Genomic DNA, 456,911 nt, shown 5'->3' with positions numbered 1-456,911 from the left:
TCGTCGCGGAGCGACGCAACGTCAGCGGCACGGATGCCGCCGCGCGCCGCGAAGCCGTCCAGGGCGGCCGCGGTTCTGTTCCAACCGGTGACGCTCCAGCCGGCTTTCAGCAGGTTGGCCGCCATGTGGCCGCCCATCAGGCCCAGCCCGACGAAACCGGCCCTCTTCCGGCTCAGCTCTTCGCTCGCCCCAGCGTTTGTCTGCACATTCATCGGCAGCGGTACCTCACTTCATCGTGGTTGATCGTCGGGTTAATGGGAGGAAATCTGTTCAATATCCTAGCCGCCATTCAGTATGATGAACACTATGACGACTAAAACCACCGTCGCAATCGCCGTCCCGCTCGAAGCTGAGCTGGTGGAGCGCATCCGCGCCGTAGATCCTTCCGTGACCGTCCTCTATGAACCCGACCTCCTCCCGCCCGAACGTTTTCCCGCCGACCACGCGGGCGACCCGGACTTCAAACGCACTCCGGAACAGGAGGAACGGTACTGGGACATGCTGAATAAGGCTGAAGTCCTCTACGGCTTTCCCAACGAGAGCCCGTCCGGACTGGCCCGCATTGCAGGCAGCAACCCCCGGCTCCAGTGGATCCATGCCATGGCCGCGGGTGCCGGCGGTGCAGTGAAGGCATCCGGCCTGGACCAGGAAACGCTGCAGAAATTCAAGGTCACCACCTCGGCCGGTGTCCACGCACTACCGCTGGCGGAGTTCGCCGCACTGGGTATCCTCAACGGATTCAAGCGCAGCGCCGAGCTCGCGGCGGACCAGGCAGCCAAGGCGTGGCCCGAGCTGCGGACGCCGACGCGCCTGGTCAACGGCTCCACGCTCGTCGTGACCGGCCTCGGCGAGATCGGGCTGGAGACGGCCCGCATCGCCCGCGCACTCGGAATGAAGGTCAGCGGCACCAAACGGAACGTGGAGCCGATCGAGGGAATCGTCGACGTTGCCGACAACGACGGACTGCCCGGCCTGCTCGCTTCGGCTGACGCAGTGGTCAACACCCTGCCGGGCACGCCCTACACGGAAAAGCTGTTCAACCGTGACGTGTTCGCGGCCATGAAGCCGGGAACTGTCTTCGTCAACGTGGGCCGCGGCACCGTGGTGGACGAGGACGCGCTCCTGGAAGCGCTGGACAACGGCCAGGTGGCGTACGCCTGCCTGGACGTGTTCGCCGTCGAACCCCTCCCGCAGGACAGCCCGCTCTGGAACCACCCCAAGGTGATGGTGTCCCCGCACACCTCGGCGCTGAGCGCAGCCGAGAACCGGCTGATCGCCGAACGCTTCAGCAGCAACCTGCGCACGTTCCTTGACGGCGGGGAACTCCCCCACCTCGTGGACACCGTGCACTTCTACTAAGCCGCACTAATCCGCGGTCCATCAGACTGCGCGGCACACCGCACCACACGGGCGGCCTCTCCGGCGAACGGAGGGGCCGCCCTGTGCTGTGCGCTCCGGACTTACATGCGCTCACGGCTGCCTTGCCCGCTCGACGTCGGCGGCGCTCTCTGCCTGGCCCCGGGCAGCAAGTCCCGCCACCACACCGTCGATGTCCGCATCGGGCCGGTTCTGGCTCAGCTTGGCCTTCGCTTCGATCCTGGTGATCACCAGCTCAACGCCGATGATGGCGCGCAACTGCCCGGCAATGTAGCGTTCCGGGGCATCGGCCACGCTCCATGGGTGGTCGAAGCCCGCTTCGTTCACCCCGGTCAGCCGCCTGACCTGGCCGGCCAGCCAGGCCGGGTCGTCGTGGATCACCAACTCGCCGTATACGTGCGCCGTCGTGTAGTTCCAGGTGGGGACGACGCGCCCGTGCTCAGCCTTTGAGGCGTACCAGGACGGCGATATGTACGCGTCCGCACCCTGGACGATGACGAGTGCCTCGCCTATCGCCGGTTCGGACCACTGCGCGTTGTTCCGGGCCAGGTGGGTGTGCAGGGCGCCGTGGTCTCCGACAGACGGATCGAAAACGAACGGCAACAAGGTTGCGAGTAGGCCCTGAGAGGTCATGGTGACCAGATTGGCTGCGGCCGGCCGGGCCAGGAGGTCGCTGATGGCGCCAGGTCCGGCTTCGAAGTGGGCGGGGGTGTACATGGTGCTAATCCTTTGCGGGCTGGAGGGATCTTGTGGCGTGAAGGTTGGGCCGCGGAGCCGGCACCGGGCTGAGGCGGACCCGGACAGCTGCGCCGGCGCAGAGAATGACGGCCAGGCCACCGATGATGGTGGTCCAGGTTAGGGCCTCGCCCAGTAGGAGCCCGGCCCAGCAAATGCTCAGTACTGGCTGGGTGAGCTGTACTTGGCTGACCCGCGCCATGGGGCCGATGGCCAGGCCCCGGTACCAGGAGAAGAACCCGAAGAACATGCTCACCACGCCGAGATAGGCGAACGCCGCCCACTGGACGGGAGTGGCCGACGGCGGTTGCTGGACGATGGCAACCAGCGTCAGGAACACCATGAACGGCGACGCAAGCACCAATGCCCAGGACACGGTCTGCCAGGGGCCGAGCTCACGGGCCAGCAGGCCGCCCTCCGCGTAGCCGATGGCCGCTGCCACTACTGCGCCAAGGAGCAGCAGGTCGGCTGCGTGCAGCTGACCGAATCCCCCGGACTGCATGGATGCGAAAGCTATGGCCGCCAGCCCGCCCGCACCGCTGATGAGCCAGAACGCCATGGGTGGACGCTCGCGGCCCCTCAGGACCGCCGCCGTCGCCGTCACGGCCGGGAGCAGTGCGATGACCACCGCGCCGTGGCTGGCCGGCGTGCTGGCGAGCGCGAAGGATGTCAGCAAGGGAAAGCCAATCACGACGCCGGCGGCCACCACCGCGAGGCGGGCCCACTGCACGCCGCGGGGAAGTCGCTGGCGCGCGAGCGTGAGGGCGGCAGCGGCCAGGACAGCGGCCACGACCGCGCGTCCGGATCCGATGAACAGCGGTGACATTCCCGCGACGGCGACCTTGGTGAACGGGACGGTGAACGAGAATGCCGCTACTCCAAGGGTGCCCCACCACAGGCCGGAGGGGTGCCGGTTCAGTATCACTGGGGTTTCGCGCGTAGTAGCGCTACTATTGTCTTTCATGAATAACGATAGCAGTTCCCGGATTGCCACGCGACTGCGGGAATGGATCGCCACAGCAGCACCCGGAGCCCGCCTGCCTTCCACCCGGTCGCTGGTGGCCGAATACCAGGCAAGTCCAGTGACCGTGCAGAAGGCGCTACAGACCCTCACGGCGCAGGGCCTTGTCGAGAGCCGGCCCGGCGTGGGGACCTTCGTCCGGGCCGTCCGGACTGCGCGTCCCGCGGACTACGGCTGGCAGACTGCGGCCCTGCGGTCACCGTTGGCGCCACTTCCGTCAGCCTCCACCACCATGCGCGACGTCGCGAACAACGCCATCGCGTTCCACTCGGGCTATCCGGACCGGGAACTCCTCCCCGAGCGGCTGGTGCGGGCCGCACTCACCCGGGCAGCCCGTGGCGACGCAGCCTTGTCCCGTCCTCCCGCAGCGGGCCTGCCGGAACTGCAATCGTGGTTTGCCCGCGAACTGGGAGCCGCGACTCCCGCCGGAACCACCCCGCCGAACCCAAGCGACGTCGTCGTGCTGCCGGGAAGCCAGAGCGGGCTCAGCTCCATCTTCAGCGCTCTCGCCGGCCGGGGACAGCCGTTGCTGATGGAATCCCCCACCTACTGGGGAGCCATCCTCGCAGCGGCCCAGGCCGGAGTCCGCGTTGTCCCGGTACCCAGCGGTCCGGACGGCCCGGACCCGGCGGAACTGGCCCGGGCGTTTGACGAAACCGGCGCGCGCCTCTTCTACGCGCAACCCAACTACGCGAACCCAACGGGTGCCCAGTGGGCGCCAGGGCGGGGGGAAGAGGTCCTCGAGGTGGTACGGGGGAAGGGCGCATTCCTGGTGGAGGACGACTGGGCGCACGATTTCGGCATCACCACCAGTCCTGTGCCCGTCGCCTCGCGCGACGACTCCGGCCATGTGGTGTACCTGCGTTCCCTGACCAAGAGCGTGTCGCCGGCCATCCGCATTGCCGCCGTGATCGCGCGCGGCCCGGCACGTGAGCGCATCCTCGCGGACCGGGCAGCCGAGTCGATGTACGTCAGCGGGCTGCTCCAAGCCGCAGCGTTGGACGTCGTGACGCAGCCGGGGTGGAATACGCACCTGCGCAGCCTCCGCCACCAGCTCCAGTCGCGCCGCGACCTACTGGTGACCAGCATCCGCGAGCACGCACCGCAGGCGCACATCGAACAGGTCCCCAAGGGAGGGCTCAACCTTTGGGCCCGCCTGCCCGACGGTACGGACCTCGTACGACTGACGCGTGACTGCGAAAGCCACGGCGTCATCATCGCCGCCGGGCGCGAGTGGTTCCCGGCCGAACCCGCCGGCGCGTTCATCCGCCTCAACTACTCCGGGTCCAACCCGGGCGCCTTCCCCGAAGGGGCGCGGATCATCGGCGAGTCAATTGAACGGAACAGGTCCTGAATCAGGCGCGACGCCGCTGCAGGCGCAGCAAAGGACGTGGCTCCCTCCGTACGGAGGGAGCCACGTCCTGCGGGCTGGAATGCAGTTCCGGCGTTGCGGGCCGGCGTTTAGCTCGCATCCTCCGTGAGGATGAGGTCGCGGCCCACGGTCTCCGGAGTGAAGAACGTGGTGGCGAAGGAGATCAGCGCGAGCACCAGCGAATAGATGGCGAGCACCAGCCACGAGTGATCCGTCGCCGCAAGGAGTGACGCTCCCACGAGGGGCACAAGGCCGCCGGCCATAACGGCTGAGAGTTCACGGCTCATGGCCACTCCGGTGAAGCGGTACTGGGAACCAAACAGTTCAGGCAGCAGCGGGCACTGGGGGCCAAGCATGGACTGGACGCCGATGGCGATGCCGACCACCATGACCACCCAGACGAGTGTCACGTTGCCGAGCGTCACGAGGTAGAACGCCGGGAGGGCGATGACGGCTTGGAACAGGGCGCCGTAGCGGTACACCGGGACGCGGCCATAGCGGTCCGAGAGTGCGCCGAACGTGACCACCATGACGGCGGCAAAGCCGGCGGCAATGAGCAGGCCCACGGGTCCGATGAACTTGTCGCCCGGGAATACGCCGTCTTTGGCCGCCAGGAACGCGATCAGGAGTGCGGAGTAGATCGAGGAGTTGCCGTTCTCGCCCATGCGCAGCCCGATGCCGATCAGGACGTTCTTCTTGGAGTGCTTCCACAACTGGCCGATGGGGTTCTTGACCACGTTCTTGTGCTTTTCGAGCTCCTGGAATACCGGCGTCTCCTTGAGCCGCAGCCGGATGAAGATGGCTACTGCAATCAGGATGATGCTGGCCAGGAACGGCACACGCCACAGCCAGCCCTCAAGGACGGCTTTGTCGGCCATGGCGATCAGTGCAAACGTGCCGGCACCGAGGAGGGTGCCCAACTGGATGCCGACGAACGGCAGGGAAGCAAAGAATCCACGACGGCGGCGCGGAGCCACCTCGGAAATCAGGGTCGTTGCACCTGCCTGTTCAGCGCCGGCTCCGAGGCCCTGGAGGATGCGCAGGGTTACAAGGAGGACCGCACCCAGCATTCCCGCCTGCTCGAACGTGGGCAGCAGTCCGATGGCGAAGCTTGCGGTTCCCATCAGGCCGATCGTGAGGATCAGCACCATTTTTCGGCCGAACCTGTCGCCGATGACGCCAAAGATGACGCCGCCGAAGGGACGGGCAGCAAACCCGACGCCGTAGGTGGCGAATGACGCGATCAGCGCCCCGTCCTCACCGAGGGGCTTGAAGAAGAGGGGACCGAAAATCAAGGCTGAAGCCAGGCCATAAATGTAGAAGTCGTAATACTCCAGAGCGGAGCCCACGGAGCTGGCAAGAGTTGCCCTCCGCAGTTGTTCCGGTTCGACGACGGCGCCGTCCGCATCGGCAAGCGGTGATTCAGTACGAGTTGTCACTAGCACTCCCTTAAGAACACTCCAGACCCCCGTTGGTCTGGTGGGATAGCGGCGTCACCGGTGGTGTCGATCACTATATTGAACAGAGTACAGCACTCTGAACGGATAGCCAATGATGAAATACGATTTGTTTCTCCGGCCGAGCGTCTCCGCCTGGGCGGGCATTCTTTTAGCCCATGGGATTGCCCAGTGAACGGGCCAGCTCCTTGAGCTCCTTGACCATGAGGGCGCCCTGTTCCTCGGAGTAGGTGGCCTTCAGGGCGGTGACCGACAGGCCCAGGCTTGGCCCGTGGGCTCCCCTGGTGGGGACCGAGACGGCGAGGCAGACAACGCCAGTGGTGGATTCCTCATCCTCGAACGCATATCCCTGCTCACGGATGACCGGCAGCTGCTTCTTGAATTCGGCACCCGTACGCAGCGACTTCGGCGTGAGCACCGGAAGCTCGGCGTCATCAGGGAATAGCTCGTCGATGTCATGGTCATGCAGCCGTGCGATGAGCGCCTTGCCGACGGCGCAAAGCGACACCGGCATCTTGTCGCCGATATTCGACGTTAACCGGACCGCAGGGTGGCCCTCATAACGGGCCAGGTAGATGACATTGGTTCCGTCAAGCATCGCGATGCGGACCGTCTCCCCGGACAGGGTGGGAGCCTGTTCGCAGAAGCGGTAAAACTCCTGGACCTCGTCGAGCCGGCTGAGGTAGGCGGCACCAAGTTCCACGAGCTTGCGCCCGAGCGTGAAGTCGGCACCCTGGCGGTTGATGAGGCGGGCCTCTTCGAGGGCGAGCAAAAGGTTCGACGTGGACGACTTGGGGATGCCGAGTTCGCGTGAAAGGTCACTCAGCGTGAGCCTGCCCGTCGCCGAGGCAGCCAAGGCCTCCAGCACAGCGGCGGCGCGCGTCACAGCCGGCGCGGGGGACGCACTCCCCAGTCCGTCGGAGGTGCGGGGAGCCCGGGAATCGGCCATGATTCTCCTTCAGTTAAAGCGCGTCCGTTAGTGCGCCATTCATACAAACCTGTTCATTCAGCTGAACAGTAACCATCATAATGTCTAGGGACGCGAATTGTTCCCCTGCGCCCCACTTGCCGGGACGGGGGAAGCCGGCAGTCCTGGACCGCTAAGTCCGGCAGCGCAGGACCTTTGACTCTGGAGGACGCGGACGCCACGCCTCAAACTGTTTCACATTTCGAAAAATTCACTGTATATTCAATTCAAGCCTTCCACCGCGGCATCCCCCAATAGCCGCGGTGGAAGGCTTTTCCAATTCCCCGGCAGCATCGCCAGGCCAGGCATCACGCGGCGTCCGCAATAGCCTCCCTCAGCCGCCAGCCTCCGCCTAGTCCGTCCCGGATCAGTTCCATGGTGGTCAATGCCGAGTCCTCGTTCCTGCCCAGCCTGGCCTGCACCCGCCACACCTCAATGTCCACCCTGCCCAGGCCCTTGGGCATCCTGCGCTCGGCCTCCCACCAGCTGACGCGCTCAAACCAGCGGACAGGCTCTGCGCCGATGGTCCATTCGCGGCCGCCGCGGAGAATCGAAAGGGGCCGGCCGTCCGGGGCCATCCTCATCATGATGTGTTCCATCCCGCCACACTATGGACGGGGTCCGACAATATATCTTTGGCATTGGACACAAAAAACCCCGCCATTGCGGCCTGTTCAGGCTGCAAGGACGGGGTTTTGCTGGTGGGTCCTACCGGGATCGAACCGATGACATCCACGGTGTAAACGTGGCGCTCTACCAGCTGAGCTAAAGACCCATGCGATGATTTCCGCGCCTCAGCGCTTCAACCAACGAACAGCAACTGTACCGGATGCACCATGCAGAAAGCCAATCGGCATCCTCCTCAGCGGGCTACTGAGGTGCACGTCACAGATCCGGAAGTTCGGCGGCAAGCCAGGTGAGTGATTCGCTAACGCCGGCCTCCAGCTTGATGGTCGCAAGGTCGTCTCCGCGCGTCGCTCCCCGATTGATGATGACCACCGGCTTCTCCTGCTTGGCGGCGTGCCGGACAAAACGAAGACCGCTCATGACCGTCAGTGAGGATCCTGCAACAACCAGAGCGCCGGCCTCATCGACCATGGCATACGAGCGTTCAACCCGTTCTTTCGGAACGTTTTCGCCGAAGTACACGAAGTCGGGTTTGAGGGTTCCCCCGCAGGCCGGGCAGTGCGCCACCACGAAACTACGGATGAGGGCCGAGTCCTCCACGGTGGCGTCGGCATCCGGCGCCATCTCAACAACGCCGTCCGCCAAGGCCTGCTCCAGGAATCCCGGGTTCAACTCCTCCAGCAGTCCGGCAAGCAGCGTCCTGCTGTAGCGGCGTCCGCAGGAAAGGCAGGCCACCCGGTCGAAGCGGCCGTGGAGGTCCACCACATTGACGCTGCCGGCGTCCTCGTGGAGCCGGTCCACATTCTGGGTGATCAGGCCGGTCAACAGGCCGCGCTGTTCAAGCCGGGCCGCCGCTGCGTGGCCGTCATTCGGGTCCGCGCGCCGGAGGTGGGACCAGCCGATGTGGTTGCGCGCCCAGTACCGCTGACGGTTGCCCGCGTGCCCGATGAACTCCTGGTAGGTCATGGGCGCCCTCGGGGCAGCGTCGGGACCCCGGTAGTCCGGTATGCCGGAGTCGGTGCTGAGTCCGGCTCCGGTGAGGAGCGCGAAGCGTGTTCCCGCTATGATGTCCCTGATGTCCCGGAGGACGCCGAGTTCGTCAGGGGCGGGAGTGGCGGCACCGACCGGCGGCAGACTGGCGAAGCCAGTCATGCCGAGTCCGGGGTGCCGCTGCCTCATGGGGTCAGTTCCCGCCAAGCTCCGACAGGGCGGCGCGGTAGCCGGCCAGGTCGCGGGCCTGGCCGCGGGGATTCACCACGACGTACCGAATGATGCCGTCCGCATCGATGATGAACGTACCCCGTTGAGCCATGCCGCTGCCGGGGTCGAAGACGCCGTATTGGTTTGCAACCGCACCATGGGGCCAGAAGTCGGCCAGCAGGTCGAATCCGTAGCCTTCCTTTTCTGCGTAGGCCCGAAGAGTGAATTTGCTGTCCACTGACAGGGCCAGGACAGTGGCGTTGGCGTCCGCAAACAGCGAAAGGTTGTCCCGGATTTCACAAAGCTCGCCCGTGCAGATTCCGGAAAAGGCAAACGGATAGAAAACGACGACGACGTTGCGCCCACGCAGTTCCGACAGCCGGACGGGCTCACCGTACTGATTGACCAGTTCGAAGTCGGGGGCCAGGTCTCCGACCTCGGGAACAGCGGCGGCCGCAACAGCATCATCAACCGTTTGCAGTTGCCCGAGCGTCACTTGTTCTTCCTGGTGACCAGGCGCGTGGCACTCCAGTCCTTGGAAACACCTGCCGAAGTGGTGAGGTGCAGCCCTGCCGTGGGTGCGGCCTCCTGGATCTCTGCCGGGGAGACGTAACCGGTCCTGCCCGACTTGGGGGTCAGTACCCAGACCACACCGTTTTCACTCAGCGTGGTCAGTGAATCCATGAGCGTGTCTACCAGGTCCCCGTCGCCGTCGCGCCACCAGAAGATGACGGCATCGACTACGTCATGGTCGTCTTCATCAAGGAGTTCCGAGCCCGTGAGGTCTTCAATATCGTCACGTAAGTCGAAGTCGACGTCATCGTCGTAACCGAACTCCTGAATCAGATCCCCGTTTTTGAAACCCAATTTTTCCGCCACATTTACCGAAGTGGCGGCGTCGGCCTCGCTCACGTGTTCCTCCAATGCTTAGTCATCTGCATAAATCTAGTGATTTCCATTACTACAAGCCAACACCCTTTGTGCCTGCTCTTCAAGCTGTTGCCCCCGCGATCCCACTTATTCTGCGTCACATCCGGGCTGGTGACGGCCCGGCAAGGCGGCTTTCCGTCACACAACCAGTATGACGTCAAATACGACAGGTACGTCAGGCAGCGGCTACGCATCGGATAGCTCTCACAGCTAGAGTGGCTGATGACGACTATGCCGGCGGGGCGATCGCCCTGGATTTATGCGGTTATAGACGTGATAGGACCCTGCCCGGCGCACATGACCGGGCTGATGTAACCGATACGTCGCACACGTCGCGTTCACGCCAGGCAGTTACCCTGCCGGACCTGAGGGCGCCGATGAATGCGCGCAAAGAGAGGTTGGACGTGGCTGCAGGAGAAGATACCTCCCATATCCTCAGCGGGTTGACTAACCAGCTGCCTGATCGTGATCCGGAAGAGACCGCCGAATGGATTGAGTCCCTGGATACGCTGATCAGGGAACAGGGCACCGAGCGTGCCCAGTACATCATGCGCAGTCTCCTGCAGCGTGCCGGCGCCCAGAGCGTCGGGGTTCCGATGGTCACCACCACGGACTATGTGAACACCATCCCCGCGGACCAGGAAGCACCGTTCCCCGGCAACGAGGAATACGAGCGCCGCTACCGGGCGTACATGCGCTGGAACGCCGCGGTCATGGTGCACCGGTCCCAGCGCCCGAACATCGGCGTCGGCGGGCACATCTCCACCTACGCCGGTGCCGCGACCTTGTACGAGGTCGGCTTCAACCACTTCTTCCGCGGCAAGGACCACCCCGGCGGCGGGGACCAGGTCTTCTTCCAGGGCCACGCCTCCCCCGGCATGTACGCCAGGGCGTTCATGGAAGGACGCCTGAGCGAGGAGGACCTGGACGGGTTCCGGCAGGAAAAGTCCAAGGCCGGGCACGCCCTGTCCTCCTACCCGCACCCGCGGCTGATGCCCGGGTTCTGGGAATTCCCCACCGTGTCCATGGGCATCGGGCCGATGAACGCGATCTACCAGGCCCAGTCCAACCGGTACCTGCACAACCGCGGCCTGAAAGACACCTCGGACCAGCAGGTCTGGGCGTTCCTGGGCGACGGGGAAATGGACGAGCCCGAATCCCGCGGCCTGCTCCAGCTCGCCGCGAACGAGAACCTGGACAACCTGAACTTCGTGATCAACTGCAACCTCCAGCGCCTGGACGGTCCGGTGCGCGGCAACGGCAAGATCATGCAGGAACTCGAAGCGTTCTTCCGCGGCGCGGGCTGGAACGTCATCAAGGTCGTCTGGGGCCGGGAATGGGATGACCTGCTCGCCAAGGACTCCGACGGGTCGCTGGTGAAGATCATGAACGAGACCCCGGACGGGGACTACCAGACCTACAAGGCCGAATCCGGCGGGTTCGTCCGCGAACACTTCTTCGGCAAGGACCCCCGCACCAAGGACCTCGTCGCGGACCTGACCGATGACCAGATCTGGAACCTCAAGCGCGGCGGCCACGACTACCGCAAGGTCTACGCCGCCTACAAGGCAGCCACCGAATTCAAGGGCAAACCCACCGTCATCCTGGCCAAAACAGTCAAGGGCTACGGCCTCGGCCCGCACTTCGAAGGCCGCAACGCCACCCACCAGATGAAGAAACTCACCCTCGACGACCTCAAGTCGTTCAGGGACCACCTGCGCATCCCGATCACGGATGAGCAGCTCGAAGGCGATCCCTACCAGCCGCCGTACTTCCACCCCGGCAACGATGCACCGGAAATCGCGTACATGATGGAGCGCCGGGCAGCCCTGGGCGGCTCCGTTCCGGAGCGCCGCAGCAAGCATGCAGCCATCACGCTTCCGGACGCGAAGTCCTACGAGGTGGCCAAGCGCGGTTCGGGCAAGCAGCAGGCAGCCACCACCATGGCGTTCGTCCGCCTGCTCAAGGACCTCATGCGGGACAAGGAGTTCGGCAAGCACATTGCTCCGATCATCCCCGATGAGGCCCGCACGTTCGGCATGGACGCGTTCTTCCCCACGGCCAAGATCTACAACCCCAAGGGCCAGAACTACCTCTCCGTGGACCGGGACCTGGTCCTGGCCTACAAGGAATCCGCCCAGGGCCAGTTGATCCACCCCGGCATCAACGAAGCCGGCGCCGTCGCAGCCTTCACCGCCGCCGGCACCGCCTACGCCACCCACGGCGTCCCGCTGATCCCGGTCTACGTGTTCTACTCCATGTTCGGCTTCCAGCGCACCGGCGACGCCTTCTGGGCCGCCGCGGATCAAATGACCCGCGGCTTCATCATCGGCGCCACCGCAGGACGGACCACCCTCACCGGCGAAGGACTCCAGCACGCCGACGGCCACTCCCCCATCCTCGCCGCCACCAACCCGGCAGTCGTCACCTACGACCCCGCCTACGGCTACGAAATGGGCCACATCATCCGCGACGGCATCGAACGGATGTACGGACCGGACTCCACCGACCGGAACCTGATGTACTACATCACGGTCTACAACGAACCCATCACCCAGCCGGCCGAGCCGGAAGAGCTGGACGTTGAAGGCGTGATCAAGGGCATCTACCTGCTCGCACCGGCCAAGATTGACGGCCCCCGCACGCAGATCCTGGCGTCGGGCGTGTCCGTGCCGTGGGCGCTGGAAGCGCAGCGGATCCTGGCCGAGGACTGGGGCGTCTCCGCGGACGTCTGGTCCGTCACGTCCTGGAACGAACTCCGCCGCGACGCCATGGCTGCTGAGGAAGAGGCCTTCCTCAACCCGGGCCAGCCGGCGCGGGTGCCGTTCGTCACCGCCCAGCTGGAAGGGGCCACCGGTCCCATCGTGGCGGTCACGGACTACATGAAGGCCGTCCCGGACCAGATCCGTCAGTTCCTCCCGAACGAGTTCGCCTCGCTCGGCGCGGACGGCTTTGGCTTCTCCGACACCCGCGCCGCGGCACGCCGCTTCTTCAAGAACGACATCCACTCCATCGTGGTCCGGTCGCTGGAGATGCTCGCCCGCCGCAGCGAAGTGGATGCCCAGGCTCCCGCCCAGGCCATTGAGAAGTACCGCCTGCACAACGTGAACGCGGGTTCCACCGGAAACGCCGGAGGCGAATCCTGACGTTCCACACCTAGTCAGGGAAATTGACGACGGCGGTCCCCACCAAAGGGGGGCCGCCGTCGTCGTCCCTGCCCTGGGTTGCGCGTGCCGGGCTGGCCTGTGACGCAGCGCAAATCGAGTTGTAGCCTTTGCACAAATGGAGCTTGGCCTGCGCGCACCGTATGCTCGATGCATGGCAGAGCCAACCCCCACCCCCGCAAAGCGCAAGCCGGCCTCGCGCGCCCTGACGCCGGAAAAAGCCCAGACGCTGAAGAAACTTCGGGCGAGCGTGGGGCAGCTGTCCACCACCACGATGCGCCAGCTGGAGAAATCGCTGCCCTGGTACAGCCGGCTCAGTTCCGATGAGCGATCCGCGCTCGGGATGGTGGCCCAGAACGGTATCGCCGCGTTCGTGACCTGGTACGAGCGGCCAAGCTCGCCGTCGTGGATCCTCACCGACGTCTTCGGGACCGCGCCTACCGAGCTGACCCGCTCCATCAGCCTGCAGAAGGCCCTCCAGCTCATCAGGATCGTGGTGGAGGTGGTGGAGGACCAGGTGCCCGTGATCGCTCCGGAGGCGGATCAGCCGGCACTCCGTGAAGCCGTGCTCCGCTATTCACGTGAAGTGGCCTTTGCCGCGGCAGACGTCTATGCCCGGGCGGCCGAATCCAGGGGCTCGTGGGACACCCGGCTGGAAGCCCTGATTGTCGATGCGATCCTGCGCGGCGAGAACACCGATGCCTTGCGGTCCCGCATTGCAGCCCTCGGTTGGAAAGCCCAGGAACGTTTTACCGTGATGGTGGGCAATTCGCCGTCGGAACCCAGTGCCAGCTACGTCAGCGAACTGCGCCGTACGGCCGGCCGGTTCGCCGAAGACGCGTTGGTGGGGATCCAGGGCGACCGGCTCATCCTCATCCTCGGAGGGGTCCAGGACCGGGAGAGCGCCTACCTGAAACTCAGCGAGCTCTTCGCCCCCGGGCCTGTCGTCTACGGACCGGAGGCGGGTTCCCTGCTGGAAGCGAGCAGTTCGGCCCAGTCGGCTTTCGCCGGGCTGACGGCTGCACGCGCGTGGCCCTCGGCGCCGCGCCCGGTTGCCGCCGACGACCTGCTGCCGGAGCGGGTCATCTCCGGGGACGATGCCGCCCGCCGGTCGCTTATCAAAAACATCTACCGGCCATTGATCGCAGCGTCCAACGGGCTGGTGGAGACCCTCGGTACCTACCTCGAACTTGGGCACTCACTGGAGGCAACGGCCCGTGAACTCTTTGTGCACGCCAACACCGTCCGCTACCGGCTCAAGCGCGTCTGTGACGTCACAGGCTGGGATCCGCTCCTTCCCCGGGAGGCGTTTGTGCTTCAGGCAGCCCTCGTGGTGGGGCGGCTTTCCGCGCCGCCCAAGGCACCCGCCGAACGCCAGCCGTCCCGGAACAGCAGCTGAACCGTTGTAGACTTCCTACAAACTGACCCAGTGAGCTTGGTGCATGAATACACCGAGAATCACGCGGTAATTTGGAAAGCTGGATACGTGCTTGCAATCGTCTGCCCTGGACAGGGCTCCCAGACCCCTGGTTTTCTGGCCCCCTGGCTGGAACTGCCTCCCGTCGCAGGCCATTTGGCCTCCCTCAGTGAAATAGCAGGCATCGACCTCACCACACACGGCACGACGTCGGATGAGGAAACCATCAAGGACACGGCGGTGGCCCAGCCGCTGATCGTTGCGGCCGGACTGGTGGCCGCCAAGTCGCTCTTCGACGTCGAACTCAGCACTCTGCCCGTCATCCTCGCCGGGCATTCCGTCGGCGAGATCACGGCGTCGGCGCTTGCAGGTGTCCTCACCGAGACCGAGGCAATGACCTTCGTACGTGAACGCGCCAACAGCATGGCTGCCGCGGCAGCCGTCACGCCTACCGGCATGAGCGCCGTGGTTGGCGGGGACCCTGCCGAGGTCCTGGCGGCCATCGAGTCCTCCGGCGCCACGCCGGCCAACGTCAACGGCGCCGGCCAGACCGTTGCCGCAGGCACCTTCGAGCAGCTGAAGGCCCTGGCGGAGAACCCCCCGGCCAAGGCCCGCGTGATCCCGCTGAAGGTGGCCGGTGCCTTCCACACCTCGCACATGTCCCCGGCCGTTGCTGCCCTGGAAGCCCTGAAGCCGTCGCTCAAGCCCAGGAACCCGCAGGTGCCGCTCCTTTCCAACTTCGACGGCAAGGAAGTGACCGACGGTGATGCAGCAGTCGGCAGCCTCATCGCCCAGGTCTCCCGCCCGGTCCGCTGGGATCTCTGCATGGAAACGCTGGTGCAGCGCGGCGTCACCGGTGTCATTGAACTTGCGCCGGCCGGAACCCTGGCCGGACTCGCCAAGCGCGGCATGCCCGGAGTAAAGACGGTCGCCGTCAAGACTCCGGACGATCTCACCGCTGCCCTTGCACTATTCGCAGAACTGGAGGGACAGGCATGAGCGCTCCCGCACTCAAGCAGGCACCGCTGCGGGAACACACCCGCATCCTCGGACTCGGCGCCTACCGGCCCAGCGTCATCGTCACCAACGAGGATGTGTGCCAGTGGATCGATTCCTCGGATGAGTGGATCCGGCAGCGTACCGGCATCGTGACCCGTCACCGGGCCCCTGCGGACGTCAGTGTCATTGACATGGCGGAAGGAGCGGCCCGCGAAGCCCTGGCGAAGGCCGGCATCGAAGCGAGCCAGCTGGGCGCCGTCATCGTCTCCACTGTTACGCACCCCTACGCAACGCCCTCTGCTGCCGCCAGCCTGGCAGACCGCCTTGGCGCAACGCCTGCGCCGGCTTTCGACATCTCGGCTGCGTGCGCCGGCTACTGCTACGGCATTGCCCAGGGCGACGCCCTGGTCCGCTCCGGCGCGGCTGAATACGTGCTGGTGGTGGGAGCCGAGAAGCTCTCCGACGTCATTGACAACACCGAGCGCACCATTTCATTCCTGCTGGGCGACGGTGCCGGCGCCGTGGTGATCGGCCCCTCCGACACGGCCGGCATCGGTCCGTCGGTCTGGGGTTCGGACGGCAGCAAGTGGGATGCCATCGGCATGACACATTCCCTGCTCGATGTGCGGGAACTCGCCTTGGCTGCGAACAAGTCCGGTGCGCTGAGCGCCGAGGAGGCCGAGGTAACGGACTCCGCTATCTGGCCCACCCTGCGCCAGGACGGCCAGACAGTATTCCGCTGGGCGGTTTGGGAGATGGCCAAGGTGGCCCAGCAGGCTCTCGATGCCGCCGGCGTCACAGCGGACGACCTTGTGGCTTTCGTCCCCCACCAGGCCAACATGCGCATCATCGACGAAATGGTCAAAAAGCTCAAGCTTCCCGAGACCGTCAAGGTGGCCCGGGACATCGCTGAAGCCGGAAACACCTCGGCGGCTTCCATTCCGCTGGCCACCCACCGCCTGCTGCAGGAAAATCCCGAACTCAGCGGCGGACTCGCCCTGCAGATCGGATTTGGCGCAGGTCTGGTGTTCGGCGCCCAGGTGATCGTGCTCCCGTAGCCGAACCCTTTACCCACAACTGAATACGTTCTGAACAGTACGGATTCGCGAACCAAGCCGTAATCGCGGCTTGAATCATTTCCGGCAGTACCTGTCGGCAACAACAAGAAAAGGAGCCATCAATGGCTAGCAACGAAGAGATCCTGGCCGGCCTGGCTGAAATCGTCAACGAAGAGACCGGCCTCGCCACCGAAGCGGTCGAGTTGGACAAGTCCTTCACCGAGGACCTGGACATCGACTCCATCTCCATGATGACCATCGTGGTCAACGCCGAAGAGAAGTTCGGCGTGCGCATCCCGGACGAAGAGGTCAAGAACCTCAAGACCGTCGGTGACGCTGTCAGCTTCATCGCAAACGCACAGGCCTAGTCCTGGCTCCTGCCGGCAACGGCCTGCACCGGTAAACGGTCCGGAGCGCTGAACAAGCGCTCCGGACCGGGCACCGCTGAATGACCTCAAGTTTTCCCCACGCATCCCCGGCCAGGCATCTCCCCGGATACGGCATGCGCACCGATAGAGAGTGATCCCATGGCACGCAAAGTAGTCATTACCGGTCTGGGTGCCACCACGCCCATTGGCGGCGATGTCCCCACAATGTGGAATAACGCGCTGAAGGGCGTCTCCGGCGCGCGCACGCTCGAGGATGACTGGGTGGCGAAGTATGAACTGCCCGTTCACTTCGCCGCCCGCGCCTCGACCCCCGCACTGGATGTCCTGAGCCGCGTGGAAGCCAAGCGAATGGACCCCTCCACGCAGTTCGGCGTCGTGGCCGCCCGCGAAGCGTGGGCCGATTCCGGCATCACCGAAGTCGACCATGACCGCCTGGCGGTGGCCTTTGCCACGGGTATCGGCGGCGTATGGACGTTGCTGGACGCCTGGGACACCCTGCGCGAAAAGGGTCCGCGACGCGTTCTACCCATGACCGTGCCCATGCTCATGCCTAACGGCGTGGCCGCAGCGGTAAGCCTTGACCTCGGAGCCCGCGCCGGCGCCCACACCCCGGTGTCCGCCTGCGCCTCCGGCACTGAGGCCTTGCACCTCGGCCTGGACCTGATCCGTTCCGGCAAGGCCGACGTCGTAGTCTGCGGTGGCGCGGAAGCGGCGATCCACCCAATGCCCATTGCGGCGTTTGCCTCCATGCAGGCGCTCTCCCGCCGCAATGATGATCCCGAGCACGCCTCCCGCCCCTACGATACGGGCCGCGATGGCTTCGTCATGGGCGAGGGCGCCGGCGCCCTGGTCATCGAGGCTGAGGAACACGCGCTTGCCCGTGGAGCGCGGATTTACGGCGAACTCGCCGGAACATCCGTGACGGCAGACGCCTACCACATCACCGCGCCCGATCCCCAGGGTCTGGGCGCCACCCGCGCCCTGAAGGCGGCCATGTTCGACGGCCGCATCCAGGCCGAGGAAGTCGTTCACGTCAATGCGCACGCGACGTCCACGCCTGTTGGTGACAAGCCCGAGTACACGGCCCTTCGCGCCGCCCTGGGATCGCACGTGGACAACGTGGCGGTCTCCGCGACCAAGTCCCAGATGGGCCACCTGCTGGGTGCTTCGGGCGCCGTGGAGGCCGTGTTGACCGTACTGGCTGTATACGAGCGTAAAGCTCCGGTGACCATCAACCTGGAAAACCAGGACCCGGAGATTCCGCTGGACGTTGTCACGAAGACCGCCCGCGAACTGCCCTCGGGCAACATCGTGGCGCTGAGCAACTCGTTCGGCTTCGGCGGCCACAACGCCGTCATTGCAGTACGCAGCATCTAGCGTCCCCGGTTGTACAGCGAGAGGCCCCTGCCGTCCGGCAGGGGCCTCTCGCGTTATGGAGGGTATTGCCGAGCGGACCGGTTGTTCCCGCTCGTTTTCGCGCTCGCGCGGTGTCTGAACGTGCGGAGGCCCGGTCAGCCCACCTGGTGCAGCCAGCGCACTGGAGCGCCCTCGGCAGCGTGCCGGAACGGCTCCAATTCCTCGTCCCAGGCTTCGCCGAGGGCAAGCGAAAGCTCGTGGTAGACGGCGGACGGGTCGCCTGCCCCGGACTCGTAGGCGTAGCGGATGCGGTCCTCGGAGACCATGATGTTTCCGTGCACGTCCGTGACGGCATGGAAAATCCCAAGCTCCGGCGTGTGAGACCAGCGGCCACCGTCCACGCCCTGGCTGGGCTCTTCCGTGACCTCATAGCGCAGGTGCGCCCATCCACGCAGGGCAGACGCCAGAAGCGCTCCTGTCCCCGGGCTGCCGGTCCAGGAAAGCTCCGAACGGAACATTCCGGGCGCAGCAGGCTGAGCAGTCCACTCAAGGTCCGTACGCTTGTCCACGACCGACCCGATGGCCCACTCAACGTGGGGACACAGGGCGGTCGGGGCCGAGTGAACGAACAAGACACCGCGGGTCATTGCAACAGACATTCCATCCTCCATAGCTGTAGGTACGTCTTCCCCAACGACCTCTGCCTGGATGTGTGTCTGCCGCGCCGGGTCCGGATGCTGCCGATGGTCCCTGCAAAGCTATGAAATTAGTGCCGGCTGATGCCTGAAACCGCTTGAGGGCGAGCTTCAAGCCTGACTTGAAAGTTGCCGGGCGTGACTCTTATTGTGCCGTACCCCGCCTAATTACGCCAGTGCAATTCGGCGCGCCGTAGGTGATCAAGAAATCCTGTACCGCGGTTGGCAGCGGCAGGGGGTGCGCCGGGGCGGGGCTGCGCTGAGCAGCGGCCGCCGGATGTGCTTCAGGCACGCGGATGCGCTTGCTGATAGCTCTGCCGCAGGCGGTCAACCGATACGTGGGTGTAGATCTGTGTGGTCGCCAGGCTGCTGTGGCCGAGGATTTCCTGTACTGCCCTGAGGTCGGCTCCGCCGTCCAGCAAATGCGTGGCGGCGGAGTGACGGAGAGCGTGGGGGCCTGTTGCAGAAGTATCTCCCAGCGCGTCCAGCACGTCTTTCACCACCGTACGAACCTGCCGCTGGTCCACCCGCCGTCCCCTCGCCCCGAGGAAGAGTGCCGAACCGCTACCGTCCACAGCCAACGCCGGCCGGCCGCGGCGCAGCCAGTCGTCGACGGCGACCGCGGCCGGCAGCCCGTACGGTACAGTGCGCTCCTTGTTCCCCTTGCCGACCACCCTGAGCGTCCGCCGGTCGGGGTCCAGGTCGTCCACGTCCATTCCTGCAAGCTCCCCGACACGGACACCGGTGGCGTACAGCAGCTCCACCATGGCACGGTCCCGGAGGGCGAGCGGGCCGCCGTCAGCAGTCGCCGCCTCCAGCGAATCGACAACACGCAGGACCTGTTGCTGGTGCAGGACGCCCGGCAGGGACCTTTCCCGTTTGGGGGCCTTCAGACGCAGCGCCGGATCGGCTTCAAGGATTTCCTCCCGCACAGCCCAGGCGGTGAAGGACCGGGCCGTTGCAGCCCGCCGGGCAAGCGTGGATCGGGACATGCCCGCCTCGCTCTGCGCGCCGAGCCAGCTCCGCAACGTGGACAGTTCGATCCCGTCGAGGCCGGTAGCGCCGTCCGCCGCCGCCATGGCAAGCAGGCTCCGGACATCGGACAGGTAAGCGCGCACGGTGTGGGGTGACCTGGCACGCTCACCTTCAAGGTATCGGCCAAAACGGCTGGCGGCGTCAGCGAGGGCCGGCGGAAGGTCAGAAGTGTCCACGTTCCCACTTTCCCATTATTCGACTGCCAATCAAGGAACCACGCAGCCAAGGCAACCAGTTAGGGGAAGATGCAGGCCTGGCGGCCGGGAGTGCGGCGGTCAACGCCAAGGCAGCCGGCCGTCAGCCGGCCTTTCGAGCCCGTTTCCAGCCGCCGCGTTCGGATTCGGCAAGCCCCAGCAGACCGAGCCTCCCCAGGCCCGCCCTGACCGCGTCCGTGCTCAGTCCCGCGACCGAAGTCAGCTTTTCCACGGAGCTGGCGGATCGCAGTGGCAGTGCGTCGAGCAGGATAAGGTCCTCCAGGGTGAGGCCGTCATGGTCGGCATGCTGTGCCGGGGCCGGGTCTGCCAATGATTCGCCGCTAGGCGAGGCAAGTTCAGCGATTTCGCCGGCGTCGGTGACGCAGACAGCTCCCCCTTCTCGAATCAGCCGGTGGCACCCGGCGGAGTTGGCGCTGTGCACGGACCCGGGGACGGCACCGACAGCCCTGCCCAGGCTTTCCGCGTGGTGGGCCGTGTTCAGTGCACCGGACCGCCAGCGGGCCTCCACCACCACGGTGACCGAGGCCAGGGCGGCGATCAGGCGGTTCCGCTGGAGGAACCGGTACCGGGTGGGGGCCGATCCGGGCGGGACTTCAGCCAGGACAGCGCCCTGGTTCGCTACGGTCCTGAGCAGGTCTTCGTTGCCGGACGGATAGAAACGGTCCACTCCCCCGGCCATGACTGCGATCGTGGGCATCCCGTCACCGGCACCAGCCAGCGCAGCCCGGTGGGCGTGCGCATCGATCCCGTAAGCCCCGCCCGACACGATAGTGAAGCCCCGCTGCGCCAGCGAATAGGCAAGGTCGCCCGTGACGGCCGCGCCATAGCTCGTGCTGTCGCGGGAACCGACCAAAGCAAGGGACCTCGCCGCTGCAGGCAGTGGGTGTTCCAGTCCGCGCCACCAGAGGCAGATGGGCTCATGAAGGTCCAGATCGGCCAACTGTCCGGGCCATAGCGAATCGGAGGGCATGATCATCCGGCCGCCCAGCCGTTGCATGGTGGCAAGATCCCGCTCCGGAGCCAGGTCCGGGATGCGCGGGGCCCAGCGCCTGAGCGAAGCGCTCATTCCAGGCCAGCTCGGCGTCCCGTTCTCCGCAAGCAAAGCCGTGACGTCCTGTTCCAGCTGCGGACCGGACGCCAGTTGGCCAGTGGCGATCCTGAGCGCGTCCACTGCGCCGGCCATACGCACGAGGGCCAGGCCGACGGCGTCCTGCGGCTCCATAAGTCGCGACAAGGCAGCCCGGGCTATTCGTTCATGGTCAGTCATCATTTTCCTTTCAGGCCGCAGCCGAGGCCGCTTGCCGGAGTCCCAGGGCCTGCCCGATATCGTCGGGATCCGGGGTGTCACGGCACGCCAGGTCCGCCAGCGTCCAGGCCAGGCGCAGCACGCGGTCGTATCCGCGGGCGGTAAGGACACCTCGTTCGAGCGAATGGTCCAGGATGCGTGTGGTGGGTGATGCGAGGCGCAGTGCCCCGCGAAGGACACGTCCGGGCACCTGGGAGTTGGTTTCCAGCCCCAGGGGGCGAAGTCTCTCAAGCTGGCGCAACCGCGCGTCACGGACCCGCGCGGCAATTGCATGAGTGTCTTCCTCCGCGCCGGTCCGCCCGAAATCGGCAAGCGAAACCCGCTCCACCTGCAACTGGATGTCCACCCTGTCCAGGAGGGGCCCTGACATCCGGGCCAGGTACCGGCGCCGCATCATCGGGGTGCAGGTGCAGTCGAGCCCCTTCCCCGAGGCCTTGCCGCAGGGGCAGGGGTTGGCAGCCAGCACGAGTTGGAATCTTGCCGGATAGGCAGCTGTACCGGCGGACCGATGGATCACCAGTTCGCCACTCTCCAGGGGTTGCCTGAGCGCATCGAGGACCCGCCGTTCGTATTCCGGGGCCTCGTCCAGGAACAGCACGCCACGGTGCGCCCTGGAGGCTGCGCCCGGCCGGGGCAGCCCTGATCCGCCTCCGATGATGGCGGCGGCGGTGGCGCTGTGGTGGGGATTCTCAAACGGCGGCCGACGAAGGAGCTGCACGGAGGCTGACGGCAGGGAGCACAAGGAGTGGATGGCCGTCACCTCCATGGCCTCGGTATCAGCCAGGTCAGGCAGCAGGCCGGGGAGCCGTTCGGCGAGCATGGTCTTCCCGGCCCCGGGCGGACCGGACAGGAGCAGATGGTGGGCACCGGCGGCCGCGACTTCGAGCGCCCTCCGGGCATCCCCCTGGCCGGAGACGTCGCACATGTCCGGTGCCACCAGGGCTCCGGCAGCAGCTTCGCCGGAGGAATCCTCGTCTGCGGGTTCGAAGTCCAGCGCAAGCTCCAGCGGATCGGCCCCGAAGTCACAGGCGAGTCGGGCCAGGGTCTTGTAGCCGCGGACCCGGGCGCCGGGCACAAGCTCGGCCTCCGCCGCATTCGCCTGCGCCACCACGACGTCCGGATACCCCGCCTGCACGGCGGCCATCACTGCCGGGAGGATGCCGCGGACCGGCCTGAGCCTGCCGTCCAGGCCCAGTTCAGCGATGAAGACAGTCCGTTCCGTTGAGTGGATGTCATTCGCGGCCCGCAGGACTGCCATGGTGATGGCCAAATCGAAACCCGAGCCCCGTTTTGGCAGCGATGCGGGTATGAGGTTGGCGGTGATCTTGCGCCGGCTCAGCGGGATGCCGGAGTTTTGCGCAGCGGACCGGATCCGTTCCTTGGCTTCGTTCAGTGAAGCGTCCGGCAGGCCGAGAATGACGAAGGCCGGGAGGGTCTGGCCGATGTCAGCTTCAACTTCCACGATGTATCCGTTGAGTCCCACAAGCGCCACGGAGTACGTCCTGCCCAGTGCCATCTACCCCACCCCCCTGAGGTGCTCCACGCGCGGCTGGCCGGCGCCGTCGTCCAGGACGGCGACCACGTCGACGCGGCGGCAGGGCATGCGCAGCTCGTGGTCCCGGCACCATGCCGTTGCAAGCCTGTGCAGGCGCGCCAGTTTGGCAACGCCGACGGCTTCAAAAGGATGCCCGTAGGCAAGGGACTTCCGCGTTTTCACCTCCGCGATGACGAGCGAGTCGCCGTCGAAGGCCACGATGTCGATTTCACCTTCGGAACAGCGCCAGTTGCGGTCCACGATCCGCATGCCCTGTGATTCCAGATATCCGGCGGCCAGTTCTTCTCCGCGCCGGCCAAGCAAGTCTTTGGCTCTCATTCTTACCTCCGACACCAGCCTGCGGGAGGGCGCGGACGCGGGCATAGCGGTGGAGACAGCTATGTGGGAAACCCTGCTAGTGGGATGCTGTGGAGGAGATGTTGGCTCCGGGACGTACGGCTAGGCGCGGGTTCCGCATCTCATGCAGTGGGCAGACTGGTGCGGCCGCTCATCGTAGAAGCCGGCATGGCTGCTCCAGATGTGCCCTAGGAACCAGCAGAGTATTTTCATGGTGAGATCTTCTCTGATTTCAGCCGGGTAGGCAGTGCCAGTATGAGCCGCGGTACTCGACTCAAGCACCGCCGGTAATCTGCAGGACGCGAGACCCCTCCGCATCGCGGTAAGCCGTCGGAACAGAAATGCGTATCAATCCCATACAGTAGTCTCTCGCCAAGGATGGCAGGGATACCAGACCCCGGGCAAAAAACAGGTAGTGCAAACCATTGAACCGGTGGTCGGGCGCGAAGATCAGGTGCCCGGCTCAACCGGCCACGTCAGTTGCCGAGATCCACGTCCTTGGGAAGGGCCAGTTCCTCGTTCCGTGGCAGTTCTTCGACGTTGACGTCCTTAAATGTGATCACGCGGACGCTCTTGACGAACCGGGCCGAGCGGTAGACGTCCCACACCCAGGCGTCCTGGAGGGTGAGGTCGAAATAGACTTCGCCGTCGGCACTGCGCGCCTGAAGGTCCACGTGGTTGGCCAGGTAGAAACGCCGCTCGGTCTCGACTACGTAGCTGAACAGCCCGACAACGTCACGGTATTCGCGGTAGAGCTGCAGTTCCATGTCGGTTTCATAGTTCTCAAGATCCTCGGCACTCATGGTTCCATCTTGCACTATTCCGCGCTGCCCCGCGGCCAGGGCAGGGCGCCAGGGTCAGAGAATCTGCCAGCTGACCCGGTGATAGGGCGTCGGCCCCGCTGCCTTGAGCGCTTCCTTGTGTGACGCCGTGCCGTAGCCTTTGTTTTCATCCCAGCCAAAGGCGGGGTACTCATTGTGCAATGAACGCATCAGTCGGTCCCGTTCCACCTTGGCCAAGATGCTCGCGGCGGCCACGCTCAAGCACTGCATGTCGGCCTTGACGAGGGTGTGGACCGGCGCGTCGCAGCCCGGACCTGTCGGGGCGTCATCGAACAGGGAGGCCTGCGTCTCGGGCGAAAGCCAGTTATGGCTGCCGTCGAGCAGCACCACGTCCGGCGTGACGCCGGCGGCCAGGATCTGCAGCCAGGCCCGCGTCCCGGCAGTCCGCAGGGCGGCGATGATCCCCAATGCGTCGATCTCGCCGGCCGAGGCGTGCCCCACCGCCGAGGCGACGCTCCAGCTCCGCACCAGGGGCTCCAGCCGCTCACGGTCGGATTCCTTCAGGAGCTTGCTGTCGCGGACGTCGTCCAGCAGCACCGGACGGCTCAGGTCCACGACGGTGATCCCGACGGTCACGGGCCCCGCGATCGCGCCCCGGCCTACCTCGTCGATGCCGGCCAGTAACCTGGCACCGGAACTCAAGAAGCGGTGCTCGTAATCGAGGGTGGGTGCAGTGGACATCTATTTCCCGGCCGGCGCAGGGACGTTCCGGAACACGTCGGGATAGTTGCCCAGGGCGGTCAGCCGGTTGAGGGGCCAGGCGATAACGGCCGCCTTGCCCTCGATATCGGGAATGTCGATGAAGCCGCCGTTGCTGTCCTGATGGGCGCGGGAATCGGCCGAGTGGTTCCGGTTGTCCCCCATCACCCAGATCTTGCCGTCGGGGACAACAACGTCGAAGTTGCGGATGTCCGGCACTTCAGCGGGGTTGACGTATGTCTCGTCCACAGCGGTGCCGTTGATGGTTAGCTTGCCGCCGGCATCACAGCACACCACGTGGTCACCCGGGAGTCCGATCACTCGCTTGACCAGGTGCTGCTCCGAATTGTCCGGCAGCAGCCCGACGAAGGTCAGGCCGTCCTGGACCCAGGTAAACGGGCCGTCGGCCTTCTCCGGCGAAGGCACCAGCCATCCCTTGGTGTCCTTGAAGACCACCACGTCGCCGCGCTCAAGGGCGAAGGGCTCGGGCACGAGCAGGTTCACGAAGATCCGATCGTTCACGTCCAGCGTGCTGACCATGGATTCGGAGGGAATGTAAAACGCCCGGAACAGGAAGGTCTTGATCAGGAAGGACAGCACCACGGCGATCGCCACCACCGTGAGCACCTCCTTGACCCAGAGGTACACCGGGCCATGGGTTTTGCCATCCTTAGCCCCTTTCGAGGGGCCGGACTTCGAATGCGCGCCGTGCGTCCCGGCGGCGCGGCTCCCCGCTCCGACGGGCAGGCCGGTTTCTGTGGACGGATCAGCGGAGCCCGCAGACGGAAGACCGGTGTCCCTGTCCGTGGCGGTTCCCGTTTGGTCGCCTCTGGCCGGGGCTCGACCGGCATCGTGGTTGAACGGATCAGGAGTCCGGGGGTCGGTCTCGGGCATCTACTGTCCGTCCTTCGTCGTCGTGCTGGTTTCTGCTGGCCGGGGAACGGCCGCAAGTCTGTCAAGTGGCCAGATGATCTGGACCGGCCTGCCAATGACCCGGTCCAACGGCAACATGCCGCCGCCCGGTGCGCCCAGCAGGCTACGGGAATCGGCGGACATGGAACGGTGGTCTCCAAGCAACCATAGCCGTCCCGCCGGAACGATCACGCTGAACTTCTGTTTGCTCGCAAGGTCTCCGCCATAGAGGTATGGTTCCTCAAGCGGCTGACCGTTCACTGTGAGCCGCTGCTGGTCGTCGCAGCAGACAACATGATCCCCGGGCATCCCGATAACCCGCTTTATGTAGGTTGTATCACTGCCCGTGACGCCAAGCCAGTGGCCAGCCGCCGCGACGGCGTCCTGGAGCGGGCCGTTGCCACTGTTGAGCGGGGCGAACGTCCCGCGGCCGTCAAAGACTACGACGTCACCGCGCCGGACCGGCTCGGACTCGAAATCGGTACGGGACACCAGGATCCTGTCCCCCGCGCCGAAGAGCGGCTCCATGGAGGCGGAGGGTATGTAGTACACGTCCAGCCAGAGAGCGCGGACAAGTCCGCTGATTAGGACCGCAAGCGCCAGTGCCAGCAACACAAAACGCCAGCCCAGTTTCCTGGGCTGGCGTTTTGACTGGTCCATGATCCGTATCCTGTGGCGCTGTTGCTGGAGGCTCCGGCGCGGGCCGGATCCCGGTTCTGGACCCGCCATGGAAGTCCGGGGACTTACTTGGCGGTGCTGAAGTCGCGCTTTTCCTTGATCTTCGCAGCCTTACCGCGCAGTGCACGCATGTAGTAAAGCTTGGCGCGGCGGACGTCACCCTTGGTGACGACCTCGATCTTGTCGATGATCGGGGAGTGTACCGGGAAGGTACGCTCTACGCCGACACCGAAGGAAACCTTGCGGACCGTGAAGGTTTCGCGGATGCCGTCGCCCTGGCGGCCCAGAACGAAGCCCTGGAATACCTGGACACGGGAGTTCTTGCCTTCAATGATGTTCACGTGGACCTTGAGGGTATCGCCCGCACGGAACTGGGGAACATCGGTGCGCAGCGATGCTGCGTCTACGGTATCGAGGATATGCATTGATCCACTCCTGGTGAACGCCACAGGTCATCCACTTTGGGTCACGGCGGCCAAGCCCGGGAACAAGCCCGGAAATCACTGCCGAAAATTTTCTGATCCGGCTCCGTCACTGATTGGCGGGACCGGGGTGCCGGGCTGTTGGTGGCGCTCCCCCTGTGGCAGGTGCGCACCCAGCAGGCACAAGGACTAATTTTGCCACATGCGGAGGATTCCGGCGAATCCGGAGGCTCCCGAGGGGGGCCTGCGGTTCAGCGGGGCGTCAGCCGTCCGCCGACGCGCTTGTCCCGGGCTCCTCCGGGCGGAGCCGGAGATGACGGTCGACGACGTCGTACCCCAGTTCGCCGAGCGCGGTGCGGTCGGCGCGGGGAAGATTGCCGGCGTCGAACTCTGCGAGCAGGTCGGGCCGGCGTTCTGCGGTCCGGCGGTACTGCTGGTGCCGGCGCCACTGGGCTATCTTGCCGTGGTTGCCGCTCAGCAGAACCGGGGGTACTTCGCGCTCACGCCACAGGGCGGGTTTAGTGTAGACGGGGTATTCCAGCAAGCCGTCCGAGTGTGATTCCTCGACGAGGGACTCCGGATTGCCAACAACGCCCGGAAGAAGCCTGACGATGGCTTCCGTCATGGCCAGCACGGCCACCTCGCCGCCATTGAGGACGTAGTCCCCCAGGCTCATGGGCCGGACCGTGAAGTGCTCTTCCGCCCACTCGATGACGCGCTCGTCAATGCCCTCGTACCGGCCGCAGGCAAAGACCAGTTGCTGTTCCTCCGCGAGCTCGTGTGCCAGCGCCTGGGTGAACCGTTCCCCTGCCGGGGACGGGACGATCAGCACCGGCTTACGGCGCGCGTCACCGCCCCTGACCGCCGCAACGGCACTAAGAGCCTGTGCCCACGGTTCGGCCTTCATCACCATTCCGGCCCCACCGCCGTACGGAGTGTCGTCCACCGAGCGGTGTTTGTCGGTGGTGAAATCCCGGAGATCATGGACGTTCAATTCCAGGATGCCGTCCTGGCGGGCCTTCCCGATCAACGAAAGTTCCAGGGGCGCGAGATACTCCGGGAAGATGCTGACGACGTCGATCCTCATCTAGGCGTTATCTCCGGCCTCGGTCTTGCCAGGCTCGGCATCGCCCTGCCCCGCGTCACCGGCGCCCGGCCCTTCGCCGGCATCCTCAACGTTGATCTCGAACAGGCCGGGCGGCGGGGTGACAAGGATGTACTTGCCCCCGACGTTGACCTCAGGCACGATCTCCTCGACGAAGGGGATCAGGATCTCCTTGCCGTCCGGCGCCTCCACCTCGATGAGGTCCTGGACCGGAAGGGTACGGAGCCCGGTCACCTTGCCGACGACGGAGTCGCCCACGCGGACGTCAAGGCCGACCAGCTCATGCTCGTACCAGCCTTCGTCGTCGTCCTCGTCGAGCTCTTCGGTCTCGATGAACAGCTTGGCGCCACGCAGTGCTTCGGCCTGGTTGCGGGTCTCGATGCCCTCAAAACCCAGCAGCAGGATGTCTTTGTTCCAGCGGGCACTATCCACGGTCAGCGTTCCGACCGAGGCCGGCTCGACCACGAATTCCGTGCCAGGAATGAAACGGTCCTCCGGCGCATCGGTCAGGACCTGGACGGTCACTTCGCCGCGGATGCCGTGCGGTTTGCCGATTCGTGCCACCTGAAGCTGCATCTGTTCCTCTGTTCCGGAGTTCGTTCTGTTGCGGTTCTATTGCGGCCGGCGGTACTGCAAGCCCGCCGCACGGGTTGTGCGGAACCCGCGGGTTTTGCTGAAAACAGTCCGGCCCCTCCACCATAATCTGGTGAAGGGGCCGGACTTGAGACAAATATTGCGGAGCGTTTACCGGCGGCGGTCGGTGTCGACGACGTCGACCCTGACCTGTTCGCCGCCGGCCAGCGCCGCCACGACAGTGCGCAGTGCGCGCGCCGTGCGGCCCTGACGACCGATCACCCGTCCGAGGTCGTCCTGGTGAACTCGCACCTCGAGGGTGTCCCCGCGGCGGTTGTTCTTGGCGCTGACCTTGACGTCCTCGGGACTGTCAACGATCCCGCGGACAAGGTGTTCGAGCGCTTCTGCCAGCAATTTACTCAGCCTCGGTGGTCTCTGCTTCGGCTTCGGTGGAAGCTTCGGCTGCCTCGTCCTTCTTGGCCTTCTTGGTGATGGCTTCCGGGATGATCACGGAACCCTTTTCAGGGGTAACAAAGGCATCCTTGGGAGCCTTGGTCTTCAAGGTGCCCTCCTGGCCAGGGAGACCCTTGAACTTCTGCCAGTCACCGGTGATCTTGAGGATCGCCGCAACCTGCTCGGACGGCTGTGCGCCGACGCCGAGCCAGTACTGGGCACGGTCCGTGTCGACCTCGATGTACGAGGGCTCTTCGGTCGGGTGGTACTTGCCGATCTCTTCGATAGCACGGCCGTCACGCTTGGAGCGTGCGTCCATGACAACGATGCGGTAGTACGGTGCGCGCATCTTGCCGAAGCGCTTAAGGCGAATCTTTACGGCCACTTTTGTGGTCACTCCTGTTTCTGAAACGGGGTCGAGCCCGGCGTTCTGCACCCGTGGGGCGGGCCGTACTAGGGGGTTCTAAAAGGACAAGATCCGGACGCGGAGAGAGGGGCCACGCAGATCAAGTACCTGTTCATTGTGCCAGATCGCAGCCGGGATTTCGACTTGACACCCGCCAGCCGGCTCAGGAGGACCAGACGTACAGCCCGGTGCGGGCGTTCGGATCCACGCTGCCGGCCATGCGTGCGAGCTGCTGGACATAGCCGCGGGCTTCTTCTGAACCAAAAGGCATGTCCTCCTCAGCCGCCCACCTGGCCGCCACATCCTCCAGGACATCGCCCTCGCCTTCGGTCTCGTAGCTGAGGAGTTCGGCGAGCGCCCGGACCATGGCGGCCGGCACGCCCAGCAGCGAATCACTCGCCACGTCCACCATGGCGAGTTCGTAGTCGGCTCCTGACGCGTGGACCGCCGCTCCAGCGAGGTCGCCCAGCTGCTCTATCTCAAAGTCGCTGATGTCGGGAATCCGAAGCGCGTCCGGAGCAGCGGCACCGCCGCCGTCGAGTGCCGCCGCGCGCTTGAGTGCCTCATCGTGGGTGGAAACAAAGATTTCGGTGAAACCCATGGAAATCATCCTCATTCCGTCGACGGTGTGATGGTCCGGGCGGGGGCTTCGCAGCCGCCCCCGGACCTCCGGTTTTAGCCTAACCCAGAAGGACGCGCAGGCCTGCGACGCCTCAGCGGACAGCGACCCGGATCCGGTTGCGCCACGGATCTTCAAACCGCAGCTCGGCTCCGGTGTGGTGCGACCCCACGCCGGCAACCCGCAAACGGTCGGCAAGCGCGCCGACGTCGTCCGTTCCCGGCACTTCGATCAGGACTTCGCCCAGGCCCAGGGTGTCCTTACGGGGACCTGCGCCACGGCTGTTCCAGACGTTCATCGCCATGTGGTGGTGGTAGCCGCCGGCGGAGACGAAAAGGGCCTGCCCGTGCCATCCGGCGGTTTTCTCGAAACCGAGGGTGCCCACGTAGAAGTCGTGCGCCGACTGGACATCACCCACTTGCAGGTGGACGTGCCCGACGCCGGCCGCGGCCTCGCGCTGCCCGCTTACCGCCTCCTCGCTCAGGAATTCCTGCAGGAAGCGCTGCGGCGGGAGGGCGAGGCTGTCCATGACCACATTAGTCCCCTCCCAGGACCAGTCGGTGCGGGGACGGTCCCAGTACAGCTCGATGCCGTTGCCCTCGGGGTCGCTGAAGTAGAAAGCCTCGCTGACGAGATGGTCGGCGCTCCCGGTGAACAGCCGCGGTTCATACCGGGCGGCGGAGGCCACCGTGGCCGCGAGCGACGGCCGGTCCTCGAAGAGGAGTGCCGTGTGGAACAGCCCGGCCTCGCCGCGGGCCGGGAGATTGAGGCCCGGAGCCGGCGCCAGGTGGACCAAGGGTGTGCCCCGGCGGCCAAGGTACACGCCGCCGTCCTCCTCAGCCACGGCCTCCAGCCCGAGCGCCCGCTGGTAGTAGTCCGTCATGAGCTTCATGTCGCCCACTTTGAGCATCACCGCGCCCATGGCGAGATCGGCGGGCAGCAGGTCCTTGCTGCTGGATTCTGTGGTCATGGCAACTCCAAACTCCCGAAACGTGGCCGCCGGCGACCGACGACGCTTACATAGAGTAAATTACTTGAAGCTTCAATTTATTCCTTGTGGAGCTGCCGACCGCGAAGAATGATGTGCGTGAGGTCCCGCAGTGTTGCCGGGTCGAGCCTGGGGTCCCGTTCGCACAGTACAACGTCGGCGCTGGCACCTTCGGCGATGCCGTCCGCCCCCAGCCACCCACGCGCGGCCCAGGAAGCCGCGTCCAGGGCTGAAGCCGCCGGCAGGCCGGCTGCATGGAGTGCCTGGATCTCGTCCACTATCCGGCCGTGGCCGATGACGCTGCCCGCGTCTGTCCCGGCGTAGATCGGGACGCCGGCTTCGAAGGCCTCGAGGATGCGCTCGTTCCGTCGCTCCCAGAGCGCCCGCATGTGCGCCGCGTACACGGGAAACTTCGCTTCCGCGCGGCTCGCGATGTCCGGGAATGTCGCAATGTTGATCAGCGTGGGAACGATGGGAACGCGCTGCTCCACGAAACGCGGCACGTGCCGCGGCAGCAGGCCGGTTCCGTGTTCGATGCAGTCGATGCCGGCGTCGAGCATGTCATCCAGGGTGTCCTCCGCGAAACAGTGGGCGGTCACCCTGGCACCTTCGTCGTGGGCGGCGCGGACAGCGTCCCGCACCACTGCGGCGGGGAACGACGGCGAAAGATCGCCGGCGTCGCGGTCGATCCAGTCCCCGACGAGCTTGACCCAGCCGTCACCCGCCATCGCCTGCTTGCGGACGGCCTCCACCAGCCCATCCGGCTCAACTTCGACGGCGAATCCCCGAAGGTAGCGGCGGGTCCTGGCGATGTGGCGGCCGGCCCGGATGATGCGTGGAAGCTCCGGTCGCTGCTGGAGCCAGCGCGTGTCGTGGACGGCGCCGGCGTCGCGGACAAGCAGCGTGCCGGCGTTCCGGTCTGTAACGGCCTGTTCCCCAGCCACGGAATCCGGAACGTCCCCCTCCGGTCCGAGTCCGATGTGGCAATGCGCATCCACCAGGCCCGGCAGCACCCAGCCGTTCAACACCAGGTCAGGCGGAGCGGCCGGCCGTGTGAACGTCAGCCTGCCGTCCACAGACCAGAGGCCCCGCCGCTCCTGGTCCGGGGCGGTGAGCACGGTCCCGCTGAATTCGATGACGCCACGCATGCTTCAAGCCTAAACCGCCCTTCCACCCTCCCTGTTGTGACCGGCATGTGACGTGGACCCTCCCCGCCCCTGTGGTAGCTTCGTCTACGACCACACGGGTGCCCCTGCAAGGGCTGAGATCGGGCTGACGCGGCCTGCGACCGTTGAACCTGTCCGGGTAATGCCGGCGAAGGAAGTGAGTATTCCGTGAATACACAAGAAACACAGCTGATCCCTGCCCAAAATGAAACGCAGTCCCTGAAGTCCCACTCGCTGGGATTCATTTCGGACGAGGCCTCCGGGATCCGGGTACCTGTGACCGAAATTGCCCTTGAGGCCTCACCGGGCGGGGCGGCCAACCCGCCGTTCCGCGTATACCGGACCGCCGGTCCAGGCAGCGATCCCGTGGTGGGGCTGGAACCGTTCAGGACCCGGTGGATCGAATCGCGGGCCGACACCGAGCCCTACAGCGGCCGGGAACGGAACCTGCTGGACGACGGCAAGTCGGCAGTGCGCCGCGGCGCTGCGTCCGCGGAGTGGAAGGGCGCGCAGCCCGTGCCCCGCCGCGCCGTCGAAGGCAAGACTGTCACGCAGATGCACTACGCCCGGCAGGGCGTGGTGACGCCGGAGATGCAATTCGTTGCACTCCGCGAAAACTGCGATGTGGAGCTGGTCCGCAGCGAAGTGGCTGCCGGCCGCGCCATCATCCCCAACAACATCAACCACCCGGAATCCGAACCGATGATCATCGGCAAGGCATTCCTCGTGAAGATCAACGCCAATATCGGCAACTCGGCCGTCACGAGCTCCATCGCGGAGGAGGTCGACAAGCTGCAGTGGGCCACATTGTGGGGCGCCGACACTGTGATGGACCTGTCCACTGGCGATGACATCCACACCACGCGTGAGTGGATCATCCGCAACTCCCCCGTGCCGATCGGTACCGTTCCCATCTACCAGGCCCTGGAGAAGGTCAACGGCGAGGCCAACAAACTGACGTGGGAAATTTTCCGCGACACCGTGATCGAGCAGTGCGAACAAGGCGTGGACTACATGACCATCCACGCCGGGGTGCTGCTGCGGTATGTGCCGCTGACGGCCAACCGGGTGACGGGCATCGTCTCCAGGGGCGGCTCCATCATGGCCGGCTGGTGCCTTGCCCACCACCAGGAAAACTTCCTCTACACGCACTTCGACGAGCTCTGCGAAATTTTTGCCAAATACGACGTCGCGTTCTCGCTGGGCGACGGCCTGCGGCCCGGCGCAACAGCGGACGCGAACGACGCCGCCCAGTTCGCCGAGCTCGACACCCTGGCCGAACTGACGCAGCGTGCCTGGGAGTTCGACGTGCAGGTGATGGTGGAAGGGCCCGGCCACGTGCCGTTCCACCTGGTCCGCGAAAACGTGGAACGCCAGCAGGAACTCTGCAAGGGAGCACCGTTCTACACGCTGGGGCCGCTGGTCACGGACATAGCCCCGGGCTACGACCACATCACCTCCGCCATCGGCGCCACGGAAATCGCCCGGTACGGCACAGCCATGCTCTGCTACGTCACGCCCAAGGAACACTTGGGGCTGCCAAACAAGGACGATGTCAAAACCGGAGTGATCACCTACAAGATTGCCGCCCATGCCGCCGACCTGGCCAAGGGCCACCCCGGCGCGCACGAACGCGACGACGCCCTGTCCAAGGCCCGGTTCGAGTTCCGCTGGCGGGACCAGTTTGCCCTGTCGCTGGACCCGGTCACCGCCGAGTCCTTCCACGACGAGACGCTTCCCGCGGAACCGGCCAAGACTGCGCACTTCTGCTCCATGTGCGGGCCCAAGTTCTGCTCCATGCGCATCAGCCAGGACATCAGGGACGAGTACGGTTCAGCCGAAGCACAGGCGGCACTCGCCGAGATGGCGGCCGGCATGCGTGAAAAGAGCAACGAATTCCTGGCGGCCGGCGGCAAGGTCTACCTCCCCGAGCCGCAGGTTCCAGCCCCCGGGCGACCGGCCCGGCTCAGTGCAGCGACGGGCGACGGTGCCGCTACGACGCCTGTGAGTGCTGACGCCTGCTGACTTCTCCGATGAATGACCGGATGACCCGGTCTCCCTCCACCGAATCCTGAGGCCGGTGTCCGCCCGCGGCAACGCGGTGCTGGGCACCGGTTTCGCGCAGGTAACCGGCAATCTCCTCGTAGAGCGGTTCCCATCCGCCGGTCAGGACGAGCGTGGGCACACCCGGCACGATCTGCAGCGGCGCCTCCCACGGAGGCGCCTGCAACCGTAGCCTGCGGGCGGCGTTAAGTGCTTCCGGCGTGGCCGGGCCATCACTGTGCACGGAAAATGCCCGCCGGACAAACTCCCGCTGGAAGTCGTCGTCGCCGAGCTGGTGCCGCACGTCGAATAGCGGCTGCATCAGTGCGCGGTGGGCAGCAGTAGCGGGAAGTTCGGCGGTCAGTGACAGGCAGGCGGGTTCCACCAGAGTGAGGGAATGCACCAGGTCCGGTCGTTCCACGGCCGCCATCATCGCCGCAATGGCGCCCTGGGCATGGGCCACCACATGTCCGCCGGCGGTGCCCCGGCCATCGTCCGCCAAGGCACCGAGCACAATCCCGGCGTCCGCCTGGAAGTCCGATTCGAGCGGCTCCGCAGCGGCGTCGAAGCCGTGGCGGCGCAGGAACAGTGCGTCATAGGCCAGGGCCATGCCGTGTTGCTTGGGCCACGCGGCAGACCCGAAGGCCCCCGAACCGTGGACGAACACTACGCGCTGCTTAAACATGCCCCAACCCTATGGCAATGGCCGGACAATTCGGCCGGTCGACATTGATCCTGCCGGCAGGCATGTTGCCCGTGCGGAAAACCGCACCGCCAGTAACTACTTGCTCCCGCCGAGGAACTTGTCGAAGCCCTTGGGCAGGTTGAGCTGTGACGGATCGAAATCCGCTCCCTGCTGACCGAACGCGGCCCCGGTCGGAAGTGACTTGCCGGCGCTAGCGCGCCTGGCCTCGGCATCCCGGAGTTCCTGGGCTGCCTTGGCCGGGTTTCCCGACTTGGCCTTCTTCTTCGGCGCGTTCCTGGCGCCCTTGCGGGCTCCTGCGCCGCCGCCCATGCCCGGCATTCCGGGCATGCCCGGCATTCCGCCGCCCGCAGCCATCTTCTTCATCATCTTCTGCGCCTGGGCGAACCGCTCCAGCAGGCCGTTGACGTCCGAGACGTGCATGCCCGAACCCTTGGCGATGCGTGCGCGGCGCGAGCCGTTAATGATCTTGGGGGCAACGCGCTCGTGCGGCGTCATGGAGCGAACGATCGCTTCCACCCGGTCGATTTCACGTTCGTCGAACTGCTCCAGCTGCTGGCGGATGTTCTGCGCGCCCGGCATCATCATGAGCATCTTCTTCATGGATCCCATGTTGCGGATCTGCTGCATCTGCGCGAGGAAGTCGTCCAGGGTGAAGTCTTCCTGGTCGGCGAACTTCTTCGCCATCCGGGCGGCTTCGTCTTTGTCCCAGGACTTTTCTGCCTGTTCGATCAGGGTGAGGACGTCACCCATGTCCAGGATGCGGGACGCCATGCGGTCCGGGTGGAACAACTCAAAATCGTCGACGCCTTCGCCGGTGGAGGCAAACATGACGGGCTTGCCGGTGACCGACGCGACGGACAGGGCGGCACCGCCGCGGGCGTCGCCGTCGAGCTTGGAAAGCACGATACCCGTGAAGTTGACTCCTTCATCGAAGGCAAGCGCCGTGTTGACGGCGTCCTGTCCGATCATCGAGTCGATGACGAAGAGCACTTCGTTGGGGACGATCGCCCGGCGGATCTGGCGCGCCTGCTCCATCATTTCGGCATCCACACCGAGCCGGCCGGCGGTGTCCACAATAACGACATCGTGAAGCTTCTGACGCGCTTCCTCGACGCCGGCGCGGGCAACTGCCACGGGGTCGCCGGCCGGGTGTTCCAGCTCCATGGAGGTGGCACCCGGGTGCGGGGCGAAGACGGGAACCCCGGCGCGCTGGCCCACAACCTGTAGCTGGTTGACAGCATTGGGCCGCTGGAGGTCGCAGGCCACGAGCATGGGGCTGTGGCCCTGGGACTTCAGCCATTTGGACAGCTTGCCGGCGAGGGTGGTCTTGCCGGCACCCTGGAGGCCCGCCAGCATGATGATGGTGGGGCCGGTCTTGGCCAGGCGGATACGCCGGGTCTCGCCGCCCAGGATTTCGACGAGTTCCTCATTGACGATCTTGACGATCTGCTGGCTGGGGTTCAGCGCACCGGACACCTCGGCACCCAGGGCCCGCTCGCGCACCCGGCCCGTGAACTCGCGGACCACGGGCACGGCAACGTCAGCGTCCAGGAGGGCCCGCCGGATCTCGCGGACCGTGGCGTCAACGTCCGCCTCGGTGAGGCGGCCCTTGCCGCGAAGATTCTTGAAGGTTGCTGTCAACCGGTCAGAGAGTGAATTGAACACGCGCCGTGCACTTCTTTCAGTGGATCTACAGCTGGCGGCCGGTGCGGCGCGCCAGAGTCGTGACTGTTATTGGCCTGGACCAACTGCCTCGACAACGGGACTCGACTATCTAGGGTACCAAGACAGCCCTTCAAGATGGCATGCTGGCAGGATGGCCGCCCAAACCACTGTAAAAACACTGCTCATCCTCGGCGCGTCCGGGGACCTCACCGGCCGGCTCCTGCTGCCCGGACTGGCCCGCCTGGCTGCCAGGGGACGCGCTGGCGGCCTTACGCTCGTGGGAGCCGGCTCGGATCCCTGGACCCAGGAACAATGGCTGGAACGCGTCGAGACGGCCTTTGCCGACTCGAACTCCCAGGCGGACGTGGCCGGCAAACGCGAACTCAAGCGGCTCGCGGGAACAACCGTGTACCACCAGCTTGACGTGACTGCGGGCGGGGAGCTGGCTTCCCTGCTGTCCCGCCTCGAGGCTCCGGCGGCGGTGTACTTCGCCCTTCCGCCACACGTCAGCCAAAAGGCGTGCGAGGTGCTGGCCCCGGAGGAAGTGCCGCCCGGTACCCGGCTCGTGATGGAAAAGCCCTTCGGCTCCAGCGAGGATTCCGCCCGCCACCTCAACCAGACCCTCGCGGCGTTGGTCCCCGAAGACCACATCCACCGGGTGGACCACTTCCTGGGCAAGGCAACGGTTCTGAACATCCTCGGCCTGCGCTTCGCGAACACCTTCCTGGAGCCGGTCTGGAACCGCGACTACATCGAGAAGGTGGAGGTCATCTTCGACGAGGACCTCGCACTCGAAGGCCGCGCCCGTTACTACGACGCCGCCGGCGCGCTCAGGGACATGATCCAGAGCCATCTGCTGCAGATCATGGCACTGATGGCCATCGAGCCGCCGGCTTCGGTTGACGAGCGTGACCTGCGGGACGCGGTGGCCACGCTCCTTCGCGCCAGCAGCGTCAAGGCCCCCTACCGGTCTAGCACTCGCCGTGCCCGGTACACGGCCGGGTCCATCGACGGCCGGAAGGTTCCGGACTACGCCAAGGAAAAGGGTGTGGACGCGTCCAGGAACACCGAGACACTCGCCGAGGTGCAGGTGGATATCGACAACTGGCGCTGGGCAGGAGTGCCCTTCATCCTCCGTTCCGGCAAAGCACTCGGGGCAAAACGCAAGGAAGCCGTGGTCACCTTCAAGCCGGTGCCACACCTTCCCAAGGGTTTCACCGGCGTCGATTCACCCAATCAGCTCCGCATCGGGTTCGGGCCAGACACGCTGCAGTTCGACGTCGACGTAAACGGCCCGGGCAACGTCCTAAGCCTTGACCGGGCCACCCTCAACGCCGAACTCAGCGCATCCGACCTGCTTCCCTATGGCGAAGTCCTTGAGGGCGTCCTCACCGGTGATCCGCTGCTGTCCGTGCGGGCGGATACCGCGGAGGACTGCTGGCGGATCATTGAGCCGGTCATCAAGGCATGGGGCCGCGGCAGCGTTCCGCTGGAGGATTACGCGGCTGGAACATCGGGGCCCGAAGGCTGGCCCGTCTAGGGAATTCCTCATGCACAAAGCGGGCCGCTACCAGAAGGTAGCGGCCCGCTTCATGCTTGGTGCGTGGGCTAGATTGCGGCCGAGCCGCGTTCTCCCGTTCGTACCCTTACGGCTTCAAAAACGTCCACCGTCCAGACCTTGCCGTCGCCGGCACGACCCGTGTTGGAGCTGGCGATGATGACATCCAGGATGTCGTCCGCCTGTTCGTCCGTGGCCAGGACCTCAACGCGGATCTTGGGAAGCAGGTCCACGTTGTACTCAGCCCCGCGGTACACCTCGGTGTAGCCGCGCTGCCTGCCGTATCCGCTGGCCGCGCTGACCGTGAGGCCCTGCACACCGTAGGATTCGAGCCCCTCCCGGATGGAGTCGAGCTTTTCCGGCCGGACGATTGCTGTGATCAGTTTCATGCCCCCACACTTTCCTTACCTGTTGCTGCGTCAGTCTTCTTGCCGTTTTCGGTTACTGGAGCGGACTCCTCGGACTGCTTGCCGGTGATCAGTTCATGCAGCGGCTGGAAGCTCCCGCCGTGGCCACCGACGCCGAACTCGTAGGCAGTTTCTGCGTGCAGGCTCAGGTCCACGCCCACCACTTCCTGTTCCTGGGAGACGCGGAAGCCCATGGTCTTGTGGATGGCCAGTGCGATCACGGTGGTCAGGACGGCCGAGTAAGCGATGGCGATGCCCGCCGCTGCAAGCTGTGCCCACAGCTGGGTCAGGCCGCCGCCGTAGAACAGGCCGCCGCCGACGCCTTCAACCGGGAGGGCGATGAAGCCCAGGGCGACCGTGCCGATGATGCCCGACACGAGGTGGACGCCGACGACGTCCAGCGAGTCGTCGAAGCCCCAGCGGAACTTGAGGCCAACTGCCAGGGCGGACGCCACACCGGCAACGACGCCCAGGCCAAGTGCACCGATCGGGCTCACGTTGGCGCAGGCCGGGGTGATGGCGACCAGGCCGGCAACAACACCGGAAGCTGCACCCAGGGACGTGGGGTGGCCGTCGCGGATTCGTTCGGTGATCAGCCAGCCGAGCATGGCAGCTGCCGGTGCGGCAAGGGTGTTGACCCAGATGAGGCCGCCCTGTTCCGCCGTGGTTGCCGCGCCACCGTTGAAGCCGAACCAGCCGAACCACAGGATGGCCGCGCCGAGCATCACGAACGGGATGTTGTGGGGACGGTGGTTCGGGTCCTTGCCGAAGCCCTTGCGGTTGCCGATGATCAGGACAAGGATCAGGGCTGCAACACCGGCGTTGATGTGGACCACGGTGCCGCCGGCGAAGTCGATTGCCGGGCCGAGGGCCTGGCCGACAGCGCCTTCGGGCCCGAAGAGGCCGCCGCCCCAGACCATGTAGGCGATCGGGCAGTAAACCAGCGTTACCCAGACGGGGACGAATACCGTCCAAGCACCGAACTTTGCGCGGTCCGCGATGGCGCCGCTGATCAGTGCCACCGTGATGATGGCGAACGTTGCTGCGTAGCCGACCTTGATAAGCCCGTCCGGAGTGGTGATGCCTTCAAGTCCGAAGGTTGCGAACGGGTTGCCGACGATCTGCATGAAGCCTTCGCCGGAGCTCATCGATGCGCCCCAGAGCACCCACACCACGCCGACCATGCCGATGGAGATGAAGCTCATCATCATCATGTTCAGCGCGGCTTTCGCACGCGTCATGCCGCCGTAGAAAAATGCCAGCCCTGGTGTCATGAACAGCACGAGTGCCGCCGCAACCATGAGCCATACGTGACCTGCGGTAAGTTCCATGGTGCACGTCCTCCCTTGCCTAGATGCTTAGTTGATCCTGCGGATTTCCCCGCTTGCCCAACGCCTTTTTGCGTTCTTAGACGATTTTTGCCGGGCAGTGTTTCGCCGGCGGAGGAATTAGATGTCCGGGTTGTTACAACAACCTCCCGGAAGTAAATGGTGCATATCCTGCTTGTTACGGTTATGTTTCACCAGTCCCAAACCGCACTTCCACAGCACCCTGCAAGGACCCCGGCACCATGACCGATCGTTTCCGCCCCGGCAAGGCCCTGCCCCGCCGGAATGGCGGCCAATCCGACCACCCCGACGCTGCAGCACAGCCGTCGCCCACACGCCTCCCCCGCGATATCAAGGTGATGCTGGCCGCTGCGTTCCTGATCGCGCTCGGTTTCGGACTGGTGGCGCCGGTATTGCCCCAGTTCGCCACCACGTTCGACGTCGGGGCAACGGCCGCCGCGGTGATCGTCAGTATTTTTGCCTTCATGCGGCTGCTGTTTGCACCTGCAGGCGGCGCGCTGATCGTGAAGCTGGGCGAACGTCCGGTCTACGTGGCCGGCCTGTTGATCGTGGCGGGCTCCACGGCGGCATGCGCTTTTGCACAAAATTATTGGCAGCTGCTCATTTTCCGGGGCCTGGGTGGCGCCGGCTCGGTGATGTTCACGGTGGCGTCCATGGCGCTGGTAATCCGGCTGGCCCCGCCGGAAAGCCGCGGACGCGTCTCCGGCGCCTATGCTTCCGCATTCCTCATCGGCAACGTGTGCGGCCCCATCGTCGGCGGAATGCTTGCCGGTTTCGGCCTCCGCATCCCGTTCCTGGCGTACGCCGCCGCACTGGTGCTGGCCGCGCTGGTGGTCCAGACGCAACTCAGCCACGTTCCCGGCAAGTCACGGAAAGATGGCAGTACGGAACCGGCCATGAGGCTCGGTGAGGCCTTGCACGACAGCGCCTACCGTGCGGGGCTGTTCTCCAGCTTCGCCAACGGCTGGGCGACCTTCGGTGTCCGCATGGCCACCGTCCCGCTTTTCGCCGTGGCTGCACTCAACGCCGGACCGGCTGCCGCGGGCTGGGCGCTGGCGGTCTTTGCCGGCGGCAACGCGGCAGCGTTAACGGTCTCAGGGAAACTTGCCGACAGCCTGGGCCGCAAGCCGTTGATGATCTCCGGGCTGCTCCTCACCGGCGTAGCGACCGCAGGCATCGGCCTGACCCACGACATGACCTGGTTCCTGGCGGCCTCCGCAGTCGCCGGAATAGGCTCCGGCCTGCTGGGCCCGGCCCAGCAGGCCGCCATCGCCGATGTAATCGGCAACGGACGCTCCGGCGGCCGCGTGCTGGCCGTCTTCCAAATGGTGTCCGACGCCGGCGCCATCATCGGCCCGGTCCTTGCCGGGCTCCTGGCGGACCGGCTCGGGTACGGGTGGGCATTCGGCGTAACCGGCGGCGTGCTCGTCGTGGCCGCGGCCGGCTGGCTTCCCGCCCGAGAGACCCTCAAGCGGCCCGCCTAGTTCAGGAGGGCGTCCACGAAGCTCTCTGCATCGAACGGGGCAAGATCATCCGCGCCTTCGCCCAGTCCGATCAGCTTGACCGGCACCCCGAGCGTCTTCTGGATGGCCACCACGATGCCGCCCTTCGCGGTTCCGTCCAGCTTGGTGAGCACAATGCCGGTGATGTTGACTACTTCGGAAAACACGCGTGCCTGGTTCAGGCCGTTCTGTCCGGTGGTGGCATCCAGCACCAAAAGGACTTCGTCCACCTCGGCAAGCTTCTCGATGACGCGCTTGACCTTGCCAAGCTCGTCCATGAGGCCCACTTTGTTTTGGAGCCGGCCGGCGGTGTCGATCATCACCACGTCGACTTCCTGGTCGATGCCTGCCTTGACCGCTTCGTAGGCGACAGAAGCGGGATCGGCGCCGTCGACGTCGGACTTCACAGTGGGAACGCCGACGCGCTGGCCCCACGTGGCGAGCTGCTCCGCGGCGGCTGCACGGAAAGTGTCCGCAGCGCCCAGCAGAACGTCTTTGTCCTCGGCCACGAGGACGCGTGCGAGCTTGCCCACCGTGGTGGTCTTACCGACGCCGTTGACGCCCACCACCATCATGACGGCGGGCTTGTCGGCGTGGCGTTCAGTACGGAGGCTGCGGTCCATGGTCGGGTCCACGAGTTTGATCAGTTCTTCGCGAAGCAGGGCCTTGACCTGCTCGGGGGTCCGTGTACCCAGCACCTTGACGCGCTCCCGGAGGGCGTCGACCAGCTGCATGGTCGGCTCGGTGCCAAGATCGGCCAGCAGGAGGGTTTCCTCGACCTCATCCCAGACGTCCTCATCAATCTTGTCGCTGGACAGGAGCGCCAGCAGGCCCTTGCCGAGGATGTTGTTGGACCTGACAAGGCGTTCCCGGAGTCTCGTCAGCCGTCCTGCAACGGGCAACGGTGTCTCTACTGCAATGGTCTCGAGCCCCGCCGCGTCATCTGGTACCTCGGCGGCCTCCAGCCCTTCGAGGTCGACGGCGCCGGGCGCCCTGCGCTCCGGCGTCACCGCCGGACGGTCCTCCACCAGCGTTCCGCCCGGCCCGCGCAAGGGTTCGACGGGATCGTTGGCGTCGCGCGTACCGGGGTACTTGGTGATGTTCCGGCGGGTCTTCAGGAGGACCGGGATCAGTCCGCCAATGACCACCAGGGCAGCAAGGATGGCAAGGATAATGGGGAGGATGTCATTCACTCCCCTAGCTTCTCACACACGTTTCGCACATGTGCCACACCTGAAATGCTGCCGGCCGGGCTGCTAAACGTCCGCGCCGAGCCGCTGGCTGATGACGGTTGATACCCCGTCGCCCCGCATGGTGACGCCGTAGAGCGCGTCGGCGACCTCCATGGTCCGTTTTTGGTGCGTGATGACAATCAGCTGGCTGGACTCGCGGAGTTCCTCGAAAATCGTGATCAGCCGGCCCAGGTTGGTGTCGTCCAGGGCGGCCTCCACCTCGTCCATGACATAGAACGGCGATGGCCTCGCTTTGAAGATGGCCACCAGCAGTGCCACCGCCGTCAGGGAACGCTCGCCACCGGACAGCAGGGAGAGCCGCTTGATCTTCTTACCGGCCGGGCGCGCCTCCACTTCAATGCCGGTGGTGAGCATGTCCGACGGGTCGGTCAGGATGAGCCGGCCTTCACCGCCCGGGAAGAGCCGGGCGAAAACACGGACGAACTGCGCCGAGGTGTCCGCGAACGCTTCGGCGAACACCTTCTGGACCCGGTCGTCCACTTCCTTGATGATGTCCAGCAGGTCCTTGCGGCTGGATTTGAGGTCCTCGAGTTGGCTGCTGAGGAACTGGTGCCGTTCCTCCAACGCGGCGAATTCCTCCAGCGCCAGCGGATTCACCCGCCCCAGTGAAGACAGGTCCCGTTCAGCTTTGCGGAGCCGTTTCTCCTGCTCGTCGCGGACGAACGGCTTGCCTTCCACGACCGGCCTGCCTTCCTCGTCCACCGGCGCCCGGAGGGCCGCCCACTTGTCATCGGAGGCACCCGCCGGCACCGGCACCGGCTGGTCGGGGCCATAGTCTGCCACGAGCTGGTCCGGTGATAGGCCGAGTTCCTCCACGGACCGCAATTCGAGGGCTTCAATCCGCAGCCTCTGCTGGGTGCGGGCAAGCTCATCGCGGTGCACCGAATCCGTCAATTCCGCGAGCTCGCGACTCAGGGAATCGTTCTGTGACCTCACTTCCATGAGTTCCCGGTCCCGGAGCTCCCGTTCTTCCTCCGCAAGATCCCGCGCACGCATGGAAAGCTCCACGGAGATGTCGGTGAAGGCGATGACCTGCTCCACGGCAGCTGAAACAGCCGCCGCCCGGCGCGCCTGGATCCTGCGGCGGCGGGCGCGCTGAGCAGCTTCTTCCCGTGCCCGGCGCTCCGCCGCCGCTGCCCGTTCCAGGGAGAGGGCGCGGTTGCGAGTGGCGGTCAGTTGCTCTTCGGCGCTCCGCAGTGAGAGTCGGGCCTCCATCTCGGCCGACCTCGCAGCAGACGCCGCAAGAGCCAGCTCGTCGCGGAGTTCAGCCGACGGTTCCTCATCTTCAGGGGCCTGCCGGGCTGACTCGAGTCGCGCCACTGCGGCCCGCAGGGCGTCCTCTCCGGCCACAATATTGGCCTCTGCCCTGGCTAGCGACGCACCAAGCCGTTCGCTCTCACCCACGGCGCTCCGCAGCACCGAGTTCAAATGGCCCAGCCTTTCGGCCACGGCCGCCAGCCGGGCATCGGATTCGTGGAGCCGCTCCAAGGCGGCATCTGCACGTTCCTGGGCCTGGGTCCTCCGTGCCTGGGCAGCGGCGAGCGCGAACCGGTTCCGCTCAAGCTCAGCACTGACCCTGGCGAGCCTCGTTTCGGCGTCGTCGACGGCGGCCTGCACCTCCAGCAACGACGGGGCAGTCGCCGAGCCGCCCCGGACGGTGAATGCCGTGAAGACATCGCCCGCCCGGGTCACGACCGTCAGGCCGGGCTGCGCGCGGATGAGCGTCGACGCCGCCTCCAGGTCCTCGGTAACGGCCGTTCCCGCCAGCAGCCTGCGCAGAAGGGCCTCCATCGGGGCGCCCCCACCGGCGTCGTCTACCGGCGTTGACGGGAACCCGGTCATTCCGGCGGCAGAGGCAGTGACCAGGTCAGCGGCCCAGCGGGCACTCCCGGGAAGGGGCGCGGCGCCGGCGGACGGCGGTCCCGCGGCATCCCGCCCGGCCGGCACCGCCAGCAGCAACGAGGCAAGGCCGGCGTCGTCGGCCTTGAGCAGCTCAAGGGACTCGACGGCGGTACCGGCGTCCCTGACGACGACGGCATCCGAGCTGTTTCCCAGCGCAGCGGCGATTGCCGCTTCATAACCGGACTCGACGGACAGCATTGATGCCAGGGGACCTATGATCCCGGGCAATCCTGAATCTGCCACCCGGCCCGACCCGTCCTTGCGGTTGAGCCCAAGCTGCAGCGCATCCCGTCTGGCCAGCAGAGAATCGCGTTCCCGTTCCCCCTCGCGTTCGGCAGACTTCAGCGCCTCGATCTCAGCCAGGGTTGCGTCCAGCAAAGCGCTGGCGTCCTCGTAATCAGCGTCAAGGGATTCTTCGCCGTCCTCCACGCCTGCCACCTGCGATTCCAGCGCCGTGAACTCGCTCTGGGCGCGGCGTCGGCGTTCATCGCCGGCCGCTTGGGATTCGCGAAGCCGGCCAAGCTCGGCCTGTGCAGCTTCCACGCGTGAGCGCGCTGCACCCACCTGTCCGGCCAATTTAGCCAGCCCCTCACGGCGGTCGGCGGCAGCTCGGAGCACTGCAGCCAACCGCTTGTCTTCGGCACTCGCAGCGCTTTCGGCTTCCTGCTTGGCTGCCGACGCAGCTTCCATTGCTATGCGCTTTCGGAGAATCCCTTCTTCCAGTGCGGCCTGTTCTTCGCGGACCCGGGCGGCATTCCTTTCGAGCTGCTCCGGATCCCTTCCGGAGTCCGGTACCTCGTCCGCAGCACCCAGCAGCCGGCAGCGTTCATCCGCAAGCGACCCCAGAGAGCGGAACCTTTCCCGCCCCGCTGAAAGCTGGTACCAGGTGTCACGCGCAGCATTGAGCCGGGGAGTTGCCTCGGCCGCGAGTTGTTCCAGCGCCGCCTGCCGCTGACGACCGTTTTCGAGGCCCTCCTCCACAATGGCCCGGCGCGCCTTCAGCGCGGATTCATCGGCCACGTCCTGGGCAAGGGCGGACTGCAGCTGCACCAGGTCGTCAGCCAGGAGCCTGGCACGGGCGTCCCGGACGTCAAACTGGACGCTTTGGGCCCGGCGTGCCACTTCCGCCTGTTTGCCCAGAGGGGTTAGCTGTCGCCGGATTTCACTGGTAAGGTCGCTCAGCCTCTGCAGGTTTGCCTGCATCGCCTCCAGCTTCCGGACCGTTTTTTCCTTGCGCCGGCGGTGTTTGAGGATGCCTGCCGCCTCTTCGATGAAGCCGCGGCGGTCCTCAGGCGTTGCGTGCAGGACCTTGTCCAGCTGGCCTTGCCCCACGATGACGTGCATTTCCCGGCCCAGGCCGGAATCGGAGAGCAGCTCCTGGATGTCCAGGAGACGGCAGCCGGCACCGTTGATCGCGTACTCGGACCCGCCGGTGCGGAAAAGGGTCCGGGAGATCGTCACTTCGCTGTACTCGATCGGGAGGGCGCCATCAGTGTTGTCGATGGTCAACGAAACGTGGGCCCGGCCCAGCGGCGGGCGGCCGGAGGTACCCGCGAAGATGACGTCCTCCATCTTGCCGCCGCGGAGTGTCTTAGCGCCCTGTTCGCCCATAACCCAGGCCAGGGCATCCACTACGTTCGACTTACCGGAGCCGTTCGGACCGACCACTGCGGTGACGCCCGGCTCGAAGTCGAACGTCGTAGCTGACGCGAACGACTTGAATCCGCGGACGGTCAGGCTCTTGAGGTGCAAGGTGGTTCGGATCTCCTGAGTGGCTGAAGCGGGCAGTTCCCGCCTTAAATCTACTGCTTGCCTCCGACAAAGCCCGGATTTTGGCCTGTTGCGGCCCCCATACCCTTGCCATGCCTTCCCGCAAGCCCTTAGACTCGCGGCTAAAGGTTGCTTGACGCTGCTCGACCCGGTGGTCTCACACCGGCTCGACTTGGCAGGATCCAGCGGAGCTGGGCCGGCCATGATGCAGTGAGGGGCGTTAGCTACGCAGCCTTTTGCTGGACGACAACTGAATATCTTGGTTTGGCTGCGCCGGGGGGCGGCTTGCAGGGCAGTGCACATAGCACCGCCCGATTTGCAACTGCGCACTCACTCCAGGAGTTCACATGTCTGTCCCCTCAGCCGATCGCACGCTCAAAGCCTTCAAGCAGGTCATCTTCCTGCTGGCATTAGCCATGGTGGCCGCGCTCCTGCCGGCTGCAGCACCCGCCTGGCTCTTACCGTTCGCATACGCGGCGGACCCCTGCGCTCCCGTTGTGAACGCCATTGCCTGCGAAAATTCCAAGCCAGGGACCCCGTCGTCGGAGTGGGACATCACGGGTGCCGGTGATTCGGACATTCAGGGATTTGCCACCGGCATCAGTGTCAACGCCGGCCAACCGATCAACTTCAAGATTGACACCAACGCGTCGAATTACAGCATTGCCATCTACCGGACCGGCTGGTACCAGGGCCTCGGTGCCCGCAAGATCGCCGACGTCACACCCGTCGCATTCCGGCAATCACAGCCACAGTGCCTTAACGACGTGGCAACAGGCCTCTATGACTGCGGGACCTGGGCCGTGTCCGCAACGTGGCAGGTTCCCGCCACTGCCGTTTCCGGGGTATACGTCGCCCTCCTGAAGCGCCCGGATACCGGAGGTTCGAGCCATATCACGTTCATAGTCCGCTCGGACGGCAGCCACTCGGATGTAGTCTTCCAGACCTCCGATACAACATGGCAGGCGTACAACGACTACGGCGGTTCGAACTTCTACTACGGGACCAACGGCAGAGCGTACAAAGTCAGCTACAACCGGCCCGTTGCCACGCGAGGCGGCCCGTCGGGCCGGGACTTCTACTTCAGCAATGAATACCCAATGGTGCGTTTCCTGGAGAAGAACGGCTACGACGTCAGCTACATCAGCGGCCTTGACACGGCCAGCAACGGCAGCCAGCTTCTCAACCACAAGGTCTTCCTCTCCGTCGGCCACGACGAATACTGGTCCGGACCCCAGCGGGCCAATGTCCAGGCCGCGCGCGATGCCGGCGTGAACTTGCAGTTCCTGTCCGGCAATGAAATGTACTGGCGCACGCGGATCGAGCCGTCGCCCGTGGACGGCGCTGCCGGACGAACAATCACGTCCTACAAAGAGACATGGGCCAACGCAAAAATAGACCCGAGCACGCAGTGGACGGGAACCTGGCGGGACCCCAGGTTCGCCTCCCAGGCCAACGGTGGAGGACTGCCTGAAAACAGTGTGAGCGGGACCCTGTACATGTCCAACTACACGGATCTTCCCATCACCGTCAGTGCCGCAGAGGGCAAATCGCGTCTCTGGCGGAATACGTCCCTGGCCTCCCTCGCCACGGGAACCTCTGCCCAACTGGCTCCTCACACCGTGGGCTACGAGTCCAACGAGGACCTGGACAACGGGTTCCGGCCCGCAGGTCTGATCAGGTTGTCGACGACGACCGGCGCAACGCCGGAGTATCTCCAGGATTTCGGCAACACCGTGAAACCCGGGACAACCACACACAACACCACGATGTACCGTGCACCGGGCGGAGCGCTGGTCTTCTCGGCCGGCACGGTCCAGTGGACGTGGGGCCTGGACCAGGAGCATGACGGCGCCGGCGCCCCCGCGGACCCCCGGATGCAGCAAGCCCAGATCAACCTGCTGGCGGACATGGGCGCCCAGCCGGGGACGCGGGATCCGGCCCTGGCCGCGGCAACTGCCAGCAGTGATTCGGCAGCACCAACAGCTTCCATTTCCTCCCCGGCCGAAGGGGCCGTCATCGCGCACGGCAGCAGCATCACGGTGTCCGGTACAGCCAGTGATACGGGCGGCATCGTAGCCGGAGTGGAAGTCTCCACCGACGACGGGACCACCTGGCACCCCGCCCAGGGCAAACAAAACTGGACTTACACCTATATTCAAAAAGGGCTCAACACCGCCAGCATCAAGGTGCGCGCCGTGGACGACAGCGCCAACATCGGCACCGCCTCGACGCGAAACCTGCAGGTGAGCGGCCCCTACACGGTCTTCGGCCAGCAGGTCCCCGCAGTGCCCGATTCCCAGGACGGCGGCGCCTACGAGCTCGGCATGAAGATCACGCCGAGCGTGGACGGCTTCATCACCGGTGTCCGCTTCTACAAGAGCACCGGCAATACCGGAACCCACACCGGTTCCCTGTGGAATTCATCCGGACAACGGCTGGCAACCGCCACCTTCACGTCCGAATCAGCCTCAGGATGGCAGAAGGTCCTGTTCAGCCAGCCGGTAGCCGTTTCGGCGGGGCAGAAATACACGGTGTCCTACACAGCCCCCAAAGGCCACTACGCCATCAAGGACTACCAGTGGGCCAGCTTCGGCTTCACCGAAGCGCCCCTTACGGTGGCGGGCGGGTTCGGTAGCGACCCTGCCGGCGTCTTCGGCGGTCCCGATGCCTTCCCGCAGAACAGCTTCGGCAACGGCAACTATTTCGTTGATGCGGTCTTCGACACGGTGGACAACACCCCTCTGACGGCCTCCGGACAATGGCCGCTGGGCGGATCATCCAGTGTCCCCCAGGCAACCACCGCCGGAGCTGTCTTCTCCAAGCCGGTCACAGCGTCCAGCGTGCAACTTACTTTGAAAGCGGCAGACGGCACCACTGTTGGCGGCACCACTGCCTACGATTCAACAACACGAAAGGTGACGTTCACGCCGGGTGCCGCCCTGGCCCTTGCGACGACTTACACCGCCACGCTCAGCGCCACTGCCACCACCGGCGGATCCCTGACGGACGGCGGAACATGGTCGTTCACAACAGTGCTCTCCCCGCCGTCTCCGGGAAGCTGCCCGTGCAGCTTCTACGACGACTCGGTCCTCCCCGGAATCCAGGAGATCAGGGACGGCGTGCCGGTAACCCTGGGCATCCGTTTCTGGAGCGCCGCAGACGGTACCGTCACCGGCGTCCGCTTCTACAAGTCCGCCGGAAACACCGGTACCCATACCGGCACGCTGTTCACGGCCGCCGGGCAGCAACTGGCAACGGCGACCTTCGCAAATGAAAGCACCGCCGGCTGGCAAACGGCATACTTCAACCAGCCAGTGGGGATGTCCGCGAACACGGAGTACATCATGGCCTACAAGACCTCGACCGGAGCCTACTCCGCGACGGTTAACGGCTTTGGTCCGGGACTGACCGTCGGTAACCTGCGGGCAAACTCCGATGCAGGCGCCTACTCGTACAGCAGCGACTTCCCGAATGTCCGCTCCACTGCGAGCTATCTGGTGGATGTCGTGGTCCAATATCCGGAGCCGGCATTCGTAGCGGGTGCGCAGACACCGATTCCCGGTTCTTCCAGTGTTGCACTGGACACGACCGTCGGAGCGACGTTCTCCAAACCGGCTACCGCATCGAGTGTCCGGCTCACCCTGGCAGGACCGGGCGGCACGAACATTTCCGGCACCACGAGCTACGACTCAGCGTCCGGCAAGGTGACCTTCACCCCGTCTGCGCCGCTGACGGCAGCCACCAGCTACACAGCCACGCTGACAGCCACCTCCACAACTGACCAGGTGCTCAGCGCGGGCGGAAGCTGGACATTCACCACCGTTCCGCTCCCTCGGACCGACGGCACGTGTCCCTGCACCCTCTACCAGGACACGGTGACGCCGGCTGTCATGGAAATCAAGGACGGAGCCGCCGTGGCCCTGGGCGTCCGCTTTGCGAGCTCGGCCAGCGGGCAGGTCACCGGTATCCGCTTCTACAAAGCCGCGGGTAACACCGGAACCCATACCGGAAGCCTCTTCAGCATCACGGGCCAACAGCTCGCGACCGTAACGTTCACCGCCGAGTCCACTGCCGGGTGGCAAACGGCAACGTTCAGCCAGCCCGTAACGATCGCCGCGGACACCGAATACGTGGCAGCCTACAAGTCGCCGACGGGCACCTATTCGGCCACTCCCGGCGGATTCACCACCGGGTTCACCAGCGGACCGTTGCGGACGGCCGCGGACTCAGGCGGGTACTCGTACAGCGGAGACTTCCCAGGCTCTTCCTCCAGCTCCAGCTACCTTGTTGACCTGGTCTTCCAGACCTCGGCGGTGGCACCTCCCCCGGAGCCGCTGACCGTCACTGCACAGTCGCCGGCCCCTAATGCCACCGCGGTGGCATTGAATGCCCAGCCGAGCCTGACCCTCTCCTCCGCCGTGCAACCCGGCGCTTCCCTTGTCCTGACTGCCGGCGGAACCAACATTGCGGGGACGTCGGCGTTGTCTTCGGACGGCCGCACGGTGACATTCACGCCGGCACAACAGCTCCCGGCTAACACCGTCATCACGGCGAGCGCCGCGAATGTCATCTCGCTGGCCGGGGCGGCGCTCGCACCCACCTCCTGGCAATTCACCACCCTCACTCCGCCGCCGCCCTCGCAGTCCCTCTTCGCGTCCCTGCTTCCGCAGATCGCGGCGTCGACGGATGTCCGGGCGGTGGAGCTCGGGGTGGCTTTCAGCGCGTCAGCCGCCGGTTCCGTCACGGCCGTCCGCTTCCACAAGGGCACCGCCAACACAGGAACACACACAGGTTCGCTCTGGACGGCCTCGGGAGTGCGCCTGGCCAAAGTGACGTTCACTAATGAAACAGCAAGCGGATGGCAGACTGCCACGCTCCCGACTCCAATAGCACTGACAGTCGGAACCACCTACATCGTTTCCTACAACGCGCCAGCGGGCCGCTACTCTTACACGCCAAACTTCTTCACAAAGGCGTGGACAAGCGGCGCCCTGACCGCCCGGGCCAACAACAACGGGCTGTACCGATTTGGGTCGGGAACGGCGGTTCCCAACCAGTCGAGCAATTCGACTAACTACTTCGTGGACGTGGTCTTCGCCCCGCGGTAGACCGGACCGGAAGACGTGGCACGGGAGGCGGGGGTTAGCGGACCACGGATGGCGACCAGGCGTGCTCTATGTACAGGGACGCCCGGGCGGAACGATCAGCCCCGATCTGCCAAATGTCGCTGTCGCCCTCGGCGCCGTCACGGGGCAGTCCGTAAAGCAGAGTCCCGTCATCGAGCCATTCGACCTGGTCGTCAACGCTGCGGGCCTCCGACAACACCGTTTCGTTTCCGTCGGCGAGATCCAGGATGGCGATCTTCCAATGAGCGGCCAAAGGGGTTCCAGTGTTCTTCTTGTAGGCAACGCGGGTACCGTCAGGCGACACCGACGGGCATTCGACGCCGTCGTGAATTGCCGTAAGGGTCCTGGCCGAGATGCTGCCTTTGACCAGCCAGATGCGGCCCGACGACGCCGCCGTGGCATAGAACGCGTCCCCGTCCCCGGGGACGAAGGTCACACCCCAGATGTTCCGGTCGGCCGCCGTCACCTGTGCTCCGTTGACCAGGAGGGCAAACCCTTCCAGGCTTCCGGTGACAGGGCTTCCGTCAGTCCGGCTGATGGACGTTTCCGTCGAGAAACCCGAAGCGCCATAGGAGTGGCCGGTGACAAACACCGTTGCGGACACCAGCGAGCCGTCAGCACTCATCCGTGTGCGGCTGGGCATCCCCGGCACCGCCCACCGGCTGGTGGTTTGCCAGTCCCGGTTCAGCAGCAACGCCTCGAAGTTGGTAACGAGGCCCCGGTTTGTCTTCAGGCAAACGATAGTCCGGGCGGTGCCGTAGATCCGGTCGCAAGCCTCGGGAGCCAGGTACCGCTGCCCGGCGGGCTCCCCCAGCGGGACAGTGGCGGCCATCCCGTACCCCTGCCCCGGCGCCGTATTGCGGAACAGGACAAAAGCAGCCGCAGGAAGAACGCCTCCGGACGCCACGCTGACCGCGGACGCTGCCGAGCGGCTTTCCTGGAACCGCTGGAACGCGATAACAGCATAGGAACCGGCCCCCGCGAGGACCACCGCAGTGATCACCAACAGGATGATCCAGCGCTGCCTGCCGCTCCCGGGGCTCAAGCTGTGTGCCTTTGGCGCGTTCCGGCCCGCAGGATCAGCAGTGCGGCCGGCACGGCGGCCGCAAGGCAGCCGCCCACCACCACCATTGCCGTTGATGGACCAAGCGTGAACCACAGGACACCGAAGCCGGCCGAAGCGGCCATACGGCTCAGGGCCACAACTGTCTGGGCTGCACCGATGCCCGTGGCCAGCTTCTCCGGCGGTGTGAGCTGGCTTGCCAGGGCGGCGAGAACACCATCGGTTGCAGCATAGAAGGCTCCGAGCAGGACAAGGCAGGCCAGCGTCGGACCAAATCCGCCAAGCGGTGCAGCCGCGAGGAGATAGCACAACAGGAGCGCCACGTGCCCCGCCACAAAGACTCTCGCCTTTCCCCAGCGGTCGGCCAGCTTGCCAAGCGGGATCGCGAGAATGAGGAATACGACATTCGTGCCCACATACAGCAGCGGGAACCACTGCACCGCAAAGGAGTCCCGGTTCTGCAGGACCAGGTAGATGAAGCCGTCGCCGACGGTCAGCAGCCCGAGGAGCCCGGAGGCTACAAGCAGCCGGCCAAGGCCGGGCTCGCGCAAAAGGCTCCAGCGAAAGACGAAGACCGGGCCGGGGCGCCGTTCGGGCGCCGGTCCTGCCGGGGTCCCCGTCTTCAGGTTGGGTACCAAGAGTGCGAGTGCGGCCACGCCAATCACTGCGAAGGCAAGGGAGACCACAAAGAGGGTGCCGTAGCCGTTGGGGATCAGCATGAGGATGAAGAATGCCAGCAACGGGCCGCTTGCAGCACCGATGTTGTCCAGCATCCGGTGCACGCCGAAGTGACGCGCCAGGTACTCGGGCTGGGCGGACACGGTGATGAGCGCGTCCCGCGGTGCCGTCCGGATGCCCTTACCGATCCGGTCGCCGGTAACTATGGCCGTCAGCGCCCAGAAGCCGCCGGCGAAAAGGAAACCGACCCTGGCCACCATGGACAGCCCGTAGCCCGCGAGTGCAATTCGTTTCGGACTTCCGCTCCGGTCCGCTGCCCACCCCGCGGCGATCCTGACAATGGCGCTCGCGCCTTGGTTGATGCCGTCAAGTATTCCGAAGGCAATGGCGGACAGGCCGAGGAACCCGGTGATGTAAAGGGGAAGGACTGCCGATACCGATTCAGAGGAGACATCGGTGAACATACTGACAACACCCAGCCAGAGGATGACGGGCGACAGGCGGAAAGCCCGCTGGGGCACGGTGGAGTCGTCCAATGCCGGTTGCGCGTCCTTCTTGCCGCCGTTCCGGTCGGAGACGGAGATGTACATGCCGGTTACCCCGCCGTCGTATGAAGGTTGCCGAGCAACATGAAACGGGTACTGCCCGTTCCGGTGACTGACGTCGTCAGCGTCACAGAATCGGGGCCCCGGACGAAGCGGACAGATCGCTGCCCGTCCGCGGCGGGGGCCGGTTCGGACCAGAAACTAAGTGCGGCGAGCTTCTGCTGGAAGTGGCCCACCACTGAGTCCTGGCTGGACGGCGAGATGGCTTCCGCCGTCACTTGGAGGACGGTATCCGCGGCAGATACACCGGTGGAGACCACCACGCTTCCGTCAGGAAACTGGAGTGCGGTCTCCGGGAAGCCGGCGACGATTTTTCCCTGGGCGGACGCTGTGGGCGGCAGCGGCGAACTGACCAGGGCCTCCGGCGGCGGTGGCAGCGGAAGCCCGGCCGGGGCCGCTGCCACAGGCGGAAGCACTTCCCGCTGCCTGGACTCTGGCGCGGCGCTTCCTGTAGGTCCCTGTGCTCCAGGAGAAGCTCCCTTTCCGCCGGCTGCATCAGTTCCGGGTTCGGCGGATGTCGCGTCTTCGGAGCGGGTGCCTCCCGGCGGTAGGGCGCCGCCGGATCCGGCAGACGAACCGGGGACGCTCGTTGACGGAGCGGCCGCGCGAATGTCCGCGGCTCCGGCCAGTTGATCGAACACAACGGCAGCGCCCCCAAGCACTGCTGCGACACTCACCCCCGCGATGACAAGCCTCTTCGCTAACACTGGGCCCCCGCCTCCCGTTCAGGCGTTGAAGACCAACGCGCCTGCGATTCCGGCAGCCCGGGCTGCCCTGGGCACAGTCTGGCACCGCAAAAGACGGCTTCGATAGAGTGGCGGTACCTGCTTTTCCCTCGCTTACCACCGGCCGTTGCGGGGACGCGGCTGGCAAATGGGGCAGGTATAGGAGGACCGGTTCATGAATTGTTCGCGCTTCATGAGGCTCAAGATGCCTGCAGCGGCGCAGCGTTTGCACTCCTGGTTTTCCCTGCCGTACGCGTTGAGCGACCGGTCAAAGTACCCGGAGGCGCCGTTGACGTTGACGTAGAGGGAGTCGAAGCTCGTCCCGCCGGCGGCGAGGGCGTCCAGCATGACCTCACGTGCGGCGTCGAGAACCCGCAGCGCGTCGGCCCGGCGGAGTGTGTCGGTGGGCCGCGCGTAATGGAGGCGGGCACGCCACAGTGCCTCGTCCGCATAGATGTTGCCGATCCCGGAAACGAGCCCCTGGTCCAGGAGCGCCCGTTTGAGCCCGGTCTTCCGGGTGCGCAGCCGGCGGTAGAAGGAATCGAAGGAAAAATTGGGATCCAGGGGATCCCGGGCAATGTGGGAGGCTTCCTCGGCAATGAAGGGCGCCGGGGTCTCCCCCAGGCCGCCGGGTCCGCCGTCGGCTGTTGGTACCAGCGATGTGACGAACAGACCGCCAAAGATGCGTTGGTCCACGAATCGGAGCTGTTCCGGCATGCCCTCGGCGGGGCTCAGCCGCAGGCGGACTTTTAGGTGCTTCTCATCCGGCACAGCGGAATCCTGCATCAGCAGCTGTCCGCTCATTCCCAGATGGGCCATCAGGGCGACGGCAGGCCGGTCGGTGCCCGACGGCACTGCTGCCGCCTCCTCGAGCGGAAGCCAGAGGAACTTTCCGCGGCGCACCACGTCCAGCACCCGGGCGCCTTCGAGGTTGCCGGCAAAGTCCTGGGCGCCGAGGGCGTGCCGCCGGATTGAACGCGGATCCAGGACGTCGACAGAGGTGATTGTCCTGCCGCGGACCCAGCTCACCAGGCCGCGGCGGACAACTTCGACTTCCGGCAGTTCGGGCACGGAAAGACCTAGAGGCCGGCTTCGGATTCCGCCGGAAGACTTGACGTCCCGGCAACGGACAGCTTCCGCCAGGCGTCAGCGGCGGCTTCCTGCTCCGCTTCCTTCTTGGAACGTCCGGCACCCTGCCCGTAGTCGGTCCCGCCGATCCGGAGCACGGCGACAAAGGTCCGTGCGTGGTCCGGGCCGGAACCTTCCACGGCGTAGTAGATGCTGCCCAGCTGGCGGCTTGCCGCCAACTCCTGGATGCTGGTCTTCCAGTCAGTGCCTGCACCGAGGGCAGCGGCGTCCTGCAGCAGCGGGCCGATCAGCCGCATGACCAGTTGGCGCGCCGTCTCGATGTCGTTGGACACGTAGGTGGCGCCAATGAGCGCTTCCATGGTGTCCGCAAGGATGGAGGCCTTGTTCTTGCCGTCGGTGAGCTTTTCGCCCTGCCCGAGGTAGATGTACTCTCCGATGCCGAGGCTGCGGCCGATTCCGGCAAGCGCCCTGGTGCTGACCACAGCTGAACGCCGCTTCGCGAGGTCACCCTCAGGCAGTGCAGGGTTGTCGCGGTACAGGGCATCCGTCACGGAAAAGCCCAGGATGGAATCACCCAGGAACTCGAGGCGCTCGTTGGTGGGTATGCCGCCGTTTTCGTAGGCATACGAACGATGTGTCAGAGCAAGACGAAGCGTCCCGGCATCAATAGAGACACCGAGACGCTTCAAAAGCTCTTCAGTTGAAGACGTCATGTTCAGCCAGTGGGCCGATTAGACGTCCGCGACCTTGCGGCCCTTGTACTCAAGGAACAGCGCAGTGCCAGCCGAGTCGGTAACGACCTTTGCCTGGTGCGGCAGGCTGTACGTAACCTGGCCGTTCTCAACGGTCTTCACCAGGTGGGGGGCGGTTGCCTTCCACTGGGAGCGGCGGGCGCGGGTATTCGAGCGAGACATTTTCCGCTTCGGGACAGCCACGGCTAACTCATTTCTCTCTAGAAAAACACTTACAAATCAATTTTGCCGGTCAGGCTTAGCCAAGTCAGCTAGGGCAGCCCAGCGAGGATCTACGACCTCGTGGTGATGCCCCGGCTCGTCTTCCAGGCGTACTCCGCATTCGGAGCAAAGGCCCTGGCAGTCTTCCCGGCACACCGGCTGGAACGGCAGCATGGTTACAACCGCGTCCCGCAACACCGGCTCAAGATCGATTAAATCGTGCTCGATTCGATATTGCTCTTCTTCGTCTTCTTCGGCGGAGAACTGGGCGTCCTCGTAGAAGAAAAGTTCTTGCACATCGACCTCGAGGTCATACGCAAGGGGATCCAGGCATCGGCCGCACTCGCCGGTTACTTCGACGTGAACGGTTCCTGATACCAGAATTCCTTCGTGTACGGCCTCCAGCCGCAGATCCAGCCCGACATCCGAGCCTTCCTGCACGCCAATGAGTGCCACACCAAGCTCAGCTGGTGCGGGTACATGTTCTTTCAGCGTCCGCATGCTCCCCGGGCTGCGCCCGAGGTCCTTGACGTCGAACGCCAGGGGCGAACTAGCATCTCGTTTAATGAGAACTCCTGTTGAACATATGACCGACGTACTATCTTAGCCTGATCTTCCGGGCGGACTCAAACCGGCTGAATGCCACACGGTTGAGCACCGCGGGACGGACAGGGAATGGGCCGCAATACCGGCAGGGGCCGTTGCGTACCGATCAAGCCTACCCTGTGCCGGGCTAATCCTGGGACGACTCGCCTGCCAGCAGCCGTTTCAGCACCGATCGCGGCACATACTCGGACACGTTGCCGCCGAGGCTAAAGACTTCCTTGATGAGCGTTGACGACAAGTGGAGGTAGTGGCCCTCGGTGGGAAGGAAGACCGTTTCCACCCCGCTCAGCTGCCGGTTCATGGTTGCCATCGGGAGCTCGTAGTCAAAGTCCGACGACGACCGAAGGCCCTTCACGATTGCGGACACACCCCGCTGCCTGCAGTATTCGGCCAGCAGTCCTTCGCCCACCGGCTCCACCACGATGCCGCGCAGCGACGCAAGGGTCTCCCGGGCCATGTCGATCCGTTCCTCCAGCGAGAAGCGGTACTTCTTGGCGTAGTTGGTGGACACCGCCACGATGACTTCATCAAAGAGGCCAGCGGCCCGGGCGATGACTTCCAGGTGGCCATTGTGGATCGGGTCGAAGGAGCCTGGGCATACGGCGCGTCTCATGTTCCGAACCTACCGCATCCCCCGGGCGGGATAACATGACTGGATGCCCGAGTCGAACATTCCCTTCACTGTTGCAGGGGGCGTGGTTCTAGTCACCGGCGCAGCCATGGGCATGGGCCGGCTGCACGCACTCCGTGCCGCCAGCGAAGGCGCCGCAGTGGTGATCCTGTGGGATGAGGACGCTGCCGGACTCGAGGGCGTTGCCCGCGAAGTCACTGCGCTTGGCGCCCGGGCCGTCGCCCGCGCCGTGGATCTTGCGGACCGTGCCGCCATCGCCGAGGCCGCGCGGGAATGCCGGGCGGAAGGCGCCCTTACCCTCCTCATTAACAATGCTGGAATCGTGCGCGGTGCATTCTTCTGGGATCACCGGCCCGGCCCTGACATAGCGTTGACCATGGACGTCAACGCGCTGGCGCCGATGTACGTCACCCTTGCCTTCCTTCCCGACATGATGGCCGACGGCGGCCGCCCCCGCCGGATCCTGAACATCGCCTCCGCCGCCGGAACGGTCTCCAATCCCGGGATGAGCGTCTATGCAGCATCCAAATGGGCCGTTGTGGGCTGGAGTGACTCCCTGCGGCTCGAATTGGAACAGGAAGGCTACCGGCATCTGCGGGTCACCACCTTCTGCCCAAGCTACATTTCCACCGGAATGTTCGCCGGCGCCCGGGGCCCCCTGTTCACGCCGCTCATGACTCCTGATAACGCCGTCCGCCGGGCATGGCGGGCCATGGCCGCCGGCCGCCCGCTCCTCATTGCTCCGGCTACGGCTAATCTCGGCAAGATCCTGCGGGGAATCCTGCCGGTCCGCGCATGGGACTTCATCGGCGGTCGGGTCTTCCGAATCTACGCCGGCATGGAAAAATTCACCGGGCGGACAGAGGACGCCTCACCCAACCGACAGGCAGGCAAACAGTGAACGCAACAGTTCCGGCACCGTGGCAGCGGGCGGCGTCCGGTGCCAATCTGCTGGCAGCCAACGGCACCCTCGGGGTCACGATCTTCGAGGAGATGACTACCCTCGCGGTCCGGACCGGCGCCATCAACCTTGGCCAGGGCTTCCCCGATGAGGACGGTCCGACGGAAATCAAGGCGGCCGCCCAGGCGGCAATCGCCTCCGGCGCCAACCAATATGCACCCGGCAAGGGAATCCTTCCCCTGCGGGAGGCCATTTCGGCGCACCAGCAGCGGTTCTACGGCCTGACGCCGGACCCGGAGGCGGAGATCATCGTCACCACCGGCGCTACCGAAGCCATTGCTGCCTCGCTGCTGGCCCTCGTGGAGCACGGTGACGAAGTGCTCACCTTTGAACCCTTCTACGACTCCTACGGCGCCATGATTGGGCTGGCGGGAGGCACACATGTGACGGCTCCACTGCTCGCTCCGGATTTCATGCCGGACATGGAAGCCCTGGAGGCGGCCTTCAGCAGCCGCACCAAGGTGGTCCTGATCAATAATCCGCATAATCCGACCGGCGCGGTCTTTCCGCGTGAAGTTCTCCAGCGCGTCGTCGAACTTGCCGCCAGGCACGACGCCGTCATCATCACCGATGAGGTCTATGAGCACCTGACGTTCGGGGAACAGCACATCCCGGTGGCAACGCTGCCCGGAGCCGCCGGGAGGACCGTCACCATCTCCTCCGCCGGGAAGACCTTCTCTTTTACCGGCTGGAAGATCGGCTGGCTGAGCGGACCGGAACACCTCGTATCCGCCATCAGGACGGTGAAACAGTTCCTCAGCTACAGCTCCGGCACGCCGTTCCAGGGCGCCATCGCCGTAGGGCTCGCCCTGCCGGACGACTTCTACAGCGGGATCTCCGAGACACTTCGGCGTAAGCGGGACATCCTCAGCGAGGGGTTGAAGGCCGCCGGCCTGGACGTCTTTACACCGCAGGGAACCTACTTCGTGAATGTGGACACGGCTCCCCTGGGGATCTCCGACTCCGTGGACTTGGCCCGGAGGCTTCCGGAACTGGTGGGGGTCGCCGCCATCCCGGTTCCCGTCTTCTGCCATCCTGCGGGCGCCGAACGGACCCGCAGCCTGCTCCGCTTCGCGTTCTGCAAGAAGACCGAGGTCCTCGAGGAGGCCGCATCACGGCTCGCCACCCTCCGGGAAAGGCTGTGACGATGCCCGCCCGGACTCCGGCGGGATCACGTTTCCTCCGGACCACCGGACAGCACGCCACCATCGAACCGGATGCCTTTACCGAGGGGTCCTATGTGCTGAGCATCGGCGGAGCGGAGCAGTCCCACGTGAACCTCGCCGAGCCGGGCGAAATCTTCTACGAGTACCTCCGCCGGATCGGGCACGTCGTGGATCTGGCGGCGCCTGCCGGCGAACCGGTCAACGCGCTGCACCTTGGAGCCGGGGCGCTGACGCTGGCCCGCTACATCCAGGCGACCCGCCCGGGGTCCCTGCAGTACGCCGTCGAGCTCGAACGCGAGCTGCTGGACTTCGTCCTGCAGCAGTTGCCCATGCCGGACGGAACGGTGCTGCACACGTTGATCGGCGACGCACGGGACGCGCTGGCGGAGCTGCCGGCTGAACTGCGTTTCGACGTCGTGATCCTGGACATTTTCTCCGGGCCAGAGGCTCCGGAGCACATTGCCTGTGCCGGTTTCTATGAGGAGGCTGCGGCCAGGCTGACGCCCCGCGGGGTGCTGATCGTCAACGTGGGCGATGAACCGGGGCTGACCCTGGTACGGAGCCAGGTGGCAGCCATGCGGCAGGTCATGGGCGGTGTAGCCGCTTTCGCCGAGTCCGCGATGTTTGCCGGGCGGCATCCCGGCAACATCGTCCTTACCGGCACAACGGGTCCGTGGCCTGAGGAATGGACCAGGGAACTGACCGCACGCGGCCCGCACCCCGCCACGGTGCTGGCCGGCGTGGACCTCGACGCAATCTCAGACTAAGTCAGCTGCCGCCGCCCACGGGTTCGGCAAACCAGAGCTTGGTCTCGCCGTATTTCTTCTCGGCGAACCGCTCCAGCGACGCAGGCCATGACGGCTCCGGGCTGCGGGACGAGCGCTCCACCACCACGACGGCAGACTCTGCCAGGTACGGCGACAGCTCCTCCAGGACCGCGCCCATGGCGGGCTCGTCCAGCGGATACGGCGGGTCCAGGAACACGAGGTCCCACAGCGTGCCCGGCACGGTCCTTTCCAGGAAGGACTCCACCCGGGAGCGGTGGACAGACACCGCCTTGTGACCAACGGCCCCGTTGACCAGGTCCGCATTGCGCTGGCAGACCTCACTGGCCTTGCCGTCGAACTCCACGAGGTCCACAGTCTCCGCCCCGCGGCTGGCACTTTCCACGCCCAGCGCGCCGGAGCCCGCATAAAGATCCAGGACGCGGGCACCCGCCACCACATTGAAGGCCTCCAGACGCGAAAAGAGTGCTTCCTTGACGCGGTCGGTGGTGGGGCGGGTCATGGACCCGGGCACGCTGACCAGCGGCATTCCCCCGCCGGCACCGGCGATGATGCGGCTCACGCCGGATCCGCCCCGTCATGTCCAGCCACACGCCATGTCCTAGCCACGCTCAAGGAAGGCCTCCTTTTCCGGGTTCAAATACTCATCGATTGCCTCCGCGAGTGCGGAATGGTGCGTCAGGCCGGGATCCGCGGCCACGATGTGTTGCGCGTCCCGGCGTGCCTTTGCAATGACTGCCTCATGCTCCAGCACGCGCAGCAGCTTGAGCGTGGAGCGTCCGCCGGACTGCGAGGCGCCGAGGATGTCGCCTTCGCGGCGCAGCTTCAGGTCCTCCTGCGACAGCTCGAAGCCGTCCGTCGTGGCCGCCACGGCGTCCAGCCGGCGGCGGCTGGGATGCCCGGGCTCAAGCGTCGTCACCAGGAGGCAGGTGCCGGGCAAGCCGCCCCGGCCCACCCGCCCGCGTAGCTGGTGCAACTGGGAGATGCCGAACCTGTCAGCGTCCAGGATCACCATCAGTGTGGCGTTGTGGACGTCAACACCCACCTCGATCACGGTGGTGGACACCAGCAACTTGGTTTCATTCGCTGTGAAGGACGCCATCGTTGCGGACTTCAGGACAGGGTCCTGCCTGCCATGCAGCGGCGCCAGCGAAACGCCGGCCAGCGCGGGTTCGTCCTGGAGGTGTTCGACGACGGCGGTGACGGACGCGAGCTCCCGGGCCGGGCCGTCACCTTCCAGGTCGGCCGCCGAAGGCTCCGCTTCCCCGGGGCTGAAGTCGCCGTCGTCGTCTTCTCCGATCTTGGGGCACACCACGTAAACCTGGTGGCCGGCGTCGATCTCCTCCCGGGACCGGGACCAGATACGTCCGGCCCAGCCGGGGTTTTCGGCGAGGCCGACGACGTGCGTGGAAATGGGGGCGCGGCCCGCGGGGAGTTCGTCCAGCACGGAGGTTTCGAGATCGCCGAACACGGTCATGGCCACGGTCCTCGGAATGGGCGTGGCAGTCATCACGAGCAGGTGGGGAGGCTTGCTGGCCTTGGCACGCAGGGCGTCGCGCTGCTCCACCCCGAAACGGTGCTGTTCATCCACCACGATCAGGCCGAGGTCGTAGAACGAGACATTGTCGCTCAACAGGGCGTGCGTCCCGATCACGATCCCCGCAGTCCCTGACGCCGCGTCCAGCATGGCCTGTCTGCGCGCAGCAGTGGGCATGGATCCGGTCAGCAGCGTGACCTGTACTGCGTCCGGGCCCGTTCCTCCCAGCAGGCCGTCCCGGGACAGCGGACCCAGGGTCCTGCGGATGGATTCGAAGTGCTGCGCGGCCAGGACTTCGGTAGGCGCCAGCAGGGCGGCCTGTCCCCCGGCGTCAACCACCTGGAGCATTGCGCGCAGGGCGACGATGGTCTTGCCTGACCCCACCTCGCCCTGGAGGAGACGGTTCATGGGGCTGTCCTGTGAGAGCTCTTCCGCGAGTGTTTTCCCGACGGCGGATTGGCCGGCGGTGAGCGTAAAGGGCAGCTGGCGGTCGAACGCGGTCAGGATTCCGTTGGGAACCGGCCGGCGCGCCGTGGCCTCCTCGGCGGCGAGCTGGGCGCGGCGGCGCGCGAGGGCGGCCTGCAGGACCAGTGCCTCCTGGTACCTGAAGCGGTCCCTGGCCCGCTGCCAGTCGCCGGGCACCTCCGGAGTGTGGATCAGCCGGTATGCCTCCGAAGACGGCAGGAACTTTTCCCGTGACGAGACTTCCGCCGGCAGGGGGTCGTCCAGGAGGTCCAGGTCAACCGTGTCCAGAAGGGTTGAGATGACTTTCTGGATGGACCAGCTGGTGAGTCTGGCTGTTGCCGGATAGATCGGGATGGGCCTGGCGGCGAGCTTCTCGGGATCCATGCCCGGAGTGTCAGGGTCTTCATCGAGCAGCTGGAAGTCAGGGTTCGTGAGGCTCAGGCTGCCGGCGTACCGGGTCACTTTGCCCGAGAACAATGCCCGCCGGCCCGGGAGCAGCTCCGCTTTGGCGCGGTAACCGTTGAAGAAGCTCACCTTCAGGGTGCCTGCGTCGTCCGTAATCACGACGTCGGTCAGCGTGCCGCGGCGCGCCCGCATGGCCCTGGTGCTGCTGGACACGACCCGGGCGATCAAGGTGACCTCTTCATCCAGCGGAACCTCGCTGATGGGGGTCAACTCACCCCGGCTAAGGTACCGGCGCGGAAAATAGTTGAGCAGGCCGCCGACGGTGGTGATGCCCAGGTGCTTCTCGATGACGGCGGCGGACCGTTTGCCAATGCGGCGTTCCAGGCCCAGTTCCAGCTCAGTGTTCATGTCCGGCCGGGTCCCGCGGCAGGGCGAGCTGGCTGACTGAAATGTCCGTGGGTTCGCCGAGGGAGCCGATGAGCGCCACAGCCGGTTCCGGGGCCGGCACGTGGACGTGGACGCGCCAGCGGTACTTTCCATCGGCGTCGATTGTGCCGCCAACCTGGCTCATGATCACCGACTCACCCATTTCGTCCAGCCGTTGCCGCAGGGTGGCCGCATCCAGGGGCGAAAGGCTGATGGTGCACATGACTTCCACGCCGTCGTCGTCGGGCATGTCTGTATGGATGTGGGGGTCCTGGACGTTGTAGCCGTGCAGGCCGTCCAGCATGTCGCCCTGCAGTTCTTCGCCGAGCACAGCGGAACGCAGGCAGTCAAGGATCAGGAGCATCCCCACCCCGCCGGCGTCCACGACATGGGCCTCGTGCAGGGCTGCCAACTGGTCCTCGGTGCGGACCACCGCTTCGAGGGCCGCCTCCACGGCGGCATCCAGGGCGAGCCCCAGGACGTGATTGCTGTCGTCGCCGTTCTGCTCGGCGTCCACTTCGGCGGCCGCACGCGCAGCCGCCTCCATGACGGAGAGCATGGTCCCCGGAACGGGATCGCTCAAAGCCGACCATGCCCTGATCTGGGCGCGGTTGAGCGCGGCCGCGAGCAGCGGGGAGCTCAGACGGGTATGACCGGCCAACGGCTCCGCAGCGGCGCACAGGAAAACCGCGAACAATGTGCCGGAGTTGCCGCGCGCCTGCTCCATCGCAGCCTGGCCCGCGCTTGCGAGTATGGCTCCGACGTCCTGCTGGCCGGCGATTCCCGCGGACCGCGCTGCAAATGCGGGGTCGGGTGACATTGCGGGGCTGTGAAGCGCCTGTGAAGCCGCACGGACCGTCAGATAGAGGTTGGTTCCGGTGTCGCCGTCCGCCACAGGGAAGATGTTGATGGCGTTGAGGCGGTCGCTGTGGTTTCCGAGGACTGTTTCGGCGTTGCCCAACCACCGCTTCATCGCTTGCGCGTTGGCGGCAATCTTAGTCTGCAAAGTGATCCCATCCCACAGTCTCCGCGGGCCTGCCCGCTATCGTCACGCCCGTGCTTTCCATTGGTGCAAGAGCTTCTACTGAGCCTATCGCAGCGAAACCCGGAGGCAGCTGAACGTCCCCGGGGAATGTGGCAAGAAGTCCATGATCTTCCCCGCCGCCGAGCACCCAGCGCATGGGGTCCCCGTCCACCGCATCCGCGACGGCGGCCAAAGGCTCTGCGAGTTGCTTCAGGGCGGCCGGATCAAGGTCCAGGAGCACGGCGCTGGCCGCGGCCAGGCGGTTGCCGTCGCGGACCAGTCCGTCTGAAATATCCATCATGGCCGTGGCGCCTGCGGAGAGTGCGGACGGCCCCGCATCCAGCGGCGGCAGCGGCCGGCATTGCCTATCCATAATCGTCCGTAGCTCCGGCGTTAACCGTTCAACATCGAGCCCCGACTCCAGCAGGGCAAGGCCCGCGGCCGCGAGCCCCAGTGTTCCAGCCAGGGCGACGGTGTCCCCCGGCCGGGCTCCCGAGCGCAACACCGGCGCCCGACCGTCCAGGGTGCCCAGGATTGCCACGGTCACGGCCAGTTCCCGGCCCCGGCCCAGGTCCCCGCCGGCCACGGAACACCCGGCGGCACCAAGGCCGCTGATGGCCTGGGACAGCCCGTCCGCGAAATCCTCAACCCAGGAAACCGGCGTCTGCGGCGGGAGGGTCAGGCTCACCACCATGGACACGGACCGCGCACCCATGGCGTTGATGTCGCTGAGGTTTTGCGCCGCGGCCTTCCAGCCGACGTCGAACCCGGTGGTCCGGTATCCGTTGGGCCACACCAGCCGGAAATCCTGGTCCTGGACCTGCGTGTCAATGCTGACCACCGTCCGGCCGTCCGGGGCCGCCACAATGGCGGCGTCGTCCCCGGGTCCCAGCAGGAGCGCCGTGCCCTCGGCAGGCCCTTTGTTCAGGCGCGGAAAGATCCTGGCGAGGAGCTCGGATTCGGAAAGTCCGTCAACGGTGAGGTGAGATTCAGGCACACCACTACGCTACAGTCAGGGACCGACATCCGTTCGCGCGCTCCTGTCCGCAAGCCCCCATGCGGCCGCTCCCGGTCAGCGTGACGGGCGGGGCACAGCCAACGGACGGGGTCCGGCAAGCCGCCCGGGCCGGGATAGGCTTAAACAATGCACCAGCTCCGCACCCCGGTTTCCGCCCGTTCGCTTCGCCTGCCGGCAACGGCCGCCGCAGTGGTGCTGGCCCTCAGCGCATGCGCACCGGTGGTGGACGTGGCGCCGGCCAAGGATGCCGCCAACCCGGCCTGTGCACCCATGATGGTGGCCCTTCCGGACACCATGGGTGACGCGGGCCTGCGGAAGACCAACAGCCAGGCCACCGCCGCCTGGGGCGACCCGTCCAAGGTGATCCTCCGCTGCGGAGTCAACGTTCCGGGCCCCACCACAGACCGTTGCGTCAGTGTCAACGGCATCGACTGGGTGATTAAGGAAGGCGACCCCGTCTGGACGCTGACCACCTTCGGCCGGGAACCGGCCACGGAGATCCTCATGGACCCGGATCAGATCAGTTCCGCGACCGTGCTGGCCGAGTTGTCCGCCGCGGCCGGGAAGATCAAGGCCACTAGGAACTGCGTGGGCCAGGAAGAGCTGCAGAACCTGCCCACCGGGAAATAGCGGGGCCAGGCTCTGGCCCACGCCGGCAGGGTTCCCCGGCCGCCGCGGAGCCGGGCCAGGGTGCTGGCGGGGATTAGCGCAGCCCGGTCTTACGGTTCAGGGCCAGGTAGATCAGTTCGTCGATGAGTTCGGCGTAGCCCAGCCCGGAGGCAGCCCACATCTGCGGGTACATGCTTTTCGGCGTGAAGCCCGGCATGGTGTTGATCTCGTTGATGATCAGCTCACCGTCGGGAGTATAGAAGAAGTCCACCCGGCTCAGCCCCTCGGCCCCTACGGCGTCGAAGGCAGCGGCCGCCAGCTCACGGACCCTGGCGATCGCCTCGTCAGGGAGGTCGGCCGGGCAGCTCAGCGAGGCGGCGTCGTCCTCCACGTATTTTGCATTGAAGTCATAGAACTCGTGCTCCCCCGGTGCGACGGCGATCTCTCCCGGCATGGAAGTCCGCGGCGGTTCCGTGCCGCGCCCTTCAAGGACGGCGCATTCAATCTCGCGCCCCGTGATGCCGGCCTCAATCACCAGCTTGAGGTCATGCTCGCGGGCTGCCGCGATGGCCGCGTCCAGGCCCTCCAGGGAGTCCACCTTGGAGATGCCCATGGAAGATCCTGCCCGGGCGGGCTTCACGAATACCGGGTAACCCAGCAGGTCAACGCGTTTGCGGACGGATTCCGGGTCAGTGAGCCACTGCCGGTCCGTTACTGCGATGTACGGGCCCACCTGCAGGCCTGCGGACTCGAACACCACCTTCATGTAATGCTTGTCCATCCCGACAGCCGATGCGAGGACTCCGGCGCCCACGTAGCGGGTGTCCGAAAGTTCCAGCAGTCCCTGGATGGTGCCGTCCTCACCGAACGGGCCGTGAAGCAGCGGGAAGACGACGTCCACGGCACCGAGTTCCTGGGGAACTTCGTTGGGCGACGCCACGATCAGCTGGTGTTCTCCACCGATTTCGGCGAGGGTGACCGTGCGGGCAGAGGGCGACACCTCGGGAAGCGAGGAAGCCGAGAGGGACCATTGCCGGGTGTCCCCTGGAGCAAGGACCCACTGTCCGGTCTTTGCGATGCCGATGGGGATGACATCGTACTTGTCGTAGTCGATGGCCCCGAGAACGCCGGCGGCAGTCACGCAGCTGACGGCGTGCTCACTGGAGCGGCCACCAAACAGAACGGCGACGCGGGGTTTGGCGCGGCCGGGTCCGGTGGGCTTGTTCAATTGTTCTTCCGACACAGTCAGTAATCGCCTTCGGATTTCAGGTCCCGGGCCAGCAGCAGCGGTCCCAGTTCGTCAACGGACAATTTTCCGGCCAGCACGGCCACCACTGCTGCGGTGATGGGCATCTCAACGCCGAGCTTTCCGGCAAGTTCATGCACGGCCTGGCCGGACTTGATCCCCTCGGCCGTTTGGGTCATTTCCGCGGTCACCTGGTCCAGCGTCAGGCCTTTGCCCAGCAGGCGGCCCGCGGTGTGGTTCCGGGACAACGGCGAGGAGCAGGTGGCCACGAGGTCGCCGAGGCCAGCCAGGCCGGCCATGGTCTGTGCCTCTCCCCCAAGGGCAAGGGCAAGCCTGGACGTCTCCGCAAGGCCCCTGGTAATGACGGATGCCTTGGTGTTATCGCCCATCTTCTTGCCCTCGCAGATGCCCACGGCAAGGGCGATGACGTTCTTCACGATGCCGCCGATTTCAACCCCGACGACGTCCGTGGTGGTGTACGGGCGGAAATACGGTGCGGTGCAACTGCGGGCGATCCATGAGGCCACCTCTGCGTCCGCGCAGGCCACCACCGAGGCGGTGGGTTCCTCGCGGGCGATTTCCATGGCCAGGTTCGGTCCGGACACCACGGCGATCCGGTCCGGCTTGATGCCCAGTTCCTCGCTGATGACCTCGCTCATGCGGGCGTCGGAGCTGAGCTCCAGGCCCTTCATCAGGGAAACCACAAAAGCATCGGGCGATATCAGGTGCCGCCACCCGCGCAGCTGCAGCCGCAGCGATTGGGCCGGCACCGCCAGAACCACGAGGTCCGCCCCGGAAATCACCTCCGCCACGTCAGTAGAGGCGGTGATGCTGTGCGGGAGGTCGATGTCCTTGAGGTACTGCGGGTTCCGGTGCAGGGTGTTAATCTGCTCAACAACCTCGCCGCGGCGTCCCCAGAGCCGGATGCTGCGCTCAACACCTGAAGCCGCGGCGGCATCGGCGAGGATCTTGGCAAAGGTGGTGCCCCAGGAACCGGCTCCGAGGACCGCGACCGACAGTGCAGAGCCGGCCGAAGCCTGGTCCGGGGTCATTTGCCGCTCCCCTCGATGTTGCGTCCGTGCTTGGTCTGGTTGTGGGCGGCAGGATCCCACCGCTCAGCGGGAGGCTGTTCCGCCCGCAGGGTAGCGAGGAGGCCGGTAATGGCGTCCATGATGACTGCCGTGGCGGCCGTCAGCGTGGCCTTGTCCAGCGGACGGCCCTCGAACGCACTGAGGTCCACGGGGTCGCCCACGATGACGCGGGAGGTACGCCGGGGGAACAGATGGAACCGCTTCGCGTAACGCGGGAAGACCTGGTGGGCTCCCCAGTGCGCCATGGGAACCACCGGAATACCGCTCTCCAGCGCCATCCGGGCCGCACCGGTGTGGCCCTTCATCGGCCACAGTTCCGGGTCGCGCGTCAGTGTGCCCTCGGGGTAGATGATGATGGCGCCGCCTTCCTCCACCACGGCCTTGGCGACCTGCAGCGAACGGTTGGCCCCCGCCGTCGAACGTTCCACCGGGATTTGCTTGGTGGCGCGCAGGACGGCCCCCAGGACCGGCACCTTGAAGAGTCCGCCCTTGGCCAGGAAGTGCGGCATCCGCTTCTGGTTGTACAGCATGTGGCCGATTACCAGGGGGTCGATCTCGGTGCAGTGGTTGGGAGCGGCGATGAAGCCGCCCGCGGGGAGCTTTTCCAGCCCTTCCCACTTCTTGTTCATGAGCAGGTTCATCACGGGCCTGACGATCCCGGCGACGATGACAAAGGTGGTGCGGCTCTTGGCCGTTTCCTTCACTGGGACCCCGTTACTTGGCTGCGGTGATGTCGAAATCGGCGCCCAGGCCGGCGAGCTTCTCGGTGAAGCGCTCATAGCCGCGGTTGATGATGTCGATTCCGGTCACCCGGGACGTGCCGGTGGCGGCCAGCGCGGCGATGAGGTGGCTGAAGCCTCCCCGGAGGTCCGGTACGTCGATATCGGTGCCCTTGAGCTGTGTGGGTCCGGAGATGACGGCGGAGTGCAGGAAGTTCCGTTGGCCGAAGCGGCACGGCACGCTGCCCAGGCACTCCCGGTGCACCTGGATGCTGGCACCCATCCGAATCAGGGCGTCGGTGAAGCCAAACCGGTTCTCGTAGACGGTCTCGTGGACGATCGACACACCCTCGGCCTGGGTCAGGGCCACCACAAGGGGCTGCTGCCAGTCCGTCATGAATCCCGGGTGCACGTCCGTTTCGAGGACAAGCGGGTTCAGCTTGCCGCCGCGGTGGTAAAAGCGGATGCCGTCCTCGCCGATGTCCATGCCGCCGCCCACCTTGCGATAGGTGTTCAGGAACGTCATCATGTCGCGCTGGGAGGCGCCCTCGACAAAAATATCTCCGCGCGTCACAAGTGCCGCTGAGGCCCAGGATGCGGATTCGTTCCGGTCCGAGAGTGCCCGGTGGTTGTAGCCGCCCAGGTCCCTGACGCCCTCGATGCGGATGGTGCGGTCCGTCTGGACGCTGATGATGGCGCCCATCTTCTGAAGCACGGCAATGAGGTCGATGATCTCAGGCTCCGTGGCGGCACCGGAAAGCTCCGTGATGCCCTCCGCCCGGGTGGCGCTGAGCAGGACCTGCTCGGTGGCCCCCACCGACGGGTACGGCAGCGAGATCTTGGCGCCTTGGAGCCCCTTGGGCGCGGAAATGTGGATGCCGCCCGGACGCTTTTCGACGACGGCCCCGAACTGGCGCAGGACGTTCAAGTGGTAATCGATGGGACGGTCGCCGATTTTGCATCCGCCAAGGTCGGGAATGAACGCTTCACCGATGGCATGGATCAACGGACCGCACAGGAGGATCGGGATCCTGGAGTCGCCCGCATGGGCGTCGATTGCGGTGCTGGACGCGGTCTTGGCGCCCTTCGGATCCAGGGTCAAGTCCCCGGTGACAGGGTCCTTCTCCACGGTGACGCCATGAAGCTGGAGCAGGCTGGTGACAACCTCGACGTCCTTGATTTCAGGGACGTTGCGCAGCACGGACGGCTCGTTGCCCAGCAGGGCGGCCACCATGGCCTTGGGGACAAGATTCTTGGCCCCGCGAACGGTGACGCGTCCAGTTAGCGGGACGCCTCCGCGGATTGTCAAAACACTACTCATATACCGGTTTCCTCACGACTACTCGCCCCCAAATCCTTACAAAGGCTCCAGCTAAGCATAGGAGCTAGCGTTACCGATCTGAAATACGGCGCGTTTTTCCGGAGGGCGTAACGGGGCCGGCAAGGGGGCAGCCGCCCTCGGGATCGAGGGCGGCCGCGCCGTCAGCGCTGTTCCGGTCAGGACAGCCGTGCGGGCAGCGTCTTCGGCTTGAAGGCGGGCCTGGTGGCCTCGTAGGCAGTGATGTCTTCTTCGTGCTGGAGGGTCAGTCCGATGTCGTCCAGGCCCTCCAGGAGGCGCCAGCGTGTGTAGTCGTCAATCTCGAACGGCGCCACCACGTTTCCGCACATCACGGTCTTCGAGACGAGGTCCACGGTCACTTCGGTGCCCGGGGCATTCTCCAGTACCTTCCAGATCAGCTCGATATCATCCTGGGCGACTTCGGCAGCGAGGAGGCCCTGCTTGCCGGAGTTGCCGCGAAAGATGTCGGCAAACCTGGAGGACAGGACGGTCTTGAACCCGTAGTCCTTCAAGGCCCACACCGCGTGCTCACGGGAGGACCCGGTGCCGAAGTCCGGTCCGGCCACCAGCACGGAACCGGCGTTGAAGGGCTCCTGGTTCAGGATGAAGGCAGGGTCCTTGCGCCAGGCCGCAAACAGTGCGTCCTCGAAACCTGTGCGGGTAATGCGTTTGAGGTACACGGCCGGGATGATCTGGTCGGTGTCCACGTTGCTCTGGCGCAGCGGTACGCCGATCCCGGTGTGGGTGCTGAACTTTTCCATGGCGGATCCTTTGATGCTGGGTAGGTGTGGGCTGCGCGGGCTAGGCTGCGTTATCTAAGCGGCGCTGCTGCGGACTGCGGCGGACTCCGGAGCGGGGTCCAGGTCCGACGGCGAACTGAGCGTGCCGCGCACCGCCGTGGCTGCCGCCACGACCGGCGAGACGAGGTGGGTGCGGCCGCCCTTGCCCTGCCGACCCTCAAAGTTGCGGTTTGACGTGGAGGCACAACGCTCGCCCACCTCCAGCTGGTCCGGGTTCATGCCCAGGCACATGGAGCAGCCGGCAAAACGCCATTCGGCCCCAAAGTCCTTGAAGACCTTGTCCAGGCCTTCCGCTTCAGCCTCAAGCCGGACGCGTGCCGAGCCCGGGACAACGAGCATCCGGATGTTCGGGTCCTTGGTGCGGCCGCGGATGACGTCCGCAGCGGCCCGCAGGTCTTCCATCCGGGAGTTGGTGCAGGAGCCAAGAAAGACGGTGTCCACCCGGATCTCCTTCATCGGCGTGCCGGCTTCCAGCCCCATGTACTGCAGCGCACGTTCGGCCGCGGCTTTGGCGTTTTCATCGCCGAAGTCCTCCGGCGAAGGCACCTTGGCGGACAGCGAAACGCCCTGGCCGGGGTTCGTGCCCCAGGTGACAAAGGGCTCCAGGGTGTCGGCGTCGAGGTCAACCTCGACGTCGAACGTTGCGTCGTCGTCGGAGCGCAGCGTGTTCCAGTACTCGACGGCGGCATCCCAGTCCGCGCCCTGCGGCGCGTGCGGGCGTCCAAACATGTAGTCGTACGTGGTCTGATCCGGTGCAACCAGGCCTGCGCGGGCGCCGGCTTCGATGGACATGTTGCAGATGGTCATCCGGGCTTCCATGGACAATGCACAGATCGCTGAACCACGGTATTCGAGGACGTAGCCCTGCCCGCCGCCGGTGCCGATCTTCGCGATGACCGCCAGGATGATGTCCTTTGCCGACACTCCGGGACGCAAGGTTCCCTCGACGTTGATTGCCATGGTCTTGAACGGCTTCAGGGACAGCGTCTGGGTGGCCATGACGTGCTCCACCTCGGACGTGCCGATGCCCATGGCCAGCGCGCCGAAGGCACCGTGGGTGGACGTGTGCGAATCCCCGCAGACCACCGTCATGCCCGGCTGGGTGAGGCCCAGCTGGGGACCCACAACGTGGACGATTCCCTGTTCCGCGTCGCCCAGGGAGTGCAGGCGGACGCCGAATTCCTTGCAGTTGTTGCGCAGGGTCTGGATCTGGGTCCTGCTGGTGAGATCAGCGATAGGCTTGTCGATGTCCAGCGTGGGGGTGTTGTGGTCCTCGGTGGCGATGGTGAGGTCCGGGCGGCGCAGCGGGCGGCCGGCCAGCCGGAGCCCCTCAAAGGCCTGCGGCGACGTGACTTCATGCACCAGGTGGAGGTCGATGTAAAGAAGGTCCGGCTGGGCGTTGGCACCTTCGCCGTCGCCTTTGCGCACCACGTGCGCGTCCCAGACTTTCTCGGCCAATGTCTTTGCCATGGCCATCTCCCTTCACTGCTGTTGGCTGTTTACATCCACTGAACCAGCACGCCCGCGTAATACGCCAGCCAAATGATTTGCATCTCAGATATTGAGACGGCAATATCATTACATGGACAATTCTAGTGGCGTCGGAGTCATCGATAAAGCGGCCCATGTGCTCGACGCACTCGAGGCCGGGCCCACCACCCTGGCGCAGCTGGTGGCTGCCACCGGCCTGGCGCGGCCGACTGTACACAGGCTTGCCCTGGCACTCGTCCATCACCGGCTCGTCAGCCGCGACATCCAGGGCCGTTTTGTGCTCGGAAGCCGCCTGGTGGAGCTCGCGTCCGCCGCCGGCGAGGACCGGCTCATCGCCTCCGCAGGCCCCGTCCTGATGCAGCTGCGCGACGCCACCGGCGAAAGCGCCCAGATCTTCCGCCGGCAGGGTGACTGGCGCGTGTGCGTTGCCTCGGCCGAGCGCCCCATCGGGCTCCGCGACACCATCCCGGTGGGTACGCAGCTTTCCATGAAGGCCGGCTCCGCCGCCCAGGTGCTGCTGGCCTGGGAGGACCACGACCGGCTGCTCGAAGGGCTGCAGGCAGCGCGTTTCACGCCCACCGTCCTGGCAGGAGTACGACGGCGGGGCTGGGGCCAGAGCCTCGGCGAACGCGAGCCGGGGGTCGCATCCGTGTCGGCGCCTGTCCGCGGTCCGTCCGGACGCGTGATTGCCGCCGTGTCCATTTCCGGCCCGATCGAGCGCCTGACCCGCCAGCCGGGCCGGTTGCACGCAGAAGTCGTGTGCAACGCCGCACGGGTGCTGACCGAGGCGCTCCGCAAGAACAACGACTGACTCCGCGTGGCGCCGCAGCCGCCCGGCCCGTGCAGGCTGCGGGTATTAGGCTGTGCCCATGAACAGCTATGCGGTCTTTCTCCGCGGCATCAACGTGGGCGGAATCAACATCAAAATGGCGGACCTCAGGAGCGCCCTGGCGGAACGCGGCTTCGCCGGAGTTAAGACGCTCCTGGCCAGCGGCAACGTTGCCCTGGCCAGCCCTCTCGGCGCCGCCGCAGTCAAGAAGGAAGTCGAAACCTGCCTGCGCGAGTCCTTTGGCTATGACGCGTGGGTGGTGGTTCTGACCGCCGCCAGGGTTGCCGCACTCGTCGAGGCTTGCCCGTACCCCGCCGAGGACAAGACGACGCACACCTATATCACCCTCAGTTCGGATACGGCCGTGCTGGACGAACTGTTCGAAGCCGGTTCACGGCTGGACGGAACGCAGCAGCAGCGCCTGGGTCAGGAGGCCATGGCGTGGCTTGCGCCCGCCGGGGGCACCCTGGACAGTCCCTTCAGCAAACTCTCATCCAAAGCGCGTTACAAATCAACCACCACGACGCGCAACCTTCGCACCCTGATCAAGGTCCGCGACGCCACGAGAGAACTGGGAAACGGCTAGTCCCGGCCGGCGGCTTTCAGGGCCGCGTTGAAGGACTTCAGCCTGCTGACTTCCACATCCACCGGTTCAACCACACGGCGGTCCGCAACGGCAGCCACGGCCGCCCTGAGCTTCTTCCCCGCCGCGGCACCGCGCAATCGGGCCGCCGCGCCGGCGATGGCCTTCCCGGCGAGGGCCAGCACCACGCCCAGCAGCACTCCTCCGGCGATCATCAGCGTTGGAACCGGCCACCCTTCCACCCTGGGCACCTCCGGAACGGGCAGCTGGAGATATCCCAGCCCGGCCAGCACCCCGAGCCAGCCCACGCCGCCCAGAGCCGCCACGAGGGCCAGCCACTGGACAACGTTGAACAGTCCCCACCACCACGTCCTTCGTCCGGCCAGCAGCTCTGTGCCGGCAATCGCCTGGTCCAATGCGTCCGGCAACTGGTCACGGCCCTCACGCGCGGCGCCCCGGATGGCCGCGCGCCACGGTCCCGGAGCCCCGGTACTGGCGGCATCTGCGAATTCCCGTACGGCAGCGTCCGTCCTGGCGCGTTCCGGCGCGCCGGCCGGCGGCAGCGACGTCCTGTTGACTTCCGCTGCGGCACCCTCCCGCCGCAGGTTCAACCTCCGCAACGGGTCCGCGCGGAAGCGGACCAGCCAGCGGGTCAGCGGCCAGCCTGTGCGCCTGGTGGCTTCCTGCCGGTACGACCGCGACACGGCATCAACAACGAGCGGGACGTTGGCGGCCGCCGCAAGTTCGTCAGCCAGCCGGGACCTGGTGCCTGCTTTGATTCCGGCAGCCTCCCCGGTCCCGGATGCTGCCGCCAACCGGGCTGTGGCCGTGGAGACATCCGCGGCCAGCCGCTGTGACAACGCCTGCCGCTGCACCACCACGTGCCGGATGGCTGCCCGGACTTTGTCCACCCCGGTCCCGTCCAACGCAGAGGCGCCAAGGACCTGGACCTTGCCCAGGCCGTCCCGGGCAAGGATGGCTTTGAGGGACTCCAGCACCGGTCCGGTGTCCGACGGCGGGAGCCGGTCGACCTGGTTGAGGACCACCAGTGTGACCGCCCCATGCGAAGCCAGGGGTGTGAGGAAGTCGTTGTGCACCGCCGCGTCCGCGTATTTCTGCGGGTCCAGCACCCATACCAGCACGTCCACCAACCCGACCATCCGCTGGACAATTTCCCGGTTGGCGGCCTTCGTTGAGTCGAAATCCGGGAGGTCCAGCAGGATCAGGCCGGTGGATTCGTCGGCGAATCCGGGCACTGCTGCGGAATGATGGCGTTTTGCAACTCCGAGCCAGTCGAGTAGCGGTTCGCTGCCTTCCGTTCCCCAGACACCCGCCAGCGGTTCGGACGTCGTGGGGCGGCGGACGGCCGCCGTCGCGATTTCAGCACCGCTGACCGCATTGAAAATCGAGGACTTGCCACTGCCCGTTGCCCCGAAGAAACCCACCACGGTGTGGTCCGAGGACATCGATCGGCGCGAACTGGCGCGCTCAAGGACCTCGAGCACGTCGTCCAGCGCCTCGTCCGGCAGCACCCCGCCGGCAAGCTCCCGCGCGTCGTTCAGGGCCTGCAGGCGGGAATCAAGCCGGGAGGCTTCCCTGGTTCCGCTGTGCCGGCTCATGCCGCGCCGGCCAGTTGACGGAGGGCGCGCGCATGCTCGGCAAGCGCCTCCGGCGGAACCCCGGTGCTGACGTCCAGGCGGTCCAGGAAGCGCTGCTGTTCCGCCTGCAGCAGCTTGTGGCACCTCGAGTTCAGGTCCTCGCGGGCAGTTTGCGCGAGGCGCCTCACTGCATCCTCGCCGAAGACGGCCTCCAGGAGCCGTTGACCTACGACGGCGGTACCTCCAGCCACGCCGATCTCCAGTCCCGTGAGACCGGCGGTCATGGAGAAAACCACGATCATGAGGGCGGCCCCCAGCCCGTTGACCCCGAAGGAAAGCCATCTGGCCTGGGTACGCTTGCCCTGGCCTTCCGTACGGATAAGCTCCATCAGTGCGCCCTGCCAGGCCCTGATCTCTGCCGCCACCGTTTCTGCAAAACCGTCACTTGTGCCCGAGAGGTCGTCCGTGCCCAGGAGCTGGCGGCCTGCAGGGTCCGAGCGCCAGCGCTGGTCAGCGTCCTCGGCCGCATTGGCGGCTTCGTCCATGATGACTGCCTGCAGCCCGGTTTCAATGGCTGTTTCCACCTTGACAGCCGGAGCCGGTTCGCCGCGAAAGAAAGCGCCCATCCGGTCCCGCATGCGACCGATGTTCTGTTCCAGGACGCGGAAGAATTCCCCGGTACCAACAAAGTCCTGCCAGCGGGCCAGGACTTCGCCGCGCAGGAGGGCACCGTCCCGCGTTGCGTCGAGGATTCTGGCACCGGCATCCTGATAGGCATTGCGGACATCCCTGGCAAGGACATCCCGGGATTGCTGCTGCTCCCTCGAAGCCTGCGCGAGGGCGGCAACGCGGCCGCTGAGCGCCCGTACAGTGCCGTTGAGTGTCCGGCGGGCAATTTCAGCCCGCCCGGCGGAGTCCGCGGCCAGTTCACGCAACCAATGACCCAACGGTTCCACGGCACCGCCGGGCAGCATTCCGAGACCGTCCAGGGTCACCTCCGGAATAATGAACAGCCGGGCTGCGCCCAGGCCCTCCCGCTGCAGCATGGTCCGGAGGTCCGCGCTGACCTCCGCCTCAGCGGCCGGGGGCACGCGGTCCAACACCACCGCCACCATGATGTCCCTTGACGCAGCGTCGAGGAGCAGCTTCCAGGGCACGGCGTCGGCATAGCGGTTGGCTGTTGTCACAAATATCCAGAGGTCGGCTGCAGCCAGCAAGTGGCCCGCAAGCGTCCGGTTTCCATCCGAGACGGAGTCGACGTCGGGAGCATCCAGTATGGCGATTCCCTGCGGCACGGCAGGGTGTCCCAGGAGCACCAGGGAGGATATGGCTGCCGCATCGGGTGCAGCACCGGCCCGGCTGGCGGGCAAAGGCGTTTCCAGCACCGCGCCGCCGATGCGGCTCAGGTTCGGCAGCACCCGCTGGTCCTCGAACCAGCCGGAATCCGCCGGGTTGTGGAGCAGGATCGGCTGCCTGGTGGTCGGCCGGATGGCGCCGGCCCTGGTGACAGGATGCCCTACAAGGGCGTTGACCAAGGTGGACTTGCCCGCACCGGTGGATCCGCCCACAACTGCCAGCAGCGGCGCGTCCAGGCTGCGGAAGCGCGGGAGCATGTAGTCATCCAGCTGCGCCAGCGCATTCCTGATGTCGAGGCGGGCAGCGTCAGCGCCGGGAAGCGCAAGCGGCAACGCCGCCTCGCCAAGGTCCCTGCGGACAGCCTCAAGCAGTTCCACGGCTGCGGCCGCGCGCGTGTTGTGCACGGCGGGGCCCGGGGGTGAACTCTCAGATGGGGACGTCACAGCTTCATCATGCCAGTTCGGCACGCGTCCGGCCCGGGCATCGCCCCGGGATGTCCCCTCCAGGCGGTCATATCCCCCTCGCGGTTCCAGGGGAAAGGACCATTCGGCGGGGAATAGCGCGGAAAGTATCCGGGCACATAAAAAGCGGCCCCGGGCTGTTGCCCGGGACCGCTCCAGTGGTGACCCCAGCGGGATTCGAACCCGCGTTACCGCCGTGAGAGGGCAGCGTACTAGGCCGCTATACGATGGGGCCGCGTACTTCCGGATGGTATTTCTACCATCAGGCTCAGTGATTGTTTCATACACAAAGCCAGTGTTTCAAATCGGCTGAACCGCTTGAAACCCCTGATCTGCCGCATCGGAATGCTGCATTCTCAGAGCTGGGATACCAGGACTCGAACCTAGAATGACGGTACCAGAAACCGTAGTGTTGCCAATTACACCATATCCCAATGGCACTTTCGGACCGGATGTTCAGGCCTAAACCTTCGCTCCCGGCGCCTCAGCACGAGTAATTACTTTACCCGAGAGTTTTGGATGGCACAAATCGGGGCCCGACTCCCCTTCCGCTGCACGCCCAACCCGCTGCGATGACGCACGATTCGGGTCGCCCCGCGAGAAAACCCTTGCAATTCCGGGGCAATCAAGTTTACGCTCGGTAAGTTACCGCAGAGTAACAACCTCCCCGAAGCCGGCCTGACCTGCAGTTCTACGCCCAGTTCGGAATGTTAGCTGCGTCACGGCTGGAGGCTTCCGGGGCCACACACGCTTCCGCCAGGACCGTCGAGAGGAACCAACCGTGCCACAGAGTCGTGCCACTGCTCCCCCGAACCCCCGCACACGCGGCCAGCAGATCGCCATAGCGCTGCTTGCTTTGCTCCTTGTTGCCTTGCTGGGTTTCTACACCGTGGTCACCGGCCGCATCACCGAAGGATCATCCAGGCTCAAGGACGGAGCCGGCCAGGCCTCCGCAGGCGCCGATCAGCTCAAGGACGGAGCCGGGAAGCTCGCCGCCGGCGCCACGCTGGCAGACACCGGGGCCGGCAAGCTCGCCGCCGGAGCGCAGAAGGTCCGCGCCGGCATCACCGACAAGCTGGCCCCCGGCGCCGACCAACTCCAAGCCGGAGCCGAGAAGCTTGCGGCCGGTGCGGTGAAGATCGAGACGGACGTGACGACGAAGCTCGCCCCGGGTGTCTACAAGGTCGATGACGGTGCCGGCAAACTGGCTGCAGGCGCGGTGCAGCTCTCCGCAGCGCTGACGCCCACTGCATCCGGTAACGCGGAGAACAACCTCGCCGACGGCGCGACCCGGCTCAGTGCCGGTGCATCGAAGCTGGAAGCAGGGGCCAGCCAGCTTGCCGCCGGAACAGACCAGCTCAAGGGCTACCGAGGGGCCAACGGCAACCCGGAAACAGGCACGGGGACCGCTGCCCTTGCGCAGGCTTTGGAGCTGCTGCAGGCTGCCGCGAACGATCCCGTGCAGGGACTCGTGCCGCTCTCGGTCGTCAAGGACAAGATCGCAAAGATCACTGCAGGTGCCCACAAGCTGGACGCCGGCGCCGCCCAGCTGCAGTCCGGCGCCTCACGGCTCCACGACGGCACGGGGGAACTGCAGGCCGGGGCCGGCAGGCTGACCGGGGGCTTTGCCACCCTGAGCGGCAAGCTCAACAGCCAGGATCCGGAAAACCCCGGTGTTGTGCTTGGCACCCGGCTCCTCGCCGACGGGACTGCCAAGATCAGGGTGGGCATGGACGGCGTACCCGGAAACCCCGACCGCCCGGGCCTGCTCAAGGCCGCCGCAAGCATGACCGAAGGTTCCACCCGGCTCGCCGCTGGAACCGGAACCCTGAATGCCGGCATCAAGGGGGACCCGGCAGATCCAGCGAACCCCGGCCTGCTGGGCGGTTCGGAGGCCCTTGCCGTCGGAGCGGCACAGCTCTCGGAGGGCAACACCAAGCTCGCTTCCGGTTCCACGCAGCTTGCCACCGGGTCCGGCAAGCTGGCGGAGGGGAACGCGAAGGTGGCTGCCGGCACGGAAACGCTCTACTCGAGTGCGGCCGCGGTCTCGCCATCCGACATGGTGGGCCAGCCCGATGCGGTCACGGCCGTCGGCATGGTGGGCGTTCTGGGGCTTGGTTCCGTTGGCGCGTACGTTGCCTTGCGCAACCGGCGGAAAGCCGGCGCCCCGGTGTGATCACGCCGGTGGCCCCGCCCGGACCGGGCGCGGCCACCGGCAGGGGGCTATCCCAGCAAGTCGACGAGCGACCCTACCTGGTGGCCGGCAAACTCGGACTCAGTGCCCCCGCCGCGGTTCAGCCAGACGCCCAGCAAGCCCGCCGCCGTCGAACCTTCGGCGTCCAGCAGGCGGTTGTCTCCCACGTAGAGGGTCTCAGCGGCACTGCTGCCCAAGAGGCGTACGCCCTCGAGGTAGATGGCCGGATCCGGCTTGGGCACGCCCACGGTATCCGTTCCCACCAATACGGTGATCCGCTGGAGCCCTGCGGTATCAAGCTTCACCCGCTGGTAGTCGTGCACGTTGTTGCTGACCGCACCGTAAGGAATTCCCGCGGCGTCGAGGGCGTCCAGGACCGGGGCCACGTCCTCGAACGCACGGACGTAACCATGCTGCAGGGCTGCGTAGGACGTGACCCAGGCATGGGACTCCTCGCCCTCTTCCAGTTCCACTCCGAAGTGTCCCAGGGCAGCCCGTCCCCGGAGCAGCCGCTGCTCATTGAAGGTGAGCTCTCCGGCCAGGTAGCGGTCATAGAAGTGCGTGGTCTCGTGCGTGAAAATGCGCCCGAACTTCTCCCACCCGGCCTGGTCCAGGCCGGGCAGGAGATGTTCGCTGACGTCACGCAGCGCCGTGGTCATGGCGTATTCAAGGTCCACCAGGGTGTCGTCAATGTCGAACAGCACACCCCGGACGACGCCAAAGCCCGTGTGCAGGACACGGCCGCCGTCGCCGCGCATGGCAGTCATCAGCCGCGGAAAGCGTGGAGGCGGGCCAGTGAGGATGCCTTGCCCAGGATGACCATGGATTCAAAAAGCGGCGGGGAGATCCGGCGGCCCGAGACGGCTGTCCGGACCGGACCGAAGGCCAGCCTCGGCTTGATGCCCATGTCCTCCACGAGTGCCTGCTTCAACGCCGCCTGGATGCTTTCGGCGCTCCAGTCGGAGACGGCGTCCAGGGCCGCGATCGCGGCGTCCAGCACCTCGCTGAGGTTTTCCGGAAGTCCCTTGCGGGCGTCATCCGCAACGTCGATGGCGTCGTCGTCCTTGAACAGGAAGGAAATCATCTCCGGCGCCTCGCCCAGCAAGGCGATGCGCTCCTGGATCAGCGGTGCGGCCTCGGCGAGGATCTCCTCCTCGCGGGCAGTCAGCGTATCCCCCACCAGGTTCGCTGCGCGGAGGTACGGAACCAGGCGGCCCCTGAAGTCCTCCGCGTCCAGCATCCGGATGTGGGTGCCGTTGATCGCCTCGGCCTTCTTGATGTCGAAGCGCGCCGGGTTGGCCAGGACGTCGTGGACGTCGAAGTGCTCGATCAGCTGCTCCACCGTGAAGATGTCTTCGTCGGCGGACAGGCTCCAGCCCAGCAGCGAGAGGTAGTTGAGCAGGCCCTCAGGGATGAATCCGCGGTCCCGGAGCAGGAACAGGTTGGACTGCGGATCACGCTTGGACAGCTTCTTGTTGCCCTCGCCCATCACGTACGGAAGGTGCCCGAACACGGGCATGTAGCTGGCAACGCCGATCTCCATCAGGGCACGGATCAGCACCACCTGGCGGGGCGTGGAGGACAGCAGGTCCTCGCCGCGCAAAACATGGGTGATCTCCATCAGGGCGTCATCCACCGGGTTCACCAGGGTGTACAGCGGGGAGCCGTCGGCCCGGACAATCACGTAGTCAGGAATGCTTCCGGCCTTGAAGGTGATTTCACCGCGGACCATGTCGGTGAACGTGACGTCCTCGTCGGGCATGCGGACACGGAGCACCGGTTCGCGGCCCTCCGCCTTGAACGCGGCAACCTGCTCTGCGCTGAGGTTGCGGTCGAAGTTGTCGTAGCCAAGCTTGGGGTCGCGGCCGGCGGCACGATGGCGCGCTTCAACTTCCTCCGGCGAGGAGTAGCACTCATAGGCGTAGCCGGCTTCCAGTAGCTTGGCCACAACGTCCTTGTAGAGGTCAAGGCGCTGTGACTGGCGGTACGGCTCGTGCGGTCCGCCAGTTTCCACGCCCTCTTCCCACGAGATGCCCAGCCATTTCAGGGCCTCAAGCAACTGCTCGTAGCTCTCCTCCGAGTCCCGCGCCGCGTCCGTGTCCTCGATGCGGAACACGAAGGTGCCCTGCGTGTGGCGGGCGTAGGCCCAGTTGAACAGCGCCGTCCGGATCAGGCCCACGTGGGGGGTGCCCGTGGGCGAAGGGCAGAACCGCACCCGGACCGGGGTTTCGGCGGTGACGGCAGGACTGGAGACAGCGTTGGACACAGAAGGAGTAGTCATAGTGACTCCAACTTTACCGCCTGCCCGGGGCTCGGACCCGCCGCGAAATCCGGCACGGAAGCGGACAGCCGCCCCGGGATTCCCTGGGCGGCTGTCCGTGGCTTCGGTGCAGTGCGCGGCTAGCGCCGGACAACCGGGTTGGAAAGCCGGCCGATGCCTTCGATCTCCACGTCAAAACGGTCGCCGGCCGCAACCAGGCCCACGCCCGCCGGAGTGCCGGTCATGATGACGTCGCCCGGAAGCAGCGTGAAGGCCTGCGACACGACGGAGACAAGCTCACGGACGCCCCGGATCATCTGGCTCGTGCTGCCGTCCTGCCGGAGTTCGCCGTTGAGCCAGCCCTGGATCCGAAGGTCGTCGGTGTCCAGTTCGGTTTCGATCCACGGGCCCAGGGGCGCCGAGGTGTCAAATCCCTTGGCCCGCGCCCACTGCAGGTCGGTCTTCTGGACATCGCGGGCCGTCAGGTCGTTGCCGCAGGTGTAGCCGAAGATGACGTCGTCAACGCGGTCCTCGGGAACGTCCTTGCAGATCCGCCCGATCACTACGCACAGCTCTGCTTCGAAGGAAACCTCCTCCGAGAACTCCGGCAGCACGATGGGATCGTTGGGGCCCACCACCGAGGTATTGGGCTTCAGGAACAGCAGAGGCTGCGACGGCACGTCATTGCCAAGCTCCCTGGCATGCTCAACGAAGTTCCGTCCGACGCCCACCACCTTGCTGCGCGGAATGATAGGCGCGAGCAGCCGCACGTCCTCAAGCTTGTACTTGACGGTGCTACGTTCAACGCCGTTGAAGAAAGGGTCACCCTTGATGACAGTGACTTCCTCACTGCCGGGCTCGCCTTCCACAACGCCGTAAAGGGGATCAGAATCAGCTACAAATCGGGCGATACGCATGGTTCCTAGCGTACAGTCCTCCGGAACGGCGTCCTGCCGCGGACGCTGCCGCGCCGGCCCCGCCCAGGTGCTCAGCTGCGGAGGAACTCCAGCTGGGCTGCGACTGAATTCTCCGCCGCGGCACGGACGGCGGGATCGATGTCCGCATAGACAGCATCCGTGATTTCACCGACCCGGGCATCGGGTCCCAGCTCCGCCAGGGCCGCCCGGATCTGCGCGAGCCGTTCCTGGCGGTGGTCGCGGTAGGCGCGGACCACCGCGTCCAGCGCCGGCAGCACCGCGCCGTGCCCGGGCAGGACCATGGCCGGGCCAATCGTTTCCAGCCTGTCCAGCGTTCTCAGGTAGTCGCCCAGTTTCCCGTCGGGAAAATCCAGGACCGTGGTGCCACGGCCCAGGATGGTGTCGCCGGTAAGCACCGAGCCGCGCGGGCCGTCACCCGGCAGGTGGAAACAGAGCGAGTCGGACGTGTGGCCGGGAGCGGCAATGACGCGTAGCTCCACCCCCGCGGCATGGAGTGTTTCACCGTCAGCCAACGGAGTTCCGCCGTGGCAGTGCCGGGCATCCGCAGCACGGACCGGTGCCCCCGTGAGTTCATGGAAGCGCCCCGCCGCCGCAGTGTGGTCGGCATGGCGGTGCGTAATGAGGATGAGCTCCACCCGCCCCGCCCCCGCCAGTTCCCGCAGGTGCCGTTCGTCCAACGGCCCGGGGTCCACCACCACCGTGCTCTCGGATTCGGGCCCGCCCAGCAGGTACGAATTGGTCCCGTCCAGGCTCATGGGGCCGGGGTTGGGTGCCAGCCGGAACCGCGCCAGGCCGCTGGCTTGAAGAATCGACGGAGAGGATTCGGGATTCACCGTTCCATCTTCGCATTTAAACGCACGACGCCGGGCGCGCCGAAATCATTTCGGTCCGCCCGGCGTCGTGGTTCAATCCGGTCCGGTGTCAGTCAACAGGATGTCAGGCGAGGCGGGTCAGCCAGCCATGCGTGTCCTCGACCGTTCCTGTCTGGATGCCGAGGAGCTGCTCGCGGATGGCCATGGTGGTCTCCCCCGCCTTCGCATCCTCGGAGCCGATGAACTCCGTGGCGTCCTTGAGGACCCCGATGGGCGTAATCACGGCGGCAGTCCCGCAGGCGAAGACCTCGGTGATGTCGCCCGAGGCGACGCCGTCCCGCCATTCGTCCAGGGTGATCTTACGCTCGGTGACGGTGCGGCCCATGTCCTTGGCCACCTGCATGACGGACATCCGGGTGACGCCCTCCAGGATGGTACCGGTGAGGGCGGGCGTGACCAGCGAACCGTCCTTCATCACGAAGAAGACGTTCATGCCGCCGAGTTCTTCAACGGCGTTGTCGTTGAACTGGTCCAGGAAGAGGACCTGCTTGCAGCCGTGCGCCTCGGCCTCCTGCTGGGCGATCAGGGATGCCGCATAATTGCCGCCACACTTGGCCGCGCCGGTGCCGCCGCGGCCTGCACGGGCGTACTCGCGGGAGATCCAGATCGACACGGGCTTCAGCTCCCCGCCGAAGTAGTTGCCGGCCGGGGAAGCGATCACGCGGAAGGAGACTTCCCTTGCCGCGCGGACACCCAGGAACGCTTCCGTGGCGATCATGAACGGGCGCAGGTAGAGCGCCTCGCCGTCCCCGGCGGGAACCCACTCGCGGTCGGCCTGCACGAGTTCGCGGATGGCGCCGAGGAAGTACTCTTCCGGAAGCTCCGGCAGCGCCAGCCTGCGGGCGGACTTGTTCAGCCGGGCAGCGTTGGCCTCCGGGCGGAACGTCCAGACCGAGCCGTCGGCATGGCGGTAGGCCTTGAGGCCCTCGAAGATCTCCTGGCCGTAGTGCAGCACCGCCGCCGACGGGTCAAGCGAAATGGGACCGTATGCCTCGATGCGCGCGTCATGCCAGCCGCCCTTGCCGTTCTCGTCAACGCTGTAGTCGACGATCGCAGTGTGGTCGGTGAAATAGTTGCCGAAACCCGGGTTCGCCAGGATGGCTGCACGCTCTTCAGCAGACTTCGGGGTTACCGAGGGCTGATGGGTGAATTCGACGCCATGGGCAGTCTGAGTCATGGTTCCTCCACGGTCGGCTGCCTGGTGTGTGAACGTGGTTCAGCGTCGGACCACGGCAGCATTATTGGTGATTCGAGACAAGCTTACGCCCGATGCGGGACCCTAAAGGGCGGCGGCGATTGCGTCGCCGATCGCGCTGGTGGTGCGTTCCCGGCCATCGCGGCCTTCGACGTCGGCGATGACTGCCGCTTCGATCTTCTTCGCTGCATCTGCATAGCCGAGGTGGTCCAGCAGCAGTGCCGCTGACAGGATTGCCGCCGTCGGATCGGCTTTCTGCTGGCCGGCGATGTCGGGGGCGGATCCGTGCACGGGTTCGAACATGGAGGGAGCGGTGCGTTCCATGTTGATGTTGCCGGATGCCGCCAGGCCGATGCCGCCGGTGACGGCTGCGGCGAGGTCTGTAATGATGTCGCCGAAAAGGTTGTCCGTGACGATGACGTCGAAGCGTGCGGGGTCGGTGACCATGAAGATCGTGGCTGCATCGATGTGCAGGTAGTCGTGGGTGACATCCGGGAATTCCTGGGCCACCGCCTCAACGGTCCGCTTCCACAAGTGGCCGGCATAGACAAGGACATTGTGCTTGTGCACCAGCGTGACGTGCTTGCGCGGACGTTCGCTGGCGCGGCGGAACGCGTCGCGGACAACCCTTTCCACGCCATGGGCAGTGTTCAGCGAGACCTCGGTGGCAACCTCGTGCTTTGTCCCGGCGCGCAGGGTGCCGCCATTGCCGACATACGGCCCCTCGGTGCCTTCACGGACCACGATGAAGTCAATCTTTCCGGGGTTGGCGAGCGGGCTGCCGACGCTGCCGAAGAGGCGCGAGGGCCGCAGGTTGACGAAGTGGTCAAGGCTGAAGCGGAGCTTCAGCAGCATCTCGCGCTCAATGATGCCGGAGGGGATCCGGGTGTCACCGGGGGCTGCACCGACGGCGCCGAACAGGATCGCGTCCCGGGTGCGGAGATCGCTCAGCACTTCCTCCGGAAGGGTCTCCCCCGTCTCCAGCCAATGCTGGGCTCCGAGCTTGTAATGGGTCTGGTCCAGGGTGACGCCTTCGGCGGCCACAACCTTCTCCAGGACCTTCAAGGCTTCGGCGATGACCTCCGGGCCGATGCCGTCGCCGGGAATGACAGCAAGATTTATGGTGGGTGCGCTCATGTTTTCAGGGTAGCCAAGGCATCCACATGATGGTCAAGTTGTCTCAATATTCGAACACGCCGGAACCCGCGTGTTTGTCAGCGTGCTTGCACGGGCGACGCCACGACGGCGACGTTTTTGCCCCACGGGTCCTCGGTGTAGCAGCTGATAAGCACCAGGCGGTTAGGGACCACCGCCCAGATGGGGCTGTCCTTCAAAGTTGCCTTTGTGTAAGTGGTAACGGAGTCGACGCGGTAGGTCATGGCACCGGTTGACGTGGTGACGGTCAGCTCGTCCCCGGCCGCGGCAGCTGAACTCAAGTGGTTGAACGGCGCGTCCAGCCCTTCCCAGCTGTGTCCGATGACATAGCTCGTGTTGACCGAACCGGCGCCGGGTGTCCCGAAAGGCGTCAGCCAGTAACCGTCCATTGTCTCCGGCGGTACGATGCTGTGGCTCCCGGCGTCGACCGGCTCTGGTTCCAACGGGTGAACCACAACATCCATGCCGGCAGCCGGGTAGGTGATGCGCTGCGGGGCCGACGCAGCCGGTTCGGAAGGAGACGGTCCAGGCCCGGGCAGCCCGCCCACAGCCAGCGGCAGCGCGGGCAGCCCCACCGGATCCGCTGCCGCAGCCCGCTCCCGTACGGCCCCGTCCGCCGCAGGCACCGTGGGCGCCGCCGGTTCATCCGGCAAGCGCTCCGTAAGGACCGTGGCCGCAAGTCCCCCGGCTCCCGGCTCTCCATGGCTGGCGCCCCCGGCCACCCCGTACGCCAGCCAGGCCCCAAGGATCCCCATGACGCAGACGCCGAGCACCAGGAGGTCCCTGAAGCTAAGAATCCGGCCGCGGACACCGGCGGCACTCTTGTGCCGGTTCCGTTGGTGACAGACCATGGAGGGCTCCTTGGGACGCCGAAACTGGAAGGACGGAAAACCCGGGGGCGGGTGCCTTGATGTCACGGCACCCGCCCCCCCAGCTTGATTCCCTAGCCGTTCGAGCCGCGCAACCGCAGGCCGCTCTTCACAAGCACCCAGGCGCCGACTGTGCCGAAGAAGCCGGTCAATGCGGCGAGCCACTGCGGAATGCCGGCATCTGACCTGCCGACAGCGGTCTGGACGTTGTACCCGACGTTCGTCGCTCCGGCGGCCGGTACTGCCGCAGCAGCCCCCTGCGGCGCAGCCGCACCCGGTGTGACCGCTGCAGGAGCCCCGGCAGCCGGAATGACCGCGGACGGCGTGGATGCGGCAGGTGTGGATGCCGGCGGAACCACCACAGTCACCGCCGGCGTCGTCGGCTGCTGGGTGGCCGGCGTCGTCGGCTGCTGGGTGGCCGGCGTCGTCGGCTCATCGGTCGCCGGCGTCGTCGGCTCATCGGTCGCCGGCGTCGTCGGTTCATCGGTCGCCGGCGTCGTCGGCTCATCGGTCGCCGGCGTCGTCGGGGAGGGCGACGGCGTGACCGCACCGCCCGCCTCGCAGCCCTGGGCGAGGAGCGCGAGGTTTCCCGGTGTCAGGTTCTGGCCCCCCGGCAGCGTGTCGCCATTGTTCTGCGGGACAACGTCGTCAGCGTGCCCGCTGTGTCCCGACAGCCCGTTGACACTGACCTCTACCGCCGTAAAGCTCCCGGATCCGCCCTTGGCGTGGCAGATGATAATGCTGTGTGCGTCGCTGGAAGTCGGTGGTGCGGCATAGGCCGCGACTGTGGCCCCCATAACCCCGAGGCCCACCACCCCCAGAGTGGCGATTGTCCGTTTCATGTTCGGTCCCTCCATACCAAATCCGATCGAACGGACCAGACTGCGCGGAGTAACCGTCTTCGAGACCAGGAAAAGCAAACCTGTGTGAGACCTCAAACAGCGAATTGAAGGTGACAGTTACTCCCCAGACAGTGTCGTCAGTTCGCTTGCCTTTTCAGGCTAGGTTTGCGGCGGGAGTTAAACCCGAGTAACAGGTACGCGTTTACTCAACCTAGCGCAGGTACGAATTACCTGCTTGGTGAATATATTCACTCGCATGCATAGGGAGGACTACTTGGACTGCGCCGACCGCACGGACCCCGGGATACGGAATTGCCACGGGCAACACGGAACGCTCCCCCGCTTGCCGGGCAAGTGAAGGAGCGTCCGATGGGTTGGTGCATTCAGCTGGAGCGAGGCCGGGAGGACTACGCTTCGGCCGGTTCCTCATACTTCGGGAAGATCGGGGCAGGAGCGGGGAGGTCCGTCCCGGGGACGAGCGGCATGGCGATCGCCGCGAACCGCCGGGCATCGCCGTCGGGCTGGCCGAGGGTCTCCAGAAGTGCGGCGGCCGCCGTCGGCATCACCGGCTGGACCAGGATGGCAACAATGCGGAGCACCTCAAGGGTCACGTACAGCACGGTGTTCATGCGCTCGACGTCGGTCTTCCGCAGCACCCACGGGGCCTGCTCGGCGAAGTAGGCGTTGGTATCGCCCAGGACGCCCCAAATGGCTTCCAGGGCACGGCTGAATTCCTGCTTCTCGAACGCTGCCCGGGCGCCTTCCAGCAGGCCGTTGGCCTGAGCCAGAAGGGCGGTGTCCGCCGCGGTGAAGTCGCCGGGGACCGGAACGCGGCCCTCACAGTTCTTGGCGACCATGGACAGTGAGCGCTGTGCGAGGTTGCCGAAGTTGTTGGCGAGGTCGGAGTTCATCCGGCCCACGATGGCTTCGTGGCTGTAGCTGCCGTCGGCGCCGAAGGGAACCTCGCGGAGGAAGAAGAAACGCACCTGGTCCAGGCCATACTGGGCCACGAAGTCCGCGGGCGCCACCACGTTGCCCAGTGACTTGGACATCTTGACGCCGTTGTTGTTCAGGAAACCGTGGATCATGATCCGCTTGGGCAGCTCCAGCCCGGCGCTCATCAGGAACGCCGGCCAGTAGATGGCGTGGAACCGCGAAATGTCCTTGCCGATCACATGGACGTCGGCCGGCCAGTACTTCCTGAACGATTCCGATTCAGTGTCGGGGTAGCCCACTCCGGTGAGGTAGTTGGTCAGCGCATCCACCCACACGTACATCACGTGCTTGTCGTTGCCGGGAACCGGAACGCCCCAATCGAAAGTCGTCCGGCTGATGGAGAGGTCTTCGAGCCCGCGCTTGACGAAACTGATGACCTCGTTGAAACGCGACTGCGGGGCACCGAATTCGGGGTGTGCCTCGTACAGCGCCAGGAGCTTGTCCTGGTAGGCGGAGAGCCGGAAGAAGTAGCTTTCCTCCGCCGTCCACGTCAGTTCGGTATCCGTCTCACGGGAGTAGCGAAGGCCGTCCTCCTTCACCACGGTCTCGTCTTCAACGTAGTAGGCCTCGTCGCGGACCGAGTACCAGCCTTCGTACTTGGACAGGTAGATGTCCCCGTTGGCCTCCATCTTCTTCCAGATGGCCTGGGAAGCCGCGTAGTGGTCCTCGTCCGTGGTCCGGATGAAGCGGTCGTACGAGATTCCCAGCGCGGAATGGGCTGCCTTGTAGATTTCGGCGTTCCGATCCACCAGTTCCTTCGGCGTGATGCCTTCCTTGTCCGCCGTCTGCGCGATCTTCATGCCGTGCTCGTCGGTGCCGGTGAGGAAGAAGACGTCGTAACCGTCCAGGCGCTTGAACCGGGCCATTGCGTCCGTAGCAATGTACTCATAGGCGTGACCGATGTGGGGCACACCATTGGGGTACGTGATGGCGGTGGTGATGTAGAACGGGGTCTGGGCTGAAGACGACACTCTGGGAAGTTACCTTTTTTCGGAAGCGTGGCGGACCGGGCTGGGACTGATACCCCTAAATCTAGATCAGTTCGGTCAGGGTATCGCTGAGCCGGACAAGTTCGTGGTCATGTGACGCCACCAGCACGGCTATTCCGTCGGACGTTGTGTCCTTGAGGATACTGATGATGCGGTTGGCCGAGGTGCGGTCCAGGCTGGCCGTGGGTTCGTCGACCACCAGAACCCGTGTTCCAAGGATCAGGGCGCGCGCAATGGCCACGCGCTGACGCTCGCCGCCGGACAGCTGGGCCGGACGGTGGCGCATGCGCCGCCCCAGGCCCACGAGGTCCAGGAGGTCCTTGGCCATGTCCCGGCGCTGGTCCACTTCGCCGTCCGGAACGGCCGGCAGCAGCACGTTCTCCAGGGCGCTCATGCCGTCGATCAGGGCACCGCCCTGGTCAACGTAGCCAATCAGTGCCCGGCGGCGGTCGGCGATTTCGTCGTCGCCCATGCTCTCCAGTGACTGGCCTTCCCAGAAGACACGGCCCGACGTCGGCAGGGTGAGTCCGGCGCCCACGGTCAGGATGCTGGTCTTTCCGGAGCCGCTCCGGCCGGCGACGCAGTGCATCTCTCCGGCGTGGAGGGTCAGGTTGAAGCCTTCGACGACGTTGACGGCGTCGGCCCCGCCCTTCTGCCCGCCGTAACGGATGGTGATGTTGCTCAGTTCCAGCGGGGTCCCGTGATCCGCGGCCTTCAGGATGGTGTTGGCACGGGTCTGGAGCGAGCCGTCCCCGGCGTCATCCTGGGGAATCCGGTCGAGATTCAGGTCGTTGTTCATTGGACCACTTTCGTTGCAATTGGAATCCAGCAAAGTACAGCCACGAGTCCGGCCAGGGCGGCCCAGAGCGCGGCATAAGGTGCGAGCAGGAGCCCGATGCCGAGGGCGCCGACCACGCCCAGCGGCAGGGCCACCGTACCCACGAGGGCGTTCTCGAACAGCCGGACCTGGCCCAGCATGTCCGGGTTCCAGCCCATGGCTTCGAGGGTGCCGAGGTACTGGCGTTTGGCCTGCAGCTCGAAGCGGCCGGTGACCAGGGTCAGGACCAGGCCCACCGCGACGCCCGACAGGGCCAGGACGATGCTGGGCAGGGCCACGCTGGCCGCTGCCAGTCCGCTCAGGGCGCTCGCGCCGGCGGCCCGCGGGATGTCGATCAGCAGGGCGATCAGACCGCCCACCGCGGCGCCAAACACGCCCACTGCCACAGCCAGTGAGATGGTGTTGAATTTGTTGGTGCTCAGCTGGCGGTTGGCGAACGTCAGCGGGGAATCAACGGCGATCAGCCGCTCGTCGTGCTGCGGCTCCTGGTCCACCTCGTCACGGTGCCTCAGCTGCCTTGCCGCGAAGTAGGCCGCGGCCGCGTAGAGAACCAGGACTGAAGCGGAAACGATGACCGTAGCGACGTTCCAGCTGATGATGCTCAGGATGGTACCGGCGATCGCCAGGAGGGCGGCACCCACGCCGAACTCCGCGAGCACCCAGCTCCGGATCCTCTTCTGGGTCCAGCCCATGGCACGCAGGGTGCCGGCTTCGCGGCGGCGCTGGCGGATATAGCTGACGGTGGATGCGCCGGTGAGCAGGGCCGCGCCGCACAAGGTGAGGAACAGCAGCGTGATGTTGGTTCCGGTCAGGGAACCGGACACGGCGTCGGCGGCATCCTGGCGGACCCATGACTGGGTGACGGTGCCCAGCGCGGATTCCTTGCCGGCGTCGTCCTTGGAGTAACCGGGCACAAAGATGTTGGCGTCTTCGCGCGCGGAGCCGGCAACCACCGTTGCTTCCAGCCCCATGTCCCGGATTTCATCCGCGAGCTTCTCGACCTCCGGCTGCGACTCCTTCCAGCTGCCGGGCGCCTTGGCCCGGACCCGGACGGCGTCAATCACCGAAGCGTTCTTTTCATATCCGCGGGCGGCGGCGAGGCCGTAGTAGTCGGTGATGGCGCCGGCGGACTGGCTGACCAGGCCGGTGGCGCTCAGCGAGGGCTTGAGCACGGTGTTCTCCACCTTTTTGCCCTGTGCGTCCTCGGTCAGGGTGAGCGGTGAAGGGTCGTAGCCGCCCAGGGGCAGCCGGTTGATGTCCCCGGCGGCCTCCTTGACCTTTTCGGCGTCAAACGTGCCGTAGACCATCGCCAGCGGCGCTGCGACCTTGGTGCCGGTCTCCAGGCTTTCGCGGTAGGAACGTTCGTCTACGGGCTCCCGCTGGGTCTGGTCGACCGGCGCGCCGCCGGCGCCCTTCTCCGGCAGCCGGTTCACCGTTACCCATTCCCCCGGCGTGGCGGTTTTGTCCACTGCACCGTTGCCGGCGGTGGAGCCGTCGGTGTATTTGGGGGCGGAGGCGAAGTCGGTGCTCCACGTTGCCGGGTTGTAGAGTCCCTGGCTGAAGTTGCCGGTGTTCCCCAGGAGCTGGGAGTAGTCCTGCGAGCCCGGCCAGGACAGAGCAAACGGTGACTTGGAAACGAAAGGCAGGTAGTCCTTGTCCAGCGACCTGGTCACCGTGCCGACGTCCTTGACCACGTTGCCGGAGTCGTCGATTTCTTCGATCTTGACCGAGTACTTGAGGTCCAGGGAGGTGCCGGAGCGGACGATCAGCGGTATGGCCTGCGAGTCTGCGGTGAGCTGGCCGTTACGCTTTGCCTGCTGGTACTGGGTCATCAGGGGCGCCCAGTACTTGAGCTTGACGCCGAGGAAGTCCGGTCCTTCTTCGAGCTCCTTCATGCTGATGCCCGTCGTGAACAGGCTTTCGAAATGCCGGCCGATGGCACCGGCGTTCCGGGCGTCCGCCGGCGGCGCCTTTTCGAGCGGAGCCAGGAAGTCGCCGGCACCGCCGAGCAGGGCGCGCTCGGAGACGGGGTCGACGGCGACGACGGACTCGGTCACCTGCGGCGCCAGCGGCAGCGAGACTGAAAGGTTGAAGAGGTTGTGTTCGGAACCGCCGGCGGGGGCCGGGAACTTGATTCCGGTTTCCCCTTCCGCGCCCGCGATGCGGATGCTCTTGCCGCCTGCGGCCTGCTCCTCGACGAGCCTGGCCTTGCCGAGGGAACCTTCGGCCATGGACTTGAACAGGGTCTGTTCCGACTTGCCGTCAGAGCTCACGGCGCTGGCGGTCAGCCGGTATTTCTTGGCTTCGTCAGTGAGGACCGACTCCGCTGCCGGCCACTTGCTGGGATCGGTTGCGCCGGGTTCCCCGGCGGTCGCCGTGCCCACGAGTCCGGAGTTGAAGCCCAGGTAGTCCATGGCATCAAGCCGCGGGGACTCGAGGTTCTGGGATACCCGTGACACGAGGCTGATGGGTGCCGCCACGGAGGTGCCGGACAATTTCCGGATGCCGTCCAGCTGGTCGAAGCTGATGCCGCCCTGGCCGTTGGCTATCTCCGGCTGCATGAGCACTCCGCCGGAACCCGCCTTGGCCTGGACCAGGATGTCATAGAGTCCACGGGAATTCTGGTCGACTGTTCGGTTGAGCGCTGCCTGCGACTGGCCCTGGACGAGGACGGACAGGCACATGGCGACGATCAAAATGGCCGCGGTCAGCAAAAGCACTCGGCTTCTGATGAACCTCTGGACGGCGTTCATTGGGCTCCCTGAAAAGCTGGATTGCGTGAGCGCACACCTCTGTCCACACCTAATGGATGTGAAGGCGTCCCCTGCCGGATGTGCAAAAAATAATGGCCGGTCTGCCGGCCGAATCCGAAAATCGGACCCAGCCATTGTACGCAGACCGGCCAATCATACGTGGCAGAAGTTAACGTCTGTCACGAGAAGTTCACCGAATAGGCGGGAGGTCAGTCTTCGAGGTCGACTTCCCGGACCATCTCGGCGCCGATGCCGGCCTTGATCGCGTCAAGGACCTGCTGCGGAACCGAGCTGTCAATGGTCAGGAGGGCCAGGACCTGGCCGCCCTCAGCCTGACGCGCAACCTGCATCCCGGCAATGTTGATGTTGTTCATGCCCAGGATGTGTCCGATGGTGCCGATCACGCCGGGACGGTCCGCGTAGGCCACCACCACCAGGTGCTCGCTGATGGGTATTTCCACCTCGTAGCCGTTGACGCCCACGAGCTTCTGGATCTGCTTGGGACCGGTCAGCGTTCCGGCCACGGAGATCTGGCTGCCGTCGCTGAGCGCACCGCGCAGGGTCAGGAGGTTGCGGTACGACTCGGTGTCGGGAGTGGTGATGAGGCGGACGTTGATGCCGCGCTGCTCTGCGATGACCGGGGCGTTGACGTAGGAAACCTGTTCCGTCACGACGTCGGCGAAGATGCCCTTGAGTGCGGCCAGTTCCAGCACCTTAACGTCCAGGGAGGAGATCTCGCCGGCAACTTCGACGTCGAACTGCGTCAGGGATGCATGGGTCAGGGCGGTGAAGATGCGGCCCAGCTTCTCGATCAGCGGGATGCCGGGGCGGACGTCCGGAGCGATGACGCCGCCGGCAACGTTGACGGCATCCGGAACCAGTTCACCGGCCAGGGCAAGCCGCACTGACTTTGCCACGGAGACGCCGGCCTTTTCCTGCGCTTCGTCAGTGGATGCGCCGAGGTGCGGGGTCACCACCACATTGTCCATCTCGAAGAAGGGCAGGTCGGTGCTGGGTTCCTTGACGAAGACGTCAACACCCGCGCCGGCAATTTCGCCGTCCTTCAGCGCGGCGTGGAGGGCTTCCTCATCCACCAGGCCGCCGCGGGCCACGTTGATGACGTAGGCGGTCTTCTTCATCTTCTTGAATGCCTCGGCACCCAGCATGCCCACCGTCTCAGGAGTCTTGGGCATGTGGATGGTGATGAAGTCGGACTGTGCCAGCAGCTCGTCCAGGGTCACCAGCTGCACGCCCAGCTGGGCGGCACGGGCGGAAGTGATATAGGGATCGTAGGCCAGGATCTTGGTGTCGAAGCCCTTGAGGCGTGCTGCCACGAGAGCGCCGATGCGGCCCAGGCCGATGATGCCGATCTTCTTCTCGTAGAGTTCGATGCCCGTGTACTTGGAGCGCTTCCATTCGCCGTCTTTGAGCGCGGCGCTGGCCTGCGGAATGTGGCGGGCAAGGCTCAGGATGTGGCCCACCGTCAGTTCGGCGGCGGAGACGATGTTCGAGGTCGGCGCGTTTACCACCATGACACCGGCCTGCGTGGCGGCCTTGATGTCGACGTTGTCCAGGCCGACGCCTGCGCGGGCGATGACCTTGAGGTTCTTGGCCGCCGCGATGGCCTCGGCGTCCACCTGCGTGGCGGAGCGGACCAGGATAGCGTCAACATCCGCGATGGCCGCGAGCAGCTGGGAACGGTCGGCGCCATCGGTCTGGCGGATTTCAAAGTCCGGGCCCAGGGCCTCGACTGTGGCGGGTGAAAGTTCTTCGGCGAGCAGTACTACGGGTTTTGACACGGCTGATCCTCTGCGTTGCAGTCCGGGGGATAAATCAAGTCTAGGCCGACGGAAAGGCCGGGCTCACATTGTTAAGTGTGAACCCGGCCTCACCGATGACTTCTAAAGGGCACCAGGCCGATGGCCTTGGCGGCAGGCAGCCTTAGCGGGCTGCCGAGCCCTCTACGTAGTCCTCGTCCTGCTGCTGCCAGGAGAACAGGGAGCGCAGCTCGCGGCCAACGGCCTCGATGGGGTGCTGCTCAGCCTTGGCACGCAGTGCCTTGAACTCAACGCCGCCGTTGTCCTGGTCCTCGATGAACCGTTTGGCGAAGGCGCCGGACTGGATGTCGCCGAGGACAGCCTTCATGTTTTCCTTCACCTCGGGGGTGATGACGCGCGGGCCGGAAACGTAGTCGCCGTATTCTGCGGTGTCGGAAACGCTCCAGCGCTGCTTGGCGATGCCGCCTTCCCACATGAGGTCAACAATGAGCTTGAGCTCGTGCAGGACCTCGAAGTAGGCGATCTGCGGCTGGTAGCCGGCCTCGGTCAGGGTCTCGAAGCCGTACTGGACCAGCTGGGAGACACCGCCGCACAGGACGGCCTGCTCGCCGAACAGGTCGGTTTCCGTCTCTTCCGTGAAAGTGGTCTTGATGACACCGGCGCGGGTACCGCCAATGGCCTTGGCGTAGGACTTTGCGAGATCCCAGGCTGCGCCCGTGGCGTCCTGCTCGACGGCGATGATGTCCGGGATGCCGCGGCCGGCTTCGAATTCGCGGCGCACAGTGTGGCCGGGAGCCTTCGGGGCGATCAGGATGACGTCAACGCCCTCCGGTGCCTGGATGTAGCCGAAACGGATGTTGAACCCGTGGGCGAAGGCCAGGGCCTTGCCGGGGGTCAGCTTGTCCTTGATGGAGTCGTTGTAGATCGAGCGCTGGTGCTGGTCCGGTGCCAGGATCATGATGACGTCTGCCCATTCGGCGGCGTCGGCGACGTTCTTGACCGTGAAGCCTGCGTCCTGGGCCTTGGCGATCGAGGAAGAGCCTTCCTTGAGCGCGATGGTTACCTCGACGCCGGAGTCGCGCAGGTTCAGGGCGTGGGCGTGGCCCTGCGAGCCGTAGCCGACGATGGCCACCTTCCGGCCCTGGATGATGGAGAGGTCTGCGTCGTCGTCGTAGAACATTTCAGTCACTTGCGTAACTCCTTTTGAGTGGATTCTTTGGTAAGTCGTCTGTGGTGTTGCGGTACTGCACGGGCGTTGCGTCGTTAAGCGCTTCGCAAGGCCCTGTCACTCATGGAGCGGGATCCCCGTCCAACGGCAAGGGTGCCGGACTGCACAATTTCGCGGATGCCGAAGGGCTCGAGCACTGACAGCAGTGCGGTGAGCTTTTCGGGATGGCCGGTTGCTTCAATGACCACCGAGTCTGTGGAGACGTCGACCACTGAAGCGCGGAACAGGTCTGCAGCCTGGGTCACCTGCAGGCGTGTTGCGGCATCCGCACGTACCTTGACCAGGATGTGGTCTCGTTGTACGGAAGATTCTGAGGTGAGTTCAACAATCTTGATCACGTTGATCAGTTTGTTCAACTGCTTGGTGACCTGTTCGATCAGGTCACCGTCGGCGTCGACGACGACGGTCATCCGGGACGTGCCCGGAACTTCCGTCGGGCCGACGGCCAGGGAGTTGATGTTGAAGGCCCGGCGGGCGAAGAGGCTCGCGACTCGGGTCAGCACACCGGGTTTGTCTTCGACCAGAACGGACAGCGTGTGGCGGGTCATGATCAGTCCTCCTCTTCCCATTCCGGGGTCATGTTGCGGGCGACCTGGATCTGGTCGTTACTCACTCCGGCGGGCACCATCGGCCACACCATGGAGTCCGGGCTCACCACGAAGTCGATGACCACCGGGCGGTCGTTGATTTCAAGGGCTTTCTGGATGGTGGCGTCGATGTCCTCGGCGCGCTCGCACCGGAAGGACGCGCAGCCGTAGGCCTCGCCCAGTTTCACGAAGTCCGGGATCCGGACAGTTTCATGGCCGGTGTTGAGGTCGGTGTTCGAGTAGCGGCCTTCGTAGAAAAGGGTCTGCCACTGGCGCACCATGCCCAGCGAGGAGTTGTTGATGACGGCAACCTTGATGGGGATCTTGTTGATGGCGCAGGTGGCCAGTTCCTGGTTGGTCATCTGGAAGCAGCCGTCACCGTCGATGGCCCAGACCACACGGTCCGGTGCGCCCACTTTGGCGCCCATGGCTGCGGGGACGGCGTAGCCCATGGTCCCGGCTCCGCCTGAGTTCAGCCAGGCGTGGGGGCGTTCGTACTTGATGAACTGCGCCGCCCACATCTGGTGCTGGCCGACGCCGGCAACGTAGATTCCTTCGGGCCCCGTGAGGGCGCCGATGCGCTCGATGACGCGCTGCGGTGCGGTGAGGCCGTCCTCCGGCTCGGTCCAGCCCAGCGGATACGTTTCCTTCAGGTTGTTCAGGAACGTCCACCAGTTCTCCAGGTCCGGCTTCCCGGAAGCAGCGAACTGCGTCTTCACGGCCTCGGTGAGCTCCGGGATGATCTCCTTGACGGAGCCCACGATGGGAACGTCGGCCGTGCGGTTCTTGGAGATTTCGGCCGGATCGATGTCAGCGTGGATGACCTTCGCGTTCGGCGCGAACGTCTTGAGGACGCCGGTTACCCGGTCGTCAAAACGGGCGCCCAGCGTGATGAGCAGGTCGGACTGCTGCAGCGCGGTCACGGCCGAGACCGTGCCGTGCATGCCGGGCATGCCGACGTGCTGCGGGTGTGAATCAGGGAAGACGCCCCGGGCCATCAGGGTGGTGACCACTGGCGCGCCGGTGATCTCGGCGAGTTCGCGCAGCTCGGCCGAAGCGTGCGCCTTCACGACGCCGCCGCCGACGTAGAGTACGGGCTTGCTGGCCCCGGCAATCAGCTTCGCTGCTTCGCGAACCTGCTTGTTGTGACCGCGGAGCACGGGACGGTAGCCGGGAAGGTCGATCTTCGGCGGCCAGGAGAAGGTCATCTGGCCTTGCTGGGCATCCTTGGCGACATCTACCAGCACCGGACCGGGCCGCCCCGTGGACGCAAGGTGGAACGCCTCCGCCATCACATGCGGGATGTCGTTGGGGTCGGTCACCAGGAACGAGTGCTTGGTGATAGGCATGGTGATGCCCACGATGTCCGCTTCCTGGAAAGCGTCCGTACCAATGACTCCGCTGGACACCTGGCCGGTAATGGCAACGAGGGGCACGGAGTCCATATGCGCGTCCATGATGGCGGTAACGAGGTTGGTGGCCCCGGGACCCGAGGTGGCAATACAAACGCCAACCCGCCCGGTAACCATGGCGTAGCCTTGCGCGGCGTGGCCGGCTCCCTGTTCGTGACGGACCAGCACGTGATTCATGCTTGAGGCCATCAAGGGGTCATAGGTGGGCAGGATCGCGCCACCGGGCAAACCAAAAATATCGTCCACGCCGAGTTCTTCGAGCGAGCGGACAATTGCTTGTGAACCGGTCATCACCGTCGGGGGTACGACGTTGTTCGGTCCAAGGACAGGAGAGACAGCAGCAGCGTGCTCGACGCCGGCATCGGCCGTGCGGTCGGCGCGTTCCGGAGCCTTGGGGGCTCCAGCGGACTTTGTAGCCATCAGCGAGGGGCTGATCGGCGATCCTTTGCTCATCGGACTCTTCCTTTGTGGATCTTTATTAGCGGGTGGTTCTCATGACGGGTGCAATATCTGAAACAAATAAAAAAACCCCTCAGCCTGGCGGCTCTTCGAGGGGTTGCGCGTGACGGTTCGTTACCAGTCGGGCTATTGAGCCACGCGCTTGGTAAGGACGACGACTGCATCTGCAGCGGCGCAGTTGGTAACGAAAGCGATCATGCGTTCAGTTTTCCCTCTAAGTGTGACGGGTGTCAACGACACACATTCCCGTCTCACTATGTGGACCCCATTGTCCACGGATTGAGCGCCATCCCCAACTGACTCGCAGTTAACGCTCCGAAAAGCGTGTTTGGCGACGTTAACTGCCAGTCAGTTGGGTCAGCGCGGCTGCGGGGTACTACCCGCAGTATGCGCCGGTGGAGGCGCTGTGCACCAGCTTGGCGTACTTGGCCAGGACGCCCTTGGTGAACTTGGCCGGGAGCGGCTCCCAGCCGATCTTGCGGGACTCGAGCTCAGCGTCGTCCACCAGCAGGTCGAAGCTGCGGGCGGCAATGTCGACGCGGATGCGGTCACCGTCCTTGACAAAGGCGATCGGACCGCCGTCGACTGCTTCCGGCGCCACGTGGCCGATGCACAGGCCCGTGGTGCCGCCGGAGAAGCGGCCATCGGTGAGGAGCAGGACATCCTTGCCCAGCCCGGCACCCTTGATGGCGCCGGTAATGGCGAGCATTTCGCGCATGCCCGGGCCACCCTTCGGGCCTTCGTAGCGGATGACCACGACGTCGCCCTTGTTGATTTCGCCGTTGTCGAGCGCGTCGAGGGCACCCTGCTCGCGCTCGAACACGCGGGCCGTGCCTTCGAAAACGTCGGCGTCGAAGCCTGCGCTCTTCACGACGGCGCCTTCAGGTGCCATGGAACCGTGCAGGATGGTGATGCCGCCGGTCTTGTGGATCGGATTGTCCAGGGCACGCAGGATCTTGCCGTCGAGGTCCGGCGGGTTGATGGACGCCAGGTTTTCCGCCAGGGTCTTGCCGGTGACGGTGAGGCAGTCGCCGTGCAGCAGCCCGGCGTCGAGCAGTGCCTTCATGATGACCGGAACGCCGCCGATCTTGTCGACGTCGGTCATCACGTAACGGCCGAACGGCTTCAGGTCGCCAAGGTGCGGGATTTTGTCGCCGATGCGGTTGAAGTCGTCGAGCGTCAGTTCCACTTCAGCTTCACGGGCGATGGCCAGCAGGTGGAGCACGGCGTTGGTGGAGCCGCCGAAGGCCATGGTCACGGCGATGGCGTTCTCAAAGGCCTTCTTGGTCATGATGTCGCGCGCGGTGATGCCGAGGCGGAGCAGGTTGACCACCGCTTCACCGGACTTGCGGGCGAACTCGTCACGACGGCGGTCTGCCGAGGGCGGGGCCGCGGAGCCCGGCAGGGACATGCCCAGGGCTTCGCCGATGCAGGCCATGGTGTTGGCCGTGTACATGCCGCCGCAGGCGCCTTCGCCCGGGCAGATGGCGCGTTCGATGCGGTCCAGGTCGCCCCGGCTCATCTTTCCGGCTGCGCAGGCGCCAACAGCCTCGAAGGCGTCAATGAGGGTGACTTCCTTTTCGGAGCCGTCCTCCAGCTTGACCCAGCCGGGCATGATGGAGCCGGCGTACAGGAACACGCTGGCGAGGTCCAGGCGCGCGGCTGCCATCAGCATTCCGGGCAGGGACTTGTCGCAACCGGCCAGGAGAACTGATCCGTCAATGCGCTCTGCCTGCATCACGGTCTCCACGGAGTCGGCGATGACTTCGCGCGAGACCAGCGAGAAGTGCATGCCTTCGTGGCCCATGGAGATCCCGTCCGAGACGGAGATGGTGCCGAACTGCATGGGGAACCCGCCGCCGGCGTGGACGCCTTCCTTGGCGCCCTGGGCCAGCCGGTTCAGGGAAAGGTTGCAGGGAGTGATCTCGTTCCAGGAACTCGCCACGCCAATCTGGGGCTTTGCAAAGTCATCGTCGCCCATGCCGACCGCCCGGAACATTCCACGCGCGGGAGCGGCGTGGATTCCATCGGTTACGACCCGGCTGCGGGGCTTGATGTCCGGCTTGTTTTCTGTCGCGGTTTGGGTGTCCTCACTCATGGGTCAAAGTCTATGGCGCAAAGAAGGGCGCCAACGACCCGGAAGGGACCGTTAAGCCGAAAAGAGGGAATATTTCGATCAAATAGTGGACTCTCGTCTCACATAATGAGATGGGCGCGGAGCGCTGGGTCGAGAATGTGTCAGCGGTCACTCAAGCCTGCCGCATCAATGGCGGCGGCTTCGGCCTCGAGCATGGACAAAACCTGCGCAATGGTGGTCCGGGCCGCCACGTCCGGACGAGCGAGCGCCACGATGCTGCGCCTGGCAGTGACGCCAAGCAGCGGACGGAGGACGAAGCCGCGTTCCTGGTTGCCCAAGGCTGTGTACCGCGGCAGCAGGCTCAACCCGTGGCCGGCGCTGACAAGGGCCTCCAGGACACGAAGGTCTGGAAAAAGCTGCGCCCGGACCGCAGGCGAACCTGCCTGGACCTCGATCTGCCGCAGCACGGTGTCGAACGGAAAGCCCTCCGGGACGCCCATCCATGGAAACCCCACCACATCGCCGGCCGTTAGCGAAGGCTTTGCCGCCAGGACGTGCCCCGCGGGCACTGCCACGTCCAGCGGTTCGTTCAGGAGCGGGACCACCACCAGCCCCTGCCGGGCAAAAACATCGGGACCGTCCACGCTATGGGCCAGCACGATGTCGTAGTCGGCGGCGAGGGCGGCAAATCCCGCGACGCCGGGGTCCTCGAAACAAGCTTCGAACCGCAGGCCCTCCACCGCCTTGACGCGGTGCAGGAGGCCGGGCAGGAACATCTCCGCCGCGCTCGGAAAAAAGGCGGCTTTGACATGCGTTTGCCAGCCCCGCCGGTACGTGTCAATGGTCGCTTCAGCGCGCGCCATGGCTGTGGAAACGTCCGCCGCGGCCGCCGCCATGGCCCGCCCTGCCTCCGTCAGGCGCACTCCCCTGCCGGACTTTTCCACGAGGACAACACCCAGTTCGTCCTGCAGGGTCTTAAGCTGCTGCGAGACGGCCGAGGGCGTCACCTCCATTGCTTCGGCCGTAGCGCCCACTGTGCCCCGGTCCGAGAGTTCACGGAGAATCCGGAGGCGTTTCAAATCCATGAGGCGAGGCTACAGGACGGAACCTGCACGGGGCCGCCGCACCCGGCGTGACACAGAGGCATGAGCCGGGTCTGGTAGCGTGCGAGCCACTCCGCCTGCCCGACCATCAGGATTCCACTGTGAACAGCAAGCCCGTGCCGGACAACCCGGCGCCCGACCCCGCATTCCTTCCTTCCGCGCCCACCAGCGAACAGCTCAAGGAGACGCTTCGGGCCGTGTTTGACCGCCAGATCCCCAACTACGGTGACTATAACCTCGTCTGCGGTTCGAACAGCTTCGAGGTCCCGGGGCCGGCTGGCCGGGGCTGGGCTCCCCCGCGGAGACGGAATTTTGTTATCGGCTACCGCTGGCACCCGGCCGAGGTTATCGTGGCCCCTTTCGACGAAAAGTCCCTCACGGCTACGGGCATTCCAGTCGCGATCAACATGACCAATCTTGCGCACGTCCACCGGCTCCCGGGACTCCGGTCGTCCCCGGGCGGTTATGAAGTGGCGGCCAGCACGGGAAAAGCCTTCCGTTTCGGAGTGGAAAATACCATGCCCCTGGCTCCGCCGTCCGGAAGTCCGGATGAGCGGGCCAGTCGCGCGACACCGCGCATCGAACAGGCCCGCGACGCCGCGGACTTCCATGAATTCATGGCCGACTTCGTGCAGCGCGGCCTGCCGGCCTGAGCCTTTACAGTCCTAATCACACCGACGTAACGTCAAGCAACGGCAACCTTGCCTTGTGGACAGAAGGGCACTGCTATGGACTGGATCATCTGGGTCATCGTCATCGTAGTAATCGTCGGAGTGGTCTGGTGGCTCCTGAACCGAAACAGTTCAGGAAACACCACGGGAACACCGGCTTCCTCCGATTCCGGCGCGTCCGCTCCACAGGCACGGCAGGCCACCGTCGACCGGACCGCCGGCGACCGCCCTGTTGGAGGCGGTGCAGCAGCGTCGGCAGATGCCACGGGCATGGCCGGAATGCCGGGCCCGGCCGGCTTCAGCGAGGCCGGCAAAGCCGCGCCGTCACCATCCGAACCGACGAGCCCCGAGCCCGCCGGTTCACCGAGGCTAAGCGCCATGCCAGCCGGCGGAGACGTGGATGACTGGGACGACGACGCTGAGGCGACCAGTGGCGCGCCCGCTGCGGACACCGGGCGTACACCGGCACCGGACGCGGCAGCCAAACCCGGGGGCGGCGCACCTGCCCCTGTCGCTGCCGACGCAACAGAGGACAAAGCAGAATGGGAGGCGCAGTGGTCCGAGGCGGCCAGCACCCCGCACACGGACCAGGCGCACACCAAGGAGGTTCCGGCCAGGGAATCGGCCGCCCGGGAGACTCCCGCTGCGGCGACCGGCCAGCAGGGTCCGGTCCACCACCCTGAGTACACGGAGCCCCATGCACCCACCCTTCCCGGCGCCGAATCGGCCGCGGCGGAAGAGGTCCAGGACACAAACGTGCAGGACACGGGCGCCAAGGCTTCAGGGGCCGACGCCGGACTGCCGCCCGCCGGTGCAACCGCTCCGGCCGCCGGCGCAACCGCTCCGGCCGCCGCGGGCGGCGCGGGAGTCCTCTCCGAGGGAGATGCCGAGACAATGCAGGCGACCGCCTCATCGGCCGCCACGGAAGCAGCCGCAAGCCATGTGGCAGAACCCGCCGGCCACCTGGCTGCGGACAAGCCCTACGGCGAGGGATCAGCAGCTCCGGGCCCCGACGGCAGCGGACCCGACGGCTACACGGTCAAAGGCAATGCGCAAACGATGATTTACCACGAGGAAACCAGCCAAGGCTACGAGGAAACCACTGCGGAAGTCTGGTTCGAGTCGGCCGCTCACGCGGAAGCGGCCGGGTTCCGGGCGCCGCGCCGTAGCCGGCACTAGGCTGTCCCGCCAGCAGGGTCGGCGTCCGCATGAATCGGGGGTTACCGGGGCCCGCATCAAGGCCTGCACGCCGCATTGCGCTTGCCGTGGCCCTTGCATGCACGCTGGCGTTGGCCGCCTGTACCGGGGGTGGCAGCAGTCCCACGAGCAAAGCAGGTTCGGCTATGGGCACCGACGAGGCATCCCGGGAACCCCGGGTGCTCCGGAAGGTGGAAGGACTGCGGTTACCCTGGTCCGCAGTGTTCCTTCCGGACGGCACAGCCGTCATTTCCGAACGTGACAGTGGCGACGTCAAAGCGGTCAAAGACGGCGGGACAATTACTCTCGGCAGCATCCCCGGGGTCGTTCCCGGAGGCGAAGGCGGCCTTCTGGGGCTGGCGGTGTCACCGAACTACGCTTCGGACGAGTCGATCTTCGCCTATTTCACGGCCCTGGAGGACAACAGAATTGCCCGCCTCACCCTGACTGAGGTCGAGCCAGGAGGCACCTTGACGCTTGGCCCGCCGGAAATAATCTTCTCCGGCATCCCCAAAGCGTCAACCCACAACGGCGGCCGCATCCGTTTTGGACCGGACGGGAATCTCTACGTGGGAACCGGTGATTCGCAACGTCGCGATCAGCCCCAGGATCCGAATGCGCTGGGCGGGAAGATCCTCAGGATCACCGCCGAGGGCAAGCCCGCGCCGGGCAACCCGTTTGGCGACAACCCTGTCTATAGCCTCGGCCACCGGAATGTGCAGGGCCTCGACTGGGATGACGAAGGCAGGCTGTGGTCCAGCGAGTTCGGGCCGACCGTGGACGACGAACTGAACCTGATCCAGCCGGGGGGAAATTACGGCTGGCCGGAGGTCACCGGTGCGCCCGGCAGGCCGGGCTTTGTTGATGCCAAGGTGGTGTGGCCCTCCACCGCTGAATCTTCACCGAGCGGACTCGAGATCGCCGGGTCCACGGCCTACCTTGGGGCGCTACGGGGCCAACGGCTGTGGGCTGTCCCCCTCGACGGCGAAAATGCGGGCAATCCTGTGAGCCATTTCACAGCGAGGTTCGGCCGGATCCGGGACGTTTCACTCGCCCCGGACGGCAGTCTCTGGATGCTTACTAACAACCAAAACCCTGATTTTGCGCTGATTTTGGCGCCCCCGACCAAGGCCGGAAGCTGAAAGGACCGCCGATTTCACACGGGACAAAATCTCGTGTAGAGTTTCATGTCGTTGCGGAGATGAACGAGGGAAACAAAAGCCTTCGGGAAGAACCAAAACAACAGCTGCACCTCTAGCTCAACTGGCAGAGCAATTGACTCTTAATCAATGGGTTCCGGGTTCGAGTCCCGGGGGGTGCACCACGGAAACCCCGTCTTCACAGGCCACAAGCCACGAAGGCGGGGTTTCGTCATGCCATGAAATCTCCGTATGGACACCTGCACGGGCTAGGGTGGCGCAATAGTGAATCGGTGGATGGGGGACCCATGAAGTTTTGGCGCTCGGTGATGACGTTGCCGCAACCGGTGAAGGGCTGCTTCCTGGCGTACATGATCGTCTTCACGGCGGCTTTTGTCCTCATTGCTCTCATGGGATTCGCGGGGCAGGAACAGGCAAACCGGGTGACGCCATGGCTGATGGGGGCCTGTTGGCGTCAGCGCCGTGGCTCTGGGGCTGGTACTGGCGTTCGATGTCCGCGGGTCGGCACGTGCCTACGCTTCGCTGGTCAAGGACTTCAAGCCGATGGGCGTGGACTACTCCAAGTCGTTTTTCGCAAACCCGAAGATCATCCGCTTCTTTGGTGGCATGTTTGCGGCCGTTGGCGTGTGGTTCGTGGTGGGTTCGACGATCTTCGCGTCCAGCATCCCCTGAGCGACCGGCCACGGGGATCCTCCACAACCGTGTGCCGCCCCGTGACCCCGGGCACTGGAGACGAGCCTGGAGTTCAGTGAAAACCCCGGCTCGGCGCTACAACGGTTGTTGGAGATGGGCGTCATGGCGATCCTGCAAGCCAACCCGGGCCCCTCGAACAAGGGCTGGGACGAACAAGGGCTGGGACGTTCAGGCGCTGGAGGCGATCGCCGTCCGCCTTCTGGGGCAGCGCCGGGCCGGTCAGTTAACGCTGTTCGCGTCCACGGTCAGGCCGGACTCGACACTCGCCACGATTGCTTTGGTCTCCGGCGAAGAAAAACGGCTGGCCAGGACGGTCACCACGGCCTGAAGCTCCTGACGGAGAACGTCGGGATCAATCGAAGCGGCCGCCAGCACGGTTCGTTCCATGTCCGCCGCGGCGGCCACGGCCTCAACTCCACGCTCGGTAAGGGACACCACGTGGCTTCGACGGTCGGACGTGCTGCGTTCCCGTCGGATATGTCCGTGTACCTCAAGCCGGCTCAGGGTTTTCCCCATGGTCTGGGCCTGGACGCGTACCAATTGGGCAAGCTGTGCCTGGGTCATGGGTCCATTGAGCGCAAGGACTTCCATGGCGATCACCCCCGCGTGGGTCAGCCCGATGGCTCCCAGCTTCTCGTTCCAGGAGTGCTCCACGAGGCGTGCCGCGGTGGACAAAAGGCGCCCAGTGGGCCAGCGATCCATATCAGGCATACAACTTAGTATAGCCAGCGTAGGATTCGTCCCTTGTTCGCCCGCTTACTAAACTTGCATGTCCAGAACATTCCTAAGGAGAAAATCTTGGCTGAACGACTCAACCCGGGCACTGCGGCACCGGACTTTAAGCTGAAGGATTCCGGCGGGAAGGACGTCAGCCTGCAGGATTATCGGGGACGGAACGTCATCGTGTATTTCTATCCGGCAGCGTCCACGCCCGGCTGCACCAAGGAAGCATGCGACTTCCGCGACACCCTCGCTTCCCTCCAGCGTGAAGGCTACGACGTTCTGGGCATCTCCCCTGATCCGGTCGCCAAGCTCGCCACCTTCGCTGAGAAGGAGGGCCTGACGTTTCCTCTGTTGTCCGACGAAGACCACGCCGTGGCTGAGGCCTACGCCGCCTGGGGGGAGAAAAAGAATTACGGGCGGACGTATGAGGGCCTCATCCGGTCCACGATTGTGGTGGATCCGGGAGGCAACGTCGCCGTGGCACAGTACAACGTGCGGGCCACCGGCCATGTGGCGAAGCTCCGCCGGGACCTCGGACTGGCCTAGCCGGACTCCCGGGCGCCAGCGGCCAGCGCTGATCCGCCTCCAAGCGGAAGGCGCTCCCGGCAGGTACACTGGAGCCTGGAATCCGCCGTCGAACGTCTTTTCGCTTTCCCTTGAACAGCAGGAAGAACGCGCACGACGGCGCCGCGCGCGAGTGGTGAAATTGGCAGACACGCAGGATTTAGGTTCCTGTGCCTTCGGGCGTGGGGGTTCAAGTCCCCCCTTGCGCACAGCTGCATAATCCTAGGAATCCCGGGCCTCACGGTCCGGGATTCCTTTGTTTAACGCCGCGTTGGGGCCGCCGCAGCGGTACACGGAGGCCCCTCGAAAAAAGATTCTCCACCGTCACCCATCCATTACTGCCGGACTGCCGAATACCCATTGAGACACCAACCAAGGGTCGGTGCCCACAGTCGGAAACAGCCAGTGCAGTGATCGAAGAAGTCGTTCGCCGCAGGCAAACATCGGCACTAACAAGGAGAATCGAAATGCAGTCATTCAAGCGCACAACTTTCACCGTTGCAGGTGTTGCAGCTGCAGCTCTGCTGAGCCTGACCGCATGCGGCGGATCAGCCACCACGGCCAACAGCTCCTCCGCACCGGCTTCCACGCCGTCTGCTTCGAGCATGGCGCCGTCACCGTCGGCCAGCTCTGCGGCCGCCATGGATCCCGCCGCCAACCTGGTGGGCCCCGGCTGCGCAGGTTACGCCGAGAAGGTTCCCAGCGGTGCAGGGTCGGTCTCGGGAATGGCCCTCGATCCGGTTGCGGTTGCAGCCTCCAACAACCCGCTGCTGACCACCCTCACGGCGGCAGTCTCCGGCAAGCTCAACCCCAAGGTCAACCTCGTGGATACGCTCAACGGCAGTGAATTCACGGTCTTCGCACCGGTGGATGACGCGTTCGCTAAGATCGACGCCGCCACCATCGAAACGCTCAAGACCGATGACGCCCTGCTCAGCAAGATCCTGACTTACCACGTTGTTCCCGGCCAGATCACCCCTGACAACATTGTGGGCACCCACAAGACTGTCCAGGGCGGCTCCGTCACCGTCACCGGCACCAAGGATGCGCTGAAGGTCGATGACGCCAGCGTCATCTGCGGCGGCGTCAAGACTGCCAACGCCACGGTCTACCTGGTGGACTCCGTCCTGATGCCGAAGTAGGCAACCACGAACGCTCCTGTCCCGGCTCCAGCCTGACTCCCTGGACCGATCCCGGAGAAACCGAGGCCCGCACCGTCCGGTGCGGGCCTCAGTTTTGCCTTCCGGCAGGCGGGGATGGCATCAGGCGGCGCACCCGGCGAGTGTCCAGGATCGTTCAATTAGACTGGGGACCGGTCCGCTGTCCGCGGACCTTCCGGCCGCCCAGAGGTGATCATCGAGTGCCCAGCAGTAAATCGCGCCGCATTGCAGTCAGTATCGGTGCAGGGGTCCTGTCGCTGCTGCTGGCCGCGTGTACAGGAACGCCCGCTCCGCCGCCGGCGTCGTCCTCTGCGGTTCCTGCCGGCACGGCTGCCCTCGCACCGACGGCGACGTTCACTTTCGGCACGGCGGCCCAGCCGCTGGGACTTGATCCCGCGCTGGCGTCCGATGTGGAGTCCTACCGGATCACCCGCCAGGTCCTGGAGGGCCTTGTGGGAGTTGACCAGACCACGGGGCAGCCCACTCCATTGCTCGCCACTGAGTGGGCGGAATCCAACGAGGGCCGCGCCTACTCCTTCAAGCTCCGTGAGGGCGTCACCTTCCAGGACGGCACGCCCTTCGATGCCGCGGCCGTCTGCACCAACTTCGACAGATGGTTCAACTTCCCGGAGAGCCTGCGGAAGCAAGCGCCCGGCACATCTTTCAAGGGCGTGTTCAAGGCCTACGCCGACCAGGCATCGCTCTCCATTTACAAGGGCTGCACCGCCGTCTCCGCCGGAAATGTCCGGATCGACCTCACCCAGCCGTTCACCGGGTTTCTCCAGGCGCTGACGCTCCCGGCCTTCGCTATGTCCTCCCCTTCGGCAATGGCGTCACAGAAGGCGGACAGCCTCAGCCAGACCCGCGACGGCCAGCCCGTGTCGGCCTATGCCCTGCACCCCGTCGGCACAGGCCCTTACAGCTTTGCCGCGTGGCAGGACTCCAGCGTCAAGCTGGTCAGCAACAAGGACTACTGGGGTGACAAGGGACAAATCGGCACCATCAATTTCGTCACGTACGATCACCCTCAGTCCAGGCTCCAGGCCCTCCTCGACGGGAAGATTGACGGCTATGACGCCGTCACTGTGGGCAACTTCGACCAGCTGGTGAAACGCGGACAGCAGATCATCCAGCGTGACCCGTTCTCCGTGATGTACCTGGGCATGAACCAGGAAGTGCCCATCCTGCAAAACATCAAGGTGCGCCAGGCCATCGAGTTGGCGGTGGACAAGGAAACACTGATCCGCCGGTTCTTCATCGACAACACTGCCCAGGCCACCCAGTTCGTCCCGCCCAAACTCAGCGGGTTCAACAACAACGCACCCTCCCTGGGCCACGATCCGGCCAAGGCCAAGGCGCTTCTGAAGGAGGCCGGATATAAGGGCGAGGAACTGAAGTTCTACTACCCCCTTAATGTCACCAGGCCTTACCTTCCCACCCCCGAAAAGGTGTATGCCGAGCTCAGCAAGCAGCTGACGGCCGTCGGACTGAACATCAAACCGGTTCCGGTGGAGTGGTCGGACGGGTACCTGCAGAAAGTCCAGTCACCCGGGGACCATGCACTGCACCTGCTCGGCTGGAACGGCTCCTACTCCGATCCGGACAACTTTGTGGGTCCCCTGTTTGGCGAAAAGACCGGCGAATTCGGTTATCAGGACCCGCAGGTGTTTTCGAAGATCGCGCGGGCACGCGGCTTGCCGGAGGGCGAAGAGCGGACACAGCAATACCGCACCATCAACGCCCAGATCGCCGAATCAGTGCCCGCCGTCCCCATTGCTTTCCCCATTTCCGCCCTGGCCCTCTCGGACCGCGTACTGAAGTACCCTGCCTCGCCGGTATTAAACGAGGTTTTCACAAAGGTGGAGCTAAAACCTTGACGGACTGCCCCAATTTCAGTTAGTAGGGTGCTCGGGGATATTCTGTGACAGCCAGAGCCGCTGCTATCGGAGACTGATTGTGACTTTCATTTCCAAGACCCAACATGCCGACGTCGTCCTGATTGGCGGCGGCATCATGAGCGCCACGCTGGGTGCGTTCATCAAGCAGCTCGAACCGAACTGGACCATCTCTCTGTTCGAACGGCTCGACGAAGCCGGCCTGGAAAGCTCAGGCCCGTGGAACAACGCAGGAACCGGGCACGCCGCCCTGTGTGAGCTTAACTACTCCCCCGCAGCCAAAGACGGCTCGGTCGATCCCTCCAAAGCGCTGCACATCAACGAGCAGTTCCAGCTGTCCCGCCAGTTCTGGTCCCATCTGGTCAGCAACTCGCTCATTGGCTCCCCCAAGGGGTTCATCAACACTGTCCCCCACATGAGTTTCGTCATCGGGGACGCCAACGCGGACTTCCTGAAGACCCGGTACGAGGCATTGAAGCCGAATACCCTCTTCCGTTCCATGGAATACTCCGAGGACCACGCCCAGATCGCCAAGTGGGCGCCCCTGATCGTCAAGGGCCGCGATCCGAAGCAGAGGATCGCTGCCACCCGCGCGGCTGAGGGAACCGACGTCGACTTCGGCGCACTGACCCGTGAGCTGACCACCTACCTGGGCAATAACGGCGTGGAGATCAACTACGGGCACGACGTCAACGGCATCCGGCGTGCCCCGGGGGGCGGCTGGGACCTGACGCTCAAGCACAAGAAGTCCGGGGAACACGGCAACATCCACGCGAAATTCGTGTTCGTCGGCGCCGGCGGCGGGGCACTGCATCTTCTCCAGGCCTCCGGCATCCCCGAGAGCAAGGGCTACGGCGGATTCCCGGTCTCAGGCCAGTTCTTCCGCTGCACCGACGAGACCCTCGCGGCCCAGCACAGCGCCAAGGTCTACGGACAGGCATCCGTGGGGGCCCCGCCCATGTCCGTCCCCCACCTTGACACCCGTTACGTCGACGGCAAGAGGTCGCTGCTGTTCGGTCCCTATGCCGGGTTCTCCACCAATTTCCTGAAGAACGGCTCGTACCTGGACCTGCCGTTGTCAATCCGCCCCGGCAACATCATCCCGATGCTTGCCGTGGCGAAGGACAACATGGACCTCACGGCCTACTTGGTCAAGGAAGTAGCCAAGCGCCACGGCGACAAGGTGGAGGCCCTTCGCGAGTACTACCCCGAAGCAAAAGACGGCGATTGGGAACTCATCACCGCCGGCCAGCGTGTTCAGATCATCAAGAAGGATCCGAAGAAGGGTGGTGTCCTCCAGTTCGGCACTGAAGTGATCGCTGCGCGCGATGGTTCCATCGGTGCGCTGCTTGGCGCTTCCCCGGGAGCATCCACGGCCGTTCCCATCATGATCGAGCTCCTCCAGAAGTCCTTCCCCAGGAACTTCAAGGGCTGGCAGTCCAAGCTCAAGGAAATGATGCCCGGCTACGGCATCAAGCTCAACGACAACCCTGAGTTGGCCGCACAGCTGGAAGCGGAAACCGCCAAAACTCTCCAGCTGGAAGCCGTAGACGCCCCCTCCAGCTGAGGCCCCGTTCGGGTTACGGCAGGTTCCACCCCCAACCACAAGACCGTTAACCCCCAGGAGACAATGAGATGTACCGGCTGGCAAAACTATCGCTGGCAAACAGGGCCCTGATCGCGCTGATCACCGTCTTCGCGTCGGTGTTCGGCGTGATCACCATGTCCTCGCTCAAGCAGGAACTCATCCCTTCCATCGAGTTTCCGCAGATCACGGTCATCTCGGCCATGCCCGGCGCATCGCCGGAGGTCGTGGACAAGCAGGTGAGCGGGCCCCTCGAGACAGCGCTGAACGGTGTCGAGGGGCTCGAGTCGACGTCATCCACCTCCCGCACGGGCGTTTCGCAGATCACCATGGTGTTCACGTACGGTTCAAACCTGGACCGGGCGCGGAACCAGATCGACCGCGCCATTTCCAACGCCAAGCGCGCCCTGCCCGATGATGTCCAGCCCCAGGCCATTGCAGGCAGCATCAGCGATTTCCCGATTGTGTTCCTGGCAGTCTCCTCCGACAAGCCGCTCAGTGAACTGAACGCCGACCTGCAGCGCCTCAGCGTCCCCCGGCTTCAGAAGCTCGACGGCGTCAGGGGCGCCGACGTCACCGGCGGCGCCAGCCAGCACATCCAGATCCTTCCCCGCCCCGAGGCCATGGCGGCCAAGGGCGCCACCCTCCAGTCCATCAGCAATGCGTTGAAGAACAACGGGGCGCTGATCCCGGCGGGCACCATCGAGGAACAAGGCAAGACGCTCTCGCTGCAGATCGGCAGCCCGGTGGACTCCCTGGACGCGGTCAAGGCCCTTCCGCTGGGCGGCGCCAAAGACGCCGCCACCATCGGCAGCGTCGCCGACGTCAGCATCAAGGACGACGTCCGCACGTCGATCACCCGCACCAACGGCAAGGAAACCCTGGCGCTCTCCGTGACGAAGAAGCCCGAGGGCGACACTGTGGCGATCTCGCACGCAGTGAAGGACTCCATCGGCCAGCTTGAGGCTGAGCTGGGGTCCAACGCCAAGTTCACCCCGGTGTTCGACCAGGCCCCGTTCATCGAAAAGTCCATCAAGGACCTCACCACGGAAGGCCTGCTGGGTCTGGGCTTTGCTGTAGCGGTGATCCTGGTGTTCCTGATGTCCGTGCGGTCCACACTGGTGACCGCTGTCTCCATCCCGCTGTCCCTGCTCATCACCTTCATCGGTCTCTCCGCAACGGGATACTCCCTGAACATCCTCACCCTCGGGGCACTGACCATCGCCATTGGACGCGTGGTGGACGATTCGATTGTGGTGATCGAGAACATCAAGCGCCACCTCAGCTACGGCGAGACGAAACTGTCGGCCATCCTCACGTCCATCCGGGAGGTCGCCGGCGCCATCACGGCGTCCACGCTGACCACAGTGGCAGTTTTCCTTCCGATTGCGTTCGTCGGCGAACTGGCCGGCGAGCTGTTCCGGCCCTTCGCCCTGACGGTGACCATCGCCCTGCTCTCGTCGCTGCTGGTGTCCCTCACCATCGTGCCTGTCCTTGCCTACTGGTTCCTCAAGTCACCGGCTGACAGCTCGGGGGCAGCCCTGTCCGCCGCGGCGGCTCGGGAAGCCGCAGCCAAGGCCCATGAGGCTGAACAGCGCAGCCTGCTGCAGCGCGGATACCTGCCCGTCCTCAATAAGACGCAGAAGCACCCGGTGGTAACGCTCATCGCGGCAGTCCTGGTGCTTGGCGGGACGGCGGCGATGACACCGCTGCTCGCCACCGACCTGCTGGGCCGCTCAGGTGAGAACAGCATGACTGTCCGGCAGGTTCTTCCCGCCGGAACAAGCCTCTCGGATACCAGCGCGGCAGCCGTGAAGGTCGAGGAAGTACTGCGGAACATCGACGGCATCAAGGACGTGCAGGTCACGTCGGGGAACGCGCAGACCGGCTTCACCGCACTCACGTCCAGCGGCGCCTCGAACTCCTCGTTCACGGTGGTCACCGAAGAAAAGGCCAACCAGGCCCGGCTCCAGGAAACCGTCCGCACCGAACTGGCGAAAATCAGTGGCGCGGGAAAGATCTCCGTGGGGTCACAGCAGGGCGGATTCGGCACCACGTCCACGGTGGACATCACCCTGAAAGCGGCCAACTCAGCGGATCTCAGGACCGCAAGCGATGCCATGGTCCAAGCCATGGAGGGTGTGCCGGGCAGCACTGAGGTTGCCACGAACCTTGCGGCAAGCCAGCCGGTGGTCCAGGTCAAGGTGGACCGTGCCAAAGCGGTGGCGGCCGGCCTGAACGAGGAGCAGGTGGCCGGCGTCCTGGCCTCCACCATCAGTCCCGTGCAGGCCGGAACAGTGCGGATCGATACCAACGACTTCCCGGTGCAGATCGGCGAGGGCACGCGGTTCACTAGCGTCGCCGCTGTGCGGAACATCCCGCTGCCGGCATCCGGCGGGGCCGTGACGCTCGGAAGCATCGCTTCCGTGGAACAGGTGGACATTCCGGTGTCCATCACCGCAAGCAACGGCCAGCGTACCGCGCGGGTCTCGGTGACGCCGTCGGGAGCCAACCTGGGCGCTGTGAGCACTGAGGTGCAGAACCGGCTCAAGGGGGTCGAACTCCCGGCCGGCGTCACGGCAGAGATCGGCGGCGCCACCACCCAGCAGACGGAGTCGTTCCAGCAGTTGGGCCTGGCCCTGCTGGCCGCCATCGCCATCGTGTACGTGATCATGGTGGCGGCCTTCAAGTCGCTCATCCAGCCGCTCATCCTGCTGGTATCCGTTCCGTTCGCAGCCACAGGGGCCGTCGCCCTGCTGCTGGCAACCGGCGTGCCGCTGGGCCTGCCGTCGTTGATCGGCATGCTCATGCTGGTGGGCATCGTGGTGACCAACGCCATCGTCCTGATCGACCTCATCAACCAGTACCGGCAGCCGCGGAACGGCCAGCCCGGAATGAACGTGGCTGACGCCATCACCCACGGGGCGCGGCAGCGCCTGCGCCCCATCCTGATGACAGCCCTGGCCACCGTTTTCGCGCTGACGCCCATGGCACTGGGCCTCACCGGCGGTGGTGGTTTCATCTCCCAGCCCCTGGCGGTGGTGGTCATCGGCGGACTGGTTTCCTCGACGGCGCTGACTCTGGTCCTGGTGCCGGTCCTTTATCGACTGGTTGAAGGGCGCCGTGAGAAGAAGGCGCTGCTCCGTGCGATGCACGAACGCCCCGACTTCGGGCCGCCGGAGGATGTCGACGCAGAGTTCCGTGACTGGACAACAGGCATGGTCCCCAAGGTCTCCGGCCGCCGCGCCGCAGCCGGCGAAGCCGAATAGGCCCCCGCCGCTGAACTGGAGTTTCTGAATAAACGCAGTGCCCGTGCCGCCCCCGGTGGTACGGGCACTGCTGCTTAACCGACCGGGAATATCCTGGCGTGCCGGACGTTACACCGACTGATAGATGCAAATGCATGTAAATCGGTTACACTGGAACAAGACCCGGAGCAGTTCGGAAAACGGAAAGGCATATCATGCAGATCGGCGTATTCAGCGTCAGTGACATCACCACTGATCCCACCACGGGCCGCACGCCCACGGAACACGAACGCATCAAAGCGTCCGTGGCCATTGCCAAAAAAGTCGAAGAGATCGGCATGGACGTCTACGCCATTGGCGAGCACCACAACCGGCCTTTCTTCTCCTCCTCCCCCACCACCACCCTGGCCTACATCGCGGCGCAGACGGAGCGGATCATCCTCTCCACCGCCACCACCCTGATCACCACCAACGACCCCGTGAAGATCGCCGAAGACTTTGCGATGCTCCAGCACCTTGCCGACGGCCGCGTGGACCTGGTGATGGGCCGGGGCAACACCGCCCCCGTCTATCCCTGGTTCGGCAAGAACATCCAGGACGGCGTGGAGCTGGCCATCGAGAACTACAGCCTCCTGCGCAAGCTCTGGGACGAGGACACCGTGAACTGGTCCGGCAAGTTCCGCACCCCGCTGCAGAACTTCACGTCCACGCCGCGCCCGCTCGACGGCGTGGCCCCCTTTGTGTGGCACGGTTCCATCCGCACGCCGCAGATCGCCGAAGTCGCCGCGTACTACGGTGACGGCTTCTTCGCCAACAACATCTTCTGGCCCAAGGAGCACTACCAGCAGCTGATCGGCCTGTACCGCGAACGCTACGAGCACTACGGCCACGGCAAGGCAGACCAGGCGATCGTCGGCCTCGGCGGGCAGTTCTTCATGCGGAAGAATTCCCAGGACGCAGTGAAGGAGTTCCGCCCGTACTTCGATAACGCCCCGGTCTACGGCCACGGCCCCTCACTGGAGGACTTCACCTCGCAGACGCCGCTGACCGTCGGCAGCCCGCAGGAAGTCATCGAAAAGACCCTGACGTTCCGCGAGTACTTCGGCGACTACCAACGCCAGCTGTTCCTGATCGACCACGCGGGCCTGCCGCTAAAGACCGTACTGGAGCAGCTGGACCTGTTCGGCGAAGAGGTCCTGCCGGTCCTGCGCAAGGAGTACGCCGCCCTCACGCCCGCCCATGTGCCGGAACCACCCACCCACGCCGGGCGGGTGGCAGCCCGGATGGCTGCCCAGGTGCAGGAGGACTCACTCACCAAGCCCACGGCGCAGGACGCCTGATGACCTCGCAGCCGGGCGGGTCGCCTGTACGGCTCGCCGCCGAAACCTGGGAATCACTGTTCCGCGCGCAAGTGGCGGTAATGCGGAAGCTTCAGTCCGGCCCTGCTTTCAAAGGCCTGGCCGTCAACGAATACGACGTCCTGTTCACGCTCTCACGCTGCCCCTCCGGTTGGCTGCGCCTGAACGAGCTGAATGACAACGTGCTCCTCAGCCAGTCCAGCCTCAGCAGGCTGGTGGAGAGACTGGAGAAGCGCGGACTCGTGGAGCGCATGCCGGCGCCCCAGGACGGACGCGGCGTCCTCCTGAAACTGACGGACACCGGCCGGGAGCTGCAGAAGCAGATCGGCCGCGAGCACGTACGTGACATCTCCGCGCTGATCACGCCCGCGCTGACGGCCAGCGAACAGCGGGAACTGCTGCGGCTCACCGAAAAGCTGCGCGGGTCTGTGGCAGGGCGCTAGGCGTCAGGAAATCGCTACGAGCTTCGCAGGGTCTTCCTGGGGCAGCTCCCCGTCCACCACTGCGGTGACGCGGAGCTCCCTCAGGGACAGGCTTCCGCCTACCGTGGACAGGAACGCTGTGTCCGAGGAGTCCCGGCCGGCGGTGATCCTCAGCATGCTCTCCCGCGGGGCGAGCCCGGTGGGATCAATGACGTACCAGGCCCCGTTAATGTAAGCCTCGGCCACGGCATGGAAATCCATCGGGCTGAGCCCGGGCGCATAGACCGCCACCAGCCTCGCGGGTACATCCTTGGCGCGCAGCAGTGAAATGGCGAGATGTGCGAAGTCGCGGCACACGCCACGGCGGTGCAGGAGCGTCTCCACCGCGCCGTCAGTACCGCGCGAGGAGCCGCTGACGTAGCGGAGCTCGCTGAAGACCCAGTTGCGGACGGCGTGCAGGAGCTCTTCGCCCTGGAGGCCGCCGAATTCGGCATAGGCCGTGGGCAAGAGCCGGTCCGACTCCGCGTACCGGCTGGGCCGGACGTAGCGGATCAGTTCCATAAGGTTGGGCTCTTCCGGAACCGCCAGCCCGGAAACTGTGGCCGTGTAGTCCACGGTCACTTCGGTGGGCTCCGCGAACTCCATGTAATGGAAGCGGCCGCCGTGGTGGTCGGACAGTTCCGTTACGGGCACCGGGTCCTCCCCGGAGGTTACCGACATCGTCTCCACGAGCGACGAATAGCCCGCATTCCTTGCGACGGCAACCGCCAGTGCGACTTTCGTTTCGGCTGCGGTCTTGAAGACGAGCCGGGCGGCCACGCTGCGTTCCATGTATCTCCGGGGTGTGAGGTAGTTGCAGAACAGTACCCGGTACCGGCCGGTTGGGTTTACAGGCGGGCGGCGGGACTAACTTTTGATCTTCAGAGACATTAGCATCCGCTGGACATTCGCGAATTCAGAGCCCTCGTTAACGTACTTGGCCGCCTGGTCCAGGGTGTCGAACGCCTTGGCGGGAGCCACTTTCTCGTCGGTGGCGAACGCCTTGAACGCGGCCAGGTCACCGAACGAGACATCCCCCTTACCCGCCGGACCGCGCACGATGTTCTGCAGGGCACAGGCCCTGCCGTCGCTTCCTCCCACCACGTTCGTGATGCCGTAAGAACCGAAGTACCTGTAACCCTGGATCACCCGGAACACCACATGCGGCGCAATCAAACCGTCTCCTTCGCGGTGCGGCAGGTCGACCGGAACGCTGCTCACAACCACGTACGGCTTTCGGGCTGCCTCCTGGCAGGCCGCGGCCGACGGCGATGGCAGGCCGGTCTGCAGGGTCGCCAGATAGCCTCCCTTGGCATCCTTGACTTCGATTTTGACGGCCCCCGGAAGCGTCCCCTGGTCGGGCGTGACCGACTGCGCAATCCAGTCCTGCGGCAGCTCAAAACTGACGTTCCGGGCGGAATCCGAGAAGACCTTCCACGCCGCCGCCGTCGCTCCGCCGGACGCGGATTCCGCACCCGTTGGCGAAGGGTGAGCCCCGGTGCCGGTGGCTCCGGGAGTCGCCCCGGGCGACGGGGCCGGCGAGGCGCCCGCCGTCGTCGGGCTTTCCGTTGGACTCCCGCCCGCTGTCCAGGAGGGCTCCCCCTTGCCCTCACCGCTGCAACCGGACATCACTGCGGCAGCGACGATGAATGCCGCGCCCAAACGCGCCCTGAGGGCTACTGCCTTCGCTGTCATGACGCAAGCGTAGCCGCGCGGGCCGTGCTGCCGCCGCGTTGCGGACGGAGTGTTGGCGGGCGGGGTTTCCCGTCCGCAAAGAGGGCTACGCTGGGGACATGGCGGAACAGCACTTTGACACGGAGCAGGACAGCGTAGCGGACATCTCGGCCCTGGATATCGCCGACTGGAGGATCCGGACCTTCGCCATGTACCAAAATGTCCGGAGAATTGCCGTGGACAGCCCCGCTGAGGCTCACTCGTATTGGCGCCAGGAACGCGACCGGATGTTTGGCACCCACCCGGCCTCCGCGCTGACAGCGGAAGCCAAATCCACGTTCAGCGGCCTCCGGACGGCCGACTATGACCCCATTTACCGGTTCCACGTTCCCCTCACAAAGGAGGGCGCCGGCCGGGAAATGAATGTTGAGACGGGGACCGACGGCGTTGTCAGGTTCGTACGCCTGGGCACCTTCGATCTGCCCGAGATGGGCCAGCTGGCCGTCTGGAAGCTGCACGGCTATGGCGGCGGCATCTTCGTGCCCTTCCGGGACGCGACCGCGGGACAGCCCGGCGGCAGCTACGGCGCCGGGCGCTACCTGCTGGACACGATCAAGGGAGCTTTCCATGGCGTTCTGGGATCGGGGCCCGACGCCGAATTCGTCCTGGACTTCAATTTTGCGTACAACCCGTCCTGCGCCTACAACGAAGCCTGGGCGTGCCCGCTGGCGGGTCCGTCCAATCGGCTTGCAGTGGAGATTCCGGCGGGCGAACTGTACTAACCGCCCTTCCCGGGAGCCGCTCGGCCGACACACTCGCCCGGGCCCCGGACAGGACGTAGGATGTCATAATGACCGCCATCCAAACGTGCCGAATTGCCCGGGTCCGTCCGCACTCCCCTGCCTCCGGGCTTGAACAGTTCTTCGTGGCCAATGACGCCCGGGACTTCACCAGCGACGCGGGAAAGCTCTGGACAGTCATCGAAAGCCCCTTTCCCGGCTCCCTGGCGAACGCCGGGGCCGCTCCACGGGAGGGCTGGGAGCCCGGCTCGCTCGTGGGCGAAGACGCATTCACCTTCCTCGCACCCTGCGTTCCAGCCAATGTCCTGGGCATGGCCCACAACACGGGACTGGCCGGCCGGGACCTTCCTCCGCAGGCCTTCCACAAGGCAGCCACCAGCGTAGTAGGACCGGGCGACGCCATAGAACTCGCGCCGGGAGTGGGGCACGTGGACCCGGAAGCCGAGCTGACCGTCGTCATCGGGCGCACGGCCCGCCGGTTGACGCTGGAGAACGCACGGGAGGCCGTCCTCGGCTTCACCATCGGCAACGACGTCACGGCCAGGGACCGGCAGAAAGCGGACGAGCTGTGGATCAGTGCCAAGAGCCAGGACACGTTCACTCCGGTAGGACCATGGATCGTGACTGGACTGGAAACTGCCGCACTGTCCATCGGCGTTGTGCACAACGGCACTGAACTGCGGGCTGCCAGCTCAGCGGACCTCGGCTGGGGCGTGGACGAAGTCCTGGTGTACCTCACGTCCTTCATGACGCTCCACCCCGGCGACCTGGTCCTCACCGGATTCCCTGCCGAAAGCGCGCAACTGCACCCGGGAGACACCGTCACCTGCCGGGTGGAAGGAATCGGAGAACTGACGAACCCCGTCAGGGACCCCGCCTGACCGAATCCGCCGGTGTGGTGTGGCAGGCTTGAGCGATGGAATCACCTGCTGCGCCCGCCGTCCCGCTGACGCAACAGTCCGGATCCGACACAGCCGTCCGGCGTCCGCCGGCCACAAAGCACTACCGGGGCATCCTGCGGTTCCCGGCCGTCCGGCAGCTCCTCCGGTTCACCGGAGTGGGCATCGTGTGCACCGTGACCTCACTTGCCCTGTATGCGCTGCTCCGTCCCTGGCTGGGACCGCAGCTGGCCAACGCCGCGGCGCTGATCATCACCTCGGTCATGAACACGGCCCTTAACCGGCGGCTCACGTTCAAGATTTCCGGGCGCGGGAAAGTTGCCAGGGATCACCTGAGCGGCCTGGTGGTTATCGTGATTGCGCTGGTGATCACCGGCGGCAGCCTCGGCGTGCTGCACTGGCTCAACCCGGAAGCCACCATGTCGGATGAGCTGTGGACCACTACCCTGTCCGGGTTCCTGGCAACCGCCGTGCGCTTCGCGCTCCTGCGGCACTGGATCTTCCGCCGGGCACGGCACCGCTGACGTGGCACCGCCGCCGGCGCGGTGTCGCCCGCCTAGCGGATACCGAGCGTCAGCACACTGCCCACGGCGTTCCTGACGGCTGCTGCCGCTTCGTGCAGTTCCGCGGCTGTCACCGCCGTATCGAAGCTGAAGCGGACGGCGGTCTGGGCGACTTCGGACGGGATGCCCATTGCCAGGAGCACCGGCGAGGCGGCGTCGGATCCGGCAGCGCATGCAGAGCCGCTGGAGCACACCACGCCCTGCCGTTCCAATTCAAGAAGCACTGATTCGCCGCTGGTTCCGGGGAAGCAGAACGAAGCCACCGACGGCAGCCGTTCCAGCGGGTGTCCGGTCAGCTGCGCGCCCGGGACGCCGGCCAGGACCTCGCGGATGAAGTCGTCCCGGAGGGCGGTCACGTGCCCCTGTTCGGGGCGGACCAACGATAGCGCGGTGGCCAAGGCCACGGCGCCGGCAACGTTCTCTGTTCCTGATCGGCGGCCGCGTTCCTGCCCGCCGCCATGGAGCAGGGGCTCAATGCGGGTGCGGCTCCGCACGAACAAGGCCCCGTTCCCTTTGGGCGCCCCCAGCTTGTGCCCGGAGATACTCATGGCGTCCACGCCCAGAATTTTCGTGTCCAGCGGCAGCCAGCCTGCCGCCTGGACGGCATCGGTGTGGAACGGTATCCCGAGCTCCCGGGCCAGTCCGGCGAGCTGCCGGATGGGCTGGACGGTCCCCACCTCATTGTTGGCGTACATGATGCTGACCAGTGCGGTCTCCGGACGCAGGACTGCCGCCAAGGCGTGCGGTGTAACCTGCCCCAAGCCGTCCACCGGGACGATGTCAACGGTGAAACCGTGGAAGCGTTCGAGGTAGCGCGCCGATTCCTCCACCGCCGGATGTTCGACGGCGCTGATCACCACGCGGTTAAGGGCCGGGTCCGCAGCCTGCCGTGCCAGGGCGATGCCTTTAACGGCGAGGTTGTCCGCTTCGGTGCCGCCGGACGTGAAGGTCATTTCGGCCGGGCGGCAGTTCAGTGCCCTGGCGGTGGTTGTGCGGGCGGCCGCGAGCGCCGCGGCCGCGGACTCGCCGAGCGAGTGGTGGCTCGACGGGTTCCCGAATTCGCCGGTGAGGTAGGGCCACATGGCTTCCAGCACTTCGCGGCGGACCGGCGTGGTGGCCGCTGCGTCAAGGAAAATCATGGGTGTTCAGCCCACCGTCAGTTCAGTGTCCGCCGGTTCAATGTCCAGCAGTTCAACGTCCAGGCCCAGGTCAAGGGCGACGACGCTGTGGGTGAGGCCGCCGATGGAAATGACGTCCACCCCGGTGGCGGCGATCGCTGCCACTGTTCCGAGGTTGACGTTTCCGCTGGCTTCCACCCGTGCCCGCCCGTCCACCAGGGCTACGCCGGCGGCCAGTTCCTCGAGCGTGAAGTTGTCCAGCATGATGGTGTCCACTCCGGCCGCAAGGACCGGCTCCACCTGTTCCATCCGGTCCACTTCAACCTCAAAGTGCGTGGTGTGGCCGAGCTGCGCCTTGGCCGACTTGAGCACCGCCGTGAGTTTCGCCGGGTCTCCTCCGGTGATGACCGCGAGGTGGTTGTCCTTGGCCAGCACGGCGTCGGACAGGCTGAAGCGGTGGTTGGCGCCGCCGCCGCAGCGAACGGCGTAGCGCTCAAGCACGCGCAAGCCCGGCGTCGTCTTCCGGGTGTCCGTGATCCGGGCTTTGGTTCCCTGGACGAGGCCCACGAATTCAGCGGTCTTCGTGGCTATTGCACTCAGCCGCTGCACCAGGTTCAGTGCCACACGCTCCGCCAGCAGGACCGCGCGGGCGTTGCCGGTCACCCTGGCCAGCGGCGTCCCCGCGCCGAACCGTTCGCCGTCCGCCACCAGCAGCTCGACGACGGCGTCCGGGTCCGTGAGCTTCATGGCCGCGGAGAACACGGCTCCTCCACTCAGGACGCCCGGCACCCGGGCGTTCAGGACCGCCGTCGCGCGTGCCTGCGCCGGGATGAGGACCTGCGAGGTGATGTCACCGTAAGGGGCATCCTCGGCGAGCGCAGCGCGCAGGACATCCAGCACTGCTGCTTCGGGAAGGCTGCCGTTCAGCGCAACGCCCGGCAGGGTAGTCGTTTCGGCGGCTGCCGTTTCCTGGGCTGTGGTGGTCATGAGGAAATCCTTTGCATCGAATGGGTGGGGGCTGGCGCATGGTCCGTGTCGGCCCGGTAGTGGGCGCCGACGGATACCGTCCGGTTCCGGGCGGCCTCCACCAGCAGCCGCGCGGCCAGCAGCAGGTTGCGGTCCTCGTACTCACGCGGGTCCCCTGATTCAGTGGAGCGGACTGAGCCCGCCCAGTAGTCCAGCTGTGCTGCCGCGGCGTCGAGTTCCGCCCCCGTGCGCAGCACCCCGGCAGCACCGGTCATCAACCGCCCCAAAGCGTCACGGGAAAACGGCCCGGGATCAGTCGCAGTCCTAACAACACCTTCGGGGGCCTCCGCTGGGGCTCCTCCCCCGGCGAAGTCGCGCGACAGTGCTGCGGAAGCGTGCGTCAAGGGGAGGCCGCCAGCGGCCGAGACAGCACGCGGAGCAGTGCTGTCGTGCGACGGCTCCCCATCAAGGAAGGACTCCACAGCACGCCGCCCGAAGACCAGCCCTTCGAGCAGCGAATTGCTGGCGAGCCTGTTGGCGCCCTGGGCGCCGGTGCAGGCCACCTCGCCCGCTGCGTAGAGTCCCGGAACGGTGGTCCGCCCGTCCACGTCCGTTACCACTCCGCCCATCCAGTAATGCGCGGCCGGAGAGACCGGCAGCGGTTCAGCGGTCCAGTCGAAACCTGCCGCTGCCGTGGCGGCGGAGATCGTGGGGAACCGCCGTGCCAGGAAACCGGGCCCCTTGGCCGCCTCGATGCCCCGGGCGTCGAGGAACACCGGGCTGTCCGCCGGTGCGCCGGTCCGGGCCAGGTGCAGCGCGATACTGCGGGAGACGACGTCGCGCGGCGCGAGTTCCGCGTCGGGGTGATAATCCGGCATGAAACGGTGGCCTTCGGCATCCAGCAGCACCGCGCCTTCGCCGCGGACTGCTTCGGACACCAGCAGGGGCGGCGGGCCGCCTGCTGTCTCCGGCATCGCCATGGTGGTGGGGTGGAACTGGAAGAATTCGAGGTCGTCCACTGCGGCGCCGGCACGCCAGGCCAGCGCCAGTCCATCCGCCGTGGCAACGGAGGGGTTGCTGGTGCGTGCGAAGATCCTGCCCGCGCCGCCGGTGGCGAGCAGCACGCCCGCCGCCGGCAGGCTCTTGAGTTCGCCGTTCTGCAAGTAATTCACGCCGGTCACCCGGCCGTCCGCCGTCGTCAGCTCCGTGACGAACGCACCGGTTTCCAGCCGGAGCCGGCCGGACACGGCCCGCTCCAGGACGGCGGCGATCAGGCCGCGGGCAATGCGGGCTCCGGTGGCGTCGCCGCCTGCGTGCAGGATGCGTGGCGCGGAATGGGCAGCCTCCAGCCCCAGTGCGGTGTCCCCCTGCGCGTCGGCGTCGAAAATCACTCCGTACCGCCGCAGCCCGGCGATGTCCCGCACTGCTTCCGCGCAAAGAATCCGCACGGCGTCGGGGTTGTTCAGGCCCGCACCGGCTGCAAGAGTGTCCGCGACATGCGCATCCACCGTGTCGCCGGGGGCGGCTTCGCCGGGTTCCAGCACAGCCGACACGCCGCCCTGGGCGTAGAAGGTGTTGCTGTGCTCCAGCTGCCCCTTGCTCAGTAGGACCACGTCTGCCGCAGCGCCCCCTTCGGCGTCGGCCGCCAGCAGCGCTGCGTAGAGCCCGGCAATTCCGCTGCCCACCACCACGAGGCGGCGGCGCTGCGTCGCATCTTCGAGCGCGGCCCTGCGGGCCGCACGGGCCGTGGTCACGGCCGCGCCGCCAGCATCCGCTCGAGGGCTACGCGCGCCGGTGCAGCAACGTCGTCGTCCACGGTGATGCGGTTCAGGGTTTCACCATTGACCAGTGCCTCCAGCACCCAGGCGAGGTAGCCCGGGTGGATCCGGTACATGGTGGAGCACGGGCAAATCACCGGGTCCAGGCAGAAGATGGTGTGCTGGGGGTACTCCGCGGCGAGCCGGTTAACCATGTTGATCTCGGTGCCGATGGCAAAGGTGGTCGGTTCCGTGGCCGCAGCGATGGCCTTCCTGATGAAGTCGGTAGACCCCGCGGAGTCGGCGGCGTCCACCACCTCCATGGGGCACTCGGGGTGCACAATCACGTTGACGCCCGGGAATTCGGCGCGGGCTTTCTCGATCTGCCCCACGTTGAAGCGCTTGTGCACCGAGCAGAAGCCGTGCCACAGGATCACGCGGGAATCGAGCAGGGCCTGCTCGTCATTGCCGCCGAGGTCCTTGCGCGGGTTCCACATGGGCATCTGCTCCATCGGCACGCCCATGGCCTTGGCGGTATTGCGGCCCAGGTGCTGGTCGGGGAAGAACAGGACCCGCTGGCCGCGCTGGAAGGCCCATTCGAGAACCGTGGCCGCGTTGGACGACGTGCAGACGATGCCGCCGTGCTCTCCGCAGAAGCCCTTGAGCGCCGCGGAGGAGTTCATGTAGGTGACGGGGATGACCGGTACCCTGCCGTCGGCGTCGGGCTCGGTGCCGTAAAGCTCTTCCAGCTGCTCCCAGCACTCGGTCACAGAGTCGATGTCCGCCATGTCTGCCATGGAGCAGCCCGCTGCAAGGTTCGGCAGGATGACCGCCTGGTCGGGCTTGGACAGGATGTCCGCGGTCTCGGCCATGAAGTGGACACCGCAGAAGATGATGGCCTCGGCGTCCGGCCTGGTGAGCGCGGCGTTCGCCAGTTGGAAGGAGTCGCCCACGAAGTCGGCGTATTCAATGACCTCGTCCCGCTGGTAGAAGTGCCCCAGGATAACGGCTTTGTCCCCGAGGGCTGCTTTGGCTGCCCTGATGCGGGCGTCCAGTTCGGCGTCGCTGGCCTTCTTGTATTCCTCCGGCAACTGACCCTGGCGCGGCGTGGCGGCAGGGGCCACGTCGGCACTGGAGGCACCCGGACCGTAAGCGGGCACACCGGCGAGGGCTTCGGCGAGATCGTAGTCCCACGGCCCGCGGGCGAGTGCCGGGCTGCAAGTCGCAGCGCCTGTCGCAATGCCTGCGGCCCGCTGTTCGGCCTGTTCGCGAGTGATCAACTGGATTGCCGTGTTGACGCTGCTCATGGTGTGCTCCTGTTATCTGGGTCAAGGCCGGGGCGGCCGGTAAAGCGGTAGAGGCGGGGAGGGCGGTGTTTTCCACCCTGCAGGTATTCGCCGGTTTCTTCGATTTCCGGCGTGGACTTGAGCTGGCGGCGGAAGTTCGCCGGATCCAGCTCACGGTCAAGGACGGCTTCGTAGACCTCCCGGACCTGGGCCAGGGTGAAGTACTCCCCCAGCAAGTGGTAGGCGACCGAACCATAAGCCAGCTTGTTCCGCAGGCGCCCGAGGGCGTACTCCACGATCGCATTGTGGTCGAAGGCCAGCTCTCCCAGCCGGTCCGCCCGGAACCACCTGACGTTTTCGGACTCGTCGGCGAGCGCGGCCTCCGTAGGCTGGACCAGCGCCCAGTAGACGATGGACACCACGCGCTGGGTCGGAGAGCGGTGGAGGCCGCCGAAGGCGTAGAGCTGCTCCAGGTACTTGGGGGCCAGTCCGGTGGTATCCCGCAGGTTCCGGGAGGCCGCATCCTGAAGGGATTCGGCGTGGGTCAGCGGACCCCCGGGCAGCGCCCACAGGTCCTTGAACGGCTCACGGATCCGGCGCACCAGCGGGAGCCACAGCGTAGGACGGCCGGACGACTCGCTGGGGCGGAGTGCGAAGATCACCGTGGAAATGGCGAGCGACGGAGGTGCCGACTGCCGCTCGGCAACGTTGGCAGAGCTCGTGTACACAGCGGTTCACCCCGCTTTCCTCGCGCCTGGCGGCGCCTTTGGGCTTCGGCCGGCGTCCACCTCCGGGGCGCTTCGGCCAGTTATAGTCAATATGACTAGAACTAATGGTACGACTGCCGGTCTCCCAGGCAAAATGCTTCAGGTCACATTGCGGCTGCGGCCTCGAGCAAGGGCAGGGTTCGGCCCTGGAAATGGGTATTCAGCACAATCACGGACGAGGACCGCAGCACCGTCTTCGTGGCGATCATGGCATCCAGAACCCGTTGCAGGTCCGGGTTGGACCGAGCCACGACCCGTGCCATCAGGTCCGAACTGCCGGATACCGTGTGAATCTCCGTAAGTTCAGGAATGCGGGCAAGCGCTTCGACCACCGCGTCATGGCCCAGGTCCTGGTTGATCGTGAGCGAGCAGAACGCCACCACGGGGTAGCCGAAGCGGGACGGGTCCGGTTGGGGTACCCAGGACCCGATAACCCCGTCGGCGGCCATCCGGTCCAGCCGGGACTGGACCGTGGCGCGGGCAATCTTCAGGACCCGCGAGGCTTCGAGCACCGACGCCCTGGGTGAATCCGTGAAGAATCGGACAATTTTTGCGTCCAGCGCATCCACGTTCATCGATTTTCCTTTCAAGCCGGCCGTACAGTTCACAAATCGCCGAAAAAGAAGGGGCTTTTCCCGCAAACTGCACCCATGCTCTCACGGACGGCGTGCACAGGGTCCCTCCCGGGGCGGTAAATTCAATAAGTCCCAAAAGGACCAGACCCCCGACCATAAGAAGGTTCGCAAGCATGACGATGAAGTCCACCGCAGAGCGCCCATCCACCTCGCTCGGCCACAGCATGAAACCCCGCCAGCTCACCATGATGGGACTGGGAAGCGCTATCGGAGCCGGACTGTTCCTGGGCTCGGGGGCGGGCGTCCAGGCCGCAGGGCCGGCCGTCCTGATCTCCTACCTCGTGGCCGGCACGCTGATCATTTTGGTCATGTGGGCCCTGGGCGAGATGGCTGCAGCCAACCCTAACAGCGGGGCGTTCTCCGTCTATGCGGAGAAAGCCATGGGCCGCACGGCCGGGGCAACCGTGGGCTGGCTGTGGTGGCTGCAGCTGGTGGTGGTCATTGCCGCCGAGGCACTTGGCGCGGCGGGCCTGCTGTTCACGGTGTGGCCGGTGGTTCCCGTCTGGGCGCTGTCCCTGGTCTTCATGGCCCTCTTTACCGCCATCAACCTGGCCGGTGTGAATAACTTCGGCGAATTCGAGTTCTGGTTCGCTATCCTCAAGGTGGCGGCAATCCTAATGTTCCTTGGCATTGGAACAGCCCTTCTCCTGGGCCTGCTGCCTGACGCGCCAAGCCCCGGCCTGGGCAACATCACCGGCAACTTCGCGCCGGCAGGCCTCGGTGGAATTGCGACGGCCCTCTTTGTGGTCATCTTTGCCTTCGGCGGCACTGAGATCGTGAGCGTGGCTGCCGCTGAGACCGAGAACCCGCGCCACAGCGTGGGCCTGGCCATCCGCACGGTGCTGTGGCGAATCATCGTGTTCTACGTCGGCTCGGTCTTTGTCATTGCCGCGGTCCTGCCCGCGACTTCCGCATCCCTGTCGTCACCGTTCGCCGGCGTTCTCGACGCCGCACGCATCCCGGGTGCCGGCACGGCCATCACCCTCGTGGCAGTCATCGCGCTGCTGTCCGCCCTCAACGCCAATCTCTACGGCTCCTCCCGGATGATCTACTCCCTGGCCCAACGCGGCGAGGCTCCGCGCTTCCTGTCGAAGCTGAACAAGGCCAGGGTTCCGATGGTTGCCGTGGGCGTATCCGTGGCGTTCGGCTTCATTGCCGCCGTACTGGAGCTCCTCTTTCCGGAACAGATCCTGCCGGCGCTCTTCCAGCTGGTGGGCTCAACCTGCCTCATGGTCTGGGGTTCCGCCCTTATCTCCCAGCTGATCCTGCGCCGCAGGGCGGACCGAGACGGTACTGATCTTCCGCTGCGGATGAAGGGATTCCCTGGCCTGACGATCTTCGGACTGGTCCTGCTGGCACTGATCTTCGCCGTCGGCTTCACCGGCGCCGAGAGCAGCCGGCAGCTCTTCAGCACCATCGCCCTGGTAGCCGGGATTGCCGCCGCCTGTTGGCTCGGGGCAAAAGTGGCGGCGTCGCGGCAGCGCAGCGCAGCCCAGTAGGCCACCCCCCACCGCATTGGGTTGCACGGCCTGCGGACCAATCCCGATGCGCTAGGCAAATTGCCATGCGATCCAGCTCAGTCCGTGGCAGTTTTGGGCAATCTGGCTAGTGAATCATGAGCTGATTGCCGGGCATACCGCGGGTGACTAGGGTCACAGCCATGGATACCTCGCCTTCCCCCGCCACCGGCAACGACGCCGGCCGACTGCCGGGACCGCACTCCGACCAGCTGGCCGGCGTGCCGGCCGGACCGCTGACCGGCGACCAGCTCCGTGAACTGTATTCGCTGATGGTGGCCGTCCGGCACCTGGACACTTCCGCGATCGCCTGGCAGCGTCAGGGCCTCATCCCGGGCTACGCCCCCGAACTGGGCCAGGAGGCCGCCCAGGTGGGGAGCGGCTACGCCGTGGACACCACCCGCGACTTTGTCTTCCCCACCTACCGCGAAATGGGCGTGGCCCGGGCCATGGGTGTGGACATGGTGGCCTATATGTCCACGCACAAAGCCACCTGGCACGGCGGACTCTACAACCCCCAGGAATCCCGGCTTGCACCCATCCAGGCCGTGGTCGGCGGATCCGTGCTCCACGCCGTGGGCTGGGCCCACGGCCAGACCCTGGATCAGGCGACCGGCGTGGCAATGACGTATTTCGGCGACGGCGCATCCTCCCAGGGCGACGTCCACGAAGCCCTGAATTTCGCGGCCATCATGAAGGCTCCGGTGGTCTTCTTCGTCCAGAACAACGGCTGGGCCATCTCGGTTCCCACCGAACGCCAGGTGGCCGGCGGCTCGGTGGCGGCCCGCGCCGCCGGGTACGGCATGCCGGCGCTGCGGATCGACGGGAACGACGTCGTTGCGGTGGTCGAAGTGACCCGGCGCGCCTTCGCGCACGCCCGGGCAGGCAACGGCCCCGTCCTCATTGAGGCAATGACCTACCGCCGCGGCCCGCACTCCACCTCCGATGATCCCGGCCGGTACCGTTCGCTCAATGAAGAGCGCGACGACGCCGGCGAAGACCCGCTGGAACGGTTCCGGAAGAAGTTGCTCGCCGACGGAGTCGCCGACGAGAGCTTCTTCGCTAAGGCACTCGCCGCCGCCAAAGCCGAAGAAGAACTCATCCGCGCGGGGATCCAGGCGCTCGGTTCCCGCCCCGGCACCGAAATGTTCGACCTGGTCTTCCAGGAAGCCACGCCTGCCCTGCAAGCCCAGGCCGCCAACTGGCGCGAGGAGTCCGAACATGTCTAACGCCATCCTGGAAGGCGGGGACGCCATGGCCGACGGAACTCCACGCCACAATGTGGAACAGCTTTCCATGCAACAGGCCCTTAACCGGGCCCTGGACGAGGTGCTGGCCGGGAACCCGAAATCGCTGGTCTTCGGTGAGGATTGCGGCCGGCTGGGCGGCGTGTTCCGCATTACGGACGGCCTCCAGGCGAAGTACGGCACCGGCCGGGTGTTCGACACCCCGCTCGCCGAGTCAGGCATCCTGGGCATGTCTGTGGGCCTGGCCATGGCCGGTTTCCACCCGATTCCCGAGGTCCAGTTCGACGGCTTCGCCTATCCGGCCATCAACCAGATCGTCTGCCAGATTGCCCGGATGAACTACCGCAGCCGCGGCACCATGCCTATGCCGATCACGCTGCGCGTGCCCAGCTTCGGCGGCATCCGCGCCCCGGAACACCACGGGGAAAGCCTTGAAGCGCTCTTTGCACACGTGCCCGGGCTGAAGGTGGTTTCGCCGTCGAACCCGCATGAGGCCTACCACCTGCTCAAGTACGCCGCCACACGGCCGGACCCGGTGATCTTCATGGAGCCGAAGTCCCGCTACTGGCAAAAAGGCGAGGTGGACTTTGACTCGGCAGACCGGTCCGGCTCCCCCGCCGGCAGCCCGCCCACCGGCGCGAAGGTTATGCGCGAAGGCCGCCACCTCACCCTGGTTGCCTGGGGCGCCATGGTGGCCCGCTGCCTGCAGGTAGCCGGGCTCGCCGCGGAGGACGGAATCGATGTCGAGGTCCTCGACCTGCGCTGGCTCAAGCCGATCGACGAAGCGGCGCTGGCGGCGTCCGTGCGGAAGACGCGCCGGGCCGTCGTCGTCCATGAAGCGCCGCGGACTTCAGGACTTGGCGCCGAAGTGGCCCAGCTCATCACCCAGGGCTGCTTCGACACCCTCAAGGCCCCCGTGGAGCGAATCACCGGCTTCGACGTCCCGTACCCCTCCGGCGACCTCGAAGACGAATACATCCCGAACATTGACCGGATCCTCTTCGGGATCCAGCGAGTATTGGAGTACCGCCGTGGCTGAAATTTCGTTCCCGCTACCCGATCTCGGCGAGGGCCTGATCGAGGCGACCGTGCTGGAATGGCTGGTTTCACCCGGCGACCAGGTGGAGCGGAACCAGCCGCTCGTCGAGGTGGAGACCACCAAATCCGCTGTTGAACTGCCCAGTCCGCAGGCAGGTAAAGTGGTTCGTATCCACGGCGGGCCCGGTGACAAGATCAATGTCGGCGAGCCCCTGATTGTGTTTGAGGTACCGGACAACACCGCCGGTATCGTGGGCACCGTCCCGAAGGAAGAGGCACCGAAGCGCCGGGTCCGCCTGAGCGCCGTACTTGATGAGGATTGACACCATGAGCGGCAGGCACACCGGCGAGCAGCACCACCACACCGTGGAGGGCACCGACCCCCAGCTTTACGTGGAGGTGCACGAGCCGGAGACCGACGCCGGCCTGCGGCCCGTCCTGCTGCTGCATGGATTCTCCTCTTCCACCAGGCTCAACTGGCAGGACACCGGCTGGCTGGCTGCCCTGCTGGAAGCCGGCCGCCGCGTCATCACCGTGGACCTGCCCGGCCACGGCCGCAGCGGCGCCCCGGAGGACATGGACTCGTACAGCCCCAGCCGGATCCGCGCGGACCTCCTGCAGGTGGCGTTCGACGCCGGTGTCCGCCCGTTGCGGGACGACGACCCCGCCAGCGGGCTTGACGTCATCGGCTATTCCCTCGGGTCCCGGCTTGCTTGGGAATTCGGCGCCACCCAGCCGGAACTGGTTCACCGGTTAGTGCTTGGCGGACCCAACATCGCGGACCCCCTGGCGGCCTTTGACCTGGTGGCTGCCCAGCGCTACCTCGCCGACGGCACACCCATTGCGGACGAATCCACGGCCGCCCTCCTGAAGATGGCCCTGGGGCTGCCCAGCAACAATGTTTTTGCCTTGCTGTCCCTGGTGGAAGCGATCAAGGGTGAGCCCTTCGATCCGGCGGAAGCCGTTCCGCACATGCCCATGCTGCTCGTGGCCGGGGAAAAGGACGACCGCGCCGCAACCATGCCGGAGCTCGCGGAGCTGGGAGCAAAATCAGGGGCGCTCGTGGAGCAACTGCTGATTCCTGGCCGGAACCACAGCAATGTGATCACCAGCAGGGCGTTCAAACAGGCTGTTACCGAGTTCCTGGGCGTTTAGTAGTTCCCGGGGCCTGCCCGAGGACGCTGTGCTGACGCTCCGCCACCGCAAAACATCGACGGCGGCGGAAGGCAGCAATAGCGGCCGGGCACAAGAACGGCGGGCGCGGACCGTAGTGGTCCGCGCCCGCCGTCGCGCATGCAAGGTCGCTGAGGTCAGCCGGCCCCTAGTGGTGGCTGCTGACGCCCAGCGGGCGGCCCTTTGTTTCCCCGGCCAGGAGTACACCGATTGCCGAAATGACGCACAGGACCATGATGTAGATACCGATCGAGCCGGTCCACTTAGTGCTCTGCAGGAGCGTCTCCGCAATGGTGGCCGCGAACGCGCCGCCCAGGATCGCACCGAACGCATAGCCGATGGAGATGCCCGAGTAGCGGACGTTGGCCGGGAACATCTCGGCGTACATGGCGGACATCGGGCCGTAGGACAGCCCCAGGCCGATGGTCAGGACGAAGAGTGCCACGCCGTAAAGCATGATGTTCTTGGTGTCGATCAGGGCGAACATCGGAATCATCCAGGCAAACACGATGCCGTAGCCGATGAGGAACGTCTTGACCCGTCCGATCTTGTCGGAAAGCCAGCCTCCCACCAGCGTGAAGATCAGCCAGCCGAAGGAAGCCAGAGTGGTGGCGAGGAGGATCTCCGCGACCGGCATCTTCAATGACTTCGTGGCGTACGAGATGAAGAATGCGATCAGCAGGTAGCCGGCCGCGTTGTTGCCGATGAAGATCATGGTGGAGTAGAGCACGGACTTCTTGTGGGACTTGATCAGCTGGCCGAGAGGCGCCTTGGCCTTCTCCTTGCGCTCGATCATTTCCTGGAAGACAGGGCTTTCGGCCACCGCACGGCGGATCAGGTAGCCCACGACGATCAGCACGATGGACAGCAGGAACGGCACCCGCCAGCCCCAGGAGGCGAAGTCCGCCTTGGACATGCCCGTATTGAGGAAGTACAGCAGGCCGGTGGCCAGGATCATGCCGACGGGAACGCCGATCTGCGGGTAGGCGCCGAACAGCCCGCGCTTGCTCTTCGGGGCGTGCTCCACAGCCATCAGGGCAGCACCGCCCCATTCTCCGCCGGCAGAGAAGCCCTGGATGACGCGGAGAAGGATCAGGAGGATCGGAGCCCAGACGCCGATGTCCTTGTAGGTCGGCAGCATACCGATCAGGGCAGTGGCGGCGCCCATCATGACGAGAGTGAAGACAAGCATGGCCTTGCGGCCAAGACGGTCGCCGAGGTGGCCGGCGATGATGGCGCCAAGGGGGCGGAACAGGAAGCTGATGCCGATCAGCGCGAAGGACAGAATCTGCGCCAGGCCGGGGTTGGCGTCATTCAGCGGGGCAAGGAACAGCGGGGACAGCAGCGTCGCTGTCAACTGGGCGAAGATGAAGAAGTCGTACCACTCGATGGTGGTGCCTACCAGTGTGCCTGCGAGGACTTTCCGTTCCTCGTGCTTGCTGCTGGGGCCCGCCTCTGAATCGACGTGTGAAGTTGCGGTCATTGGAACTCCGTGGCTGTGGGCAGTACCTAAACGTGCTACTACCGAATGTGGAATGACGTCGAACGAATTACCGATCGAACGGTCAGTTAGTATGAGGATACTCGAATGTGTGACAAAGCGCACTAAGTCTTTCGGGTTCTGTTGCCGGAGGCCTTGTGGGCTCCGGCGGCAGGACCCTGCCAGACGGGACGGTCAGTCCCGCCTGCTGAGGAATTCGCGGACCCTGGCACGGACCGGTTCGCGGTCATAGCTGTTCACGAGGGCGCCGGCCATTCGGACGGGATCACCGAAGAAGAAATACTCATAGAGGGACTGCCGGCCCGAGAACCCTGAGATGGAGGCGTCAAAGGCGAGCTTGAACAGGCGGACGCGCTCAGGGCCGGTGAGCGTCTTACCCTGCAGGTACATCTCAATGTCCGCCCTGGCGCCGCTGTTGACGTCGGCTTCACCGGGCAGGGCCATCAGCCCGGAGGCGGAGAACTTCCGGATGATCTGCGGGAAGCGCTGGGCAACCTTGGGGTACCAGTTCCTGGCGGCGTTCAGCGTTGTCCACTTGGGCAACATGACACCGGCCTCGTTGACGGCGGCGTCAGCCTCCGACGCGCGGACCAGCGCCTTGCCGATTTCGACGTCGATGATCAGTTCCGCGATATCCTCCTGGATGTGCTGGAAGCCGTCGATTCCAATCGACTCTGCCAGCTCCGATGCCAGGCCAAGGAAGAACTCGCTTTTGGCGATGGTCCGGGTCACTACCTGGTGCGTCATGAGGGCGCCCGCGCCGGTTTCCGTGTAAAAAGCGTTACAGAGCTGCGGATGCCCAAGCATGAAGATCCGCTCGGCCGGCACGAAGACGTTGTCGAAGATGGCCACCGCGTCCATTTCCTCATAGCGCGAGGCCAGCGGCTCGTCGTGGGTGCTGCCGCCGTTGTACAGCGACGCGCGGCAGAGGTAGCGCAGGCCCGGAGCATCGTTGGGGATGGCGAAGGCGTAGGAATACGGAGCGTCCTCCGGGGTGCCGCGCAGCACCGTGGATGGAAACACCAGGAGCTCGTCGGCAATGGGAGCGATAGTGGCCAGCATGCGCGCGCCGCTGATCACAATGCCGTCATCCCGTTCCTCGACGATGCGCGCCGACAACTGGCCACCCATCTGTTCGGAGCCCGAGACGGAGCGGTTGACCTGGGGCGGGATGAGCGTGTGCGTGGCCAGGACGTCATTTTCCCGCGCCCACTCGTAGTACTTGCGGATGTTCTCGCCGAATGCGGGGTCCGCCTGGGAGAACCACTTTTCCGCGGTGCTGAGCGCGGTCAGGGAGGAGTTCATGTAGTCCCCGGAGCGGCCCAGGAAGCCATGGGAGGATTCGGCCCACGTGGAGATAGCCCGACGGCGGCGCTGCAGATCCTCGATGGTCCGGGGAACCAGGAAGGACGCGTTTACCAGGTCGCCCGTGGAGGGCGAGGTGTACGTCAGCGCTTCCTGGTAGGCCGGGTCGTGCTGCATGTCGAAGAGCTTGGCGTAGGACCTGGCCACGTTCCGGAACGCGGGGTGCTCGGCGATTTTTTCACTCACGACTTCGCCGTCGATCACCACGTGGGGCGTCATGGCGTTGAGTTTGTCCAGGTACTGCCGGCCGGTGCGGATGCCCATTGTGCTTTCTCCAGTCTTCGTTGCGCTGCAGTGGGTTTCTTCGGATGCGGGATGTCAGGGCTACAGCAGATCCTCCATGCCCAGCTGGCTTTCCGGGATGGTGGTGTAGGCGCCGTTCGCGAATGCCAGGGCGTCACCGCTGCGGTAGTCGAAGTTCACCACTTCCCCGAGAAACAGCGTGTGGTCGCCGCCGTCGTATTCAGCCCAGGGAGTGCACTCGAAGTACGCCAGGACGCCGTAAAGCCGCGGGGCTGTTCCGCCTTCCACCCAGCGGGGTTCCGGTCCCGGCCGGCCGGCGAAATGCGTGGCCAGCAACCGCTGCTCAGCGCCAAGGATGTTCACCGTGAACGGGCGGCCGGAAAGCTCGTCATGAGCCTTGGCCGTGCGGGCGATGCTGACCAGGACCAGCGGCGGCTCCATGGACACGGAGGTGAACGAATTGACGGTGATGCCGTGGCGCCTGGTGGCGCCGTCGAACGCGACGATTGCGACGCCGGTGGCAAACCTGCCGAGGCTCCCGCGGAAATGATGGGCCCTCCGGGCCGACGTCCTGCCGGCTCCGGGGGCCTCCCCGGGACGGGGCATTGCAATCATCATTGGTCCCTTGAGTGGTTCGCCAGGTGGTCGGTTTCGATGGGAGCCATCCTTGAAATGTTCTATATTTGAACATATAGTTCCCATATAGAACGCTAACGCAAAGTGAATTGCAACACAAGACCCTCGGGGCAAAGCGCCACTGTTCCCGGCCTAGGATGGACAGCATGACTCAGACCGCCGGCGCCGCCACGCAAGCCGCGACCGCCCAGGCTTCCCCTTCGCAGACACTTTCCCGCGGCATCCGCGCGCTGGAAATCCTGGCGGAAGCCGAGCAGCCCCTCACCATTGCGGAACTTGCCGACGCCATGGGCGTCCACCGCTCGGTGGCCTACCGCATCCTGCGCACATTGGAGGATCATTCGCTCCTGGTCCGGGACGACGCCGGCAAGGTGCAGCCCGGACCCGGCCTGGCGGTCCTTGCCCGCGGAGTTTCACGCAGCCTGCAATCGGCTGCGCTGCCAGAGCTCACCCAGCTTGCCAACACCCTGAACATGACGGCTTTCGTTGCGGTGTGGGACCATCAGGACTGCATCACGCTTGTAACGGTGGAGCCCAGGCACTCGGCGGCAACGGTGGTCCAGCACCCAGGTTCCCGGCACCCCATCAGCGCCGGAGCCCCGGGCATAGCCATCCAGTCAGCCCTCACGGAACAGGACTGGACCGCGCTGGCGCCGGACATCCCCTACCGGCCCGAGGCAGCCGAGGCGCGTAAACGTGGCTACGCGGCAAGCCACGATGAAGTCATTGCGGGAGTTTCATCATTGGCGGCTCCCATCAACGTGCCGGGTGGCCGCCCGGCTTCGGTTGCCGTCGTCTACATCCGCTCAACACAGGACCCCGCCGACGTGGCAGCTGCCCTGACTTCGAGCGCCGCACGCATCGAGAAGCAGCTCCTCTAGGGTCGCTCCGCGTTTAGCGGCTGCCGGTGCCGCCGCCCCGGCGGCTCGCCTTTCCGTTTCGGAGGACGACGGCGGCGGCGGCCCCCAGCAGGAACAGCGCCGCTGCGGCGCAGACCGGCACCAGGAACGCTGCGGAATATCCGTGGTGCTGCGCAAGCTGTCCGGCAACCGAGGACCCCAGGGCCGTGCCGGCAACAATGCCGCTGGCCAGGGCCGTCATCACGGTTCCTAGGCGCCCGGCAGGAGCCACTCCCCCGCCGATGGCGAAGACGGTAACCATCAGCGGGCCCACCGGCAGCCCCAGGACGAGCAGCACCAGCACCATGGGGAACGCCGATTCCGGCAGCAACAGAAGCACCGCAAAACCGGCCATCAGCCCGGCGCTGACCATCCAGCGCGCAGGGAAGGTGAATCGCTTGGACCAGTAGGCGACACTCAGTGCGGCCGCGGCGGAACTGAGGCCCATCACGGCATACAGCAGTCCGGCAACCTCGGCCGTGGCAAAGCTCGCCGAGAAAGAGCTCAATCCCGTCTGGGTGGAACCGAAGAATGTTCCCATGCACAGCATGGCCAGGAAAGGCAGGGCAACGGCAGCCATACCGCGGGAACCGGTCGTCCGGGAACCGGTCGTCCGGGAACCGGTCGTCCGGGAACCGGCGTAATGCGCGCTGGCGGCGGGGACAGCGTCGCGCGGCGCCGTGGGGTCCGAAACGGCCGGGGCGCCCCGGCGCCGGTGAACGCTCAACGGCACGGCGAGGTGCGTGCGATGGACGGCGAATGCGGGAACCAAAGTGAGCGTCAGGGCCGCGGCCACGGCCAGCGGGAGCCACGGGGGCGACCAGGCTCGCGAGGATGCCCACCAGTGCCGGGCCGAGGACGAAGGTCAGTTCGTCCGCGGTGCCCTCGTAGGACAGCGCGGCGTCCAAATCCTCCGCGTTGCCGGTCTTGCCGCGGGCGGTCAGCGCCATCCAGCGAACGCGGGCGAGCGGGCCCACCTGGGGGCAGCTGGCTCCGGCCACGAACGCCGCGGAAAGCACGGGCGATGCACCCGCCGCCAGATCCTGGCCGGCGGGAACGAGATAGGCCACGAGAATCAGGGCCACCACCGCGGCAGTGTTGAGTACTGCAGCGAACAGCAGCACGGGGCGCTGTCCAAGCCGGTCCGCCCAGGCACCCACTACGGGTGCTCCCAGTGCTGAGCCGATACCCACGGCACCGGCTGCTGCCCCGCCGACGGCGTACGAGCCGGTGACGGCCGTCACGAGTGTCAGGGCGCCCACAGTCAGCATGGCAAGGGGCAGCCGGGCGAAAAGGCCAATCGGGATGAAGCCCTTGCCTGCGAGCAGCGGAAGCCGGGCGAAGCGGCCCCCCGTGCTTGCCGGAGCTTTCGGGAACCCCTGCCCGGACGGAGCGGCGGGGCGGGCGGTCTCCGTTACCGTGGTTGCGGCAGAAGAGGTGGCGGCGGATGCCTGGGAAGAGAGTGAAGGGGTCATTATTCCGGGTTCGCTCAATGGTGCGCATCGTCCCTCCTCCCGATGCGCGCGACCCGGTAACTCCTCAATTGTAGCCGAGGGGCGTGGCGCGCCCGGCGGCGGCCCCCGCGCCCCCCCCGCCGCCCCCGCCCCCCGGCCCGGACGCCCGGGCGGGCCCCCCGGGGCCGACCAGGGGGGCGTGCGGAAAGTGGTGGGTGGAACCGTTCCGTCCCTTGACCACCTGGAGCTGGGTGCTGATGCGCTGCTTCATCTCGGGCACGTGGCTCACCAGGCCGACCACACGGCCGCCGTCCCGAAGCCCCTCGAGTGCATCCATCACTTGTTCGAGCGCCTGCTCGTCGAGGCTGCCGAAGCCCTCGTCCACGAAGAGTGTCTCGATGTCCACTCCGCCGGACTCCTGCTGCACCACGTCCGCGAGACCCAGCGCCAGGGACAGGGAGGCCATGAAGGATTCACCGCCGGACAGCGTGGCGGTGTCCCTGCGGTGCCCGGTCCACTGATCCACCACTTCCAGGCCCAGACCGGACTTGGCACCGCGGGCGGCTTTGGCGTCCGTGTGCTGCAGTGTGTACCGGCCATCACTCATGCCCACCAGCCGCTCCGAGGCGGCACTGGCCACTTGCTCGAGCCTGGCCGCGAGTACGTAACTGTTCAGGCTCATGCGGTAGGTGTTATCGCCGGCGCCGCGGGCGGCCTCGGCCACCGCGGTGAGCAGTGCGGCACGTTCCCGCGGACCTTGGCCAGACGCCGCGAGCCGGGCGTACTCCTCCGCGATCCGGCGGAGGGTAAGGACCGACTTCTCGGCGAGCCCCGCCGCAACAACGGCTTGCCTGACAGTTCGTTCGGCGGCAGCATCGTCCGCGCGGAGCTGTTCCAGCACGCCGGCCTCCACCGGGCCGTCCTCCTCGACCTCGCGCGTGGCCAGGGTCAGTTCCTCGCTGGCGAAAAGTTCCCCGACACGGGCTTCTTCATCCTGGCCGGCACGGATCGCGGCCTCGAGCATGGCTGCTTCCGCGACCGGAAGCAGGACGGACCGGGCCGCCGCGGCGGTTTCGAACCCGGACTCCGGCAGCGCCTGGTCCAACTGCTGGCGGGCCTCCCTGGCACGCAGCACCGCCTGATCGAGGCTGCTCCTCGCGGCGTCTGTTCGTTCCAGGAGCGCCGTGGATTCGTTGAGGGAGCTCAGGCGGCTGCCGAGGGTGGGGTAGCCGGCACGCAGTTTGCCCAGGGCGTTTTGCAGGGCGCCCGTCTGTTCCAGGACTTCCCTGAGGGTGGATTCAGTCTCCGCGATGCCGGAATCAGCTGCGGCCTGTGCCGATTCGGCAGCAGTGATGTGACCGTCCAGTTCTCCCTGGCGCTCACGGCTGGCGGCGAGTTCACCGGCCGCCCTGACTGCCTCGTCCGCTCGCTCCTTCGCCCGGGCCGCGTCCGCACGGGCTTCCTCCGGCGGAAGATCGCCGCCCTGGGCCGCCAGCACGGCGACCTGCTGCCGCGCCTCGGCAAGTTCCTTGTCCAGCGCCGCCAGGACCGCTTCCGCAGCTTCGCAGGCCTCCTGCGCCGCACGTTCCGCGTCAGCAACGGCCAACGCCGCGGTGGCCGCCGGAGCCGGAAAAGGGTGCTCGGGGCTGCCGCACACAGGGCAGGGCTCCATCGGCTGAAGCTGGGAAGCAAGCTCCGCAGCGGCATTGGCGAGCCGTTCTTCCCTCAGGTCCAGCCACCGCTGGCGGTGGTTCTGGTGGTCGTCCCGGGCCAGGCGGTGCCGTTCGGCAACGACGGAACTGATCCGGACTGCTGCAGAGTACCGGCCCACGACGGCGACGAGTTCCTCCGCGGCTGCGGCTTCCTTCGTCCGCAGCTGTTCTTCGGCCGCGAGCTCCTCCAGGGGCTTCACGCCCGCCAGCAGTTGGGCAGCTTCCGCCCGCAAACCGACAAGGCGGGCAGCGCCGGACCGTCTTCCCTCACGCAACTGGTCGATGGTCTTCTGAAGTTCTGCCCCGCGGGCCACCATCCCGGACAGCCTTGCCTCGTCCGGGAGCCGCTCCTCAAGCACCGCATGGAGGGACCGCAGGCGGCTGAGTTCACTCCGTACGAGTTCAGCGTCGAGGAATTGGTCCGCGACGCCGCGTCCCTGACGGCCGGCCACCGACAAGGCAGAGAGCTCGGGGTCCACGAGGACTGCAGCCTGCAATTCGTCTGCCGCCGCTGCCATGGCCCGGGCAGCCCGCTGTTCGGTGATTTCGGCCATGTCCACCGCCTGCAATTGGCCGCCGAGTACTTCGGCCTTGCGGTGAAGGCCAAGGTGCCGCGCCTTCTCCCGGAGTTCGGGCGCTGCGGCGTCTGCAGCCGATCTCCGGCGTTCCGCCGCAGCAAGTTTTGCCTGGCGGGCGGCACGCGCCTCGGTGGCCTCAAGACGGCGCGCGGCCTCGGCGCGTCCTGCTGCCGCCTGGTCCGCTTCAGCCTGCGCTGTCCCGGCCCTGGCCGCGGCGGCGTCCTGCAGCCATTCGAGAAGGAGATCGGCGTCTTCCGGCACTTCCTGGCCCTCCGGCAGGTCCTGTTCCTGCGGAGTCACTTCAGACCTGGCCTGTGCCAGCAGGAGGTCAAGCTGGCTGTTGAGGCTGGCCACCTGCGTGCGGGCATCCGCAGCACGCCTGGCCAGTTCCTGTTCCACGGCCTCAAAGCGCTGCGTGCCGAACAGGCTTTGAAGCAGTTCCAGCCGCTCGGCGGGCTTGGACCGGAGAAAAGCGGCGAAGTCACCCTGCGGCAGCATCACCACCCGGGTGAACTGTTCACGGTCCATGCCCAGCACGGAGCTAATTTCCGCACCCGCTTCATCATTCCGGCCGGACTTCTCGATCCACTGCCCGTCAACGCGTTCGCGCAGCAGGGTGTTTGCCTTCTGTTCGGTAAATCCGTTCCGGCCCCTGGCGCTGGGCCTGTTCCATGCAGGCATCCTGGAGACTTCAAAATGCCTGCCCTTGGCCGAAAACTCACAGGTGACACGCGGTTCCGCGTCGGCGTCGGCGTGGTCGCTGCGGAGCCGTTTGCCGTCCTGTCGCGCACCGGGCACGGATCCGTACAGGGCAAAGCAGATGGCGTCCAGCACGCTGGTCTTGCCGGCGCCGGTGGGGCCGTTCAGCAGGAAGAGCCCATGCGCGCTGAGCCGGTCAAAGTCGATGTGCTCCGTGCCGGCGAAGGGGCCGAAGGCGGAGATCTCGAGCCGATGGATCCTCATAGTGACATCTCTTCCAGGCGTGCGGCATCGAGGGCTTCCCGCAGGACAGCCGCTTCGGCGTCCTCGGTGCTACGGCCGCGGACGTGTTCCAGGAAGCCGCAGCAAATGGACAGATCGTCATTTGCTGCGGCGAGCCTGGTGCTGTAACTCGTCCTTACAGCAGCGGCGGCGCCTTCGGGCTCGAAACCGAGGACCAATGTGTCAGGAAAGCGGGCCCGCAGTTTGTCCATGGCCTGGGCGGGGCGCTGCGGGTCCGTCAGGGTGATCTGGCAGTAGGCTGCCTCTGCCCAGCCATGCTCCTCGCCCGAGAGGAGGTGCTCAAGGGTGCCACGCAGCACGGCGAGCGCCCGCGGCGCTTCCCAGAGGACCTCTGTGACATCGGTGATGCCGGACGCGTCCGCTTCGATCAGCCAGCCACCTTTCCGGTGCTTTGCCTCCGAGAAGGAGTAGGCAAGGGGTGATCCGGAGTAGCGGACGGTTGGCGACAGTGACTGCCTGCCGTGCAGGTGGCCCAGCGCGGTGTAGCTGAAACCGTCAAAGAGGTCCAGCGGGACTGCCCCGACCCCGCCGATGCTCAGGTCCCGCTCGCTGTCCGAGCTGATCCCGCCGCTCGCGAAAGTATGGGCCAGTACAACCGAATGGACCGGTCTGGCCTTGGCCCGGGCGGCCACGTCGGTCCGGATCATTTCCGTCGCCGCTCGCGTCACTTCGAAGTGGCTGGCCGGTTCGACGCCCAGTTGCCCGGCGACCAGACGGGGCTCAAGCCACGGAATGCCGTAGACCGCCAGCACGGGACCATCCGCCGCGGTGTCCAGGGGCAACAGGACCGGTACGTCCAGTTCGGCGAGCCGCGTCCGCAGGTGCACTCCCCCGCGCTCCAGAAGCCGTGAGGCAAAGCCGAGGCGGATGGCGGAATCGTGGTTTCCGCTGGTGAGAACCACCTGCGCGCCCGCCTCCGTCAGCCGCACGAGGGCATCGTCCAGCAGACGGACCACGTCTACGCCCGGGAGGGCACGATCATAGACATCGCCGGCGATCAGGACAACGTCCACTTTTTCGTCGACGACGAATTCGACCAGCTGGTCAATGAAGCCCTGCTGGGCGTCCAGCATGCCGACGCCGTGGAATGACCTGCCCAGGTGCCAATCGGAAGTGTGCAATAACCGCATGTTCTTAAGCTATCCGCGGGTACCGACAGTTTTGCGGCACTGACACGGCATGGCCGGGCAACTACTGTCCGCGCTTGCCGTCAAAGAAGTCCCGGGCGTCATCGTCGGCTGATGTGCCGGCAGGCCCGGCGTCAAAGCGGGCGTTGGCGCCACCGTCCAGATCGTGGGCGTCCTCGTCACTCTCATCCTGGAGATCGTCGTCGGACCCGTCAGCAGCATCGTCGGCGCCTGCGTGTGCCCGGGCCTGAACAGCGGCAGGACTCTCGGCGAACCCGCGGAACACGAGGCCTGCGATGGCGGCACCCACCAGCGGGGCCACCCAGAAGAGCCACAGCTGCTCGAGGGACCAGGAGTTGCTGAAAATGGCCGACGCGGTGGCGCGGGCCGGGTTGAACGGCGTGTTGCCCACGGCCTGGCCGAGCTGCAGCAGGACAGCGAGCGTGAGTCCGACTGCGAAGGGGGCTGCGGCTTTGTTAGTGTTCCGTGCAGCCATGGTGCCCAGGAACACGGCAACCAGGATCGCAGCGCCGAGTACCTCGACGAGCAGGACGCCGGCCATGGGGGCCTGGATGATGGAATGCTCGCCAAAGCCCGCAGTGACGGTGTCAAAGGCGGCGCGGGTGTCCTCGATTTTGGGAACCGTGCGCAGGATTCCGAACAGCGCCAGGGTTCCGGCGATGGCGCCGACCAGCTGCGCGCCGAGGTACGCCGCAGCTTCCGGCAGCCTGATGCGGCCGGCGATGGCGTTACCCAGGGTCACTGCCGGGTTGAAGTGGCCGCCCGAAACATATGCGAATGCGAGCATTGCGGCCGTGACGGCAAGCCCCGCGGCCAGCGAAGCGGACAACGGATTCGACTGCGGAATCGTAAACAGCGGCACCCCCAGCCCGGCGATCACCAGGAAAAGGGTTCCAAATGCCTCCGCTGACAAGCGTGCCACCAGCCCGGGTGTGAAAGCCTCCGGAGCGGCGTGCAAATCGGGACTTGTGGTCTGGCGTGCAGGCACAGGGGAGGTCATGTTCTGGAAATCCTTTGCTTGGTTGCCCGCCCGGTGATTCCGGCGGGCGTGCGGACGGCGGTGCGCCCGGCAATGTACTGTCCGACGTATTCTGCCAACTGAGTCTGGACGCTTGCTGGGTTCGAGCTTAGCCCGCGGCACGCCGTCGCAGCGAGCGGGGCCTGGACTGCCGGCGACTCCACAGGCCTGCCCGGGGTAAATTTACAGTCATGAGCACTGAGCCTTCCACCCCGCCGCTACCGACGCCCCAGTCCCGGATCCATGGCTGCCTGCTGGGCGGAGCTTTGGGCGATTCCCTCGGCTACGCCGTGGAATTCGATGATATTTCCACCATCCGCAGCCGCTTTGGCCCCGGGGGGCTTCAGGATTTTTCAGCGCTCGACGCCGACAGCCACTTTTCGGACGACACCCAAATGACGCTGTATACAGTCGACGGCCTGGTGGAGGCGCTGGAGTGGGCCAATGCCGGCACGGCCGCCGACGCCAACGCGTGCGTGTGGCTCGCCTACCTGCGTTGGCTGGCAACCCAGGGGGTGCCGGTCCCGCCGTCTGCTCCGGTTCCGCAACCGCGCTGGATTGACGGCCAGGCGGCCCTGAAGCACCGGCGTGCGCCCGGAAACGCCTGCCTCAGCGGCCTCGCCAGTGGTGAAATGGGAACCGTGTACCGGCCGGTCAATCCCGAGTCGAAGGGCTGCGGAACGGTGATGCGTTCTGCGCCGTTCGGCCTCATTCCGCATATTCCTGCCGATGCGGTGTACAAGCTGAGCACTGACGCGGCTTCATTGACCCACGGCCACCGTTCAGCGCGGCAGAGCGCAGGAACATTCAGCCTCCTGATCCACGCCCTTGTGAGTGGCCAAAGTCTTCCCGAAGCGGCCGACTATGCCTTCGCCCATGCACGCGGCCGGGACGACGCCGAGCCGGCGCTCATCGACCGGCTGGAGCGGGCGTTGCAGCTCGCGGACGTCTCCGGGCCGGCGGCGGGCGCCCGCCTGGGTCCCGAAGAACTGGTCCGTGAACTCGGCGAGGGCTGGGTGGCAGAGGAGGCCCTCGCCGTCGCGCTTTACGCGGTGCTGGCCACAGCACCGGCACGGGATGGGGCTGGCGACGCCGCACGGGAACCCGCCGGCATCGACCCGCAGTCCCACTTCCGCGAAGCCATTGTGCTGGCCGTGAACCACAGCGGTGACAGCGACTCCACCGCTTCCATTGCCGGAAACATCCTGGGCGCCCTTTACGGAGAGGAGTGTCTTCCGGCGGAGTGGCTGGAGTTCCTGGAAGCACCGGAGGTCATCCGGGGCATGGCCGGTCAACTAGTCAAAGTTACGATCGCCTGAGGCTGATGTTGTTGCACGCCTCGCAGACGTCCTCAGGAATGAGTCCGCGGCGCTGAAGGAAGCCGAAGATGGCGCAGCCCAGGCAGAATCCCGCGAACGCCTCCAGCGAGGCCGCCAGGACCAGGACCGCCAGGAGCGTCCAGGCGGCGGGTGCCAGCCCTGCCGCGAGCAGCAGCGCCGCAGCAGTCGACATGGCCGCGCCGATGCCCTGCGCGAAGCGCTTGGGCGGCCCGGGGACCAGCTTTGCCCGGCCCAGGCGCGGCGCCAGGACCTTGACGGAGAGCTGGGCCAGCGGTGAAATCCTGGGGCCGAACAGCACCCGGAGCCAGAACCCGGCGGCAATGACGGCCAATCCCCAGCCCCAGCCCGTCAACAAAGTGACGGCGGCCAGCAGCACCACGAGGCCCGCCGTGATTCTGGCGGCGTACTCGTTGACCGGGTTGGGAAATTCGAACACCTCGCGCCAGTCCACCCCGGCACGCCGGTTCTCCGCCGCAGAGGCAGCGCCGATGGCAGGAGCGGTGTCAGCCGCGGTGACAGTGGTGGAATCGGTGACCCGCAGTTTGCCCATAATGCAAGGCTAGGAGGCCGCCGGCAGCACCGGAAGGAATGTTGCGCCGTATGACCGTCCGGCGCCCCTCCTACGGTCCGCCAGGAAGCAGCAGCTACACCACGGCGGCGGCTGCGGGCACCTGGCCGCCCACCATTTGCACGAACTCACCCTCGGACAGCACCTCGATGCGCTGGCCGCGTTCGTGGAGTTCCAAGACCCGCCGCGCCTTGCCCGTCAGGCGGCCGGACCGAAGGTCCGAGGCCACAAAGCCGTCGCCGACCACCAGTACCGTGGTCCGGCCGGTCACCCGGCTTTCGGGCTGGGCACCGAACTCAGCGGACAGGACCTTGGCTTCGGGCCGGGGCATGGCCAGCTCCCCCGTGAACACGACAGTCTGCCCGTACAGGGGATGACCGGGTTCGGCGTCGGAATTCGGCGCGGGGTTGGCCCCTTCCTCCGGCCAGCCCGGCGTGAACTGGCGCGCCCCGGTTCCGGAACCGCCGGCCGCGCCCAAGGCTGTCAGGGTTGCCTTCGACAGGCCGTCCCGGGCCGGATCAAAAGCCTGCTGGTGCGACAACGAAAGGCCCAGGGACAGGTAAAGTTCGGCAATGCTGCCGGCACCGTTCCGCCGTGCAATGTCGATCAGGATTCCGGCACATGCCCTGGCATCCTCAGCGGCGTCGTGGTGGTTGACCAGCGGGACACCGGCTTCCTCGGCAGCGTAGGGCAGCGAATTGGAGACCAGCGAATAGCACCGGCGGGACAGCATCACCGTGCACACGTAGTCGTAGGCAGGACCCGGCAACCCGGACACTTCCAGCCCTGACCGGATAACGCCCAGGTCAAAGGCCGCATTGTGCGCCGCCAGGACGTCGCCGCCTATGAATGCGCCGATCTCGGGGAAGAGTTCACCGAAGCGCGGCTGGCCGGCCACGTCCTCGGGCCTGATGCCGTGGATCCGAACATTGTGGTAGTCGAACCGGTCGTGGTTTTCGGGCGGGCGCATCAGCCAGGAGGCTTCTTCCACCACCACCCCGCCGCGGACCTTGCTCAGGCCAACGGCGCACGGCGAACCGCGGAAGCCGTTGGCTGTCTCGAAGTCGATCGCCGTAAAGTCCAAACCCACGGCTCAACTTTACCGCCGGCCGGTCCATGCGCCGGTACCGTGAGCCGCCTGTCGCTGGTGTTGGTTGTCACGCAACGGCCTTGCACGACGGGCCCGGCGCTGGCGGTCCAGTAACCTTGAAGGGTGAACCTACATGCAATGAGTGACTTTGCCGTGTCCACCCTCGGGGGTGCGGGACCGGTGCAGCCACATCTGGCCTCGTTCCTTCCCGACTGGCTCAACCCCCAGATCTTCCTGGCCGACCCGGCCCTTGCACCCTGGGTTGTGCTCCTGGTCTGCGGCATCATTTTCGCGGAGACGGGTTTGCTGATCGGGTTCTTCCTCCCCGGCGACTCGATGCTCTTCACGGCCGGACTCCTGGTGGCCACGGACACCATCAAGTTCAACATCTGGCTGTTTGCCGCCCTGATCATTGTCGCGGCTATCATCGGCAACCAGACCGGCTACCTGATCGGCTCCAAGGCCGGCCCGGCCATCTTCAACAAGCCGGACTCCAAGTTGTTCAAGCGGGAAAACGTCGAAAGCGCACACGCCTTCTTTGAAAAGCACGGCGGCAAGGCGCTGATCCTGGCCCGCTTTGTGCCCATCATCCGCACGTTCGTTCCGGTCATCGTGGGCGTTGCGCAGATGAGCAAGCGCAAGTTCTTCCTCTTTAACGTCATCGGCGCCGTGCTCTGGGGTGGCGGCGTCACGCTGCTCGGCTACCTGCTGGGCGACCGGGTGCCGTGGGTCCGTGACAACCTGGACATCATCTTCATCGTGATCGTGCTGGTCTCCGTGATTCCGATCGGCATCGAAGTACTCCGCGGGCTGTCCGCCAGGCGCCAGGCCGCGCACTTCGGCACGGACGCCGTGGACGAGTTCATCGAAGAACACGAACCGGAAGAAGAACGCAAGACGAACATGTAGCTCCGGCTGACGAACCCAGCTCCGGACAAAGACTGAAGGCGCCCCCGAACGGGGGCGCCTTCAGTCTTTCTCCGGACCGCTAGGCCCGGTTTCGCAGGCTATGCTCCGCGAGTGCCTCGACGATGGACGGCAGCAGCGCCCTGAACGCCTGCCCCCGGTGGCTGATGGCGTTCTTTTCCTCAGGGCTCAACTCCGCGCAACTGCGGTCGAGGCCGCTCGGCTGGAGCACCGGGTCATAGCCGAAGCCTCCCTCGCCCCGCGGTTCGCGAAGCAGCGATCCTTCGAGCTGTCCGTACTCCACAACTTCGCGTCCGCCCTCCGCTGCCTGGCCCGGCACGGCGAGCGCCGCGGCACAGACGAAGGCAGCGCCACGGTACTCATCCGGAACATCGGCCAGTTGCGCCAGCAGAAGCTGCAGGTTGGCGGCGTCATCGCCGTGCCGGCCGCTCCACCGGGCCGAAAAGATTCCAGGTGCGCCGCCAAGGACATCCACCGAGAGGCCCGAATCGTCGGCAATGGCCACCAGGCCGGTGGCCTCCGCCACGGCCCGGGCCTTCAGCAGTGAGTTCTCGGCAAACGTCACGCCCGTCTCGGCGACGTCGGGTGCACCGACCGCGCCGGCGTCCACAACCTGCGTGTCGACGTCGAGCCCCGGCACCTGCCCGCGCAGCAGCTCCCGCAGCTCCCGGAGCTTACCTCTGTTGTGCGTCGCCAGGACCAGCACGGGAGCGGCAGCTGCGGCGGGGCCGGGGGCGCCGTCCCGGGCGGTGGCGTCGTCTGTGAAAGACCCCTCGGGCTGGGTCACGGGGCTTCCGCCAGGGTTTCCCGCTGGATGGCCGCGAGCTGCTCGGTGCCCAGCAGGGCCAGGTCCAACAGCTGGTTCAGTTCGTCACGGTCGAAGGGGGCGCCCTCGGCGGTGCCCTGCACCTCCACGAACTTGCCGGATCCGGTGACCACAACGTTCATGTCGGTCTCGGCGCGGACGTCTTCGACGTAGGGCAGGTCCAGCATGGGAACACCGTCGATGATGCCTACGGACACGGCAGCGATCGTGTCGATGAGCGGCTGCGCGTTCTTGGAGATGATCTTGTTTTCCCGGGCGAAGCGGATGGCTTCCGCGAGCGCCACGTAGGCGCCGGTGATGGCCGCGGTGCGGGTGCCGCCGTCGGCCTGCAGGACATCGCAGTCCAGCACGATCGTGTTTTCGCCAAGCGCCTTGGTGTCGATGATGGAACGGAGCGAACGGCCGATCAGCCGGGAGATCTCGTGGGTGCGGCCGCCGATCTTGCCCTTGACGGACTCACGGGCGGAACGGGTGTTGGTCGCGCGGGGCAGCATGGCGTATTCGGCCGTGACCCAGCCGCGGCCCTCGCCCTTGAGCCAGCGCGGCACGCCTTCGGTCAGGGAAGCCGTGCACAGCACCCGGGTGTTACCGAATTCGATCAGGGCCGAACCTTCGGCCTGCTTGGACCAGCCGCGGGTGATGCTGATCGGGCGGAGCTGATCAGGGGTGCGGCCGTCGGCACGAATGACGGGGGTTGCAATTGCTTCAGAAGTCATGCCTTTAGCTTATCGACCCGTCCCGGCCTGCCCGGACCACAACCGCCCGGACCGTGGGGCCGGCACCTCAGATGGTGTAGTGCACGCCCGCGACGGCCACAGCGACGTGCTGGCCGAAGACGTTCTTGGCTTCCGCCATGACGGTTGTCTGCGAAGTCCACACCGGAATGTGGGTTAGCAGCAACCGGCGTGCACCGGCGGCCACAGCTGCCTCGCCGGCGCGCTTGCCGGTCAGGTGGACGTCCTTGATGTCGTCGTCGCGGCCTTCCTCGAAGGCCGCTTCGCACAGGAACAGGTCGGCGTCCTTCGCGGCGTCCTCGAGCCCGGAGCACGAGTCAGTATCCCCCGAGTAGGTAAGGACCCGGGTGACGGGGACGCCGTCGGCGGAGGGTTCGGTAACCTCGACGCGGAGGGCGTAAGCCTCTTCCACGGGATGGTTCACCGCGAACGGTGTCACGGTATACGGCCCGACAGTGACCGACTGGCGTTCCGTCCAGTTGGTGAAGTCGAATTCCTCATGCATGCCCGGGTCCAGTTCCAGCCCGTACGCCGTGGCCATCCGGTCGGCGGTGGCGGCCGGACCCCAAACCGGAATCCGGTCGCGTCCCCAGCCGCCCGGCTTCCAGCGCACAGCCACGTGGAGCCCGCACAGGTCCATGCAGTGGTCCGGGTGGAGGTGGGTGAGGAAGATCGCGTCGATGTCTTCAAGGTCCGTATACCGCTGGATCGCGCCGAGCGCACCGCTGCCGAGGTCCATGACGATCTTCCAGGTCCGCTCGCCGTCGTGGGCGGTCAGCAGGTAGCACGACGCCGGGGAGCCCGGACCGGGGAAGGATCCGGTGCAGCCAACAATGGTCAATTTCACCGGCGGGACCCCCCGGCCGCGGATCCGCCGACGAAGTTGGAAATCCGTGGCCGGGAGGCGCCGGCCTGCGCGGCCGCGATCATTTCCGGCGTAATTTTCGCCAGGCTGCCGGTGGGGTACTGCGCGGCAACGTGGTCCACGTGCCGCACGCTGAGCACCTCGGGCCCCAGGAAACGCCTGGCCAGGGTTTCGAATTGGCCTGCTTCACCGGTGGCAATGAAGTGGTGCTCGGGCGGTGCTTCGAGGGTCCGCTGCAGGTCGTGGGAGACCAACGCACGGTATACGTCCTTGGCCGTTTCCTCGGCGCTCGAGACCAGCGTGACGTCCTCGCCCATGACGTAGGAGATCACGCCGGTGAGCAGCGGGTAGTGGGTGCAGCCGAGCACTACCGTATCTACGCCAGCGGCGCGCAGCGGTTCAAGGTACTCCCGGGCGACGGCCAGCAGTTCGGGGCCCGTGGTGATGCCGGCCTCCACGTAGCTGACGAATGCCGGGCAGGCCACGGAGGTGATGTGCAGGTCGGGGGCTGCGGCGAAGGTGTCCTCATACGCGCGGGAGCCCACGGTGGCGGAGGTTCCGATGACACCCACACGGCCGCTCCGGGTGGCTGCCACTGCCCGGCGCACGGCCGGCTGGATCACCTCGATGACGGGAATCCCGTAGCGGGCGGTGTACCGCTCGCGGGCGTCCCGCAGCACTGCGGCGGAGGCGGAGTTGCAGGCGATGGTCAGCAGCTTGACGCCGGAGTCCACCAGCTCATCCATCACGCCGAGGGCGTTGGCGCGGACCTCGGCGATGGGCAGCGGACCGTAGGGCCCGTTGGCCGTGTCCCCCACATAGAGGATCGATTCATTGGGCAGCTGGTCGATGATGGACCGTGCCACCGTCAGCCCTCCAACGCCTGAGTCGAAGATGCCGATGGGGCGCGAGCCCATGGGGCTGTTGTCCGGGCTGCTCGCTGGGGAATCCGCCACAGCTGCCGCTGCCGGATCCATGCTCGATGCTGAAGTCATGATTATTCGAGGATAGGGCTTCCCTGTTGGTGCGGCCATCACATTGTGTCGCCCGACTCATGTCGTATGAGTCACACTTGGGCCGGCCGTCCGCCGGGACGCGGGCCGGTCCGGTCAGCCGCGCGGCTCCATGGACTGCAGCATGGCCTGGACCAGCGATTCCTGCAGCCACGTGGTGAAGTTGTACACCAGTGCCAGGTAGCTTTCAACGTCCTCGGCCTGGGACCAGTCCTGCATGGTATGGACATGTTCGGCGTCTGCGTCGTCCCGAATGTCCAGCCGTTCGGCCAGGACAAGCCGGACGTCGTTGAGCGCCTGCGACCAGTGCCTGGCATCGGCCGGCGAAAGAACCAGTTCGTTGGTGTCCAGCCCCAGGGCGGCCGCCCGCAGGGCGCCGATCTTGTTTTCCCGCAGTGAGCGTTCAGTGAGCTGGCGGAACTCCAGGGATGCGGCGTCGTCGTCCTTCGTCACGTTGGGCAGCAGCCGCCGCAACGCCCGGTCCGACGGTTCCTGGACATTCATGTCCAGCCCGATCAGGGCGGTAAGCGGATCCTCACTGGCGCTTTCGGCCGGCTGGAGCATGGAGATGACGTCGTCGATCAGGCTGCGCAGCAGTTCCCGTTCGGCCGGTTCCAGGTAACCGGTAATGCCTTTGACCCCGTATTTGAATGCCTTAGCCACGTTTGCCTTTGCCCTTGCCGGAGCCGCCGTCTTTTCCGCCGCCGGTGGCTTTTTCCACCGTCGCCCACAAACCGAAGCCGTGCATGGCGACGGCGTGCTGCTCCACCTGTTCCTTGCTGCCGTGCGCCACAATGGAACGTCCTTTCTTGTGGACCTCCATCATGAGCTTGTTGGCTTTGGGCTCCGAATAACCGAAGTAACTCTGGAAGACGTAGCTCACGTAGCTCATCAGGTTGACGGGATCGTTCCAGATCACCAGGTTCCAGGGAATGTCCGGAGCCGTCAGGGCGTCGGTGGACGTCACGGTTCCGGTCTGGGTGCTCTCCCGGGTGTCAGGGCCGAGCGCAACGCTTAGGGTCATCTGTCCATTCTAGGGCGATGCGCACTAGAGTGAATTCGTGAGTACCCCTGCTGGCTGGGACCATCCCCGCACGTCCTTGTACACCGACCATTACGAGCTGACCATGCTCCAGGCCGCGCTGCACTCCGGTGCCGCGCACCGGAAGTCGGTGTTCGAGGCGTTCGCCCGCAGGCTCCCGGACGGCCGCCGCTACGGGATCGTCGCCGGGACAGGCCGGCTGCTGGAAGGCATCGCGGACTTCCGGTTCGGCGCCCCCGAGCTGGACTTCCTCCGCAGTTCCGGAGTGGTCAACACCGAAACCCTGGACTACTTGGCCGGGTTCCGTTTCAGCGGGGACATCTGGGGCTACGCCGAGGGCGAAGCCTATTTCCCCAACTCCCCCATCCTGATTGTGGAGTCGACGTTCGCGGAGGCCTGCATCCTGGAGACCTATATCCTCTCGGTGCTCAACCATGATAGCGCCATCGCTTCCGCGGCGTCCCGGATGATCACAGCCGCAGGAAACCGGCCGTGCATCGAAATGGGGTCCCGGCGGACCCAGGAGGAGTCCGCGGCCGCAGCAGCGCGTGCAGCCGTCATTGCCGGCTTCGACAGCACCTCCAACCTCGAAGCCGGGCGGCGTTACGGCATCAAGACGGTGGGCACCGCCGCCCATTCCTTCACGCTTCTGCACGACACCGAACGGGAAGCCTTTGAGGCGCAGATCGCCTCGCTCGGCAGCGGAACCTCGCTGCTGGTGGACACGTACGACGTCGAAGCGGCCGTCCGTACGGCTGTTGACCTGGCGGGTCCCCAGCTGGGAGCCGTCCGGCTGGACTCCGGGGACCTCGTGGCGCAGGCCCAGTGGGTCCGTCAGTTGCTGGACGAACTGGGCAACGAGAACACCAAGATCGTGGTCACCTCGGACCTGGATGAGTACGCCATCGCGGCGCTGCAGTCGGCGCCGGTTGACTCCTATGGCGTGGGCACCTCGCTGGTCACCGGCTCCGGAGCCCCCACCGCGAGCATGGTGTACAAGCTCGTCAGCCGCACCGACGACTCCGGGGAATTCGTGTCCGTGGCCAAAGCGGCCAAGAACAAGACGAGCAAGGGCGGCCGGAAGTACGCCCTGCGCAGGCTGAATGAACGGGGCGTCGCCACCCACGAGATCGTGGGGGTGGGCCACCGTCCCGAGGACGACGGCAACGACCGCCAGCTGCTGCAGCAGTTCATCAAAAACGGCGAGCTCCTCCCCGGTTGGACCGGAACCGAGGGCGTCTTCCGCGCCCGCCAGCGCCACATGGACTCGATGGCGGAACTGCCGCCCGTCGTCAACCGCCTGCAGCGCGGCGAGGCGGCCATCCCCACCGTTTATGAGGAGAACTGATGTCACGCGCCCTGATTATTGTTGATGTGCAGAACGATTTCTGCGAAGGCGGTTCCCTGGCCGTCAAGGGCGGGGCCGACGTCGCGGGCGCCATCAGCGAGTACGTGGACGCCTACCACGGCCAGTTCGACCACATCGTGGCTACGCAGGACTGGCACATCGAGCCCGGCGCCCACTTCTCCGAAGCCCCCGACTTCATTGACAGCTGGCCTCCGCACTGCGTTGCCGGCACGCCCGGCGCGGAGCTGCATCCGGACCTGGAGACGGAGTACATCCAGGCCTATTTCCGGAAGGGCCAGTTCACTGCCGCCTACTCCGGCTTCGAAGGCATCCTGGCTCCGGAGGACGAGGTGCCCACGGGCGAGCGCAAACCCGGGGCCCTGTCTTTGCCGGACGACGTGGAGGCGCTCACCGCGGCTTCATTCGCCGACGAGGACGCCATCGGCCTGGACGACTGGCTGCAGAGCCACGATGTCGAGGACGTCGTCATCGTGGGCATCGCCACCGACTACTGCGTCATGGCCACGGCCCTGGATGCCGTCCAGGCCGGCTACTCGGTCACGGTGGTCCGGAACTTGACGGCCGGGATCGCGGCCGACCTTGACGACGCGTTCGCCGAGATGGAACTTGGCGGCGTGGACCTCGCCTGATCCGGCACTACTTCCGGCCGATGAACCAGTCCTGAAGCTTCCGCAGCCGGGCCTGCAGTTGTTCCTCGTTCGCCTGCGCCACCGGCGGGCCGCCGCACACGGTACGGAGCTTGGTGTGCACCACGCCGTGCGGAGTTCCGGTCCGGGCGGACCACGCTGCCACGTTCTTGGCGAGTTCGTTGCGCAGGTCCATCAGCATCCGGTGGTCCGGCACGGTGGGAGCCGGTGCGTTCTCGGGAGCCCTCAGCTTCTTGCGGCTCTGCTGTTCGTGCTGGCGCTGGCGCAGCAGCGTCCCCACCTGCTCGGCGTCCAGGAGGCCCGGAATTCCCAGGAAGTCCAGTTCGTCGTCGGATCCGATGTCGCCGCCGGTGCCGAACTCGCCGCCGTCGAACAGCACGCGGTCGAATGATGCCTGCGAGTCCAGGGCCTCAAACTTGCCCTTGGTGAGACTGTCGGACGCCTTGTCCTCCCGGTTGGCCTCGTCCATGAGCGAGTCTTCCGGGTTGAACAGGCCGTCAGCATCCTCTTTCTCCGGCCGGTCCAGGGCATGGTCCCGTTCGGCCTCCATCGAGTTCGCCAGCGCAGTCAGCTGGGGTACCGACGGGAGGAACACGGAGGCGGTTTCGCCGCGTTTGCGGGCGCGCACAAAACGACCCACGGCCTGGGCGAAGAATAGCGGCGTGGACGTCGAGGTGGCATACACCCCCACCGAGAGCCGGGGCACGTCCACGCCTTCGGACACCATGCGCACCGCCACCATCCAGCGCTTCTCGCTGGCGGTGAATTCCTCGATCTTGCTGGATGCCTTGGCATCATCGGAGAGGATCACCGTGGGAGATTCCCCGGTGATCTTCTTCAGCTGCCCGGCGTAGGCGCGGGCTGCGTCGTGGTCTGTGGCGATCACCAGGCCTCCGGCGTCCGGCACGGTGCGGCGGACCTCACTCAGGCGCTTGTCCGCCCCGGCCAGGACGGCCGGGATCCACTCGCCGGCCGGGTTGAGGGCTGTCCGCCAGGCGTGGGCAATGATGTCCTTGGTGACTGCCGACTCGCCCAGCGACGCCGCCATCTCCTCACCGCCGCTGGTACGCCAGCGCATTTGTCCCGAGTACGCCATGAACATGACGGGCCGCACCACGTGGTCGCGAAGGGCGTTGCCGTAACCGTACGTGTAGTCGGCCTTGGAGCGGCGGATGCCGTCCCGGTCCTCGGCGTACTCAACAAACGGAATGGGCGACGTGTCGGAACGAAAGGGGGTACCTGTCAGCGAAAGCCGCCGGACGGCCGGGTCAAAGGCCTCGCGGAGGCCGTCACCCCAGGACAGGGCTTCGCCGCCGTGGTGGATCTCGTCGAGAATCACCAGGGTCCGGGCCGCTTCCGTCTTCGCGCGGTGCAGCATGGGCTTGCTGGCCACCTGGGCGTAGGTCACGGCGACGCCGATGAAGCCGCGGCCATGCTGCCCGTCCGAGTTCTTGAAGTTGGGGTCGATCGCAATACCTACCCGTGCCGCCGCGTCAGCCCACTGGCGTTTCAGGTGATCCGTGGGCGCAACGATGGTCACACGGTTCACCGTGCCGGCCTCAATCAGCATCGACGCCACCCGCAAGGCGAACGTGGTCTTGCCGGCCCCCGGCGTCGCCACCGCCAGGAAGTCCCTGGGGCCCGTGGCGAAATAGCGGTCGAGTGCTTCCTGCTGCCACGCACGGAGCTTCGGCGCAGTCCCCCACGCTGCCCGCTCGGGGTATGCCGGGGGCAGCGTCGGCCCGCCAAAGAGTGTCTCGGTCACGCAGAGCCCTCAATTCCCCGCATTGCGGCAGCCGTGAGCGAAAGACACATAAACATAAACACCAATCTGTTCCGGAGGAGCCGCACTGGTCCGGTCATTAAAATCATTGTGGGCACGGGACGCGCGCAGCAGTGATCAGCGCCCCGTGGTTGAATTCGCCGCCGCAGCCGGGCGGCCCGGTCACCCCAAAAATCCAGGCGACCGCTAAACGGCTCTACTTGCCGGAGTCGCCGTCTGAGCCCTTGCCGCCGTCTGAACCAGGACGCAGGCCCTCGTAGACCTCTTTGCACTGGGGGCAGACCGGGAACTTCTGCGGATCACGGCCCGGCGTCCAGACTTTTCCGCACAGGGCGATGACCGGCTCGCCCGTCATGGCTGATTCCATGATCTTCTCTTTGCGCACGTAGTGGGAAAACCGTTCACGGTCGCCCGGCTCCACTTCCTGGCGCAGTTCCTCGCGCTCGATAGTGGCTGTGGACGTTCCTGCTCCGGAAAGCTCACGCATCGGGTCGTTTTCGAGGGGGTCCGTCATGCTAGTCATGGCATCCATCTTAGCTGTTGCGCCGGACAAAAAACCGGACCTCACTGCTACAGCCCCTGCCACGCGGGCTTGTTGTCATAGGTATGGCGGTAGTAGTCCGCCAGCCGCAGGGATGACGCCGCGGCCTCGTCCACCAGGACCGTGACGTGCGGGTGCATCTGGAGGACGGACGCGGCGCACATGGCGGCCACCGGACCTTCCACGAGGTCCCGGACCGCCTGGGCCTTCTGGGCACCGGTGGCAATCAGGATCACGTGGCGGGCGTCCATGATGGTGCCCAGCCCCTGGGTGAGGACATGGTGGGGAACATCATGGATATTGGTGAAGAAGCGGGCGTTGTCCCGGCGTGTCTGCTCGATGAGGCTTTTGATCCGCGTCCTTGACGCAAGCGAGGAGCCGGGCTCGTTAAATCCGATGTGTCCGTCGGTGCCAATTCCCAGCAGCTGGAGGTCCACTCCTCCTGCGGCCTTGATAGCGTCCTCGTAGGCCTGGCACGCCGCCGGAATGTCCTCCGCCGAACCATCGGGACTGTGCACGTTTTCGGGCGCAATGTTGACCCGGTCCGTGAACTCCCGGCGGATCACCTCCCGGTAGGACTGGGGATGCCCCGGTTCCAGGCCCACGTATTCGTCCAGGGCAAACCCCTGGGCGTGGCTGAAGTCCACGCCGGCCTGGTCATGGCGGCGGGCGAGTTCATCGTAGACCGGCAGCGGAGAGGAGCCCGTTGCCAGGCCGAGTACCGCGTCCGGTTTCCGACGCAGCAAAGCCTCGATGGCGTCCGCTGCGAGCGCACCGATCTGTTTGCTACCCGGAAGAATAACCACTTCCATGGCCTACCGCCTTTCGCGTCCTGTAGTACCCATCATGCCCCTAACGGGCCTATCGGTTGACTGAGAGCTGCGCCAGAAGTTCAGGACCGCGGGCGTCAAGCCATTTCCCGCCTACCCGGACCCCCAGGGCGAAGAGGAGCAGCCCCAGGACCGGGCCCAGCACCAGGTTGATCCATCCGGGCACCGTGCTGCCCGTGAGCGACTGCGCGACGACCAAAGCAGCTTCCGGCAGCACCAGCACCAGCAAGACGCCCATCCCGCCGAACTGGACCGCCATGGTCTGGGCAACATTTCCCGGGGGCTTCTTGAACGGGCTGTCGCCGGGAAGCGGCACCGCCACCGTGTACCGCGCCGAGATGACCGAAGCCAGGCCAAGCCCGGTGAACAGGACACCCAGGGAAAGCCCGAGCAGCGCCGGAAGCCATTCCCACTCGCCGGTGAAGAAGAACGGGCCGACGCTGAAGACCATCACGATGGGAAATGCGAACGCGAGGCAGGCGAGGGCTCGCCCCAGCCTGTCATGGACGCCGCTTACCCCGCTGGACAGGTGCAATGCGAACGCGGTGTTGTCATAGGACACATCCGCGGAAATCGACCACGCCAGCAGGAACGCCGCCAGCGGACCGATGATGGTCAGCACCCCGTAGTCGCCGGTTTGGCTCGCCTGGAAGAACATCAGGACGGGCAGCAGCGGAATGACCACCAGGGATCCCGAGTACCGGGGGTCCCGGATCCAGTACGTGAGGGCCCGGGCAGTAACGGCCCCGGCGGGCGTGGCCGGCAGCACCCCGAAGAGGCCCATCCGGCCGGCGCGCTTCCTGCCGCCCGCAGCGTAGGGCGGAGTAACCAGGGCGCGCTGCAAGAGCATCTTCCAGCACCAGGCCAGGCCTGCCAATGTGGCCAGGGCGATCAGGAGCTTCAGCGCCGCAGTTCCGTACTGCCCCGCCGCGGCGTCGCCGCCCAGCGACCATGCGGCACCGGCCGGTGTCCACGCCAGGATCCGGGCGAGGCCGGTCAGGAAGCCTGCGGAGCCGGCAGCTCCCTGGGCCAGGAAGGCCAGGATGGGCCCCATCAGCATCAGCGGCACCATAAAGGCAAGCGCACTGACGTCCTTGAAGCGCCGGGAGGATGCCAGGCCGGCAGTCGCCGTCGTCACCACTTTCGAAAGGACAATACAGGTCAGCACGCCCAGGACGGCTCCCGCTGTGGCGGCCATAACCGGGGCGAATCCCCTGCTCCAGGTAACTACCGTGGCCAGCGCGATGAGGGCGGTGGCGATGCCGGGGATCCCGATCAGTCCGCCGAGGGCCAGGCCGGTGAGCAACTGGGGCATGGGGACTGCCGCGGTAGTGAAGCGCGCCGGGTCCAGGGTCATGTCCGCTGCAGAGGCGACGACGGGCACTATTGCCCAGCCCAGGAACGCTAAGGCACCGCCCATTACCACCACGGTCCGGGCGGGCCCCGGATCGGCCGTCCTGAGCAGCACGAGTGCCACGCCTATGAAACCGACGATGCCGGCGGCGTACAGTCCTCCGATGACCAGCCCCAGCAACTGCCAGGGGCTGCGCCTGAGGCTGTTGCGCAGGAGCGTCAGTTTGAGCCTTAGAAGGTGCGCAACCATTCCAGGCCCTCCGTCTGGCTGCGGCCGCCAACGAGCTGGACAAACCGGTCCTCCAAGGAGGCTCCGGCCCGGACTTCCTCCACCGTGCCGGCCGCCAACAGCCTGCCCGCAGCGACCACGGCGACGTGGTCACACATCCGCTGCACCAGGTCCATGACGTGGCTCGAGACGATCACCGTCCCGCCGGATGCAACGTAGCGGTCCAGGATGTCCCGGATATTCGCCGCCGAAACCGGATCCACCGATTCAAACGGTTCATCCAGCACCAGCAGCCTGGGTGCATGGATAAGGGCGGAGGCCAGGGCGATCTTCTTGGTCATGCCGGCCGAGTAGTCCACCACCAGGGTTCCGGCGTCGGCGCTGAGGTCCAGCGCCGCGAGAAGTTCCGCCACCCTGGCGGATACCACATCCTTGTTCATCCCGCGCAGCAGGCCGGCATAGGTCACCAGCTGTTCACCGGTCAGCCGGTCAAACAGCCGGACACCGTCGGTGAGGATGCCCATGAGCTTCTTGGCCTCAAGGGGCCGTGCCCAGACGTCGACGCCGTGCACCAGGGCAGTGCCGAAGTCCGGCCGGAGCAGCCCGGTCGCCATGGAAAGCGTGGTGGTCTTCCCTGCTCCGTTGGGCCCCACAATCCCGTAGAAGGACCCCGCCGGCACGTCCAGGCTGATCCCGTCCACCGCGATCTTCCCGCCGAAGCGTTTCGCCAGGCCGCGGATCGCCAGGGCGGGAACAGGCTGCTGCTGAGGGCTGGCGGGCGGACGTATCCCGGGCTGCGGTTCAGTCATGGTGCCAGCGTAGCCTCCCGGGTGCGCCCGGAGGGTCGTCCGAAAGGGTTACTTCCTAGAACGAGTGGCGTGGAACAGCACGCTCATATTGCGGGACCCACGGCAGTTCGTGGCCGAGCTCAAAGGCGGCGCGCAGCCACCAGTGCGGGTCCCGGAGTGCGGCGCGGGCAATGAACACCCCGTCAGCCTGTCCCGTGGCCACAGCGTGTTCCGCCTGCCCGGCGGAAGTCAGCAGTCCCACGGTGCCGGTGCGGACGCCTGCCTCGCGCCGGATCCGGGCCGCAAACCCCGTCTGGTAGCCGGGGCCGGCCGGAATCTGCTGGTGCGCCACGGCGCCGCCGCTGGAAACGTCCACCAGGTCCACTCCACGTTCCGCGGCGGCGCGGGCCAGCCGGACGGAGGCGGCGGCGTCGATCCCGCCATCGGCCCAGTCGGAGGCGGAAATCCGCAGCAGCAGCGGCATCGAATCGGGGATGACATTCCGGACCGCGTCCACCACGGCCAGGGTGAGCCGGTTGCGTCCGGGTTCGTCGCCACCCCAGGCGTCCGTCCTGTCATTGATGAGCGGACTCTGGAACTGGTGAAGCAGGTAACCATGGGCGCCGTGGATTTCGATCGTGTCGAACCCTGCGTCGACCGCCCTGACGGCAGCCGCTGCGAAATCTGCGATAACGCCGTCAATCTCTGCCGCCGTCATGGCCGCGGGTGGTGCATAGCCGTCGAAGGCGCCCGGGCCGGGCCCCAGTGTCTCCCAGCCGCCGTCCGACGGCGGGACTGAGCCGCGGTTACCCGAGAACGGCCAGTAGGTCGAGGCTTTGCGGCCCGCATGCGCCAGCTGCGTTCCGATCTTCGCGTCAGCGGCTCCATAGCGGTGCACAAACGCCGTGATCCGCTCCCATGCGGCGGCCTGTTCGTCGTTGTAAAGGCCGGCGTCGCGCGGGCTGATCCGGCCTGCCGCATTTACCGCCGCTGCCTCGGTGAGGATCAAGGCCGCTCCCCCGGCGGCGAAGGACCCCAGATGCATGAGGTGCCAGTCGTGGGGGACGCCTTCACCGGTGTCCGGGCCGCAGCTGTACTGGCACATGGGCGACACCCATCCACGGTGACGCAGCGTCAGTGAGCGCAGCTCCAGCGGCGAAAACAGTGCCGAATGCATTAGAACAGCACCCGCGCCAATCCCTGCCGTGCCTTGGCCACGCGTTCATCCGACGGACCCACCACTTCGAAGAGCTCGAGCAGCCGTACCCGGGCGGTCTCACGCTCCGGACCGAAGTTCCGGCCGATAAAGCCAACGATCCGGCCCAGGGCGTCCTCGATGTGGCCGCCGGCGATGTCCAGGTCCGCCACGCCCAGCTGCGCGTCCAGGTTGTCGGGCTCGTCGGCGGCGCGTTTGCGGAGCGCTTCGCCGTCCGGCCCGGTCAGGGACTGCAACCGCTCCATCAGCTCCACCTGGGCGAGTCCGGCCTTGGCTTCGGCATCCGCGGGCATCTCCAGCAGGGCCTGCCGGTAGGCGGCGGCCGCGGCGGCGAAGTCTCCTGCTTCGATGGCGTCGTAGGCGGCCTGGTGCAGCGGCGGCAGCGGGGCCGGTTCGGCCTCGGCAGCTGCGGCGGCTGCACCGCCCAGGCTTCCGGTGACGCCGTTGGCGGCTGCGACCTTCAGCAATTCATCCAGCAGGCTGCGCACCTGCTGTTCGTCGGCTCCGCCCTGGAACAGGGGAACGGGCTGTCCCTTCACCACCGCCACGGCGGTGGGGACGGCCTGCACCTGGAATGCCTGGGCAAGCTGCGGGAAGGCGTCGATGTCTGCGGCACCCAGGACCAGCCGGCCGCCATAGCTGTTGATGATGCCTTCAAGGACGTTGATCAGTTCGCCCGACGCGGGTGAGTAGCTTGCCCAGAGGCCGAAGACGACGGGCACTTGCGCGGACAACTCGACGAGTTGCTGGAAGTTGCCTTCGGTGACGTCCACGCGGAGCGGCTGACCACCGGTATCCGCCGCCTCGCCCTGGGCCGGCGTCCCCGGCTGGCCGGGGACCGGCTGTCCGCCTGCAGGGGACTGGCTGCCCGGCGGCGCGGTGCGCTGCTTCAGGCTGGAAAGGTCGACGGCGCCGCGCAGGTTGAGCTGGCTGGCAGCGGCTGGAGGGACTGGACGGGAGGCTGGCGAACTCATAGCCTCCACTCTAGCCACTCCGGCCGCTGCCGGTCATACCCGCAGCGCAGGCTACTTGAAGCTGGCCCCCACGAGTCCCCGGGTGGCGGCAACGAGCTTCATCGGGTCCTTGGATCCGGCCGGCGGGATGTACACGGCCGCCGACTCGGCGAAGTTGAGCACCATGCCGGAGCTCGTTTCCTTGCCGCCGGCCAGCACGGCCGCGTCGTCACCGATCGCCAGCTTGTCCCCCTCAGCCTTGGGCGTCCCGTCGAAGGCGAAGTTCAGCCGGCCCAGCACCAGGGCGCCACCATCCGCGGTACGGAACACCACCGTGTCCTCGGGGACCACCTTGTGCGTGAAGCTGAAGTTGCCGTTGACGCCCGTCTTGGCCACATCAGCCTGGTAAGCCAGCGTGTCGGCGATGTACGGCGAGGACTGGCCCTCCACGAGCTTGTCCTTGAACGTCGAATCTGCCTTAGTCAGGCGGTCGCCCAGCCCGGCAAGTGCTTCCTGGCCGCTGTAAAGCAGGCCCGACTTGTCGTCAGCGGCAAGTGTTTCCGTTCCGGTTCGCCCGATGGCCGGGAACGTGGTGCCCGGCTGAAGCGGGGTGGTTTCCACCAGCTTGTAGTTCTCGCGGGGGGATTTCTGCACGAGGGTCAGCAGCTGGGGCACAACGTTGCCCTCACCCTGGGTGACGGCCATGACCGAGCGCGGCCACGCGCGCTTGCTGGTGACAACGGTGGTCAGCAGCTTGGTGGCGCGGACGGGCATACGGGCCTCGTAGGCGCCCACCTGTGAGCGGATCTTATAGTTCTGGGTGCGCACCTCAAGCTCCGTGCGGTCCACGCGGGGCTTGAGCTTGGCCGCGTCCTTGGCGGCGTCGCCGGCGTCCACAGTACTGGAAACCTGTTCCAGGATCCGGCGGAACTGGGCATCCAGCAGCACCGGCGCGTCGGGGGCGGCGTCCGCGGCGGCGGACTCAGTTGACGATGGCGACGGAGCGGGGCTGGTTGCTGCCTGGGCAGCTACGCCGGTTCCGGCCACCATGGTGGCGGCGAGGGCGGCCATCGCCACGCCGGCGCGCGCCGGGCTGAAGGTGGCGGTGCCGGGCCGCTTTTCCACGGGTGACTCAGCGGGTGCGGCGGCGCCAGACGCCGGATTCCCGGCCGGACGGGATGCGCGTGCCCGGCGGACGAGCTTGTCCTTCAGGGATTCGCCGGCGTCGTCCCCGCCAGCTTCGGCGGGCTGGCCGCCCTTGGGCTTGATGACCAGCAGCGCCAGTCCGGCCAGCATCAAAAGGCCGCCGAGCACCATCAACGGCACGGCCCACGGAGTGGACGTGTCATTGGGGAACGTCATGGAGATGGACGACGGCGCCGGCTTGGTGCCGTCAGATGCCAAGAGGAGCGACCACTCTCCATCTGCCGGGGCACTCCAGGTGTAGTTCAGTTCACCGCTGGCGTTCTCGGTGGTAACCCAGAGATCGGAGCCGGCAGGTGACGGCGCGGCTGCTTCGCCGTCCGTGTGCGTCAGCTGGAGCGATTTGTTGTCTTCGGAGACTCCGGAGACCGTGTTGTGGGCGGTCTTGCCCACCCACGCGTCGACGTCGTCGGGACGGCCTGCAGCCAGCATGAAGCTGCCTTCACCCTTGACGTTGATCTTGACCGTACCCCCGTGAAGGGTCCGCAATTTTTGGTCGATAACGGTCAGTGGTGCGGCGGTGCCGTCGGAAGGAGCCGAGGCTGTCACCGTCTCGGCCGGAGCCCAGATGGTCTTCTGTCCTACGCCGGCCAGCAGTGTCAGGAGGCCGAGCAGCACTAGTGCAACTGCAGTCTTGAAACGCAAAGGGATACCTATCATCAGCGGGGGTTTACTTTCAATAGTAACCATTTTGTTACCAATGAGTCAGATCGGGGCTTGGTTCCCAGCCTAGGGCAACCGGCCGCGCCACGGGGAAAACGGGGCGCTGACGGGCCTGCTGATAGTGTTTGCGATGATCATCACACGGTCCCGCAGCAGCGGTGCCACAGACGGTAAAGGGCCTCAAAACGCAGTGACTGAACACACGGATTCGCCCACCCCAGGACACGAAGCTACGCCCGGATCCGGTGCCCGGGAGAGTGTCCCGGGCAGTTCGCAGCATGAGCGCAAACCTGTGCTGCCCGGCCTGGCCGCGGCAGTGCTGCGGAGGCTGCGGACCCCCCTTCCCGGTGCGCAGCCGCGCCTCCGCTTCGAAATGCCGCCAGACTTCGCCGAGGACTCCTCCACTCCCGAGACAGAATCCAGCACCCGCTTCGGACATCCTGGCCCCCGGATGTCGTCCCAGCATCCCCTATATATGGGATTCATGGGCACAGTAGGCGTCGGCCTGGCCTTGCTCGTCTATTGGATCGGATCCAACACCACGCAGCTCCTGCTCTGGATTGTGACCGCGCTCTTCATTGCGCTGGGCCTGGACCCGGTGGTGCGCTGGCTGGAAGGGCGCAAGCTTCCCCGCCCCGTCGGCATCCTTGTATCGGTCACCGTCCTCGTCTCGGCCGTCGCCGGTTTCTTCGCCACGTTGATCCCCACCATCGTTCAGCAGGTGACCCAGATCGTGCAGGAGGCACCCCGCTGGATCCAGGACTTCATTGACTCGGATTTCTTCCGCAGTGTCGACGACCAGTTCGGCGTGCGGGAACGCATTACCCAGGAGCTGGAGAAATTCGTCAATAATCCGGATGCCATGGGTGGCATCTTCGGCGGCGTCGTGGGCTTTGGATCCACGGTGGCCAACGGACTTTTCGGGACGCTCATTGTCCTCGTGCTCAGCCTCTATTTCCTCGCTGCACTCCCCGCCATGAAGAAGTGGGGGTACCGGCTGGCTCCCCGTTCCCGCCGCGCCCGGGTGGAGGCGCTTTCGGAAGAGATCACCGGGTCCGTGGGCAACTACGTCATTGGCCAGGCCTGCGTAGCGCTCCTCAACGCGACGTTTGCGTTCATCGTGATGTCCATTGTCGGTGTCCCCTTTGCGGTACTGCTGGCGTTCGTCGTGGCACTGCTGGCGTTCATCCCGCTGGTCGGCGGGATGATCGCGGGCGTGTTGGTCACCCTGATCGCCCTGACCGCGGGATGGCAGACCGCCGTGGTCTACGCCATTTGCTACTTTGCCTACCTTCAGTTCGAGGCCTACTTCATCTCCCCCCGCATCATGCAAAAGGCAGTGGCGGTGCCCGGCGCCGTGGCTGTTATCTCGGTGATCGCCGGCGGCAGCCTCCTCGGCGTACTGGGCGCCCTCATCGCCATTCCCACCGCTGCCGCGGTCATGCTGCTCGTGAAGGAAATCTTCATCGTCCGCCAGGACAAGCACTAGCCCCGGGGTAAACCGCTGACGGCTTTCCGGGGCTTACGGCGCTGCCGAGGCCACGGGCCCGTTCCATTCCTGTGGCAGGCCGTCGGGGCCAGCGCCCCGCGCCGTGACCTCGTCCACGATTTCGTTGAGCACGCGGGCGGCGTACTTCTCCCCCACCCACAGGTGCTTGGCACCGTCGACCCCTACCACCTCGGCCTGCGGCACCAGGCTGAAGCGCTCCTCAGCGGCCGCAGGCTGGAGGTAGTCGTCGTGCTCGGGAACCAGCACCTTCAGGGGCTTGCCTGCGGCTGCCCACTCCCGCAGGTGCACGTCGGTGGCACGGTGCAGCGGGGGTGAAAGCAGCACGGCACCTTCCACCAGGGATGCCACCGGCTCCGTTGCGCCATACATCAGCGCCAGTTCAGTTCCGAACGACCAACCCACCAGCCAGCGGTTGGGCAGGTTCCTGGAGGCTGCGAACCGGACGGCCGCCTCGACATCGAGCCGCTCGCCGATGCCCTCCTCGAACCGGCCCTCGCTGGTGCCGCGGGGAGAACCGGTCCCCCTGGTGTTGAACCTGAGGACGGCGACGCCGGCGAGTGCAGGCAGCCGGTAGGAGGCCTTGCGGTACACGTGCGAGTCCATGAAGCCACCGTGGGTGGGGAGGGGATGCAACGTGATCAGCGTGGCGTTGATCCCGCCCGATTCCGGGACAGCCAGCTCGCCCACGAGGACGTGACCATCCTCGGTGCGTAATTCGATGTTTTCCCGGCGGGCCGGCAGGACTGTTGAAGCCCGGATGGCGGTTGCTTCGGAAGGCTGGCTGAATACGAACGACGCCGGGTCAAAAGTCATGACTACCAGCTTAGCGATAGCGGTACGTGCGTGACGTCCAGCAGTTGGAGTGCCAGTGCCGGCGCTCCGCGAGTCCAGCGGCTGCGCCGAACAGGTGGTCCTCGGACCAGACCACCAGGTGCTCCACCCCGGGGAGGACCGCTGTTGAGCATCCCGGGCAGATATAGGCCTTTTCGGCACGTTTGGCCGTCATGGTGCGGACCATCCACTCGCCGTCGGGGGCGCTTTCCCGCCGTGCGATCCCCGACCGGGCACGCTCAAGGTCCAGCTCCGGCACAGGGCCGGCGGCGTGCTTGCGGCTGGCCTGTCCCAGCTTTCCGGAGGCGGCACGGCGGGGGCGGTTGGAACGCGGCATGAGTCCATTCTGCCCCAGCCCGCGGCCTGTGCTGTCGCTGCGCTGTTCCCGCCGCCGGCCCAGACGGTAGTGTTGATCGGGTGCGTTTAGTCATAGCCCGTTGTTCTGTTGATTATGTCGGCCGCCTCAAGGCCCATCTCCCTCTTGCCACCAGGCTTCTGCTGGTCAAGGCGGACGGTTCCGTGCTGGTGCACTCCGACGGCGGCTCCTACAAGCCGCTGAACTGGATGAGCCCCCCTGCCAGCCTTCGGGTCTCCACCCCGGACGAAGTGGACCTGGAGCTCGGCGTCACTGAACAGTGGACCGTCCAGTCCGCGAAGACCGACGACCGGCTCATCATCAACATCCACGAGCAGTTGCACGACACCTCCCATGAACTGGGACAGGATCCCGGCCTCATCAAGGACGGCGTCGAGGCTGACCTGCAGCGGCTGCTGGCTGACCAGATCGAGCGGCTCGGCACCGGTTTTTCCCTGATCAGGCGCGAGTACTTCACGGCCATTGGTCCGGTTGACATCCTGGCCAGGGACGCCGACGGCGCCACCGTGGCCATTGAGCTCAAAAGGCGCGGCGATATTGACGGCGTCGAGCAGCTGACGCGCTACCTTGAGCTTCTCAACCGCGACCCGCTGCTGGCACCGGTCCGCGGCATCTTCGCCGCGCAGCAGATCAAGCCCCAGGCCAAGGTCCTGGCCAACGACCGCGGCATTGACTGCGTCACCCTGGATTACGACGCCATGCGCGGCGTGGACGACAGCGAATCGCGCCTCTTCTAAACGGCGGACGGCTCACTGACTCCGCACACTGTCATAACGGCCCGGTTCATGAGGGCTTTACGCAAAATTTATCGAATTCCCTCTTTTGCCCGTTGACCTGACGCACCCCACGTGAAATTCTTATATAAGTCTTTGTGTAGGTGTTTTTCATGCTCGCAAGACATGTTGCGAGCGCGAAGCTTCGTCAGCTAGTGTCCGGTACCACCGGGCGGCAAGCCAGGATTCTTCTCGCGGAGTGACCAAGTACGGCACGAAGTGTGCCGGGCTTAAGCAAGTTCCACAATGAGGAGAAATAAATGGCACAGGGAACCGTCAAGTGGTTCAACGCTGAAAAGGGCTTCGGCTTCATTACCCCGGATGACTCCGATGGTGATGTCTTCGTTCACTACTCCGAGATCCAGACCGGCGGATTCAAGACCCTCGACGAGAACCAGCGAGTTCAGTTCGAGATCGGTCAGGGCGCCAAGGGCCCCCAGGCTACCGGTGTAACTCTGGTCTAGTCCCTCGTCGGAATGCCGCCTGTTGGCGGCGTCCTACGAATTGATGATCCCCGGCATTAGTGCCGGGGATCATTTTTTTGGGTAATTTACGTTGGCCCCGATCGCCGCATTGTTGCTTGTCACAAATGTTTTCTGAATCTGAAATCATGATGCCCATAAACTTCAACCGGCGTTGTGGAATTAGCGGACCATCGTCCTCAGGAGCCGGGCGCTCTGGCGGACCGAAAGGCCCGGCAGATAGGCCCGGCTCAGGGCCCGGCCGATCGCGGGCAGTTGCAGCGGGTCCTGGTAGTAGAGGTAAAGCGTGCGGTAATCAGGTTTGAACCGGGATTTGAAAGTGGCCAGGGAACGGAATCCATACACCGGCTCGAGTGCCCGCCCCACCACATCAAGGATCGCAGTAAGGGCTTCGGGCTCCCGCCCCCTCCCCCTGTCCGGCTCCTGGTCCGTGTCCCGGCCGGTTTCCTGGTCCGTAGTATCCCGTGGTGCGCCGGACACAGACTCTTCGCCGGGCTCCTTGGCCAAGGGTGAGCCGGAGAGGGAAATAACTTCAACCGAATTTCGCAGCTCAAGCACTGCGGAGGCGATCAGGAACTCCATGACTCCGGGTAATCCGTCCTCCCGCCGGCGCATGAAATCGAGCGTCCAGCTGACCACGCGTCCCTGCTCGAATACCGGTAGCCAGCTGGTGACGCCATGCACCAGGCCGTCAGGGCCAACCGCGACGCAGCACAGCACGTCGTCATCCATCAATTCGTCCATGCCTCCGAGCGTAAATCCCATCTCCGGAACGGATTTCTGCGCAGCCCATTCCTCGGATACCTCAAGCAGCTGGGCGCGCAGCGCGGCAGGAAACCCGCTGTAACGTCCCCAGACGGCCGTGACGCCGGTCTTTCGCGCACGGTTCAGTGCGGTGCGGACGTTCTGCCACTCTTTGCCTTTGAATTCGAGCTCCCTGACGGCCAACCGCGTCTCCTGCGCCACGGCCACCCTGCTGTACGCCCGGGAGCGCAGCATGGGCCACAGCTCGTCCGTGCAGGAATAGAAGCACGGAACCAGCGCATGCTCGGCGCAGTACTGGATGAACCCGGCGGCGGCTTCCTCCCGCAGTGCCGGGTCGCCGAAGGGCCCGCCCAGCGTCAGGGCAACACTGCCATGCTGCTGATAGGCCACACCTGCGTCCCCGGCGGGTGTGAACCAGTATTTGTTCGGTTCCCAGAGCGCCATCCAGGACAGGGAGTCGCCGCCACGGCGCACCAGCCGGCGGGCCACATCCCTCTCCCCAACACCCGCGCCGGCACCGTGGTTCCTCCCCAGAAGCACCACCCAAACGCCCGCCAGTGCAACCGCCCAGAACACAATGCCGGAATAGGCGAACAGGAAGGCCTCCACCGACTGCCGGTCCTGGAAGACCCGGTTGTAGAGGCTGGGGATGGGAACCGGAAGATATTGCCGTGCCAGCTCGGCTGCCAGCCCGGACAGTCCGCCGTCCCGGTCCATTCCGCCCGCTCCAAGCCAGGCGATGGTGTAGGTACCGGCGAGTGCAAGCCAGGTTCCTGCCAGTACCCGGGTCAGGGTGCGCCGTCCTCTTGTCGACGTTTCCACACGGAACTGGCGCCGGTTGATCCACAACAACGCCATAAGGAGCAAGGGAACAGCCACGAGCGGGAGCACGTGGACGAATCCTGAGCCCATGACAGCTGTGTGCGGCCGTGACGGGTAATGGGGTATCCGGGCAAACAGCGTGAGGTACACGGCAGACAAGGCAGTGACGGCCAGCTGGACTCCGATGGTGATCCGCCAGGCAAGCCTGCGGCCGCGCCGCAGGCCGTCCGCGCAGATCAGCAGCAGCAGCACGGGCACCACGGCCAGCGCAAGGCCCAGCGGTCCGGCAAACCCCGTCCGCCCGATTTCCAGGCAGCTCACGTCCACAGTGCCGCCGCAGTTCTGCTCCAGCTGGCTCAGGGTGGGTAGCGGGTTCAGGACTACGTCCCGCAGCAGCGCCAACGGTCCGGTGGGGCTGCGCACGGCGGCCGTCAGGATGGGGCCGACAGCGAAAATTCCCACGATCAGCGACAGCAGGTTGCGCGTCTCGCGACCGGTGGAGCGGTGCCGGTGGAGGGTTCCCTGGTCGCTCTGGATCCACCACCCGGCAGCCAGCCCTGCCAGGGCACCCAGGAACCCGACGACCGTCTCAGGATGCCCCACGTAGAGGACCAGGAGCAGGGACGCTGACACTATGCCCGTACGAAGCCGCCGTTGCCACAGCGTGGGGGCCAGGCCGCTGGCCCCCAGCACGGCAGCCAGCACGGCAGCGTAGGGGCCAATGAGCCGTGCGTCCACCATGAGGCCCAGCCATCCGTCCCCGGCGAACCGGGCGAGCTGGGTGAACAGCAGAAAAAGCGAGACGGCCGCAAACTGGCCGCCGAAGAAGAACGCCGCGGTCCGCACCGTGCCCAGCCTGCGCTCGGCCAACCCCAGGAACAGCAGGATCATCGCTCCGGCCGTGAGGTACGCCGCCGGGTTCGTGGCGAAGAAGAGCGATGTAAACATGGACCACCACTGCCCGTCCTTCAGGGCGGTCGCGTGCACCGAGGCCACCTCAAGAAGTGCTTCCGGAGGCCCGGACAGGAAGCTGTTGGTTACCGCACCCGTGCCAAGGAACAGGCCAAGGACAGCAAGGGTGAACGGCACGGCCTTGAAATGCTCCTGCACGCGGCGCAGCGTCCGGCGCGCAACGTCAGCCCACCTGACGCCGCCATCCCGTACGGCGCCCCTCCTGCCGATCACCTGAAGAGCCTTACGCCGCTCGCTCATGGCACGATTCCCCACCTTGATGCCATGAAATCCAGGGCAGCGGGAAGGGCCTTGGACGCGGCCTCCCATGAATGTCCGGTGTTCGCCACAGGCTGCGCCTGAACGGAGAAGCCTGCCCGCCGGGCCGCTGCGGATAGCTCATCCATGTAGGCAAGGAATTCCGGATCCCGCGCACCGGCGGCGAAATAGACTGAATGACCCTCAAACCGCCCTTTGAGCATGATGTTCAAGGGAGTCTGCTCGTCAAAGGCAGCAACATCGCCGCCGAACGACGCATCAATCGTCTTCTGCCGCTCCTTGGCCAGCGCCGGTTCCCGTTCGCTCGAGAACGCAAGGACCGAGGCATAGATGTCGGGATGGCGGGTACCCATCTGCAGCGCGCAGGTGGCACCAAAGGAAAACCCGCCGGCAGCCCACTGACGGTGATCTGCGTCGACGTCCAGGGTCTGCCCGATCCAGCGCGGTACATCCCGGGCAAGAAATGTGTCTGCCTTGGCAATGCGGCTGTCCATGCACAGAGTATTGGCCGACGCAGTTCCGTTGGGATCCACCACCACGACAACCGGCGCCACGCCGTCGTGGTCCGCTGCAAAGCGGTCCATCCGGCTGCGCAGGGCCCCTCCTGTGAGCCAGTCGGCCGGCCCTCCGGGCTGTCCGGAAAAGAGGACAAGGACAGGCAGCGCGGGGCGGGGCACGGCCTGGTAGGCGGGCGGAAGGTAGACGTACGCCTCACGGCTGCTGAAACCCGAAACAGTGCCCGGGATTTCCGCCTTCCGCACCACGCCGTCGGCGGGCATTCCCTCCGGCGGTCGCCAGGCGGCCAGGGCGGTAGGGGCGGCGGCCCCGGGCTGGCGTTCCAAACCGGCTTCGAGCGGCTGGATCCTGGCTACTGCGGTGCCCATGAGATCGCTGACCGTGTGGTTGAGGCCGAAGTAGGCGTTGATCTGGACGGCACCCAGCAACAGGACTCCGAGGATCGACGCCACGGCGGCGGTCCTCCCCCGCCAGGCCGGCCGGCCGGGCGCCGGAGGGGAGGCCACCGGCAGCGAAGACCGTCGAAGGTTCCACAGTCGGAGCAGGCCGAGGAAGAGGGCGAAGACCATCGCCACAAACCACGCGAGCACTTCGCGCGGGAGACTTTCGGGCAGAGTCGAAAAAGTGTAGATCAGCAGCCAGTGCACCCCGGCCACAACGCCGGCGGCCAGCAGGAGGGCAGCACCAGCGCTCAGGAGCCAGCGGCGTCCGCGGGCCCACAGCAACCAGCCAAACCCGGCGGCACCGGCGCCCCAGGCAATCCACAGTACGGGTCCATCAGTCAAATGGACGTCAGCGACAAGATCCACCGGCGTTAGCGCCAGGTGCCCACACCGATGACCGGCCCGGCTTCCAGCCACGAGGACAGTCCTGTGTAGGCATCGAACTTCATGGCCAGCAGGACGTCCTGGCCCTCGTAGTGAAGTTCCACGATGACCGAGTCGGGCTGGACCTTCACGAGTTCCGCTTCAGTGGGCTGGCGGCGTCCCACGAGCTCCAGCGAACTGCGCCGGAAGGTGTATTTGGGGCGGACACTGAGCGAGAGCAGCTTGAACCACTCAAGGTCGTTGTCCTGATAACGACAAACCCCCATCTGCCAGCTTTTTCCAGCCGTGCAAATGGAGGCGTCCACTGTGCCCAGGGCACGCCGCAGGTTAAAGCGGCGTACCCCGGACAGGCACAGTGCAAAAATCAGCAACGCAAAGACAGTTGCCAATGCGATGAACGGAAAACCAGGATCGTTCATCAAGGTCGTGCTAGCGGATCCCCGCAGTAGCTGCTTCACCCATTTGGGCGTTGTCAGCGACAATGACCACCCTGTTGTTGTCAACGGAGAAGAATCCTCCGTCGACAACTACAGCAATGCGTTCACCGGAAACCGGCTCAATGGCCAGTTCACCCTCGGCCAGAATCGCCAGCAGGGGCGAGTGGCCGGGCAGGATTCCGATTTCACCATCGCTGGTGCGGGCCTTGACCATCTTGGCCGCTCCGGACCACACGAAGTGATCCGCTGCGACAATCTCAACCTCAAGCTCAGCCATATTACTTGGTCTGTTCCTGGATCTTGGCCCACTGGCGCTCAACGTCATCCAGGCCGCCGACGTTGAAGAACGCCTGCTCTGCAACGTGGTCGAGCTCGCCGTCGCAGATGGCGGTGAAGCCTTCCACCGTGTCCTTGATGGAAACCGTGGAGCCTTCGACGCCGGTGAACTGCTTGGCGGTGTAGGTGTTCTGGGAGAGGAACTGCTGGATGCGGCGTGCACGCGACACGACGATCTTGTCCTCTTCAGACAGTTCATCGACACCGAGGATGGCGATGATGTCCTGGAGTTCCTTGTTCTTCTGCAGGATCTGCTTCACACGGACAGCCGTGTTGTAGTGGTCCTTGCCGATGTACTGGGGGTCCAGGATACGGGAGGTCGACGTCAGCGGGTCCACAGCCGGGTACAGACCACGGGATGCGATTTCACGGGAAAGTTCCGTGGTCGCGTCGAGGTGTGCGAACGTGGTGGCCGGTGCCGGGTCGGTGTAGTCATCCGCGGGAACGTAGATGGCCTGCATCGAGGTGATGGAGTGGCCCTTGGTGGACGTGATGCGCTCCTGGAGGAGACCCATCTCGTCGGCAAGGTTCGGCTGGTAACCCACGGCGGACGGCATGCGGCCGAGGAGGGTGGAAACCTCGGAACCTGCCTGCGTGAAGCGGAAGATGTTGTCAATGAAGAGCAGCACGTCCTGGTTCTGCACATCGCGGAAGTACTCCGCCATGGTCAGTGCGGACAGCGCCACGCGCAGACGCGTTCCCGGCGGCTCGTCCATCTGGCCGAATACAAGGGCGGTGTCCTTGAGGACGCCTGCCTCTTCCATTTCAACCCAGAGGTCGTTACCTTCACGGGTACGCTCACCGACGCCGGCGAACACCGAGGTGCCGCCGAAGTTGCGGGCAACACGGGTGATCATTTCCTGGATCAGCACGGTCTTGCCGACACCTGCACCGCCGAAGAGGCCGATCTTTCCACCCTTGATGTACGGGGTGAGGAGGTCGATCACCTTGATGCCGGTTTCCAGCATCTCGGTGGAGCCTTCGAGGGTCGCGAAGGCGGGAGCCTTGCGGTGGATAGCCCAGTGATCCGACGCCTGGATCTCGGACTCGTCAACATCAAGCGGCTTGCCGAGGACGTTGAAGATGTGACCCTTGACGCCGTCGCCGACGGGCACGGTGATGGGCGAGCCGGTGTCCACAACGTTGGTGCCGCGGACGAGTCCGTCGGTAGCCTGCAGGGAGATGGCGCGAATGAGGTTGTCGCCCAGGTGGAGGGCAACCTCGAACGTGATGGTCTTGGTCTCACCGTTGAGAGTAATCTCCGTGGTGAGTGCGTTGTAAATCGAGGGGATTGCGTCAGCCGGGAATTCGACGTCGACAACCGGGCCAATAACACGTGCAATACGGCCGGTAGCACCGGACGTTGCGGCTACGTGTTCGGTAGCGGTGGCAGTCATCTCTCTCACTTCACTCAGTAGATGGCGTGGGGGTTAAGTTTATCTTTTGGTGCAGGTACAGCTGGATCCGGTACCGTGCTGGCTAGGACGCGTTCAAGGCGTCGGCACCGGCCACGATTTCGGAAAGCTCCTGCGTAATTTCAGCCTGGCGGGCAGTGTTGCGCAGACGCGTGTACTTCTTGATGAGGTCCGTGGCGTTGTCGCCGGCAGACTTCATCGCCCGCTGACGGGCTGCGAGCTCGGAAGCTGCTGCCTGCAACATGGCGGCGAAGATACGTGATTCGATGTAGCGCGGCAGCAGAGCATCGAGCACCTGCTCCGTTTCCGGCTCGAATTCGTAGAGCGGCAGGAGGTCCGATTCGGACGCGGCCTGCTCTTCGACGACCTCGAGGGGAAGCAGGCGGATGACCGTCGGTTCCTGCGTCACCATGGACTTGAAGCGGGTGTAGACAACGTGGATCTCGTCCACGCCTCCCTCTTCGTAGGCGGTGGCAAAATCCTCGAGCAGCGCTGCGCCGATTTCCTGAGCGGTCGCAAACACCGGTGAATCGGTGTTCCCGGTCCATACCTGTGCGTAGGGACGGTTGCGGAAGTCGAAGTACGCCTGCGCCTTGCGGCCGACAACGTACGTCTTGACTTCTTTGCCTTCCTCACGGAGCAGCTCGGTGAGGCCTTCCGCCTGCTTGAGCACACTTGCCGAGTAGGAACCTGCGAGGCCACGGTCCGAAGTGATGACCAGGACGGCGGCACGGCGGATCTGCTCGGGCTCGGTGACCAGCGGGTGGTCGATTTCACTCTGGCTTGCGACAGCAGAAACGGCACGCGTGATTGCGTTTGCGTAAGGCAGTGAAGCCGCTACGCGTGCGCGGGCCTTGCCGATGCGCGAGGTAGCGATCAGTTCCATCGCCTTGAAGATCTTGCGCATCGACGTCGTCGAGCTGATCTTCTGGCGGTAGACCCGAATCTGGGCTCCCATACTTATCCTTTCCTAAGATCCCGATGGCCGGGACTGCCGGAACCCTTCCGGGTCCCGGCAGTCCCTGCCAGCGAAACTAGCGCTTCTGCTTGACGATTTTTTCCTGGTCGACCTGCGCCTCGTCGATGGGGGCGTATTCCTCATGCCCCGCACCAACCAGGAGGTTGTCGCCCTCGCCGAAGAAGCCCTTCTTGAAGGCCACGATCGAGGTCTTCAGTGCTTCAGCGGTGTCATCGTCCATGACGTTGGTCTGTGCCAGCGTCGTCAGGATGGAGGACTTGTGCTTGAGGTGCTCCAGGAACTCGGTCTCGAAGCGGCTGATGTCCTCAACCGGAACGTCGTCCAGGTAGCCGTTGGTACCGGCCCAGATGGACACAACCTGGTTCTCGACCGGGAACGGCGAGTACTGGCCCTGCTTGAGCAGTTCCATCAGGCGTGCACCACGGGTCAGCTGCTGGCGCGATGCGGCATCGAGGTCCGACGCGAACATTGCGAACGCCTGCATGTCGCGGTACTGGGCCAATTCCAGCTTCAAAGTACCGGAGACCTTCTTCATGGACTTCACCTGCGCTGCACCACCCACGCGGGAAACGGAGACACCCACGTCGACGGCGGGACGCTGGTTGGCGTTGAAGAGGTCCGACTGCAGGAAGATCTGGCCATCGGTAATGGAGATCACGTTGGTCGGGATGTAAGCGGAGACGTCGTTTGCCTTGGTCTCGATGAGCGGCAGGCCGGTCATCGAGCCTGCGCCCAGCTCGTCGGAGAGCTTGGCACAACGCTCCAGCAGACGGGAGTGCAAGTAGAAGACGTCGCCCGGGTAGGCTTCGCGTCCCGGCGGGCGGCGGAGGAGCAGTGAAACTGCACGGTAGGCCTCAGCCTGCTTGGAGAGGTCATCAAACACGATGAGGACGTGCTTGCCGCCATACATCCAGTGCTGGCCGATAGCCGAACCGGCGTAAGGAGCCAGGTACTTGAAGCCTGCGGGGTCGGACGCCGGGGAAGCCACGATGGTGGTGTATTCCAGTGCGCCGTTGTCCTCGAGCGTCTGGCGAACAGCCGCGATGGTGGACGCCTTCTGGCCGATGGCCACGTAGATGCAGCGCACCTGCTTGGTGACATCTCCGGAAGCCCAGTTGGCCTTCTGGTTGATGATGGTGTCGATGGCGATTGCCGACTTGCCGGTCTGGCGGTCGCCAATGATCAGCTGACGCTGGCCGCGGCCGATCGGGATCATGGCGTCGATAGCCTTCAGACCGGTCTGCATCGGTTCGTGAACCGACTTACGCTGGGTCACGCCGGGCGCCTGGAGTTCCAGTGCACGGGTGGTTTCAGCCTTGATTTCGCCGAGGTCGTCGATCGGCTGGCCCAGCGGGTCAACCACGCGGCCGAGGAAGGCGTCGCCAACCGGCACGGACAGAACCTGACCCGTGCGGTGGACTTCCTGGCCTTCTTCGATTCCGGTGAAGTCACCGAGGACGATGACACCGATTTCGCGGACGTCGAGGTTCTGGGCCAGGCCCAGCGTGCCGTCTTCGAAACGAAGCAACTCGTTCGCCATGACCGAGGGAAGGCCCTCAACACGGGCGATGCCGTCACCTGCGGTGGTCACACGGCCGACCTCTACGCGCTCTGCGTTTCCGGGTTCGTAGGACGCCGCGAACTCGTTCAACGCAATACGGACGTCGTCGGCGTTGATGGTCAATTCGGCCATCTGCAGTCCCTGCTCTCCTGTTTTCGTGATCATCGTTGTCACGATGACCGGGGTTTCTATCAGTTAAGTTGTGCTTGTCCGGCTAGCCGGCAAGCTGACGCTGGAGCTGGCCCAGGCGGGTAAGCAGCGAAGCGTCAACCACTTCGTCACCAACCTGGATCCGGATGCCACCGATCAGTGCCGGGTCAACGTTCATGTTGATCTTGAGCTCGCGCCCGTACAGGGCGTTGAGCCCCGCCTGCAGCCGGCTGGTCTGCATCTCCGTCAGCGGACGGGTGACGCTGACCGTTGCGATCCAGCGCTGCTGGCGCTTGGCTGCAAGTTCCGCGAACCGACGCACAAGGCTGGTCGCCTTGAGGCCACGGGGATGCGAAACTGCCTGTCCGATAAGGACTTTCGCTTCCTCGCTCGCATTGGGAACGAGCTTTTCGGCGAGGGCAATCTTGGCAGCCGGGCTCGCCTGCGGCTCGGACAGAGCACGCTGTACCTCGTGGCTGGAATCAACGGCGTGGTTGAAGGCGAACAGATCGTTCTCCAGCGTTTCCAGTCCGGTGATTCCTGAGGCAGAGACGGCCGACTTGTTCTCAGCAACGGCAATTACCACCGAAGCGGCAAGAGTCTCGAGTGCATCGCCGATATCCCGAGCCGACGCCCAGCGTGAACCGGCCAGTCCGCTCGCAATTTCCGCAGCGTCGGTGGAGACTTTCCCACCGAAGAGCTGCTTGACCAGTGCCGACTTTTCGTCGCCGCTGCGGGACGGGTCAGTCAGGGCACGGCGCAAGCCGGCCGAGCTGTCCACTGTTCCCAGGATTCCGAAGAGTTCCTTTGCCAACTGCAGCGAAGCGAAGGGAAGCTTGGCTTCCAACGCAACCAGCGCCGCGGTCAGCGATTCGCTCGATACACCTGCCATTACTTAGCTGCACCTGCGTTCTGGTTCTCCAGATCTGCCAGGAAACGGTCAACCACACGGGCTGCACGTGCATCGTCGCTCAGTGACTCGCCGACGATGCGGCTTGCCAGGGTGGTGGCCAGCGTGCCGACTTCGGCGCGCAGGGACACAACGGCCGCCTGACGCTCGGACTCGATCTGCGCGTGGGCGTGGGCGGTGATGCGGGCAGACTCTGCGGCTGCCTTTTCCTTCAGGTCCGCCAGGATCTGGGCGCCTTCTGCACGGGCTTCCTCGCGGATGCGGTTGGCTTCTGCACGGGCGTCGGTGAGCTGCTGCTTGTACTCTTCGAGTGCAGCAGAAGCCTCTGCCTGGGCCTTTTCGGCCTTGGCAATGCCACCTTCAATAGCCTCGGCACGCTCTGCGAACGTCTTCTCGAACATCGGGACAACGAACTTGACCACGATGTAAAAGAGGACAGCAAAGCCGGCCAGGACTACGCCCATTTCCCAAGGGTTGGGAACGAGCGGATTAGTGCCTTCGGTGGCGGCTGAGATGATCGTCTGATTCATATTTCACCCGTCCTTATCTACTCGGTTCTGGATGTTCGCTAGGTTCTAACGATTAGGAGAGAACGAAAGCGAAGACCAGGCCGAGGATGGCGAGTGCTTCAGTCAGCGCGAGGCCGAGGAATGCGATCGGCTGCAGGACGCGCTGGGCTTCCGGCTGACGTGCCACACCATTGATGTAAGCCGCGAACACGAGACCCACACCGATACCACCGCCAATAGCGGAGAGGCCGTAGCCGATGAGGTTGAGGGAGCCGTTGATGGAGCCTTCCATTTTTCTTCCTTTCAAGATGCCACCCGTGTGGCAGGTTGTTTGGGTTGCTTCATCCCCGCGAAGGGGAAGTATGTGGGTGCCTAGTGGCTGTCCGCGTGCAGTGCGCCTTCAATGTAGATGGCAGTCAGCAGCGTGAAGACGTAAGCCTGCAGCGCCATGATCAGCGCTTCCAGCATGTACATGGCGATAGCGCCGACGAGCACCAGTACGGAGGTGCCCTTGAGGAGGACGTTTTCCTGCATGACGAGGTACTCGATGCCGGATCCGGCAATCATCACGATCAGGTGTCCGGCCAGCATGGTGGCGAACAGACGGAGGCTGTGCGTGACAGGGCGGACCAGGAAGTTGGAGATGATCTCGATCGGGATAACGATCGGGAGAATATAGACCGGCACGCCCGTGGGAACGGTGGCCAGCTTGAAGTACTTGATCCCGTTCTTCTTCACGCCAATGGCGATCCAGGTCAGGTAGACGATGGCCGCCAGCACGTAGGCGCCGCCGACATGGGAGAAGCTCGGAAGCTGGATGAGCGGGATGGCGCCGTAGATGTTGTTCACCAGGATGAAGAAGAAGAGGCTGAACAACAGCGGGACGTACTTCATGAAGTCCTTGCCGCCAATGATGTCCTTGGCGATGCTGTTGCGGACGAAGCCGTAGGCGGCCTCACCCGCAAACTGCAGTTTGCCGGGAACAAGCTGCTGCTTCCGCGCAGCTAGCAGAAAGAATGTAGCGATAATGACGACCGACAGGATTACCAGCAGCATCTGCTTGGAGAATCCGTCTGCCGCACCCCACGGCAGGATTGCCGGCAGGTGCATTTCTTCAATTCCAGGAGGATTGAACTCTCCTGAATCTTGGGCCGGGAGCGCAAGCGCGATCAACGCGTTTCCTCTCTGCAGTGTCCATCATTGGGCGTTGGTGAGGGTCCGGCGATCATCGTGTCCGCCCTTCCCCTTGTGAAATTGTTAGGCATTACTGTTCCTCGTCCTTGGACGGGCCGCTGGCTGCACTGTCTTCACCAGTTGACGTTCTGTTACTGGTGAGGCCGTGCATATGAGAAAGATAGAACCCTCCCGCAGCTCCAAGCAGAGCGCCTGCGAGCACAATCCAGCGGGTTCCCCACAGATAATCCAGACCCCACCCTATCAAACTCCAGACGATGATTCCGCCAATTATGTAGCTGAAGACGGCGATGCCGGCGTTGTATCCGCCGTCCCCTCCGTCGGAAGATACGCCTGCTGAACCCTGGGTGGATTTAGGGATTTCCCGCATGTTTTTTCGCTTCGAATTACGGCTGTTCATCATTGCCGTCTTTCACGGGCTGGGGGTCGTTATAGATCCGGAGTCGGGCCTTGCTGAATCCGTAGATCTCGGCCGCCTGCCAAAATACGACGGCGGTGACGGCGCCGATCAGGAACCAGCGGCCATGAAGCCAGTCGGGAGCACCGAGAACGAAGAGCACCAGGGCAAAACCCACCACTTTGACGAAGTAGGTGACTACGAAGACCCCGATGGCACCCGATGGATTGTTCCGTCCGACGAAATGGCCAACCAGGAGGCTGATTCCGAAGAAGGCCATCACCAGGAATCCGCCGAAAGTGCTGGACAGCACTCCCCCGGTGCCGTTGAGCAGGGCGGCCGGTATTCCGGCGAGCACAAGGCCGGCAAGCGCCGCTCCTGCGCTCAGCTTCAGAAGTCCCAGCCACAACGACTTTGTGGGGCCGGAGACGCCAACGGGTCCGTTGCCGGATCTGTGTCCGGGTTCGGCGTTGGAGGTCATGAGATCCCAATCGTCGTGTGCTGCGGGCTGGTGAAGGAGGGTGCGGCGAAGAGCTGCACTGAAATTCTACATGAGATAGAAATTATTCGGAAAAAGGGTGTCCATAAGGTCAGTCCTGCCCCGCCGCTTCCGCTTCGGCCTCTGATTCCGCTTCCGACCTTGGGCCGGCACCGGGAGCCTTGTCGCGAAGGTATGGCCAGGCGGTGACCACGGCCATGACGGCCGCGGCCGCGATGTCCGCGGCCAGTACCGTCTGCCACGGGAAAATCGCGAACGCCAGGCCACCGAAGGCCAGGACGCAGGTCCATGCATACATCAGGAGGACGGAGGCCCGGTGGGAGTAGCCGATGTCCATGAGTTTGTGGTGCAGGTGTCCCCGGTCAGCTGACCAGGGCGAACGGCCCAGTGCCGTCCGCCGCACGACAGCCAGGCAAAGATCCAGCAACGGCAGGAACAGCACTGCGAACGGCAGCAGGATGGGGATGATCGTGGGGATACCGTTGGCGCGGTCGTACAGGCCGGAGGTGATCTGACCGGTCGAGACGATGCCTGCGGAGGCCAGGAGGAGACCGATCAGCATGGCGCCGGAGTCGCCCATGAAAATCTTCGAGGGAAACCAGTTGTGCGGCAGGAATCCCACGCAACTGCCCACGACAACCGCGGTCAGGAGCGTCGCAAGGTCCGAATAGTCGAGCAGCACGGCGGAGCGGTGCACCCAGTACGCGGTCAGGAAGAACGCTGCACCGCCGATGATGGCTACCCCCGCGGCCAGCCCGTCAAGTCCGTCGATGAAGTTGAAGGCGTTCATGGTGGTCACGATCAGCCCGGCAGTGAGGACAATGCGGACCATCTCGTTCTCGAGGATGATGGGCTCCGGAACAAAGGGGAGGATGCTCATCCTGACCCCCCAGATGGCCACCACCATGGCCGCGGCGCTCTGACCGATCAGTTTCACCCACCACCGCAGGTCAAGAAGGTCGTCCGCGAGGCCCACGATGACAATCAGCGTGGCCCCGGCAAGCACCCCCCACGGTGACGCGTTGCCGCGGAAGATGTCCTTGACGAAGAATGACTGGCTCGCCACGATCAGCGCCACCAGGAACCCTGCATAAATTCCCAGGCCTCCCAGCCTGGAGACCTTGTGGGAGTGGGTGTCCCGGCTGCGGATTGGCGAGAAGAGTTCGAGCCTGTTGCCGATGAACCGTGCGCCCCAGGTCGCGGCGAACGAGACGCCCGCTGCCGTCAGCATCATGAGCAGGTACATGATCATGGGGAAACCGCCTTCCCCGCACCGTCAGCGGAACCAACCCCTGGCAGCGTGGATCCCTGCGGCCCGGCCAGTGCCGGGTGGCAGGGATAGCTAGGGTGCGATTGCTGTGGAACTGACTTTCGATAAATGAAACTTCTCCGTCGCCGTGCGCGCGGCAGGCAGTGCGTAGTGCCTGACAGGGCTGTATTACAGTGGACTCTAGTCAAGATACTAATGCCAACGGCTAGCTGGCTTCGCGTCACACGGCCCGCTGCCGGCGGGAAAACCACCGGCAGCCGTGTTGAAAGGAACCAGCAATGTCCCTGTCGGTTGCAGTAGCCGCCGTGACGTTCGATCGTCCCCGTGAGCTCGCCGTCCTGCTGAATGCGATCAACAGGCAGACCGCTCCGGTCCGTTCCATCTGCCTGGTGGACAGCGGCACCGTGCCCGCAAAAGACGTGGCTTCCCGGCATACTAACGTGGATTATGTCCGGTCGGAAGCGAACCTTGGCGGGGCAGGCGGCTTCTCCCTGGCCATCCTCAAGGCGGTGGCCAGCGGCGCCGACTGGATCTGGATGATGGACGACGACGCCGAGCCCGGCGATCCGGAATGCCTCGCCACGCTGCTCCGGGAGGCCGATGCGCGCGGCCTCGATGCCGTGGTGCCGTTGGTTGCCGCGCCGGGCCACCCGGACCGGCTGTCTTTTTTCTTCCGCCTCGACGGGAAAGTCACCCACGACCGCGCGGAAGTGGAGAAGCTCGGTTTCCTGCCCGATGACGGCCACTTCTTCAATGGCGCACTGATCCGGTCAGACGTCTTTTTCAAGGTCGGTTTGCCCGACATGCGGCTCTTCATCCGCGGCGACGAGGTGGACTTCACCCTCAGGCTCCGGAAGGCCGGCATCCGTTTCGGCACGGTGACCACCACGGCCATCACGCACCCCCACGCTTTTGCGGAGACTCAGCACGTTTTCGGCGCCCGGTGGCACGTCATTGTTCCCGAGACCGCTTTCAAGCGCTATTACTACTACCGGAACCGCGGATACCTCATCCGCCGCCACTTCCGGGTGAAGTCGCTGGTGGCTGACGTGGGCGGCTACCTCGGCTACTTCCTGCGCCGCGGCGACTTACGCGGGCTGGCCGACTGGTTCCGGGCGTTTTCCACCGGACTTCGGGGCAAGGGCTTCGGGCCGCTGAAGGACCAGAAGTTCTAGCCCGGCGGGCGGCGGCTCCTAGCGGTTTGACCTGAGGCGTCGCCGGGCCAGCAGTGCCAGGAGCACCCAGGGCTCGCCGAAAACGCGATAAGCCACCCTGCGCGGGTGCAGCATGAGCCGCCAGGCCCATTCCAGTCCCAGGCGGCCCAGCCAACGCGGAGCCAGCTTCTGGATTCCGGCAATCTGTTCGATCGCACCGCCCACAGCGCAGTACACGGCAGGGGGAAAAACGGAAAGCCTGCGGCGAAGGACCATCTCCTGCAGCGGCATGCCCAGTCCGAGGAGCACCACCTGGGGACGCCGTTCCTGCAGCCAGGCGACAGCTTCGGCTTCCAGGGCACTGTTCCAGCCTTCGCCGGGCATGCCGGACACCTTTGCGTTGGGGACCATTCCGGCGAGGCGGGCCACAGCCCTGGCATTGGCCTCCGCCCCGGCTCCGATTACGGCTATTCGTTCAAGCCCTTCGACGCTGCCGAGGGCAGGGATCCAGTCGGTGGAGCCCAGCCGGTAGTCCATGACCGGCCCGTCGGCCTCTCCGGACCTTCCCCAGAGCCACAGGACGGGGGCGCCATCGAGCAGCACAACGTCGCTGTCTTCGTAGAGGGCACGGAATTCCGGGTCCGAGTGGAAGAGTGTCACGCTGTGCAGGTTGTGGCCCACCACAGTGCGGGTGCTGCCTTCGGCAATAAAGCGGTTAAGCGTGGCCGTCATCTCGGAAACGGTCAGCGGCGTGGCATCGACGCCGAGGACGGGTATGTGCTGCCGGGTGAGGATCATTCGGTGCCGGGCTCCGTCACTGATTCGGTGTCCGACGCCGGCTCGGCCGCGGGGACGGCGGCCGCATGGCCGTCAATGTCCAGGAGACCCGGAACAACCTCGCGAAGCCGTTCCACGCTGATGGCACCCTGGCGGACCACCCTGAGCGGCTGGGCTGTGGCGTCAACGATGGTGGACGGGAGGGCGTCCGGGTCCGCGTCGCCTTCCGGGCGCAGTCCTCCTTCGAGGTAGACCTCCACGGATTCCGCGAGTTGGGTCATGGCTTCGGCAGCGGTGCGGGCGGCCGGCTGACCGGTGCGGTTCGCGGAGGACACCGCCAACGGTCCGGTCAGCGTCAGCAGGTCCTGCGCGACGTCGTCGGCCGGCATCCGCAACGCAACAGTGCCCTTGGTCTCGCCCAGGTCCCAGTCCAGCGACGGCTGTGCGTGGAAAATCATGGTGAGGGCTCCCGGCCAGAACGCCTCAGCAAGCTTGCGGGCCTCTGCCGGGACATCCGTTGCCAGCCCGTCGAGGGCATTGAGGCGCGGAATCAGGACGGGCGGCGGCATCTTCCGGCTACGGCCCTTGGACGCGAGCAGCAAGGTGACAGCCTGTGGCGAGAACGCGTCAGCACCGATCCCATAAACCGTGTCCGTCGGGAATACCACGCATTTGTGTTGGCGGATGGCCCGCTGGGCATTCTCCAGCCCTTCAGCCCGCTGATCAGCTGCCGTGCAGTCATAGGTTGTGGTCACTGGCCTATTCTTTCATCACTTCATGGACTGATCGGTATCCACCGATCCGTGCCGTTTACTGGGCTTTACCGTTGACTAAGCTGTTCCGTTTACCGGTCCGGCGAGGACAGCACTGGTGGCACGCTCCCTGCCGTTGAGGTCCAGGTGCGTCGTCACATCGGACCAGACGCCGGACTTCTTCATCATCGCGGGGATCCACGCCGCCTGGACTTCGGCGTGTTCCATTACGAAGTAGCCGCCGGGAACCAGCAGCCGGGCGGCGGACGCTGCCGCCGCCGTCGGAAGCTCCATTCCGTCCGCTCCCCCGCCGTACAGGGCTTCGGGCGGATCGTGCAGCGCCACTTCGGGTTCGTTGGGGATTGCCTCCGCGGGGATGTAGGGCGGATTGGAGACGACGACGTCGAACGTTCCGTTGTGTTCCGGAAGCGCGTCGCGCAGGTCCCCCCGGAGGAGGGTGACGCCGAGCGGGCGCAGGTTCCGTTCGGCCCAGGCGTGGGCAAACTCGCTGAACTCCACGGCATAGACGTCCGCGCCGGGGATTTCGAGTGCGATGGACCCTGCGATGGCACCGGACCCGGTGCCCAGGTCCACCACTTTGGGGTGGGCCCGGCCCTGGAGCCGGTCCCCGTCGTTGAGCCAGTCAATGACCAGCTGCACCACGGATTCTGTTTCCGGCCGGGGAATGAAGACCCCCGGCCCCACGGCAAGCTGCAGGTAGCGGAAGTGGGCCACGCCGGTGATGTGCTGCAAAGGCACCCGGCGCGCGCGCTCCGCCACGAGTTCGGCGTACCCCTCGGGAGCCGGGGAATCGCCCAGGAGCATGGCCCGCAGCCTGCCCAGGCCGACGCCCAGGAGGTGGTCCGCCAGAAGTTCCGCGTCGACGCGCGGGCTGGGGACACCGGCGTCGGCCAGGAGTGCCGTTGCCTGCCGGACTGCCTCCGCCAGGCTCAGTCCTGTTTCACAGTTCATCAAGCGACCGGCCGGGGCTATTCGCCGATGGCGTCCAGGCGGGCCTGTTCGTCCATCTCGATGGCCGACTGGATGACCGGTTCAAGGTCGCCGTTCATGACCTGGTCCAGGTTGTAGGCCTTGTAACCGGTGCGGTGGTCCGCGATCCGGTTTTCCGGGTAGTTGTACGTGCGGATCCGCTCCGAGCGGTCCATGGTGCGGATCTGCGATTTCCGCTGGGCCGAGTTTTCGGCATCGATCTGCTCCTGCTGGTGAGCAAGGATACGGGCACGGAGCACGCGCATGCCGGCTTCACGGTTCTGCAGCTGGGACTTCTCGTTCTGCATGGCCACCACGATTCCGGTGGGAAGGTGGGTGATGCGGACCGCGGAGTCGGTGGTGTTGACGGACTGTCCACCGGGGCCCGACGACCGGTAGACGTCGATCTTGAGGTCGTTCTGGTTGATCTCGAGTTCTTCGGGCTCGTCCACTTCGGGAAGCACCAGCACGCCGGCGGCCGAGGTGTGGATGCGCCCCTGTGATTCCGTCACGGGGACGCGCTGCACGCGGTGCACGCCGCCCTCGAACTTGAGCCTGGCGTAGACGCCTTCGGCCGGATCGTTGGAGTTGCCCTTGACTGCCATCTGGACATCCTTGTAGCCACCAAGATCCGATTCCGTGGCCGAGATAAGCTCCGTCTTCCAGCCGCGAGATTCTGCGTACCGGGTGTACATCCGCAACAGGTCCGCCGCGAAGAGTGCAGCTTCGTCGCCGCCTTCGCCGCCCTTGACTTCGAGGATCACGTTGCGGGCATCGTCCGGGTCCCGCGGGATGAGAAGCCGGCGCAATTTCGCGGCAGCAGTCTCCAGCGAAGCCTCCAGCTCGGGAACCTCCGCGGCAAACTCGGGGTCCTCGTCCGCCATTTCCTTGGCAGCCGCCAGGTCGTCGCGGATGCTTTCCCAGCGGTGGTAGGCCTCCACGATGCCGTTCAACTGCGCAGAACGCCGCCCCAGCTTCCGGGCAAGCTTCTGGTCAGCATAAACAGCAGGATCCCCCAGCTGCGCCTGGATAGCATCATGCTCATCCAACAGGCCCTGTACGGACTCAAACATATTCAAAACCTCTTTCGACTCCTACAAGTCTAGTAATAACAACAAAAACGGACCCGCGGCTGGTGACTTAACGACGAAGCCGCACGGATTTTTCCGCCCCGGGAGTGGCATCGGGCCTGCCGAAGCCGGGTGGCTTGCGATCGCAGATCGAAAGCCACCCGGCGAAGGGGCGGGGGCGGAAAATCCGTGCGGCGTCGGCACCGGGGCAGCAGAATCAGCCGCTCACCGGAGCGTTATTTGTCGTTATCGGACTTCGCACCAAGCGTCGTCTTCTGCACCTGCATGAGGAACTCGACGTTGCTCTGGGTCTCCCGGATCTTGTTGGTCAGCAGCTCAAGGCTCTGCTGCGTTTCGAGTCCGGAGAGGACGCGGCGCAGCTTCCACATGATCTTGACTTCCTCGGGGGAAAGCAGGTTCTCTTCGCGGCGGGTACCGGACGCGTTGACGTCCACGGCCGGGAAGATGCGCTTGTCCGCGAGCTGGCGGGACAGGCGCAGTTCCATGTTGCCGGTTCCCTTGAACTCCTCGAAGATGACTTCGTCCATCTTGGAGCCGGTCTCGACGAGCGCGGTGGCCAGGATGGTGAGCGAGCCGCCGTTTTCGATGTTGCGGGCTGCACCGAAGAAGCGCTTCGGCGGGTACAGCGCTGCAGAGTCGACGCCACCGGACAGGATGCGGCCGGAAGCCGGTGCTGCCAGGTTGTAGGCGCGGCCCAGGCGGGTCATCGAGTCGAGGAGGACCACAACGTCCATGCCCATTTCCACGAGGCGCTTGGCGCGTTCGATGGAGAGTTCGGCCACCGTCGTGTGGTCGTCGGCGGGACGGTCGAAGGTGGAGGCAATGACCTCGCCCTTGACGGTGCGCTGCATGTCGGTGACTTCTTCAGGGCGTTCGTCAACGAGCACCATCATGAGGTGGACCTCAGGATTGTTGGTGGTGATGGCGTTGGCGATGGACTGCAGGATGAGCGTCTTGCCGGCCTTCGGCGGCGAAACGATCAGGCCGCGCTGGCCCTTGCCGATCGGGGCGACCAGGTCGATGACGCGGGGGCCGATCTTCTTGGGGTCCGTCTCGAGGCGCAGGCGCTCGGAGGGGTACAGCGGGACAAGCTTCGCGAATTCGACGCGGTCCTTGAGTTCCTCGGGGGTCTTGCCGTTGACGGAGGTGACGCGGACCAGGGCATTGAACTTCTGGCGGGCGGACTGCTGGCTGCGGTCTTCGCCTTCACGCGGTGCACGGATGGCGCCCACCACGGCGTCGCCCTTGCGCAGGTTGTACTTCTTGACCTGGGCGAGGGACACGTAGACGTCGTTCGGGCCCGGCAGGTAGCCGGAAGTGCGGATGAACGCGTAGTTCTCCAGTACGTCCAGGATGCCGGCGACGGGCAGCAGCACGTCGTCCTCGGTGACCTCGACGTCGTCGACGTCCGGTCCCTGGGCACGCCCGCGACGGCGGTCGTTGCGGTCGCGGAAACGGTCGTTGCGGGAGTTGTCCCGGCTGTCCTGGCCGCCTGAGCGGTCAGTGCGGTCGTTGCGGTCACGGCGGTTGCGACGGTTGCGACGGCTTCCGCCGTCGGAATCGTCACTGTCGCGGGTGTTGTCGCGGGTGTCATCGCGGCGGGGTGCACCGGAGGTGTCTCCACCGTCACGACCGCCACGGGTACGGGTTGACTGGCGTTCGTTGCGCTGGCCTGCTTCGGCTGCTTCGCCGCCCTGGTCCGCGCCGCGCTGCTCGCGCTGCTCGCCGGCACGGTGTTCGGTGCGCTGTTCAACGCCGCGCTGTTCTGTGCGCTGTTCGGCAGGCGCCTCGGCCTGCGCTTCGCCTTCGGCTGCCGGGGCAGTCGCCTGGGCTGCCGCTTCGCCGCGGCGGCGGTTCCGGGTGCGGGGCTGGCGGCGCTCTGCAGCTTCCGGTGCGGCACCCTCGGACACGGCAGCGTGGCCGGCTTCAGGAGCGGACGTGGCCGCGGGGGCCTCGCTGGGTGCGGCTTCCGGGGCCGGTGCCTCGGTGGCGGGAGGGGTGATGACCCCGTCGCTGCCTGCGCGGCGGCTACGGCCGCGCCGGGCACGGGTGCCTTCCTGGACGGGAGCCTCGGCGGCCTCGGCAGCAGGGGCGGCCGCAGCCGGAGCAGCTGCTGCCGGAGCCGTTGACCGGGCCGAGATGGTTTCGCCGGTCTTCTCAGCACCCTTGGCCGGAGCCTTGGTGGCTGAAGTACCCGCACGATGGGCGGAAATGGCTGTCACCAGATCGCCCTTGCGCATGCGGGATCCGCCGGAGATACCCAGCTGGCTGGCGAGGGCCTGCAGCTGGGCGAGCTTAAGGCCGGCAAGGCCGCTGCTCTTGGCGGGTGCTGCCGACAACTCGGTAGCAGAAGATGTATCCACAGCTGGAGACAGCTCAGTGGTTTCGGTCACGAAGGATCCTTCCCCCTCGACGGCGTCCAGACTGGGAGCTGGACGCGATGATTTGATCTGGGCTGCAGTTCAGATCTACAGCCGGATTTCGGCCTTGCCGGATGGAATTTCGGCCAGCAGGGCCGGATACTGATACGCCTCGAACACTCCAACAAGAGACCGGAATGGCGGACTGACGGTTCAGGGGTGCAGAGCGATTCTGCAGATTCCTGCGACAGACCAAGCAGGCGGCACCGGAGACTGTTGCGCAGTTGAAGTTCAGAGCAGCAAACGATTAGACAGGCGCCATGGCCAACATCGGATTCTTTTGACTGCGGGTTCTGGTTCTTATAACTAACTGCCTGCGGGATTACCGCCGGTGCACTCCCACTTTAGCACCTTCGACGTCCACCGCCAGCTTCATCACACGCCATCCCACATCCGGCGTGTTGGCCCCGGTATAGGCCTCGATGAAGTCCACCACCGCGGCTGCCTCTTGTTCCCCGTTGGCGAGCACCAGCACAGTGGGCCCGGCCCCGGAAACAACGGCCGCGTGTCCTGCGTAGCGCAGCGCCCGGATCAGGTCCGCGCTGGGGCGCATGGCCTCAGCCCGGTAGCTCTGGTGGAGATAGTCTTCCGTTCCCGCCAGCAGGAACTCAGGCTTGCTGGTGAGTGCGTGGATGAGCAAGGCCGCCCGGCCGGAGTTCATGGCGGCGGCGTGGTGGCCCACCGATGCCGGCAGAAGGGCACGCGCGGCTTCCGTAGACAGCTCGTAGTCAGGTACTGCGACGACCGGGATCACGGAATCCGCCACGGTCGCGCAGGTACTGCTGTACTGGTCACTGTCCTGCCACGACAGCGCCAGACCGCCGAATATCGCCGGTGCGACGTTGTCCGGGTGGCCTTCCATTTCGCTGGTGAGCTGCAGGATCCAGTCCTTGCCGCGGCGCGAATCCTCCGGAACGAGGGCATTCGCCGCGGTAACGGCTGCCACCACGGCCGATGCCGAGGAGCCCAGGCCGCGCCCGTGCGGGTTGACGTTGTCGGCTGTGATCCTCAGGCCCTCGTGGCGGAAGCCAAGCCGATGCAGGGCCTCAGTGATCGCCCTGACCACCAGGTGGCTCGCGTCGCGCGGAAGGGTTTCCGCGCCTTCGCCGCTGAGTTCGAATTCAAGCTCCCCGCTGCCTAGCGTTTCCACGGTCAACGTGTCGTGTAGCGACAGGGCCAGCCCCAGACTGTCATATCCCGGTCCGAGGTTGGCGCTGGTGGCAGGCACGCGGACGGTCACCAACTGCCCGGCCGGGACTGCCGGCGCGCCTGCCGCAGACTCGGCCGGAACAGTGAGGGTCGTTTCCAAGGCTATTTTTCTTCCAGGCCAAGCTCGGCGGCCACGGTGACCACATCGTTGGACACCTTCACAGGCTGGACATCGCTGCCGTCTTCGGTGCGCAGCGCCCACTGCGGGTCCTTCAGGCCGTGGCCGGTGACAGTGATCACGATGGTCTTGCCGGTGGGCACCTGCCCGGCGGCGTGCTTCTTGATCAGGCCGGCGACGCCGGCGGCGGAGCCGGGTTCAACGAAGACGCCCTCTTTGGCGGACAGCCAGCGGTGCGCTGCCAGGATTTCGTCGTCGGTAACGGCTTCGATCAGGCCGCCGGATTCGTCACGGGCGGCGATGGCGCCGTCCCAGGAGGCGGGGTTGCCGATCCGGATCGCCGTGGCGATGGTGTCCGGCTCAGTGATGGGGTGGCCGGCGACAAAAGGCGCCGCGCCGGCGGCCTGGAAGCCCCACATCTGGGGGGTCCTGGTGGACACGGCAGGAAGGGTTCCGGCAGTGTCGGATTCGAACGGTGCCGAGTACTCCTTGTAGCCCTTCCAATACGCGGTGATGTTACCGGCATTCCCGACCGGAAGGACGTGAATGTCCGGAGCGTCGCCGAGGGCATCCACAACTTCGAAGGCACCGGTTTTCTGCCCCTGAATCCGGGCGGGGTTGACGGAGTTCACCAGGAAGACGGGGTAGGACTCCCCCAACTTCCGGGCAATGTCCAGGCAGTTGTCGAAGTTCCCGTCCACCTGCAGGAGGGTGGCACCGTGGGCGATCGCCTGACTCAGCTTGCCCATGGAAATCTTGCCTTCGGGGACCAGCACGGCGCATTTGAGGCCGGCCGCCGTTGCGTAGGCCGCCGCGGACGCGGAGGTGTTCCCGGTGGAGGCGCACACCACGGCCTCGGCGCCGGAGGCCACCGCGGCGGTCATGGCCATGGTCATTCCCCGGTCCTTGAAGGAACCGGTGGGATTCATGCCTTCCACCTTGAGGTACACGGTGGAACCGGTCAGCCCGGAAAGCTTCTGCGCGTGGACAAGCGGCGTGCCGCCCTCACCGAGGGTGATGACCTTGGTGCTTTCCGTTACAGGCAAACGATCAGCGTATTCGCGGATGACACCGCGCCATTGGTGAGCCACTTAGACTCCTTCTACCCGCAGTACGGATGTAACGGAATTGATGACGTCGAGGCCCTTCACGGCCTGGACGGTTGCTGCCAGTGCAGCTTCGGTTGCGCGGTGGGTGACGATCCGCAGCTCGGCCGATTCCACATTGGAGTCGGCATCACGGTGGATGGTCTGGCGCATGATCTCGATGGACACGCCGTGCTCCGCGAAAAGCTGGGCGATTTTTGCCAGCACGCCCGGCTGGTCGGCAACGTCGAGGCCGATGTAGTAGCTCGTGTTGACGGCGTCGATCGGCAGCGCGGGAACCTTGCCGATGGTGGTCTCGGTCTGCGCGGGTCCGCCGAGGACGATCCGGCGGGCGGCGGAGACGAGGTCACCCAGTACGGCCGATGCCGTGGGAGTCCCGCCGGCGCCCTGGCCGTAGAACATCAGCTCGCCGGCGTTCTCAGCCTCAACGAAGACGGCGTTGAAGGCCCCGTGGACGGCGGCCAGCGGGTGCTCGCGCGGCAGCAGGGTGGGGTGGACGCGCACAGACACGCCTTCGCTGCCGTCTGCGGCGGTCAGTTTCTCCGCAATGGCCAGCAGCTTGATGACGAACCCGGCATCCTTGGCCGCAGCGATGTCCGCCGCGCTGACTCCGGTGATGCCTTCGCAGTGCACGTTTTCGAGGTCGAAACGGGTGTGGAAGGACAGCGAGGCGAGGATGGCTGCCTTGGAGGCTGCGTCGTGGCCCTCGACGTCGGCAGTAGGGTCCGCCTCTGCGTAGCCCAGGCGCTGTGCCTCGGCCAGGGCATCCGCGAACGTCGCGCCCGTGGTGTCCATCTGGTCAAGGATGAAGTTGGTGGTGCCGTTCACGATGCCCAGCACCCGGGTGATGCGGTCGCCGGACAGGCTGTCGCGGATGGGGCGCAGGATGGGAATGGCGCCGGCCACGGCTGCTTCATAGGAGAGCTGAACGCCTGCCTTGTCGGCAGCCTCATAAAGCGTGGGACCGTCCTGGGCCAGGAGGGCCTTGTTGCCGGTGACCACGCAGGCGCCGTTTTCGATGGCAGACAGAATGAGGGAACGGGCTGGTTCGATGCCGCCCATCAGTTCGATAACGAGGTCCGCATCCTTGACCAGGGTGTCTGCATCCGTGGTGAAGAGTTCCCGGGGCAGCTCAACGTCACGGGGGGCGTCGATGCTGCGTACGGCGATGCCGGTCAGCTCCAGGCGGGCTCCGGTGCGTGCGGCCAGCGCGTCGGCGTCATCAATGAGAATCCGCGCCACCTGGGCCCCAACGTTGCCACAGCCCAGCAGGGCCACCTTCAGGGTTCGCAATTCAGTCATTCAGACTCCCATGTCGCGGTTCAGCAGATCTTGTTCGGTTTCCCCGCGGACAATCAGCCGGGCTGATCCGTCGCGCACAGCGACAACGCCCGGCCGGGCCAGATAGTTGTAGTTGCTGGAGAGGGCCCAGCAATAGGCGCCGGTCCCCGGTACAGCGAGCAGATCACCGGCTGCCACGTCCTCGGGCAGATATACATCTCTAACAACTATGTCGCCGCTCTCGCAATGTTTGCCCACTACGCGGGACAACTGGGGTGCCGCGCCGGAGGTCCGCGAGGCCACAATCGCCGAATAATCCGCGTCGTAGAGCACCGGGCGGGCGTTGTCACTCATACCGCCGTCCACCGACACATAGCGGCGCGGGTACGTAACGTTTTTTGCAGCATTTCCTGCCTGGTCGGCCGCAGCGGCATCCGCAGAGGCCGGGGCGTCCACGCGGACGGTCTTGAGCGTTCCCACTTCGTAAAGCGTGAATGTGGTGCTCCCCACGATGGCGCGCCCCGGCTCGATCGAGATCCGCGGGGCCGTGATGCCCAGTTCGTCGCAGGTGGAACGCACGACGGCGGCCATCGCCTGTGCGATCTCGGCCGCGGGCCGGGGAGTGTCCACGGGAGTGTAGGCGATGCCGTAGCCGCCGCCGAGGTCCAGTTCAGGCAGGACGATGGAATACTTCTCCTGCATTGCCGCGAGGAAACGGAGCAGTTTCTCCGCGGCCAGCGCGAAGCCGTCCGGTTCGAAGATCTGCGAGCCGATGTGGCAGTGCAGGCCCAGGAGCTCGATGCCGGGGTAGCCCGTGGCGGCGGCCACGGCCTCCTCGGCCGCGGACAGGCCGGCCTGGTCCGTGGAGTCTTCCGCCATGGAGAGACCGAATTTCTGGTCCTCATGGGCGGTGGCAATGAACTCGTGGGTGTGCGCGTGCACTCCGGGGGTGAGCCGCAGCATCACCTTGGCAGTTTCGCCGCGGGCAGACGCGATCCTGGCGATGCGATCCAGTTCGGCAAGGCTGTCCACGACGATCCGGCCGAGCTTCATGTCCAGGGCGCGGTGGATCTCGGCGTCGGACTTGTTGTTTCCATGCAGGGCGACGTCGGCTCCCGGGATCCCGGCGCGGGCGGCAACGGCGAGTTCCCCGCCGGAGGCGGTGTCCAGGCGCAGCCCTTCCTCTTCCACCCAGCGGACAACTGCGGTGCACAGGAATGACTTCCCGGCGTAGTAGACGTCCACTCCCCCGCAGATGTCGGCGAAGGCATCATTGAAGGCATCGCTGAAGGCGCGGGCCCGCGCCCGGAAGTCGTTCTCGCTCATCACGAACAACGGTGTGCCGAACTCGTGCTTGAGCTCGCTGACCGGAATGCCGTCAATGGCGAGTTCACCGGCGTCGTTCCGGCCGACGCCGGCGGCCCACATGGGCTCGTGGAGTGCGTTGAGGTCTGCCGGAACGGCAAGCCACTCCGGTGCCAGGGGGGATGCCTGGTTCAGGGAATTCCCGGTCATGGCGGTCACATCCGTTCCGGCGCCGAAACGCCAAGCAGTTCCAGTCCGTTGGCCAGCACCTGGCTGGTGGCGTCGTTGAGCCACAGCCGCGTGCGGTTGACATCGGTGATGGGCTCGTCGCCCTGCGGCGCGACGCGGCAGGCGTCATACCAGCGGTGGTAGGCGCCGGCGATGACCTCCAGGTGCCGGGCCACGCGGTGCGGTTCGCGCAGTTCGGCGGCCTTGGCCACGATGGACGGGTAGCTGCCCAGGTACGACAGCAGTTCGTTCTCGGTGGCGTGGTCGAGCAGCGAGGCGTCGAACGCGTCCTTGCCGTCGACGCGGCGGTCCACTCCGGCGGCGACGGCGTTGCGGGCTGTGCCGCGGGACCGTGCGTGCGCGTACTGGACGTAGAACACGGGGTTCTCGTTGCTGTGCTTTTTGAGGAGCTCGGGGTCCAGGGTAAGCGGGGAGTCCGCCGGGAAGCGCGCCAGGGAGTAGCGGACGGCGTCCTTGCCCAGCCAGGAGATGAGGTCCTTGAGCTCGATGATGTTGCCTGCGCGCTTGGACAGCTTGGCACCGTTCACTGACACGAGCTGGCCGATCAGCACCTCGATGTTGGCCTCGGGATCGTCTCCGGCGGCAGCCGCGATGGCCTTCAGCCGGTTGATGTAGCCGTGGTGGTCCGCGCCCAGCAGGTAGATCTTCTGGTCGTAGCCGCGGTCCTTCTTGGAAAGGTAGTACGCGGCATCCGCGGCGAAGTAGGTCGGTTCGCCGTTCGCGCGGATCATCACCCGGTCCTTGTCGTCACCGAAGTCCGTGGTGCGCAGCCAGACGGCACCGCCGTCGTCGAACACGTGGCCCTGCTCCCGAAGGCGGGCAACGGCACTTTCGATGGCGCCGGCGTCGTGCAGCTCCTGCTCCGAGAAGTAGACGTCAAAGGCGACGCCGAAGTCGGCGAGGGTGTCCTTGATGTCCTTCATCTGTGCCTTGTACGCCGCACCGCGGATGACCGGCAGCGCCGCGACGTCGGTCAGTTCCCGGATGTCCGGGTGTTCCGTCAAAACGTGGTGGCCCAGCTCGGAAATGTACTCCCCGGGGTAGCCGCCCTCGGGCACTCCGCGGCCGTGCAGCCGGGACAGTACGGAGTGGGCGAAGACGTTCATCTGCGATCCGGCGTCGTTGATGTAGTACTCGGCGGTGACCTTTGCACCTGACGCCCGGAGCACCCGTGCGATCGAGTCGCCCAACGCAGCCCAGCGGGTGTGGCCGATGTGCAGCGGACCCGTGGGGTTGGCGGAGACGAATTCCATGTTGACCACGTGGCCGGCGAGCGCCGAGTTGGTACCGTATTCCGGGCCTGCTTCGACGATTGCCTTGGCAAGAGCCCCTGCGGCCGCGGCGTCCACCGTGATGTTCAGGAACCCCGGTCCGGCGATGTCCACGGCTGAAACGCCGTCGATGGTCTTGAGCCGGGTGCTGAGGATGGTGGCGAATTCCCGTGGATTGACGCCGGCCTGCTTGGACAGCTGGAGGGCAATGTTGGTGGCCCAGTCGCCGTGGTCCCGGTTCTTCGGCCGCTCCACGCGCACCTCGTCCGGCACGGCGGACGCGGAAAGAGTGATTTCACCGGCGGCGACGGCGTCTTTCAGGCAGGCGGATATGGCGAGGGAGAGTTCTTCGGGAGTCACGCATCTAGCCTACCGGTGGCCCGCGAAAGCCGCGGAATCGGGGCAACCCGATGACGCCGTTGGCACCCACCCGGAGCCATGGGATTGGTCACAGGCTGAACCATTACGCTGGTTCCAGCGTTGTCCATCCTGTAACTGCCTGCAACTACGCGAAACGAGCCCTGCATGAGCTTCCCGGTACGCAAGAGCCTCTTCGTCGGCATCGCCGGCATGTCCCTGGTTGGAACCGTCACCGGCTGCGCGCCATCCGCCCAGGCACCCGTCGCCCCGTCCTCTGCTTCTTCAACCGGCGCAGCAGCCGGCGGCGCCCCGATCGCCGGGACGGGCGCATCTTCCCCGGCCGGGTCGGACTACAAGGACGGAACCTACAGCGCGGACGGAAATTATGTCTCTCCCAACGGCACGGAAACCGTGGGAGTTGAGTTGACGCTTTCGGGTGGCGCGGTGTCCGGGGTCAACATCACCCAGCATCCATCCAACCCGAACACCCGGAAGTTCCAGGGCGAGTTTGCCGGCGGCATCGCGGCACAGATCGTGGGCAAGAAGCTGGATGAACTGAATGTCTCCAAGGTTGCCGGTTCCTCGCTCACGAGCGGAGGCTTCAACCAGGCCGTGGAGAAGATCAAGTCCGAAGCCCGCTAAGTACGGCTTCCGCTTACCACGCTAAGAGGAGATGACGTGCCGCACCCGGGTTGGGCAGAGTTCAGTTTCGACGGCATCGGAACCGGCTGGGAGATTTCAACGCCCGGCGCCCTGGACGGCGGCCAGCGCCGCCGGCTGCTCGACGTGGTGGAGAGGTACGACGCCGCGTGGTCCCGTTTCCGGCCTGACTCCATCGTGGCGCAGGCGGCCAGGGAGCCCGGCCGGTTCCGCATGCCGGACGGTGCAGGCGCGCTGGGCCGCCTGTACCGGAGGCTCTACCGGCTGACGGACGGCGCTATGACGCCGCTGATCGGCGGCAGCCTGGAACAGCTGGGCTACGGTCCGGACTATGCGCTCCGGCCCCGCGGATTCCCGCTGGCCGCTCCACCGTGGGATGAGGTGCTGGACTGGCAGGAAGCCGTGGTCGCCACCAGCGCTCCCGTGGTGCTGGACATCGGCGCTGCCGGCAAGGGACAGTTGGCTGATTTGCTCGGGGCGGAACTCCGGTCGCAGTTCATCACGGAATACTTCATCGACGCCAGCGGCGACCTGCTCAATTCCGGCCCCGTTCCAATCTCCGTGGGCCTGGAGCATCCTTACGATCCCGGCCGGGCCATCGGCACGATCAGTTTGGGCGCGGGAGCCCTGTGTGCCTCGGCAGCCAACCGCCGGGCCTGGGGCGACGGGCTTCATCATGTGCTGGACGGCACCACGGGGACTCCCGTCAGGACGGTGGTTGCCACGTGGGCACTGGCCGGAAATGCCATGACGGCGGACGCCCTGGCCACGGCGTTGTTCTTCGTTTCCGGCAGGGCGCTTGAGCAGGACTTTGAGTTTTCCTGGCTTATGGTCTTCTCGGACGGAAGTGCAGCCTACTCGGCAGGTTTCGAAGGAGTGCTGTTCGAATGAGTTCCATGATCCAGCGGGTGGACACGTCCTTGAACCGCCTAACCATGTACCGCCTGGTGCTGTGGGTCCTGGCCGTACTGGCCGCGTACAGCCTGCTACTCAATGTCCTGGGCTGGCTGACCTTCGGCATCCCCGAAATGCTCACTCACCTGGCGCTCTGCGTGGGGTTGACCTACGCCTCCAACCGCGGGCTGGCTGCGCTGTTCCATGTCCGGCCACACTCGGAATCTTCGCTAATTACCGGACTGCTGCTGTATTTCCTGTTCTGGCCCAGTTTCAAAGCGCTGGATGTTGCGGGGGTTGCCCTCGCCTGCGTCCTGGCGTCCGCGTCAAAATACGCCTTGGCCTGGCGCGGCCGGCACATCTTCAACCCGGCCGCCGCCGGGGCGTTTGTGGCCGGGCTGACCGGCCTCAACATCGCCACGTGGTGGGCGGCCACCCCCTCGATGCTCTTCGTCCTGGTCCCCGGCATCCTGCTGGTGCTCTACCGCACCCGGAAGATACTGATGGGGGCCGTGTTCACGGCGGTCTCCGTATCCATCGTGGCCACGGAACTCCTCCGGGCCGGAATGTCCATGGGCCAGGCCCTGTGGCAGCCCCTCGCGCAGCGCCCCGTGCTGTTCTTCGTGGGCTTCATGCTGACCGAACCGCTGACCCTTCCGCCCCGGCGCCGGCAGCAGCTGGCGCTTGCCGCCGTCGTCGGCGTTGTCTTTGCCGTCCCCTACAACCTGGGGTTCGTGGCAAATTCTCCCGAACTCGCGCTGCTCGTGGGGAACCTGATCGCGTTCCTGGCGGGGCAGCGCGGCGGTATCCGGCTGAACTTCCAGGAGTCACGGCCCCTGACGCCGACGACGACGGAATTCAGCTTCCGGCAGGACCGCGCGGTGCGGTTCGCGCCCGGACAATACATCGAACTGCACCTGCCCCATGGCAAGTCGGACGGCAGAGGCCTCCGGAGGGTCTTCAGCCTGACCAGCGCCCCGGACGCGCAGGACGTGACCATCGGCGTGGGAACAGCCGAGCCCGTGTCCGCCGCCAAGCGTGCCCTGCTCGCACTGCGGCCCGGGGACTCCGTGACGGCCACCGCGGTGGGCGGCGACTTCGTCATCCCGGGCGGGTCCAGCGGCCCGGTCCTGCTGGTGGCGGCCGGCATCGGCATCACGCCCTACCTGGCCCAGCTCGCCGCGGGCGCGGCCAGGAACCGGGACGTCGTCCTGCTGTACCTGGCGAAGTCTGCGGCGGAACTCGCGTATGCGGATGAGCTGGAACAGTCCGGCGCCCGGGTCATTGCCCGGCTCGCCGACGGTTCAGCGCCGCCGCCGTTCATGGAAGACGCCGGCACGGTTTCCCGGCCGCCGGAGCGTATCGACAGTGCGGCCCTCAAGGAGCTAGTTCCGGACATTGCCGCCCGCGTCGTGTTCATTTCCGGCTCGCCCGCCAGCGTCCGCTCGCTGCGGGCCGCGGCCCGCAGCGCAGGTGCGCGGCGCATCCGCACCGACTTGTTTTCCGGATACTGAATCCCGATTTTCCTTTGAAGGCCACCTTCCTGCTAAGCTCTAGGACGTCCCGCCGGAAACGGCAGGAACCCTGATTGCCCTCGTAGCTCAGGGGATAGAGCGTCTGCCTCCGGAGCAGAAGGTCGTAGGTTCGAATCCTATCGAGGGCACAGTCAAACCCCGCCAGCCGAGCTGGCGGGGTTTCCTGCTTAAAGCGTGCCTCAGCCCTTAAGGCGTGTCCTGCCGCAATGTCGGCACCCCCTCGTAGGCTGTTTCCATCGCCTACGAGTAAAGGGGACATATATGTACTGCTCCATCATTCCGCCCTACTTGCTGCGGCGCCTTGCGGCACAGCACGAACCCCGCATGCACGCGGTGGCCCGGGCGGCGAAGGAAGCCCTGCTCCACATCAGGTCCATCCAGGCCAGCCGCGCGCTCCCCCTGCCGGCGGTCCCGTCCGGCATCCGGCAGCTGAAGCCCGGTCCGCCGAACCGCACCGTGTACGACGCCGGGACCTCCGAGTCCCTTCCCGGCCAGCTGGTCCGCAAGGAGGGCGAACCCGCCACAGGGGACCCCTCGGCCGACGAGGCCTATGACGGCCTGGGACACACCCACAGGCTTTACGCAGAGGCCTTCGGCCGGAACTCGATCGACGGCCAGGGGCTCGCCTTGGATGCCAGCGTGCACTTCGGCAAGCTCTACGACAACGCTTTCTGGGACGGACACCAGATGGTTTTCGGCGACGGCGACGGCGAGATCTTCCAGCGCTTTACCCGGTCCCTGAGCGTCATCGGCCACGAGTTGGCGCACGGTGTGACGCAGCATTCCGCCGGACTCGTCTACCGGAACCAGGCCGGTGCCATCAACGAATCACTGTCGGACGTGTTCGGCGCGCTCGTGGAACAGTACCTCGCGCAGCAGTCGGCATCGGAGGCCAGCTGGCTGATCGGCGAAAACTTGTTCACCGACAAGGTGCAAGGCTCAGCCCTGAGGTCGTTGAAGGCTCCCGGCACCGCGTACGACGACGACGTGCTGGGCAAGGATCCCCAGCCGGACTCCATGGATTCCTACGTCCGGACCAGCGCGGACAACGGCGGCGTGCACATCAACTCCGGCATCCCCAACCGCGCGTTTTACCTTGTGGCGTCGGCACTCGGCGGCAACGCCTGGGAAACCCCGGGCCGGATCTGGTACGACACCCTCACCGGAGGTTCCCTGCCGGCCAACGCAACGTTCACCAAGTTCGCCAAGGCGACCGCCGCGTCGGCCGCGGAACTGTTCGGCGCCGGCTCCGTGGAACATGACGCCGTCCGGAAGGCGTGGGAAACTGTGAAGGTAAAGCTGTAACCGGGATCGCCGCCTGAGCGGTCAGGCGGCGGCCACGCAGTACCGGAAGCACAGGAAACCAGGCCATGAAGATCACTGTCCAGCGCAGCGGCGGGATTGCTGCGCTCAAGCGGGTGTGGAGCATCCAGGCCACCACCCCCTCGGACAAGAGCCGCTGGGAGCCCCTTGTTGAGGCCTGCCCATGGGACGCCGTACCGCGTACGGCCGAAACCGGTGGCCAGCCGGACCGGTTTATGTATTCGATCAAAGCCGGCCAGCACCGCGCCACCCTCCCGGAACAGGCCGTCACCGGCCCGTGGCGCGTTCTGGTGGACAACACCCGGGCAGCGGCCGAAGCCGCAAGGAACGCCGAGCGCCGCCCGGATTAGCTACGCCTCGACTTCACGTGCCCCGTCGCCGGGTGCCCCGTCTTCGGGTGCGGGGGCGCTCAGGTCCGCCGCCTTCACGTGCCCGGCACTAGACGGCGGGCTCGAGGTGGCCGCGGAACGCCCGCCGGTACGATTGCGGGCTCGTCGCCAGCACTTTGCCGAAATGATGCCGGAGCAGCACGGAATGGCCGAACCCCGATTCCCGGGCAATCTCGTCGATGTTGAGTTCCGTTGATTCCAGCAGCTCCTGCGCCCTCAACACCCGCTGGGAGTTGAGCCAGGCAGCGGGGGTGGCCCCTGTTTCGGCCCGGAAGCGGCGCGCAAACGTCCGCGGCGACATGTGAACCCGCGCCGCGAGCTCATTGACTGTGTGGTCATGTTCGAGGTTCCTGACCATCCACTGCAGCAGTTCCTCCATGGGCTGCGACCCGCAGGAAGGAATCGGGCGGTCGATGAACTGAGCCTGCCCGCCGTCGCGGTGGGGCGGGACCACCATGTCGCGGGCGATGCTCGCTGCCACGCCCGCTCCAAGTTCCACCCGCACCAGGTGAAGGCAGGCATCGATGCCCGCGGCCGTCCCGGCGCTGCTGATGATCCGGCCGTCCTGGACGTAGAGGACATTCTCGTCCACGAGCGCCGCGGGGTAGCGGCCGGCCAGCTCCCGGGAGTAGTGCCAGTGCGTGGTGCAGCGGCGGCCGTCGAGCAGGCCCGCACGCGCCAGGGCGAAAGCGCCCGAACAGATGGACATCACCCAGGCTCCGCGCGAATGGGCGGCGCGGAGTGCATCCAGTACCGTTTCCGGAACGTCCTGGTCATGGCCGTAGGGAGCCATGATCACCAGGTCGGCATCGGCCGCCGCTTCCAGGCCCAGCTCGACGTGCATGGTCAGCCCGGATTTGAGCCGGATATCGCCCGGTTCCGGCGTGCACACCCGGAAATCGAACGCCGGCACACCGTTCCCGCGCGCCGAACGGTCGATCCCGAACACCTCGAACGCGGTCCCGAATTCGAAGATGGAGAAGTTGGGAACAACGATCACTGCCACTGACCTGAGCATGCTTCCATTGTGGCAGGAATTTTAGCTTTTTGGGCATTTCTGCCACTGTTTTGTTGCCGGGTACGGGAGAAACATAGAGGCATGGAAACCATCGGAGTTGCACTCATCGTCCTGTTGCTCATCATCCTTCCGGCCACCATCGCCGCGCTCCTCAAGGACGGACGGGGCCACAACCCGCCCGAACGCTCGGAGCAGGACTGGTCCGCACTGGACCTGCCAAGCATCAGCTACACCCTGCGGAACTACTGACCTCCGCGACGCCCGGACCCCGGTTTATGCCGGGCACCGGCCCACCAACAAAGAGGGACCCGGCCCAACAATGAGCCGGGTCCTTCGCCGTCGGACAACAGAAAGCGGCGGCCGGCCGCGGCCGCAGTAGACTGTGTCCAGCCATGACTTTTCATATTTCCTACCCCGCCGAGCTGCCGGTTTCCGAGCGCCGCGAGGACCTGATGGCCGCCATCGCGGCCAACCAGGTGACGATCATCGCCGGCGAGACCGGCTCCGGCAAGACCACCCAGATTCCCAAGATGTGCCTTGAACTGGGCTTGGGCGAGAACGGACTGATCGGCCACACGCAGCCGCGGCGCCTCGCGGCCCGGACCGTGGCGGAGCGCATTGCCGAGGAACTCGGCGTCGAGATCGGCCAGGAAGTGGGCTTCCAGGTCCGCTTCACCGGCGAGGTCAGCCGGTCCACCAAGGTCAAGCTCATGACCGACGGCATCCTGCTGGCGGAGATCCAGCGCGACAAGCTGCTGCGCAAGTACAACGCCATCATCATCGACGAGGCCCACGAGCGCAGCCTCAACATCGACTTTATCCTCGGATACCTCAAGCGGATCCTGCCGCAGCGCCCCGACCTGAAAATCATCATTACCTCGGCCACCATCGATCCCGAACGGTTCGCCAAGCACTTCGGCACCGAGGAGGATCCCTCCCCCATCATCGAGGTGTCCGGCCGGACGTTCCCGGTGGAAATCCGGTACCGGCCACTGTCCCAGCCGGCCGGCGGGGCCGCGCCCGGCGACGAGGAAGACAACTCCTCCGATGACGAACTCGAGGAGGACCGCGATCCGCTCGACGCCGTCTGCGACGCCGTCGACGAACTGGCCCTCGAAGCGCCGGGCGACATCCTCATCTTCTTCTCCGGCGAGCGCGAAATCCGCGACGCCGCCGAAGCCCTCAACGCACGGATCCAGTCCAACCGGCGGCTGGCCGGCACGGAGGTTCTCCCTCTCTTCGCCCGGTTGAGCCTGCAGGAACAGCACAAGGTCTTCCACCCGGGCAGCAAACGGCGGATCGTGCTGGCCACCAACGTCGCCGAGACGTCGCTGACGGTCCCCGGCATCAAGTATGTTGTGGACACCGGCACGGCGCGCATCTCGCGATACTCGCACCGGACCAAAGTGCAGCGGCTGCCGATCGAACGCGTGTCCCAGGCGTCGGCCAACCAACGCTCCGGCCGCTGCGGCCGTGTGTCCGACGGCATCGCCATCCGGCTGTACTCGGAAGAGGACTACGAATCCAGGCCGCAATTCACCGACCCGGAGATCCTGCGCACCAACCTCGCGGCGGTCATCCTGCAGATGACCGCCATGGACGTGGCCCGCGGCCCCAAGGACGTGGAGAACTTCCCGTTCGTGGAGCCGCCGGATTCACGCGCCATCAACGACGGCGTCACGCTCCTGCGCGAACTCGGCGCGCTGAGCGCCGCCCGTCCGCAGGGCGCCGACGGCGCTGCCCCAGGCAGGAACGGCGGTGGCGGACTGACCGCCGTCGGGCACAAGCTCGCCCAGCTGCCGGTGGACCCCAGGCTCGGCCGGATGATCGTGGAGGCAGGCAAACGCGGCTGCGTCCGCGAAGTCATGATCCTCGCAGCTGCGCTCACCATCCAGGATCCGCGCGAGCGCCCGACCGACAAGCAACAGCTCGCGGCGGAAAAGCACGCACGGTTCCGGGACGAGAACTCGGACTTCACCGGTTTCCTGAACCTCTGGAACTACCTCCAGGAAAAGCAGCAGGAACTGTCCTCCACGCAGTTCCGCCGTTTGTGCCGGACCGAGTTCATCAACTACCTGCGGGTGCGGGAATGGCAGGACCTCTTCGCCCAGCTCCGTCAGCTCGCCCGCCCGCTGGGCATCAGCCTGGACAACAAGCGGCTGGCCGACCCCGTGGGCAACCATGAAGGGATCCATATCAGCCTGCTCTCCGGCCTGCTGAGCCACATCGGCATCCTCGACGAGCGCAAGCGCGAATACGCGGGCGCCCGCGGTACCCGCTTTGCGATCTTCCCCGGATCGGCACTGTTCAAGAAGTCCCCCACCTTTGTGATGGCCGCCGAGCTGGTGGAAACGAGCCGGCTGTGGGCCCGCGTCGCGGCGAAGTTCGATCCCCTCTGGGCCGAACAGGTGGCGCCGGATCTGGTCAAGCGCAGCTACAGCGAGCCGCACTGGTCCAAGAAGATGGGCTCGGTGATGGCCCACGAAAAGGTCACCTTGTATGGAGTGCCCATCATCCCCAGCCGCCGGATCAACTACGGCAAGGTGGATCCGGAGCTGTGCCGGGAACTCTTTATCCGGCATGCCCTTGTCGAGGGCGACTGGCAGACGCACCACAAGTTCTTCCACCGCAACCGTGCCCTGCTCCAAGAGATCGAAGAGCTTGAGGCCCGGATGCGTCGCCGGGACATCCTGGTGGACGACGAGACACTCTTCGAGTTCTACGACGCCCGGATCGGCAAGGACGTGGTGTCCGAGCGGCACTTCGACAAGTGGTGGAAGGAAGCACGCCAGCAGGACCCCGCTCTGCTGGACTTCGACCAGTCCCTGCTGATCAGCGAAGACGCCGATGCGCTGGATGATTCGGCCTACCCGAAAACCTGGCTGCACAAGGGCTTCGAGCTTCCACTGAGCTACGAGTTCCATCCGGTGGCGCCCGGCTCGCCACCCAATCCATCCGACGGCGTCACCGCCGAGGTTCCGGTGCTCTTCCTGAACCAGCTCGAGGACGCCGCCTTCCGCTGGCTCATCCCCGGCCAGCGCGTGGAGCTGGTGACGGCCCTGATCAAGTCGCTGCCCAAGCAGATACGCAAGAACTTTGTACCCGCCCCTGACGTTGCCCGGCAGGCGGTGGCTGCCCTCGAAGCGGACTTCGATCCCGCCACCGACGAGCTCGAGCCCTCCCTGGAACTGGTCCTGCGCCGGATCCGCGGCCAGGTCATTCCGCCGGGATCATGGAACTGGGAGGCGGTGCCTCCCCACCTCCGGGTGAGCTTCCGCGTGGTCGACTCCAAGGGCAAAGTGCTGGACGAAGGCAAGGACCTCGCGGCGCTGCAGGAAAGACTTGCTCCGGCTACCCGTCGGGCGATTGCCGAGTCCCTGGGGGCCACCCCCGAGACAACGGCACCCAAAGGCCCGAAGGGCGCCCAGCGCGGGCAGTCCGAACGGGCCCCGAAGAACGCCGAAGGCATTACGCCATCCCCAAACGGTGCCGTGGCACCCGGCTTCGCAGAGAAGTCCGGGCTGACGGACTGGACCTTCGGAACCGTGCAGCGCCAGGTCCAGGGCATGGTGAAAGGGCATACTGTCACCGGCTACCCCGCCCTGGTCGACGAGGGCACGTCCGTTGCCCTCCGGCTATTCCAGACCTCCTCGGAACAGGAACAGGCCATGCGCGGCGGCGTCATCCGCCTTCTGGCGCTGAAGGTCCCGGCGCCGGACCGCTATGTACTGGAACACCTGAACAATACGGAGAAGCTGACATTCAGCCAGAATCCGCATGGTTCGGTGTCGGCCTTGATCGCGGACTGCGCGCTGGCCGCAATCGACAAGCTCACGCCGGCCGAACTGCCCTGGGACGAGGCGTCCTTCAAGGCCCTGTATGAGCAGGTCCGGGCCGAGCTTATCGACACGGTGTTCACGGTCACCGCAGTCGTCGAGCGCATCCTGGCCAGCACGCGCCGGATCGAGAAACAACTGAAGGGCACCACGAGCCTGGCCCTGATCAGCGCGCTCAACGATGTGAAGAGCCAGCTCGAACAACTGGTCTTTCCGGGCTTTGTGGCACGCACGGGCTACGCCCAGCTCAGCCAGCTGCCGCGCTACCTGGCCGCGATCGAGAAACGGCTGGAGAAACTGCCCGGCAACGTCCAGCGGGACGGCCTGCACATGGCCGCGGTGCAGGCATTGGAAGACGATTACGACGACGCCGTGTCGGCACTGCTGCCCGGACGCCGCGCCGGCGCTGAGTTAACCCAGGTGCGCTGGATGATCGAAGAGCTGCGGGTGAGCCTCTTCGCCGTCGAGCTCGGAACAGCCTATTCCGTCTCCGAGAAGCGGATCCGGACGGTGCTCAACAAAGCGCTGGCCCCGGCGTAGCGCCCGCCAGGGAACCACGCCGGTGGCCGGCGGCAGATGCGTCAGGGCAGGAACGTCAGGCCGCGGGAACGTGGTCGCCGTGGCCGGCCCTGCGGAGCCCTTCCCGGAGCTTTTCGGCGTTGGCGTCCAGCTGCGCGGGGTCCGGGTTGTGGTCCACCGAGCCGAAGTCGTAGTCGGCCATGGAGTTGGACGGCCACACATGGACGTGGAGGTGGTTGACCTCGTACCCGGCCACGATGAGCCCTGCCCGTGCGGCATCAAAAACATCGACCTGGACAGCACCTATCTTCCGCGCGACTTCCATCACGCGGGCCAGGAGGGCGGGCGGAGCGTCCGTCCAGCGGTCCACTTCCTCCGTGGGAACCACCAGGGTGTGGCCGTCGGCAAGCGGGCCCATGGTCAGGAAGGCCACTACGTCCTCGTCCCTCCAAACGAAGCGGCCGGGGATCTCGCCGTTGATGATCTTGGTGAAAACGGTGCTCATGCGTCTGCCTTTTCCGAAGGGGTCCCGAGGGTACTGGTGTCCAGGACAAAACGATACTTGACGTCACCTGCCACCATACGGTCATAGGCCGCGTTCAGCTGTTCCGCGCCCACCACCTCGACATCGGAAACGACGCCGTGTTCTGCACAAAAGTCCAGCATCTCCTGGGTCTCGGCAATACCCCCAATGAGTGAGCCCGCGTAGGCGATCCGGCGCCGGACCAGGGTCCCCGGGTTCACTGGCGGCATGGCACCTGAAGGCAGGCCGAGCTGAAAGAGCGCTCCGTCCCGGCGCAGGGTCCGGAAGTAGGGATTGAGGTCATGCGGCGCCGCCACCGTGTCGATGATGACGTCGATGCTGCGGTCCGCGGCCGCCATGGACTTTTCGTCTCGGGACAGGATGACGCCGTCAGCGCCCAGCTCACGGGCCGCGGCCACCTTCGACTCCGAAGTGGTGAACACCTTCACCTCGGCACCCATGGCCTTGGCGAGCTTCACGGCCATGTGGCCAAGTCCACCGAGCCCCACTACCCCCACAACGTCTCCGGTCTCGACGTCGAAGTGCCGCAGCGGGGAATAGGTGGTGATGCCGGCACAGAGGAGCGGTGCGACGGCGGCGGGGTCAAGGTTTTCCGGAACCCGCAGCACGTAGCGGCGGTCCACCACCACAGACGTGGCGTAGCCGCCCTGCGTGACGGCGCCCCCGTTGCGGGCATCCACCGCTCCGTAAGTTCCGGTCATGCCGTTTTCGCAGTACTGCTCCAGCCCGTCCAGGCAGCTGTCGCATTCACGGCAGGAATCCACCATGCATCCCACGCCGACGAGGTCGCCCGGCGCGAAGTCGTCGACGGCGATTCCCACGCGGCTGACCCGGCCCACGATTTCGTGGCCGGGCACCAGCGGGTAGTTCTGCGCGCCCCACTCCCCGCGCGTTGCGTGCACATCCGAATGGCAGAGACCGCAGAACTCTATGGCGATCTCCACGTCGTCGTCCTTCGGGGCCCGACGGGCAACAGTCAGCGGAACCAGGCCGCTGCCGGCGGCTGTGGCCCCGTAGGCTGCGGCGAGCCGCGGCGGCGCGGCGGACGCGGATTCAGGCTGATGTCCGCGTGGCGGCGTGCTGCCGGGGAGCGGCTTGGCGAGGGGCGGTGGTACGGGGCGTCCGGGAGTCATCCTCCGACGCTACCCCCGCCCCCGGCCGGTGCTCCAATCGGAGCCGGGGCTCACGGGGCCGCTCCCGTGGCCACCTCGTTGGCGGGGTCATTGGACCACTGCGAAAACGAGCCTGGATAGAGCGCAGCCGGAAAGCCGGCGATTTCCAGTGCGGCTATTTCGTGCGCAGCAGTGACGCCGGATCCGCAGTAGACAGCGGTGGGTACATCCGGCCTGACGCCCAGGGCGGTGAAACGCCCGCGCAGCTCCTCCGGCGGCAGGAAACGTCCGTCGCTTCCAATGTTGCCGGCCGTCGGGGCGCTCACAGCCCCCGGAATGTGCCCTGCCCTCGGATCCACCGGTTCGACCTCGCCGCGGTAGCGTTCGGCCGCCCGCGCGTCCAACAGGACTCCCCTCCCGGGCCATTGCGCGGCCTGGGCTGCGTCGATAACGGGCATCGCTCCGTCGGTCAGCGTGACGTCACCCAGCGAGGCCTGCTCGAGGCCGCCCTCCACGGGGTATCCGGCGGCCCGCCAGGCGGACAGGCCGCCGTCGAGCAGGAAGACGGTGGACACCCCGGCGTTGCGCAGCATCCACCACAGCCTGGCGGCAGCAGTGCTGCCTGTGTCGTCATAGGCCACCACGACGTCGTTGTCCCGGATTCCCCAGCACCGCGCCGATTCCTGGAACTGCTGCAGCGGCGGCAAGGGATGCCTGCCTTGGCCAGGGTCCGCCGGTGCTGCCAGCGCAGTGGGCAGGTCAACGAAGATAGCGCCGGGAATATGCGCCTCAAGATAGTGTTCGCGGCCATGGGGATCGCCCAGCGCCCAGCGCACATCCAGCAGAACGGTGCGCCCGCCGGAGGTCATCCGGTGGTTCAGCGCGGACACGTCCATCAGGGGGTTCATCAAATCTCCTTTAATTCGGATGACAAACTGTCCGGCCGGCGCACAACGCAGACGGGCAGCCGGTACCCACTGTATCCGTGGACGCCCGCTGTCCCGGGTAGGCTGAATTGGTGAACAAAATGGGCAACCGTGCGGGCAAACAGGACCGGGCGTGGGCGGATGAAGCCGTCCGCAGGATCAACGCCGAGAACAACAGGTCTGCGGACACGCACCTCTACTCCGTTCCGCTTCCGGAGCACTGGGGCGTCCAGCTCTACCTGAAGGACGAGTCCACGCACCGCTCCGGCAGCCTGAAGCACCGGCTGGCGCGCTCACTGTTCCTGTTCGGCCTGGTCAACGGCTGGATCCGGGAGGACACCACCATCGTGGAAGCCTCCAGCGGCAGCACGGCCGTCTCGGAGGCCTACTTCGCGCAGCTCCTTGGCCTGCCATTCATCGCCGTGATGACCCGCACCACCAGCCCGGAGAAAATTGCCCTCATTGAGCAGTTCGGCGGGTCCTGCCTCCTGGTGGATCATGCCTCTGAGGTGTATTCCGCCGCGGAGGAAGTCGCGCGCACCGCTCGCGGGCACTACATGGACCAGTTCACCTACGCCGAGCGGGCCACGGACTGGCGGGGCAACAACAACATCGCCGAGTCCATCTTCCAGCAACTGGCCCTCGAAGAGCACCCCGTCCCCCGCTGGATCGTGGTGGGTGCCGGTACCGGCGGAACCAGCGCCACCATCGGCCGCTACCTGCGCTACCACCGCCATGACACGGAGCTCGCAGTCGTGGACCCGGAGAACTCCGCCTTCTACCCCGGCTGGCGGGACGGCGTCGCCGGCTTCAGCACCGGTATGCCGTCCCTCATCGAGGGCATCGGCAGGCCCCGGATGGAACCCAGCTTCGTACCCGCCGTGATAGACCACATGATCCAGGTCCCCGACGCTGCCTCGGTGGCGGCCATGCGGCACCTGCGGGATCTGGCCGGGCTGCATGCGGGCCCGTCCACCGGAACCAACCTGTGGGGCGTGTGGCAGCTGATCGCCGGAATGGTCGCGGAGGGACGGCGGGGAAGCGTGGTCTCGCTGATGTGCGACGGCGGCGACCGGTACGCCGGGAGTTACTACAACACCGAGTGGCTGGCGGCGCGCGGGTTGGACCCGAGGCCGCACGAGGCCGCCATCAGGGACTTTTTCGACACCGGCACCTGGCGCACCTAGACCTCCACGGATTCCCCGCTGGAGAGGTGGGCGTACTCGGTTCCATATTTTGCCCCGAGCCGCTTCACGTGCCCTTCGATCAGGCCGAGTCCGGTTTCATTGAGCAGGGCGTCGTGGATGGGGAATGCCTTGGCGGCGCGGACACCGATGACGAAATCCACCACCTCGCCCACTTTGTTCCAGGGCGCGTGCACCGGGACCAGGAGTGTCCGGACGCCAATGCCGTCCGGAATCACGAAGGAGTCCCCGGGGTGGTACACGTTGGAGTCGATCAGGTACCCGATGTTCGCCACCACCGGAATCTGGGGGTGGATCAGCGCGTGCTGGCCGCCGAACGCCTGGACCTCGAAGCCGACGGCGGTGAATGCCTCGCCAGGTTCGACGTCCGTGATCCGGGAACCGGCAAATGGCGCCTCGGACCGCAGCTTTGCCGCCACTCCCGCCGGAGCAAAAACCTGGAGCGACCCGTTGTCCCGCAGCGCTGACACCACGGCCGGTACATCAATGTGGTCACCATGCTCGTGGGTGACCAGGACGGCTCCTGCCGCTTCAAGGGCCCGTCCGGTCTCGGAGAAGGTGCCGGGATCTATCACCAGCACCTGGCCGTCCTTTTCGAGCCGGACACAGGCGTGGGTGTATTTAGTCAGCTTCATGGAGCCAGCCTAGGGTGGGCCGCGCGGCAGTGTCCACGGACCCGTCGGTGAACTCCCGGCTGGTAATCTTGAACATTGCCAACACCCCTTAGGGAAGCGAGTCGATCCATGGCCCACGGCGCCAAAGCCGACGGCACAAAACTATCTGCACCGGCTTCCGCCGGCGGCCGGGAGCAGCGTGTCACCAAGCAGCGACTGGCGGTGAGCGCCGCCCTGGATGAGCTGGACGACTTCGTCAGCACCCAGGAGCTCTACCGGATGCTGCAGAACCAGGGCACCTCGGTGTCACTGGCCACCGCCTACCGGATCCTGCAGTCGCTCGCCGACGACGGGCTGGTGGATGTCCTGCGCAACGGCGAGGGCGAGGCCGTCTACCGGAGGTGCGCCGTCACAGGCCACCACCATCATCTGCTGTGCCGCAACTGCGGCAAGGCCGTGGAAGTGGAAGCTCCTGCTGTGGAGACCTGGGCCGCCCGGACCGCCGCGGAGCACGGTTACACCGAAGTGGCCCACACCGTGGAGATCTTCGGCCTGTGTCCGGACTGCACGGCCCGCAAGGCCGCCGCGGGCTAAGAGGCGGCCGCCCCGGCCGGGAGGACGCGCCCGTTGAGGCCGCGTCCGGCCCGTATTCCGCCGATGATCCGGCACACCACGTAGATCAGGAACGACAGGGTGGTCACATAGGGGCTGATCGGTATCCGGCCGCCCAGCGCCAGCATGATGCCGCCCACGGTGGCGGTCACCGCGAAGGCCACACTGAGAATCACTACCAGCGGAGGCGATGAGGTCACGCGAAGAGCGGCAGCGGCCGGGGTGATCAGCAGGGCAAGCACAAGGAGTGCCCCTACCACCTGGATGGACAGCGCCACGCTGATTCCCAGCAGCACCATGAAGCCGATACCCAGCGTTCGAACCGGCACACCGCGGGCTTCCGCCACTTCCGGGTCCACGCTGGCAAACGTGAGCGGGCGCCAGATGGCCACCAGCGCAATCATCACTGCCACCGCCGCCGTGGCCAGCACCTGCAGTTGTACTGTATCTACTGACACGATCTGCCCCGTCAAGAGGCCGAACTTGTTGGAGGCCCGCCCCTCGTAGAGCGATAGAAAGAGAATGCCCAGGCCCAGGCCGAACGGCATGATCACGCCAATAATGGAGTTCTTGTCCCGGGCACGGACACCCATCACCCCCAGCAGCAGCGCCGCAAGCACCGAACCGACGAGGGACCCGGACACGACATCGGCTCCGATCAGCAGCGCGAAGGCCGCACCTGCGAAGGAAAGCTCGGAGATTCCGTGGACCGCGAAGGCGAGGTCCCGCTTCATCACAAATGTACCCATCAGCCCGCCCAGCAGGCCGAGCAGCGCTCCTGCCCAGATGGAGTTCTGGACCAGGGCCAGGAGCTCGGCGTAGTTGTCAAAATTGAAGATGGAACGCAGGAGACTGTCGAAATCCATTTAGCCCACCTCCCCAGCCACTGCATGTGCGTCCTCGTGGTGGTGGGTGACACCCTCCGGCAGCCCCACCACGATCATCCGGCCGTTGGCCCGGATCACCTCGACACGGCTCCCGTAAAGCCCGGAGAGCACCTCTGTGGTCATCACTTCTTCAGGCTTGCCCACCCGGAACCGACCGCCGGCAAGGTAGAGGACGCGGTCCACATAGTCGATGATCGGATTGATCTCGTGCGTGACGAACACAACTGCGCTGTCCTGGCTGCGGCACTGCTCATTGATCAGTGCGCTGACGGCCTGCTGGTGCTGAAGGTCCAGGGACAGCAGCGGTTCGTCGCACAGCAGGACCCGCGGATCCGAAGCCAGCGACTGGGCGACCCTTAGCCTCTGCTGTTCGCCGCCGGAAAGCTGGCCCACCGGGACTTTGGCGTAATCTGCGGCCCCCACGAGGTCCAGCAGCTCATCGATCCTGCGGTTGGCCTTCGCGCCGCCCAGCCGGAGTCCCCACCGGTGGCCGTCCACGCCAAGTCCCACGAGGTCCCGGGCACGCAGCGGCGTGTCCGGCTCAAAGGATTTCTGCTGCGGGATATAGCCGATCAGCTTACTGCCCCGCTCCACCGGGCGGCCCCCCAGTGTTGCCGTCCCGGAATGAAGGTCCTGGAGGCCCAGCAGGACCTTCAGGAACGTGGTCTTGCCGCTGCCGTTCGGGCCGAGGACCGCAAAGAACTCGCCGGGGTTTATATCGAGGTCCAGGTCCTCCCACAACGTCCGTTTCCCGAACTTCAGGGTGGCTCCGCGGAGGCTCACTACCGGTTTCAACGTTCTTAATCCTCGATTCATACGGAGCGAAGCGCCGCCACCATCTTAGTGACGCCGGGGCTACTTTTTTAGGGCCTGCGCGATGCTATCCACGTTACTGCTCATCCACTGCACGTACGTCTTCCCGTCCGGAAGGGTTTCGCTGAAGTCCAGCACCGGGACGCCGGCGGCCTCGGCCGCCTTCCTGAGGGCCTGCGTCTGCGGACCTTCCGTCTGAGTGTTGTACGCCAGGAACTTAATGTCCTTTGACCCGGCCAGTTCCGTGGCTTCCTTGAGGGCAGCGGGCGGAACATCTGCATCTTCTTCGATCGCGGCCGTGTAGTCGGCAGGAGTTTTGTTCAGCAGGCCGGCGGCTTCGATCAGGTAGAGCGGCACCGGTTCGGTCACCGCAACGGGAGCCTGGGCTGACGTGGCGGCGAGACCGGCCACCGTTGCCTTCAGCCCGGCGATCTCCTTCTTGAAGGTGGCGGCATTGGACTGGAAGGTCGTTGCGGACGCCGGCTCCAACGCTGCGAGCTTGGCTTCGACGGCGTCGGCCAGCTTGGTCATGGCATCGAAGCTGTACCAGACGTGCTCATTGAACGCTCCGTGATCGTGGGCATGCCCGGGGTCGTCGGCCCCGGCCGTCGACCCGGCCGCCGGCTCTTCTTCGGGGGCAAGCCCGGAGACCTCGACTGCACTGATGATGTTGTCGTGGCCCACGTTGCTGTCGTCGGCCAGCTTGTGGATGAAGTCGTCATAGCCCCCGCCGTTTTCAACCACCAGCCGGGCCTTCGAAACCGCAAGCTTGTCCTGCGTGGTGGCCTCGTAGGAGTGCGGATCCTGGCTTGCTTTGCTGATCAGTGCTTTGACGTTCACCTTGTCCCCGCCGATTTCCCGGACGATGTCACCGTAAACGTTCGTGGAAGTGACAACGTCAATGGTGCCGGAAGCCGCCGGCTGGCCGCCCGTCGTCGTACTGCAGGCTGACAGCACCAGGCTCAGGCCTGCAAGGGCGGTGACGGAGAAGACTGCGGTACGGCGCACGGAAGGACCTCGGATCTGGTTGTCTGGACTTGCTACATGAGAATCAGGAGCATTAGCAACAAGACGAGTGTAGCCCTAAATAGGAATGATTCCTATTTAGGGCTACCGCATCGAGATGCCGCCTTCGCGAGCTCCTATTCTCCGTTCCGCTGGCCGAGCCGGCGGATGCCCTTTGCCTGGGTGGCATCACGGATCTCGCCCACGAGCTGTTCGATCACGTCTTCCAGGAACAGCACACCCCTGGTGTTGCCGTCCGGTCCGATGACACGCGCCAGGTGTGAGCCGGTGCGTTGCATCACGGACATCGCCTTCTCGATCTCGTCATCCATGGACAGGTTCGCCAGGGACCTGATCCGGCTTTCGGCAATCGGGTGCTCATATCCGGCCTCCGGGATGGACAGCACATCCTTGATATGAAGATAGCCGGAAAGCATGCCGTCCTCATCCATCATTGGAAACCGGGAGAACCCCGTACGGCTGACGGCTCTTTCGAACTCAACCGGTGTGGTGGGCGATTGCATCATGACCAGCTTGTCCAGCGGAACCATGATGCGGGAGGCCGTGTGCTCGGAGAATTCCAGTGCACCGGTGATCAGACCGGCGTCGTCGTCCACCAGGCCATGCCGGGTTGACTCCTGCACGATGGACTGGACCTCCTCCAGCGTGAACGAGGAGTTGACTTCGTCCTTGGGCTCGATCCGCAGGAGGCGCAGGATGTGGTTGGCAGACCAGTTGAGGGCCACGATCACCGGATTAACCAGGCGCGCGATGAACATCAGCGGCGGCGCCAGCAGAAGCGCCGCTTTGTCCGCGACGGACACAGAGATGTTCTTGGGCACCATCTCGCCGAAGGTCACATGCAGGAAGGTCACCGCCAGGAGGGCCACGGCGAACGCCACAACGTCCGCGAGCTCCGTCGGCACACCCACGGCTTCCAGCGGCACGGCCATCAGGTGGTGGATGGCCGGCTCGGCCACCTGCAGGATCAGCAGGGAGCAGACCGTAATACCCAGCTGGGCACACGCCAGCATCAGGGACACGCTCTCCATGGCGCGCAAGGTTGTCTGCGCCCGCAGCGATCCTGCTTCCGCGAGCGGTTCGATCTGGCTCCGCCGGGCGGACATCACCGCGAATTCCGCTGCCACAAAGAAGGCGTTGCCGATCAGCAGGAGCACCAGCCAGACAATTCCTACCCAGTCGCTCATGCCGTGCCTCCCTGGCCGGCTGCGTGTTCTTCGCCGCGGACCGGCGCAGGCTTGAAGCAAATCCGGTCGATCCGGCGTCCGTCCATCCGGGTCACGCTCAGAGTTCCCCCGCCGACGTCCACGGTGTCCCCGACTGCGGCGATCCGGCCAAGCTGGCTCATGACGTACCCGCCCACGGTTTCATAGGCCGACTCGTCAGGCACCGTCAGTCCCGGGATCTGTTCGGACAGCTCGTCCGGACGCAGCAGGCCGGGAAAGTACCAGTCCCCCGACGCGCTCTGGAGCAGTCCGGGACGCACTTTGTCATGTTCATCCGCTACTTCCCCGACGATTTCCTCCACGAGGTCCTCAAGCGTGGCAATGCCGGCCGTGCCGCCGTATTCATCCAGCACCACGGCCAGCTGCATGTTTCCCTCGCGCAGTTCGGCCAGCAGCGCATCAAGGTGGATGGTTTCCGGAACCCTGAGGACGTCCGTCATGATGGCGCCGGCCTCCAGGTTGGCGCGCCGGTCCGAGGGGACCGCGATTGCCTTCTTGACGTGCACAAGGCCGCGGATGTCGTCAGCGGACTCACCAATGACGGGGAAACGTGAATACCCTGTCCGCCGGGCGGCATCGATAATGTCCGATACCGGCTGCGCGGCCCCGATGGTTTCCAGCCGGATCCTGGGCGTCATCACGTCGGCCGCGGTCCGTCCGGAGAACTTGAGCGTCCGGGCGATGAAGTTCGCGGTCCCGGGGTCGAGCGTGCCCATGGCTGCGGAGCGCCGCACGAGCGAAGCCAGTTCGGCCGGCGTCCGCGCACCGGAGATCTCTTCCTTGGCTTCGAGCCCGAAGACATTCAGCACTTTGTTGGAAAAGCCGTTCAGCACAATGATGGCCGGCTTGAAGACGGCGGTGAAAACCAGCTGCGGCCGGGCAACGGCCTTGCCGATCGGCAAGGACAACGCAATGGCCATGTTCTTGGGCACAAGCTCGCCGATCAGCATGGACAGGAGTGTGGCGATGGTCATCGCCATCACCAACGAAACGGAAGCAGCTGCGGCTTCCGGAACACCGGCTGCGGCCAGCGGACCTTCCAGCAGCTTTCCGACAGACGGTTCCATGACGTAGCCGGTCAGCAGGGTGGTCATGGTAATCCCGAGCTGGCAGCTGGATAGCTGGGTGGACAGTGATTTGAGGCATTTGAGCAGCGGCACAGCCGCTGCGTCGCCGCTGTCTACGGCCCGCTGGACCGTGGCCTGGTCCAGGGCGACGAGGGAAAACTCAACGGCGACGAAGAAACCCGTGCCGAGGATGAGCAGGATGCCTGCCCCCAGTAAGAGCCATTCCATCAGCTGCTTGCCTCCGGCCGGCCCGGGAACGGAAGGCGCTTCCGCGGGTCGGCGGGCGCCATGGAGGCTGCGCCGCGGGGGGAAAGAGTGTTGCCGGGAAGACCGCCCGGCGGAGGATGGTCGGCCGGTGCCGACCCTGTTTCCTGGAAGGCTGCGACGGGGACTGCTGCAGAGTGATGGGCGCGTGAACGGGGTTTGCCGGCTCTGTGGGTGGACTGCGGGGAGCTGGTGTTCATGCTCCGCTGACAGCCCCCAGGCCGGCACCTAGATTTACTGTCCATAAGAATTTCAGTCTACAGGAGCAGCCGCAGCGCACAGGAGCGGTTCGGCGGCGCCCAACCGCTCCCTTCAGCCTTTCGTCACCAGCTCTGCGGAACGGGCCGGCCCTCCTCGTAGCCGGCAGCCGACTGGATTCCGGCCACGGCACGCTCGCGGAAACCGGCGAGGTCCGCAGCGCCGGCGTAGCTCATGGAACTGCGAAGCCCTGCAGTGATCATGTCCACGAGATCCTCCACGCCCGGCCGCGCGGGGTCCAGGTACATGCGCGACGTGGAGATGCCTTCTTCGAAGAGCGCCTTGCGGTCCTTTTCGAAAGCGCCTTCCCGCTGGTTCCGGTTCTGCACGGCCCTGGCCGATGCCATGCCGAAGCTCTCCTTATATAGACGGCCGTTAGCCTCCGTTTGCAGGTCCCCCGGGCTTTCGTGGGTTCCTGCGAACCATGAACCGATCATCACCTGGCTTGCCCCGGCCGCCAGCGCCAGTGCCACATCCCGCGGATACCGCACACCGCCGTCGGCCCAGATCCGCCCTCCGGCGGCGCGCGCCGCGGCGGCGCACTCCAGAACGGCGGAGAGCTGGGGGCGCCCCACCGCCGTCATCATGCGCGTGGTGCACATGGCTCCGGGGCCAACGCCCACCTTCACGATGTTCGCTCCGGCGTTGATCAGTTCGCGCGTTGCGTCCGCCGTGACCACGTTGCCGGCCACGACGGGTACGGCGGGGTCCAGGCTACGGACGGCCGCCAGGGCGTCGAACATCTTCTGCTGGTGCCCGTGCGCGGTGTCGATGACCAGGACGTCGACGCCGGCGGCGAGCAGTTCCGCTGCCCGGCCGGCCACGTCACCGTTAATTCCGACGGCGGCAGCCACCTTGAGCTTTCCCGCCGCGTCCAGAAGGGGCCGGTAGATGGTGGAACGAAGGGCGCCCTTGCGGGTGAGGACGCCGGCGAGGGAGCCTCCGAGCTGGACAGGTGCGAAGTCGGTCCCTGCAGCGTCCATCGCCTCAAAGGCCCTTCGCAGGGAAGCGTCGCGGCTGCCGGTGCCCGCGTCCGCTGCGATCGGCTCAGCGCCGAATGCGGAGCCATCCAGCACAAGGGCCTGCCGCATGACCGATGCCAGCGAGGCAAAGCGGTCCTGCCCCTCACAGTCTGCGGCGCGGACCACGCCGGCAACCTTTCCGTCGTCGTCCATGACCGCCACTGCACCGTGCGGCCGTTTGCCCATCAGGTGGAGGGCATCGATGACCGTCTCCGAGGCCAGCAGGCTCACCGGTGTTTCGAAAAAGGTATGGCGCGACTTGATCCAGGCAGTAACGTCCCGGAGTACCTCGAGCGGAACGTCCTGCGGAAGGACCGCGAGTCCCCCGCGGCGGGCCATGGTCTCGGCCATACGTTTTCCGGTCACTGCCGTCATGTTCGCCGCCACCAGCGGGATGGAGGCACCGGTGCCGTCATCGGCCGCCAGGTCAACATCCAGCCGCGATGTGACGTCAGAACGCGAGGGCACCAGGAAGGCGTCCGAGTAGGTCAGGTCGGTGGACGGTTCACTCAAAAAACGCACGGCTGCTCCTCGTCGAAAATGGGGTTCCCAGTGCGAGTCTAGGCGAGAGCGCAGCTCCCCGCGGGACGGCCCCGGGGACCGCTTCCGGGACCGTCCCGGGAGCGGCTCCGGACGCTGGATTGCCCAATAGTTTCGCAGGTACATGATTTGGGTCACCCTTATTGGCAGTTAACCGAGGATCGTCACTAGACTGGCAAAGGTCTGGGTTCACAGGACGCAGAGACTGGTTCGATTGTTGTGCTGAGGCACCGAAGGCGACCAGAGGGAAATCAAACTCATGGAAGAGGCGTATTTCAAGTGCCAGAGCAGCCTAGCCACCGTCTACCAGAGGAATTTGGCGGAAACGAGTGGCTCGTTGACGAACTGTACGAGCGTTACCAGCAGGACAAGAACACGGTGGATGCCAAGTGGTGGCCGCTGTTCGAATCCTTCGACGCCGGTGACAGCTCGTCTTCCAACGGGACCTCCGGTGCACCGGCGCCCGCAGACCCCGCAACCCGCGAACTTCCAGTTGTAGCTCCCGCACCGGCACCGTCGCCGGCAGCACCCGCCAAGCCGGCGGCAGCTGCTCCTGCCCGGCCCGCTTCCGCCCAGCCGCAGTCAGCCCCGGCTGCAGCTCCGGCGAAGAAAGCACCTGCCACTGTTGCCCGCGACGGCGCAAAGAAGCCCGAATCCGCAGGCACCCCGCCCATCCCGGCCCAGCTCCCGAAGAACATCAAGGCACCCACCGCCCCGGAAGAGGACGTCGTCTCCGTCCTCCGCGGACCGGCGAAAGCCATCGCTTCCAACATGGTCACCAGCCTGGAAGTCCCCACGGCAACCAGCGTCCGCGCCATCCCGGCCAAGCTGCTGATCGATAACCGCGTGGTCATTAACTCCAATCTGGCGCGCGCCCGCGGCGGCAAGGTGTCCTTCACGCACCTCATCGGCTATGCCGTCATCCGCGCCCTGTCCCAGTTCCCCTCCATGAACGTCTACTACGACGAAGTGGACGGCAAGCCTGTTGCGGTCCAGCCCGCTCACGTGAACTTCGGCATCGCCATCGACATGCCCAAGCCGGACGGCACCCGCTTGCTGATGGTGCCGAACATCAAGAAGGCTGAGACCCTCAACTTCTCCGAGTTCTGGCACACCTACGAGGACCTGATCAAGCGCGCCCGCAACGGTAAGCTGACCGCCGATGACCACTCCGGCACCACGGTCTCCCTCACCAACCCGGGCGGCATTGGCACCGTGCACTCCGTCCCCCGCCTGTCCAAGGGCCAGGCCGCCATCATCGGCGTCGGCGCGCTGGATTACCCGGCCGAGTTCCAGGGCGCCAGCGAGAAGATCATCGCGCAGAACGCCATCAGCAAGGTCCTCACGCTGACGTCCACGTATGACCACCGCGTCATCCAGGGCGCCGGCAGCGGCGAATTCCTGAAGCTTGTGCACCAGCTCCTGCTGGGTGCCCAGAACTTCTACGACGAAATCTTCGAGTCCCTGCGCATCCCGTACGAACCCGTGCGCTGGAGCCCGGACCTGCAGGTTGACCCGGCCGACCAGATCAACAAGGTCGCCCGGATCCAGCAGCTGATCCACTCCTACCGCGTGCGCGGCCACCTGATGGCGGACACTGATCCGCTGGAATACGTCCAGCGGAAGCACCCGGACCTGGACGTCCTCACTTACGGCCTGACGCTGTGGGACCTTGACCGCGAGTGGCCCACCGGCGGCTTCGGCGGCAAGCCCATGCTCGCTTTCCGCGACATCCTCGGCGTGCTCCGTGACGCGTACTGCCGCACCACCGGCATCGAATACATGCACATCCAGGACCCGGCAGAGCGCAAGTGGTTCCAGGACCAGCTGGAGCACGAGTACTCCAAGCCGAGCCGCGAAGAGCAGCTGCGCATCGTGTCCAAGCTCAACGCCGCGGAAGCCTTCGAAACCTTCCTGCAGACCAAGTTCGTGGGCCAGAAGCGGTTCTCGCTGGAGGGCGGCGAATCGCTGATCCCGCTGCTGGACGCCATCATCTCCGACGCAGCCGACGACGGACTCGACGAAGTGGCTATCGGCATGGCCCACCGCGGCCGCCTGAACGTGCTCACCAACATCGCGGGCAAGACCTACGCACAGGTCTTCCGCGAATTCGAAGGCACCCAGGACCCGCGCTCCGTGCAGGGCTCCGGCGACGTGAAGTACCACCTCGGCACCGAGGGCACCTTCACGTCGGACAACGGCAAGGAGACCAAGGTCTACCTCGCCGCCAACCCCTCGCACCTCGAGGCCGTGGACTCGGTCCTTGAAGGAATCGTCCGCGCCAAGCAGGACCGCCTGGACCAGGGCGAGGCCTTCCCCGTGCTCCCCATCATGGTGCACGGCGACGCGGCATTTGCCGGCCAGGGCGTGGTGGCGGAAACGCTCAACCTCTCCCAGCTGCGCGGCTACCGCACCGGCGGTACTATCCACGTGGTGGTCAACAACCAGGTTGGCTTCACCACCGCACCGTCCTCGTCCCGTTCCTCCACTTACTCCACGGACGTCGCCAAGATGATCCAGGCTCCGGTGTTCCACGTGAACGGCGACGACCCGGAGGCCGTGGTCCGCATCGGCCAGCTCGCGTACGAGTTCCGCCAGCGCTTCCACAAGGACGTCGTTATCGACATGGTCTGCTACCGGCGCCGCGGGCACAACGAGGGCGATGACCCCTCGATGACCCAGCCGCTGATGTACAACCTGATCGAAGCCAAGCGTTCGGTCCGCAAGCTGTACACCGAATCGCTGATCGGCCGCGGGGACATCACCGAAGAAGAAGCCGAGCAGCTGCTCCGCGACTACCAGGAACGGCTGGAGCGGGTCTTCGCCGAAACCCATGCAGCCCAGACCTCACCGATCCCGATCATTACGGCGGATTCCGCGGCAGTGTCCGACATCGAACGGCCCAGCGCCCAGCAGTCCGATTTCGGCATCAACGCTCCGGCGTCCACCGCGATCTCCGCGGAGACCCTGGCGCGCATCGGCAAGGCCCACATCGAGATCCCCGAAGGCTTCACGGTCCACGCCAAGCTGAAGCAGTTGCTGGAGAAGCGCGAACAAATGTCCCGCGAAGGCGGCATCGACTGGGGCTTCGGCGAGATCGCAGCCTTTGGGTCGCTGATCATGGAAGGCGTGCCGGTCCGGCTCGCCGGCCAGGACTCCCGCCGCGGAACCTTCGTGCAGCGCCATGCCGTGTTCCACGACCGCGCCAACGGCAACGAATGGCTGCCCCTGGGCAACCTCTCCGATGACCAGGCCAAACTGTGGATCTACGACTCCCTGCTGTCCGAATACGCAGCGATGGGCTTCGAATACGGCTACTCCGTGGAGCGCCCGGACGCCCTGGTGCTGTGGGAAGCGCAGTTCGGCGACTTCGTCAACGGAGCGCAGACCATCATCGATGAGTTCATCTCCTCGGCCGAGCAAAAGTGGGGCCAGCGCTCCTCGCTGGTGCTCATGCTGCCCCACGGCTACGAAGGCCAGGGTCCGGACCACTCGTCCGCACGGATCGAGCGCTTCCTGCAGCTGTGTGCCGAAGAGAACATGATCGTGGCCAACCCCACGACGTCGGCATCGCACTTCCACCTGCTGCGCCGCCAGGCGTACAGCCGGCCGCGGAAGCCGCTCATCATCTTCACGCCCAAGCAGCTGCTCCGCCTGAAGGCTGCTGCTTCTTCGGTGGAGGACTTCACCACCGGCGCGTTCAAGCCCGTCATCGGCGAGCACGAACAGCTGCAGGCAGACGCCGTCGAGCGTGTGCTCCTGGTGTCCGGGCGCCTGTACTACGATCTTCTGTCCACGCGGCAGAAGACCGGCGACAAGACGACGGCGATCGTCCGCGTCGAGCAGCTCTACCCGCTGCCCGCCGCTGAAATCGCTGCCGAGCTCGCCAAGTACCCCAACGCCGAAGTGGTGTGGGCACAGGACGAACCGGCCAACCAGGGACCGTGGCCGTTCATGGGCCTGAACCTGCCCGAGGCACTGGACCGCCGGGTGAAGCTGGTTTCCCGTCCGGCTTCGGCATCCACGGCAGCCGGTTCGATGAAGCGGCACGCTGCGGAGCAGGATACCCTCCTCAAGCAGGCGTTTGCCCGGAAGTAGCTTGAACGCTGCCCGGTCGGAACTCGAAATACACGACTCCGGCCGGGCAGCGCTGCTTAATGGAAGCGGCAACGCTGCTGAGTGGAGGCTGCCGCCAGCCGCCGGAGTTGGCCTGATGCCGGAGTTGGCCAGGAGTCCGTTTCCATGGAACGCTGAATTTTGTTGCACATTGAGGTTAAGAGGTAGTCGTGGAAGACAGGAAGCTGCGGATCGCGGCTGTTGGGGATGAACTGTTGGCCGGCCTGGGTGATCCCCGGGCGCTGGGCTGGCTGGGCCGTGTGCTGGCCCGCACCCCGCAGGACGGCCTCACCCTCGAGTGCTACGCCCTCCCCTGCCCGCAGGAAGGCACCGAAGGCCTGGCCGCGCGGTGGCTGGACGAGGCAGGCCGCCGTTTCGGCAACAATCACGAAAACCGCCTGGTGATCGGGCTAAGCGGACGGGACGTCGAATTCGGCCTGTCCACCGCCCGCAGCCGCCTGAACCTTGCCAACATCCTGGACTCGGCGTCCCAGAACAAAATAGAGGTCTTCGTCGTGGGTCCGCCACCGTCGCTGGACCCCTCACAGAACCGCCGCCTTGGCGAACTGAATACGGCCTTCGCGGATGTCACCACGCGGCGCAAGCACCTGTACGTGGATACTTTCTCCCCGTTGCTCAACCACGAACAGTGGCGCCAGGACCTGGCCGCCAACGGCGGAACGCCGGGACAGGCCGGCTACGGGCTGATGGCCTGGCTTGTGCTGCACCGCGGCTGGTTCCAGTGGCTGGGCATCGCCGCGCCGGAGTAATTTGCGCACGTGCGCGGAGTGCTTGATAGCTAAGTGCCGCCTGTGACCCAATGGGACCCACAACGCCGTCCTCAAAGAAGGCAGATGACCCGGGCGGCGCACTCTATGGGCTCAGGATGGCCAGATTCGGCCAGCTGTTCGGACGCACCGGTGAACTTCCGGGTTTCAACAGCTTCGCGGGCTACGATCCGGCGAACAACGTCACCCTTGTCGTCTCGACCAATCTGGCCCCGACGCCGGACGGCCGGGACCCGGCCACACCCATTGCCCGCACCCTCATCGGAAAGGTTTGCCGGTAGCCGCATCCGTCTATTGCTTTTGCGCAAGACGCGATATATCGTCTAGGCATATTCACGATATATCGCAACTTGGAGGAACTGTGGACGAGAACACCTGGACCGTCACCGGTCCGCAGACCATCGACGTCGACGGCGTCAGGTCGCTCAAACTGGGAATCATCCGCGGCCGCTTCGACGTGGTCACCCATGCCGAGGACGTCACGCGGATCGAGGTCTCCGAAATCCGCGGGGACCCGCTGACCGTCACCCTCGTTAATGGCCGGCTTGAAGTGCGTCACCAGCTGCACGGCGCCCAGGGCTGGTTCAGGAACCTCATGGACACGGTCAACAACAACAGCAACAACTCCGTGGTGATCAGCATCGCACTGCCGGCCGGAGTGGAAGTGGAAGCCGGAACCGTCAGTGGCGACGGCCTCGTCTCGGGGATCAGCGGTCACACCAAGCTGAACACGGTCTCCGGATCCGTCATCGCGGACAACACCGCCGGCGAGCTCCATGTCAATACAGTCAGCGGCGACGTTATCGCCCGGAACCACAACGGCGTCCTGACTGCCAAGAGCGTATCCGGCGAAGTCACGGCGTCCGGCAACTTCAGCAACATCCGTGCCAACACCGTCAGCGGCGACATGAGTTTCGACCTTCACGGGTTCACCCACGACTTCGGGGCCAATTCCGTTTCGGGTGACCTCACCGTCCGGTTGCCTCACGACGTCGGCGTGGACATTATCGCCAAATCCGCCAGCGGGGCTGTGGTCATCGATGACCAGCAATACATCGTGCCGGGCGGCAAAGTGCAGACCATCGCCGGGCCGGATGAGCAGCTCATGCTTGTCCGCACCAACTCCGTCTCCGGTAAGACCTTCATCATCCACAGTCAGCGGCCCGTGGACGCCGAAACGGAGGCCTAGATGCCTCCGGTCTTCGCCCACGGCGCACTGCGCCTCTATTTGCTCTCACTTCTGGAGTCCGGCCCCAAACACGGCTATGAGCTCATTAAAGCGCTCAGCGACCGCTTCGGCGGGACCTACTCCCCCAGCGCCGGAACCATCTATCCTCGGCTCGGCAAGCTGGAAGAAGAAGGGCTCGTGGCCACAGAGGCCGAAGGACGCCGCACCAACTACCGCATTACCGCCGCAGGGCTGGTGGAGCTCAACCGCCGCAGGGATGAACTCGCCGGGGTCGAGAATGACATTTCGGCCTCCGTGCGCCGGCTGGCGGACAATCTGCGGGAGGATATCCGGGTCAACATGCGCGGGCTCCGGGCCGATCTTGCCGCCACCGCCGAAGCGGCCAGGTCGTCCGCGCGTACCGCAGGGTTTACCGACCGCGGCACCCGGCACACCCCCGAAGGCGACCGCACACTGAAAGAGGCGGAAATGCTGATTCAGGCGTTCAGGGACGATCTTCGGGTGGAGCTTCGGGTCCAGGCCAGCGCGGCGCCCATCCGCGCCGTCACACTCGAAACGATCCGGACCGTCCTGGACCAGGCACGTATTTCGATTCGCAGTTCCCTGAAGGACGACAGTCACTAACCACCCCTGGTTCGCGGGCTGTCGCGTGATGTGGGAGACTTGAGGGCAGCTCTTTTGAGTACCAAGATTAAGGAGGCCAGCTATGAGCAAGCGTGCACGTAAACGTCGTGACCGTAAGCGTGGCGGCGCGAACCACGGGAAGCGCCCCAACACCTAAGCTACGGTTTGGATTATGAGCTTAAAGCGAAGGGCCCCGGAAACCACATGGTTTCCGGGGCCCTTCGCCGTCAATGCCCTAAACGCGCGGCTGGCCGGACGTCACGGGGAGGCTAAGCCTCGACAGTGCGGATCGCGTGGATCCGGTCCAGGATGGCACTCTTCAGGTTTTCGGGGGCGGCCTCGGTACAGGACCGCTTTACCACCTTGCGGATGACGCATTCGAGATCGTACTCCTCAAGGCACTCCGGGCAACCGTCCAGGTGATCCTTGATCTCGGCGATGTCGCTGTGTGTCAACGCACCGTCCAGGTACTCGTAAATACGTTGCATCCGGGCGTCGTCGCAATCGCCCAGTCCCTGGCAGTCGCTCATTTCCTGTTCTCCTGTTTTGTGCTTTCGGCCGCTGCGCCGGTTTCGGTTGCGGCTTTGAAACCCCGCTCTGCGGCGTAGTCCCCGAGCATGTCGCGCAGCATCTTGCGGCCGCGGTGAAGCCGGGACATCACAGTGCCGATGGGGGTGTTCATGATGTCTGAGATTTCCTTGTAGGCGAACCCTTCCACGTCAGCGAAATACACCGCCAGGCGGAACTCTTCCGGAATCGCCTGCAGTGCCCGCTTGACGTCTGAATCGGGAAGGTGGTCCAGTGCTTCCGCTTCGGCGGAGCGGAGCCCTGACGAGGTGTGCGATTCCGCCCGCGCCAGCTGCCAGTCCTCAATGGTGTCCGCGTTCGACTGCAGCGGCTCGCGCTGCCTCTTGCGGTAGAGATTGATATACGTGTTGGTGAGGATCCGGTAAAGCCACGCCTTGAGGTTGGTTCCGGGCTTGTACTGATGGAACGCCGAGAAAGCCTTTGTATACGCTTCCTGCACCAGATCCTCAGCATCGGCAGGATTCCGTGCCATCCTCATGGCAGCCGAATACAGCTGGTCGACGTACTGCATGGCGTCGCGTTCAAACCGCTGCCTGCGCTGCTCGGAGGTCTCGGAGACAACGTCGACCTCAGCCTCCGGCTCTGCAGCTTCCGGCCCGGCGTCGGGGCGTACCCCGCCGTCCCTGCTGTCCCCGGCTTGCGCCGGACGCTCGCTGATGGTCTTGGCGTCGTTTCCGGCAGCCTCATATATGGCCGCAACGGCCGGATCAATGGTGCTCATTGCCTTCAAGTCTACTGTGACGCGTCGCGAAGCTCCCGGCGGGCGTCCGCCGGGCTCGTCCCCGCGCCTGGAGAACTCCAGTGGCGCAAGGAGTTCCACGCTGTCCCTAACCAATGTCAAAGCTCCATCTCCGCTCTGTGTCCTTGTATCCGGCCCTACGTTGCTGTGTCGGACTCCTCGCTGCGGCCACCCGGACCGACGCACCTGACCGGACGCATACGGCGTTCGCCAGCGCCCGAGGGCGCGAGGAAGTACCTTCTCTGACCTACTAGGACCTGCTTTTCACAACCACGGCCGGCGGGCAAATATTCCGCAAAAGTGCAAGACTAGAACCGGTTCCCCCGCAGAAGTTCAGCGGCTCGTCCACCCAGGAGGAAATTCATGTCGTTTGTCCGTATTCTCGCCCGCCCCATGCTGGCCTCCAGTTTCGTTCTCGCTGGGCTGGACAAGCTAAAGAACGCGGATGACACTGCGACGCAGCTGTCCCCCCTGCTGCGGCGGGCAGCGGAATCCCTTCCCTTCGCCACGAACGAAAAGGTACTGGCCCGCGTCATCGGGGGCACCCAGGTGGGCGCAGGAGTGCTTTTCGCCCTCGGTAAGTCGGCACGGCTCGCTGCCTCGGTACTGGCGGTCATTTCAGCACTGAATGCCTTTGTCGAGTGGCGCAGCGCGGACATCACCAGCAAGGAAGGCCGCGACGCGCGGCGCACCCAGCTGCTGAAGAATGTCACTCTCACCGGCGGGGTGCTGCTCGCATCCGTCGACACCGCGGGCAAACCGAGCCTGGCCTGGCGGGCCGAGCACCTGGCAGCCGATGCCCGCAAGGGTGCCAGCCACCTGGCCGCTGATGCTCGGAAGACCACCACCAAGAAGCTCAAGAAGGCCGACAAGGCTGTCCGCAGGGCCGTGGACCACGCAGTGAAAGCATAGGAACGAATGACAGGCACCGCCCCCACCGAGCCAGCCACTTCAGGACCCGCGGCCGACGTGCCGCACTGGCCGGCGCCGTTCGCTGAAGCGCCGGTCGACGCCACGGTCACCGTCCCGGGCTCCAAGTCCCTCACTAACAGGTACCTGGTTCTTGCCGCCTTGGCTGATGGTCCTTCCCGCCTCCGTGCACCCCTGCATTCGCGCGACTCGGCCCTCATGATCCAGGCCCTTTGCCAACTGGGAGCCGGTATCAGGGAAGTCCCCGGCGACGGCTCGTTCGGGCCCGATCTTGAGGTCACTCCCCTTAGTCCGGACGCCGCGGCGTCCGATACAGAGATCGACTGCGGACTCGCCGGAACAGTAATGCGCTTTGTCCCGCCGGTGGCTGCGCTCCGCAGCGGCACGACAGTCTTCGACGGCGACCCGCACGCGCGCAAGCGGCCAATGGGCACCATCATCGAGGCACTGGCTGCCCTCGGCGTTGAGGTTCGCGCCACTGACGGGAACCGGCCGTCGGCTCTTCCCTTCGCAGTGGATGGCACGGGCGAGGTACGGGGCGGCCACCTGGTCATTGATGCGAGCGCCTCCTCGCAGTTCGTGTCGGCGCTACTCCTGGTGGGCGCGCGTTTCACCGAGGGCCTGCACCTTGAGCACGTGGGCAAGCCGGTCCCCAGCCTGGACCACATCAACATGACCGTCGCCGTCCTGAGGGAAGTTGGAGTGTCCGTCGACGATTCCGTCCCGAATCACTGGGTCGTCGCGCCGGGTCCCATCCGGGCCTTCGATCGCCGCATCGAGCAGGACCTGTCGAATGCCGGGCCGTTCCTCGCCGCCGCGCTGGCGACCCGGGGCACGGTCCGTATTCCCAACTGGCCCTCCCCCACCACGCAGGTGGGCGACCTTTGGCGCAGCATCCTGACTTCAATGGGCGCCACGGTCACGCTGGACGACGGCACACTCACCGTCACCGGCGGGCCCGAAATCACGGGTGCGGACTTTGCCGACACCAGCGAACTTGCACCGACAGTAGCCGCGCTGTGCGCCTTGGCCACGGGTCCGTCGCGGCTCACCGGCATTGCGCACCTCCGCGGCCACGAGACGGACCGGCTCGCCGCACTCGTCACGGAGATCAACCGCCTGGGCGGGGACGCCGAGGAAACCTCCGACGGCCTGGTGATCCGGCCCGCCCAACTCCACGGCGGCGTCGTACACAGCTACGCGGACCACCGAATGGCCACCGCCGGGGCAATCCTGGGCCTCGCCGTTCCCGGCGTGGAGGTGGAAGACATCGGCACCACGTCCAAGACGATGCCGGACTTTCCGCAACTGTGGGAAGCCATGCTGACACGACAGCCGGGCCGGCAGACGGAACAGGCCAGTGGGGCGTAGCACCGGTTCCTGGGACGAGTCCGATATCCGGATCCGACCCAACAAGAAGGGTTCGCGGCCCCGGACCAAGGACCGGCCCAGCTACGACGACGCCGTGACCGGCCGGATCATCACGGTGGACCGCGGGCGCTATACGGCCGTGGTGGGCGAGGACAGCGGGAACGAGCGCACGGTGATTGCCGCGCGCGCCCGCGAACTGCGCCGCTCACCCGTGGTGGCCGGAGACTTCGTGTCCCTGGTGGGCGATGTTTCGGGGGCGCCGGACACCCTGGCGCGGCTCGTGAAGATCCAGGACCGCCGCACGCTGCTGCGGCGCAGCGCCGATGACACGGATCCCATCGAACGGGCGGTAGTGGCGAACGCGGACCAGCTTGTAGTGGTGGTTGCCGCCGCCAATCCCGAGCCGCGCACAGGCTTTATTGACCGCGCACTGGTGGCGGCCTACGACGCCGGGATTGAGCCGTTGCTGCTGGTCACCAAGGCAGACGTCAAAGATCCCACGGAACTCCTGTCCAATTACCGGCACCTCGATTTTCCGGTGATCATCAGCCGGACTGCGGACGCCGCGGCCTCCGGAATCGATGCACGCTCCGATGACGGGCTGTCAGCCCGCCTGGACAGTGACGCCGTCTCGCAGCTGCGGGCCCACCTCGACGGCAAGGTCACCGTGATGCTCGGCCATTCCGGCGTGGGGAAGTCCACCATGGTCAATGCCCTGACGGGTGCCGAGCGGGCCACGGGAGGCGTCAACGCCGTCACCGGGAGGGGACGGCACACGTCGTCGTCCGCGCTTGCCCTGCGGATCAGTGACGCGCCCGCCGGTAGCTGGATCATAGACACGCCCGGCATCCGGTCTTTCGGCCTTGCCCACGTGGATCCGGACCGGATCCTGCGTTCGTTCCCCGATCTCGAACCCGGCACGGATGCCTGTGAACGCGGCTGCAAGCACGATGCCTCCGCCGTCAACTGCGGTGTGGACGCCTGGGTGGCCGAAGGACACGCTGGCCCGTCCGGCGCGGCGCGCCTGGCATCCCTTCGGCGGTTGCTCGGCACAGACCCCCGGATGGAAGCACAGGACGCCAAGGAACTCGGCATCGTTTCATGACATCCCGGCCCGCCGGCTGCAGAGACGGTAGTTTGGAACCATGACCCAACCCGCTTCGAGCTACAACGATGACCTGCGCCTCGCCCATGTCCTGGCCGACTCTGTTGACTCCCAGACCATGAGCCGCTTCAAGGCGCTGGATCTTCAGATTGAAACCAAACCGGATCTGACGCCGGTAACGGATGCTGACAAGGCAGCTGAAGAGTCCATCCGCGGCCAGCTCTCCCGTTCCCGTCCGCGAGATGCCGTCCTCGGCGAAGAGTTCGGCAGTTCGGGACATGGTTCCCGCCGCTGGATCATCGACCCGATCGACGGCACCAAGAACTTCGTCCGCGGCGTGCCGGTGTGGGCCACCCTGATCGCCCTCGTGGATGAAGGTGAGCCTGTGGTTGGACTGGTCAGCGCGCCGGCGCTGGGAAAACGCTGGTGGGCGGCGAAAGGTGCGGGCGCCTACATGGGACGGTCGCTTGCTGCCGCCACCCGGCTCAAGGTCTCCAACGTGTCCAAGCTGTCGGACGCCTCCCTCTCCTACTCGAGCCTCAGCGGCTGGAAGGAACGGGGCAACCTGGACGAATTCCTGGGTCTCACTGAGGAAGTCTGGCGGACCCGCGCCTACGGTGACTTCTGGTCCTACTGCATGGTGGCCGAGGGGTCCGTGGACATCGCCTGCGAGCCTGAACTGAACCTCTATGACATGGCGGCTTTGGTGCCGATTGTCACCGAAGCCGGCGGACGCTTCACCTCGTTGGAAGGAGTGGACGGCCCCTTCGGCGGAAACGCCCTGGCCACCAATTCGATTCTTCATTCCGAGGTCCTCAAGCGGCTGAACCCGGAACTCGACGACCTCCTCTGACGCGCGACCCGGCCCGCTGCCAAGCGGTTTCGGCGCGGGTTTGTCCACCGGAGGCATATCAACCGGGGACCGAATAAACGACGGCGGATTACCCCCTCGGGGGGTGTCCGCCGTCGTTATATTCGGCGCAATCCCCCTTCTGCCGACGCGCGTAACAAAGGGCTTAATAATTGCCGCGACTTTCCCGCGGCCCGGTGAATGTCCTAATCTCGAAACAGGTCACGAGTGCCAGCGCTAAACCCCGGTTTGCTGGCCGGCAACCCTCCATTCGCGGTGGGGTGCCCCGGGTGACGACCAGGCCGGTCCGGAACGGACCCGGCAAGCGCGGATCCCCGGAGTGCGGGGTCCCTTCACAGTGAGGTCCCCATGACTACTGCCACTTTCCCCGCAAATGCCGCAACCTCTTCCGCTACAGGCCTTCTGGACCCGCGGTTCACCGTCGCCCAGCGCCCCCTCTCAGCCGTTACCGGCGCGGAGATCCAGGCTCCGCTGATCCAGGGCGGCCACGTCCGCTACGCGAACCTGGACTACGGCGCATCGGCCCCGGCGCTGTCCGTTGTCTCCGCCTACCTCAACGAGATCCTGCCGTACTACGCCAGCGTGCACCGCGGCGCCGGCTATGCCTCGCAGATCAGCACGTCGGTGTATGAAAATGCCCGGGACATCGTCCGCGGGTTCGTGGGCGGCAGGTCGGACGATTCCGTCATCTTCACCCGGAACACCACGGACTCACTGAACCTGCTGGCCGGGTGCCTGCCGGTGGCCGACGGCCGACACACCGGCGAGGTGCTGTACCTCGACATCGAACACCACGCCAACCTGCTCCCCTGGCAGGGAGTGCCGCACCGGAGTGTTGTTGCCGCCCCCACGCTCACCGCCACCCTGGAGAATCTTCGTTCCGAGCTCCAGCAGGGTGACATCAGCCTGCTGGCCGTCACGGGCGCCTCCAACGTCACCGGCGAGATCCTTCCCATCCGCGAACTGGCCGCACTGGCCCACGAACACGGCGCCAGGATCGTTGTGGACGCGGCGCAGCTGGCCCCGCACCGCCGCATCGACATCGCCGCGGACGACGTCGACTACCTCGCCTTCTCAGGCCACAAGCTGTACGCGCCGTTTGGCAGCGGCGTCCTCGTGGGCCGGCCGGACTGGCTCGACGCCGGGACGCCCCACCTCGCAGGCGGCGGAGCCGTGCGTGAGGCCCGGCTGGACTCCGTCAGCTGGACTACAGGGCCGGCACGGCATGAAGGCGGCTCACCGAACGTCCTTGGGGCCGCCACCCTGGCCCGGGCCACCCAGGTCATCGGCGCCTTGGACCAGGACCTGTGGCACGCCCACGAGACGGCCATCCGGTCCTTCCTCGTCGAGGGACTGCGGAAGATCGACGGCGTCACTGTCCACCAGATCTTCAGCGACACCGACCACGCCACGGACACCATCGGTGTGGTCAACTTCTCCGTCGCTGGCTACGACGCCGGCCTTGTGGCAGCCTACCTCTCCGCGGAGCACGGCGTAGGCCTGCGCGACGGCCGCTTCTGCGCCCACCCCCTGCTGAAGCGGCTGGGACTGCCGTCCGGCTCGCTGCGGGCAAGCTTCGGCGTCGGTTCCCGGTTGGAGGACGCCCAGCGCCTACTCGCAGGCATCGAGGAACTCCGCAGGACCGGCCTCGGCTGGGACTACGTTGTGGACTCGGGCCGCTGGGTGCCGGCCAACGACACCCGCAGCTACCCGGACTGGGCACCCAACACCCCCGGCACTGCCGGGGCGGCACCCTGCACTGAGGACTGAAGACTGACGTCGCGGCGCGTGCGGTAAATTCGAGGGGTAAGAATTCCAGCCTGCCCGAAGGAGACTGCACGTGGCACGGGGAGGCCCCAAACTGCACCACCAGCGCCGGTACGAGCTCGGCCGGAGTTTCCAGGACGGCGGCGAACACTATGACCGGGTCCGTCCCGGCTATCCCGCCGGTTCCGTAGAGTGGCTGCTCCGAAGCGTTGGCGGGACAGCCGGCGCGTCCGACGCCGCTGACATCGGGGCCGGGACGGGAAAGTACACCGCGATGCTGGTACAGCGCGGCCTGGCTGTCACCGCAGTGGATCCCTCACCGGACATGCTCGCCCAGCTGCGGCTGGCGCTTCCCGGCGTTCCCGCTTCCGTGGGCACCGCGGAGGCCACGGGCCTTCCCGACGCAGCGTTCGACGTCGTGACCGTTGCGCAGGCATGGCATTGGTGTGATCCCCGCCTGGCCAGCACCGAGCTGTCCCGCATTCTTCGCCCGGGCGGAGTGCTGGGGCTGATTTGGAACCAACTGGACACATCCGTGCCGTGGGTCCACCGGCTTTCCCGGATCATGCATGCGGGCGACGTGCACAAGCCGGATTTCCGTCCCGCGATCGGGCCGGAGTTCGCCGGTCTTGAGAGCCATCTGACGCGCTGGGAAGACCCCGTGACCACTAAGGACATCGTCGAACTGGCTAAGTCGCGCAGCTACTACCTCGCCGCCGGAGAAAGCATCCGGGCCAAAGTCCGCGCCAACCTTGACTGGTACCTCCACGAGCACCTGACATACTCCGCCGAGGACATTATCGGACTCCCCTACCTGACCCAGACGTGGCGGGCGTTCAAGGCATGAGTCCCGTAACCAAAGCGGTAGGCTTGAACTCGTGAAGACCGGCGCCCCCTCCTCCTCGATAGAGGACTACGTCAAGGTCATCTACTCCTTCACGGAGTGGCAGGACAAGCCCATCACCTCCTCGCAGCTGGCACTCCGGCTCGGCGTCGCCAATTCCTCGGTTTCGGAAATGGTCCGCAAACTCAAGGACCAGGGCCTCGTTGACCACAAGCCCTACAGCGCCATCACGCTCACGTCCGACGGAGTCCGGCTTGCGCTCTCCATGGTGAGGCGGCACCGCCTCATTGAGACGTACCTCGTCCAGGAGCTCGGCTACAGCTGGGACGAAGTCCACGACGAAGCCGAACTGCTGGAGCACGCCGTGTCGGATACCTTCATCGAGCGGATGGCCGGCAAGCTCGGCAATCCCCTGCGCGACCCGCATGGTGATCCCATCCCGGCGGCCGACGGCACCGTCCACATGCCGCACGCCCACCGGATGAGCGAACTCGACGAGGGACACAAAGGCCGGATCACCCGGATCAGCGACGACAATCCCGAGCTCCTGCGCTACCTTTCCTCGCAGGAAATCGATCTGGACGCCGACATCGAAGTGCTGGGCCGGAAACCGTTTGGCGGAGCGCTCGTGGTCAGGATCGGCTCCGCAGGCGCAGACCGCGAATTCGACCTCGCCGACGAGGTCTCGTCAGCGCTATGGGTCTACAGCGAATCCCGCCACGCCGGATGCCGGCTGGCGGATGCCTGAAGGGGCGCTGCCAGAATGAGTGCCGCCAGTAACCCGGGCTGGCGGGCGTGGGCGGCGGTGGCAGTCGGGGCGCTGGCGGGCACAGAGCTCCGCTACGGCCTGGGTTTCCTCTTTCCCGACGCGGCGGGGGCGATCCCGTGGACCACTTTGTCCATCAACGTCTGCGGAAGCTTTATCCTCGCCTCCCTCACCACCCTGTGGATTGCGCGCCCCAGGACCGCATTCTGGCTCAGAGCCGGGATTGGTCCTGGGCTGCTGGGATCGTTCACCACCTTCTCGGCCGTGGTGTTCTCCGTCGACCAGCAGGCACGGTCCGGACAGCACGTGACCTGGCTGATCTATCTGGCACTTTCCCTGGTCCTGGGGCTTGCTGCGGCCGCTGCAGGCTGGAAAGCCGGCAAGGCCCTGAGCGACCGGACGGGTGGAGCCTCATGACGGCGCTTTTGGTGGGCGTCTTCGGCGTTGCGGGGGGACTGCTCAGGTTTGCCATCGACACCTGGTTCGCGCACCGTGCCGGGACCCGACGGCACTGGCCCTGGGCAACCCTGGTGGTCAACGTCACCGGTTCACTGGTCATCGGCCTGTCCGTGGGCGTTACCGGCCGGCTCGGGCTCGGCGAGGAATGGCATGCGGCGATCGCCACCGGACTGGCCGGCGGGCTTACCACGTTCAGTTCCTGGACCACCGCCACCATCCGGCTTGTCAGTGAGGTGCGTTACCTCGCTGCGGCCCTGAACGTGGCCGTCAATCTCGTGGCCGGGCTCTCCGCCGCAGCCCTGGGAATCGCCCTGGCCGGCTGACAGCCTGTGCAGAGCCGTCCGTGCGTGCTGGAGTCCCGCAGTCGTGAATCCGATGCGGCCCGGCGTCCCGTATCGTTAAACGATGGTTACGCGACGTGAAGCAGCTCAGATCCTCGATATTCCCCTGGAAATGGCGCACCGTCACGGTATTCCCTCCCGGCTGACGGACGCTGAACTGTCTGAACTCCTGGACCATCCACCGGCCTGGCTCATCCAGTCAAGGGCAAACCGGACCGGTAAGCGGCCTGTCTGGGTCCAGCTGACGTGCGCCGTGTGCGGTTTCTCGGAGGCCGCCCGCCCCAAGAAATGGTGGCCGCCGTTCACCTACGTCTGCTGCTCCCATCACGCACCGGGCGACCTGCCAGCGGTGCTTCCGGGGCTCGTCCGCAGCGAATACGAGGGAATCGGCAGCCGGTTCGTCGGCATCGTTGACGTTGAAGTGCCCGTTTCCTAGGCCAGTTTCATTCGTGGCAAAACAGGCGTACCTTACAAGCACGGGGCCTATTCAAGGCCCCGAAGTAAGGGAGGGCGACATGCCTGACAAATCGCCGCACCGGCAGGTCACCAAGAAATCGGACAAGACCATCAAGCAAAAGAGGGCCGACAAGAAGTCCAAGCATGAGCTGGACGCCCACGTGGACCCCGTGGCGCACATCAAGAAGCGCTGAACCCGGGGCCACCGCCGGCCGTTGGGAGAATGCAGGAACGGTGCAGAAAACAAAAGGCCGGAAGCTTTCGCTTCCGGCCTTTTGCACGGGGTGGAACTGCGTTGCCGCGGTCCCGATGGTGGAGATGGGGGGAATTGAAAACCCGTCTAGCCATATTTCTGCACATCTGTTTGGGCTGTAATCCCCGGAAACAAGCGGAAGTTGTGTAGTCCCATTCAGTTCTATTCAGTCCCGTGTTGGCGTAGCCAACAACATTGGCTCCCGGTTTAGACCCAAAAAAGGCCCCATCCTCAGACTTCGCGGATGGGGCCTTTTTTGCGTTGCGTTCAGAGTTCCGGGAGTTCAATTTCGAGTGCCTTGCTTATGGCTTCCACGTCGTTGAGGGTGAACGGCACCTCATCCCGTAACCGCTTGCCAAGATAGTTGCGAGACAAGCCGGCCGCGACAGCCAGGGCCGAAGTGGTCACACCCCCAGCGTCCATGACCGAACGCACGTGCGCCGAAAAGGCGCGTGCGAACGGGCCGGGCTCCGGCTGTTTACCACTGGGCATGCTCATGATGCTATCCGTCCGTAGATCGCCACGACTCCAGCGGCGCACGTGCGACCCATATGGGTCTAACCTGCGTCGATACCAAGCTACTCCTGGACGGCTTCAGAAGGTAGGGGTTACCCGCCAGTAGTGACCCATATGGGGCATAATAAGACGCGGGGGAAGGGCGCTTCGCAAGCGGGGCGCGGGCTGTCGGCCAGTTGGTTTATAGTCTTCATTATTCGAATATATGTTCTAACCGGGGGTACTACTTGAAGCACGAAAACTCTATCCACACCGAGTCGATGACGGTCCGCGAACTGGGCGACATGGCTGCCGATCGTGGAGTGAGCGCTTCTAGCCTTCTGTCTGAATGCGAGCCTCAGAGCGTTGCATCAGGACCTGCGGAGTAACCCCCAGGGCTTCGGCGATCTTGAAGAAAACGGGCATCGGGATGCTGCGCTTGACCTGCATGTAGCGGTTCAGGGTGGCGCGTTCGACACCTACCAGCTCGGCCAGGTCTTTCTGGTCCATGTCGCGCTCTGCCAGTTCGATCTTGATCTGCTTGGCAAGTGCTGCTTCCAGGCGTTCACCGTATGTGTCCATACGCACTAATTTAACGGCTTTTGGTCACTTGTACAACATTTCCGACAACTCGGTTGTTCAATCGGTGTACTCATTCCCCATTTGGGGACTACTTGGAACATGCCGTGTCGTGTACTTGCAATTGTCCGAACGGACACTTATGGTCTTCCTATGAACACTTCACCAACGCAAACGGACAACGCCCCGGATGCCGAAATCGCAGACAAGATCATGAACACACTGATCGTCCGGGGCACCAACCAGAAGGAACTTGCAAGGGGTGTTGGCATCAGTTACACCACCCTTCGCAGGAGTCTTCACCAGGAACGCCACGACCGACGAAGCCTCACCATCCAAGAGCTCGGCAAGATCGCACACGCACTGAACGTCCCACCCTCCGCACTCCTCCCGGACGCACTCACCCGGAGCTCGGTGTAACCATGAGTGTCCAAGTATTCCGCACCCCGGAACAGGTAGCCCCGGAACTCGGGATGCGCCCCACGGAACTCCGCCGGTACGTCAGGGAGTCCGGGATCTGCACCCGGCTCAGCAAGAACCGCATCATGTTGCACGACGACGACGTAACCCGCCTCGTCACTTGGGTCCGCGAGCGCAACGCTCCCACCCCCGAAGAAGTAGAGCAAGACCCCTTCGCCTAAACGGCGACCTCGCCCACTCGGGCACCACTCCCCTGCATCATCTCTTGACCTCACCCTTGGGTTCGTCCCTCGGAGAAAGGGGCATTTGTCATGCCCGAAATCACCTTGGCCGGCTGGGAAAACAAGATCCGTTCCTACGCCGAGCGCAACACGATAAGCCTCGACCGAGCAACTGTCCGGCGGGCGGCTAAGACGATCAACCGGAACTTCGAGACGTCGAACGCTTTGACGCTGACGGGCGACGAGCTGATCGCCCGCGTTCTTCAGCACTCGGACCCAACCGGGGAAGAAGCCGTAAAGAACGTCATGCACGAACGCAACCAAGCAGCGGCGGCACGGAGGCTGGCCGCATGAACGCCCGGGACGAACTCCAGCTGACCATCTACCAATCGAACCGGCTCAACACCCAGATCGACCTGCAGGATGATCGCCGTCTTCAAGGCGCGCAGCTTGCATGGGCGGGATACTCAGCAGCCGCAGTCCGGGCCGCCGGCTACCGGAAGCCTAAAGTCCTCGGCTACATCGTGGTGGACCGCAGCGGCGTAATGGTTGGCAATCAGCAGAAGCACCGAGAGTCCGCCCAGGCTTTCGCCGAAGAGTGGACCGCAGACTGCAGGACCGCCGGAATCGACTGGGAATACCGAGTAGCTGAGATTACGGAGTCGGCATGAACGACCGAACGATTGTCCGCGCTTGTCGTGCCGGCGCTAAGACGGTCCGGATCCGGGAACGCAAGGTGACGGTCTGCAATAAGTGCCGGACCACGCATTTCCGTCGTGGCCGCTACGAACTAACCTGCCCGCCCGAGAAGGCCGGCTACTTCACCCCGGAGGAGATCGCCACGTTCGTCGCCGAAGCCCGCGAGCAGCGACTCGCTGAGGACCTCGCCGCGTACGAAGCAAGGAAGGCGTCATGAAGGCTGCAGCACTGGAAGACAACGACTGGCCAGAGGATGCGGTGTCAACCATCGTCGCGTTGTCTTTGCGGCAGTCGATTGTCACGGCAGACGACTTGTCCCGTGAGATGCCGAAGCCGCCACATCCAAACATGGCGGGCGCCGCGTTCGCTGCCGCCCGCACGCTCGGCTTCATCGAGGCCGTTGGCTATCAGATCTCCATAAATAAGTCCCGCAAGCACGGCGTGATCCGCACATGGCGCCGCCGCATCAACAAAGGAGTTGGGCAATGAACAACGCAGCATTCTTCCTCTGCCTCGTCCTGGCTTTCGGTTTCGCCGTGGCCATCCCGTGGGCGCGCCGCGCTGACCGCGCCGACGAGTACCACCTGATGCACGGGCCCGCGTCCGGCTGCTTGGAGTGTGAGGACAAGTGAGCAACCTGATCTTGCCGATCGGCCATGTATTCGTTGGCGTGGCCGGGCATGACGACGACAACGAGTGCATACACCGCGAAGACGGCACGGACGCAACCTACTGCAGCGAGACTGCGGAGGATCACGATCCCCGGGAAGTGATCTACTGCCCGGTCCAGACCCGCGCCGCCCGGATGTACGAGGATCCGGAGCCGGCCGAGTACTGCGAGAACGAAGTTGAAGACGAGGGCGCTCTTTGCCCCGAACACGAAGATGACGACCGCGCCGATGAGGCGTATGACGCTTGGAAGGATTCCCGCGATGAAGACTGAAGATGAAGTCGCAACGTTCCCCCTCCGGAACATCAACGCCGCCCGCCGTCGTGTGGCTGTGGCACGGGAACGGGCTGCCCGGTTCGCCACGGACGAGAACCTGGCCGCCGTCAAAGAGTTGGAAGCCGGACTCAAGCGGATGGAGGGGGCGGCATGAGCGGGCGGGACGAGTTGGCACGCGACATTGACGACGTTCTCTACACGGACAGCTTCTACGGTGACATGTTCCGCAATGGGCAGAGTCGAGAAACGCTGATCGACGCAATCCTCGCCGCCGGTTACCGCAAGCCGCGCACCATCACCACCGCCGAGGAACTGGACGCGCTGCAGCTCCCGGCGATCATCGACAGCCCGAACGGCGGCGTCGCCAAGGTCGAATACTATGCTGGCCCCGGTCGTCAGAAGTACGTGGAGTTCTTGTTCTGTGATGACGCTGGAGGGGACGAGACGTACAGCCCCAAGTTCTTCGCCACATTCGGCCTGCCGGTCGTAGTCCTCAAGGAGGGCGCACTGTGACCGCGGCCGAACTTAACGCTGAGGCCGCGACCATCGCCGCCGAGATCACCCTCGTGCAGGGCGTCACGGCACAGCAACGGCTCCGCGGACTCACGGGCGCGTTCGACTACCACGCACCACTACCCGAAACGGTACGGCGCAGTTGGGAACCCGCTGCGAGACGGTACAGGGAACTAGGCGAAAGCGAGAAGGAAGCATGAGCAGTAAGACGGTAGTGCCTGAGGAAGCCGTAGTGGCGCTGGCGAACGAACTTCACGACCGCGAGGGATACATGACATCACTGGCGGGCGGGCCGGAGTATAGGAAGGCGTACTACGTCGAAGTGGCCCGTCAAGCCCTCGAAGCTGCCGCCCCGCTCATCGCGGCCATAGCACTGGCTCCTGTCATCGAGTCGGAAGCGCGGGCATGGCGGGCACTTGATCGGCTCTACGACATAACGCCGGAGAACTACAACCTGGGCGATGGGAAGGAAGCGGCTGTCGCAAGGGCAATCGCCCACCTAATCAGCTTCCGTGCCCGCGCCGCAGCTGTGTGGACCGAGCGATGAGCCAGCGCATCCCGGACTACGAAGCCCTACGCGCTTTGCAAGCCCGCAACCAGGAAGCCGACCGCATCGGACCCGAACCCGTTAGGCGCGACAGAGAGGAAGGCGACGATGCTCGGGAGATTGCGTACAACGACTGGGCCGCGGTTGACGAATATGAGGACCCTAATGAGTGAGCAGGTAGGTACGGGCTCCACATTCTGGAACCGACGCACCAACCGCGAACCGGGATGCACATGCCCGCCAGCTAGGTACAACCCGATCCACCCGAAACCAACCGACCCGGACTGCGAACAGCACGGAACCAACCAACGGACCTGAGCGGGTCCATTTTTTATGCCCAGATTGGGGACACATGAGCTTGCAAATATTCAAGGACCTAGAGCAGGGATCACCCGAGTGGCTGGCGGAACGATGCGGGATCGTGACCGCATCCGTCGTCGGCCTACTCGTGACTTCCCGCCAGCCGTCAGCGATAGAAACCGACTGCCCGGAATGTGGCGCAGCATCGGGCGACCCCTGCACCGGGAAGCGATCACCCGGCCCGCTGAAGACACTCCACCCGGCACGTGCCGCAGCGGCACGCGAACTGGACAAGGTGATCACCGTGGACCACACCAGTGACACGGCACGCGGCCTCGTGCTGACTCTCGCGGCCGAACGGATCACCGGCCACGTCGAACCGGTGCCGACATCACGGGCCATGGAGCGCGGCACCCTGGACGAGCCGTACGCGAGAGACGCCTACTCCGAACACCACGCACCCGTCGCCGAGCTCGGGTTCATGGTCCGGCACTTCGAGGGCTTCAAGATCGGGTACTCACCGGACGGGCTCGTTGGTGACGACGGGCTGATCGAGATCAAGAGCCGGGCCCAAAAGATCCAGCTCAAAACAGTCCTCGCCAATGAGGTGCCGGCCGAGAACATGGCGCAACTCCAAACCGGGCTGCTTGTCTCCGGCCGGTCATGGATCGACTACACCAGCTACTCCGGAGGCATGAAGCTTTGGACGAAACGGGTCTACCCAAACCCTGAATGGCGGGCAGCGATCATCGCGGCCGCGGCCTGGCTTGAGAAGGAAGCCACCGAAATGGTGAGCACCTACCTCGCCACCACAGCCGACATGCCCATGACTGAGCGCGTAGACCACTACCTCGAACTGGAGTTGAAGCTTTGAAAATCACAGCCGAGCCACGCTCAGACCAATGGAACGCGGACGACTTCACCGGAGGTCCCCGCACATTCACAGTCGCCGGAGTGAAGGACGGCGCGGCCGAGCAGAAATACGACATCGAGCTCGTCGAGGGCGAAGGCCGCGCCTGGCGTCCACCGCTGGGAATGCTGCGCGTCCTAATGGTCCTATGGGGCGACGAAGCGGACGTATGGATCGGCCGGCGCGTGACGCTATTCAAGGATGCGACGGTCAGGTTCGGCAAGGATGTCCCGGGCGGGATCCGGATCTCCCACATGTCGCATATTGGCAACAAGCCTGTGCATGTGCCTATCACGGTGGCCCGTGGACAGCGCCGGACATTCACAGTCCAGCCGCTCCCCGACGCCGCGCCAACGAGCTCCGAACCAGCCGCGCCCGTCATCAACGACAAGGTCAAGGCGGACACCGCCAAGGCCATCGCCGAGGGCACCGTAACCAGCTACCTCGAATGGCTCACCGGCCAGAACGCGCCCGAATACGTCATCGACTACGTCAACACCACCGCAAAGGAAACCACTCAGTGACCAAGATCGTTCGACTCACCTCCACCAACTACAAGCGCATCGTCGCCGCGGAGATCACCCCGGACCCGGACGGCAACCTCGTCATCGTCGCCGGGAAGAACGGGCAGGGCAAGACCTCCGTACTCGACAGCATCACCGCGGCACTCGGCGGCGTGAACGCCAAGACCACCCCGAAGCCAATCCGTGACGGTGAGGAGCGCGCCGAGATCGTCCTCGAAACAGAAGAGCTCATTGTCACCCGCCGCTTCACCGCATCCGGATCCACTCTCACGGTCAAGTCCCACGACGGCGCCGTGTACCCCAAGGGCCAGGCCAAGCTGGACGACCTCCTCGGCAAGCTCTCCCTCGACCCGCTCGCGTTCACCCAGCTGTCCGACCGTGACCAGCTCGCCACCCTGCTGGATCTCGTGGAGCTGCCGTTCGACCTCAACAAGCTGGCGGCCGAGCGCAAGGACATCGTCGAACGCCGGGCCGATGTCGGAAGACAGGGCAAGGCCATCGGTGAGGTGACGGCGGATGAGTCGCTGCCCACCGAGGAAACCAGCGCGTCGGAAATCATAGCCAAGATCCGGCAACTTGAAGCCAACGCCCGCGCCCGTGCCGAGTGGGCCAACGGCGTCAGCCTTGCCGAGGACAAGGTCAGCGCCATCCGTGAGCAGATCAAGGAGCTCACCGCAGAACTCGCAAACTGGGAATCCACGCTCAAAACCCGCCGCGACGGTCAATCCGTCCTCCCTCCCGCCCATGACACCGCGCCGCTTGAAGCTCAGCTTGCATCAGTAGAAGACAGCAACGCCGCGATCCGCGCCAACAACGAAGCGTTGAGTAAGGTCGCCCGACAGGCCGCACTCCGCGCCGACTACAAGACACTCAGCGAGCAGATCGATGCCCTCGACAAGCAGAAGGCGGACGGGCTCGCCGCGGCCACCTTCCCGGGCGGCCTCCCGCTCGGCTTTGACGAAACGGGCGTGCTACTCAACGGCATCCCGTTCCGCCAGGCATCCGGCGCCGAACAGCTCAGGGCGTCCCTGGCCATGGCCATCGCACTCAACCCCAAGCTGCGCGTTATCCGCATCGCCGACGGATCCCTCCTCGACTCCGACAACCTCGCCCTCGTTGAAGCAGTCGCCCGCGAAAACGACTTCCAAGTCTGGATCGAAATGGTAGGCGACGGCGACGGCCGCGGAATCATCATCGAAGACGGGCAGGTGGCCTGAACATGGCGAACGACCAGCCCATCTACCTCGCCGGCAAGCTGACCGAAGACCCGCAACTCCGCTTCACGCCGTCCGGTTCGGCCGTCGCAAACTTCACCATCGCATTCAACCCGCGCCGATTCGACCGGAACACCAACGAATGGGTGAACGGTGAGGCCACATTCTGGCGCTGCGAAGCATGGAACCAAGGCAAACTCACCCGGGCCGAGAACATCTGCAACCTTCTGAAGAAGGGCGACTCGGTCATTGCCCAAGGGGTCATCGAAACCAAGAAATGGCAGGACAAAGAGGGGAACAACCGATCGGCCCTGCAGGTGAACATCCAGTCCATCGGCAAGGACCTCACCTTCCACGGCCAGGCATACGCCGCCAACGAACAGCCCATCTCATCCGGAGCCAACTGGGGCGGCAACCAGCCCGCACCGCAGGAAGACCCATGGGCCCAGCCGCCAGCGCAGAACAACAACGGCTGGGGCAACGGCCCCGTCAACGAACCACCCTTCTAGCCCCACCGCAACCCCGAGCCGCGCACACCGCGGCTTTTTTATGCCCGCGGCGCCCGGTCACTCCCCCGGCCGGGCGCAGCGCAACACCCGCTAAGGAAACCATGACCATTTCAGACCTCTCGCAGCGCATCCAGGCACGCGACGGCGCCGCCGTCGTCCTCTACACCAAACCGAACTGCCAGCCCTGCCGCATGACCAAGAAGAAGCTTGACGCCGCCGGCATCTACTACACCGAAGTCGACGTCACTAAGGACGAAACCGCTCTCGCGTACGTCAAGGACACCCTCGGGTACACCGGCGCGCCCGTCGTCTACGTATCCACCATCGAAGGCGACATCCACTGGTACGGGCTCGACGTCGACCGGATCCGCGAGCACATTACGCACCGCGCCGACGCCGCATGACCCCGGACCCTTGTTGCGCGCTCTGCCGCCACTCAACAGGCATCTGCCTCTCCCGCCATTCATGCGAGCACCACCGGGAAGCCCAGGCGCAGGACGACGCGAACCACCGCGCCACCCGCACAGTACGTGATCCAACGGGAAATGAAGCCATAAACAACGTAATGCGAGGCCGTCGAAAATGAAGACGCTGACCACAGAGCAACTGTTCTGGAGCCATGTAGACAAGTCCTCGGAATGCTGGGAGTGGACCGCCAGGAGGACGAAAAAGGGCTACGGGATGTGGGCTATAGGTCCCGCGTCCAACAACAAAGCTGTGATGCCTCACCGATATTCATACGAACTCCACGTAGGGCCCATCCCGGACGGCATGCAGGTAGACCACCGATGCCACAACAGGACGTGCGTGAACCCGGCACATCTTCGCCTCGCCACGAATAAGCAGAACAACGAAAACCCGGCGGGCCTCCGAAGCGACAACACGTCAGGCTATCGCGGCGTTCGGTTCAACAAACGGACGCGCAAGTGGGCGGCCCGGGCACAGCACAACGGCCGCGAACACTACGGCGGCGAGTTTCCAACTCCCGAACAGGCTGGCGAGGCCGCGAGGGAACTCCGGCTACGGCTCTTCACTCACAACGACGCGGACCGAACGTCTGCGTCACCCACTACCAAGGCCCCTTCAACGGGGCCTTTTTCGTACCCAGATTCAAGGAGAAACAAATGACCATTCCTCAAGTAGTGACCGCACCCGCCAAGGACTGGATCGCCGCGCTGACGCGACTAGCCCCGGCGATGGCTGGCAAGAAGGCTGTGCCCGTCCTCTACAACGTGCACATCGATCCCGCGGCCGGCGTCCTGTCCGCCTACGACTACGACACTTCATCCGTCACCACGCTGGCCGAAGCTGAGGGTGAGGGCACCCCTTTCCTCGTCACCTACCGATGGCTGCTTGACGCCGTGCGCACCACCACGGGCAAGACGAAGACGGCGCCCGTCACCGTTGCCCTGGACGGCAAGAAGATCACGGTCTCCGCATGCGGCTACGAGCTCCACGCGGAGACCATGCCCGTCGCTGACTACCCGGAGATCCCGGACTTGTCGCCCACCGACTTCCTGTCGGTCCCAGCTGGAGAGTTCCGGGCTGCCTTGCGCCGCGTATCCATCGCCGCATCCAAACACGACACGCTTCCGATACTCACCGCAGTCCGGGTAGCCATCGGCGACGGCGCTATGGAGCTCCTCGCAACCGACCGCTACCGGCTGGCCGAAGACCACGTCGAAGGGCAAGGCGAAGGTTCCGCTGCCTTCCTCATGAACTACCGCACCATCAAAGCCCTGGATCGATTCTTCACAGGCGCCGACGTCGTAATCGGGCTGAGCGACAACCGCATCAGCATCAAGACCGAGCACGCCACATTCACCTCGGTGAGCGTTGACGGGGACTACCCCAAGATCAAGGCACTGTTCCCCGAAAGCGTCACAGCCTCGTTTGAAGTGGAACGTACCGTCCTGCTCGAGTCCGCGAAAGTGGCCGAGCGGATGAACGAACGCTTCGCCCCTTGCTTCGTCCGCATGTTCGACGGCGGCGCCGAAGTGACCTTCGACTACGGGCTCTTCGGTCCTTCCATTGCCCCGCTAGCAGCTGGCGGAAACGTGGCCGGCACGAACGACGAGATCAAGTTCGGCATCAATCCACGCTACCTCGTGGAGACGCTGCAGCAGCTGACCGGCGACAAAGTCCGGATCTCCTACACCAGCGCTCCGAAACCGTTCCTGTTCTCCCCCGCTGGCCTTGAAGCCAACGACCCGACGGCACCCAAGCACCTCATCATGCCCGTCCGGATGCCGTCATGAGCAAACCAAAACCCGCGCCTCCAGCGACGCACACGTTCCGTGCCGTATGGCCCGTAATCGACGGCCAAGGCACAGCCCAGACCGACCAAGAACTCATCCTCCAAGCAATCGGCGACCTGCCCACCGTCGCCCACCGGCACCAAGCCCGCATCGTCGGCCCACCCCGGGCCTGCATCGCCGACGGCCGCCGCGTCCCCGGATCCGGAGGCGCACACCAAGTCGTCGTCATCGAAGCCCCCGCCGTGCCCACCGACAGCCGCGCATACCGGCACAACACCGGCGGCTGACTTTGGACGAGATCTTGGAAGGCCAGACAGACATATTCGAGCTACTGGGCCCTCACGACCTCGAAACGCAACCACCACCAATCATCACGAAGACCAAGCAACGCTTGGCAGACAAGGACGAATCATGAGCACCGCACTGCTTGAGCGCCAAGACATCCTCACCGACCTGCAGCAGTTCATGCAGCAGGCCAACAACGAACTCACCGCGACTGACATGTTCTGCGGCGCCGGCGGATCATCCACGGGCGCCCTCGAGGTCCCGGGCGTAACGATCAAGACGGCCATGAACCACTGGGCCCGCGCCATCGAAACCCACAACGCCAATCATCCCGAGACGGATCACGTCTGCGCGGACATCCAGATCACGGACCCCCGCTACATCGCCACCTCGGACATCCTCTGGGCGTCACCGGAGTGCACCAACCACTCTGTGGCCAAGGGCAAGAAGCGGATCACCAACCAGGCTGACCTCTTCGGAGACTCCATCGCAGACGAAGCCGCCGACCGGTCCCGCGCCACCATGTGGGACGTGCCCCGCTTCGCCGAATGGCACAAATACAAGCTCATCATCACCGAGAACGTCGTCGACGCCGCCAAATGGATCATGTTCGGCGCCTGGCTGATGGCAATGGACGCACTCGGCTACGAGCACCACATCGTCTATATGAACTCCATGCACGCCCAGCTCGGCGGCCTCCCCGCACCGCAGTCCCGCGACCGGATGTACGTGATGTTCTGGCTCAAGGGCAACCGCCGGCCGAACTTCGAACTGCTCATGCCGCTGGCTCACTGCGGGACGTGCGATGAGACGGTGCGCTGCGTCCAGTCATGGAAGAACCCGAAGTACCGCTGGGGCCGCTACAAGGCGCAGTACGTCTACCGGTGCCCGAATACGAAGTGCCGCAACTCCGTAATCGAACCGGGCTGGCTGCCGGCCGCGTCCGCGATCGACTGGAAGCTGCGCGGGCAGCGCATCGGCGACCGCACCAAACCGCTCGTACCCAAGACCATGGCCAGGATCGCGGCAGGGCTCAAGCGCTACCACGGGAAGGCCGTCAGCATCGATGCCGTCCGCGGCGCCGAGATCATCAGCCCCGTCCACTCCGAACCGTTCCAGACCCAGACGACCAGCTACACCCGCTCACTCCTCGTTCCAGTGGAAGGCCGCGACGGGAAGGTAGCAACACCAGTCACCGGACTCATGCGAACCCAGACCACCCGCAACGAAACCGGACTGCTCACCGCGCCCGGAAGCCACATGCTCATGGAGTACTACGGCAACGGCCAAATGCACCCAGTGGCCAAAGCCATCCCGACCATCAGCACCACCGACCGGTTCGCGATGATCACCACCATGCGCGGCACCTCCCCCGAGCACCTGGCCGCATCCAACGCCCCGACATCGGACCCGTTCGGCACCTTCAGCGCCGGCGGCCAGCACCACGGCGTCACGGAATGGACCGTCCCCGAAATCGAGGACTGCGAATTCCGGATGCTGGAGCCCTACGAGATCAGCGCGGGCATGGCGTTCCCCAAGACCTACATCATGACCGGCAACAAGCGCGAGCAGGTCAAGCAGGCAGGCAACGCGGTCACTCCCCCGGCCGCCCGTGACCTGTTCATCGTGGCAGCACTCTCGCTGTCGGACGCCGGATCACTCGTGGCGGCGTGATCGGGTTATCGTGCCTCCTCCACCTTCGGCGTGACAGGTTCATCCTCCCTACCGAACATGCCAGCAAAAAGCAGTGCCAGCACAACGAGGAGGAACGCCACGCTGGCTGCGATGACGAAGCTGAGCACGATGTTTTCGCTCTTCGTGACGACAATGCCGAGGCAGAGGCCCAGGGCGAGGAGGTTCAGCACAACGGCGGCTTCCCGCCATCGCATGAGCCGGTGGCGCCACTTCCGTCCCGGAATTCGGGCGGGTGAAAGTCGATCCTCCAAAGCAAGGAAAACCAGGAGAGCCGGAATTACCTGAGCGAGCAACCCCGCCGCGTTCACGTCGATAGTCATGGCCGGAGCATACATCCAACTGCTGACAGGGCCCGGTCCCGGCTGGGGTTCAAACCGCTCTAGCCGTTTCGGATTCCTTCTTCTGCAGGCGTTCTCTCTGCTCGCGAACTTCTTTCATCAGAACCTCCCTCCGGACTGCGTCAGCGTTGGACCACTCACGCGCGAAGTTCAGCATTACACGAGCCGTTACTAGCCCAACTTCGTGTTCATCGCTTCCGCCGGATTTTCTCGTCTCGCGGATGGAGTCCCACCACTGAAGGGGCCACTGCCTCAGTTCTGCACGAAGCTCCGCGTCCGTCGACTCAAGTTCCCATCTGCCCATGGCCGCGGCGAAGCGGACAAGATGCAGATCATCCAGCGACTGGGTTGGCCTGAGCAATATGTAGGCCTGTGAAAGGCAAGCCAGGACTTCCGCAATCGCTGCATGCTCGCGGTCTTTCGATGCTTCTTTCCGTTGTTCTTCAAGCTGGAACTTGAGGCTCTCGCGCTGCTCCCTGAGCTGCGTACTCAATGCAGTCCGTTGCTCCCGATGGGCTTTCACCTGGTCGATTTTCTGCTGACCGAGTGCGAACTCAGCCTTCGTCTGGGCATCCTGCAACTGCCGGTCAACCAGCGTTGTCTGGTGCCTATTGGTGAGCCAGACAACCATCAATGCAACCCCCGCGGCGAGCAGCGCACTGGTAAGCGCACCCATCATGCCTTCCCAGAAACCGAGCCAAGTACCGCATGAAATCCAGAGCGCTTCACCACATACGAAAACATCCATCCCCGGATCTTATATGCGGGCGGGCACAGCGTGTGCTGGGGCCCTACCCCTCGCTTGCGACGGGAACGACGGGGCCCTTATCAGGGGTGGCGCCCTGACGCTTCGATTTGTGCTTCAGCCGGAAGTAGATCACGCACATCGCGATGAAAGGAATAAGGAAAATGCCTGCACCTAGAACGAACCCCCACCCGTTTGGCAGGAAAGCGAAGCCGAGAGCGCCCGACGCACCAATGGATCCCACGATACCCAGCGCAATGATCGCTGCAGCCGCGGCGTCCCTAGTTGGTGCATCCGCATGAACCGAATCACGTATGTCCTTGAGCGATTTGAGCGACAGCGCCCATACCGCCGAGAAAACTGCGGCAATCGAAACAAAAGCCGGCCAGTTCGCCGCAATGAAGTCTTTCTGTTCCAAAGCAATACCCCCATTTAGTCAGTGGAAATTCAACAATTCAGCATAGCCGGGCCGCAGATGCAGAGCCGACGCTACCCCCTCGGCTTCAACGCAGCACAGATAGGAGAGCCACCAATGGCCTGGTTCAACGCCGACGACAAGATGCACTCCCACCCGAAATCCCGAATCGCCGGGCTCGAGGCAATGGGGCTGTGGCTTCTCGCCGGCACATACTGCACGGACTACCTAACCGACGGGGCCGTGCCGCTCTGGTTCGTGGAGTCCTGGCCACGCGGAAAGCAGCTCGCCCAGAAGCTCATCAAGACCGGGCTCTGGGAAGCAGCAGGCGAGGACTTCCAGTTCCTTTCCTGGGGAGAGTACCAGCGCACCAAGGAACAGGTACTCGCGGCCAAGGAGAAGGCCGCGGAACGCAAAGCAAAGTTCATCGAAGGACAGAGCAAGAACAAGTAGGGAACGCATGCGGAACGCCGTTCCAAAAGCGTTCCGAACGCTGTTCCTCAAATCGTCCAAGACCAAGACCAAGACCAAGTACTTATAGCTCACCTTGGGTGCCCCATCTCTCCCTTGTTTCTGGCTGGCTTTTAGAAAAGTGGGGAAAGAGTTTCCAGCCAAACATCACCTAAGTGACGCGAGGCCTGAGCGATTTTTGGCTGAAAGGAATTTCCATTGACCGAATGCCCATACGGGGAGTGCCCACGTGGTGGTGGCGACTCGTGCGACTGCTGGATGCCGGAACAGATCCGGCCCACATACCCGCCGGAACCGTGCGAAGCCTGCTGGTACTGGTCCGGAGAGATGAAGGTGTGCGACCGCGGCTGCGAAGGCCACACGGAACGCCAGTGGAAGGACTTGATGATTGGGCCCGCATGGGACGGGCGTCAACTGATCCATAAGGGAGGCAAGCCGTGACCATCACGGACCAGCAGGGACGAGCCATCGCGTACCTGCTCCACGAGATAAGACCGGACTGGGGCATCGCATCGCTGATGTCACTCATCGACAAGCACCGCGACGTCCCAAGCCTGGGCGCCTTGATCATCGCCGCGATCACGAAGGCCATGGAACCTTCCTGCCAGACCCCAGCGCCGATCTTCCGCCCCGGACCACATTGGCCAGAGAAAGCCCGGCCGCTCCTAGCCCGGGCCGCACCGTGCGAAGACCACATAGGGCAGGACGGCTACACCTGCCGCTCATGCCACGCCGACGTCAAAGCCGGCATCCGACCCGCCGACCGCATAGGCAAACACCACGAACCAGAAAGCGAGGAACCATGAACTTCGCAGCAACCAAGAGCCGCAAGGCCCGGAAGGCGCACACCTGCGACGAGTGCGGCCGGATCATCGAACCCGGCGAGAGCTACCACCCGACCGCGGGCAGCTGGGAAAGCGACTTCTTCACGATCAAGGCCTGCGCCCACTGCAACATATTCCGCAAGCACATCAACGCCGCCGATGACTGCTACTTCGAAAGCTATTACGGCGACGCGAGCGAATGGGTCGCGAATGGCTACTACTCAGCGGGAGACCTGCCCGGCCTGCCGTGGGCACAGCGGCTCGGACTGTTCCGCATGGCCCGACAGTTCGAACGCCGCTGGCGAGACCGTAATGGCGCGCTGGTGCCCGTCCCCAAAGACCCAGACCACCCTGCAGAAACCATAGAAGCCGCCCCGACCGGGGCGGCTTCAGTCATTCAAGGAGAAAAATGACGTTGCCAACCATCCGCGTGTCCATCGATTGCGGATCCTGCGGCGACAGTCTGGAGCACGACGGCGACCAGTACGTCTGCCACGGCTGCGGGCTCTGCTGGGCGACCAGGGACGCCTTTGACGAGAGCCCGGCCCAATACCTCGATGAAGACGCCGAGCCGTGCGGCGCCCCATCCCGCGACACCGAGACCAAGCAGGTCAAGCCTTTCGAAACCGTGCACGGCGTCGTGAAGACCTGGCGCGAATGGCGGCACATCTACGCACCCTGCATCCTGCCCGCCGATCACAAGTCCGGCCACGAGTTCCCACTCACCACCACGTTCACAGACCTCAAGGAGCACCCATGAAATTCAAGATCGGCGACCCTGTCCGCATCATCGCCCGCGGCTGCAAGCACTTCGATCAGGTCGGGACGGTCATCGACGTTGACCGGACCCAGCGCTTCCCGTTCCACATATCAGGCCTTGAGGATCACTCGCTCTGGTTCGGCCCGAATGAGCTTGTGCTCGCCGAAGCACCCGCACCCGCGACGGAGGTGGCTCGATGATCCGCAAACTGCGCAAAGCCCAATGGGTGTACGACTGCCCGGACTGCGGCTGGATCTCATTCCCCAGCCCTGACCTTTTCGGCGCTCGAGAGGCCGAATCCTGGCACCCTCACATGCCGGAACACCGCGAGGAGATGCTGCGGCAAGCCTTCGAACCGTTTCGCGCCGTGATGACCGAGGTGGTGAGCGCCTACGCGAACCTCGCCCGCAACATCGTCGAGACGATCGCTCCGGCAATGGAGCAGATCAACTATGCGCTGATGCCAGCGCCGAACATCCCCCACGACCCATCACTGCTGAAGGACCGGCGAAAGTGGGGCGGCCGATGAGCCTCCACATCGTCGTCCATGGCGCACCAGCCACGCAGGGCAGTAAGAAGGCTTTCATCCGCGGCCGGAAGGTCTCGCTCGTCGAGATGGACAAGAAGCTCCCGGCATGGCGCGCAGCGGTTGAGGCATCTGCCCGGCTCGCAACGGGGCCGTTCTGGGTACCAATCGACCGGCCGGTGAGCATCGCCGGGGAAGTCCGGCTGCGCAAACCCAAAACCACCAAGTACCCAGACGCACCTGCCGGCGCCCCGGACCTTGACAAGCTCCAGCGCGCCATCGGAGACGCCCTGACCAAGTCCGGCGTCATCAAAGACGACGCCAGGATCGTCCACTGGGACATCCGCAAAGTCTGGGCGGACAACGTCCCAGGCGCCGACCTCACCATCACCCAGGAGCAGCCATGAGCGGAAACGCGATCACACTCGTCCGGAACGCCGAAGACAAGAAGACCGGGATGACCGTTGCCGACCTATGGGCCTTCGCTCAGGACGCCCTCAACCTCGGCATCGACCCGCGAGAGCCCATCAAAGTCACCACCGGGTGGCAGCTCCAAATCATCAAACTCGAAGCAGGAGGCAGCCGATGACCTTCCCCCATGTGAACGCGACCGAACCCGAACACCCGCCCCGCAAGCTGCGCAATTTCACGTACAGGGTCTACGACGGGAGCAACTGGCGCGAGATCGAAGCCCATGAAATTTACTTCTACGACCACTGCCGCATCGGGTTCTGGAACTACAACGAGGACGACGACGGCGAGCGCGTCCTCGTGCTCGCAACCAAAGCGTTCGACGTCCGAGAGGTGGTGAGCAAATGAGCATGGAATGCACCACCGCAGACTGCCAAAACCACACCAGCACCTACCTCTGCACAGGCTGCATCCGCGACCTACAGGCTTGGCTCGACATGGTCCCAGATCTCGTGAAGGCCCTCAGCGTCACCGTCGCCAAACTCGACAACGTGCGGCCCGCCGGCGGAGGCGGCGGAGGCGGACACAAGCCCGGGAGCGCGGCACCGATCAATCTCGACGCCCTCCAGCTACAAGAGAACCTCCGGACAGTCGGGACAGACGCGAAAGCCTACGCCCACGACCCTCGCGCCGCCGGTCTCGCATTGCTGATCCAAGACTGGGTTAACAAAGCGGAAATCCTCGTCAGCGGACCAAACGAACCGCCCGTCAACCATGCCGCCAACCGCGAGCGCATCAAGAACATCGCGCCAGCAATGCCCACACGCCAACTGCTCCCCTGGCTCAAACTCCATGCCCAAATCATCGTCACGAGCAAGGACATCCGGAACTGGGCCCACAGAGGCAAGCTCAGAGCAGTCGAGAGGACCCCGCAACCCACCTACAACCCTCACGAAGTACTAGACGTCTGGTACGAAACACGCCGGGAAGAAAGCCACGCCTAGGACACCAAAAATGTGTTAAAGTGTCTCACGAGGGCGTCCTTGACGTCCCGAAAACAAAGCCGGATCGCCAAGCGACCGGCTTTTTTGCTGCCCGAAACCCCCATAACGGGCAGCGCGCGAGAAGAGCCCATAGGCGCCTGCATACCGGTGAAAGTCCGGAGGACGCAGGGCTGAGTCATGCAGGTGGCTCACCGGGTTCGAGTCCCGGCAGTCCACGGGCGGCCAATGCCGCCCCCATGAGTACGACCGCCGGACTCTTCACCCGGCACCGCCCCATCAAGTCATGCCGGCTCGGTATGGCCGCTGATGGGTGCACGGGCCTCTAGTCCAACGGCAGAGACAGCAGCTTCAAAACCTGCACAGTCCCGGTTCGAATCCGGGGAGGCCCACTGATCGAACGCACGCCGGCAGACTTCCGAAGGAACGCGGCCTAGCAAGTAGATCACCGCTCTCCTGCATGGAGACCGTAGGCCGGTACTGGGCAAGTCACCCAAAGTGCGGCCAAGGATCAACCCGGGCGCCGCACGGCATCGTGGTGGGATCACTGATCTACGGCCTAAGAACGAGGCGACGCTACGCGCCTACTCCATGCAGGAGCTCAACCAGCTATTAGCTCTTGGCCGGCTCCACGTACAGGTTCCAGAAGTTCGCCCAATCACGCGGAGTGAATGATGCGACGTCCGGCGTTTTCAAGGGCCACGCCGGATCTGCCTGGGACCCAACGAAGTCTCCAGCATTGGTAGCGACATCGCGCCAGTGGTCACGCTGGGCAAGGGCAACACGTTCGAGAAGTTCTTTTTCCATCTTTCAATTGTCTCAGGCTCGCGTTTGGGCCAACCGGGAGGCGGTGCATGCGTCTATATCGCGCGATCTGCGCCTGGCTTGAAGCTTCAGCAGCAGCCATGAGCGTGTCTGAAGAGTTCGGGCCCGAGGGAGCAGGCGAGGCCCGAAGCGAGCATGCTCACTCGTACAGCGCGCCTCCCGAGCTCCACATAAGCAGCGACCGTGAGCCCCTCTACGACGACGAAGACCACACGCGCCGAACAAGGCCCATAGGCTTCACACGGTGCTGATGGACTCCTTAGCAGCCGACCGAACCTTGGCAGCAAACGCCTGGGCCTTAGCCTGATCCCCACGCTTGACCTCGAACGTCCAAGCGAACTCGGGACCCTCTATCAGCAGGTAAGACTCACCGCCAGACTTCTTCTTCATGGCCAGCGAGATCAGGCCGAAAGCAGCGAACCGAGTAAGGGTCACACGCTGAGATAAGGCCTCGCCTGACTCCACCACGGCCGTCACACCCGCCAGCGGATACTCGCCCTTCTGCTTCGCCTCAAGGCATCGCACCCGGTCCTTGTACAGCGTGAGCATCCCATACGTCGCTACGGGCGCCTTAGCAGCCCACTCCTTTAGTCCCATGGCAGGTGAGTCTACGTGGCAACCTCACGCACCGGCACCAGTCAATGGAAGAAAGTCCGCAAGCGCGCACTCCACCTAGCCCGATCACAAGGCATAGAGCGCTGCCCCTACTGCCGGGTCAAGCTCGACTACGACGTGAGCCGCACGCCATCAAGCGCCGAGCCAGACCACGTCATAGCCCATGCAAACGGCGGCCAGGACGCGCTAAACAACGTCATTGTGTGCTGTCGCAAGTGCAATCAGTCCAAAGGCAACCGCCCAGCACCCAAAACAATGACCATCCTGGAGGCCAAACCACTCAAAACGAGCCGGAAATGGTGACTGTGGATAACCCCGAATAAGGCTTTTCCTTATCCCAAACCCCAAAAAAAAGGGGGTGGGGGGACACCCCTCCCCACCCCTAGCTTCCTCGTACCCCAGGCATAGCGAAAAATATCCCCCCGAGCTGGCCCGCAGCTGCGGCCTGATGGATTTCCGCGGCCATGAGGGCCCCTGTTACCGCTGCGCCGCCTGCTTGTAGGGCTTTTTGACCTCCGTCAGATTTGCTCTCGTGGGCGTGTGGCTCCAATCTTCATTTCGTCTACTTCCCTTTATTTGCAAGGAGAAAGTGTGACATTCTGTTAGAATTGGAGCATGTCGAATCGGTGTTGCGAGGAGTGCGGGGAGCCTTTGAGGCTGTATCGCTCGCAGGCTCGGACCTGTTCGGCCCGGTGTCGTAAGCGGTTGTCCCGCCGCCCGGGTCTACCGAAGGCCATGACCGAGCGCGCGAGATGGATTCGGCGCACTTCCACTAAGCGTCCGATCACTGTTGCCGGCAGGCCCGCCAGTTCGACTGATCCGGCGACGTGGTCGACGTTCGCTGAGGCCAAGGCATCGCATGCTGGCATCGGCCTGGGCTTCGTTCTCGGTGACGGTATCGGCTGCATCGACTTGGACCACTGCTTCATCGACGGGGCTCTGGCCGGCTGGGCTGCCGAGTACATCAGGAGCGTCTCTGAGCCGGTGATCTTCGCTGAAGTCTCTCAGTCCGGAGAGGGTGTTCACCTCTTCATCGAGGCACCGGAAGCGCCCGGCCGGAAGATCCGGGACGGCCGGAACATCGAACGCTACACAGCCGGCCGCTACATCGCGGTGACGGGAAACAAGCTCACCCTGTAGGAGGCCGAATTGGATGAACCTTCCGGACTTGGCGAGCGCGGCTCTGCAATCTGGCAGGCGATGGCCACCGCGGATGTCCCCCGTAATGCTCTCGTGCTGGAGGCTGCCCGCCTGGCTGACCGCATGGATGAGCTGGACAACATCATTCAGGGCAAGGGCGTCCTGAACCTCATGCAGTTCCGTCTCGACTTCCCTAACGGTGATGATGAGCCGTACACGGTAGAGGTCAAGTTCCAAGCGCCACTGGCTGAGGCCCGGCAGCATGCGTTGGCATTCGCCAACATCCTCACGAAGCTCTCCCCCGCGGATTCCAAGGCTGCAGCTGCTCCGGCTCCCGTTCCGGCTGACCTTCCGTCCAACGTTTCTCCTCTGGATAGGTTGAACAAAAAACTCAAGGCCTAGGTGGTGCGCGTGCTGATCGGTTCGCAGGTCGCACGCTTCAACACCGCTCCTTCCCCGCGTGGCTACTCCATGGAGCATGCCGAGAACGCACTCGAGTTCGCTGAGGGTTATAACTACATCGCGGACCCTTGGCAGGCGGAGGTTGTCCGGGCGTGGCTGCGGACTGATGATGCTGGCTGGGTTGCTTCGACGTGGGGCCTAAGCGTCCCGCGGCAGAACGGCAAGAACGGCGCGCTGGAGATCGTGGAGCTCTACTTGATGGTGGCGCTCCACATGAAGATCCTGCACACCTCGCACCTTCTGAGTTCTGCGCGCAAGGCGTTCAAGCGCCTCATGTTTTTCTTCGGCACGAGGGTCAATGATCCTAACGCGAAGTTCCCCGAGCTGAACGCTCTGGTGAAGGAAATCCGCAAGACCAATGGCCAGGAAGCGATCGAGCTCCACACTGGTGGATTGATCGAGCTGGGCGCACGCACGGGCGGCGCGGGCCGCGGTAGCTCCTTCGATGTCCTCGTGGTCGATGAGGGCCAGGAGTACGAGGAGGACGAGCAGGAGGCTCTTGAGCCGACTACCTCGGCCGCCCCTTCTGGTGATCCGATCACGATCTACATGGGCACTCCCCCGAAGGATCTCTCCGAGCGCGGCGAGCCTTTCGTGCGGGTCCGGAATGCTGCTGTGACCGGTGCCGATAAGCGTTCGGCATGGGTTGAGCACTCTCCGGCCGGCGATGTCGACAAGATGACCGAGCAGGAGCTCAAGGTCTTCACGGCCGACCGCACCCACTGGGCTGAAGCTAACCCAGCGCTCGGCGGCCGTATCAAACTCCGGACGGTCGAGACTGAGCATCACAAGTTCTCCCCGCGGTCGTTCGCGCGCGAGCGGCTCAACATGTGGCCGACGCCTTCGGTTGCCGGGAAGCTGGCGTTCACGAAGTGGGACGACCGGGCGATTGATGATCCGGATCCTGACTGGCCAGTGGCCGCATATGGCGTGGACATGAACCCGGAGCGCACGAAGGTTTCGATCGGCGTTTCGACGTTCGCGGACGGTGATGACATCCATCTTGAGCTAGCTGCTGATGCTCCGTTTGATGAGCGCGGGACTACTGCTTTGGTGGAGTGGTTGTGGGAGCGTGCGAAGCGCCGCATCCCCATCGTCATCGATGCCTATTCCCCGGCCCGCGACCCGCTCGAGGCACTGCTGAAGGCCAAGAAGATGAAGGTATTCATCCTCAGCGGCCAGGAGTACACACAGGCGTGCGCGGGCCTGCATGAAGCGGTCGAGAAACACCCGGCCGTCACACACTTCGGCCAGGAACACCTTGACCATTCCGCGAAGAACACCACGCAGGACCCGATCAAAAACCGCCCAGGCTCGTTCAAGTGGAACCGAACGAGCCTCGACGTCGATTTGGCCCCGACCGTGGCCGTGACTTGCGCCCATTTTGGAGCGAAGAAATTCGCCCGCCGTATCCCCAAATCTTCTGAGAAGAAGGTGCGCGGCGCAATCGTATTTTAGGAGGTGGCCCGCTTGGCAGGTCAGGTTGTCCAGCGCAAACTTTCCGAGGGTGAGTCTACGGCTTTTCACCGGATGCTCAAGACGATTCGCAGGAAGGCCGGCAGGAATCAGCTGCGGGCCCAGTATGTCGATGACAAGAGGCGTCTCGACAAGATCGGTTTCTCGGTTCCGCCGCGCATGGTCGATTTCCAGACGCCGATCGGGTGGGCCCGGAAAGGAATCGTCACCCCGGCTTCAAGGATCCGACCTGATGGGTTCACGTTGCCCCGGCAATCGAAGCTCCTGGACGAAGTCCATGAGGCTTTCGAGGACAACCACTTCGCGGCCGTCGAGCGGATGGCGATCGAATCCTCCCTGCAGCACGGCGTGTCTTTCGTTTTCGTGACCCCGGGCGATCCCATCGTTGGCGAGCCTGAGACGATCGTGGTGGCGCGTACGGCCCTTGAGGCCACGGCGGAGATTGATCCTCGCTCAAACCGGGTCACAAGGGCGCTCGAGGTGATCAGCGGAGTCCAGTGCTTGCTTTATCTGCCGGGCCAGACGCTGCACGTTGAGCATGTAGAGCGTGAGTGGCTCGTGACCCGTGAGTACGTCGGAGTTGAGCACTTGGTGCCCTGTGTCCCGTACATCTGGGGATGGTCACTGGCCCGCCCGATGGGCCGCTCCCGGGTCACACGCCCTCTCATGGGCTACATCGACCGTGGCGTGCGAACGATGCTCCGGCAAGAGGTCACGGCGGAGTTCTTCTCGGCCCCTCAGCGGACATTGCTGGGCGCCGAAGAAGAGCACTTTACTGATCCGAAGACCGGCAAGCGGGTATCTCCGCTGGACGCTCTTATCGGTGGTGTCTGGGCTCTGCCCAACACGCGCGATGAGGAAACCGGCGATCTGATCAAGCCGACGTTGGAGCAGCTGCAGCAGGCGTCCATGCAGCCTCACAGCGAGATGCTGCGGACCATCGGCCTCATGGTGTCCAGCGAGTTGTCCATACCGGTCGCGTACTTGGGCATCATCCATGACAACCCGTCCAGCGCTGATGCGATTCTGGCGTCGGAGTCGGACATGGTGGCCATGGTCGAGTACGAACGCGACCTCAGTTATGGGATCGCGCACGAGAGCCTGGCGCGGACCATCCTTGCAGTGAAGTACGGCGCGATCACACCGGCCATGGTTGCGGAGCTGCGTGGGTTGAAGGCTCACTTTGCGAATGCCGGGACGCCTACTCGTGCGGCCCGGGCCGATGCTGCTTTGAAGTATTCGACTACGTTCCCCGCCGGAGATCCGGAGGTTGCTATGGAGGAATACGGCCTGACCAAATCACAGATCGAACGGAACCTCGCTTACGCCAAGCGCATGGAAGCGAGCACGCGCCTAGACACTCTCATGGCCGCGGCCAAGTCTTCTGCGACGCCAGTATTCAGTGACGGCGAAGCTACTGGCCCCGTCGATGAGCAGCTGAAGCAGGCGACGCTTCTGAAGGCCAAGGCTGACGCTCTTGGCACCCTTCGGCGTGCCGGCGTGGATGCTGCATCGGCTGCCACTCAGGTTGGGCTGACTGGTGTGAAGTTCATTCCGGGTAACCCGATTACCATCCGTGAGGATGCTTAGCAGTGGTCGAACGCGAGTCGATTGAACGGTACCGCCTGGCGTCGGCCGAGCTTTCGAGCCGCGTGACTGCCGAGTTGGCCGCATACTTCGCAGCGCTCGATTTGTCCCGGCCGGAAGCTGTCCGAGACGCGCTACTAGAGTTCATGCCGGTGCTCGTGGCCCAGTACGGACAAGTGGCCGAGGTGCTGGCCATGGACTGGTACGAGGAGCAGCGCGCAGAGTCTGGGGCCTCCGGCCGCTTCCGGGTGACCGTTCCGCCACCGGCAGTGACCGCCGCCCGTGTTGAAGATAAGGTCCGGTACCTCGCTGGCCATCTATGGACTCCTGAGCCGGCGGCCATGCTGTCGGCTCTCACGGTGGCGACTGACAAGTATGTGAAGCAGTCCGGGCGCGACACGATCACATGGAACGCGGACCGCGAGGGCGCCACGTGGGCGCGAGTGCCGTCTGGGCCGAAGACGTGCGCATGGTGCTTGATCCTGGCTTCTCGTGATGCCGTTTACGTTTCGAAGAAGTCAGCGGAAGCGCGGGCGGACGGCGACAAGTACCACGGACGCTGCGACTGCCAAGCGGTTCCCTTGCGCCGCGGCGATGAGTATCCCGAGGGGTACCTTCCGGATGACTTCTACGACATGTACCAGATCTCCCGCGACGCGGCCGGGTCTGGCGACATGAAGGAAATTGCGGCAGCTATGCGTCGCGAGTTCCCGGACTTCGTCAACGACGGCGTCCACACCCACTAGGTTCCCTTCCGCGCGATGCGGGCAGGGTTATTTGCCGTGCGATGCGGCTTTCACGAAGGAGCTTTCCCATTGAAAAAGCAGTTCCCCCACGGCATTGACATCACCGCCCCTGGCGGACTCACTGCGCTGATGGCCTTCCACCGAAAGACCTTCGGTAACGCCGTCATGGAAACGGATCCGGCAGGTGCCCCAACTGTCCCGGCGGTCGTTCCGCCCGCGGCAACTCCGGTTGTTCCGGACGAGTCGCAGCTCGGTGACGCCGGCAAGGCCGCATTGCAGGTCGAGCGCGATGCTCGGGCTACAGAGAAGGCCCGTGCCGACGCCGCCGAGGCAAAGTTGCAGGCAGCAGAGGACGCCAAGCTGTCGGACATCCAGAAAGCGCAGAAAGAACGAGATGACAAGGCGGCTGAGAACGCGACGCTCAAGGCAGCCAACGCACGTCTCGCCGCTCTCACCGAACACCCCGTGCCCAAGGAATACCAAGACTTGGTGACTGGGAGCGACGAGGCCACTTACCTTGCCTCGGCCAAGAAGATCTCCGAGCTCTACGCACGCGCCGAGGGGAAAGCTCCGAAGCCTGACCCAGTCCCGGGTTCAGGTAAACGCTCCGGCGATAACAACCCTGCTGGGGGGTCCGTGGCCACTGGCCGCGACCTCTACGCATCAACCAACAAGAAAGGCTGATCATGCCTCGCTACACCACCGAATCTTTCGGCAGCGGGAACATGTCCTGGCTTGGTTCCGCGCACGCAATTGAAAATGCGCAGACCGCCATGCTGGACATCTCCGCATTCACCGCCGGCACCCACTACCCGGACGGCTACATCCGTTCGGGCACTCCCGTCGCGAAGGTCGCGGGCGCCCTGGTGCCCTATGACGCCACGGAGGGCACTGTCACCGGCGCCGGAATCCTGGCCGGGTTCGTCCTGACCGATCAGAAGGTTGTTGGCACCGCGGATTTCGCCGTGCCTCTCTTCGATCATGGCCGCGTCAAGACGGCCAACCTGCCCATCGCGTTCACCAAGCCTGCCGCCGCGGCAAAGCTTTCCGCAACCACCATCGTCTTCGTCTAAGAAAGGGGGATGAATCATGGCACTTTGGACTGACCTCATCACTCCCGGCGAGCTGACCGGCTACATCCGCGCTGCTCTCGCCGACATCGAATCCAACCGCACGTCCCTGGCGCGCTGGCTGCCGAACCGCGAGGTTCCGCGCATCACCGTCCGCTTCGTCAAGGGCCGCAACGGTCTCGTCGCCGAGGCGCAGTTCCGCGCATTCGATGCTGAGCCCGAGATTGCGGGCGGCACTTCCGGCCAGCGGGTCACCATCGAACTTCCGGCAATCGGCCAGAAGCGCGTGATCTCCGAGTACGACCAGCTCATCGATGAGAGCGCATCGGATGAAACCATCCGGGCGTCCATTCTTGACGAGGCGAAGGCCGTTGCTCGCGCGATCGCTGACCGCATCGAACGCCTCCGCGGCACCGTACTTGAGACGGGCAAGGCGACTGTCACCCAGTCGAACTTCTCGTTCAGTGACGACTTCGGGCGCGATGCCGGCCACACCGTGACCGCGCCCGTCCTCTGGTCCGACCTGACCGCTGATCGTCTCGGCCAGTATTCGGCCTGGGCCGATGTGTACTCCGCATCGAACGACGGCGAGACTCCGGGTTCGGCCATCATGTCCCGGAAGGCGTTCAGCGCGCTTGCCGCGGGCAACCAGTTCAAGACGACTCTGATCGGCGGTGCGCAGCGCCCCGCCATCGAGTCCGAGGTTCGCGCCTACCTTGAGTCGGCTGGCTGGCCTCCGATCTACATCTACGACCGGCGCACCGCCGCCGGCCGCGTGATCTCCGACAACAAGGTGCTCTTGCTCCCTGAGGCCGTCGACCCGAACACTGGCACTTCCCAGCTCGGCAACACGTTCTGGGGGCGCACGCTCACGTCCAAGGATTCGTCCTACGACCTGACCGATTCCGAGCAGCCGGGCGTTGTGGCTGGCGCGCACAAGTCGGAGACGATACCGCACATCGCGACGGTCGAATCCGATGGCATCGCCCTCCCGGTCCTGGCGAACGCGAACCTGTCCTTCGTGGCCACGGTTCTCTAGCTGATTGAGATCCTGCGGGGCGCTTCCGGGCGCCCCGCAGATCTCCCTTCGAAAGGATCCACCATGGCAGTATTTGCCACGCACGTCGTGCTCATGCGCGACTTCCAGGCTGTCGCCTTCGCGCCCGGTGATGAGCTTCCGGAGTGGGCAGAGGGCAAGGTGGGAGACCACTGCCTCGTGCCCGAACCAGAAGCTTCTGACGCAGATGGCTCCGGCACGCAGGACGCCGCGGAAGATGAAGATCCGGCGGAGGATCAGACGGACTCCGAGACTGACGAACCCGAGTCAGAGGACGAGCCGCAGGCACCTGCCGCCGACGTCCCCGACTTCACCGCGCCAGCTCCTGTCCGCCGCGGCAGCCGCACCCGGAAGTAGGAGCCATGGCCGCCGACTACGCGACACTGGCCGATCTGAAGGTGCACTGGTCAGATCTTCCGGCTGAGGATGAAGCCGACGCCTCGCAGAAGCTACACGAGGCATCTGTCGAGGTCCGCGGTAACTACCCGGACCTCGATGCCCGAATCGCGCTGGCCATCGAGGATGGCGGCATGGATCCGGACATCCCGAAGCTGGTTGTTTGCCGCATGGTCAAGCGGGCTTTGGATGTCACCGGCGACGCGCCAATTGCTGGCATGGAGTCAATCCAGTTCGGCACCGGCCCGTTCTCGATGGGCGGCAAGGTTCACAATCCGGACGGGAATGTTTACCTTTCGTCCGCTGACAAGCGGCTGCTGGGCAAGTCCCGTCCGCGGGGCCAAGCCTGGACCATTCACCCGGGAGGCTGACATGGGCATGGCTTACGCGCTCCCCGGCGATTATCACGCGCCGGGAATGTCCATTGTGAAGCGGTTCCCTAAATCGTGGCTCACCTCCGTAACCGTTCTACGGGGCGGCGGCAAGGATGCGAAAGGAAACCCGATCGCACCTCTGGAGATCTTGGTGACAGGCTGCTTGATCGCGCCTCGAGCCACAGCGGATCCAGTCGACCGGGCTGATGTTGTGAGCTCCACGGCCGTCCTTTACCGAGACCCCGGGTTCACGTTCCTGCCCACTGATCGGATACGCGTTCCCGTAGATGCGCGGATGGCCGGCACATGGTCTGTGGACGGGCGCCCGGGTGCGTGGCCTTACGGCTCTGAGGTTGGGTTGGTGATGGCCTAATGGCGCTGCGAAAGGTACCCGGCTCCAGGTCGTATATGGCTGATGATTCCGGGCTCAAGGATCTGGGCACCTCAACGACCGTTGGCGAGGCGACACTGGCGGCAGCGCAGCGCCTGGCTGGTAATGCGCAAGCGGTGGGGCGCGGCGAGTACGAGGCCACACCGACGACCGTCACTGGTGGCTGGGCGAACGAGCGGCGCGCTGGCGCCGTGGTCCGCGAGACTCGGCGCGATTGGAAAGACACACGCGACGCAATCCTGCTGCGCGTGGCTGACTCGATGAGGGTGAGGGGCTCAAGTGATTGATGCTCTACTCTTCCCGGACACCCGCGATGCGCTGTTCGACCTGATCGACGGCGCCACTCATCTCGGCCAGCCGGTTAGGGCGGTCTACCAGATCCCCGCCGACACCTACGGCGCGATTCAGGGCCCCTTCCCGGTGGCCCTGATCTACGTCACGGGCGGCACCCGGGGCTTCGTTGACCGGGTGGACCGGGCAACGATCGAGGTCTACGCTCCCGGCCAGCAAGCCGTCAACATCCTCGAGTCGATCAGCGCTTCCATCGTCGGCTCAGACATAGAGACGCCGTCCGGGTATATCGATAGTATCGCCGCGGATATCACCGCGGCTGACGTGCCTTACCAGTCCGACACGATCAACAAAGCCGCCGCGACTTTCCTCGTAACGTCCCGGCCCCTCTGACCCCGCACGGGGAAATCAACTCATCGCCCTTGAAAGGGGTCTATTTTGCCTACCTTCGATACCATCCGCCAGGGCGCCGACGAGCGCGCACTGATCCGCAAAATTCAGAAGGCAGTGGCCTTCCTCGCACCCAAGACCGTTGACCTGCCGGACTCGCTGTTCGACGTCGGCGGCGCCCTGATCGACCTGAAGACGGCCGGCTGGCTACCGGTCGGAATGGTCACCCCCGATGGCTACGAGTTCGGGCGCGACATCTCCAAGGAGGATGTGACCGCTCTCGGCTATGCGTCCGCGGTGCGCTCCGACGTCACAGAGGTTGCCAGGTCCGTGACCATGACGCCGCTGGAGACCGGCCGGAAGCACATGCTGGAACTGACCTACGGCACGGACCTGTCCGCTGTCACGCAGGACCCGACGTCGGGCGAAATCGTGTTCGAGGAACCGGACCTGCCCGTTGGCCAGGAGTACCGTCTCCTGATCGTCGGCTCTGACGGCCCGGCGGCTGAGAACTGGATCCTTGGCCGCGGCTACGGCGCGGTGAAGCTCGCTTCGACCGACTCCCAGACATGGGGCACCGGCGATCCGGTTCGGCAGCCTCTGACCTTTGATGTCTTCACGGACACCGAGGTCGGCACCCCCGTCCGCCATTACATCGGCGGCACCGGTGCCGTGGCCCACAAGACGGTCATGGGCTTCACTGCCGGCGTCTGACCCTCCCCCTAAGCACGGTGCGCGTCGTTCTCCGGGTGTGGCGGCGCGCACCGTTTCCACCTGACACCCGAAATCTTTAGGAGCCGATATGCCCCGCTTCACCAAGGACGGTCACACCGTCGAGACGTCCGTCGCTACCGAGGCCGCTGAGCTGCGCCGCGACGGCTACAAGGAAGAGAAAGCCAAGACCGCCGCTGTCAAGGCTTCCGATTCCGCTAGCACCACCAAGTAACCAACCAACCCCCTCACACCCGGAGGCAACACCATGGCCGTAGACAAGCCGAACATCAACCTGACCCTCGCCGCCCTCGAGGCGGAGGTCGCTAAGCCTGAGCCCTTCGTGCTCGCTCTCAAGGGCGGGAAGCGCATCACGTTCCCCGACCTGTACGACCTGCCCGCCGTCGAAGCTGAGGCATTCTTCGCCAAGTTCGAGGGCGCCGGCCGGACCGACTTCGCGCTGCTCGAGGAGTGGCTTTCCAAGGCGGACTATGAAGCGTACGTCGCCGCCCGTCTCCCGCTGCGCGTCCACGGCGCCCTCATCGAGCGGGTCATGGCCTACTACCAGCAGACGGTTGGGACCCCGGGGGAAGATACCGCCTCCGAGAGCTGATCCACCGTTACCGTCCGCAAATCCGCGCTGACCTCTTGCGGGAGTTCGGCGTGGATCTTGCGGAGTGGTTCCGGGCCAAGCGGTGGGTTGCGTTGCTCGAATTGATCGACAACCTGCCCACCGCTTGCAGGCTCAACGAGGCAATAGCGAACGACCCGGAAGCAGCGGCCCACCTGGCCGAGCTGAGGCTGTCCAAGCCGGAGGACGCCGATCCGTGGTCCCCAAGAATTTCTGAGTTTGACCTGAATATCACGATGCTGCGGGAAATCCTTCACGCCATCAAGGGCCTGCGGCAGGTAAGCATTGCGGCGGCCGGTGGGAAGCCTGGCGAAGAGAAGCCGTTCCCCGCACCGTACACCGAGATCGACCGCGCCATCGAGTCCGCGGAACGCAACTGGGCCGAGCTCTTCGTCCAGCAGTTCGGGTTCAAATCCGACGACATCTGACAACTCCATAGGAGGCCCTTGTGCCCGTAATCGGTGTAGCCGAAGTCCTCGTGTCTCCGGTATTCAAGGACCTCCAGAAGAAGGTCGGGCAGGAGCTGGACGGGGCCGCGAGTAGCGCCGGTCAGTCCGCCGGTTCCAAGATGGGCGCCGCTCTCGGCGGCGCCCTGAAGGTCGGCGCGCTGGCCGTGGCAGGCGGCGCCATGGCTGGAATCGGCGTGGCCCTGACCAAAGGCTTCGGCCGTCTGCAGGCCATCGAAAACGCAAAGGCAAAACTGACCGGGCTGGGCCATGACGTAGAGGCCGTAACGGGCATCATGAACGACGCCATGGCCGCTGTAAAGGGCACCGCGTTCGGCCTCGATGAGGCGTCCACAGTGGCGGCCGGCGCTGTTGCTGCCGGCGTCAAACCCGGCAAGGACCTCGAGCGGACCCTCCGCCTGACCGGCGACGCGGCAACCATCGCGGGTGTGGGCATGGGCGAGATGGGTGCGATCTTCAACAAGGTCGCGTCATCGAACAAGATCCAGGGCGACGTGATCGCTCAACTCAATGACGCCGGTATCCCGATCGTGCAGCTGCTCGGCAAGGAACTGGGCACGACCGCTGACGAGACGCTGAAGCTCGCATCCGATGGCAAGGTGAACTTCGAGACCTTCCAGAAGGCGATGGAGGCTGGGCTTGGCGGCGCCGCTCTGGAGTCCGGCAAGACGCTGCAGGGCGCATTCAAGAACACCATGGCGGCTGTCGGCCGTATCGGCGCCTCGCTGCTGTCCGGTGTCTACCCGAAGATTCAGCAGTTTTTCTCCGGAGCCATCGAGTGGCTGAAGCCTTTGGAGGCTGGCGCGAAAGTGGCTGGCGCTGCTATTGGAGTGTTCCTGGACAAGGCCGTCAGCGGCGCGCAAGGTCTGTACGATCTGCTCGTCAAGGGCGACTTCACGGGCAAGCTCACCGCAGCGTTCGGTTGGGAAGAGGACTCGCCACTGGTTGACTTCCTCCTCCGGGTCCGCGACGGCGCGAAGGGCCTCTACGACTTGCTGGTTACCGGCGACTTCACAGGCAAGCTGACGTCTGCGTTCGGGTGGGAAGAGGATTCACGGTTCGTTGACTTCCTCCTGACCATCCGCGATGAGGTCAAGAAGATCCCGGACGCGCTCCAGAAGGTCATCGACACCAGCAAAGATGTGGCCAAGTGGCTTTGGGACATGCGCGAGCCTATCGGGATTATCGTCGGATTGATTGTCGTCTCCCTGATCCCGCACTGGGTAGCCCTTGGCGTCGAGGCTATGAAGTCCGCGGTGAAGCAAAAGGTTGCTTGGGGGATCACGCAGGCCGAGGCGATCAAGTCCGCCTTTGTCCACTCGTGGGCAGTTGTGGCCATGGTCGGCGGCTGGCTCCTCATGGGCGCCCAGGCAACCATTCAGGCTGTCAAGATCGCTGCCGCGTGGCTGATCGCCATGGGCCCGGTCGGGTGGATCATTGCCGGCGTCGCGGCGATCATCGCCGCCTTCGTGCTGGCTTACAACAACATCGGCTGGTTCAAGGATGGCGTAGACGCTGCCATGCGCTGGATCGGCGACGTCGTGTCCGGCGCGTTCGGCTGGATTCAAGACGCCATCGGTGCAGTGGTCAACTGGTTTACGAACGTGGCAATGCCCGCATGGTCCGCCGCTATCGACATGGTCGGCGGATTCTTCATGTCCCTGTGGGCTGACTGGATCAAGCCAGCCTTCGACGGGATCGCCTCGTTCATCAAGTCAACCATTGACGGTATCGGCGCCGTGTTCACATGGCTGTACGAGAACATCATCAAGCCCGTATTCGATGGGATCTCCGCGGCGGTCAAGTTCGTGGGCGATGTGTTCACTGCCTGGTACCTAACGTCCATCAAGCCCGTATTCGACTCGGCGGCCGTCATCATCAACGGCTTCTACCTGTTCTTCCGTGGCATCTTCCAGCTCGTCGTTTCGCTGATCACGTACATTGTGATCCCGCTGTTCATGGCGTTCTGGAACCGGATGGTGGAAGCGTTCACGGCCATCGGCAACACAATCGCCGGCTGGTGGAACACGACAGTGGCCGCCTTTACCGCGGTAGGCGCGGCCATCAGCGACTGGTGGAACGGCGTAGTGGCGATCTTCAACTCCGCTGTCAGCTTCGTACGAGACGTGCTCTCGGCGGTGTTCACCTGGCTCTACGAGACGGTCATCAAGCCTGTCTTCGACGGGATAGGCAATGCGATCAAGTGGGTCTGGGACAACATCATCAAACCCGTGTTCGACAACTGGGTGTACTTCTTCACCGTAGTCATCCCCCAGGCGCTGAACTGGCTGCACGACAACGTCATCAAACCCGTATTCGACGCCATCGGCAACGCCGCGAAATGGGTTTGGGAGACGCTGCTCAAGCCTGTCTTTGATGCATGGGTGAACGTGTTCACGGTCCTCTTGCCGAACGCCTTCAACTGGCTGTATGACAACGCGATCAAGCCTGTTTTCGACAGCATCGGAAACACGATCAAGTGGGTTTGGGACAACGTCATCAAGCCCGTCTTTGACACGCTCTCGGACTTCATCACCAAGACGATCCCCAAGGCTTTCGAGGATGGCGTCGGCTTCATCAAAACGGCATGGGACAAGCTGCAGGAAATCGCCAAGATGCCGGTTCGCTTCGTTGTGGACACGGTCATCAACGATGGCCTGATCGGTGCGTTCAACACGGTGGCCGGCATCCTGCCAGGCATCGACAAGCTGCCCCGGGTGGCTCTGCCTGACGGGTTCGCCCGCGGCGGCATCCTGCCGGGGCAGTCGTCCTGGCGGAACGGTGACGACCAGCTCGTGCCGATGCGGCGCGGTGAGGGCGTGCTGGTTTCTGAGGTCATGCGTGACCCGTACGAGCGTGCGCGCCTGTACGCGATGAACAAGGCCGCCGTCATGGGCCGAAAGGCGTCAGAGGCGCGGGCCCTGTTTGGTGAGGGCTTCGCTAAGGGCGGCATCGTCAACCCGTTGAAGCAGCTGATCGAGACACAGGGCTACAACCGCGTGCACAAGGGCGTCGACTTCGCAGCATCGGTCGGAACTCCCGTGTTCGCTACGGAAGCCGGGCGCGTGTCGTGGTCCGGTCCCGGCGTTCAGGCTCCGGGCGTGTGGGGCGGGAACGAGGTTCACGTCGATGGCGGCTCCGGCATTCAGTCGTGGTTCGCTCACCTGTCCTCAATGGCTGTCAAGGTCGGCGACATGGTTCGGGCGGGGCAGCAGATCGCGCTGTCAGGCAATACGGGTATTTCGTCTGGGCCTCACCTGCACTTCGGAACGTTCGCGGGCGGCTGGCCGAACGACGTCAACCCGTACAGCTACCTGTCCGGCGCTGGCGTACCTTCGGGCGGCGGCTTCAATCCGCTGGCGGGCATCATCGATGGGTTGCTGGCGAGGTTCCGGGAGGCGTTCCCGGCTGCGGGCATGATCGCTGACCTTGCTATCGGTGTGGGCAAGAAGCTGTTCGGCAGCGTATCTGACCTCATTACCGGCGGCCAAGGTTCGGCAGCGGGCCCGGCACTGTATGATCTCGGCGGCATCCTGCCCCCGGGGATCTCGCAGGTAGTCAACCGCACAAGCAAGCCCGAGGCGATCCTCAACCCGCAGCAGTGGGCGGACATCAGCCGTCTTGCAACACAGGGCGGCGGCCGTGGGGATATCAACTTCCACGGCAACGTCGGATGGGACCCGAACGAGGTCGCCCACCGCATCGAAACGAAGCGCCGGGACACGTTCGCCGCTTTCGGAATCTAGGGAGGTCATTTAGTGGGTATCGCTTACGCCATCCCTTACATTCCGCCGACGCCGCCGGCGCCACCATGGCGGGGCATCAGCCTCTCATGGACGGGCTGGGACGGTTCCGAGTGGGAGCTCACGCGCCCGGCCACAGGGTTGTTCCTGCGGCCGGGCGTGCGGGGCCTGCACCTGCCATCGTTTGAGCGGCTGTCCAGCTCTTCGCCGATGGTCCCGGGCTCCCGGCATCGGGGCACGTCCACGGGAGACCGGGAAGTGCATTGGCCGGTCTACCTGTATTCGGATGACAGTTCCGCCGGGTTTCTGGCGCGGGATCAAGCATTCTGGCGCTCGCTCGATCCGGACATGGAAGGTACATGGACGGCGGCCGTTCCGAACGGCGGGCGCCGCACGCTGGACCTTCGCCTGCTGAACTCCGACGACGACATGGCCCGCGACCCGATCAAGCACGGATGGGCCAACTACAGCATCACGCTGCTAGCCGATGACCCCTACTGGCTCGGAGAGACGGTCACGAAATCATGGGCCCAGGGCGACATGCGGCCCTACTACATCACTCCGGAGGACCGCGCCGCCTACGGCTACCCCGACGACGCGATCCACTACCTATCCCCGGGCGGCTCGCTCGGCTCGGCGACGTTCACTAACGACGGCGACGTTCCGGCCTACGCGGTTTGGACTGCGATAGGCCCGACGACGGCTGTCTCATTCGGCGTCGGTGGCCGGGACATCATCGTTCCGTTCGACATCCCAGACGGATATGCGGTCCAGCTGGACACCGACCCCGTAAACGGTCAGGTGCTCTGGTTTGGGGCCTGGAACTCGGTCAACAAGTCGCTGCTGGCTCCCGTGGACCGCACAGCGGAACTGTCCCCCGCATCCGCGTTCGTTCCTATCCCCCGAGGGCAGGACCGGCCGCTGACTATTCAGATGACCGGATTCGGAACCGTGATCGCCTCCGTCCGGAACAAGTACCGGAGGGCGTGGTAATGGCCGCCGAGATCCCCTACGAGATCCTCGTCTACAAGGGCTGGGACTTCCGGGGCTGGGTTGGCCGGCCGGGCGATCTGAAACCGACGATCCGGCACAACATGATGTCCACGGCGACGTTCACAATTGACGCGGACCATCTGCGGGCATCGGATCTGATGGCCCCGGGCGCCCGAGTGAAGATCTACAAAGACGGCAACTTGGAGATGACCGGCCCGGTGCGTCTTGCCGGCGGCGACTTCAACGCGGCACCGTCCCTTACGTTCACGGTCGAGGACGATTTTCGGATCTTGCACAACTGGTTGGCGTGGCCGAAGCCCACGGCCGCGCTCACAGGGCAGGACGTCGAGTATCGGTCCATCGCGGGTCCTGCTGAGACTGTCGTCAAGACGGTCATGGCTGAGGCTGCTGCACGGCTCGGCTTCCCCCTGACCGTGGCGCCGTCATTGGGCCGCGGGGCGTCCGGCAAGTACACGTTCCGGTTCCACCCGGCATACGACCGGTTGTTCCCGGCCGTCGACCAGGCAGGCATCGGCGTCACTGTTCGCCAGGACGGCGTTGGGCTGCTACTGGACTGCTACACGCCGCGGGATTACCCGCACGAGCTGTCCTCGGAAAACGGGACCGTCGTCGGTGGCACCTACTCCCTGGCAGCCCCTTCCACTACCCGGGCGATTGTCGGAGGGCAGGGCGAGGGCGTGGCGCGCGAGTTCCGGGAATTCAAGGACACAGCACGTGAGTCCGAATGGAACGACGTCATCGAGGTCTTGCAGGATGCCCGCGACTCATCGTCCGGCGATGTCTACGCAGACCGCGCTAACGAGGTCCTAGCCGAGGGGGCGCCGCTGGCCGGGCTGTCCTTGGAGCTCTCCGAAACCAAGCACTTCCGCTACGGCGGCGACGGGCTCCGCGTGGGCGACCGCGTGACGGCCAAGATCCGCGGCCAAGCGTTCACCGACGTGCTGCGCGAGGTCCGACTCTCATGGGATAGGGCGGGCGACGTCGCAACTCCCATCGTGGGCGAACGAACCGACGACCCGGACCTGAACCTTGCCAAAAGAATCCGCGCCCTGCAGCGCGACAACGCAGATAGGAAGGCCCGCTGATGGCTTTGACGAGCGTCTTTTACGACGGCGTAGTGACAGAAACTGACCGGGCGAAGAACCTTGCCGGCAGCCCGGAGTACGGCGTCTACGGCATCGATGATTTCAAGGTGACCGCTCACCCGTCGATCCCGTACAACGTCCTTGTCAAGGCGGGCCGGGCTCACGGGCATGGCGTCACTGACGAGGCGGCCATTGACCAGATCGTGCCGTGCGACACCCTGGCAACCGGCGCCCGTTGGGACCTGATCGCGGTCCGCCGAAACTGGCAGCCGGCACTCGGTGGCCCGTCCACGCTGGTTGCCATCACGGCAGGCGCGACGGCCGAGATCCCGGCGGCCCGCAAGGTGGGCCCGGGCGTGGAGGATGACCAGCCTATCGCGCTGGTGAAGTGGAAGGGTGGCCTGTCCGCTCCCGAGACGATCATCGACCTCCGCGTGTGGGCTGGCAACGGCGGACTGTATGCCAAGGACGACCTCGTTCGCACGTACCTGACCCGCGTCGGCACAGAGGTGAACATCAACGGCGCCCTCTGGGTATGCAGCCTCGGCGCGAACGGAACAACCACGTGGGACAAGGCTTCCGAGGTCGGCAAGGTCCCACTGTTCGGCGTCGGAGGATCCGTTACCGGTGGCGCGCCACCAACCGGCGCTCAGTTCCTTGTGCAAACCGGATCGAAGGTCGGCACCACGGACACACAGGGCTATGCGAACGTCGTATTTCCGAAGGCGTTCCCCAATGGCCTGCTCTACGTCGGGCTCTCGAACGGAGACTCGTCCATCGACCGAGCTTACGGCCGCGGGACTCTTGCCATGAATCCCTCGGGCGCACCGTACGACAACGGCACCAAGACGCAGGTTACCTACACGGTTGCGTTCCCGACCGGCTTGGCTCCGGGACTTGTGCACCGCGTCAACTGGATTGCGATCGGGTGGTGAGCGCAATGCCAGTGTTCCTCACCAAACTCCGACATGCACTCGGCAGGCTCACCCGGACCGACTGGGCGTTCCTCCATTTCAAGGCGGCCCTCGGCTTCCTGCTGATGATCCCACTGGTACAGCTCAACTCCGTGCGGGACAACACGAACCAGGTGTTCATCACCATCTGGTTCGGAGTCACCCTGCTGGGATTCTGCGTGAGCGCCATCGGCATCGTGATGTCCGCGCAGAAGTACGAGACTCGCCGCAACGGCTTCCGCTGGGAAATGGCGGGGCTCTGGCTCCTGCTGTCCGGCCCCTTGGTTTTCATCCTTCTGCAGGCCGGGCTGTGGATCACCACTGGTCAGCAGCGCATCGTGACGATCGCCCTCTGCTACGTGATCGCCGCGGCCATCCTGGCCCGCATGGTCATGGTCAAGTCGGCGGCCAAATCCCGCACCGTCATATTCCGGTACCTGGATGAGGAAGAACGAGGAAAGCATGGCTGACGGACACCTCGCACTCACCTTTGCCCTGCTGCTGGGACGCGTGCCATTGGCTGACGATCCGGTGGATCCCAACCTACCAGTTCCCCTGCCACTGCTGCTGTCCGCTGTCGGGCTTGCTGGGGCGGTGCTGACTGCATTGATCGCCGCATGGGCCAAGCGGTGGCGCACGCCGGCGGACGCCCGGGAGGACCGCAAGCTCAACCTCGAAGCTGACGAGCGCCTGCTGGCCCGCTTCGAAAAGATGCTGCAGGAGCGTGACAGTTCAATCGATGAGCTGCGGCAGGAGCTCAAGGAAGTGCGCGCCCTCGCCGAATCGGCTGTCACCGATAACCGGGCACTTGTCGACTGGATTTACGCTGCTGTCCGCGTCGTGCGGGACCTCGGCGGAATTGCCCTGCTCCCTGCCCCGCCCAAGGGTGTCACCATCGCCGACCATCCCGCCCACTACGCAGGAGCCAAGACATGATCGACGTTCAGCAGAGCCTTGGCCTGTGGATCCCACAGGTAAACGGCCAGTACGTGAACGAGGACTGGAACCCGGAGAACAAGGGCTTCGGTGCCCAATGCTGGGACACGGCGGCGCATTGGTCCCGTTTCCTCGGCCTTCCGGTCATCAATACCGGCGGCGCCGGACGCTGGCCTGGATGGGCAGGGAACATGGTCGACGCTTTCCCGCAGTCGCCGGAGATCGCCGCGGCGTACGAACTGATCAGCCCGGACCAGCCGGGGCGCCCGGGCGACATCGTCGTGTGGGGCGACGCGTACTGGTACTACCCGGCAACGCACGTGGCTGTCCTTGTGCAGGACAAGGGCGGCTGGCAGTTGTGCATGTCCGGGAACAGCAGCGACTCACTGCCGGATAACCCGTACCCGGAGTGGACGACGGGGCCGACAATTCTGCAGCACCTTCCCAGCCAAGGACTCATCGGCTACATCCGCCCCCGCGTTGGCGGCACCATCGCCGTGCAAAGCACCATCACGGCCGTCATCGACATTCCAGTATCCCCGGAGGACAAAATGCTCGTACTCGCAACGAACGGTTCCAGCCCGCAGGTTTGGGCCGGTGACGGCATCCTTCGCCGCCCCGTCTGGACCCTCGACACCATGAACGCCCAGCAGTGGCTCGCCCGCAACAAGGTCCTCGGCCCGTTCTACAAGGACGGGGAGATCCAGACCATCCCTGACCTCAACTCCATCGGCATCGACATCACTGCACTCGTCGGGAAGGACGTGAACGGCAAATGATCACCTTCGACATTCCCCTGTTTCTCGTCCTGCAGCTCCTGGCCGGCACGGTCCTGCCGCTGCTGGTGGGCCTCGTGACGACCCGGGAAACAAGCCCCGGACGCAAGGCCGTCTACCTGGCCGCCCTGAGTGTTGTCATCTCACTGCTCACCGAGATCGCCAGCGCACTGCAGGCCGGCGTCGTGTACAACCTCGGCACCGCACTGATTGCCGCACTCGTTACCTTCCTGATCGCGGTCGGAACCCACTTCGGTCTGTGGAGGCCAACCGGAGCATCTGCCAAATTGCAGGCAGTCGGCGGCCCCGCTGACGGCAGCAACGAAGCCTCGACGTCCTGAAGGAGCACTGATGACCGATTACCCATACGAGAGTCAGCTTGTCGCCGACCCTCTGACGTTCCAGCGCGCCGTCAATTCTTCGGTGACGGTCTACGACATCGACGACACCAGCGAAAGCACCCCGCTCGCGCTAAAGGATCTCAGCGGGCTCCCGCTGGCCAACCCTGTGACGAGCAGCGCGGACGCTTTCACCCCGCCGTTCATAGCGCCGGCTGATGGCGTCAAGCTCGTCGGGGCCGGGCTGATCGTTCCGGTGTTCTCTCCGAAGGGCATCCGGGACGCTGCGGAGGCTTCCGCGCTGGCCGCGCAGGAGGCGGCCGGCGCTGCGGCGACGGCCGGGGCGGCTGCGGCTGATGCTGCCACGGCGCAGCTGCAGGCGGCCACCACCAGTGCGGCTACCTCGGCTACCGCGGCGACAACGGCGCAGGCCGCTGCTGTCGCTGCCCAGGCGGCGGCCGAAGCCGCTGCCGCAGTCTCCTCGGGCGGCGGCGTGGCGCTCGATCCAGTGGACGCTGACACGCTTCTGATCACCACCAAGACGGACGGCTCGGTTGCTATTGACCCGTCCGACGCCGACGCCATTCTCATCACAACCTAAGGAGCCGCCAGCATGGCAACTCAAAAAGTCCCCACACTGGACGGCTCCGGCCGAGTCCGCGAAAAGCACCTCCCAACTAACCTCGGCGCAGCGGCACTAAATGCCACTTATGCGCTCAAGGGTGAAACCTCAGGAACGCTGATCTACTCGGCCGGCGCGTACCCCGCCCGACCAGCTGGCGCCGTCGCCGTGACCTACATCGGACCAGTACAGCCGACCACGTGGATTGTTAACGACACTTGGAAGGACAACTCCTAATGAGCGACTTCACAACAGTTGTCACCGGCACACCCGTCTACGCTGCCGGCAATGCGAAGTTCGGTTCCGGCGGGTTCTCCGGCGCCATCATCGGCGCGACCGGCGCGGACAGCTTCCTCTCAAGCACGGGCGCGGACGGCGGCAACCTCACAACGGGCACCGTCGAAGCATGGGTGAAGCACCCTGCCACCACCTCAACGCGCACAGCCTTTGCACACCCCGGCTGGTACTGGGCGGGCGCGGCAGCGGACGGCAAGGCCACGGCGCGCTACGGCCCCACCGGAGCGGAGGTAACGCTCGGCTCGAACATCGTTATCGCCGATGACGCATGGCACCATATCGCGCTCGTGTTCGTCGCTGGTGTGGCAAACCTATACGTCGATGGCGTCAAGACCTCGGCAGCAACCACCGCGAAAGCAACCAGCTCAGCGGCAGGCGGCGCTCAGTTCTACATCGGCGGGCTCGGAAGCTCCGGCTTCCAGTGGCAGGGCGCCATAGACGAAGTGCGGATCAGCAACACCGCGAAATACGCCGGCACCTATGCCGTGCCGACTGCCGCGTTCGTGTCCGGTTCGTCAACCGTTGCGCTGTACCACCTCGACGCCAGCGGCGTGGACACCGCGCTCCCCGATATGGGCGCCGATAACTCGCCGGTCACTATCGCCCCGAACGACGCCAATATCGTGTACAGCCCGTACAACTGGAACGTCACATCCACGCAGGCAAAGACCATCAACGCGGGCGCCTACCTGCGGACCACCCTCAGCGGCACAGCAACTTCGCTCAAGGCAAAGTTTGATCTGACCAACGCTTTGACCCCGCTCCCTCAGATCTCCTTCCGGGTAGACGGCGGGTCTTGGACATCAACGACCATCGCCGCAGACGTAACCATCCCCATGCCGACCAACAACACATGGGGCGCGCACCTGGTAGAGATCCTCGTCAAAGCCACCACTGAGACGCAGAACCGTTGGAACGCACCGCAGAACACCGCCGTCGTGTTCCTCGGATTCAGTGCCGACCCCAGCAGCATCACGACCCGAACCACCCGCACGCGGAAGCTCTACGTCCTCGCCTATGGTGACTCCATCACGGAGGGTGTGCGGACGCTCGCGCTCAACGGCGCGGGCGGCGACGTAGACCGCAACGACTCAGCATCGGGCTGGGCTTACCCGCTTGGCGAACTGATGGGCGCAGAGGTCGGCGTCGTAGGGTTCGGCGGGCATGGCATCGTGGACACGGGCGGCGGCAACGTCCCCGGCATGGTCAACACCTACAACCTGCTCTGGGCCGGTCAGGCGCGGTCCTTCACTACCCCGCAGGCGCCGGACCTGATCCTCCTGAACCAGGGCACGAACGACAAGGTGGACATTATCGACAGCACCAAGACCGTGCTGAATAACCTTCTGGCTGCGACACCGAGCACAACCAAGATCGGCGTGATCATCCCCTGGAACACCAACAGGCGGGCGGACCTTATCGCGGGCGTTGCGGCGTGCGACTCAACGCGGCGGGTCAAGGTCATCGACACTCCCGGCTGGTTCGTGTCCTCGGACGCATCGGACGGCATCCACCCTTACGGCTACACAAACCTCGTGGACCTGTCCCCGCGCATCGCAACAGCGGCACGGGCAATCCTCGGGTCCGGCGGGACGTACCTGAACGTGGGCGGCGTTGCCAAACCGATCAGCCCGGTAGTGGTCTAGCTAGATCGCCCACTCGTTTTGGTGTGCGTTCCAGCAGGCGTCAGAGCAGTATGCGGGACCGTTGCGGTCCACGGCGGTCCCGCACTCTGCGCACGTCTGCGTACGGTTGAACCACATCAGCAGCTTGTCTATCGGTCGCATCCCCATGCGAGAAGTATAGGGGCAAGTAAGACCAGCTGGTGTTCGTGCCCGGCTTCTACGCTTTCGCTGTGGGCAACGGCATCGGCGGCCCTTGGGGATCATCCTGGGACGGCAACCCTTGCGGATCGGAAATGACGGGCGGCGTCACACCCCTCTGCGCGCATCGGCTTCAGGCGGCTGGAACGCGAGACTGGGTGTTTATCCCCTAGACGTATGGCGGCCCTGGCTAAGGGCCGCCTTCGGGAGTCGGCCCATTTTCTGCGAGAGCATGTGACTCGGCTTCTCAATTAACCAGTAAAACGCTGTAGCAACGGCTAGCGCGGCTGGGATTGCCACGGCGTATGCCAGCCAAAGCGGAGGATTGCCGCCCAAGGCAATAATGGACCCGATGACAATGGGCTCGTGGACAAGATAGAGGCTAAATGAGATCGTTCCGAGTCGTCGGACCACCGGCGTCTCCAAAGCACGAACAGCCGGCCGGAAGTATGCGCAGGTGAAAACCGCCAAGCATGCCCCGATTGAGATGAGGCCTGTTGATACAGCTCTGAATGACTCCAGATCATCGACGACGCCGCCCAAGGTCCACTGGCTGGTCAGTAGCAGCACTGTCAGTGCGCAGGTTGCAGCCCAGCTCCAGGCCCCCAGTCGTTTCCCGATATCAGCAATGCGGTCTGTCTTGGAGGCCATGAGAACTCCCAGCCCGAACACCGGAAGGAAAGTCAGAGCGCCACCGAGCATTCCCGTCTGACCTCCAACAACGGTGGCGGCAATCAAGATGGTTGCCTTGACCCAAATGAGGCTGCCCCACTTCCTAGCCACGAGGATGTATAGAGGCAGCAGCAGTGAGAACAGAACCTCCCAGCGCAATGACCATAGCGGGGTGTTCAACCCGCCGGCGCCACCCATTAGCGAGGAGCCGAGGATAACCTGCATCAGGCCATTCGGGGACGTCGAGTGGTCATTTACCCACTCACTGGACACGGGATTCACCACTCTTGGCAAGAGTACTACTGTGGCAAACGCAAAACACAGGCTCGCTATCGCCGGAATATAGAGTCTTGCGATACGTCGGGGGTAATAGCTGGCCCAGATGGTGGGCCGCCCCTGTAGTGCGGGTAGGGCCAGTACGAAGCCGCTAAGGACGAAGAAGATCACCACGGCCTCGCGGCCTGCCCAAACGAGATGCAGTGGGGTGTAGAAAAACAACCATTCGACGGTGGTTGGTGAGGTTCCCGATGGGTGGAGATATAAGGCAGCGATGCTTGGACTGGTGAGAGCTATGTGGTAGACGACTACAACAAGGGCCGCTACGCCGCGTAGCCCATCCAGAGATTTGAGTCTTTGCCCTGGCTTAGTCCGGACAATGGTTGCTGTTGAATGCACTGTTTCCCCATGTTTAGTGTTCGGTGTTGATGGTGATGAAGAACCCCTCATTTGATCGCGGGAGAAGGGTCGCCCAAGTGCTCAGCCGTGCCAGAGTTTCTCACATCAGAAGCATGCTGGTGTCGACTTGTTCGCTTTCGGACAGCCCGACGCACCGGCTCTTCAAAGAATCTGGCCGACAGCCATGCCGCAACGAGCGTGATCGCAAGGGAGACCGCGACGCGTGCAAACATCGCAAAAGAATCTTCACCGTCCAGAAACTTCTCCACGGTAAGCACTACTGGATAGTGCCAGAGATAAATTCCATAAGACAGCTTGCGTCCGGGAATCGACAGTGCCTTGCTGCCCAATATCCGCGCAAGGAGATGGGTTGGATTGGCGGCCAGACCCGCGAACAACGCAGCACTTAGGACGGCAAGTACGAATGCGCCGGTCGTCCTGTAGAAGACCTCAAAACCGCTGTCGCCCCACGGATAAGCAACGAAGAGAGCGGTCGTCAGAAGGGCGAATGCCCCTGGCCAGACCATCATTCCGGAGTATTTTGCGACCTTTTTAGCAGACAAAGATCCCGGCTCAAGCGCTGTAAAGAGCATCGCCAGGGCGCATCCGATCAGGAGCTGATCCGCTCGAGTGTCCGGACCATTGTAGATACGTTCCGTGCTTGCGCCACTCCATTCGAGGAGCACCCTGCCGGCCAGGGCGAGTAGCGCTAAGCTGAGAGTCACGATCGTCGTGACACGCAATGAGCAAAACTTGAGCAGTACGATCAGCATCAGTGGCCAAACGAGGTAGAACTGCTCCTCCACAGCCAGGGACCAAGTGTGCCCTGTCACCCCGCCGCCGACTTCAGGGCCGAACCAACCACCGCGGAACAGATTCATGACATGCAGCACCGACCGTAATGCGTCGATTTCTTGACCCTCGAATACGTTTGAGGAGAGCAGTAAAGCGGGGCCGGCTGCTATGACACAAAGCAAGGTAAGTGCGGGCCAGAGTCGTCCAGCCCTGTTGGCATAAAAACTGCCTAGTGCGATGCGTCCTGTCAGCAGATGCTCTTTGAGTAGTAGCAGCGTGATGACAAACCCACTCAGCGTGAAGAAAACGTCGACTCCGATGAACCCGCCAACGAAGGCCGGATGTGCGGCATGAAAAAGGAAAACTGCAAGCACTGCAAGGGTCCGGATACCGTCAAGAGCGTCAATCCGGCCCTTTGTGAGAGAGCTCCGGAGCTGGCTGACGTCGTTCGTTTGCAATTTTCCCCCAAAGTGAATTAACGATTGACCTTGCAACCGATTCGAGCAAAGCTTAGCGGCCACATGGTATGGGCACGAAAAGAGCCCGGTCATAAAAGACCGGTTTTGTTCCCTGACTGAAATAGCCCCGCCCTCTCCGGAGGGCGGGGCTATCCGTCGTTGGCGGGTGGCGGCCCGGGCCAGCCCCCAACAGAACCGGGCGGGCCGCCTGCCACGGCCGCGAGTGGGTACCCAGACGGCTGCGGCTATGCAGGAACGTACGCGTTCAGGCTGGGAAACAGCTGGGACTTTTTGATTGGGTGCTGCCACTTTTTGGCGTACGGTTGGGGAGGTGTCTCCGCGTACCCCCCATTCGCGGAGGAGCCCAAGGACCCCCACGTTTGAGTCTCCCCCGACTCGCGTGGGGGTCTTTTGTCGGTCCCAATGGCTACGGGCCGAACGATCACGACACTTTGCGAACACGGTTTGTAACGGTTCACAGAATTGTCGTCGCTGTGCCATATGCTCCAGCTATCACAATCTGGTCGCTCGAATGCGACATTAATAGAGGGACATATCCATGGGGGATACTCGCAGGCGGCTTTCTGCCGCCTTTGCTTCGCTCGCCATCGCAACGACGGCGCTCGGGTTCGTTGCGCTTCCGGCGACCGCCGCACCAACAACAACCGCTACCAGCGAGCCGACGCCTTCGGCCTCGCCGACCCAGTCAGGGACATCGTCACCTGCAGCCCAGTCGCCGTCGCCAACTACAACGATCACGGCTGAACCGGCACCTTCCACAACTGCGGCGCCGCTGCCGTTTACGGAAGCCGCACCAACTCCGGGTCCGTCAGCCGCAACCAAGGTCCAGACGGAAGCGATCGCTGGTGGTTCCGTCAGCACAGGACAGTCGATCCTTGCACAGCTGCCGCTAAGGAATACTGCCGCACCGACGACATACGACAGGTCCTACTTCATCCACTGGGTGGACGCAGACAGCAACGGCTGCGATACCCGTGCCGAAGTCCTCAAGGCTGAGTCTCTGGTACCCGTCACCTACAGTTCCGGTTGCACCGTCGCTACCGGGCAGTGGTACTCCTGGTACGACGGAGCCACGTGGACATCCGCCGCAGACGTCGACATCGACCATATGGTTCCGCTCTCTGAAGCCTGGAAATCCGGGGCGTGGAACTGGACCGCGGACCAGCGCCAGGCATACGCAAACGACCTCGGCTACGAGCACGCCCTCGAGGCGGTCACGGACAACGTCAACCAGTCCAAGGGCGACCAGGACCCCGCAACTTGGATGCCCGCACTGGAGGACTGCCAGTACGCCATTGACTGGGTGACGCAAAAGTGGCGGTGGAATCTCGCCGTCGACGACAGCGAACGGTCCCTGCTCGGCACCTACCTGAACGGCACTCAATGCGGCACCGCACAAGTCGCTCTACCAGCCAAGATGATCGTTAGTGACCCGGCAGCTGAGATGTGGCCGTTAGCCAAGATCGTATACGACGCGACCATCTATGAACTGGTCACCAACGCTGACGGGTCACAGACTCCGGTTCCGCTGAGCTACGAGAAGTGGCGTGACGTGTACAAGTTCAAGTACGCCACCCCGGCGCCGACTGACTTCGTGAAGTACCCGTGGTCGCCAACAGTTTACGCAGTGACGTTCTGGCCCGGAGGCGAAAACGCTTGGATGTGGACGAGGCTTTCCTACCAGCAATGGCTGACCGCGAAAAACCCGACACCGCGCATTGCCGGCTGGATCAAGGGCAGCTACTACTACCGTTGGAGCTCCGATTTCAGCGAAATCTTTGTGCGAGGCGAGGACGGCATCAACCACAAACTTACGCTCAAGGAGTGGGAGGACTCCGGCCGGAGGTCGTTTCAGGACCGTCACGCTGAAGGATTCTACGGGCTGACCTGGGCGCCTGAGTTGGCGCGAATGACCGACCTCTACACCCAGTCCGGCCGTCCCCTCGGCTTCGCGGAATGGCAGGCAGAGAACTTCCCAACCCCGCAGAAGATGCAGCGGATCCCGGGTGACCAGTTCTACAGGGACTGCGGCAGCACCACTGTGTGGTACGCCGGCCCGGGAATGAATCGTCCCGTCACCTTCAAGGAATGGCAGACGGCAGGATCGCCGAGTCCTAGTGTCACGGGCACTTGTAGCAGCCCAACACCGTCGCCCACTCCCGCGCCGGTCTACTACGCCAACTGCACGGAAGTCCGAAACGCCGGAGCTGCCCCGCTTTACAGCTGGCAGCCGGGCTACCGGAGTGCACTTGACGCAGACTCTGACGGTATCGCCTGCGAAGGTTAGAGCCAGATGCGCGGATGCCCTGCCACCCCGAACGGGCGGCAGGGCATCTTCATTGTTACCGCCGTCGTAGCTGGAACTGGCCCGATCTATGCCTCGTGTTCCGACCCAAATTCGCCGGTCTCGACGAGTCGGGCAGTCTTGGCATAAGCGTGGCTGATGTAGTCCTCGAGATCCTGGATGCCGATGCGCCAGGCACCGCGTCCGCCGACCTGAATTCCACGGAGCTCCCCTGACTTCAGGAGGGCGCGCACGAGCGGGACACCAACGTTCAAGTCCTCGGCTACTTGCTCGACGGTCAGGAAACGGCGCTTCGGAAGATCGTCAGTCACCGGAGCACCATATCAGGACCTAGACTTCTGCTGTGGCAAGCAAAGGACGTGACTTCCTCTGGTACGGCGAGAGGCATAGCTATATCCGGGGCGAGATGCCGGCCGCCGAGGCGCACAGCTGGGAATACACCAGCTACCCCCTTCTGGCCGCGACGCTCACCGTCAATGGCGGGCAGCGGCTCGAGGTGCTCGGTGAGGGCTCCCGTTGGGCTGCCGACTGGATCTGCTTCTCATGGGTAGACGACGAGGACCAGACGAACTGGACGTGGCTGCCCCGCTCTGACGTCCGCAAAGTCACGGACTCAGAGTGGGACATCCACGTGTTCAACCGGATGCCACCCGCGCTGCAGGCGCACCGGTGGGAACGCTGCCCGCCCGGGTTCATCCCCGCCTAGCCGAGGGCGTCAGCGGCTGCAGCGTCGGACGGGGCAGACATACGTGCGTAGACCCGCAGCGTGGTTTGCGGGTCCTCATGACCGAGCCTTGCCTGCACGACGTGTACGGGCACGTTGGCGTCGAGCAGGTGCGTGCAGTGGGCGTGCCGGATCTCGTGTATCCATGGCTTCCGGTCCAGCTCTTTGCCGACAAGCTGGCCCATGAGCGGCTGCCAGACTTCCTTGTGGAACTTCGAGTTCCGGAGGTACATGCCGTCCGGGAACTGGAAGATCAGGTCATCCAGTCCGAAAGCTGGAAGGTGCTCCGCCAGGGCAGCGGACAGCGCAGCGTTGCACGTCACGGTGCGGTTGCCCTTCTTTGACTTCGGCGGGCCTATCTCCTCGCCCTTGCCGACTGACTTCCATGCACGGCTGACGCGCACCGAGGCGCGGCCTTCGCGGATCGTGATGTCCCGCCGGCGGAGCGCCGTGGCTTCCGAGTAGCGCAGCCCAGTCCCACCGAGGAACCGGATGAACAGCTGGTAGTGAGGCTCGATGCGGTCAGCGAGCATGACGAGATCCTCCGGCGACAGATAGACCGGTTCCCGGGCCTCGTTGAGGTCTGCCTCTGCTACGCCCTTGGCGGGGTTGCGGTGCATGACCTCTTCATCAATGGCAGTGGCGAAGGCGGCCGACAGTACGGCGTGGACGTTCCCCTTGGTTTTGCGTCCGAGTCGCTGCCCTGTTGGCTGGTTGGCGCGGGACTGAACCACGAGCTGATCAAGCCAATCGATAACCATGGCCTTGTTGACCTTGTCTACGGGCGTCTTGCCTAGCTCGCTGTCGGCGATGTGCGCGGCAGCCATGTTCCGGTACTTGGCGATGGTGCCAGGTTGAGGCTTCCTGAGCAGGTCGATGTGCCGGACCACGACTTCATAGACGGTCGGCTTGGTCGAGTCCTTGCGGATCTTCGCCGTGGCGGCCAGCTTGAAGCTGTTCCCGTTGGCGTCAAGGAAGTCCTTCAACTCCTGCGCTTTGGCTTTCGCTTCGCCAGGCCCGTAGTCCTTGTCGCCGAACGTCCGCGACTTCAAGCCCGTCTCCGGGTCCCGCCACGTCACCGTGTGCGACGCCCCGCCCTTGGCGAGTTCGCGCGTACGGATGCTAGCCACGGTGCATCACGGCATTCCAGCCGCGTTCCAATAGGCGCGCCAGACCAGCGAAGGCTCTGCCAGGCCAGCTTGCGGGACCAAGCTGCCTCTCAAAGTGCGGGGCGATCAGCAGTGCGATGAGCCATGCCCACAGGATGATTGAGAGGGCGATTAGTTCGGGGGTCATTGCTGGCTCCTGTAGGGGTTTGTGGCGGCGGGCAACTCTCGGCCGGTCTCCCCCGCACGTTCACTCGGTCCTGTTCTGTCCTGCGTCGCTTCCATACCTGTCCCCTATCAGTGCCGTTTCTCGCCAACAAAATCGGGCTTTCCGCCAACAGGCAAAAAGAAAACCCCTAGATCACAAGGATCTAGGGGCTAACTCTAGTGGAGATGGGGGGAATTGAACCCCCGTCCGATGTCGTGTTGTCAGGGCTTCTCCGGGCGCAGTTTGCGTCGGATTTTCTCGGCCCCAGCTATCCTGCAAACGAGTAGCTGATCCGGGCCCAGTCATTTAAGAGTCCCGTTCACCCCAATGACGAAGGTAAACAGCAGTGGCTATCTTAATGACGCCAGGATCCGGGACGATAGCAATCCCGGGCTGACGGACTGTCTTACTGCTTAGGCAGCGAGAGCGAAGTCAGTGCGCGTTTGTTTGGCACTTATTGTTTTGCAGACAGCGTTTACGAGATAATTCTGCATCCTCGGCCCGCTTCACCTGTCGCGACTAACATCGTCGAAACCGATCATCCCCGTATTTTGTTACCAAACCGGTGAGGCTCGTTGCCGAATCTTTGCGGATTCCGCGCCGTTCCTTCCCGGACTACCAATCATAACGCACTGCGTCCCGGATTCATTCCCGGTCGCCGGCAGGCAGCCCGCGGCAGGTTCAGCCGCGGTTCCTTTCGCGCATGACGCGCAGCGCTTCGCGCTTGTCCTGCTGTTCGCGGAGGGTCTGCCTCTTGTCGTATTCCTTCTTACCGCGGGCAACGCCGATCTCCACTTTCGCCTTGCCGTCCAAAAAGTACAGCTGGAGCGGAACGATGGTGAAGCCGGATTCGCGGACCTTGTGGGAGATCTTGGTCAGTTCCTCGCGGTGCAACAGCAGCTTGCGCCGCCGGCGGGCGGAGTGGTTCGTCCAACTCCCCTGGTTGTATTCGGGGATATGGATTCCTTCCATCCACAGTTCGTCGTTGTAGAACGTGCAGAACCCGTCAACCATGGAAGCGTGGCCCTCGCGAAGGGACTTCACTTCCGTCCCCATCAGGGCGATGCCCGCCTCGTAGGTGTCGAGGACATGGTAGTCATGCCGGGCCTTCCGGTTGGTGACCACTACCTTACGGCCACTTTCTTTCGGCACGGTGGAACTCCTCAGCTCTTGGTCTGGATGGTTGCCCCCGGCCGTGGCGGCCTGAGGCTATTCAATTCTACGGCAGCCCCGGGCCTGCCGCCGGTACCGGTCGGTGCACCGGCCGGCAACACGCTTGTCAGAGCAGGATCATCGGGTCGACGGCCTGGCCGTTCAGCCAGGTCTCGAAGTGCGAATGGCAGCCGGTGGAGTTGCCGGTCGTTCCGGAATACGCAATGAGCTGGCCCTGGCTGACCTGCTGGCCGACAGACACCACGACGCTGCTGTTGTGGTAATAGATCGTGGTCAACGAGTTTCCCTGGACGACGCCATGGGAGATCTTGACGTTATTGCCGCCGCCGTCATTACTCCATCCGGCTGACACAACCGTGCCGGCCGCCGGGGCATAGACAGGGGTCCCGCAACTGGCACCAAAGTCGATGCCTGTGTGCATGTACCCGCCGGAGCCGTAGAAGTCGATGGTACCGGGCGGGGTCGCGCGCCAGCCGAACCCTGAGGTGATCGGGATGTCGGCCGAGAACGGGTGCCGCAGTCCAAAGGCCGAGGGGGGCCCGACCTGCGGGACGTAGGGCTGGGCTGCCTGACCGGCTGCCCGTGCCGCGGCGGCGGCCGCTTCAGCGATGCGGCGCTGTTCTGCTTCCCACGCTTCACGCAGTTTACGGTCACGTTCGACAATTTCTGCGGCCACTGCGTCTTGGGCGGCCTGGACCTTGGAGAGCTGGTTCTGGATGCCCGGTTTGGCTGCCTGGAGCTCGTTGTTGATCCGGGTGGTGTCAGCAATCAGCTTGTCCACCTGCTCCTTCTTGGCTGCGGCTTCGTCCCTGGCCGCCTTCTCCTTGGCCAGCGCGGCGTCTGCCTTGGCTTTGAGGTCCTTGATCTCCGCTTCAACCGCCTGGAGGCGCGCCTGTGAATTGACGTTGGTGGCATTCTGCTGGGAGAGCTTGTCCATCGCGGAGTTCTGGCTTCGCATGGCCTGGTCTGCGAGGTCCATGGTATCCGTCAGGCTGCCGCCGCTTTTGGATCCAAAGAAGAGCGTGAGGTTCGATGGGACGCCGCCGGACTTGTAGGCCTGGGTGGCGATCTGGCCGATGAGTTTCTTGGTGTCGGCGATCTTCTGCTTATCGGACTCAAGCTGCTGCGTGATCTTGGCTTTGTTCTGCTGCGCCAGATCCACACGCGCCGCCAGTGCTTCGACTTCCTTCACTGCACTCGCGACCCGGCCCTGCGCCTCGAGCAGTGCCTGCTGGGCGGCAGGTAGCTGCCCCTGGTAGATCACAAGGTCCCCGGCGGCCTTGGCGATCTTGGCGTCCACAAACTCAAGGGACTGCTGCACGCGCGCTGCCTCCGCCTCAAGTGCCGCCTGCTTGTCTTCCAGCTCGTCCGCGAATGCCACAGGGGTGGAGGCGCCCAGGCTCGCGGCAAGGATCAGTGCCAGGGCGGCGCTGACAATGCGGCTGCCCTTTCCCGCGGTCCGGAGCCGGCGGGCCTTGCGGTCCAGTTCTGTCATGGTCATTCCTTCGTTGGTATGCACAGCCTAGACCCGCAAATATCTACGTAAGGTCAAGAGAGACGAAATTCCAGCCAAAGTTGCACCCAGCCCGATCAGCGCCGGCGCAAGGATGAGAGTCTGCGCCGGAGAGATGAATGCCGTGTCGGGATACTGCTTCGACATGTACTCGCCGAGGAAGAAATGGGCCACGGCCCAGAGCGTGCCCGAAGCCAGCGCCGCACCGATCACGGCGGCAATGACGCCCTCAAGAATGAATGGCAGCTGAATGACCGTCTTGGACGCGCCGACCAATCGCATGATTCCGGTCTCCCGGCGCCGACTGAACGCAGACAGGCGGATAGTGGTGGCGATGAGCAAGATGGCGCAGACAATCATGACGCCGGCAATGATGACTGCGACCAGAGAGGCCGCGTTCATCACCGAGAAGAGCCGTTCCAGGACCTGGCGCTGGTCAATCACCGTCTCGACGCCGGGCTGCGAGGAGAACGTCTCGCTGATGATCTGATACTTCTCCGGGTCCTTCATGTTGATCCGGAAGGAGGCCGGCAGCTGGTCCGGCGTTACCGAGTCGACGATCGGAGAGTTGGAGAACTGCTCCTTGAAGTGCTTGTAGGCATCGTCCTTGGACTCGAACTGGAAGTCATTGATGTATTGCGCCACGGCGGGTGATTCAAGAAGGGTGCGCAGGTTTTCCTGCTGCTCCGGCGTGGCCGTCCCCGTGGCGCAGCCGGCCGCCGTCGAGCCGTCACCGCACAGGAAGATGGCCACCTGGACTTTGTCGTACCAGTAGCCCTTCATCTGGTTGATCTGAAGCTGCAGCATCCCGGCTGCACCGACGAATGTCAGCGACACGAAGGTCACCAGGATGACTGACACCACCATGGACAGGTTTCGCCTCAGGCCGCTGCCGATCTCACTGAGGATGAAAGCCAGCCTCACAGCGCCTCCCCCGCCTGGGAGGAGACGGGCCCGTCACCCGTGTCCGCAGCGGACCCGTCCGGACGCCCGCTGGCGTCCTTGAAGCGCCGCGACTGCCCCACCACCGGAATCATCGAGGTGTACAGGGCCCGGGCTTCGTCACGGATGACGACACCGTTCCGCAGTTCCACCACGCGTTTGCGCATTTCGTTGACGATGTCGTCGTCGTGCGTGGCCATGACTACCGTGGTGCCGTTCTGGTTGATCTTGTCCAGGACACCCATGATGCCCATCGACGTCGTCGGGTCAAGGTTTCCGGTGGGCTCGTCCGCCAGGAGGATACCTGGCCGGTTCACCACGGCGCGGGCGATCGCCACACGCTGCTGCTCACCGCCGGAAAGTTCATGCGGCATACGGTGTTCCTTGCCTTCAAGGCCTACCGTCTTGAGGACTTCCGGGACCGTATCCCGAATGATGCTGCGGCTCTTGCCGATGACCTGCATGGCGAAGGCAACGTTCGCGAAGACATTCTTTTGCGGCAGCAGCCGGAAGTCCTGGAACACGACGCCGATGCCCCGGCGCAGCCGCGGCACACGCCAGCTTGAAATATGCGCAACGTTCTGGCCGGCAACGTAGACGGCGCCTGATGTGGCCCGGTCCTCCTTGAGGACCAGGCGGAGGAAAGTTGATTTACCGGAACCGGAGGCGCCCACGAGGAACGCAAACTCACCACGGTCGATTTCAAGGTTGACAGAGTCCAGCGCAGGCCGGGCTTTCTGGTCATAGACCTTGGTGACATTCTCGAAACGGATCATTGCCCTAATAACCCTGCAGGACATGGCTGATTGAGCCCCGTACTGCAGCCGGCGCACGGGCTTTCTTTTGGGGGAAGTAGAGCTCCGGCTCCTCGACTATACGCACGGACACCTGCAGAAAAGCTGGAGTCCCGGGGCGTGTCGCAGGATTTCGGCCACCGAATGGACGTCCTGGCAGGGGCCGGAGTCCTAGTTGGCGGCGTTCCGGTTGTCAGTGCGCCAGCGGATGCCGGCGTCAATGAAGTCGTCTATTTCACCGTCAAAAACGGCCGAGGTGTTGCCGACTTCGTGCTCGGTCCGGAGGTCCTTGACCATCTGGTACGGGTTGAGCACGTAGGAGCGCATCTGGTCGCCCCACGATGCCTTGACGTCACCCGCGAAGGCCTTCTTTTCCGCGTCTTCCTGTTCCTTCTTGAGAAGGAGGAGCCGGGACTGGAGGACGCGCAAGGCAGCGGCCCGGTTCTGGAGCTGGGATTTTTCGTTCTGCATCGACACCACTGTCCCGGTGGGAATGTGGGTCAGGCGCACCGCGGAGTCAGTGGTGTTAACGGACTGGCCTCCGGGGCCGGAGGACCGGAAGACGTCGACGCGGATTTCGTTGTCCGGGATGTCGATGGAGTCCGTCTGCTCGATCAGCGGAATGACTTCCACGGCCGCGAACGACGTCTGGCGGCGTCCCTGGTTGTCGAAGGGACTGATCCGGACCAGGCGGTGGGTACCGGCTTCCACGCTTAGCGTGCCGTAAGCGTAAGGGGCGTTGACCTCGAAGGTGGCGGACTTAAGTCCGGCCTCCTCGGCATAGGAGGTGTCCATGATGGTAGTCGGGTAGCCGTGGCGTTCCGCCCAGCGTAGGTACATCCGGAGCAGCATCTCAGCAAAGTCAGCCGCATCCACGCCGCCGGCGCCGGCCCGGATGGTGACTACTGCTTCGCGTTCGTCAAACTCACCGGACAGCAGCGTCACCACTTCCAGGTCCTTCAGCGACTTACGGATGGACTCCAGCTCCGCTGCGGCCTCGCCCATCGAATCGGCGTCGTCCTCGTCCTGTCCGAGTTCCACCAGGACTTCGAGGTCGTCGATCCGGGAAACCAGCGTGTTGAGTCGTTCGAGTTCACTTTGCCGGTGGGAAAGCCGGGAGGTGATCTTCTGCGCGGCTGCCGGGTCGTCCCAGAGGTTGGGCTCTCCTGCCCGCTCGCTCAGTTCGGCGATGTCTTCCTTCAGCTCCTCAACATTCGAGACGTTTTCGATGGAGGAGTAGGTGGCGCGCAAAGCGCGGATTTCTGCGGAAAAATCTATTTGAGCCATGGTTATTAAAGCCTACGCTATCCTTCCCAGCCGCCCCGCACCGCTACCGGACGAGCCTGGAACGCGCTGTGGATGTCGCCTCGATCCTGATTCCGTCCGGGATAAGGAAGTTCACGATCGGAGGATGCACCTCGGCGCTCAGTACGACGACGGCGGTGGAACCGTCCGGGCTCCCGGTATCGGGTGCGACGGCAAGTCCGTCGAACCTGCCGTAGGCGCCGTTCCGGCTCAGGTAGTCCGCGGCAACGCTACGCACCCGCCCGCCGCTAAGCACCGCGGACGGGCTGCCGCCATCCGCCTCGACCTGTCCCAGTGTGTAGCTGTCGGCCGCGGCTACTGACGCCCCGTCTGCCGCGGATAGCAGCTTCTTGTGTTCCAGGTACAGGGAGGACGCCGCCATCACTGCGCTGGTGACCAGGAGCGCGAGGAGAACGTAGCCGATGATCAGGACCATCATCTGCCCGCCCTCTTCGTGGTCACGATGGTGCGGCGTCACCGGAACCGCCCCACAACCTGGGTGGCCGAGGCGTCCAGCCGGCTTGCATTGAGCTGCAATGAATCGCTGAAGGGTACAAAGGGCAACGGGACCGTGAGGTGGACGGTGATGGTGACGGCCGCCCCCGGTGCGAGGCAGTCCGAGGGCTGGCAGCTTGCGTCCATACTCGCGTTGTCCGCCGGATGCCCGTAGTCAGCGAGTGCGAGCATGACTGCCTGTTCTGCTGCCGCGCGGCCGCTTTCTGCATCGGACTGGGCAACGTAGACCTTGGCAGCCTGGTCGGCGGCGCCAACGACGGCGAAGGCACCACCCTGGATCTGCCCCACGGTGATGATGAAGTACACGAGGGGAACCATCAGGAGGAGTGCAAGGAACGTGAATTCGACGACGGCGCTCCCCCGCTCCCCCGCAGTTGCGTCCTTGCTCCCGGATACGGCCACGGTATGCGGGTCCCCTTGGCTTCCCGGGGTGAGGGCGGTCCCGTGATGGGGCCCGGGGACGGGGGCGGCAGTCATGCATGCCGCCTCGCGGATCCGGCGTGACAGCAAGGCTTGAACCCTACGGCTGGATGGCGGCATGGCCTTTCACCTCCAGTGCCTCCCGGGGACCGATCAGGCCGATTACGGGCAACGGGGCCCTGATTCTCACTTCGAGGGCCCGGATGCCTTGGTACGTCACTTCGGAGGTGCTCACATCCTGGGCGAAGTCGGCATTGAGCGCCATTCCGATCAGCTCGCTCGTCCGGTCCCTGGCATCAGCCGCACTCCGGTCGGCGAGCGTGCCGTACCGCGCGCCCGACGCTGCAGCGTCGATCAGCGTGTTGCGGACGTGCAGCACGAGCGTCAGCTGGATCACAGCCAGGAAGAGCATCGTGAGGAGCCCGCCCACCAGGACGAAATCCACAACGGCAGAGCCACGTTCCCTCACGGATTTGTCATCGCATCTGATCGGCTTTTCCGCCGCCCGGCAGGGCGCATCGTCCCCCGCCCGGACCCCTGAGGGCATGTGCTAGTTTCCGACCTTGTCCATGGCCTGATTGAACAACCCCTCCAGTGCGGGTCCGGCCAAGGCCAGCAGGGCGGCCACCAGCACTGCCGACATGAGGGTGATCATCACCCAGCCCGGCACATCCCCTCTTTCCGGATGGTCCGCGCTTCGATGCAGCTTCCCGCCGCCACTGCCGGTGAACGCCGCCGTTGACCGGAGCAACAGTGAGGTCGAGTGGATCACGGCCAGGACGCGCATTCCGAGGTGTTTCATCGTGCTTCCATTCTGTAGTTCGGGCTGGTCTTGTCCCGGCAGTCCGGGTCGTCTGGATTCGGTCATAGTCCGAGGCTGATGGCGGCGAGTCCGGGGAACACTGCAAAGATGACGGTCAGCGGCAGGACACCAAAGACCAGCGGTAACAATATCGAGATAAGATCTCTTCATGAAAGCCGGAATTTACGCCCGAATCAGCCAGGACGCTGATGGCACCTCACTTGGTGTTCATCGACAGGTTGACGACTGCACCCTAGAGGCCCGTCGGCGGGGGTGGGATATTGTTGATCGCTTTGTCGACAATGACGTGTCGGCGACTCGAAGCAAGCACCGCCCTCAGTACGCCCGGATGATCGATGCCGTTACTGGCGGGGAGATAGATGCCCTGATCGTCTGGGACGTGGATCGGCTCACCCGGACGCCACGGGAACTCGAAGACATCATTGATCTCGCCGACCGGTACAAACTGCAACTGGCGAACGTGGGCGGCGACATCGACCTGTCCACGCCCCAGGGACGGATGACAGCCCGCATCAAGGGCACCGTTGCACGGCACGAAACGGACCAGCAGTCCCGAAGGCTGAAGCGGAAGTTCGAGGAAAAGGCTCTCAAAGGCGAACCTCATGGATTCACCCCGTACGGCTTCCTCCGGGTCCGTGACGAGAGCGGCGCGACGCGGGACGTTCGGAATCCGGAACAGGCGCCTGTCGTGGCCGAGGCCGCTACCCGTTTCATCGATGGCGAGTCCCTGCGCGGTATTTGTGCGGACTTCAACGCCCGAGGCATTCATGGTCCCCGTGCGGAGAAGTGGAACACCACCGTGTTGCGGCAGATCCTTCAGCGGGCCACGAATGCGGGTCTGCGCACCCATCGCGGAGTCGTCGTTGGACCTGCCAACGTCGAACCCATCTATGACGAGGACACACACCATCAACTGAAGGCCATGTTTGATGATCCGACGCGCAAGAACAGCTACGTCGGCAATACGCCGGTTCATCTGCTCACCAGCATCGCGATCTGCGGGTTGTGCGGATCCACGATGCGACGACTCCGGGGCATCGTCAACGGCACAGGAAAGCAACAGCCGCCCGCATACGGCTGTAAGTCCTGCTTCAAGATCCGCCGGAAGCAATCGCTGGTTGACGCGGTCGTGACGGAACATGTTCTGGCTCGCTTGGAACAACCCGACGCCTTGGCCGCAATTGCCGCCGGTGACCCGGGGCGCGTGAAAGCGGCTGAAGACCAGGCACGGGCGTTGGAAGCCCGGTTGGCGACTGCATCCGATCAGTTCGCAGATGGGATCATCGACGGAACGCAACTGGCACGCATCAGTGCGAAGCTTCGTCCGCAGATAGACGAGGCACGGCAGGTCGTTACCCGCGCGCTCCCCCATTCGAGCCTTGCCGCATTCACTGGACCCGGTGCTGCCCAACGCTGGGCAGCGGCACCCCTCGAACAACAGCGGGCCGTGATACAGGCCCTCATGACGGTGACGATTCTCCCTGCTGGCATTGGTAAGGGACGGGACGAGAGTCTGATCCGCGTCGAGTGGAAGACCGGGAACTGATGCCGTACCACCGCGAAAATCAGCTAACGCACCGCAGTTTCGGATACGTGATTGCACGATTCGTCTGCGCGGAGTGCAACCGGGAACTAGCCCATGCCAGACAGTACGCGGACGGTTCGAGGCATGTGCTCATTCCTGATCCCTCACGCAGGAACCGCGTCCTCATGAAAAATGCACCAAACCGGTCCAAGCTGTATTTCGCACAAGCGCTGGCAGAAATACCCGCAGACGCAACTACGACCAATCTGCGGTGCCCAAAGCATCGGGGACGGATATTCAACACTCAGGCCCTGTTGACAGCGATGGTCGAGGGTAGGCCCACCAAGCCTGTGATCCTGCGGGCCTAAGCGGGCCGGTTGCAGCCCAAGCCGGGGCAAGCTAGTGTCTGGCCTAACTGATAGCCCGGGCATGGTGCCTGCCGCGTGAGATTGGGTCCACGCAACTCCTAAGGGGTTGCGCTGTGTCCAAATACGCACATTCGAAGGCCAAAATCGGCGGGCTTGCTCTGCACCGACCCGCCGACGATCCAGAACTCGTCGAAGCCCGGCGGCAATACAAGGCCGATCTCCTCGCCGACCGCATCACGGAAGCGCTGGAGTCCTGGCCTCCCCTCACGCCGGCCCAGCGGGAAGAAATGGCCCGACTGCTTACGGACGGTGCCAAGTGAGCGGGGCCGTCTCCGGAACGGACTGCCGCGAGTTCTGCGGACAGGCGTCCGATACGGATCTGTCCGAAGCGCAGAGGCGCCGGATAAGGGCGTCCGCGAAACAGTCCGCGATGGCTGCGCCGCCCCTGTCGGATGAGCAGAAGCGTTTTCTCGCCACCGTGCTTGGAGGTCGAGGATGACCATGACCGAGGCAAAGGAAAACCGCTCCGAGGGACTACGGAGCGGCTCCAACGATCTTGGGGGATCTGCACCCGAGTCTAGCGGACATGCGCACGCGGCACCCATGACCTGGGAGGCGTACGAGCAAGCCAGCGCAGTGCTGATGCGGCGACGGAAACGCTACCGGACAGAGATGGAAGGGCTGGACCCCGGCTCTGCCCGGTGGCGGGAACTGCTGGCGCTGAGCCTTGAGATGACCGATATCCGCGCCGAGATGCTGGAACAGACCATGCGGCCAGGGGATGGAGCATGAGCGCGCCGGAGGAAGACTACTTCGCCCGGATCCCGGAGTTTGTGCTCTACAACTGCTCGCCAAGCGCTCAGAAGGTCTACGGCGTCCTCGACCGCGCGATTGAGCGCGACGAACAGCACCCCGACTACGGCACGGTATCGGCCTATTCGCTGAGGGATCTTGCCGAAGTTGCTGGCATGTCCAAGCGCACGGTGGAGACAGCGATCAACCACTTAGTGGAGCACAGGGCGATCACTGTAGTCGCCGGAGACAGGAACCGGCACAACAGGTACCGCCTGCATCGGTCGGACCCAAGGGTTGTGGATAAACCTGCGAAGCGGCACTTTAGAGGATCAAAAATTGCCCCACCTGCGGATCAGGGTGGGGAAGAAATTAGCCCACGCGTGGGGGAAAAATTACCCCACGCTGGGGTAAAAAGTAGCCCACGCGTGGGGCAAAAATTAGCCCCGTATTTAAGAGAGAAGAGAGATAGAGAAGGGAGAGGGGAAACCGGGGGTCCAGTAGCGGACGAAACGCTGGCTTCCATGGGGGCCGAGGTTCCCACCCTCCCAGATGCTCCATCGGCTCCGACAGCTGTCACCCCTGGGACGCCCCTGGCTTTCCCGGAGCAGTGCAACCAGCACCAGCACGGACCACACACTGACCCATGCCGCGCATGCGGCAACGCCAAGAAGCATCACCGGGCAGCCGGGGCCGATCAGGAACGAGTGGCCAAGGACGAGGCCCGGAAGGCAGCAGAAGCCGCCTCCGAGACGCACAAGGAGGCGCACAGGCGGCGCATGGCCGAGATCCGCCAATGCGCCCTGTGCGACACCTATGGATACCTGAACGGTCGACTCTGCTACCACGACCCCTCCGCCGAGGAACGCACCGCTCGTGGTGTCGCCAAGGCACGCGCGGCCCTCCGGGGCACGACCCAGCAAGAAGAACCGGCATACCAGAACAACAACGAAGGACGACGCCCATGACGCATGACCGGACCGACGATGCAAACACCGAGCGACTGCAACGGCTGAGGATCACCCCGTCGCTGATCCCCTCGACCGCGACCATCCCCTCACCCGAGGAATGCATACCAGCATGGGCAGAGACGACCAGCGGAGATTGGCATGCAGACCGCTATCAGTACACCCACATGCTGGCCATCACTTCCCTGACAGAACGCTTCACGGCAATGGTGCATCAAAACGAGTGCTTCTACCACGATGGACGCCACACGGTAGATGAACCCCTGGTCTACTACGACGCCCGGCGGCCTGAGAGCACCATGATCCCCGGGGATCTGGAGAACGAACTCTACGACGCCAACGACGCCGTAGAACTCGGGAACCTGATCGCCACAGCAGGCCGTAAGTGCCTCGAGATCACCCAGGCATCCACGCGGCAAAGAGAACAGCTTGAAGCAATGTCATGACACCTGCCCGGGGGTCAACGTCGCAGATGGGCGCAGACCAGGAACGCGAGTACTGGCGGCTCCTACGGGCAGTCGATGCCCTCGGGAACCGGATCCCGTGCCGCAACCCTGAGTACACCGCCGATGCCGATTGGCTCTCTGACGACGGCACCGTGGCCCAGCAGACAGCCGCCGTCCTGTGCATCGGATGCCCCGCGCTGTTCATGTGCCGCAAGTACTCGAGGACGTGGGCAGAGGCAGGCGGGACATGGGCCGCTGAAACGTCACTGGACCGGAGGAATCTACGGGCACTGCGGCGCCGAGGGAAGCCGCCGTGACCGCTGGAAGCCCGGAGAAGCCCCGGAGAAGCGGGAGATCCCGTTTCCCCGGGTCACCGCCCCGGATCCCCTGCAAGCCCCGGAGATCGGGCACCACAGGGCCGCCATCGACACCGGCCTGGAGGGAGGGGGAGTCCAGATCTTGAACACCCATCCCCCAGGACACCGGCGGGGTAGTCTTCCGGCCGCTCACTCAGAATGCATACTCCCCTTGCACCCCCCCCCTTCGGAGGACCCATGAACATGCGCCTGTGCGCCTTTGCGCCGTGCTCGGCGCCGCTGACCGGCAGAAGTCCGCTCGCGCATTACTGCTGTCGCCGTCACAAGGAAGCCGCCCGGCGTCACCGCAGGGCGCTGCGTGACGTTCATTGGCTCTGCGACGTTTGCGGCGCCCTGTACCTCGGCACGCCTCCCACTTGCCCCGCCCACACTTCACGATAGGAACCACGCCATGGACCACAACGAGATCCCGCAGCCCAACAAGCAGCAGATTGACAGTGCCCGCGACGCTGTGACCCTTGCCCGTCTCGTGCTGGAAGGTCAGCGGAGCGACGCGGCCCACATGATCGAGTCACTGCTCAGTGATCCTCCGTCCATCCCCGGGGTGCTGTACGGGCTGTGCGGCCTGATCCGGCACGCTCTGCCGCAGGACGTTGACCCGGAGATCTTGTTCCAGACCGCCTACAAGCCCAGGGACGCTGTGACCCTGGCCCGTTTTGTGCTGGCCGACGACCTGGAGGACGCGGCTGACATGATCCAGGAGATCCTGTTCATGGATGCCCGGTCGATCGTCGGCATCATGGACGGACTCTGCGGCTTGATCGCGTACGCCCTGCCCCAGGACCAGGACGCGGGGGTGTTCTTCCAGTCGGCCTACGCCATGCTGGACAGCGTTGGCGACGACTGTTAATTTTGGAGCATCGGTCCGCGCCGACGCTCTAACTCCATCGAGGCCCCGCCGGCCTCCCGGGGTCCGCCTGAGTGAATCAGCCAGCGCCACATATTGACCGCGTAGAAGCCGTCTCCCTAACGCAAGGGAGCCCAACGTTTCCGCGTGTCATTGGCGATCCACGTTTGATGCACAAAGGCACCCCTGCGCCTGCTGTGGCGTGCCGGATTGGAGCACCCCATGTCCACACTCCGACAGAAGCGCCGTGCCCTCGTCGCTGAGGTCCGGTATATCGGTGAGAAGGCCACGCTCGACGGTCGCGACTTCACCGCAGAGGAAGTGGAACGCGTAACTGCCAACAAGGCCGAAGTGGAGAAGCTCGACGACGCCATCGAGAGGGCCGAAGGCACCCGCGACACCATCAAGGCCGCCTTCAGCGGCGAGATCATGGATGCGAACGGTGACGAGAGCCTCCACGGCACCAAGGGCGTCCCCGTGGGCGGAACTCCCGAGTCGCCGATGGCCAAGGCCATGATCCGGGCCGTCGGCGAGAAGCCCGGTGGCATGAAGTCCGTCACGGTCACTGCCGGATCCGTCTCCGTGAACGCGAACCTCGGTATCGTGCCGATGACGCGCTACCCGTTCCTGCTCCAGAACATCGTCACCTTCGCCCCGCAGGACGGCACGGACTCCCAGGGCGTCGCGGCCGACTCCGTGAGCTACCTCGAGCAGACCGACCGCACCCTCGCCGCCGCCGCCGTCGAACGCGGCGCACCGAAGCAGGAATCGGCTCTGGCGTTCGACCGGGCGAACCAAGCGTTCGCAACCCTGGCCCACGTCATCACCGTTCCGAACCAGTGGCTCTCGGACGGCGGCGTGAAGTTCCAGCAGTTGATCCAGGACGAGATGCTCTACGGCCTCGCACTGGCCACGGACGACCTGCTCCTGAGCGACACCACGGACGAGAACGGCGGCACCCTGCACGGCCTCCTGACCAAGACCGGCGTCGGCGAAACCGACTTCACCACGGACGCTGTGCTGACTGTCCGTGCAGCCCTGGGGTCACTGGAGGATCAGGGCATCCTCCCGTCCCATGTGGCCATGTCCCCGGCGACGTGGCGTGCGATCGAGACGATGAGGCTGACGGACAACTCGTACCTGCTCCCGGACCGCCCGGCAGGTTCCGGCCAACGGACGCTGTGGAACACCAAGGTAGCTCTGGTCAACGGCATGGCCGCTAACACGGCGATCGCCGGAGACTTCACGAGCAACAGCATCGGCGTCGTCACACGCGGCCCGGTGACGCTCCAGTGGAACCCCTACTCCAAGGACACCACGAACGAGACGATCCTCCGCGTGGAAGGCCGGTTCACACCGGTCATCACCCGCCCAGGGGCGTTCACCGTGGCGGCACTGGCGGCCGCATAAGACCGGAACCCGTTCCCGTTGCCAGCGGTGGTCCGGGAACGGGTTCCCACCACTTCCGGGGATCAGTCCGGGCGGGGCACCCGGCGTTTCCTGGGCCGGTTGGCGTCCCATTCGTCGATGGTCTTCTCTGACCAGCCGGGAAACCCGTCACCCCACGTAATGTCCCTGGGCGGCAGCTTGTACTTGCGCAGAGTGTCGCCCTTCAACCCGAGGCGATCCGCGAACTGCGGTAGGGACAGGTAATGCGGTACTTCGCGTCCGGGGATGATCTCTTCCGGCATCGCCGTCCTCTCTGTGGTGGTGGTGCTCAGGCGATTCTCCATCCTTCCCCGGCAGGTGACCACAGCCGTCCGGTACCGTCCCCTGTCCGGCAGGAAACCGCCCCCCGGCTCAGGGATTCCCCGTCCTGCCCGAGATCCGGGCGGAGATCGGCACGCAGGGCCGCTCGATGTATCGCACTTTGTGGCATGCCAAGGGCCAGGACAAACGTCCTGGCCCTTGTTCTCAGTTGCTCCGGGTTACTTCTTCACGGCCCACACGTCGCCGTACTCGTGTCCGGCCTTGTTGTCCTTCCAGCCGTCCTCCCAGTCTTGGGTGAACTTGCTGTCCGCGTGGCGCTTGGCGTATCCGGCGGATGCCTTGCCGTGGTCCTTGTTGAACAGCGGGGAGAGGTAGCTGTTCCAGCCCATCTTGTAGTGGTTCTTCCTCTGGGTGATCAGGTCACGGATCTGCTTCACTTCCTCGCGCGGCATGTCCTTGGTGATCTTCGCTTGCAGGGCGGCGATCGAGGCGGGCTTGCCGCCACGGCGGGATGCCTTGGCCTCTGCGGCGGGATCTGCGGCCGCCGGGGCAGTCACCTCGGCGGTGGGGCCTTCTGCGCTCTCCGGGGCTTCTGCGGCCTCGGGCTTGTCCCCATCGGCGTCCGTGGTCCACTTCGCGGCACCTGACTGCTTGTCGGTGTATCCGGCGCGGAACCATCCGAGGGTGCCGACGGCATCGGATACCGGGGTGGCCTTGATGAAGCTGGCCGTGGCGGATTCCTCGGTCTTGGCCTGAGAGGCCCATCCCTTGTTGTAGGCGGCCTTGGCTTCCGGACTGAGGGTGCTGGTTGTGGGCATGACTGACTCCTTGGTGGTGGTGGGTGGGTCGGAGGAGGCCTACCTTATGCCCGACTACTCGGGTATAGCAATACCCAATTTTTCCCCACGACAGGAGCCTCTTTCGTGGCCAGGGTGGCGGGATATCCCGCCACCCTGGGGCCCTTGGGAGTGCTACTGGTTCAGCATCCTTGCATCCTGCTGGAGATCCCTGAACTGGCAGGTCTCGGTACGCGTGACGAGACTGCCATCAGCGACCTTGCTGACCGAGCGAACACGCACCTCCCATGCGATCTCCTTTCGCAACAGGTCGACCTGCGCTACGTCACCGAGGAAGTCGATGGAAACAACGTCATAGGGCTTGTCCGGGACCCCGGTGAAGTGCTTCTTGCTGCTGGCCGCGACCGCTCGAAGCTGCGCTTCACAGGCGCTCTTGACCTTGGAAACCGTGGCGGCATCAACTGACACGACCGGCTCGGCGCTCGGAGTGTACTGATACGGGTTCGCCTTGGGCTTTGCCATGTTGACGCTGCAACTGACGATGATGCCGATCATCAGGATCAGCACGACACCCAACGCCCAAAGTGCGCATCCGCCGCAGCCCGATTTTGTCTTTGGCTGCTCTCCCGCAGCCTCTCCCCCAGGTTCACTCATGGGACACAATCTAATCTGGATTGAGGTGATTCGCCCTCATCCCTCGCCGCAAGGGCGCCGGTTTTCCCCAGGCAAAGCGAAAGATCTTTAGTCGATTATGTTTGGCACCATCATGGCGATCTCTTTCTTTCCGGCCGATTCCATCAGGTCGCGTTTGGCGGTATCACGGACATCCTGTGCTTGGGCGCGAAGGACGTCTGCCAGAGGTGTTCCCCGTTCGACTGCCACGATAATCCCGTCAACGAACCGCACGAGGGGGCCCAAGTCGGTCCGTGCCGAGAACCGCTGCAGCGCTTCGACGAGCGGCTTCCCGGCCCGGGTTTCACAAAGTACCAGCTCAAATTCCCGGGCGAGTTCGCCGTGTGAGCTGCGGCAGACCCGGTCCAGCGCACCCGTGGCGCTTTCTCCCGCACTGACGGCGAGTGCCATCAGCTCGGCGAGGCTTGGGAACTCGGCCATCATGAGCTTTTCACGCCTCCTGATCTGGGCGCCCAGCCAGTAATCCCTAAAAAGGAACCCTCCGAGGGCGCTGCCCAGAACGGCGACGACAGCAAGGAAAGGATTGAACTGTCCTGATGCGGCACCGACCAGAATCAGGCCTGTGCCGAGGACAAATCCCAGCACTGCCCAGAGCAGTTGCTCGGCCCTGAAGTCGACGACAGACTTGCGCACCCCTGCCTGGGCCAGCCTGCGGCTCAACGCCGATGAGCCCAGGTTAAAACGCGTCAGGACCGAGAGCCCGTCCTTCAGCAGCGGACGCAGTATGCGCTCCAGCGGCCCGAACGGAGTGAGGTTGTCCGTGGAGGCCAACAGCAGCTTGGACTCCAGGTTCTGCGACTTCAGTTGCGGTTCGATGCGTTCGGCAAAACTCATTGGCCTCATGAACGGCAACCGCACAACCAGGAGCCAAAGTCCGGCTCCGAGCAGGAGCCCGCAAATCACGGCAACAGCGGAGGGCGACGTCATCTCAGGACCCGTTCGTCCTCGGGCAGCGCACCGATTCGCAACATGACGGAGTAGCAGATGGCGGAAACTACCAGCCCGCCGAGAAGCACAGCCGCCCCGGCCGCAGTGTTGTAGGCGACGACTGCTTCGGGCCGGGTGGCCAGCAGCACCATCACGATCCACGGCGCAGCCACCGCAAGCCGTGCCGCATTCACCGTCCAGGACTGCCGTGCCTCCAGCTCGCTTCTGGTTCGTGCGCTTTCCCTCAGGAATTCGCCCAGGGTTCCCAGCAGGCGGCCCAGGTCGGAGCCCCCGACCTCTCGCGTGAGCCTGAGGGCTTCGACAATACGGTCGGCGACGGGGTCTGCAAGCCTTTCCTTTAGCCTATTGAGGGCTGGATCGAACTGGCCGCCGGCCCGATAGTCGGCCCCAAAATCACGAAATACGTGCCGAAGCTCCTCGGGCCCCTTCTCACCCAGCTGGATCAGCGCCTCGGGAAGGGACAACCCTGCCCGGATGGCGGACCGAAGATGGTCAACAACATCAGGCCATAACTGGCGAAGGGTGGCCGTGCGTTTGCGGGCCCGCCATCTGACCACGGCCATGGGAAGCCATCCTCCAAACAGGCCGAAGCAGGCAGAGATAGGCCAGGACCTTGTGACAGCGAAGAACATGATACTCACGAATGCCGCCATGCCAAGACAGGTGGATACCAAGCCGAGCCCGGAGACGTTTTCAATCCCGGCCGCACGCAGCAGGTCCTGAAGCCGTCCGGGCCGCGGACGCTGCCTGGCGGACTTGGGTTGTTCCCAGGCCGACCACCACATGAGGAACAAACCGGCGCCTAAGAGCACCCCCAGCAGGGGTGCCACTAGCGGACCTCCAGCAGGGCTGCGACATCGAATCCCGAACTGGAAAACTTCTCGACGGCAGGCATGGAGTTGGCTTTGGGTTGCAACTGTCCGTCGGTCATCGCAAAAACCATGGACGATTCGATGATGCCGTTTTCGACGCGCCTCCCGAGTGACAGGATTTCCGTGACTTGGCGCAAGCCGTTCGCCTGCCGGCTGCAGTGGACCACCAAATCAATGCACGAGGCGACCGTCGGCACCACGAAAGCACTTGAGATGTTGTCGCCTGCCAGGAGCGGAAGGGTGCACAGCTTGGTGACGGCGTCATGTGCCGAGTTGGCGTGAACAGTGCACATGCCGGGAAGACCGGAATTAAGCGCGATCAACATGTCCAGGCTTTCCGCCTCACGCACTTCACCCACAACCAGGCGGTCCGGCCGCATCCTCAGGGCTTCCTTAACGAGCCTTCGCAGCGGGATCTCGCCCTCACCCTCGAGGTTTGGCTGCCGGCACTGCAATCCAACAACATCACGCAACGGAAACTGCAGTTCGAAGATTTCCTCGACCGTGATGACGCGTTCCCGTGCGCCAATGCTGGCAGCCAGGCAGTTCAGCATGGTGGTTTTGCCCGCCTGCGTCGCCCCCGAGACCAGGATATTTAGTCCGCTGGCTACGGCAGCGCCAAGGAACCGGGCCGCCTGCGGAGTCAGGGTGCCGAGCTCCACCAGATGTTCGAGCCGGCTCGCCTTGACGACGAATTTGCGGATGTTGACCGCCCAGTGACGCCGCGTCACATCGGGAATAACGACGTGCAGCCGGGATCCGTCCGGAAGGGCCGCGTCCACAAACGGCGACGACATATCCAGCCGGCGGCCCGAGCTTTTCAGCATGCGTTCCACGAGGTCCCGAACCTGCTGGTCCGAGAGACTCAGCGACGTGAGTTCGGATTCGCCGTTCCGTGCCACGTAGATTTCGGTGGGTGCGTTGAGCCAAATTTCCTCAATGGTGGGGTCATCCAGCAGCGGCTGCAACGCACCGAATCCGGCCACGGCGTCGTAAACATGCCGACGGGCGGACTCCAGCGGACCGATCGGCGGAAGCGGCCCCATCAGCGCGCGTTCGTCATAATCACTGACGGCCGCCTCGACAAGGCGCCTGACTTCGCCGGCCTCCCGCAGCGGGTCCAGACCGCGGCGCCGGATCAGCTCGCGAACCTCATCCTCCACGATTCGAACAGCATCCATGCGTTCCCCCAAACGACTGCCGCCCCTGGCTGAGGCAGTACGACTGCGTTAAAGCTAAGGGAGCATACACATGTCGGCCAAGTCACACGGGCGAAGCTGTGGATAAGCGGAGAAAACGCACCAGGTTTGATTCACATTAGTAACATCAGAATCACTAGTCGCTCCATGCACACTGGTGTTATGGTAGGCGCGTTAAGTCAGACATATCTCACAGTTCGGTACGTCCTGCGGGATTCAGCTGTAGATGCGACCTAGTGGCCTGCTCTTGGGAGCACGTCACTGTTCCGGAGCGAAAAATGAAGCCGACCCCAGTTCAACCCAAGCGTCGCTTAGTGAGAAATGCTGGGCCGCTGGTACTGGCGCTGGCGCTGCTGGCCGGACCGTTGGCGGGCACGTCGGGTGCAACGGAGCCTCAGCCGTCGCCGGCCCCCACAGGGACCACATCCACGGGCACAGCAACCGCAGCACCCGAAACCGCAACACCGAGCGCGCCCCCACCCGCGACGTCGCCATCGCCGACTGCACCGCCGTCGTCCGTCCAAGCCACCGCCCAGCCAGCCGAGCCGGTGCCCACAACAACAAGTTCGGCGCCTGTCGTTCCCCTGGACCCCACCTCCGATGCTGGCCGCGCCGCAATGGCAAAAGCCGCCGGCCAGGGCGGCGCGGAAATGGGACAGCGGTCCGCGCGCGTCGCAGGCACCACGCAACAAAACGGCACCCAACTGTTCACAACGCAGTCCTTGGAAACGCAGGGAACGTGGATGCCTACTTTCGGGGTGCAGGGCCTGGACGTCAGCGGCCACCAAACATCGGTTAACTGGCAGCAGCAGTGGAACATGGGCGCGCGCTTTGCGTATGTCAAAGCCAGCGAAGGCAACTACTACACGAATGAGTTGTTCGGCGCGCAGTACCAAGGTTCACGCAGCGTCGGAATGATCCGTGGCGCTTACCACTTCGCTATCCCCAACTGGTCCTCGGGAGCTGACCAGGCACGCTATTTCGTCCAGAACGGAGGCGGCTGGACTGCGGATGGCTACACCCTGCCGCCGGTCTTGGATTTCGAATTTAACCCCTATGAAGGCCGCACCATCGACGGGTTCTACTTCGGTAACACCTGCTACGGCATGTCCCCATCCCAGCTGACGGCCTGGGTCCGCGACTTCGGCAACACCATGCAGGCGCTCACCGGACGCCTGCCGGTCATTTATACCAACACCATGTGGTGGAAACAGTGCACCGGCGACGCCGCGGGATTCGGGAACTATCCCCTGTGGGTGGCCGCCTACCCGAGCTCTGCAACCAATGACGCCGGCGCCATCCCGTCCAGTTGGAGCAGCTACAGCATATGGCAGTACAGCAGCACGGGTCCCTTCGCAGGTGACTCCAACGTCTGGAACGGTACTTACCAGATGCTGCAGCGTTTTGCTACTTACTCCGACGGCTTTGGCTCGACGTTTGTCAAAGGCCCCACCAGCAGCACGATTTACCTGGTGAGCGGGAAGACCAAGTATCCCGTTCCGGACTGGGCCACCTACCAGCTCTACATGAACGTCAGTTCCCTGGACCAGGTCAGCCAGCAATATGTGGACTCGCTGGCAACCGGAAACCCCGTGGGCCGCTTCGCACGCAGCCCCGATGGCTCCATCTACCTCATTGACGGCGGACGCAAATACCATGTGCCAAGCTGCACGGTCATGTACGACTTCGGCGGCGGCAGCTGCACTGGCTGGGTCCCGCTGGCGGATAGCCAGCTTGCAGGGTATTCGGATAGCGGAATGCTGGCGAACGCCACCGTGTCGCCGACCGGAAAGCTGTTCTACGTGTCCGCCATGACAAAGCGGGAGTTCTTCGACGTTGCTTCACTCAGCCGTGCGGGCCTTTCCTCGGCAACCGTGAGCCTCAGCGACGCGGTAACGGCCACAATGCCGTACGCCAGCGCCGCACCAGTCGTACGCCCGGATGTCATCGTTGTGGACCGGATCAGCCGCCAGCCGTACATATTCACGGCCGGAAAACTCCTCGCGGTGCCGACGTCGGTTTATTCTGAAAATGTCTGGGCCAACGGGATCAATGCGGCGGCCCTGGATCCCCAGTCAATCGCGAAGCTGACACAAGGCGCTGCCTTCACCGGCTTCGCCTCGAATGAAGCCGGCTCCGCCCGCTACGTGATCGGGTCGAGTTACAAGTTTCCGATGACCGACACATCGCAATGGCCCGACACAACAGTGAAGTTTTCGGATGCGTTGCTGGATGCGATAGGGACCGGATCCGCCATTTCCAATCCGGCGTACATTAAGTCCTCATCGTCACCTGTTGTCTACCGGCGGGACAAATCGACTGCCAGGGAAGTCCCTGACATAGCCACTCTCACCCAGTTGGGAGTGGGCAAGATTCCCGTCATCTATTCTTTGACCCCAACGACGATGCGCACGCTGCCTAAAGGTCCGGCGATTCTGCCCTTGGCCAGGCTCACGGTGGGGGACGCGAGTCCGATGGTCTACCTGATCGACGGCCCTGACAAGATGCTGCAGCTGGAGGATTTCAGAATCACCAACAGCCTGGGCATCGGAGGCTACTCCCGGCTGCCACAATCAGCCCTGGCGCCCTACTCCTCCACGGCAACCGTCCAGCCCGTTATCCGCTGCGCCACGGACACCTATCTCGGCTACGGCGGCGGAATCTGGAAGCTTCCTGCTACGACGACCACGGCCCAGCTCCCGGCACGGACACTCGAAGCGTCCACCTGTATGGCTCTTCCCGCTGCGAGGGGCAACATCGACACCACGATCTTCGTCAAGGCGCTCGACTCCCCCACGGTCTACCTGATGGTCGACGGGACCAAGCGTCCGGTGGGCACCTGGACGCGCCTGGTCGAATTGAATAACGGCAGCAGTTCGCCCGTGATTGCCGAATACAGCCGCACCGCGCTTGATGCAGTTCCCATCGGAAGCCCTGCCTAACTCCATCGAAAAAGCCAATGGAATGAAAAAGGGCGGGTAACCGGAAAAATTCCGGTTACCCGCCCTTTGTGGTTCGATCAGCCCGCGCTTTGATCCAGCAATTCAAGCAGGTATTTACCGTAACCGCTCTTCACAAGCGGTTCCGCGCGCTCCTGCAGTTCGGCGTCGCTCAGGAAGCCCAACCGCCACGAGATTTCCTCGGGGCAGCCGATGGACAGGCCCTGACGCTTCTGCACAGTGTGGATGAATTCGGATGCTTCGTTCAGCGAATCGAAAGTTCCTGTGTCCAGCCAAGCCGTTCCCCGCGGGAGAATCTCCACCTGGAGCTTGCCCCGTTCGAGGTACACCCGGTTCACGTCCGTGATTTCCAGTTCTCCGCGAGGGGAAGGCTTCAGGTCCTTGGCGATCTGCACGACATCGTTGTCGTAGAAATACAGTCCAGGAACTGCGTAGTGGCTCTTGGGCTTGGCCGGCTTCTCCTCGAGCGAAATGGCCTTGCCCTCGGCATCGAATTCGACCACGCCGTACGCGGAGGGATCCGCAACCCAGTAACCAAACACCGCACCGCCGTCGATGTCCGAGAAGCGCCGCAGCTGCGTGCCCATCCCGCGGCCGTAGAAGATGTTGTCCCCCAGCACCAGGGCCACCGGTCCGTTGCCGATGTGCTCGGCGCCGAGGATGAAGGCCTGCGCCAGTCCGTCCGGTGAAGGTTGCTGCGCGTACGTAATATTCACGCCGAATTGCGAACCGTCGCCGAGCAGGCGCTGGAACTGGTCCGCGTCGTGGGGGGTGGTGATGATGAGGATGTCGCGGATGCCGGCAAGGATGAGTGTGGACAGCGGATAGTAGATCATCGGCTTGTCATAGACAGGCACCAGTTGCTTGCTGATGCCCAAGGTAATGGGATGGAGTCTTGAGCCGGTACCGCCGGCAAGGATAATTCCGCGCATGCAACCTATCTTTCCCTCTGATTCGAAGTCCAACCAAATCCGGTAACCTATGAAACTATGCAGCGACTTCTCGTAACCGGCGGCGCCGGATTCATCGGCTCGAATTTTGTCCATTATGTAATGGCCAACACGGACAACTATGTCACCGTATTGGACAAGCTCACCTACGCCGGAAACCGCGAGTCACTGAGGCACCTGCCCGAGGACCGTTTCGCCTTCGTGGAAGGCGACATCTCCGATCCCTCCGTCGTCGACCGGCTCGTGGCAGACCATGACGTCGTGGTCCACTACGCGGCCGAGTCCCACAACGACAACTCCCTGCACGACCCCCGCCCGTTCCTGGACACAAACATCATCGGCACCTACACGCTGATCGAAGCGGCCCGCAAGCACAACAAGCGCTTCCACCACATCTCCACCGACGAGGTCTACGGCGACCTGGAACTCGATGACCCCGAGCGGTTCACCGAAAACACCCCGTACAACCCGTCGAGCCCGTACTCCTCCACCAAGGCGGGTTCCGACCTCCTGGTCCGCGCCTGGGTGCGTTCCTTCGGGCTGCAGGCCACCATCAGCAACTGCTCGAACAACTACGGCCCCTACCAGCACGTGGAAAAGTTCATTCCCCGCCAGATCACCAACGTCATCGACGGCATCCGTCCCAAGCTCTACGGCAAGGGCGAAAACGTCCGCGACTGGATCCACGCCAACGACCACTCCTCGGCTGTCCTGGCGATCATCGAAAAAGGCATCATCGGTGAGACCTACCTGATCGGGGCCGACGGCGAAAAGAACAACAAGGAAGTCGTCGAACTCATCCTTGAGCACATGGGCCAGCCCCGCGACGCGTACGACCACGTCGTGGACCGCCCCGGCCACGACCTGCGCTACGCCATCGACTCCACCAAGCTCCGCACCGAACTCGGCTGGAAGCCGGAATTCTCCAACTTCGACGCCGGCATCGAGGACACCATCGCCTGGTACCGCAACAACGAGGACTGGTGGCGCCCGCAAAAGGCCGCCACCGAAGCCAAGTACAAGGAGCAGGGCCAATAAGCATGGAGTTTCAAAAGAAACTCGCAGGCGCGCAAACGCCGATTCCCGGCGTCGTTATCTATGACCTGCCGGTCTATGGCGACAACCGGGGCTGGTTCAAAGAGAACTGGCAGCGGGAAAAGATGGTTGCCGCCGGCCTGCCCGACTTCGGCCCTGTACAGAACAACATCTCCTTCAACGACAAAGCCGGAACAACCAGGGGGATCCACGCAGAGCCTTGGGACAAGTTCGTCTCTGTGGCCACAGGCCGGATCTTTGGCGCCTGGGTGGACCTCCGGGAGGGACCGTCCTTCGGGGCGGTCTTCACGGCGGAGCTCGACGCCAGCAAAGCGATCTTCATTCCCCGCGGTGTCGCCAACTCGTATCAGACGCTGGAGGACAACACCTCCTACGTCTATCTCGTCAACGACCACTGGTCACCGGACGCCGAATACACCTTCCTGAACCTTGCCGACGAAACAGTCGATATTCCCTGGCCTGTTCCCCTGTCGGAGGCCGAGGTCTCCGACAAGGATCTGGGCCACCCGCGCCTCGCCGACGTCAAACCCATGGGCCCCCGAAAGACGCTGGTCCTGGGCGCTGACGGTCAGCTGGGGCGCGCCCTGCGCAAGGCATACGACGGCGACGCCTCCGTCGAGTTCGCAGGCCGGCAGGACTTCGACCTCCTGGACCCGGCATCCTACACGGCACGGCACTGGGGCAACTACAGCACCATCATCAATGCCGCCGCCTACACCGCAGTGGACGCCGCCGAAACCGGGCCGGGACGTGAGGCCGCCTGGGCCATCAACGCCACCGCCGTCAGCCGGCTGGCCCGCATCGCGGCGGAACACTCCCTGACGCTGGTGCACGTCTCCAGCGACTACGTCTTCGACGGGACCCGCACCGAACACACTGAGGACGAACCGTTTACTCCCCTGGGCGTCTATGGGCAGAGCAAGGCCGCCGGCGACGCCATCGTCAGCACGGTCCCCCGTCACTACATCGTCCGGACCAGCTGGGTCATCGGAGAAGGTAACAACTTCGTCCGCACCATGGCAGGCCTGGCCGGACGCGGCGTCCAGCCCGCCGTCGTCGATGACCAGATCGGACGACTGACCTTCGCCACGGACATCGCCGACGGTATCAAACACCTGCTCGGATCCAACGCGCCGTTCGGAACGTACAACCTGAGCAACGACGGATCCCCCCAGTCCTGGGCGGAAATCGCCGCCGACGTCTACGAACTCAGCGGCGCGGAACGATCCGTTGTCTCCGGGGTCAGCACCGCCGAGTACTTCAAGGACAAGGCAGCCGCGCCGCGTCCGCTGAACAGCGTCCTGGACCTGGGGAAGATCAAGGCAACCGGATTCCGGCCACGGAACTCCAAGACCGCCCTGGCCCAGTACCTCAGCGCCAGCCAGGCAACTGTTTAGCGCCGCGGGGCGGAAAAGCCGGGTGCAGTCCCCACGGACTGCACCCGGCTTTTCCCACATATAGCTGCCGAAATTATGTTCTCTGACCCCTTCGACTATGGCCGGATAGGAACGGGGGTTTCTTCCGGAGCTGCCAGTTCAGGAGTGCGACGGCGTCGGGCCGCAACAAAGTCCAAGGCAGCCCACAACAGCGTTCCGCCCACGCCGACGGACCACAGCGCGACACCAGCTGCCCAGCCCGGGGGCGTAAAAGCGATTGACACCGTGTCTCCGGCGGCATCCGCGGGCACGTCGACGGCAAGCAGGAAACCATCGACCGGAGAGCCCATATCTCCTCCGCGGACTTGGTACCCGGGCCATGGCAGCCGTGCAAACGCAGCGCGGCCGCCGCCCGCCGGAACCTGGTCAACGCGAAGCGTAACCTCGGTGGCACTGCGCGCGGTTTCCGTCAATTTGGTGCCTGCCGACGTCCAGACGAGCCCGCCGGACGAGCCAACCGGAACGTCGCGGCTCCAAAGCGCAATCTCGCCATCGTCGCTGGCCTGGTGCCATCCCGCTGGGACGGATCGGACAGGGACTGCGTCCTGCCTTCCAATGTAGTTGTTTGAAGCTGCGGGCCGCTGATTTCCGTCAAACGACTTTTTCAGGATTTGAATGTTATCGATCCCCAGTTCGTCAACCAGCAGCATGCCCGTTTCCTCCCGTTGCTCGAAAAGGCGGTCCAGGAGTTCAGCGCACGTGCCGCCCAGGTAGCGCAGACACAGCGCCTTGTTGTACTGGGTGTGCCCGATCAACTGGTACCTGTTCAGGACCGACGCGGGGCTGAGGTACCAGGTGTTGGCCATCAGGGTCCTGGACCACGTCGACTCATCCTGCGGGTAATCGAGGGGATCCCCGACCACCAGAACCTCGCCGCGGACACCCGCCAGGACACTCTTGGGAATGGACGTATCAGCTGGCACCGCGGGATCAGAGAGCGGGCTCACGGCGGTTGTCCGGAACTGCAGCAGGGTGGTGCCAAACGTCACGCCGAGGCAGACCACGGCGACGGAGGAAGCCATGGAGAGTTTGTCCAGCCGCAGAGTGTTTCCCCGCATCCGCCACCACAGGACGCAGATGGCGGCTATGGCGAGGACACCGGCCAGGAAGATCGCCAGATAGCGGTCGGGATATTGGGCCCAGCCCCCGTAGACACCGAACGCAATGGCGCCCGTTGCACCCAGCAGAGAGAGCTTCGAAGGATGCTTGGCCAGAGCGTGGGAGAGCAACACAACGCACAGAAGGATGCAAACCAACGCCAGGTAAGGCATAAAGCGGGCCGGGTATCGGAGCGGGCCCACGGTCGAGGGCAGCAGCACAAACATCAGCGACAGCGCCGCGAAGAACAGTATGTCCCTGATCTGCGGTGCGTACGCCCGGATCCTCCGCCAGCTCAGGAACGCGACGAGCGGCAGGAACCAGGCTATATACAGCGCCGGCGCCGGTGCGGAGAAGCCGCCCCACCACCACGAAGGCATCATGGGGTAGGCAGTGGCGATGGTGGAACTCAGGAGACCGCTGAGGTCGGTTCCCATGAAGTCGTCGTTGGCGATGGCGGTTGTGCTTCGCGTTGTCACAGCCGCAGACAGGACGCCGGGAAGGTAAACCACGACGGCGACCAGGACCAGGCCGAACCCAATCGCCGCAGTGCGCCATGCCGTCCCCCATCGGCGTTTCAGCAGGGCGTCAACGCCCACGGCCAGCAGGACAAACCCCACCGCCACGGTTCCGGCGACGTACCCAATGGTGACAACGAGATAGCCTGCCAAGAAAGCCCAGAGCGGACTCCGCCGGCCTTCTGCGGCCATCTTCAGCAGCATCCAGAAATAGGGCACGACTGCCCACGCGATTTGCCCCGTAACCCACGAAGGGGCGTCAAAGAAAATGGTGAAGCCGTTCAAAGGCGAAGCAACCCCTGCCACCACTGCCAAGGCGGGCGGGACCTTGAACGATCTGCTCAACAAATAGCAGCCCACACCGCCGATGACCAAGAAGGCGATTTTAAGGCTGGTTGTTACTACAACGGCATCAGGCGCGAGGTAGACAATGACCCCAATGAGCATAACGAGGGGGTTCCAGGTTCCCCACTGCCCTTCGGCCGCATAGTTCCCGCTGGACCACACTTGGGGATTGAGGATCGGCACCGTGCCGGACAACAGCGACTGGCCCAGGTGATACCAAACTCCGTATGCACCGTTTTCGGTGTCGTCCCAAAAATAGAAGCGCGGCGTCCAGATCAGCGGAACCAGGCTCAGGAGCAGGACGCCAAGTGCCGTTAGGAGAACCCAAAATAGCGAACGCGCCGGTGCGTCTTCACTGTCGTGCATAATTCCCTGTCTTCATGATTCGGTAGGCCCACTCCGGCACGGGTATGGCATGCGGATCCGGGCAATCAAGCTCGCTTAGCCCGCTACCTTCCAGAGCGTGATCGTGGCCGGCTGACCGCCGTTGCTGTAGTTGGCCTCCGATATTTTGGCACCGTTGACCTGCCCCTGCCAGCCCGTCGGGCAGCCGGTGTCGGTTAGCACGTAGCGGATATCAACCTTCTCCGCAGCCGGCTGGGCAAACGTTCCCTTGGAGCGCTGCACCAGGATCTCGCGGATGTCTTTTTCATTCCTGGGCCAGGCCAGGCCAAGGTTATAGAAGGCGGTGGGCAGGCCGGTCAGCGCCTTTACCCGGAAGGGGCTGATGCACGGATCAAACATCACAAGTTCCGAGGCCTGCCCCTTGCCGTCCACCGTTACCCGCAGCTCGGAGCCGGGTTCTGTCAGCGGCATCGCAGCTGTCTTGATTGCAAGGGCCTGCGGATCATTGAAGCTGGCCGTGCCGTAGTCGTGGACATAGTCCGAAAATTTCGAGTAGTCGGAGAGGGTCACGGCAAATGCAGCCACCACCGCCACGCATGCCGTCGCCACCACGATCCCCGGTGTGCGGCCGAAGGAGACGTCCACGTGCGCCGACGAGGCAGATCCATCGGGTGAGTCAGTGTTCCGGAGCTGCGCCGTCCGTCCCTCCCGCCAGAGACGCCAGCTACGGACGGCAACCTGGCAGAATACCGGAACCGCCGCCGCAGTGACCATAGTGAAGCTGTCGATCCAGAAACGGTAGGGCTCCTGGTTCGCGCCCCAAAGATCATTGCTGGCGACAAGGGGCCACGCGAAGACAGAGCCCAGGGCGAATGCCAGCCAGGCTTTATTCCTTTGGGTAATGCCAGCCCAGAAGATCAGGCCAAGCATAAGCAGCGGAACCAGCGCGCCGAGGACGCCGGTCCAAAGCGGCACGCCCAGGGCATTGGACGACAGTTCCCGGTAGGTCAGGAAATCATCCTTGTCCGCGAGACCAAGCAAAGTTCCGAGGATGGTGGGAGATGCTGCCAGTGCCAGCGACGCACAGGCGGCGATGACCGGAACCTTATATCTCCAGAGAACGAGGGCAAATCCCGGCGCAGCGGCAAGGAGGCCGGCCATCAGGGTCACCAGCGGGCCCGCCGTTGCCGCGATTGTCGTTCCGCCAAGGAGCACTCCGGCCAGCAGTCCCAGGCTCACGGCCGTGTGCCATTTGCGCCCGTACTTCAACAGCCCGTAGGCACCGGTTGCGTAGACGAGAAGGTAAACGGCAGTCAGGAAGGAGTAGGTTTGCACGTTGGCCAGGGCCCCCACCGCGGCGGCGGCAACAATCACGACGGCGGTACGCCCCTTCACGCCTGGCGACGCCTTGCCATCCAGCAGGGGAAACGTGACTCCTATGAGAAGGCAGATTGCCGTGACCGCAATCGACAGCGCCGCGGACTCGCCGTTAAGCGTAAACAGCACGCCGAAGGCACCCCAGAGAACGCCGTGGTTGTCGAGGGAATGGTGCCAGTTACCGGTGGCGGCGACCGCGAAGGTGCCGATAATGCTCGGCAAAAACCCGAGGACACCGAGGATTGGGACGCCGGACAGGCGGATCAGTAGCCAGCTGATGGCTGCCACCATGACGAATTGGAAGGCCAGGCCGGCAACTTGCCACGTGGCAATGATGTCGGTGTTGAAAAGCCGCGACAACAGACCAAGAAAGACGTAATACAGGCGCGGATAATGATTGGTGCCTGTTTCCGTGAACGGTTCGACGGCAGCCATGTTCCCGTTCTTGACGTTGACTGCAATCGCCAGGTAGGAGTACTGGTCGTATGGGAAATACTGGCGGAAGTTCTGCCAGCTGAACCCGGCACTCGTAGTGAGCGGGCGGACCTGGAGCACCCAGTACATCAGTCCTGACACTGTGATGGCGGCGGCTGAGACCATGTGCTGCCATTTGCTCCGGGACTTCTTGGCAGCTGTTTGCTGTGTCATTCCGCTGGATACCCCGATATTTTCCGTTGAATTTCTGGGCAGCTTCCCGGAGGCTGCTCGGTTACAAGTAAAGATTCTAAGGCCTGCGGCGCCAGCGACGGGTTCGCGGCCCCATGCCGGCGTCACACTGCATTCTCGCCAAACCGGTAGACTCTGTGCACATGACCAATGCAGTGACAGGCTCTTCGGCCAGCACCCATCGTATTTCCGTTGTCGTTCCTGTCTACCAGGGCGAAAAGACGCTTCCGGCGGTTGTTGCGGAACTTATGGGACTGGCGGAACCCCGGATTTCGCCGGCCGGCCACCGGTTTGTCATTGCAGAAGTCCTTCTTGTTTTCGACCACGGCCCGGACCGTTCAGCCGAGGTTATCCGCGACCTGGTAGCCCGCTACGACATTGTCCGCGGCGTGTGGCTCAGCCGCAACTTCGGACAGCACCCTGCAACCCTTGCGGGGATGGCTTCAGCCGGCGGCGACTGGGTTGTCACCATGGACGAGGACGGCCAGCACGATCCCGCCGCTATTGCCGACATGCTGGACACCGCCATGGCCCGGCAGTCCACTTTGGTTTATGCCCTGCCGAGCAACAAACCTCCGCACGGTTTCCTTCGCAATGCGGCGTCGAAGGGCGCGAAGAAAGTGGTGTCCGCGCTCCTGTCGAGTAACGATGCCCCCAATTACCAAAGCTTCCGGCTGGTTACCGGCGAGGTTGCCCGTTCCGTGGCCGCCTACGCAGGCAACGCCGTCTACCTTGATGTGGCGCTGGGCTGGATCGCGTCCAATGTCGCCACCTGCCCTGTAGCCCTGCGGGAAGAGGGCGACCGCGCGTCCGGCTATCGGTTGCGGACCCTGCTGTCCCACTTCTGGCGTATGGTCATCTCCAGCGGCACCCGGGGGCTCCGGCTGGTCAGCCTAATCGGGGCCCTGTTCGCGTTCCTGGGCATCTGCCTGGCCGTCTACCTCCTCATCGCCTACCTCACGGGACACGGCGCGGGGCAACAGGGCTGGACCTCCACGATGATTGTCATCCTCATCAGCACGGGGGCCATCCTTTTCTCCCTCGGGGTGATCGCAGAGTATGTTGGCGTCAACGTCAACATGGCTATGGGCAAGCCCGCATACCTGATCGTCAGCGATCCTGCTGTCGGCCCCCTGGGGAAGCCCAGCACCGTGGCGGCGCCGGCAGGGCACGGAACAGCCGGGGGAAACACGCCCAATGCCTGATCCGGTATGGGTCGTCGGCGCAGGCGGCCTGCTGGGACGCGGCCTCGTCTCCGTACTCAAGTCGAGGGGCCATGACGTACTCACCTCCTCTATTCCTTGGAACGATGCTGCCGCTGCCAAAGCGGCCCTGGCCGCCGGAGCCGAACAGCTGAGGACCCTCGCTGACGGCAGGCCCTGGGTGATTGCCTGGTGCGCCGGCGCCGGCGTTACCGGAACATCCCAATCCGAGCTGGACTCCGAACTCGAGGTCTTCAAGGCCACGCTCGATTCGGTAGCCGAAATCCTATGCACCCCGGGTTCCGCTCCGGGCCGGTTCTTCCTCGCTTCGTCAGCCGGCGGCGTTTATGCCGGTGCTCCGGATCCTCCGTACACCGAAGAGAGCACCCCCCAGCCCCTGGCTCCCTACGGTTTTGCGAAGCTCGCTGCGGAACAGGCCGTGACCGGGTTCGCAGCCACATCAGGCACCCGGGTGTTGATTGGCCGGGTGGCCAACCTCTATGGTCCTGGGCAAAACCTCGCCAAGCCCCAGGGCCTGATTTCGGTATTTGCCAAGGCTTACCTGACCGGACAGCCCGTGTCCGTCTACGTTTCCCTCGACACCCTGCGCGACTATATTTTCATTGACGACGCCGCGGCCTTGATAGCTGATTGCATCGACCGCCTGTCAGGATCCGACGTCGTCACCGGCCAGGCGGTGACGAAGATCATCGCGACCCAAAGGGCAGACACGATTGGTGCACTCATCGGGGCGTGCAAGACCGTTTTCAAGCGCCGACCGCGAATTGTGCTCGGTGCCTCGCCGTATGCGAAAGCACAGGCGCACGACCTGCGCCTGAGATCGGTAGTTTGGACGGAACTCGACAACCGCCCTTTCACTCCCCTTCCCGTGGGAATCGACGCAACGGTGCGGGATATGCAGACCCTCAGAAGCGCCTCCGGCTCCTTGTAGCGGAGCCAAGCCGCCGGCCGGCGGGTGCTGCGGAAAATGGGGGGAGCCGCCCCATTCGGTACCCTAGATGGAGCGTTAGCAACAGAAAGAGACCGTGCCGAGTTGAATATTCAAGAACGACCCTCAGCGGCCAGGACCGGAAATCCTGGTTGGTTGTGGGCCCTGGCCACACCGGTGGCCACCATACTGGCCGCGTTAGTGCCGGTCATTTTCAACCACCGGTTCTACTTCTACGACGACACCCAGATCGGCGCATATCCGATCTGGCGCGAAATAGGAGACATGCTCCGCTCCGGCCAGTGGCCATTGTTCAGCGCTGAAGGCTGGCAGGCAGGCAACTATGCCGCCGAGGGGCAGTGGGGCATTTTCAGCCCGGTGACGCTGGGGATCGGCTTGGCGTCAACATATTTCAGCAACGCCCTGGTCTTCTCTACCCTGGTCAAAGTGGTACTGCTGGCCACGGCCAGCGTCGGCATATATCTCGTCAGCCGCAGCCTCGGAGCCTTGCGACCCTGGGCTTTTGTGGCGGGGGTTGCATCCACGGTTGCGGGATTCACGGTCTATCTTGATTCCCCGTCGTGGGTAACGGGGCTGATGGTGTGGGCGTTCCTGCCGTTTGTCTGGTGGTCCCTTCGACGGATGTGCAACCAGCAAAAGTCGCCGCTACCCGTCCTCGTCTCGGGCTACCTCCTGGTAACCGTCGGATACGTGCACGGAACCATCATGATGGTCCTTCTGTTCGTTGCCGTCATTGTTGAATTGCTGGTCGGCCGGGACTGGAAGTCCCTCGTAAAGACCGTATCGTCAGGCGCGTTGCTTGGCCTGGTTGCCCTGGCTGTTTACCTTCCAGGAGTCCTGACCCTGCGGAGCACGGCCCGTACCCAGGTTGTAGCCAACACAAACTTCCTGACAGTGGACCTGACGGGCCTGGCCGGATCTGCGCTTCCAAGTAACCTCCCGCAGGTGGCTTCCTGGTGGTGGGGTCCGTTCGCTCCTGCACCTCTGACCTACATAGCGTGGTTCCTGCCGCTCTTTGCCCTGGTCAACTTCCGGCAGCTACGGCGCCTGACACCCGGGATGGCCAGCGTTCCGGTATTCCTGCTTTTGTCGTTGATGCTGACCCTCGCTCCCAGCGACCTCGGACCGCTCCGGACGCCTGTCCGCTTGATGCCCTACGTGTGCCTTGCCGCCATCGTGCTCTTCTGTGTGGCCCTTTCCTCGGCGCGGGTAAGCGCCGTCTCCCGCACGCGTTGGCTCAGCACCGCTGCTGTCTTCATGGGCAGTGTTTACCTTGGGTGGACCGGCAAACCGGAACTATGGGCAGTCAGCGCCCGCATGGTTCTCATCATGGCCGTCGGATTTGCCGTGACTGCGGTGGCATTGCGAATGATCCGGACCAGGTCAAAGGCCGACGGCGTGGTGGCCGCCGTTTTGGTGGCGACTTCCCTGGCACTGGCCTTTCCACAGCACTACTACTTTCCCAACCCGCCCGTCCAGGACTTCAAACTGCCGGCGGACACGTCGAAGTACTCCACACAGCTCTCCGGAGCGAAGGGCCAGGCAGTCGTTGTGGGCACGCCGTCCGCCCTCGACCCCTCCATTTGGAGCGAGTCCCTCGTAGGCAACATGTGGTATCTGAATCCCGTGTCTGTGCACAACCTCTACAGCCCTATCCAGAACGCCGCCTACTCGAAAGACCTCTGCATCGCCTCCCGCGGCGAGACCTGTAAGGAACTCAGTACAAAGCTGTTCGAAATCGACCCGACGTCGGGCAAGCCGCTCGCAGACCTCCTTCGCGTAGACACTGTCCAGATAGTCCGCGACGCCGCCGACACCTCAGGTGCCCAACTGGCCATGGCTGTTCCGCCGTCGGGCTGGTCTGTTGCCTCCCGGACTACGAATACGGTCATGTGGACGCGGGATACGCCCCTCGGGTCCGTGGGCGCTCCCGTCTACGCGTCCGAGGGAACTGTCGTCGACCCGGTGTCCAACTCCAGCTCCCAGGTCACCTTCAAAGTGAACGAGGTCCCGGCTTCGGGCGGAACCGTGACGCTGAGCCGCATTGCCTGGCCAGGCTATGCCGCTCAGGGCGCCACCATCGTCGATCCCCTCCGCGGCTACCTCCTGACTGTCAACGTGGCTCCGGACATGGCCGGCAAGACCGTGACCGTTTCGTTCCAGCCGCCAGGCTGGAACGTCGAAATCGCCTCCCTGGTTGCCGCATTGCTTCTGGGTGCCGCCTGGTCGCTGGTCCATGCGCTTCGCGGGCGCCGGCGGCCGGAGTCCCCTCACGAGTCAACGGCGGTCAGCGATAGCCGGGACGACTCCGGCCCCGGGGCTGACGCCGGTCCGGTGTCCACCCACTCCCCCGATCCCGCACTCCGCTCCGGCGAGGCAGAACCGGAATACGCTCTGAGAAAAGAGGACAAATAGTGGCTTCCCATCCGCCCGCAGCGGACGAGCCGGTGCGCGGAATCCATTCCGGGCCGCCCGGCCCGCTGATGAAAATCGTCAAAGACCAGCGAGTTGCGTTCCTCCTCGTTGGCGGCGCCAACACAGCCTTCAGCACTGGCCTCTTCATTGTTCTGGCCTTGGCCTTCCCGCAGGCCCCATCATTTATCCTTCTGTCCGCGTCGTGGACGATCTCGCTCATCGCAGTCTTCTTCGTCTACCGGAAGCTTGTCTTCCGCGTCAAAGGACACGTCTGGCTGGACCTGGGCCGATTCGCCCTCGTGAACCTCACGTCCCTGCTGGTGAACATCGGACTTCTTTCGGTGTTTGCTGATCTGCTGCACTTCCCGAGGATCCCGACGCAACTTGCCATCACCCTGTTGTCCGTAATCATCAGTTACTTCGGGCACCGGCACTTTTCATTCCGGCGCAAGCATTCACCGGAGCAAGCAGAGACCGCCACAATCAGCGGCACTAAAGAGGAAGAGACGGCATGACTCCGAAAGTCTCCATAGTCATCCCCGCATACAACAACGTCCAGTACATTGCTGAAACGCTCGATTCGGTTCTGAACCAGACTTATGACGATTACGAGGTTGTCATTGCCGACCACTCGTCAGTTGACGGAACGAAGGACGTCATCGACGGCTACAGCGGTCACCCGAAGCTCCGCATCCTTAGCCCCACGCCTGTCGGCGGCGGGGCGCAGGCCAACTGGAACAGAGTCAGTGCCGAGGCCAAAGGCAAGTACGTAAAACTGGTCTGTGGCGATGACATCATTGCACCGACAGCACTTGCCGAGCAGGTGGCAGCCTTCGATGCGCATCCGACGGCGGTCCTGGTAGCCAGCCAGCGCGACCTGGTCGACTCCAGCGGCGAGGTATTCATCAAAAGCAGGGGCCTTCAAGGCATCTCAGGACTGGTGAGCGGGGCAAAGGCCGTCCGGGCCACGGTTGTTGCCGGTTCCAACATCTTCGGGGAACCGGCGTGTGTCATGTTCCGCCGGGACCTGCTTGAGAAGGAAGGGGGCTGGGACAATACCCACCCGTACCTTATCGATGAGGCGACGTACGCCCGGATCTGCTTCCACGGTGACGTCGTGGCAATCCGTCGCAGCCTGGCCAAATTCCGCATCAGCGCCAGCCAGTGGAGCGTCCGACTGGCGAGGCAGCAGTCAGACCAGGCCATCGCGTTCCACAACCACGTTGCACGGACGCACCCGGGTGTCCTCAGCCGTCTTGATCTGCTGACTGGCAATCTGAAGGCTGTGGCCATGTCCTATGCCCGCAGGCTGGCGTACATGCGGCTACGCAAGCGCATGGGCCATGAACACGCGGTGGAAAGTACCGTCTAGGACGATTTCCGGTCGGCCGCGCCATGGATGTGGCTGTGGCCGACCTCGGGATCATCAACGGCCCGTTCCGGGATTTGCTGGGTCGACATCACGCGCATCTTACGGCGGGCGGGTTCTTCGAAGAACCGCCACAGGCAGTAGCCAAACACGGACACCACGGCCGGTATCAGGATGAAGCCGAGCTTGGCCCCCACCGTTCCCGTGCCGAGGGTCGCCGGGAATGTCATCTGCAGCTTCCAGAAGATCTCAATCAGCGGCATGTGCACGAGGTAGATGCTGTAGGAGGCCATTCCGCCCACCACCAGCGCTTTACTGCCCAGGACCTTTGCCACATGCCGGTCGGCCATTCCCAGGGCTCCGACAATCACCACGAGTACAGGGATCAGCAGTCCTATGTAACGCGGCCGGGCGGTGAGATCCATCCAGTAGCATCCGGCAATAATGACGGCCGTCGCCAGGACAATGATGTGGCTTGCCATCAGGCGGTTCCGGGCAGTGTCAGGCACCCGCTGGACGATATAGAACATGAGCGCCCCGGCCATAAAGGCGCACAGGATGCGGAGCAGCCACATCCAGCCGGCGTAGAGGCCCAGCACGTAGGAAAAGAACACCACGGGAAACAGGAGCACTCCGGCCATGATCACCAGGGAGCGGGTGCTGAGCGACCTGTTGAGGCGGAAAATCAGAAGGACCATCACGGGGAACAAAAGGTACGCGAATGCCTCGGCGGAGACTGACCACGCGGCTCCGTTCCAGGTCAACCGGTCAAAACCGGGCTCAGTCCACTGCACCACAAGCGTGAGTTGGCGCAGGAAGCTGCCAACGCTGTAGTCGCGCACATCTACAGGATCATCACTTTGCCGGGCGAGAAGGATCCCGTGCCATACGGCGGCGAACACCAGCATGAATACATACGCCGGCCAGACACGCGCCAGGCGAGCCCACCAGAACTTGACGGTGGCATTACGATCCAACCGCCACCCCATGCGCTCACCGTAGTTCAATGCCAGCACATAGCCGCTGAGTGCGAAGAAGAGGTCGACGCCGAGTTCCCCGTGGGCAAGAACCGGTCCGATGACGTGTCCCAACCAAGGAAACTCCGAGGCAATGTTGCCGCGAACGTGGAACAGCACTACCCACATCGCCGCTACGATGCGCACGCCGGTCAGCGCGTGGACCTGTTGCACTGCGCGGGCAGCCGTCTTGGGTGGCGTCTGTAACATGACATTTTCCGGCATGCAGTTCCTCTGCGTTATCAGGGCGGGATTCCCTCGGGACTTTCGCTGGGTCCGCGCCTCAAGGGCACTCTTTCCAGACTACCGGATGGCTGCGTGCAGTCGGCGACATGGACGGCACCCGGCGGCCGGGCGAAAGGCCCCGCCGTGATACTTTCGAGGGATGGGAAATAACCTCTATCTCATTGCCTCCGGCGGAAATCCGAACTACGGCGATGAGCTGATCGTGGCGTCCTGGCTGCGATTCCTTGCCCGCGTCCGGCCGGACGCATCCGTATGGCTGGACTGCCCGCAGCCGGGTACGGCAACCGCATTGTTTGCCGGGATCCATCCCGGCTTCCACGCCACCAATACGCTCTGGCGTTCCTGCGCCGAAGCTCCGGACCAGTCTGCGCAGGCGGTATGGGACCACGTCGGCAACCTCGTGGCCCACGGAGGTACCCCCATGTATGACGTCGGCCTCCTTGCCCTCGGCCAGGCGGATTCCATTCACCTCCTGGGCGGCGGTTATGTCAATGGCGTATGGCCTGACCATGTGGGGCTTGTTTCGGGCATGGCAGCTGCAGGCAAGCTGAACGGCGCCCGCCTCGTCGCCTCCGGCCTCGGCCTGATGCCGCTGCCGGAGAACGCCGAACAGCTGCAGAAGACCTTTGCAGATTTCTCAGCCGTCAGTGTCCGCGATGATCCCAGCGCGGATTTCCTGGGCCTCGAGACCGGGCTGGATGACGTGTTCCTTGGACTGCCCCACGAGCTCAGCCGGAGCAAGAACTCGCAAGCGGTCGTGTCCCGCGCGAAAGACGTGATGCTGTGCATCCAGAGCGACATGACCGATGAGGACACTTTCGATCGGCTCAGGGAAAAGCTGCGCGCCGTTGTTGAACAGTCGCTCGCACAGGGCCTGACGGTCGGCTACGTTGAGGCGATCCCAGGATCGGACCGGCGCATGTTCGACGCCTTGGAAGGCCTAATCCCCGAAGAGAATTTCGTACCCTTTACGCAAGTCTGGAGTGACGGCCTTCCCGTCCGCCGCGGGCAGCTCTGGTACACGTCCCGCTACCATCCCCACATGGTGGCGGCCTCTGCCGGCGCCAAGGGTGTGGCCATCGGCATCCTGGACGACTACTACGACATCAAGCACCGTTCACTGCTGGATCTCGGAACCGGGTGGACCTACGCCTCCACCAAGGACGACGCCGCCCTGCCGGAGCCGACCGGCTCCCCGGACTTTGAAGCAACGGCGTTGCGACTGGCGAGCCTCAAGCGTGCAGAGGCTCTTTCACTGTATCCGGTCAAGTAACCCCGGGAGGCCTGGGACCGCATTGCAGCGGCCACAAAAGACATGGGGCCCCGCTTGGTGACTGGGAGCAGTTCACCAAGCGGGGCCCCACGTTACTTAGGAACCAAGCCTTCAGCGGACGCTGCGGGCCATTTTCGGCTTGGGGTCGAACTTGAGGCCCGCAAGGATCTGCTTGGCAACCTGGAGCTGTAGCCGGCGTCCTACACCGCCCTTGACCATCCAGGCGTAGGTGGTTGCCACGAACTGTATCCAGGCAAGTTTGTCGTCATGGTGCCAGCGGTAGGATGACTCGTTCCGCGCCCCGTAGAAGAACTTCCATGCATTGCCGGGATTCAGGTCCCCGAAGTTCACCCCGCGGTTCGTCGGCATATCGTGCGTCACAACGCTGTCGAGGATCTGGACTCCGGGTCCGTCAGCGCTAATCCGAAGCGTGTACTCCATGTCGTCGAACCAGATGAAGTATTCCACCAACGGCAGGCCGTACTTAGCGATGGAGCGGCGCGGAATCAGGACTGAAACGAAAGAACAGTTGGTGATCAGCACCGCCCGCTGGCCTTTGGCGATTAGGCGTCCCCAGTCCCAGGTGGCGCCCGCGTTGTTCATCTCGCAGATCGAGCCGTCCGTATAGCGGACCAGGGAGCAGCTGTACGGTACGTTGCGGCCGAGTTCCTGTTCCGCTTCCGAGTGGCCGGTCAGGAGTTTCTCAAGTGCCGTTTCCTCGGTGTAGCAGTCATCGTCCATAATCCAGACCCAGTCGGCGCCGCGCTCGTAAGCACGTTCCATGCCGGCGGCGAACCCACCAGCCCCGCCCGTGTTGGAATCAAGCCGGACAACTTCCACGCGGGGATCGTCGTCGTACACGGACAGTAGCTGCGGCGTTGAGTCAGTGCTGGCGTTGTCGATCACAATCAACCGATCGACGGGCCGGGTCTGGGCAAGGATTGAGTCCAAAACCCTTCCGAGCTTGTCGACCCGGTTGTAGGTGACGACTACGGCTGCGACCTGGTCGGTCATGCTTTCCATCCTTCGTAAAGTTCAGTGGTCCACTTCCGCGCTTCGGGGAGTTCCTTCAGCGCGGCAATCTTCTGCCTTTGTTCTTCCACAATCTCTTCGCGCAGCTCCTCCGAGGCCATGATCGCCTTGGTCCGCTCGACAGCTTCCCTGATGAACGCGAGCGGTTGCCTCGGAACGAGGGCCTTGGCGGAAACGAGGGAAGCCTGGGAGCCGACGTCGGTAGACAAGACCGCCACGTCCTGGGCCGTCGCCTCGAAAGTTGTCAGGGTGAGTCCCTCGTTGTCCGAAGAAATCACCAGCAGGTCCGAATCCGCAAGCGTGTCATCCACGGGATGCGGTGGCTGGCGCAGCTCAAGGTGATTCGTCAGCCCGTACTTGGCAATCAGCCGCGAGGTCTCTTCTTCCAGCGCTCCGGAGCCGTGGAGGATAAAGCGCACCTCCCGGTCCGCGGAGCGCTTCAGCTGGGCTGCATAACGGAGGAACAGATACGGTCGCTTCTGCTGGCTGAGACGGCCCACGAAGGAGATGGTGAACGGGCGTCCAAGTTCCTTCTCGATCTTCGGGGCGGCATGGACTTCGTTCAAGCCGTAGAGCGGAGCGAGCGAAACCTTTTCCTTGGGGACATCGCGCTGCAGGACCATGTAGTCCCGCAGCTGCGGCGAGATGACGTGGTGCATGTCGATGGCGTTGGAGAGTTTCACGGCCAGTTCGACGAACCCGCCGGTCCGCCATTCGACGACATGCAGGGAGTCCGCCGTCCGGATCCGCGGATCCATGGCTTTGAACCACGCGAGCCGGTGGTAAAGCCACCCGTTGTGGTGGACATGGATTCCGTGGACTTCAAACTTCGTCAGCAGCGCCAACAGGAGTTGGGTTTCTTCCTCGTCCGAAATGGGAAGATTAACCGGCAGCACCAGCGCACCGTCGAGTTCTGGCCGCACAATCCAGGGGTGGGCAGACTCGCGGTCTGTCAGCACGATGGGCAGGAACCCGGCCTCGCGGGCCAAGGCAATGGTTTCAATTGCCCAGCGTTCCGCACCGCCCATTTCCAGCCAATGCAGCCCGAAAATGATGGCACGTTCGCCGTGTTCCGACGGCCTGGGCAACGGCGCAGACGATTCGATCGGCGCTAGCCTCTGGGGCCGGCGGTTCGGCGTGATGCGCTTTTCGTAGTAGTCGGTCAGGCCCTGGCGCAGGGCGTCGAACGCGATAGGCGCACCGAAACGGGCCCGGCGCAGCACTTTGGCTTTCCGGCCGGGACGATCGTAGAAGGTTGCCCCGCCTTCGGCCCGTTCTCCTCCAAGGTCGAGGACCAGGGGCACGGGAGCCGAGTCAGCAGGCACTGTTGCCGGCACCGTGCTCTTGACACCCACCGTGCAAACGACAGCCCGGTTCGGCTCCCACTCATGCCTATGGCAGGCGTACCCGGTCAGTCGCGGAAACTCTCCGTCCGGGGCCCGGAGGACGATGACCTTGAATTCACGGCCAGGCTGGATCAGTGCATGGTAGTTCAAGCCGCCCACAAGCAGGCCAAGCTCCCGCTTGGAAAGTCGAGGCTCTCCGCCTGCCAGCCCTGAACCGCCGTCGTCAATTACTTCGAAGAGCTTTCGGGCCCTACTCATCTGCACTCCCTACTGCATTCGTGTTCATGTGTCAGTTTCGTTCTAGCTTTCCCGGAGAAGGCGGACTGCTTCCCCGATCGGCCCGTCTGCAACTTTCTTGCCTTGCCGCAGCACCACGCCCCTGTCACAGACTCGGCTCACCATGTCGAGGTCATGGCTGACGACGACGAGCGTGCAGCCTGACTCACGGAGTTCCTGGATGCGCGCAAGGCACTTCTTTTGGAATGGTTCGTCGCCCACCGAGAGGATTTCATCAATCAGGAAGACATCAGGGTTCGTATGAACGGCGACTGAAAACGCAAGGCGCAGGAACATACCGGATGAGTAGAACTTCACCTCGGTATCAATGAACTTTCCAATTTCGGAGAATGCGACGATCTCGTCAAAACGCGCTTCCGTCTCCTTCTCGGTCATTCCAAGAAGGACGCCGTTCAGGAACACATTCTCACGGCCTGTCAGGTCCGGGTGAAAACCTGCGCCCACTTCAATGAGCCCGGCCACCTTGCCGCGTGTCCTGACACTCCCGGAATCGGTACTCATAACACCGGAGATCAGTTTGAGGAGGGTGGACTTTCCCGAACCGTTAAAGCCCAGCAGGGCGACCGACTCCCCGATACCGACGGTGACGTCCACTCCGTCCAACGCCATGAATGTCGAGGAAAGGTCTCCGCGGCGGCCCTTGAAGAGCCAGACCACGGTTTCTTTGAGGGACCGGGTGTGGCGGAGATTAAAGCGTTTCGATACGTTCTCGACAATGATTGCTTCTGCAGTCATCACAACTCCTGCGCGAATCTGCCCTCAAGGCGACGGAATACGGTCTGGCCAATTGCGAGGATCACCAGTGAGATCAACAAACCCACCGGCAGCCATAGCGAAATGAGGTTCTCCGGCATCCGGGCGCCTTCTGCGGCAGAGCGCACCGCGGCAGTCGGTGCCCAGAATGCGAAATGGAACAATTCAACGGCAATGGTCATCGGGTTGAGCTGGTAGAAGAAGTAGAAGGTCTCCCCCAGCGTGTCCCGAACGAGATACCAGGCGTAAAGTACCGGCGAAAGCCACGTGGCCATCATGAGCATCAGATCAACGATGTTTTCGGAGTCCCGGAACATGACGTTGGCTGCGGCAAACAGTAGGCCGAGGCCGAGGGACAGCATGGCGACAATGACGAATGCACCTATGGCTCCGAGGATCTGGAAGATGCTCGGCGACCATCCGAAAAAGAAGCAGGCGAACAGCAGAATCAGGAACTGCGGGAGGAAGTGGACGATAGCTACCCAAACGGACGCCACCGGGAACAGCTCACGAGGCAGGAAGATCTTCTTTACCAGGGCGCCGTTTGCAACGACGGACCGGGTTGCATTGCTGAAGGCCTCGGAAAAGAAGTTCACCAGAATGATGCCCGAGAACATGTAGATCACGAAGTTGGGCTGCTTGTTCAGGCCCAGGAAGACCCCGAGGGCGAAATAGAACACAATGAATTGCACACCGGGCTTGACATAGCTCCAGAGCAGGCCAAGCACCGAATTGCGGTAGCGCACCTTGAGTTCTTTGCGCACGATCAACCGCAGGAGTTCACGGCGCCGGAGCACGTCCAAGAGGCCGCCGCCCTTGTCGGGAGCAGCCAACAGCTCAGCGCTCATGCGTCTACCCCTCCGCTTTCCAGCTTCGTTCCAGACACAAAATGGGGGCGGATCTGGTTGTCAAACATCGTCAGGGCTGAGCCGATCGCCATGTGCATGTCGAGGTACTTGTATGTGCCCAGCCGGCCGCCGAAGAGAACGTCCTGCTCGGCAGCCGCGAGGTCGCGGTACTTCAGCAGGCGTTCGCGGTCGGCCGCGGTGTTGATCGGGTAGTACGGCTCGTCGCCCTTCTCCGCCGCCCGCGAGAATTCACGCATGATGACGGTCTTTTCACTCTGGTAGTCACGCTCCGGGTGAAAATGGCGGGGTTCGATAATGCGCGTAAACGGGACGTCGTCGTCGTTGTAGTTCACCACTGACGTTCCCTGGAAGTCTCCGACGTCGAGCACTTCCTCTTCGAAGTCGATAGTCCGCCAGGACAGGTCGCCCTCCGCGAAGTCGAAGTATCGGTCCACCGGACCGGTGTAGACGACGGGGATGTTCCCTACGACCTTGTTCTTGCTGTACTCGTGCGACTCATCGAAGAAGTCGGTGTTGAGCCGGACCTCAATGTTCGGGTGCTCCGCCATCTTTTCGATCCATGCGGTGTAGCCGTTGGTCGGCAGGCCTTCGTACTTGTCGTTGAAATAGCGGTTGTCGTAGTTGTAGCGCACCGGGAGGCGGGAGATGATTCCCGCGGGCAGGTCCTTCGGATCCGTCTGCCACTGCTTGCCGGTGTAGTGCTTGATGAACGCCTCGTACAGCGGCCGGCCGATCAGCTGGATGCCCTTGTCGTTCAGGTTCTGGGGATCAGTGCCCGCAAGCTCGCCAGCCTGTTCCTGGATCAGCTCCCGGGCCTGACCCGGCGTCAGGTTGGCGCGGAAGAACTGGTTGATCGTGGCGAGGTTGATCGGCAACGAGTACACCTCGCCCTTGTGGACGCCGTAGACCTTGTGCACATAGTTCGTGAACGTCGTGAATCGGTTGACGTACTCCCACACCCGCTCGTTGGATGTGTGGAACAGATGGGCCCCGTAGCGGTGCACCTCGATGCCGGTCTGCTCCTCCTTTTCGCTGTAGGCATTGCCACCGATATGGTGGCGCCGGTCGAGGACAACGACCTTCAAGCCCAGCTCAGTAGCGGCCTGTTCTGCGATTGTCAGGCCGAAAAAGCCCGACCCTACGATGACGAGGTCAGCGGTCACAAAATCTCCTGATTCGAATGCGGGCAGCCCAATGTTGTGCATTGGCTGCGGCTCTAGCCTACCCGAGGCTGTGCCGCCAGTAGTGAATCCCGGGCTCAGCGCGGGCTTATCCACATAGCCCATAGCGGCCGATGTCCCGCGGCTATGCACGGCGGTAGCTTGGGCAGAAACCGACTCATTACCACCGGAAAGCACCCCATGACGCTCCACTGCACCCTGGTCCGCGGGCCCGATGCCGGCAGCGCCGGTCCCCCGCTCGAACTCACTATTGAGTCCCCGCACGGGGCCTCCGGCCTCTTGCTGCAGGAAGCCCTGGAGCGGGACTACGGCACGGGGGAACTGTCGGTATCCGGTCTTCCGTTGTCCGGGCTCTTTGTGGGCGCCCAGCCGCTCGTCAACGGCGCCGTCATCGTTGACGGTGCCGGACAGCGTCCTCCTGAGGACGGCGACGGAAGGTCCGTGACGCTGCTGGCCGCTGTACACAGCGGTCCGGCTGCGGGGACGGTGGTACCCCTGCGGCGCGGCAGGTATCGGATCGGCCGGAGCGGCACGGAAATCGCCATTCCGGATGCTGCACTGTCGCGCGAACACGCCAGGTTGGACGTCACGGACACGGCTGTCACCATCGCCGATTTAGGCAGTGTCAATGGGACCTTCGTAGACGGGAAGAGGGTGACGCAGACTTCGGTTTCAACGTGTTCCCTCATCAGGTGCGGAAATTCGACCCTGTCCATCGTGTTCTGCCCCGGCCCGGACCGTCGGCTTCCGGAGCGGGAGGCTGCCGGAGCCAGTGTGGCAGAGCCACTGAAGATTCCGCATCGTCCTGAAGGCGGCAATAGAGGTGTCCTGCTCCTCACCGCAGTACTGCCGCTGCTCATTGGCGTGGGGCTGGCGGTTATCACCGGGATGTGGATGTTTCTGGCCTTTACGGCGGTTTCCGCATTCTCGGTGCTCGTTCCCGTGATGGCCGGCCGCCGCCAGCGGTGCCAGCTCAAGTCATTGGTCGCTATCGCCGTTGAAGAAGACATTGAACGACGACGGCGGTCCGCGCCATCCGCGGCCGAACTCGTCCTCAGGGGGCAAACCGACCACTCGGATCCGCCAGCAGGACCGGCCATTCCCGACGACGTTGCCTTGCGGCTCGGCCTGGCAGAGCAACTGGCCAACATCAGCCTGGATCCGGCCGACCCGGATTTTGAGGCGCCGGCGGTGGGGCTCATGCCCTTCATTCATCAGCTTTCCGACCTCACATTTATCCGCGGTCCGCAGCAGGACGTCGCCGGCCTGATCCGGTTTGTGATCATGCAGCTCACAAGCTGCCGGTCTTCGTCACGGACCCGGGTCCTGGTGCACGGATCACCCCCAACTCTTCCGCTGACCGCCCGCTACCTCACGCCGGTAACGCTTTCGTCCAGCCTCCGGACCACGTCAGACCTCCTGGAGCGCGGCATTGACCGGGCGCAGGAACGTGGTGTGTTGATTTTGACCGGCGGCGTCGACGGGTCAGCCGGACTTCCAGTCGTGTCTGCCGCTGCGATAAGCCGCGGCTGGCAGGTTCTTGACTGCACCCAGGCAGGTGCGGCCACACCGGGCACGGTCATCGAACTCGGAGGGGCCGCCGCCCGGGTATGCGCTCCGGGCTCCGCGACGGACTTCATCCCTGATCTCGTCCCCGAGACATTCTTCGACCGGTATTGCCGCATCATGGCACCGCGGCTTGAGCGCAGTCCAGGTTCCGGGCCGGGCGTGCCGCATAACTGCTCCATGGCCGACCTTCTTGCGGGTTCCGCCACCGACACGGCCGGCCGTTGGGCGGCCGGCCGCCGGAGTCCGGGCCTCTCCGTTCCCATCGGAATGGCGGCACAGGGTCCCCGCATGCTGGACCTTGAGTCGGACGGCCCGCATCTCCTGGTGGCAGGCACCACGGGCTCCGGGAAATCCGAACTCCTCCGGAGCCTCGCGGCCGGACTAGCACTCAGCTACCCGCCGGATCGGATCAATTTCCTCTTTATTGATTTCAAAGGCGGTTCGGGCCTGGGTCCGTTGACGGGCCTTCCCCACTGCGTGGGCATGCTCACGGACCTCACCAGGCACGAGCTGGACCGCGCGCTGATCTCCCTGCGCGCGGAAATACGACACCGGGAGGAATTGCTTTCAGCCGCGCAAGCCCCGGACCTGGCGAGCTACAGGTCCGGGGGCTCCGCGGCCGGTCCGCTTCCCCATCTGGTCCTCATCATCGACGAATTTCGAATGCTCGTCGAAGACGCCCCTGAAGCCCTCAAGGAACTGATGCGGATCGCGGCGATCGGACGGTCGCTGGGCATACACCTGATCATGGCCACACAGCGGCCCCAAGGAGCGCTTACGGCGGACATCCGCGCCAACGTCACCACCAGTATTGCGCTGCGTGTCCAGTCGGAGATGGAATCGGTCGACATCATCAATTCCAGGGTCGCCGCCGGAATTCCGCTGTCCTCTCCCGGGCGGGCCTATTTCGCCCGCGGGATGGAGGATCCCGTCGAGTTTCAGACGGCGTCCCTGGCCGGCGCCGAAGCTGCGTTGGGTGCTTCCGCCGTCAGGGTCCGCGGCGCTGAGGAGGCCCTCGTGGCCTCCACAGCGGACGGGCATGCAGCCCCTCGGCCGGGACCGTCTCCGGCCCTGGCAGCCGGCCCTGTTGTCACATCGCTGGTGCAACTCTGGGACGCAATGGAAGGCGCTGCGCCCCGTCGTCCCGTGGCCATGCCGCTGCCATCGATGGTGTCCCTTGCCGACTCCGACGCGGCAGGCGAATCCGCTCCCTGCGGCTGGTGCGTGCAACTGGGACGACTGGACGAGCCTGACCTGCAGCGCGTGTCACGGCTGGCATGGAAACCATCCGACCACGGCCATCTGGCCCTAATCGGCGGACGAGGCAGCGGGGTGGAGGAAGCTTTGGACCTCGCACTGCAGCAACTGCTCGTGCATGAGGTGGAATCGCACGTCTACCTGCTCGATGCCGGAAACTCTTTCAGCTCCGCCCGTTCGCTGCCGCGGGTGGGCGCAGCGGCAGGACTTCACGAACTCCGCCGGGCCGTCAGGATCCTGGAACGCGTTGCACTCGAGATTTCCCTGCGGCTCAGCCACTCCGCGGAGGATGTTCGGCCACCACTTGTCCTGGTGCTTGCGGGCTGGGGTTCGTGGGTCTCATCACTTCGGGCCGGGCCGCTGGCCTGGGCGGAAGACCTTGTCCAGGACATCATCCGGGATGGTGCCAAGGCAGGCGTGTCGGTGCTCATAGCCGGCGACCGTGAGGTAGTAACGTCCCGGTTCTTCGCGGCTGTCCCCAACCGGGCCTTCTTTCCCACCGGCTCCACCGAAGAGGGCCGACTTGCGTGGCCGCGGTTGCCTGGCGTTGCGATGGTCCGCGGACGGGCAGTCGTATTCGGCCCGTTCACCGGCAGCCAGGGATCCGCAGCCCAGTTTTATGCCGCGTCCCCGGCGGGATTGACAAGCGCCGCCATGGTCAGGGAACCAGCAGCCAGGCCTTTCAGAGTCGAAGCGCTGCCGAGTCGCTTGAGCGTCTCCGATGTGCTGGCGCGCGTCGCTGATCTCCCTGCGCTACAGACCAACCGGGAGGGGGCCGTAGGCGCAAACAAGAACCGCAAGATTGTCATCGGCATCGGCGGCGACGAACTTGTCCCGGCGACTGTCCGTCTGCCACCGGGAAGCGTCTTACCGGTTCTGGGAGGCCCGTCCTCCGGCAAGAGTTCCCTGCTCTTGGCCATTCCGCACTTGAACCCGGATGTTCCCGGATGGTTTGTTCCCGGCCGGGAGGATGTAGCCGCCAACTATTGGGCGGACGTCCTGGCCGGCGCTGATTCGGGCGGGATCGACAACGACTCGATATTGCTCGTGGATGATGCCGATATGCAGACGCCGGAAGCCAACCGGCACCTCTCAGCCCTGCACGGGCTCGGGTTCGCGCTGATACTGACGGCGGGGTTCAGCACAACACTCAGCCAGCGGGCACCGCTGGCGTCACAGGCGCGCGGGCAAGGCACCGGGATACTCATCGCACCGCGGAACATCACGGACGGGGACTTCTTCGGCGTTCGCTTCGAGGTGGAGCCCAACCCGCCACCCGGGCGGGGGGTCCTGATTGCCGAGGGCCGCACAAGTTCCGTGCAGCTGGCAGCCGGACCCGGCCCCAGCCCGCAGGTCACAGTGCGGGGGGCGCCCCGCCCGCCCGCGAAGCAAAACTGATCACTTGCTTGGTGAACAGCAGCACCACTGCGAGAGCGGCCGGCAGCAGCATAGCGATTCCTGCGGCAACGTAGCCGCCGTTAAGAGTGGGAAATCCTATCGTCAGGACAAACAACTGGGCCACCAGGGCCCCCGCCCTTGGCCACCGGTATCCCCGGAAGAGGAAATATGCAACAGCGTAAAGCCAGGCTGCAAATGACAGCAGGAGCGCCAGGGTAAACACTGCCCCCCAAAACGAAAGCACCGGTGCGCCCGTCACCAGCTGAATGGCATACCAGCCCGCTGCTACAAGGAGAGCCGTGGCTTCCGCGGCCACGATGAGGGACACAACGGCGACCGCCGGCGGCCGTACGGCCCGGGCTCCCGGGGAGGCAGGACTGGGGCCGGGATGGTTCTCTGGGGGTCTTGACACACTGGCACCATACCGGACATAGTCGGTTAGCGGGGAGGGCGCTGGCGACCTATGTGACGTATCGCTCACGCTTAAGAGGCACTTCTTAGACGATTACCCCTTGTTTACACAGCGTTAACATGACACGCTTAATTCAGATGACCAAGGGGACCCGGCAGGGTCCCTTTCTTATGTAGCCTCTAGTGAATATTTTCACAAGAGGCTTCCAACGAGTTCCCAGGAATGGAGTGACTGATCAGCATGGATTGGCGTAACCGCGCAGCGTGCCTCGACAAGGACCCGGAGCTGTTCTTTCCAGTAGGAAACACGGGACCTGCTCTCCTCCAGATCGAGGAAGCGAAAAGTGTGTGCCGCCGCTGCCCGGTGGTGGACACCTGCCTCCAGTGGGCCCTTGAATCGGGACAGGACGCCGGGGTCTGGGGCGGAATGAGCGAAGACGAGCGCCGGGCCCTCAAGCGGCGCGCCGCCCGCGCCCGTCGGGCTTCCTGACCACAGCTACTACGGCCTTCGGGCCAAAGGAGTATGGCCGCGGACTACACAGTCCGCGGCCATACTCCTTTAAGGGTCTTAGCTCATCGATTCTGCAAATTCAGTACGATCTGCACAGCAGTGCCGCCGCCCTCACGCGGTTTCCACTGGATACTGCCACCGAGCTCGCTCGTGACCAACGTCCGGACGATCTGCAATCCCAGGCCTTCGACGTGGGGCGTGTCCGGCAGGCCAACTCCGTCATCGGCAACAGTGACAGTCAGGAATTCGTCGCCGTCGTCACCCTCCGACCGGTCGGCCAGCAGCCAGACAGTTCCGGTCCTTCCCTCCAAGCCATGTTCGACGGCGTTCGTCACCAGCTCGTTGATCACCAGGGCCAGCGGTGTGGCGAAATCACTGGGGAGCTCACCAAAGAGCCCGGATCTCGCCGTCTTGACCTGCTGCGAGGGTGACGCGACTTCAGCCGAAAGACGGAACTGACGGCCAATGAGCTCATCGAAGTCGACGCTTTGCGTCAGCCCTTGGGAGAGCGTCTCGTGGACAAGGGCAATCGTTGCGACTCGTCGCATGGCCTGTTCAAGGCCCTGCTTGGCCTCATCACTGACCATCCGGCGCGACTGCATCCGCAACAACGCCGCCACAGTCTGCAGGTTGTTCTTAACGCGGTGATGGATCTCCCGGATGGTGGCGTCCTTGGTTACTAGTTCCATTTCCCGGCGCCTGAGTTCAGAAACATCACGGCAGAGCACCAGAGCCCCGAAACGCTGCTGCTCGTCCCGCAGCGGGATGGCCCGAAGTGACAAGCTGACTCCGCGGGACTCGATTTCGCTGCGCCACGGCATCCTGCCGGTCACGACGAGCGGCAGTGTTTCATCAACCATGCGACGGTCCCGAAGCAGTCCTGCTGTGACTTCTGCCAGGGACCGGCCTTCGAGGGATTCGCCGTCACCAAGGCGCCGGAATGCGGAGACTCCGTTGGGGCTGGCATACTGCACAATTCCGTCTGCGTCGAGCCGGATCAGGCCATCGCCCACCCGCGGGGCGCCGCGGCGGGATCCGGTCGGGGACGCAAAATCTGGCCACAAGCCCAGGGTACCCATCCGCAACAGGTCGTAGGCACACTGCCGGTACGTCAGCTCGAGCCTGGACGGCATCCGTGAACTGGACAAGTCCATGTGTGTGGTCACGACAGCCAGCGTCCGGCCGTTCCTGACCATCGGAACTGCTTCAACCCTAAGGGCCATATCACTGCTCCAGTTCGTTTCACTGGAACGCTCAATGGTCCGGCTGCTCCAGGCCTTGTCCACCAGCGGCTGCAGATCCGACCTGATCCCCTCCCCCACGAAGTCGGCGTGGAACACCGTATGCGTGGTGGAGGGGCGGACGTGGGCCAGAGCCACGTAACCAAACTCAGGATGCGGAAACCACAATGCGAGGTCGGCGAAGGCGAGGTCGGCGACCATCTGCCAGTCGCCGACCAGGAGGTGCAGCCACTCGGCATCCCCCGGCCCAAAATCAGCATGTTCCCTGATGGGGTCCGTAAAGATTGCCACTACACCTCCAGATTCGACGCTTGGAACGGGTCCCTAGCGTCGGACGATTGACCTCAAGAGCCTCAATGCTACCGACAGTGAGGCCATATCGTCCGCTTCGAGGGAGTTGACCTCGTCAAACATGCTCCTGGCACGGTCAAGCTGCTCGGCATTCAGCCCTTCCCAGCCCAGTACCCGGTCCTCAGCGGGGGCTCCGGCCGACGTCGACTCTAGGACCGACGTCGTGATGTCCGAAATCGTGGAGTACAGGTCATCGCGCAAGGCAGCGCGGGCAAGTGCCTGCCAGCGGTCCCGCCTCGGAAGCTTGGTGATCCGTTCCAGGAGGGAGTCCACGTGGAAGCGGTCAAACACCGTGTAGTAGACGTGCGCGATGCTCTCCACCGGCTCCGGACTGATGTGGGCAATCTTGGCGATGTCGAGCAGGACGAAGCTTTCGAACAGCTCGGCCCAGCGGTGGGCGAGATCCTCCGGGAGTTCCCAGCTTCGGGCCTTCTCCAGCCACGCCGCCACGCGGGCACGGTCCTCACCGCGCAGGTAATCGAGGAGGCGGGCACGCATCGGGTCCATCAGCGGCTTGAATTCGTCCACGATTTCCGAAATCGGCCGGGAAGCGCTGCCTTGGCCCAGCACCCACCGGACCGCACGGTCCAGAAGCCGTCGAATGTCCAGGTGGACAGTGCTCCAGTGCTCGGTCGGGAAGGACGCCGGCAGTTCGTTGAGCTCTCCCACCATGACGTCAAGCTCATAGATTTCGCGGAGAGCGACGAATGCTTTGGCTACGGCCGCTTCGTTGGCGGACGTCTCCTCAATGGTTCTGAACGCGAACGTAATGCCACCGAGGTTGATCATGTCGTTTGCGACGACTGTGGCAATGATCTCGCGCCGCAGCGGATGGGTGTCGAGCTCGGCGTCGAACCTCTCCCGAAGCTGCTTGGGGAAGTACGAGCGCAGCGTCTGCCTGAACCACGGATCGTCAGCCAGATCGCTCTCACGCAGTGCCGTTGCGAGTTCGATCTTGGCGTAGGCCGCCAGCACCGAAAGCTCCGGGGAGGTCAGCCCCTGTCCCTGTTCCAGGCGTTCCCGGAGCGTCACCGTTGTCGGCAGGGCTTCGAGTTCCCGTTTGAGGTCGGCGGATTTCTCCAGCCAGTCCATGAGGCGCTCGTAGCTGGGGCTCCACTCCGCAACACGGATGCGGTCGTTGAGGAGCAGGATGTTCTGGTCAATGTTGTCTTCCAGGACGAGCCTGCCGACTTCATCCGTCATGGATGCCAGGAAGTCCGCCCGCTCGGAGGCCTCGAGCTTTCCGGCGGCGACCATGCGGTCAACGAAAATCTTGATGTTGACCTCGTGGTCGGAACAGTCGACACCGGCCGAGTTGTCGATGGCGTCGGTATTAAGGATGACTCCCTGAAGGGCTGCCTCAATGCGTCCCCGCTGGGTCATGCCCAGGTTTCCGCCTTCTCCGACCACTTTGACGCGAAGGTCGCGGCCGTCCACGCGGATGGAGTCGTTCGCTTTGTCCCCCACCTCGGCATGCGTTTCGGTGCTTGCCTTGACATATGTTCCGATGCCGCCGTTGTACAGCAGGTCCGCGGGCGCCAGGAGAATGGCTCGAAGGAGTTCCGGGGGGCTCAGTTCGGCGGTGCCGTCAGGCAGACCGAGCGCGACCCGCACCTGATCAGAGACAGGAATGGACTTTGCCTGCCGTCCGAAGACGCCGCCGCCTTCGCTGATGAGGGATTTGTCGTAATCGTCCCAGGAGGACCGGGGCAGATCGAAGAGCCGCTGCCGCTCTGCGTAGGACGTCGCCTCATCGGGATTAGGGTCCAGGAAGATGTGGCGGTGGTCGAATGCCGCCAGCAGCCGGATGTGCTGCGAAAGCAGCATTCCATTGCCAAATACGTCACCGGACATGTCGCCGACGCCCACCACGGTGAACGGCTCAGACTGTGTGTCCAGGTCGAGTTCGCTGAAGTGGCGCTTGACCGATTCCCAAGCGCCCCGCGCCGTGATCCCCATGGCTTTGTGGTCGTAGCCCACGGAGCCGCCCGAGGCAAAGGCATCCCCCAGCCAGAAGCCGTATTCTGCCGAGAGCCCATTGGCGATGTCCGAAAATGTTGCGGTTCCCTTGTCGGCAGCGACAACAAGGTAGTTGTCGTTGTCGTCGTGGCGGACGACGTCGGCCGGCGGAACCACAGCTTCGCCTTCCGGGGTGGTGATCAGGTTGTCCGTAAGGTCCAAGAGACCACGGATGAACGTCTTGTAGCTTTCCACGCCCTCCGCCATCCACGCCGTCCGGTCGACGGCAGGGTCCGGGAGCTGCTTGGCAAAGAATCCGCCCTTGGCGCCGGTGGGCACAATGACGGCATTCTTGACGGTCTGTGCTTTAACAAGGCCAAGGATTTCGGTCCGGAAGTCCTCACGCCGGTCGGACCAGCGCAGCCCGCCGCGGGCCACCTTGCCGAACCTCAGGTGCACGCCCTCCACCCTGGGCGAGTACACCCAGATTTCAAACATGGGTCGCGGGAAAGCCAGTCCGTCGATTGCGGCCGGATTCAGTTTGAAGCTCAGGTACGGCTTCTGCTGGTAGAAGTTCGTACGGAGTGTTGCCTCAATGAGGTTCGCAAATGTCCGGAGTACGCGGTCGGCGTCCAGGGTGGCAACTTGCTCGATGGCGGCAGCCAGCTCCGCCCTCACAGTCGCCTGGCGTTCCGACCGGACATCGTCCTCGACGGCAGGGTCAAAGCGCGCCGCGAACAGCGCGGTCAGGGAACGTGTGACGTCGGGATTCGCCAGCAGCGTGTCGGCGATGAATCCAAACGAATTCGTGTTGCCCATCTGGCGCATGTATTTCGCGTAGGCACGGAGGACCACGATCTGGCGCCAGTGCATACCTTCGCGCAGGACCAGCCGGTCAAAGCTGTCCGACTCGACATCACCGGAAACGGCGGCGCCGAAAGCTTCGGCCAACAGTTGGCCGGTCGCGAGGGGAGCCACGCTGGCGGGGTACTTCAGGCCGAGGTCGTACAGGAAGAAGTCCCGCTTGTCGGCCGTTTCGATCTCGAAGGGCCGTTCATCCAGTACTTCAAGACCAAGATTATGGAAGTACGGCAGAATCTGGCTAAGGCTCTTCGGCTCAAGCATGTAGAGCTTGACGCGGGCGTCCTCTTCCAGCGTGGCTCCGGCTCCCTCGGGCAGGTACACGTGGACTCCGGGCCGTTCCTGCGTGCCTTTCTCAGCCAGCTCAGCAGCCGACCCGTACTTCTCGAACCGGGCGATGTCCGTCAGCGCGTCCTCGACCTCGTAGTCCACGCGATAGCTGGCCGGGAAGGCCTCGGCCCAGGCCGCAGCAAGCCCCTTGCTGCCGTCGTCGGTGGCGCTGGCACGCAGCACTTCGGTGATGCCTTCGCTCCACGAGCGGGCGGCCCGGACAAGCCTCTTCTCAAGTTCTTCAACATTGACGTCGCTGACGTCTGCATCCTTGGGCAATCGGATACGGAAAAACAGCCGGGCCAACGCCGACTCGGTCATCCTGGCCTCGTAGTCAATGGAGACTGCATGGAAGGTCTCGCGGAGTTCCTGCTCGATGCGGAGGCGTACGTTGGTCGTGTAGCGGTCGCGGGGAAGATACACGAGCGCGGACATGAACCGGCCATAGATGTCAGGCCTCAGGAACAGCCTGGTACGCCGCCGTTCCTGAAGACGCTGGATCCCCGTTGCCGTCGCGGCAAGGTCCGAAATCTCGATCTGGAACAGCTCGTCGCGGGGGTAGGTTTCAAGAATGCCCAGGAGGTCTTTACCGGAATGCGAGTGCGGCGGGAATCCGGCACTGCGGAGGACAGCCGCAACCTTCTCGCGAACAATCGGAATGTTCCTGACGGAGCCGGCGTAGGCGCTGGTGGCAAAAAGGCCGATGAACCGCCGCTCGCCGTTTACGTTTCCGGCGGCGTCAAAGCTCTTGACTCCGATGTAGTCAAGGTATGCCGGCCGGTGCACTGTTGACCGGGAATTGGCCTTGGTAATGACAAGGGCGCGTTTTTCACGGGCCTTCCTGCGGCCGGCAACGGTGAGGTGCTGGACATGGTGGCCGTCGGCGCCGCTGCGCAGAAGCCCGAGGCCGCTCTCCTCCCGCAGTTCCAGTACATCCTCGCCGGATTCGTTGACAAGGTCATATTCGCGGTACCCGAGGAAGGTGAAGTTGCCGTCGTCGAGCCACCGAAGGAGATCCTGCGCCTGCCGCAGTTCCTCGATCTGCGAGGGATTGGCAACGTTATCCAGGTCCTGGGCGATCTGGAGCGCCTTGTTGCGCATCTTCGGCCAGTCTTCCACTGCGGCCCGGACGTCCCCGAGGACCCGTTCGATGCCTTCGGTCAGCCGCGCATGCGCTTCCTCGCTCGCCGGGCCGATTTCAACAGCGATCCACGACTCCATATGCGAGGCATTGTCGCCCTGGGCAATAAGGTGCGACAGGCTTGGCATCGCTGCGGTGTCGCCGCTGGAAATACCGATGCTGGACGGGACCCTGTCCACCTTTGTGAGTCGCCCGGTTTCGCGGTTACGCGTCACAACAAAAAGCGGGTGAAGGACAAGATGAATGGCCGAGTTCTGGCGGACAAGCTCAGCGTTGACTGAGTCCACGAGGAACGGCATATCGTCCGTGACGATGTACACGACGCTGCAGTCGGATTCGTCCACAATCCGAATGTTGGCCGTGCCTGGGACGCGGACGGCAGCCACCTCGCGGTGGGTTTCGGCGCGGGCGGCAAGGAGGTCCGGTGAATAGGCCCGGGAATCCTCCTCCGCAAGGTGCTCGTAGTAGTCTCCGAAGTACCCTTCACGGGCTCCGAGCAAAACGGACTGATCCTCCACGCTGGACCCAGACGACATCGACAAACGCCTCCATCACAAGTTCATAGTTGCCTCTTTGCAACCCTTATGGCGAGCCTAGCCCTTTAGATGACGCTTCGCTGTGGAAGAAAAGACAGAGGATCGGCGTTTTTGCTGGACAGGTGCACAAACCATTTCGGCGATCGCCTGCCGGAGCGCTGATTCGGGTGCGGCTTCGAGTAGAAGGCTTCCGGACAGCAGAGCAGCGTCGCAGGCGGCGCTGTCCGATGGGAGGAACGCGGAAATACCTTCCGCCGGCCCGTACCTTTCCCAGGCTTCCCGAAGCTGGCGCTCGGGGAAGCGTCCGGCAGCCGACGCGCGGACCTTATTCAGAATCACCCGCGGTGACGCCTGGGGAACGGCCGCTTCAAGCTCGGAAAGTCCCCGCACGAGCCGCGGCACGCCAATGGAGTCAGCCGATCCCACAGCGTATACAGTGTCCGCGAGTTCAAGGCTCCGAAGGGTGGCGGCGTTCCTGCGCGGAGCCATGGTGTCGAAACTGAGTTCTTCGTCTGCCTCAAGGCAGAATCCGGTGTCAACTACTGTGTAGTCGGCCACTTCCCTGGCTTTCTCAAAGACCATGCCAAGGGCAGACGCGCGCAACTCGGTCCAGCGATCCGCGCGGGTGATCCCGGTCAGAACCTGGAGCGTGCCCGTCTTCAGGGCAAGCGGCGTAGCGACCTTCAGCAAGGCATCGGCATCCAGCTGGCCGAGGTCCGCCAACCGGCAGGCCTGCGCCAACCCGGCAGATTCGTCCAGCAGTCCAAGGACTCCCGCAACACTCGCGCCGTAGCTGTCAGCGTCAATCAGGAGCACTGAGTTGCCTGCAGCAGCCAATTCACCGGCCATGTTGGCTGCCACCAGTGTCCGGCCCGGCGACCCGGCCGGCCCCCAGACGCCGATGATTCGGCCCGAACCGGACGGCTCTGCGGGGAGATCTTCCCCCGCCCCCGGCTGGGTCCGGATGGCGGCACCGGTGTCAGCGAATCCGCGGTCATCCGCGCGAAAAGAGCCGCTAGGCGCCCACTGGGCGACTGCGCCCGAGATTTTGCCCGCCAGCGCTGCCGAGTCCACCCCCGCCGGTGCAGCCGTGACGCCAATGGCTGTGAGCCTCGCCGTCTCGGCGTCACTATCCGTCAAGGCAACGATCACGACGCCCACGGCCGTGAGCCGATCAACTAGCGAAGCCGTCAGTTCGTCGCTACCTTCGGCGACCACGGCTGCCCGGGCAAGTCCGCTCTGGCATGCGGCCAGAAGCTCAGTAAGTTCCGAGCACCTCCGTACCACAGTGACCGGTCCATGAAGGCGTTCCAAGCCGCCGACCAGGTCCTCGCGGGACTGCCCGACCGTGACAACCGGGATACTCACGAGGTTCCACCGCCCGGGTTCCAGACAACGGATATCTTGGCTTTGTTCGCCTGTGCTCCCAACAGTCTCGGCATCTGCTCGTCAGTGACGAGCACCATGACCACTGTGGACCGGGAAGAACCCAGCGCGGTCGATCCGGGAGTGACCTCGGCGATCTCGGCCCCTGGAAGCAGCAGCTTCGGTTCACTGAAGCCGTTACGGGCATCAGGAAGCGCCACCCAGGCGTCCACCCGCGAACCGGCGGCCACCTGCTCCGGCAGTGCTTCGTCAATGGTGATTGCAACCGGCTTGCGGTTTAGCGCGTCGGGCCTGCCGAGGCTGTCCCGCGGGACCAACTGGTCCGGGCCAATCCGCTGGACCGCAACCATGCCTTCGGGAAGTCCACCCTCCGCGGTGATGTAACGTGGTTCGACGTCGCCGAGCCTGACCTTTACCCGGTTGACGTTCTCAGTCGTGAGCTTCTCCCCCACCGCGATCGGCCCTTTTGCCGCATATACCTCGGTGGTCTGGTCGGCCGCACCGACCAGTGACACAACCCCGGCTACGGATGCCAGAACCAGCAGGAATCCGAGCAGGAGCCGGGGATCCTTCCAGGAAGGCTTCTTCAGCCTGACCGCCGTCGTCGTCGTGCTTGCACTCACGTACTGCTCCCCCCATCGGTGCCGGCCGGTCTGGTTCGTGCGCCGGATTCCTCATTGTTACGGCAAAACGGCCGGATCGAAAGTCACATGGCCAAACAGCGCCAAATTGTGGATAACCGCATCATTCGGCACCAATAGTGGCAAAATAGTGGCATGCCCCGATTCCTCACCCTTGCAGACGTAGCCGAACAGCTGCAGATCAATTCCCCGGCAGCCTACGCACTCGTGCGAAGCGGCGAACTCAAGGCCATCCAGGTGGGGGGCCGCGGTTATCTTGCTCAGTCACGTGGGTCGATGCCATTTCTTCCCGGAGCTCATGGCCAGAGGGCCTCATTCCGGTGATTGATTTCTGTGAGGTTCGTGAGGATCGTAGGGCCCGGTTGGATAGTCTTTGGGGCGTGATGTGCTGTGGCTGAGAAGCGGTTTCTGGCGTTGGCTGATGTTTCGGAGATTTTGAACATCTCCTCAGCCCAGGCGTATGCCCTGGTCCGGTCAGGCGAGTTGCCTGCGATTCAGGTTGGGGGCCGGGGGCAGTGGCGGGTTGAGTCGCGCCTTTTAGAGGAATACATTTCCCGGGGTTATGAGAAGACCGCCGAGTATGTCCGTGCGCAGTCTTCTGAGGGCCGGCCCGGGCCGGACGGTGTCTAGCTCTTTTCAGGCATTCGGGCCTCGAGCATCGTGACGGGCACTGCCTCGTTACGTTGTTTCATCATGGTCCTGTTGATGGATTGCGCGGCGCGCAGCTGGTCGTTCAGGTCTTCGACCTGGGCTTCGAGTAGTGAGATCGCGGTGCGGGCCTGTTCAGCGCTCTTGCGTTCTGTGCTGAGTTGGCTTTCCAGTTCGCTGATGTAGCTGGCCATCTGTTCCGGGGTTCTCCCTGCCAGCGCTTCGGCGAGGTTGGTGTTCACTGCGCGTTTGTAGTGATCGCGTTGCCGGGTAACCGTGGCGAGTCGTTCCTGGAGCCGCAGGAGTTCGGTCACTGCGCCTTTGGGTGTCATCCCTGCCTTTTCATGGCCTTGAGCCCAGGTCGCGCGCTGCTGCGCAGCGGCGCGGGTGACCGCGGTTTTCAGTTCCGGGGTGTTATAGATCAGCCAGCGGCTGACCCCGGCTGCCCTGGCTACTGAGGAGACGGTTAGCAGCTCGGAGCCGTTGATGAGCCGGGTGATTGCTTTCCGGACGAGGGCTTGTTTGGTTTTGCTTTCCTTTTTCTTGGCGGTAATGAGCCCGGCGATGGCTGCCTGCCGTTTTTCGCTCACGTCCGGTCCGCGGTTCGGATGGGTGTCAGCGGCAGCATCCGACGCTCTCCGGCGGCTTCAAGGTGAGGCGCTGCGGGAGGGATTTGCTGCAGGAGCGTGACGGCGTCATCGATGGCGGCCTTGTCCTCGGGGGTGAGCTTGGATTTTTGCTTCAGCAGCGCGGTGCGCATTCGTTTGTAGGAATTGATCTCTTCTTTGAGTGATTGGTGGATCCAGGGTTCGGCGATGTCGCCGGCTGCGGCGAGGTCTGCGGTGAGGGCGACGATGTGGGCGTCGATCTGGGGCAGGTGGGAGAGGTTGGCCCGGTAGTACTGGCAGCCGCCGCATTTGTTGCGGACGGGGCAGGATTGTCCGGCTGCTTTGACGTTACTGGGCTCGGTGCAGAGCCCCAGCGGCGTCGCCACGGATTCCCGGACATAGGCCGCATAGTCTTTGGGTCCGTGGAGCAGCCCCCGGCGGTCGATCGTAGTGCTGTTGACGGTCTCAATGGCCTGACGCTGACGTTCCCTAGTGATTTTGATGTATCCGGTGGAGGTCGTAAAGCTCTTGTGGTTCATCAGTTCCTGAATGACATCAGGTGGAGTGCTGTTGTCGCTGAGCCGTTGGGCATAGGTGTGGCGCCAGTTATAGAGGCCCATCCGGGACCTGGTGAGGAAGTCGGCTGGTTTCGCCGGGTCGGCCCGGACGTCCGGCAGCTTCCGGATCCGGTCGATCCAGCGCCAGTAGTTGGTGTGAAAGCCCGTGGGCGTGATGTGGGTCCGTGACTGGGGGCCATAGCGCCGTGGCGAGGGAAACAGGTAGCCGGCAGCGTCGGGGTGGATGTCCTCGATGGTCCCAAGCGCGCTCTGCCAGGTCTGGATGACGCGGGCGGTGGAGCGGTGAATGGGAAGTTCCAGCCCGTACTCGGCTGTTTTGAGACTGTTGTAGATGATGTAGGGCTGGCCGTCGTCGGTTTCCCGAAGGGTGTCGCGGGGCAGGGAGTAGATTTCCGTGGGCCGCCGGCCGAGGTCTCGCAGCAGCTGGTAGATGGTCTGCAGCATCAGGTTATGGAGGGCCCTGGTCCGACCGACCGGAATGGCATAAGCCTCGTCCACGGCGAGCAGTTCCAGGTTCGCATCGAGAATCCTGATGATGTGCTCCGGGATCGCCTTCCCAGGGTTCCTGGCGCGCGCCGCGGTGGGGAGGGACTCCGCCGTGATGAACATGAACCTGGCGCTGACCCGGGCCAGGGTTTCGAGGTCACCGCCATCTCGGAGGATCCGTTGGAAGAGCTTGAAGTAGACGTATTTCACGGAGTCCGTGCGGGGTTGGCCGTCGGTGTCGGTGAGGTGGCGGTAGGCGTCCACGACTGCGTTTGAGTCCGCCCGGGTCAGGAGCTCGGGCCGGGTTCCGTGAGGGCGGCGTGCCAGGGCATCCGAGACGACCTGAATCGTGCGGATGACGTCCCGCACCTGGTCGGCGGCGAGGTCGAAGTGCCGGGAGTAGTCCTTGGCGGCCTCGCGCAGCCAGTCGACGCTGATGGGGCGGAAATCGAGAGTGCCTTTGGAGCAGAGCGTGTGGGTTGTCCGGTCTATGCGAAGGCCAATGACGGCCGCGTCCCAGACGTCCTCGGAGCGCATGTCGCGGCCGGAGTGACGGTATCGCCAGCGGGCCGTGAGCAGGCCGGCGTGCCGGAGGAACCCGATAACGCTGGCGTCGCGGCGGGTCCGGGCCTCTTCTGTATCCAGCAGCCGGTGGATGGAGCGGGCGCGGGTTTCCATGGCAGTCCGGACTATCCGGCGCATCGTGACCGGCAAGATCCGGAAAGAGTTGCGGTCCCGTTCCTGGAGGACGAGCAGCAGTTCGGTCCGAAGGATCGGTGGCAAATCGATGAAGGAGAACACATGGCGGTGGTAGCGGAGGTTAAGCGGGCGTTCGACCGCAGTGAAGGCCTCAAGGTCGACGCCGAGCTTGGTGAGTCTACGGAACATGCTGTGGTGCCAGAGGCAGAGCCTTGTGGCGCGTTGGTTCGATTCTTCCCCGCAGCCTGGGCATGCGCAGGGCTTGCCGGCCCGATACATGATGTTGTCGGCCGCGGCGAACTCCTCAACGCTGAGCCGGGGTTGCCCATTGTCGAAGCTGCGGTGCCAGCGGCCGTAGTGCAGGTGACAGAGCCCCCTGATCATGCCCATGGCCTGGCAGTTCCGTCCGGCTGAGCCAACGATGCAGCGTGGAGCGTCGGGCTCCGGGGACCAGCGCCTTGCCGGGGCGGGTTCGGCACCGGGTTCTCCACTGGTGCAGGAACGGCAGAGGCGTCCTGTGACGGTCGCGACGCGGGGGCACCCGGGCGTCGGGCAGGGGTAGATCCCGGTCAAGGGATTGTCCGGGTCTGCAGCGAGCAACCACAGCCGGGCGTCCCATTCGCCGGGGCGCCATTGGGGCTCGAGCATGGATTCCAGAAAGGCCAGATAGGAGCCGGCCCCGGGGACCGGCGATTCACGGCGCAGGAATTCGGCGGAGGCTGTCACTGCGGTGCATCCTTGCCGGGCAGGGTTGCTTCCACCGCTCTGCGAAGCTCCTCCTGCGCAGGGTGCAAATAGATCGACGTCGACGCCAATGACCTGTGGCCCAGCAGTCCCATGATGACATCCGGGTCGACCTTGGCCCGTGCCCATCCGGTGGCTGCGGTATGCCGGAACTGATGCGCCCGGATCGGCAACCCCGTGGTCTTCCCAACGGCCGCGAGCATGCGGTGCAGCCCCGGGTATCCCAGGGACGCCGGGTTCTTGGCGGTCACCGACAGGATCAACGCGTTAGGCTGATTGCCGCCCAAGGACGCGTATCTTTGGGCCATGTAGGCGGCGTGGACCTCACAAACATCGGCAGGCAATGGGACGTTCCGCTCATACGGTGACTTGGCCCAGGCCCCGTTCGGGTTGCTGCGCCGTTCAACATGGACGTGGGGCCCGGGAATCGTGCAGCCCAGATGGCCGGAGTCGGGCAGCATGTGCATGTCCTCCAGCCTCAGGCCGAGTACTTCGCCGGCCCGCAAGCCGCAACGCAACATGAGCAGCACCAGGAGCCTATCCCGCGGCCGATCGACCGCCTCCAAAATACGGTCGGCTTGTGTTGGCGTCAGGACCACGGGCCGTCGTTTGATCTCTCGGGCCTTTACCAGCCTTGCCGGAGCGGTCTTCCACTGTCCTGCTAGGTTCAGAGAAGCCGTTCCAGGGCGGCCTCCTTCGACGGTCATCCGGAGCTGGTCAGTTCCGAAACCGTGCGCGACCGCGTAACGCAAGAACACCATTACGGCCGTCAGATGGGCGTTGACCGTCTTTCCGGACAGCCCATCGCCGTTGGCGGAGGCCCGTTCAAGACGGGCTTTGTAAGCCGCCAACTGGTGGAACCGGAGCATGGTCCAGGCCGTGCCTGTCTCCGCGCACCAGGACAGGAACCTCGCCAGCCTGAGCTGGTAAGCCTTCTGCGTGTTGACTGCCCGCCCGGAATGAGCCAGCCACAGCGCGTAGCCGCGGCACTCCTCGCTCAGCCGGAAACGAACATCCACCACAACCCACACGTTCGCATCTTTCTCGACCGTCACTTGAACCGCTTGAAAAGTACCCACAAACGGAAGCTATCCGGTTCAAGCAGGGCATACGACAGATACTGCTAAGCCAAAGGATTAACGATTATCAAACTGCAACCCCTCACTTCGCGTCCTCGTCGTTGCGACATACACCCTTCAGTTCCTGCTGTCTGGCTGTCACGGGTATCGGTGCGGGCTAGGATCAAGACATGGCAGCTGAGATAACGAAGCCCTCGCCCCTCGGAAGGTGGGAAAAGGCTCTCACGCGGTCGTACTGGTGGATTCTCTTCGGCGGTATTTTGGTCTCCAGCATCCTCCGTGAACCACTTGGTTTCTGGCCCTCAATTGCACTCACTATCGCCGTCTTGGCTGCCTTTACGCTCGTAGTCGCGCGACTGGCAACGTCGGAGAGGGAGGCTCGTCTCCTCCGAGACGTTGAGCGCGGACTCATCGAATGCGCAATCCGCTACCCCAAGGCTCTCCCCGGTTCGCTGAGCAGCAGGTGGGAACAGGGGTTGGCCGAGGTGAACAACGGAACTATCAAATTCCAGCCTCTGGGATCCCCGACGGGGCACGTGCGGGAGTTCAGCGAGCTGACCTCCCATGGATTGCTCGACCTTCCCCCGAAGAAGCCGGCGGAGCTCAAACGGTCCTGGAAAATCGCAGCGATTGGCACAGACAAGGGAGACCTCGAAGTAGCCACCGCAGAAGCAGGCCTCACCCTACTCGCGGACCATACCGACCTCAACGCTGGTCCTAAATGAGACCTTCTCTACAAAACTTAGCTCGAACCGCGGGCCTACTCCGACGGACTCAGTTCGCCGTTAGCCCACGACTCCAGCAAGCCTCTACTTGGCAGATATAGAAGCATCCACGCCTGAAAGCTCCCGGACTTAGTCCCCCCAGCCGAGGCTAGGCCCCCACCCCGGCGCACTCGGATCCTTCCGTAGAAGGTTCGTCAAACAGGACGCCGGGAATGGCCTCAAAAGGGGCACGGCGGATGAACGGCTCGCGGGGCCAGGCTGGCACGCGCCGCCATCCTCACAAGGACTCCGAAAGAGAGTTAGGAACGAAGAGCGCGGTGCTCAAACAAACAATTCCTACAGCGGCAATGGAGGCAAGATAAACGCGGACAGTGGCGCGTCGAAGAAAAGATGCTGGAACAGTACATCGAAGAGCGATATGCCGAGGCAGACCGGATGATCCAGCAATCCAAATCCAAGTCCGTTTGAGCCATTGGCGGCCGCAGGTGCATCCTACTGATGCCGCTCCGCACCGCGGATGGACCGTAACGCACCAAGCGACGCAAACGGTACCGACGCAATCTGACTGACGTTGGCGGCGCGGCGCGCCTCCCCGGGCCGGGTTACGGCCAGATCGAAGTAGTCCCGCCCCACTCGGTCTATGACCCCGCTCAGCCCCGCCGCCTCCGATGTCCCCCCGACGAGGACAACCGCGAGCTCCGCCCTGTCACGCGCCAAGCCGCGAAGTGCACTGGCCAGTCCCAGTTTCCGTCTGACCGATGACGGCTCCGACACTGCGAGCCTACCCAGGCCGTGGTAGCGGGAAGCCGCCGCAAAGGGAACCAGCACTTGGTGATGATGATCGTTGAGGACCAGGCCCTCTCCCCCGACGTGGCTCAATGTTCCCTCGAACGCAGCGCCGGAGGCCAGGTGGACGGTCACCCTGAGCCCCAGGGAGCCACGCAATCTGTCCGCGAGCTCCACGCCCGCGACGTCGGCCCTCGACCGCTCGGCTATTTCCGATTCAAGCTCCAATCGGTCAACTGAGGCCAACTGCGCCTCCATGTCCTCAAACAGGGCATCCCATCGCATGCCGCAAATCTAGGCTGCTCCCGCCCCGCGGTCAATCCACGGCCCGACGTGGGCACTAAAAAACAAATGACTGGACAAAACTCGGAAAAAGGGTTCAAACTGGATTGATCTACATCAAACAGCATCAAAAAGCATCAAATGAGATGAGGAGTGGTCATGGTGGTTCCACGCGTGAGGTTTCTCGGCTCGGATGCAGCCCTGGCGGCGGCGATTCTGCTCCTTGGCCTTTGTCTGGCGGCAACCGGAGCCTCCCTGATGGCGCGCTGGCAGCGTTCCTCGGCAAAGGCCCAGTCGCTGGGCTTTGAAGACCTGCTCGGACTTGCCGTCAATACCGCAGGACTTATCGTCGTCACCTGGTGGGTCCTGTCCATGCTGTCAGCTCTCGTGTCCGCGGTCCTCGAGCGCGCCGGGAACAATCGGGCTGCGGCAATCACCGGCAAGTTCAGTCCCGCCTTCATGCGCAGGCTCGCCCTCGCCGCAGTAGGAATCCAACTGCTGGCGGCGCCCTTGGCCCACGCAGCGGCGGATCCAGCGGACCCCCGGTGGAGTCCAACGTCCAATCCGGCCGCCGCAGCAGTTTCGATGGACACCGGACAGGCCGCTCAGGGACAGCTTCCGGTCCCACCGCCAACCCCGCGGTCATCACCAACGGCATCGTCCGCGGGCGGTCTCGAGGACCGTGCCACCTTTGTGTCCGGATTGCCCGCAGGCTCTACGTCCCTTGAAGACCTGGATCCAGGCTGGAAACCGGATGCACCTCACGTGGCCCCGGGCCCATTGGCGGCACAACCTGTCAGGTCCGCCCGTCAACCTGTCGAGGACGGCGGGCACGTCACAGTGTTGGCCGGCGACTCGCTTTGGAGCATTGCGGCCAGGCAGCTGGGCGGGTCCCAGGCATCCGATCTCGACGTCGCCCGGGAATGGCCCCGATGGTATGAGGCCAACAGGGCCGTCATAGGAGACAACCCCAATGTGCTTCTTCCGGGACAGATCCTTCGGCCTCCCGCCGCATCCTAGATCCGCAGCCGGCCATCCGCAGCTATCCAGTATCCGTCATCAATCAGAGGAAACAACATCATGACCGCATTGCACTTGGTCCCCATATCCCCGGCATTGGAACGCTCCGAGGCCGGTAATCCGCCAGCGCGCAGGCTGGTAGCAGTCCCCGAAGCTGGCGCCCCTGCCCCGCGTCAATACCCGGCCGGCACGGCGGCAACGCCGCGGCCGGGTAACCCGGGTGACGCCGCCAGGAACGGACGGCTCCTCCAGACCGCAACCGAGAACAGAGAGGTTTGCGCAATTACCCGCGGCACCGTCCAGGCCGCCATCGAAGTGCTGGCCGGCACACGTCCCATCCAGCAACTCTCACGGAGGCTTGATCAGAGGTGTCTGGCGTCACTCCAGCACCGCGCGGCGCTGACCCGCCGGCTTGCGGCTGGACCATCGCCCACGGCAGGACGCCTGCACCGCAATCCCGCAGTCAGATCTGTCCGCGCCTGCGAAGTCGCGTCCGGAATCTACGAGGCAAGCGCCGTAGTAGTGGATGAGCTAAGGGTCCGCGCAGTCGCCGTGCGGCTTGAGCGCAGCAATCAGGTTTGGCGGATCACAGCCCTGGAGATCGGCTGAGGGATCGTCCTGTGGGCAATGTCCATCATTCCTGGCGTTCAGACAGCAGAGCGTTCAGACAGCAGATACGGGTAAGGACCGGAACAACTGTTCCGGTCCTTACCCGTGACTTAATCTGCTGCAGCTACCGCAACCAGGAGTTTCTTCTAGCGCTTCTTCTTTTTCGGCGCCGGCTTCCGGGCGCCGTCCTGGGCCGCCTTGGCCGGATTCCCGGAACGCCCCGACGACCTGCCTTCGACGCGGGTCTGGCTCGCGCCGTCTTCACCCGGGGCAGTGTATTGCAGCTGGGCGGGCTTCTCCGGCGCTTCCAGTCCTGCCGCATGGATCTGCGGCTCATGGTGCTCCGTGTGTTCTCCGGCGCCGTCGGCCACCACGACGTCCTCGGCGGGGGTCACCTCAACCTCAAGGTTGAACAGGAAGCCCACGCTCTCCTCCCTGATGGCCTCCATCATGGCCTGGAACATGATGAATCCCTCGCGCTGGTATTCAACGAGCGGGTCACGCTGTGCCATGGCGCGGAGTCCGATGCCCTCCTTGAGGTAATCCATCTCGTAGAGATGCTCCTGCCACTTCCGGCCGATCACGGACAGAACCACGCGGCGTTCCAGTTCGCGCATGCTCTCGGACCCGATGACCTGTTCCCTGGCCTGGTAGACGAGCCGGGCATCGGAAAGAATCTCTTCCTTCAGGAAGTCCACCGTGATGCGGGACTTCCCGCCGGCCTCGTCGATGACGTCGTGGGACGTCACGCTGACCGGGTAGAGGGTCTTGAGGTTCGTCCAGAGCTGGTTGAAGTCCCAGTCGTCCCCGGTACCCTCGGAGGTTGCTGCGTCGATGAGGGCAGTGATGGTGTCTTCGAGGAAGAACTGCACTTTCTCGTGCAGGTCATCGCCTTCGAGGATGCGGCGGCGGTCCCCGTAGATGGCTTCGCGCTGGCGGTTGAGGACGTCATCGTACTTGAGGACGTTCTTGCGCTGTTCCGCGTTGCGGCCTTCAACCTGGCCCTGCGCAGAGGCAATGGCACGCGAAACGAGCTTCGATTCAAGGGCGACGTCGTCGGGAACGGAGCTGTTCATGAGCCGTTCAGCCGCACCCGAATTGAACAGGCGCATCAGATCATCCGTCAACGAGAGGTAGAACCGCGACTCGCCGGGGTCGCCCTGTCGTCCTGAACGTCCCCGGAGCTGGTTATCGATGCGGCGCGACTCGTGGCGCTCGGTACCAAGGACGTACAGTCCGCCGAGGTTCAGGACTTCCTCGTGTTCGTCCTTGACCGCCTGCTTGGCGGCCTCGAATGCAGCTGGCCACGCGGCCTCGTACTCTTCCGAGTTTTCTTCCGGATCCAGGCCCTTGGCCGCCAACTCGGCGACGGCAGTGAATTCTGCGTTTCCGCCCAGCATGATGTCGGTACCTCGACCGGCCATGTTCGTGGCTACGGTGACGGCGCCTTTGCGGCCGGCCTGCGCGACGATTGCGGCTTCCCGGGCGTGGTTCTTCGCGTTGAGGACCTCGTGGCGGATGCCTTCCTTGGCCAGCAGTCGGGACAGGTACTCACTCTTCTCCACGCTGGTGGTACCCACGAGGACGGGCTGCCCTTTTTCGTGCCGCTCGGCAATGTCCTTGACAACGGCGTCGAACTTGACGGCCTCGTTTTTGTAGACGAGGTCAGGCTGGTCGATGCGCTGCATGTCCCGGTTCGTGGGGATGGCCACCACGCCGAGCTTGTACGTGCTCATGAACTCGGCGGCTTCGGTCTCGGCTGTACCGGTCATGCCGGAAAGCTTGTCGTACATGCGGAAGTAGTTCTGCAGCGTGACCGTGGCGAGAGTCTGGTTCTCCGCCTTGATCTCGACGCCTTCCTTGGCCTCGATCGCCTGGTGCATGCCTTCGTTGTAACGTCGGCCGGCGAGGATGCGGCCGGTGTGCTCGTCAACGATCAGCACTTCGCCGTCGAGGATGACGTAGTCCTTGTCCCGTTTGAAGAGTTCCTTGGCCTTGATGGCGTTGTTCAGGAAGCCGATCAGCGGGGTGTTCGCGGACTCGTAGAGGTTGTGAATGCCGAGGTAGTCCTCGACCTTCTCGATCCCGCCCTCGAGCACACCGACGGTGCGCTTCTTTTCGTCGACTTCGTAGTCTTCTTCGGGCTTGAGCCGGGTTACAACCTTGGCGAACTCGCTGTACCAGCGGTTGGTGTCGCCCTGGGCCGGACCGGAAATGATAAGCGGGGTGCGGGCCTCGTCGATGAGGATGGAGTCCACTTCGTCGACAATTGCGAAGTGGTGGCCGCGCTGGACAAGCTCGGACTTGTCCCAGGCCATGTTGTCGCGCAGGTAGTCGAAGCCGAATTCGTTGTTCGTGCCGTAGGTGATGTCCGCGGCGTACTGCTCGCGGCGCACGGCGGGGTCCTGGTTGGACAGGATGCAGCCGCTGGTCAGGCCGAGGAAGCGGTAGACCCGGCCCATGAGGTCCGACTGGTATTCAGCCAGGTAGTCGTTCACGGTGATGACGTGCACCCCGTTGCCGGTGAGTGCGTTCAGGTAGGCCGGAGCGGTGGCGACGAGGGTCTTGCCTTCACCGGTCTTCATTTCGGCGATATTGCCCAGGTGCAGGGCCGCGCCGCCCATCAGCTGGACGTCGAAGTGGCGCATGCCAAGGGTCCGCGAGGAGGCTTCGCGGACCGCGGCGAAGGCCTCGGGCAGGAGGTCGTCCAGCTTCTCGCCGTCCTGGTGGCGTGCCCGCAACCGGTCCGTTTCTTCGCGCAGTTCGGCGTCAGTGAAGGTCTGGAAGGAGCTTTCCAGGGCATTGATGGAATCGGCATAGTTCCGCAGTTGCCTCAGGGTTTTTTTGTCACCCGTGCGGAGAAGTTTTTCGATAAGTGATGCCACGTGAAGTTGCTCCCAGTCTCAAGCTGCCGAATTCTGGCGTGTTCAGTCTACGGGAGAGACACAGGGCCGGTTACGCCTGTTCCCTCTCAGCGGATACACCGCCGCCTGCCCCGGACACGGCGTCGGCGAGAGCCGGTGCCAGGTCTCCTTTCCGGGACACAACAACCCGGTCCAGTTCCAACCACTCTGCCATGAGCTGCAGTTCCGCGGCGAGGTCGACGGCGGTGTCGGCGGGCGCGCCGGGCTCCGCATGGGCAGCCTTCGCCAGCAGGAGGCCGTTGGATCGGTCTGCTTTGAGGTCGACCCGGGCCACGATCCCGTCCCGCAGCAGGAAGGGCAGCACGTAGTAGCCGTAGCGGCGTTTCGGCTCGGGTGTGTAGATCTCGATGCGGTAATGGAAGCCAAACAAGGCCTCAAGGCGCCGCCGCTCAAACACAAGCGAGTCGAAGGGACTCAGCAGTGCGCGTGCGGTGGCCGTTCGCGGCAGTTTCGCTTCGGCGTGCCGGAAGACGGGTTTATTCCAGCCGGCCACGGTGACGGGCACCAGCCTCCCGGTTTCGACGAGGTGGTCCACGGCTACGGCGGATGCGCGTAACGGCGTGCGGAAGTAGTCGGCAAAGCATCGCAGTGTGCCGATCCCGTGCGCCAGGGCAGCGGCATCGATGAGGCGCGCCAGCGCAGCCGCGTGGTCCGACCCTGACTCCGGAACCGGAACGTCCGGGGCTGCCCCGGGCCGTTCGGGCAGGACCCGGGTGGTAAGGGTGTAGCGCCGTTCGAACGATTCAGTGCGGGACGCTGCCGAAATGAGGCCGGATTCGAAGAGGTGCTCCAGAACCCGTTTGACCGCGTTCCAGTTCCATCCCCAGTTATCCTGCGTCCGGTCCTCCACATGACCGAGGTGTGTGGTGAGTTCGGCTGCGGTCATCGGCCGTCCGGCGGCCAGCGCCTCGAGCACCCGGGAGGCGACGCCGCTGCGCACCTCGGGGTCCATGGAATGCGCTCCCACCCACTTCCGGCTTTGCCACAGGACCAGGTCCTGGAAATGGTCCGGACGGATAAAGCTCGCCTCGTGTGCCCAGTACTCCATCATGCGGCGAGGGTGGGTACCCGCCATTCGGTGAAGGATGGCGCGGTCGTAGTTCCCCAGTCGGGAGAAGAACGGCAGGTAATGGCTCCGCGACAACACGTTGACGGAGTCGATCTGGACGAGGTGGAGGCGGGCAAAAGTACGGCCCACCGCCCGTGCAGTCACGGGTCCGGCGGGCCGTACTTTGTCCAATCCCTGGGCTGCCAGTGCGATCCGCCGCGCCTGCTTAAGGCTCAGCACTTCCTGCACGTCAGTCCCTTCGTTGTATGGTCAGCCTTAGCTTATGCGGTGGCTGGCTCATCCTCGGAACGGTAGGCGAGGATCTTCTCTTCCAGTGGAGCCACACCGGGCTCGCAGGTCTGGTCGAGGGAGATCACGCCGTAAGTCCACCCGTCGCGGCGGTAGACGACGGACGGCGCTTTGGTTTCCTTATCCACAAACAGGTAGAAGTCGTGGCCAACGAGTTCCATGTTGTCGACGGCGTCGTCGAGCGTGAGGGATGCCGCCGGGAACACCTTGCGGCGGATCAGGACTGGTGAATCCCCTGCAGGGATGTCGTTGTCGACGTCGTAGGGCGACTTTTCAACCGGCGCGGCCTGGGGCTCCTGATGGTTGCCCGCCTCCACGTACAGAGGCTCGGTGGCGCTGGCCGGCTCAAGGCTGGCTGTCGCTTCGGTGACAGACTTGGGGGTGTGCCGGCCGTGGTGGACCTTCTTGCGGTCCTTCGCCCGGCGCAGGCGTTCAAGAAGCTTGTTGTAAGCGAGATCGAACGCGGCGAACTTGTCGGCGGCACTGGCCTCTGCTCGAATGACGGGGCCCCGGCCCAAGACAGTCAGTTCGACCGTGAGCAACTCTGCGGTCTGGCGGGCCTTGGTCTCCTTGGAGACCTTCGCGTCCACCCGTTGGACCTTGTCTCCCAGCGATGCGATCTTTGAGATCTTCTCGTCGGCGTATTCGCGGAAGCGGTCTGAAACCGTCAAATTCCGTCCGCTGATCATGAACTCCATGGTGCCCTCCAAATGACTTCGGTGACACGACGGCGGCACTTCCCGGGGCCGATCTGACTGACAGTCGAGCCCCTTTCCGAGCCGCTATCGACAGGTACAACTGATCTTGGTACCCACAACCGACGTTAGTTCATCGCTACCCGTTATTCACCTTTTCTTCGTTTATTTTTTTCAATGTCGGCCGCCCGCCGCTGCCGTGACGCCGGGAACGGCCGCTGTATCCACGACGTCCGGCGGGCGTGTCGCAGCCAGTACGACGGCACCCGCCACGACGCCTCCCGCCTGGTGGACGGCCCGTGCTGCTTCCGCCAGCGTGGCCCCGGTAGTCAGCACGTCATCCACAATAATGCAGGGGCGTCCCCGGATGGCGGGTGAGAGGAGCGCCGGCCCTGCCCGCATGGATCCGCGGACACGTTTGGCGCGGGCGCCCCTCCCCAGTCCTTTTTGTCCTCCCGCCATCGCATGGGCGGGAACGAGCGCCTGGAGCCGTTCGGGCAGGGCGCCGCCGGACCAATGCCACTGCGCGAGGGCCCCTCCCTTGCGCAGCGCATCGGCTGGAATCCCGGCGCCGAGGCGCCCGCTGCGGTGCAAATTCCGCAACAAGAGATGTACGGGGCTGAAACCGCGCCTCCTGAACGCGCTGTTGGTGGTGGGAACAGGTATCAGGCAAAATCCGTCCATCGTGCCGGCAGCCCCATTGATCGCCCTCCCAAGCGCCTTGGACAGTACCGATTCCAGCTGGCCCTGGCCGTATTTCTTGAACGACAGCACAACCTGGGCAAGTTCCTCGCGATAGACCCCTGCGGCCACGACGGGAAGAATCACCGAACCGTCCACGTCCATCAGTGCCGGCGCCTGGCCCTCGGCCCGGAACGGGGTCTGCGTGAGCAGGCGCAGGGACCGCTCGCAGGGGCCGCACAGCGAGAAGTCTTCCGACCCGCAGCAGACGCATTCCACAGGGGCGGCGAGGGCAAGCAGTTCGCGGCAGGCGTCCGCTGCACGGTCCGCAGCCCGTAGCCACCATCGTGCATAGTCGCCGCGGTGCTTTGCCGACGGCGGCGGAGGCGGCTCGAGATCGGGGTCAGGGCTTCTTCTCACAGACCAAGCCTGCCCGGCGGCGTATCCCGGTGACAGCCGGCGGTCCAACTATGTGGGGCCCGGGGCTTTGTGGATAACACCCAGCCCGTGCAGGCAGGCCCCTCACAGTAGATGCCGGCGGCGCTGTCAGCCCGGGAATGACGGGTCCACGGGCCCCTTCAGCTGGGGCGACCAGCCGTTTCCGAGGCGCTGGAAAATGCCGTCAGCGGACTGCCCGAAGATTTCCTCGGGTCCGTTGCCGGCGCTGATCGCGGTGAGCCCGGGCCAAGGCGCCAGTTGCTGGGGCTGCGATGCCGCCAGCGACAGCAGTTCCGGGGTGACGTTGTCAGTGGCCGATGCCTTCATGACCGCTACAGAGGTGTCACTGACCCACACCCCCTGGTCCGGTTCCCGGTCCGTCAGGAGGGTTGTGGGGGCTGTGAGGTCACGGGGGGTTCCGTCCGCATTGCGTACGATTCCGGTCACCTGCACTCGGGTCTTCCCGTTCTGCTCGGAAATCACGAGCGCCCGTACCCCTTCGCGCGATACGCGGAATTCTTTGACGGTGCGCCCGGCGAGCCAGGCGGGCGCCAGCGTGACAGTGGGCATGGCGGCGGCTTCGGCAACGCCCGCGGGGCGGTAGGCAAGAACTTCCGTTGCCCCGTTGGCTCCTGGACCGGCAGTCCAGACCCAGTCCTGCTGCCCGAACGACGGATGGGTGAGGGTGGAACGGGTAGTCAGCGCCCGCGCGGGCTGGCCCGGCACGATCGAGTACAGAGTGGTCCGGCTGCCGTTGAGGAACGCCACCGACTGCGAAACGGGCGATTCGGCTGGGGAAACCGGACCGAGGGCTCCCACGGACTGAATATCCGGCAGCGGCGAAATGCGGTTGTTCTCGTACCGGACCAGTTGGCCGTCATTCACAGCGATCTGGCGGGCAGGGACGTTTTTGTCCCTGACTGGAGGCAGCACGGAACCGTTGTCCTCGACCCGGACCAGGTCCTGGTTTGCCCGGAGTTCGACGTTGACGACGTCCGGCTGGCCGCGGAATGTGAGGGACAGCTGGGTCTGCATCCTTAGCCTGTCCTCGCTGGAGGCCTCGACGAGTTCTTTGGCCGACAGGTCCACCTGGGCCGCGCCGGAGACGACCGGAACGGACTCGCGCGTCAGCTTCATTCCGGACGGGAACGCGCTGACAACGGCTCCCTTGAGATATGGGGCCGGTCCGCTGAGCAAGGCGCTGGTCATGGCTTTGACCGTTTTCTTCTTGTTGAACCACCTCACGTCGGGCACGGCGTAGGTGAAGCCGGGATCATAGAAGTAGATGGGGTAGGCGCCGTAAATCACCTTGAAAGTCTGCTCGGGGATGGCAATTCCGTCAGGAATCGCGGAGATGCGCCACTGGCCGTCCACCTGCGTCAGCGTCACGGGAATGTTTTCTTTGGTTCCTTCGGGGAACTGCGTCGCGATCCCGTCTGCATCGACCGAGTAGGCAACGTCCAGTTCGTAGTTGAAGACGTTTTCCACTCCCGTCCGGACCACCCGGGTGGAGCGGAAGACCAGAGTTCGCTGGTCCGGTTTCCAGGCAACAGAGGCTGCCTGTGTCAGGTATTCCCTCGCAACGGCGTAGTCGTCCTCGTAGCCGCTGCCGGCGAGGTAGAAGTCTTCAATGACGGACTCCGGTCCGGCGCCATCGCGTGGCGCCACCGGAAAGAAAACGGGCGCGTTGTTGGGCTTGCCGGCGCTCTCGTCCGTACTTTTTCCCACGGGCCCGGAACGCGGGATCTGCGCGCAGGAGGTCAGCAGCAGAAGCAGAAGCGTCAATAGCGCAATGGCAGCATTTCGCAACCGTGGCGGGGTGCCGTTCATTCTGTTTCTTCCCTGCCCTCGGTCCGGGCGCGCGCATCCGTCGATTCCTCAGGAATTGCAGCGGGTCCCAGGAGCAGCATGGTGCCTTGCCCAGATCCGCCGGGCAATTCGACGTCGGCCGGTTCCAGCTGGAGCGGCGATTTGGAGATGGCTTCGCCTTGCCTCAGCGGAAGCGTCAGCCGGAAGTTGGATCCCGTTCCCTTGCTGCCCCAGGCCTGAAGCCATCCGTTGTGCAGTTTCGTGTCTTCCGCGGCGATGGACAGGCCCAGCCCGCTGCCGCCCGTAGTTCTCGCCCGGGCCGGGTCCGCCCGCCAGAACCGGTCAAAAACCCTTGCCGCCTCGGACTGCGTCATTCCGATGCCGTGGTCACGGACGGCGACGGCGACGGCGGTTTCATTTGCAGCTACCGAAATATTGACCGGTTTCCCTTCGCTGTGCTCCAGCGCGTTGAGCACCAGATTGCGAAGGATCCGCTCGATGCGCCGGTCGTCCATCTCTACCACGATGCTCTCATCCCGCGAATTAATGGTGACCTGCGAACCGTACTCGGCTGCGACGGGTCCTGCGTCTTCCACGACTTTGGCCACGAGCTGCAGGATATCGGTGGGTTCCGCGTCGAGCATGGCGACACCTGCATCGAAGCGGGAGATCTCCAGGAGATCAGCCAGAAGGGACTGGAAGCGCTCAACCTGGTTGTAGAGCAGCTCAGCGGAGCGCTTGTTGATGGGATCGAAGTCATGCCGTGCGTCGTACAGGACTTCGGCGGCCATCCGGACGGTGGTGAGGGGGGTGCGAAGTTCGTGGGACACATCGGAGACGAAGCGTTGCTGCATCTGTGACAGGGTCGCCAGCTGGGTGATCTGTTCCTGGAGGCTGGCAGCCATATGGTTGAACGACGCGCCCAGCCGTGCCACTTCGTCCTCGCCTTTAACCACCATCCGCTCCTGGAGCTGCCCGGCCGCCAGTTTTTCCGAGACCACCGCGGCATGGCTGACTGGACTGACCACGTTCCGGGTGACGTACCAGGCGATAGCGCCAATGATCAGAACGAGCACCGCCCCGCCGGCTAGCAGGACGTTCTGTATCTCGTCGAGGGTCTTCTGCGCGGTGTTCAAATCGTAAATGAGGTACAGCTCGTACACGGTGCCGTTAAACGTGACTTTGTTGCCGACTGCGATCCCCGGACGGTCTTCGGTACCCACCGGGAACTCCGTGGATGCCCAGAACTGGTCTTTTCCGGACTCTTGGACCGCCTTCCGTAACGCGGGCGGAATGACACTGACCGTGAGCTGGTCCGAAGCCCGCGATTCCACCCAGCGGTTGCGGGGCTTCGTCTGTTCCGGCATCGCCTCAAACACATACCGGCGCTGGATGACGTTTCCGCGGCCCTCAACGGCATTCAGCGTGTCGTACACCAACGTAATCACGCTGGACTGGTCGGTGACCTGGGCCCCGTCGAACGTGTCCTGAACCTGCTTGACGTTGTACAAGGTCTCGGACTCCGCCTGGGTCAGCCGTTCCTGGAACAGATTGTTGGCAATCTGGTTCGACAGGTATGCCCCGACGACGGCGAACGAGCCGATAGAGAGCAGAAGCGTGGTGAGCACTGTGCGGAACTGCAGGGAACGGCGCCAGCGCCGATGCAAGGCCCGCAACAGGAACCGGACGCCGGGAAGGAGCCGGAGCAGCCCGGTCCGGACGAGCCTTGAGACCCGCAGTCCCACAATCCGGGCGCGACGAAGCCAAATTCGGGTCCGGAACGGTACGTCCGAGAAGACGCCGGCCAGCGCGTCCGTATGCTCCGGAGCGCCGTGGGGGTGGGTGTGTTCCGTCTTATGTTGGCGGGCTACCTCCGGCTCACCGCCGGCTTTGCCGCTGGACGGTTCAGGAACCTGCTTTGTAGCCGACACCACGGACCGTCAAAACAACTTCGGGGGCTTCGGGGTCCCGCTCGATCTTCGACCTCAGCCGCTGGACATGGACGTTCACGAGGCGCGTGTCGGCCGCATGCCGGTATCCCCAGACCTGCTCCAACAGCAACTCGCGGGTGAAGACCTGCCACGGCTTGCGCGCAAGGGCAACGAGCAGGTCGAACTCGAGGGGCGTCAGCGAAATCCGTTCGTCGTTCCTGCTCACAAGGTGGCCTGCCACATCGATCGTGATGTCGGCGATGCGCAGTGTCTCCGGCGCTTTTTGGTCCCCGGGCCGGAGCCGGGCCCTGACCCGGGCCACCAGTTCCGCCGGCTTAAATGGTTTGGGCACATAGTCGTCAGCACCGGATTCAAGGCCGCGGACCACGTCCGAGGTATCGGACTTAGCGGTCAGCATAACGATGGGGGAATCTGACTCGGCGCGGATCTGCCGGCACACTTCGATGCCGTCAATGCCCGGGAGCATCAGGTCCAGAAGCACAAGATCCGGTTTTGAGGAACGGAAAACTTCCAGCGCCTGCCCGCCGTCGGCGCAAAAGACCGGCTCGAAGCCGTCATTGCGCAAGACAATCCCGATCATCTCGGCCAGCGCCTCGTCATCGTCCACTACCAGAATGCGTGCCTTCATAGTTATATATTCGCCTATTGAATGGGCTTTGTCCCGTTGAGGGGCGACACGGCATGGCGCGGAGGCTACCGGCGGGGAGGCAATCCGGGAGGGCGCACCGACGCCATCGCTGGAAGAATCAGCCGGAAGCTATGAGGCTTGCGGCCAAAACTATAGGCTGGGAGCGGGCAGGTCGGTGCAATCCGAAACCGGCTCGGAGCGCCTGGCGGAGGCAATGGCCGGGCTGCTCGCGGACAGCGTCTTTTGGGGGAGGAACAGGTTGTCAGAGCAGGATCCGAACGCACAATCCCGGGAGTACCGGCCACCGCCGGTGCAACCGCTCCCCTGGGACGCGCCCGCGCAGTGGAACCCTCCGCCAGCCGGCGACGGCGGAGGCCCGCAGTGGGGCGCACCGTACGGTGGACCGGGTCCGGGACAGGCCCAGCCGGCATACGTAGCCCCGCCAAAGCCCGGCATTGTGCCACTACGGCCATTGATGTTCGGCGAAATCCTTGACGGCGCGTTCCAGACCATCAGGCGGAATCCTGCGGCGATGCTGGGTGCTGCGATGCTGGCACAAACACTGGCGACCGTCGTCGGTGCGGTCTTCACGGCCGAGACCGAATCGCGGGGACAGTCGATCGGCCTGTGGCTGGCTGGCCTGGCTCCCCCGGAAATGGTGAACCTCGGCGGGGGCCTCCTGGTCGGTGCTGCCGTCCTGGGTCTGGTCTCCTTCTTTATCTCCATCGTCCTTCAGGGTGTGATGGTGGTTCCGGTGGCCCGGTCGGTCCTGAACCGGCGCACCGGTTTCAAGGAGATGTGGACATTGTCCCGGTCCAGGGTCGGCGCCTTGCTCGCTTTCGGAGGCCTGCAGATCCTGGCCGGGATCGCCTTGGCAGTGGTAGTGGTGGGAGGGACCATCCTGCTGGCCGATTCCATGGGCGCATCGTCGGCACTGATCATCGTCCCCCTGATCCTCGGAAGCATGGCGACCATACTCTTGGTCTCCATCCGCCTTCTGGTGACGCCGGCGGTGATCGTCGTCGAGGAACAAGGAGTTCTTGACGGCCTGCGGCGATCCTGGCAGCTCACCCGGCACAACTGGTGGCGGATTTTCGGCATCGTCGTGGTCATTTCCCTGCTGATCGGCATCATCAGCCAGATTGTCCTGATCCCCATCGGCCTCGCCTCCGGCGGCTTCTCGTCCGTGATCGCCCCCCACGGCGGAGATGACGGGCAGCGCGCCCTCGCCGTGGCCGTCGGGATCGCGTCGATCATTGTCACAGCCGTCATCAGTGCCGTCGGCTACGCCTTCCAAACCTCCGTTATGGGCCTCTTGTACATGGACCTCCGGATGCGTCAGGAAGGCTTGGACCTCGCCCTTCAGCGGCAGCTCGAATCAGGCAACGACTCCGACGGCGTTCCTGGGCGCGGCGTGGCGCCGGAGGGCAACTTTGCGGGCAGCCCTTCCTCCGGCAGCTGGGCCCGTTCCCCGTACGGCCCGCCACCGGGCTACGGCCAGCCCCAGCCATACGGCCCGCCACCGGGCTACGGCCCTCCATCTGGCTTCGGCCCTCCACCTGGCTACGGCCAGCCCCAGCCATACGGCCCGCCGCCAGGGTACGGCCCTCCGCAGGGGTACAACCCGCCGCCTTCCGGCCCGCCGCCGGGCGCCGGATGAACCGGCCGGGCTTTTTCGAGTCGGCGTGGGAGCCGGCGTCCGCGGCGGGTGCCGTCCTGCAGTGGGCCGTAGGGGCCACGCAGGCCGAACCTCCTGTCGAGCCCGACAGGCAGGAGGCCCGAAGATGGGCCGTCGAAGAGCTCTCAAAACCCGTTTATCGGGATGCGGAGCCGGACTGGCTGACCGAACTGTGGCGGCAGTTCACCGAATGGCTGCGGTCGCTTGGCAGCGGCGACCCGGTAATGGACGGCGGCATCGCAGTCCCGGCGATCGGAGTTACCGTTCTCGTACTTATCGCCGTGGCGATCCTCTTGGCGCGCCCCCGGCTGAACGCCCGGCGCCGCCGCCCGGACAGGAACGACGTCGACGCCGATCCTTCCATCGGCCCGACCGAATACCGGAAGCGTGCGGCCGCCGCTGCCGCGCGCACCGACTGGCGTACCGCCGTCGTCGAACAGTTCCGTGCCATTGTCCGGGCGGCGGAGGACCGCACGATTATCGACCCCCTGCCCGGCCGGACCGCGGATGAGGTGGCCGGCCAGCTTGCTGCCGCCTTAGGCAGCCATGCCGCAGAGCTGCGGTGTGCCGCCGGCGTCTTCGACGGCGTACGGTACGGCAGCGCCGATGCCACCGCCGGGGACCACGCGCGCTTGGTCGCGTTGGACCATCTTCTTGAAACAGCAAGACCCGACTACGGCCGTTCCGCCACGGACCACCTGGCGCTGCCCCGATGACGCCTGTCCTGGCGCCGGAGAAGCGGCCGGCACCTGCCGCGGGGGGAGGCGGCGGTGCAGCTCACGGCGTCATGGGATGGATCCGCCGGCACCGGACATGGACCGTGCTGGTCCTGGTCTTCTCCGTCGGCGTGGGGCTCACAATCCTGGCCCAGCAATCGCCGCGCACCGACGGCTTGCCGCTGTCTGCACGCAATGCCGCTCCGGAGGGAGCCCGGGCAGCAGCGGAAATACTGGAAAGCCGGGGCGTGGACGTCCGCCAGACCGACACCTTCGACGCAACGATGTCGGAGTTGGACAGCGCGTCGGATTCTGCTGACGGCCGGGGGCCGACATTGCTCCTTTACGACCGGAACGGCTACCTGGACCCTGACCAGTTGCAGGCCCTACAGCAGGGCACGGACAGGATGGTGGTTATTACTCCCCGGTTGAGCACGCTCAGCGCCCTCGACGGCGACATCCGTCCCGCGGGAGTCGTGCCGGCGGGAGTGGAAACCCTGGACCCGGGCTGTGAGTTGGACGATGCCGCCGCCGCCGGGGCGGTCTCGGCGGCCTCCGGCTACCTGTACCAGTCCAGTCGCGTGTGCTACGAACCCGCGAAGGGAATGGGCGGGCTCTTCGCCAACAGCGGCGACGGCCGGCTGACAGTGGTGGGCAGCACCCGGATCTTCAGCAACCGCCTGCTCGATGAACACGGCAACGCCGCCCTGGCGCTCAGGACACTGGGGTCCTCGGACACTCTCGTCTGGTACCTTCCAGGCTTGGCAGATGTCACCACGGAGGACACGCCGAGGACGCTGACTGAGCTCGCCCCTCCGTGGGTCGCCTTCCTCGGCCCGTGGCTTGCTTTGGTGGCGGTGCTGGCCATGGCGTGGCGGGGAAGGCGGATGGGACCCCTGGTCTTCGAACCGCTGCCGGTGGTGGTCAAGGCCGTGGAGACTGCTGAAGGCCGCGCACGGCTGTACCATGACGCCCACGCCGTGGACCGGGCAGCGGATAGCCTCAGGGCGGGCGCGCTGGTCCGGCTTGCCCGGGTCCTCCGGCTGGGGCCGGATGCCGAGTCAGCTGCAATTGTCGACGCCGCCGCCCGGCACCTTGGGCGCTCCAGCGAAGACCTGGGCCGCGTGCTGGAGGCGCGTCCCCGGACGGAGCCGGAGCTGGTGCACTGGGCCCAGCAGCTTGAATCACTAGAGAAAGAGGTAACCGCCCGATGAGTGAGCAGACCAACGGATTCACCGAGGGCGCCCCCGGCGGCCCTGCGCTCGCAACCGCCGAAGCCAGGGGCGGCGCCGATCCCGTGCGGCAGGCGTTGCTTGATGTACGGCAAGAGGTTGCCAAGGCCGTAGTCGGCCAGGACTCCACCGTCACCGGGATGCTCATCGCATTGCTCTGCCGCGGGCATGTCCTGCTTGAAGGTGTTCCGGGCGTGGCCAAGACCCTGCTGGTCCGCACGCTCTCTGCCGCGCTGAGCTTGGACACCAAGCGCGTGCAGTTCACCCCCGACCTGATGCCGGGCGACATCACCGGCTCGCTGGTCTTCGACTCCCGGACCTCGGAGTTCAGCTTCCGCGAGGGCCCCGTCTTTACCAACATCCTGCTGGCCGATGAGATCAACAGGACTCCGCCGAAGACGCAGGCAGCCCTGTTGGAGGCCATGGAAGAACGCCAGGTTTCGGCGGACGGAACCTCACGGCCCCTTCCGGTTCCGTTCATCGTGGCAGCCACGCAGAACCCGGTGGAGTACGAGGGCACCTATCCCCTGCCTGAGGCCCAGCTGGACCGTTTCCTCCTGAAGCTTGCCATGCCGTTGCCGGGACGTGCCGACGAGATCGAGGTCATCCGCAGGCATGCGGCCGGCTTTGACTCGAGAAACCTGGCAGCAGCCGGCGTGCGCGCAGTGGCGGGTGCGGCCGAGCTGGAGCAGGCACGGCTCGCGGTCGCCGCAGTGGAGGTGGCGCCTGAGGTGGCCGCCTACATAGTAGACATCGCGAGGGCCACACGCGCTGCACCGTCCTTCCAGCTTGGCGTGTCCCCGCGCGGCGCCACAGCCCTGCTGAGTGCCGCCCGGGCATGGGCCTGGCTTTCGGGGCGGCAGTTCGTGACACCGGACGACGTGAAGGCACTGGCTCTCCCCTGCCTCCGCCACCGTGTGGCCCTGCAGCCGGAAGCCCAGATGGACGGAGTGCATGTGGACGGCGTCCTCGCCAGCATCCTGGCGACCGTTCCCGTGCCCCGCTGACGCCATGGCCATATCGGGACGGTTCGTACTTCTGGCACTGGCAGGCCTGGTGCCGGTCATGCTGTTTCCCGGGTGGGGCACCGTCCTGCTGGTCTGCCTGGTTCTGCTCGCCTTCCTGCTGCTGGATCTCGCCTTGGCCGCGTCGCTCCGGAAGATCACGTTGGACCGCGCCCTGCCGGCAAACGTCACGCTCACAGGCAGCACCGAGTCCGTGCTGACCGTCGGGAACACCGGTTCGCGTCCGCTCCGGGCAATGGTGCGGGATGCCTGGCAGCCGTCTGCCGGCGCGCAGAATCCCCGCCAGCAGGTGCACGTTCCGGCCGGCGAGCGGCGGCGCATGAAGGTCTTACTGAAGCCTGCCCGGCGCGGCGACCTCGCGGCACCGCATGTGACCGTCCGCGCCTTTGGTCCGCTGCGGCTGGCCGCCCGGCAGCGGACGCTTCCGTGTCCGGGCTCCGTCCGGGTGCTGCCGCCGTTCCACTCGCGACGCCACGTTCCGTCCAAGCTCCGTAAACTGCGCGAACTGGACGGAAAGGCGGCGGTCCAGATCAGGGGCGCCGGCACCGAGTTCGATTCCCTCCGCGACTATGTCCGTGGTGACGACGTCCGTTCCATAGACTGGCGCGCCACGGCGCGGCGCTCCGCCGTCGTCGTCCGTACCTGGCGTCCCGAACGTGACCGGCGCGTGGTGATCATGCTTGATACCTCCCGTACGGCCGCTGCGAGGATCGCCGACGAACCCCGCCTTGACACCGGCATCGAGGCTGCGCTGCTGCTGGCCGTGCTCGCCGAACGCGGCGGCGACCGCGTGGACTTCTTCGCCTTCGACCGGCGCACCAGGGGACGGGCCGGATCCGCCTCGAAAGGAAACCTGCTGGGGCAGCTCGTGCAGGCCATGGCACCCTTGGAACCCGAACTCATCGAGCTGGACTGGAGCCAGATCCCCGGCCAGGTCCGGCAGATTTCCGCACACCGCTCACTGGTGGTGCTGCTGACCCCGCTGGACAGCGGCGCGCCGGAAGAAGGACTGCTGCCAATGGCCGCGCAACTGGCGCAGCAGCACGTGGTGGTGGTTGCGTCCGTCCGGGACCCCATGCTGGGAACAATGCAGAAGGAACGGACGACGGCGGCACAGGTGTTCCGCGCGGCAGCCGCCGAACGCGCCCTGCTGGAACGCGAGGCGGTGGCCGTCCAGCTGCGCCAGATGGGCGTCGAAGTGGTGGACGCAGAACCCCACGAGCTGCCGCCCGCACTCGCGGACGCATACATCCGGCTCAAAGCGGCAGGAAGACTATGACCCATGTGTCGAAAACCAGGAGGCTATTATGAACACACCCATCTATGAGCGTGCCCTGGGCAGTGACTTTGCCCGCCTGCAGCCCGAGCTCCAGGAATACTTCTCGCTCGCCCCGGGCTCGGGACGCTATGGCGTCGGCGAGGGGGTGTTCGACGTCGTCGGCTGCCGGCAGGCGTGGCTCCGCCCACTGCTGCGGCTGACGGCCGGGGAGGAGGCGTTCTTTCCGGAGTACGGTGAGCGCATTCCTTTCCGGATCGAAAACCACGCGCACCTCGATCCGTTCGGCCGGTCAAGCCTGACCGCCCGGCGCGAGATCCACTTTCCCGGCCGCACCCGGTTGTTCCACGACACCACCAGCTTTGACGACTCCCGAAGCACTCCGGGTCTGGTGGATTACGTGGGCCGCTACCGGCGCCTGGTCACCGACCTCAACCTCAGCGTGACCGCTGACGGCAGGCTCCGCGGCGTCTCCGAAGCGTCCCGGCTGTTCCTGGGCCCGCTGCGTGTTCCACTGCCGGCGGCACTGGATGCCAAAGCCTACGCGGAGCAGTGGTGGGAACCGTCGGAAGGCGTCCGCGGAAAACACAGGATCCAGGTCAAAGTGATCCAGCCGCAGCTGGGGCTTGTCCTCGTTTATGCCGGGAGCTTCGACTACCGCCTCCGCTCCTACCCCGGCGGAGCCACGACACCAGGACACCTCCCGGGCTACGCCCGGCCGGACAGGTGGGAAAGCCGGGTCTAGCCGAGTGCCAACTGGTTGAGCCCGTCCGCCACCTGGGTGAGGCGGGCCAGGACGGCCGTGGCGGAAGACGGCGTGTGACCCGAAAGCCCGCCGGACGGCGTCACCCGGATCGAACCGAGCGAGGCCGCCGGAAGACCCAGCTTGCGCCAGGGCCGCCACACGTTCTCCACGGCGTCCTGGACGCGAGGCAGCCCGCCGCCCGGATGGCCAGCCGGGAGCACGCCGGCCCACAGGCTCTTTCCGGCCTCGACCGCGCCGGCGAGCTGTTCCCATTGCCGGGACGTAAGGGCCTTGAGCGGCACTGCGATCCCGTCAGCGCCTGCGGAGATAATGCGCTCGAAGGGCGCCTCGATTTCAGCAACCGCGATGACCGTTTCGGCGGCACCGGCGGCCCTGAGCGCTTCGATGACCAGCCGCCACGACTCTGTTACTTCCTGGCCCGGCACGGCTCGCAATGTCCGGTAGCCGCTGGATGTTGGAATTGTGCCGGCGAGGACCGCCGCAATATCGGGTTCATCGACCTGGACCACCAGCCGGGCCCCGGGAACAGCTGTGCCGACCCTGGCCAGCAAGTCACCAACACCGGCTGCCAGTGATTCGGCTATGTCACGCCGGGCGCCGTAGTCGAGCAGGGCACGTTCGCCGTTGTGGAGGTGCAGGCCCGCGGCCAGGCTGAGCGGTCCGCGCAGTTGGACCTTGAAGTCCCGCGCCGGGCTGTCTTCGGTCCCGGTAACGTCGGCAAGAACGTTGATGTCCGTGGAGAGCGCCGACTTGGCCCGCATCAGATCCTTCCCCGGACGATCCACGATCCGCCAACCGTAGGGCTGGACGTCCACGGCGAGGTCTACCAGGAGCGACGCCGTCCTGCCGAGAGCATCCGAGCCGACGCCGCGGTCCGGAAGCTCCACGAGGAACGGCAGGTGCGGGCTGCCGAGCTCGCCGCGGACTATCCGCGTTGCTTCCAGCGGATCCTCACCCGGCCACGGACCCAGGGCCGTTGCCGTTACTTGCGATTCCGGCATGGCCTAGGCGTCGACGGCGGTGGAGGGGGCGGGCGTGGACAGCACCGGCCGGCTTGCGGTTGCTCCGTTGTTCTCGGCTGCCTGGTGGTCTTCGGCAATGGCTTCGTGGTGCCGGATCACCTCACCGATGATGAAGTTCAGGAACTTCTCGGCAAAGGCCGGATCCAGGTGCGCTTCTTCGGCGAGGCGGCGGAGCCGTGCAATCTGGGCGGTCTCCCGGCCGGGGTCGCCGGCGGGCAGTTTGTGCGCCGCTTTGAGGAAGCCCACCTTTTGGGTGGCTTTGAACCGCTCGGCCAGGAGGAAAACGAGGGTGGCGTCGATGTTGTCGATGCTGGACCGGATGGACAGCAGTTCCGCCATCACCGATTGGTCCACCTGACCGGCCAATGAGCTGGCTGCGGGGTCGTAGGAATCGGCGTCGGGAAGATCTTGGTTCTGCTCGGTCATGATTCCAGTCTATGGGCACCCCGCCAATTCCCCGTGGCTGTGAAGCGTCCGTGCAACTTCGCCCGGGGGCGGGACCGGCGATGGAAATGCCCGCCGTCCGGACGGAACGGCGGGCATCTCCCCCTACGGAACGAAACTAGCCCGCGAGCAGCGAGCGGTTCGCTTCCCGGCGCCTGGCCTGTTCGTCCGGATCAGGCACGGGCAGCGACGCGATGAGCCGGCGCGTGTAGTCATGCTGAGGGGCGCCCATCACCTGGGTGCCAAGCCCCTGCTCCACGAGTTTGCCCTTGTAGAGCACACCGACCCAATGGGAAAGGATGTCCACAACCGCGAGGTCGTGGCTGATGAACAGCGCAGCGAATCCGAACTCCGCCTGGATGTCCTTGAACAGTTCCAGCACCACAGCCTGGACAGAAACGTCCAGCGCCGACGTGGGCTCGTCGGCAATCAGGAGCTTCGGGTTCAGGATCAGCGCCCTGGCCAGTGACGCGCGCTGACGCTGCCCGCCGGAGAGCTCATGCGGGAACCGGTCAGCGTAGGCCGCCGGCAGCTGTACCGATTCGAGCAGCTCACCCACGCGTTTTCGCGCCTGGGCGGGCGTGGGATTGCTGTGGATGATGAGCGGTTCGGCAACACAGTCACCGATGGTCAGCTGCGGGTTGAACGAGGCGGCCGGATCCTGGAACACGAACCCGATCTCCTTCCGGAGGGGCTTGAACGTCCGTTCCTTGAGGTTCAGCATCTCGTAGCCGAGAACCTTCAGGCTGCCGCCCGTGGTGCGGTTGAGGCCCGCGATGGCACGTCCGATGGTGGTCTTTCCGGATCCCGATTCACCGACGAGACCGAAAACTTCACCTTCGGAAAGCGTGAAGCTCACGCCGTCCACGGCCTTGAAGCCGGGGCTGCCCAGCCTGCCGGGGTATTCAATGGTCAGCCCCTTGGCTTCCACCAGGACCTTCCGGTCCTGGTGCGCCCGCACGGTCATTCCCTGGGAGGCGGAATTCCTGCCGAGGTGTGGAACAGCGGCCAGGAGCTTGCGCGTGTACTCCTTCTTCGGCTCGGCAAACAGAACCTTGGCGGTCGCTTCCTCGACGACGTCGCCCTGGTACATCACCACGACCCGGTCGGCAAGATCGGCCACCACTCCCATGTTGTGGGTGATCAGCACGATCGAGGTGCCGTACTTGTCCCGAAGGTCCCTCAACAGCTGGAGGATCTCCGCCTGGACCGTGACGTCGAGGGCTGTTGTGGGTTCATCGGCGACGATCAGTCCCGGGTTAAGGGCAAGTGCGGCAGCAATGACCACACGCTGCTTCTGACCTCCGGAAAACTGGTGGGGATAATAATCAACGCGGTTTTCGGGATCCGGGATGCCGACTTTCCGGAGGGCGTCGATGGCACGGGATTTGGCCTCCTTTGCCGATACCCGGCCGCCTTTGCCGTGGGCGTGGGCGCGGATGCCTTCGGCGATCTGCCACCCCACGGTGAAGACGGGGTTCAGCGCCGTGGACGGTTCCTGGAAAACCATGGCGACGTCCCGGCCGCGAATCTGCCGGAGCTTTGCCGGGCTGACGCTGATCACGTTGTTGCCGTTGATCAGCACCGCGCCGGAACTGATGGCCGTCTCCGGCAGGAGCCCCAGGATGGTTTTGGCAGTAACGGTCTTGCCGGAGCCGGACTCACCGACAATCGCCACCACTTCGCCCGGGTTGACCTCAAGGCTGACGTCCTTGACGGCGTAAACGTCTCCGGCGTCAGTGGCAAACGTGACCCTCAGGTGGTCGATGTCGAGGACGGGCCCGGTGCCGCGACTGTCGATGTTGGTGCTCATGAACTACTCACTTCTGATTGGTGCGGTGCCTGCGCCGCTGGGGTGGAGTCCGGCCCGCCCTTGCCGGAAACGGCCTTCTTGCGGCCGCGCAGCCGCGGATCGTTGAGGTCGTTGATGCTTTCGCCCACGAGCGTTAGTCCCAGGACGGTCAGTACGATTGCCAGGCCGGGGAAGACGCCCGTCCACCAGATGCCCGAGGTGGTGTCCGCCAGGGCTTTGTTGAGGTCGAAGCCCCACTCTGCGGCGGAGGTCGGCTCGATACCGAAGCCCAGGAAGCCCAGGCCGGCAAGCGTCAGGATGGCTTCAGAGGCGTTGAGCGTGAAGATCAGCGGCAGGGTGCGGGTGGCGTTCTTGAAGATGTGCCGGCTCATGATCCGGACATTCGACGCTCCCACCACCTTTGCGGATTCCACGAAGGGTTCGGCCTTCAGACGGATGGTTTCCGCGCGTATCACCCGGAAATACTGCGGGATGAACACCACGGTGATCGAAATTGCCGCGGCCACAATACCGCCCCACAGGCTGGACCTGCCGCCGCTGATGACAATGGCCATCACAATGGCAACCAGGAGTGACGGGAAGGCGTAGACGGCATCCGCGATCACCACGAGGATGCGGTCCAGCCAGCCGCCGATGTAGCCGCTAACCAGTCCCAGGACCACGCCGATGAAGATGGACATGACTACGGCCACCACAATCACCATGACGGCGGTCTGGGCGCCCCAGACAACCCGGGAGAAGACGTCGTAGCCGCCCACGGTGGTGCCCCAGAGGTGCTTTCCGCCCGGTGCCTGCTGTGCAGGGAACCCGCCGTCGGCGTCGGAAATCTGCGAGAAGCCGAAGGGTGCGATGAGGGGCGCCAAAATGGCGGTGAGAAGGAAGATGCCGGTTAGGACGAGCCCGGTGACAAGCATTCCGCGCTGCAGGCCGACGCTCTTGTTGAAATGTGAGACGACCGGCAGCCGCCGGAACCACGAGGCCCGCGGATCCTTGTACGTCGTCGCTAGGGAATCGGTGCTCATGTCAGTACCTCACGCGGGGGTCGATCAGCGCGGCGACAATGTCCACGATGAAGTTGGTCACGGCCACGATCACTGCGAGGAGGACCACGATGCCCTGGACCGCCACGAAGTCACGGGCCGTCAGGTAGGTGGCCAGTTGGAAGCCCAGGCCTTTCCATTCGAAGGTTGTTTCGGTCAGCACCGCGCCGCCGAGTAGAACTGCTATCTGCAGGCCCATCACGGTGATGATGGGAATAAGGGCAGGTTTGTAGGCGTGCTTGGTCACCAGGCGGAATTCGCTGACGCCGCGTGAACGGCCTGCTTCCACGTAATCCTTGCCGAGCGTGCCGATGACGTTGGTCCGGACCAATCGCAGGAAGATGCCCGCCGTCAACAGACCGAGCGCGAGGGCCGGCAGCACGGCGTGGGCCGTGACGTCGCCGAGTGCCGCCATGTTGCCGCTGCGGACGGCGTCCAGCCAGTAGATGCCGGTGGGAGCCTGCAGCGAGGTGAGTTCCAGTTCGCTGGATGTTTTAGCGCGTCCGGCAACCGGGAGCCATCCCAGCCATACGGAGAAGGTCAGCTTGAAGAGCAACCCGGAGAAGAACACCGGCGTTGCGTAGCAAAGGATCGCAAAGATGCGCAGCACGGCGTCGGGTGCTTTGTCGCGACGGTGCGCCGCGATCATGCCGAGCGGGATGCCCACCACCAGTGCCACCAGCAATGCATTGATGGTCAGTTCAAGGGTGGCGGAACCATAGGTGGTCAGCATCTCCGTAACCTGGCGGTTGTCAGAGAGTGTCGTGCCGAAATTGCCGGTCAGCAACTGTCCGAGGTACTCGAAGTACTGCACGAGGATCGGACGGTCGTAGCCTGCCGCCGTGATCCTCTCGGCCAGTTGCTCGGGCGGAAGCCGCCCGCCCAGCGCGGCGGTAATCGGGTCACCGGTGATCCGCATCAGGAAGAACACCATCGTGACCAGAATCAGGATGGTTGGAAAGATCAGGAGGAACCTGATCAGGATGTATTGGCCCAGTCCCCCGCCGGACGACTTCTTCTTTGACGGCAGCAGGCCGTCGGCGTCGGTTGGCGGCGCCTCGATAAGTGTTGTCATTGGTACCTAAATGTGTGCTTCCGGCGGCCTCGTGAGCCTCGGAATCTGTTGCCCTGCCTCAGCACGAAAGGCGGGACGCCGTGGCGCCCCGCCTTGTCGGCTGGTCAGGACCGGATGGGGAACTGGACCTACTTGGAAATCACGCCAAGACGGGTCTTGAAGGACGCGTCCAGGGTCTTTTCGACACCCTTGACGTCCTTTCCGGCGACCATAAGCTGGGCGCCCTGCAGCAGCGGCAGCGTGGAGAGATCCTTGGCCACGGCCGTCTGGGCGTCACCCAGGACCTTCTCGCGCTCTGCCTTGTCAACCGTGGTGAGCTGTTTGGTGATCAGGTCCGTCACGGCCGGGTTCTCGTAGTGGTTCTTCAGGAAGTTGCCCGGTACGAAGAACGGCGTCAGGTAGTTGTCCGCATCCGAGTAGTCCGGGAACCAGCCAAGCTGGTAGACCGGGTAGACGTCCTTGGTACGGTCCTTGGAGTAGGTCACCCATTCGGTGGACTGCAGGTCCACCTTGAACAGTCCGGACTTCTCCAGCTGCTCCTTGATCATGGCGTACTCGTCGCCCGAAGACTTGCCGTAGTGGTCCGGGTTGTACTGCAGCTTGATGTTGACCGGGGCCGTGACGCCTGCATCGGAGAAGGCCTTCTTGGCCTTCTCCAGGCTGGGCTTGCCGCTACCGTCGCCGTACATCTCCTTGAGCGGCTGGATGGCTCCGACAAACCCGTCGGGAACCACGGAGTACGCGGGCAGGTAGGTGCCCTTGTACACCTGGGTTGCGATGGCGTCGCGGTCGACGACGTCCGCCATGGCCTGGCGGACAGCGAGCGCCTTGGCGGGATCCGCCTCGGCGGTCTTCGCGCCGAACGGCATGGTGTCGAAGTTGAACACGATGTAGCGCAGCTCGCCGCCGGGACCCTTGTGGACGGTGACCTTCGAGTCCTTTTCGAGATCAGCGGCATCAGTGGCGGTGAGGCTGCGGCCTGCGACGTCGATGTTGCCCTGCTGGACGTCGAGCTTGAGGTTGTTCGAATCGGCGTAGTACTTGATGCTCGCGCCGTCATTGGCGGGCTTGCCCAGCAGGCCCTTGTAATCCGGGTTGACCTTCAGGCTGACGAGCTCGTTCTTCTTGTAGCTCTCGATCGTGTAGGGGCCGGCGAACGGCTTGCCCTTGACGATTTCGTCGTCGCTCATCAGCTTGTCCGCCGGGAAGACCTCTTCATCGACGATGGGCCCTGCGTTGGCGGCAAGCACGCCCGGGAAGACCTGGTCGTTGCCGGCCTTGAGCTTGAAGACCACCGTGGAGTCGTCCTTGGCGGTGACCGACTCCAGGTTGCCCAGGAGCGAGGCCGGGCCGTTGTCGTCCGCGATGCTGACAACGCGGTCAATGGAGAACTTCACGTCGGAGGAGGTGAGCGCGTGTCCATTGGCAAATTTGAGATCGGACTTGAGCTTGACGGTGTATTCCGTGGGGCTCGTGAATTCCGCGGACTCTGCGATATCGGGCGTGGCATCCGCCGTGCCGGGCTTGGCGTTCAGGAGGAACGGGTAGATCTGGTTCATCACCATGAAGGAACCGGCGTCGTACGAGCCCGCGGGATCGAGGGTAACGACCTTGTCCGTGGTGCCGTAGGTAATGGTTCCGCCTCCGGCACCGCCGGTGGAAGTTCCGCCGCCGCCGGACGGGCCTGTGCAGGCCGTCAGTGCAAACGCGGAAACACCCGCGAGCGCGATAGCGCTGTGCAGGGCCTTTTTGTTCATTGCCATCTGTGGACTTTCTGTTCGATGAGTACACGCGTGCCGCCGCGCAACTGGATCAGTTGGACTCGGTGGGCGGGACGTTGTCCTGATCACATGATTCAATCAGACCGCAGCGCGCTGAATCGATACAACCTGTGAGATGAGACACAAAATTTACCTGATTGGGGCAAAACTATCGCTTTCTTCAGGTTTCAGCCCCGATCGGCGTCCGGCGGACTGATGGAACGGCGCCCCCTGGCATTGGCCATTGAAGAGCCCCTGTCCCCGGAATATAGTGGCCCTACCCCGGCTGAAGGGAACACATCATGAGCAAGGCCGCCCTCTGTGTAGGGATCAACGAATTTGAGCATCTGCCGAAATCCAGTTGGCTGCAGGGCTGCGCCAACGACGCCGGTGACCTCGCAGGACTGCTGCAGGCCCGGTACGGCTTCGCCCCCTCGGAGATCTCCGTGCTGCTGGATTCCCAGGCCACGAAGGAGAAGGTGATGGCGCAGCTCAATTCGATGATGGAGCGCGCCGCCGCAGGAGAACTCCGGCACATCGTCTTCACCTTCTCCAGCCACGGAACGCAGATCCCGGATACCAACGACGACGAGGCGGACCGGCTGGATGAGGCCTTCGCCTGCTACGACATCAACAACACCGGTGATTCGTGGGACCCGGGCACCGTCATTTCGGACGACGAACTGTTCACCCTCTTTGCCCGGCTGCCTGACGGCGTACTCATGGACGTCGTGCTGGACACCTGCCATAGCGGCACAGGCCTGAAATCACTGGACCTCCTGCCCGGGCGGCGTCCCCGTTTCCTGCCGGCACCGACAGCCCGCGGCGTTGCCGCCACCGAGTTCAGCGACACCAGGGCGCTGCGGGACCTGGTCAAGGCCGGCAGGGGCGTCAAGCCGGTCCTCCTGGCTGCCTGCCGGGCCGACCAGACGGCTGCCGATGCCTTCCTCGATGGCCGATACAACGGCGCATTCACGTACAACTTCATCAAGGCCGTCACCGGCGACGGCACCCTGGGCCGGGCGGACCTCCTCAAGCTGGTCAGCAGAGGCCTCCGGGCCGGCGGGTTCGACCAGGTGGCCCAGCTGGAAGGCGCGACGGCGGCGCGGAAGGCTCCCTGGGGAAGCTGACGAAGCGGGACGCTGACGAAGGCTCACTCCCGGCGTTCGTCTTCCGGGTGGAAGGTTGCCGCCGGCATCTTTATCCCGGCTTCCCGTTTGCTGGTTTCCAGTTTTTCCTGCTGCCACTCCGCATCCATGACCGGTTTGAGTGCGGCGAAACACAGGCGGCCGCCCTCATCGAACCGCAGCAGCCCCCCGCCGCGGACTGTGTAGTAGTCGCTGTCCACCCGGAGACCCAGCTTGTTCCGCGCTTCAAGCCTGGACATCGTGACTGACTGCACATAGGAGGCGCCGATTTCGGAGACGACGAAACCGTCCGGCCCCACACGCGTGCTTGGCCGCACCCGGCTCACAACAATGCTCGTGTTCTGGTCGATACCGGCGGCCTCGATCAACCGCGGATTTTCCCAGATGAACCGGTTGACCTCCTCGGGATCAGCGGCCAGCGCAGACAACCGGACCGGGTACCGCAGATCGCGAAGATGCTTCAGCCCGTCCAGGAGTTCATCGGGTTCCGTGGCAAGGTCAATGTCCCAGAAGGCGTCGCGCACGGCCTGCCTGTATCCCATCATGTCCGTGGGCACCAGCACGGCGTCAGCTGCGAGTATGCCGCGCAGCAGGTCCTCCCAGCCCGGATCCACCGGCGGCATGTAGGCAAGCCCCCGCAGCACCATCCCCAGCATCTGGTGCCCAAGATGCGCCCCGGCTTCGGCCACCTGGTAGCGGCTGGAGCGTCCGCCCGGCTTTTCCAGCCGCTGCAGCCAGAGTTTGACGACGGCGTCCAGCACCGCTTTCACGGCGATCTCGCCCCGCCGGTGGGGTTCGGGATCCAGTCTCCACTCGAATGGCACGTCCATGTCGAGCGGCCGTCGGGCGGCGCCCCGGGAGAACAGCCCGTCCGCCAGCCCGAAGAGCCCGGATGCCAGGACTTCCTTTTCCATGTTCCGGGCGGGTACGCTGCCTGGCCTGCCATCCGGGCCCGGAACGGCCACTGACAACTGTTGTTCCACCCGCTCGGGCGATGAAAACACGCTCAGCATTGCCACAAGATCGGCTATGCATTCGTGCATGGCATAGCCGTCAAGCAACGCATCGCTGTCCGTCCACAGGCGCCGGTACCCGTCGAGGACCGCATGGGTCACTTCATGGGCCACGAGGTCGTGATAGAGCGCCAGCGGGACGGAACGCTTGGAGCGGTCGTCGGTTCTGTGCCCAAAACGGATTAGGCCGCGCTCGCGGTCGTATCCGGTGGAGGCGTACGGGATCTTGTCATAGACACTAATGACCAGCCGGTGGCCGGAAGCCCAGCCCATCCGGCGGCCCAGGGTGACTTCGAAAGCCTGGAGCGTGGCCGTCGCCACCGCATAGACATGCTGGGCCAAGAACCGGCTGTCAGCCAGCAGCTCATCGAGACCAGCCGGTGCGGGCTGGTCGTCGATGCACCATTCGTTGCGGTCCACGGACAAGGAAATTGGCCGGGGTCCGTCGGCTCCGGGAGCCCGCACCCGCAGCGCCAGGCGTGCTCCAACCGGGCCGTTGACGATCCTCTCCACGGGAACCCGGACACTGGTGGTGAGCGGCTTTCCTGACTTTCGGGTGAAGGGGCCTTCGGCGAGCGCAGTAAGCGCGACCATCTCGAGGCCATGCCCGATTCCGAGCGCTGCAGAGACCATAGCGGGCCCGCTTTCCTGAACTTTGCAGCCTCACCTGGTGAAGGGGCGGTCTGCATCAAGCCTTGTTCCCCAGGCCTCAATTATTGCGGTCGCAGGCATGTTTGACTACGGCGGCGCGCGCCGCAGAACGGGGAAAGTCGCGCCCGCCGGGCAGTCCAGCTACAGGGCGGCGCGCTGCAGCGAGCGGGCCGCGTCGATAGTGGCCTGCCCCAAGACCCGGCTTCCCTGGTAGAGCACCACGGTCTGTCCGGGGGCCACTCCGCGCAGCGGAGCGGTCAGCGTGACCACAAGGTTCGTCCGCTGCGCGCCGCCGTCGTCCGTCAGCTGTTCCATGCGGGCCGTCGCCGGGACGGGATCGCCGTGGGCGCGGACCTGGGCATGGCAGTCGAACTCTTCGCCGGTGGCGACCTCCGCAATCGGAAGCCCGGCCCAGGAGACCTTGATGCCGCGGATCTCATCGATGGCCAGGAGCGCTTCCGGTCCCACCACCACCTTGTTCTCCTTCGGTCGGATTTCCAGGACGAACCGCGGCTTCCCGTCGGCGGCAGGGGTGCCCAGCTTGAGCCCCCGACGCTGGCCCACCGTGAACGCGTTGGCCCCGGGGTGCTCGCCGACCTTCGTGCCGGACTCGTCCACGATGTCGCCGGTGGTCATCTCGATCTTCTCGGCCAGCCAGCCGGCCGTGTCTCCGTCCGGAATGAAGCAGATGTCGTGGCTGTCCGGCTTGTTGGCGACAGAGAGCCCGCGGCGTTCGGCTTCGGCGCGGACCTCTGCCTTGGACGGCGTGTCCGCGAGCGGGAACATCGAGTGCTTCAGCTGTTCGTGGGTGAGCACGCCGAGCACGTAGCTCTGGTCCTTCGCCCAGTCGGCGGCGCGGTGGAGTTCCGGGTTTCCGTCGGCGTCGGTGATCACCTTGGCATAGTGGCCGGTGCACACAGCGTCGAAGCCCAGGGCGATTGCCTTTTCGAGCAGCGCCGCAAACTTGATGCGTTCATTGCAGCGCATGCAGGGGTTCGGAGTGCGTCCGGCGGCGTATTCGTCGATGAAGTCCTGGACCACATCCTCCTTGAACCGCTCGGAAAAGTCCCACACGTAATACGGGATGCCCAGCACATCGCAGGCGCGCCAGGCGTCCCGGGAATCCTCGATGGTGCAGCACCCGCGACTGCCCGTACGGAGCGTTCCGGGCATCCTGGACAGCGCCAGGTGGACACCAACGACGTCGTGTCCGGCCTCGACGGCGCGGGCGGCGGCAACGGCGGAATCGACTCCGCCGCTCATGGCTGCAAGAACTCGCATGCTGGCTTTCTGTAGGGGGAGGTTTTGGTGGTGCTGCAGCAGCGCGCTCGTGGCCGGCCCATTGCGCACCGGCGGACACACTGCATGCGCATCTATTCTACTGCCTCGCCAAAGGACGCCCGTAAATCACCTCGGCACCCCTTGACTGCCATGCCAGGATCTTCTATCGTCAAGATTACTATTTTTAGAAGCCGCCGGCAGAAGGCGCCGGCATTTCCGGAATCGAGCGGCATCATGACTGTCGGACGCACCATCGAAAGCATCGTGATCGCCGGAGCGGGCCTGGCTGGTGCCACCGCAGCCCGGACCCTGCGCAGCGAGGGCTACCCGGGCCGGATCAGCTTCATCGGCGCCGAACTGCACCACCCGTATCTCCGCCCGCCGCTATCCAAGGAATACCTCCTGGGCAAAGCGGGAGAGGACGCCATCCCGGTGGCACCGGACGCCTGGTACGCCGAGAACGACGTCGACCTCCGCCTGGGCGTGACGGTCGCCGCCGTCGACCCGGGCGCGCACACGGTACATCTCAGCGGCGGTGGTTCCCTGGGCTATGACGCACTCCTGCTGGCCACGGGTGCACTCCCCCGGCGTATCCCGTTGCCGGGGAGCGGGCTGGACGGCGTGGCCACATTCCGGACCCTGGATGACTGCCGCCGCCTACGGGAGCAGCTATTGCCCGGCGGAAAGAACGTCGTGATGATCGGCTCCGGCTGGATCGGAATGGAACTTGCGGCTGCGGCCACCGCTTACGGCAACCAGGTGACGCTGCTCGGGCTTGAGGACATCCCGCTGGCCGCCGCAGTCGGACCTGAACTGGGCACGTTCTTCCGCTCGCTCCACGAAGCCAACGGTGTCCGGTTCCGCCTGGGCGCCAGCGCAACTGAACTCCGCGGCGATTCCGGACGCGTCACGGCTGTGGCCACCGCATCAGGGGAGATACTGCCCGCCGATGTAGTAGTGGTGGCCGTTGGCGTCACTCCGGACATTTCGCTCGCCGAGGCGGCAGGCCTGGTCATTGACAACGGAATACTGACAGATGCTTCCCTGCGGACCAGCGTTCCTGACATCTTCGCGGCGGGGGACGTTGCCAACGCCCTGCACCCGTTCACCGGGCAGCACCACCGCAGTGAGCATTGGTCCAACGCGCTCAACGGCGGCAAAGTCGCCGCAAAATCCATGCTTGGACAGACGGCAACGCTGGACACGATTCCGTACTTTTACACAGACCAGTACGACGTCAGCATGGAATACTCGGGTTTCCCCGCCCTGGCGGCGGGCGCCGAACCGGTCATCCGGGGCACGCTGGCGGACAAGGAATTCATCGCCTTCTGGCAGCATGAGGGCCGGGTGGTGGCAGGCATGAACGTCAACGTTCCGCGCTCCCAGAAAGCCATCAAGGCACTGATTTCCAGCCGGGCCACCATCACGCCGGGCCGCCTGGCCGATCCCGCAGTACCGCTAGATCAGCTCCCGGCGGACTGACGGGCCACCGTCGCGGCCGTCTGGATGGTTGATTCGTGCCCTGCCATCCCTGCCTGCCGGGCGCGTTCATAGGCCCCCGGCAGGGCTGCCAGGAGCGCGTCGACGTCGGCGTCTACCGATGCATGGCCAAGGGAGAAACGCTGCGCGCCCCGCGCAGTCTCTTCGTCCAGCCCCATGGCCAGGAGGACGTGCGAAGGCCGGGGTACACCGGCGGTGCAGGCGGAGCCAGTGGAGGATTCAACACCCGCGAGGTCCAGCAGGAAGAGCAGGGAGTCGCCCTCACAACCCGGAAAAGTGAAGTGCGCGTTGCCGGGGAGGCGGCCGTCCCCCGGCGCCCCGCGCAGGACGGCGTCCGGGATGGCCTCCTGGACCCCCGCGATCAACCTGTCCCGCATCGCGGCGATCCGGGCAGCCTCCCGGGGGAGGTCCTTGGCCACAGCTTCCGCCGCAGCGGCGAAGGCGGCGATCGACGCCGTATCCAGCGTCCCGGAGCGGACATCGCGCTCCTGGCCGCCGCCGTGCTGCACCGGCGTCAGCTTGACCGAGCGGCCCAGCAGGAGGGCGCCGACGCCCACGGGGCCGCCGATCTTGTGACCGGAGACGGACATGGCATCCAGCCCGCTGGCCCGGAAGTCCATCGGCACGGAACCGAAGGCCTGGACGGCGTCGGAATGGACCGGAACGCCCACGGCGTGGGCCCACTCAACCACTTGGTGCACGGGCTGGATGGTGCCAACCTCGTTATTGGCCCACATCACAGTCACGAGGGCGATGGACTCCGGATCCCGGGAGAGCTCGGACTTCAGGGCATCAAGGTCAACAACGCCGCGGGGATCCACGGGCAGCCAGGCCACTTCCGCTCCCTCGTGCTGTTCCAGCCACTCGACGGTGTCCAGGACAGCATGATGTTCGACGGCGGAGCAAAGGATCCGCGTGCGTTTCGGGTTTTCGCCGCGGCGGGCCCAGTACTGGCCTTTCACAGCCAGGTTGTCAGCCTCCGTGCCGCCCGAGGTGAAGATGACCTCTGAGGGGTGGGCGCCGGCAGCAGCAGCAATGGCCTCCCGGGCGTCCTCCACCGAACGGCGGGCGCGGCGTCCGGAGCCGTGCAGCGACGACGGGTTCCCGGTCCTGGCGAGTTCGCGGGTGAGGGCCGCCAACGCCTCGGCGGCGATAGGGGTGGTGGCGGCATGATCGAGGTAGACGGGCACAACCCAATTCTAGCCGCGGCCGCCCAGCCCGCTCAGGCACCGGTGTAGATTCAAGCGGTGAAAGCCTCGATATTCCTGGTGCTGGCCACCCTGTTCTGGTCCGGAAACCTCGTGGTGGGGCAGGCAGCCGTCAACACCATGACGCCGCTCGAACTAACCTTTTGGCGGTGGGCGCTGGCCGCTCTTCCGCTCGTTGCGCTGGCCCACTTCGTGGAACGTCCGGACTGGCGCGCTATCCTTGGCCGCTGGCGGGTGCTGCTGCTCCTGAGCGTCCTGGGCATGGGCTGTTACACCCTGCTGCTCTATACGGCCCTGGAGCACACCTCGGCGCTCAATGCAGCGCTGATCACTGCCGCGAATCCTGCGCTCATCGTGGTGATGGCCATCTTCATCCTCGGCGAAAGGCCCGGCCTCTTCGGCTGGCTGGGCGTAGCCCTGGGCCTCGCCGGCGTGCTCCTGGTCCTGACCCGCGGCGAACTGCAACGCATCTTCAGCATTACCTTCAACTTTGGCGAGCTGCTGATGATTGGTGCGATCACGGTGTGGGGCTTCTACACCATCATTTCCCGCCGGTTGGGCCTGCCGGCCATTGCCGCCACGGCAGTGCAGGTGGTGATGGCAACCGCCCTTCTGGCTCCGGTCGCCCTCGCAGCGGGAGCCGGGTTCCCTTCCACCGCTGCCGAAGGCTGGTCGATCGCGTACATCGCCGCTTTCCCATCGCTGGGGGCGTATTTGTGCTGGAACCTCGCACTCAAAACGACGGCACCCGCGACCGCAGGCAATTACCTGAACCTGATCGTGGTGTTTACGGCGGCCATCACGGTCATGGGGGGCATTCCGGTCAGCCTGCCGCAGGCGGTCGGGGGCCTTCTCGTCATAGCCGGCGTCCTGCTGGCGAGCCGGCCGAAACGATCCCCGGCAATCAGGGCGGCGTGACCCTGGCGCAGCACTGGCCGGGTGCTGCGTTCCCTGCTATCCGGCTTTCTTCAACCCCGCAGCCGGCGGCCGCGCCGCAGAGGAAAGCGCCGTTCATGGCACACACCACATCCGCATGGCCGTCCGCAAGCCGGTGGAAGGGGCAGTTTTCGAGGGCAAGGCCTCCGGCTCCGTCGGGACGCGGCATGTAGCCCTCCGCGGAGAGGAACTCCTCGAGGCTTCGACTCCCCTCCGCCATGGCCAGGCCCTTCGCGTATGAGGTCGCCAGCAATATGTCGCGGACAGGCTCTCCGGCGGCACTGGACTGTTCGATGGCTGTGGCCATCAGTTCACCGGCGAGATCGTAATTGCGGTCAGGAACGGACGCCGCCACCTCCGGCTGCGCCGGCCGGTACATTTTCGCCGGTCGCCCCGACCCGGGGCCGGTCTTGCCGCCCAGCTTGCGGAATTCAACGGCCAGAACGCCGTCCTGCACCATTCTGTCCAGATGGAACGACGCCGTGCTTCGCGGGATTTCAAGCGCCGCGGCTGCTTCGTCGCGTCCCACCGGACTGGACGAACTTGCGATGAATCCGAAAAGTCGCCGGCGGTTTTCATCGCCCAGGGATGCGACGGCCGCGATCCGGCGGCCCCAGGGAAGTCTGCGCATGGAACACCCTAACTCTAAAAACAAGATTCATTGCTTAATAGCTCAAAGATTTCTAAAATCAGAATACCTACTTTTAGAAGGAGTTGCCATGAAATCTACCTCTGCACTGAGTGCGCCGGGCGCCAGGCTTGGGTCGGACCCGGCCAGGCAGGCGTTCCTGCTGCTTCGCACGGTCTTCACGGTCGCACCGATCATTTTCGGCCTCGACAAATTCACCAACATCCTGGCCGACTGGACCGTGTATTTGGCGCCCGTGGCGACGGCGATTGTGCCGCTCCCGGCCCAGACGATCATGTACGTCGTCGGCGTCGTGGAAGTCGCGGCCGGCATCGCGGTGGCAGTCCGGCCGCGTTTCGGATCAATCCTCGTGGCCGTGTGGCTGCTGGGGATCATCATCAACCTGCTGCTCCTGGGCAGTTTCTTTGACGTCGCGCTTCGCGATTTCGGCCTGCTCGTGGGCGCGCTCGCCCTCAACCGGCTGTCACCCCGCAGTTCCCGCAGGCCGTAGTCGCACAGCTCAGTCGCACAGCTCAGTCGCTCAGCTCAGTTCGTAGGCGGAACGAGCACCAGTCGTTGCGCCACGTCCGCCCGGGCCGCCGCGAGCGCGGCCGGGCCAGGACACGAGAGCGAGATGTAGACGGACGACCCCGCTGTGGCAAAGAGCCGGGCCAGCACTGCGTTCGATTTTCCGCCTGGCGCAGATCCACCCTCGAAGACCAGCACTTCAGCCCGTGGCCCGGGCTTGTCCGGCTCACCGCCCCAGCGCAGGGTGTCGGTCTTCAGGTAGCCGGGCAGGATGGTGGGATCCAGATATTTGAACAGTTCAACCGTGGAGGCCTTGTCATCCCCGGCCACGGCAAGCGCCGTCTGGTTCACGCGGACCCGCGCCGAGACCACGCATCCGTCTGCTTTGAGGTAGCGGTTCTCCCCCGCCACGTTCTCCTTGATTGTTTTCCACCCCGGCGCCTCACGAAGTCCGTCGGAAAGGCCGACGGCAACTCCGCCGGCCAGCGAGTCCCCGGCGGTAAACGGAAGGTCCTTGGCCGCCACTGCAGCCGCATCGTGGCCCGGGGTTATGGTGGGCGTTGCAAGCGCCGGCGTGGTCCGGTCTACACTCGGGGCTGCAGGGTCCGGGACGTCCACGCTGCATCCGGCCACGGCGGCCAGCACCACGGCCAGGGTCAGCGGCAAAGCCACCCCCGGGCTTGCCGCGGGTACGCGTCGCGACCGGACCGCTGCGGGTCCCCTGCCCGTCGATTGCACGTTGCCCCCATATACGGTCTGCCGGCGGAACTGCTCCGGCCGGTCCTCCGCAAGAGTTTAGACGGTTTGGACGGCAGGTCGTCACGGCGCGGCCAGCACCCTGATGGCGCCGGGCACCACCTCCACCGTCAGGGGCAGCGGGCCCACCCTCTCGCCGTCGGCGTACGCAACGACATCTCCCGCCGCAAGCTCAACCCGGCGCACCTGCCGGAGATGCACTGCCTGGTGCCCGGTATGGCGGCCGGAAAAGACCTGCGGGAAGACGGCCAGGAACCGCACGCGGGACAGTGGCTTGACGATGAAGAGATCCAGGAATCCGTCGTCCAGCACGGCATCAGGAGCAACCTTCATGCCGCCCCCGATGGACTGGCCGTTCGCCACCGAGATGAGCATGGCTCCCTGCCGCCAGGTTTCCCCGTCGGCCGTTACCGTGTAGTCGATGGCTTTGAAGGTGGCAAGTTCGCGGAGCATGGCCAGGTTGTACCTGCTCCTGCCGCGGGGCCAGCGCCACGAGTTGGCACGTTCGTTAACGGCGGCATCGAACCCGGCGGAAAGAACTCCGGCAAACCAGCGGCTTGTGCCGCTGCCGGTAACCCGCCCGGCATCGATGAGGCGGCCGCCCGACTCCATTGCGGACCATATCCGCTCACAGGCGGCAGCAGCGTCATTCAAGGGAAGGCCCAGGGCACGGGCCATGTCGTTGCCGGTGCCGCTTGGAACGATGCCCAGCGGCACCGTGCCGTAGGGGGCAGCTGACTCGGCCAGCGCATTGATCCCCAGGTGGACCATGCCGTCACCGCCCACCACAACGAGGGCATCGCAGCCGGACGCAAGTACGTTGGCCACCGCTGCTGCCAGCCGTTCATAGCTGGCCTTCCGCAGCACGATGACTCGTGCTCCGGCGGAGCGAAAGTAGTCCACCACCGTGTCGCCGGTGTGCTGTGCACCGCCGAAGGAAGCCCGGGGGTTGATGGCAACGGCGATGATCATGCGCTGAATTATGCCAGCCGCGGGAACCATGGCCACGGGCGCGGACGTTGAGCCTATGCACGGTTAAACTGGGCGGACCGGACTGCCTGAGTGGACTGGAACCTACAAGAAAAGGATCAGTGTTTGACCCAGGGCAGCAGCTCCCATTACCAGGTCCTTCGTCTTCCTGTGACGGCGACGGACAAAGAGATCAAAGTGGCTTACCGCAAGGCTGCGCGGCGGGCACATCCCGACCATGGCGGGGATGCCGCCATCTTCCGGCAGGTGACGCTGGCCTACGAGACGCTGATAGATCCGAAGCGGCGCGCCGCGTACGACCGCTCATACGCCCACGGAACCGCCGGCGCGGCAGCCGCGGCAGGCGCCCATTTCGATGCGCCGGCAGCCGGGAGCCGCGCATCGGCAACCGTCCACCGGCCCAACACGCCGCGCAACACGGCAGGCGACCCGCCGGTCTACGTTCCGCCGTTCGAGCATCCGGAGTCCGGCAATGTGCCGCTGATTCCGGAGGAGCTTGCCGCCCGGCAGGTCCACGGCCTGCCGCGGAAACGGGGTATCTTTGGCGCGGAAGCCCGGATCCAGCGTGAGATGCGGACCGTGCAGCTGATCAGCAGGCAGATCCTCCCGGCCATTCCCGCGGCCAGGTTGATCAACGGGCTGCAGTCGCCCGCGGACAACAGCCACATCGACCATGCGGTGCTGTCCGGCTACCGGCTGGCCCTGGTCGGATCCATGCTGCTTCCCAAAGGTGCCTACGCCTGGAACGGAAGCACGCTGACGCACGGCGGCCGGGCCATTGCGCCGCCGCAGCTGGCGCACATCGTGCGGCGCATGCAGGACATCTTTCCGGAGCTCAACGTGACGGGGTGGACTGTCATCCACAGTCCCGACGGCAACCTCCATGAACCGGTGATCGACCACCACCGGCGTTCGCAGCGCGGGCATGAAACCGTCCAGGTGGTCAACGGAGCCGGACTGGTCCGCGGACTCAAGGAGTTCCTGGGCTCCGGGCCTGCCCCCAATACGGTCAATGTCCCCGTCCTCGCCAGACTGCTGCGCGGCATGCACTGAGGCCGGCATGCGCGGACGGACGTGACCGCGTTCGGTTGTGCCGCGTTCCGTTATGACGGGCCGCGGTGGCTAGGATGGGACGGTGTTCCGCATCCTCTTCCACACCCCTGAAATTCCCGGCAATACGGGCAACGCCATCCGGTTGGCTGCCATCACAGGCGCCGAGTTGCACCTCGTGGAGCCCCTGGGCTTTGACTTTTCCGACGCCAAGCTTCGCCGCGCCGGCCTGGATTACCACGACCTCGCCGTCGTGACGGTGCACAAAAGCATCGAGGCCGCCTGGGAGGCTTTGCAGCCTGAGCGCGTCTACGCGTTCACGTCCGACGGCGAAACGTCCTATGCGGACATCAGTTACCTCCCCGGCGACGTCCTCCTCTTCGGACCGGAATCCGTGGGACTTCCGGAGGAACTCAAGCACGACCCCCATGTCACGTCCCGCGTGCGGCTTCCGATGCTGCCGTCCCTGCGGTCCCTGAATCTTGCCAACGCGGCATCGATCGCCGTCTTTGAGGCCTGGCGCCAAAACGGCTTCGCCGGCGCCGTACTGTAGCGCTTAGGGCGGCCGCTCCCGGAGGCCTCCGCTCCCCCGCGTCGGCAGCCCGCCATTTTGCAGAAATCGCCGCCCATCCATGCGTGCGTGCACTCCGAATCACCTGTAGAGGCCAACCCGGGCCAAGAACAGGATCGCGAGGAGCGGCAGGTGACTACATTGCAGGTCCGCCGGCCCCAGGCCCGGAGCACGGAAGCCCATCGCGACGTTCCGAGCGCCCCTGCTGACAGAAGTTCGTCCGGGATCGACTTATGCTTGGGAGTGATGGAAACTCCCAACGCCCCAAACCCAGAGGCCACTGCTTCCCCTGGCACGTCGGCCGACGTGAACCGCCGGCTTGGCGACCTGCTGGCTCGAATCGCCGACGGGGACCAAGGGGCCTTCGCGGAGTTCTACGAACTGACGTCACGGCGTGTGTTCGGCATGGCCCGCCGCGTCCTGATCGACCCTGAGCTCAGTGAGGACACCACGCAGGAAGTGTTCCTCCAGGTCTGGCAGAACGCGGCGAAGTTCAATCCGGAGGCCGGCAGTCCGCTGGCCTGGCTGATGACCATTTCGCACCGCCGGGCGGTGGACAAGGTGAGGTCCTCCCAGTCGTCCACCGACAGGGAGGCCAAGTACGGGGCCAGCAGCCAGGAGATTGACCACGATTCCGTATCGGACGAGGTCGGAAGCAGGCTTGAAGCCGAGGCCGTGGTCAGATGTCTGGATACCCTCACCGAGACGCAGCAGCAGTCCGTCCGGCTGGCCTACTACGGCGGGCTGACGTACCGCGAAGTCGCGGAAAAACTGAACGCCGCCGTGCCCACCATCAAGTCCCGCATCCGCGATGGACTGATCCGCTTGAAAACCTGTCTGGGGGTGAGTTGAGATGACCGACATGAACCAACCGAACAGCAGCCGTTCCTCCGGGATGTTTGCCCATGATGTAGCCACGGACCTGGCCGCCGGCCGCGCCGTGGAACTGGCGGAAGTGTATGCCCTGGACGCCGTGGACCCCGCGGAGCGTTCTGCAATTGAGGACTACATCTCAGCTGCTCCGGCACCGGAGCGGGAGGCGTTCGATGAGCGCGTGCGGCAGGCACGCGAAACGCTGGCCGTTACCTTTACTGTCGAGGAGGAACCGCCGGCGGAGCTGTTCGACCGCATTCTGGCACAGCTGCCCGCGCAGCCCCGGAGCCAGCTTCCGGCACAGCCGGGCACGGTCCCCGTTTCCGCTCCGCCGTTCCATGGTCATGCCGAGGAACCTGGCCGGGTTCCCGTTGCCGATGAACTCGGTGCAGCCCGTGTGCGCCGTGAGGAACGGCGCCGGGCACCGGGAATCCGCAACTGGCTGGTGGGAGTGGCTGCGGCGGCTGTCATCGCGCTGGGCGGCGTAGGCGTGGGGGCCTATGTTGCCAACCAGAACGATCCGCTCAACCAGGTGCTCCAGGCCCAGGACGTCAGGGAGGCAACTGTCGACGTCAGCGGCGGAGGCACGGCCACCGTCGCGATTTCGACCTCCAAGGATGCCGTCGTGGTCAAGATGAACGGCGTTCCGGCCCCTCCGGCCGGAAAGGTGTACCAGATGTGGCTGATCCCCAAGGACGGTTCCGCTCCGGTGTCGCAGGGGCTCATGGACGCAGAGGCACTGTCCAAACCGGCCGTCGTGAAGGGCATTCATTCGGCGGCAGCGCTGGGCATCACCGTTGAACCGGTGGGCGGTTCCGCATCGCCCACCCTGCCGACAGTTGCCGCGGCTCCCCTCGGGGCCTAGTTACTTCCGTTCGCCGTACCGGCCTGCCGGCGCCGCCACTCCGGCGCGCATCGGCAGGCCTCGGCATTTAATCGCTGCCACCGCGCCAGGTTGTTGACATTGACGTTACGTCAACTTCTAGGATGAAGGAATGAAGCAGGAGGAGCCCCGCAGCTGGTCCATTGCCGAGGTTGCACGGCTGAGCAATGTCTCGTCCCGCACCCTCCGGCACTATCACCAGCTGGGGATCCTGGATCCCGCCTACACCGGGCAAAACGGCTACCGCTATTACGGGCAGGAACAGCTGCTCCGGCTGCAGCGGATTCTGCTGCTTCGCGAACTGGGCCTCGGCCTCGAGGCCATCGCCGACGTCCTCGCCGGGCAAACCAGCCAGCTGGACGCACTTGCCGTGCATCGTGAATGGCTGCTGGCTGAACGCGATCGCCTCGGCCGGATGGCCGTCACCGTGGACGCCACCATAACAGCGCTAAGACAAGGAGACACTGTGTCCGCCGAGGAAATCTTCAAGGATTTCGACAACAACCCGTACGAGGAAGAAGCCCGGCAACGCTGGGGCGACAAGGCCGTTGAGGACAGCAAAGCACGCCACGCCGCGATGAGTGACGCCGCAAAAACGGCGTTCATGCAGGAGGCACAGGACATCAACGAGGAGCTGGCGCGCTGCTTCGACGCCGGCCTGAAGGCCGCAGCCCCGGAAGTCCAGGCTGTCGTCGACCGGCACTACAAGTGGGTTTGCGCCAGCTGGACACCGGACGCCGAAGGCTACGTCGGCCTCGGACGGATGTACGTCGACGACTCCCGGTTCACTGCCTTCTACGAAAAAAGCCGCGCAGGCCTGGCACCCTACTTTTTCGAGGGGATCAAGGCCTACGCGGCAGCACGGCTCAGCTAATCTGGCGCGGGGGCAGCGCTGGCTCGGGGGCGGCGCTAGAAGCCCGCAATTGTCCCCGGGCCGTTAACGGAGACCACGTGGAAGGCCTCGGCGCTGTGTCCGGGTGGCAGTCCGGCCCGTTCGCCGGTAGCCAGCATGAGGCCCCGCACCGTCCGGTCCATCGCTTCGAGGTCGGGGTGCTGGCTGGTGTGCACGTGGATGGCCTCGAGTTTGTTGTCCACATGGGCAGTAACGTCCACGAAGTGGTTTTCCCGCTCCTCCGGCCCGGCAAACAACCACAGCCACGGTAACTTGTAGGCTGCCAGGCCCGCTTCTGCGAGCTCGGGGTAGGCGAACGGGTTTTCCAGGGCCGGATAGACCGCCCGGGTCACTGCCTCGCCTACGGCCAGGTGGTCCGGGTGGCTCTTCTGGATGCGGTTCCAGTTGCGTTCCGGATGCATGGCAAGAACGACGTCGGGCCGGATCTCACGGATCAGTTTCACCACTCCCCTCATTACCTCGTGCGTGGGCTCCAGATAGCCGTCCCGTTCATGCAGGTAGTGGATGTCCGTGACGCCGACCAGCGCGGCTGCGCGGCGCTGCTCTTCCATCCTCATGGCCACTATCGCCTCGCGCTGCGCGGGGTCGAAGCCGCCGGCGTCGCCGTCGGTCATAATGCAGTAGCTGACCTCAACCCCGGCCCCGGCCCAGGCTGCGATGGTTCCGGCGGCACCAAAGTCGACGTCGTCCGGGTGGGCGGTAAAACAAAGGACCCGCTCAACCCGGTGGTAATCCGGATTGAACGGGCTTTGCGCCGTAGCGTTGGTGCTCAAATCATCAGCCCTTGCGCTTCTTGATCTCTTCAGTCGCCTGCGGAAGGACCTGGAAGAGATCCCCGATAATCCCGAAGTCGGCAATCTCGAAGACGGGCGACTCGGCATCCTTGTTGACAGCAACGATGACCTTGGCGGTCTGCATGCCGGCTTTCTGCTGGATCGCGCCGGAGATGCCGGCGGAAATGTACAGCTGGGGCGAAACGGTCTTGCCCGTCTGGCCCACCTGCGCATCGTGGCCGATCCAGCCGGCGTCCGTGGCGGCGCGGGACGCACCCACGGCAGCACCCAGGGCGTCGGCAAGCTCCTCAACCGGGCCAAAGTCGCCGTCCACGCCGCGGCCTCCTGCCACCACGATCCTGGCTTCGGTGAGGTCCGGACGGCCGCTGGCGGGCTTGTCCTTGCGTCCGGTAATGCGGGCAGCGCCAGCCGTGGCAGAGTCCGGAACGTCAACAGTGAGGACTTCCGGGCTCACTGCCGCGGCGGCAGGTTCCGGCGTGACACTGTTCGGCTTGACCGTCAGCACCGAAACGGCCGTGGTGGCCTTGGCCGTTGTGGTGTACGACCCCGCCAGGACGGACTTGTGGGCAGTGCCGTCGACTTCGACGCCCACGACGTCCGTGATGACGCCCGCGCCGAGCTTGATGCCCAGCCGGGCTGCGATCTCCTTGCCGTCGAACGAGTTCTCCAGGAGCACTGTGCTGGCTCCCGAAGCCGCAACGGCACCGGCAAGGTAGGCGGCCTTCGGACCAACCAGGTAGGCGTCCAGGTCCTCGGACGACGGACGGTAGACAGCCGTGGCGCCGTGGGCGCCCAGGGCGGCCACGACGTCGTCGTTCAGCGGGCCGTTGACGGCGACGGCCGTCTCACCCAGCGAGCGGGCGATTGTCAGCAGTTCCAGGCTGCTCTTCTTGAGGGCCTGACCGGGGTTGTCAATGAATACAAGTACTTTTGCCATGTCGGGGATCCTCTTAGAGCAGCTTCTGGGCGGCCAGGAAGTCCACCAGCTTGATGCCGGCGTCGCCTTCGTCGGTGATGATGGTGCCGGCGGTACGCGGCGGACGTGGGGCCGCCGTCGTCACCTCGGTCCAGGAACCGGCCTTGCCCACCTGGGCGGGGTCCACCCCGATCTCCGCGAGCGTGAGGGTGGTGATCGTCTTGCGCTTGGCCGCGATGATTCCCTTGAAGTTGGGGAACCGGGGCTCGTTGATCTGGTCGGTTACGGACACGACGGCGGGCAGCGTTGCCTCGACCGTGTCGTAGTGGGTGTCGCTGTCGCGACGGGCGATGACGCGGCCGCCGTCGACTCCAAGTTCGGAGGCAAACGTGACCTGCGGCAGGCCGAGCCGCTCTGCGAGTTGCGCCGGTACCAGGGAGGTTTCGCCATCGGTGGATGCCATGCCGGTCAGGACCAGGTCCACGGGACTGTCTGATCCGAGGTGGCGGACGGCTGCGGCCAGCGCCAGGGACGTTGCAGCGGCATCGGAGCCGGCCAGCGCATCGTCACGGAGGTGGACGCCTTCGGTGGCACCGATTTGGAGTGACTTCTTGATGGCATTGACGGCGCCCGCGGGACCCATGCTGAGGGCGATGACCTGGTTGCCGGCTTTGGCTCCGCCGCGAGCCTCAGTCAGCTGGAGCGCAGCTTCCAGGGCATATTCGTCCAGCTCGGACAGGATGCTATCGGCGCGGTCGGTGGTGTTGTCCTCGTCGCTGAGGTGACGGTCCAATTGCGCGTCTGGTACATGCTTGACCAGAACGATGATCTTCAATGTCTCTTCCACTTTCTGTACAGCAGCCTTCCATGCTTGTGGATAGCCAGCCGGGTGAGGTTATGGCCGCGGATCTCCCCCGGGGTGCGGGTAGATCCAAGCTAACCATATAGCGGGGCGTCCGCGCCGTCCCGTTAACGCCTGTGTCAGGCCGCCCGCGCACGGCGGAATAGCACTGTGGAGGCGGGACCACCATATCGGTGTCCCCGCCTCCACTTTCGGGTCAATGTGCGGTTGCAGCCTTGCCTGAGCTGATGCCCGGCAGGTGCGGCACCACCTACTGCTCCGCTGCAGCTCCGAGCGTTACGTCCACTTGCTGCTCCTGGCCGCCGCGCTGGATGGTGACTTTCACGGATGCGCCTGCCGGCTGTTCCCGGACCGCTGCGGTCAGCTGGTTCGGATCGCTGATGGTGAGGTCGTTGAACTTCGTGACGACGTCGCCCACCTTGAGGCCGGCCTTGGCGGCGGCGGAGCCGGACTCCACGGTGGCCACTTCGGCGCCCACCGAGAAGGACGAGTTCGACGACGTCGACGACTTCGCCTTGACGCTGACGCCGAACTGGCCGTGCGTCGCCTTGCCGGTGTCGATGATTTCCTGGGCAACGCGCTTGGCGTGGTTGATGGGCACACTGAAGCCCACGCCGATGTTGCCGCTGGTGCTGGAGTTCGAATCGCCGCCGGCCGAGGCGATAGCCACATTGACGCCGATGACTTCACCCTTGCTGTTGACCAGGGCACCGCCGGAGTTGCCCGGGTTGATCGCGGCGTCGGTCTGGATCACATTGATCGAGATGGATCCCTGGTTCGTGGCGCTCTGGCTCTGACCGCCGTCCGGCGGCGCAAACTGGAAGCCGCCCTCGCCGTTGCCCTGCGAGTTGTCCGCTCCGTCCTTCGGCGCGGCCGAGGAGGCCACACTGATGGTGCGGTTCAAGGTGGACACAATGCCGTCAGTCACCGTACCCGTCAGGCCCAGCGGCGATCCGATGGCTATGGCGGTGTCGCCCACGTTGAGTTTGCCGGAGTCACCGAGGGTTGCCGGGGTCAGCCCGGACGCGTTGTCCACCTTGATGACAGCCAGGTCGCTGAGGGGGTCCGTGCCCACGATCTTTGCTGTGAGGACTTTGCCATTGCTGGTGCGGACTTCAATCGTGGCGTTGGCCGTTTTGCCGTCCAGGGTCACCACGTGGGTGTTCGTCAGGATATGGCCTTGGTCGTCGAGGATGATGCCGGAGCCGGTGCCGCCGTCGCTTCCGCTCGTCGCCTTGATGGTCACAACGCTCGGTGACGCCTTTACCGAAGCAGCCGTGATGACGTTGACGTCGTCCTTGTTGTTCACGATCACGGTGCCTGGCTGGCTGCCGGTGCTGACAGTAGACGTTGAACCGTTGTTCAGGAAGGCGTCACTGGCCGCCACCACGCCGCCGCCCACGAGGCCGGCGGCAAGGATGCTGGCAACCAGGGTTCCCACGCCGAAGGCAGCCTTCCGCTTCGGTGCACTCGCGGGATCGGAGGCGTAGATGCTGCCCTGGTGGTGCTGGTTGGCCTGGTAGGGGCCGCTGGCCTGGGGAGCGCCGGCACCTGAATAAGTTCCGCTTCCCGCGTGTGCGCCATGCTGGGTGGAAGCGCCGGCCTGCTGCCCATAGAACGGCTGGTGCTGCGGATAGACCGGCTGCGGAGCACCATCCGCTCCGGGGTGCGGCTGTCCGTTGCCGGACCGGGCCTGGTCCAGTCGGGCGGTCGGGTTGTCATGGCCTGAGTCTCCGGCTGGCTTTTCCGCTGACTGCGGCTGCGCCGCATCCAGCCGTTGGGTGTCCGCATGAGGAGGCTGCGCAGGCCAGCCACCCCGGGGCTGTTCCGGACCCCTGTTCTCAGGCGATCCACCCTGTGCTGGGTTCTCAGTCATTAGACTTCCTTTCGTCCTTGTCTGCCTTTAACTATGGACCCTCAGACTGAAGCTAAAGCGGACGTTGGCTGGGAGGTTCCTGAACGCCTTCGGAATCCATTTTTTGCCGTCCGAGCCATGGGTGCAGCGCTTTTCGCTGGTGGCATATTCCCCGCTGTGGACGGGCAAATTGGTGCACCATAGAATCAAATGGAATTGCCACAGCGACCTGCGGCTTTACACATGCGTGGGGGCGCTGCTGCATTCTGTGACGACTGGCTCGGCCCGAATCAGTCGCAGAAGTGCTGAAGGGTTGCACATGCGGTCTAAGTTGAAACGTCTCCTCGCCGTGATCGGCCTTGCCGGGTTGCTGGCGGTTCCCGCCACCTCAGCGTGGGCCGAGGACCCGGTGACCATCGACCCGGCGTCAAAAGTCGTGGACAAAGCCGGAGTTCTGGGTGGCAAGCAGTCCGAGGTCGAAGCTGCCATAAAGAAGCTCGGCACAGACCACCAGATGAACCTCTACGTCGTCTACGTCAAGACGTTCACCAACCCCTCTGTTCCGTCGGAATGGGCTGCCGAGGTGGCCACTACCGCGCAGCTGAGTAAGAATTCGATGCTTTTAGCGGTCGCCACCGACTCACGCAAATACCAGCTCAGCAAGCCCAGCAACAGCGCTATCAGCGATGCCAAGCGAGACAACATCATCAAGAATGCCGTTGACCCGCAGTTGCGGAATGGCAACTGGGCCCAGGCCGCCATCGACACCGCCGCCGCCATCGGCGACGCCGCGGGCGGCGGCAGCGGCACTGTTTCGTCCGGCGATGGTGCCGGAGCGGCAGTACTAGTCGGCACCGGAGTTGTTGTGGCCGGTGGCGCGGGTGCTTACCTCTACTTCCGAAACCGCCGCAAGAAGGCGTCCGCCGCGTCCAGCGCCAGCTACGGCCCGCAAGGCGCGGAACTGGACCCGCTGGCTTCACTGAGCGTGGACGAGCTGCGCAAGAAGAGCGGTTCGCTGCTTATTGAGGCTGATAACGCCATCAACTCCAGCGAACAGGAGCTCGGGTTCGCCCAGGCGCAGTATGGCGATGCAGCCGTCGGAAACTTCACCAAGGCACTGCAGGAAGCCAAGGGCCACATGTCCGAGTCCTTCAAACTGCAGCAACAGCTTGACGACCACATCCCGGACACCGAAGAACAGCAACGCAGCTGGCTCGGCGAAATCATCCGCCGCTCGGAGGCTGCGCTGGCCTCCCTCCAGGAACAAAAGGCCGACTTCGACTCCCTGCGGGAGTTGGAGAAGAACGCGCCCCAGGCCCTGGCCGCAGTGAACACCGGCGCCCGGGAAGCAGACGCCCGCATCGCCAGTGCGGATCAGACCCTGACGGCGCTGCGGGCTAAGTATGCCGACAGCGCCCTTGCCCAGGTCGCCGACAACATCGGACAGGCCAAGGAGCGGCTCGCCTTCGTGCAGAACGCCAGCTCCACGGCCCAGGACAAGCTGGCCTCCGGTGAGGGCAGCCTGGCTGCCGTGGCCGTCCGTGCCGCCGAAGAAAGCCTGCACCAGACCAAGGTGTTGCTCGAGGCCATTACGAAGGTCTCCGGCAGCCTGGACGAGGCACGCAACAGCCTCGATGCCGCCGTCGTCGATACGTCCCAGGACCTCGCCCAGGCCAGGGCAATGATCCAGTCCGGGGCCCATCCCGAGCTTGCCGGACCTGTGGCCGGGGTGGAAGCTGCCTTGGCACAGGTCAAGGCGGAGATCCAGGGCGGGAAGATCGATCCGATTGCCACCCTCGAACGGGTGGAAGCGGCCCACCAGTCGCTGGACCAGTCCCTGACCGGCATCCGCGACCAGCAGGAACAGGCGCGCCGTGCGCAGGCCTCGCTGCAGCAGACAATCATGTCCGCCCAGGCGCAGATCAGTGCCACCTCGGACTACATCACTGCACGCCGCGGCGGGGTGGGAACCGAAGCACGGACCCGCCTGGCTGAAGCCCAGCGGAACCTGGACTATGCGCTGTCCATCTCCCGCAATGATCCCGTTACGGCCCTGACCTATGCCCAGCAGGCCCACGCGCTGGCGGCCCAGGCGGCACAGCTCGCCCAGGGGGATGTGGACAGCTTCGGCTACGCGAACCAGGGCTACGGCCGGGGCGGCATGTTCGGCGGCGGCGGCGGCGGCGGCCTCGGCGGGGCCATCCTGGGCGGCATCCTCATCAACTCCATCCTCAACGGAGGCAGCGGCGGCGGCTGGGGCGGCGGCCACAGCGACGGCGGCGGCTGGGGCGGCGGAGACTTCGGCGGCGGAGGCGGAGATATGGGCGGCGGCTGGGGCGGCGACTCCGGCGGCGGCGGGGACTTCTAGCCGGTCCACAGACTAGGCGGCGGCCGGTACCACCGGCCGCCGGGTAGAAACGGTACACCAACTGTTCACTGAATTCAGTGGCGACCACTGAGCAGGATGAAAGGCAACACCATGGTTAAGCAGTCCATTTTCGGCCGTATGGCGCAGCTGGCAAAGGCTAACATCAACTCCTTGCTGGACCAGGCCGAAGATCCGCAGAAGATGCTGGACCAGATGGTCCGCGACTACACGAACAACATAGCCGAAGCTGAATCTGCCGTAGCGCAGACCATCGGAAACCTTCGGATGCTCCAGGACGACTACAACGAGGACATCAAGAACGCCCAGGACTGGGGCAACAAGGCCCTCGCCGCCTCCCGCAAGGCCGACGAATACCGAAACAGCGGCGACACTGTGGACGCCCAGAAGTTCGACAATCTGGCCAAGGTAGCCATCCAACGCCAGATGTCGGCCGAGAACGAGGCCAAGGCGGCCGAGCCGAGCATCGCGTCGCAGACCGAAGTTGTGGACAAGCTCAAGACCGGCCTGGACCAGATGAAGGGCAAGCTCAACGAGCTGACCAGCAAGCGCAATGAGCTGGTGGCCCGCTCCAAGACCGCCGCCGCGCAGTCCCAGGTTCACGACGCCCTCAAGAGCATCGACTTCATGGATCCCACCAGCGAGGTGGGCCGCTTCGAAGAGAAGATCCGCCGTGAAGAGGCCAAGGTCCGCGGCCAGCAGGAGCTTGCCGCGTCCAGCCTGGACGCGCAGTTCAACCAGCTCGAAGACCTCGGCGAACAGACCGAGATCGAAGCCCGCCTCGCGGCCTTGAAGTCCGGCGGCGCCAAGCCTGCCATCGGATCGTCGGCCAATTCTTCCGCAGCCGGTTCCACCGTGGAAGAAGCCGACTTCGACAAGCTCTAAGCAGATCCGCCGGTCCCTTGATCGAGCGACGAAAGGCCGGGGTCCTTGTGATGGGACCCCGGCCTTCTGCTTTTTGCCCAGTGCTAGCGCACAGAGACAGCAGGTTCTTTTGCCGCGGTCAGCCCGGCGCCGGACGCAATGCAACTCCCGGAACGGACGTCGCCGTCGTTATAGACCTGGCGCAGGCAGTTGCGCAGGGCCAGGTGGCCCCAATAGTTGGGGTGCAGCGATTCCTGGATGTAGTAGTCGCTGAACACGGTGCTGGCGGTCCGGACCTCGTTTCGTTGTGTCCGCACACAGTTCGCCGGTGAACAGCGCGGCCACGTTCAGCGTGTGGACGCCGTCCAGCCCCGAAGCTGCCATACCCGCTGAAATAGTGGACGGGCTGGTCATGAACTTTGAGACGCACTTGGCGATGATGCCGGCAAAGCCAAGATCGTTTCCGCCCACCGAGACCACCACCATCTTGGCCCGGTGGCCCGATGCGAAGTTCTGCAGGGCAATCGCCTGACCCATATTGCCCGCAGCATCGTTGTAGAAATCCAGCCCCGGCTTGAATTCCCCGGACGAGTTCCAGGAGATGGCCGTTTTGGCACCGGAGCACGCCAGATTCGCTGACTGTGCCTGCCCTATCCTGACCTCCGCCGAGGTCGGATTGACCGGCATCATGATAGGCCGCGTCACCCAGAACATCAGTCTGGCCCGAATCACTCGAGTTGCCGGCCCAGCGGCCCGCCTCCCCCGAAATGTAGGAATCCCCCCACGCTGACCACCCACTCGTCACCACCGACGGGTGCGGCGTGGGCCGAAGAGGCAACGAAAGCGGAGACGGTTACAGCGGCTGCGATTGCCGTGACAAGCCCCCTGGTGCGCGCCAGCCACGGTCGTGCTGTCCCGGGCCGCGTGGCCGGGGAAAGGAATAGCTTCATTGGTCATCCTTTGTCTGCGCGCGGCAACATTGCGGCGTGCAGGTGGCCCGGCAGCCGACCGCCTCCAGCCGGGTGCCGATATCAACAGGAAAAAGCCTGATCCGAACGGAACCGTCCGTGCGGAGAATGAGCGCAGGGGACGACTGGAGCGAGCCCACGGCTAAGTTACCGGCCGGTAAATAGCCCCGTGCGGCGTGTACCGTGGAACCATGCCTTCCACCATTGTCTGGCTCCGTGACGACCTCCGCCTCGATGACAATCCGGCGCTGGCCGATGCGGCAGCTCTGGGCCACCCGCTGACAGTCGTCTACATCCTGGACGAAGAATCACCCGGGGTGCGTCCTCTCGGCGGGGCGGCCAAGTGGTGGTTGCACCATTCACTGGCGTCCCTGGCCGGCGGCCTGGAAGCGGCGGGCTCCCGGCTGGTCCTTCGACGCGGGAGTGCTGCCGGAATCATCCGGGAGCTGGCCGCCGGCACGGGAGCCACCCACCTCAGGTGGAACCGCAGGTACGGCGGACCCGAACGCAGCATCGACGCCGGCGTCAAAGCCTGGGCCGGGGAACATGGACTTGATGCGGCGAGCTTCCAGGCCAGCCTCATGTTCGAGCCATGGACCGTCCGCACCGGGGCAGGCGGCCCGTACAAGGTCTTCACGCCCTTCTGGCGCGCGTGCCTCGAAAGCGGGGAGCCGCGGATGCCCTCCGACGCCCCCGGCACGCTGCCTCATCCAGCCGGGCACAGAGACGGCGGGGTGCCCCAAAGCGATGACCTGGGCAGCTGGGCGCTGCTCCCCCGCACGCCCGACTGGAGCGCAGGACTCGCGGAACAGTGGACGCCCGGCGAAGCGGGCGCCCACAGCCGTCTGAAGGACTTCCTGGACGGCCCTGTCGAAGAGTATGGAACCGGCCGCGACCGGCCGGGAGTCGAAGGCACCAGCCGCCTGTCCCCCCATCTTCGCTTTGGTGAGATCAGCCCCTTCCGCGTGTGGCGCGCGCTCCGTGAACGCTTCCCGCGCCAGGCTCCTGCCGACGTCGGAATTTTCCGCTCCGAACTGGGCTGGCGCGAGTTCTGCTGGCAGCTTCTGTACGAGAACCCTGAGCTGGCCAGCCGAAACTACCGTCCCGACTTTGACCGGTTTGAGTGGCAGACGCCGTCGGACGCCGAACTGGAAGCCTGGCAGCAGGGCCGGACGGGCTATCCGCTGGTGGACGCCGGGATGCGCCAGCTGTGGCAGACGGGTTGGATGCACAACCGCGTCCGCATGGCTGCCGCGTCCTTCCTGGTGAAGAACCTGCTCGCAGACTGGAGGCTGGGCGAAGCATGGTTCTGGGACACGCTGGTGGATGCCGATTCCGCGAGCAACCCGGCCAACTGGCAATGGGTGGCGGGCTCCGGAGCGGACGCCTCCCCCTATTTCCGGATCTTCAACCCAGTGACGCAAAGCAAGAAATTCGACGCCGCCGGCCGCTACCTGCGCGAGTTTATTCCGGAAATCGCCGGTATGGACGACAAGGCGATCCACGAACCCTGGAAAGCACCGGACCAGGCTGCCGGGTATCCCGAGCCCGTGGTGGGCTTGCCGGAGTCACGTGAGCGGGCCCTGGAGACCTACCAGAAGCTCAAGGACAGCTGACAGGCGGCACGGCTCGGGATCCCCTGCTGCCGACCGGTCAGCGGCTGCTGACCTTGCCCATCAGGGAAGCTATGGGACTCAGGAAGAGCGGGCGTGCCAGGAACCAGGCGGCGACCATAACGGCAACTGACGCCGCGAAGATGCCGAATCCCACCCAGCTGACGTCGTCGCTGCCGCCGTACATGTGGTTGAGGTTCCGGAGGGCGCCGGTGGCCAGCACCAGGAAAACGTGGACCACAATGAAAGCGACGAAGTAGATCATCACCGGGAAATGCACGGCGCGGGCAGCCTCGATCGGGTAGGCCTTATTCAGCCCCTTGGCATTCTTGGGCCAGGCCGAGGACATCCGCAGGCCCGTGATGAACGCCAGGGGCGCCGCGATGAAGACGGTCAGGAAGTACGTCAGCAGCTGGAGGGCGTTGTAATTGACCCAGCCGTTCTCCGTCGGCCAGTTCAGCGAGGCGTACTGCAGCGCGGCCGAGAGCGCGTTGGGAAATACGTCCCAGCTGGTAGGTACGATCCTGGCCCACTGGCCGGTGGCGAAGAGCAGGACGGCGAACACGATGCCGTTGAGGATCCACAGCGCGTCAAGGACGAGATGGAACCACAGCGCCAGGCTGATCTTCGTCGGCGCGTTCCTGGTGCGGACCAGGCCCTTATTGTTCCGGGTCCAGTAGGCGGCCGGACGCGTCTGCGTGCGCACCTGCCAGCCGGAACGGATGATCAGCAGCAGGAAGAAGCCGTTGAGGAAGTGTTGCCACGCCAGCCATGCCGGGAAGCCCACGGGAGTTCCCTCGGGCAGCTCTGAATGGCCCGGGTAGGCTGCCACGAAGTCCTTTACCGCAGGGAGCCCCGTGACCCACTTGGCGAGAAGTACCACGAGAAGAAGCGCAACGAGCGCGGCCGGCACTGCCCAGTACAGCTTGGCCCATTTGCTCTTCGCAGTTCCGGACTTCTTCTTGGTTGGTAGAGACATCGAGCAGCATTCCTCTCGAGAATGATCGACTAGAAACAGGCGGATCCACCCTGCCCGGGTCCGCCGACAGGACTTGCGCCCCGGTTAAGTGCGCCTTAATAGCTTGAATCATGAACAGCGGAAGAGCGAACCCGCGCGGGGCGGCGGTCATGCCCCGCAACATAGCGTCCGCTTCCTGGAGGCGACGGCCTGCCTTTGCCGTGACCGACGTCGAACGATCACCTGGCACCGCAGGACGTTGCCCCCGCGAATGAGAATACTAGGAAATGCTAGTAGTTGGGTGCTTCAGACAAGAAAAGAGGCCCTGACCGGCACAATTCCCGGTCAGGGCCTCTTTTATGGTTGCGGGGACAGGATTTGAACCTGTGACCTCTGGGTTATGAGCCCAGCGAGCTACCGAACTGCTCCACCCCGCGTCGCAAGAACAACACTACCCGCCGGTGAACTTCAGACCAAATTGAGGGGACGTGATCTGCGTCTCCGCGCCGAAAGGGCCCTCCGGACCGGAGGCCATGGCCCGGGAACTGGTACCGGCGCCGGAAACGGCAAAGGCCGGTTTCCCCTTCCTGGTGGAAGACGAAACCGGCCTGCGCGGGCGGGCGGCCACTACGGGGAGCACGCCCTCCTGATCAGTTACTCGGCGACGGCGTCGCGGCAGCCGAGGGGGTGGCCGTGGGAGCGGTGGTGGCTCCCGGCGTCGGTGATGCACCTTCGGCGCCGAGCTTGGCTTCGGCGTCGATCGCCTTCTGCAGTGCTGCGGACAGCTTCTTTTGCTGCTCGCCGTAGGCTGCGAAGTCGCCCTTGGCCAGAGCTTCCTGGCCGGCACGGATGGCTGCGTTTGCCTCATCCAGCGCGGCCTTCAGCTCCGCCTTGGCGTCGGTACCACCGGTTGCGGGCGGCGTACTGCCTCCGGCCGCCGGCGGCGTCTGGCCGTTGTTGGCCGAGTCACCGGCCGTTGCCCCCGAATCACCGCCGAAGAGCTGGTTCAGCGCTTCGTCCAGTGTCGGTGCGAACCCGATCTTGTCACCGAAGGCAACCAGCACGCGCTGCAGTGTGGGGTAGGACGTTTCGCCGGTCGAGCGCAGGTAGACGGGCTGCACGTACAGCAAACCGCCGCCCACCGGGAGGGTCAGCAGGTTGCCGTTAAGGACGGCGGACGCGCCTTGCCGGAGCAGGTTCAACGCCTGGGACACTGTGGGATCGGAGTTGAACTTGTTCTGGGCCTGGCCCGGACCAGGGACCTGGGCTTCCGGTGGAATCTGCAGCAGCCGGAGCTGGCCGTAGCTTTCCGCCTTCACGCCTTTCTGGTTGCCGGCATCGGAATCCGCAGCCAGGAACCCGTAGAGCACGTTGCGGGCGGTCCCGTTGACCACCTGCGGAATGAACGATGACGTGAGCTGGAAGGCCGGCTTGTCCTGGTCCGGCATCTGCAGCGACATGTAGAACGGCGGCTGCTTGACCTCTTCCTTGACCGTGGGATCGTTCGGCACGGACCAGGCATCGTTGTTCGTGTAGAAGTTGTCCGGCTGGGTGACGTGGTAGCGGCCCAGCAGTTCGCGCTGGACCTTGAACAGGTCCTCGGGATAGCGGACGTGGCTCATGAGCGCGCCGGACATCTCCGAGTAGGGCTTCAGGGAGGTCGGGAAGACGTTCTGCCATGCCTTCAGCACCGGGTCCTGGTCGTCCCAGGCGTACAGCGTTACCGAGCCGTCGTAGGCATCAACCGTTGCCTTCACGGAGTTGCGGATGTAGTTCACCGAGCTGTTCGGCAAGGCGACCGTGCGTCCGGCCGTGGTCTGCGAGTCTGCGGTGGCCGCAGACAGCTGCTCCTGCTGCGAATACGGGTAGTACTGGCTGGTGGTGTAGCCGTCCACGATCCATTTCACGCGGCCGTCCACTACCGCAGGGTAGGCGTTGCCGTCGACCGTGAGGTACGGGGCGACCTTTTCGACGCGGTCCCGCGGATTGCGGTCGTAGAGGATCTGCGACTCGGTGTTGACGCCGTCGGACAGCAGCAGGTCCGACGATTGGAACTTGATGGCGTAGAGGACCTTGTTGAAGAAACTGCCCACGTTCGGGCCGCCGTTGCCGGTGAAGGTGTACTGGGTTTCTCCATCGCCTTCCTTGCCGGCGGGACGGTCCTGTTCCCGGTGCGGCGAACCCTCCGGTGCACCAACAATTGAATACTCGGGCGAGTTCTCTCCAAAGTAGATCCGGGGCTGGTAGGTCGAATCGTTGCCGAGCACGCCGTTGGACGGAATCCCGGCCTGCAGGAACTCAGGCTTGCCGTCGGCAGTGAACTTGTTGCCCTTGGCAGCCACAACGCCGTAGCCATGGGTGTAGACCACGTGCCGGTTGAGCCAGGACTGCTGGTTGGCGCTGAGGCCGTCCGGGTTCAGCTCGCGGACGGCGATCACCGTGTCCTGCACCTTGCCGTCAACTTCATACCTGTCCACGTTGAGAGCGCTCGGGAACTGGTAGTAGGGACGGTACTGCTCGAGCTGGGAGAAGGCGTCCGAAATCAGGTTGGGGTCCAGGAGGCGGATATTGGCAGTGGTCTGCGCATCCGGTGCCAGGGCGCCGGTGGTGGCGTTGGTGGTGGCGTTGTACCGCTTCTCCTGGATCTTATCCAGGCCGTAGGCGGCACGGGTCATACTGATGTTCCGCTCGATGAACTGCTTCTCCAAGGTCTGTTCCGACGGGCGTACCTGGAACTGCTGGATGACCCACGGGTAGACACCGCCGGCGAGGATCGAGGTGATGACCAGCATTGCCGTGCCAATGACGGGAAGGCGCCATTTACCGATCACTGCGGCGACGATGAACAGGATTGCCACCAGCGCGGCCGCTACAGCCAAAATCGATTTGGTGGGGATGACGGCGTTGACGTCGGTGTAGAGGGCACCGGCCCAGCGTCCGTTGCTGTTCTGAACTGAGGAATAGCGGTCCAGCCAGAAGTTCACGCCAAGGAGTAGCAGGAAGACCGCACCGGTGACGGCGAGGTGGATTTGCGCGGCACGGCTGGTGAAGATGCCGCGTTCCATGATCCGGATGCTGCCGTAGAGATAATGCGTCAGAATTCCCGCGATGCCGGCGACCACAACAACGCTGATGAGGAAGCCTGTCACGAAGCCGAGGAACGGCAGGGTCATCAGGTAGAAGCTGATGTCCAGGTTGAACTGCGGATCGTTCTGGCCGAACGGCTCCTGGTTCAGGAAAAGCAGCACTTTCTGCCACTGGCTGGCGGCGGCGCTTCCGGCAAAGAGGCCGAACAGCACCGGCAGGCCGATCATGACCACCCGGCGGACCGGCTCCAGTTGAGCCTGGTAGCGGTTCAGGTTGTCCCTGATCTCCGAGTCCGGCGCGTAGACGGGACGGGCGTGGTACGCGATGCGGATGGCATAGAACATGGCAACGAACATCAGCGCGAAGCCGGCGAGGAAGATAATGATCCGGGCCAGGTTCTCGGTGAGGAATACTTCAAAGAACCCGAGCTGCTGGTACCAGAGGACATCGGTCCAGACATTGGCGAAGAAGATGAATCCGACCACAACCAGTGCTACGACGATCAACGTCGGCGTCAAGGCACCTCGCCTTGGCTGGGGTCTTCCGGGCGGAGTGGAGCTGGCGGGACGGGACAAACTCGGTACCTCATAGCTGGTTGTCAGTTACTGGTTCTTGTCAAGAAATCAAGGTGCGCGTGATGATGAGCTGCTGGAACTGCCGCGTCGCCCCGAACACGGGGCTCAGCAGCAGTCACTAATGCCACGAGTGGCACTGGTGCTTAGTTCCTGCAATTAGTCTAGTTGCTGGTGCACGCGGGAAGCCCGGATGTGTCCCCGCCTGAACCGATCACGGTGACAGCTTCCCGTGCCTCAGCCAGGTTCTCGACTTTGACCACCTGCAACCCGTCCGGAATGTGTCCCACCACCTCCGGGCAGTTGGCCGCCGGCGCCAGGAACACCTCAGCGCCGTCCGCCCTCGCCCCGTACATCTTCTGTCCGATCCCGCCGATGGATCCCACGACGCCGTCGGGCGTGATGGTGCCGGTCCCGGCGATGTGTTTGCCTCCGGTCAGGTCCCCCGGCGTGACGGTGTCGATGATGCCCAGGGCGAACATCATGCCCGCGCTGGGGCCACCCACCTTGTCGAGGGAAATCTTGACGTCAAACGGAAACTTGAAGTCGTATTGCAGCAGCACGCCAAGGATGAACTTGCCTGCCGCGTTCTCGGTCGGGGTGATGGTTTCGGTCACCGGCGTACCGTTTCGGTCGACGACGACGGTGGCCGGCTTTCCTTGCCCGGCGGCAAGTTCCTGCTGCACTACGCTGAGCGACGTCACGGGCTTGCCGTTCACGGTGTTGAACACATCGCCGGCCTGCAGCTTGCCTGCGGACGCCGACCGCTCCGCAAGGTCCGCCACCCGCAGCTTCTGCTCAAAGGGAATATCAAGCTCCTTCAGGGCGGAAGCTGTGGCGTTCTCCTGGGAGGTGGTCATGGCCACAGCACTTTCCTGCTGGGATTCCTCCTTGGTGACCCCGGTCGGAAAGATGAGCTCTTCCGGATAGACAGCCTTCGACTTGTCCAGCCAGGCTGAGAAAGCCTCGAACACGCTGACCGGGCCGTTGGGTCCGCCGTCGACATAGACAGTGGTGAGGTCCAGGTTGCCCTTGGCCGGAAACGTCTCGCGTCCGCTCACGCTGATGACCGGTTTGCCATTGTCACTGGCGAGGGTGTTGAAGGTTGGCCCGGGTGATTCCACGACATACGGCACGGGAAGGCTTGCTGCGGTGATGCCCAGTGCCAGTGCCACCAGCCCGGAGGTCACCATGGCGGCGTAGCGGTTATCACCAGCTTTGGCGCGGCGGGACGTCGGCCGGCGCAAGAGCCTGCCGCGGGTGGCCCCGCTGCCGTCTCCGGATTCCGCCGGATCCCCCGGAACCTGGTCACCCTGAGTGATTGTCAATGAAGGACCTCTCCGTACCTGCGCCCGCGGACGCGGCCCCTTGGCTGAACCGGATCGCACTGACGGCAGCCTGCAAATATTCCGATTACTAACACTACGCGTTGAACAGCCGGTGCCGCTCTTTGCCTACAGCGAACGGGCCCGGATTCGGCAGACAGCCGCCAACGCACCGGGGTACCGTGAAGGTGAGCAACAGTCACACCGACGATCGGCGGGATCATGACCTCCAACCCACTCAATGCGTCCAACGGCGACGACGACAACCCCAAGGATCCGCTTGCGGAAATGCTTCAGAACCTTATGGGCGGGAAGGGCATGGGCGACATAGACCCCGCCGAACTGGCCAAGGCCGCTGGCCTTCCTGACGATCCGAACCTTCTTGCCCAGATGTTCTCGCAGGTGCAGGCCATGATGAGCGCCCCCTCAGAGGGGCCCGTCAACTGGCAGCTTGCCCACGACAATGCGCGGCGGGTGGCCGCAAGCGGCTCCGACCCCTCGGTCACGGCGCAACAGTCGCGCGATATCGATGAGGCACTCCGATTGGCCGAACTGTGGCTTGACCAGGTCACGGACCTCCCCGCGACGGGCCTGATCGGCCGGGCATGGTCCCGCGCGGAATGGGTCGAGGAGACGCTCGGCACGTGGAAGCGGCTCACCGAACCGGTGGCGAACAGCATTGCCAAGGCATTGTCCACTGCCATGACCGAGCAGATGCCCGAAGAAATGAAATCCATGATGGGCGGCGCCTCGTCCATGCTGCAGAACATGGGCGGGGCCATCTTCGGCATGCAGCTCGGCCAGGCCATCGGCGCACTGTCTGCGGAAGTAGTGAGTTCAACGGACATCGGGGTGCCGCTGGCCGACCTTGAAATGGCGCTTCTCCCGGCCAACGTGGCCAAGTTCGGCGAGGGCCTGGGCCTGCCGGAAAATGACATCCGGCTTTTCCTTGCGGTGCGGGAAGCGGCGCATGCGCGGCTCTTCGTCCAAGTGCCCTGGCTCCGCGGCCACCTCCTGGGTGCCATCGAGGCCTACGCCCGTGGCATCCACATTGACACGTCCAAGATCGAGGAATTGGCACGTGAAATCGACCCCAGCAACCCCGAAGGCATCCAGGAGGCGCTGTCCCAAGGCGTATTCATGCCCCAGCGGACGCCCGCCCAGGAACAGGCGCTGGAAAAACTGGAAACGGCGCTGGCACTGGTCGAAGGCTGGGTGGACGAACTGACCGCAGCGGCCACGGAGAAGTTCCTGCCCTCGGCGTCGGCACTGCGTGAGACAGTCCGCCGCCGCCGTGCCACCGGCGGCCCCGCAGAGCACGCCTTCTCATCCCTGGTGGGACTGGAACTCCGTCCCCGCCGCCTCCGCGAGGCTGCCGCCCTGTGGGCCTCGCTCAAGGAAGAACGCGGCACCGAAGGCCGCGACGCCATCTGGCAGCACCCGGACCTCCTGCCCACGGGCGAAGACCTGGACGACCCGCAGGGGTTCAGTGCTCGGCGCAAGCTCGCCGAAGCGAGCGACACGGAGGTGGATGACGCCCTGCAGAAACTCCTGAACGGCGGATTCGACGAACCGGCCGCGGACGATGCAGCCCCCGACAATGACGGCCCCGGCACGGAAAAGGGCGGTCCGGGCAAGGACGACGGCGGCGGAACGCCTCAGGCCTGACCTGCTGGGTTGCCTGCCGCTAACCGGGCACTGACGGAACGCTGGTTCCGTCAGTGCCCGTGGTTTCTCCGTCAACGTCCGGTGACATTCCCCGGGACGTTGCGAACGCGACGCCCTCAAGGAACGCCTTGGCCCGCTGGGTTTCGGGGTAGGCCTCCAGGAGCCGCCAGAACGAGGCATTGTGCCCGGCAACGAGCAGATGCGCCAGTTCGTGCAGCAGCACGTAGTCGATCACCCATTGCGGCATGGGCCTCAGCTTGTCCGAAAGCCGGATGGTTCCGTCTGCGGGTGTGGCCGAACCCCAGCGGGAGTTCTGGTTGCTGACCCAGCGCACGGACGTCGGCACGGAACGGCCCGCCAGGTACTTGGCCGACAGTTCGGCTGCGTGTGCGGCCAGCGCGGAGTCCGTGGCCGGCCTGCGTTGTCCTGCCCCGCGGGACCGCCGGACTCCCTGCAGCCGCAGCTTCTCCAGCATCCGGTGGACCCATTCGCTTTCCTGTGCCTTGCTGAAATGGGCCGGGATGGCCACCACGGCCGAGCCGTTCTCCCAGAACGCGGCCACGGTCCGGCGACGGCGCGCGGAGCGGCGGACCACCACCGGGGCGCCGTCGGAGGTGGTCAGCGGAATCGCCCGTGGCTGCGCGCTTCCGGCCATCAGGCGCTGCCGCTTTCCGTGAGGACCTCGAGCACGGCTTGGCCATACTTTTCCAGCTTCGAGGGACCGACTCCGGCAAGCCGGGACAATTCCTCAAGGGACGCCGGCCTCGCCTCCGCGATCGCAGTCAACGTCGCATCGGTAAACACCACGAACGCCGGAACTTCGGCGGTAAGGGCCACATCCTTCCGCCACTGGCGCAACGCATCGAAAGTCTGTTCCTCATAGCTCGGCGGGCACTGGCTGCAGCGGCCTACCTTGCGTTCGGCGCCGGTGGACAGCATGCTTCCGCAGACCCGGCACATCGCAGGTGTCGCCGCCTTGCGCCGTGGAGCAGGACCCTTGCCGCGCGCCGTCGAACTGGCCACCGAGTCCGGCCGCAGGCCGTCCAGGAAGCGCGACGGCTTCCGGTTCGCCCTGCCGCCGGGGGTCCGGGCCAATGACCAGGACAGCGACAGATGCTCGCGTGCCCGGGTGATGCCCACATAGAGCAGCCGGCGCTCCTCATCCACGTCCTCCGGGGAGTCGGCGAACGAGATCGGCATGAGCCCTTCGCAAAGGCCCACGAGGAAGACCGCGTCCCATTCGAGGCCCTTGGCGGCGTGCAGCGACGCCAACGTCACTCCCTGAACGGTGGGGGCATGCTGGGCAAGCGACCGTTCCTGCAGTTCGTTGACAAAATCCGAGAGGCTGAATTGCGGGCCCCGGCTCACCACCAGCTCATCCGCCAGTGCAACCAGCGCGGCCAGCGACTCCCAGCGTTCCCGCAGCGCTCCGCCGTTATGCGGGGCGGATTCCGTGTAGCCCAGGGAAGCCACGATGTCCCGGACCAGCTGGCCCAACGGCTCGGGTTCCGAGGTTTCGGCAGCGGCCCGCGTGGCAGCCCGCAGCTGGAGGATTGCGTCCCGGACTTCCTTGCGGGCGAAGAACCGCTCTCCGCCGCGCAGCTGGTAGCCGATTCCTGCGGAGGCCAAAGCCTGTTCATAGGCCTCGGACTGCCCGTTGGTGCGGAACAGCACGGCGATCTCGCTCGCCGGTGTGCCGGCGTCGAGCAGTTCGCGGATCTTGATAGCCACGGTGGCGGCTTCGGCTTCATCGTCCGCACACTCGGTGAACTGCGGCGGCGGCCCCGACTGCCTTTGCGCGACCAGCTTGAGCGGCGCCGCCCACGCGGCGTCCGCCACGGGGCCGCCGCTGCGCCGTCCCGCGAGCAGGTCATTGGCCAGCTTGACCACCTGGGGCGTGGATCGGTAGTCGCGGATGAGCTTGACGACGTTGGCACCGGGGTACATGGCTTTGAAACCGAGCAGATGCTTGGGTGAGGCGCCGGTAAACGAGTAGATGGTCTGGCTGGCATCGCCTACGACGCACAGCTCGTCGCGTCCTCCCAGCCAGAGCTCCAGGAGCCGCTGCTGCAACGGCGAAACGTCCTGGTATTCGTCCACCACGAAATGGCGGTACTGCTCGCGTACTGTAGCTGCCACTTTCGGGTCCTCCTGCAGGATCCCGACGGTGATCAGCAGGACGTCCTCAAAGTCGATGACGTTGCGGTCCGTCTTGACGTCCTCATAGGACTGGAACACCCGCGCCACGGCCGTGAGGTCGAACCCCCCGGGGTTGCCGCGGTCCTGCGCATTCTCGAGGTAGTTCGCCGGAGTCAGCATAGATACCTTGGCCCACTCGATCTCGGAAGCGAGGTCCCTGATGGACGCACGGTCCGTGCTGAGCCGGAGGCGGCGGGCGGCTTCGGCGATCATCTGCGCCTTGTGGTCGAGGAGATTCGGCAGTGCTCCGCCGACAGCCTGCGGCCAGAAGAATTGCAGCTGCCTCAGCGCGGCAGCGTGGAACGTCCGCGCCTGGACGTTGCCGACACCCAGGTCCCGGAGCCTGCTCCGCATCTCCGCTGCCGCGCGCGCCGTAAACGTCACGGCCAACAGCCGCTGCGGGCTGTAGACGCCTGAGTGCACACCATAGGCAATGCGGTGGGTGATGGCGCGTGTCTTGCCGGTGCCCGCACCCGCCAGCACGCACAGGGGCCCGTTCAGCGTGCTCGCAACCTCCCGCTGCTCGTCGTCCAAACCGCCGAGAATGCGCTCTTCCAGGGACCGGCTGTCCGGCAGGGCGGACACAGGGGGCGGGCCATCGGCCGGCACGGTGCGTTCAAAATTGTCAGTTGTCACTTGCTGCTCATGTCACTTGGTGCTGGTGGATCGGTGGGGTCAGTTGGAGGGGTGCTTTGCGCGGTGAAGTCATTCGTCGGCGGGGCGGTCCTGAATGACGCCGCCATACCAGTGCTCAATCAGCGAGCGGGCAATGGACAGCCGGCTGGAAATAACGATCTCCCCGCTCAGCACAGCGGCCTGCAGTTCGGCGCGGCTGAACCAGCGCGCCCGGGTGACCTCCACGCCGTCAGGCGTTGCCTCGGTGTCCAGCGTCCTAGCTGTGAACCCCAGCATCAGCGAGGCGGGAAAGGGCCAGGACTGCGAACCAAGGTACTGGGTGGCGGTAATCCGGACACCCACTTCCTCCTGGATTTCGCGGACGACCGCCTGCTCCAGGGATTCGCCCGGCTCCACGAATCCGGCCAGGGTGGAGTAGTTTTTCGCATCGAGGGGTCCGCCGCCGCCCAGCAGGAGCCTGTCATCCGGGCCCACCACCGTCACGATAATGGCAGGATCCGTCCGCGGGTAGTGCTCGGAGTTGTCGGCAGGACAGCGGCGGACCCACCCTCCTGCTTCCACGAGCGTCGCGGCACCGCAGCGCGGACAGTGAACGTGCGTTGCATGCCAGTTGGCGATGGCACTGGCTTCGATGAACAGTGCGGTGTCGGTGGCGTTCAAGCGGGCCGCCACGTCCCGGAACCCCGTCCACACGGCATCCGACGGTATTCCGGCAATGCCGCGTTCGAACTGCTCCGCCCGGACCTCGAACGGCTCCGGCAGGACAAAGAGGACGATTTCCGTGCCTTCGTCCAGATGTGAGCCGGCGAGGGCGGAACCGAGGTAGATGGTCATCGACGGCGGCGTTCCGGCCTCGGCCAGGCTCTCCGCAAGACCGGCGGCGTCCGTCAGCATGAGGCTGTCGCCGCTGACCAAAGCCTGGCGGTGCGAGAGGACCATGGCCAGCGCCCGTCCTGAGCTGACCACGGAGTCGACCATGCCCGGTTTCATCCGTGCGCCCGATCCCCTGTCAATGAGGGCCGGACGGACCGGAAGGACGGTATCCATAAGGTGGTTCGCCGGGAGCCGCGTCAACGGCGGCATGCTGCCCCGGGACGCATTTTCTGTTAACTGGTTTTTGGATGCCGGGGACTCCGCAAGACTCATGTACCCACCGTACTGACTCCTGCTGACAATTGACATTTCCTCCGGCCGCTGCGAACGCCCTGGGAAACGTTTCCCACGACTGCTTTGGCAGGGGAAATCGTCACGATCTGGAGACTCGCCGTGGTACATCGCCATGTTGGGCGCCAGTCAATCTACCGTGGATGGGTGAGAAGAAAACCGATCGAACTGGCAGCTGTAGCAACCGCGGCAGTCCCCGGACTGACGCCAACCGCCGTGAGTTCCGCCCCGGACGATCCGGCGGACTTCGATTCGGCACTTCTCCTGGACTCCGAAGGGAAGCAGTGGCGGGTACGTTCGCCCCGGCACGCGGAGGCCAGCGCCCGGTTGGAAACGGAGTTCATGGTCCTGCGCGCGTTTGCCCCGGGAATCAGGGCCGAGCTGCCCTTCCTGATGCCCACCGTGGCAGGCACCGTACGGCAGGGCGCACTCAGCACGTTTGTGTATTCGCATCTGGCGGGCACCACCCGCAGCGTCGAAGAGCTGACTGCCGGTCCTGAAGGACTCGCTCGGGAAGTGGGAGCGGCCCTGGCTGCGATTCATGACCTTCCTAGGACTTTGGTCAGCAATGCCGACCTCCCCAGCTACACACCCAACGAGTTCAGGCAGCGCAGGCTCAATGAACTCGACCAGGCGGCGACCACCGGGAAGATCCCACCCGTGCTGCTGCGCCGATGGGAACATGCCCTGGAGGACGTGTCGCTGTGGCGCTTCAATCCCTGCGTCGTCCACGGCGACCTGCACGAGGACAACATCCTGGTTGAGGGTCAGCGCGTGACGGCTGTGACCGGGTGGACCGACTTGCGCATTGGCGACCCCGCCGACGACATGGCCTGGCTGGTCGCCTCCAATGAACAGGGTTTTGTGGACGCTGTGCTCCGCCACTACACATCGAGCCGCAGGGATGCACCCGACGCCCACCTGCTGCGCCGCGCGGCGCTCTCTGCCGAGTTCGCGCTGGCCCAGTATCTGGTCAAGGGTCTGGCCGCCGGAGACCAGTCCATGATTGGCGAAGCGGAAGAAATGCTGGCATCGCTGGCCGAGGACATCACTGAGCACGGCGGACAGCCCATCAGCGTGGAACCGTTGCCGCAGTCCGTCCCGGCCGTGCAGGTTGATCCTGTGCCGCTGGACGAACCGTCAACGGCCGACGCGATGCCCGCGGTGCACGTCTCACCCATCCCGGTCGAACCGGCCGCCGAACCCGATGCCCGCGCCGCGGCTCCGGCCCCTGCCCCGGCTCCGGCGGGCAGCGACTCCGGCCGTGCTGCTGACGTGCCGGGAGCGACCGCTCCCCCGGCCCCGCCCGCCGCAGACGACACGTCCACCGCCGCGCTCAAGATTGTGGACGCGAAGTCCCACTAGCCGGGCCGGAGGCGTTTAGCAGGGCGGTCGTTCCGCCGAGGGCAGCTGTAACGATGTCCTCCAGTTGCTCTGCCGTGCCGAGGTCGTGGGGGCGGACCACCTGGTCTTCCCCGACGTAGTAGAACGCCGCCCGGACGTTGTCGAGCGGAACTCCCTTGAGCCGTGCCCAGGCCAGACGGTAGACGGCCAGCTGGACAGCCTTCACCTTCAACTGTCCCCCGGCGGGGCGGCGACCGGTCTTCCAGTCCACCAGATCCCAGCCGCCGTCGGCGTCCCGGAACACGGCATCGATCCGGCCACGCACCACAACGTCCCCGATGCGCGTCTCCACCGGAACCTCCACGTGGACAGGCGCCCGGTGCGCCCACTCCGAATTCCTGAACGTTTCCACCATGGAATCCAGCCCGTAGGCCTCGTCAATGTGGTTGTCCGAACCGGGTGCCTCCTCCAGCTCCAACATGCCCGCCTTGCCGAAGTATTCTTCCACCCAGGCGTGGAAAGCCGTGCCCTTACGGGCGGACATACCTGGTTCCCTGGGCACCGGCCGCCGCAGCCGCGCAAGCACTGATGCGGGATCGTCACCCAGGTCCACGAACGTCGACGCCGAAATGTGGCCGGGCAGGTGGACGTCCTGGACAGTGGCCCTGCGGAAACGGCGCTCCAGCAACAGGGCAGCCTCCTGTGCCCAGTTGGCCGCGAAACTCCGAAGCTGCCGGGGCCCCTCCGCCCGGGCCGAATCCGCCGCAGGCTCACTTTCCGGGCCTGCCGCCAGGGCTTCACGGACGCGTCCTGCGGCTGTCTCCATGGCTTCCCGCCGTCCCGGGACCAGCCTGAGCCTGGCACCCGTGCGCGGATCAGCAGGTCCTTCCAACGGGTCATACGGCCATTGGGCCAGTTCGAGGTCCTGGGTCAGCGGACTTTCGGCAGGTAGCGATGACTCCTCCACCGACGCGGGATGCACGACGGCGGCGGTCCCGGCCGCTGCTTCCGCCGTTTCGCCGTCGCGTGCCCCGACCCCTGCGAGGGGCGCCAGCTCCGAGAGGAACGGCGACATCTCCGCCATCCCGGCCCGGGAACCTACCCAGGCCGCGCTCGAAACCCACAGCACGAACTTAGCCCTGGTGTACGCCACATAGGCCAGCCTTCGTTCCTCGGCTTCTCCGTGCGCCTGGACGTCGGCTTTGAACTCTTTTTCGGCGTCCAGCCAGCCCTTTTGGTCGGGCTGGTCCGTGTCCCACTGGGGCAGGTCGGCCCGGTCTCCCCGCAACGGCCAGGGCAAGGCCGCGCTTCCGCTGCTCCAGCGCGAATCCCGGCTGCTCGGAAAAGCTCCCGCATTAAGGCCGGGAACGAACACAACATCCCACTCCAGGCCCTTTGACGCGTGCACCGTCAGCAGCTGCACCGCTTCGCGGTTGACCTCCGGGGCAGCCACGTCCAGCCCGCCTTCTTCCGTTGCCGCGGCTTCCAGCCAAGCCAGGAAGGCCAGGACATCCACGCGGTGCGAAGTGTGGAGGAATCCTGCCGCGGCATCGTGAAATGCGTCCAGGTTTCGCCGGGCCTGGTGGATGCTGACGCCCGGACGGGCCGCCACCTCAATGTCGAGGAGCATGGCCCGTTCCACTTCGCCCAGCAGTGTCGTGAGGTCATCGCCCATGAATCCGCGGAGCTGGCGGAGTTCAGCCGATAGGGCATGCAGCCGGTCGAGTGCTGGCGGGCTCAGCGTCCGGCCGTGGGCCGAGGTCCATCCTTCCCGCGGCAGCCAGTCCAGGGCTTCCACCAGGCTCGGCGAATCGGTGATGTCGCTCTCGATGACCGCCGCGTCCGGATCGTCAGCCTCGTCAGCGTCCGCCGCAGCGTGTCCCCGGCGGCGTGCAAGGAATGAGGACCAGTCCCGGAACGCCATGAGGTCGGCCGGGCCTATGCGCCAACGCGCTCCGGCGAGGAGCCGCATGAGGGAGTCCGAACGTCCCGGATCCGCGAGGACGCGCAGTGTGGCGACCAGATCCACGATCTCCGGGGTGTCCAGGAGGCCGCCGAGGCCCACGATTTCGTAGGGGATCCCGCGCAGCTCGAACTCACGCCGGATGCATTCCATCTGTGCGCGGCGGCGGCACAGGACCGCCATGGCAGGAGGTACACGGTCGGCGCCGACGGATTCCTCGAAGTCTGTGACGCGGTACCGCAGGACATCCGCTGCGATGGCCCCGGCCTCGTCCTCATCCGTCGCAAAGCGTCCGATGACAACCTTCCCCTCGGCCGCAGCAGGACTGGGCTGCAGCGGCGGGACCTCCACGGCATCCGCAGAATCCCGCTCCCCCGCCGGCCCGGCCTGCACCGCGGCGGCGCTGAGGGGCGCCGAAATGACGTTTGCCGCGGAAAGGATGTTGCGCCCGTTACGCCATGCGGTGGTCAGGTAGGACGTGGGTGCCACGGCGAACGAATCGCCAACCATGACCGGGAATTCCCTAACAAAATGGAAGAGCTGGCCGGCGGACGCCCCGCGGAAACCATAGATCGACTGGTTGGGGTCGCCTACCGCCGTCACGGCATGGCCTCCGCCGAACAACCGGGAAAACAGCACCAGCTGCGCATGCGAGGTGTCCTGGAACTCGTCGAGCAGCACCACTTTGAACCGCTGGCGTTCCACTTCGGCGGCCAGCGGAATCTCACTGGCGACCCGCGCGGCGAGCGCCACAAGGTCGCCAAAGTCCAGCGCACCGCGGACCCGCTTCGCGTCAGCATACCTGCCCACCATGTCGGCCACGCTGGCCCTGGTACGCAGCATGGCCCCGAGTTCGCCGGCAGCCTGCGTCGGGTTCTTCTTGGCCCCGGCCACGTAGGGCAGCTCTTCAAATTCCGCGACGCGCTCCATCAGCCAGCCCTGCACTTCGACCGGATCCCGCAGGTGTTCCGCGCATTCGCCCGCGAGCTGGATGACGGCTTTCACAAGGGTCGATTTGGCAGAACGGAAATGTTCGTACTCACCGTCGAAGGCCTCAACAACTTCGCTGGCCAGCTGCCAGGCCTGGGCTCCGCCCAGGAGCACAACATCACGTTCGACACCGAGCCGGAGCCCGTAATCGGACACGATGCCGCTGGCGTAGGAGTGATAGGTGGAAACCTTGGGTTCCAGGGCATCCTCACTGAGCAGGCCTGCGGGAAAAATCCTGTGTTCGGTGTCCTGCGCCGCGATCCGTTGCAGGGCCGAGAGCTTGGACCGGATCCGGCTGGCCAGTTCCCCGGCTGCCTTGCGTGTGAACGTCACACCCAGGACTTCTTCCGGCCGCACCCAGCCATTGGCAACCAGCCACACCACACGGTCCGCCATTGTGGCGGTCTTGCCGGATCCGGCACCGGCAATGACCAGCCGCGGAGTGAGTGGCGAGGAAATGATGGCAGACTGCTCTGCCGTGGGGCTGTTGCGTTCGCCCAGCATGGCAGTCAGCTCTTCCGGGGAAAACCGGGCGGGCGGGATGTCTGTGGGCGTGGTCATTCAGTAACCTGCTTTCCGCGCGGACAAAGAGGACAAACCTCGGGCAGCCGGCAGCCGTGGCCGCCGTGACCCGATTTTGCCGGATCGTGGCGCGCCTCGAAGACACTGCCGGACATGAGGCGTGCGGCATCGTTCACCATGTCGAGCGCCCAATTGCTGTCGGGCCCGTCCAGTGGCTCCTGGACCTGGATGCCGGGGCTCTTGTTGCTCGTTCCAAGCTGGGCAAGGACGGCGCCACCCGGCTGGATACCACCCGGCTGGACGTCACCGGAGGCCGTGCCGGGCTCCGTGAACCCGCCGGCCAGTACCGCAGCCTGGTAAGCACCCAGCTGTGGATGGCGGGCCAGGTCTGCCTTCGACGGCTGGCGTTTGCCGGTCTTAAGGTCCACGATCACGAGGCGGCCTTCGGAATCGATCTCCAGCCGGTCCACCTGTCCGCGGAGTACCGCGGACCTGACCTCGGGCTCAGCATCAGTTGCCGCCGGTCCTGAGAATCCCGGCTCCGGGACGTCCACGAGGTCGGGCAGTTTCACTTCGAAGTCCCGCTCGACGCCGACAAGGCTCCGGCCTTCGCTGCGCATGACCAGGATGTACTGGGCGAGCTTCCGGACCATGCCTTCGGCGCGCTGGAAATCCAGTTTTCCTTCCCAGTTGTTTTTCATGCCGAGGGCCGGCCACCGCCGGACCAGTTCCACCAGGTATTCCGCGCCTGATGCGTCTGGAAGATCCTGCGCTATGGCGTGGACCAGTGTTCCCAGGCTCCTGGCGAAGTCGGTGGCTGCTTCACCGCCGGCGGCCTGGATGAACCAGTCAAGGGGCGATTTCTGCACTGACTCCACCTTGGACGGCGAAACGAAAACTGTTCCTCCTGGCGGAACGATCCGTTCCCCCGAAGACAGCGCCGCGAGCCCCCACCAGGAATCCGGATGGGCGCCGGGAACGGAAGGTTCGGCAGCGGCCAGCCTTGCAAGGACCCTGGCTGCTTCGACGGACTCATCGGCGAACCTCCCGTCCAGCTGCGCGTGCTGCCGAAGTTCGGCTACGAGGGCACGGAGGGTCATGGGCCGTTCCACCGGGGTAAAGGTCCGCCGGTCCTGCCCTGGATGCAGCGGGGCGACGTAGTCGAGGAAGGAGGAGGGCTGTTCGTCTTCAGATGACACTGCGGTGCAGATCAGCACTTCGCGGGCACGGGAAACTGCCGTGGAAAAGCTGCGGAGTTCGTCATACCGGATTTCACGCAACCGGCTGATTGGCCCCAGTTGCAGGGCATGGTCCACCCCGTGTTCAACGGCGTCGGCGAAGAGCGTGCTGCCCAGGAGCTCGCCCCGCAGCCTGGTGTTGGGCCACACTCCTTCCTGAAGGCCGGCGATGATGACGACAGGCCATTCGCGTCCGGCGGCACTAGCCGGAGTCATGAGTTCCACGGCGTCCTCCAGCTGCGCCCGGGCCGCCAGGGTGTCCATGGGCAACTCCTGGCTGAGCAGGTACTCAAGGAACTGGTCCGGCCCTGACCCCGGCAACTGGTCCACATAGCGTTCGGCGGTGTGGAACAGGGCCATCATGGCGTCCAGGTCGCGATCAGCCCGGGCCCCTGCCGCTCCCCCGGCCAATGCCGCGTCAGTCCAGCGTGCGGCAAGCCCTGTTGAGTTCCATAGCGCCCAGAGCACAGTCTCCGCGTTTGCTCCCGGTGCCCGGGCCGCCGCCCGGCCGGCCTCGATCATCCGTGCCACACGCCTGGCAGAGCGGCCTTCGATACCTGTGGTGCCCAACGCACCCGGTTCAAGCAGCGACTCCACCAGCAACGCATCACTGGTGCGGCCTCCGCCGCCGAGTATCTCCTCGCGGCGCAGCGACTGGCGCAGCCGGCGCAGCTCGATGGAGGTCGCTCCGCCGATTCGGGACGTCAGCAGTGCCACTGCCGCTTCCGGGGTCAGCACCTCGGGATCCAGCGCCACAGCGTAGGCATCCAGCAGGGGACGGACCGCCACTTCGTCCCGGACGGCGGATTCCGCCACAGGGACCCGGACGGGAACACCGTGGCCGGCCAAATGACGCTGCAGCTGGTTCAGCTGGCCGCCGTTCCGCACGATCACCGCGATGTCGCCGAGCTCACGTCCGTGGTTCAGGTGGGCATCCAGGATGCGCTGGGCCACGTAGCGCAGCTCTTGGACCGGCGACGGAAGGATATGCCCCTCAACTCCGCCGGAGGCCGGAACCGCGGCGGCCCCGCTACGGTTGGCCGTCAGTTCGCCGCCCTCCAGCCTCCGTGCCTGTTGGCTGCCTGCCCGTTGGGAGATCCGTCCCGCCACCGAAAGCCAGGCCTGGGCGACGGCGGGAGTGTGGCGATGGGTACGCCACAGCGGCCGCTCCAGGGCTGTACCCGGGGCAGCATCCCGCAGGGCGCGTCCTGCCGCGTCCGCTGGAGCCAGGAGGCGCGGCAACTCAGCCGTGAGGTCAGGCCGGGCGCCGCGGAATCCCTGGACGACGGTGTCCGGGGAGAATGCAACGTAGGCGTCCTTGCCTGCCGCGATATCGGCCAAGAGTTCGAACACGGCCGGGTTGGCTTCCTGGATGTCGTCCACCAGGATCAACTGGAGGCGTTCCCGCTCGGCCGCCAGGAAGTCGGGGGCATCCTGGAATATCTGGCGGGCCGCCGTGATGATTCCGGCGGGGTCGAATGCCTCCGGCATCCGCAGGTCCAGAACGTCGCGGTACTCGGCGTACAGCGCGGCGGCAGCGATCCAGTCGGGACGGTTGCACTGCTGGGCCAAAGCCACCAGGTCGGCCGGCGTCCGCCCGGATTCGATGATCCTGTCAAAGAGCTGGCGTACTTCCTGGCGGAAACCGCGGGTCTCCAGGGCGGCACCGAGATCTTCCGGCCACGGCAGTTCAAGGCCGGGCAGGGTGTGGCCTTCCAGTAGTTCCTTGATAATGAGGTCCTGCTCGGGTCCGGACAGCAGCCGAGGCGGCCGCGGCAGCGGGAGGATGCCCTCCGCCTTGGCACGCCGGATCAAATCGAAGGCATACGATGCCCAGGTGCGTGCCGGCGTCGTGCTGAGGCTCCGGTTGAGCCGGGCCGTGAACCGGTCCCGGAGCGAGTCTGCGGCAAGACGGCTTGGGGCCAGCACGAGCATTCTTTCCGGATCCAGGCCATCGCGCTCTGCCCGGCGCACTGCTGCTTCAATGAGCACGGTGGATTTTCCCGTCCCGGGAGCACCGGGGACCAGCACCGGGCCGGAGCCGTGCGGGACGTCCACGGCCGCCTGCTGGTCCGGGGTCAGGACAGGAACGGCGCTGTGGACCTGGCGGGGAGGCAGTAGCCTCAGGCCGGCAGGTGTTCCGGCAGGCCTGGCGACCGTTAGCTGGCCGGACTGGAGTTGCTGCCCGGACCGGATCTCCGGGGAATCGCTGGTAAGTGTCACACAGTCATTTCATCATCGGGGGCGGACATTTTATGGAGCCGCCGCTCCAACCGCCCGGCAATCAGGTCAATGAGGTCAAACTCACCGTCGACGGGGGCCCAGCGTGCCTCGGTAAGGTCAACGCGCCACCGCCCTTCACCGGTCCGGAGGAATTCCAGGTAGCGGCCAAGGAGCGGCGTACCCTCCTGGATATAGAACTTCAGGGCTTCGGTTTCCAGGCCCGGGGGTGCCTCGCCGTTTGCCCTCAACACACGCCACCAAGGGACGGAACTGCCGTGGCGGCTCATGACGGAGCCCACCTGCCGGGCGCCGCCTGACCCGAGGAGCTCGGCAACGTCTCCGTAGGCCACAGCCGATCCCGGAGGGACGAGCTGAACAAGGGACAGCACCGCCTCGACGTACTCCGTGCGCATGAATCCAGCGTAACGGGTCCCCCGGCGGCGGCACGCCACCGGCCTGGCGCAAAACTGTCGGTGGCAGCAGGTAGTTTTGAAGCATGAGCAGCACGAACACCAGCACCACCAGAAGCACCAGCACCGGCGGCCCGGCTACCGGCACGTGGGACACGCGGCCGCGCGCTGCATTCGATTTGGAGACCACCGGCCGCAACTCTCGCGCCGCCCGGATCGTCACGGCGTCGGTCACAGTGGTGGACGCAGACGGAGGTGTCATCAAGGAACATGAGTGGCTCGCGGACCCTGGAATCGAGATCCCGGCCGAAGCCAGCGAAGTCCACGGCATCACAACTGAAAAAGCACGGCAGGAGGGCCGCCCGGCCGCAGAGGTGACCCGCGAACTGGCATCCGTGCTGCAGGGGTTGTTCGACGACGGAATCCCGGTTATTGCGTTCAACGCAAGTTACGACTTCACGGTCCTTGCTGCCGAGTCGGCCCGCTACGGCATTCCGCAACTGAACCGCTTCCCCGTGCTGGATCCCTACATCATGAACAAGCAGGTGGACCGGTACCGCAAGGGCAAGAGGACGCTGACCGCACTCTGTGAGGAATACAAGGTCAACCTTGACAATGCCCACACGTCCGCCGCGGACGCCCTCGCGACGCTCCGGATGCTGGACGCCATGGCCGGCAAGTTTCCCAAGCTGCGCATGGCAGCCGGCCAGCTCCATCAGCTGCAGGTCGGCTGGGCCGCCAGCCAGGCCGCGGACTTCCAGACGTATCTGCGCAAGACCAAGCCCGCCGCCGTGATCGAAGGCGAATGGCCGGTCCTTCCCCCTGAAGACGCCAGCAGGGGCGACTTCTAGCCGCCGGCCCGCACCGGGCTCCAGGGCAAAGCCCGCACTCTGGGATGAGGATCACAGTCCCCGGCACGGTCGGATGGCAGCAAGTTCATCCCGCGCAATTTGGCCTGCCACTGCAGGGCCGCACGAGTAGCGGGCTTCGGGGTATCCGGCATGAATTTATGCGGCCGCAAGAACTCTAATCCGAATATTATGCGAAAGTGACTCGCTTCAGGGTCCGCTGACATAATTAAGTTCAAAAGCGTGCTTGTGCTATGCCCTGCCCGAGGCCGACCTCCTGAGGATAAATGATCACAGTTACTGACCTTCGAAAGGTCTACCGCCAGGGGAAAAAGGAAGTGGTGGCCCTCGACGGCGTCACCCTTTCCGTTCCCAAAGGTTCCATTCACGGAATCATTGGCCATTCAGGCGCCGGAAAATCCACCCTGGTGCGTTGCCTGACTTTGCTGGATCGTCCGACGTCGGGCTCCGTGAGCATTGACGGGACAGAACTGAGCTCCGTGCGGGACTCCGAAATCCGTGCGGCTCGGCGCCGTATCGGCATGGTCTTCCAGCATGCCAACCTCATGGACTCACGCACCGCCGCCGGCAACGTGGCCCATCCCCTGGAGCTCGTCAAGACGCCGAAGGACAAGATCCGCACCAAGGTTGCGGAACTGTTGTCACTGGTAGGCCTTGAGGGGTTCGAAAACGCCTACCCCTCCCAGCTTTCCGGTGGCCAGCGCCAGCGCGTGGGCATTGCCCGGGCACTGGCCGCAGACCCCGACGTGCTGTTGTGCGATGAGCCCACTTCGGCACTGGACCCTGCTACCACGGACGAAATCCTGGACTTGATCCAGGATCTCACCAGGCGCTTGCAGCTGACGGTGCTGATCATCACGCACGAAATGAACGTCGTGAAACGCGTTTGCGATTCGGTCTCCCTCCTGTCCAAGGGCCGCATCATCGAGCACGGCGCCCTCAAGGACGTGGCCGGAGACCTGGAGAGCAGACTGGCCAAGGCGCTCCTGCCGCTGCCGGCGTCCGAACCCCTGAAGGGGGCACTTCAGGGCGGACCGGTACTGGAAATCCTGTTCGCCGGCGACAACGCCAAGGAACCTGTCCTCACGGGCGTTGCGCGGCACTTTGACATCGACCTGAATGTCCTGGCCGGCAGCGTCGAAACTCTGGGCGGACAGCAGTTCGGGCACCTCCGTGTGCAGCTCGCCGAGAATGCGGACTACGACGCCGTCCTCAACTACCTCCACCAGCGCGGAATAGGCGCCAAGCTGGCTGCGACCAGTACAGCAGCCGGCGACCCCCTCGAAGCGGACCCCCTGGAAGTTGATGCTGCTGAATTGAACGATGTGACGGGAAGGAACCAATGAACGACATCTTCAGCAACCCCGTCCTTGCCAAGGCCCTGCCCGAAGCAATCGTAGAAACACTGCAGATGGTCGGAATTTCGGCCTTCTTTACGGTGCTGGTTGGCCTGCCCCTAGGCGTCTTCCTGCACGTCACAGCGCCGGGCGGCCTGCGTCCGATGCCTGTCACCAACCGGATCATGAGCGATGTCATCGTGAACATCACCCGATCCATCCCGTTCGCCATCCTGATGGTCGCCCTCATCCCGCTGGCCCGCCTGCTGACGGGCACGAGCCTGGGACCCGTCGCAGCTTCGGTTTCGCTGTCCATCGGCACCATCCCCTTCTTTGCCCGCCTCGTGGAGACGTGTCTCCGGGACGTCCACCACGGGAAGATCGACGCTGCCCAGGTCATGGGCTCCACCAAGATGCAGGTCATCAACAAGGTGATGCTGCGCGAATCACTCCCGGCCCTGGTAGCCGCCACGACCACCACAGTGGTCACCCTGGTGGGGTACTCGGCCATGGCCGGCTTGGTGGGGGGCGGCGGGCTCGGGAAGCTGGCGTACAACTACGGCTTCCAGCGCTTCGATGTCACGGTCATGATCGTGACCATCGTGCTGATCATCGTCCTGGTGCAGGTGATCCAGCTGGTGGGCGAACGGATCTCCCGCAGCCTCGACCACCGCTAAACCGTCACCGCTAAACCATCACCACCAGCCGTCGTCCAACGGCCACGGCAATCTTCACGCAGCAGGTAGCCGCCCGCTGCATCTGTGCCGGAGCGGACGGGGCGCAAGCCCGCCGTCGTACTCCCAGCAATTCGAAAGGAACGCATCCGATGCGTAAATCACTCTCCCTCCTGGCCACCGGTATTGTCACCGCCCTGGCGCTGACGGCCTGCGGCGGTTCGTCCAGCCCCAGCGCCGAGGTCACCACCCTTGACCCTGCCAAGCCCGCCACCCTGACCGTCGGCGCCAGCCCGGTCCCGCAGGCGAAGATCCTGGAGTTCATCAACCAGGACCTCGCACCGAAGGCAGGCCTGAAGCTGGACATCAAGGAAATCGAGGACTACCAGACGCCGAACACTGCACTGAACGACGGCTCGCTGGACGCAAACTACTACCAGCACCTGCCGTGGTTTGAGGACCAGGTCAAGACCAAGGGCTACAAGTTCGGCCACGGCGAAGGCGTCCACATCGAGCCGTACGCCGCGTTCTCGGAGAAGGTCAAGGACATCAAGGATGTCAAGGACGGCGCCAAGGTTGCCATCACGAACGACCCCTCCAACCAGGTCCGCGCACTCAAGGTCCTGCAGGTGGCCGGTCTCGTGAAGGACATCAAGGACGATTCCTCCGTGCTGACCCTGACCGACGAGCAGAACCCGAAGAAGCTGAAGTTCTCGGAGAACCAGCCTGAACTGCTGATCAACGACCTCAAGGACCCGTCTGTTGACCTGGCCCTGATCAACGGCAACTTCATCCTGAAGGCCGGCCTGAGCACCAAGGACGCCCTCGCAGTGGAGTCCGTTGAGAACAACCCCTACGCAAACTTCCTGGCCTGGCGCGAGGATTCCAAGGACGACGTCCGGATCAAGAAGCTGGACGAACTGCTGCACTCCCCCGAGGTCAAGGCCTTCATCGAGAAGGAATGGCCCAACGGTGACGTGACGGTGGCCTTCTAAGCCTTCCGCTACCCGGCAGAAGCAATAAATCCCCGTCTCCCAGACATTTACCCTTCGCTTTCGGCGGGGATTTGTCCGGGAGGCGGGGATTTCTGTTGCGAGCCGTTTACCCCGCCGGCACCTCTGCCGACGCCGCTGCCCTGGCTGCGGCCGGAAGTGCATCGAAGATCCGGTTCATGGCGGCGTCGTCGTGTGCCGCGGAAAGGAACCAGGCTTCGAAGACAGACGGCGGGAGGTAGACGCCGGAGTCCAGCATCGAGTGGAAGAACGGCGCGTAGCGGAATACTTCCTGGCCCTGGGCGTCGTCATAGTTGTGGACGCCGCGTGCGGAGGTGCCGAAAGCTACCGAGAACAGGTTGCCGGCCCGCTGGATGGAGTGGTCCACCCCTGCGGCATCCAGTGCCGAGGAGAGCGCAGCGGAAAGCTCCAGCGAGCGTGCGTCGATGAACGAGTACACGTCAGGGGTGGCATGGGTCAGGGTTGCGACGCCGGCTGCCATGGCTACGGGGTTTCCGGAGAGGGTGCCTGCCTGGTACACGGGGCCGAGCGGCGCCAAATAGTCCATGATGTCGGCACGGCCTCCGAGGGCCGCCGTCGGCATGCCCCCGCCAATGACTTTGCCGAAGGTGAGGAGGTCCGGGCTCCACGGCTCAGCGGCGTCTGCCGCGCCTCCGGTGAGGCCCCAGTAGCCCGAGTAGCCGGTACGGAACCCGGTGAGGACTTCGTCCACGATGAGCAGGGCGCCGTGTTCGCGGGTAATCCGTGAAAGTCCGGCGTTGAAGCCTTCGCCCGGCGTCACCACACCCATGTTGGCGGGCGCCGCCTCGGTAATGACGGCGGCGATGTTGCTGCCATGGGCGGCGAACGCGGCCTCCACGGCGGCGAGGTCGTTGTAGGGCAGGACCAGGGTCTCGGCGGCGGTGGCGGCCGTGACGCCGGCGGAACCGGGCAGCGCCAGGGTGGCCACCCCGGATCCGGCCGCGGCCAGGAGTCCGTCGAGGTGTCCGTGGTAGCAGCCGGCGAACTTGATGACCAGGTCGCGCCCGGTGAAGCCGCGGGCCAGGCGGATGGCGGTCATGGTGGCTTCAGTTCCCGTGGACACCATCCGGACGCGTTCGGCAGCCGGCACGCGCTCCTTGACGATCGCAGCCAGGTTGGCTTCGTCCGGCGTGGAGGCACCGAACGAGAGTCCGCGGTCCACGGCAGCGTGGACCGCCTCGAGGACGGCCGGGTGGGCGTGGCCCAGGAGCGCCGGACCCCACGAGCACACGAGGTCCACATACTCGGCGCCGTCGGCGTCGGTCAGGTACGCACCTTTTGCGGACACCATGAACCGGGGTGTCCCGCCCACGGAACCGAAGGCCCGGACGGGAGAGTTGACGCCGCCCGGCATGAGCTGGCGTGCACGGTCGAAGAGTGCCTCATTGCGAGGAGAGCTGGAAGTCATGGTTCCTATTCTTTCAGTTTCCGGATTCGTGCCCGGACAGTAGCTCAGCCACCCGCGGTGCCACCGCCGTGCCAAGCAGTTCAATGGACCGCATCATGGCGGTGTGGGGCAGCGATCCGCTGCTGTACTTGAGATCAAAGCGGTCCACGCCCAGGTTCCGCTTGAGCAGGACGATCTTCCGCGCAACCGTCTCCGGTGACCCCACGTAGAGGGCGCCTTCAGGTGTGCACATGGCGTCGAATTCGTGCCGGCTTCCCGGGCCCCAGCCGCGTTCGGCCCCGAGCCTGTTCCGCAGCCCCAGCCAGTGCGGGAAGAACTCTTCGCGCGCTTCCTCGTCCGTCTCGGCAACATGTCCGGGCGAATGGGTGGCCACCTGCTGCATCTGGTGCCCGTACTTGGCCATGGCCTCGCGGTAGAGGTTGGCCAGCGGAGCGAAGGATCGCGGTTCGCCGCCGATGATCGCGAAAATAATCGGGTAGCCGTATTGCGCGCAGCGCAGCACGGACTCCGGGGTTCCGCCCACGCCGATCCAGGCCGGCAGCAGGTGGTGCTCCAGCGGCGGATAGACGCTCAGTCCGTTGATGGCAGGACGGGTCCGCCCTTCCCAATGGACGGGCTTCTGCGCGCGGACCTTGTCAAAGAGCTCCAGCTTTTCCTCGAAGAGGATCTCGTAGTCGGCAAGGTCCAGGCCAAACAGCGGGAAGGATTCGATGAAGGATCCGCGGCCCAGCATGACTTCCGCGCGGCCGCTGGAGATGGCATCCACCGTGGAGAAGCGCTGGAAAACGCGGATGGGGTCATCCGAGCTCAGCACGGTCACGGCGGACCCGAGCCGGATGCGCTTGGTCCGCGCGGCGGCGGCGGCCAGGAACACCTCGGGCGCCGAGACGGCATAGTCCTTGCGGTGGTGCTCCCCCACGCCAAAGGCATGAAGCCCGACGTCGTCCGCCAGTTCCGCCTGTTCCAGCAGCTGGCGAAGCACTTGCGCGTGCGGCACCGGGTGCCCGTCGGGGTACACCCCGACGTCGCCGAAAGTGTTCAGCCCGAGCAGGACCTTCCCGGGGCCAACCGGCGCGGTGGGATTTTCGCCGGGCGCGGCGGCGGGGGCCAAAGGCCCGCCGGTTCCGGTCACGGACGCGTCGCTCATCAGGACTCCTTCAGCCAGCCGGCGAGCTCCGACGCCCAGTAGGTCAGGACCATGTTCGCTCCGGCCCGCTTGATGCCGAGCACGGATTCGGTGATAGCCGCGCGGCGGTCGATCCAGCCGTTGGCGGCCGCCGCCTCGATCATGGAGTACTCCCCCGAGATCTGGTACGCAGCCACGGGCACGGTGCTGATGGCCGCTACGTCGGCGAGGATATCGAGGTAGCTCATTGCGGGTTTCACCATGACCAGGTCGGCACCTTCGGCCAGGTCCAGCTCCACTTCGAGGATGGCTTCGCGGCGGTTGGCGGCGTCCATCTGGTAGGTTCGGCGGTCGCCCTTGAGCTGTGAATCCACGGCTTCCCGGAACGGACCGTAGAACGCGGAGGCGTACTTTGCGGCGTACGCCACCACGGCCGTGTTGGTGTGTCCGGCGTCTTCCAGCGCCTGCCGGATCACACCGATCTGGCCGTCCATCATTCCCGAGGGGCCAAGCATGTGCGCCCCGGCGTCCGCCTGAGCCACGGCCATGGCCGCATAGATCTCCAGCGTCGCGTCGTTGTCCACGTACCCTTCGTCATCGAGGACGCCGCAGTGGCCGTGGTCGGTGAATTCGTCCAGGCACACGTCGCTCATGACCACCAGGTCATCGCCCACTTCAGCGCGGACGTCCCGGATGGCCTTGTTGAGCACGCCGTCGGGATCCAGTGACGCCGTACCCCGGGCATCGCGCTCGGCGGGGATGCCGAAAAGCATGATTCCGCCGACGCCCAGTTCCACGGCCTCGGCCGCAGCCTTCTTGAGCGAATCGGTGGTGTGCTGCACCACGCCGGGCATGGAGGCGATGGGGTTGGGTTCCGTGAGCCCCTCGCGGATGAAAGCGGGAAGGATCAGCTCCGGCGCCGCCAGCCGGTTTTCGGCGGTCATCCTGCGCATGGCCGGGGTGGTGCGGAGCCGGCGGGGGCGGTGGGTCGGGAAGCTCATGTTCTGTCCTTCACGTAGGTCTCGGTGGCGGGCGGTGGGGTGGAATGTCCTGGTGCAAGGGCCTGGATGACGGCGGACACCAGGCCGGATGTTGTGGGTTCCTCAGCGACGGCAGCCACTGGCAGGCCCAGCGACTTCGCCTCAGCGGCCGTTGAACGCCCGATCGCCACGAACCTGCACTCGCCCAGCGGCGACAACCCGGCATGGATGCGGCGTGCCGCGCTGGGTGAAGCAGCGACGACGGCGTGGAGCCGCCCGGCGTCCAGCTCGGCTTTCGCTTCGGCGGGGGTGAGCACTTCTGTTCCCGCCTGCACGACGGCGGAGGCGGGTTCGGGGCTAAAGCTGCGGGCCGGATCGGCCGGATAGTCCACCGTGTGATAGGCGGTGACAGCCTGAACCCTGGCGCCCAGTGATTCCAGCCCCTCGGCAAGCCTGCTGTCGGCGATGTCCGCCTGCGGCAGGAACACGCTGCCCTGGCCTCGCGGCCAGATGTCCAGGAGTCCGACGCCGGACTGGAGCCGGGCCGGGGCCAGGTCAACGGTGATTCCCCGCAGCTCCAGCTCGCGCCGGGTGGCGGGCCCGATGGTGGCCACCTGGACCGAACCGGGCAGCCACCGGCTCAGCGTGGAGCCCCGCTCGCGGGCGAGTTCCTCAAGGGCCTGCACCGTGGTGACGCTGCTGATCACCAGCCAGGTGTATGCTCCTGCGCCCAGGGCATCGAAGGCGACTTCCAGGGAGTGCAGGTCCCGCGCGCGTTCGAAGTCGATCAGCGGGAGCAGCAACGGTTCGGCGCCGGTTTCCCGAAGGGCTGCGAGGAGCACCCCGGCCCGATCCGGGCTGCGTGTGACCAGGACACGGGCGCCCTCAAGCACGCGCAGCCCGTGAGGGCCCTCACCGCGGGCACTGCGCCGCCCCATCATTTGCCCGGCTCCGCCGGTTCAGGAAGCGGCAAGGTCCGCGATGTCGGCTGCACCGGCTGCCAGCAGCGCCTCAGCCAGTTCGATGCCAAGAAGCGTCGCGCCGACCTCGGTGAGCCCGTCCGTTGCCCGCTTATCGCGGACCGAGGCTGACCCGTCGACAGCGCACACTGCGGCCTCCAGGTAGAGCATGCTTCCCTTGCGGAAGGCGTAGGCGCCCACCGGGGCTGCGCATCCCGCCTCCAGACGGGCCAGGAGTGCCCGCTCGGCCGTAACCGCGAGCCTGGTGTCAATGTCGTCCAGGGCTGCCAGCGCCTGGGCCAACGCGGCCTGGGACCCCTCGGTGGAGCCCGGCCTTCGCGGAGCGTCGGCAGTGCGGCACTCGATGGCAAGCGAACCCTGGCCGGCTGCCGGAAGCATGACATCTGTTTCGAGGTATTCGCTGACGGTGTCCAGCCGGCCGATGCGCTCAAGGCCGGCTGCTGCCAGCACGACGGCGTCGAGGTCGCCGGATTTGCCCTGCACCACCGCATCCGTGGAGTTTCCCGGCAGGCCGGGAACACGCCCCAGGCGGGTGTCCACGTTGCCGCGGATGTCCACGACGTCAAGGTCGGGACGGGCCGCACGGAGCTGAGCCGCGCGCCGCGGGGAACCGGTTCCCACCCGGGCGCCCTGCGGAAGGTCGGCCAGCTTGAAACCGTCGCGCGCGCAGAGCACGTCCCGGACGTCGACGCGCTTCGGCGTCGCAGCAAGGGTCAGCCCGGGAGCGGCGCCGGTGGGCAGGTCCTTGAGCGAGTGCACGGCAACGTCGCATTCGTCCCGCAGGAGCGCATCCCGCAAGGCCGCCACAAAAACTCCCGTGCCGCCCATCTGCGAGAGCGAACCGGTCAGGACGTCGCCGTCGGTCCTGATGTGCACCAGTTCCACGGGGAAGCCGCCAATGGCGGCGAGCCGGTCGGCTGTTTGCTGGGTCTGGGTCAACGCCAGCTTGCTGGCACGCGTCCCGATGCGGACCGTCACAGTAAGTCCTGTCCCGCCGCCTGCTCAGCCGGGGTGTCAGCCGAACCCGACGGGTAGGGTGCGTGGCCTGTCCCCACGGAGGTGTCAGCTCCCGCGATGGTGGGCTTCTCGCCCCGGAAGTTGGCGCAGCAGCCGGGACGGCAGACGTCGTACCAGGGGCCCAGGTCAGTCAGGTGCGGCCGGTCGGCAATGTTGTTCGCGGCAGTGCGCTCACAGACCAGGTCAACGATGCCGCTCACGAATTTGCGGTGGGTGCCGGGTGTGGGCACACGGGTCGCGGACAGGCCGAGGTTCCGGCAGGTTTCCAGTGCTTCGGTGTCCAGGTCCCAGACCACCTCCATGTGGTCGCTGACGAAGCCCAGGGGAACGATCACGATGCCCTTGACACCCTGGCCGGCGAGCTCCTCGATAGCGTCGTTAATGTCCGGTTCGAGCCACGGAACGGAGGGAGCACCGGAGCGGGACTGGTAGACGAGTGACCATGGAGCCGTCAGGCCGGATTCTTCCTCGACCCGGCGGATGACCTCGGCGCCGGATGCCAGGTGCTGCGCCACGTAGGCCGAGCCCTCAGCGAACGTGCGCGGCTCGCCCTCGGAGCGACCGGCGGCTTCGGCGTCACGCGTGGGAATGGAGTGCGTGGCGAACAGGATGTGGACCGGCGCGTCCGGGGCACCGGCGGCCGCAAGCTGGGCGCGAACATCGGCAAGTCCGGCCGCGGTGCCTTCCACGAAGGGCTCCACGAAGCCCGGGTGGTCGAAGTACTGGCGGACCTTGTCCACTTCCAGTTTTCCGTCCAGGCCGGTCTCGGTCAGCGCCATGCCGATGTCCTCGCGGTACTGGCGGCAGCTGGAGTAGCAGGAGTAGGCGCTCGTGGTCACCATGAGGACCTTGCGGTGGCCGGCGTCGTATACGTCCTGGAGGGTCTGCGGAATGTACGGGTCCCAGTTCCGGTTGCCCCAGAAGACGGGCAGGTCAATGCCCCGGGCCGAAAGTTCCGCTTCGATCCCGGCCTTGAGGTCGCGGTTCTGCTGGTTGATCGGGCTGATGCCCCCGTTGGCACGGTAGTGGTGGGAGACCTCTTCAAGCCGCTCGTCCGGGATTCCGCGTCCCCGGGTCACGTTGCGGAGGAAGGGGATGACGTCATCCTGGCCCTCGGGCCCGCCAAATGAGGCGAGGAGGACGGCGTCGTATTCCTTCGGGGCCATACGCCCGGATTCGGTGACCGGGTTGACGGCCGTGACTGAGGCCGGTGCCTCCTGTGATTCAAGCGGGCTCATGCGAGGACCTCGGCGATCTCGCCGGCGGTGACCCGCCGGCCGGTGTAGAAGGGAATTTCCTCGCGGACGTGGTGCCGGGCCTCGGTGGCGCGCAGGTGGCGCATCAGGTCTACCAGGTCCACCAGTTCGGGGGCCTCAAGGCCGAGGATCCATTCCCAGTCGCCCAGGGCGAAGGAGGAGACGGTGTTGGAGATAACCTGCGGGAAGTCGCGGCCCAGCAGTCCGTGGTCGCGAAGCATGGCGCCGCGTTCCGCGTCCGGGAGCAGGTACCACTCGTAGGAGCGGACGAACGGGTACACGCACAGCCATTCGGCCGGTTCCACGCCGCGGGAGAATGCCGGGGTGTGGTTCTTGGCAAATTCCGCCTCGCGGTGCACGCCCATGGCAGACCACGCGATCTCCGTTCCGGCGAAAAGCGTGCTGCGGCGGATGTCACGGACGGCCTGCTGCAGGGCCTCGGGCTTGGGCCCGTGGAGCCACACCATGATGTCCGCATCCGCACGCATCGCCGAAACGTCGTAGCTGCCCCGGTGGACCACTCCACCGTCTGCCAGACGGCCCAGCAGCGCCTCGAAGTCCGTGGCAGCATCACCGCTGCGGGTGACCTCGGAGGAGCGCTTGAATACCGTCCAGAGGGTGAAGAACTGCTCTGTTTCTTCGGCTACTGAATTTTCGGTTTTACTGACAGATTCGGCAGAAGTGTGGCTCATGGTTACCAGTCTGCCCCTTCAGTGGCACCTAAGTCGAAACAGCATACTTCTACAACGTGTAGAAGTGTGGAATTTCACATGTTTCGGTGATCCGCCCGTAAGGGACAGCGGACGGCCGGCTCAGATCCGGCGCATCCGGACGTAGGCAACCCCTGCGGCGCAGGCAAGTGCCACAAGCCCGGCACCCCACCAGACCTGGGGCGACAATTCGCCCACGGGCGAGACACTCACGGCCGACCGCATCACCGGCGCACTGGACACGCCGTAGCCCGGGCCGGACAGCGGTACGACGCCTGCCGAGGTCAGGATGGCCATGTTTGCCGGACCGAACACATTCGTGGTTATCCACGCGGAGGCCGGAGCAGCCGCAGCGGGCCCCGCGGCCTTGCTGCCTGATGGCCGTGCCGTCCCAACCGGGTCAGGCACATCGGCCGGGGAGCCGGGCGTGATTGCCCCGGTGGCGGGAGCACCAGGTGCGGAAGTTCCCGGAAGAAGTGGCGGCGCCGCAGGAGTGCCGGCCGGTGCCGATCCGGTGGCCGGTGCAGGTGCGGCAGGCACCGGCGCAGGAGCTGCAGCTCCTCCGGTGGGCGATGGTGCGGGAGTGCCCGACGGCGGAGCGGTGCCTCCGGAGGGCGACGGCGCAGCCGGAGACGGGGCGGGCGACGTCGGTACAGGCGACGGTGCGGGCGACGCCGGCTCGGTCGTCGGGGACGGTGATGGCGTGGGCTGCGTCCGCTGTCCCGGCGGCGTCGTTTTGCCGTTGCCCGGTGCGGACGGGCGGGTGGGGTCCGGCTTGGGCCCGAGGACCACGGAGGCCCAGACGTCCAGCGAGGGAACGCCCGCTTCCACGGACGTCGTAGCGGCGTCAGCGCCGTCCGTGGTGTCCGGAGCCGGGACGAGTGAGACAGCGTTCGATGCAGGCACACCTGCGGAAAGGACTAGTACCGCTCCGAGCGCCGCTGCTGCAGTGCCGCGCCGAAGACCCCCATGGAAACCAGTCAGCGTTCGAGTTTCTTCGGACTTCTGAATGACCATAGTCATCGACCCTAGCCAGAAATTCGTGCCATTAGAAACTTGCAAAGAAGCCCGGCACGCGTTACTCGCGGGCTAGCGGAGAGCGTCCCCGACTTGCCTCCTGGTGTCATCCACCACAGCGGCCAGGCCGTTGCCCGCCAACCACCCGCCCACCATCACGAGGCTTCCTTCAGCGGCGCAGACCCTGCGGACCTCCGCTACCCGCTGGCGATGACCCACGGCGGCGAACGGCAGCACTCCGCCCCAGCTGACAACGTCCCAGTCGAGCACGTCATCGGCTGTGACAGGGACCGTCAGGAGGGAGGAAGCATCCCGTAAAGCAGCCTCAAAAAGTCCCTCGTCACCGCCCCCTGGCCCTGCACCGCCCGGCAGTACGGCGGCGGCATCCTGCGCGCCGGGGCTGCCGGCCTGCCGCAGGCCCTCTCCCCGCCCATAGGACAGCCGGACGACATGGGTGCCCGGCCCCGACGCCTCCGCGAGCCAGTCCCATTTCGCGGTGGCGTGGGTCAGCGCCTTTGCCTGGATGCCGGGCGTCTGCGGCGCCACGAGGATGCCCGTTCCGCGCGGCCGGCGGTCCAGTTCCGGAAGGTCAACAACAAGCGTCACGAGCTTTACATCGGGGCCGGCATCCGGCCGGTACGCAGTCAAACCGGGCACGGCATCCTGCAGCAGCCCGACGGCGGAGGGGCCGTCAAGCGCTACCACGAGCAGGCCGGCGTCGTACATCCGCTCCCCCGCGGAAACCCGCCAGCCGTCCGCGGTCCTTGCCACCGTCTCGGCACGGGTACCGGTCAGGAGCGTCACGCCGCGGCGCTGCAGTTCGGCCACCAGCGCAGTGACCAGCGAGTGCATGCCGCCCCGCAGTCCTGCGACGGCGGATCCGGCTTTGGCACCCTGCGCAACCGTCCCCCGCCGCTGGGCGGCGACTGCGGCTGCCAGGGAGCCATTGGCCCGGATTCCGGCCCGGAGCCCGGGCGCCACCATGTCAACGTCAAGCAGTGCAGGATCGGCTGAATGCACGCCGCCCACCACAGGCTCCACGAGGCGTTCCAGGACGCGGCGGCCCATCCGCTGACGGACGAGGGCCGACACGCTGGTGATGGCGGCGCGGGTACCCACGCCGGCCGGAAGGATCTTGTCCAGGGAAGCGCGGACGGATCCGGCGAGCCCCAGGGTTCGTCGGACCTCGGCATCCCACGGGTTGGCCGGGATGCCCAGCACCCCCGTTTTGGGCAGTTCCCGTGCGCCCTCGGGGAGCTGGACCCAGGCGCCGCCCGGATGTGGCGAAACAATGGCGCCCGCGATGCCGAGCTCCGCCGCGAGATCCGCCACAGCACTCGAGCGGGTGGCAAAGGACTCAGCTCCGCTATCCAGCGTCAGGCCGCCCACCACGTGGCTCCCCACGCAGCCACCCCAGGCCTCGCCGGCTTCCAGGACGGTGACCTGCCGGCCGGCTTTGGCAAGCTCCAGGGCAGAGAGCAGGCCCGAAATTCCGCCGCCCACCACCAGGGCCGTAGTAACGGACGCTTCCGGCGTGGCTGCGCTCACCATTTACTCCGGGGAAATCGAGTGAATGAGTTCGACGACGCGCGTCAGGACGTCCGGGTCGGTCTCCGGCGGCACGCCGTGGCCCAGGTTCAGGACATGGCCGGGCGCGAAAGATCCTGCCCTGATGACGTCCCGGACGTGGGCCTCGAGGACCGCCCACGGGGCTGACAGCAGCGCCGGGTCGATATTGCCCTGCAGCGGCACGGTGCCGCCCAGCCGGCGGTTGGCTTCGTCCAGCGGAAGCCGGTAGTCAACACCCACCACGTCGACGCCGACGTCGCGCATCGCCACCAGCAGCTCTGAGGTTCCGGTGCCGAAGTGGATCAGCGGCGCGCCCAGGTGCCGGACGTGGTTCAGTGCGCGGGCGGAGGCCGGGGCCACGAAGCGTTCGTAATCGGCCAGCCCCAGCGAGCCCGCCCAGGAATCGAACAGCTGGCCCGCGGAAGCGCCGGCTTCCAGCTGGGCGCGCAGGAACATGCCGGACGCGTCGGCAGCCCAGTTGGCCAGCGCAGTCCAGGTTTCCGGATCGGCGTGCATCATGGTGCGCGGGCCGAGGTGGTCCCGGGAGGGCTTGCCTTCCACCATGTACGCGGCCAGGGTGAACGGCGCTCCGGCGAACCCGATCAGCGGAGTCTTGCCCAGCTGGGCGACGGTGAGCCGGACCGCTTCCCGGATGGGCTCCAGCGCTTCCCAGGTCAGCTGCGGGAGCGCCGCGACGTCCTCGGCAGTACGGACCGGCTTGTCCAGGACCGGGCCAACGCCCGGAACGATGTCCACTCCGACGCCGGCGAGCTTCAGCGGAATCACGATGTCCGAGAAGAAAATGGCTGCGTCGACGTCGTGACGGCGCACCGGCTGCAGGGTGATCTCGGAAGCCAGCTCGGGTCGCAGACAGGAGTCCAGCATGGCCACCCCTTCGCGCACCTTCAGGTACTCCGGCAGGGAACGGCCGGCCTGCCGCATGAACCAGACGGGACGGCGGGACGGCTTGCCGCCGCGGTAGGCGGTGATGAGCGGCGAATCAGACGTCCGGCCGTCCATCAGCGGGTGTCCTGCATCCAGGGTGGCACCGGAGAAGGGGACGTCGGCTACCGTGCCGTTGGACGTTGCAGCGCTTGAAGTCATGACTCCGATTGTCCCTAAAATCGCTCCCAAAAGATAACGACAGGCTGTCATCCGCGCCCCCTCGCGGCCCGCCGTGGCGGGAATCACAGCGTCCGGTGCGCTTCGCCACTGTGCATTGTTGTTCTCCGCCGTGACTCGAAAGCTATGATTGTGATGCTGTGGTTCTTTTTTCATTGGTGGCTACACACGCCGACATCGACCTCGAAACCGTTGCTCAATTGAGCACCGGTGCTTCCGAGCTGGCTACATCCGCACTCTCCGGGTCGCCGGCAGTGAAGGGTGCGGTGGTGCTTGCCACCTGCAACCGCTTCGAAATCTATGGTGAAGCGCCCCATCCTGATGACGTGGAAGCGGCACGGGCCGCCCTCGTCGCCCAGATCAGCGAACGCACCGGGCTCAACGAGCAGTTGGTGTCCCGCTCATTCAACACGCGCACCGGCGGCGAGGTCAGCCAGCATCTTTTCGCCGTGAGCTCCGGCTTAGACTCGGCCGTGGTGGGCGAACGCGAAATCGCGGGACAGGTTCGCCGCGCGCTGATCAATGCCCAGCATGAAGGCACCGCCAGCTCCGGCCTGGTCCGCCTCTTCCAGGCCGCGTCCAAGACCGCCAAGGATGTCGGCGCCCAGACTGCCCTGGGATCACGCGGACTGTCCATCGTCTCGGTGGCCCTGGATCTGGCCACTGACCTTTCCGAGAACCCCGACTGGTCCACCAAGAAGGCCGTGGTCTTCGGTACCGGCGCCTATGCCGGGGCCACCATGTCGTTGCTCCGTGAACGCGGATGCACGGACATTTCCGTCTTTTCCTCCTCCGGACGCGCCGAAGGCTTCGTGGCCACGCGCGGAGGTACGGCCCTCGACGCCGATTCACTTCCCGCCGCAGTGGCCGCAGCGGATGTCATGATCGGATGCAGCGGCTCCGACACCCGCGTTGAGGCGGAGGAGCTCGCCCGCGTACGGGAGAGGTCCGCCCAGACGCTGATCGCCATTGATCTTGCTCTCACGCATGATTTCGATCCGGCCGTCGGCGAGCTCGACGGCGTTGAGCTGCTGACGCTCGAATCCGTGCGGCTCGCCGCTCCCCAGGAGCAGGCCGAATCGCTGGCCCAGGCCAGCGGCATCGTCACCGGCGCCGCGGCAGCCTTTGAACAGGAACGCGAAGCCAGGTCCGTCGACTCGGCCATCGTCGCCCTCCGCCGCCACACCATGAACGTCCTCGACGCCGAAATGGAGAAGGTCCGGGCACGCCACGGCTGCACGGCCGCTGCCGAGGAAGTCGAGTTCGCTCTGCGGCGGATGGTCAAGCAGCTGTTGCACGTCCCCACGGTCCGGGCCCGTGAGCTGGCCTCCAACGGGCAACAGGAGCAGTACATCGCGGCACTTGATGCGCTGTACGGGATCACTGTTGAGCAGCCGGCCGCCGCTCCGGCCGCCGAATGCCCCGTGGACCACAGCCGGGCAGGCCACGAGCCTGCTGATGCGCGGCGGGAGACCGCCTAACGGCCCGTACGCCGGCCAGGCTCGAACGTCAGCCGAAGGCGCTAATACCGGTCATCTGCGCCGAGAGCGCCCACAGGCGTGCTGCATCCGACGGATCCACCGCGTGCGCATCCACTCCCCTGATCCGGGCTCCGGGGGTTCCGGTCCGGGTGGGCTCCGCGATGTCGCAGTCCTCGCAGTAGACCCCGCCCATCCCCTCCAGCAGCGGAGACGTTGCGGCCCACACCGAGGTTGCGGCACCCTGTTCCGGGGTCTTGAACCTGGCATCGACGTTCCCGTTCTGGTCCATCCAGCCCGCGGCCACCATCTCCGCCCGCGGCAAGTGGCGCTGCAGTTCAGTCATAATGCCGCCGGGATGTACGGCGAAGGCCCGAACGCCCGAGTTCCGGCCGAGATAATCCAGTTGCACGGCAAAGAGGGAGTTGGCAGTCTTGGCCTGGCCATAGGCTTTCCATTTGTCGTAGCCGGCGTCGAAGTTGATGTCGTCGAAGCGGATGGGCGAAAGCTTGTGCCCGGTGGAGGATAGCGAGACCACGCGTGCGCCCGTCCCGGCCGCGAGGGCGGGCCACAGCAGGTTCGTCAGCGCGAAGTGGCCCAGATGGTTGGTTGCGAACTGTGACTCCCAGCCGGGGCCGACCCGTTGCTCGGGGCTGGCCATGATCGCGGCGTTGTTAATCAGGATGTCCAGGCCCGTGCCTGATTCTTCGGACGCCGGAGACAGGAAGCTGTCGGCAAAGGCCTGAACGCTTGACAGGTCCGCCAGGTCCAGGGCTGACACGCCCACACTTCCGCCCGCCATCAGGGCCGCCGGCGAGCCCGACTCCGGGACGGCAATCCCTGCCGCTTCCAGAACCCGCCGGGCGTGGTCCGGCCTCCTCGCCCCCACCAGGACGCGGGCACCGGCGGACGCCAACGCCCGGACCGTCTCCAGCCCGAGGCCGGAGTACCCGCCCGTCACAATGGCCGTCTTCCCGCCGAGGCCGATGCCGGCAAGGACCTCTGCTGCCGTCGACTCCTTGCCGAATCCCGAGCCGATTTTTCGCTGCGGGGTCCTGTTGTTGTCCTGGTTCATGCCTGGTCCCCTCTCGGGCGGTGGTTCGACTGCTCAGAGTGCTGCTCAGTAAACCGGCTTGCCCGGTTCCACTTCCCGCACCCAGGCCAGGATGCCGCCGTCGAGGTGGCTGACCCGCTGGTAGCCCGCCTTGCGGGCCGCAGCCAGAACGGCTGCCGAGCGCGTCCCGGCCTTGCAGTGGAACACAATGTCCTTGTCCTGGGGCAGCTCCGCCCAGGCCTCCCCTGCCAGGATCCTGCCCTGCGGGATGAGGACGGACCCGTCGATCCTTACGATGTCGTGCTCACCCGGTTCCCGGACGTCCACGAGGTCGAAGTCCTTCAGCCCGGCTTTTCGCGACGCCAGCATGGTGGCCAGCTGCGTGGCCGTGACAGTGTTCTCTGTGGCCGTGGCTGCCTCCGGAACTATTCCGCAGAACGCCTCGTAGTCTGTGAGTTCCGTGATGCGCTCGGCTGCCGGGTCCCGTGCCACTTTGATCTCCCGCCAGCTGCCGCCGAGGGCGTCGAACAGCGCGACGCGCCCCAGCAGGGAACGTCCGACGCCGGTGATCAGCTTGACCGCTTCGGTCACCATGAGCGAGCCCACGGCGGCGCACAGCATCCCGAACACGCCGCCCTCGCCGCAGGACGGCACCGAACCGGCCGGCGGTGCTTCCGGGTAGAGGTCGCGGTAGGTCGGGCCGTGCTTCTCCCAGAACACGCTCACCTGGCCGTCGAAGCGAAAGATGGAGCCCCAGACATAGGGCTTGCCGAGAATGGCTGCGGCGTCGTTGACCAGGTAGCGCGTGGCGAAATTGTCCGCGCCGTCCAGGATGAGGTCGTAGTCCGCGAACAACTCGAGTGCATTCGAGGCGTCGAGCCGCACATTATGGAGCTGAACATCCACCAAGGGGTTGAGCGCGGCAATGGAGTCGCGTGCTGACTCGATCTTGGACCGCCCCACGTCCGCAACGCCGTGGATGACCTGTCGCTGCAGATTGCTCAGGTCAACGGCGTCGTCGTCGATGATTCCCAAGGTTCCCACGCCCGCGGCGGCAAGGTAGAGGAGTGCCGGCGAGCCCAGTCCGCCGGCTCCAATGACCAGGACCCTGGCGTTCTTGAGCCGGCGTTGGCCTGGCGTGCCGATCTCCGGAATGATGAGGTGGCGGGAGTAGCGCTCCACCTCTTCGGCGGTCAGGGCATCCGCCGGTTCCACGAGAGGATCCAGGGTTGCAGGGACAGCAGTTGCGGTGATCGTGGAAGCCATACTTCAATGTATGCCCGAAGATGCCGCAAGGTCATATTACCCGCGCGTAAAGTGTAGGTAACTGCAATGGAAAGAAGGCCAACAGTGGTTCATCATGCACCGGTTGATCGGACACAGGCCGGGAAGGCAGCCGCGGGACAAGCGCGGACCGGCGGTGCGCGTTCGGCGCGGCTCCCGCGTGACGAACGACGCGCCCAGTTGCTGGCGGCCGCCCAGGAAGTCTTTGTGGCCAACGGCTACCACGGCGCCGCCATGGACGAGATCGCTGAAACCGCCCATGTCAGCAAACCGGTGCTTTATCAGCACTTCCCTTCCAAACGCGAGCTCTACCTCGCCCTGCTGGACAGCCACCTCAGTGCACTCACGGACCTCATGATGGGTGCGCTGAATTCCACCGACGACAACGACGAGCGCGTCCAGGCGGTCATGCGTGCCTACTACCGCTTTATTGCCAGCGACGACCAGGCCCACCGGCTGGTGTTTGAATCGGACCTGATCAATGACAGCGATGTCAGTTCCAGGCTTGAAACATTCAACAAGACTTTTGCCGACGCCATTGCGCGGGTCATCGCCGAGGACACCAAGCTCCCTATGCTGGAGGCCCAGTTGCTGGGCCGTGGACTCGCCGGCATGGCCCAGGTCAGCGCACGCTATTGGCTGGAAACCGACGGGAACCTGGACATCGATGTGGCCAGCGACCTGATCTATCGTTTAGCTTGGCGCGGAATCTCGCGCTTTCCCAAGGAAACCTAGACTACAAATAGAGAACACCTTTAGAACTTTGATTGGCTGGGAGGCCTCGCTGTGGAAGTAAAGATCGGCATTCAGAACATTGGCCGCGAAATTGTGCTGGAATCGGCTCAGGATGCTGACTCGGTGGCAAAGCTCGTCGAGGAATCCATTAGCAAAGGCGCTGAACTGCGCCTGACTGACGAAAAGGGCCGCGTGGTCATTATTCCCGCCAATGTCCTGGGTTACGTTGAGATCGGCGCCGAGGAAGCCCGCCGCGTCGGTTTCGGCCAGCTCTAGGCCACAGCTTCACCTCGTCCCGAACCGCCCTGCAGCAAGGAGTTCGCTGAATGCTTTCCCTGGTAATCGTGGCCCTCGTGACCGTGGCCGCAGGTTTTGTTGTCTGGGCCAACGACAGGCGGCATGCGAAGTACGGCATCGGCATGCCGGCGGGCGTGGCGACTGCCGTGGGGATGCTGAGCTGGATCATCTTCATGGCCGCAGGGCTTGGTTACCAGCCGGGCCTGACGTGGATTCCGTGGGTGCTCCCCATGGTCCTGGGCACCGGGGCGGCTCTCGCCGCCGCGGTGTACCTGGGCCGGAAGCGTGCCCTGTATGACACGAAGGAGCTCACCGCGGCACTGCGGCTCTAAATAAGCGCTGCGGCTCTAAGTGCTGGGGGCGCGGGGCGGGTACTTGGCTGGAACGGCCACCGCTGCCACGGCGGCGGCAGCGGAGCTGACGGCCGCCGCCGCGGCAACGTCCCGCCCTGTCACCTGCGTGCCGGCGTCGTGGGACGTAAAGCGGATAAACACCCTGTTGTAACGCCAGTCCAGGTCCGGGTGGTGGTTTTGTTCCTCAGCCAGGCGCCCGACGGCGGCAATCAGCTCAAGCGCAGCGGCCGCGGTCGGAGCCTTGAAGACGGTCACCAGGCCACCCGATTGGTGCCGCCAGTCGGGCAGCTCTGCGAGGGCGGCGTCAATCTGGGTTTGGTTGAGAGTGTCTTCCGTGCCTGTCACCGCTGGCTCCTTGGATGGTACGCCTACAGGAACTCCGCCCGGCCTTCCATTGCCGACGAGGCAAGAGCGTGCTCGCGGCGCGGGATCCGTCCTGCCGCTTTCGCCAGCCTACCGGCGATGACTGCGTGTTTGAAGGCCTGCCCCATCATCGCCGGGTTCTGTGCCCGCGTCACCGCTGTCGCCAGCAGCACCGCGTCGCAACCCAGTTCCATGGCGAGCGCCGCGTCCGACGCCGTGCCGATGCCCGCATCCAGCACCACGGGGACGGAGGCCCGGGAAACGATGAGTTCGATGTTGTGCGGGTTCAGGATGCCCAGGCCGGTGCCGATCGGGGACCCGAGCGGCATGACTGCGGTGGCACCGAGGTTCTCCAGTCGAAGTGCCAGCACGGGGTCGTCATTTGTGTAGGCGAACACTTTGAACCCGCGGTTTACCAGCTGCTCGGTGGCGTCCACCAGCTCCACGGCGTCCGGCAGCAGCGTGTGTTCGTCGGCAATCACTTCAAGCTTCACCCAGTCCGTCTCCAGCGCCTCCCGCGCCAGTTCCGCCGTCATCACGGCGTCCCTCGCGGTGAAGCAACCGGCTGTGTTGGGCAGGACCCTGATGTTGTGGTCCACCAGGAGCTGGAACAGCGAGCCTGTTTCCGCCGGCGAGTAGCGGCGCATGGCCACGGTGGTCAGCTCCGTGCCGGACGCGATCAGGGCAGCCCCCAGTCCGTCCAGGCTGGGCGCACCGCCGGTGCCCATGATCAGCCGTGATCCCAGCGGGACGCCGTCCACGATGAAGGGGTCCGCTGCCGCCTGCTGCCCGGTCCCTGCCGCGCCTGCAACCGTTGTTCCTGCCATGATGCTCAACCTCCCTGTACCGCGGTAACAAGTTCGACGTCGTCGCCCTCGGCCAGTGCCGTGACGAACCACTGGCTGCGCGGCACCACCTCGGAATTCCGCGCCACCGCCACCCCCAGCTTTTGGCCGTCGGCAGCCTGCCCGTTGGGCGCGAGGTTCCTGCCGGTGACCTGGCTGATGAGGGTGGTGACGGACGCGCCGTCGGCCACCGCATGTGCCGTGCCGTTCAGTGTGATGTTCATGCTGTTTCCTTGTTCGGGTCAATTGTGACGGTGTGTACGGGCGTTGCCGGAGTTGCCGGTCCGGCCGAAAGGCCCGAAAACCGGTCGGGCCGGAACGGAGCCCAGCGTGGATCGGTGTCGCCGTCCATCAGTTGCCTGCAGATGGACGACGCTGCAGGGGTGAGCAGGACGCCGTGCCGGAAGAATCCGGTGGCAATGATCAGGCCCGCAATATCCAGGCCGGTTCCGGCGTCTGCCACGCGGCCCAGCAGCGGCGCGTTGTCCGGGGTCCCCGGGCGGGCCCTCGCCGTGGCTTCGAGCAGTTCCAGTTCGGCGACGGCGGGAACCAGCACCTGCGCGTCGCGGAGCAGCTGGTAGACGCCGCCGGCGGAGACGGCCGACCCTGCGGGGGTTGAGGATCCTGCAGGCGCGGCCATGGCGGCAGCGGTGCCCGCTCCTGACAGCGCATCTTCACGCTGCGTGGCCCCGATCACCACGGTGCCGTCCTGCCGGGGCACGATGTAAACGGGAACTCCGTGGACCATTCCACGGACTGTGGATGTCACCAGAGGCTGCAGGTAGGCGGGGACACGCAGGCGCAGGATGTCGCCGTACACGGGGCGGAGCGGAAGCTGAAGCCCGGGTGGCAGGCCGTCCAGGGACGCGGCTTCCAGACCGTTGGCAAGGATCGTTTCGCCTGCGTGCACCGTGCCGCCCCCGGCCAGGCTGACGCCGCTGACCCGCCCGTCCTCCCAGAGCAGGCCGGCGGCCCGCTCACGCACGGTGGAGCCGGGCAGGGAATCCGAGATCACGGCAAGGAGCTTGCGGGGATCCACCTGATGGTCTGCCGGAATCTCGAAGGCGCAGGATATCCCCGGGCTCAGCAACGGCTCCTGCGCCCGGGCTTCCCTGACTGTCAGCGGTTCCACCGTCAGGCCGCTGGCCTGCTGGACGCCGCGCAGGTCGGCGAGCGCCCGGCGGTCTGCGGCGTCGGCACCCACGGCGAGGGTCGACGTCGTGAGGTAGCCCGTGCCCGGATCGTCGGCGCCGGGTTCACGGGATTGCCGCCCGGATTCCAGGCCGGCTGCGAATGCCGGCCACAGTCCCGAGGAGTGGAGCATAAGCTCCAGGAGGTCTTCCTCCTGGTAGTGGAGTTCGCTGACGGGGGCCAACATGCCGGCGGCGGCCCAGCTCGCGCCCGTTCCCGGTGCGTCGTCGATAATCATCACAGACCTGCCCGACTGCCGGGCTTCCCAGGCGATGCCGTGCCCGATGACTCCTCCGCCGATCACGGCGACGTCGGCGGTGAGGCGCCTGTCATGCTCGTCGCGGCTGCGCGCGTGCGGGCGGACTGCTGGGGGCTGGGGGGTCATTGTCATCCTTCCCTACGCCGGTACTAACCGGATCAGGTCAAGCGGTCGGCTCTGACGCCCTCTCAGCCCTGCAGCTTTGTGACAGCTGCGGCGGGCTCCCGCGGTACTCCCCCAGTTTAGGGGAACTAGGCTTATGCCATGACCGAGCAAGCTCTCCTGACCGACGCCCGCCTGTACCTCTGCACCGACGCCCGCACGGCCCGGGGCGATTTCGCCGACTTCGTTGAGGCCGCCTACGCCGGCGGCGTCGACATCATCCAGCTCCGGGACAAGAACCTGGAGGCGGCCGAAGAGCTTGAGGTGCTCGAGGTTCTGGGGGCCGCGGCCCGCCGCCACGGCCGTCTTTGGTCAGTCAACGACCGCGCGGACATCGCCTCGCTCTCCGGCGCGCCGGTGCTCCACATCGGACAGAAGGACCTCCCCCTGGCCTCGGCCCGGAAGTTCCTCGGCAATGAAGCAGTGATCGGCCTGTCAACGCACAGCCCCGCACAGATCGATGCCGCCATCGGCGCATCCCGCGGTCCCGCCGGACTGGATTACTTCTGTGTCGGGCCGGTGTGGGCCACTCCTACGAAGCCGGGCCGTGCCGCCGTCGGCCTCGACCTGGTCCGCTATGCGGCAGAAGCCACCCGCAGGACAGCTGCCGGTGCCGGGGGGGCAAGCGTTGACGGAGCGCCCCTGCCGTGGTTCGCCATCGGCGGCATCGACCTGGGCAACGTTAAGCAGGTGGTGGCGGCAGGAGCGCAGCGGATCGTGGTGGTCCGCGCCATCACGGAGGCCGATGACCCCGCCGCCGCCGCGAGCTCGCTGCTGGCAGCCCTCGACGCGGGCGCATCCTGACTATCCGGTCAGGCCGAGCTGCCTCATCCGGCTGGAATGCTTCTCCGCCAGCCCCGCGGTCAGCCCGCTGACCAACTCTTTCGCGGCGGCGCTGTCCCCGCCGTCGATCAGGCTTCCCGGGAAAGCATGTTCGTAGCTCACCCGCTGCGCCTGGGTCAGTGCTTCGCCCAGCAGCCGCCTGCCCCACAGTGCAAGCCTGGAAGCAAGCCTGGGATCATCGGCAAGGGCACTCCTCAGCCGTTCGCGGAGAACTTCCGTTGTCTCGTCGGAAGCCTGGATCTGTTCGATGACGTCCCGTGTTCCGGCGTCAAGATAGCGGGAAATGGCCCGGTAGAAGTCGGCTGATACGGTATCGATCACGTAGGCCTTCATCAGTGATTCGTACCAGTCGGCCGGGCGCGTCCGCGAATGGAAATAGTCCACGGCTGCCTGGAACGGCAGCATGGCATCCTCGGCGTCGATCCCCATGGCCTCCAGGCGGGCGCTCACCAACTCGTAGTGCCGGAACTCCACCACGGCAATCCTGCCGAGCACGGCCCGGTCGTGGAGGGTGGGCGAATACCGCGCGTCAGCGGCGAATCTCTCGAAGGCTGAGAGCTCGCCATAGGCCATCATTCCGAACAGGTCTGCGATGAAGCGGTTGTGGCGAGCGGTGTCGGCCGGGGATGAGCTCATCGTCCAAGACTAATGGCGCAAATAGAGCTAATCTGACTTTCGTGTCACATCATCATCTGACTCCAAGTGTCCACGAACAGACCAACCGCCTGGCCGAAGCGCTGAACGCGCTGCGCACGGAGTTGGAGCTGCCCGGGCCCTTCCCCGATGATGTCCTGCGGGATGCGCTGGCGGCCATTGCGGAGCACAAGATGCCTGATCTTGACCTCACCGACGTGGGCTTTGTGACCATCGATCCTCCTTCTTCCACTGACCTGGATCAAGCCCTCTTCATCGAGCGGTCAGGCGACGGGTACAAGGTTTTCTACGCCATCGCCGACGTGCCGTCCTTCGTGGCGCCGGGAGGAGCGCTCGACGCCGAGACGCGCCGCCGGGGGCAGACGTTCTACGCCCCGGACGGGCGGATTCCCCTGCACCCCGAAGCCATCAGCGAGCAGGCCGGCAGCCTCCTCGCCGGCCAGTTGTGCGGCGCCTTCGTCTGGGAGTTCGACCTGGATGCGGCGGCCCGCGTGGAGTCGGTGCTGGTGCGCCGGGCCAGGATCCGGAGCCGGGCGAAGCTCAACTACACGGGCGTCCAGGCCGACCTGGATTCCGGCAGTGCCGCCCCCGTCCTCCTGCTCCTCAGGGAGGTGGGGATCAAGCGCGTGGAACTGGAACGGCTCCGCGGCGGCGCCAGCCTCAACATGCCGGAACAGGAAATCGAACAGCTGCCCGACGGCGGCTACCGCATCGTGGCGGCGCCACCCCTGCCCGTGGAGGACTGGAACGCCCAGATTTCGCTCATGACCGGCATGGCTGCGGCTGACCTTATGCTCGAGGGCAAGGTCGGGATCCTGAGGACCATGCCCGCCCCGGACGAACGGTCGCTCCTGCACTTCAAGCGGCAGACAAAGGCGCTCGGCAGGCCGTGGGACGGTGAGGCCAGCTACGGCGAGTACCTGCGTTCCCTGGATCCCACCGACCCCCGGCAGCTGGCAATCCTGCACTCCGCCGGAATGCTGTTCCGGGGCGCCGGGTACACGCCCTTTGACGGCAACGTGCCGGAGGACGCCATCCAGTCGGCCATCGGGGCCGCGTATGCGCACACCACGGCACCGCTCCGCCGCCTGATCGACCGCTTCGTCCTGGTGATTTGTGAGGCGCTGAGCAACGGCACCGCGGTTCCCGACTGGGCCCGGGAAGCACTTCCCTCGCTGCCGGAAATCATGGGGGCCTCGGACCAGCTGGCAGCGAGGATGGAACGGCTGGCCCTGGATACGGTGGAGGCCGCCCTGCTCGTCAACCACGTCGGACAGGAGTTCGACGCCGTCGTCATCTCCGGGTCGAAGCCGGGCAAGCCCAACGGGAACGGGAACGGCGGCAACGGGAACGGCAACGGACCGTCCGGCATCATCCAGATCGCAGACCCGGCGGTGACGGCCCGGTGCCCCGGCGAACTCGAATCCGGCACCACGGTCCGGGTCAGGCTGATCTCGTCGGACATCAGCACGCGCGTGATCCGGCTTGAGCTGGTGGAGTGATTGCCGGCTGATTGTGGACTGCGTCCGGGGCGTCAGTCGGTGATGGTTGCGGGCAACAGCTAGACTGAGGGGGTAGTAATGGATGCCCGGTCGTTGATTTCCATGATTTTTGAATTCAACAAGCCCGCCCCTACGCGATCTTGAGATACGCCCGCTGGTCCCCAGTGCCAGCATTTAGATAGCCCGCGATCGGCTTCCACTGGATTTGCTTGCGCGCCCGAGCGTGCTCCGGAACGGCCTCGCGGCCGGCCCCGTTGAGCAAGCAGCGCCAATGCCCAAATGAATAAGGAAACTCCCCTGTGAGTGAATTGCACACGCACCAACTTCTGACCGACGAAACCGGCACTGAAACGATCGAGCCGGAAGAGACCATCATCTCGGACGAAAAGCCGCACGAGATCGAGGAGAAATCCTTTGCGGACTACAACGTCCGCGCCGACATCGTCGAGTCCCTGGCCGACGCCGGAATCACCCACCCCTTCCCCATCCAGGCAATGACGCTGCCCGTGGCCCTCGCCGGCCATGACATCATCGGCCAGGCCAAGACGGGCACCGGCAAAACCCTGGGCTTCGGCATCCCCGCGCTGCAGCGCGTGGTGGGACGCGACGACCCCGGCTACGACAAGCTGGCAGTCCCGGGCGCTCCGCAGGCACTGGTGATCGTTCCCACCCGCGAACTCGCCGTCCAGGTTGCCAAGGACCTGGAGAACGCCGCCCGGAAGCGCAACGCACGCATTGCCACCATTTACGGCGGCCGCGCCTATGAGCCGCAGGTGGATGCCCTGCAGAAGGGCGTCGAGATCGTCGTCGGCACCCCCGGCCGCCTCATCGACCTGTACAAGCAGAAGCACCTGAGCCTGAAGAACGTCAAGATCGTCATCCTCGATGAGGCCGACGAGATGCTGGACCTCGGCTTCCTGCCGGACGTCGAGACGTTGATTGCCGGGACCCCTGCCGTCCGCCAGACCCTGCTGTTCTCGGCCACCATGCCCGGCCCGGTCATCGCCATGGCCCGCCGTTACATGACCCAGCCCACGCACATCCGTGCGGCTGACCCGGACGATGAAGGCCTGACCAAGCGCGACATCCGCCAGTTGATCTACCGTGCACACAGCATGGACAAGATCGAAGTCGTGGCCCGCATTCTGCAGGCACGCGGCCGTGGCCGCACCATCATCTTCACCAAAACCAAGCGCACTGCCGCCAAGGTGGCCGAGGAACTGGTGGACCGCGGGTTCGCCGCAGCCGCCATTCACGGCGACCTGGGCCAGGGTGCCCGCGAACAGGCCCTCCGGGCCTTCCGCAACAACAAGGTTGACGTCCTGGTGGCCACCGACGTCGCAGCCCGCGGCATCGACGTCGACGACGTCACGCACGTGATCAACTACCAGTGCGTCGAAGACGAAAAGATCTACCTGCACCGCGTGGGCCGCACCGGCCGCGCCGGCAACAAGGGCACCGCCGTGACGTTCGTCGACTGGGACGATATGCCCCGCTGGGGCCTGATCAACAAGGCGCTGGGGCTCAGCGTGCCGGAGCCGGTGGAAACCTACTCCTCATCCCCGCACCTCTATGAAGAACTGGACATCCCGGAAGGCACCAAGGGGCGCCTGCCCCGCGACAAGCGCGTTCTGGCCGGCGTCGACGCCGAGGTCCTGGAGGACCTGGGCGAGACCGGCAAGAAGACCCCCCGCACTTCGGGCGGACGTGACACCGCCCGCGGCGGGAGCACCGGCGGCGGACGTGACAGCGGCCGCTCCGGCGGACGCGATTCCCGCCGCAGCGAGGCCGGCGGCAGCCGGGACGGCGCCGGGCGTGACGGCGGACGTTCAGGTGACCGCCGCCGTCGTTCTTCCGACAACGCCGCAGCAGCCGCTCCGGCGGCCGACGCAGCTCCCGTGGCCGCAGCGCCCGCCTCGGCACCGGCCGAGGTGGACCGGGCAACGCGCGCACGACGCCGCACCCGCACCCGTCGACGCAATGGCGAGGTAGTAGGCGGCGGTAACGCAGCGCAGGATGGCGCACAACGCGGCAATGCCGAGGCCTAAACCCCTCAATGACTGACACCGTCTGGGCGCCGGACGGCAGCAACCTGGTGGTACACGCGGATAACGCCGAGTACCTCCCCACGCTGCCGGACGGCGCCTTCACACTCATCTACGTTGACCCGCCCTTCAACACGGGCCGGGCCCAGACACGCCAGCAGACCACCATGGTCCGCAACGCTGAAGGCAGCGGCGACCGCGTGGGGTTCAAGGGCCGCTCCTACGACACGATCAAAGGCGCCCTGCACAAGTACGACGACGCCTTCAGCGACTACTGGTCCTTCCTGGAGCCCAGGCTCGTGGAGGCGTGGCGGCTGCTGGCCGACGACGGCACCCTCTACCTGCACCTGGACTATCGGGAAGTCCATTACGCCAAGGTCATGCTGGACGCCATCTTCGGCCGGGAGTGCTTCCTGAACGAAATCATCTGGGCCTACGACTACGGAGCCCGGGCGAAGTTCCGATGGCCCACCAAGCACGACAACATCCTGGTGTACGTCAAGAACCCGGCCAAGTACCACTTCAACAGCGCTGAAGTGGACCGCGAGCCGTACATGGCGCCCGGACTGGTCACGCCGGAAAAGCGGGAACTGGGGAAGCTTCCCACCGACGTCTGGTGGCACACCATCGTCTCCCCCACCGGCAAGGAGAAGACCGGCTACCCGACGCAGAAGCCCGAAGGGCTGATCCGCCGCGTGGTGGCCGCCTCCAGCAGGCCGGGTGACTGGTGCCTGGACTTCTTCGCCGGATCCGGCACGCTCGGAGCCGTCGCCGCGAAACTGGACCGGAAATTCGTCTGCGTGGACCAGAACCAGCCGGCCATCGATGTCATGGCCAAGCGCCTCAGTGGCCACGCGACCTTTACCTCGTTCCCGCCCAACTAGGGACGGACGACGGCGGTTCCGCTGGCCTGCTCTTCAATCCTCGCCAGGACGTCGGGGTCCGTGAGGTTCTCGCCCAGCAGGTTCGGCTTGCCGGTGCCGTGGTAGTCCGAGGAGCCCGTGACCAGCAGGCCATGCTCTTCAGCGAGTGCACGGAGCATGGTCCGGCCTTTCTCCGGGTTGTCGCGGTGGTTGACCTCCAGGCCGGCCAGGCCGGCGTCGATCATCTCCAGGTAGGTGCGCCTGCCCACCACCCTGCCCCGGGCGGACGCCACCGGATGGGCGAACACGGGCACGCCTCCCGCCTCCCTGACCAGGGCCACGGCGAAGGCCGGATCCGGCGCGTAGTGCTGGACGAAGTACCGGGACTGCGATGTCAGGATCGAGGCAAAAGCCTCTGTCCGGTCCGCGACCACCCCGGCCGCCACCAGGGCATCGGCAATGTGCGGCCGCCCCAGCGTTGCACCCGGTGCCACATGGTGGATGACGTCGTCCCAGGTCAGCGGGTAATCCTCGGCCAGGAGGGTGACCATGCGTTCGGCCCGGATGAGGCGCGCGTCCCTGGCCTTGGTGATTTCCTCCAGCAGGCCGGGATGCGCCGGATCATGGAGGTAACTGAGCAGGTGGACGCTGATGCCCTCCACGGTCCGGCAGGAAATCTCCATGCCGGGCACCAGGACAATGCCCTCGGTCCGGGCCGCCGCTGACGCTTCCGCCCAGCCGTCGGTGGAATCGTGGTCGGTCAGGGCCACCACGTCCAGGCCCGCGGCTGCGGCGGCCGCCATCACCGCTGCGGGCGCCTCCGTGCCGTCGGAAACATTCGAGTGGGCATGCAGATCAATCCTCACCTGCCCAGCCTAGTAGATGGCCGGTGCAGATGGCCGGTGCAGTGTTCGGTGCAGTGTGGCCGGTGGCTATGGCCAGTCCGCTGGTGAGACGATGGGACGGTGAACGATGCAGCCAACACCTACAACGGTGAAAATACAGCAAACCAGCCCCTCGAAGAGCGCGTCAACAACCGCTCGCAGCGGCCCAGTTCCGACGCCTTCAAGGCCTTCATGGCCAGCAACTGGGCGCCGTCGGCACAAGAGCTCCCCGATCGGGACGCCGTGGCCGATCACGCCGCCGCCCGGCGTCGCACCATTTCCGGCCTGTTCAAGGGCGAACGCCTGGTGGTTCCTGCCGGGCCGCTTAAGGTCCGCTCCAATGACTGCGACTACCGCTTCCGCCCCCACTCAGGTTTTGCCCATCTGACAGGCCTGGGCCTCGACCACGAGCCCGATGCCGTGCTCATCTTCGAACCGGTTGAAGAAGGAAAGGGCGACGACGGCGGGAACCACCACGCCACTCTTTACTTCCGGCCCCTCGCCGGCCGGGACACCGAACAGTTCTATGCAGACTCCCGCTCGGGCGAATTCTGGATCGGTGCCCGCCCCACGCTGGCAGAATTCGAGCGCAGGCTGGGCCTTGCCACGGCCCACATCGACGAGCTCGAACTGGCAATCACCAAGAACGTGGGCGCCCCGGAAATCGGTGGCATCTCCATCCGGCTGGTGCGCAAGGTGGACGAGAACATCGACGCCCTGGTGGACACGGCCCGTTACAACACGGCCAAGGACCCGGACAACCTGGACCTGGGCGTGCTGGATGCCCTTGATGAGAAGCTCACCGAGGCCCTCTCCGAACTTCGCCTGCTCAAGGATGCGTGGGAAGTCGAGCAGATGAGGATCGCCGTAGCCGCCACCGTGGAAGGGTTCACCGAGGTGGTGAAGGCCCTCCCCCGGGCCCTGACGCACCAGCGCGGCGAGCGCGTGGTCGAGGGCGCTTTCTTTGCCCGTGCCCGGGAAGAGGGCAATGAGCTGGGCTACGACACCATCGCGGCCTCCGGCAACAACGCCACCGTGCTGCACTGGACCCGGAACACCGGATCCGTCAACGCCGGCGAGCTGCTGCTGCTGGATGCCGGCGTTGAGGCCGACTCCCTCTACACGGCCGACGTGACCCGCACCCTGCCCGCAAACGGGACGTTCACCGAGGTCCAGCGCAAGGTATATGAGGCTGTCCTGGATGCGGCGGACGCGGGCTTCGCTGCGGCGCAGCCCGGCACCAAGTTCCGCGATATCCACACGGCCGCCACCACTGTGCTCGCCGAGCGCCTGGCGGAATGGGGCCTGCTGCCCGTATCCGTCGAAGAAGCCATCAGCCCGGAGGGCCAGCAGCACCGCCGCTGGATGCCCCACGGCACCAGCCACCACCTTGGCCTCGATGTGCACGACTGCGCCCAGGCCAAGCGCGAGCTCTACCTGGACGGCGTCCTTACCCCGGGAATGGTGTTCACGATCGAGCCGGGCCTGTACTTCAAGAACGAAGACCTCGCGATTCCGGCGGAATACCGCGGCATCGGCGTCCGGATCGAGGATGACATCCTGATGACTGCCGACGGTCCGGTCAACCTCAGCGCCGCGCTCCCCCGCAAGGCGGACGACGTCGAGTCCTGGATGGCGGGCATCTACCAGGAAGCAGAGCACTCACAGCCGTAAATCGATTAAAACAAAGGCCTCCGTCCGGATCATCCGGACGGAGGCCTTTGTTATGGGAGCGCTACTGCTGGCTGCCGCCCTCAGGGGCCTCCTGTTTGGGGCCGCCCTCCTGTGTGTGCGCGTCGGTGACGCGGACACCGTACTGCGGCCGGCCATCCGGTAGGTCAGGGTAGCGCACTGCGGGCTTCGGCGCGGCCTGATGCTGCTCCTCGGAAGGGGCCTCCGGTCCGTGGCCGGGCACAGGGCCGGCGTGCGCGCCCACGGGCGGCCGGCTCCCCGCTTCGGGCGTCCTCTGGCCGTAAGGATCGTTCCAGCCCGCAGGCCGCTGGGGTCCGGTTCCCTGCTGGGGGCTGTGCTCCGGTCCCGGCTGATGCCCCGGCTGGTTCTGGTAGCCGCCATGGCCGTATGATCCGGCGCCGGCGGCGGCATCCGACGTGGTCATGGGCAGTTGCTGCAGCATCCGCCGCGCCTCGTGGGAAGCCTCAAAGGCCACTACGACGTCGTAGTTGGTGGCCACCACCTGGCTGGTTGAGGTGAAGTCGCGCTTTCCGCGCTGCATGGCGTAGGTGACGATGCCGAAGAGCATGAAGAACGCCGCACCCATGAGGACCGACGTCACAATAGAGAAGTAGCCGCCGGTGGGCGAGAAGAAGGACAGCATGACGCCGACGAACAGGCCAAACCACATACCGCTCAGCGCGCCCGACAATGCCACCCGGGGGTAGCTCAGCCGTCCGGTGACGCGCTCCACCATCTTCAGGTCGTTGCCCACGATGGACACGAGCTGGACGGGGAACTGCTGGTCTGCGAGATAGTCCACCGCCTTTTGGGCGTCCAGATAGGAGGTATACGAACCGACGGTGTCCCCGGCCGGAACCGTGCGGAACTCATCCGGCCCGTTCGGGGTACCGGCCTTCGGGGCACCAAAAATGTTTGACATACATCCATTCTTGCCCATCCGGCTGTGTGCAGGCTGAAATTCAGCTAAAAGAGAGCAGACTCGGTAGCCTGTACAAGTGAGCACAAATCTTTCGCGGGTGTTTGTTGCGCGCCTTCTCGGACTGGATGTCTTCGACCCACTGGGCGACCGGCTTGGCAGGCTGCGCGATGTTGTCGTGCTCTCGAGGGGAACGAGGGGCGCACCGCACGTGGTGGGCATCGTGGTGGAAGTGCCGGGCAAGAAGCGGGTTTTCGTCCCGATGACCCGGATCACCTCGATCGACCAGACCCAGATCATCTGCACCGGACTGGTGAACCTGCGCCGCTTTGAACAGCGCGGCGCGGAAACCCTGGTGGTGGCCGAAATGTTCGACCGCCGCGTGACTTTGGCGGACGGCAGCGGCGACGCCACCATCGAGGACATCGCCATGGACCGCCACCGGTCCGGCGACTGGTTCGTCAGCAAGCTCTTCGTGCGCCGCGGCCACTCCCTTTCGCCGCTGAGCCGGCTCCGCCGCAACGAGACCATGATTATCGACTGGGCCGATGCCCAGCAGGGTGCCAGGACGGAGCCACAGGCCGCTACCCAATTCGTGGCGACTCACGAGGACCTGAAACCGGCCGACTTCGCCGAAGCGCTCCAGGAGATGAGCGACAAACGCCGCTTCGAAGTGGCCAGCGAACTGCAGGACGAACGGCTCGCTGACGTCCTGCAGGAAATGCCCGAGGGCGACCAGGTGGAGATCCTCTCCGCCTTGGACGTCAACCGCGCCGCAGACGTCCTCGAAGAGATGGATCCGGACGACGCCGCCGACCTCCTGGCCGAACTCCCCTCTGCGCAGGCCGAGGAACTGCTCCAGCTCATGGAACCCGAGGGGGCTGAGGACGTCCGGCGCCTCCTGGAGTATGACGAAGACACTGCCGGCGGCCTCATGACGCCTGTTCCGGTCATCCTCCCGCCCGAGGCCACCGTGGCCGAAGCGCTGGCCCACGTCAGGCGCGAGGAGCTCTCACCGGCCCTCGCATCATCGATCTTCATTGCCCGGCCCCCGCTGGAAACACCTACCGGGCGGTTCCTCGGCGTAGTCCATATCCAGCAGCTCCTGCGTTACCCACCACCCGAGCCGCTCGGAAACCTGGTGGACAAGAACCTGGAACCGGTGTCGGACCAGGCCCACATCAGCGAGGTGGCCCGCGCCCTGGCCACCTACAACTTGAATTCCCTACCGGTAGTCAATGCGGACGGTCGCCTTGTGGGGGCGGTGACTGTTGATGACGTGCTCGATCACCTGCTGCCGGACGACTGGCGCGCCCACGATGACGATGCCCCGATAAGGAAGCTTGGAGGCCGCATTGGCTGATCTCAGCTCACCCCGCAACCCCCAAAACCGCCCGGGAGGCAAGGCCAGCGGCGGCCTGGACACCCCGCTGAGCGGACGCCAGCGGATCCTGCCAAAGTTCTCACCGAACCCTGACGCCTTCGGCCACGCCACGGAAGGCTTCGCCCGCTTTATGGGCACTCCGCAGTTCCTCGTGTACATGACGGTGTTCTGCCTCTTCTGGCTCGCCTGGAACACCTGGGCGCCGCTGGACTGGCAATTCGACTCCCGTGAACTCGGTTTCACATTGCTGACGCTAATGCTCTCCCTGCAGGCGTCCTATGCGGCCCCGCTGCTGCTGCTCGCCCAGAACCGGCAGGACGACCGTGACCGCGTGTCGCTGCAGCAGGACCGACAGCGCGCCGAACGCAATCTGTCGGACACCGAATACCTCACCAGGGAACTGGCGTCGCTGCGCATCGCTCTGCGCGAAGTTGCCACCCGTGACTACGTCCGCGCCGAACTCCGCAGCCTCCTGGAGGACATGCTGGAGGCACAGGAAGAACTCCGCACGCACGATCCGTCCGGTACCGGCAGCCATGAGTCCCCCAGGGACAAGGTCAAGGACCGGCTGAAGGAGCGGCGCGACAAGCAGCGCAACCCGCGGACCCAGCAGATCCCCAAGGTCAAGCCGGAACATCCCGGATACCCTGCGCACCTCAATTCCCCCGAAAGCTGAGCACTGACCGTATGAGCACCCCCCTGGACCAGGCAGTGGACGCTGCACTGGCCACTGTCATCGATCCCGAACTGCGCCGTCCCATCACCGAACTCGGCATGGTGGAGTCGGTTGATATCGGCGACGACGGCCGGGTCAGGCTCGTTGTGCTGCTCACCATTGCAGGTTGTCCGCTGCGCGGCACCATCACCGCGGACTCCGAGGCTGCGCTGTCGGCGGTCCCCGGGGTGACCGCCGTCGATGTCGAGCTCAAAGTCATGACGCAGGAACAGCGGGACGCGCTGAAGGAGCAGCTCCGCGGACCCGGGGGCCAGCGCGGCATTCCGTTCAACCAGCCCGGTTCCTTCACGAAGGTCTTTGCCGTGGCCAGCGGCAAGGGCGGTGTGGGCAAGTCCTCCGTCACCGTCAACCTCGCCTGTGCCATGGCCGCGCAGGGCCTGCGCGTCGGCATCATCGACGCCGATGTGTACGGCTTCTCGGTCCCGGCCCTGATGGGCATCGACCAGGCCCCCACCCGCGTGGACGACATGATCCTGCCGCCGGTGGCCTACGGCGTGAAGGTCATTTCCATCGGCATGTTCGTCAAGGGCAACCAGCCGGTCGCGTGGCGGGGACCCATGCTTCACCGGGCCCTCGAGCAGTTCCTCACCGACGTCTACTTCGGCGACCTGGACGCACTCTTCCTCGACCTGCCGCCGGGCACAGGCGACATCGCCATCTCCGTGGCCCAACTGCTTCCGAAGGCCGAGATCCTGGTGGTGACCACACCGCAGACCGCTGCCGCCGACGTCGCCGAGCGGGCGGGCGCCATCGCCACGCAAACGGGTCAGTCCGTGGCCGGGATTGTGGAGAACATGTCCTACCTTGAAATGCCCGACGGCGGCAGGATGGAACTGTTTGGCAGCGGCGGCGGCGCCGTCCTCGCCGAAAGGCTGACCGCGACGGTCGGGGCGGATGTGCCCCTCCTGGGCCAGATTCCGCTGGACATCCTGCTGCGCGAAGGCGGCGACGCCGGCCAGCCGATCGTGCTCGGCCGCCCCGAGACTCCTGCGGCCAAGGCCCTGGCGGGCATTGCGGGGGTGCTTGCGGCGAGGCCGCGCGGCCTGACGGGAATGAAGCTGGGCCTGCAGCCCCGGTGAAATGGGCCCGGTAATTACGCCCGGCGAAATACCGGCCTAGGTGGCCTCGGAGTCGAACGGTGCACGCTCGCCATCGGCCAGCCGTTCAATAACGCGTGCCGGGCGCTCTTCCGCGTAGGACGCGGCGGAGGCCGAGGCAACGGCTGCAACCGCTGCCGGCGCACCGGCGCTGACGGGCTTGGTGTCGTCGTCGAGCAGGGCTTCCTTGATAATCCGGCGGGGATCGTACTGGCGCGGGTCGTATTTCTTCCAGTCGACCTCGTCGATGTCGATGCCGACTTCGTCCTTGATCTGTTCCCGGGCGCCGGACGCCATCCGACGGACTTCCTTGACCAGGTTCGCCAGTTTCTGCGTGTATTCGGGCAGCCGGCTGGGGCCGATCACCAGGACGCCGATGATCAGCAGAAGAAAAAACTCCGGACCGTTGATTCCAAACACCTTAGGAAGATTACCCTCTCCGGCACACTGGTGACGATTCTGACGCGGGCCGCACAACAGCGGCCCCGTCGGGCAGCCGCCTCATGGTGTCAAAAGCTCCACAATGCGCCCCAGCCCGCGCTGCAGCCTTGCGGTCAGGTCTTCCGGGGCTGCCGCGGTGCCGCCGGCCGCTGCGGCCCCTGTAACGTCCTTGGTACTGTGCACCGGCGTGACCGAACCTGAGCGGACCAACTCCGCCACGCCGTCGTCGGCCGTGTCGGCGGGCAGGTCCGAAATGTAGGTGAACGTCACGCCCGGCGCCTGGTAAATGGCACGCCACGGGGCTGAGTCGTTGATCCAGAGCGCCCCGGCCCCGCCTGCGGGAGTGCCGGCGGCGCCCTGGTGCGCAGCAACAAATCCGTCCTCCGCCGCGGGACGGCCCGTCAGGATATTCGTGGGCGACGAGACGGGCACGGCGGATGGTGCCGCGCCTGCCGGGCCTGGTTGCGGATGCTGTTCCAGCACGGTGGCAAAATGCTTCCCGTCGGTGAGCCTCACTTCCAGGACGCCCTGCCCCGCCACAGCTTCACGCCGGGCCCAGAGCATGTGGAAGCCCATGTTCCGCAACTCCGGGCATGACCATCCCTGCGCGCGAAGTCCCTCAATATCGGCGCTTGTCAGCATGCCGGCCGAACCCAGGGAGGCGGAGCCCGTCGAGGACGGCAGCCCGAACGTGGCTTCCTCCTGCTGGACCGACGTTGCGGGTGCGCCGCCTGCCTCGGGCGTGGGATCGCCGGCTACTAAATAAGCTGCGGCAGTGACCACGCCGGCCGCGGCAACGGCACCGCCTGCTGCGAGGGCCAAGGCCCTCAGTGCCGGGGACCCTGCTACGGTTCGGCCGGGGGCGGGCTGCCGGGCAGCGGTGTTCCCGGCCGTCACGGATGCCGTTGCCAGCTGCTGCGTCCGGGCCAGCAGCCTGGCCGTGAAGTCATCGCTCGCGGCCGGGATCGAGGCGCGGCGCATGCGCTCAAGATACTGGCGCTCACGCCACTGCACCGACATGCATTCTGGGCATGACTTTATGTGCTCTGCACTGCGTCCGCGCTTGCTGCGCGGCAGGAGTCCGCGCGTACAGTTGCCTCCAAGGCCACGCAGCAGGTTTCTCAGCTGACCCATGGAGCCGATCAGAGGATGCCGGCGATGCGCGGCAGTTTGAGCCGCGGCTTGAGGGACTGCCTGGTGCGGGGATCCCGGTGCGCAAGCTTTTCCCGGAGCATGGTGCGACCGCGGTGGATGCGGGACCGCACGGTTCCGAGTTTGACGCCAAGCGCCTCGGCCACCTCA

437 protein-coding genes, 8 tRNA genes, 1 other RNA gene, 3 pseudogenes and 3 riboswitches (2 of these 452 cut by a window edge) are annotated in these 456,911 nt (G+C 64.9%); of the genes and pseudogenes, 200 read left to right on the top strand and 249 right to left on the bottom strand.

Features of this window, described 5'->3' with window-relative positions; genetic code table 11:
* Nucleotides 1-212: the beginning of an NAD(P)-dependent oxidoreductase gene (locus tag ACFVWT_RS05675; RefSeq protein WP_390246005.1), read on the bottom strand. The gene continues 751 nt to the left of window position 1, outside the view; only the first 212 of its 963 coding nucleotides appear in the window; the start codon lies at nt 210-212; its stop codon lies off the left edge, out of view.
* Between the two features lie 82 nt (nt 213-294).
* On the opposite strand from ACFVWT_RS05675, the gene ACFVWT_RS05670 reads away from it, so the two are divergent.
* Entirely contained in the window at nt 295-1,359 is a 1,065-nt protein-coding gene (locus ACFVWT_RS05670) for a D-2-hydroxyacid dehydrogenase (protein ID WP_390246003.1), read from the top strand.
* Nucleotides 1,360-1,470: 111 nt separating this feature from the next.
* Here the strand turns inward: ACFVWT_RS05670 and ACFVWT_RS05665 are convergent, their stop codons facing one another.
* A complete protein-coding gene (locus tag ACFVWT_RS05665; protein ID WP_390246001.1) occupies nt 1,471-2,094 on the bottom strand; it encodes an FMN-binding negative transcriptional regulator in 624 nt (207 codons plus the stop codon).
* 4 nt (nt 2,095-2,098) lie between these two features.
* Complete coding sequence (locus ACFVWT_RS05660) at nt 2,099-3,076, bottom strand: DMT family transporter (RefSeq protein WP_390245999.1); 978 nt, start codon at nt 3,074-3,076, stop codon at nt 2,099-2,101.
* Between ACFVWT_RS05660 and ACFVWT_RS05655 the strand changes: the two genes are divergently transcribed.
* The gene (locus tag ACFVWT_RS05655; RefSeq protein WP_390245997.1) at nt 3,075-4,487 is read left to right on the top strand and encodes a PLP-dependent aminotransferase family protein; all 1,413 of its coding nucleotides are present in this window, start codon (nt 3,075-3,077) and stop codon (nt 4,485-4,487) included. The genes ACFVWT_RS05660 and ACFVWT_RS05655 overlap by 2 nt on opposite strands.
* Before the next feature lie 107 nt (nt 4,488-4,594).
* Here the strand turns inward: ACFVWT_RS05655 and ACFVWT_RS05650 are convergent, their stop codons facing one another.
* The 7 genes from ACFVWT_RS05650 to ACFVWT_RS05620 all read right to left on the bottom strand — a co-directional run bounded on the left by ACFVWT_RS05650 (nt 4,595) and on the right by ACFVWT_RS05620 (nt 9,668).
* On the bottom strand, nt 4,595-5,944 hold the full coding sequence (locus tag ACFVWT_RS05650; protein ID WP_390245995.1) for an MFS transporter: 1,350 nt from the start codon (nt 5,942-5,944) through the stop codon (nt 4,595-4,597).
* Nucleotides 5,945-6,113: 169 nt separating this feature from the next.
* A complete protein-coding gene (locus ACFVWT_RS05645; RefSeq protein ID WP_390245993.1) occupies nt 6,114-6,911 on the bottom strand; it encodes an IclR family transcriptional regulator in 798 nt (265 codons plus the stop codon).
* A 326-nt stretch (nt 6,912-7,237) separates the two neighbouring features.
* A complete protein-coding gene (locus tag ACFVWT_RS05640; RefSeq protein WP_390245991.1) occupies nt 7,238-7,528 on the bottom strand; it encodes a hypothetical protein in 291 nt (96 codons plus the stop codon).
* 100 nt (nt 7,529-7,628) lie between these two features.
* A tRNA-Val gene (locus ACFVWT_RS05635) sits at nt 7,629-7,704 on the bottom strand.
* Nucleotides 7,705-7,814: 110 nt separating this feature from the next.
* Nucleotides 7,815-8,735, bottom strand: a complete 921-nt coding sequence (locus ACFVWT_RS05630; protein WP_390245989.1) for an NAD-dependent protein deacetylase — start codon at nt 8,733-8,735, stop codon at nt 7,815-7,817.
* Nucleotides 8,736-8,739: 4 nt separating this feature from the next.
* Nucleotides 8,740-9,252 carry a peroxiredoxin gene (locus tag ACFVWT_RS05625; protein ID WP_390245987.1) on the bottom strand — a complete coding sequence of 171 codons (513 nt, stop codon included), beginning with the start codon at nt 9,250-9,252 and terminating at the stop codon, nt 8,740-8,742.
* On the bottom strand, nt 9,249-9,668 hold the full coding sequence (locus tag ACFVWT_RS05620; RefSeq protein ID WP_390245985.1) for a DUF3052 domain-containing protein: 420 nt from the start codon (nt 9,666-9,668) through the stop codon (nt 9,249-9,251). Before ACFVWT_RS05620 ends, ACFVWT_RS05625 begins: the two co-directional genes overlap by 4 nt.
* Nucleotides 9,669-10,063: 395 nt before the next feature.
* On the opposite strand from ACFVWT_RS05620, the gene aceE reads away from it, so the two are divergent.
* The 6 genes from aceE to fabF all read left to right on the top strand — a co-directional run bounded on the left by aceE (nt 10,064) and on the right by fabF (nt 18,090).
* Nucleotides 10,064-12,832, top strand: a complete 2,769-nt coding sequence (gene aceE, locus ACFVWT_RS05615) for a pyruvate dehydrogenase (acetyl-transferring), homodimeric type (RefSeq protein ID WP_390245983.1) — start codon at nt 10,064-10,066, stop codon at nt 12,830-12,832.
* 172 nt (nt 12,833-13,004) lie between these two features.
* Nucleotides 13,005-14,249 carry a PucR family transcriptional regulator gene (locus tag ACFVWT_RS05610; protein WP_390245981.1) on the top strand — a complete coding sequence of 415 codons (1,245 nt, stop codon included), beginning with the start codon at nt 13,005-13,007 and terminating at the stop codon, nt 14,247-14,249.
* 87 nt (nt 14,250-14,336) lie between these two features.
* On the top strand, nt 14,337-15,266 hold the full coding sequence (locus ACFVWT_RS05605) for an ACP S-malonyltransferase (protein WP_390245979.1): 930 nt from the start codon (nt 14,337-14,339) through the stop codon (nt 15,264-15,266).
* Entirely contained in the window at nt 15,263-16,324 is a 1,062-nt protein-coding gene (locus ACFVWT_RS05600) for a beta-ketoacyl-ACP synthase III (protein ID WP_390245977.1), read from the top strand. Before ACFVWT_RS05605 ends, ACFVWT_RS05600 begins: the two co-directional genes overlap by 4 nt.
* Nucleotides 16,325-16,446: 122 nt before the next feature.
* Nucleotides 16,447-16,692 carry an acyl carrier protein gene (locus ACFVWT_RS05595; RefSeq protein WP_011692310.1) on the top strand — a complete coding sequence of 82 codons (246 nt, stop codon included), beginning with the start codon at nt 16,447-16,449 and terminating at the stop codon, nt 16,690-16,692.
* Between the two features lie 159 nt (nt 16,693-16,851).
* Entirely contained in the window at nt 16,852-18,090 is a 1,239-nt protein-coding gene (gene fabF / locus ACFVWT_RS05590) for a beta-ketoacyl-ACP synthase II (RefSeq protein WP_390245975.1), read from the top strand.
* A 134-nt stretch (nt 18,091-18,224) separates the two neighbouring features.
* On the opposite strand, the gene ACFVWT_RS05585 is transcribed toward fabF, so the two are convergent.
* The 17 genes from ACFVWT_RS05585 to ACFVWT_RS05505 all read right to left on the bottom strand — a co-directional run bounded on the left by ACFVWT_RS05585 (nt 18,225) and on the right by ACFVWT_RS05505 (nt 32,056).
* The gene (locus ACFVWT_RS05585) at nt 18,225-18,728 is read right to left on the bottom strand and encodes a DUF3145 domain-containing protein (RefSeq protein ID WP_011692312.1); all 504 of its coding nucleotides are present in this window, start codon (nt 18,726-18,728) and stop codon (nt 18,225-18,227) included.
* 320 nt (nt 18,729-19,048) lie between these two features.
* Nucleotides 19,049-19,975 carry a tyrosine recombinase XerC gene (locus ACFVWT_RS05580; protein ID WP_390245973.1) on the bottom strand — a complete coding sequence of 309 codons (927 nt, stop codon included), beginning with the start codon at nt 19,973-19,975 and terminating at the stop codon, nt 19,049-19,051.
* A gap of 121 nt (nt 19,976-20,096) precedes the next feature.
* Entirely contained in the window at nt 20,097-21,281 is a 1,185-nt protein-coding gene (dprA, locus tag ACFVWT_RS05575) for a DNA-processing protein DprA (protein WP_390245971.1), read from the bottom strand.
* Between the two features lie 10 nt (nt 21,282-21,291).
* A complete protein-coding gene (locus tag ACFVWT_RS05570; RefSeq protein ID WP_390245969.1) occupies nt 21,292-22,836 on the bottom strand; it encodes a YifB family Mg chelatase-like AAA ATPase in 1,545 nt (514 codons plus the stop codon).
* The gene (locus ACFVWT_RS05565) at nt 22,837-23,193 is read right to left on the bottom strand and encodes a YraN family protein (RefSeq protein WP_390245967.1); all 357 of its coding nucleotides are present in this window, start codon (nt 23,191-23,193) and stop codon (nt 22,837-22,839) included.
* A gap of 494 nt (nt 23,194-23,687) precedes the next feature.
* Nucleotides 23,688-24,014: a DUF2469 domain-containing protein gene (locus ACFVWT_RS05560; protein ID WP_003806068.1), complete on the bottom strand. Its 327-nt coding sequence runs from the start codon at nt 24,012-24,014 to the stop codon at nt 23,688-23,690.
* Between the two features lie 54 nt (nt 24,015-24,068).
* Nucleotides 24,069-24,734, bottom strand: coding sequence for a ribonuclease HII (locus tag ACFVWT_RS05555; protein WP_390245964.1), 666 nt, complete (start codon nt 24,732-24,734; stop codon nt 24,069-24,071).
* Entirely contained in the window at nt 24,735-25,646 is a 912-nt protein-coding gene (gene lepB / locus ACFVWT_RS05550) for a signal peptidase I (protein WP_390245962.1), read from the bottom strand.
* Nucleotides 25,647-26,324 carry a signal peptidase I gene (lepB, locus tag ACFVWT_RS05545; RefSeq protein WP_390245960.1) on the bottom strand — a complete coding sequence of 226 codons (678 nt, stop codon included), beginning with the start codon at nt 26,322-26,324 and terminating at the stop codon, nt 25,647-25,649.
* Nucleotides 26,325-26,407: 83 nt separating this feature from the next.
* A complete protein-coding gene (gene rplS, locus ACFVWT_RS05540; protein WP_011692321.1) occupies nt 26,408-26,767 on the bottom strand; it encodes a 50S ribosomal protein L19 in 360 nt (119 codons plus the stop codon).
* 259 nt (nt 26,768-27,026) lie between these two features.
* Nucleotides 27,027-27,851 (bottom strand): tRNA (guanosine(37)-N1)-methyltransferase TrmD, encoded by an 825-nt coding sequence (gene trmD, locus ACFVWT_RS05535; RefSeq protein ID WP_390245958.1) that lies wholly within the window; start codon nt 27,849-27,851, stop codon nt 27,027-27,029.
* The gene (gene rimM / locus ACFVWT_RS05530) at nt 27,852-28,445 is read right to left on the bottom strand and encodes a ribosome maturation factor RimM (protein ID WP_390245956.1); all 594 of its coding nucleotides are present in this window, start codon (nt 28,443-28,445) and stop codon (nt 27,852-27,854) included.
* Between the two features lie 168 nt (nt 28,446-28,613).
* Nucleotides 28,614-28,856, bottom strand: a complete 243-nt coding sequence (locus ACFVWT_RS05525; protein ID WP_011692324.1) for an RNA-binding protein — start codon at nt 28,854-28,856, stop codon at nt 28,614-28,616.
* 1 nt (nt 28,857) lies between these two features.
* Nucleotides 28,858-29,280 (bottom strand): 30S ribosomal protein S16, encoded by a 423-nt coding sequence (rpsP, locus tag ACFVWT_RS05520; protein ID WP_390245954.1) that lies wholly within the window; start codon nt 29,278-29,280, stop codon nt 28,858-28,860.
* A gap of 184 nt (nt 29,281-29,464) precedes the next feature.
* Nucleotides 29,465-29,902 carry a hypothetical protein gene (locus ACFVWT_RS05515; RefSeq protein WP_390245952.1) on the bottom strand — a complete coding sequence of 146 codons (438 nt, stop codon included), beginning with the start codon at nt 29,900-29,902 and terminating at the stop codon, nt 29,465-29,467.
* A gap of 112 nt (nt 29,903-30,014) precedes the next feature.
* Nucleotides 30,015-30,890 carry a VOC family protein gene (locus ACFVWT_RS05510; protein WP_390245950.1) on the bottom strand — a complete coding sequence of 292 codons (876 nt, stop codon included), beginning with the start codon at nt 30,888-30,890 and terminating at the stop codon, nt 30,015-30,017.
* 77 nt (nt 30,891-30,967) lie between these two features.
* Entirely contained in the window at nt 30,968-32,056 is a 1,089-nt protein-coding gene (locus tag ACFVWT_RS05505; RefSeq protein WP_390245948.1) for an amidohydrolase family protein, read from the bottom strand.
* Between the two features lie 84 nt (nt 32,057-32,140).
* Nucleotides 32,141-32,248, top strand: a riboswitch (TPP riboswitch).
* Between ACFVWT_RS05505 and thiC the strand changes: the two genes are divergently transcribed.
* A complete protein-coding gene (gene thiC, locus ACFVWT_RS05500) occupies nt 32,243-34,099 on the top strand; it encodes a phosphomethylpyrimidine synthase ThiC (protein ID WP_390245946.1) in 1,857 nt (618 codons plus the stop codon). Its footprint overlaps the riboswitch before it by 6 nt.
* On the opposite strand, the gene ACFVWT_RS05495 is transcribed toward thiC, so the two are convergent.
* Both ACFVWT_RS05495 and ffh read right to left on the bottom strand, forming a co-directional pair.
* Nucleotides 34,068-34,802: an alpha/beta hydrolase gene (locus ACFVWT_RS05495; RefSeq protein ID WP_390245944.1), complete on the bottom strand. Its 735-nt coding sequence runs from the start codon at nt 34,800-34,802 to the stop codon at nt 34,068-34,070. The genes thiC and ACFVWT_RS05495 overlap by 32 nt on opposite strands.
* 96 nt (nt 34,803-34,898) lie before the next feature.
* Entirely contained in the window at nt 34,899-36,488 is a 1,590-nt protein-coding gene (ffh, locus tag ACFVWT_RS05490; RefSeq protein WP_390245942.1) for a signal recognition particle protein, read from the bottom strand.
* 151 nt (nt 36,489-36,639) lie between these two features.
* Between ffh and ACFVWT_RS05485 the strand changes: the two genes are divergently transcribed.
* Nucleotides 36,640-38,028 carry a glucose-6-phosphate dehydrogenase gene (locus ACFVWT_RS05485; RefSeq protein WP_390245940.1) on the top strand — a complete coding sequence of 463 codons (1,389 nt, stop codon included), beginning with the start codon at nt 36,640-36,642 and terminating at the stop codon, nt 38,026-38,028.
* A 68-nt stretch (nt 38,029-38,096) separates the two neighbouring features.
* Here the strand turns inward: ACFVWT_RS05485 and ACFVWT_RS05480 are convergent, their stop codons facing one another.
* Entirely contained in the window at nt 38,097-38,435 is a 339-nt protein-coding gene (locus ACFVWT_RS05480; protein WP_011692333.1) for a P-II family nitrogen regulator, read from the bottom strand.
* Nucleotides 38,432-39,784 carry an ammonium transporter gene (locus ACFVWT_RS05475; protein WP_390245937.1) on the bottom strand — a complete coding sequence of 451 codons (1,353 nt, stop codon included), beginning with the start codon at nt 39,782-39,784 and terminating at the stop codon, nt 38,432-38,434. The genes ACFVWT_RS05480 and ACFVWT_RS05475 overlap by 4 nt, the downstream gene beginning before the upstream one ends.
* Before the next feature lie 356 nt (nt 39,785-40,140).
* Between ACFVWT_RS05475 and ACFVWT_RS05470 the strand changes: the two genes are divergently transcribed.
* Nucleotides 40,141-41,286 (top strand): MFS transporter, encoded by a 1,146-nt coding sequence (locus ACFVWT_RS05470; RefSeq protein ID WP_390247084.1) that lies wholly within the window; start codon nt 40,141-40,143, stop codon nt 41,284-41,286.
* Here the strand turns inward: ACFVWT_RS05470 and ftsY are convergent.
* Together ftsY and smc are read right to left on the bottom strand one after the other, a co-directional pair.
* Nucleotides 41,283-42,497: a signal recognition particle-docking protein FtsY gene (ftsY, locus tag ACFVWT_RS05465; protein ID WP_390245935.1), complete on the bottom strand. Its 1,215-nt coding sequence runs from the start codon at nt 42,495-42,497 to the stop codon at nt 41,283-41,285. The two genes, ACFVWT_RS05470 and ftsY, sit on opposite strands and share 4 nt — an antisense overlap.
* A gap of 63 nt (nt 42,498-42,560) precedes the next feature.
* Nucleotides 42,561-46,211 (bottom strand): chromosome segregation protein SMC, encoded by a 3,651-nt coding sequence (smc, locus tag ACFVWT_RS05460; protein ID WP_390245933.1) that lies wholly within the window; start codon nt 46,209-46,211, stop codon nt 42,561-42,563.
* Between the two features lie 365 nt (nt 46,212-46,576).
* On the opposite strand from smc, the gene ACFVWT_RS05455 reads away from it, so the two are divergent.
* Nucleotides 46,577-51,340, top strand: a complete 4,764-nt coding sequence (locus ACFVWT_RS05455) for a DUF4082 domain-containing protein (RefSeq protein ID WP_390245931.1) — start codon at nt 46,577-46,579, stop codon at nt 51,338-51,340.
* Between the two features lie 34 nt (nt 51,341-51,374).
* Here ACFVWT_RS05455 and ACFVWT_RS05450 read toward each other — a convergent pair whose 3' ends face one another.
* The 8 genes from ACFVWT_RS05450 to coaD form a co-directional block, all read right to left on the bottom strand.
* Complete coding sequence (locus ACFVWT_RS05450) at nt 51,375-52,403, bottom strand: TolB family protein (RefSeq protein WP_390245929.1); 1,029 nt, start codon at nt 52,401-52,403, stop codon at nt 51,375-51,377.
* Nucleotides 52,400-53,689, bottom strand: a complete 1,290-nt coding sequence (locus ACFVWT_RS05445; RefSeq protein WP_390245927.1) for an MFS transporter — start codon at nt 53,687-53,689, stop codon at nt 52,400-52,402. The genes ACFVWT_RS05450 and ACFVWT_RS05445 overlap by 4 nt, the downstream gene beginning before the upstream one ends.
* Before the next feature lie 5 nt (nt 53,690-53,694).
* Nucleotides 53,695-54,120, bottom strand: coding sequence for a hypothetical protein (locus ACFVWT_RS05440; protein ID WP_390245925.1), 426 nt, complete (start codon nt 54,118-54,120; stop codon nt 53,695-53,697).
* 423 nt (nt 54,121-54,543) lie between these two features.
* The gene (gene mutM, locus ACFVWT_RS05435; protein WP_390245923.1) at nt 54,544-55,500 is read right to left on the bottom strand and encodes a bifunctional DNA-formamidopyrimidine glycosylase/DNA-(apurinic or apyrimidinic site) lyase; all 957 of its coding nucleotides are present in this window, start codon (nt 55,498-55,500) and stop codon (nt 54,544-54,546) included.
* An 8-nt stretch (nt 55,501-55,508) separates the two neighbouring features.
* Nucleotides 55,509-56,231 carry a ribonuclease III gene (gene rnc, locus ACFVWT_RS05430; RefSeq protein ID WP_209743906.1) on the bottom strand — a complete coding sequence of 241 codons (723 nt, stop codon included), beginning with the start codon at nt 56,229-56,231 and terminating at the stop codon, nt 55,509-55,511.
* Between the two features lie 18 nt (nt 56,232-56,249).
* Complete coding sequence (rpmF, locus tag ACFVWT_RS05425; RefSeq protein WP_009356569.1) at nt 56,250-56,453, bottom strand: 50S ribosomal protein L32; 204 nt, start codon at nt 56,451-56,453, stop codon at nt 56,250-56,252.
* Between the two features lie 36 nt (nt 56,454-56,489).
* On the bottom strand, nt 56,490-57,014 hold the full coding sequence (locus ACFVWT_RS05420) for a YceD family protein (protein ID WP_390247082.1): 525 nt from the start codon (nt 57,012-57,014) through the stop codon (nt 56,490-56,492).
* A gap of 190 nt (nt 57,015-57,204) precedes the next feature.
* Entirely contained in the window at nt 57,205-57,690 is a 486-nt protein-coding gene (gene coaD / locus ACFVWT_RS05415) for a pantetheine-phosphate adenylyltransferase (protein WP_390245920.1), read from the bottom strand.
* A gap of 43 nt (nt 57,691-57,733) precedes the next feature.
* Here coaD and ACFVWT_RS05410 point away from each other — a divergent pair, with 43 nt between their 5' ends.
* Genes ACFVWT_RS05410 through ACFVWT_RS05400 form a run of 3 tightly spaced genes read left to right on the top strand, consistent with a single transcriptional unit; the run spans nt 57,734 to nt 60,602 of the window.
* A complete protein-coding gene (locus tag ACFVWT_RS05410; protein ID WP_390245918.1) occupies nt 57,734-58,609 on the top strand; it encodes an SDR family NAD(P)-dependent oxidoreductase in 876 nt (291 codons plus the stop codon).
* Complete coding sequence (locus ACFVWT_RS05405) at nt 58,606-59,814, top strand: aminotransferase class I/II-fold pyridoxal phosphate-dependent enzyme (RefSeq protein WP_390245916.1); 1,209 nt, start codon at nt 58,606-58,608, stop codon at nt 59,812-59,814. The genes ACFVWT_RS05410 and ACFVWT_RS05405 overlap by 4 nt, the downstream gene beginning before the upstream one ends.
* A gap of 2 nt (nt 59,815-59,816) precedes the next feature.
* On the top strand, nt 59,817-60,602 hold the full coding sequence (locus ACFVWT_RS05400) for a spermidine synthase (protein WP_390245914.1): 786 nt from the start codon (nt 59,817-59,819) through the stop codon (nt 60,600-60,602).
* Nucleotide 60,603: 1 nt separating this feature from the next.
* Here the strand turns inward: ACFVWT_RS05400 and rsmD are convergent, their stop codons facing one another.
* Genes rsmD through ACFVWT_RS05380 form a run of 4 tightly spaced genes read right to left on the bottom strand, consistent with a single transcriptional unit; the run spans nt 60,604 to nt 65,474 of the window.
* Nucleotides 60,604-61,182, bottom strand: a complete 579-nt coding sequence (rsmD, locus tag ACFVWT_RS05395; protein WP_011692350.1) for a 16S rRNA (guanine(966)-N(2))-methyltransferase RsmD — start codon at nt 61,180-61,182, stop codon at nt 60,604-60,606.
* A gap of 39 nt (nt 61,183-61,221) precedes the next feature.
* Nucleotides 61,222-63,435, bottom strand: a complete 2,214-nt coding sequence (locus ACFVWT_RS05390; RefSeq protein WP_390245912.1) for an ATP-dependent DNA helicase RecG — start codon at nt 63,433-63,435, stop codon at nt 61,222-61,224.
* On the bottom strand, nt 63,425-64,426 hold the full coding sequence (locus ACFVWT_RS05385; protein ID WP_390247080.1) for a DAK2 domain-containing protein: 1,002 nt from the start codon (nt 64,424-64,426) through the stop codon (nt 63,425-63,427). The genes ACFVWT_RS05390 and ACFVWT_RS05385 overlap by 11 nt, the downstream gene beginning before the upstream one ends.
* A 22-nt stretch (nt 64,427-64,448) precedes the next feature.
* Nucleotides 64,449-65,474 (bottom strand): thiamine-phosphate kinase, encoded by a 1,026-nt coding sequence (locus ACFVWT_RS05380; RefSeq protein WP_390245910.1) that lies wholly within the window; start codon nt 65,472-65,474, stop codon nt 64,449-64,451.
* A 147-nt stretch (nt 65,475-65,621) separates the two neighbouring features.
* On the opposite strand from ACFVWT_RS05380, the gene ACFVWT_RS05375 reads away from it, so the two are divergent.
* Nucleotides 65,622-66,125 (top strand): DUF3515 domain-containing protein, encoded by a 504-nt coding sequence (locus ACFVWT_RS05375; protein WP_390245908.1) that lies wholly within the window; start codon nt 65,622-65,624, stop codon nt 66,123-66,125.
* Nucleotides 66,126-66,198: 73 nt separating this feature from the next.
* On the opposite strand, the gene ACFVWT_RS05370 is transcribed toward ACFVWT_RS05375, so the two are convergent.
* The 6 genes from ACFVWT_RS05370 to leuC all read right to left on the bottom strand — a co-directional run bounded on the left by ACFVWT_RS05370 (nt 66,199) and on the right by leuC (nt 72,769).
* The gene (locus ACFVWT_RS05370; RefSeq protein ID WP_390245906.1) at nt 66,199-67,347 is read right to left on the bottom strand and encodes a D-alanine--D-alanine ligase family protein; all 1,149 of its coding nucleotides are present in this window, start codon (nt 67,345-67,347) and stop codon (nt 66,199-66,201) included.
* A 2-nt stretch (nt 67,348-67,349) separates the two neighbouring features.
* A complete protein-coding gene (locus ACFVWT_RS05365) occupies nt 67,350-68,402 on the bottom strand; it encodes an NAD(P)H-dependent glycerol-3-phosphate dehydrogenase (protein WP_390245904.1) in 1,053 nt (350 codons plus the stop codon).
* On the bottom strand, nt 68,399-69,145 hold the full coding sequence (locus ACFVWT_RS05360; RefSeq protein ID WP_390245902.1) for a lysophospholipid acyltransferase family protein: 747 nt from the start codon (nt 69,143-69,145) through the stop codon (nt 68,399-68,401). The genes ACFVWT_RS05365 and ACFVWT_RS05360 overlap by 4 nt, the downstream gene beginning before the upstream one ends.
* 10 nt (nt 69,146-69,155) lie before the next feature.
* The gene (gene murA, locus ACFVWT_RS05355; protein ID WP_390245900.1) at nt 69,156-70,481 is read right to left on the bottom strand and encodes a UDP-N-acetylglucosamine 1-carboxyvinyltransferase; all 1,326 of its coding nucleotides are present in this window, start codon (nt 70,479-70,481) and stop codon (nt 69,156-69,158) included.
* 176 nt (nt 70,482-70,657) lie between these two features.
* Nucleotides 70,658-71,260, bottom strand: a complete 603-nt coding sequence (gene leuD, locus ACFVWT_RS05350) for a 3-isopropylmalate dehydratase small subunit (protein ID WP_209743865.1) — start codon at nt 71,258-71,260, stop codon at nt 70,658-70,660.
* A 54-nt stretch (nt 71,261-71,314) separates the two neighbouring features.
* A complete protein-coding gene (leuC, locus tag ACFVWT_RS05345) occupies nt 71,315-72,769 on the bottom strand; it encodes a 3-isopropylmalate dehydratase large subunit (RefSeq protein WP_390245898.1) in 1,455 nt (484 codons plus the stop codon).
* Between the two features lie 112 nt (nt 72,770-72,881).
* Between leuC and ACFVWT_RS05340 the strand changes: the two genes are divergently transcribed.
* Complete coding sequence (locus ACFVWT_RS05340; protein WP_011692361.1) at nt 72,882-73,601, top strand: IclR family transcriptional regulator; 720 nt, start codon at nt 72,882-72,884, stop codon at nt 73,599-73,601.
* 58 nt (nt 73,602-73,659) lie between these two features.
* Nucleotides 73,660-74,205, top strand: coding sequence for a DUF1697 domain-containing protein (locus ACFVWT_RS05335; protein WP_390245896.1), 546 nt, complete (start codon nt 73,660-73,662; stop codon nt 74,203-74,205).
* On the opposite strand, the gene ACFVWT_RS05330 is transcribed toward ACFVWT_RS05335, so the two are convergent.
* From ACFVWT_RS05330 to ACFVWT_RS05315, 4 genes are all read right to left on the bottom strand, one after another.
* On the bottom strand, nt 74,202-75,821 hold the full coding sequence (locus tag ACFVWT_RS05330) for a GTPase (RefSeq protein ID WP_390245894.1): 1,620 nt from the start codon (nt 75,819-75,821) through the stop codon (nt 74,202-74,204). The two genes, ACFVWT_RS05335 and ACFVWT_RS05330, sit on opposite strands and share 4 nt — an antisense overlap.
* Nucleotides 75,818-77,599: a dynamin family protein gene (locus ACFVWT_RS05325; RefSeq protein WP_390245892.1), complete on the bottom strand. Its 1,782-nt coding sequence runs from the start codon at nt 77,597-77,599 to the stop codon at nt 75,818-75,820. Before ACFVWT_RS05325 ends, ACFVWT_RS05330 begins: the two co-directional genes overlap by 4 nt.
* A gap of 177 nt (nt 77,600-77,776) precedes the next feature.
* A tRNA-Glu gene (locus tag ACFVWT_RS05320) sits at nt 77,777-77,852 on the bottom strand.
* A gap of 127 nt (nt 77,853-77,979) precedes the next feature.
* A tRNA-Gln gene (locus ACFVWT_RS05315) sits at nt 77,980-78,051 on the bottom strand.
* 347 nt (nt 78,052-78,398) lie between these two features.
* On the opposite strand from ACFVWT_RS05315, the gene ACFVWT_RS05310 reads away from it, so the two are divergent.
* Entirely contained in the window at nt 78,399-79,793 is a 1,395-nt protein-coding gene (locus tag ACFVWT_RS05310; protein WP_390245890.1) for a hypothetical protein, read from the top strand.
* Nucleotides 79,794-79,840: 47 nt separating this feature from the next.
* On the opposite strand, the gene ACFVWT_RS05305 is transcribed toward ACFVWT_RS05310, so the two are convergent.
* The 17 genes from ACFVWT_RS05305 to ACFVWT_RS05225 all read right to left on the bottom strand — a co-directional run bounded on the left by ACFVWT_RS05305 (nt 79,841) and on the right by ACFVWT_RS05225 (nt 102,144).
* The gene (locus ACFVWT_RS05305) at nt 79,841-80,578 is read right to left on the bottom strand and encodes an HAD family hydrolase (RefSeq protein WP_390245888.1); all 738 of its coding nucleotides are present in this window, start codon (nt 80,576-80,578) and stop codon (nt 79,841-79,843) included.
* Entirely contained in the window at nt 80,578-82,092 is a 1,515-nt protein-coding gene (gene gltX, locus ACFVWT_RS05300; protein WP_390245886.1) for a glutamate--tRNA ligase, read from the bottom strand. Before gltX ends, ACFVWT_RS05305 begins: the two co-directional genes overlap by 1 nt.
* A gap of 119 nt (nt 82,093-82,211) precedes the next feature.
* On the bottom strand, nt 82,212-82,988 hold the full coding sequence (locus tag ACFVWT_RS05295) for a fumarylacetoacetate hydrolase family protein (protein ID WP_390245884.1): 777 nt from the start codon (nt 82,986-82,988) through the stop codon (nt 82,212-82,214).
* A gap of 71 nt (nt 82,989-83,059) precedes the next feature.
* On the bottom strand, nt 83,060-83,842 hold the full coding sequence (locus tag ACFVWT_RS05290) for an MBL fold metallo-hydrolase (RefSeq protein ID WP_390245882.1): 783 nt from the start codon (nt 83,840-83,842) through the stop codon (nt 83,060-83,062).
* A 103-nt stretch (nt 83,843-83,945) separates the two neighbouring features.
* Nucleotides 83,946-85,058 (bottom strand): branched-chain amino acid aminotransferase, encoded by a 1,113-nt coding sequence (locus ACFVWT_RS05285; protein WP_390245880.1) that lies wholly within the window; start codon nt 85,056-85,058, stop codon nt 83,946-83,948.
* A 102-nt stretch (nt 85,059-85,160) separates the two neighbouring features.
* A complete protein-coding gene (locus ACFVWT_RS05280) occupies nt 85,161-86,213 on the bottom strand; it encodes a 3-isopropylmalate dehydrogenase (protein WP_390245878.1) in 1,053 nt (350 codons plus the stop codon).
* A gap of 77 nt (nt 86,214-86,290) precedes the next feature.
* The gene (locus tag ACFVWT_RS05275; RefSeq protein ID WP_390245876.1) at nt 86,291-87,082 is read right to left on the bottom strand and encodes a class F sortase; all 792 of its coding nucleotides are present in this window, start codon (nt 87,080-87,082) and stop codon (nt 86,291-86,293) included.
* 92 nt (nt 87,083-87,174) lie between these two features.
* On the bottom strand, nt 87,175-87,942 hold the full coding sequence (locus tag ACFVWT_RS05270) for a hypothetical protein (RefSeq protein ID WP_390245874.1): 768 nt from the start codon (nt 87,940-87,942) through the stop codon (nt 87,175-87,177).
* Between the two features lie 407 nt (nt 87,943-88,349).
* Entirely contained in the window at nt 88,350-89,909 is a 1,560-nt protein-coding gene (gene metG, locus ACFVWT_RS05265) for a methionine--tRNA ligase (protein ID WP_390245872.1), read from the bottom strand.
* Between the two features lie 61 nt (nt 89,910-89,970).
* Nucleotides 89,971-90,726, bottom strand: coding sequence for an ABC transporter ATP-binding protein (locus tag ACFVWT_RS05260; RefSeq protein ID WP_390245870.1), 756 nt, complete (start codon nt 90,724-90,726; stop codon nt 89,971-89,973).
* Nucleotides 90,723-93,518: an ABC transporter permease gene (locus ACFVWT_RS05255; protein WP_390245868.1), complete on the bottom strand. Its 2,796-nt coding sequence runs from the start codon at nt 93,516-93,518 to the stop codon at nt 90,723-90,725. The genes ACFVWT_RS05260 and ACFVWT_RS05255 overlap by 4 nt, the downstream gene beginning before the upstream one ends.
* 209 nt (nt 93,519-93,727) lie before the next feature.
* Nucleotides 93,728-95,317: a phosphoglycerate dehydrogenase gene (serA, locus tag ACFVWT_RS05250; protein WP_390245866.1), complete on the bottom strand. Its 1,590-nt coding sequence runs from the start codon at nt 95,315-95,317 to the stop codon at nt 93,728-93,730.
* Between the two features lie 142 nt (nt 95,318-95,459).
* Nucleotides 95,460-96,485 carry a ketol-acid reductoisomerase gene (gene ilvC, locus ACFVWT_RS05245; protein WP_390245864.1) on the bottom strand — a complete coding sequence of 342 codons (1,026 nt, stop codon included), beginning with the start codon at nt 96,483-96,485 and terminating at the stop codon, nt 95,460-95,462.
* 74 nt (nt 96,486-96,559) lie between these two features.
* Complete coding sequence (gene ilvN, locus ACFVWT_RS05240; protein WP_390245862.1) at nt 96,560-97,072, bottom strand: acetolactate synthase small subunit; 513 nt, start codon at nt 97,070-97,072, stop codon at nt 96,560-96,562.
* A gap of 2 nt (nt 97,073-97,074) precedes the next feature.
* Nucleotides 97,075-98,976, bottom strand: coding sequence for an acetolactate synthase large subunit (locus ACFVWT_RS05235; RefSeq protein WP_390245860.1), 1,902 nt, complete (start codon nt 98,974-98,976; stop codon nt 97,075-97,077).
* Between the two features lie 382 nt (nt 98,977-99,358).
* Nucleotides 99,359-101,080, bottom strand: a complete 1,722-nt coding sequence (gene ilvD / locus ACFVWT_RS05230; protein ID WP_390245858.1) for a dihydroxy-acid dehydratase — start codon at nt 101,078-101,080, stop codon at nt 99,359-99,361.
* Between the two features lie 140 nt (nt 101,081-101,220).
* Nucleotides 101,221-102,144, bottom strand: coding sequence for a LysR family transcriptional regulator (locus ACFVWT_RS05225; protein ID WP_390245856.1), 924 nt, complete (start codon nt 102,142-102,144; stop codon nt 101,221-101,223).
* A gap of 119 nt (nt 102,145-102,263) precedes the next feature.
* Here ACFVWT_RS05225 and ACFVWT_RS05220 point away from each other — a divergent pair, with 119 nt between their 5' ends.
* From ACFVWT_RS05220 to ACFVWT_RS05200, 5 genes are all read left to right on the top strand, one after another.
* Nucleotides 102,264-102,815: a hypothetical protein gene (locus ACFVWT_RS05220; RefSeq protein ID WP_390245854.1), complete on the top strand. Its 552-nt coding sequence runs from the start codon at nt 102,264-102,266 to the stop codon at nt 102,813-102,815.
* 75 nt (nt 102,816-102,890) lie between these two features.
* Nucleotides 102,891-104,012 (top strand): hypothetical protein, encoded by a 1,122-nt coding sequence (locus ACFVWT_RS05215; RefSeq protein WP_390245852.1) that lies wholly within the window; start codon nt 102,891-102,893, stop codon nt 104,010-104,012.
* A 29-nt stretch (nt 104,013-104,041) separates the two neighbouring features.
* Nucleotides 104,042-105,172: a PQQ-dependent sugar dehydrogenase gene (locus tag ACFVWT_RS05210; protein WP_390245850.1), complete on the top strand. Its 1,131-nt coding sequence runs from the start codon at nt 104,042-104,044 to the stop codon at nt 105,170-105,172.
* Between the two features lie 106 nt (nt 105,173-105,278).
* Nucleotides 105,279-105,354 (top strand) — tRNA-Lys (locus tag ACFVWT_RS05205).
* Between the two features lie 298 nt (nt 105,355-105,652).
* Nucleotides 105,653-105,862 (top strand): hypothetical protein, encoded by a 210-nt coding sequence (locus tag ACFVWT_RS05200; protein ID WP_390245848.1) that lies wholly within the window; start codon nt 105,653-105,655, stop codon nt 105,860-105,862.
* A gap of 240 nt (nt 105,863-106,102) precedes the next feature.
* Here the strand turns inward: ACFVWT_RS05200 and ACFVWT_RS05195 are convergent, their stop codons facing one another.
* The gene (locus ACFVWT_RS05195) at nt 106,103-106,585 is read right to left on the bottom strand and encodes a MarR family winged helix-turn-helix transcriptional regulator (protein ID WP_390247078.1); all 483 of its coding nucleotides are present in this window, start codon (nt 106,583-106,585) and stop codon (nt 106,103-106,105) included.
* A 96-nt stretch (nt 106,586-106,681) separates the two neighbouring features.
* Between ACFVWT_RS05195 and bcp the strand changes: the two genes are divergently transcribed.
* The 8 genes from bcp to ACFVWT_RS05155 all read left to right on the top strand — a co-directional run bounded on the left by bcp (nt 106,682) and on the right by ACFVWT_RS05155 (nt 116,859).
* On the top strand, nt 106,682-107,152 hold the full coding sequence (bcp, locus tag ACFVWT_RS05190) for a thioredoxin-dependent thiol peroxidase (RefSeq protein ID WP_390245846.1): 471 nt from the start codon (nt 106,682-106,684) through the stop codon (nt 107,150-107,152).
* Nucleotides 107,153-107,297: 145 nt separating this feature from the next.
* Nucleotides 107,298-107,379: transfer RNA gene (locus ACFVWT_RS05185), tRNA-Leu, on the top strand.
* 258 nt (nt 107,380-107,637) lie between these two features.
* Entirely contained in the window at nt 107,638-108,312 is a 675-nt protein-coding gene (locus ACFVWT_RS05180) for a fasciclin domain-containing protein (RefSeq protein ID WP_209743796.1), read from the top strand.
* A gap of 218 nt (nt 108,313-108,530) precedes the next feature.
* A complete protein-coding gene (locus tag ACFVWT_RS05175; RefSeq protein ID WP_390245843.1) occupies nt 108,531-110,207 on the top strand; it encodes an ABC transporter substrate-binding protein in 1,677 nt (558 codons plus the stop codon).
* Nucleotides 110,208-110,286: 79 nt separating this feature from the next.
* Nucleotides 110,287-111,792, top strand: a complete 1,506-nt coding sequence (locus ACFVWT_RS05170) for a malate:quinone oxidoreductase (RefSeq protein ID WP_390245841.1) — start codon at nt 110,287-110,289, stop codon at nt 111,790-111,792.
* 68 nt (nt 111,793-111,860) lie between these two features.
* Nucleotides 111,861-115,079, top strand: coding sequence for an efflux RND transporter permease subunit (locus tag ACFVWT_RS05165; RefSeq protein ID WP_390245839.1), 3,219 nt, complete (start codon nt 111,861-111,863; stop codon nt 115,077-115,079).
* Between the two features lie 194 nt (nt 115,080-115,273).
* A complete protein-coding gene (locus ACFVWT_RS05160; protein ID WP_390245837.1) occupies nt 115,274-116,398 on the top strand; it encodes an LLM class flavin-dependent oxidoreductase in 1,125 nt (374 codons plus the stop codon).
* Nucleotides 116,398-116,859, top strand: a complete 462-nt coding sequence (locus tag ACFVWT_RS05155) for a MarR family winged helix-turn-helix transcriptional regulator (protein WP_390245835.1) — start codon at nt 116,398-116,400, stop codon at nt 116,857-116,859. The genes ACFVWT_RS05160 and ACFVWT_RS05155 overlap by 1 nt, the downstream gene beginning before the upstream one ends.
* Nucleotides 116,860-116,862: 3 nt before the next feature.
* Here ACFVWT_RS05155 and ACFVWT_RS05150 read toward each other — a convergent pair whose 3' ends face one another.
* On the bottom strand, nt 116,863-117,669 hold the full coding sequence (locus tag ACFVWT_RS05150; RefSeq protein WP_390245833.1) for a transglutaminase family protein: 807 nt from the start codon (nt 117,667-117,669) through the stop codon (nt 116,863-116,865).
* A 75-nt stretch (nt 117,670-117,744) separates the two neighbouring features.
* Nucleotides 117,745-118,572 carry a hypothetical protein gene (locus ACFVWT_RS05145; protein WP_390245831.1) on the bottom strand — a complete coding sequence of 276 codons (828 nt, stop codon included), beginning with the start codon at nt 118,570-118,572 and terminating at the stop codon, nt 117,745-117,747.
* A 98-nt stretch (nt 118,573-118,670) separates the two neighbouring features.
* Here ACFVWT_RS05145 and ACFVWT_RS05140 point away from each other — a divergent pair, with 98 nt between their 5' ends.
* The 3 genes from ACFVWT_RS05140 to ACFVWT_RS05130 all read left to right on the top strand — a co-directional run bounded on the left by ACFVWT_RS05140 (nt 118,671) and on the right by ACFVWT_RS05130 (nt 120,774).
* Nucleotides 118,671-119,333: a DUF1684 domain-containing protein gene (locus tag ACFVWT_RS05140; protein WP_390245829.1), complete on the top strand. Its 663-nt coding sequence runs from the start codon at nt 118,671-118,673 to the stop codon at nt 119,331-119,333.
* A gap of 68 nt (nt 119,334-119,401) precedes the next feature.
* Nucleotides 119,402-120,232, top strand: a complete 831-nt coding sequence (locus tag ACFVWT_RS05135; protein ID WP_390245827.1) for a fumarylacetoacetate hydrolase family protein — start codon at nt 119,402-119,404, stop codon at nt 120,230-120,232.
* A 35-nt stretch (nt 120,233-120,267) separates the two neighbouring features.
* A complete protein-coding gene (locus tag ACFVWT_RS05130; RefSeq protein ID WP_390245825.1) occupies nt 120,268-120,774 on the top strand; it encodes a GtrA family protein in 507 nt (168 codons plus the stop codon).
* 32 nt (nt 120,775-120,806) lie between these two features.
* Here the strand turns inward: ACFVWT_RS05130 and ACFVWT_RS05125 are convergent, their stop codons facing one another.
* The 6 genes from ACFVWT_RS05125 to ACFVWT_RS05100 form a co-directional block, all read right to left on the bottom strand.
* On the bottom strand, nt 120,807-121,952 hold the full coding sequence (locus ACFVWT_RS05125; RefSeq protein ID WP_390245823.1) for a cysteine desulfurase family protein: 1,146 nt from the start codon (nt 121,950-121,952) through the stop codon (nt 120,807-120,809).
* Between the two features lie 6 nt (nt 121,953-121,958).
* Nucleotides 121,959-122,918, bottom strand: coding sequence for a carboxylating nicotinate-nucleotide diphosphorylase (gene nadC / locus ACFVWT_RS05120; protein ID WP_390245821.1), 960 nt, complete (start codon nt 122,916-122,918; stop codon nt 121,959-121,961).
* Nucleotides 122,915-124,651, bottom strand: a complete 1,737-nt coding sequence (locus tag ACFVWT_RS05115) for an L-aspartate oxidase (protein ID WP_390245819.1) — start codon at nt 124,649-124,651, stop codon at nt 122,915-122,917. The genes nadC and ACFVWT_RS05115 overlap by 4 nt, the downstream gene beginning before the upstream one ends.
* On the bottom strand, nt 124,648-125,961 hold the full coding sequence (gene nadA, locus ACFVWT_RS05110; protein WP_390245817.1) for a quinolinate synthase NadA: 1,314 nt from the start codon (nt 125,959-125,961) through the stop codon (nt 124,648-124,650). The genes ACFVWT_RS05115 and nadA overlap by 4 nt, the downstream gene beginning before the upstream one ends.
* Nucleotides 125,958-126,668, bottom strand: a complete 711-nt coding sequence (locus ACFVWT_RS05105; protein WP_390245815.1) for an NUDIX domain-containing protein — start codon at nt 126,666-126,668, stop codon at nt 125,958-125,960. Before ACFVWT_RS05105 ends, nadA begins: the two co-directional genes overlap by 4 nt.
* A gap of 143 nt (nt 126,669-126,811) precedes the next feature.
* On the bottom strand, nt 126,812-127,282 hold the full coding sequence (locus ACFVWT_RS05100; protein WP_390245813.1) for an Lrp/AsnC family transcriptional regulator: 471 nt from the start codon (nt 127,280-127,282) through the stop codon (nt 126,812-126,814).
* Nucleotides 127,283-127,455: 173 nt separating this feature from the next.
* Between ACFVWT_RS05100 and ACFVWT_RS05095 the strand changes: the two genes are divergently transcribed.
* The 5 genes from ACFVWT_RS05095 to ACFVWT_RS05075 all read left to right on the top strand — a co-directional run bounded on the left by ACFVWT_RS05095 (nt 127,456) and on the right by ACFVWT_RS05075 (nt 132,299).
* A complete protein-coding gene (locus ACFVWT_RS05095) occupies nt 127,456-128,841 on the top strand; it encodes an amino acid permease (RefSeq protein WP_390245811.1) in 1,386 nt (461 codons plus the stop codon).
* Nucleotides 128,842-129,131: 290 nt separating this feature from the next.
* On the top strand, nt 129,132-130,088 hold the full coding sequence (locus ACFVWT_RS05090; protein ID WP_390247076.1) for a thiamine pyrophosphate-dependent enzyme: 957 nt from the start codon (nt 129,132-129,134) through the stop codon (nt 130,086-130,088).
* Nucleotides 130,081-131,145 (top strand): alpha-ketoacid dehydrogenase subunit beta, encoded by a 1,065-nt coding sequence (locus tag ACFVWT_RS05085; RefSeq protein WP_390245809.1) that lies wholly within the window; start codon nt 130,081-130,083, stop codon nt 131,143-131,145. The genes ACFVWT_RS05090 and ACFVWT_RS05085 overlap by 8 nt, the downstream gene beginning before the upstream one ends.
* The gene (locus ACFVWT_RS05080) at nt 131,138-131,467 is read left to right on the top strand and encodes a biotin/lipoyl-containing protein (protein ID WP_043482513.1); all 330 of its coding nucleotides are present in this window, start codon (nt 131,138-131,140) and stop codon (nt 131,465-131,467) included. The genes ACFVWT_RS05085 and ACFVWT_RS05080 overlap by 8 nt, the downstream gene beginning before the upstream one ends.
* Nucleotides 131,468-131,471: 4 nt before the next feature.
* Entirely contained in the window at nt 131,472-132,299 is an 828-nt protein-coding gene (locus tag ACFVWT_RS05075) for an alpha/beta fold hydrolase (RefSeq protein WP_390245806.1), read from the top strand.
* A gap of 166 nt (nt 132,300-132,465) precedes the next feature.
* Here ACFVWT_RS05075 and ACFVWT_RS05070 read toward each other — a convergent pair whose 3' ends face one another.
* The 3 genes from ACFVWT_RS05070 to ACFVWT_RS05060 form a co-directional block, all read right to left on the bottom strand.
* Nucleotides 132,466-133,800: an MFS transporter gene (locus tag ACFVWT_RS05070; RefSeq protein ID WP_390245804.1), complete on the bottom strand. Its 1,335-nt coding sequence runs from the start codon at nt 133,798-133,800 to the stop codon at nt 132,466-132,468.
* 192 nt (nt 133,801-133,992) lie between these two features.
* Nucleotides 133,993-135,447, bottom strand: coding sequence for a 4-hydroxyphenylacetate 3-monooxygenase, oxygenase component (gene hpaB, locus ACFVWT_RS05065; RefSeq protein WP_390245802.1), 1,455 nt, complete (start codon nt 135,445-135,447; stop codon nt 133,993-133,995).
* 60 nt (nt 135,448-135,507) lie between these two features.
* A complete protein-coding gene (locus ACFVWT_RS05060) occupies nt 135,508-136,041 on the bottom strand; it encodes a flavin reductase family protein (protein WP_390245800.1) in 534 nt (177 codons plus the stop codon).
* Nucleotides 136,042-136,208: 167 nt separating this feature from the next.
* On the opposite strand from ACFVWT_RS05060, the gene ACFVWT_RS05055 reads away from it, so the two are divergent.
* On the top strand, nt 136,209-136,943 hold the full coding sequence (locus tag ACFVWT_RS05055) for an IclR family transcriptional regulator (protein WP_390245798.1): 735 nt from the start codon (nt 136,209-136,211) through the stop codon (nt 136,941-136,943).
* 13 nt (nt 136,944-136,956) lie between these two features.
* Here the strand turns inward: ACFVWT_RS05055 and ACFVWT_RS05050 are convergent.
* From ACFVWT_RS05050 to ACFVWT_RS05035, 4 genes and pseudogenes are all read right to left on the bottom strand, one after another.
* Nucleotides 136,957-138,436 (bottom strand): annotated as a pseudogene (locus tag ACFVWT_RS05050) (MFS transporter).
* A 64-nt stretch (nt 138,437-138,500) separates the two neighbouring features.
* Nucleotides 138,501-141,668 carry an AAA family ATPase gene (locus ACFVWT_RS05045; RefSeq protein ID WP_390245796.1) on the bottom strand — a complete coding sequence of 1,056 codons (3,168 nt, stop codon included), beginning with the start codon at nt 141,666-141,668 and terminating at the stop codon, nt 138,501-138,503.
* The gene (locus tag ACFVWT_RS05040) at nt 141,665-142,837 is read right to left on the bottom strand and encodes an exonuclease SbcCD subunit D (protein WP_390245794.1); all 1,173 of its coding nucleotides are present in this window, start codon (nt 142,835-142,837) and stop codon (nt 141,665-141,667) included. The genes ACFVWT_RS05045 and ACFVWT_RS05040 overlap by 4 nt, the downstream gene beginning before the upstream one ends.
* A gap of 61 nt (nt 142,838-142,898) precedes the next feature.
* The gene (locus ACFVWT_RS05035; protein WP_390245792.1) at nt 142,899-143,855 is read right to left on the bottom strand and encodes an MIP/aquaporin family protein; all 957 of its coding nucleotides are present in this window, start codon (nt 143,853-143,855) and stop codon (nt 142,899-142,901) included.
* A gap of 209 nt (nt 143,856-144,064) precedes the next feature.
* Between ACFVWT_RS05035 and ACFVWT_RS05030 the strand changes: the two genes are divergently transcribed.
* The gene (locus tag ACFVWT_RS05030) at nt 144,065-145,192 is read left to right on the top strand and encodes an ADP-ribosylglycohydrolase family protein (RefSeq protein WP_390245790.1); all 1,128 of its coding nucleotides are present in this window, start codon (nt 144,065-144,067) and stop codon (nt 145,190-145,192) included.
* On the opposite strand, the gene ACFVWT_RS05025 is transcribed toward ACFVWT_RS05030, so the two are convergent.
* Nucleotides 145,179-145,763 carry a DUF4395 domain-containing protein gene (locus tag ACFVWT_RS05025; RefSeq protein ID WP_390245788.1) on the bottom strand — a complete coding sequence of 195 codons (585 nt, stop codon included), beginning with the start codon at nt 145,761-145,763 and terminating at the stop codon, nt 145,179-145,181. The genes ACFVWT_RS05030 and ACFVWT_RS05025 overlap by 14 nt on opposite strands.
* Before the next feature lie 94 nt (nt 145,764-145,857).
* Entirely contained in the window at nt 145,858-146,871 is a 1,014-nt protein-coding gene (locus tag ACFVWT_RS05020; RefSeq protein ID WP_390245786.1) for an exonuclease domain-containing protein, read from the bottom strand.
* Between the two features lie 138 nt (nt 146,872-147,009).
* Here ACFVWT_RS05020 and ACFVWT_RS05015 point away from each other — a divergent pair, with 138 nt between their 5' ends.
* On the top strand, nt 147,010-147,780 hold the full coding sequence (locus ACFVWT_RS05015; protein WP_390245784.1) for a VTT domain-containing protein: 771 nt from the start codon (nt 147,010-147,012) through the stop codon (nt 147,778-147,780).
* 79 nt (nt 147,781-147,859) lie between these two features.
* Here ACFVWT_RS05015 and rdgB read toward each other — a convergent pair whose 3' ends face one another.
* The 6 genes from rdgB to clpS form a co-directional block, all read right to left on the bottom strand.
* Nucleotides 147,860-148,504, bottom strand: a complete 645-nt coding sequence (gene rdgB / locus ACFVWT_RS05010; RefSeq protein WP_390247074.1) for an RdgB/HAM1 family non-canonical purine NTP pyrophosphatase — start codon at nt 148,502-148,504, stop codon at nt 147,860-147,862.
* Nucleotides 148,505-148,581: 77 nt separating this feature from the next.
* Nucleotides 148,582-149,340, bottom strand: a complete 759-nt coding sequence (gene rph, locus ACFVWT_RS05005) for a ribonuclease PH (protein WP_011692422.1) — start codon at nt 149,338-149,340, stop codon at nt 148,582-148,584.
* A gap of 67 nt (nt 149,341-149,407) precedes the next feature.
* Nucleotides 149,408-150,205 carry an MBL fold metallo-hydrolase gene (locus tag ACFVWT_RS05000; RefSeq protein WP_390245782.1) on the bottom strand — a complete coding sequence of 266 codons (798 nt, stop codon included), beginning with the start codon at nt 150,203-150,205 and terminating at the stop codon, nt 149,408-149,410.
* Entirely contained in the window at nt 150,202-151,218 is a 1,017-nt protein-coding gene (murI, locus tag ACFVWT_RS04995; protein WP_390245780.1) for a glutamate racemase, read from the bottom strand. The genes ACFVWT_RS05000 and murI overlap by 4 nt, the downstream gene beginning before the upstream one ends.
* Before the next feature lie 114 nt (nt 151,219-151,332).
* Nucleotides 151,333-151,899, bottom strand: a complete 567-nt coding sequence (locus ACFVWT_RS04990; RefSeq protein WP_390245778.1) for a DUF2017 domain-containing protein — start codon at nt 151,897-151,899, stop codon at nt 151,333-151,335.
* Nucleotides 151,892-152,260 (bottom strand): ATP-dependent Clp protease adapter ClpS, encoded by a 369-nt coding sequence (clpS, locus tag ACFVWT_RS04985; protein WP_390245776.1) that lies wholly within the window; start codon nt 152,258-152,260, stop codon nt 151,892-151,894. The genes ACFVWT_RS04990 and clpS overlap by 8 nt, the downstream gene beginning before the upstream one ends.
* Nucleotides 152,261-152,297: 37 nt before the next feature.
* Between clpS and ACFVWT_RS04980 the strand changes: the two genes are divergently transcribed.
* Together ACFVWT_RS04980 and ACFVWT_RS04975 are read left to right on the top strand one after the other, a co-directional pair.
* Nucleotides 152,298-153,626 (top strand): nicotinate phosphoribosyltransferase, encoded by a 1,329-nt coding sequence (locus tag ACFVWT_RS04980; RefSeq protein WP_390245774.1) that lies wholly within the window; start codon nt 152,298-152,300, stop codon nt 153,624-153,626.
* Nucleotides 153,626-154,276, top strand: a complete 651-nt coding sequence (locus ACFVWT_RS04975) for an isochorismatase family protein (protein WP_390245772.1) — start codon at nt 153,626-153,628, stop codon at nt 154,274-154,276. Before ACFVWT_RS04980 ends, ACFVWT_RS04975 begins: the two co-directional genes overlap by 1 nt.
* A gap of 7 nt (nt 154,277-154,283) precedes the next feature.
* On the opposite strand, the gene ACFVWT_RS04970 is transcribed toward ACFVWT_RS04975, so the two are convergent.
* The 8 genes from ACFVWT_RS04970 to ACFVWT_RS04935 form a co-directional block, all read right to left on the bottom strand.
* Nucleotides 154,284-156,059, bottom strand: coding sequence for a DEAD/DEAH box helicase (locus tag ACFVWT_RS04970; protein WP_390245770.1), 1,776 nt, complete (start codon nt 156,057-156,059; stop codon nt 154,284-154,286).
* 214 nt (nt 156,060-156,273) lie between these two features.
* Complete coding sequence (locus tag ACFVWT_RS04965; RefSeq protein WP_390245768.1) at nt 156,274-156,609, bottom strand: DUF3039 domain-containing protein; 336 nt, start codon at nt 156,607-156,609, stop codon at nt 156,274-156,276.
* A 38-nt stretch (nt 156,610-156,647) separates the two neighbouring features.
* Nucleotides 156,648-157,430 carry a glucosamine-6-phosphate deaminase gene (nagB, locus tag ACFVWT_RS04960; RefSeq protein WP_390245766.1) on the bottom strand — a complete coding sequence of 261 codons (783 nt, stop codon included), beginning with the start codon at nt 157,428-157,430 and terminating at the stop codon, nt 156,648-156,650.
* A gap of 49 nt (nt 157,431-157,479) precedes the next feature.
* The gene (locus ACFVWT_RS04955) at nt 157,480-159,051 is read right to left on the bottom strand and encodes a transporter (protein ID WP_390245764.1); all 1,572 of its coding nucleotides are present in this window, start codon (nt 159,049-159,051) and stop codon (nt 157,480-157,482) included.
* On the bottom strand, nt 159,033-159,839 hold the full coding sequence (locus ACFVWT_RS04950; RefSeq protein WP_390245762.1) for an ABC transporter ATP-binding protein: 807 nt from the start codon (nt 159,837-159,839) through the stop codon (nt 159,033-159,035). The genes ACFVWT_RS04955 and ACFVWT_RS04950 overlap by 19 nt, the downstream gene beginning before the upstream one ends.
* 55 nt (nt 159,840-159,894) lie before the next feature.
* Nucleotides 159,895-160,995, bottom strand: coding sequence for an NADH:flavin oxidoreductase/NADH oxidase (locus tag ACFVWT_RS04945; RefSeq protein WP_390245760.1), 1,101 nt, complete (start codon nt 160,993-160,995; stop codon nt 159,895-159,897).
* Nucleotides 160,995-162,008 carry a co-chaperone YbbN gene (locus tag ACFVWT_RS04940; RefSeq protein WP_390245758.1) on the bottom strand — a complete coding sequence of 338 codons (1,014 nt, stop codon included), beginning with the start codon at nt 162,006-162,008 and terminating at the stop codon, nt 160,995-160,997. Before ACFVWT_RS04940 ends, ACFVWT_RS04945 begins: the two co-directional genes overlap by 1 nt.
* A 51-nt stretch (nt 162,009-162,059) precedes the next feature.
* Nucleotides 162,060-163,850: a hypothetical protein gene (locus ACFVWT_RS04935; protein ID WP_390245756.1), complete on the bottom strand. Its 1,791-nt coding sequence runs from the start codon at nt 163,848-163,850 to the stop codon at nt 162,060-162,062.
* 295 nt (nt 163,851-164,145) lie between these two features.
* On the opposite strand from ACFVWT_RS04935, the gene ACFVWT_RS04930 reads away from it, so the two are divergent.
* A complete protein-coding gene (locus tag ACFVWT_RS04930; protein WP_390247072.1) occupies nt 164,146-165,342 on the top strand; it encodes an AI-2E family transporter in 1,197 nt (398 codons plus the stop codon).
* Between the two features lie 33 nt (nt 165,343-165,375).
* Here ACFVWT_RS04930 and ACFVWT_RS04925 read toward each other — a convergent pair whose 3' ends face one another.
* Nucleotides 165,376-166,176: an alpha/beta hydrolase gene (locus ACFVWT_RS04925; protein ID WP_390245754.1), complete on the bottom strand. Its 801-nt coding sequence runs from the start codon at nt 166,174-166,176 to the stop codon at nt 165,376-165,378.
* A gap of 10 nt (nt 166,177-166,186) precedes the next feature.
* The gene (locus ACFVWT_RS04920) at nt 166,187-166,531 is read right to left on the bottom strand and encodes an ATP/GTP-binding protein (RefSeq protein WP_390245752.1); all 345 of its coding nucleotides are present in this window, start codon (nt 166,529-166,531) and stop codon (nt 166,187-166,189) included.
* Between the two features lie 80 nt (nt 166,532-166,611).
* Here ACFVWT_RS04920 and nucS point away from each other — a divergent pair, with 80 nt between their 5' ends.
* Nucleotides 166,612-167,307, top strand: coding sequence for an endonuclease NucS (nucS, locus tag ACFVWT_RS04915; protein ID WP_011692440.1), 696 nt, complete (start codon nt 166,612-166,614; stop codon nt 167,305-167,307).
* A 296-nt stretch (nt 167,308-167,603) separates the two neighbouring features.
* Entirely contained in the window at nt 167,604-167,807 is a 204-nt protein-coding gene (locus tag ACFVWT_RS04910; RefSeq protein ID WP_011692441.1) for a cold-shock protein, read from the top strand.
* A gap of 180 nt (nt 167,808-167,987) precedes the next feature.
* On the opposite strand, the gene ACFVWT_RS04905 is transcribed toward ACFVWT_RS04910, so the two are convergent.
* From ACFVWT_RS04905 to ACFVWT_RS04840, 14 genes are all read right to left on the bottom strand, one after another.
* A complete protein-coding gene (locus ACFVWT_RS04905) occupies nt 167,988-170,624 on the bottom strand; it encodes a phosphatidylglycerol lysyltransferase domain-containing protein (protein WP_390245750.1) in 2,637 nt (878 codons plus the stop codon).
* Nucleotides 170,621-171,967: an alpha/beta hydrolase gene (locus tag ACFVWT_RS04900; RefSeq protein ID WP_390245748.1), complete on the bottom strand. Its 1,347-nt coding sequence runs from the start codon at nt 171,965-171,967 to the stop codon at nt 170,621-170,623. Before ACFVWT_RS04900 ends, ACFVWT_RS04905 begins: the two co-directional genes overlap by 4 nt.
* A 5-nt stretch (nt 171,968-171,972) precedes the next feature.
* Nucleotides 171,973-172,404 carry a DUF2550 domain-containing protein gene (locus tag ACFVWT_RS04895; RefSeq protein ID WP_390245746.1) on the bottom strand — a complete coding sequence of 144 codons (432 nt, stop codon included), beginning with the start codon at nt 172,402-172,404 and terminating at the stop codon, nt 171,973-171,975.
* A gap of 10 nt (nt 172,405-172,414) precedes the next feature.
* Complete coding sequence (locus ACFVWT_RS04890; protein ID WP_011692445.1) at nt 172,415-172,699, bottom strand: F0F1 ATP synthase subunit epsilon; 285 nt, start codon at nt 172,697-172,699, stop codon at nt 172,415-172,417.
* Nucleotide 172,700: 1 nt separating this feature from the next.
* Entirely contained in the window at nt 172,701-174,155 is a 1,455-nt protein-coding gene (gene atpD, locus ACFVWT_RS04885; protein ID WP_011692446.1) for a F0F1 ATP synthase subunit beta, read from the bottom strand.
* Between the two features lie 82 nt (nt 174,156-174,237).
* Complete coding sequence (locus ACFVWT_RS04880; RefSeq protein WP_011692447.1) at nt 174,238-175,131, bottom strand: F0F1 ATP synthase subunit gamma; 894 nt, start codon at nt 175,129-175,131, stop codon at nt 174,238-174,240.
* A 76-nt stretch (nt 175,132-175,207) separates the two neighbouring features.
* On the bottom strand, nt 175,208-176,845 hold the full coding sequence (gene atpA / locus ACFVWT_RS04875; RefSeq protein ID WP_011692448.1) for a F0F1 ATP synthase subunit alpha: 1,638 nt from the start codon (nt 176,843-176,845) through the stop codon (nt 175,208-175,210).
* A gap of 82 nt (nt 176,846-176,927) precedes the next feature.
* Nucleotides 176,928-177,755, bottom strand: coding sequence for a F0F1 ATP synthase subunit delta (locus tag ACFVWT_RS04870; protein ID WP_390245743.1), 828 nt, complete (start codon nt 177,753-177,755; stop codon nt 176,928-176,930).
* Entirely contained in the window at nt 177,755-178,303 is a 549-nt protein-coding gene (locus ACFVWT_RS04865; RefSeq protein WP_011692450.1) for a F0F1 ATP synthase subunit B, read from the bottom strand. The genes ACFVWT_RS04870 and ACFVWT_RS04865 overlap by 1 nt, the downstream gene beginning before the upstream one ends.
* 52 nt (nt 178,304-178,355) lie before the next feature.
* Entirely contained in the window at nt 178,356-178,574 is a 219-nt protein-coding gene (gene atpE, locus ACFVWT_RS04860) for an ATP synthase F0 subunit C (RefSeq protein WP_011692451.1), read from the bottom strand.
* 80 nt (nt 178,575-178,654) lie between these two features.
* Complete coding sequence (gene atpB, locus ACFVWT_RS04855) at nt 178,655-179,455, bottom strand: F0F1 ATP synthase subunit A (RefSeq protein WP_043482560.1); 801 nt, start codon at nt 179,453-179,455, stop codon at nt 178,655-178,657.
* Between the two features lie 91 nt (nt 179,456-179,546).
* The gene (locus ACFVWT_RS04850; protein WP_011692453.1) at nt 179,547-179,846 is read right to left on the bottom strand and encodes a hypothetical protein; all 300 of its coding nucleotides are present in this window, start codon (nt 179,844-179,846) and stop codon (nt 179,547-179,549) included.
* Nucleotides 179,847-179,862: 16 nt separating this feature from the next.
* Nucleotides 179,863-180,354 carry a hypothetical protein gene (locus tag ACFVWT_RS04845; protein ID WP_390245740.1) on the bottom strand — a complete coding sequence of 164 codons (492 nt, stop codon included), beginning with the start codon at nt 180,352-180,354 and terminating at the stop codon, nt 179,863-179,865.
* A gap of 109 nt (nt 180,355-180,463) precedes the next feature.
* Nucleotides 180,464-181,624, bottom strand: coding sequence for an MraY family glycosyltransferase (locus ACFVWT_RS04840; RefSeq protein ID WP_390245738.1), 1,161 nt, complete (start codon nt 181,622-181,624; stop codon nt 180,464-180,466).
* A gap of 296 nt (nt 181,625-181,920) precedes the next feature.
* Between ACFVWT_RS04840 and ACFVWT_RS04835 the strand changes: the two genes are divergently transcribed.
* Nucleotides 181,921-182,817, top strand: coding sequence for a glycosyltransferase (locus ACFVWT_RS04835; protein ID WP_390245736.1), 897 nt, complete (start codon nt 181,921-181,923; stop codon nt 182,815-182,817).
* 18 nt (nt 182,818-182,835) lie between these two features.
* Here ACFVWT_RS04835 and ACFVWT_RS04830 read toward each other — a convergent pair whose 3' ends face one another.
* The 10 genes from ACFVWT_RS04830 to argS form a co-directional block, all read right to left on the bottom strand.
* Nucleotides 182,836-183,594, bottom strand: coding sequence for a WecB/TagA/CpsF family glycosyltransferase (locus ACFVWT_RS04830; RefSeq protein ID WP_390245734.1), 759 nt, complete (start codon nt 183,592-183,594; stop codon nt 182,836-182,838).
* Entirely contained in the window at nt 183,591-184,328 is a 738-nt protein-coding gene (locus ACFVWT_RS04825; protein ID WP_390245732.1) for an L-threonylcarbamoyladenylate synthase, read from the bottom strand. The genes ACFVWT_RS04830 and ACFVWT_RS04825 overlap by 4 nt, the downstream gene beginning before the upstream one ends.
* Nucleotides 184,329-184,403: 75 nt before the next feature.
* A complete protein-coding gene (prmC, locus tag ACFVWT_RS04820) occupies nt 184,404-185,297 on the bottom strand; it encodes a peptide chain release factor N(5)-glutamine methyltransferase (RefSeq protein ID WP_390245730.1) in 894 nt (297 codons plus the stop codon).
* A 17-nt stretch (nt 185,298-185,314) separates the two neighbouring features.
* Complete coding sequence (gene prfA / locus ACFVWT_RS04815; protein WP_043482568.1) at nt 185,315-186,388, bottom strand: peptide chain release factor 1; 1,074 nt, start codon at nt 186,386-186,388, stop codon at nt 185,315-185,317.
* A 233-nt stretch (nt 186,389-186,621) separates the two neighbouring features.
* Complete coding sequence (gene rho / locus ACFVWT_RS04810) at nt 186,622-188,799, bottom strand: transcription termination factor Rho (protein ID WP_390245728.1); 2,178 nt, start codon at nt 188,797-188,799, stop codon at nt 186,622-186,624.
* Between the two features lie 349 nt (nt 188,800-189,148).
* Nucleotides 189,149-190,135 carry a homoserine kinase gene (thrB, locus tag ACFVWT_RS04805; protein ID WP_390245726.1) on the bottom strand — a complete coding sequence of 329 codons (987 nt, stop codon included), beginning with the start codon at nt 190,133-190,135 and terminating at the stop codon, nt 189,149-189,151.
* Between the two features lie 2 nt (nt 190,136-190,137).
* Entirely contained in the window at nt 190,138-191,244 is a 1,107-nt protein-coding gene (gene thrC / locus ACFVWT_RS04800; protein ID WP_390245724.1) for a threonine synthase, read from the bottom strand.
* Nucleotides 191,245-192,561, bottom strand: a complete 1,317-nt coding sequence (locus ACFVWT_RS04795) for a homoserine dehydrogenase (protein WP_390245723.1) — start codon at nt 192,559-192,561, stop codon at nt 191,245-191,247.
* A complete protein-coding gene (gene lysA, locus ACFVWT_RS04790; RefSeq protein ID WP_390245721.1) occupies nt 192,562-194,055 on the bottom strand; it encodes a diaminopimelate decarboxylase in 1,494 nt (497 codons plus the stop codon).
* 5 nt (nt 194,056-194,060) lie between these two features.
* Entirely contained in the window at nt 194,061-195,725 is a 1,665-nt protein-coding gene (gene argS, locus ACFVWT_RS04785; RefSeq protein WP_390245719.1) for an arginine--tRNA ligase, read from the bottom strand.
* A gap of 165 nt (nt 195,726-195,890) precedes the next feature.
* Between argS and ACFVWT_RS04780 the strand changes: the two genes are divergently transcribed.
* From ACFVWT_RS04780 to ACFVWT_RS04755, 6 genes are all read left to right on the top strand, one after another.
* Entirely contained in the window at nt 195,891-196,367 is a 477-nt protein-coding gene (locus tag ACFVWT_RS04780; protein WP_390245717.1) for a hypothetical protein, read from the top strand.
* 36 nt (nt 196,368-196,403) lie between these two features.
* Nucleotides 196,404-197,276: an FAD:protein FMN transferase gene (locus ACFVWT_RS04775; RefSeq protein ID WP_390245715.1), complete on the top strand. Its 873-nt coding sequence runs from the start codon at nt 196,404-196,406 to the stop codon at nt 197,274-197,276.
* A 5-nt stretch (nt 197,277-197,281) separates the two neighbouring features.
* Entirely contained in the window at nt 197,282-198,793 is a 1,512-nt protein-coding gene (locus ACFVWT_RS04770; RefSeq protein WP_390247070.1) for an FAD-dependent oxidoreductase, read from the top strand.
* Nucleotides 198,794-198,869: 76 nt separating this feature from the next.
* A tRNA-Arg gene (locus ACFVWT_RS04765) sits at nt 198,870-198,942 on the top strand.
* Nucleotides 198,943-199,075: 133 nt separating this feature from the next.
* Entirely contained in the window at nt 199,076-200,119 is a 1,044-nt protein-coding gene (locus tag ACFVWT_RS04760; protein ID WP_390245713.1) for a M4 family metallopeptidase, read from the top strand.
* A 65-nt stretch (nt 200,120-200,184) separates the two neighbouring features.
* Nucleotides 200,185-200,487, top strand: a complete 303-nt coding sequence (locus ACFVWT_RS04755; RefSeq protein ID WP_390245711.1) for a protealysin inhibitor emfourin — start codon at nt 200,185-200,187, stop codon at nt 200,485-200,487.
* An 88-nt stretch (nt 200,488-200,575) separates the two neighbouring features.
* Here the strand turns inward: ACFVWT_RS04755 and ACFVWT_RS04750 are convergent, their stop codons facing one another.
* On the bottom strand, nt 200,576-201,544 hold the full coding sequence (locus tag ACFVWT_RS04750; RefSeq protein ID WP_390245709.1) for a GlxA family transcriptional regulator: 969 nt from the start codon (nt 201,542-201,544) through the stop codon (nt 200,576-200,578).
* An 81-nt stretch (nt 201,545-201,625) separates the two neighbouring features.
* Here ACFVWT_RS04750 and ACFVWT_RS04745 point away from each other — a divergent pair, with 81 nt between their 5' ends.
* Together ACFVWT_RS04745 and hrpA are read left to right on the top strand one after the other, a co-directional pair.
* Complete coding sequence (locus ACFVWT_RS04745; protein ID WP_200891022.1) at nt 201,626-201,793, top strand: hypothetical protein; 168 nt, start codon at nt 201,626-201,628, stop codon at nt 201,791-201,793.
* Nucleotides 201,794-201,936: 143 nt separating this feature from the next.
* A complete protein-coding gene (gene hrpA / locus ACFVWT_RS04740) occupies nt 201,937-205,920 on the top strand; it encodes an ATP-dependent RNA helicase HrpA (RefSeq protein WP_390245706.1) in 3,984 nt (1,327 codons plus the stop codon).
* 55 nt (nt 205,921-205,975) lie between these two features.
* Here hrpA and ACFVWT_RS04735 read toward each other — a convergent pair whose 3' ends face one another.
* The 3 genes from ACFVWT_RS04735 to ACFVWT_RS04725 are packed head-to-tail and all read right to left on the bottom strand — an operon-like array spanning nt 205,976 to nt 208,463.
* Complete coding sequence (locus ACFVWT_RS04735) at nt 205,976-206,404, bottom strand: HIT family protein (RefSeq protein WP_390245704.1); 429 nt, start codon at nt 206,402-206,404, stop codon at nt 205,976-205,978.
* Entirely contained in the window at nt 206,401-207,576 is a 1,176-nt protein-coding gene (locus ACFVWT_RS04730) for an NAD(P)-dependent alcohol dehydrogenase (RefSeq protein ID WP_390245702.1), read from the bottom strand. The genes ACFVWT_RS04735 and ACFVWT_RS04730 overlap by 4 nt, the downstream gene beginning before the upstream one ends.
* 50 nt (nt 207,577-207,626) lie before the next feature.
* On the bottom strand, nt 207,627-208,463 hold the full coding sequence (locus ACFVWT_RS04725; RefSeq protein ID WP_390245700.1) for a sulfurtransferase: 837 nt from the start codon (nt 208,461-208,463) through the stop codon (nt 207,627-207,629).
* 119 nt (nt 208,464-208,582) lie between these two features.
* Here ACFVWT_RS04725 and ACFVWT_RS04720 point away from each other — a divergent pair, with 119 nt between their 5' ends.
* Nucleotides 208,583-209,668 (top strand): PLP-dependent cysteine synthase family protein, encoded by a 1,086-nt coding sequence (locus tag ACFVWT_RS04720; RefSeq protein WP_390247068.1) that lies wholly within the window; start codon nt 208,583-208,585, stop codon nt 209,666-209,668.
* Here the strand turns inward: ACFVWT_RS04720 and ACFVWT_RS04715 are convergent.
* The gene (locus ACFVWT_RS04715; RefSeq protein ID WP_390245698.1) at nt 209,665-210,321 is read right to left on the bottom strand and encodes an MBL fold metallo-hydrolase; all 657 of its coding nucleotides are present in this window, start codon (nt 210,319-210,321) and stop codon (nt 209,665-209,667) included. The two genes, ACFVWT_RS04720 and ACFVWT_RS04715, sit on opposite strands and share 4 nt — an antisense overlap.
* A gap of 108 nt (nt 210,322-210,429) precedes the next feature.
* On the opposite strand from ACFVWT_RS04715, the gene ACFVWT_RS04710 reads away from it, so the two are divergent.
* Nucleotides 210,430-210,894, top strand: a complete 465-nt coding sequence (locus ACFVWT_RS04710) for a Fur family transcriptional regulator (protein ID WP_390247066.1) — start codon at nt 210,430-210,432, stop codon at nt 210,892-210,894.
* On the opposite strand, the gene ACFVWT_RS04705 is transcribed toward ACFVWT_RS04710, so the two are convergent.
* From ACFVWT_RS04705 to ACFVWT_RS04680, 6 genes are all read right to left on the bottom strand, one after another.
* Nucleotides 210,891-211,778 carry a metal ABC transporter permease gene (locus ACFVWT_RS04705; protein ID WP_390245696.1) on the bottom strand — a complete coding sequence of 296 codons (888 nt, stop codon included), beginning with the start codon at nt 211,776-211,778 and terminating at the stop codon, nt 210,891-210,893. The two genes, ACFVWT_RS04710 and ACFVWT_RS04705, sit on opposite strands and share 4 nt — an antisense overlap.
* Nucleotides 211,779-212,594: a metal ABC transporter ATP-binding protein gene (locus tag ACFVWT_RS04700; RefSeq protein ID WP_390245694.1), complete on the bottom strand. Its 816-nt coding sequence runs from the start codon at nt 212,592-212,594 to the stop codon at nt 211,779-211,781.
* Between the two features lie 60 nt (nt 212,595-212,654).
* Nucleotides 212,655-213,620: a metal ABC transporter solute-binding protein, Zn/Mn family gene (locus ACFVWT_RS04695; RefSeq protein WP_390245692.1), complete on the bottom strand. Its 966-nt coding sequence runs from the start codon at nt 213,618-213,620 to the stop codon at nt 212,655-212,657.
* A gap of 134 nt (nt 213,621-213,754) precedes the next feature.
* On the bottom strand, nt 213,755-214,825 hold the full coding sequence (locus tag ACFVWT_RS04690; protein WP_390245690.1) for a hemolysin family protein: 1,071 nt from the start codon (nt 214,823-214,825) through the stop codon (nt 213,755-213,757).
* Nucleotides 214,822-216,159: a hemolysin family protein gene (locus tag ACFVWT_RS04685; RefSeq protein WP_390245688.1), complete on the bottom strand. Its 1,338-nt coding sequence runs from the start codon at nt 216,157-216,159 to the stop codon at nt 214,822-214,824. The genes ACFVWT_RS04690 and ACFVWT_RS04685 overlap by 4 nt, the downstream gene beginning before the upstream one ends.
* A 359-nt stretch (nt 216,160-216,518) precedes the next feature.
* A complete protein-coding gene (locus ACFVWT_RS04680; protein ID WP_390245686.1) occupies nt 216,519-217,997 on the bottom strand; it encodes a GuaB1 family IMP dehydrogenase-related protein in 1,479 nt (492 codons plus the stop codon).
* A gap of 297 nt (nt 217,998-218,294) precedes the next feature.
* On the opposite strand from ACFVWT_RS04680, the gene ACFVWT_RS04675 reads away from it, so the two are divergent.
* From ACFVWT_RS04675 to ACFVWT_RS04650, 6 genes are all read left to right on the top strand, one after another.
* Nucleotides 218,295-222,113: a multifunctional oxoglutarate decarboxylase/oxoglutarate dehydrogenase thiamine pyrophosphate-binding subunit/dihydrolipoyllysine-residue succinyltransferase subunit gene (locus tag ACFVWT_RS04675; protein ID WP_390245684.1), complete on the top strand. Its 3,819-nt coding sequence runs from the start codon at nt 218,295-218,297 to the stop codon at nt 222,111-222,113.
* 188 nt (nt 222,114-222,301) lie between these two features.
* On the top strand, nt 222,302-222,901 hold the full coding sequence (locus ACFVWT_RS04670; RefSeq protein ID WP_390245682.1) for a GDSL-type esterase/lipase family protein: 600 nt from the start codon (nt 222,302-222,304) through the stop codon (nt 222,899-222,901).
* 116 nt (nt 222,902-223,017) lie between these two features.
* A complete protein-coding gene (locus tag ACFVWT_RS04665) occupies nt 223,018-223,200 on the top strand; it encodes a hypothetical protein (RefSeq protein ID WP_390245680.1) in 183 nt (60 codons plus the stop codon).
* An 80-nt stretch (nt 223,201-223,280) separates the two neighbouring features.
* Nucleotides 223,281-224,108 (top strand): DUF4097 domain-containing protein, encoded by an 828-nt coding sequence (locus tag ACFVWT_RS04660; protein WP_390245678.1) that lies wholly within the window; start codon nt 223,281-223,283, stop codon nt 224,106-224,108.
* Entirely contained in the window at nt 224,109-224,732 is a 624-nt protein-coding gene (locus tag ACFVWT_RS04655; protein ID WP_390245676.1) for a PadR family transcriptional regulator, read from the top strand.
* An 82-nt stretch (nt 224,733-224,814) separates the two neighbouring features.
* Nucleotides 224,815-224,889: a 50S ribosomal protein bL37 gene (locus ACFVWT_RS04650; protein WP_369299106.1), complete on the top strand. Its 75-nt coding sequence runs from the start codon at nt 224,815-224,817 to the stop codon at nt 224,887-224,889.
* A 112-nt stretch (nt 224,890-225,001) separates the two neighbouring features.
* On the opposite strand, the gene rsrA is transcribed toward ACFVWT_RS04650, so the two are convergent.
* Both rsrA and ACFVWT_RS04640 read right to left on the bottom strand, forming a co-directional pair.
* Nucleotides 225,002-225,262, bottom strand: coding sequence for a mycothiol system anti-sigma-R factor (gene rsrA / locus ACFVWT_RS04645; RefSeq protein WP_390245674.1), 261 nt, complete (start codon nt 225,260-225,262; stop codon nt 225,002-225,004).
* Nucleotides 225,259-226,041, bottom strand: coding sequence for a sigma-70 family RNA polymerase sigma factor (locus ACFVWT_RS04640; protein WP_390245672.1), 783 nt, complete (start codon nt 226,039-226,041; stop codon nt 225,259-225,261). Before ACFVWT_RS04640 ends, rsrA begins: the two co-directional genes overlap by 4 nt.
* A 381-nt stretch (nt 226,042-226,422) precedes the next feature.
* Between ACFVWT_RS04640 and ACFVWT_RS04635 the strand changes: the two genes are divergently transcribed.
* The 11 genes from ACFVWT_RS04635 to ACFVWT_RS04585 all read left to right on the top strand — a co-directional run bounded on the left by ACFVWT_RS04635 (nt 226,423) and on the right by ACFVWT_RS04585 (nt 235,163).
* Entirely contained in the window at nt 226,423-226,971 is a 549-nt protein-coding gene (locus ACFVWT_RS04635) for a DoxX family protein (protein ID WP_390245670.1), read from the top strand.
* A 6-nt stretch (nt 226,972-226,977) separates the two neighbouring features.
* Nucleotides 226,978-228,360, top strand: coding sequence for a 3-phosphoshikimate 1-carboxyvinyltransferase (gene aroA / locus ACFVWT_RS04630; RefSeq protein WP_390245668.1), 1,383 nt, complete (start codon nt 226,978-226,980; stop codon nt 228,358-228,360).
* On the top strand, nt 228,350-229,465 hold the full coding sequence (locus ACFVWT_RS04625) for a ribosome small subunit-dependent GTPase A (protein WP_390245666.1): 1,116 nt from the start codon (nt 228,350-228,352) through the stop codon (nt 229,463-229,465). Before aroA ends, ACFVWT_RS04625 begins: the two co-directional genes overlap by 11 nt.
* A gap of 40 nt (nt 229,466-229,505) precedes the next feature.
* Nucleotides 229,506-230,318, top strand: a complete 813-nt coding sequence (gene hisN / locus ACFVWT_RS04620) for a histidinol-phosphatase (protein ID WP_390245664.1) — start codon at nt 229,506-229,508, stop codon at nt 230,316-230,318.
* A 217-nt stretch (nt 230,319-230,535) separates the two neighbouring features.
* A riboswitch (SAM riboswitch) is annotated at nt 230,536-230,649 on the top strand.
* Between the two features lie 35 nt (nt 230,650-230,684).
* On the top strand, nt 230,685-232,106 hold the full coding sequence (locus tag ACFVWT_RS04615; protein WP_390245662.1) for an aminotransferase class V-fold PLP-dependent enzyme: 1,422 nt from the start codon (nt 230,685-230,687) through the stop codon (nt 232,104-232,106).
* Between the two features lie 70 nt (nt 232,107-232,176).
* On the top strand, nt 232,177-232,950 hold the full coding sequence (locus tag ACFVWT_RS04610) for a class I SAM-dependent methyltransferase (protein ID WP_390245660.1): 774 nt from the start codon (nt 232,177-232,179) through the stop codon (nt 232,948-232,950).
* A 31-nt stretch (nt 232,951-232,981) separates the two neighbouring features.
* Entirely contained in the window at nt 232,982-233,695 is a 714-nt protein-coding gene (locus ACFVWT_RS04605; RefSeq protein ID WP_390245659.1) for a metal-dependent transcriptional regulator, read from the top strand.
* Between the two features lie 15 nt (nt 233,696-233,710).
* Nucleotides 233,711-234,130, top strand: a complete 420-nt coding sequence (locus ACFVWT_RS04600) for a fluoride efflux transporter FluC (RefSeq protein WP_390245657.1) — start codon at nt 233,711-233,713, stop codon at nt 234,128-234,130.
* Nucleotides 234,127-234,495 carry a fluoride efflux transporter FluC gene (locus tag ACFVWT_RS04595; protein WP_390245655.1) on the top strand — a complete coding sequence of 123 codons (369 nt, stop codon included), beginning with the start codon at nt 234,127-234,129 and terminating at the stop codon, nt 234,493-234,495. Before ACFVWT_RS04600 ends, ACFVWT_RS04595 begins: the two co-directional genes overlap by 4 nt.
* 82 nt (nt 234,496-234,577) lie before the next feature.
* Entirely contained in the window at nt 234,578-234,949 is a 372-nt protein-coding gene (locus ACFVWT_RS04590; protein WP_390245653.1) for a hypothetical protein, read from the top strand.
* A 79-nt stretch (nt 234,950-235,028) separates the two neighbouring features.
* On the top strand, nt 235,029-235,163 hold the full coding sequence (locus ACFVWT_RS04585) for a hypothetical protein (RefSeq protein ID WP_340532621.1): 135 nt from the start codon (nt 235,029-235,031) through the stop codon (nt 235,161-235,163).
* A gap of 326 nt (nt 235,164-235,489) precedes the next feature.
* On the opposite strand, the gene ACFVWT_RS04580 is transcribed toward ACFVWT_RS04585, so the two are convergent.
* Together ACFVWT_RS04580 and ACFVWT_RS04575 are read right to left on the bottom strand one after the other, a co-directional pair.
* Nucleotides 235,490-235,714 carry a helix-turn-helix domain-containing protein gene (locus ACFVWT_RS04580; RefSeq protein ID WP_390245650.1) on the bottom strand — a complete coding sequence of 75 codons (225 nt, stop codon included), beginning with the start codon at nt 235,712-235,714 and terminating at the stop codon, nt 235,490-235,492.
* A gap of 336 nt (nt 235,715-236,050) precedes the next feature.
* A complete protein-coding gene (locus ACFVWT_RS04575; protein WP_390245648.1) occupies nt 236,051-236,299 on the bottom strand; it encodes a helix-turn-helix domain-containing protein in 249 nt (82 codons plus the stop codon).
* A 150-nt stretch (nt 236,300-236,449) separates the two neighbouring features.
* Between ACFVWT_RS04575 and ACFVWT_RS04570 the strand changes: the two genes are divergently transcribed.
* The 22 genes from ACFVWT_RS04570 to ACFVWT_RS04465 all read left to right on the top strand — a co-directional run bounded on the left by ACFVWT_RS04570 (nt 236,450) and on the right by ACFVWT_RS04465 (nt 247,316).
* A complete protein-coding gene (locus ACFVWT_RS04570; protein ID WP_390245646.1) occupies nt 236,450-236,716 on the top strand; it encodes a helix-turn-helix domain-containing protein in 267 nt (88 codons plus the stop codon).
* A 2-nt stretch (nt 236,717-236,718) separates the two neighbouring features.
* Nucleotides 236,719-236,937, top strand: coding sequence for a hypothetical protein (locus ACFVWT_RS04565; protein WP_390245644.1), 219 nt, complete (start codon nt 236,719-236,721; stop codon nt 236,935-236,937).
* 90 nt (nt 236,938-237,027) lie between these two features.
* Complete coding sequence (locus tag ACFVWT_RS04560; RefSeq protein WP_390245642.1) at nt 237,028-237,291, top strand: hypothetical protein; 264 nt, start codon at nt 237,028-237,030, stop codon at nt 237,289-237,291.
* On the top strand, nt 237,288-237,608 hold the full coding sequence (locus ACFVWT_RS04555; protein ID WP_390245640.1) for a hypothetical protein: 321 nt from the start codon (nt 237,288-237,290) through the stop codon (nt 237,606-237,608). The genes ACFVWT_RS04560 and ACFVWT_RS04555 overlap by 4 nt, the downstream gene beginning before the upstream one ends.
* Nucleotides 237,605-237,853 (top strand): hypothetical protein, encoded by a 249-nt coding sequence (locus ACFVWT_RS04550; RefSeq protein WP_390245638.1) that lies wholly within the window; start codon nt 237,605-237,607, stop codon nt 237,851-237,853. Before ACFVWT_RS04555 ends, ACFVWT_RS04550 begins: the two co-directional genes overlap by 4 nt.
* Nucleotides 237,850-238,125: a hypothetical protein gene (locus ACFVWT_RS04545; RefSeq protein WP_390245636.1), complete on the top strand. Its 276-nt coding sequence runs from the start codon at nt 237,850-237,852 to the stop codon at nt 238,123-238,125. Before ACFVWT_RS04550 ends, ACFVWT_RS04545 begins: the two co-directional genes overlap by 4 nt.
* Entirely contained in the window at nt 238,122-238,268 is a 147-nt protein-coding gene (locus ACFVWT_RS04540; RefSeq protein WP_390245634.1) for a hypothetical protein, read from the top strand. Before ACFVWT_RS04545 ends, ACFVWT_RS04540 begins: the two co-directional genes overlap by 4 nt.
* Nucleotides 238,265-238,579 (top strand): hypothetical protein, encoded by a 315-nt coding sequence (locus ACFVWT_RS04535; protein WP_390245632.1) that lies wholly within the window; start codon nt 238,265-238,267, stop codon nt 238,577-238,579. Before ACFVWT_RS04540 ends, ACFVWT_RS04535 begins: the two co-directional genes overlap by 4 nt.
* Nucleotides 238,569-238,736, top strand: coding sequence for a hypothetical protein (locus tag ACFVWT_RS04530; protein ID WP_390245630.1), 168 nt, complete (start codon nt 238,569-238,571; stop codon nt 238,734-238,736). The genes ACFVWT_RS04535 and ACFVWT_RS04530 overlap by 11 nt, the downstream gene beginning before the upstream one ends.
* Complete coding sequence (locus tag ACFVWT_RS04525; RefSeq protein WP_390245629.1) at nt 238,733-239,095, top strand: hypothetical protein; 363 nt, start codon at nt 238,733-238,735, stop codon at nt 239,093-239,095. The genes ACFVWT_RS04530 and ACFVWT_RS04525 overlap by 4 nt, the downstream gene beginning before the upstream one ends.
* Nucleotides 239,092-239,295, top strand: a complete 204-nt coding sequence (locus ACFVWT_RS04520; RefSeq protein WP_390245627.1) for a hypothetical protein — start codon at nt 239,092-239,094, stop codon at nt 239,293-239,295. The genes ACFVWT_RS04525 and ACFVWT_RS04520 overlap by 4 nt, the downstream gene beginning before the upstream one ends.
* The gene (locus tag ACFVWT_RS04515; RefSeq protein WP_390245625.1) at nt 239,292-239,642 is read left to right on the top strand and encodes a hypothetical protein; all 351 of its coding nucleotides are present in this window, start codon (nt 239,292-239,294) and stop codon (nt 239,640-239,642) included. Before ACFVWT_RS04520 ends, ACFVWT_RS04515 begins: the two co-directional genes overlap by 4 nt.
* Nucleotides 239,639-239,815 carry a hypothetical protein gene (locus ACFVWT_RS04510; RefSeq protein WP_390245623.1) on the top strand — a complete coding sequence of 59 codons (177 nt, stop codon included), beginning with the start codon at nt 239,639-239,641 and terminating at the stop codon, nt 239,813-239,815. The genes ACFVWT_RS04515 and ACFVWT_RS04510 overlap by 4 nt, the downstream gene beginning before the upstream one ends.
* 179 nt (nt 239,816-239,994) lie before the next feature.
* Nucleotides 239,995-240,816: a YqaJ viral recombinase family protein gene (locus ACFVWT_RS04505; RefSeq protein ID WP_390245621.1), complete on the top strand. Its 822-nt coding sequence runs from the start codon at nt 239,995-239,997 to the stop codon at nt 240,814-240,816.
* Entirely contained in the window at nt 240,813-241,376 is a 564-nt protein-coding gene (locus ACFVWT_RS04500; protein WP_390245619.1) for a hypothetical protein, read from the top strand. Before ACFVWT_RS04505 ends, ACFVWT_RS04500 begins: the two co-directional genes overlap by 4 nt.
* Complete coding sequence (locus ACFVWT_RS04495) at nt 241,373-242,593, top strand: AAA family ATPase (RefSeq protein WP_390245617.1); 1,221 nt, start codon at nt 241,373-241,375, stop codon at nt 242,591-242,593. Before ACFVWT_RS04500 ends, ACFVWT_RS04495 begins: the two co-directional genes overlap by 4 nt.
* Before the next feature lie 2 nt (nt 242,594-242,595).
* Nucleotides 242,596-243,099, top strand: coding sequence for a single-stranded DNA-binding protein (ssb, locus tag ACFVWT_RS04490; RefSeq protein ID WP_390245615.1), 504 nt, complete (start codon nt 242,596-242,598; stop codon nt 243,097-243,099).
* A 101-nt stretch (nt 243,100-243,200) separates the two neighbouring features.
* Complete coding sequence (locus tag ACFVWT_RS04485; RefSeq protein WP_390245613.1) at nt 243,201-243,503, top strand: glutaredoxin family protein; 303 nt, start codon at nt 243,201-243,203, stop codon at nt 243,501-243,503.
* Between the two features lie 178 nt (nt 243,504-243,681).
* Nucleotides 243,682-244,227: an HNH endonuclease signature motif containing protein gene (locus ACFVWT_RS04480; protein WP_390245611.1), complete on the top strand. Its 546-nt coding sequence runs from the start codon at nt 243,682-243,684 to the stop codon at nt 244,225-244,227.
* Nucleotides 244,224-245,357, top strand: a complete 1,134-nt coding sequence (gene dnaN, locus ACFVWT_RS04475; protein WP_390245609.1) for a DNA polymerase III subunit beta — start codon at nt 244,224-244,226, stop codon at nt 245,355-245,357. Before ACFVWT_RS04480 ends, dnaN begins: the two co-directional genes overlap by 4 nt.
* Entirely contained in the window at nt 245,354-245,644 is a 291-nt protein-coding gene (locus tag ACFVWT_RS04470; protein ID WP_390245607.1) for a hypothetical protein, read from the top strand. The genes dnaN and ACFVWT_RS04470 overlap by 4 nt, the downstream gene beginning before the upstream one ends.
* A gap of 124 nt (nt 245,645-245,768) precedes the next feature.
* Nucleotides 245,769-247,316 carry a DNA cytosine methyltransferase gene (locus ACFVWT_RS04465; RefSeq protein ID WP_390245605.1) on the top strand — a complete coding sequence of 516 codons (1,548 nt, stop codon included), beginning with the start codon at nt 245,769-245,771 and terminating at the stop codon, nt 247,314-247,316.
* Between the two features lie 5 nt (nt 247,317-247,321).
* Here ACFVWT_RS04465 and ACFVWT_RS04460 read toward each other — a convergent pair whose 3' ends face one another.
* Genes ACFVWT_RS04460 through ACFVWT_RS04450 form a run of 3 tightly spaced genes read right to left on the bottom strand, consistent with a single transcriptional unit; the run spans nt 247,322 to nt 248,838 of the window.
* On the bottom strand, nt 247,322-247,657 hold the full coding sequence (locus tag ACFVWT_RS04460) for a hypothetical protein (protein ID WP_390245603.1): 336 nt from the start codon (nt 247,655-247,657) through the stop codon (nt 247,322-247,324).
* A gap of 49 nt (nt 247,658-247,706) precedes the next feature.
* On the bottom strand, nt 247,707-248,423 hold the full coding sequence (locus tag ACFVWT_RS04455) for a hypothetical protein (RefSeq protein WP_390245601.1): 717 nt from the start codon (nt 248,421-248,423) through the stop codon (nt 247,707-247,709).
* Between the two features lie 43 nt (nt 248,424-248,466).
* The gene (locus tag ACFVWT_RS04450) at nt 248,467-248,838 is read right to left on the bottom strand and encodes a hypothetical protein (RefSeq protein ID WP_390245599.1); all 372 of its coding nucleotides are present in this window, start codon (nt 248,836-248,838) and stop codon (nt 248,467-248,469) included.
* 114 nt (nt 248,839-248,952) lie between these two features.
* On the opposite strand from ACFVWT_RS04450, the gene ACFVWT_RS04445 reads away from it, so the two are divergent.
* The 11 genes from ACFVWT_RS04445 (at nt 248,953) to ACFVWT_RS04395 (ending at nt 253,220) form a co-directional block, all read left to right on the top strand.
* Nucleotides 248,953-249,288, top strand: coding sequence for a hypothetical protein (locus tag ACFVWT_RS04445; RefSeq protein WP_390245597.1), 336 nt, complete (start codon nt 248,953-248,955; stop codon nt 249,286-249,288).
* A 455-nt stretch (nt 249,289-249,743) separates the two neighbouring features.
* The gene (locus ACFVWT_RS04440) at nt 249,744-250,112 is read left to right on the top strand and encodes a hypothetical protein (RefSeq protein ID WP_390245595.1); all 369 of its coding nucleotides are present in this window, start codon (nt 249,744-249,746) and stop codon (nt 250,110-250,112) included.
* A complete protein-coding gene (locus ACFVWT_RS04435; RefSeq protein WP_390245593.1) occupies nt 250,109-250,543 on the top strand; it encodes a hypothetical protein in 435 nt (144 codons plus the stop codon). Before ACFVWT_RS04440 ends, ACFVWT_RS04435 begins: the two co-directional genes overlap by 4 nt.
* Nucleotides 250,540-250,890, top strand: a complete 351-nt coding sequence (locus tag ACFVWT_RS04430) for a hypothetical protein (RefSeq protein ID WP_390245591.1) — start codon at nt 250,540-250,542, stop codon at nt 250,888-250,890. Before ACFVWT_RS04435 ends, ACFVWT_RS04430 begins: the two co-directional genes overlap by 4 nt.
* Nucleotides 250,887-251,090, top strand: a complete 204-nt coding sequence (locus ACFVWT_RS04425) for a hypothetical protein (RefSeq protein WP_390245589.1) — start codon at nt 250,887-250,889, stop codon at nt 251,088-251,090. Before ACFVWT_RS04430 ends, ACFVWT_RS04425 begins: the two co-directional genes overlap by 4 nt.
* A complete protein-coding gene (locus ACFVWT_RS04420; RefSeq protein ID WP_390245587.1) occupies nt 251,087-251,419 on the top strand; it encodes a hypothetical protein in 333 nt (110 codons plus the stop codon). Before ACFVWT_RS04425 ends, ACFVWT_RS04420 begins: the two co-directional genes overlap by 4 nt.
* Nucleotides 251,416-251,823, top strand: coding sequence for a RusA family crossover junction endodeoxyribonuclease (locus tag ACFVWT_RS04415; RefSeq protein WP_390245585.1), 408 nt, complete (start codon nt 251,416-251,418; stop codon nt 251,821-251,823). Before ACFVWT_RS04420 ends, ACFVWT_RS04415 begins: the two co-directional genes overlap by 4 nt.
* On the top strand, nt 251,820-252,005 hold the full coding sequence (locus ACFVWT_RS04410; RefSeq protein ID WP_390245583.1) for a hypothetical protein: 186 nt from the start codon (nt 251,820-251,822) through the stop codon (nt 252,003-252,005). The genes ACFVWT_RS04415 and ACFVWT_RS04410 overlap by 4 nt, the downstream gene beginning before the upstream one ends.
* The gene (locus ACFVWT_RS04405; protein ID WP_390245581.1) at nt 252,002-252,235 is read left to right on the top strand and encodes a hypothetical protein; all 234 of its coding nucleotides are present in this window, start codon (nt 252,002-252,004) and stop codon (nt 252,233-252,235) included. The genes ACFVWT_RS04410 and ACFVWT_RS04405 overlap by 4 nt, the downstream gene beginning before the upstream one ends.
* Nucleotides 252,232-252,831, top strand: coding sequence for a hypothetical protein (locus ACFVWT_RS04400; protein WP_390245579.1), 600 nt, complete (start codon nt 252,232-252,234; stop codon nt 252,829-252,831). The genes ACFVWT_RS04405 and ACFVWT_RS04400 overlap by 4 nt, the downstream gene beginning before the upstream one ends.
* 316 nt (nt 252,832-253,147) lie before the next feature.
* Nucleotides 253,148-253,220, top strand: a tRNA-Leu gene (locus tag ACFVWT_RS04395).
* A gap of 220 nt (nt 253,221-253,440) precedes the next feature.
* Here ACFVWT_RS04395 and ACFVWT_RS04390 read toward each other — a convergent pair.
* Nucleotides 253,441-253,635, bottom strand: a complete 195-nt coding sequence (locus ACFVWT_RS04390; RefSeq protein WP_390245577.1) for a hypothetical protein — start codon at nt 253,633-253,635, stop codon at nt 253,441-253,443.
* A 255-nt stretch (nt 253,636-253,890) separates the two neighbouring features.
* Nucleotides 253,891-254,250: a hypothetical protein gene (locus ACFVWT_RS04385; protein ID WP_390245575.1), complete on the bottom strand. Its 360-nt coding sequence runs from the start codon at nt 254,248-254,250 to the stop codon at nt 253,891-253,893.
* 15 nt (nt 254,251-254,265) lie between these two features.
* On the opposite strand from ACFVWT_RS04385, the gene ACFVWT_RS04380 reads away from it, so the two are divergent.
* The 28 genes from ACFVWT_RS04380 to ACFVWT_RS04245 all read left to right on the top strand — a co-directional run bounded on the left by ACFVWT_RS04380 (nt 254,266) and on the right by ACFVWT_RS04245 (nt 276,867).
* A complete protein-coding gene (locus ACFVWT_RS04380; RefSeq protein ID WP_390245573.1) occupies nt 254,266-254,571 on the top strand; it encodes an HNH endonuclease in 306 nt (101 codons plus the stop codon).
* Nucleotides 254,572-255,003: 432 nt separating this feature from the next.
* Nucleotides 255,004-255,408, top strand: a complete 405-nt coding sequence (locus ACFVWT_RS04375; protein WP_390245571.1) for a bifunctional DNA primase/polymerase — start codon at nt 255,004-255,006, stop codon at nt 255,406-255,408.
* A 9-nt stretch (nt 255,409-255,417) separates the two neighbouring features.
* The gene (locus tag ACFVWT_RS04370) at nt 255,418-255,810 is read left to right on the top strand and encodes a hypothetical protein (protein ID WP_390245569.1); all 393 of its coding nucleotides are present in this window, start codon (nt 255,418-255,420) and stop codon (nt 255,808-255,810) included.
* Nucleotides 255,811-255,819: 9 nt separating this feature from the next.
* Entirely contained in the window at nt 255,820-257,328 is a 1,509-nt protein-coding gene (locus ACFVWT_RS04365; RefSeq protein WP_390245567.1) for a hypothetical protein, read from the top strand.
* Between the two features lie 12 nt (nt 257,329-257,340).
* Nucleotides 257,341-258,936 carry a hypothetical protein gene (locus tag ACFVWT_RS04360; protein WP_390245565.1) on the top strand — a complete coding sequence of 532 codons (1,596 nt, stop codon included), beginning with the start codon at nt 257,341-257,343 and terminating at the stop codon, nt 258,934-258,936.
* Nucleotides 258,937-258,938: 2 nt separating this feature from the next.
* Nucleotides 258,939-259,679 (top strand): hypothetical protein, encoded by a 741-nt coding sequence (locus tag ACFVWT_RS04355; RefSeq protein WP_390245563.1) that lies wholly within the window; start codon nt 258,939-258,941, stop codon nt 259,677-259,679.
* A gap of 69 nt (nt 259,680-259,748) precedes the next feature.
* A complete protein-coding gene (locus tag ACFVWT_RS04350) occupies nt 259,749-260,363 on the top strand; it encodes a hypothetical protein (RefSeq protein WP_390245561.1) in 615 nt (204 codons plus the stop codon).
* Nucleotides 260,364-260,365: 2 nt separating this feature from the next.
* A complete protein-coding gene (locus tag ACFVWT_RS04345) occupies nt 260,366-260,752 on the top strand; it encodes a head decoration protein (protein ID WP_390245559.1) in 387 nt (128 codons plus the stop codon).
* Between the two features lie 16 nt (nt 260,753-260,768).
* Entirely contained in the window at nt 260,769-261,788 is a 1,020-nt protein-coding gene (locus ACFVWT_RS04340; RefSeq protein ID WP_390245557.1) for a major capsid protein, read from the top strand.
* A gap of 63 nt (nt 261,789-261,851) precedes the next feature.
* Nucleotides 261,852-262,163, top strand: coding sequence for a hypothetical protein (locus ACFVWT_RS04335; RefSeq protein WP_390245555.1), 312 nt, complete (start codon nt 261,852-261,854; stop codon nt 262,161-262,163).
* A gap of 5 nt (nt 262,164-262,168) precedes the next feature.
* Nucleotides 262,169-262,573 (top strand): hypothetical protein, encoded by a 405-nt coding sequence (locus tag ACFVWT_RS04330; protein ID WP_390245553.1) that lies wholly within the window; start codon nt 262,169-262,171, stop codon nt 262,571-262,573.
* A 411-nt stretch (nt 262,574-262,984) separates the two neighbouring features.
* Nucleotides 262,985-263,254 carry a hypothetical protein gene (locus ACFVWT_RS04325; RefSeq protein WP_390245551.1) on the top strand — a complete coding sequence of 90 codons (270 nt, stop codon included), beginning with the start codon at nt 262,985-262,987 and terminating at the stop codon, nt 263,252-263,254.
* Entirely contained in the window at nt 263,247-263,651 is a 405-nt protein-coding gene (locus ACFVWT_RS04320) for a hypothetical protein (RefSeq protein ID WP_390245549.1), read from the top strand. Before ACFVWT_RS04325 ends, ACFVWT_RS04320 begins: the two co-directional genes overlap by 8 nt.
* Before the next feature lie 45 nt (nt 263,652-263,696).
* Complete coding sequence (locus tag ACFVWT_RS04315; RefSeq protein ID WP_390245547.1) at nt 263,697-264,362, top strand: hypothetical protein; 666 nt, start codon at nt 263,697-263,699, stop codon at nt 264,360-264,362.
* A gap of 88 nt (nt 264,363-264,450) precedes the next feature.
* Nucleotides 264,451-264,594, top strand: coding sequence for a hypothetical protein (locus tag ACFVWT_RS04310; protein WP_390245545.1), 144 nt, complete (start codon nt 264,451-264,453; stop codon nt 264,592-264,594).
* 33 nt (nt 264,595-264,627) lie between these two features.
* Nucleotides 264,628-264,972: a hypothetical protein gene (locus ACFVWT_RS04305; RefSeq protein ID WP_390245543.1), complete on the top strand. Its 345-nt coding sequence runs from the start codon at nt 264,628-264,630 to the stop codon at nt 264,970-264,972.
* 50 nt (nt 264,973-265,022) lie between these two features.
* Nucleotides 265,023-265,418 (top strand): hypothetical protein, encoded by a 396-nt coding sequence (locus tag ACFVWT_RS04300; RefSeq protein WP_390245541.1) that lies wholly within the window; start codon nt 265,023-265,025, stop codon nt 265,416-265,418.
* Nucleotides 265,419-265,438: 20 nt separating this feature from the next.
* Complete coding sequence (locus tag ACFVWT_RS04295) at nt 265,439-269,203, top strand: peptidoglycan DD-metalloendopeptidase family protein (protein WP_390245539.1); 3,765 nt, start codon at nt 265,439-265,441, stop codon at nt 269,201-269,203.
* Between the two features lie 12 nt (nt 269,204-269,215).
* The gene (locus ACFVWT_RS04290; protein WP_390245537.1) at nt 269,216-270,193 is read left to right on the top strand and encodes a hypothetical protein; all 978 of its coding nucleotides are present in this window, start codon (nt 269,216-269,218) and stop codon (nt 270,191-270,193) included.
* The gene (locus ACFVWT_RS04285; RefSeq protein WP_390245535.1) at nt 270,193-271,299 is read left to right on the top strand and encodes a hypothetical protein; all 1,107 of its coding nucleotides are present in this window, start codon (nt 270,193-270,195) and stop codon (nt 271,297-271,299) included. The genes ACFVWT_RS04290 and ACFVWT_RS04285 overlap by 1 nt, the downstream gene beginning before the upstream one ends.
* The gene (locus ACFVWT_RS04280; RefSeq protein ID WP_390245533.1) at nt 271,299-272,234 is read left to right on the top strand and encodes a hypothetical protein; all 936 of its coding nucleotides are present in this window, start codon (nt 271,299-271,301) and stop codon (nt 272,232-272,234) included. The genes ACFVWT_RS04285 and ACFVWT_RS04280 overlap by 1 nt, the downstream gene beginning before the upstream one ends.
* Nucleotides 272,231-272,722, top strand: coding sequence for a hypothetical protein (locus ACFVWT_RS04275; protein ID WP_390245531.1), 492 nt, complete (start codon nt 272,231-272,233; stop codon nt 272,720-272,722). Before ACFVWT_RS04280 ends, ACFVWT_RS04275 begins: the two co-directional genes overlap by 4 nt.
* Entirely contained in the window at nt 272,715-273,188 is a 474-nt protein-coding gene (locus tag ACFVWT_RS04270) for a hypothetical protein (protein ID WP_390245529.1), read from the top strand. Before ACFVWT_RS04275 ends, ACFVWT_RS04270 begins: the two co-directional genes overlap by 8 nt.
* On the top strand, nt 273,185-273,967 hold the full coding sequence (locus ACFVWT_RS04265) for a hypothetical protein (protein ID WP_390245527.1): 783 nt from the start codon (nt 273,185-273,187) through the stop codon (nt 273,965-273,967). The genes ACFVWT_RS04270 and ACFVWT_RS04265 overlap by 4 nt, the downstream gene beginning before the upstream one ends.
* Entirely contained in the window at nt 273,964-274,305 is a 342-nt protein-coding gene (locus ACFVWT_RS04260; protein WP_390245525.1) for a hypothetical protein, read from the top strand. Before ACFVWT_RS04265 ends, ACFVWT_RS04260 begins: the two co-directional genes overlap by 4 nt.
* A gap of 10 nt (nt 274,306-274,315) precedes the next feature.
* Nucleotides 274,316-274,903, top strand: coding sequence for a hypothetical protein (locus ACFVWT_RS04255; RefSeq protein ID WP_390245523.1), 588 nt, complete (start codon nt 274,316-274,318; stop codon nt 274,901-274,903).
* Between the two features lie 12 nt (nt 274,904-274,915).
* Entirely contained in the window at nt 274,916-275,161 is a 246-nt protein-coding gene (locus ACFVWT_RS04250) for a hypothetical protein (RefSeq protein WP_390245521.1), read from the top strand.
* Nucleotides 275,161-276,867, top strand: a complete 1,707-nt coding sequence (locus ACFVWT_RS04245; RefSeq protein ID WP_390245519.1) for a LamG-like jellyroll fold domain-containing protein — start codon at nt 275,161-275,163, stop codon at nt 276,865-276,867. The genes ACFVWT_RS04250 and ACFVWT_RS04245 overlap by 1 nt, the downstream gene beginning before the upstream one ends.
* On the opposite strand, the gene ACFVWT_RS04240 is transcribed toward ACFVWT_RS04245, so the two are convergent.
* From ACFVWT_RS04240 to ACFVWT_RS04225, 4 genes are all read right to left on the bottom strand, one after another.
* The gene (locus tag ACFVWT_RS04240; RefSeq protein ID WP_390245517.1) at nt 276,868-277,014 is read right to left on the bottom strand and encodes a hypothetical protein; all 147 of its coding nucleotides are present in this window, start codon (nt 277,012-277,014) and stop codon (nt 276,868-276,870) included.
* 192 nt (nt 277,015-277,206) lie between these two features.
* Nucleotides 277,207-278,442, bottom strand: coding sequence for an acyltransferase family protein (locus ACFVWT_RS04235; protein ID WP_390245515.1), 1,236 nt, complete (start codon nt 278,440-278,442; stop codon nt 277,207-277,209).
* Nucleotides 278,439-279,737, bottom strand: a complete 1,299-nt coding sequence (locus ACFVWT_RS04230; RefSeq protein ID WP_390245513.1) for an acyltransferase family protein — start codon at nt 279,735-279,737, stop codon at nt 278,439-278,441. The genes ACFVWT_RS04235 and ACFVWT_RS04230 overlap by 4 nt, the downstream gene beginning before the upstream one ends.
* Before the next feature lie 447 nt (nt 279,738-280,184).
* Nucleotides 280,185-280,526, bottom strand: a complete 342-nt coding sequence (locus ACFVWT_RS04225) for a hypothetical protein (RefSeq protein WP_390245511.1) — start codon at nt 280,524-280,526, stop codon at nt 280,185-280,187.
* Between the two features lie 82 nt (nt 280,527-280,608).
* On the opposite strand from ACFVWT_RS04225, the gene ACFVWT_RS04220 reads away from it, so the two are divergent.
* Nucleotides 280,609-281,952 carry an excalibur calcium-binding domain-containing protein gene (locus tag ACFVWT_RS04220; RefSeq protein WP_390245509.1) on the top strand — a complete coding sequence of 448 codons (1,344 nt, stop codon included), beginning with the start codon at nt 280,609-280,611 and terminating at the stop codon, nt 281,950-281,952.
* A gap of 86 nt (nt 281,953-282,038) precedes the next feature.
* Here ACFVWT_RS04220 and ACFVWT_RS04215 read toward each other — a convergent pair whose 3' ends face one another.
* Nucleotides 282,039-282,281, bottom strand: coding sequence for a helix-turn-helix domain-containing protein (locus ACFVWT_RS04215; RefSeq protein WP_390245507.1), 243 nt, complete (start codon nt 282,279-282,281; stop codon nt 282,039-282,041).
* A 32-nt stretch (nt 282,282-282,313) separates the two neighbouring features.
* On the opposite strand from ACFVWT_RS04215, the gene ACFVWT_RS04210 reads away from it, so the two are divergent.
* A complete protein-coding gene (locus ACFVWT_RS04210) occupies nt 282,314-282,676 on the top strand; it encodes a hypothetical protein (RefSeq protein WP_390245505.1) in 363 nt (120 codons plus the stop codon).
* On the opposite strand, the gene ACFVWT_RS04205 is transcribed toward ACFVWT_RS04210, so the two are convergent.
* From ACFVWT_RS04205 to ACFVWT_RS04150, 12 genes are all read right to left on the bottom strand, one after another.
* Complete coding sequence (locus ACFVWT_RS04205) at nt 282,673-283,824, bottom strand: tyrosine-type recombinase/integrase (protein ID WP_390245503.1); 1,152 nt, start codon at nt 283,822-283,824, stop codon at nt 282,673-282,675. The genes ACFVWT_RS04210 and ACFVWT_RS04205 overlap by 4 nt on opposite strands.
* The gene (locus ACFVWT_RS04200) at nt 283,817-283,990 is read right to left on the bottom strand and encodes a hypothetical protein (RefSeq protein WP_390245501.1); all 174 of its coding nucleotides are present in this window, start codon (nt 283,988-283,990) and stop codon (nt 283,817-283,819) included. The genes ACFVWT_RS04205 and ACFVWT_RS04200 overlap by 8 nt, the downstream gene beginning before the upstream one ends.
* 195 nt (nt 283,991-284,185) lie before the next feature.
* Nucleotides 284,186-284,554, bottom strand: a transfer-messenger RNA (tmRNA) gene (ssrA, locus tag ACFVWT_RS04195).
* 135 nt (nt 284,555-284,689) lie between these two features.
* Nucleotides 284,690-285,160, bottom strand: a complete 471-nt coding sequence (gene smpB, locus ACFVWT_RS04190) for an SsrA-binding protein SmpB (RefSeq protein ID WP_390245499.1) — start codon at nt 285,158-285,160, stop codon at nt 284,690-284,692.
* A gap of 127 nt (nt 285,161-285,287) precedes the next feature.
* Nucleotides 285,288-286,676, bottom strand: a complete 1,389-nt coding sequence (locus tag ACFVWT_RS04185) for a peptidoglycan DD-metalloendopeptidase family protein (protein ID WP_390245497.1) — start codon at nt 286,674-286,676, stop codon at nt 285,288-285,290.
* A 27-nt stretch (nt 286,677-286,703) separates the two neighbouring features.
* Nucleotides 286,704-287,618 (bottom strand): permease-like cell division protein FtsX, encoded by a 915-nt coding sequence (gene ftsX / locus ACFVWT_RS04180; protein WP_209743591.1) that lies wholly within the window; start codon nt 287,616-287,618, stop codon nt 286,704-286,706.
* Nucleotides 287,615-288,412 carry a cell division ATP-binding protein FtsE gene (gene ftsE / locus ACFVWT_RS04175; protein ID WP_390245494.1) on the bottom strand — a complete coding sequence of 266 codons (798 nt, stop codon included), beginning with the start codon at nt 288,410-288,412 and terminating at the stop codon, nt 287,615-287,617. Before ftsE ends, ftsX begins: the two co-directional genes overlap by 4 nt.
* 189 nt (nt 288,413-288,601) lie before the next feature.
* Nucleotides 288,602-289,717, bottom strand: coding sequence for a peptide chain release factor 2 (gene prfB / locus ACFVWT_RS04170; RefSeq protein ID WP_011692507.1), 1,116 nt, complete (start codon nt 289,715-289,717; stop codon nt 288,602-288,604).
* Nucleotides 289,718-289,760: 43 nt separating this feature from the next.
* Nucleotides 289,761-290,213: a pilus assembly protein TadG-related protein gene (locus ACFVWT_RS04165; protein ID WP_390245491.1), complete on the bottom strand. Its 453-nt coding sequence runs from the start codon at nt 290,211-290,213 to the stop codon at nt 289,761-289,763.
* Complete coding sequence (locus ACFVWT_RS04160) at nt 290,210-290,728, bottom strand: hypothetical protein (RefSeq protein WP_390245490.1); 519 nt, start codon at nt 290,726-290,728, stop codon at nt 290,210-290,212. The genes ACFVWT_RS04165 and ACFVWT_RS04160 overlap by 4 nt, the downstream gene beginning before the upstream one ends.
* Before the next feature lie 43 nt (nt 290,729-290,771).
* A complete protein-coding gene (locus tag ACFVWT_RS04155) occupies nt 290,772-291,083 on the bottom strand; it encodes a TadE/TadG family type IV pilus assembly protein (RefSeq protein WP_390247064.1) in 312 nt (103 codons plus the stop codon).
* Between the two features lie 138 nt (nt 291,084-291,221).
* The gene (locus tag ACFVWT_RS04150; RefSeq protein WP_390245488.1) at nt 291,222-291,473 is read right to left on the bottom strand and encodes a hypothetical protein; all 252 of its coding nucleotides are present in this window, start codon (nt 291,471-291,473) and stop codon (nt 291,222-291,224) included.
* 169 nt (nt 291,474-291,642) lie between these two features.
* Here ACFVWT_RS04150 and ACFVWT_RS04145 point away from each other — a divergent pair, with 169 nt between their 5' ends.
* The 8 genes from ACFVWT_RS04145 (at nt 291,643) to ACFVWT_RS04110 (ending at nt 298,227) form a co-directional block, all read left to right on the top strand.
* On the top strand, nt 291,643-293,040 hold the full coding sequence (locus ACFVWT_RS04145) for a recombinase family protein (protein ID WP_390245486.1): 1,398 nt from the start codon (nt 291,643-291,645) through the stop codon (nt 293,038-293,040).
* Between the two features lie 460 nt (nt 293,041-293,500).
* Nucleotides 293,501-293,707 (top strand): hypothetical protein, encoded by a 207-nt coding sequence (locus ACFVWT_RS04140; protein ID WP_390245484.1) that lies wholly within the window; start codon nt 293,501-293,503, stop codon nt 293,705-293,707.
* Nucleotides 293,708-293,888: 181 nt separating this feature from the next.
* Nucleotides 293,889-294,179: a hypothetical protein gene (locus tag ACFVWT_RS04135; protein WP_390245482.1), complete on the top strand. Its 291-nt coding sequence runs from the start codon at nt 293,889-293,891 to the stop codon at nt 294,177-294,179.
* A 707-nt stretch (nt 294,180-294,886) separates the two neighbouring features.
* Nucleotides 294,887-295,147 carry a hypothetical protein gene (locus ACFVWT_RS04130; protein ID WP_390245480.1) on the top strand — a complete coding sequence of 87 codons (261 nt, stop codon included), beginning with the start codon at nt 294,887-294,889 and terminating at the stop codon, nt 295,145-295,147.
* 167 nt (nt 295,148-295,314) lie between these two features.
* The gene (locus ACFVWT_RS04125) at nt 295,315-295,593 is read left to right on the top strand and encodes a hypothetical protein (RefSeq protein ID WP_390245478.1); all 279 of its coding nucleotides are present in this window, start codon (nt 295,315-295,317) and stop codon (nt 295,591-295,593) included.
* Nucleotides 295,590-295,910: a hypothetical protein gene (locus ACFVWT_RS04120; RefSeq protein WP_390245476.1), complete on the top strand. Its 321-nt coding sequence runs from the start codon at nt 295,590-295,592 to the stop codon at nt 295,908-295,910. Before ACFVWT_RS04125 ends, ACFVWT_RS04120 begins: the two co-directional genes overlap by 4 nt.
* A 451-nt stretch (nt 295,911-296,361) precedes the next feature.
* Nucleotides 296,362-296,820 carry a hypothetical protein gene (locus ACFVWT_RS04115; RefSeq protein ID WP_390245474.1) on the top strand — a complete coding sequence of 153 codons (459 nt, stop codon included), beginning with the start codon at nt 296,362-296,364 and terminating at the stop codon, nt 296,818-296,820.
* Between the two features lie 219 nt (nt 296,821-297,039).
* Nucleotides 297,040-298,227 (top strand): phage major capsid protein, encoded by a 1,188-nt coding sequence (locus ACFVWT_RS04110; protein ID WP_390245472.1) that lies wholly within the window; start codon nt 297,040-297,042, stop codon nt 298,225-298,227.
* Between the two features lie 62 nt (nt 298,228-298,289).
* On the opposite strand, the gene ACFVWT_RS04105 is transcribed toward ACFVWT_RS04110, so the two are convergent.
* The 7 genes from ACFVWT_RS04105 to ACFVWT_RS04075 all read right to left on the bottom strand — a co-directional run bounded on the left by ACFVWT_RS04105 (nt 298,290) and on the right by ACFVWT_RS04075 (nt 303,631).
* The gene (locus ACFVWT_RS04105; RefSeq protein WP_390245470.1) at nt 298,290-298,550 is read right to left on the bottom strand and encodes a hypothetical protein; all 261 of its coding nucleotides are present in this window, start codon (nt 298,548-298,550) and stop codon (nt 298,290-298,292) included.
* 195 nt (nt 298,551-298,745) lie between these two features.
* Nucleotides 298,746-299,345 (bottom strand): hypothetical protein, encoded by a 600-nt coding sequence (locus ACFVWT_RS04100; protein WP_390245469.1) that lies wholly within the window; start codon nt 299,343-299,345, stop codon nt 298,746-298,748.
* A gap of 153 nt (nt 299,346-299,498) precedes the next feature.
* Nucleotides 299,499-299,978, bottom strand: coding sequence for a hypothetical protein (locus ACFVWT_RS04095; protein ID WP_390245467.1), 480 nt, complete (start codon nt 299,976-299,978; stop codon nt 299,499-299,501).
* An 87-nt stretch (nt 299,979-300,065) separates the two neighbouring features.
* Nucleotides 300,066-300,944 carry a type II secretion system F family protein gene (locus ACFVWT_RS04090; RefSeq protein WP_390245465.1) on the bottom strand — a complete coding sequence of 293 codons (879 nt, stop codon included), beginning with the start codon at nt 300,942-300,944 and terminating at the stop codon, nt 300,066-300,068.
* Nucleotides 300,941-301,795, bottom strand: a complete 855-nt coding sequence (locus ACFVWT_RS04085; RefSeq protein WP_390245463.1) for a type II secretion system F family protein — start codon at nt 301,793-301,795, stop codon at nt 300,941-300,943. Before ACFVWT_RS04085 ends, ACFVWT_RS04090 begins: the two co-directional genes overlap by 4 nt.
* Entirely contained in the window at nt 301,795-303,018 is a 1,224-nt protein-coding gene (locus tag ACFVWT_RS04080; RefSeq protein WP_390245461.1) for a CpaF family protein, read from the bottom strand. Before ACFVWT_RS04080 ends, ACFVWT_RS04085 begins: the two co-directional genes overlap by 1 nt.
* 412 nt (nt 303,019-303,430) lie before the next feature.
* Nucleotides 303,431-303,631, bottom strand: a complete 201-nt coding sequence (locus ACFVWT_RS04075; protein WP_390245459.1) for a hypothetical protein — start codon at nt 303,629-303,631, stop codon at nt 303,431-303,433.
* A 148-nt stretch (nt 303,632-303,779) separates the two neighbouring features.
* Between ACFVWT_RS04075 and ACFVWT_RS04070 the strand changes: the two genes are divergently transcribed.
* Nucleotides 303,780-305,978 carry a lysozyme gene (locus ACFVWT_RS04070; protein WP_390245457.1) on the top strand — a complete coding sequence of 733 codons (2,199 nt, stop codon included), beginning with the start codon at nt 303,780-303,782 and terminating at the stop codon, nt 305,976-305,978.
* Nucleotides 305,979-306,055: 77 nt separating this feature from the next.
* Here the strand turns inward: ACFVWT_RS04070 and rfbA are convergent, their stop codons facing one another.
* The gene (gene rfbA / locus ACFVWT_RS04065; RefSeq protein ID WP_390245455.1) at nt 306,056-306,928 is read right to left on the bottom strand and encodes a glucose-1-phosphate thymidylyltransferase RfbA; all 873 of its coding nucleotides are present in this window, start codon (nt 306,926-306,928) and stop codon (nt 306,056-306,058) included.
* 57 nt (nt 306,929-306,985) lie between these two features.
* Here rfbA and rfbB point away from each other — a divergent pair, with 57 nt between their 5' ends.
* Nucleotides 306,986-307,984 (top strand): dTDP-glucose 4,6-dehydratase, encoded by a 999-nt coding sequence (gene rfbB, locus ACFVWT_RS04060; protein WP_390245453.1) that lies wholly within the window; start codon nt 306,986-306,988, stop codon nt 307,982-307,984.
* Nucleotides 307,981-309,399, top strand: a complete 1,419-nt coding sequence (locus ACFVWT_RS04055; protein WP_390247062.1) for a sugar nucleotide-binding protein — start codon at nt 307,981-307,983, stop codon at nt 309,397-309,399. The genes rfbB and ACFVWT_RS04055 overlap by 4 nt, the downstream gene beginning before the upstream one ends.
* A gap of 95 nt (nt 309,400-309,494) precedes the next feature.
* Here the strand turns inward: ACFVWT_RS04055 and ACFVWT_RS04050 are convergent, their stop codons facing one another.
* The gene (locus tag ACFVWT_RS04050) at nt 309,495-311,765 is read right to left on the bottom strand and encodes a hypothetical protein (protein ID WP_390245451.1); all 2,271 of its coding nucleotides are present in this window, start codon (nt 311,763-311,765) and stop codon (nt 309,495-309,497) included.
* Between the two features lie 75 nt (nt 311,766-311,840).
* The gene (locus ACFVWT_RS04045) at nt 311,841-313,769 is read right to left on the bottom strand and encodes a hypothetical protein (protein ID WP_390245449.1); all 1,929 of its coding nucleotides are present in this window, start codon (nt 313,767-313,769) and stop codon (nt 311,841-311,843) included.
* Between the two features lie 161 nt (nt 313,770-313,930).
* Between ACFVWT_RS04045 and ACFVWT_RS04040 the strand changes: the two genes are divergently transcribed.
* The 5 genes from ACFVWT_RS04040 to ACFVWT_RS04020 all read left to right on the top strand — a co-directional run bounded on the left by ACFVWT_RS04040 (nt 313,931) and on the right by ACFVWT_RS04020 (nt 319,746).
* A complete protein-coding gene (locus tag ACFVWT_RS04040; protein WP_390245447.1) occupies nt 313,931-314,992 on the top strand; it encodes a glycosyltransferase in 1,062 nt (353 codons plus the stop codon).
* Nucleotides 314,985-315,941: an NAD-dependent epimerase/dehydratase family protein gene (locus tag ACFVWT_RS04035; RefSeq protein ID WP_390245445.1), complete on the top strand. Its 957-nt coding sequence runs from the start codon at nt 314,985-314,987 to the stop codon at nt 315,939-315,941. Before ACFVWT_RS04040 ends, ACFVWT_RS04035 begins: the two co-directional genes overlap by 8 nt.
* Nucleotides 315,942-316,139: 198 nt before the next feature.
* Complete coding sequence (locus ACFVWT_RS04030; RefSeq protein ID WP_390245443.1) at nt 316,140-318,374, top strand: hypothetical protein; 2,235 nt, start codon at nt 316,140-316,142, stop codon at nt 318,372-318,374.
* A complete protein-coding gene (locus ACFVWT_RS04025) occupies nt 318,374-318,889 on the top strand; it encodes a GtrA family protein (protein ID WP_390245441.1) in 516 nt (171 codons plus the stop codon). The genes ACFVWT_RS04030 and ACFVWT_RS04025 overlap by 1 nt, the downstream gene beginning before the upstream one ends.
* Nucleotides 318,886-319,746 carry a glycosyltransferase family 2 protein gene (locus ACFVWT_RS04020; protein WP_390245439.1) on the top strand — a complete coding sequence of 287 codons (861 nt, stop codon included), beginning with the start codon at nt 318,886-318,888 and terminating at the stop codon, nt 319,744-319,746. Before ACFVWT_RS04025 ends, ACFVWT_RS04020 begins: the two co-directional genes overlap by 4 nt.
* Here ACFVWT_RS04020 and ACFVWT_RS04015 read toward each other — a convergent pair.
* A complete protein-coding gene (locus tag ACFVWT_RS04015) occupies nt 319,743-320,969 on the bottom strand; it encodes an acyltransferase family protein (RefSeq protein WP_390245437.1) in 1,227 nt (408 codons plus the stop codon). The genes ACFVWT_RS04020 and ACFVWT_RS04015 overlap by 4 nt on opposite strands.
* A 175-nt stretch (nt 320,970-321,144) precedes the next feature.
* Between ACFVWT_RS04015 and ACFVWT_RS04010 the strand changes: the two genes are divergently transcribed.
* Complete coding sequence (locus ACFVWT_RS04010) at nt 321,145-322,278, top strand: polysaccharide pyruvyl transferase family protein (RefSeq protein WP_390245435.1); 1,134 nt, start codon at nt 321,145-321,147, stop codon at nt 322,276-322,278.
* Nucleotides 322,279-322,389: 111 nt separating this feature from the next.
* On the opposite strand, the gene ACFVWT_RS04005 is transcribed toward ACFVWT_RS04010, so the two are convergent.
* From ACFVWT_RS04005 to glf, 5 genes are read right to left on the bottom strand one after another with little or no spacing between them, the layout of a single operon-like run.
* A complete protein-coding gene (locus tag ACFVWT_RS04005; protein WP_390245433.1) occupies nt 322,390-323,292 on the bottom strand; it encodes a glycosyltransferase family 2 protein in 903 nt (300 codons plus the stop codon).
* The gene (locus tag ACFVWT_RS04000; protein WP_390245431.1) at nt 323,289-324,914 is read right to left on the bottom strand and encodes a glycosyltransferase; all 1,626 of its coding nucleotides are present in this window, start codon (nt 324,912-324,914) and stop codon (nt 323,289-323,291) included. The genes ACFVWT_RS04005 and ACFVWT_RS04000 overlap by 4 nt, the downstream gene beginning before the upstream one ends.
* A gap of 42 nt (nt 324,915-324,956) precedes the next feature.
* A complete protein-coding gene (locus ACFVWT_RS03995; RefSeq protein ID WP_390247060.1) occupies nt 324,957-325,688 on the bottom strand; it encodes an ABC transporter ATP-binding protein in 732 nt (243 codons plus the stop codon).
* Nucleotides 325,688-326,554, bottom strand: a complete 867-nt coding sequence (locus ACFVWT_RS03990; protein ID WP_390245430.1) for an ABC transporter permease — start codon at nt 326,552-326,554, stop codon at nt 325,688-325,690. Before ACFVWT_RS03990 ends, ACFVWT_RS03995 begins: the two co-directional genes overlap by 1 nt.
* On the bottom strand, nt 326,551-327,738 hold the full coding sequence (gene glf / locus ACFVWT_RS03985) for a UDP-galactopyranose mutase (RefSeq protein ID WP_390245429.1): 1,188 nt from the start codon (nt 327,736-327,738) through the stop codon (nt 326,551-326,553). The genes ACFVWT_RS03990 and glf overlap by 4 nt, the downstream gene beginning before the upstream one ends.
* 198 nt (nt 327,739-327,936) lie before the next feature.
* On the opposite strand from glf, the gene ACFVWT_RS03980 reads away from it, so the two are divergent.
* The gene (locus ACFVWT_RS03980; protein WP_390245427.1) at nt 327,937-331,980 is read left to right on the top strand and encodes an FtsK/SpoIIIE domain-containing protein; all 4,044 of its coding nucleotides are present in this window, start codon (nt 327,937-327,939) and stop codon (nt 331,978-331,980) included.
* On the opposite strand, the gene ACFVWT_RS03975 is transcribed toward ACFVWT_RS03980, so the two are convergent.
* Nucleotides 331,937-332,392: a hypothetical protein gene (locus ACFVWT_RS03975; protein ID WP_390245425.1), complete on the bottom strand. Its 456-nt coding sequence runs from the start codon at nt 332,390-332,392 to the stop codon at nt 331,937-331,939. The two genes, ACFVWT_RS03980 and ACFVWT_RS03975, sit on opposite strands and share 44 nt — an antisense overlap.
* A 240-nt stretch (nt 332,393-332,632) precedes the next feature.
* Between ACFVWT_RS03975 and ACFVWT_RS03970 the strand changes: the two genes are divergently transcribed.
* A complete protein-coding gene (locus ACFVWT_RS03970) occupies nt 332,633-332,881 on the top strand; it encodes a WhiB family transcriptional regulator (RefSeq protein WP_003804966.1) in 249 nt (82 codons plus the stop codon).
* An 83-nt stretch (nt 332,882-332,964) separates the two neighbouring features.
* On the opposite strand, the gene ACFVWT_RS03965 is transcribed toward ACFVWT_RS03970, so the two are convergent.
* From ACFVWT_RS03965 to ACFVWT_RS03950, 4 genes are read right to left on the bottom strand one after another with little or no spacing between them, the layout of a single operon-like run.
* Entirely contained in the window at nt 332,965-334,434 is a 1,470-nt protein-coding gene (locus tag ACFVWT_RS03965) for a sensor histidine kinase (RefSeq protein WP_390245423.1), read from the bottom strand.
* A gap of 33 nt (nt 334,435-334,467) precedes the next feature.
* Entirely contained in the window at nt 334,468-339,321 is a 4,854-nt protein-coding gene (locus ACFVWT_RS03960) for an NAD-glutamate dehydrogenase (RefSeq protein ID WP_390245421.1), read from the bottom strand.
* 57 nt (nt 339,322-339,378) lie between these two features.
* A complete protein-coding gene (locus tag ACFVWT_RS03955; RefSeq protein ID WP_390245419.1) occupies nt 339,379-340,689 on the bottom strand; it encodes a CpaE family protein in 1,311 nt (436 codons plus the stop codon).
* Nucleotides 340,686-341,330: a hypothetical protein gene (locus tag ACFVWT_RS03950; protein WP_390245417.1), complete on the bottom strand. Its 645-nt coding sequence runs from the start codon at nt 341,328-341,330 to the stop codon at nt 340,686-340,688. The genes ACFVWT_RS03955 and ACFVWT_RS03950 overlap by 4 nt, the downstream gene beginning before the upstream one ends.
* Before the next feature lie 153 nt (nt 341,331-341,483).
* On the opposite strand from ACFVWT_RS03950, the pseudogene ACFVWT_RS03945 reads away from it, so the two are divergent.
* Both ACFVWT_RS03945 and ACFVWT_RS03940 read left to right on the top strand, forming a co-directional pair.
* Nucleotides 341,484-341,600: pseudogene (locus ACFVWT_RS03945) on the top strand (helix-turn-helix domain-containing protein); the annotation flags it as partial.
* A gap of 138 nt (nt 341,601-341,738) precedes the next feature.
* Nucleotides 341,739-341,978: a helix-turn-helix domain-containing protein gene (locus tag ACFVWT_RS03940; protein WP_390245415.1), complete on the top strand. Its 240-nt coding sequence runs from the start codon at nt 341,739-341,741 to the stop codon at nt 341,976-341,978.
* On the opposite strand, the gene ACFVWT_RS03935 is transcribed toward ACFVWT_RS03940, so the two are convergent.
* From ACFVWT_RS03935 to ACFVWT_RS03925, 3 genes are read right to left on the bottom strand one after another with little or no spacing between them, the layout of a single operon-like run.
* Nucleotides 341,975-342,586, bottom strand: coding sequence for a DUF6262 family protein (locus ACFVWT_RS03935; RefSeq protein WP_390245413.1), 612 nt, complete (start codon nt 342,584-342,586; stop codon nt 341,975-341,977). The genes ACFVWT_RS03940 and ACFVWT_RS03935 overlap by 4 nt on opposite strands.
* Nucleotides 342,583-345,093: a hypothetical protein gene (locus ACFVWT_RS03930; RefSeq protein ID WP_390245411.1), complete on the bottom strand. Its 2,511-nt coding sequence runs from the start codon at nt 345,091-345,093 to the stop codon at nt 342,583-342,585. Before ACFVWT_RS03930 ends, ACFVWT_RS03935 begins: the two co-directional genes overlap by 4 nt.
* Complete coding sequence (locus ACFVWT_RS03925) at nt 345,090-346,166, bottom strand: tyrosine-type recombinase/integrase (protein WP_390245409.1); 1,077 nt, start codon at nt 346,164-346,166, stop codon at nt 345,090-345,092. Before ACFVWT_RS03925 ends, ACFVWT_RS03930 begins: the two co-directional genes overlap by 4 nt.
* A 194-nt stretch (nt 346,167-346,360) precedes the next feature.
* Between ACFVWT_RS03925 and ACFVWT_RS03920 the strand changes: the two genes are divergently transcribed.
* Both ACFVWT_RS03920 and ACFVWT_RS03915 read left to right on the top strand, forming a co-directional pair.
* Entirely contained in the window at nt 346,361-346,915 is a 555-nt protein-coding gene (locus ACFVWT_RS03920) for a hypothetical protein (RefSeq protein ID WP_390245407.1), read from the top strand.
* Nucleotides 346,916-347,278: 363 nt separating this feature from the next.
* Nucleotides 347,279-347,383 (top strand): annotated as a pseudogene (locus ACFVWT_RS03915) (DNA-binding protein); the annotation flags it as partial.
* A 24-nt stretch (nt 347,384-347,407) separates the two neighbouring features.
* Here the strand turns inward: ACFVWT_RS03915 and ACFVWT_RS03910 are convergent.
* On the bottom strand, nt 347,408-347,986 hold the full coding sequence (locus tag ACFVWT_RS03910) for a hypothetical protein (protein WP_390245405.1): 579 nt from the start codon (nt 347,984-347,986) through the stop codon (nt 347,408-347,410).
* A gap of 156 nt (nt 347,987-348,142) precedes the next feature.
* Here ACFVWT_RS03910 and ACFVWT_RS03905 point away from each other — a divergent pair, with 156 nt between their 5' ends.
* Both ACFVWT_RS03905 and ACFVWT_RS03900 read left to right on the top strand, forming a co-directional pair.
* Complete coding sequence (locus ACFVWT_RS03905) at nt 348,143-349,003, top strand: LysM peptidoglycan-binding domain-containing protein (RefSeq protein WP_390245403.1); 861 nt, start codon at nt 348,143-348,145, stop codon at nt 349,001-349,003.
* 60 nt (nt 349,004-349,063) lie between these two features.
* Nucleotides 349,064-349,612 carry an Rv3235 family protein gene (locus ACFVWT_RS03900; protein ID WP_390245401.1) on the top strand — a complete coding sequence of 183 codons (549 nt, stop codon included), beginning with the start codon at nt 349,064-349,066 and terminating at the stop codon, nt 349,610-349,612.
* A gap of 146 nt (nt 349,613-349,758) precedes the next feature.
* Here ACFVWT_RS03900 and secA read toward each other — a convergent pair whose 3' ends face one another.
* The 7 genes from secA to mtrA all read right to left on the bottom strand — a co-directional run bounded on the left by secA (nt 349,759) and on the right by mtrA (nt 360,096).
* A complete protein-coding gene (gene secA / locus ACFVWT_RS03895; protein WP_390245399.1) occupies nt 349,759-352,497 on the bottom strand; it encodes a preprotein translocase subunit SecA in 2,739 nt (912 codons plus the stop codon).
* Between the two features lie 70 nt (nt 352,498-352,567).
* Nucleotides 352,568-353,833, bottom strand: a complete 1,266-nt coding sequence (locus tag ACFVWT_RS03890) for a winged helix-turn-helix domain-containing protein (protein ID WP_390245397.1) — start codon at nt 353,831-353,833, stop codon at nt 352,568-352,570.
* Between the two features lie 32 nt (nt 353,834-353,865).
* Nucleotides 353,866-354,591: a ribosome hibernation-promoting factor, HPF/YfiA family gene (gene hpf / locus ACFVWT_RS03885; protein ID WP_390245395.1), complete on the bottom strand. Its 726-nt coding sequence runs from the start codon at nt 354,589-354,591 to the stop codon at nt 353,866-353,868.
* A gap of 171 nt (nt 354,592-354,762) precedes the next feature.
* Nucleotides 354,763-355,689 (bottom strand): ComF family protein, encoded by a 927-nt coding sequence (locus tag ACFVWT_RS03880; protein WP_390245393.1) that lies wholly within the window; start codon nt 355,687-355,689, stop codon nt 354,763-354,765.
* Nucleotides 355,690-355,815: 126 nt separating this feature from the next.
* Complete coding sequence (locus tag ACFVWT_RS03875) at nt 355,816-357,537, bottom strand: LpqB family beta-propeller domain-containing protein (RefSeq protein WP_390245391.1); 1,722 nt, start codon at nt 357,535-357,537, stop codon at nt 355,816-355,818.
* Nucleotides 357,534-359,324 (bottom strand): MtrAB system histidine kinase MtrB, encoded by a 1,791-nt coding sequence (mtrB, locus tag ACFVWT_RS03870; RefSeq protein ID WP_390247058.1) that lies wholly within the window; start codon nt 359,322-359,324, stop codon nt 357,534-357,536. The genes ACFVWT_RS03875 and mtrB overlap by 4 nt, the downstream gene beginning before the upstream one ends.
* Nucleotides 359,325-359,421: 97 nt before the next feature.
* A complete protein-coding gene (gene mtrA, locus ACFVWT_RS03865) occupies nt 359,422-360,096 on the bottom strand; it encodes an MtrAB system response regulator MtrA (RefSeq protein ID WP_209743487.1) in 675 nt (224 codons plus the stop codon).
* Nucleotides 360,097-360,553: 457 nt separating this feature from the next.
* Between mtrA and ACFVWT_RS03860 the strand changes: the two genes are divergently transcribed.
* Genes ACFVWT_RS03860 through ACFVWT_RS03835 form a run of 6 tightly spaced genes read left to right on the top strand, consistent with a single transcriptional unit; the run spans nt 360,554 to nt 366,768 of the window.
* Complete coding sequence (locus tag ACFVWT_RS03860) at nt 360,554-361,756, top strand: glycerophosphoryl diester phosphodiesterase membrane domain-containing protein (RefSeq protein ID WP_390245389.1); 1,203 nt, start codon at nt 360,554-360,556, stop codon at nt 361,754-361,756.
* On the top strand, nt 361,753-362,490 hold the full coding sequence (locus ACFVWT_RS03855) for a DUF4129 domain-containing protein (protein WP_390245387.1): 738 nt from the start codon (nt 361,753-361,755) through the stop codon (nt 362,488-362,490). Before ACFVWT_RS03860 ends, ACFVWT_RS03855 begins: the two co-directional genes overlap by 4 nt.
* Entirely contained in the window at nt 362,487-363,704 is a 1,218-nt protein-coding gene (locus ACFVWT_RS03850; protein ID WP_390245385.1) for a DUF4350 domain-containing protein, read from the top strand. The genes ACFVWT_RS03855 and ACFVWT_RS03850 overlap by 4 nt, the downstream gene beginning before the upstream one ends.
* Nucleotides 363,701-364,729: an AAA family ATPase gene (locus ACFVWT_RS03845; protein ID WP_390245383.1), complete on the top strand. Its 1,029-nt coding sequence runs from the start codon at nt 363,701-363,703 to the stop codon at nt 364,727-364,729. Before ACFVWT_RS03850 ends, ACFVWT_RS03845 begins: the two co-directional genes overlap by 4 nt.
* 4 nt (nt 364,730-364,733) lie before the next feature.
* A complete protein-coding gene (locus tag ACFVWT_RS03840; RefSeq protein ID WP_390245381.1) occupies nt 364,734-366,026 on the top strand; it encodes a DUF58 domain-containing protein in 1,293 nt (430 codons plus the stop codon).
* A 28-nt stretch (nt 366,027-366,054) separates the two neighbouring features.
* Entirely contained in the window at nt 366,055-366,768 is a 714-nt protein-coding gene (locus ACFVWT_RS03835; RefSeq protein WP_390245379.1) for a DUF4166 domain-containing protein, read from the top strand.
* Here the strand turns inward: ACFVWT_RS03835 and ACFVWT_RS03830 are convergent.
* The 6 genes from ACFVWT_RS03830 to ACFVWT_RS03805 all read right to left on the bottom strand — a co-directional run bounded on the left by ACFVWT_RS03830 (nt 366,765) and on the right by ACFVWT_RS03805 (nt 373,946).
* Nucleotides 366,765-367,790: a hypothetical protein gene (locus ACFVWT_RS03830; RefSeq protein WP_390245377.1), complete on the bottom strand. Its 1,026-nt coding sequence runs from the start codon at nt 367,788-367,790 to the stop codon at nt 366,765-366,767. The two genes, ACFVWT_RS03835 and ACFVWT_RS03830, sit on opposite strands and share 4 nt — an antisense overlap.
* A gap of 3 nt (nt 367,791-367,793) precedes the next feature.
* Nucleotides 367,794-368,237, bottom strand: coding sequence for a chorismate mutase (locus ACFVWT_RS03825; protein ID WP_390245375.1), 444 nt, complete (start codon nt 368,235-368,237; stop codon nt 367,794-367,796).
* A 136-nt stretch (nt 368,238-368,373) separates the two neighbouring features.
* Nucleotides 368,374-370,068: an ABC transporter ATP-binding protein gene (locus tag ACFVWT_RS03820; protein ID WP_390245373.1), complete on the bottom strand. Its 1,695-nt coding sequence runs from the start codon at nt 370,066-370,068 to the stop codon at nt 368,374-368,376.
* Nucleotides 370,065-371,090 carry an ABC transporter permease gene (locus tag ACFVWT_RS03815; RefSeq protein WP_390245371.1) on the bottom strand — a complete coding sequence of 342 codons (1,026 nt, stop codon included), beginning with the start codon at nt 371,088-371,090 and terminating at the stop codon, nt 370,065-370,067. Before ACFVWT_RS03815 ends, ACFVWT_RS03820 begins: the two co-directional genes overlap by 4 nt.
* A 1-nt stretch (nt 371,091) precedes the next feature.
* Nucleotides 371,092-372,183: an ABC transporter permease gene (locus ACFVWT_RS03810; protein ID WP_390245369.1), complete on the bottom strand. Its 1,092-nt coding sequence runs from the start codon at nt 372,181-372,183 to the stop codon at nt 371,092-371,094.
* A gap of 128 nt (nt 372,184-372,311) precedes the next feature.
* On the bottom strand, nt 372,312-373,946 hold the full coding sequence (locus ACFVWT_RS03805; protein WP_390245367.1) for an ABC transporter substrate-binding protein: 1,635 nt from the start codon (nt 373,944-373,946) through the stop codon (nt 372,312-372,314).
* A 299-nt stretch (nt 373,947-374,245) separates the two neighbouring features.
* On the opposite strand from ACFVWT_RS03805, the gene ACFVWT_RS03800 reads away from it, so the two are divergent.
* Nucleotides 374,246-375,073, top strand: coding sequence for a caspase domain-containing protein (locus ACFVWT_RS03800; protein WP_390245365.1), 828 nt, complete (start codon nt 374,246-374,248; stop codon nt 375,071-375,073).
* A 23-nt stretch (nt 375,074-375,096) separates the two neighbouring features.
* Here ACFVWT_RS03800 and ACFVWT_RS03795 read toward each other — a convergent pair whose 3' ends face one another.
* Nucleotides 375,097-376,737, bottom strand: coding sequence for a hypothetical protein (locus ACFVWT_RS03795; RefSeq protein ID WP_390245363.1), 1,641 nt, complete (start codon nt 376,735-376,737; stop codon nt 375,097-375,099).
* A gap of 159 nt (nt 376,738-376,896) precedes the next feature.
* Nucleotides 376,897-378,036 (bottom strand): tRNA 2-thiouridine(34) synthase MnmA, encoded by a 1,140-nt coding sequence (mnmA, locus tag ACFVWT_RS03790; RefSeq protein WP_390245361.1) that lies wholly within the window; start codon nt 378,034-378,036, stop codon nt 376,897-376,899.
* A gap of 234 nt (nt 378,037-378,270) precedes the next feature.
* On the opposite strand from mnmA, the gene ACFVWT_RS03785 reads away from it, so the two are divergent.
* Nucleotides 378,271-379,518, top strand: a complete 1,248-nt coding sequence (locus ACFVWT_RS03785) for an NAD(P)/FAD-dependent oxidoreductase (protein WP_390245360.1) — start codon at nt 378,271-378,273, stop codon at nt 379,516-379,518.
* Here the strand turns inward: ACFVWT_RS03785 and ACFVWT_RS03780 are convergent.
* A complete protein-coding gene (locus ACFVWT_RS03780) occupies nt 379,500-380,726 on the bottom strand; it encodes a cysteine desulfurase family protein (RefSeq protein WP_390245358.1) in 1,227 nt (408 codons plus the stop codon). The two genes, ACFVWT_RS03785 and ACFVWT_RS03780, sit on opposite strands and share 19 nt — an antisense overlap.
* 57 nt (nt 380,727-380,783) lie before the next feature.
* Here ACFVWT_RS03780 and ACFVWT_RS03775 point away from each other — a divergent pair, with 57 nt between their 5' ends.
* Nucleotides 380,784-381,662 (top strand): DMT family transporter, encoded by an 879-nt coding sequence (locus tag ACFVWT_RS03775; RefSeq protein WP_390245356.1) that lies wholly within the window; start codon nt 380,784-380,786, stop codon nt 381,660-381,662.
* Here ACFVWT_RS03775 and ACFVWT_RS03770 read toward each other — a convergent pair.
* Nucleotides 381,649-382,311 carry a helix-turn-helix transcriptional regulator gene (locus ACFVWT_RS03770; RefSeq protein WP_390245354.1) on the bottom strand — a complete coding sequence of 221 codons (663 nt, stop codon included), beginning with the start codon at nt 382,309-382,311 and terminating at the stop codon, nt 381,649-381,651. The two genes, ACFVWT_RS03775 and ACFVWT_RS03770, sit on opposite strands and share 14 nt — an antisense overlap.
* Nucleotides 382,312-382,399: 88 nt before the next feature.
* Between ACFVWT_RS03770 and ACFVWT_RS03765 the strand changes: the two genes are divergently transcribed.
* Nucleotides 382,400-382,819 (top strand): hypothetical protein, encoded by a 420-nt coding sequence (locus tag ACFVWT_RS03765; RefSeq protein ID WP_390245352.1) that lies wholly within the window; start codon nt 382,400-382,402, stop codon nt 382,817-382,819.
* Nucleotides 382,820-382,854: 35 nt separating this feature from the next.
* On the opposite strand, the gene ACFVWT_RS03760 is transcribed toward ACFVWT_RS03765, so the two are convergent.
* Together ACFVWT_RS03760 and ACFVWT_RS03755 are read right to left on the bottom strand one after the other, a co-directional pair.
* A complete protein-coding gene (locus tag ACFVWT_RS03760; protein WP_390245349.1) occupies nt 382,855-383,574 on the bottom strand; it encodes a hypothetical protein in 720 nt (239 codons plus the stop codon).
* 81 nt (nt 383,575-383,655) lie between these two features.
* Nucleotides 383,656-384,564 (bottom strand): diacylglycerol/lipid kinase family protein, encoded by a 909-nt coding sequence (locus tag ACFVWT_RS03755; protein WP_390245347.1) that lies wholly within the window; start codon nt 384,562-384,564, stop codon nt 383,656-383,658.
* A 123-nt stretch (nt 384,565-384,687) separates the two neighbouring features.
* Between ACFVWT_RS03755 and ACFVWT_RS03750 the strand changes: the two genes are divergently transcribed.
* From ACFVWT_RS03750 to ACFVWT_RS03730, 5 genes are all read left to right on the top strand, one after another.
* The gene (locus ACFVWT_RS03750; protein ID WP_390245345.1) at nt 384,688-385,635 is read left to right on the top strand and encodes a J domain-containing protein; all 948 of its coding nucleotides are present in this window, start codon (nt 384,688-384,690) and stop codon (nt 385,633-385,635) included.
* Nucleotides 385,636-385,717: 82 nt separating this feature from the next.
* The gene (locus ACFVWT_RS03745; RefSeq protein WP_390245343.1) at nt 385,718-386,185 is read left to right on the top strand and encodes a tRNA (cytidine(34)-2'-O)-methyltransferase; all 468 of its coding nucleotides are present in this window, start codon (nt 385,718-385,720) and stop codon (nt 386,183-386,185) included.
* 264 nt (nt 386,186-386,449) lie between these two features.
* On the top strand, nt 386,450-387,055 hold the full coding sequence (locus ACFVWT_RS03740) for a sigma-70 family RNA polymerase sigma factor (RefSeq protein ID WP_390245341.1): 606 nt from the start codon (nt 386,450-386,452) through the stop codon (nt 387,053-387,055).
* 1 nt (nt 387,056) lies between these two features.
* Nucleotides 387,057-387,941 (top strand): anti-sigma factor domain-containing protein, encoded by an 885-nt coding sequence (locus ACFVWT_RS03735; protein ID WP_390245339.1) that lies wholly within the window; start codon nt 387,057-387,059, stop codon nt 387,939-387,941.
* Between the two features lie 130 nt (nt 387,942-388,071).
* Nucleotides 388,072-388,833: a MerR family transcriptional regulator gene (locus ACFVWT_RS03730; RefSeq protein ID WP_390245337.1), complete on the top strand. Its 762-nt coding sequence runs from the start codon at nt 388,072-388,074 to the stop codon at nt 388,831-388,833.
* Nucleotides 388,834-388,868: 35 nt separating this feature from the next.
* On the opposite strand, the gene ACFVWT_RS03725 is transcribed toward ACFVWT_RS03730, so the two are convergent.
* The 4 genes from ACFVWT_RS03725 to ACFVWT_RS03710 form a co-directional block, all read right to left on the bottom strand.
* Nucleotides 388,869-389,645 carry a PIG-L deacetylase family protein gene (locus ACFVWT_RS03725; protein ID WP_390245335.1) on the bottom strand — a complete coding sequence of 259 codons (777 nt, stop codon included), beginning with the start codon at nt 389,643-389,645 and terminating at the stop codon, nt 388,869-388,871.
* A gap of 4 nt (nt 389,646-389,649) precedes the next feature.
* Nucleotides 389,650-390,603 (bottom strand): electron transfer flavoprotein subunit alpha/FixB family protein, encoded by a 954-nt coding sequence (locus tag ACFVWT_RS03720; protein ID WP_390245333.1) that lies wholly within the window; start codon nt 390,601-390,603, stop codon nt 389,650-389,652.
* Between the two features lie 13 nt (nt 390,604-390,616).
* Nucleotides 390,617-391,417: an electron transfer flavoprotein subunit beta/FixA family protein gene (locus tag ACFVWT_RS03715; protein ID WP_390245331.1), complete on the bottom strand. Its 801-nt coding sequence runs from the start codon at nt 391,415-391,417 to the stop codon at nt 390,617-390,619.
* A 277-nt stretch (nt 391,418-391,694) separates the two neighbouring features.
* A complete protein-coding gene (locus ACFVWT_RS03710; RefSeq protein ID WP_390245329.1) occupies nt 391,695-393,320 on the bottom strand; it encodes a trypsin-like peptidase domain-containing protein in 1,626 nt (541 codons plus the stop codon).
* 298 nt (nt 393,321-393,618) lie between these two features.
* Between ACFVWT_RS03710 and ACFVWT_RS03705 the strand changes: the two genes are divergently transcribed.
* Nucleotides 393,619-395,667 carry a TPM domain-containing protein gene (locus tag ACFVWT_RS03705; protein WP_390245327.1) on the top strand — a complete coding sequence of 683 codons (2,049 nt, stop codon included), beginning with the start codon at nt 393,619-393,621 and terminating at the stop codon, nt 395,665-395,667.
* A gap of 111 nt (nt 395,668-395,778) precedes the next feature.
* Nucleotides 395,779-396,570: a PspA/IM30 family protein gene (locus tag ACFVWT_RS03700; RefSeq protein WP_390245325.1), complete on the top strand. Its 792-nt coding sequence runs from the start codon at nt 395,779-395,781 to the stop codon at nt 396,568-396,570.
* A gap of 168 nt (nt 396,571-396,738) precedes the next feature.
* Here the strand turns inward: ACFVWT_RS03700 and ACFVWT_RS03695 are convergent, their stop codons facing one another.
* Together ACFVWT_RS03695 and ACFVWT_RS03690 are read right to left on the bottom strand one after the other, a co-directional pair.
* A complete protein-coding gene (locus ACFVWT_RS03695) occupies nt 396,739-397,254 on the bottom strand; it encodes a hypothetical protein (protein WP_390245323.1) in 516 nt (171 codons plus the stop codon).
* A gap of 23 nt (nt 397,255-397,277) precedes the next feature.
* Nucleotides 397,278-397,499: a hypothetical protein gene (locus ACFVWT_RS03690; RefSeq protein ID WP_390245321.1), complete on the bottom strand. Its 222-nt coding sequence runs from the start codon at nt 397,497-397,499 to the stop codon at nt 397,278-397,280.
* A gap of 209 nt (nt 397,500-397,708) precedes the next feature.
* Here ACFVWT_RS03690 and ACFVWT_RS03685 point away from each other — a divergent pair, with 209 nt between their 5' ends.
* Nucleotides 397,709-399,133: a cryptochrome/photolyase family protein gene (locus tag ACFVWT_RS03685; protein WP_390245319.1), complete on the top strand. Its 1,425-nt coding sequence runs from the start codon at nt 397,709-397,711 to the stop codon at nt 399,131-399,133.
* Between the two features lie 37 nt (nt 399,134-399,170).
* Here the strand turns inward: ACFVWT_RS03685 and ACFVWT_RS03680 are convergent, their stop codons facing one another.
* The 4 genes from ACFVWT_RS03680 to ACFVWT_RS03665 form a co-directional block, all read right to left on the bottom strand.
* Nucleotides 399,171-400,109 (bottom strand): cytochrome b/b6 domain-containing protein, encoded by a 939-nt coding sequence (locus ACFVWT_RS03680; RefSeq protein ID WP_390245317.1) that lies wholly within the window; start codon nt 400,107-400,109, stop codon nt 399,171-399,173.
* 339 nt (nt 400,110-400,448) lie between these two features.
* A tRNA-Met gene (locus ACFVWT_RS03675) sits at nt 400,449-400,525 on the bottom strand.
* 213 nt (nt 400,526-400,738) lie between these two features.
* On the bottom strand, nt 400,739-403,750 hold the full coding sequence (locus tag ACFVWT_RS03670; RefSeq protein ID WP_390245315.1) for a UPF0182 family protein: 3,012 nt from the start codon (nt 403,748-403,750) through the stop codon (nt 400,739-400,741).
* Between the two features lie 161 nt (nt 403,751-403,911).
* Nucleotides 403,912-405,075 (bottom strand): PDZ domain-containing protein, encoded by a 1,164-nt coding sequence (locus ACFVWT_RS03665; protein WP_390245313.1) that lies wholly within the window; start codon nt 405,073-405,075, stop codon nt 403,912-403,914.
* A gap of 219 nt (nt 405,076-405,294) precedes the next feature.
* Here ACFVWT_RS03665 and ACFVWT_RS03660 point away from each other — a divergent pair, with 219 nt between their 5' ends.
* Complete coding sequence (locus ACFVWT_RS03660; RefSeq protein WP_390245311.1) at nt 405,295-406,740, top strand: zinc-dependent metalloprotease; 1,446 nt, start codon at nt 405,295-405,297, stop codon at nt 406,738-406,740.
* A gap of 19 nt (nt 406,741-406,759) precedes the next feature.
* On the opposite strand, the gene ACFVWT_RS03655 is transcribed toward ACFVWT_RS03660, so the two are convergent.
* The 3 genes from ACFVWT_RS03655 to nudC form a co-directional block, all read right to left on the bottom strand.
* Nucleotides 406,760-407,395: a M48 family metallopeptidase gene (locus tag ACFVWT_RS03655; RefSeq protein WP_390245309.1), complete on the bottom strand. Its 636-nt coding sequence runs from the start codon at nt 407,393-407,395 to the stop codon at nt 406,760-406,762.
* Nucleotides 407,395-409,575, bottom strand: coding sequence for an ATP-dependent DNA helicase UvrD2 (locus ACFVWT_RS03650; protein WP_390245307.1), 2,181 nt, complete (start codon nt 409,573-409,575; stop codon nt 407,395-407,397). Before ACFVWT_RS03650 ends, ACFVWT_RS03655 begins: the two co-directional genes overlap by 1 nt.
* 69 nt (nt 409,576-409,644) lie before the next feature.
* A complete protein-coding gene (nudC, locus tag ACFVWT_RS03645) occupies nt 409,645-410,658 on the bottom strand; it encodes an NAD(+) diphosphatase (RefSeq protein WP_390247056.1) in 1,014 nt (337 codons plus the stop codon).
* Nucleotides 410,659-410,886: 228 nt separating this feature from the next.
* On the opposite strand from nudC, the gene ACFVWT_RS03640 reads away from it, so the two are divergent.
* Nucleotides 410,887-412,104: a macrolide 2'-phosphotransferase gene (locus ACFVWT_RS03640; protein WP_390245305.1), complete on the top strand. Its 1,218-nt coding sequence runs from the start codon at nt 410,887-410,889 to the stop codon at nt 412,102-412,104.
* Here ACFVWT_RS03640 and ACFVWT_RS03635 read toward each other — a convergent pair.
* From ACFVWT_RS03635 to ACFVWT_RS03625, 3 genes are all read right to left on the bottom strand, one after another.
* Nucleotides 412,076-415,597, bottom strand: coding sequence for an ATP-dependent helicase (locus ACFVWT_RS03635; RefSeq protein WP_390245303.1), 3,522 nt, complete (start codon nt 415,595-415,597; stop codon nt 412,076-412,078). The genes ACFVWT_RS03640 and ACFVWT_RS03635 overlap by 29 nt on opposite strands.
* Nucleotides 415,594-418,923: an ATP-dependent helicase gene (locus ACFVWT_RS03630; protein ID WP_390247054.1), complete on the bottom strand. Its 3,330-nt coding sequence runs from the start codon at nt 418,921-418,923 to the stop codon at nt 415,594-415,596. Before ACFVWT_RS03630 ends, ACFVWT_RS03635 begins: the two co-directional genes overlap by 4 nt.
* 92 nt (nt 418,924-419,015) lie before the next feature.
* Complete coding sequence (locus ACFVWT_RS03625; RefSeq protein WP_390245301.1) at nt 419,016-419,432, bottom strand: MGMT family protein; 417 nt, start codon at nt 419,430-419,432, stop codon at nt 419,016-419,018.
* Nucleotides 419,433-419,515: 83 nt separating this feature from the next.
* On the opposite strand from ACFVWT_RS03625, the gene ACFVWT_RS03620 reads away from it, so the two are divergent.
* The 4 genes from ACFVWT_RS03620 (at nt 419,516) to ACFVWT_RS03605 (ending at nt 423,304) form a co-directional block, all read left to right on the top strand.
* Nucleotides 419,516-420,280: a 3'-5' exonuclease gene (locus ACFVWT_RS03620; RefSeq protein ID WP_390245299.1), complete on the top strand. Its 765-nt coding sequence runs from the start codon at nt 419,516-419,518 to the stop codon at nt 420,278-420,280.
* Between the two features lie 284 nt (nt 420,281-420,564).
* Nucleotides 420,565-421,644 (top strand): methionine ABC transporter ATP-binding protein, encoded by a 1,080-nt coding sequence (locus tag ACFVWT_RS03615; protein ID WP_390245297.1) that lies wholly within the window; start codon nt 420,565-420,567, stop codon nt 421,642-421,644.
* A complete protein-coding gene (locus ACFVWT_RS03610; protein ID WP_390245295.1) occupies nt 421,641-422,312 on the top strand; it encodes a methionine ABC transporter permease in 672 nt (223 codons plus the stop codon). The genes ACFVWT_RS03615 and ACFVWT_RS03610 overlap by 4 nt, the downstream gene beginning before the upstream one ends.
* A gap of 149 nt (nt 422,313-422,461) precedes the next feature.
* Nucleotides 422,462-423,304: a MetQ/NlpA family ABC transporter substrate-binding protein gene (locus ACFVWT_RS03605; RefSeq protein WP_390245293.1), complete on the top strand. Its 843-nt coding sequence runs from the start codon at nt 422,462-422,464 to the stop codon at nt 423,302-423,304.
* A 106-nt stretch (nt 423,305-423,410) separates the two neighbouring features.
* On the opposite strand, the gene hemL is transcribed toward ACFVWT_RS03605, so the two are convergent.
* The 10 genes from hemL to hemE all read right to left on the bottom strand — a co-directional run bounded on the left by hemL (nt 423,411) and on the right by hemE (nt 434,510).
* Complete coding sequence (gene hemL, locus ACFVWT_RS03600) at nt 423,411-424,751, bottom strand: glutamate-1-semialdehyde 2,1-aminomutase (protein WP_390245291.1); 1,341 nt, start codon at nt 424,749-424,751, stop codon at nt 423,411-423,413.
* Nucleotides 424,752-424,764: 13 nt separating this feature from the next.
* Nucleotides 424,765-425,898, bottom strand: coding sequence for an LLM class flavin-dependent oxidoreductase (locus ACFVWT_RS03595; protein ID WP_390245289.1), 1,134 nt, complete (start codon nt 425,896-425,898; stop codon nt 424,765-424,767).
* Complete coding sequence (hemB, locus tag ACFVWT_RS03590; protein WP_390245287.1) at nt 425,898-426,878, bottom strand: porphobilinogen synthase; 981 nt, start codon at nt 426,876-426,878, stop codon at nt 425,898-425,900. Before hemB ends, ACFVWT_RS03595 begins: the two co-directional genes overlap by 1 nt.
* Entirely contained in the window at nt 426,875-427,798 is a 924-nt protein-coding gene (locus tag ACFVWT_RS03585; protein ID WP_390245285.1) for a uroporphyrinogen-III synthase, read from the bottom strand. The genes hemB and ACFVWT_RS03585 overlap by 4 nt, the downstream gene beginning before the upstream one ends.
* An 18-nt stretch (nt 427,799-427,816) precedes the next feature.
* The gene (hemC, locus tag ACFVWT_RS03580; RefSeq protein WP_390245283.1) at nt 427,817-428,815 is read right to left on the bottom strand and encodes a hydroxymethylbilane synthase; all 999 of its coding nucleotides are present in this window, start codon (nt 428,813-428,815) and stop codon (nt 427,817-427,819) included.
* Nucleotides 428,812-430,092, bottom strand: coding sequence for a ferrochelatase (locus ACFVWT_RS03575; RefSeq protein WP_390245281.1), 1,281 nt, complete (start codon nt 430,090-430,092; stop codon nt 428,812-428,814). Before ACFVWT_RS03575 ends, hemC begins: the two co-directional genes overlap by 4 nt.
* Nucleotides 430,089-430,802 carry a hydrogen peroxide-dependent heme synthase gene (gene hemQ, locus ACFVWT_RS03570; protein ID WP_390245279.1) on the bottom strand — a complete coding sequence of 238 codons (714 nt, stop codon included), beginning with the start codon at nt 430,800-430,802 and terminating at the stop codon, nt 430,089-430,091. Before hemQ ends, ACFVWT_RS03575 begins: the two co-directional genes overlap by 4 nt.
* Nucleotides 430,803-430,922: 120 nt before the next feature.
* Nucleotides 430,923-431,726 carry a hypothetical protein gene (locus ACFVWT_RS03565; protein WP_390245277.1) on the bottom strand — a complete coding sequence of 268 codons (804 nt, stop codon included), beginning with the start codon at nt 431,724-431,726 and terminating at the stop codon, nt 430,923-430,925.
* A gap of 183 nt (nt 431,727-431,909) precedes the next feature.
* Complete coding sequence (locus tag ACFVWT_RS03560) at nt 431,910-433,388, bottom strand: protoporphyrinogen/coproporphyrinogen oxidase (RefSeq protein WP_390245275.1); 1,479 nt, start codon at nt 433,386-433,388, stop codon at nt 431,910-431,912.
* A complete protein-coding gene (gene hemE, locus ACFVWT_RS03555; RefSeq protein ID WP_390245273.1) occupies nt 433,389-434,510 on the bottom strand; it encodes a uroporphyrinogen decarboxylase in 1,122 nt (373 codons plus the stop codon). It abuts the gene before it with no gap.
* Nucleotides 434,511-434,668: 158 nt separating this feature from the next.
* On the opposite strand from hemE, the gene ACFVWT_RS03550 reads away from it, so the two are divergent.
* Entirely contained in the window at nt 434,669-436,009 is a 1,341-nt protein-coding gene (locus ACFVWT_RS03550; RefSeq protein ID WP_390245271.1) for a glutamyl-tRNA reductase, read from the top strand.
* A gap of 28 nt (nt 436,010-436,037) precedes the next feature.
* Here the strand turns inward: ACFVWT_RS03550 and ACFVWT_RS03545 are convergent, their stop codons facing one another.
* Nucleotides 436,038-437,081, bottom strand: a complete 1,044-nt coding sequence (locus tag ACFVWT_RS03545; RefSeq protein WP_390245270.1) for an SDR family NAD(P)-dependent oxidoreductase — start codon at nt 437,079-437,081, stop codon at nt 436,038-436,040.
* 45 nt (nt 437,082-437,126) lie between these two features.
* On the bottom strand, nt 437,127-438,326 hold the full coding sequence (gene moeB / locus ACFVWT_RS03540; RefSeq protein ID WP_390245268.1) for a molybdopterin-synthase adenylyltransferase MoeB: 1,200 nt from the start codon (nt 438,324-438,326) through the stop codon (nt 437,127-437,129).
* A 66-nt stretch (nt 438,327-438,392) separates the two neighbouring features.
* Here moeB and ACFVWT_RS03535 point away from each other — a divergent pair, with 66 nt between their 5' ends.
* The 3 genes from ACFVWT_RS03535 to ACFVWT_RS03525 are packed head-to-tail and all read left to right on the top strand — an operon-like array spanning nt 438,393 to nt 439,708.
* Entirely contained in the window at nt 438,393-439,079 is a 687-nt protein-coding gene (locus tag ACFVWT_RS03535) for a TetR/AcrR family transcriptional regulator (RefSeq protein ID WP_390245266.1), read from the top strand.
* A 51-nt stretch (nt 439,080-439,130) separates the two neighbouring features.
* Entirely contained in the window at nt 439,131-439,355 is a 225-nt protein-coding gene (locus tag ACFVWT_RS03530) for a DUF3107 domain-containing protein (protein WP_390245264.1), read from the top strand.
* A 50-nt stretch (nt 439,356-439,405) separates the two neighbouring features.
* Entirely contained in the window at nt 439,406-439,708 is a 303-nt protein-coding gene (locus tag ACFVWT_RS03525) for a hypothetical protein (protein ID WP_390245262.1), read from the top strand.
* A gap of 15 nt (nt 439,709-439,723) precedes the next feature.
* On the opposite strand, the gene ACFVWT_RS03520 is transcribed toward ACFVWT_RS03525, so the two are convergent.
* The 4 genes from ACFVWT_RS03520 to thiO form a co-directional block, all read right to left on the bottom strand.
* On the bottom strand, nt 439,724-440,074 hold the full coding sequence (locus ACFVWT_RS03520; RefSeq protein ID WP_390245260.1) for a 4a-hydroxytetrahydrobiopterin dehydratase: 351 nt from the start codon (nt 440,072-440,074) through the stop codon (nt 439,724-439,726).
* A 23-nt stretch (nt 440,075-440,097) separates the two neighbouring features.
* On the bottom strand, nt 440,098-440,919 hold the full coding sequence (locus tag ACFVWT_RS03515; RefSeq protein ID WP_390245258.1) for a thiazole synthase: 822 nt from the start codon (nt 440,917-440,919) through the stop codon (nt 440,098-440,100).
* Nucleotides 440,920-440,924: 5 nt separating this feature from the next.
* Nucleotides 440,925-441,161, bottom strand: a complete 237-nt coding sequence (gene thiS, locus ACFVWT_RS03510; RefSeq protein ID WP_390245256.1) for a sulfur carrier protein ThiS — start codon at nt 441,159-441,161, stop codon at nt 440,925-440,927.
* Nucleotides 441,158-442,519: a glycine oxidase ThiO gene (gene thiO / locus ACFVWT_RS03505; RefSeq protein ID WP_390245254.1), complete on the bottom strand. Its 1,362-nt coding sequence runs from the start codon at nt 442,517-442,519 to the stop codon at nt 441,158-441,160. The genes thiS and thiO overlap by 4 nt, the downstream gene beginning before the upstream one ends.
* Nucleotides 442,506-442,625: riboswitch (TPP riboswitch) on the bottom strand. (Overlaps the previous gene by 14 nt.)
* Before the next feature lie 26 nt (nt 442,626-442,651).
* Between thiO and thiE the strand changes: the two genes are divergently transcribed.
* Nucleotides 442,652-443,353, top strand: a complete 702-nt coding sequence (thiE, locus tag ACFVWT_RS03500; RefSeq protein WP_390245252.1) for a thiamine phosphate synthase — start codon at nt 442,652-442,654, stop codon at nt 443,351-443,353.
* On the opposite strand, the gene ACFVWT_RS03495 is transcribed toward thiE, so the two are convergent.
* Nucleotides 443,354-444,028, bottom strand: a complete 675-nt coding sequence (locus ACFVWT_RS03495) for a ferritin-like fold-containing protein (RefSeq protein ID WP_390245250.1) — start codon at nt 444,026-444,028, stop codon at nt 443,354-443,356.
* A gap of 41 nt (nt 444,029-444,069) precedes the next feature.
* Here ACFVWT_RS03495 and ACFVWT_RS03490 point away from each other — a divergent pair, with 41 nt between their 5' ends.
* From ACFVWT_RS03490 to ACFVWT_RS03480, 3 genes are all read left to right on the top strand, one after another.
* Nucleotides 444,070-445,548 carry an RNB domain-containing ribonuclease gene (locus ACFVWT_RS03490; RefSeq protein ID WP_390245248.1) on the top strand — a complete coding sequence of 493 codons (1,479 nt, stop codon included), beginning with the start codon at nt 444,070-444,072 and terminating at the stop codon, nt 445,546-445,548.
* A gap of 299 nt (nt 445,549-445,847) precedes the next feature.
* Complete coding sequence (locus ACFVWT_RS03485) at nt 445,848-447,596, top strand: DEAD/DEAH box helicase (protein WP_390245246.1); 1,749 nt, start codon at nt 445,848-445,850, stop codon at nt 447,594-447,596.
* Nucleotides 447,597-447,604: 8 nt separating this feature from the next.
* Nucleotides 447,605-448,477 (top strand): DNA-methyltransferase, encoded by an 873-nt coding sequence (locus ACFVWT_RS03480; RefSeq protein ID WP_390245244.1) that lies wholly within the window; start codon nt 447,605-447,607, stop codon nt 448,475-448,477.
* Here the strand turns inward: ACFVWT_RS03480 and ACFVWT_RS03475 are convergent.
* A complete protein-coding gene (locus tag ACFVWT_RS03475) occupies nt 448,474-449,322 on the bottom strand; it encodes a PHP domain-containing protein (RefSeq protein WP_390245242.1) in 849 nt (282 codons plus the stop codon). The two genes, ACFVWT_RS03480 and ACFVWT_RS03475, sit on opposite strands and share 4 nt — an antisense overlap.
* Before the next feature lie 99 nt (nt 449,323-449,421).
* Between ACFVWT_RS03475 and ACFVWT_RS03470 the strand changes: the two genes are divergently transcribed.
* Complete coding sequence (locus ACFVWT_RS03470) at nt 449,422-451,014, top strand: aminopeptidase P family protein (protein WP_390245240.1); 1,593 nt, start codon at nt 449,422-449,424, stop codon at nt 451,012-451,014.
* A gap of 61 nt (nt 451,015-451,075) precedes the next feature.
* Here the strand turns inward: ACFVWT_RS03470 and ACFVWT_RS03465 are convergent, their stop codons facing one another.
* A complete protein-coding gene (locus tag ACFVWT_RS03465) occupies nt 451,076-451,954 on the bottom strand; it encodes a general stress protein (RefSeq protein ID WP_390245238.1) in 879 nt (292 codons plus the stop codon).
* A 76-nt stretch (nt 451,955-452,030) separates the two neighbouring features.
* On the opposite strand from ACFVWT_RS03465, the gene ACFVWT_RS03460 reads away from it, so the two are divergent.
* The 3 genes from ACFVWT_RS03460 to ACFVWT_RS03450 are packed head-to-tail and all read left to right on the top strand — an operon-like array spanning nt 452,031 to nt 455,150.
* The gene (locus tag ACFVWT_RS03460; protein WP_390245236.1) at nt 452,031-453,314 is read left to right on the top strand and encodes a magnesium transporter MgtE N-terminal domain-containing protein; all 1,284 of its coding nucleotides are present in this window, start codon (nt 452,031-452,033) and stop codon (nt 453,312-453,314) included.
* On the top strand, nt 453,295-454,011 hold the full coding sequence (locus tag ACFVWT_RS03455) for a DUF1003 domain-containing protein (protein WP_390245234.1): 717 nt from the start codon (nt 453,295-453,297) through the stop codon (nt 454,009-454,011). The genes ACFVWT_RS03460 and ACFVWT_RS03455 overlap by 20 nt, the downstream gene beginning before the upstream one ends.
* Nucleotides 454,012-454,022: 11 nt before the next feature.
* Entirely contained in the window at nt 454,023-455,150 is a 1,128-nt protein-coding gene (locus ACFVWT_RS03450) for an Mrp/NBP35 family ATP-binding protein (protein WP_390245232.1), read from the top strand.
* 36 nt (nt 455,151-455,186) lie between these two features.
* On the opposite strand, the gene ACFVWT_RS03445 is transcribed toward ACFVWT_RS03450, so the two are convergent.
* The 3 genes from ACFVWT_RS03445 to sigE all read right to left on the bottom strand — a co-directional run.
* Nucleotides 455,187-455,588, bottom strand: a complete 402-nt coding sequence (locus tag ACFVWT_RS03445; protein ID WP_390245230.1) for a Sec-independent protein translocase TatB — start codon at nt 455,586-455,588, stop codon at nt 455,187-455,189.
* An 81-nt stretch (nt 455,589-455,669) separates the two neighbouring features.
* Nucleotides 455,670-456,629, bottom strand: coding sequence for an anti-sigma factor (locus tag ACFVWT_RS03440; protein WP_390245228.1), 960 nt, complete (start codon nt 456,627-456,629; stop codon nt 455,670-455,672).
* Between the two features lie 122 nt (nt 456,630-456,751).
* Nucleotides 456,752-456,911: the end of an RNA polymerase sigma factor SigE gene (gene sigE / locus ACFVWT_RS03435; RefSeq protein WP_011692635.1), read on the bottom strand. 470 nt of this gene lie beyond the right edge of the window; 160 of the gene's 630 nt are visible here — the last part of the coding sequence; the start codon falls outside the window, past its right edge; its stop codon occupies nt 456,752-456,754.

It is taken from the genome of Arthrobacter sp. NPDC058288 (genome assembly GCF_042880995.1).
Taxonomy (GTDB): Bacteria; Actinomycetota; Actinomycetes; order Actinomycetales; family Micrococcaceae; genus Arthrobacter.
This window is presented reverse-complemented; position numbering and strand designations above follow the sequence as displayed.

Bases quoted from the DNA above. Each gene is read 5' to 3' on its own strand.
- ACFVWT_RS05670 (WP_390246003.1), top strand. From the start codon at position 295: ATGATGAACACTATGACGACTAAAACCACCGTCGCAATCGCCGTCCCG.
- ACFVWT_RS05665 (WP_390246001.1), bottom strand. From the start codon at position 2,094: ATGTACACCCCCGCCCACTTCGAAGCCGGACCTGGCGCCATCAGCGAC.
- ACFVWT_RS05655 (WP_390245997.1), top strand. From the start codon at position 3,075: ATGAATAACGATAGCAGTTCCCGGATTGCCACGCGACTGCGGGAATGG.
- ACFVWT_RS05660 (WP_390245999.1), bottom strand. From the start codon at position 3,076: ATGAAAGACAATAGTAGCGCTACTACGCGCGAAACCCCAGTGATACTG.
- ACFVWT_RS05645 (WP_390245993.1), bottom strand. From the start codon at position 6,911: ATGGCCGATTCCCGGGCTCCCCGCACCTCCGACGGACTGGGGAGTGCG.
- ACFVWT_RS05640 (WP_390245991.1), bottom strand. From the start codon at position 7,528: ATGGAACACATCATGATGAGGATGGCCCCGGACGGCCGGCCCCTTTCG.
- ACFVWT_RS05630 (WP_390245989.1), bottom strand. From the start codon at position 8,735: ATGAGGCAGCGGCACCCCGGACTCGGCATGACTGGCTTCGCCAGTCTG.
- aceE (WP_390245983.1), top strand. From the start codon at position 10,064: ATGAATGCGCGCAAAGAGAGGTTGGACGTGGCTGCAGGAGAAGATACC.
- ACFVWT_RS05610 (WP_390245981.1), top strand. From the start codon at position 13,005: ATGGCAGAGCCAACCCCCACCCCCGCAAAGCGCAAGCCGGCCTCGCGC.
- ACFVWT_RS05600 (WP_390245977.1), top strand. From the start codon at position 15,263: ATGAGCGCTCCCGCACTCAAGCAGGCACCGCTGCGGGAACACACCCGC.
- ACFVWT_RS05595 (WP_011692310.1), top strand. From the start codon at position 16,447: ATGGCTAGCAACGAAGAGATCCTGGCCGGCCTGGCTGAAATCGTCAAC.
- fabF (WP_390245975.1), top strand. From the start codon at position 16,852: ATGGCACGCAAAGTAGTCATTACCGGTCTGGGTGCCACCACGCCCATT.
- ACFVWT_RS05585 (WP_011692312.1), bottom strand. From the start codon at position 18,728: ATGTCTGTTGCAATGACCCGCGGTGTCTTGTTCGTTCACTCGGCCCCG.
- dprA (WP_390245971.1), bottom strand. From the start codon at position 21,281: ATGACTGACCATGAACGAATAGCCCGGGCTGCCTTGTCGCGACTTATG.
- ACFVWT_RS05570 (WP_390245969.1), bottom strand. From the start codon at position 22,836: ATGGCACTGGGCAGGACGTACTCCGTGGCGCTTGTGGGACTCAACGGA.
- ACFVWT_RS05565 (WP_390245967.1), bottom strand. From the start codon at position 23,193: ATGAGAGCCAAAGACTTGCTTGGCCGGCGCGGAGAAGAACTGGCCGCC.
- ACFVWT_RS05560 (WP_003806068.1), bottom strand. From the start codon at position 24,014: ATGAGTGCCGAGGATCTTGAGAACTATGAAACCGACATGGAACTGCAG.
- ACFVWT_RS05555 (WP_390245964.1), bottom strand. From the start codon at position 24,734: ATGTCCACTGCACCCACCCTCGATTACGAGCACCGCTTCTTGAGTTCC.
- lepB (WP_390245962.1), bottom strand. From the start codon at position 25,646: ATGCCCGAGACCGACCCCCGGACTCCTGATCCGTTCAACCACGATGCC.
- lepB (WP_390245960.1), bottom strand. From the start codon at position 26,324: ATGGACCAGTCAAAACGCCAGCCCAGGAAACTGGGCTGGCGTTTTGTG.
- rplS (WP_011692321.1), bottom strand. From the start codon at position 26,767: ATGCATATCCTCGATACCGTAGACGCAGCATCGCTGCGCACCGATGTT.
- trmD (WP_390245958.1), bottom strand. From the start codon at position 27,851: ATGAGGATCGACGTCGTCAGCATCTTCCCGGAGTATCTCGCGCCCCTG.
- rimM (WP_390245956.1), bottom strand. From the start codon at position 28,445: ATGCAGCTTCAGGTGGCACGAATCGGCAAACCGCACGGCATCCGCGGC.
- ACFVWT_RS05515 (WP_390245952.1), bottom strand. From the start codon at position 29,902: ATGGGTTTCACCGAAATCTTTGTTTCCACCCACGATGAGGCACTCAAG.
- ACFVWT_RS05510 (WP_390245950.1), bottom strand. From the start codon at position 30,890: ATGACCACAGAATCCAGCAGCAAGGACCTGCTGCCCGCCGATCTCGCC.
- ACFVWT_RS05505 (WP_390245948.1), bottom strand. From the start codon at position 32,056: ATGCGTGGCGTCATCGAATTCAGCGGGACCGTGCTCACCGCCCCGGAC.
- ACFVWT_RS05495 (WP_390245944.1), bottom strand. From the start codon at position 34,802: ATGTTTAAGCAGCGCGTAGTGTTCGTCCACGGTTCGGGGGCCTTCGGG.
- ACFVWT_RS05485 (WP_390245940.1), top strand. From the start codon at position 36,640: ATGGCCGCCCAAACCACTGTAAAAACACTGCTCATCCTCGGCGCGTCC.
- ACFVWT_RS05480 (WP_011692333.1), bottom strand. From the start codon at position 38,435: ATGAAACTGATCACAGCAATCGTCCGGCCGGAAAAGCTCGACTCCATC.
- ACFVWT_RS05475 (WP_390245937.1), bottom strand. From the start codon at position 39,784: ATGGAACTTACCGCAGGTCACGTATGGCTCATGGTTGCGGCGGCACTC.
- ACFVWT_RS05470 (WP_390247084.1), top strand. From the start codon at position 40,141: ATGCTGGCCGCTGCGTTCCTGATCGCGCTCGGTTTCGGACTGGTGGCG.
- ACFVWT_RS05455 (WP_390245931.1), top strand. From the start codon at position 46,577: ATGTCTGTCCCCTCAGCCGATCGCACGCTCAAAGCCTTCAAGCAGGTC.
- ACFVWT_RS05445 (WP_390245927.1), bottom strand. From the start codon at position 53,689: ATGTACATCTCCGTCTCCGACCGGAACGGCGGCAAGAAGGACGCGCAA.
- rnc (WP_209743906.1), bottom strand. From the start codon at position 56,231: ATGACGTCTTCAACTGAAGAGCTTTTGAAGCGTCTCGGTGTCTCTATT.
- coaD (WP_390245920.1), bottom strand. From the start codon at position 57,690: ATGAGACGCGCCGTATGCCCAGGCTCCTTCGACCCGATCCACAATGGC.
- ACFVWT_RS05410 (WP_390245918.1), top strand. From the start codon at position 57,734: ATGCCCGAGTCGAACATTCCCTTCACTGTTGCAGGGGGCGTGGTTCTA.
- ACFVWT_RS05400 (WP_390245914.1), top strand. From the start codon at position 59,817: ATGCCCGCCCGGACTCCGGCGGGATCACGTTTCCTCCGGACCACCGGA.
- ACFVWT_RS05390 (WP_390245912.1), bottom strand. From the start codon at position 63,435: ATGAACACTGAGCTGGAACTGGGCCTGGAACGCCGCATTGGCAAACGG.
- ACFVWT_RS05385 (WP_390247080.1), bottom strand. From the start codon at position 64,426: ATGAAGCGGTGGTTGGGCAACGCCGAAACAGTCCTCGGAAACCACAGC.
- ACFVWT_RS05375 (WP_390245908.1), top strand. From the start codon at position 65,622: ATGCACCAGCTCCGCACCCCGGTTTCCGCCCGTTCGCTTCGCCTGCCG.
- ACFVWT_RS05365 (WP_390245904.1), bottom strand. From the start codon at position 68,402: ATGACCCCGGACCAGGCTTCGGCCGGCTCTGCACTGTCGGTCGCGGTC.
- murA (WP_390245900.1), bottom strand. From the start codon at position 70,481: ATGAGTAGTGTTTTGACAATCCGCGGAGGCGTCCCGCTAACTGGACGC.
- leuD (WP_209743865.1), bottom strand. From the start codon at position 71,260: ATGGAAAAGTTCAGCACCCACACCGGGATCGGCGTACCGCTGCGCCAG.
- leuC (WP_390245898.1), bottom strand. From the start codon at position 72,769: ATGGCAAAGACATTGGCCGAGAAAGTCTGGGACGCGCACGTGGTGCGC.
- ACFVWT_RS05340 (WP_011692361.1), top strand. From the start codon at position 72,882: ATGGACAATTCTAGTGGCGTCGGAGTCATCGATAAAGCGGCCCATGTG.
- ACFVWT_RS05335 (WP_390245896.1), top strand. From the start codon at position 73,660: ATGAACAGCTATGCGGTCTTTCTCCGCGGCATCAACGTGGGCGGAATC.
- ACFVWT_RS05330 (WP_390245894.1), bottom strand. From the start codon at position 75,821: ATGAGCCGGCACAGCGGAACCAGGGAAGCCTCCCGGCTTGATTCCCGC.
- ACFVWT_RS05305 (WP_390245888.1), bottom strand. From the start codon at position 80,578: ATGACTGCCATGCGCGGCGACGGCGGCCGTGTCCTGCACACGGGCTTT.
- gltX (WP_390245886.1), bottom strand. From the start codon at position 82,092: ATGACTACTCCTTCTGTGTCCAACGCTGTCTCCAGTCCTGCCGTCACC.
- ACFVWT_RS05295 (WP_390245884.1), bottom strand. From the start codon at position 82,988: ATGCGTATCGCCCGATTTGTAGCTGATTCTGATCCCCTTTACGGCGTT.
- ACFVWT_RS05285 (WP_390245880.1), bottom strand. From the start codon at position 85,058: ATGACTCAGACTGCCCATGGCGTCGAATTCACCCATCAGCCCTCGGTA.
- ACFVWT_RS05280 (WP_390245878.1), bottom strand. From the start codon at position 86,213: ATGAGCGCACCCACCATAAATCTTGCTGTCATTCCCGGCGACGGCATC.
- ACFVWT_RS05275 (WP_390245876.1), bottom strand. From the start codon at position 87,082: ATGGTCTGTCACCAACGGAACCGGCACAAGAGTGCCGCCGGTGTCCGC.
- ACFVWT_RS05270 (WP_390245874.1), bottom strand. From the start codon at position 87,942: ATGAAACGGACAATCGCCACTCTGGGGGTGGTGGGCCTCGGGGTTATG.
- ACFVWT_RS05260 (WP_390245870.1), bottom strand. From the start codon at position 90,726: ATGAACAACGACCTGAATCTCGACCGGATTCCCCAGGATGACGCCGGG.
- ACFVWT_RS05255 (WP_390245868.1), bottom strand. From the start codon at position 93,518: ATGAACGCCGTCCAGAGGTTCATCAGAAGCCGAGTGCTTTTGCTGACC.
- ilvN (WP_390245862.1), bottom strand. From the start codon at position 97,072: ATGACCCGCCACACGCTGTCCGTTCTGGTCGAAGACAAACCCGGTGTG.
- ACFVWT_RS05235 (WP_390245860.1), bottom strand. From the start codon at position 98,976: ATGAGCAAAGGATCGCCGATCAGCCCCTCGCTGATGGCTACAAAGTCC.
- ilvD (WP_390245858.1), bottom strand. From the start codon at position 101,080: ATGAGTGAGGACACCCAAACCGCGACAGAAAACAAGCCGGACATCAAG.
- ACFVWT_RS05225 (WP_390245856.1), bottom strand. From the start codon at position 102,144: ATGGATTTGAAACGCCTCCGGATTCTCCGTGAACTCTCGGACCGGGGC.
- ACFVWT_RS05215 (WP_390245852.1), top strand. From the start codon at position 102,891: ATGGACTGGATCATCTGGGTCATCGTCATCGTAGTAATCGTCGGAGTG.
- ACFVWT_RS05210 (WP_390245850.1), top strand. From the start codon at position 104,042: ATGAATCGGGGGTTACCGGGGCCCGCATCAAGGCCTGCACGCCGCATT.
- ACFVWT_RS05195 (WP_390247078.1), bottom strand. From the start codon at position 106,585: ATGGATCGCTGGCCCACTGGGCGCCTTTTGTCCACCGCGGCACGCCTC.
- ACFVWT_RS05180 (WP_209743796.1), top strand. From the start codon at position 107,638: ATGCAGTCATTCAAGCGCACAACTTTCACCGTTGCAGGTGTTGCAGCT.
- ACFVWT_RS05165 (WP_390245839.1), top strand. From the start codon at position 111,861: ATGTACCGGCTGGCAAAACTATCGCTGGCAAACAGGGCCCTGATCGCG.
- ACFVWT_RS05160 (WP_390245837.1), top strand. From the start codon at position 115,274: ATGCAGATCGGCGTATTCAGCGTCAGTGACATCACCACTGATCCCACC.
- ACFVWT_RS05155 (WP_390245835.1), top strand. From the start codon at position 116,398: ATGACCTCGCAGCCGGGCGGGTCGCCTGTACGGCTCGCCGCCGAAACC.
- ACFVWT_RS05150 (WP_390245833.1), bottom strand. From the start codon at position 117,669: ATGGAACGCAGCGTGGCCGCCCGGCTCGTCTTCAAGACCGCAGCCGAA.
- ACFVWT_RS05145 (WP_390245831.1), bottom strand. From the start codon at position 118,572: ATGACAGCGAAGGCAGTAGCCCTCAGGGCGCGTTTGGGCGCGGCATTC.
- ACFVWT_RS05140 (WP_390245829.1), top strand. From the start codon at position 118,671: ATGGCGGAACAGCACTTTGACACGGAGCAGGACAGCGTAGCGGACATC.
- ACFVWT_RS05135 (WP_390245827.1), top strand. From the start codon at position 119,402: ATGACCGCCATCCAAACGTGCCGAATTGCCCGGGTCCGTCCGCACTCC.
- ACFVWT_RS05130 (WP_390245825.1), top strand. From the start codon at position 120,268: ATGGAATCACCTGCTGCGCCCGCCGTCCCGCTGACGCAACAGTCCGGA.
- ACFVWT_RS05125 (WP_390245823.1), bottom strand. From the start codon at position 121,952: ATGATTTTCCTTGACGCAGCGGCCACCACGCCGGTCCGCCGCGAAGTG.
- nadC (WP_390245821.1), bottom strand. From the start codon at position 122,918: ATGACCACCACAGCCCAGGAAACGGCAGCCGCCGAAACGACTACCCTG.
- nadA (WP_390245817.1), bottom strand. From the start codon at position 125,961: ATGAGCAGCGTCAACACGGCAATCCAGTTGATCACTCGCGAACAGGCC.
- ACFVWT_RS05100 (WP_390245813.1), bottom strand. From the start codon at position 127,282: ATGAACGTGGATGCGCTGGACGCAAAAATTGTCCGATTCTTCACGGAT.
- ACFVWT_RS05095 (WP_390245811.1), top strand. From the start codon at position 127,456: ATGACGATGAAGTCCACCGCAGAGCGCCCATCCACCTCGCTCGGCCAC.
- ACFVWT_RS05090 (WP_390247076.1), top strand. From the start codon at position 129,132: ATGGTGGCCGTCCGGCACCTGGACACTTCCGCGATCGCCTGGCAGCGT.
- ACFVWT_RS05085 (WP_390245809.1), top strand. From the start codon at position 130,081: ATGTCTAACGCCATCCTGGAAGGCGGGGACGCCATGGCCGACGGAACT.
- ACFVWT_RS05075 (WP_390245806.1), top strand. From the start codon at position 131,472: ATGAGCGGCAGGCACACCGGCGAGCAGCACCACCACACCGTGGAGGGC.
- ACFVWT_RS05070 (WP_390245804.1), bottom strand. From the start codon at position 133,800: ATGACCGCAACTTCACACGTCGATTCAGAGGCGGGCCCCAGCAGCAAG.
- hpaB (WP_390245802.1), bottom strand. From the start codon at position 135,447: ATGGGCATCCGCACCGGCCGGCAGTACCTGGACAAACTCAACGCCATG.
- ACFVWT_RS05060 (WP_390245800.1), bottom strand. From the start codon at position 136,041: ATGATTGCAATGCCCCGTCCCGGGGAGGCCCCCGGAGCCGGCAGGACG.
- ACFVWT_RS05055 (WP_390245798.1), top strand. From the start codon at position 136,209: ATGACTCAGACCGCCGGCGCCGCCACGCAAGCCGCGACCGCCCAGGCT.
- ACFVWT_RS05045 (WP_390245796.1), bottom strand. From the start codon at position 141,668: ATGAGGATCCATCGGCTCGAGATCTCCGCCTTCGGCCCCTTCGCCGGC.
- ACFVWT_RS05040 (WP_390245794.1), bottom strand. From the start codon at position 142,837: ATGCGGTTATTGCACACTTCCGATTGGCACCTGGGCAGGTCATTCCAC.
- ACFVWT_RS05035 (WP_390245792.1), bottom strand. From the start codon at position 143,855: ATGACCTCCCCTGTGCCTGCACGCCAGACCACAAGTCCCGATTTGCAC.
- ACFVWT_RS05030 (WP_390245790.1), top strand. From the start codon at position 144,065: ATGAGCACTGAGCCTTCCACCCCGCCGCTACCGACGCCCCAGTCCCGG.
- ACFVWT_RS05025 (WP_390245788.1), bottom strand. From the start codon at position 145,763: ATGGGCAAACTGCGGGTCACCGATTCCACCACTGTCACCGCGGCTGAC.
- ACFVWT_RS05015 (WP_390245784.1), top strand. From the start codon at position 147,010: ATGAGTGACTTTGCCGTGTCCACCCTCGGGGGTGCGGGACCGGTGCAG.
- rph (WP_011692422.1), bottom strand. From the start codon at position 149,340: ATGACTTCTGAAGCAATTGCAACCCCCGTCATTCGTGCCGACGGCCGC.
- murI (WP_390245780.1), bottom strand. From the start codon at position 151,218: ATGACTTCAGCATCGAGCATGGATCCGGCAGCGGCAGCTGTGGCGGAT.
- clpS (WP_390245776.1), bottom strand. From the start codon at position 152,260: ATGACCCTAAGCGTTGCGCTCGGCCCTGACACCCGGGAGAGCACCCAG.
- ACFVWT_RS04975 (WP_390245772.1), top strand. From the start codon at position 153,626: ATGTCACGCGCCCTGATTATTGTTGATGTGCAGAACGATTTCTGCGAA.
- ACFVWT_RS04965 (WP_390245768.1), bottom strand. From the start codon at position 156,609: ATGGATGCCATGACTAGCATGACGGACCCCCTCGAAAACGACCCGATG.
- nagB (WP_390245766.1), bottom strand. From the start codon at position 157,430: ATGGAAGTGGTTATTCTTCCGGGTAGCAAACAGATCGGTGCGCTCGCA.
- ACFVWT_RS04955 (WP_390245764.1), bottom strand. From the start codon at position 159,051: ATGGTTGCGCACCTTCTAAGGCTCAAACTGACGCTCCTGCGCAACAGC.
- ACFVWT_RS04950 (WP_390245762.1), bottom strand. From the start codon at position 159,839: ATGACTGAACCGCAGCCCGGGATACGTCCGCCCGCCAGCCCTCAGCAG.
- ACFVWT_RS04945 (WP_390245760.1), bottom strand. From the start codon at position 160,995: ATGCATTCGGCACTGTTTTCGCCGCTGGAGCTGCGCTCACTGACGCTG.
- ACFVWT_RS04940 (WP_390245758.1), bottom strand. From the start codon at position 162,008: ATGAGTTCGCCAGCCTCCCGTCCAGTCCCTCCAGCCGCTGCCAGCCAG.
- ACFVWT_RS04935 (WP_390245756.1), bottom strand. From the start codon at position 163,850: ATGATAGGTATCCCTTTGCGTTTCAAGACTGCAGTTGCACTAGTGCTG.
- ACFVWT_RS04925 (WP_390245754.1), bottom strand. From the start codon at position 166,176: ATGACTTTTGACCCGGCGTCGTTCGTATTCAGCCAGCCTTCCGAAGCA.
- ACFVWT_RS04920 (WP_390245752.1), bottom strand. From the start codon at position 166,531: ATGCCGCGTTCCAACCGCCCCCGCCGTGCCGCCTCCGGAAAGCTGGGA.
- ACFVWT_RS04910 (WP_011692441.1), top strand. From the start codon at position 167,604: ATGGCACAGGGAACCGTCAAGTGGTTCAACGCTGAAAAGGGCTTCGGC.
- ACFVWT_RS04905 (WP_390245750.1), bottom strand. From the start codon at position 170,624: ATGAGCGAGCGGCGTAAGGCTCTTCAGGTGATCGGCAGGAGGGGCGCC.
- ACFVWT_RS04895 (WP_390245746.1), bottom strand. From the start codon at position 172,404: ATGAACGATCCTGGTTTTCCGTTCATCGCATTGGCAACTGTCTTTGCG.
- ACFVWT_RS04890 (WP_011692445.1), bottom strand. From the start codon at position 172,699: ATGGCTGAGCTTGAGGTTGAGATTGTCGCAGCGGATCACTTCGTGTGG.
- atpD (WP_011692446.1), bottom strand. From the start codon at position 174,155: ATGACTGCCACCGCTACCGAACACGTAGCCGCAACGTCCGGTGCTACC.
- ACFVWT_RS04880 (WP_011692447.1), bottom strand. From the start codon at position 175,131: ATGGGAGCCCAGATTCGGGTCTACCGCCAGAAGATCAGCTCGACGACG.
- atpA (WP_011692448.1), bottom strand. From the start codon at position 176,845: ATGGCCGAATTGACCATCAACGCCGACGACGTCCGTATTGCGTTGAAC.
- ACFVWT_RS04870 (WP_390245743.1), bottom strand. From the start codon at position 177,755: ATGGCAGGTGTATCGAGCGAATCGCTGACCGCGGCGCTGGTTGCGTTG.
- ACFVWT_RS04865 (WP_011692450.1), bottom strand. From the start codon at position 178,303: ATGAATCAGACGATCATCTCAGCCGCCACCGAAGGCACTAATCCGCTC.
- atpE (WP_011692451.1), bottom strand. From the start codon at position 178,574: ATGGAAGGCTCCATCAACGGCTCCCTCAACCTCATCGGCTACGGCCTC.
- ACFVWT_RS04850 (WP_011692453.1), bottom strand. From the start codon at position 179,846: ATGCGGGAAATCCCTAAATCCACCCAGGGTTCAGCAGGCGTATCTTCC.
- ACFVWT_RS04845 (WP_390245740.1), bottom strand. From the start codon at position 180,354: ATGACCTCCAACGCCGAACCCGGACACAGATCCGGCAACGGACCCGTT.
- ACFVWT_RS04840 (WP_390245738.1), bottom strand. From the start codon at position 181,624: ATGATCATGTACCTGCTCATGATGCTGACGGCAGCGGGCGTCTCGTTC.
- ACFVWT_RS04835 (WP_390245736.1), top strand. From the start codon at position 181,921: ATGTCCCTGTCGGTTGCAGTAGCCGCCGTGACGTTCGATCGTCCCCGT.
- ACFVWT_RS04830 (WP_390245734.1), bottom strand. From the start codon at position 183,594: ATGATCCTCACCCGGCAGCACATACCCGTCCTCGGCGTCGATGCCACG.
- prmC (WP_390245730.1), bottom strand. From the start codon at position 185,297: ATGAACTGTGAAACAGGACTGAGCCTGGCGGAGGCAGTCCGGCAGGCA.
- prfA (WP_043482568.1), bottom strand. From the start codon at position 186,388: ATGTTTGAGTCCGTACAGGGCCTGTTGGATGAGCATGATGCTATCCAG.
- ACFVWT_RS04795 (WP_390245723.1), bottom strand. From the start codon at position 192,561: ATGACTGAATTGCGAACCCTGAAGGTGGCCCTGCTGGGCTGTGGCAAC.
- lysA (WP_390245721.1), bottom strand. From the start codon at position 194,055: ATGACCGGGAATTCCCTGAACCAGGCATCCCCCCTGGCACCGGAGTGG.
- ACFVWT_RS04780 (WP_390245717.1), top strand. From the start codon at position 195,891: ATGAGCTTCCCGGTACGCAAGAGCCTCTTCGTCGGCATCGCCGGCATG.
- ACFVWT_RS04770 (WP_390247070.1), top strand. From the start codon at position 197,282: ATGATCCAGCGGGTGGACACGTCCTTGAACCGCCTAACCATGTACCGC.
- ACFVWT_RS04760 (WP_390245713.1), top strand. From the start codon at position 199,076: ATGTACTGCTCCATCATTCCGCCCTACTTGCTGCGGCGCCTTGCGGCA.
- ACFVWT_RS04755 (WP_390245711.1), top strand. From the start codon at position 200,185: ATGAAGATCACTGTCCAGCGCAGCGGCGGGATTGCTGCGCTCAAGCGG.
- ACFVWT_RS04750 (WP_390245709.1), bottom strand. From the start codon at position 201,544: ATGCTCAGGTCAGTGGCAGTGATCGTTGTTCCCAACTTCTCCATCTTC.
- ACFVWT_RS04745 (WP_200891022.1), top strand. From the start codon at position 201,626: ATGGAAACCATCGGAGTTGCACTCATCGTCCTGTTGCTCATCATCCTT.
- hrpA (WP_390245706.1), top strand. From the start codon at position 201,937: ATGACTTTTCATATTTCCTACCCCGCCGAGCTGCCGGTTTCCGAGCGC.
- ACFVWT_RS04735 (WP_390245704.1), bottom strand. From the start codon at position 206,404: ATGAGCACCGTTTTCACCAAGATCATCAACGGCGAGATCCCCGGCCGC.
- ACFVWT_RS04730 (WP_390245702.1), bottom strand. From the start codon at position 207,576: ATGACTCCCGGACGCCCCGTACCACCGCCCCTCGCCAAGCCGCTCCCC.
- ACFVWT_RS04725 (WP_390245700.1), bottom strand. From the start codon at position 208,463: ATGAACCCCCTGATGGACGTGTCCGCGCTGAACCACCGGATGACCTCC.
- ACFVWT_RS04720 (WP_390247068.1), top strand. From the start codon at position 208,583: ATGGGCAACCGTGCGGGCAAACAGGACCGGGCGTGGGCGGATGAAGCC.
- ACFVWT_RS04715 (WP_390245698.1), bottom strand. From the start codon at position 210,321: ATGAAGCTGACTAAATACACCCACGCCTGTGTCCGGCTCGAAAAGGAC.
- ACFVWT_RS04710 (WP_390247066.1), top strand. From the start codon at position 210,430: ATGGCCCACGGCGCCAAAGCCGACGGCACAAAACTATCTGCACCGGCT.
- ACFVWT_RS04705 (WP_390245696.1), bottom strand. From the start codon at position 211,778: ATGGATTTCGACAGTCTCCTGCGTTCCATCTTCAATTTTGACAACTAC.
- ACFVWT_RS04690 (WP_390245690.1), bottom strand. From the start codon at position 214,825: ATGAGCGACTGGGTAGGAATTGTCTGGCTGGTGCTCCTGCTGATCGGC.
- ACFVWT_RS04685 (WP_390245688.1), bottom strand. From the start codon at position 216,159: ATGGAATGGCTCTTACTGGGGGCAGGCATCCTGCTCATCCTCGGCACG.
- ACFVWT_RS04665 (WP_390245680.1), top strand. From the start codon at position 223,018: ATGGCCAGATTCGGCCAGCTGTTCGGACGCACCGGTGAACTTCCGGGT.
- ACFVWT_RS04655 (WP_390245676.1), top strand. From the start codon at position 224,109: ATGCCTCCGGTCTTCGCCCACGGCGCACTGCGCCTCTATTTGCTCTCA.
- rsrA (WP_390245674.1), bottom strand. From the start codon at position 225,262: ATGAGCGACTGCCAGGGACTGGGCGATTGCGACGACGCCCGGATGCAA.
- ACFVWT_RS04640 (WP_390245672.1), bottom strand. From the start codon at position 226,041: ATGAGCACCATTGATCCGGCCGTTGCGGCCATATATGAGGCTGCCGGA.
- ACFVWT_RS04635 (WP_390245670.1), top strand. From the start codon at position 226,423: ATGTCGTTTGTCCGTATTCTCGCCCGCCCCATGCTGGCCTCCAGTTTC.
- aroA (WP_390245668.1), top strand. From the start codon at position 226,978: ATGACAGGCACCGCCCCCACCGAGCCAGCCACTTCAGGACCCGCGGCC.
- hisN (WP_390245664.1), top strand. From the start codon at position 229,506: ATGACCCAACCCGCTTCGAGCTACAACGATGACCTGCGCCTCGCCCAT.
- ACFVWT_RS04615 (WP_390245662.1), top strand. From the start codon at position 230,685: ATGACTACTGCCACTTTCCCCGCAAATGCCGCAACCTCTTCCGCTACA.
- ACFVWT_RS04600 (WP_390245657.1), top strand. From the start codon at position 233,711: ATGAGTGCCGCCAGTAACCCGGGCTGGCGGGCGTGGGCGGCGGTGGCA.
- ACFVWT_RS04595 (WP_390245655.1), top strand. From the start codon at position 234,127: ATGACGGCGCTTTTGGTGGGCGTCTTCGGCGTTGCGGGGGGACTGCTC.
- ACFVWT_RS04590 (WP_390245653.1), top strand. From the start codon at position 234,578: ATGGTTACGCGACGTGAAGCAGCTCAGATCCTCGATATTCCCCTGGAA.
- ACFVWT_RS04585 (WP_340532621.1), top strand. From the start codon at position 235,029: ATGCCTGACAAATCGCCGCACCGGCAGGTCACCAAGAAATCGGACAAG.
- ACFVWT_RS04580 (WP_390245650.1), bottom strand. From the start codon at position 235,714: ATGCCCAGTGGTAAACAGCCGGAGCCCGGCCCGTTCGCACGCGCCTTT.
- ACFVWT_RS04575 (WP_390245648.1), bottom strand. From the start codon at position 236,299: ATGGACACATACGGTGAACGCCTGGAAGCAGCACTTGCCAAGCAGATC.
- ACFVWT_RS04570 (WP_390245646.1), top strand. From the start codon at position 236,450: ATGAACACTTCACCAACGCAAACGGACAACGCCCCGGATGCCGAAATC.
- ACFVWT_RS04565 (WP_390245644.1), top strand. From the start codon at position 236,719: ATGAGTGTCCAAGTATTCCGCACCCCGGAACAGGTAGCCCCGGAACTC.
- ACFVWT_RS04560 (WP_390245642.1), top strand. From the start codon at position 237,028: ATGCCCGAAATCACCTTGGCCGGCTGGGAAAACAAGATCCGTTCCTAC.
- ACFVWT_RS04555 (WP_390245640.1), top strand. From the start codon at position 237,288: ATGAACGCCCGGGACGAACTCCAGCTGACCATCTACCAATCGAACCGG.
- ACFVWT_RS04550 (WP_390245638.1), top strand. From the start codon at position 237,605: ATGAACGACCGAACGATTGTCCGCGCTTGTCGTGCCGGCGCTAAGACG.
- ACFVWT_RS04545 (WP_390245636.1), top strand. From the start codon at position 237,850: ATGAAGGCTGCAGCACTGGAAGACAACGACTGGCCAGAGGATGCGGTG.
- ACFVWT_RS04540 (WP_390245634.1), top strand. From the start codon at position 238,122: ATGAACAACGCAGCATTCTTCCTCTGCCTCGTCCTGGCTTTCGGTTTC.
- ACFVWT_RS04530 (WP_390245630.1), top strand. From the start codon at position 238,569: ATGAAGACTGAAGATGAAGTCGCAACGTTCCCCCTCCGGAACATCAAC.
- ACFVWT_RS04525 (WP_390245629.1), top strand. From the start codon at position 238,733: ATGAGCGGGCGGGACGAGTTGGCACGCGACATTGACGACGTTCTCTAC.
- ACFVWT_RS04515 (WP_390245625.1), top strand. From the start codon at position 239,292: ATGAGCAGTAAGACGGTAGTGCCTGAGGAAGCCGTAGTGGCGCTGGCG.
- ACFVWT_RS04510 (WP_390245623.1), top strand. From the start codon at position 239,639: ATGAGCCAGCGCATCCCGGACTACGAAGCCCTACGCGCTTTGCAAGCC.
- ACFVWT_RS04505 (WP_390245621.1), top strand. From the start codon at position 239,995: ATGAGCTTGCAAATATTCAAGGACCTAGAGCAGGGATCACCCGAGTGG.
- ssb (WP_390245615.1), top strand. From the start codon at position 242,596: ATGGCGAACGACCAGCCCATCTACCTCGCCGGCAAGCTGACCGAAGAC.
- ACFVWT_RS04485 (WP_390245613.1), top strand. From the start codon at position 243,201: ATGACCATTTCAGACCTCTCGCAGCGCATCCAGGCACGCGACGGCGCC.
- ACFVWT_RS04480 (WP_390245611.1), top strand. From the start codon at position 243,682: ATGAAGACGCTGACCACAGAGCAACTGTTCTGGAGCCATGTAGACAAG.
- dnaN (WP_390245609.1), top strand. From the start codon at position 244,224: ATGACCATTCCTCAAGTAGTGACCGCACCCGCCAAGGACTGGATCGCC.
- ACFVWT_RS04470 (WP_390245607.1), top strand. From the start codon at position 245,354: ATGAGCAAACCAAAACCCGCGCCTCCAGCGACGCACACGTTCCGTGCC.
- ACFVWT_RS04465 (WP_390245605.1), top strand. From the start codon at position 245,769: ATGAGCACCGCACTGCTTGAGCGCCAAGACATCCTCACCGACCTGCAG.
- ACFVWT_RS04460 (WP_390245603.1), bottom strand. From the start codon at position 247,657: ATGACTATCGACGTGAACGCGGCGGGGTTGCTCGCTCAGGTAATTCCG.
- ACFVWT_RS04455 (WP_390245601.1), bottom strand. From the start codon at position 248,423: ATGGATGTTTTCGTATGTGGTGAAGCGCTCTGGATTTCATGCGGTACT.
- ACFVWT_RS04445 (WP_390245597.1), top strand. From the start codon at position 248,953: ATGGCCTGGTTCAACGCCGACGACAAGATGCACTCCCACCCGAAATCC.
- ACFVWT_RS04435 (WP_390245593.1), top strand. From the start codon at position 250,109: ATGAACTTCGCAGCAACCAAGAGCCGCAAGGCCCGGAAGGCGCACACC.
- ACFVWT_RS04430 (WP_390245591.1), top strand. From the start codon at position 250,540: ATGACGTTGCCAACCATCCGCGTGTCCATCGATTGCGGATCCTGCGGC.
- ACFVWT_RS04425 (WP_390245589.1), top strand. From the start codon at position 250,887: ATGAAATTCAAGATCGGCGACCCTGTCCGCATCATCGCCCGCGGCTGC.
- ACFVWT_RS04420 (WP_390245587.1), top strand. From the start codon at position 251,087: ATGATCCGCAAACTGCGCAAAGCCCAATGGGTGTACGACTGCCCGGAC.
- ACFVWT_RS04415 (WP_390245585.1), top strand. From the start codon at position 251,416: ATGAGCCTCCACATCGTCGTCCATGGCGCACCAGCCACGCAGGGCAGT.
- ACFVWT_RS04410 (WP_390245583.1), top strand. From the start codon at position 251,820: ATGAGCGGAAACGCGATCACACTCGTCCGGAACGCCGAAGACAAGAAG.
- ACFVWT_RS04405 (WP_390245581.1), top strand. From the start codon at position 252,002: ATGACCTTCCCCCATGTGAACGCGACCGAACCCGAACACCCGCCCCGC.
- ACFVWT_RS04400 (WP_390245579.1), top strand. From the start codon at position 252,232: ATGAGCATGGAATGCACCACCGCAGACTGCCAAAACCACACCAGCACC.
- ACFVWT_RS04390 (WP_390245577.1), bottom strand. From the start codon at position 253,635: ATGGAAAAAGAACTTCTCGAACGTGTTGCCCTTGCCCAGCGTGACCAC.
- ACFVWT_RS04385 (WP_390245575.1), bottom strand. From the start codon at position 254,250: ATGGGACTAAAGGAGTGGGCTGCTAAGGCGCCCGTAGCGACGTATGGG.
- ACFVWT_RS04375 (WP_390245571.1), top strand. From the start codon at position 255,004: ATGACCGAGCGCGCGAGATGGATTCGGCGCACTTCCACTAAGCGTCCG.
- ACFVWT_RS04345 (WP_390245559.1), top strand. From the start codon at position 260,366: ATGCCTCGCTACACCACCGAATCTTTCGGCAGCGGGAACATGTCCTGG.
- ACFVWT_RS04340 (WP_390245557.1), top strand. From the start codon at position 260,769: ATGGCACTTTGGACTGACCTCATCACTCCCGGCGAGCTGACCGGCTAC.
- ACFVWT_RS04335 (WP_390245555.1), top strand. From the start codon at position 261,852: ATGGCAGTATTTGCCACGCACGTCGTGCTCATGCGCGACTTCCAGGCT.
- ACFVWT_RS04330 (WP_390245553.1), top strand. From the start codon at position 262,169: ATGGCCGCCGACTACGCGACACTGGCCGATCTGAAGGTGCACTGGTCA.
- ACFVWT_RS04325 (WP_390245551.1), top strand. From the start codon at position 262,985: ATGGCTGATGATTCCGGGCTCAAGGATCTGGGCACCTCAACGACCGTT.
- ACFVWT_RS04310 (WP_390245545.1), top strand. From the start codon at position 264,451: ATGCCCCGCTTCACCAAGGACGGTCACACCGTCGAGACGTCCGTCGCT.
- ACFVWT_RS04305 (WP_390245543.1), top strand. From the start codon at position 264,628: ATGGCCGTAGACAAGCCGAACATCAACCTGACCCTCGCCGCCCTCGAG.
- ACFVWT_RS04285 (WP_390245535.1), top strand. From the start codon at position 270,193: ATGGCCGCCGAGATCCCCTACGAGATCCTCGTCTACAAGGGCTGGGAC.
- ACFVWT_RS04280 (WP_390245533.1), top strand. From the start codon at position 271,299: ATGGCTTTGACGAGCGTCTTTTACGACGGCGTAGTGACAGAAACTGAC.
- ACFVWT_RS04270 (WP_390245529.1), top strand. From the start codon at position 272,715: ATGGCTGACGGACACCTCGCACTCACCTTTGCCCTGCTGCTGGGACGC.
- ACFVWT_RS04265 (WP_390245527.1), top strand. From the start codon at position 273,185: ATGATCGACGTTCAGCAGAGCCTTGGCCTGTGGATCCCACAGGTAAAC.
- ACFVWT_RS04260 (WP_390245525.1), top strand. From the start codon at position 273,964: ATGATCACCTTCGACATTCCCCTGTTTCTCGTCCTGCAGCTCCTGGCC.
- ACFVWT_RS04255 (WP_390245523.1), top strand. From the start codon at position 274,316: ATGACCGATTACCCATACGAGAGTCAGCTTGTCGCCGACCCTCTGACG.
- ACFVWT_RS04250 (WP_390245521.1), top strand. From the start codon at position 274,916: ATGGCAACTCAAAAAGTCCCCACACTGGACGGCTCCGGCCGAGTCCGC.
- ACFVWT_RS04245 (WP_390245519.1), top strand. From the start codon at position 275,161: ATGAGCGACTTCACAACAGTTGTCACCGGCACACCCGTCTACGCTGCC.
- ACFVWT_RS04240 (WP_390245517.1), bottom strand. From the start codon at position 277,014: ATGGGGATGCGACCGATAGACAAGCTGCTGATGTGGTTCAACCGTACG.
- ACFVWT_RS04235 (WP_390245515.1), bottom strand. From the start codon at position 278,442: ATGAGGGGTTCTTCATCACCATCAACACCGAACACTAAACATGGGGAA.
- ACFVWT_RS04230 (WP_390245513.1), bottom strand. From the start codon at position 279,737: ATGACCGGGCTCTTTTCGTGCCCATACCATGTGGCCGCTAAGCTTTGC.
- ACFVWT_RS04200 (WP_390245501.1), bottom strand. From the start codon at position 283,990: ATGACCCCCGAACTAATCGCCCTCTCAATCATCCTGTGGGCATGGCTC.
- ACFVWT_RS04185 (WP_390245497.1), bottom strand. From the start codon at position 286,676: ATGACAGAACTGGACCGCAAGGCCCGCCGGCTCCGGACCGCGGGAAAG.
- ftsE (WP_390245494.1), bottom strand. From the start codon at position 288,412: ATGATCCGTTTCGAGAATGTCACCAAGGTCTATGACCAGAAAGCCCGG.
- prfB (WP_011692507.1), bottom strand. From the start codon at position 289,717: ATGGCTCAAATAGATTTTTCCGCAGAAATCCGCGCTTTGCGCGCCACC.
- ACFVWT_RS04160 (WP_390245490.1), bottom strand. From the start codon at position 290,728: ATGACTGCCGCCCCCGTCCCCGGGCCCCATCACGGGACCGCCCTCACC.
- ACFVWT_RS04155 (WP_390247064.1), bottom strand. From the start codon at position 291,083: ATGCTCTTCCTGGCTGTGATCCAGCTGACGCTCGTGCTGCACGTCCGC.
- ACFVWT_RS04150 (WP_390245488.1), bottom strand. From the start codon at position 291,473: ATGAAACACCTCGGAATGCGCGTCCTGGCCGTGATCCACTCGACCTCA.
- ACFVWT_RS04145 (WP_390245486.1), top strand. From the start codon at position 291,643: ATGAAAGCCGGAATTTACGCCCGAATCAGCCAGGACGCTGATGGCACC.
- ACFVWT_RS04135 (WP_390245482.1), top strand. From the start codon at position 293,889: ATGACCGAGGCAAAGGAAAACCGCTCCGAGGGACTACGGAGCGGCTCC.
- ACFVWT_RS04125 (WP_390245478.1), top strand. From the start codon at position 295,315: ATGCTGGCCATCACTTCCCTGACAGAACGCTTCACGGCAATGGTGCAT.
- ACFVWT_RS04120 (WP_390245476.1), top strand. From the start codon at position 295,590: ATGACACCTGCCCGGGGGTCAACGTCGCAGATGGGCGCAGACCAGGAA.
- ACFVWT_RS04115 (WP_390245474.1), top strand. From the start codon at position 296,362: ATGGACCACAACGAGATCCCGCAGCCCAACAAGCAGCAGATTGACAGT.
- ACFVWT_RS04110 (WP_390245472.1), top strand. From the start codon at position 297,040: ATGTCCACACTCCGACAGAAGCGCCGTGCCCTCGTCGCTGAGGTCCGG.
- ACFVWT_RS04105 (WP_390245470.1), bottom strand. From the start codon at position 298,550: ATGGAGAATCGCCTGAGCACCACCACCACAGAGAGGACGGCGATGCCG.
- ACFVWT_RS04100 (WP_390245469.1), bottom strand. From the start codon at position 299,345: ATGCCCACAACCAGCACCCTCAGTCCGGAAGCCAAGGCCGCCTACAAC.
- ACFVWT_RS04095 (WP_390245467.1), bottom strand. From the start codon at position 299,978: ATGAGTGAACCTGGGGGAGAGGCTGCGGGAGAGCAGCCAAAGACAAAA.
- ACFVWT_RS04090 (WP_390245465.1), bottom strand. From the start codon at position 300,944: ATGACGTCGCCCTCCGCTGTTGCCGTGATTTGCGGGCTCCTGCTCGGA.
- ACFVWT_RS04080 (WP_390245461.1), bottom strand. From the start codon at position 303,018: ATGGATGCTGTTCGAATCGTGGAGGATGAGGTTCGCGAGCTGATCCGG.
- ACFVWT_RS04070 (WP_390245457.1), top strand. From the start codon at position 303,780: ATGCCTACTTTCGGGGTGCAGGGCCTGGACGTCAGCGGCCACCAAACA.
- rfbA (WP_390245455.1), bottom strand. From the start codon at position 306,928: ATGCGCGGAATTATCCTTGCCGGCGGTACCGGCTCAAGACTCCATCCC.
- rfbB (WP_390245453.1), top strand. From the start codon at position 306,986: ATGCAGCGACTTCTCGTAACCGGCGGCGCCGGATTCATCGGCTCGAAT.
- ACFVWT_RS04050 (WP_390245451.1), bottom strand. From the start codon at position 311,765: ATGCACGACAGTGAAGACGCACCGGCGCGTTCGCTATTTTGGGTTCTC.
- ACFVWT_RS04045 (WP_390245449.1), bottom strand. From the start codon at position 313,769: ATGACACAGCAAACAGCTGCCAAGAAGTCCCGGAGCAAATGGCAGCAC.
- ACFVWT_RS04040 (WP_390245447.1), top strand. From the start codon at position 313,931: ATGACCAATGCAGTGACAGGCTCTTCGGCCAGCACCCATCGTATTTCC.
- ACFVWT_RS04035 (WP_390245445.1), top strand. From the start codon at position 314,985: ATGCCTGATCCGGTATGGGTCGTCGGCGCAGGCGGCCTGCTGGGACGC.
- ACFVWT_RS04020 (WP_390245439.1), top strand. From the start codon at position 318,886: ATGACTCCGAAAGTCTCCATAGTCATCCCCGCATACAACAACGTCCAG.
- ACFVWT_RS04015 (WP_390245437.1), bottom strand. From the start codon at position 320,969: ATGTTACAGACGCCACCCAAGACGGCTGCCCGCGCAGTGCAACAGGTC.
- ACFVWT_RS04010 (WP_390245435.1), top strand. From the start codon at position 321,145: ATGGGAAATAACCTCTATCTCATTGCCTCCGGCGGAAATCCGAACTAC.
- ACFVWT_RS04005 (WP_390245433.1), bottom strand. From the start codon at position 323,292: ATGACCGACCAGGTCGCAGCCGTAGTCGTCACCTACAACCGGGTCGAC.
- ACFVWT_RS04000 (WP_390245431.1), bottom strand. From the start codon at position 324,914: ATGAGTAGGGCCCGAAAGCTCTTCGAAGTAATTGACGACGGCGGTTCA.
- ACFVWT_RS03995 (WP_390247060.1), bottom strand. From the start codon at position 325,688: ATGACTGCAGAAGCAATCATTGTCGAGAACGTATCGAAACGCTTTAAT.
- ACFVWT_RS03990 (WP_390245430.1), bottom strand. From the start codon at position 326,554: ATGAGCGCTGAGCTGTTGGCTGCTCCCGACAAGGGCGGCGGCCTCTTG.
- ACFVWT_RS03980 (WP_390245427.1), top strand. From the start codon at position 327,937: ATGACGCTCCACTGCACCCTGGTCCGCGGGCCCGATGCCGGCAGCGCC.
- ACFVWT_RS03970 (WP_003804966.1), top strand. From the start codon at position 332,633: ATGGATTGGCGTAACCGCGCAGCGTGCCTCGACAAGGACCCGGAGCTG.
- ACFVWT_RS03960 (WP_390245421.1), bottom strand. From the start codon at position 339,321: ATGTCGTCTGGGTCCAGCGTGGAGGATCAGTCCGTTTTGCTCGGAGCC.
- ACFVWT_RS03920 (WP_390245407.1), top strand. From the start codon at position 346,361: ATGGCAGCTGAGATAACGAAGCCCTCGCCCCTCGGAAGGTGGGAAAAG.
- ACFVWT_RS03910 (WP_390245405.1), bottom strand. From the start codon at position 347,986: ATGCGATGGGATGCCCTGTTTGAGGACATGGAGGCGCAGTTGGCCTCA.
- ACFVWT_RS03905 (WP_390245403.1), top strand. From the start codon at position 348,143: ATGGTGGTTCCACGCGTGAGGTTTCTCGGCTCGGATGCAGCCCTGGCG.
- ACFVWT_RS03900 (WP_390245401.1), top strand. From the start codon at position 349,064: ATGACCGCATTGCACTTGGTCCCCATATCCCCGGCATTGGAACGCTCC.
- hpf (WP_390245395.1), bottom strand. From the start codon at position 354,591: ATGGAGTTCATGATCAGCGGACGGAATTTGACGGTTTCAGACCGCTTC.
- ACFVWT_RS03875 (WP_390245391.1), bottom strand. From the start codon at position 357,537: ATGAACGGCACCCCGCCACGGTTGCGAAATGCTGCCATTGCGCTATTG.
- mtrA (WP_209743487.1), bottom strand. From the start codon at position 360,096: ATGAAGGCACGCATTCTGGTAGTGGACGATGACGAGGCGCTGGCCGAG.
- ACFVWT_RS03855 (WP_390245387.1), top strand. From the start codon at position 361,753: ATGAACCGGCCGGGCTTTTTCGAGTCGGCGTGGGAGCCGGCGTCCGCG.
- ACFVWT_RS03850 (WP_390245385.1), top strand. From the start codon at position 362,487: ATGACGCCTGTCCTGGCGCCGGAGAAGCGGCCGGCACCTGCCGCGGGG.
- ACFVWT_RS03845 (WP_390245383.1), top strand. From the start codon at position 363,701: ATGAGTGAGCAGACCAACGGATTCACCGAGGGCGCCCCCGGCGGCCCT.
- ACFVWT_RS03840 (WP_390245381.1), top strand. From the start codon at position 364,734: ATGGCCATATCGGGACGGTTCGTACTTCTGGCACTGGCAGGCCTGGTG.
- ACFVWT_RS03835 (WP_390245379.1), top strand. From the start codon at position 366,055: ATGAACACACCCATCTATGAGCGTGCCCTGGGCAGTGACTTTGCCCGC.
- ACFVWT_RS03830 (WP_390245377.1), bottom strand. From the start codon at position 367,790: ATGCCGGAATCGCAAGTAACGGCAACGGCCCTGGGTCCGTGGCCGGGT.
- ACFVWT_RS03825 (WP_390245375.1), bottom strand. From the start codon at position 368,237: ATGACCGAGCAGAACCAAGATCTTCCCGACGCCGATTCCTACGACCCC.
- ACFVWT_RS03820 (WP_390245373.1), bottom strand. From the start codon at position 370,068: ATGAGCACCAACATCGACAGTCGCGGCACCGGGCCCGTCCTCGACATC.
- ACFVWT_RS03815 (WP_390245371.1), bottom strand. From the start codon at position 371,090: ATGAGCACCGATTCCCTAGCGACGACGTACAAGGATCCGCGGGCCTCG.
- ACFVWT_RS03810 (WP_390245369.1), bottom strand. From the start codon at position 372,183: ATGACAACACTTATCGAGGCGCCGCCAACCGACGCCGACGGCCTGCTG.
- ACFVWT_RS03805 (WP_390245367.1), bottom strand. From the start codon at position 373,946: ATGGCAATGAACAAAAAGGCCCTGCACAGCGCTATCGCGCTCGCGGGT.
- ACFVWT_RS03800 (WP_390245365.1), top strand. From the start codon at position 374,246: ATGAGCAAGGCCGCCCTCTGTGTAGGGATCAACGAATTTGAGCATCTG.
- ACFVWT_RS03795 (WP_390245363.1), bottom strand. From the start codon at position 376,737: ATGGTCTCTGCAGCGCTCGGAATCGGGCATGGCCTCGAGATGGTCGCG.
- mnmA (WP_390245361.1), bottom strand. From the start codon at position 378,036: ATGCGAGTTCTTGCAGCCATGAGCGGCGGAGTCGATTCCGCCGTTGCC.
- ACFVWT_RS03785 (WP_390245360.1), top strand. From the start codon at position 378,271: ATGACTGTCGGACGCACCATCGAAAGCATCGTGATCGCCGGAGCGGGC.
- ACFVWT_RS03770 (WP_390245354.1), bottom strand. From the start codon at position 382,311: ATGCGCAGACTTCCCTGGGGCCGCCGGATCGCGGCCGTCGCATCCCTG.
- ACFVWT_RS03765 (WP_390245352.1), top strand. From the start codon at position 382,400: ATGAAATCTACCTCTGCACTGAGTGCGCCGGGCGCCAGGCTTGGGTCG.
- ACFVWT_RS03755 (WP_390245347.1), bottom strand. From the start codon at position 384,564: ATGATCATCGCCGTTGCCATCAACCCCCGGGCTTCCTTCGGCGGTGCA.
- ACFVWT_RS03740 (WP_390245341.1), top strand. From the start codon at position 386,450: ATGGAAACTCCCAACGCCCCAAACCCAGAGGCCACTGCTTCCCCTGGC.
- ACFVWT_RS03735 (WP_390245339.1), top strand. From the start codon at position 387,057: ATGACCGACATGAACCAACCGAACAGCAGCCGTTCCTCCGGGATGTTT.
- ACFVWT_RS03730 (WP_390245337.1), top strand. From the start codon at position 388,072: ATGAAGCAGGAGGAGCCCCGCAGCTGGTCCATTGCCGAGGTTGCACGG.
- ACFVWT_RS03720 (WP_390245333.1), bottom strand. From the start codon at position 390,603: ATGGCAAAAGTACTTGTATTCATTGACAACCCCGGTCAGGCCCTCAAG.
- ACFVWT_RS03710 (WP_390245329.1), bottom strand. From the start codon at position 393,320: ATGACTGAGAACCCAGCACAGGGTGGATCGCCTGAGAACAGGGGTCCG.
- ACFVWT_RS03705 (WP_390245327.1), top strand. From the start codon at position 393,619: ATGCGGTCTAAGTTGAAACGTCTCCTCGCCGTGATCGGCCTTGCCGGG.
- ACFVWT_RS03700 (WP_390245325.1), top strand. From the start codon at position 395,779: ATGGTTAAGCAGTCCATTTTCGGCCGTATGGCGCAGCTGGCAAAGGCT.
- ACFVWT_RS03690 (WP_390245321.1), bottom strand. From the start codon at position 397,499: ATGAAGCTATTCCTTTCCCCGGCCACGCGGCCCGGGACAGCACGACCG.
- ACFVWT_RS03685 (WP_390245319.1), top strand. From the start codon at position 397,709: ATGCCTTCCACCATTGTCTGGCTCCGTGACGACCTCCGCCTCGATGAC.
- ACFVWT_RS03680 (WP_390245317.1), bottom strand. From the start codon at position 400,109: ATGTCTCTACCAACCAAGAAGAAGTCCGGAACTGCGAAGAGCAAATGG.
- ACFVWT_RS03660 (WP_390245311.1), top strand. From the start codon at position 405,295: ATGACCTCCAACCCACTCAATGCGTCCAACGGCGACGACGACAACCCC.
- ACFVWT_RS03655 (WP_390245309.1), bottom strand. From the start codon at position 407,395: ATGGCCGGAAGCGCGCAGCCACGGGCGATTCCGCTGACCACCTCCGAC.
- nudC (WP_390247056.1), bottom strand. From the start codon at position 410,658: ATGCCGCCGTTGACGCGGCTCCCGGCGAACCACCTTATGGATACCGTC.
- ACFVWT_RS03635 (WP_390245303.1), bottom strand. From the start codon at position 415,597: ATGACCACGCCCACAGACATCCCGCCCGCCCGGTTTTCCCCGGAAGAG.
- ACFVWT_RS03625 (WP_390245301.1), bottom strand. From the start codon at position 419,432: ATGCGCACGGAGTACGTCGAGGCGGTGCTGTCCCTTGTTCAGCTCGTC.
- ACFVWT_RS03620 (WP_390245299.1), top strand. From the start codon at position 419,516: ATGAGCAGCACGAACACCAGCACCACCAGAAGCACCAGCACCGGCGGC.
- ACFVWT_RS03615 (WP_390245297.1), top strand. From the start codon at position 420,565: ATGATCACAGTTACTGACCTTCGAAAGGTCTACCGCCAGGGGAAAAAG.
- ACFVWT_RS03610 (WP_390245295.1), top strand. From the start codon at position 421,641: ATGAACGACATCTTCAGCAACCCCGTCCTTGCCAAGGCCCTGCCCGAA.
- ACFVWT_RS03605 (WP_390245293.1), top strand. From the start codon at position 422,462: ATGCGTAAATCACTCTCCCTCCTGGCCACCGGTATTGTCACCGCCCTG.
- hemL (WP_390245291.1), bottom strand. From the start codon at position 424,751: ATGACTTCCAGCTCTCCTCGCAATGAGGCACTCTTCGACCGTGCACGC.
- ACFVWT_RS03595 (WP_390245289.1), bottom strand. From the start codon at position 425,898: ATGAGCGACGCGTCCGTGACCGGAACCGGCGGGCCTTTGGCCCCCGCC.
- hemB (WP_390245287.1), bottom strand. From the start codon at position 426,878: ATGAGCTTCCCGACCCACCGCCCCCGCCGGCTCCGCACCACCCCGGCC.
- ACFVWT_RS03585 (WP_390245285.1), bottom strand. From the start codon at position 427,798: ATGATGGGGCGGCGCAGTGCCCGCGGTGAGGGCCCTCACGGGCTGCGC.
- ACFVWT_RS03575 (WP_390245281.1), bottom strand. From the start codon at position 430,092: ATGAGCCCGCTTGAATCACAGGAGGCACCGGCCTCAGTCACGGCCGTC.
- hemQ (WP_390245279.1), bottom strand. From the start codon at position 430,802: ATGAGCCACACTTCTGCCGAATCTGTCAGTAAAACCGAAAATTCAGTA.
- ACFVWT_RS03560 (WP_390245275.1), bottom strand. From the start codon at position 433,388: ATGGTGAGCGCAGCCACGCCGGAAGCGTCCGTTACTACGGCCCTGGTG.
- hemE (WP_390245273.1), bottom strand. From the start codon at position 434,510: ATGACTTCAAGCGCTGCAACGTCCAACGGCACGGTAGCCGACGTCCCC.
- ACFVWT_RS03545 (WP_390245270.1), bottom strand. From the start codon at position 437,081: ATGAACCAGGACAACAACAGGACCCCGCAGCGAAAAATCGGCTCGGGA.
- moeB (WP_390245268.1), bottom strand. From the start codon at position 438,326: ATGGCTTCCACGATCACCGCAACTGCTGTCCCTGCAACCCTGGATCCT.
- ACFVWT_RS03535 (WP_390245266.1), top strand. From the start codon at position 438,393: ATGGAAAGAAGGCCAACAGTGGTTCATCATGCACCGGTTGATCGGACA.
- ACFVWT_RS03525 (WP_390245262.1), top strand. From the start codon at position 439,406: ATGCTTTCCCTGGTAATCGTGGCCCTCGTGACCGTGGCCGCAGGTTTT.
- ACFVWT_RS03515 (WP_390245258.1), bottom strand. From the start codon at position 440,919: ATGGCAGGAACAACGGTTGCAGGCGCGGCAGGGACCGGGCAGCAGGCG.
- thiS (WP_390245256.1), bottom strand. From the start codon at position 441,161: ATGAACATCACACTGAACGGCACGGCACATGCGGTGGCCGACGGCGCG.
- thiO (WP_390245254.1), bottom strand. From the start codon at position 442,519: ATGACAATGACCCCCCAGCCCCCAGCAGTCCGCCCGCACGCGCGCAGC.
- thiE (WP_390245252.1), top strand. From the start codon at position 442,652: ATGACCGAGCAAGCTCTCCTGACCGACGCCCGCCTGTACCTCTGCACC.
- ACFVWT_RS03495 (WP_390245250.1), bottom strand. From the start codon at position 444,028: ATGAGCTCATCCCCGGCCGACACCGCTCGCCACAACCGCTTCATCGCA.
- ACFVWT_RS03480 (WP_390245244.1), top strand. From the start codon at position 447,605: ATGACTGACACCGTCTGGGCGCCGGACGGCAGCAACCTGGTGGTACAC.
- ACFVWT_RS03465 (WP_390245238.1), bottom strand. From the start codon at position 451,954: ATGTCAAACATTTTTGGTGCCCCGAAGGCCGGTACCCCGAACGGGCCG.
- ACFVWT_RS03450 (WP_390245232.1), top strand. From the start codon at position 454,023: ATGAGCACCCCCCTGGACCAGGCAGTGGACGCTGCACTGGCCACTGTC.
- ACFVWT_RS03440 (WP_390245228.1), bottom strand. From the start codon at position 456,629: ATGTCGGTGCAGTGGCGTGAGCGCCAGTATCTTGAGCGCATGCGCCGC.